This window comes from Polycyclovorans algicola TG408, from assembly GCF_000711245.1.
GTDB lineage: Bacteria > Pseudomonadota > Gammaproteobacteria > Nevskiales > Nevskiaceae > Polycyclovorans > Polycyclovorans algicola.
Genome location: NZ_JOMH01000001.1, coordinates 1,996,101 through 2,450,137, shown reverse-complemented (window position 1 = coordinate 2,450,137; position 454,037 = coordinate 1,996,101). Strand labels below are relative to the sequence as shown.

Genomic DNA, 454,037 nt, shown 5'->3' with positions numbered 1-454,037 from the left:
TTTCTCGACCCTCGACCCCGCCCTGCTATCCCTCGCGCATTCGGGTGAGGCAGACTCACCAACTCGGCGTCACGCTCACGCCATCCCTCACATCGAGCCCGACATGTCTGACGACGTCCTGATCGAACACCGCGACGCGGTGCTGTGGATCACCCTCAACCGCCCGGAACGGCGCAATGCGATCAATGAGTCGGTGATCCACGCCATCGGCGATGGCATCGGCCAGGCCGTGGCGGACCGTGACTGCCGCGCCATCGTGCTCACCGGCACCGGCGACAAGGCCTTCTGCGCCGGCGGCGATCTGGCGAAAGGTGCCACCGGCAACCCCTTCGGTCTCGACCACTCGCGGCCGCAGCACTACATGGTCGAGCTGTTCAAGCGCATCCAGGACTGCACGCTGCCGATCATTGCGCGGGTCAACGGCCACGCGCTTGCGGGAGGCTTTGGCCTGCTCTGCGCCTGCGACATGGCCATCGCCGCAGACGACATCCGCCTCGGCGCGCCCGAGTCGAAGATCGGCATGACGCCGATGACCATCCTGCCGTACATGATGCGGGTGATTCCGCCGCGCCGGCTGCAGGAGATCTGCATCACCGGCGAGCCGTTCACGGCGCAGGAAGGGCTGGACTGGGGCATCCTCAATTACGTGGTGCCGCGCGCCCAGCTGGACGAAAAGCTAGCCTGGCTGCTGGGCCGCATTCTCAACACCTCGCCGACCGCCGTGCGCATCGGCAAACAAACCTTCAACGCCATGCGCGACATGAGCCTGCGCGATGCACTCGAGTATTCGCAGGTGATGTTTGCGCCCATGGCCTCGACCGAGGACGCGCTCGAAGGCCGTGCCTCGTTCGTCGAGAAGCGCGCACCCCACTACACCGGACGCTGAACATGAAAGAACCCATCCGCATCGGCTGCGCGGCCGCGTTCTGGGGCGACTCCGCCGAGGGCGCCCGCGAGCTGGTGGCGCGTGGCCAGCTCGACTACCTGGTGTTCGACTACCTGGCCGAAATCACCATGTCGCTGTTGGCCCGGGCGCGCGCCAAAGACCCGAACGCCGGCTTTGCCACGGACTTTCCCGCCGTGATCGCCGCACTGGCGCCACAGATCAAGGCGCAGGGCATCAAGGTGGTCAGCAACGCCGGGGGCGTGAATCCCGAAGCCTGCAAGGCAGTGCTCGACGGGCTGTTGCAGGCAAAAGGCATCGACCTGACGGTGGCCATCATTCGCGGCGACGACCTGCTGCCGCGCGCCGCCGAGTTTGCCGACGTGCGCGAGATGTTCAGCGGCGCGCCCCTGCCCGACAAGTTGTGGAGCATGAACGCCTACCTGGGCGCCTTCCCCATCGCCCAGGCACTCGCGGGCGGCGCCGACATCGTGCTGACCGGGCGTTGCGTCGACAGCGCGGTCGCGCTGGGGCCGTTGATCCACGAATTCGGCTGGCAGGCCGACGACTTCGACCGGCTGTCGGCGGGCAGCCTGATCGGCCATCTCATCGAATGCGGCACCCAGGTCACCGGCGGCGTCAGCACCGACTGGCAGGCCGTGGCGGCTGACTGGGACCGCATGGGCTTTCCCGTTGCCGAATGCCACGCCGACGGGCGCTGCGTCATCACCAAACCCGAGGGCAGCGGTGGCCGCGTCTGCGTCGACACCGTGACCGAGCAGTTGGTCTACGAGGTGGGCGACCCCGGCGCCTACCTGTTGCCCGACGTCACCTGCGACTGGCGCAACGTGCAGGTGAGCGAGATCGGGCCCGACCGCGTCGAGGTGCGCGGCGCACGCGGCATGCCTCCGGGTGACGATTACAAGGTCTCGGCCACCTGGCAGGACGGCTTTCGCGCCACCGGCATTATGATGATTGGCGGCCGCGACGCCGTGGCACGTGCCGAAGCCGTGGCGAACGCCATCCTCACCCGCACCCGGCGGCTGTTCGCCGAACGCGGTCTCGCCGACTACCGCCGCACCGACATCGAAGTGCTGGGCAGCGAAACCAACTGGGGCGCACAGGCGCGGCGCGGCGACACGCGTGAGGTGATTCTCAAACTGGCCGTGCACCACGACGATCGCAAGGCACTGGAGCTGTTCGGTCGCGAGTGCATTCCTGCCGCAACGAGCATGGCGCAAGGCATCACCGGATTCGCCGGCGGGCGTCCCGCACCGACGCCGCTGGTGCGGCTGTTTTCGTGCTTGCTGCCGAAAAGTGCGGTGAACATCGAGGTAGATGGCAAAGCCTTTATCTCCCCTCTCCCGCTTGCGGGAGAGGGGCAGGGGGAGAGGGCGGCGCCCGAAGGGGGCCGGGGTGTACAGACGAACTCCCCCGCGCCTGCGGCGCGCCCTCTCCCGGCCTTCGGCCACCCTCTCCCGCAAGCGGGAGAGGGGAATACCACTGTGCCCCTCATCGAGCTCGCCTACGGCCGTTCTGGCGACAAAGGCGACAGCGCCAACATCGGCGTGCTTGCCCGCAAACCAGAGCACCTACCACTGCTGCGTGAGCAGCTCACCGCCGAGGCCGTGCAACAGTACCTCGCGCATTTCGTGAAAGGCACGGTACGTCGCTACGAGTGGCCCGGCCTGCACGGCTTCAACTTTCTGCTCACCGAGGCGCTCGGCGGCGGCGGCATGGCCAGTCTGCGGCACGATCCGCAGGGCAAGATGCTGGCGCAAATCCTCATGGACTTTCCCATCGTGATCCCCGCGTGACCGCTGCCGGTAGCGCCAACCGGGCGCCGGCGCCGCGCATGGACCGCGAGGCGCGCATCGCGGGCATTCTCGGTGCGGCGCGAGCGCTGTTCCAGGATCGCGGCTTTGACGCCGTGTCGATGGTGGAAATCGCCGGCCGCGTCGGCGTCGTGGAAGGCCTGATCTACAAGTACTTCCCCACCAAGCGCGATCTGCTGCTGGCGGTGCTGAGCCGCTGGTACGACGACCTGTTTGGCGACCATGCCCGCGAGCTGGCGCACATCGACGGGCATCGGGCGCGGTTGCAGGCGTTGATCCGCCGTCATCTCATCGCCGTGCACACCGCACCCCGCCTGTGCCGCCTGATGTTCCGCGAAGTGCAGTCCGAGCGCGACTACCACGGCACTCAACTACAGGCGCTCAACCGTCGCTACACACAATTGTTGGTCGATGTCATCGAACAGGGTCAGGCCGACGGCAGCTTTCGCCGAGACCTGCCTGCCGGGCTGCTGCGCTCGATGATTTACGGCGGTATCGAACACCACAGCTTCAACTACGTCTGGGGTCGCGGCGCGCTGGACGTTGACCGCCTCACGTCACAGATCACCGCCCTGATCTGCGAAGGCCTGGACGCCACAACGAGAACCACCGCATGAACCTGCCTGATCCAACAAATTGGCCCTTTTCCACCGTCCTGATCGCCAACCGCGGCGAGATTGCCGTGCGCGTGCTGCGCACCGTGCAGGCCCTGGGCCTCAAGGGCGTGGTGGTGTACCACGCGGCCGATCGCGGCACGCTGGCCGTGCAGATGGCCGACACCGCCATCGAGATCACCGGCAGCACGCCGGTGGCGGCCTACCTTGACGCCGCGCAGATTCTGGCTGCGGCCAAGGCCAGTGGCGCGGGCGCCATCCATCCCGGCTACGGCTTTCTGTCGGAGAACAAGACCTTTTGCGCCGCCGTGGAAGCGGTAGGCCTGCGCTTCATCGGCCCGACGCCGGAGCAGATCGACCTGATGGGCGACAAGGTGCGTGCTCGCAACGCGGTGGAAAAAGGCGGCTTCCCGGTGGCGCCATCAGCCATCGAAGACGACGACCCGGCGACCTTTGTCGAGCGCGCCCGCGCGGTGGGCGCACCGCTGTTGATCAAGCCCAGCGCAGGGGGCGGCGGCAAGGGCATGCGCATCGTGCGCGACCTGTCGCTGCTGGACACCGAGATCGAGCGCGCCCGCTCCGAGGGCCAGCGCTACTTTGGCGATGGTCGTCTGTACGCCGAGCGTTACATCGAAAACCCCCGCCACATCGAAGTCCAGGTGCTGGGCGACGGTCAGGGCAACGTGGTGCACGTGTTCGAGCGCGAATGCTCGGTGCAGCGGCGCTTCCAGAAAATCGTTGAAGAGACCCCCTCGCCTGCCCTGGACGACGCGAAGCGCCGCGTTATCTGCGAAACAGCCGCCGGCATTGCCCGCGCCATCGGCTATCGCAACGCCGGCACGGTGGAGTTCATTTTTGGGCAGCAAGGCGAGTTCTTTTTTCTCGAAATGAACACCCGGTTGCAGGTGGAGCATCCGGTCACCGAAGAAATCACCGGCATCGATCTGGTGGCCGAGCAACTGCGCATCGCCGCCGGAGAAGCACTGGGCTACGGCCAGGAGGAGGTCAGGTCGGAAGGGCATGCCATCGAGTTCCGCATCTACGCCGAGGACGCCGCCCGCGGCTACACCCCCACCACCGGCCCGGTGTTGGTGCTGCAGCCGCCCACCGGCGAAGGCGTGCGCTGGGACAGCGGCATCATCCAGGGCGGCGAAGTCACCGCCGCCTTCGACCCGATGATCGCCAAGCTCATCATCAAGGGCGCGACCCGTGACGAAGCAATTGCTCGCGCCGATGTCGCACTGCGCGACACGGTGCTCCTGGGCTGCAAAACCAACACCGCCCTCCTGCGACGGCTGATAGCGCACCCGGCGTTTGCGGCGGGCGACGTGCACACCGGCTTTCTGGACGCCAACCCCGACATCGCCGCCGAGCCGGACCTGCCCGCCGACACCCTGCACGCCCTCTTGGCCGCCGCCAGCCTGAGCACGCGGCCGCTGCGGGATGCGGCCGACAGCATTCCAGACCTGCATGCCGCCATCGGCGCTTGGAGCAATTGAGCGTGGTCGCTCGACCCAACACGCCCGCTGCGCGGGCGCCCTCTCCCTCGGTCCCTCTCCCGCCTGCGGGAGAGGGAAGAAAGGAGGACGCCGCGTCGGTTGTTTCCCCTCGCCCGCTTGCGGGAGAGGGTGGTCCGAAGGACCGGGAGAGGGCTGCGCCAAAGGCGCGGAAGCGCGTCACGCTCAAGAGAGCAAAAGCCCTCAGGACGCAACAGACCGACGCCGAGCACCGTCTCTGGCATCACCTGCGAGCCGGTCGATTCCTCGGCCTCAAGTTCAAGCGCCAACAGCCCGTCGGGCCCTACATCGCTGACTTCATTTGCCTGGGCCATCGACTGATCATCGAGGCCGACGGCAGGCAGCACAACGCATCTCCGCGAGATGCCGCCCGAGATGCGTATCTGAAAGCGCAAGGATTCCGAGTGCTGCGCTTTTGGAACCACGACGTTCTAAAAGACACCGACGCGGTACTTGAAGCGATTCGCCTCGCTGTTTGCGAGGCGCCCTCTCCCTCGGTCCCTCTCCCGCAAGCGGGAGAGGGAGGAAAAGACTCAGCATCCTTTGTCAAAGATAACGCGCGTCAAAGCCCCTCTCCCGCAGGCGGGAGAGGGGTTGGGGAGAGGGCCGCGCCAAAGGCGCGGAAGCTGCCTTCGCATCATGTGACGTCACCCGATTCCGGAGCCTGACATGCAACACGCCTTCACCTTCAACGACGCCGCCCACCCGCTCGCCCTGTCGCGCTCGGCCACGGCCTATCGACTGCATGTCGGCGGTCAGACGCTAGCCATTGATCTTGCCGACGGCGCCGACGGCACCACCTGGCTGACGCTGGGTGGCCACCGGATTCCGGTGATGATTGCCAGCCGCGGCGACGAGGTGTTCATCCATCTCGACGGCGAGGCGTACGCGCTGCGCTATCAGCACCCCCTGGACCGGCTAGCGGCACAGGCAGGCGGTGCCGCCGAGGACCGGATGACGGCGCCCATGCCGGGCAGCATCGTCAGTGTTTCGGTGAAAGCCGGTGATGCCGTGATCAAGGGCCAGAGTCTGCTGGTGATGGAGAGCATGAAGATGGAAACCACGCTCACCGCGCCACGCGACGGGGTCATTGCCGAGATCACCTATCAGCCTGGCCAGACCTTCGAGCGCGATGTCCTGTTGCTGAGTCTGGAACCCGCTGACGCGGCCCTCTCCCCCAACCCCTCTCCCGCTGGCGGGAGAGGGGCTTAAGCGCCGCGCCCTCTTGTCTCCCTCTCCCGCAGGCGGGAGAGGGCTGGGGAGAGGGCCGGCGAAGCCGGAACACACCATGAAACGCATCGAATCCAAACTCAACACCGCATCGGCCGAGTTCCAGGCCAATGCCGAACACAACCGCAAACTGGCCGCGGCCTTCAAGGAAAAACAGCGCGCGGTGCGCGATGACCGGCCACAGCGCGACATCGACCGCCTGCGCGCGCAGAACAAGCTGCTGATCCGCGAACGCCTGAAGCTGTTGCTGGACCCCGGCACGCCGTTTCTGGAGTTTTCCTCGCTGGCCGCCAATGAGGCCTATGGCGGTGAGGTCCCCGGCGCCGCCTGCGTGACCGGTATCGGCATCGTGTCCGGCCGTGAAGTGGTGATCAACGCGGGTGACGCGTCGGTGAAAGGCGGCGCCTGGTACCCGTTGACCGTCAAGAAGACGGTGCGTGCGCTCGACATTGCCATCGAAAACCGCCTGCCGGTGGTGCACCTGTGCGACTCCGCCGGGGGCTTTCTGCCGCTGCAGGCCGACCTGTTCGCCGACAAGTACATGGCCGGTCGCATCTTCCGCAACCAGTGCATGCTGTCGAAAATGGGCATCCAGCAGGTGTCGGTGGTGCTGGGCCATTGCACAGCGGGTGGCGCGTACGTGCCGGCGTTGTCGGACTACAACGTGATCGTGCGCGGCACCGGCGCCATCTTCCTCGCCGGGCCGCCGTTGGTGAAAGCCGCCACCGGTGAAGAAAACACCGTCGATGAGCTGGGCGGGGCCGACATGCACACCTCGGTGTCGGGCACGGCGGACTACCCGGCGGGTTCAGAAGAAGAGGCCATCGCCATCGCGCGGGACATCGTGGCGCAGTTCAAGCGGCCGCAAAAAGCGCACACCGAATGGCAGCCGCCGGAAGCTCCGTACTACCCGACCGATGAGCTTTACGGCGTGCTTCCGCGCGACATCAAGGCGCAGTTCGACATGAAGGAAGTGATCGCCCGCCTCGTCGATGGCTCGCGCTTTCACGAATATCAGCCCAACTACGGCAAGACGCTGATCTGCGGTTACGCGCATCTGTGGGGCTACAAGATCGGCATCCTGGCGAACAACGGCGTGCTGTTCAACGAGTCCAGCCTCAAGGGCGCGCACTTCATCGAGCTGTGCAACCAGGCCCGCACCCCTATCGTGTTCTTGCAGAACATTACCGGCTTCATGGTGGGGCGCGACTACGAGCGGCGCGGCATCACCAAGGACGGCGCCAAAATGATTATGGCGGTGTCGAACTGCGAAGTGCCCAAGTTCACGGTGATGTGCCACGGCAGTTTCGGCGCGGGCAACTACGGCATGAGCGGCCGCGCCTTCGACTCGCGTTTTCTGTACTCGTGGCCGCAGTCGCAAACCTCGGTGATGGGCGCCGAGCAGGCCGCCAACGTGCTGGCCGACGTGAAGATTCGTCAGCTCGCCAAGCAGGGCAAGCAGCTCACCCCGGCCGACATCGACGCCATTCGCGATCCGGTGCTGGGCGAGTTCAAGCGCAAGCAGAGCGCGTACTACACGACGTCGGAAATATGGGACGACGGCATGCTCGACCCGGTGGATACCCGTAACGCGCTGGGCATGTCGATCTCGGCAGCGCTCAACACGCCCATAGGCGACCCACGCTACGGCGTGTTCCGGATGTGATCATGAGCACCGACCCCGTCGTCTACCGCGACATCCCCATCAGCCGTCGCAGCCGCGTCATCACCCGGCTGCTCAAGTGGTTTCTCAAACCCTGGCTGGCGCGGGTGATTCGGGGGTCGGATGAAAAGATTGCGCGTATTCAGTTGCGGATGATGCGCATGCACTGCCCCAACCGGCACGGTCTGCCGCTGGCCTACACCGTGGTGGGCCGCGTGCCGGGACATGTTTTTGGCGATCTGGGTGACACCACCAAACCCGTGTTGCTGTGGCTGCACGGCGGTGCGTTCATCCTGCCCGCTTCGCCGGCTGCGCACTTGGAGATGGTCGCAAGACTGGCGTCACGCGTCGGCGCGCATGGCTTTCTGCCCGACTACCGCCTGGCGCCGCGCAACAAGTTTCCTGCTGCATTGGACGACTGCGAACGTGCCTATGAAGCGTTGCTCGACCTGGGCTTTACCGGCGCGCAGATCGTGCTGGGCGGCGACTCGGCGGGCGGCAATCTCACGCTGGGGTTGCTGCAACGCATCCGCACGCGCGGCTGGCCCATGCCGGCCTGCGTGTTGCCCGTTTCTCCGGTGACCGAAATGGGCCGCATTCATTCCCCGCCCTCACGGCCGAAAAAAATGCATCGTGATCCGCTGCTGCCCATCGCGGCACTGCAGCGGGTTGATCAGCTGTATGCCGGGGACTGGGACGCCTCCGACCCCGAACTGTCACCGCTGTACGCCGACTGCCGGGGTTTTCCGCCGATGTATCTGCTGGCCAGCGACAGCGAGGTGCTGCTGGACGACACCGTGCTGTTTGCGCAGCGCGCGCATGCAGCAGGCGTGAACGTTCGCTGCGACATCTGGCCGGTACTGCCGCACGCCTTTCCGCTGTTCGGGCTGGTGTATCGCGAGGTGGCCACCGCGCACGACGACATGCTGGCGTTCATGCAGCATCATCTGACAGCCGTTCCGGCGCACGCATCAGGAGCACTGGCCGCATGACCCTCAAACCCGTTCAACACGCGCTACTGATGGGCGCGCTCCTTGGGCTCAGCGCCTGCGGCGACAGCAGCAGCGTCGACGGTTTTGCCGCCGAGCCGCCAACAACCCCCTGAATCTGGTCACCGAGCTGGAGCTGCCAGGGCTGGGCATTCCCGGCGCGCTGTTCCAGTTCAAGACCGACTCGCAGTTCATCGCGGCGCTGAACACCGGGGACGAGACCCCGGGCAGCATCGACTACACCAGCCTTTACACCGTGTTCGATGAGCTGGTGCAGCCGGCGCAACCGGTGGCCACGGCCGCGCTGGACGTCGGCCAGAACAACCCGCGCGTCACCAACCTGCTGCTGCAAGACCTGTGTCCGGGGCGCTTCGTCGATCACTTCACCATTGGCCTCACCGACCGGCTGACTTTTGACCTGGTGCTGGACGCCATCTCCAACCCGGGCCCGGCCAACATCGAGCGCGCCGGGGGTGCTTCGGGCCTGTGCGGGCTGCTGCCGATCATTCCCGACCAGATCATCTCGCCGATGGCAGCAACGGCGGTGATCAGCATTCTTCAGCAGTCGGCCGCAGCCGGGCTGCCGAATATTGAGCTGCTCAATGAAGAGCCGCCTTTGAAGGCGTATGCGCAGTAGCACCCGCGCGCTTACGCCTGCGGCGGTTGATCGTCGGCTTTGCCGCTGCCCGTGAACGGGTAACCGCCGCGCAGCTTGCCGTCGCCCCTGGGCGGGATCAGCAGTGACAATGTCATCGTCGCGCCGAGCACCAGAACCGTGGCGGCGAGCGACCACAGCACCGGAATCTTGTAGACATCGATGAGCAGCATCTTGCTGCCGATCAGCGCCAGCACGATGGCCAGCCCGTAGGGCAGCAGGTGGAAACGCTCGTGCATGCCGGCGAGCAGAAAGTACATCGCGCGCAGACCAAGAATCGCGAAGACATTGGAGGTCAGCACGATGAAGGGATCGGTGGTGATGGCAAAGATCGCCGGGATCGAGTCCACCGCGAAGACCACGTCGACAATGCCGATCAGGAGCACCACCAGCAACAGCGGGGTGGCGACCTTGACGCCATCAATTCTGGTGAAGAAGCGCTCGCCATCGTAGTCAGGCGACACGCGCATGCGCCGGCGCATCCATTGCAGCGCCGGGTTGTTGTCGAGGTCTGGCTCCTGGCCTGCCGCCCACCACATCTTCACCCCGGTGAACAGCAGGAAGGCGCCAAAGACGTAGAGAATCCAGTGGAACTGGGCGATCAGCCAGGCGCCGACCAGAATCAGTGCACCGCGCAGGACCAAGGCGCCAAGGATGCCGATCATCAACACCCGCTTCTGAAACGCGGGCGGCACCGCGAAGTAGGTGAACAACATCAGAAACACGAAGATGTTGTCGACGGCCAGCGCCTTTTCCACCAGGTAGCCGGTGACAAACTCCAGCGCCTTGGCGTTGGCCAGTTCGCGCGCCGCGAGGTCCTCCCCCATGCCGCCCAACCGCCACCACAACAGGCCAACAAAGACGAAGCTGACAGCCACCCAGACCAGCGACCACAACCCCGCCTCGCGCATCGACACGCGGTGCGCGCCTTGGCGGTTGAGCAGGAAAAAGTCGACCAGCAAGGCAAGCACGACAAAGGCCGCAAAGCCAGACCAGAGCAGGGGGGTGCCAACAGAGAGCATGGAAATTTCCCGGGAAGATGGACAGGGTGAATAGACACACCATTCCGGTCTTGCCACCCAAGCAACAAGCTTGGTCCGCGATGCCGGGGGCCCGCGAAGGCCCCGTGTTGACGACACCGCAGGCGCCCGATGGGCGTCGGCTACTCCCCGTAAGGAGCACGCAGTAGACGCGCATCGCGCGACGGCGTCAATCGCCGGCAGACAGACGGGACTCGGCGCAGGACCCCCGGCAGGAATCGCCGTCAGCGTTTGGCTTTCAGGACCCCAAACGCCCACTCAACCTCGTCCATGGACTCGGCCGTGTACACCGCCAACCGCTGCAAGCGCGGCAGGGCGTTGCGGCAACCCAAAAACCCGACGGCCACATGGTCGCAATAACCAACGAGCGTGATGTTGAGCGCGTAGCCGTCGAACAGGAACGACACCGGGTACATCGCCTCAAGCCGCGCGCCCATCAGGTACAGCGGGGTTTTCGACAACACCACGTTGGACACCACCATGTTGAAGATGGGCGGCAGCCTGGGCAGCACGCCAATCATCTGGCCCAGCATCAGCGGTGAGATGCCGAGCAGCGCCAGTTGGTTGAGCGCGGTGTGCGACATCTGGCTCATCTCGGTCTTGGCGCGCTGGGTCACGCGGTGAATCAGGGCCACCCGTTCTTTCGGGTCGGCCAGATGGGTGCCCAGCGGGCAGACGAAGCCGGCCACCGCGTTCCCTGGCTTGCCGTCTTGTCGCGACAGCGCCATCGGTACCGAGCCGAGCAAAGAATGCTCAGGCAGGGCGTTGAGCTCACTCAGGTAGCGCCGCAATGCCCCGCCGCAGACAGCTAGCAGCACGTCATTGACCGAGGCATCGGCTGCCGCCGCCACCGCGCGCAGTCGCGGCAGGCTGAGGCGCTGCGTGCCAAGGCGGCGCTGAGGAGAGACGGCCACATTCAAGATGCTGCGCGTCGTGCTCAGCGAGCCGCGTGCGGGGCTGTCGTCGCCCTTGAGCATGCGCGTCACGCCGCGCGCCAGATCGCCGAGTGAACGCACCTGTTCCCCAGCCAGACGTATCGGCGCTTTCAAGCGTTGCCAGCGCGGCGCGTTGGCGACGGCGGTGGGTGCCGAGACCTTCTGCCCCAGCACCCACGGGCCATCGGCGCGGGTGTCGTGGGGGTTGCTCGACAGCCAGCGCTGCACCATGCGCATCGCGCCCACGCCATCAATGGCGCAGTGGTGGGCCTTGAAATAGATCGCAAAGCCGCCGCCCTCCAGCCCCTCGATCACGTGCGCCTCCCACAGCGGTCGCGACAGGTCCAGCGGGTGCGAATGCAAACGCGCCACCAACACGCCCAACTCCTTCTCGCCACCCGGATACGGCAAGGCCGAATGGCGCAGGTGGTAGTCCATATCGACTTTGGCCGCCACCCAGCGCGGGCGCAAGGCCGAGGCCGTGGGGCGTGCCAGCTTCCAGCCAAAGGGTTCGGGTAAAAACGGATGTTCGCCCATGCGCGCAAGCAGGCGCTGCAAAAAATCGGGCGGTGCATTCGGCGGTGGCACAAAGCGCATCAGTGCGCCGACATGCATCGGTGACCGTGACGATTCCATGCGCAGAAATGCCGCATCGACAGGGTTCAAATGGTGCATGTTGTGCTCTCCGAATTCTGCGCCCGTACGCTCTGACACGGCGCGCCTTATTGTTCAGCAGTGTGTGCGCGGCAAGGCCCCACTTCCTAGTCAATACGGGTGATGCAGCGGCATCGACCGCTCCCTAGCGTATCGGTCACAACAAGATATGAGGGGAGTCTCATGCATCAGCCGTCCGTTATGCCCCGCTGTAAGCGCCCTGCCCGGCTTGCAGCCATTCCTGCGGCTGCAGCGCTGTTGACCGCGCTGATGGCCGCCGGGCCCGCGGCCGCGCAAACCCAGCTTTTCGGCTTCGATGTTGACTACCAACTGCAGGGGTCTTACCTGTTGGGCATTCGCGCCGACGACCAGGACCAGCGGCTGATCAACTCGCCGCCCAGCCCCGAGATTCCGCTGCCGGATTTCTTGAAACTGCCGGAGTCGAACAACTTTGACGATGGCAACCGCAACTTTGACCAGGGCTCCATCGTCAACAACCGCGCCACGCTGCTGGGCGAGATTCAGTTTGACCAGGATCACTGGGGCTTTCTGGTGCGTGGCGACGCGTTTTACGATCAGGCGTACATCGACACCAACGACAATCGCTCGCCCGACACCATCAACAAAAGCGACGGCCCGTCCAACAAATTCAGCGGTGCCGCCAAGAGCTTCACCGGCCGTCGCGGGCGTCTGCTCGACGCCTACGTTTACGGCAACTGGCTTTACGACAACGGCATGTCGCTGAACCTGCGCGTCGGTCGCCACATTGCCGCCTGGGGCGAGAGCCTTTTCTTCTCGGGCGTGGCACTGGCGCAAGCGCCAGCCGACGCGTCCAAAGCCAACCTTGCAGGCGCCGACGTCAAGAGCATTCTGTTGCCGGTCAACCAGATATCGCTGCGCTTTGGGCTGAACGACAAGCTCACCCTGTTGGGTCAGTACAAGCTCGAACACAAGCCCACCGAGGTCAATGCCGTCGGTGAGTACTACTCGTTTGCTGATGTCGTGGGGCCGGGCGCGGAGTTCATTTACGGCATCAAGAACCCGCTGTTTTTGTCAAACCTTTCCGATCCCAACCTGCTGTCGTCCGATCTGCCGGAAACGCTGCAACTGATCGTCGACCTGTTGGCGCCCGACCTGCCCACGGGCGACGCCACCGACTTGCTGAGCGGCCTTCTCAGCGGCCTGGACCCGCTGCTGCCCGACGTGAACTTGCCGCTGCAAGGCATCGACCAACCCGGCACGCCGCGCAACATCAACGTGCAGCGCGCCGCCGACATCAACCCCAGCGACTTCGGCCAGTACGGACTGGGCGTGTCGTACCAGGTGACGCCAAACACCAACGTTGGCCTGTATCGCCTGCGGTATCACAACACCAACCCGGCGCCGATCCAGAACTACGGATTCGCCCTGCTGTTGCCCGGCGCGGGCGGGCTGCCGCCCGTCACCACCGAGGCCTTTGGACTGCAGGTTCCCGTCACTTACAACATCACCTATTTCCAGGGCATCGACATGACGGCGGGCAGCTTTTCGACCACCTTCCTCGGCGCCAACGTCGGCGGCGAAGTGATCTACCGCGAGGGCGTCGACGTGCTGGTTGATGTCGACGGCGGCCTGCTCGGCCCGGTGCCGACCCCCACCCGTGCCGACACCGCGCAAGTGCTGCTGTCCGGTTTGTACCTGTTCACTCCGCGATTCTTCTGGGACCAATTGGTCATCGTGGCCGAGGCCGGCTATCTGAATGTGATGGACATTACCGAGGCTTGCGGCCCCACCAGTTGCTCCACCGAACTGACCAATGACCGTGAAGCCTGGGGCTATTCGATGCTGGCGATTGCCGATGTCCGCAACGTGTTTTCCGGCTGGGACCTGCAGATTCCGGTGAACGCGGCGGTCGGCGTTCATGGCACCGCATCGCAGCCCGGTGCGTTCGGCGCACTGACCGGAGAAGGCGACACCCGCCTCGGCATCGGTTTCAACTTCACCCGCCTGCAGCGGCTGACCCTGGGGGTAACCTTCAGCGGCTTCCTCGGCGGCGGCAGCCTCGACAAGCGACCGCTTGCCGACCGCTCCAACGTCTCCTTCACCGTGCGCTATCCGTTTTTCTGAGGACGCATCCTCATGGGCAATACCGCCGCGTTTGACGCCACCGAGTTCCGCCGCGCGCTGGGCAGCTTTGCCACCGGCGTGACCATCATCACCACCCGCGACATGCAGGGTGAGCCGGTTGGCCTGACGGTGAACAGCTTCAGCTCGGTGTCGTTGAACCCGCCGCTGGTGTTGTGGAGCCTGGCCAACAACGCCCTCAGCCTGCCGGCGTTTCGCAACAACGGACACTGGGCGGTGCACGTGCTGGCCAGTGATCAGGAAGACCTGTCGGGCCGTTTTGCCCGGCGCGGCGAGAACAAGTTTGCCGGGCTGGACTTCGATGAAGGCGAAGGTGGCGTGCCCTTGCTGCGCGGCTGCATGGCGCGCTTCCAATGTCGCACCGCCACGCTGTACGAGGGCGGCGATCACCTGATCTTCATTGGCGAAGTGCTGTCGTTTGATCGCGATGACGCGGCGCCACTGGTGTTTCACGGTGGGGGCTACGCCCACGCAACCCAGCGCGATCCAGCACACACTTCACCAAAGAGCGCCTGGCTGGATGGCAGCTTCAGCGGCGACTTTTTGGGCTACCTGCTGGGCCGCAGCCACTTCCGCTTTTACGCGCAGATTCGGCCGCTGCTGGAACAGGCCGGCCTGAGCGATGAAGAGTTCTACGTGCTGTCGGCCCTCACCCTGAAACAACGCATGGCCATCAATGACCTTGATGCCGGCATGGCCGGGGTGCTGGACGACGGCAGCCGTGATGCCCTGGCATCGCTGGTGGCGCGCGGTCTCGCACGCAGCGTGCCCGAAGGCTACGAACTGAGCGACGCCGGCCGCGACTGCGCGCTGCGACTTATCTCAGCCGCCACTGCGGTGGAGTCACAGGTGCTGGAACGGCTGGGGCCGGGCGATGCGCAGGTGCTCAAGTCATTGCTCAACCGTTTACTGACCGTGATCGATCCCGGCGCAGCGGCGTTGTGGGATGGCGCGCCGTAAAAGCCAGTCGTTGGCGCTCCTGCCTGCGGGAGAGGAAAAAGAGTGTCCTGATATGGCGATCTCCAATCTCAGCCGTAGTCCACGTTCTCTCGCTCACCTGCCGCCACAAAGCCCCTCTCCCGCAAGCGGGAGAGGGTGGCCCCCGGCGCTTCATCGGGGGTCGGGAGAGGGCGCGCCATCGGCGCGGCGCCGTTCGCCTCAGCAAGCCGAGTCCAGATCGGGCACACCCCCTTTACCCGTCGCGCGCACCTCCGCCCTCGCCGCCCTGCTTACCGTTGCGCTCCTCGCCGCCTGTTCCAGCAGCGATCCCATCGCGCCGGCCACAGGCAGCAACAATCCGCCTGTTGCACAAGCCGCCATCTGCATCGACCAGCCCTGGTGCGACACCACCCTGAGCCCGGCGGCCCGCACGCAGATGCTGCTGGCGGAAATGACCCTGGACGAAAAAATATCCCTGCTCGCCGGTGATGACCCGTTCGGCTCGGTCACCGGCGAACCCGCCGTGGGCACCAGCGATGGCGTGCCGCGCGTCGGCATTCCACGCATGTTGTATTCCGATGGTCCGGTCGGGCCGCGCAAGGGCCAGGCCACGCAACATCCCGCGCCTGCCCTGCTGGCATCCACCTTCAATGAGGACCTGGCCTACCGCAGTGGCCGCGCCATCGGTAACGAGGTACGGCTCAAGGGGGCCGACGTGGTGCACGGCCCTACCATCGACATCCTGCGCACACCGCTGGCGGGTCGCAGCTTCGAGTCCTACGGCGAAGACCCGTGGCTCACCACGCGGCTGGGCGTGGCGTGGATCAAGGGTGCGCAATCCGAAGGCGTCATCGCCAACGTCAAGCACTTTGTTGCCAACAATCAGGAAGGCCAGTTCGGCATTCCGCCGCTCACCGGGCTCATCGGCAGCCGCTTCATCGTCAACGCGGTGATCGACGACCGCACCCTGCGCGAGGTTCATCTGGCACCGTTTGAAGCGGCGGTGATCGAGGCTGATGCCGGCAGCGTCATGTGTGCCTACAACCGCGTGAACAGTCGGCCCGCGTGCTCCAGCCCGGAGCTGCTCACCGACATTCTGCGCGGCGAATGGGGCTTCGACGGCTACGTGCTCACCGACTACTTCTTCGCCCAGAAGGACACGGTGCAGGCCCTGAATGCCGGCATGGACCTTGAGATGCCGGTGCCGCTGTTCTACGCGCCCCTCACCATACGGCTCAACGTGCTGGCCGGGCGGGTGTCGGAAGCGCTGATCGACGAACGGGTCGGCAACGTGCTGCGCACCATGTTCCGCTTCGGCATCTTCGACCGCGCCGCGTTTGAAGAGCGCGACGATCTCATCGATCAGCCTGGGCATGCCGCGCTGGTGCAGGAAGTGGCCGAGGCCGGCATCGTGCTGCTGCGCAACAACGGCGTGCTACCACTGGACGCCGCAACGCTATCGCGCATCGCCGTCATCGGCGAGTCGGCAGACCGCATCGTCAGCGGGGGTGGTTCGTCCTCGGTGCAGCCCTTCTCGGTCACCACGCCGCTGCAGGGCATCACCGCCCGCGCGGGCAGCGGCGTGCAGATCGATCATCACGACGGCGGCAACCTGGCCGATGCCGCAGCGCTGGCCCGCAATGCCGATGTGGCGTTGGTGTTCGTGGCAGTGGAATCAACCGAGGGCGTGGACCGGCCCTGCCTCGCCATCTCTTGCCCCTTGAGTGGCGACAATCAGGATGCCTTGATTGCGGCCGTCGCCGACGCCAACCCGAACACCGTCGTCATCATGCAGGCCGGCACGCCGGTGCTCACCCCGTGGCGACACGATTTGGCGGCATTGCTTCAGGCGTGGTTTCCGGGCCAGGAAGGCGGCACCGCCATCGCCCGTATCCTGTTTGGCGATGTTGATCCGGGCGGCCGCCTCAGCGCCACCTTCCCCGACAGTGCCGACCAGCTCCCCACCGCCGGCAGCGTCATCGCCTACCCCGGCCTGATCATCCGCGCCGAATACCGCGAAGGCGTGCTCGTGGGGTATCGCTGGTACGACCACAACCAGCTTGAACCGGCCTACCCCTTCGGCCACGGTCTGTCGTACACCACGTTTGAATACAGCAACCTTCGCATCGAAGGCGACACCGTGCGCGCCACCCTGCGCAACACAGGCAGTCGCCCCGGCCGCACCGTGGCCCAGCTTTACCTGGGCCTGCCCTCACCCGCCGCAGGTATCGTTCAGCCGCCGTGGCAACTGCGCGGATATCAGCGCGTCACCCTCGCCCCCGGCACCAGTGCCGACGTGGTCATTACCCTGCCACCCCGCGCCTTTGAATATTGGGATTTCGGCAGCAACGCATGGCGTACGGCGCCGGGTACCTACCGGGTGGCCGTTGGGGAGTCGTCGCGTGACCTGCGCCTGACCGGTGAATTGCAGCGGGGAGCGAATCCCTGACGCTGGGCGCAAGCTAATGACCCGCAGCGCGGAGGAGAGCACGACGCGACTTGCGATGAACCATCCCACTGCCAGCTCTTTGGCATTGACCTGAAACAGCCCGAAGTGGGCGCTCACCTTCGATACTGAGATCCCCAAATCATAAAATCCCTGCTACCAGATGCGGCCATAACGAGGCTGCGTTGCGGCGAAATGCTCCGACGTGACCGATTGCCGTGAGTCCCACGTCGCTCGGCGCCAGAACTCGTAGGGTTGACGGTGCATTGGGCATCGCATCCAACAGCTTTTGTGTGCAGGACTCGGTCATTGCATCGTCGTCCGTGAAGCTGAAGGCTTCGATGCGGAAGCGCGCACTTTGAAGGCTGGGAATGACTTCCTGTGGCTCACTGCCCCAAGCAAACCCGGGGTGACGACACCAGCGGGTCCACTGGTGCATTACTGGGGCCGGTAGGTCTGCCACCATCCCGAGACGTCGGCCTGGAAAGTATCCAAACAGCGGGGTCAGTAGCGGCCCGGCGAGGTGCAGCATCAAGGGTGCTTTACGCCTCGACGGGGTGGCCCAATCTCGCCAATAGCCCGAGCCCGCTGCGACCGAAATCACCTTTTCGAGACATGACTGTGTTTCACCATTGGTCATCGCCGCGTTGTGCACGCCCAAGCTGTGCCCCACGAGAGTGACGCGTTGCTGCGCGGTATGTGCGCAAAGCGTTCTGACCGCTGAGGCGAAATCGACACGCGCCCAGGTCAGCATATTGACGTCAAGCCCGCGTAGCGAACGCCGATGTTCTTCGCGCCTCGAAGCGCCAATACCCCGCAGGTCAAAGGTCATTACGGTGTGGCCACGTTCGGCCATCCAAGAAGCGAAGGGTGCGTAAAAGTGCTGCGTAGTGCCAAGAGCACTGGCGATCAGCACCGGGCTGCGGGATTGGGTGGGAGACTCAAACAACGTGGCCTGCAACACCTCGCCGTCATCTGCGCGAATCGCCAATGCTTGACCGAGAATCTCGGTGGACCTGTTCAATGTGATGGGTCCTTTGTGAGAAACCCCTCTTGACTCAGCACCGCACGGATTGCGGTCTGCAATGCCTCTGGGGCTTGGACCTCAGGATGGCTGCGGAACACGCTTGCGGCATCACTGATACGGAAAAACGCGTCAAAGGCCTGTTCTGCTGCACGCTGCGCTTCAGCATCGAGCTGTTTCAAGGGGCGGTCCCCACGCAGGTGGCGCACCGCTGGCAGTTGTCTGGGACAGGAGCAGGCTGATTCCGGATTGACCAGCCCACAATTGCTGTCCATGTAATTCTGCAGCCGAGCGCGCGTTCTCGAGAGCCGCTGTCGATAGGCTTCGGGGGTGATGCCAACCACTTCGGCGGCCTGCTTCGAAGGCAGATCAAAAACGGTGTCCAAGAGGTAAACGATTCGCTGGTCACGGTCCAGCGCCATCAGCATGGACTGCGTGCAGGTCAATCCCACTTGACGAGCTTCGAGTTTGTCTTCGGGTGTTAATTGGCCCGGATCACCCCTTGCATGTGCAGCACGGTCTGCGAATTCCAGCCCCGCATCCAATCCTCTGAACCGCCCCATCTTTCCCGGAGGCTCTAAACCTTGAGAGGATGGAGCGATGAACAAAGGAATACGGTATTCCCCGGAGCTGAAGGAGCGAGCGGTACGGCTGGTGCTGGAGCATCAATCTGACTACAGCTCGCAGTGGGCGGCGATGGAATCGATTGCTGGAAAGATGGGGTGCAAGGCCGAGACCCTGCGGGTGTGGGTCCGGCAGCACGAGCGTGATGTTGGGCAGCGGGAGGGCCTGACCACCGACGAGAAGGCGCACCTGAAGGCGCTGGAGCGCGAGGTTCGCGAACTGCGTCAGGCCAACGAGATTCTGCGCAAGGCATCTGCGTATTTTGCTCAGGCGGAGCTCGACCGCCCATTCAAACGATGAAGGCGTTCATCGACGCACATCGTGATGTCCATGGGGTCGAGCCGATCTGCAAAGTGCTGCCGATTGCCCCATCGACCTACTACGCACACGCTGCCCAGCAGCGGGATCCAGGACAACGATCTCTTCGAGCTAAACGAGACGATCAACTCACCCCGTTGATTCAGCAAATCTGGAACGACAACTTCCGGGTCTACGGAGTACGCAAGGTCTATCGCCAATTGCGACGCGAGCAGGTAGGAGTTGCACGATGCACCGTGGCACGGCTGATGAAGCGGCTTGGTATGCGCGGCGTGATTCGCGGCAAGGGGGTGCGCACCACTTTCAGTGACAAGAAACTTTCATGCCCACTGGATCACGTACAACGGCAGTTCAAGACAGATCGGCCAAACCAGCTTTGGGTGTCCGACTTCACGTATGTGTCCACCTGGCAGGGCTTTGTCTATGTTGCCTTTGTCATTGATGTTTACGCCCGACGGATCGTCGGCTGGCGAGCTTCATCATCGGCACGCACCGATTTCGTGCTCGATGCCTTGGAACAAGCCTTGCACGACCGGAAACCCTTCGGATCGGGTCGGCTGGTTCACCACAGCGATAGGGGCGTCCAGTACGTCTCGATTCGATACACCGAGCGCCTGGTCGACGCGGGACTGGAGCCCTCGGTGGGCAGCGTCGGCGACAGCTATGACAACGCCCTGGCCGAGACCATCAACGGCTTGTTCAAAGCCGAAGTCATCCACCGGCAGTCGTCATGGCGCAAACGCGAGGACGTCGAATGGGCCACCTTGAACTGGGTGGACTGGTTCAACAACCGAAGACTGCTGGAGCCCATCGGGCACATCCCGCCAGCCGAAGCAGAAGCTAACTACTATGCACAACACCCTGAGTACGTCAAAGCTGCGTGACTCAGACTAAATGGCCTCCGGGATACTTGGGGCGGTTCACTCGGTGAGGGATTCAAGGGACACCACGGGGGATTCGAGGGTGCGCGTTCGGGCGGTCATAAGGTGGTTATGTGCGATTCGCCAAACCCAGGTGGTGAATGAGGCATCATCGCGAAAGGTGGTGAGGTGCATCACGACCTTGAGCAGGATTTCTTGAGTCGCATCGGCGGCATCCTCACGCTGACCCAGTACGCGCAGGGCCAGGTTGTAAACTCCCGGCTGAATAACCCCCAGCAGGCCATCCAGGGCGGCAAGGCTACCCTGCCGTGCAGCATTCAACTGTCCGGGCTCGGGGTCGGTGATCTTCATTGCGGCGCTCCTTCTGACCCACCGAGTCTGGACGGATGTGACGGCAAGCTGCTGGGTAGCAGAATTGGAGTGTCAAACCATTCCGATTCGGCCTCCATTGAGTCGCTCATGAGCAGCCTTGCGGCGGCCGTACTTTCCCAGATGCTCAAAACGCCAGTGCGACCGCCTTCGTCGATCACCCGATAACGTCGAAGCAGCCCCGGCACTCGCTTGTCCGCCGCAACAAGTCCTACCAGCGCCTCCGGCGAAAAATCGGCTAAGACACTGTTCGGCGGCAACATTAAGAGCGAAGCTACCGATTTGCTTCGGGTGTCCATTAGCGTGCCGCCCTGCACCGTGTCGATCACTGTCAAGACTTGGAAGAAGCGCACCTGCGCCGCAGCGCCCCGTTCGCGTTCAACACGCTCAAACCAGCCTGGCGAGAACCAGGTTCGAGCACGGTCCGCATCATCCCAGAGATACAGACCACCGAAAGCGCCGTCGGCGTGCCTGATGGAGTACGCCTTGAAGGCCAAGCCTGGCAGTGCTTCGTACTCTGAAATCGTGTCGCGCATTTTGCGCGCGACCAAGAATCGTGGAACCAGCCATGGCTTCGGCACTTCAACGATCACCAGCACAGGGGGGTTTGCACGAGTTGTCCCGGGGCCTTCGGCATGAGTGGCATGTGGAACCCCGAACCCCATCAGAAAGACAAGGGCGATGGAAAGCGATGTACGGGGGTAAAACAGAAGCCAGGAAGAGCGTGCGGACATGACAGTACCTTTCGCAGAACGGGCCCGACGAGCCCTCTTCCTTACTTAGACGCAATAGGAATGTCGTTTGTGACTTGTCGGGCCTGCTCATTGCTGGAGTTGTGTTTTGAAGTACCTCGCATTGGCCAAGGCCAGTATCCGCAGGACGGCTAGAGTTTGCGCGGCGGAGCCAGCGCTTCACCCTTCAACTGACCTTGAGGGCTCCAAATTCGAGATGAGCCGCGCCTCAGCGAGCAGCTACTTCACGCGGGTGTTCTCGGTCTCCTGATCCCGCAGACGCTTGGCCTCGTCCGCTCGCATACCGCCGTACTTGGCCCGTCACGCATAAGACGTCGCATCGTTGAAGGCGTATCACCGGCATAGCTCGGCGACGGGCATTCCGGCCTCCACTTTCTACAGAAGACCAATGATCTGCTCAGCAGCGAATCGACTCTTGCGCATTTCCGCCCTCATCCAAGCGACGGATTCTCCTCGTCACCAGGTGGTACGGCTCACAGGGGGCGGGTCAGGCGCCTTCAAGGCTGGCAGCCAGAACGCTCCCCACCACAAGATTCATATCCACCAACGGATTGGCTGCAACCGAACGCGCCCACGCCTGGCCATCCAGAACGCAGGTTGACAACATGCCGGGCGGCAGCGCCTGCACGAGTGCGGCAGCCGTTGAGCATGTGGGTCGGAACACGTTGATCCCGGTCTGCGGACGACCCCACAACAGCAGGCGATCACTCGTCTCAATGGCGTCCGCCAGTACGTCAGCCATTTGCATGAGATCGTCGAGACGTTGGGCCACGCCCTCCCGACCCCAGGCGAGAAGCGTCGCGAGTAGGGGAATCGCAACAGCTGATCGCGAGCCCTGAACGCCGACATTGGGCCTCGCAAGATAGCTGCCGCCAAAGCTGATCGCTGAATTCGCCATCTCCAGGTCGCGGAACATCACCAGAGCCGAGTCCTTGGGCTGGAAGAGCCATTTGTGGGCAGATACGGCCACCGAGTCGGCTGCCGCAATGCCGTCGAGTCGTCCGGAGTAGGTCCGACTCAGTCGCAGCGGACCCGCCCATGCGGCATCGACGTGTGTCCACTTCGCGGCACCCGCCAGGTGCAAGGGATCAACAGCCCCCGTGGCGGTGGTTCCTGCGGTGAGAACCAGGCAGGCGTCATCAAGGCTGGGGAGCTGCGCGCCGTCCAGGCGCCCATGCCGATCAACTGCAACCTTGAGGAGTTCGAGGCCCAGCAAGCGGCACGCCTTCTCGACGCTGAGGTGTGCGGCCTCTGAGGCAACGACCTTGCTCACCCCCGCAGCATCACGCGCCGCCCAAATGCCCGTCAGGTTGGCCAGGGTTGAGCCCGCGCAAAAATGCCCACCCTGCATGCCGAAGTACGGTGACAGCCACCTCAACACCAGAGCCTCCGCCTGCGTGGCAAAGGGAGAGGTCATTTCATGGAGCATGTTCTGGTTGAGACTGGCGTTCCACAGCGCCATGGCCCACGTGATCCAGGGTGTCGGCGGATCCATGTGCGCCAGCGACGTCGGCGAACTGAGTTCAGCGGCCCCGTCCAGCACGTGACCCGAGAGCATTTCCAGTGCGCATTGATCGCCCAGCCCGGACTCGGGGAGCGTGACTGGCAGATCGACCGCATCACGACCTCGCGAGACGAGAAGCTCAAGTGCCCGCTTCAACCCATCGTGTGCCAGAAAACTCGGATCAGGAGACCGCATACGAACTCCGGTTTGTGTCGGAAATGATTGATCAGATACTCGCGCGCCGAATCAGGAAGTCTCGACTTTGGGTGGACCGCTTGGTTCCAGGTGTGCCGTCAAGTTTCGCCAGCTCTACCGTTCAAACGGCGCCCGCGTCTGGCGCCAATTCCAAACCCGGCATGTTTGATCATTCAGCGCTCCAACCCCGCACCCGGCGGGGGCAATGGGTTGCCAGCCATTCGCAGCCACATCCACCCCAAGCCCTCGGCCAGTGGCGGCCGGTCACCGACCGGCTGCGGCGGCACCCACTGCCAGCCATCAACCCCTTGCTCGGCGATGACGAAGCTGAAGTAGAAATACGGCGTTTGCCCCATGCGCAGGTCGCGAATGCGCAGGGTGTCGTCCACCTGCACCAGGTCGAAGTAGCCACGGCTGAAGGCGGCGATGCGTTGCACCGGGGCGTGCTGGGCAACGCGGTCGTACCACGCCATGCCGCGTGGATGGTGGATGAACTGCATCTGCGGTTCGGCATCCAGCAGCGAGCGGAAGCCTTCGGCATAGCCGTTGGGGGTGATGGCCACCACGCGCCACAGCACCGAGTTGAAGGCGGTGGGCGTGACCAGTAGCTGCTCGACCGTTACGCCTTGCTCATCCAGGCTGGCGAGCGCGACACCGCGCACCTGCTGCTGCGCGCCGTAGCCCCACGCCAGATACAGCGAGCTGATCGCCAGCGCGATGACCGTGGGGCGCGCTGACTTGCGATACAGCGCCACCCCCAAGCCGATCAGCAGCGGCAGCGTGAACAGCGGATCAATGATGAAGATGCTGGCCACGCCATACGGCTGATCGGTGAACGGCAGGGCCAGGCGGGTGCCGTACACGGTCATCACGTCGAGCAGCGGGTGGGTGATGAGCACCAGCCAAACCGCCAGCCACCATCGCTTGAACGTGGCGCTGCCGCGATGCAGTCGGTGGATGCCGGCCGCGATCAGCGGCGCCACCAGGGTCAGCCAGAACAGCGCATGGGTTTCGGCGCGGTGCAGGGTCATGTTGCGCACCGCATCGCCGTGGTCGATGAGCGCATCAAGGTCGGGCAAGGTGCCGCACACGGCGCCCCACAACGCGGCGCGGCCCACCGGCGTATGCCGCCCCATGACGGCCACGCTGACGGCAGCGCCGAGGGCAATCTGGCTTAGAGAATCCATGGCGCGTTGAGGCGATCTATCGGGCTGGCGATGATGTCATGGCGGCGAACCGGCGACACGCGACAGGTTGCTTGCGGACCTCGCGCCATTTGTCGGTGATGGGTTCCGCTACGCTTCACCCGCCCTGAGAGGAGAAATTCAATGATCACGATTCATCACCTGAACATGTCGCGCTCGGAGCGCATCGTCTGGCTCGCGGAGGAACTGGCGATCAATTACGAGCTGGTGCACCACCAGCGCGACCCGAAAACCTTTCGCTCGCCGCAATCCATTTTCGAGCTGTCGCCGCTGGGCAAGTCGCCGGTGGTGCAAGACGGCAACCGGGTGATCTGCGAGTCCGGCGCGGTGGTGGAATACCTGATCGAACGCCATGGTCAGGGGCGACTCAAACCGGCCGTCGACTCGGACGCGTATGTCGCCTATCTGCACTGGATGCACGCGGCCGAATCGACGCTGATGGTGCCGATTCTGTTCGACCTTTACGGCAAGCTGCTGCAGATTCAATCGGCGGCCTACGACGGCTTCATGCAGGCGGAATTCGCGACCACCCTGTCGCACCTCGACCGCACGCTGGGCGTTTCGCCGTATGTGGCCGGCGAGGCGTTCACCGGCGCCGACGTGATGGTGGCCTACGACCTGCACCTGGCCAACGGCACGTCGTTTCCGGCGCTGAAAACGGCCGCGCCCATCGAGCAATACCCGAACATCGTCGCCTACCTTGAGCGCGTCGAAGCGCGCCCGGCCTACCAGCGAATGCGTCAGCTCTGCCCCTGATCATGACCGCCGGCGCGTCGCCCGCCGGATGCGCTACCGACCGGTGAAATTCGGCTTGCGCTTTTCGCTGAACGACCGCAAGCCTTCGCGCGCATCGTCAGTCGCGGCAACGCGGGCCAGGGCTTGCGCTTCAAGCTCCAACTGCGTTTCCAGCGGCTGGTCCTGAACGCTGAGGAGCAGACGGCGGACCTCGCCATACGCCTTGGTCGGCCCCTGGGCGAACTGCTGGGCAATCTGCTCAGCGTGGGCGATGAGTTGGTCGGCCGGCACGACCTCATCGACCAGTCCGGCGGCCAGCGCGGCCTGCGCATCCAAGGTCTGATTGCGCAGCAGAAAGTTGCGCGCCCGCGCCAGACCCATGCGGCGCGAGAACATCACCGTGGCGCTGGCGTCGGTGCTGTAGCCAATGCCGGTGTAGGCGGCGACCCAACGCGTATTGTCGGCGCTAATCACCACGTCGCAGCCGGCCGCGAAAGCCGCCGAACCCCCGGCGCAAACCCCCTGCACCGCCACCACCATCGGCGCGTCCATGCGCTGCAGCCGGGTAATGGCGCTGTGAATGGTGGCGGTCATGCGCTTGATCTCGGCCGGCAACTGATCACCCTGCTGGTTGAAGTGGGCGATGTCGCCGCCGAAGCCGAAATGCTTGCCATCCGCCGTGACGAGTACGGCGCGCACATCACTGCGGCTGGACAGCTCGACCGCCTGGTCACAGAGCTCATCGCAGAGGCGGCGATTGATCGGGTTGGCGTTGGCGGCATCGGTAAAGCGCAGGCGCGCGAGGCCGTTTTCAACGGTCAGTGCAGTGGCAATCATGGTCATGTCAGTCAGTTGATCCGGATGAAGTGAGAAGGGTTACGCCGGCGAGCCGGGGAATGACAGATGGCCGGTGGTGCGCGGCGCGATGCCCGCCTTGAGCTTCCAGTCGGCACCGAACTCTTCGTTCAGGTGCGCGGACTTCAGCGGCACTTGCTCGATGTTGCGCAGACGCGCCTCCAAAGCATCGAGATACTGGGCCCGCGCGGCATCGTCTTCGTAGCGCACCGAGTAGGTGACGAACGGTTCGAGCACATCGAAGCCGACGTAGTGCAGCGTTCCGTACTGCAGATGCCAGAGCATCACGTCGAGGTGTCCCATGATGCCGCCCGCCTCGACCATGTCGGGGAAGCAGCCGGTGGTGGTCGAGACCATGGCGCGCTTGCCCTTGAGGCCGCCCTGGTCGAAGCGGCCCAACTGGCCGTACATCAGCCCGTTGGCGAACACGCGGTCAAACCAGCCCTTCATGATCGCCGGCACCGAATACCACCACAGCGGAAACTGCAGAATCAGCAGGTCGCACCACAGCACCTTGTCGATTTCGGCCTGAATGTCGTCGCTGAAACCGCGCTGGCCCACCGCATGCTTCTGCTCGCGGTCGTACTGCAAGTGGCCTTCGAAACGACGTTCCTTGAAGTCATGCGCCGACGCCACCGGGTTGAACCCCATGGCGTACAGGTCAGAAACCTGCACTTCATGGCCTTGCGATTCCAGCGCCTCGACGCTACGGCGCAGCAGCGCCCCGTTGAACGAAGTGGCCTGCGGGTGGGCGTAAACAATGTGGACTTTCATGGCGTCAGGCAGCGGCCGGAGGGGAGAATGGACAAGGTTGGTATGGTGCCATACCGCTTCACCGAAACCAGTGCTCAGCACGCATCGGGCCTGAAGCGGATGCGGTATTTTCGGTTCACACCCCGAACAGACCCGTCCCATGAAAGCCGACTACCGCCCGCTCATTCTGACGTCGATTCCCGGTGCCGATATCGAGGCCGCCGCCATCGCCAGTCGATATTTCAAGAAACCGGCCGTTCTGTTCTGGGAAATGGGCAACGCCGCCACCAAGCCCGAGGTGCTCGCCCACATCGAGGCGATGGACTACAACCTGATCATCTCGCACGTGAGCGGCATCATCCTCAAGCCGGCGCATTTGCAGCGCGCCACTTACGGCGCCGTCAACATTCACCCCGCGCCCCCTGAGCACGGCGGGTGCTGGGGCTGCTGGTGCCAACCCATCATCGATCGCACCACCCGAACCCATCACGGCGTCACGGTTCACGAGATCGACGAACAGATTGACCACGGCCCGATCTACCTCGTCGAACGGTGGGAAGTGCCGGAGACCGCGTCGATCCAGGACGTCTTCGAACGCAGCGTCGCCGACTGCCAGCGCATGCTGGCGACCGTGTGTGAGCGCATCGCCGACAGCGACGTCGGCACGCGCTGCTTCACGCCGATTGACGAGCACTGGGACCCCAACAATCGACACACCCCGATCGAAGAAATACGCGCCTGGTTCGCGGGGCTGGCACCGGATCACCCCGCGCACCAGGAGCGCATTTTCATGAACCACCCGCGGGCCATCATGGCGCCGCCGTATTTTGATGATCTGTAGGTGCGTGGGCGGCGTTCTACCGCCCACGCACCTGAGGGACGCGCGCCAACTCAGGCACTGGCCGTCGCCTGCTTCCTCAGCGACTCGAGAAATGTCGACATCTCGGCATCAAACTCGGCAACCCGCGGCACGAAAGCCGACATGTTGTAGACCGCGTGCACCATGCCTTTCATGCGCCGTATTTGGGTGGGCACGCCGGCGGCTTGAAGGGCGCGACCGTAGTCTTCGCCCTCATCGCGCAACGGGTCGCACTCGGCGCTGAGTATCAATGCGGGTGCCAGCCCGGCCAGTGAGCCGGCTCGACCCGGTGACGCAAGGGGTGAACTGGCCTTCGCCGGGTCGCCGAGATACGCCGCCCACATGCCGTTGGCGGCCGCCACACTCAGCACTGGACCTTCGGCATATTCAACCCGTGAGGCGGTCTTCGCTTCGGCGTCCATGGTCGGATACAGCAGCACTTGCGCCAGCAAGTGCGGGCCGTGCTCATCACGGGCACGTTGGGCCGCGACCGCTGCGAGCAGCCCGCCTGCGCTCTCACCCATGACCACGATCTGTTCCGGGTCGCCGCCGTGTTCGGCAATCGCCTTGGCGACCCAGCACACCGCAGCGTAGGTGTCGTCGGTGGCCGCCGGGAATGGCGCCTCGGGCGCCAGGCGGTAGCTGGGTGACACGACAATGGCGTTCAGGGTTTTGGCCAGATTGGCGCAAGGTGCGGCGCACATGTCGATGCTGCCGGCGATGAAACCGCCGCCATGAAAATAGACGACCACCGGCAGTGGTTCGTCAGCGTCGATGCCCGAGGGCGTGTAGATCCGCACCGCGCGGTTGCCTGCCGGGCCGGGATACGTGGTCTCGGTGCAGGTCACATCGCTGGGCGCGGGCTTCTGCATCATCGTGAAGCTCTCGACCGTGGCACGGGATTCGTCCAGCGTGCAGTCTTCTAGCGGCTTCATGTCCTGCATCAACATCGCGCCGACCACCGTGGCCACCGACGCGTCGATCTGCACCATGGGCGGCACGCGCTGCGCCGGCTTGCCCCCCAAGCGGAAGCCGGCGTAGCCCTTGGCAACCACATCGGCGCACATCGCCCGATACAGCGGCGCGCCGCCGGCAAAGACGAAGGTCGCCCGCTGCTTGCCGGGCACGTTGGCGCCCATGTACCAGGAGTTGGCGCGGGGAAACAGCGTCTGATTGAGGATGCCGGCCACCAGTTCGTGCCATTCCTGCTCGGCGGCTTCGTCGGCCTCGATGGTCTCGGCACCGGTGTCGATCAGATGCTTGATCGCGTCGGCGACGAACTCCACATGGTCTTCAATCGCCAGCGGATTGTTGTAGAGAATGATGGCGCTGGTCGGCCCGGTGATGGTGAACAGGTTGGGAAACCCGGCGGTACCGATGCCGAGATAGGTTTTTGGACCATCCGACCACCGATCGGACAGCTTCACGCCATCGCGCCCCACCAAGCCCAGATGGAAGAGCGGGCCAGTGATGGCATCGAAGCCGATGGCCAGCACGATCATGTCCAGGGCATGTTCCTCGCCGCCGGTGCGAATGCCGGTTTCGGTGACTTCCTCGATGGGCGCCGAGCGCACATCGACCAGCGACACATTGTCGCGGTTGAAGCAATCGAAGTAATCGGTCTCCATCGCCGGGCGCTTGGTGGCGTACGGATGGTCGGTGGGGCAGAGCAAGTCGGCGACTTTGGGGTCGCGGACGCGCTCGCGAATCCGCTCGCGCACGTAATCGGCCGCCGTGTCGTTGGCGCGCTCGTCGGTGAGGATGTCGGCATAGCTGGACGCCACCATGCGAAAGCCGCCTTCTTTCCACATGCGGTCGTAGCGTTCGCGCCGCTGCTCGGGCGATACCGTCAGCGCGCTGGGCTCTGGCGACTCGAAGGGTATGCCCATGAAACGATCACGAGACTTGGCGCGAATCTGCTGCCAGTTCTCGGCGCGCTGCTTGCGCATCTCCGGCGCAATGGGTTCGTTCGCCAGCGGCACCGCGTAATTGGCGGTGCGTTGAAACACCGTGACGTGCTTCGCCTGCCGGGCGATTTCGGGAATCATCTGGATGCCGGTCGAGCCGGTGCCGATCACCCCCACCCGCTTGCCGGCGAAATCGACCCCGTCGTGCGGCCAGTGGCTGGTGGCGTACACCTCGCCCTTGAAGCGCTCCATACCCTTGAATTCGGCCTGCGACTTGGGCGTGGACACATTGCCGCCGGCGGCAATCACGAAGCGTGCGGTGCAGGTGTCACCCGCTTCGGTGGTGACGGTCCAGCGCGCCTCGGCCTCATTCCACACCGTCGAGGTTACGCGGGCATTGAAGGTGAAGGACTTGCGAACGTCGAGCTTGTCGGCGACGAATTCCAGATAACGCAAGATTTCAGGCTGCGCCGCAAACTTCTCGGTCCACTGCCATTCGCGCTGAATCTCGTCGGAAAACGAATAGGAGTAGTGCACCGATTCGATGTCGCAGCGGGCGCCGGGGTAACGGTTCCACCACCAGGTGCCGCCCACACCGCCTGCGGTGTCAAAGCCCTGCACCGACAGTCCCAACTCGTCACGCAGCTTGTGCACCGCGTAAATGCCGGCAAAGCCTGCGCCAATAACCACCGCATCGACCTGTGTATGCATCGTCATCTCCTCGCACATGGATTTGAAATCACCGAGCGAGGTCTGACGCCTCGCTATCAAGTGCCGATCATGTGCCCGGACAACGGCCAGGACTTGGCATTTTGCGCGACTGACTTGGCTTTTCACGCAGATCGATTCGCGGGACGCTGCGGACTTCAGTCGTGATGGCCTTGCGTCGTTCGGACCCGGCGATGACGCTCGGTGCGGATCGTGGCGTCGTGCCAGCGCCGAAAAGAGCGGCTCAGCGACGTCAGGTCGGCGTAGCCGAGCAGGTCCGCCACCTGCGTGGCCGTCATGTCGGAATGCTTGAGGTATTTCTCGGCAAGGTCGGCCCGTGCCGCATCCTTGATCGCCCGAAAACTATGGCCGCTGGCCTGCAATCGCGCCTGCAGTGTGCGCACCGACAAGCCCATGCCACGGCTCACATCGCCCACCGAACACGGCCCGTACGGCAACAGCGCGCGGACCAGGGCCTGCACCTGAAAGGTCACGGGTGGCGAGGGCTGATCTTCGTCATGGCGCAGCACCTGATGAACCAGCGCACGAATCCTCGGCGCGCCACCTGCGAGCGGGGCATCAAGAATCTGCGCGTCCAGTTCAATGGCATTGTCATCGCTGTTGAAACGAAGATTGGGGCCGAACACCTGACGGTGCAGCCGCAGGTCCTCCGGCGCCTCGTGACGAAAACGCACCGAGGGCGGCGTCCATCCGCGCGGACCTTGTGCCCGAATCTCCGTCAGCGTGACTGACAGCGCGTACTCGGCCATCTGCACCTCACTGCGGGCCTGGCCGGTGGCAGCCGACCAATGCAGCACACCGTCACGCCCGAGAGACTCAAACCGCATGATCGCCGCGCTGGTGTAAAGATCGAAATGATTGGCAAAGTCGGCACACATCTGCCGAACCGTCGTCGCGCTGCGCAGCAGCAGCCACAGCGGTCCGATGACGGCGCCGAGCCGCGCGCCCAGAGAAAGCTCCAAAGCCCAGTTGCGCTGCGCCGTGGACGCCGCCGCGATCTCGAAAAAGTCGATGACGTCGGCTGCGGCCACCAGCAAGTCCGGATCGGTCAGTGCCGCAGCCGGAAGGCCCGCCTTGCGCGCGAGCGATGCCGGTTGCTTGCCGGCATCGCGTAACTTCTCGGCGGCGCCGCTGAGGATGGAGCTGCGAACAAAACGTCCCGGCACGGTGTGTTCCGTCTGACGAGCCAGTGCGCATTCTGCCAAGTCGCATCCATTGGCAACACGGTTGATCGGTTTGGCGCGCAACCGACCAACCGCGTCTGGCTAGTGCAGCGCTTCTAACAAAGCGTTAGGAGATGGCGAGTGCGATTGAGTGCAGATCGAGGCGCGAAGAGGAGTGATAGTGGGCACTATCGCGACGATGAGCAACGAAGAGATGTGCTCAAGCGCGCCACCAGAACGAATGAATTGTTGGAAGCGCTGCACTAGGTCATCAACACTTCGCGGATGACTTCTGGTCGCTTTGATGCAATGGCCAGCAGCGATTGCGCAGCGCCAGAGGGCTTACGACGCCCCTGCTCCCACTCCTGCAGCGTGCGGGTTGACACTCCGAGAACCTGCGCAAACTGGGATTGCGACAGTCCCGATCGGGCGCGGGCTTCGGTAATTTCCGACAGCGTGATCTGATGAACTTTCCCCGCTTTACCGGCCTTCATTTCAACAATGGACGTCAGTAACTCGGCGCCAAGGTCACGCTTGGCGTCTCGCGCCTTCAACTGCTTTTCAGTCAGGGGCATTGAGTGCCTCCTTAATTTTGAGTAAAACCTGAGGCGAAATCGTGTCTTGAACGCCTTTGGCATAAATCAGCAGCAGGTAGATACGCCCGTCTGCCAACTGGTTGTAATGGATGACGCGTACCCCACCACGCTTGCCCATCCCGGCCCTAGACCAGCGCAGCTTTCTGCATCCGCCCGAACCTGGAATGACGTCACCCGACTCGGGGTGAGCGGCGATCCATGCGGCGAACGCACCGCGCTCATCCTCGGTCCAGTAATCGACGCAGAGCTTGGAAAACGTGGGCGTTTCGATCACCACAAACATGCCTGACTATACGTCTTTGACGTATTACTGACAACGACGATCAAATGCGGGCACAAAACTGTGAACGCTTGCCCACCCGCGCTACCCTGCCGGCCTTCAACTTTGAGAGGCTCGCCATGAAATCTGTATTCGACCTCGGGGCACGCGCCGGTGCCCTGCTCATTGCCCGTGATGAAACCGTGGTGGTCGCCGAGACCTCTGCGGGTGGCCTGGTGTCGGCTGCGTTACTCGCGGTGCCCGGTGCCTCGACGTTTTATATCGGCGGCGCCATCACTTATTCGTTGGATTCCATCCAGGCATTGGCCGGCATCGACATGAAGGCCCTGCGGGCGCTGGGTATCCGCTCCAGCTCCGAGCCTTATGCAGAACTGCTGGCCCGGACGATTCGCAGCAAACATTCGGCGGCGACCTGGGGTCTGTCCGAAACCGGCGCGGCTGGCCCTACCGGCAACCGTTACGGCGACCCCGCGGGACACACCTGCTATGCCGTGGACGGCCCGCTGAGCAAGGTCCGCACGCTGCGCACCGGATCAGCCGACCGCAGCACCAACATGTGGGCATTTGCCGAAGCCACGTTGGGATTGCTGGTGGAGTCTTTGGAGGAAGCCAATCGCGGCGTTGGTTAAGCGGCTTTCGCTGCGCGCGCTCCGCCCTACCCCAAGGCCTGCGTGACTTCCCGGGCGGCGCGAATGCCGGATTGCAGCGCGCCGTCGAGATACCCGGCCGACTGCGTCGCGGTCTCGGTGCCGGCCCAGTGGATGCGGCCGCAAGGTTCGCGCAACGCGCTGCCGTAGGTGGTCATCGCACCGGGCGGCATGTGCGCAACGTAGCCGCCCAGACTCCAGCGTTCACGCGTCCAGTCCTGGTCGACATAGCCGATGGGGTTCGCCGCTTCGGGACCGAAGTACGTCACCAGATCCGCCACCACCTGCTGGCGCCGGGTGGCTTCTCCGGCATCGCTCATGACCACGGCATGGGCGCCGTCGATGAAGCCGACGAGGATGCCGATGCGTTCATCTTCAGGGGATTGGTCGAACACGACATTGAAGTGACGGTCGTTGGCGAACGCCGCACCGTTGAGCCCAGCCCTGCGCCAGAACGGCGTGTCGTAGGCCACATGCACCTTGATCACGGCGCCCATCGGCATGCGTTGCATCAGCGCCAAGCGGCGGGTGGGCAGCGGCATTTCGTAATGCACCTGCGCGGCCAGCAGCGGCGGCACGGCCATGATCAGTCGCCTGGTGACGTACCGCGCGTCTGCCGTGGTGACGATGACATGGTCAGCGTGCTGCTCAATCGCCTGCACCGGCGAGTCCAGCACCAGGCTTGCGCCCAAATGGTCCGCCATGCGCTTGGGAATCTGCCACGCGCCCCCGACAAACTTGTCCTGCTGCGCCCCACCCTTCACGCCAATCAAGGCCTCCAGTCCGTGGCCTTGTCGCAGGTATTCGAGCAGGCACAGGTACGACACCTGCTGTGGCTCGGCGCACAGCAAGGCGCGGGTGATGATGCGGACGAAGTCCCGGGCCGCCGAAGTGCGCACGTGTTTCATCAGCCAGCTTTCGATGCTCTGCGCGTCCCACTCGCGTGCGCGGGGCGCGGACCACGGCGCCTCCGCCGGCAAGGTGCGCACCTCATTCCGCCAGCGGCGTTCCAGCAAGGCCAGTTCAAGCAACGACAGCATCGGCAGTTTGGGAATGTCGCCCGCATAAGCCGACACCCTGCCGTCGAGGCACAGCAGGCTCTTGCCTTGCGTGTACTGCGGATATGTGGCCACGCCGAGTTCTTGTGCTTGTTGCAGCAGCAGGGTTTGCTGCGGCCCCACCCATTGACCGCCCAGGTCGATGGTCTGTCCGCAGATCTCGCCCGGCATCGAGCGCCCACCGACGCGGTTACGGGCTTCCAACACCCGTACCGTCTTGCCAGCAGCCTGCAGGCCCATGGCGGCCTTGAGTCCGGCCAGACCGGCGCCCACGACAATCGCATCCACTGTTTCGCCTGTCCGGTCCATGCCGTTTACCTTGTTTTTTGCCCTGATTCTCCCATATTATTGAACGCGTTCATTTATTAAACAAGCCATGCCATCAACCCGCCCCGCCTCACCCCGTCGTGGCCGCCCGGCGCGCAGCCCGGCGCAGGCCGAGGCCAGCCGCAGCCGGATTCTCGAATCGGCCCGCGCACTGTTTGCGGCGGAGGGCTATGAAGGCGTGTCGATGCGCAAGATCGCGGCGATGGCCGAGTGCTCGCCCGCCGCGCTGTACACGCTGTTCCCCAACAAGCGGCAGTTGTTGCGCCACATCTGGGAAACCGTGTTCGCTGATTTGGTCACGGAAATGGAGCGCCTGTACAAGCACACCGCCGCACCCGAACGCCTGTTGACGCTGTGCGAGGCGGCGATTGATTTTTGGCTGCACCGACCGAATGATTTTCGCGCCATCTTCCTCATCGAAGACCGCCTGCAGGGCGCCGGCGACGCCTACTTTGTCGACAGCTCGGAGGCCGTTCCGCGACTCACCGTGCTGCGCCGCTGCATCGTCGAGGCCCAGGCGCGCGGCGAGCTGCAACACGGCGATCCCGATGCCATACAGAACGTGCTGCTGTGCGGCGTCCAGGGCGTGGCGTTCAACCTCATCACGATTCCGGAATACCCGTGGGGAGACCCGGCGGCGCTGACGCGGAACATGATGCGGACGCTGCTCGCAGGGCTGGCCACCCCATAAGCCCCGGCGCTCAGCGCTCGACGACGCGGCGGTCGAGCCCCGTCTCACACAAAAAAGGCGACGGCGTGTGAACGCCGTCGCCCTTTGGTGCAACACCCCTCAGATCAGGTCAAAACGATCCAGGGTCATCACCTTGTTCCAGGCTTTAACGAAGTCAGCAACCAGCTTGTCCTCGCCATCGGCCGCGGCGTAAACCTCGGCGATGGCCCGCAGCTCGGAGTTGGAACCGAAGACCAAATCGACGGGTGTGGCCGTCCATTTCATCTTGCCGTTGGCGCGGTCACGACCCTCGTACAAACCTTCGGTCTTTTCCGACTTCTGCCACTCGGTCGACATGTCGAGCAGGTTGACGAAGAAGTCATTGCTCAGCGTGCCCGGTCGGTCGGTGAACACGCCGTGCGCGCTGCCACCCGTGTTGGCGTTGAGGGCACGCAGGCCGCCCACCAGCGCGGTCATTTCAGGCACGGTGAGGGTCAGCAGGTTGGCGCGATCGACCAGCATTTCAGCGGGTGACAACGCGTGGCCTTCGCCGAAGTAATTGCGGAAGCCGTCAGCCGTCGGCTCAAGTGCGTCGAATGATGCCGCGTCGGTTTGCTGCGCCGTCGCGTCAGTACGACCGGGGGCAAACGGCACCGCCACGTCGTGCCCCGCCTTCTTCGCGGCCTGTTCAACGGCGGCACTGCCGCCCAGCACGATCAGGTCGGCCAGGGATACTTTCTTGCCGCCCTGCTGCGCCTTGTTGAAGTCGGTCTGCACCTTCTCAAGCGCCTTCAGCACCTTGGCCACTTCGGCCGGATTGTTGACCGCCCAATCCTTCTGCGGGGCCAGACGCAGGCGTGCGCCGTTGGCCCCACCGCGCATGTCGGTGCCGCGGAATGACGATGCCGACGCCCACGCCGTGCGGATGAGTTCGGGCCCGGTCAGTTTGGTGGCCATGATTTTGCTTTTCAGCGCCGCGACGTCAGCCTCGTTGATCAGCTCGTGGTCCACCGCCGGCACCGGGTCCTGCCAAATCAGGTCTTCCTGCGGCACGTTGTCGCCGATGTAACGGGCCCGCGGACCCATGTCGCGGTGGGTGAGCTTGAACCAGGCCTTGGCGAACGCCTGCTCAAACTCGGCCGGATTTTCGAGGAAGCGGCGCGAAATCTTGTCGTAGGCCGGGTCGACACGCAGGGCCAGGTCGGTGGTGAACATGATCGGCGCGTGGCGCTTGTCGGGGTCATGGGCATCGGGCACCAGGTTGGCGGCCTGGCCGTCGACCGGAATCCATTGCACCGCACCCGCCGGGCTGCGGGTTTGTTCCCACTCAAAGGCATAGAGATTGGTCAGGTACTGGTGTGTCCACTGCGCCGGCGCCGAGGTCCACGCGCCTTCCAGGCCGCTGGTGATGGTGTCGGCACCTTTGCCGCTACCGCACTTGCTGGTCCAGCCAAAGCCCTGCTCTTCAAGGCCGGCGGCCGCCGGCTCGGGGCCGACGCACTCGGCTTTACGAGCACCGTGGGCCTTGCCGAAGGTATGGCCTCCGGCAATGAGCGCGACCGTTTCTTCGTCGTTCATCGCCATGCGGCCAAAGGTTTCGCGAATGTCGCGGGCGGCATCCTGCGGGTTGTGGTTGGCGTTAGGACCTTCCGGGTTGACGTAGATCAAGCCCATTTGCACGGCGGCCAGCGGGTTCTGCAATTTGCGGTCACCGCTGTAGCGCTCGTCGGCCAGAAACTTGGTTTCGGGACCCCAGTAAACGAGATCGGGCTCCCAGTCATCTTCGCGGCCACCGGCGTAACCGAAGGTTTTGAAGCCCATTGATTCGAGGGCAACGTTGCCGGTCAGCACCATCAGATCGGCCCAGGAGACGCTACGACCATATTTCTGTTTGATGGGCCACAACAGCCGGCGGGCCTTGTCGAGGTTGGCGTTGTCAGGCCAGCTGTTGAGCGGCTCGAAACGCTGTTGGCCACCGCCTGCACCGCCGCGACCGTCGGCCACCCGGTAAGTGCCGGCGCTGTGCCAGGCCATGCGAATGAAGAACGGTCCGTAGTGACCGTAGTCCGCAGGCCACCAGTCCTGCGAGGTTTTCATCAGCGCTTCGATGTCCTTCTTCAACGCGGCCTGATCAACCTTGGCGAAGGCTTCTGCGTAGTCAAACTGGGCATCGAACGGGTTTGACTCTGCGCCGTGCTGACGCAGCGGCGTCAGGTCAAGCTGTTCGGGCCACCAGAACTGATTCGTCTTCGGCGCACCCTGCGCCGAAGCGGCGCCGGGCACTAGCAACAGCGGCGATGCCGAGACGGCAACCGCGGCCAAGAGGTACTTGGTTTTTTTCAACATGGAATGAGCCTCCCTGAATGGACGGCCAGTCTATCCATAGCATTTTGCCATTGATAGATATTTAATAATTGTAATTATCTATCGTATAAAAAGGCCCGATCAATCGTTTGCCGAACCCTGATCAAGCGGTTGTTCCGCGTCACAGGCCCATGCCGGCGGGGCGCTCGTTCACTTCGCGTTGATGGAATAGCCCGCACGCGGAAAGTGAACATGCAGCGTGCCCAGATCGGCATGGCTGCGCGCCACGATAATGCGGTCTTCGGTCACGGCCGCCAGCGTGCCCGTCACCGGCACCAGACCGTAGTCGGCCGGGGCCACGTCCACCATGGTGCCAAGGGCCACCGGCACCTCCGACGCGCTCGCTGGCAGCGGTCGAGGCTCTGCGGTGCGGGCGGCGGCAAAGGCCTGATCCTGCGTGATGTCCTCGCGCAGGCCATGACCCAGATCGCCGACTCGTTGATACCAGGCCGTCACCTTCGGCCCGGCCTTCAGCGGGCGGCGGTTGCAACTGACATGCAGCCAAAGCGGGTGATAGACGGTGAAGTCGGCAACCGACGCGGCGTCACCGCCCACCCACGGCTGATTCGCCAACCGGGTTTCCAGCGCGTCCATCAACGAATCCAGGATGGCCTGCGCTTGCGCACCCTTCGGCGGCCGCACCGTGCCGCCCTTCAATAAACCGGCCCGATCCTTGGCGAATCGGTAGGTGCCGACCGGGCCAAACGCCAGCAGCATCGTGCCCAGCAACCGCAGCGGCGGTATCGCGGTAATCGCAGCGAAGAAGGCCTGCTTCTCGGCCTGTGACATCAACGCGGCCGTGGCGGCGTCGACGTTGCCCGGATCAAGCGCCGGGCAATCCGTCGCACGGGCAATCTCGCGGGCAATGAGGGTCGAGTCACAGAAGATGTCAGCGCCAATCTGCGCGACCGGAATGCGTCGGTAGCCGCCGGTCAACGGATCAACATTGGGCCGGGGTGGCTGCACCGGCGAGATCAATGACTGCCAGCGCGCGTTGGTCAGCCCGAACATCAGGCGAATCTTCTCCGCGTAAGGCGACGCGTCGTAGTGATGCAGGATCATTGATTCGTTCATGGGTCGGGTCCGTTTGTGAGGGCTGCATCATGCAGCGTCGCGAAGCTTCAGGCGATGCGCGCGGCCAATCTGCTTGCGCTGGGCGTCCCTCACGCCGGCCTCATTGGCAAAACTTGGCCAGCGGCTCACGGCCTCGCAAACCTCGCCCAGAATGATCTTGTCGCGGCCACGCTTCAGGCCAACGTGCCTGGCGCAGGCGCGAATGTCCGCCAGCGTGAAATCGTCGGCCTTGCCGTTCAAGGTCATCTGGTGGCGGGCCGTCCAGTCACCGGAGGGGTTGTAGCTGTAGGTGATGTCAAAGGCGGGCGCCAGCGACCACTGCCCCTGCGGGTTCATCAGGAACGCAATGTTCTTCACATGATCGTCCTGGTTGCGCGCCACCACGTTGAACAGCATGCGGCGAAACTGCTGTTCCAAGGCCGCCATCGGCAGGCCCAGTTCACGCATCACCTGCAGCGCCTGCTCGTAGGCATAGGCGCCGGGCTGGTTGTAGTCATAGTGCGCCAAGGCGGCCAACGACTGCATGTGCAGCTTGCCGCCCTCGGCCGTGCGATCAAATCGACGGGTCATGAAATGCCGCCGACCGTTTTCCTCCAGCAGCCGACATGCATTCATGGTGATGCCCGCCGCCTGCGCCATCAGCGCGTAGGCGTACTCGATGGCGCCATAGCCTTTCGGGTCGTCCAGTTCCTTGTCCTTGTTGCCCTGCACGCCATCGAATTTCAACAGCCAGTGCTCGAAGCCCTCACCCGCCGCTAGCTGGCCCGAGCGCACTTCGTGGGTCAGCGGATTCCACGCAATCAGCGCCTTGGCGCGTGCACCGCCGGCCGAGGTGCCGACCCGCAGGATGTCTTGCAGCGCCGCCTGGCGCGCTTTGCTGCGAAAGCTCGCCTTGATGCCGGTGCGCTGCGTGAGAATTTCTGAGGCCAGCTCCACCAGCGCGCCCACGTCCAGCGTGCTGCCCTTGCCCGGCGCAGGGCCTTTCGCGGGCGCAAACTCCAGCGCGCCCATGCTGCGTGTGCCGATGTAGCAAAGACGCTCCACGGCACTGAAGCTCTGCGGCTTGCGCCCCTGCGTCGCCAGCCATGCATCGATCAGCGCATTGCCGAACTTGTCCGGCAGACAGTCCGCCAAGAGGCCCGGCAGGCCATGAAAGCTGCCGCGGGGCAGCGTCGGGAATTCATAGACGCGCTCATCCAGCGGCAGGGTCAGCGGTGAAAGCGGGATGCCGCTGGTCACAAAGACCGGGTCGTACTGGAACGCGGCGTGATCACGACCCTCAACCATCGACACTGCGCCGATACGTCGCCCCCAGAGCCGCACTTCGGCAATCACTGTGGCTCACCCCAGGTCCACGGGGCCGACTTGCCTGCAGGTTTGTCCTTGGCCTGCCTTGGGCTGCTGGCGCGTTGCCGCTGGCGGCCCTGCAGCTTCAACTGCGCCATCGGGCTGGGTACGGCCTCCGGCACCAACAGATCAAACCGCGCCACCAAACCCAGCACCCGACAGACCCGCACAAAGCCCGAAAGCTGCGTCGCCGCAGTGCCCTGCTCCAGCCGCTGCACCGTGCGCAGACCCAAACCCGCCTGATCGGCCAGTTGCTGCTGCGTGAGGTTCTGGGCCAGCCGCCGTTGCGTCAGCCGCTGGCCGATCAGCGTGAGCAGCGCGTCATCAGTCAGATGTTCGTCGAATTTCATAACGCCGTTTATGGCGTCTTAATTATTTAATGTCAATTAGAACGTCATATTCGGCGTTTTATACTTATGAAAAATGTCATCGCCTCAGTCCTCACGTGCCATGCGCGCCCGGCGGGCAATCTCGCGCGCGCTGGGTGATTCGGGCGGCATGTCACCAATCGTGAGGACGCCTTCGCGTGCGTAGTGGCCGATGATCACGCCATTTGGAGTGACGCGGGATCTTGCGAGCTTGAACGAACCCGGCACCGCGCCGTCGGCGAACAGCTTCTTGCCGCCGCCCAGCACGATGGGCACCGTGAAAATTGTCATGGCGTCCACCAGATCGTTTGCGAGCAACGCATGCACCAGCTCGGTACTGCCCTGCGTGACGAGGGCGGGACCGTCCTCCTGCTTCAGGCGCTTCACGTCGGCCATGCCGCGCAGCAGCACCGAACCCGCCCAGCCCGTATCGACTTCCCCACTGCGCGACACCACGTACTTGCTGATCTCGTTGAACCGCTTGGCGATGCCCCCATCGGCATCATCTTCATCGTAGTAAGGCCAGTACGCCGCGAAAATCTCGTAGGTCTTGCGGCCCAGCAGAAGATCAAAATCTGCGCTGAAGAGATGGTCCAGCTCTTCGCCGAACGCCTCGTCGAAATACGACATCACCCAGCCGCCAAACGTGAAGCCCCGAGTCGGATCCTCGGCCGGTCCGCCCGGGGCTTGCATCACGCCATCCATGGACACCATGGCACCGACGGTAATCTTGCGCATCAGTCGCTCTCCCGTGTCGTTTCAGAACAATATGCCAGCGGGGCATGGCCGGGGATGCAGCGTTGTTCGTCGCCACCGGCAGCCGGTGCTTCAAGCCCGTTCATTCATTAGTCGAGCGGGGAGCGCCTGATTCGACACCCAGTATCGGGCGGCGGTGTGAACATTGATTGCTGAGTGCCTTGCACCTGACGCAGCGTGCGTCATCGACAAGGGGAGATCTTGGTTGACGAAATGGAGGGGCGAGCGTCGTTTAGCTACCCTGAGCCGACAGAGAACCAACGATGAAACAGTTCAACATGCGCGAAGCCAAGTCACAGCTTTCAAAGCTCGGCGAAATGGCTTGGAGTGGCGAGAAGATCGTCATTGCCAAGGCGGGCAAACCGTATTTGGACCTGATCCCCCACAAGGCCGAGCGCAAGGAACGCACGCCGGGCCGCCTGAAGGGACAGATCACAATGGCGCCCGACTTCGAGGTGACGCCCCAAGAGATCATCGACGGGTTTGAAGGGCGATAGCGGCTGGCATTTCTGCTGGATACCCATGCATTTCCATGATGGCTGTCAGACGATTCGCGCCTGCCTCAAGGCGTGCGCGCGATCCTCGAGGCGCCGGACAACGAGATCTGCGTCAGCGCGGCCACAGGCTGGGAAATCGCCATCAAAAGAACCTTGGGAAAGCTGAGCGCGCCGCCCGACTTGGTGTCGCTGATTGTTGAAGAGGGCTTTCGAGAACTGCCGATCAGCTTTGCAGACGGAGAGCGGGCCGGCCAGCTTCCCCTGCTCCACCGCGACCCTTTCGACCGGATGCTCATCGCGCAATCACAAGCGCACAACTTGACGATCCTGACGCGCGACGACGATATCCCGCGCTATGACGTTAGGACCTACTGGGCATAGGTCAGAACCGCATTCGGCGCGTCGGGCTTGGTCGTTAGCAAGTCCCTTATTGGTCGCTTAAAGAACCATGGCCAATGGCGCCAGTCAGTCCGAAGCCGTCGTTCGACGTAATCCGACACTGGCCCCTCATTTCCCCTTGTTCCCCGCGATGGCGCCATAGCTCCGTGAGACAACGGACTGGCTGCCGTAGCGGGCGAAGTCCAGTGTCACTGTATTTTCTTCAGCGCAGGCGCGGTTCTCAGTGCTGGCCGTCCGGCGTGGTCACGACGATGCCGTCGAGGGCGTCGCTCAGCTTGATTTGGCAGCCGAGGCGCGAACCCGGCCCATCGCCTTCGGCAATGTCGAGCATCGAGGCCTCCATGTCACTGACCGGCGGCAGCTTGTCGAGCCACGCAGCATCGATGTAGAGATGACAGGTGGCGCAGGCACAAGCGCCGCCGCAGTCACCGTCGATTCCCGGGATCAGATGGTCGACTGCGGCCTCCATCAGTGAAGTGCCCGCTTCAGCTTCGACCTGTCGCCGGGTGCCGTTATGTTCGATAAAGGTTACTTTGATCACGAAGAATTCTCGGTTGATCAGGCGTCGATGCGCACAAGCAACGACTCGTAGCCGTTGACGAAGGGTGAGGCAATGCGGACCGGCTCTCCCACGACTTTGATCTGCATGGGGCGCGGCCAGCGTTTGAGCAGTTCCTCCCAGAGAATGCTCAATTGCAGTTCGGCCAGCCGGTTGCCGACGCAGCGATGAATGCCAAAGCCGAACGACAGGTGTTGCCTGGGCCGGGCGCGGTCGATAATGAAGGCTGTCGGGTTGTCGATGGCGGTATCGTCGCGATTGCCCGAGGCGTACCACATCACCACCTTGTCGCCCTTCTTGATCTGCTTGCCGCCCAGCGTGGTGTCTTCCAGCGCCGTGCGGCGCATGTGCGACAGCGGCGTTTGCCAGCGGATCACCTCTGGGATCATCGAGGTGATCAGTGCCGGGTTGGCGCACAGCTTGGCGTATTCGTCCGGGTGTTGATTAACCGCCAGCACGCTGCCGGTCATGGAGCTTCGGGTCGTGTCGTTGCCGCCGACGATCAGCAACAGAACATTGCCGAGAAACTCCTCGGGCGACATGTCCCGGGTCCGCTCGTCGTGGGCCATCATCGAAATCAGGTCGTTGCCCGGCTCGGCGTTGACCCGTTGATTCCAGAGCTGGGTCATGTAGGCGGCGCATTCCCCCATGATGGTCATACGTTGTTCTTCGCTGTCGATCAGCCCTTGTCCAGGGAGCGCGGTTGTGACGTCAGACCAGTAGGTCAACTTCGCCCGGTCCTCCCAGGGGAAAATCGAACAGCGTGGCCAGCATCTGCGTGGTCAGGTTGATCGATACCTTTTCGACCCAGTTGAACGGTTCGCCAATGGGCAGTGCATCGAGCGCAGCGCCCGCCCGCTCGCGGATCACGCCAGACAGTTTCGCCAGATTGGCCGGTGCCACGACCGGGCTCACGACCTTGCGCTGCTCATCGTGCTTCGGCGGGTCCATTGCGATGAACATCGGCAGGCTGGCCGCCGCGTTGCCATCCATGATGGTGATGCCGCCCTGGCGCGAATCCGAAGAATAGATCTGCGGGTGGGTTTCCACCTCCATGATGTCGGCATAACGCGTCACCGACCAGTACGGCCCAAACTGGCTGTTGGGGCAGTAATGCACAGGATCTTCACGCCGCAGCCGCGCGAAGTAAGGCGCAGCGGTGTGGTTCAGGTAGAGCAGCGGGTTGCTGACATCGATCTGGTCCAAGGGCAGAGCGTCGACGTCGGGCTCAGCGGTAACGGTCGTTGCGTGCATGAATGAGGGTCTCCTTATCGCACTTGTCGATGCTGCAGCGTGCTGATCTGTTTTGGTTTTGACCTGACGCTTCAACGCAGCCCTTATAGCCTATCGTTGGATAGGACGCAGCTTCTTACGCCAGCAGCCGCGTTGCCGGGCGACCGAAAGTGCAGCGACGCCGCTGCCAACCTAGTGTCCTTTAACAAAAGTTCATAGAACGATTATGAGTGACCGTTGTCCATCTTCCCTGACTTGAGGGAGGATGCGGAGATGACGGGACGCAAACCCATTGGGCTGGAGCTGACACCCACCGAGCAATCGGAGTTGGAGCAGTGGGCTCGTCGTCGCAAGACGCCGTCGGCGGACAAGCAGCGTGCGCAGATCATTCTGGGGTGCAGCCTTGGATTGTCGGGCCGCGAAGTGGGACAGCGCTGCGGGGTGACGACGCAAACCGTGTCGAAGTGGCGGCGGCGTTTTGAGCAGTACCGGATCGCGGGATTGAGCGATGCGCCGCGCACGGGTCGACCGCGCACGATTAACGACGACAAAGTGTCGGAAGTCATTGAGAAGACTTTGCATAGCCGTCCAGCCAAGGCGACGCACTGGTCGACGACTTTGATGGCCGAAGAGACTGCCCTCAATGCCATGGCAGTCAGCCGCATCTGGCGCGCCTTTGGGCTCAAGCCGCACCGGCTGGAAACCTTCAAGTTGTCGACCGATCCGCACTTTGTTGACAAAGTGCACGACATCGTCGGTCTGTATCTGAATCCGCCAGATCGTGCCTTGGTGTTGTGCGTTGATGAAAAAAGCCAGATTCAAGCCCTGAACCGTACCCAACCTGGCTTGCCGTTGCGTTTCGGGTCTGCCGAAACCACGACCCACGACTATGTGCGACACGGCACGACGACCTTGTTCGCAGCGCTGGATATCGCCACCGGCGAAGTCATTGGTCGCTTGCACCGGCGGCATCGCAGTGCGGAGTTCCTGGCGTTCCTGCGCGCACTGGATCGTGAGGTGCCCAAGCACCTCGATATTCATCTCATTCTCGACAATTACGGCACGCACAAAACCGAAGCGGTCCGCGCTTGGTTTGCCGCCAGACCGCGCTATCACCTGCACTTCACCCCGACCTCAGCTTCCTGGCTCAATCTGGTAGAACGCTTTTTCTCGCTGTTGTCACAGCGGTGGATCAAACGTAACGCCCACACCAGTACCAACGACCTTGAGCGATCCATCCGCCACTACCTCAAAACCTACAACCAGGACCCCAAACCCTTCGTATGGCGCAAATCCGCCGATGAAATCATCTCGGCTATCGCCCGCCTCTCTGATCGAATCAATAATAAAGTGAACTTTTGTTAAAGGACACTAGGGATCATCTGAAAAACCCATGCTGAGACGGGCTGCCAAGCGTGCGGTGACGAAAGTCGTACCGGAGGATCGAGATTCGAGGCTTCGCATTGCCCGTTTTGGCTTCGAATCGCTGCATAACCTCGGTTTTGGCGCTCATCAGGCGCACCTATCCCGCAACCATCAGTCGTCGCCTCACCATCCACAGGTTGGAAAGGGCAAACAGGGTTTGCAATTGGGCAGTGTTCTTGGCCAATCCCCGGTAGCGAACCTTGGTGTAGCCAAACTGGCGCTTGATCACCCGGAAAGGATGTTCGACCTTGGCGCGAATGCGCGCCTTGGTTTTTTCAATTTCGCTGATCAGTTTGCCCATCGGTGTGTCGGGCAATGCCCGGCGCTTGCCGGGGCGCATCGCGACCTGCCACTCAACGGTGTGGTGCTTGAGTTCTTCGCGCTTGTCGATGCCCTGGTAGCCCGCGTCGGTGTGCACATGCTCTTCATCTCCATGCAGCAGCTCGTCGACCGGCGTCAGGTCATGGACGTTGGCAGCAGTACCCGCAACGGCGTGCACCAGCCCGGAGTCAGCATCCACACCGATGTGGGCTTTCATACCAAAGAACCACTGATTCCCTTTCTTCGTTTGGTGCATTTCCGGATCGCGCTCGCCGCTGCTGTTCTTGGTCGAACTGGGGGCGTGGATCAGGGTGGCGTCAATGGCGGTACCGGCTTTGAGCATCAGCCCCCGTGTGCGCAGCAGTTCATTGATCAGTTGCAGCATGGCGGGGGCCAGCTTGTGCTGTTCGAGCAAATGCCGGAAGCGCAGGATGGTGCTCTCGTCGGGTAGACGATCGGCTCCGGGATCAATACCAATGAACTCGCGATACAGCGGCACATCGTGAAGGGATTCTTCCATGGCGGGATCGGAGTGCCCGAACCACTGTTGCAGGAAGTGAATTCGCAGCATCAGCTCGCAGGGAAACGGTGGGCGACCCGTCGAGGCTTTACCCCAGTAGTGGGGCTCAATCAGCGCTACCAGCTCGCGCCAGGGCACCACCTGGTCCATCTCTTCAAGAAACACCCGCTTGCGCGTGCGTTTAGAGGACACTTCAAACCCAGACGCAAGGCTCAACTGCTTCATCAGATTCAGGCGCTCAACAGGTCATCGACGAGACGTGAATTGTCCCATGAGGAGGGGTTTTGCAGATGATCCCTAGTGTCCTTTAACAAAAGTTCATAGAACGATTATGAGTGACCGTTGTCCATCTTCCCTGACTTGAGGGAGGATGCGGAGATGACGGGACGCAAACCCATTGGGCTGGAGCTGACACCCACCGAGCAATCGGAGTTGGAGCAGTGGGCTCGTCGTCGCAAGACGCCGTCGGCGGACAAGCAGCGTGCGCAGATCATTCTGGGGTGCAGCCTTGGATTGTCGGGCCGCGAAGTGGGACAGCGCTGCGGGGTGACGACGCAAACCGTGTCGAAGTGGCGGCGGCGTTTTGAGCAGTACCGGATCGCGGGATTGAGCGATGCGCCGCGCACGGGTCGACCGCGCACGATTAACGACGACAAAGTGTCGGAAGTCATTGAGAAGACTTTGCATAGCGGTCCAGCCAAGGCGACGCACTGGTCGACGACTTTGATGGCCGAAGAGACTGCCCTCAATGCCATGGCAGTCAGCCGCATCTGGCGCGCCTTTGGGCTCAAGCCGCACCGGCTGGAAACCTTCAAGTTGTCGACCGATCCGCACTTTGTTGACAAAGTGCACGACATCGTCGGTCTGTATCTGAATCCGCCAGATCGTGCCTTGGTGTTGTGCGTTGATGAAAAAAGCCAGATTCAAGCCCTGAACCGTACCCAACCTGGCTTGCCGTTGCGTTTCGGGTCTGCCGAAACCACGACCCACGACTATGTGCGACACGGCACGACGACCTTGTTCGCAGCGCTGGATATCGCCACCGGCGAAGTCATTGGTCGCTTGCACCGGCGGCATCGCAGTGCGGAGTTCCTGGCGTTCCTGCGCGCACTGGATCGTGAGGTGCCCAAGCACCTCGATATTCATCTCATTCTCGACAATTACGGCACGCACAAAACCGAAGCGGTCCGCGCTTGGTTTGCCGCCAGACCGCGCTATCACCTGCACTTCACCCCGACCTCAGCTTCCTGGCTCAATCTGGTAGAACGCTTTTTCTCGCTGTTGTCACAGCGGTGGATCAAACGTAACGCCCACACCAGTACCAACGACCTTGAGCGATCCATCCGCCACTACCTCAAAACCTACAACCAGGACCCCAAACCCTTCGTATGGCGCAAATCCGCCGATGAAATCATCTCGGCTATCGCCCGCCTCTCTGATCGAATCAATAATAAAGTGAACTTTTGTTAAAGGACACTAGAGGTTGGCAGCGGCGTTTTGCAGGTGACATTTCACGGGGCCTTCCACCCGACAATGGTGTGCGGCCATCTGGGCTTTGGTCGGCCCGTTTGCCAGCAGATTCCGTAGTTGTCGCTCACGCGGCAGCCGCCACGACCTTCTGTGCCGAAGCCCTCAATCCATCCCTGAACTTTCACATCGCACAGACGCTGCGGTTAAGCCCTTGCGGAAGGCGCCGGGCGCGGTGCCGGTCCATCGCTTGAAGGCGTGTGAGAAGTTGGCGAGGTCGCTGTACCCAAGGGCGCTGGCGATGGATTCCAGTGACAGCGATGTGCCCGTGAGCAGCAGCATCGCACGGTCTTTCAATACCGATTCCCGAAGTGCGCGGAAGCTGGTGTTGGCCTCTGAGAGCCGCCGCTTGAGGGTGCTCACGGTCATGTGCAGTTGCCGGGCTGCGTCGTCAATGGCGATCAGGCTGTGCTGGGTGTCGACCAGATGCCGGACGCGCTCGGTGATGTCGTGGGTGGCGCCCAGCGTCACCATGCGGTCTTGCAGGGTGGTCAACTCGGTTTGATAGGCAATGGGGTCGGCGAAACGGCAGTCGGCGAGTAGCGTGCTGCGCGGCACCACAATGTGATGCAGCGGTGCGTCAAAGCGTAAGCGACCGGCCTGGCATTCCGGGTGCTGATCGAATCCCGCCGGTTGTGGCCAGGCGATGTGGATGACGAGATCCAGCGGCTCTGAGGCCAGCAGGCGCAACAGGCGCATGAGCGCCGCCGCGCAATAAAAGACCGGAAAGCGATCCAGTATCGGGTCGCCGGATGAGGCGGTGAGCACAATGGCCACATCGTCCTCGCGGTCGATAAAACGCGCGGTCAACACATTGGCGATCAGCGGTAGAAAAGCCAACAGCCGCAGCGCCTCATGAATGTTGGCGGCGCTCACCAGGGGCAGGCTCAGTGGCGTGAATGAAGTCAGCCGTGCCTGTTCCCCGGCGGCATAGCCCATGGTGGCCGCTTGGTCGGCGTCAAGGTCGTCAAACACTTCACCGAACCAACTCAGCGGCGTTTGCTCGCCCTGACGCACCATCGTCGGCAGATCGCGACCTTCCCGTTGCAGCAAGGCGCGAAACCGGGCGACAGCGGCGGCGTCCAGCACGGACGAGTCCATCAACTGCGCAAGAATATGCGCGGTCATTTGTGCGTCTCGACGTGGGGCTGCGGTGCGCACCTGAGCTGTTCTCACAATAATCTGGCCCGGCGGAACATAGACCATGGCCGCTGCCGGGCACAAGATATTTTGGCCTATAGGCCCCAAGGGGTCGTGCAACCGGAGCAGACACACCATGGCCTTTATACGATTTGTGCAGCACAACGGCGTCACGCAGGATGTACCGCTGACCGAAGGCAGCAACCTGATGGAACTGGCCCGCGCCAGCAGCGTGCCGGGCATCGACGGTGACTGCGGCGGCAGTTGCGCCTGCGGCACCTGCCACGTGGTGGTTGACGCCGCATGGGCCACCAAACTGGGCCCTTGCAACGAAGACGAGACGCGCATGCTGTCGATGACGCCCGACTGTCAGCCGCACTCGCGCCTGGCCTGCCAGATTGTCGCGACGGCGGCGATGGACGGCCTGAGCGTGCAAGTCCCCGAGCACCAGTTCTGATGTCCACTCCACGAGACCCATCTGCCATGAAGACCACCGCCACGCGTTGGGCCGACCAGACGCTGAACCACGCCCTGAACAAGGTGCAGTCCACTGTGCCCATGGACCTGCAGATCAAGGGCATGCACCTGCTCCAGAAGGCGCGTCATCGCGTGCTGGGCAAGACGCCCGCCACGCCGATGGTGGAACAGCCGCTGCCGCCGGTGGAGGGCTTGGCACTGGAGCGCATCGACGTGACCAGCCCCTTTTTGTACCGGCAGGGCTTATGGCAGTCGTACTTCAAGCGCCTGCGCGACGAGGCGCCGGTGCACTGGCAGGGCCATACGCCGTTCGGCGGCATTTGGTCCATCACGCGCTACGACGACATCCTGGCCGTGGACAAGGACCACGAACGCTTTTCGGCCGAGCCTTTCATCATCATGGGCGAGCCACCCGATGGCCTGGCGCTGGAAATGTTCATCGCCATGGACCCGCCGCGCCACGATCAGCAGCGCAAGGCCGTGCAGAGCGTCGTGGCGCCCAAGAACCTGCAAGAGATGGAAGGGCTGATCCGCTCGCGCGTGCAGGAGGTACTGGACGAACTGCCCACCGATGAAGCCTTCGACTGGGTGCCGCGCGTGTCGGTTGAACTCACCGCGCGCATGCTCGCCACGCTGCTCGACTTCCCCTACGAGGAGCGTCACAAGCTGGTGTACTGGTCGGACCTCGCCTCCGGCAGCGTGGAGGCCACCGGCGGCACCTCGACCGCGGACGACATCTTCACCGGCCTGCCGGACATGGCGCGGCAGTTCATGCAGCTCTGGCACGACAAGGCCGCGCGCCTAGCCGCAGGCGAGAAGCCCGGCTTTGACTTGATCACGCTCATGCAGTCCAGCCCGGACACGCGCGACCTGATCAAGCGGCCGATGGAGTTTCTGGGCAACCTCGCGCTGCTTATCGTGGGCGGCAATGACACCACGCGTAATTCCATGAGCGGCGGCGTGTACGCGCTCAACCAGTTCCCCGACGAGTTCGCCAAGCTCAAGGCCAACCCGGCGCTGATTCCCAACATGGTCTCGGAAATCATCCGCTGGCAGACGCCGCTGGCCTACATGCGTCGCGTGGCGACGCAGGATACGGTGCTGGGCGGACAGTTCATCCGCAAGGGCGACAAGCTAGTGATGTGGTACGCCAGCGGCAACCGCGACGAGCGCAAGTTTGAGCAACCGGACGCCTTCATCATCGACCGCCCCGACGCGCGCCAGCACATGGCCTTCGGCTTTGGCATCCATCGCTGCATGGGCAACCGCCTGGCCGAGCTGCAACTGAAGATTTTGTGGGAAGAACTGCTGGCGCGCTTCGAGACGATCGAGGTGCTGTCGGAGCCGGAACGGGTGCAATCCAACTTCGTGCGGGGTTACTCGAAGATGATGGTGAGGCTCACGCGCAAGGCGGGTTGAGAGCGCCCTGACCGGCACGACCGCCGCACGGGACTGCGGGTGTGTATCGCGCCACTCAACAACTGGCGGTCAGAACGAACCCTTCAAATCAGCCGGTACTGACTGCTGGGAATGCAGTCAATGGGCAGATCCAGGAAGCGGTTCACGCTGTTCATCATGCGCGCGAGGTTGCGCTGGAAAGCGGCTTCGTCTCCAACCGCATTGAAGAAGGCGTAGGGGTCGGTCATGGCTGCGGCGGGGAAGCATTCTTCGACAATGGCGTCGATGGCGGGCGCTTCTTTGGTGAGCGCACGCACGATGGTGTTCTGCACGTACTCGAAGGTGTCCTGGGTTTCGATGGCCATGGGCGTTTGCACGGTCTGCCAGTGATGGCGCCAGGTTTCGGGGTCCATCCGCGGCGTGCGTTGCAGCAGCGCGAGCTGCGCGAATCCGAGGGTGCGCTGGCCTTTGTGCGCCGGATGCTTGGTGTTGTGCAGCGGGACGGATTCGGTGACCAGATAGGCCGCATGCTGCTGGCAGCATGCGGCGATGGCGGCGTCGATGGGGGCGCGCAGCGCGTCGTTAGCGCAGTCAATACAGACTTGCAGCAGGGCGCCCGGCTGCACCGCCATGCGCTGCTGACGTAGGGCCTGCGCGGCGGCGACATCGGCATCGTCGATATTGAGGCGGGCGCTGTGCACGCCGAGCTGGGTCAGCGTTTGCGGCAGCGTGTCACGCAGCGTGGCGCCCCAGGACTCGGTGTCGAGTCCTTCAGGGCACCAGAGCAGGTAGATGACTTTTTCCATGGACGAGTCTCGTGTTGGGTGTTGCGAAGCCGAGGCGTGCAACTTCGCAGTGCATACGGCCCCGTTGGGGCCGCCCTCTCCCCCTGCCCCTCTCCCGCAAGGGGAGAGGGGAGTTTGTTTGTTACGGCATGTAGGCGCCGCCGTTGGCGTCGAGCGCGGCGCCGGTGATGGCGCTGGCGTAGTCGGACACAAGGAACAGCGCGGCGCGGGCGCATTCGTCGTCGGTGGGGATGCGGCCCAGGGGGATGCTGGCTTCGATGGGGGCCTTGAGCTGTTCGACCGGCACGCCCTGTTCGCTGGCCTGCCATTCGAAATAACCGATCACCGGCGCGCCCCACATCCAGCCCATGTGCACGGAGTTGACGCGGATGCCGTCTTTGCCGACTTCCTTGGCGAGGTACTTGGCGGAGTTGGCCAGCGCGGCCTTGGAGGCGGCGTAGCCGGCCTCGCCCAGCGGCGGCACCTGGCGCGCGGCCATGGTGTTGATCATGACGATGGCGCCGCCACCCTGCGACTTCATCTGCGGCAGCACGCTCTGCGTCAGCTTGAGGGTGCCGATGAGGTTGGTGTTCATCGGCTCGACCCAGCTGTCGAGGTCGGCATTGGAGACGTAGTCCATGGCGCCGTGGACAAAGGCGCTGTTCACCAGCGCATCGATGCGGCCGAAGGCTTCGACGGTGGCTTTCACCAGTCGCTCGCACTGCGCGCGGTCGGTGATGTCGGTGACGCACTTGATCACCTTGGCGTTCACACCCAGCGCCGCAACGCGCTGTTCGGCGTCGTCCAGCTTCTCTGCGCTGCGCGCGGCCAGCACGACGCCGGCGGCACCTTCGCGCGCGGCTTCCACGGCCAGCTTGACGCCAAGGCCGGGGCCAATGCCGGACACGATGACAATCTTGTCTTTCAGCAACATGCGGGTGCCTCCTTCTAGTGGTTGTGGCGCGGCCACGCGGGCGGCCGTCGCCCGAAACGATTACGGCGTGATGTGTTGTTCGATGTAGGCGGCGAAGTCACGGCGGATCTGTTCATCCGACAGCCCGAACTGTTCAGCCGAGTAGTGATGCCCGCCCTGGTGGCTCTTTTCGTCTTCCACCAGCCAGTCGCGCATACGCTGCTCAGTGGCGGCGTCCAGCGTCAGGCCCATGAAGCTGTAGAGGCGCTGCACCACCTCCATCGGCCGCTTCACGGTGTCGAGAAACTGCACGTCGATGAACTGATCGGGCGCGCTCTGGCGCACGCGCATGGTGTGGGCCATGGCGCGGCTCAGGATGTCGTTCCATTCCCGCCCGGTGGCCAGCGGATCGGCCTGGTCGCTGTAGATGCCCCACAAGGTGTGCGCAAAGCTGGCCATGGAGGGCACGCTCTGCGTCGGGTCGCGATGCGTGTGAATAATCTGCGTGCCGGGGAACACCTTCAGCAGAATGTCCATGCGCAAAAGGTGATGCGGCGCCTTCAGCACCCAGCGCTCGGCGGTGATGCCGCGCTGGCGCTTCTGCCACTGCAGGAACTTCATCATCCGCTTCAGATAGTCGTAGACCGGCGTCTGGTCCTGCGCGTCCAGCCATTTCATGTAGCTGGGCACATCGGCGTAGGCGTTGAAGGCCGACATGAAGGAATGCTCGGTGAGCATCACCTCTTCATCGGCTTCTTCGGTGGCCATGGGATGAATGGCCATCAGGCCGGGCATGGCGGTGGTCATCATGTCGACCAGCCCCTGTCCTTCGCGGATACGCGGCGTGGGATCGGTGAGTGATTCGCCATCCAGCGGTACCGGGAACTGCGATTCCCAGAACGCCATCCAGTGGAAGCGCGGGTCACGCGACAGCAGGCGATGCAGCTTGGTGGTGCCGGTGCGCGGCACGCCGACCACAACCGCGGGCGCGCCGATCTGCTCGTGCTCAATCTCGGGATGACGGGTGAACCAGTCCTCCACGCGCAGCCGGTTGGCGAGCTGGGTCACCAGCTTGTGGCGCATGAAGCCGCGGCCCATCTCGGACAGCTTGGCCTCAGCCTCCAGCGCGGTGCAGAGCTGCGCCAGCGCGGGGCGGAAGCTGGGGTCGCCAAAGTTGGTGAGGCCGCCTGTCATAGCGGTGGCGTCGGCCATCATCGCGGCCGGGTTGAGGGTGGTGTTGGGGGTGGAGGTCATGTTGTTGGTCGAATAACTCTCGGTTCTGGTTGCAGGTGATTCGCGCCTGCGGCGCGCCCTCTCCCGACCCTCCGGGCCACCCTCTCCCGCAAGCGGAAGAGGGCAACGGCGGCGGTGCTTTTCTCCCCTCGCCCGCTTGCGGGAGAGGGGCTCGGGGAGAGGGCGCGCCGAAAGGCGCGATTCGGCTCGTCGGTCATCACCCAAGTTCAGCCATGAACGCACTGCGCTTCACCACCCGCGTGGTCGGCTGCACATGCTCGGCGGCGCCCACCCAGCGGAAGCACATCGTGCCGTTGCTGTGGCCGGCGGTTTCCAGCCCGTTGGGGTGGCCCGTGTCCTCATGCGCCAGCACTAGCGTGACGCCGCCGTCGGCATCCGGCGTGGCGCTGTTCTGGTTAAGGCAGATGCGGTGGTAGCGGTGGTCCAGTGACTCCATCCAGTAGTTGTTGATCTGCAGATTCCACAGCCGGCATTCGGGAATGCGCGCCACGTGGATCACCAGCACCTCGTCTTCGGCCAGCGCCCAGGCCGAGTGGTAGTAATGAATGTTGGGGTCGCCGCCCACGGCCTGGCACAGCGCCTGGTCGGCGGAGGGCAGTTCGTTGGTGTGCGGCTGATAGGACTGCGCCCAGTCGGCGAACAGCTTTGCGGTGCCTTCGACAAAGCGCACGGCGTTACCCAGCCCGGCCTCGAGCCGTTCTGGGCTCAGCGGTTGTGGCCGCGCGTCGGCGTCCAGACGTTCGATGCGCAGGCGCGCGGGTTCTTCAGCGCCGCGACTGATAAACGTCTGCCGCACGATGACGGCGTTGGATTCCGGTTCGATCTTCAGCCAGTTGCCGGAGGCTGGGGCTTCGGTGGAGAGGATGATCTCGAAGCGGCCGTCGGCGTCGATCTCCATCTTCGCGGCGTCGATGAAGCCGGTCTGCTCCATGCGGCCATTGGTTTCGTAGCCGCCCCTCTGCGAGCCCAGCGTGAGATAGGCGACGCTGCCGCGCTCACCGCGGATGCGGTAACGGTTGCGGCCGTTGATGCGGCCCATCAGGTACAGGTTGTCCGGGTTGTCGGCGCCGATCTTGCCAGTCTCGTGCGAGGGCGCGAGAAAGCCGGGGAAGTCGGGGTCGGCATACTCCAGGTGCATTTCCAGGCCGATTCGCAGCAGGCGGCTCAGATAACGGAAGCCCTCGGCGCGGTCCAGCGGGCTGGTGGGGGTTTCCGGGCGCAGCACCTGTTGCCCGGCGCGCTTGAGCGCGTCACAGAATTCATCCCAAACCTCACCGCTGACCACGCGGTTGGCCGCTGCTCCATCTGCCATGACGGCGTCCTCACACAAAAAAAGCTGTGGTTATGAATGGAGTAAACCCCTGCGCCCCGCCTGGGGCGTCACCCGTTTGCCGTAGGCGCGGGCGGCTCAGCCAAATGAGGGATTCGCGGGGCACGTGCACGCGGTGAACTGCCGTCTTACTTTTCGAATCAGGACGTCACATGGACACCCGCGTGCTCGCAGAACGGCTGCAACGCCTGGAAGATGCCGAAGCCATTCGCAGCCTCAAGTCGCGCTACTTCACGAGCTGTGACGCGAAGAACCCGGCCGCCATGCGCGCCTGCTTTGCCGACGGCCCGGTGGCCATCGACTTCGGCATGATCGGCCGCTTCGACAATGCCGACGCGCTGGTGGCGGTGTACACGCAGATGGCGTGCCATCCGCACATGGTGGAGCGCCATCACGGGTCCAACCCGCAGATTGAGGTCATCGACGCCACGCGTGCACGCGGCACCTGGAGCTTGGCTTACGAACTGATCGACACGCAGAATCAGAAGCTCACCCAACTGGCCGGGCATTACGAAGATGAGTACCGCCGCACCGCCGACGGCTGGCGGATGAGTGCGACGAAGTTTGTTGCGACATCGACGCTGAGCTTCGACCTGGCCGAGGGTTTGACGAAGGTGTTGTTTGCAGGCAATCCGGCGATGGCGGGCGTGGCCACGTAGGGCGGGTAAAGCACAGCGAAACCCGCCGATTGCTGCTTGACGTTTGGTGGTGGATTTCGCTTCGCTCTATCCACCCTACAGACCCCCGAAGGCCAAGCCGATTAGGCAGGTCTGAAGGTCACCACCAGCACGTCGCGCCACGCGGGTTGCGACGGATCCAGCGGCTCGACGGGGGTGACGCCGTGGTGCACGCGATGGTCGTCAATGAGGGTGGCATCAAAGGGTTCGGTGAGGGTGAAGCTGCCCAGCGCTTCACCATCGGGTGCATAGATGGTGGTGACGCCGCTGCGCACGTTTTCGCGACGAATGAGCAGGACGAGCACCCAGTCCACACCATCGCGATGCGCGCCTTCGGGTGTCGGCAAACCTGCCTCGCCATCGGAGGCCTCGACACGAAATTGGTGCACTTCGACAAACCAGTGCGTGACGGTGGGTGCCAGCGGCGCGAAGCATCGATGGCAGAACGCCAGAACCGTGCGCAGGCTGGCGCCGTCGCTGATTGCAGGCTCGACCGGCTCGAACCAGCGCTCGATGCCACCGTGCAACGGGTTGTAGTCGCGGCTTTGGTAATGCGGCCGGTGCGCCTGACGAACGATGCCGTCGGGCGTGGCCAGGTAGTTGGCGTGACGCCGCCGCCGGTAGCGCCCGCCGTTGGCGAGGTAACCGTCCACCGGCATGGCGTTCCAGCTGTCGGCAAACACGGCCCAATCACTGAGCGGCGCCAAAGCTTCAAGTTGTTGGCGCGTTTCTTTGCCGCTTAGGCGCAGATGGCCGGCATCGGCAAGCGCTTCATTAATGCGGCAACGGCCTGTGTCTGACGTGTCCATGGCGGCGCGAAGCGTGGCACAAGTCCGCCAATGACGGTGGGCTTTCAGCCTTCGCAGCGCTGTTTCAATGCCGCTGCCTGGCGGTCGAATCCGTCCTGCACTTTGGGTAAGGGCGTGAGGCCAGATAGCAAGCCGGTCAGTTGAATGGTGGTGCGGTACACCGTACTGCCATCCGCCTGCTCTTCGACAATTTGCAGGCGTTCGCTGCGCACCAGATTTAGCGTCGACAGGATAGTGCCGAAGTTGTAGCCGTAAACGCCGCGCGAAAGGCCGTTGGCGCCCTTTTGCGGGGGGTCGATGCGGACAATTTTTTCAGGCGAAACCATCTGCTTGCCGTCGCTCCAGCGCACGTGCAGCTTGATGGGCGCGCCCACTTTTGGGCCGCCCGGGCACTCAACCTTGGGCGTGAACGGGTTCCAGTTCGGGTAACCGTCCAAATCCATCATCACCGCCCAGACGGTGTCGATTGGCGCATTGATCCGCACTTCAGCTTTGGCGGTTTTCATTGGGCAGTGGCCTCACGGCGCTCGCGGGACAGGGTCAGCGCCAGGTCTTCGATCATGTCCTCCTGGCCGCCCACCATTTTCTGCCGGCCCAGCTCCAGCAACAGTTCGCGGGCGGGGATGCCGTACTTGGCTTCAGCCCGCTTGGCGAACAGCAGGAATGACGAGTACACACCGGCATAACCCAAAGTCAGTGAGTTGCGGTCAATCCGAACCGGGAAGTCCATGATCGGCGTGACCCGGTCTTCGGCGACATCGGAAATCTTGAACACGTCCACACCAGTTTCGATGCCCATGCGATTGCACACCGCCACGAACACTTCCATGGGCGTGTTGCCCGCGCCTGCGCCCATGCCGCCGCAGGCACAGTCGATGCGGCGTGCGCCTGCCGCCACGGCGGCCACAGAATTGGCAACGCCCATGGCGAGGTTGTGATGGCCATGAAAGCCAATCTCGGTTTCGGGCTTGGCCTTGTCGCGCAGCAGCGCGACGCGGGCGGTGACATCGTCCGGCAGCATGTAGCCCGCCGAGTCAGTGATGTACAGGCAGTTGGCGCCGTAGGACTCCATCAACAACGCCTGCTCGACGAGTTTTTCAGGCGCGATCATGTGCGCCATCATCAGAAAGCCCACGGTGTCCAAACCCATCTCGCGGCCCAGATTGATGTGCTGCTCTGAGACATCCGCTTCGGTGCAGTGCGTGGCCACACGAATGGTGGTGACGCCGCAGTCGGCCGCCATGCGCAGATGGTCCACGGTGCCAATACCCGGCAGCAGCAGTGCCGAAATCTTGGCGTTTTTCATCAGCGGCACGACGGCGCGCAGGTATTCCTCGTCGCTGGCGGCGGCAAAGCCGTAGTTCACCGAAGCGCCGCCGAGGCCGTCACCGTGGGTCACTTCGATCAGTGGACAGCCTGCCTCGTCGAGACCCTGGGCGATGCTTTTCATCTGCTCCACCGTGATCTGGTGGCGCTTGGGGTGCATGCCGTCGCGCAGCGACATGTCGTGCACTTTGATCTGGATGCCTTTCAGGTTTTGGCTCATCTCGATACTCCTTGGCTGCGATGTTCCCCTCTCCCGCAGGCGGGAGAGGGTGCCCCGTAGGGGTGGGAGAGGGCCGCACATCAGTGCGGAGCTTCTCGCTGGCTGGCGCCAGCGCCCTCTCCCTAACCCTCTCCCGCCTGCGGGAGAGGGAACGGTTGTCTTTATGCCGCCTCGAGGTTCAACCGCCCGGCGAGGATTTCTTCGGCAAACATTTCGGCAGTGCGCGTGGCCGAGGCGGTCATGATGTCGAGGTTGCCGGCGTACTTGGGCAGGAAGTCGCCGAGGCCTTCGACTTGCATGAAGCTGGTGACGCGTTCGCCGTCGAAGACCGGGCCGTTCACGAGGCGGTAGCCGGGAACGTATTTCTGGACTTCGGCGACCATGCCGCGCACCGATTCTTCGATCTCTTTCTGCCGGGGCGCATCCACAGTGAGGCAGTGCACGGTGTCGCGCATGATCATCGGTGGCTCGGCCGGGTTGATGACGATGATGGCCTTGCCTTCGTCGGCACCGCCGATCTTGGCGACGGCCCCCGCGGTGGTGCGGGTGAATTCGTCAATGTTCTTGCGGGTGCCGGGACCGACGGATTTGCTGGCGACGGTGGCAATGATTTCAGCGTATTTGACCCGCTGAACCCGCGACACGGCGTAGACCATGGGAATGGTCGCCTGGCCACCGCAGGTGACCATGTTCACATTCATTTCGCGCTTGCCGGCGTGTTCTTTCAAATTGATCGGCGGCACGCAGTAAGGCCCGATGGCGGCCGGCGTCAGGTCAATCATCATCACGCCGAGGGCGTTCAACTTGTCGGAGTTGGCCTTGTGCACGTAAGCGCTGGTGGCATCAAAAGCGATCTGGATGCCGTCGGCCTTCACATGCTCAAGCATGCCGTCGACGCCCTGGTCGGTGGTCTTGAGGCCCATTTCACGGGCGCGGGCCAAGCCTTCGGAGGTCGGGTCGACGCCGATCATCCACACCGGCTCCAGCAGCGGGGAGCGCTGCAATTTGTAGAGCAGGTCGGTGCCGATGTTGCCGGGGCCGATGATGGCGCAACGAATCTTTTTCATGCTTCAAATCCAATGGACGCTTCGCCAAGTCCAGCCAAGGTCATGTGAAATCGGTCGCCGGCCCGAGTCGGCAATAGCGGCGCCAGCGAGCCCGACAAAATGATTTCGCCCTTCAGGAAGGGAATGCCGTAACGGCCCAGGGTGTTGGCCAGCCACGCCACGGCTGTGGCGGGATGCCCCTGCACTGCCGCGCCCAGACCGGAGGCCACGTGCGCGCCGTTTTGGGTGATGTCCATCTTCACCATCGCCAGATCGAGGGTGTGCGGCGGCACCCTCGCCTCGCCCAGCACGAACACGCCGCAGGACGCGTTGTCGGCCACGGTGTCCTGAATCTTGATCTTCCAGTCAGTGATGCGGGAATCGACAATCTCGAAGCAGGGCGACACGTAATCGGTGGCGTCCAGCACCTGATCGGCGGTGATGTTGGCGCCGGTGAGGTCTTTCTTCAGCACGAAGGCGATCTCGCCTTCGGCGCGGGGCTGGATGAGGCCGCTGCCGGCGATGCTGATGACGCTGCCCGAGGCCACGGCCATACGATCGGTGAGAAACCCGAAGTCCGGCTGGTGCACGCCCAGCATGTCCTGCACGGGCTTGCTGGTGACGCCGATCTTCTTGCCCACCACGCGTTCCCCTTCGGCGGTGCGGCGTTCGAGAAAGCGCAGCGAGACCTGATAGGCGTCTTCAATGTCGATGCCGGGCACGCGCTCGGTCAGCGGCATCAGCATCTGCCGGGCGCGCAGGGCGGCGAAGAGTTCGTCGCCGAGAGCGGTGATGCGATCGAGCGACAGCGCCATTAGCCGAGCTCCAGCCGTCGTGATCCCCTCTCCCGCAAGCGGGAGAGGGTGGCCCGCAGGGTCGGGAGAGGGCCGCGCGGCGCGCGGAACGTCGGCGCCGCCGACGCGCTCTCCCCCATCCCCTCTCCCGCCTGCGGGAGCGGGGGGCGACGAGCCGCAGCTTGCCTGGTGAGAGACTTCACGCACGTCGGGCTCGCTGCCATGCGGCTACCCATGCCTCAGAAAATCCAGCACGGTCCGATTGAACAGCGCGCGGTGCTCAATCATCACCCAGTGCCCACACTGAGGCACCAGCACCATGCGGCCGTGCTTCAGGCCCTTGGCCAATCGCAGGATGCCGCTGTCCGGCATCATCTGTTCGTTGAGGCCCCAGAGCGTCAGTGCCGCGCAGTCAATCTCGCCCAGCCGCTCGGTCATGTTGGGCACTTTCAGGGTCTGGATGACGCGCGGCGGTTGAACCGCGGCCAGCGCGGCACGTTCGGCCACCAGCGCATCGGTGACGCAGTCAGGGTTCACGACAAAGGCCTGTTGGAAGAAGCGCTTTAACTTCTCCGGCGTCACCGGCACCCCTGCCCCATAGAGCGCAAACATGGCCTGCATGCCGGGCATTTGCAGATAATCCGGCAGCTCGTTGAGGCCGCCCGGTGCCATGAGGATGAGCCGCTCCACCTCAGCCGGGTACGCCAGTGCAAACCCCAAGGCCACAGCACCACCCAGGGAGTTGCCGACCAAGGTGGCGCGCTCGATCGTCAGCGCCGCCAGCAACTGATGAATGGCTTCGACAAACACGTCAAGGTGGTAATCGACGTCCAGCGGCTTGTCGGAATATCCGAACCCTGGCAGGTCGGGCACGATGCAGCGATGGCCCGCTGCCGCGATCTCCGCGACGTTGCCCTGGAAGTTGGAATACCCGCAGGCACCGTTGCCGGAGCCGTGCAGCCACACCAGCACCGGGCCGACACCGACGTCGTGATAATGCAGCGTCAGGCCATTGGCCAGTCGGGCGTAGTGCCCCTCGGGAACCGGTTTCGCATCCATGCCGGCATGCTGACGCGGACCTGTCGCGACGGATTCACCTGATCGGATGAGGCCCGCTCAGGGCCAGCGCTGCGGCACGCGCGCCAGCTTGTCGGTGTCGTAGCCCCAATCGCCGATCATCTTTTTGTAGCGCGCGTAATCGGCATCACGCATCTGCGGCTCGCGGGCGAACAGCCACAAATAGTCGAGCTTGCTGCGCGCCACGATCATCACCGAATAGTCGGGTTCGACATGGCCGAGGCGGTACTCGTAACGAAACGGCCACGGGATGGCCGTGCCGGGCAAATGGAAGCGAATGCCCCACAGCGCATTGCCCGACCCTTCCACCGGATAGCCGGTCGGCGTCATTTTCTTCGGCGTGCCGTCGAAGCCGCCGAGCCGGTTGGTGTAGGTCATGGCGATGCTGCCGTCATCGTTGACGACATAGTTTTCGATGGCGTTGTGCGCCTCACGATCGCGGTCGGTGGGGATGTGGGCGATGACGTACCAGTCGCCCTGAAAGCGCTGCAGATCAACCGGATCGGCCAGCGGCACCGGTGACGGTGCCCGCGGATTGAGGTTGGCGCAGGCGGTCAATCCCAGGCTCACGACGCACAGCAGCAATCGGATCATGTCAGGCGCTCTGATGGTGTGGTGGCTCTACGCCGACCGACTCGGCGCAGATGCTCAGGGACGTGCGGGGGTCACCTATTCAGACGATGTCACTGAGGGTGATCGGCTTAGGATCAAAAACATCATTCGGGGGAGCCGTAAACGTGGGCGATACAGCACGGGTGGTTCTCGTCACTGGCGGCGCGCGGGGCGTGGGCAAGGGCATCAGCGAAGCATTTTTAGCCAACGGCGACACGGTGATTGTCTGCGGCCGGTCCGCGCCCGAGGTGTTGCCGGAAGTGGCCGGCCACCGCGCTCGCTTCCTGCCCTGCGATGTGCGGGAGCAGTCTGCGGTCGACGCCTTGTTTGCCGAGATTGGCGCCGACTTCGGCGGCCTCGACGTGCTGGTCAACAACGCCGGCGGGGCACCGTTCGCGCTGGCGGATGCGGCCAGTCCGCGCTTCCATGAAAAGATCATCGCACTCAACTTGCTGGCGCCGCTGCACCTGGCACAACGCGCCAACGCGATGATGCAGGCCCGCGATCACGGCGGCTGTTGCATCGTGTTCATCAGCAGCGTTAGCGCGCTGCGGCCGTCACCGGGGACGGCTGCATATGGCGCCGCCAAGGCCGGCATTTTGAGTCTGGTGCAATCGCTGGCCGTGGAATGGGCGCCCAAGGTCCGCGTGGTAGCCGTGACGCCGGGGCTGGTCCGCACCGAGCAATCTCAACTCCACTATGGCGATGAGGCCGGCATTGCCGCGGTGTCGGCGACGGTTCCACTGGGCCGAATGGCCGAGCCTTCCGACATTGGCCAGGCCTGCGTTTGGTTGGCCTCACCCGCCGCCACCTATGCCAGCGGCACCAACCTGGTGCTGCACGGCGGCGGCGAACGCCCGGCCTTTTTGGATGCCGCCAATGTTGAACATCACTAGACGGATCATCGGCCTGGCGGCGACAGCATGGCTAATGGGCTGCGGCAGCAGTACGCCCGTCGCCGCTCCGGATGCTTCCGGCGACGCCCGGATTTGCGCGCACCACAACCCGTTGCGCAACCCCTACTTCGGCGACCTGCACGTGCACACCGTGTTCTCGCTGGACGCCAACACCCAGGGCACGGTGATCACCCCGCAGCAGGCCTACCGTTTTGCCCTCGGCGAGCGTCTGGGCATACAGCCGTACACGCCGGAGGGCGAGCCACTCCGCTTCACCCAATTGGCACGTCCGCTGGACTTCGCCGCCGTCACCGACCACGCCGAGCTGTTCGGCGAGGTCGAGATCTGCACCAACACCGACGCGCCGGGCTATCTGTCGCCGGAGTGCATTCTCTACCGCAGCTTTCCCGAGCAGGCCTTCCTGATCTTCAATCTCGCGGCGGTGGGGTTGCCGGAGTTGCCGCAGTTTCCGGTGCCCGAGGGCGTACCGGTGATCTCGGATCTGCCGGTGATCGGCAGCGACGGCCGCATTCCGCGCCTGCCCTATTGCGGCTTGAATGGGGAGCGCTGCCTGGAAGCCGCCAAGACGCCGTGGCGCGATACCCAGCGCGCCGCCGAAGCGTTTTATGACCGCAGCGATGCCTGCCGCTTCACCACCTTTGTCGGCTACGAATGGACCGGCGCGCCGCTGTCGAACAACCTGCACCGCAACGTGATTTTCGCCAACGAAGTCGTGCCCGAGATTCCCCCCGCCTATCAGGAAACCCCGGCACCCGAACTGCTGTGGGCGGCGCTGGACGAACGCTGCCAGGCCGCCGAGGGCTGCGAGTGGCTGAGCATTCCGCACAACTCCAACCTCAGCGCCGGGACGATGTTTGAAACGCGCGACCGGTTCGGCAACGCGTACACCGCCGAGTTTGCGGCGCAGCGGCAGCGCAATGAACCCCTGGCCGAGATCTATCAGCACAAGGGCCAGTCCGAATGCCTCAACACCATGGGCGCAGGTGCCCGGGATGAGCTCTGCGACTTTGAGGTGATTCCCTACAACAACCTCACCGGCAACCGTTTTGGCGGGCTGAACACCGGGCCGCCGATGGAGCAGGACTTTCTGCGCGAAGCGATGAAGGAAGGCCTGCGGCTGGAGCAGGAATTGGGCGTCAACCCGTTCAAATACGGCTTGATCGGCAGCACGGACACGCACCTTGGCACGCCCGGGCTGAGCAGCGAAGACGCCTACCCCGGCCACGGTGGCGCGGGCCTGGCGGCGCGCGATGAAGTTCCCGAAGGCCTGACCGATCTCATTGAGAACAGCCCCGGCGGTCTGGCGGTGATCTGGGCCGAGCAGAACACGCGCGAGTCACTGTTCGCCGCCATGCGACGTCGCGAGGCCTACGCCACCAGCGGCAATCGGCCCATCGTCCGCTTCTTTGGCGGCACCGACCTGCCAGCCGATCACTGTGAGCAACCCGACTATGCCGCGCAGGGCTACGCCCACGGCGTGCCCATGGGCGGCGATCTGCCTGCGACCACGTCAGCCGACAACGCCCCCCGCTTCTCGGTGTCCGCCTTGCGGGACCCCGGCGCGCCCGGTGAACCCGTCGCCCCACTGCAACGCATCCAGATCATCAAGGGCTGGGTGACGCCAGACGGCGAGAAACAGGAACAGGTGTTCGAAGTGGCCGGCAGCCCGAACAATGGCGCCGGCGTTGACCCGAACACCTGCGCGCCGGTCGGCACCGGTCACACCAGTCTGTGCGCGGTGTGGCAGGACCCGGCCTTTGACCCCGATGCGTCCGCGTTCTATTACGCCCGTGTGGTCGACAACCCGAGCTGTCGCTGGTCCGCCCGGCAGTGCCTTGCGGCCAACATCAATTGCAGCGACCCGGCTTCGGTTCCCGAAGCCTTCGCCGATTGCTGCAACGCAGAGGTGCCCAAGACCGTACAGGAACGCGCCTGGACCTCGCCCATCTGGTATCGGCCCGCAGACCGCCGGTGATGCTGACTGTGCTGCGCCATCCAGCGCTTCACTTTCTGCTGCTGGGCGGCTTGTTGTTCGGGGCCGAGCGTCTGTGGATCGAACCTTCGCAGCCCCGCTCACCGATCGTCATCAGCACCGCTGATCTTGAGCAACTGGCGACCGACTGGCAGCGCGAAACCGGCCGCGAACCCAACGACGCCGAGCGTCGCGCCAGCCTGCATCACCACGTGCAGCAGCAACGCCTGCTGAAAGAAGCGCTGCGCCTCGGGCTCCCAGAAAGCGACCCTGTGGTTCGCGAACGACTGATCGGCAATCTTCGCTTCCTCGACCCCGACACGCCGCGCAGTGATGCCCGATTGTTTCGTGATGCCTTGGCCCTGGGAATGGCCGAGCAGGATCTCGTCGCGCGTCGGCGCTTGATTCAGCGCATGTCGCAACAACTCACCGGCGACATCGCGGTGGACCCCGCGGCGGTGCAACGCTTTATCGAGCAACACCCTGATCGCTATGGTCAGCCTGCGCGTTACCGGCTGACGCAAGTTTTCATCACCAATGACGCGACACCCGTGCGTGCCCACCGGCTGCGCGATGCGCTGGTCGACGGCAACGTAAGGCCGGGCGATGCCGGGGACCCGTTTCTGCTCGCCGCCCTTCCGACCTGGGTCAGCCAACCTGAGTTGGCGCGTTTGCTTGGCCTAGAGGTGGCGACAGCGCTGGCCCACCTTGCGACCGGCGAATGGTCATCCCCCCTGCAGTCGGCGTGGGGCTGGCACCTGATTCGTGTCGAGGCGCGTCAAGCCGCCGGCAACGCCATCTCGTCCGACCTGCGCCGACGCGCCACCTACGCGTGGCTGGCCGAACGCGAGCAGACATTGCTGCAACAAGCCCTGCAAGCCTTGGCGGTGCGCTATCCGGTCAAAGGGCAAGCGCTGGCACAGGCGGCGGATCAATGAGGACGCTGCTCTGGGTCTGGCTGTCGATCTACGGGCTGGGCGCCGCCAGCGCACACCCACTGGCCCCGGCGCTGCTGCAATGGCAGGTGGGCGAGGCCAACACGCACGAGGTCATTTGGCGCAGTTCGGTGCTCAGGGTCCGCGGCGCGGAGGTCTGGCCCGAATGGCCGCACGGCTGTGAGGCGCAGCCACTGCAAGAAGCTGTCGTGCTCGACGGCGACGCCCTGGAGCAGCGTTGGCGACTGCGTTGCGACGGCCCCATGGTCGGTCGCACGCTGGCCGTGCGCGGGCTCGATGAGGCGGGCATCAGCGTCGTACTACGGGTCATCGAGCCGCGCGCGACGCAGCAGACGCTGCTCGATGCCCGCACGCCGCATTGGCAGTGGCCGGCTGCCGCCGACAAGGGTTCGGTCTTTGCTCGCTACCTGTGGCTGGGCATCGATCACCTTTGGCGAGGTGCCGACCATGTGCTGTTCGTCGTTGGCCTGGTGCTGCTGGTTCGAGGGGCACGCCGACTACTGTTGACCGTCACGGCCTTCACCCTCGGCCATAGCGTGACCCTCGGTCTGGCGGTTCTCGACCGCATTCATGTCAATCAGGCGCTGGCGGAATGGGGCATTGCCCTGAGCCTGCTGGTCCTGGCCGTCGCGCTCACCCGGCAGGCATACCCTCACCGTGGACTGTCTCGCTTTCCGGTGACGATGGCGGCGTGCTTTGGCCTGGTGCACGGGCTCGGGTTTGCCGGCGTACTGCGCGATGTCGGCCTGCCGGCCGGTGAGATTCCATTGGCGTTGCTGGCCTTCAATTTGGGGATCGAGGTCGGGCAGGTGTTGCTGATCGGCCTGCTGTTACTGCTCGCCAGCGCACTGCGCGGCATTGCCGGCGCGCGCCTGCACCGGCTGCCCGCCATGGCTTTGCTTGCGTACCCCATGGGCACGGTGGCGGCGTATTGGCTGTGGTCGCGCACCACGTTCTTCGGGTGAATCGGCTAGAATTGTGCAGCGCAACATTTCGCGTAACACCATTACGCATCGCCGGGAGCTGACATGAAACGCTGGGTGATCGGGCTGGGATTGGCCCTGAGTTTCAATCCCGCATATGCCGCACCCGTTGACGCGCAGGGCTTGCTGACGTGCATGGCCAACAACCTGCCGACCGCACTGCGCATTCAGCAGATCGAGATTGTCGCCACCAGCCGCGACGGCTACGAGCAGCGCATGAGCGGCCGCCTGTTCGCGCTGCGTGACGACGACGGCAGCGGCTCGGCGGTGCGCGCCATGTTGCGCATCGACGCGCCCGAAGCCCACGCCAACACCGCGTACTTGATGCGCGGCGACCTCAGCATCGCGCCCAGCGAAACCTATGTGTACCTGCCCGCGATTCGACGGGTGCGGCAAATCACCGGCAGCTTCGCCGACGGGCCGTTTCTGGCGTCTGACTTCAGCTATCGCGAGTTCCGCATGATGCTCGGCGTGTTCGACGACGGCGAGATTCGCGTGGAAGGTTCGGAGACGGTCGACGGTCGCGCCGCCACCCGCATGACCTTCATCCCGCCCGCCGACATGGTCACGCCCTATCGCGAAGTCTGGGTGTGGCTGGACGAGAAGAGCTGCCTGCCGCTTAAGGCCGAGTTTCGTCAGGGCGAGGTGGTGCGCAAGCGCTTCAGCGTTCACGTCGACAGCCTGATTCGCGCCGATGACCATGCCTACGCCACCGTCTCGCGCATGGACGATCTAGTGGAGGGCACTCACACGGTGATCCGCGTGCTGGGCGTGGTGCAAAGCGCCGAGTTGCCCGAGCAACTGTTCGACCCCGCCGCGTTCTACCGCGTGCCGTAACAGATCTGCGCCACGGCTCACCCCATCGGGTGAGGCTGCGCGCGGCGTGCGCCCCGACGATCAGCGAAGACCGCATTACTGCGGCACCTGAATCGGGGGAGCACGCATGTCATCTGTTGCATCGTCAAAAAGCCGCAGCGGCGCTTATGCGCTGATCGTCGTCGCCTACGTGCTGTGCATCGCCGCTGGATTGGGCGTACTGCTGATGCTGGATGTCGCAGAGCCGTGGCGCGCGTTGTGGGCCGATGTGGTGGCCACGCTGGTGATTTTCGCCTTCAGCCGTGTCTATAAAAACTCCAGTTTCTACGACGCCTACTGGAGCGTGATTCCGCCGCTGCTGGCGGGTTGGTGGATGTGGCGCAGCGGCATGATGGCCGACCCGCGGGCGATCATCGTCAGCGTGCTGGTGTGGCTATGGGCCATTCGTCTCACGGCGAACTGGGCGACCTTCTGGGAAGGTCTGGGCCATGAAGACTGGCGCTATCCCATCGTCAGGGGGCGCGCCGGCAAGGCCGCGTTCTGGGCCGACCTGATGGGCATTCACATGTTCCCGACGCTGATCGTGTTCACCGCCTGCCTGCCGATCTATGCGGTGATGGCCTACGGCGGCAGCCCGCTGGGCTGGCTGGACGCGCTGGCGGTGATCGTCACGCTGGGGGCCATCCTCATCGAGCTGATTGCCGATCTGCAGTTGCACGCCTTCATCAAGCACAAGAAGACGCCGGGCAGCTTCATCACCACCGGGCTGTGGGCGTGGTCGCGGCACCCCAACTATTTCGGTGAGCTGAGCTTCTGGTGGGGATTGATGTTGTTCGGTCTGGCCGCCGCGCCGGAGCAATGGTGGTGGGTGATTCCCGGGGCGCTGGCCATGACCGCCATGTTCGTCTTCGCCAGCATTCCGCTGATGGACGAGCGCAGTGCGGAGCGCCGCCCGGCTTACCGCGAACACATCCGTCGGGTATCCGCCCTGGTGCCGTTGCCGCCGCGTCAAGGCAGCGTCTGATGCGTGGCCAGTGGGGTCGGCTCTGCATGCTCGTGGCGCGCGATACCGCGATTCTGGGGCTGACGCTGTGGGTCTGGCAGGGTTCGCTGGCCACGCCGGATGCCTGGATGCCCGCCATCGCCGCCGCCCTGCTCACGGCGATCTCGGGCTACGTGCTCCACGAGTGGGGGCACCTGCTGGGTGCGCTCTACAAGCGCTGCGTGTTCGAGTTGCCCGCCACGCCGTTCGAGACGTTTTTCCTGTTTCGCTTCAAGCGCGACCAGAATACGCGTCCGCAGTTTTTCGGCATGGCGCTGGGGGGATTCATCTCCTCAATCATCACCGTCATTGCGCTGGTCGTGATCCTGCCGTGGGGACCACTCGCGACCACACTGGCCCTCACCCTGACTGGCCTGGGTGTGATTGCGACGCTGATCATCGAAGTGCCCGAGTTCCTGCGCGTGTGGCGCGGCGGGCCGATTCCGGCGGGGGCGGCGTTTATCAAGGAAAAGCCGCCCCAATAAGTTTGTCCGCTTAACCCTCTTCCGCAAGCCGTCTCGTCAACCCGGACTTGAGCCAGAGTCCACTACGCCGCCCGATCCGCCGTCAACACGCGACAACAGCCGCATCGCTCGATCCCTGGATGCCGGATCAAGTCCGGCATGACGGTGAGAGGAAAGCTAGGCCGTTCGACCCACGGCGTCACCCCGGACTTGATCCGGGGTCCAGTGCACCGCCCGATCAACCATCAATGCAAATCGACACCTGCACCGCCCAATCCCGGGATACCGAATCAGGTCTGGCATGACGGCAGGCGTCACCATCCCGTATTCGTCCCATCGGGTGAGGTCACCTCACCGCGCTTCGACAACCATCGGGTCAACAGCCGTCATGCAGAGCGGCCATCCTTTTCGAGGAGACACAGATGACGGCATCCGCATTCGAACGCGGCGCAACCCTGGTGTTCGGCGGCAGCGGTGGTATCGGCCAGGAAGTCGCCAAGGCCTTCGGTGCGGCGGGCAGCGATGTCGCCATCGTGTATCGCAGCAAGCAGGCGGTCGCCGAAACCATTGCGACGGCGATCACGGAAAGCGGGCGCAAGGCAACCATCCACGCCGCCGACGTGCGCGATCCGCAGCAGGTGCAGGCGGCCGTGGATGCCGCCATCGCGGTGCACGGTCGTGTGCACACGGTGGTCTGGGCGGCGGGCCCGGTGGTGGAGCAGGTGGCCATCGCCGACACCACGCCCGAGTTGTGGCGCCAATCCATCGACATCGAAGTGCACGGCTTCTTCAACGCCGTGAAGGCCACCCTGCCCCATCTGCGCACGTCCGGCGGCGGCTCGTACGTGCACCTCGGTTCGGCGGGCCATCTGTGGTGGCCGGCGAAAGACGGTTTGTCGGTGGCGCCCAAGGCCGCCAACGAAGCGCTGATCAAGGGCATCGCCAAGGAAGAAGGCCGCCACAACATTCGCGCCAACACGGTGCTGGTGGGGGTGATCGAGGCCGGCATGTTCCTCGAACTCAGCCGTCGCGGCGTGTTCGATCAGGCCTGGATCGACGAGACCCACAAGCTGCTGTGTCTGAAACGCTGGGGTCAGCCCGAGGAGATCGGCAGCGCCGCCGTCTTCCTCGCCACCAATGGTTATGTAACCGGACAACAGATCAACGTGTCCGGCGGGTTTGGCGTTTGATTCGTGATGTCTTCATCAATCCCTCGCCCGCTAGCGGGAGAGGGTGGCCGAAGGCCGGGAGAGGGCGCGCCGCAGGCGCGGCGGACTTTGCACAACAGCCCAGCCCCCTTTCGGGCGCCGCCCTCTCCCCGCAAACGTATACGTTTGCCCTCTCCCGCTTGCGGGAGAGGGGAGATAAATGTCATCAGCGCTTCTGCCCTATTCCATCCACTCCACCGAGTTGCCCATGCTCCCCCTCGAAGACATCGAACTGATCCGTCAGCTCAAATACGCCTACTGCCGCTGCATCGACACCGCCGCGTTCGATGAGCTGGAAACGCTGTTCACCGAAGACGCCAGCGTGCGTTATGAGGGTGGCAGCTACCTGTTTGAGGCCCAGGGCCGCGCCGATATTCTCACTGCGCTGCGCTATGCGTTTCACGCCGATGCCATCGCCCTGCACCACGTGAACCATCCGGAAATCACCGTCACCTCGGCCACCGAAGCAACCGGCGTCTGGTACCTGAAGGACTGGTTCTGCGACCTGCGCAACAAGATCATCACCGACGGCTCGTCGCTGTACCGCGACACCTACGTGAAGCAGAACGGCAAATGGCTGATCAAGCGCGCCACCTACTCACGCATTTTTCGAGATCGTCACGCCGTTCACCGAACCGCCCAACATCACCGCGCACCTGCTGGCGAAGACCGGCATGAAGCTGCCGCCCGCCTGAGCCCACCGTCGCGGGTGATCGCACCCGAACCCGAGAGCGCCGCAATGACTGAATCCTCCGCCGCACCCACAAGACTGTTCCACGGCTGGTGGATCGTCGCCGCCGGGTTCATCTGCACCCTGCTGGCGCTGGGCAGCACCACCTACACCTTTGGCCTGTTTGTGGCGCCGATGGCCGAGGAATTTGGCCTGTCGCGCGCCGATGCCAACGGCGGGTTCATCTTTTTGCTGCTGGGCTTTGCGCTGTGGGCACCCATCGTCGGGCGATTGATGGACCGCCTGCCGGCGCGCGCCGTGATGAGCGTCGGCGCCCTCAGCTTCGGCGCCGGCTTTTTCATCATCGCGCTGGCGCCTGCCCCGTGGATGATGGCGCTGGCCATTCTGTTTCCGGTGGCGTTCGGCACCGTGGCCTGTGGCGCGCTGGGCGCCAACACCGTGACGTCACGCTGGTTCCGCCGTCTGCGCGGCCGGGCGATGGGCTTGCTGGCGGTCTCGACGTCCGCAGGCGGCTTCACCATGCCGCCGCTGGTGGCCTTTTTGATGGAACAGTTCGGCTGGCGTACCGCGCTGATGATTCAGGGCACGCTGGTGTCGGTGATTGCCGCGCTGGTGGTGCTGTGGCTGATTCGCGACAAGCCCGCCGATCTCGGTCTGCAACACGATGGCGACTCTGCACCCCTGGATTTGCCGCAACAATCAGCGCAGGCAGCTGCACCCGGCGAAACCGTTTGGCGCTACGGGCCGCTGCTGCGCAACGCCAACTTCTGGCTGCTGGCCTGCGGTGCCGGCATCTTGCTGGGAGCAGATCAGGCGCTTTTGGCCAGCATGGTTCCCTACGGCATCGACGCCGGCTTCACACCAGCGCAAGCGGCGTTGCTGATGTCCAGCCTCACCTTCTCGGCGATCATCGGCAAGCTGATCATCGGTGCGCTGGCCGACCGGGTCGACAAGCGCTGGCTGTTCTGTGCCGTGGCGGCCTGCAACTTCACCTTTCTCATCGTGCTGATGAGCGGCCCCAGCTATCCGGTACTGATGCTGGCCTGCGGCATCATCGGGCTGGCGATTGGCGGCACCTATCCGCTGTGGATGACGCTCACCGCCGACTGCTTCGGCTCGGCCTCGTTCGGCTCGGTGATGGGTGCGATGAACCTGGTGGTGATGCCGTTCTCGATCGTCGCCATTCGTTTCATCGGCGAGGTCTTTGACCGCACCGGCGGCTACAACCCGGCGTTCATGGTGTTTATTGGTACCGCTGTGGTGTCGGCCTTGCTGGTGTTGATGGTGAAGCCTTCGCGCAGTCAGGTGGTGAGTCACGAGCCGGCCTAGATCGAGCGTCGACTCGACACGCTTTTCGATGTGATCGGCTGGCCTCAATGGCTCAGCCCGATTGCCCACTGCGGTGTCGTGCAGTGTCGTGAACACGAGCGAGTCGACATGCTGATCGAGCCGAGATGGATTCCGGGTCGCGCCCTAAACCCGTCATGCCGGACTCGATGCGGCTGCTGTCCAGAATAATGATGTTCGTAATGCTGCTGGCCTTTTCGTGACAAAGGCTGTGGTGCCAGCGGCCATCAAAGACGCGATTTCATATTCGCGATGTTTTCTCTCGCCCGCCTGCGGGAGAGGGGCGTCAAGCCCGGAATGCCAGCCAGGGTGAAGGCTGAAACCGGCGCAGATCTAACGACCCACTGCCCCGGAATCGCCCTCCGCTCTGGCCCGCAGCGCCTCATACAACTGCCCCGGCCCCAGCAGAATGTCCAGCAGCCCGGCGCGGACCTTATCGGACGCCAGCGCCTGCTTGCTCATCACGGTGTGTGCCGAAAGCGCGTCCATGATGGCGTTGGTGAACTCGTGGTTGAGGTCAGGCGAGTTGGAGAACTGCTCCTTGCTGTTGTTACCGGCCTGGGTCACCAGCGTTTCTGATTCGAGCAACTTCCCCTTGAGCACGTTATTCACGTAGACCAGTTGGTCGTCATCGCTCAGCTCGCCTTCGAACAGGTCGTTGAGCTTCTCGATGATCTCGGCCATGTAGACCTTCTCGGGCTCGCGCACCTCGCCCGCACCCGTTTCGGTCAAGGGTTTGAGTTTGCTCGGATCGCCGCCGTACAGGCTCAGGTCGGCAGTATTTTGCTCGCGCAACTTGTGGTGGGTGAGCACGACCTTGCTCAGGTCCACCTCGGCCCGCTCGCGGCCGTAGTCGAGCAGCGACACCAGCCGCTTGTAGAAGATCGCCCGCTTCTCGATGGCGGTGTTGCCGTAATCGAAGATCTGCGAGAGGAAGGCGTAGACGCGCACAAAGGTGCCAAGGTCGCGCTTGAACAGGGTCAGCGCGTTGAGTTGGTTCTGTGCCTCCTGCTCGGCCGTCGCGTCCTTTTTTGACTGAGCTGCCACCAGCATCTGCTTGGCCGTGCGGTACTGCTTGAGCAAGCGATCTGCCACCGGCTCGATGGCGGCGTTCATTTCTTTCTGCGTGCCGCTGGGGTTGAGCACCGCCTTCACCACGCGCTCGACCTCGAAGTCGTCGTAGTGGCCGCTGGCATCGAGCTTGGCACGCAGGTCGAACACCAGGTTGGGGTCGGTGATGCCGTCCAGCTCCGCCGTGGCGTGGTAAGTCTTGAACGCGGCCAGCACCTCGGCCGGATCATTCACGAAGTCGAGGATGTAGGTGGTGTCTTTGCCGGGATGCGCCCGGTTCAGTCTCGACAGCGTTTGCACGGCCTGTATGCCCGCCAGCCGCTTGTCTACGTACATGCCGCAGAGCAGCGGCTGGTCAAAGCCGGTCTGGAATTTGTTGGCCACCAGCAAAATCTGGAAGTCCTCGCCTGCAAAGGCTTCGCGGATGTCGCGCCCCTGCAGCCGGGGGTTCAGTGCCGGGCTGGTCTCGGTGAAGGCATCGGGGCCCGACTCCTTGTCGTTCACCTCGCCGGAGAACGCCACCAGCGTGCCCATGCTGTAGCCCTGCCGCTTGATGTAACGCTCGATGGCCAACTGCCAGCGCACCGCTTCCAGACGGCTACCGACCACCACCATGGCCTTGGCCTTGCCACTGAGCAGACCCGCGACGTTCTCGCGAAAGTGCTCCACGACAATCTGCACTTTCTGGCTGACGTTGTAGGGGTGCAGGCGCACCCAGCGCATCAGGCCTTTCATCGCCTCGTTGCGCTCCACCTCGGTTTCGTCCCACTCCTTGCCGTCGGCGGCCAGCTTGAAGGCCAGGCTGTACGGCGTGTAGTTGCGCAGCACGTCGAGGATGAAGCCCTCCTCGATGGCCTGGCGCATGGAATACACATGAAACGGTGCCGGCAGGTTATCCGGCCCGGCGGGTTGGTCGGGCTTGGGCAAGCGCCCGAACAGCTCCAGCGTCTTGGCCTTGGGGGTGGCGGTGAAGGCGATGTAAGTGATCCCCGCATCGCGCGCCCGCGCCGCCATCTGCACCGCCAGCAGGTCCTCGGTGCTGATCTCGCCGCCGTCGGCCAGATCCTTCAGTTCTTCGGCCGACAGCAACTGTTTGAGCTTGGACGCGGCCTCGCCGGTCTGGCTGCTGTGGGCTTCGTCGGCAATCACCGCGAAGCGCTTGCCTTGAGTTGCGGCCAGCTCCTGCACCGCCGCCAGCGCGTGCGGAAAGGTCTGGATGGTGCACACCACAATCTTCTTGTTGCCCGACAGCGCCTCGGCCAGTTGTGCGCTCTTGGCGCCCGCCTCGTTCTTGATCGTCGCCACCACGCCGGTGGTGCGCTGAAAGTCGAAGATGGCTTCCTGCAACTGGGAGTCCAGCACGTTGCGGTCGCTCACCACCAACACGGTGTCGAACAGCTTTTTGTGGGCGTCGTCGTGCAGGTCGGCCAGAAAGTGCGCGGCCCAGGCGATGGAATTGGTCTTGCCCGACCCCGCCGAGTGCTGCACCAGATACTTCTGCCCCGGTCCTTCTCGGCGAATGGCTGCCATCAGTTCGCGGGTGACATCCAACTGGTGATAGCGGGGAAAGATCACCGTCTTGATCTTCTTCTTCTCATCCCGCGGCGCCACCAGATAGCGGCCGATGATTTCCAGCCAGCCTTCCCGCGCCCACACCTTTTCCCACAGGTAGGCGGTGCGGTAGCCATCGGGGTTCACCGGGTTGCCTGCTGCACCCTCATCACCCAGGTTGAAGGGCAGGAAGAATGTCGCGGGCCCGGCCAGCTTGGTGGTCATCTTCACTTCGCTGGTGCTCACCGCAAAGTGCACCAGCGCGCCACGTGGAAAGTCGAGCAGTGGCTCGGCGGCCGCTTGCCCCTTGGGGCGCGGGTGGCGGTCAAAGCGGTACTGGTCTACCGAGTCATCAATGCTCTGGGTGAAGTTGGTTTTCAGCTCCGCCGTGGCCACGGCGATGCCGTTCAAAAACAGCACCAGATCAATCGAGTTTTCGTTGTGCAGCGAATAGCGCACCTGCCGCACCACCCGCAGGCGGTTGGCCTGATAGCGGGCCACGATGTCGGCATTCATCGCCAGCGCCGGCTTGAACTGCGCGAGCATCAAGGGCTGGCGCAGGCCCAGCAGCTCCACCCCGTGGCGCAGCACATCCAAGGTGCCGCGGTCATCCATCTGCTTGCGAATACGCTCCAGCAGCGTGGCCTCGGCGGCCGCACCGTGGTTCTTGCTCAGCACTTCCCAGGCCTGCGGCTGGGAGGTTTGCACCCAAGCCAAAACGTCCGCCGGGAACAGCGCCCGCACGCGGTCGTAGCCCGCCGCATCGCCCGCCGCGTAATGCCAGCCGTTGGCGGCCAGGTGATGGCACACGTCGTCTTCAAAGGCGATTTCTTTGTGCAGGCTCATGGCGCCGAGCCCAGCACAAACCTTGCACGTTCTCGCCGCAGCATCTCGAATAGCGTCATGTAGGGCACGTTCAGTCCGATACACGCATTGGGAATCTTGATTTGCCGCAGTCCGTCGGATGGCTTTTCATGCGTCACCACCGTGTGCCCTTGGGCCAAGGCCTGTGCGACCAACCAATAATCCGCAACATTCAAAAATGTATTGGCGGCGGCTGGCGTGAAATTTTGCGTACCTGCCCACTGGCTAACGCGTGGCAGCGCCGGAAGAACGGCACTGTCGGGCGCCATAAAGAATGTGGCTCCGCAAGCGTCGGCCCATTCAGCAAGTTCGTCGGTGCCGGCTTGCAGCTCAATGCGCACCTTCTCGATGCTGAATACCCGACCTGCCTTGTTGCCGCGAACCAGCCAGTCCCAAAACGCCGGGCAGAAGTCAAAGCCGTAGTGGAAATTCTTGGCCTGGATGAAGACATTGGCATCGAGTAAATAGGCCATCAGCTCGGGAAGCCCAAGCTTCGACCGAACTCGTTGAAGGTTTCCGTTTTGGCAATGCCGAGCATGCGGAACGCGTCGCGATACAGCGTGCGGCCCTCCAGTGTGCTTTCCACCAGCGCACGACCAAAACGGCGACTGATGCGCGAACGCGTCGTGGCATAGAAGTCCCCACCCGAGCTGCGCGACACCGCAGCAAGCCGCGCCAGCTCGCCTGCGTACGCCTGATTGAACTGACTGCGGCTTAGATAATGGGCATCCAGCAGTCGGCGCAACACCACCAACGAGCTGACCTTGAACTCACGGATCAGCCTTCTGAGTGTCGCGTCCAGGGCCTCATCGGCAGTGAGCGTGGCGTGCAAGGCCGACAACGGCACCAGCAGTTCTGCTGCCACTTGGTTACACCAGCGTTCGGTGAGGTTGTCCGTGTTACCGCTCACACTCACGTCGGACAAGGCCGAGGCCCCCAGCCACAGATGCGCCAGTTCATGGGCCAACGTAAACATCTGTGCCGACTTGCTGTCTGCGCCGTTGATGAACACCAGTGGCGCCATCGGGTCTGCCAGCGCGAAGCCGCGAAACTCTTCAGGGTCCAGCTTGCGGGTGTTGTTGTTCATTACCACGCCGCTGACCATCACCAGCACGCCGATCTGGTCGGCTTGCTCAATGAAGCGCCGCAGCGCCTCTTCCCAGGTGGCGCACTGGCGCCGCGCTTCAAGGTCGAAACCAAGGCGACGGCGCATGGCCGCAGCCGCCACTTCGGGAGGCGTCTGTGTGGTGCAAGACCCGATGAAGTCCAGCGGCGAATATCCACCCACGGTAACGAAGTCGCGATACCAGTCCTGCCGCTCCTGGCAGACATAAATCATGTCCAACAAGTTGGGGCTGGGCCGGGTCACCGCGCGCCCTGCCATGGTGCGGAAATCCGGGATGGGCAGCGGCTCCAATGGCGGCTCAGTCAAGAAAAAGAATCCAATCGGCGCATGTGTGGCGCGCGCGTAATCTTCAAGCTGGCGCAGCGTGGGTTGCAGCGCATGTGCCTCCCAAGCCGGCAGCTTGGGAAACCGCGCCGTCAGCTCAATCGGGTCCAGCCGAGCGCGTTCACGCGCCCAGCGCAGGAGTTCCGGACTAACGGCGACGCGCTGGCTCATTCCGCAATTACAGCACAGGGGTCCACGCCCGCTGCAACCGGCGTTTGCGACAGTAGGCCACGCACGTCGATCTGGCCGGTGACCGCAGCGGAGATCAGGGCGCTGCGGCGTTCTTTGAGGAGGGTGGTTGCCTCCTCAGCCTGATTAATTAAATCGTCGAACTGCCTCGCCATCGCTCGCACATGCAGCACCACTGCCTGCTGCTCATCGACCGGCGGCAATACAAACCGAAACGCTTGGATATCGGGCATGTAAATGGTGTTGTGTGTTGAGCCCATCATCAGTCGACGGAACTCTCCGCTCATAGAACGAAACACAAACAGTAAGTAGTCAGGCAATAGCGTTGGTCCGCAAATCCAGTTTGCGAAATCCTGTGTGGTCGCCATATCGACGCCCATCACCGCGGAAAATCCAACAGACGCAGTCCGGGAAAGGATGACAGTTCCTTTGGGAAGCAGCCGTGCCGAGGAGTTCGCCAGCCCCAGCTCGCTCACTTTCTCCTTCGTGTCGTAGACATACTCGACCCCCTGTTCCCTGATCTGCCATACGTCAGCCAGCGTGAACCAGGGAACCTCACAGTTCTCCCAATATTCAGGGTGGTTCCGACTTGGGGTGTGGCCCGATTCGAGCTTTGCCGCGAGACGGATTGGCATCACAGTCCAATGCGCCGGCACATCGCCCAGCCACTCGATGCCGGAGGGCTTCATCGGGGCATCGGGGTTGAGGCCCTTGGTGACAGCATGGGAGATGACGGCCTGTCGCTTTTCCTTGAGCAGCGCGATCAGCTTTTCCTGCTCCGCCACCAGCGCGTCGATCTTGCCGGTCTCGCGGTCGAGGAAGGCGGCGATGGCGGTTTGTTCGGCCTTCAGCGGACAAGCGACCCAGTGAGCACCCAGCGCACTTTGAGTCATGCTCGGAAGAGCAGTGTTGGTTGAGTAGTAATCAAACGGAACAGTGGTCGCCGCGTAGTAGCAAAACCTACCCGACGCAGTTGCTCGGATGCGCGTCCAGTACATCGTGTCCACAGTCCAAAACTTGCCGGTGACATGCAGTGGCCGATCGATGGTTCCCTTCCTGCCCAGCAGGACCGACTCACCGTCATGGAGATACTCAGACGCGTATGCGAAAACACCACCGGAACCATAGACCGGATAGCCGTGATCGACTTCAACGTTCTTGTGATCGGAGCCATTCTGAAATTCGAGAAGACGCTTGAATGGCGTGACGGCCCAATGCCCCGGCACCTCCCCCAACCACTCCACCCCGCTGTCCTTGTACTCGGGATATCGCGAAAAGCTCATGGCCGCTGCTCCCAGATCGCCGATACCCGCCAGTCCTCGGGAAAGCCCATTGCGATAAGGTTGATTTTGGGATGCTGGCCCAGAAGTGCGAGCAGGTTGGCCCTCCATCGGGACTCAGGGCTGATGACATCAAGCAGGTAAGTCAACATCACCAGGGTGTTGTAGAGCCTTTTGGGCACTGCAGCATTGAAGCAGGCGCCCAACCAATCCGGATTTCGCGGCAGCTTCATGCTGATGGTCATCTCACGATTCCATAGCCGACTGTGGTGAGCACATACGTTTCGGACGTAGGTCAAGTGATGACAGACCGACTCGAGAATTTGCTCATCCACGCCGTAGGTCTGGGCAATGCTCTTGCGATCCTTGCTGTCCGAAAGATTTTGGTACCACTCCGATAGCTGCCCGAACGACATGACCTCGCAGACCACCCACAGCGGCGGCATCGCCGGGTCGCTGTAGGTTTGCCGGTAATGTTGGACAAAGGTTTCTCGGCTGCGGCCCAGCTCTGCCCTGATGTTGTTGAGACAGCGTTCGTGCTTGTCAGCATCCCGGAACAGCGCCACGTCTTCGTGTGCGCTGGGGCCGTAGCGATTGGCGAGCTCGTAGGCCCAGCGGGTACGCAGCGAAACCTCGACCCGCTCAATGGCATCCATGACGAGCAACCGGAGCTTCCGATCAAAGCCGTATAAATCGAGGATGGTCTCGAATCGGGTGCCAGGCTTGAAAGCGTGGTCTCCGGGCGTGGCTGCAGGCTGCTCGTCAGGAAGCCAATACGCACGCAGTCGGTAGTAATTGATGTGGCACAGGTGGTGTCGGGCCGCCTCGATGTCGGACACTGTCATACCCCGCCGAATGAGCTGGGCGACCTGTTGCTCGATGGTGAGCGCTGGCTTGTTGAATTTCATGCGCGAACGACGGGCATAAAAAAACCCGCCCTGGTGCGCTTCCGTGGAGAGGCGTGGCGGGTGTTGTTACGCGATATTGTAAAGATGTCTAAACACAATCCAAGATCTGAGCGCGCTTTCAAGCGCAATTCATTGAAAAATATAAAAAGAAAATCCGGAAGCTCTGTCACGCCGTCAGACCCTTGGCCATTTTTAGAGCGAGGACGGTGGGCTGTTTTGGTGCGATCTGGATCGCGCCCAGCGAACGGGGACACCTGAAAACATTGAGGCGTCGATTGACTGGATGGCCTGCGCCCCGTCTGGGCAATGAGGTCGCGTGAAGCAGTGATCCCGCGCCCGCCCTCGGATTGAACCGTTTCCATTTTGGAAACGGTTGCCTCGAGGCTGAGCTCACCGCTGCTGAAAATGTTGCGGAGGTGTTTGGAGACGCCGGGCTTCTGTACACCGAAGAGATCGGCGATCTGGCCCAGCGTGAGCCAGAGGGTCTCAGACTGGTAGCGGACCTCTAGTTCTACTTCGCCGGTGTCGTAGATCTGGATCTCGCTCATGGGGCCGAGCACCTCTGATTCGGCGGCGCGCTGGGGCGTCGGGGAGGAATGTGCAAATTTTGCACATACGGAGCGAGCCGGTGCCTCACGCCGTCAGCCCCTTAATCATCTCCAGAATGCGGTCGGTGGTCTGCTTGAGTTCGGCGTCAATCACGTCCAGCGGGCGCGGCGGCTTGAAGACGTAGAAGTGCCGGTTGAAGGGAATCTCGTAACCTACCTTGGTTTTGTCAGGGTCGATCCAGGCGTCCGGGGCGTGGGGCAGCACTTCGCGCTTGAAGTAAGCGTTCACGTCTTCGCTGAGCGGCACGTTCTCGGTGTCGCGCAGGCTGCTGTCGGGCTGCGGCTTGCCTTTCTGCTTGCCCTTTTGGCCGAGGACGATGTTGCCCTGCTCGTCACGCAGGGGGCGCTCCACGGTGATGGTGCGGTAGCCAAAGTCTTCGTTGTTGAAGATGCGGCAGATGGGTTTATCGTCATCCTTCCATTCCACAAATTCGCCAAATAGCCGGGTGATGCGCTCGATGTGCGCGTCGCTGAGTTCCTTGCGTTTGCTGCCCAGGCTCTTGCGCATCTTCTGCCAGAAGCCGCTGGCGTCGATGAGCTGCACCTTGCCCTTGCGGGCGGCGGGCTTGCGGTTGCTGACGATCCACAGGTAGGTGCTGATGCCGGTGTTGTAGAACATGTCCGTCGGCATGCCAACGATGGCTTCCAACAGATCGTTCTCGATCACGTAGCGGCGGATCTCGCTTTCACCACTGCCCGCGCCGCCGGTGAACAGCGGCGAGCCGTTGAGCACGATACCGAAGCGGCTACCACCATCCTTGGCCGTACGCATCTTGGCGATGAGGTGCAGCAGAAACAGCATGGAGCCGTCGCTGACGCGCGGCAGGCCGGGGCCGAAGCGGCCGTTGAAGCCATCCTGCGCGTGTTCTTTGCGGACTTCCTTTTCGACCTTCTTCCATTCGACGCCGAACGGCGGGTTGGAGAGCATGTAGTCGAACTGCTCGTTGGGGTGGCCGTCTTCGCTCAGGGTGTTGCCGAAGGCGATGTTGGAAACGTCTTGCCCCTTGATGAGCATGTCGGCCTTGCAGATGGCGTAGGACTCGGGGTTGAGCTCTTGCCCGTGCACGGTGAGGCGGGCGTCTGGGTTGTGCTCGGCCAGGTATTCGCCGGCGATGCTGAGCATGCCGCCGGTGCCCGCTGTTGGGTCATAGAGGGTGCGAACCACGCCGGGGCGCGAGAGCACGTCGTCATCTTCAACAAAGATGAGGTTGACCATGAGGCGGATGACTTCGCGCGGGGTGAAGTGCTCGCCGGCGGTCTCGTTGGAGATTTCAGCGAACTTGCGGATGAGCTCTTCAAACACCAAGCCCATCTGGTGGTTATCGACCTTGTCGGGGTGCAGATCGATGCCGGCAAACTTTTCGGTCACGCGGTATAGCAGCCCGGACTTGGCGAGGCGCTCGATCTGGGTGTGGAATTCAAACCGCTCGAACACATCCCGCACGTCGGTGGAGAAACCCTGAATGTAGGCAAACAGGTTTTCTCGAATGTGGTCCTGGTCGCCCATGAGCTTCTTCATGTCCAGCCGCGAGGTGTTGAAGAAGCTGTGCCCGGCCTTGCGCCGCACGAACGGTTCGGGGTTGAGCCCGGCGTTGAATTTGTCGTCGTACTCGGCAATCACCGCGTCTTTGGTGGGCTCCAGCACGCAGTCGAGGCGGCGCAGCACGGTGAACGGCAGAATCACCTTGCCGTAGTCGGACTGCTTGTAGTCGCCACGCAGGAGGTCGGCAACCGACCAGAGAAAGGCGGAGAGGCTTTGTTGATTCATGGCGTGGTTATGGCGCTCGGGCTGACCCCCTGATCAGCCATCGGCCTGAACTTTACGGGGTAGTGCCGAAACGTGCGGAGACGCTGGCGGCTTTCGAAAAAGTCCCCGAGACTCGGGGGCTGTTCTGTGACGCTTGGTAGGCGCGATTGGACTCGACCACGCCCACCAGGCGGGGCGTCTGCCCACTGGGCAGACCACCCTCGAGCACGCCTCGGCGTGCGAGACATGAATGCTTCGTTGGTTCGAGGCCACCCTTGAGGCACAAAAAAACCCCCGGGTCTCGGAGGCCTAGTTGCAAATCTTGGTAGGCGCGATTGGACTCGACCACGCCCACCGGGCGGGGCGTCTGCCCATCGGGCAGACCACCCTCAAGCACGCCTCGGCGTGCGAGACATGAATGATCGTTGGTTCGAGGCCACCCTTGAGGCACAAAAAAACCCCCAGGTCTCGGAGGCTTAGTTGCAAATCTTGGTAGGCGCGATTGGACTCGACCACGCCCACCAGGCGGGGCGTCTGCCCATCGGGCAGACCACCCTCAAGCACGCCTCGGCGTGCGAGTCATGAATGATTCGTTGGTTCGAGGCCGCCCTTGAGACACAAAAAAGCCCCCGAGACTCGGAGGCTGTTCTGTGAAGCTTGGTAGGCGCGATTGGACTCGACCACGCCCACCAGGCGGGGCGTCTGCCCATCGGGCAGACCACCCTCAAGCACGCCTCGGCGTGCGAGTCATGAATGATTCGTTGGTTCGAGGCCGCCCTTGAGACACAAAAAAGCCCCCGAGACTCGGAGGCTGTTCTGTGAAGCTTGGTAGGCGCGATTGGACTCGAACCAACGACCCCTTCCATGTCAAGGAAGTGCTCTAACCAGCTGAGCTACGCGCCTTCAATTTGAAGGAGCGCGATTGTACGGGCCGGGGCGCCCGACGGCAAGCGACCTTTATCGTCGGTCCCTGGGCGCGTCAAATCGACCGCTTCAGGCGCCTGAAAGCCGCGGCAATCGGTGAACGGAACCCCGCAGAATGCTAGCCTTACGTCCCCAAATTCATCTTTCGGAACCACCACGATGGCAACGTTTACGGCACCGCTGCGCGAGATGGGCTTTGTCCTCAATGACGTGCTTCACATCGATCAGCTGACCAAAATTGATGCGTTCAAAGACGCGACGCCCGATTTCATCGAAGGCTTGCTCGACGAGGCCGCCAAGCTCATTCAGGGGCAGATCGCGCCACTCAATGAGCCCAGCGATGCCGTCGGCGCACAGTGGAAGGACGGTGAGGTGACTCTGCCTGAGGGCATGAAAGAGGCCTACAAGCTGTTTTGGGAGTCCGGCTGGGTGGGTTTGTCTAACCCAACGGAGTTCGGCGGCCAGGGGCTGCCGTATCTCATCTCGAAGGTGGTTGAGGAGATGCTGTGCTCGGCCAACGTAGCGTTCGCGTTGTATCCCGGCCTGACCACCGGCTGCTTTGAGGCCATCCTTGCCAGCGGCAGCGATGAGCAGAAACAAACCTATCTGCCCAAGCTCGGGACCGGCGAGTGGACAGGCACCATGTGCATCACCGAGCCGCACGCCGGCACTGACCTGGCGTCGATCAAGACCAAGGCGATCCCGCAGGACGACGGCTCATTCGCCATTGAAGGGGGCAAGATTTTCATCACCTCCGGCGAGCACACCATGGCCGACAACATCATTCACTTCGTGCTGGCCCGCCTGCCCGATGCGCCGGCAGGTATCAAGGGCTTGTCGACGTTCGTGGTGCCGAAGTTTCTCGTCAATGACGACGGTTCGCTGGGTGAGCGCAACGCCTTCCGCTGCGCGTCCATCGAACACAAGATGGGCATTCACGCCTCGTGCACCTGCGTGCTGGACTTTGAAGGCGCCAAGGGCTGGATGGTGGGGGCGCCCAACACCGGCATCCAGAATATGTTCGTGATGATGAACCTCGCGCGCATCATGGTCGGCTTTCAAGGCCTGGGTCAGTGCGAGCTGGCCACCCAGAATGCCATCGCCTATGCCCGCGACCGCAAGCAGGGCAAAGCCTTTAACGGCGAGCCGGAAATCATCCATCACCCCGACGTGCGGCGCATGTTGCTGCAGATGAAAGCCACCACCGAAGGCGCCCGCGTGATGGCCTACGAAACGTCGATGTTTGTCGACATTGCCCACCATCACCCCGATGCGGCGGTGCGCGAGGAAGCGCAGGACTGGGTTGATCTCAACACGCCACTGGTCAAGGCCTTCTGCACCGATTCGGCGTTTGACCTGGGCTCGACGGCGATACAGGTCTATGGCGGCCATGGCTACATCAGCGAGTACGGCATCGAGCAGATCGTCCGCGACTCGAAGATTCTCTGCCTTTACGAGGGCACCAACGGCGTTCAGGCGATGGACCTCGTCCGCCGCAAGCTGATGATGCACGGAGGCCGTCTGCCGAAGCGATTCATCGAGCGGGTGCGCGGCGCGCTGAATGAGGCTTCCGGTCACGATTTCATTACCGGTCCGCTGAAGGCGGCGGTCGATGCCCTGGCCGACACCACCGACTGGTTGCAGCAGTCATTTAAGACCGACCCCAACACCGGCGCTTTCGGTTGCGTGGACTATCAGCGTGCCTTTGCCCTGACCTATCTTGGCTACAACTGGCTCCGCATGGCGCAGGCCGCCGAGGCGCATTCAGATGCCGCGTTCAAAGCCAGCAAGCTGGCCACGGCACGCTTCTTTGCCAGCCGTATGCTTGGCCAGGTCCCGGCGCTGCTGGCCAATGTGCAAACCCCCGTCGATGAGTTGATGGAACTCGACGCCGCACTTGTTTAAGGAGGACCGCATGAGTGACCTTTTCAAAATTGACGTGCAGACCATCGACGGCAAATCGCAGTCGATGAATGACTATGCCGGCAAGGTGTTGCTGGTGGTCAACGTGGCCAGCAAATGCGGCTTCACGCCGCAGTACGAGGGGCTGGAATCGGTCTACAAGCAACTCAAGGATCGCGGCCTGGTGGTGATGGGCTTCCCCTGCAACCAGTTTGGCGCGCAGGAGCCGGGCAGCGAAGCCGAAATTGCCACGTTCTGCGAGACGCGCTTCAACGTCAGCTTCCCCATGTTCGCCAAGGTCAAGGTCAACGGCGAAGACGCCCATCCGCTCTACAAGCACTTGAAGGGCGAGAAGCCCGGCGTGCTGGGTACCGAGGGCATCAAGTGGAATTTCACCAAGTTCCTCGTCGACCGCAGTGGCCACGTCGTCAAGCGTTACGGCTCGGCCGACAAGCCCGAGAAGATCGCTGCCGATATCGAAGCACTGCTCTGAACGCTTAATTGGCGGCACTGCACCCAAAACCGGCGGCCCTCCGCCGGTTTTTTTTGGCCGCTGGTCTGCCGTTGACGCCCACCGGATCGGTGGAACCCGTCCGTCCGCCCTGGACGACTGCCGCTGTCTCCATAATGCCGCCCACAACATCAAGGTAAAGGTTCTCCATGCGCGTTCAGGATGCCAATGCTGGCGAACCCGTCAGCTGGCTCGCAAACCTGCGAATACAGACCAAGCTGCTGCTGGTCTTCGGGCTGCTCCTGACCGTACTGTTGCTGGTGCTGGCGGCGGTGTTCAGTGGTGCCAAGGAGCAAACCGAAGCGCGGCGATGGACGCTGCACACTTACGCGGTCATTGATGCCCAGCAGAAGTTCGTGATTGCCGTGCGTGACCTGCAGGTTGCGGTCCGCGGCTACACCCTGCGCAGCAATGAGGCCGACCTTGCCGGTCTTGAAGACGCCCAGGTGCGCGCCCGCCAATCCATCGACGAGCTGCGCACGATGGTGGTCGACAACCCGCTGCAGGTCACCCGGGTCGAGCAGATCGCCGACACCCTCAACCGCTATGTCGGACAGTCGATCACGCCGCACATCGATCGGCTGCAGACACTCAGAGCGCGCGGTGGCAATGGTCTGCAAGCCGATGTCGTCGCCGCAGGCGAGGCACAACTGGCGCAAGCAACGCCCGATCTACAACAACTGTCCGAGTTGACCGGCGCACTGGTTGGCCTTGAACGACGCCTGATGGCCGAACGCCTCGAGGCCCTGCGCGAATCCACCCGCGAGCTTCAATACACCCTGCTGGGGGCCCTACTGACGGTGATCGTGCTCACCGGCCTGGGCCTGTGGTTTGCCTCGCGGCAAATCACTGCGCCCGTCACCCATCTGACCGGCCTGATGACCCGGCTGGCAGAGGGGGAACGGCGCATCAATATTCCCGGCCTGACGCGGGAAGATGAAGTCGGCGCAATGGCCCGCGCCCTCAATGCCTTCAAGAAGCTGGTGATCACCAACCACCAGACCACCTGGGTCAAAAGTCACGTTGGCGAGTTATCGACGCAGCTGCAACAAATCAATGAACGTGGTGCATTCGGTGACGCGGTCATGGGCCGTATCGCACCGCTGGTCGAAGCGGGCGTGGCGGTGTTCTACGCTGCGGATGATGAAGGGCAGCATCTTGAACGGCTGGCCGCTTACGGGCTGCGCCACGGCCGGTCCGAACCCCGTCTGGCGCTCGGCGAAGGCCTGGTCGGCGAGTGCGCAAAGACACGCACCGTCATCCAGCTGTCCCCGGTTCCGGACCACTACGCGGCCATCGAATCAGGTACTGGCAACGCGCCGCCAAACGCCGTGATCCTGCTGCCACTGGTGCTCGCCAACCGGCTCGTCGGGGTGTTGGAATTCGCCTCCTTCACGCCATTCACGGCGGCGCAGATGCAATTGCTCGACGAGCTGCTACCGGTGGTGGCGCTGTCGTTCGACAACCTCAACCGCGCACTGAAAACCACCGACCTGCTCACCGAAACCCGGCGCCAGTCGGCCGCCCTCACGGCATCCGAGGAGGAGTTGCGCGCCCAACAGGACGAACTGCGCGCCCAAAACCAGACCCTGGAAACCCAGTCGGCGCAGCTCAAGGCCTCCGAAGAAGAGCTGCGCGTGCAGGCCGAGGAATTGCAGGCCACCAATGAAGAACTGCGCGAGCAGAGCGAAGCCCTCGGCGAGCAGAAAAAGCAGGTCGAAGCCGCCGAACGCGCCGCCCAGGAGAAGGCTGACGCGCTGGCGCGTGCCAGCCAGTACAAGTCGGAATTTTTGGCCAACATGAGCCATGAGCTGCGCACGCCGCTCAACAGCTTGCTGATCCTCGCGCGCGGGCTGGCCGACAACGACGACAACCACCTGTCGGCGGACGAAGTCGAGTCAGCCGAGGTGATCCATTCGGCCGGCACCAGTCTGTTGCGACTCATCAATGACATCCTCGACCTGTCGAAGATCGAGGCGGGCAAGATGGACCTCAGCCTTGAGCGCATGCCCATCGCCGAGATCACCAGCAATCTCAGCCGCACTTTCCGCAGCATTTCCAGAGACAAGGGCGTGGCGCTGGTGGTTGAGCACGACCCGGCGCTGCCCGAGGCCCTGGAAACCGATGCCGGTAAGTTGGAACAGATTCTCAACAACCTGCTGAGCAACGCCTTCAAGTTCACCGCCCAAGGACAGGTGACCTTGCGCGCCGCCGCCGCGCCGGGTGACCGCGTTCGCTTTGAGGTCAGCGACACCGGCATTGGCATCCCTGCCGATAAATTCCACCGGGTCTTTCAGGCCTTCGAGCAGGTCGACGGCAGTACCCGCCGCCAGTACGGCGGTACCGGCCTCGGGCTGTCGATTGCCCGCAGCATGGCGCAACTGCTGGGCGGTGATATCACCCTCGAAAGCACCCCCGGTCAGGGCAGTTGCTTCACCGTCACGCTGCCACTCAAGGCCGAGCGTATCGATGCGCCGGTCGCCGAATTCATCGCCGCACCCCGCCGCGTAGCCGCTGCTCCTGCAACGGCGCCTGCGGTGCTGCCCGCCCTGCCCGTGGCAACGGTTGACGATGACCGGCTGAAAATCACTGCGGGCGAAACAGTGATTCTGGTGGTGGAAGACGACGTTTCATTTGCCCGAATCCTGCTCGACACGGTGCGCAAACGCGGTCATCGCGGGCTGGTGGCCACCGACGGTGAGTCCGGCCTTGCCCTGGCTCGGCGCTTCAAACCCGCCGGTATTCTGCTCGACGTGATGCTGCCGGGCATGGGCGGCTGGGCGGTCATTGAGCAGTTGAAGGCCCAGACCGACACCCGCGCCATCCCGGTGCATTTCATCTCCGCCACCGAAGAGCGCAGCCGCGCGCTGGAGGCGGGGGCGGTGGGCTTTCTCACCAAACCGGTCGACCGTGAGGGCTTGAGCGGCGCACTGGCGCGCCTGCAGCACTTCGAACCCGGTCGGCTGCGGCGGGTGTTGGTCGTCGATGACGACAGCGGCGCCCGCTTGGCGGTGCGCAAGCTGCTGGCCAGTCAGCAGGTCGAGGTGCTTGACGCTGAAGATGCTGAAACGGCTTTGGCGCGATTGCGCGCGGACGGCGACGCCATCGACTGCATCGTGCTCGACCTGGGACTGCCGGGCATGGACGGTTTCAGCTTCCTTGAGCAGACTGCCGAGCTGCCCGAACCGCCGCCGGTGGTGGTCTATTCCGGCCGCGACCTGAGCCGCGAAGAAACCCTGCGGCTGCGGGCCCATACCGACAGCATCGTCATCAAGGGTGCACGTTCGCCCGAACGCTTGCTCGACGAAGTCAGCCTGTTTCTGCACAGCCTGCGACCGCCGCGCGACGCGGTACCGCCCTCCAAGGTTGACGCCACCCTTGCCGGCAAAACCGTGCTGGTGGTGGACGATGACGTGCGCAACATGTTTGCCATGTCCAAGGCTTTGCGCGCCAAGGGGCTGAATGTGGTCATGGCCCAGGATGGTCACAAGGCACTCAAGCAACTGGAGTCGGTGAGTGGCATCGATCTGGTGCTGATGGACATCATGATGCCGGGCATGGACGGCTACGACACGATGCGCGAGGTGCGCAAGAACCCCGCATGGACGCATCTGCCGATGCTGGCGCTCACCGCCAAGGCGATGCGCGGCGACCGCGAAAAGTGTCTCGAGGCCGGCGCCAACGACTACCTCGCCAAACCGGTCGATCTGGACAAATTGTTCTCGATGATGCGGGTCTGGTTGGCCAAGGCATGAGCGACGACACGGGCGCGTTGCAGGCCGCTGCCCTCGAGCGTTTCATCGATGCGGCCAAGCGTCGGCATGGCCTGGACCTAAGCGGCTACGCGCGCGCCTCGCTGCAACGCCGGGTGCAGCAGATGGCCGAACGGGACGGCCATGCCGACATTGACGCGCTCAGCGCCGCTGTGGAGGCCGGCGCCACCCAGGTTGATCACCTGATCAGCAGTCTGTCAGTGCCCGTCACCGAGATGTTCCGCAACCCGTCGGTGTTCAGCGCGCTGCGCGAGATGGTCCTGCCGATGCTCGCCTCTTGGCCGCACATCACCATCTGGCAGGCGGGCTGCGCGACGGGCGAGGAGGTTTATTCGCTGGCCATTCTGCTGCACGAAGCCGGGCTTTACGACCGCTGCCAGATCTTCGCCACCGACTTCAATGAGGCGGCGCTGGCCAAGGCACAGGACGGCATCTTCCCGGCGCGCGATGCCCGCATGTGGTCGCAGAACTACCAGCGTGCCGGCGGTCAAGCCAGCCTTGGCGACTATTACCACGCGGCCTACGACCACATCCGCCTCGACGCGCGACTTAAGGCCAACATTCATTTTGCGCACCACAACCTGGTCACCGACGGCGTCTTCTGCGAAGCGCAACTGGTGCTGTGCCGCAACGTGCTGATCTACTTCAATCGCGAGTTACAGCACCAGGTGCTGCAGCGATTTCGTGACAGCCTGGTGCGTGGCGGCTACCTGTGTCTGGGCAATCGCGAAAGTATTCACACGGCCCCGGCCGCACGCGATCTGGTCGCCGTCGACGCGGATGCACGCATCTATCGCCTTGCGTCGTCATGACCTCGATTGATGCCGTCGTGATCGGTTGTTCGGCCGGCGGCCTGCAGGCGCTCAAACAGATCTTGCCGACCCTGTGTCCGACCCGCGCGGTGCCGGTGCTGGTCGCCTGCCACACGGCCTCGGACGATCTGCGCGGTCTCTGCGACCTGCTGTCGGCAGTCAGTGCCTGGCCGGTCCGCGAGGCGCGCGAGCGCGAAATTGCCGCACCAGGGGTGATTCAGATGGCCCCAAGCGGCTATCACCTGCTGGTGGAACGCTCGGGCGAACTGTCCTTGTCAATCGACCCGCGGGTCAGCTTTGCCCGGCCGTCCATCGACGTACTGTTCGAGTCAGCCGCAATCGCGTACGGTACCCGCCTGGTCGGTGTGGTGATGACCGGCGCCAATCATGATGGCGCCCAGGGGCTGGCCAGGGTTCGACACGGAGGTGGGATCGGCGTCATTCAGGATCCGGACGAAGCCGAGGTCGATGTCATGCCCCGCGCCGCACTGGCGCAGGCCGGTGCCGACCAGGTGCTGCCACTCGTCCGGATCGGTCCCTTCGTTTCCCGGCTCATCGACCAGAGGTCAGAACCGTGACATCCGTACCCAAGCCCAAAATTCTGGTGGTCGACGACACGACCGCCAACCTGGTGGCGATGCGCCGGCTGCTGCGCACCATAGAGGCCGACATTGTCGAGGCCAATAACGGCGAATTGGCGCTGCGCGCGTGCATCGATGAAGAGTTTGCACTCGTGCTGCTCGACATCAACATGCCGGGCATGGATGGCTTCGAGGTTGCGACCCTGTTGCAGGAGGAAGCCAGCACACGCGACATGCCGATCATCTTTCTCACCGCGGCGTATGGCGATGACGTCAGCCGCCTGAAGGGCTACGGCGCCGGTGCGGTCGACTTCATCACCAAGCCGGTGGAGCCGGCCATATTGCTGTCGAAAGTGCGGGTGTTCATGGAGCTGTACCAGCGTCGCCTCGAACTGCAGGTCGCGCTGGACAGCCTCGCCGAGCGCAATGTCGAGTTGCAGGCCGCCCAGCAGGCCCTGCAGCACCAGGCGCATCACGACGGGCTCACCGGACTGCCCAACCGCAGTCTGTTCCGCGACCGGCTGGATCAGGCATTATCGATGGCGGCCCGTCACCAATCCTCGTTCGCGGTGCTGTACGTCGACATCGACGGTTTCAAGCCCGTGAATGACCGTCTCGGCCACGACGCCGGGGACCGGGTCCTGAAGGAGATTGCCCGTCGGCTGAGCGCTCAGATGCGCGATTCCGACACCGTGGCACGGCTTGGCGGCGACGAGTTCGCCATCATCGCCAACGATGTCGGCCAGCCCGACGAGCTGCTGACACTGGGCCGCAAGCTGTGCGCGCGCCTGAGCGAGGATTACGGGCTCGCGGTGCCCGCCGGCGAGCCCCCCCTGATACTGGGCGCCAGCATTGGCATCGCGGTCTATCCGCGCCATGGCCTCGACGCCGAAACCCTGCTGCACGCAGCCGATGCCACCATGTACGAGGCCAAGCACGGCGGCAAGGCGCACGCCCTGATGGCCGCATCGCCCACTTGATTCTTTGGCCCTAACCCAAACTCCGCGTTCACTGGATACACCCTCATGATCACGTCGGTTTATGCCGCCCTGTTGGGCCTGCTGTTCATCAGACTCAGCGCCCTGACGATCCGCGAGCGGCGCCGCGCCAGTGTCGCCCTCGGTGATGCGGGTGACATCGGCCTGCAACGCACGATTCGTGTCCATGCCAATTTCAGTGAGTACGTTCCGATCACGCTGATCCTGATCTACATGATCGAATCGCTCTACGCCCTGCCGGTGCTGGTGCACCTGTTGGGACTGGGCCTGCTCATCGGCCGGCTCTCGCACGCCTATGGCGTCAGTCAGCCGAGGGAGGACTTCCGCTTCCGCATCACGGGGATGGCCCTGACTTTTTCGGTGATCGGCATCGCGGCGCTGACGCTACTGGGCATGCCCGTGCTTCGGGCGATGATCTGATTCGTCCGGCTTGCCGGCGCTCATAACTTTTCACGTTATCCATATTGATTGCGCATTCACGCCTGCACTTTGACGTGTTCCTACCGCCGTTTCGATTAACCTCTGGCATCCCTGTCAGCGAACCCCTTCGATGAGCCTCGTCGCCTTTGCTGCTCCCATCACCACGCTGGTGATGATCGTATTGCTGGTGGCGCTGTTTCGCAGCCGGATCGCACCGGATGCGCTGTTCATCGGGGCCGTGGGGGTTTTGATGCTGACCGGCGTGCTGACCCCGCGCGAGGCCTTCAGCGGCTTTGCCAACGAGGGGGTTTTGACGGTGGCAGTGCTGTACATCGTCGCCGCCGCCATCAAGGAAACCGGCGGCGTGCAATGGATCGTGCAGAACATTCTGGGCAAGCCCGGCGGCATCTGGCAGGCCCAGCTAAGACTGATGCTGCCCGTCACCCTGTTCAGCGCCTTCCTCAACAACACGCCGGTGGTGGCAATGCTGGTGCCGGCGGTGTCGGAATGGTCGCGGCGTCACAGTCTGCCGGCCTCGAAGTTGTTCATTCCGTTGAGCTATGCCGCGATTCTCGGCGGCACCTGCACCTTGATCGGCACCAGCACCAACCTGGTGGTCAACGGCATGTTGATCGAGGCCACCGGCAGCGGCTTCAGCCTGTTCGGCTTTGCGGCCATCGGCGTGCCGGTCGCCCTTGTCGGCATGCTGACCATCGTGATCGCCACACGTTACTTTTTACCTGACCGTAAGCCGCTCACCGAGCAGGTCGAAAACCTGCGCGAGTACGTGGTCGAGATGCTGGTCGATGCCACCGGTCCACTGCCCGGCAAAACCATCGAGCAGGCCGGGCTGCGCCATCTGCCCGGCTGCTATCTCATCGAAATTGCCCGCGGCGAAGAGCTGCTGTCCGGCGTCGGCCCGACGCAGAAACTGGCCGCAGAGGATCGGTTGATGTTCGTCGGCTCGGTGGATTCGGTGGTTGACCTGCAGAAGATTCGCGGCCTGATTCCGGCCACCAACCAGGTGTTCAAGCTTTCGGGGCACCGATCGCAGCGACAACTGGTGGAGGCGGTCATTTCAGAGGTGTCACCGCTGAACGGCATCACCCTCAAAGAGGGTGGCTTTCGCACGCGCTACAACGCTGTGGTGCTGGCCGTGTCGCGCCTTGGCGAGCGCGTACCCGGCAAACTCGGCGCCATTCGTCTGCGGCCGGGTGACACGCTGCTGATCGAGGCCGGCGACGGCTTCCTGACCGCTCAACAACATTCGCGCGACTTCTATCTGGTACGCGCCATCGATAACGCTGCCCTGCCCCGGCACGACAAGGCCCCGCTGGCGCTCGGGATCATGGGCGCGATGATTGCGGTGGCCGGCTTTGGCCTGTTGCCCATGCTGCACGCCGCGCTGGCAGCCGCTGCCGCACTGATCGCGACGGGCTGCCTGCGCCTGCACGCCGCACGTTCCAGTGTCGACATGGGGGTGATCGTTGTCATCGCCGCCGCCTTTGGTCTCAGTGCCGCGCTCGACAAGACCGGCATTGCGTCATTGCTCGCCGACAGCCTGCTCACGATCGCCGGTGATGGCCGCATCGCGGTGCTCATCGCCCTGTTCACCGCCACCGCGCTGCTCAGCAGCCTGATGACCAACAACGCTGCAGCCGCGCTGGTGTTCCCCACGGCCATGAGCATGGCCACACAAACCGGCATCGAGCCCATGTCGGCTGCGCTGGCCGTGATCTTTGGCGCGTCAGCCTGTTACATCACCCCCATCGGTTACCAAACCAACCTGATGGTGATGGGTCCGGGCGGCTATCGCTTTGGCGACTTTGTCGGGATCGGTACCGTGCTGACAGTCATCACTGCCGTCGTTTTCGGTGTTCTGATCTGAACAATCTTCCGAGTACCGATTCAAAATCGCGGTGGTGGAATAACCCGCCAGATACGGCAAGACCACCACCTCGCCGCCCCGCGCCTTGACAGCGCTCGCGCCGGCAATTTGATCCGGCGCGTAGTCGCCACCCTTGACCAGCACATCGGGCGCGAGCTGCTCGATCAACGCGGCGGGCGTGTCTTCCGAAAATGCCAGCACATGGTCGACGAAGCGAAGCGCGGCCAGCGCCGCCATGCGGTCGTCGAGTCGGTTGACCGGCCGCGTCGCGCCCTTGAGCCGCCGCACGCTGGCGTCGTCGTTGACCGCCACCACCAGCCGGTCACCCAGCGCCCGCGCCGCTTGCAGATACTGCAGATGCCCGCGGTGCAGCAGGTCGAAGCAGCCGTTGGTCATGACGATGCGTTCGCCACGATCTCTGGCGTGCAACAGTGTCTCGGTCAGCGTCAGGGCTTCGGGCGCCATCACCGATGCCTCGGGCACCGCGAGTGCCGTCCGCAACTCAGAAGCAGTGACGATGGCGGCGCCGAGCTTGCCGACCGCAATGCCGGCGGCGAGGTTGGACAGCCGGCAGGCCTCCTCCAGGTCAGTGCCCGCCGCCAGCGCGGCCGCCAGCGTGGCAATCACGGTGTCGCCCGCGCCGGTCACGTCGAACACCTCGCGGGCCATCGCCGGTAAATGCAGCAGGGGTCGCGCGGTGCGGATCAACGTCATCCCTTGAGCGCCGCGGGTGACCAGCAGGGCATCGAGTTGCAGGTCGGCCCGCAGCGCTTCCCCCCGTGTCTGTAGCGCCAGGTCATCGGCGCAGTCGCCGACCATGGCGGTGAACTCGCGCCAGTTGGGGGTGAGCATTGTCGCGCCCCGATAACGGCGCCAGTCGACGCTCTTGGGGTCGATCAGCACGGGCTTGTGCGCCGCCCTTGCTGCCGCAATCAGACCCGCGACACCCGACAGCGCACCTTTGCCATAGTCCGACAGGACCACGATGTTGGCCGCCGGCAGCACCGCCGCGAAGCGGCTGGAAAGCGCCGCAGCGCTGACCTCATCGGCGACGGCCTCGCCGTCAAAGTCGATACGCAGCAACTGCTGGTTCTGCGAGATCACCCGCAGCTTCTCCGTGGTTTTGGTGGTCTGGCTCTGGATCAACAGCGCATCGACCCCGCCCATTTGTAGCCGCTGGCTCAGCACGCTGGCCGCAGTATCGTTGCCGACGACGCCGATCACTGTGCAATGGCCGCCCAGTGCGGCCACATCCACCGCCACGTTGGCCGCGCCACCCGGGCGTTCGGTCTGGCTGCGAACCTGCACGATTGGCACCGGCGCTTCAGGCGAAATGCGCTGGGCCAGGCCTTGCCAATAGCGGTCCAGCATCACGTCGCCGCAGACCAGTACGCGGGCACGGGAAAACTCGGGGAGAGGCATCTTCGTATACTGCAGCGGTCGAATGGTTCTATTTCATCACGATTATTCCGTGGCCTCCGCTCCCCTCACGCCGCCGCGCCGAATTCTGATGATCCGGCTGTCCGCCCTTGGCGACCTGGTCTTTGCGACGACGCTGTTGAACGGCCTGCGGCGCCAGTTTCCGAAGGCGCAGATCGACTGGCTGACGCAGACCGGATACGCCGAGCTGCTCGGCACCCAGACCGCCCTTGACCAGGTGCTGGACTGGGATCGCCACGCGTGGCTGCGCAGCTTGCGACAGGGTCGCTGGATCACATTGTGGCGCGACATGCGCGCGTTTCGCCGCGTGTTGCAAGCGCGCGATTACGACTGGGTCATCGATGGTCAGGGGTTGTTCAAGGCGCGCCTGCTGGCCTGGATGGCGGGCGGTCGCTGGCGGGTTGGACCGCGCTCCAAGGAGCCGGGACAGTGGTTGATGCACACCTTGCTGGCCGCGCCTGGCGACAACGACGCGCGCATCGCCGCCAGCCATCGCGTCGGCCTGCGCGAACTCACCGGCACTGACGGCGAGGCCCCGCGCCTGGATCGGCCTGCCGGTGTCATCACACCGCCCATGGCCGCCAATACGCTCGTCCTGGCGCCGTTCACCACCCGACCGCAAAAGCACTGGCCTGAAGCGCACTGGGTTCATCTGATCACGCGTCTGTCAGCACGCGGCTTCGAGCTGATGATGCTCGGCGGCCCGGCAGATCGCGATGCCGCGCAGCGCATCATCGGCGCCCTGCCCGCGTCGGTGCGGCTCGACAATCGGGTCGGCGACACCTCGCTGGTCGAGGCCACCCGGCTCATCGCCGACTGCCGCGCGGTGATCGGTGTCGACACCGGGCTGACCCACATGGGCATCGCCTTCGACCGTCCGACCGTGGCGATTTTTGGCTCGACCCTGCCTTACCGCAACGGTGCGCGCGCGCCGCTGGCGGTGGAATGGCTGGGGCTGGACTGCAGCCCGTGCAAACGCAGTCCGACCTGCGGCGGCGCGTTCACCTGCTTGCAGGCCTTGGGCCCAACCCGCATCGAGGCGGCTCTGCTGCAGATCCTCCGCTAGGGCCGCGAAGGCTTCCGCAGCTCGGGCGCGAAACGCGCGTCTGGCGCGGCGCCGCTGACCTGCAGGGTCCAGAGCGCGGCGTACTTGTGATACGCGTACTGGCTGAGCACCACAGCCAGCAGAAAGCCGCGGCCGCCGTCGAGCACCAGACCGCGCACCAAGTACTGCACAAAGAATTCCCAGACAAAGCGCAGCACTGGCGTGACCACCGTGGTGCGTTTGCCGCGCGCATATTTCTCTTGCGCCAACAGCCATGCGTAGTGGCTGTGCTTGTCGACCATGTGGCGATAGTTGCGATAGCTGTCGTGATCGAGCCGGCCGCTGAAATGACCGACCGGCCCCGGCGGAAAGCGCAGCGTTTCATGGACCTGCACCTGCGGAAATTCGGCGCCTTCTCGGCGAAACAAGCGTGCCTGGGGACTGGCATAGCGACCCCCGCGGCGCAGCCGTTTGCCGAAAATGATCGGCCCCCAGGGCATGCGGTACACCGCACAGGGGACCGACGCACTGGCCAGCTCGGCGGTGATCTGGTCGCGCAATGCCGGGGTGACGCGCTCGTCGGCATCCAGCGTGAAGACGTAGTCGCCGCGCGCTGCCTCAAGCGAACGCTGCCGCTGCGGGCCGTAGCCGGGCCAGTCGGTTTGCCAGACCCGGTCGGTGTAACGACGCACGATCTCGAGCGTGCCGTCGGTGGAGCCGGCGTCGAAGACGATGATCTCGTCGGCCCAGTCCTGCACCGACGCCAGCGCCGGCTCGATGCGGTCAGCCTCGTTCTTGCAGATCATGCACACCGACAAGGTGTGGCGACGCGGGGCGCGCGGCATCAGCGGCGGTGGATCAGACGACACCTGAGACTCCTGAAGGGCATAAGCCATGCTAAGCGTTGAGGTGTCGAACTGGCACGGACGCGCCCTCGCCCGCTCACCAGAACGTGACGAGCAACACGCCCACCAATGCGACCAGCCCCCATGCCAAAACCTTGAGCGTCGCCGACTGCGGCGGCGTGATGTCGTCCGCCAACGCCAGATCTGCCGCGCTTCTGAGACGTTGCAACACCACCGCCACCCCCGCCGTGAACAGGCACAGCGCGCCGGCGATGATGGTGAAGTGAATGCCATGCCAGTCCAGTTGCGCCGCGACAAACAAGGCGGCGCTGAGGCCGTGACCGATGACCACTGCGCGTAGGGCCGCCGCACTGCCCAAGCCTGGCCAGAATCGACCCAGCAGAAACACCGCGACCAGCGGCGGCGTCACGTAGGCGAAGCCCTGCTGCAGGTAGTTGAACAAGCCAGGGAACCGGTCGATCAGCGGCGCCCAGAGGGCCGCGAACACCATCAATCCAAGCGTGATCCATCGCCCCAGCCGCGCTTGCGCCTCGGCCGACATGCCAGGGCGGCGCGGACGAACGAAGTCGACGGTGATCAGGGTCGACGCCGAGTTGAGCGCCGAATCGACACTGGACATGATCGCCGCCATCAGCCCCGACAGAATCAAACCGGCCAGTCCCACCGGCGCCAACTCGCGAATCAGGGTCGGGAACACCTGGTCGCCACGCTCCAGATCGGTGAACAAACTGACCGCAAGCGCGCCCGGCAACACCATCAGGCCCAGCGGCAAAAGCTTCAGCCCCGCCGCCAGCAGCGCGCCCTTGGTTGCCTGCTCGACATTGCGCGCGCCGAGGATGCGCTGCGCTACATACTGGTTCATTGTCCAGTAGTAAAAGCCCAGCACCGGTACGCCGATCAGCAGGCCCAACCACGGCATGGCCGGGTCATCCAGCGGCCGGACGAGGGACAGGCGGTCGGCGCCCACCGTCTCGCGAATCACCGTCCATGAAAAATCAAATTGGGCGAGCACAATGCCGCAGAGGATGGCCGAGCCGGTCAGCAACACGACCGTTTGCAGCACATCGGTGTAGACCACCGCGCGCAGGCCGCCGGCAACCGTATACAGGCCTGCGAAAATGGCCATGGCGGCGCAGGTCCAGCCCAGTGTCAGCCCGGGCATGAAGGTCATCAGCACCACTGCGCCAGCGTACAGGCTGCCGGCGGTGTCGAGCACGATCGACAGCAGAATACTCACCGCCGACAGATAGCGCCGCAGACGGCCGTCGAAGCGCTGCTCCAGCCACTCCGGCACGGTGGTCACGCCAGCACGCAACAACCGCGGCATGATGAAGAACGCGCTGAACACCAGCACCAGCGCCGCCATCCATTCGTAGTTGGCGACCGAAATGCCGGTTTCCCACGCCGCACCCGGCAGCCCGATCAGCGTGGTCGACGAAATGTTGGACGCGAACAGCGACAACCCCACCACGCCCCAGCCCAGTGACCGACCGGCAAGAAACAGATCGTCGGCAGTGGGTGAGCGCCGCGTGACCCGCCAGCCGATCACGGCCACCACCAGCACATAAACCGCCATGACCGCGTAGTCGGCGCCTTGTAGCATTGCGCGTCCCGATTGAATTGGCCGATGACCCTACCCAGTCACGCCACGGCGATCAAACCCGGCCCCCAGTCATTCGAGTCCTTCGCCATCTCCCGATTCGATCATGGCACCGCTTCAAGCGTCCGCTTCTGGGCGTCGCTGGACACCGCGGCGGGCGGGCTCATTGCCACGCCCTGGGGCGAGGCGTCGTTCTATTCGACTTGCATGCGCCGTTGCTCACATCACGCTGATCGCGGGTTGTGACGGGCCTGCATTGTGGGTTTCATCAAACTCACCGCCGGTTCTGATGGTCCTGCTGGCCGGGATTGCCCCCGGCGGGGCAGTTCCTTTTCTTGAAGCACCAAGAAAAGGAACCAAAAGAAGGTGCCCCACTGCCGGGCCCCGCTGTCGCGGGGTGCCCTGCGCTTCTCGCAGGTGCGGGGCCTCGCTTCAACTCGCTTCGCTCAAACAACCGCGAGTCTGTTCCCGCCCCTGCTGCGATGCTCGGCCCGGCCAGACGGGGGTTGAACAGCAAAAGCCGAAGCGTGAGGGTGCGCTGCTTTTGCTTTTGACGTTCTCCCCCTTTGTTTCGGCCGAGCATCGCAGCGACAGGCGATCAAGGCTTGCGCTTGTCTGAGCGAAGCGAGTTTGCGCAAGCCCGCCTGGCGCGAGAAGCGCAGGGGCCTTTGGGCTGCAAGCCCAAAGCCGAAACATGGGGTGGCTCTTTTGCTTACTTTTCTAGCAGTAGAAAAGTGAGTGCCCCGCCGGGGGCAGTCCCGGCCACTGAGCCATCAAAGCGGGCGGTGAGGGTCATGAAACCCAGCCCGCCAGCAGGCCCATCAAAACGAGCCGTGACGGTCATGAAACCCACCAATGCTGGCCATCAGAATCAGCAGGGCACCAAATATGACGCGCGACCGAGCATCGGCGTGTCGGACTGAACCGAGCCTGCCACTACAAAACAGAAATCACCCCAGCGTCACCACGCTGTTCAACAACAACCGCACCAGCATGGTCTGCCGCGTCACACCGGTCTTGCAGAAGATCGAGCGAAGATGCGTGCGCGCAGTATTCCGTCGCACGTCCATCTTGTCGGCCGCCTCGTCAAGCGTGAAACCCTCGGCCAGCAACAGCGCGAGCGCCGCCTCTTTGCGGGTCAGGCCGAACAGCCTGCGCACCAGTTCCTGTGACGGCTGGGGCACGTTGGATTCGGCATCACGCAGGAACATGACCGCTGCCGAACGTCGCTTGCTCTCGGTCCATTGCCCCATCGGCACGGCTCGAATCAGGATGCCCAGGGGCGCGCGACCCGACGGCCGGGTCACCGAGATGGCCTGGACCACCGAGGCGCCGTCGTTGCCGCGCGCATCGGTCAGGGCCAGCTTGATCAAGCGCAGCATCTCGCGGCTTTCCTGCGCGTTGCTGACGCAGAGCTTGTTATCGGTCAGCCACAGGCCATCACGCTCAGCGAGAATGCGGCGTGCCTCCTGGTTGGTTTCGAGAATCTCGCCGTCTTCGGCGAAGCTGACCATGCCGAGCAACATGCGATTGACCGTACCGGCAAACAGTTGCCGCTCGCCTTCCAGAAAATCCAGCCGGGTGTGCAACTGGATGGACCGCTTCAGGTGCGGCAGCACGAAACCGACGAGTGCTTTGTCGGCATCGCTAAAGCCGGCCTCGTTCTCGGCTCGCGTGACGCGAAAGCGACACTCGACACCGTCACGGGTGTAGATGTCGGCACCCAGCAAATGGCGAATGCCCAGCGGCCGCAGGTATTCGAGGTAGATCGGGCTGTCGAGCCACTGCTTGCCGATCAGCTCTTCGGCCGTGACCACCTGTCCCTCACCAAGACGCACGAACGGGTCGAGCGAGAAGAAGTGGTTCTCGTAAGACTCCAGCCCCTGCGTGGTCACCGGCCCCGTGTTGATCATGATGCCGGTGTTGTCCGACGACGGCGGCCGCAGCATCAGTGTGACGTGCGCTGCATTCAGATGGCCGCGCAGCAGTTGCATCGCGCTTTGCCATGGCGGTGATTCCAAGGCACCGTCATAGAGCGCGCCAACCACCTCATTAAGCGCCGCAAAATCAATCGGCAGCCCCGAGTCGATGCCGCCCGGCGCGACATCCATCACGCTGTGCGGAACAGGCTGACTGGCGAGACCTCGCGACGAAGGCACCATGTAACGCTTCTCCTCAGAGACCGCTGGAGTCGGTCGTGTGGGCTCTGATTAATGGCCCTTGAGAGCTGTCTTCGCGGCTTGCACGAGACAGCATTGATGCGACCGAGTATAGGCCAGAGATTCCGCCTTGCCGACGTAAAAACGGCCCTATCGAACGGCTTTTCACGAGTGTGCCCAAGGCCTCCACCTCGGCCTTCACCCGGACGGACGATTCTGCGTCGCAGACCTCGCCGGATGATCGCGCATCGCCTTTCGCGATTCCCCATTTTCGGAGCCTCCATGATCGACGACGCGCACATGAAAAAGGCCATGCAGGCCTACATCGACCATTTCAACCGGGCCGACCACGCCGCCATCGCCGGGCTGTATGCCGATGACGCCACCGTCGAGGACCCGGTTGGCAGTCCGGTCAAGACAGGCAAAGACGCCATTGCCGCGTTCTACAAAATGGCCGTGTCCACCGGCGCCAGGCTCAAGCTCGCCGCCCCCATTCGAGGCTCCCACGGCAACGCGGCGGCGATGGTATTCGAGGTGCAGCTGAACATGCCGGAAGGCGAGGCCGTGATTCGTGTAATCGACGTGATGACCTTCAACGACGCCGGCCAGTTCTCCTCGATGAAGGCGTACTGGAGCCGGAGCGACATGGTCGTGCTTTCGGGTCCAGGCGCGACAAAGTCATGACGCTGGAGGCGTTGGCCGATCAATGGGCATTGCAGCGGCTGGTGATCGACTACGCGGACGCCATCGACCATCGCGACTTCGACCGACTCGACCAGATCTTCACGGCCGATGCCTACATCGACTACCGCGCCATGGGCGGCATCGACGGCCGTTATCCCGAAATCAAGACCTGGCTGGTACAGGCGTTGGCTCACTTTCCGCAGTTCATGCACTTGGTCGGCAACCTGCGCTTTGACGTGAACGGCGACGTCGCCACCGGCCGCGTGAGTTGCTTCAACCCCATGGTGTTGCCCGAAACCTTGGCGGGCACCGAAGGCCACACGATGTTCCTGGGTCTCTGGTACGACGACGAATATCGGCGCACGCCCGAGGGTTGGCGCGTGACCCGCCGCGTCGAACGCAAGTGCTATGCATTCAATGTGCCCGACGCCATGCGCGCGGCGCTGGCGACGCCACAACCCGGCGTCTGATATCTGCCGGGTCGTCAGCAGGATTTGCGGCCTGACGCCAGGCTCAAGGCCTCGAACTCGCTCACGATCTCGACGATGGCTGAGGAGTGTGGTGGCACGCGGCGCAGCACGTAGTCGGCAATCTCATCGGCGTGCTTTTCGTAGCCGAACTTCTCGATGGCGTAGTGGTTCACCGACAGCGGGACCCTCGGGATGTAACGCGAAAATGGCGGGATGTTTTTCTGCACCGTCGCGTTGAGCGACGCCATGCTGTAGTGCCCGATGACGCTGTGCTGATGAATCGCACAGGCCGGCGCGATGTGTGCACCGCGCAGCAGGCGAACCAACCCGGCAATGGCGGTGACGCCGGCAACCGTCACGTCGTCCTGCACCTCAAGATCGTGGGCAATGTGCACGCCCTGCATCAGAAAGCAGCGATCACCGACGCTGGTGATCAGCCGGTGCACGGGCTTACTGATGGAGCTGTATTCCCGAATGATGTTGCCGCTGCCGATACGGATGCGCGCGCCAGAGCAGTCGTGATGACGCTGCCGGGTGTCCTGCCCCGGCCCGCCGATGGTGACGTGCGGCGCGATGATGTTGTAGTTGCCGATCTCCAGCGGTCCGATCAAGACGCTGTAAGGGCCGATGCGGTTGCCCCGGCCTAGGCGCACATCACCTTCGATGACGACTGTGGGGTGAATGTCGTTGTCGCGGTCGTCGACGACGCGCAGGTTGCCAGGGTTCGCCGCCCGCATCGGGGGTACAGCCGGGGCCGCCGCGATCCTGGTCGAGCTGTCCCTGACATCCAAAACCTTCGCGTCCTGCGGCATGGCCGGAGTTTAGGACGGGATAAATCTCACAAATGCCGGGTGCTGTGGTTGATTGCCGTAAGCGATTGAACGCGCTTCCGTAGGCGCTGCGCCTACGTGATCAAGCGTCGGCCGTGGCCGACGGCGTGCCCACCACCGCCTGCTTGCCGCGCATGCCCTTGGCCACGTAAACGCCATTGACGTTTTTCAGCAGTTCGGCGCGTTGCGCGCGCGGGTTGTAAAACTGCCGATACCACTCGCGCTGCTTGTTGAACGGACCATCGCCCTGCACAAACAAACCTTTGAGACAGGGTTTCTTGTGCTTCCAGACTTCGAAGTCCTGGGCAAAGGCGGCCAACGCCATCGCCTGATACTGGCGCGCGCCCTCGCGGTCGGCGTCGGTGGCCACGGCGGCTCCGGTCGGCGATTTCACCATCAGGTTGTGCCAGACATAGGCGCTGCCGTCATCCACTGGCGTGTGGGCAATGATGATGTACGACTCGTGCATGCCCAGCATCTTGGTGATCAGCAGGCTGGGGCCGGTATAAACCGCTTCGGTTTCCAGCATGGCGCCGCCTTCGGTCACCAGGGTGCGATGCCCGCCGCCCATGCGCTGGGTGACGACATGATCCTTAAACTCGTTCTCGAAGTATTTTGTCAGCGAGCCGTGCACCGGACCAAAGTGCGCAACGTCGGTGATGTTGTCCATGATCTCTTGCGTGTGGCAGTTAACGATACCCAGGTCGTCGTACTCGCCTATCGCCCAACTCGGATCATCGAATTCGGGAATGTTGGCCAGCTCGTAATCGGGCTCGCCGCCTTCGGGATCGTGCCAGACGAACACCGCACCCAGATGTTCTTGCACGGTCCAGGATTTCACCTTGGCCGCCGGCGGAATCGGGCCGGAGCCGTAGGGAATCTCGTTGCACTTGCCGTCCGGTCCGAAGCGCCAGGCGTGATAAGGGCAGCGAATGCAGTCGTCTTCCACCGCACCGTCTTGCGCCACGTAGGACGTGGTGTTGCGCGCCAGATGCGTGCCCATGTGCGGGCAATAGGCGTCCAGCAGCACCACGCGCCCGCTCTTGCCGCGATACAGGGCGAAGTCCTGGCCGAAGAAGCGCACGGCCAAGGGCGTGTTCCCCACCTTGCTCGACACCGCCACCATGAACCAGCCGCGTGGAAAGTCGAACGTGCCCAGCCCGTATTCCTTTGATGTCGCCATGAATGCTCCGCATCGCAGATCAATGTGGACGGCAGTATCGGAACCACGCCCGGGTTGGACATCGTCAGTTTGGGTGAATCACTGGGCCATTTCGGACACCAGCGAAATCGGATTGGTTTGCGAGGCCGGCAACGCGCTCTTTGATGGTTCGGTTGGCTGGGGCTGCCCCAACCGCCCCCGCGTGGCAGACCCCCTTAACGCGGAATAATCTTTTTGGGTGAGGTCAGCGGACGGCAGATCGGTGACAACGGTCACGTCAAAAACCGATCCGCTTGCTTACACGCCTGCCGGACCAAACCGCTTCAGGAGAATCTGAACATGCAAACCCAACGCGCCAAGACCGTTGATCTGGTCACTCCCGACATGCTGGTGCAGCGCGCCAAGGACATGGTGCCCAAGCTGAAAGCCCGTGTGGCCGAGGCCGAGGCCAGTCGCCAGATTCCAGCGCAAACCATTGCTGAGATGAAGGCCGCGGGCTTTTTCCGCATCCTTCAGCCCAAGGCCTACGGCGGATACGAGATGGACCCGGAAGTGTTCTACGACGTGTGCATGACCCTCGCGGAGGGCTGCATGTCCACCGCTTGGGTGTACGGCGTGGTGGGCGTGCACAACTGGCAGATGGCGCTGTTCGACCCCAAGGCGGCTGAAGACGTATGGGGCGACAACGATGGCTCGGTGCTGGTCGCCTCGACCTACATGCCCAAAGGCCAGGTCACACCGGTCGAGGGCGGCTTCAAATTCAGTGGCCGATGGGGCTTCTCTAGCGGCATCGCACACTGCGGCTGGGTGCTGCTGGGCGGGCTGATTTTCACCGAAGGTCAGCCCCCCGAATACCGCACCTTCCTGCTGCCGAAAAGCGACTTCGAAGTGGTCGACACCTGGCACACCATGGGTCTGAAGGGCACCGGCAGCAACGACATCGTGGTGAAGGACGCGTTCGTCCCCGAGTACCGCACCCACAAGGCCAGCGACGGCTTCATGGGCACCAACCCGGGGCGGCATACGTTCACCGCCGATCTGTACAAGCTGCCGTTCGGCCAGATCTTCGTGCGTGCCGTGTCGTCAGCGGCCATCGGTGGCCTGCAAGGCGGGCTGGATACCTTCCGCGACTTCGCCAGCGTGCGCGTCGGCGACATGGGCAACAAGACTTCCGAGCAGGGCCCGGCACAGATTGCCGCGGCCGAAGCGGCTGTGGCCATCGATGAAATGAAGCTGGTGCTGCGCCGCAACTTCGAAGTGCTGATGGGCAAGATCCGCAAGCAGCAGCCGCTGGACGACGTTCAGCAGCGCCTGCACTTTCGCTACCAAGCCTCACAGGTGGTGGAGCGCAGCGCGCAGCACATCTACAAGCTGTTCTCGGCCTGCGGCGGACGCGGCATCTTCACCGACTTCCCGCTGCATCGGTACATGACCGACATTTTTGCCGCACGCGGCCATTACGCCAACAACCCTGACCAGTTCGGCCGCAACTACGGTGCGGTGATGTTGGGGCGTGAAAATACCGACTACTTCATTTGACGAAGCGGCTGATCATCCCCTCTCCCGCCTGCGGGAGAGGGTGGTCCAAAGGACCGGGAGAGGGCGCGCCGCAGGCGCGGGGACGCTCGTCTTGGTGAGTCGGTCGCTGCCGATGCAGCCCTTTACTCCGTCCCGCTCCCGCTGAAAGAACGTGTCGCACAGGTGCCCATCCATATGATTACCCACAACACCCCTCACTGGGACGAGACCTACGACGTCATCGTCGTGGGCTCCGGCGCCGGCGGCATGACCGCAGCGCTGTGCGCCAAAGATGAAGGCCTCTCGTCCGTGGTGATCGAGCAGGCGGCGGTCTACGGCGGCACCAGCGCCGTGTCGGGCGGCGGCATCTGGATTCCCTGCAACGACGGCATGCCGGCCACTGGTATTTCAGACAGCCCCGAAGAAGCGCTCGCTTACCTGAAGCACCTCACCGGCGGTGACGTGCCATTGCCGCGCCTTGAGGCCTATGTCTCGCAAGCCCCGAAGATGGTGCGGCACCTGAAAAACGCCTTCGGCGTCGAGTTCCGCCCGGTCGCGAAGTACCCGGACTACTTCCCCAATGAGGACGGCGGCAAGCCCGGCGCGCGCACCATGGAGCCGGTGCCGTTCGACGCCGCGCAGTTGGGCGACACCTTCAACACCCAGCGCGAGCCGTACAAAAGCACCCTGGTGCTGGGCCGCATCAGCATGGACCAGGTGCAGGCGCACGTACTGTTCTCGCGCGCCAAGGGCTGGATATGGCTCACGATGAAACTGATGTGGCGCTACTGGAGCGACCTGGGCTGGCGCCGCAAAACCTGGCGCGACCGGCGTCAGGTGCTGGGTCAGGCGCTGGTGGCGTCATTGCGTGGCGCGATGCTGCGCAAGCAGATGCCGCTGATGCTAGAAACCTCACTCGATGGGCTGGTGGAAGAAGGCGGCCGCGTGGTCGGCGTCAACGTGCGCCGTGGCGGCAAGCTGGTGAAGCTGCGCGCCCATCACGGCGTGATCATCGCCAGCGGCGGCTTCGAAGCCAACCAGCAGATGCGCGAGCAATATCTGCCGCAACCCACCAAAAAAACCTGGAGCGCGGCACCGGGCATCAACAATGGTGACGGCATTCGTGCCGGCCAAGCGCTCGGCGCCGGGGTCGGCTTCATGAACATGGTGTGGGGCACGCCCACGGTGGAATTGCCGGGCGCATCGGTGGCCGCCGCCATGTTTGTTGAACGGTCCCTGCCCGGCTGCGTCATGGTCAATGGCCTCGGCAAACGCTTCGTCAACGAGGCCGCGCCCTATACCGAGGTGGTGCACGCCATCAATGAGAACCAGGCCCGAACCGGCCAAGCCGTGCCGTGCTGGTTCATCTTTGACGGGCGTTTTCGCCAAAGCTACCCGGCCGGACCAATGCTGCCGGCCGGCATCCAGCCGGACAAGAAACTGCCGAAGGCCTGGTGGGGCAAAGCCCTGTTCAAAGCCGACACTGTGGACGGTCTTGCAAGCCAAATCGGCGTGGATGCCAAGGCGCTGGCACAGACCATTGCCAACATGAACCGCTACGCCGTCGACGGCAAAGACCCGGAATTCGGCAAAGGCGATGACGTGTTTCAGCGTTACTACGCCGACCCGCGCATCACGCCGAACCCCTGTCTGGCACCCATCGTCAAGGCGCCGTTCTACGCGCTGGCCGTCACGCCCGGCGAGATCGGCACCAAGGGCGGCCTGCTGACCAACGAGCACGCCCGCGTCCTGCGTGAAGACGGTAGCGAGATCGAAGGTCTGTACGCCATCGGCAACTGCTCGGCTGCGGTCATGGGCCGCACCTACGCAGGCCCCGGTGCAACCCTTGGGCCAGCCATGACCTTCGGCTTTATTGCCGCGCGCGACATTGCTGCACAAGCAAAGAAGCAGCCCATCGCAGAGGCCGCCTAAGAACACAACTGTAGGTCGGGTTTCAACCCGACACGCAGCCTTGAAGTCGGACTGGAGTCCGACCTACGAACAACCAGCGGTGGCCGGGAATCCACACACGCCGCCCATCAGGAGAGCAGCGATGAGCAGACTGACCGGCAAGGTCGCGTTCGTGACCGGCGCAGGGCAAGGCGTCGGGCGCGGCATCGCGCTGGCACTGGCCAGCGAAGGCGCAGCGGTGGCCGTTGTGGGCCGCACGCTCACCAAACTTCAGCAGGTCGTCACCGAGATCGAGCAACGCGGCGCCAAAGCGATTGCGGTGGAATGCGACATCAAGAACGCGGCCACCCTGGCCGCCGCGGTGCAGACCACCGTGGACCAGCTCGGCGGCCTGAACATCCTCGTCAACAATGCCCAGGAAGTGCCGCTGGGCACTCTGGCGCAGGTTACCGAAGAAGCCTTTTCGGCAGGCTGGGAATCCGGGCCCATGGCCACCTTTCGCCTGATGAAGCTGGCACATCCTCACCTGAAAGGTGACGGCGTCATCATCAATCTCGGTTCGCCGGCCGCCATGCGCTGGGACGCCAGCGGTTACGGCGCCTACGGGGCAGTGAAAGAAGCCATTCGCCAGCTCACCCGGGCCGCCGCCTGCGAGTGGGCCAAGGATGGCATCCGCAGCAACTGCATCCTGCCGCTGGCGCAGTCGCCGGCCATGGACTGGTGGACGCGCGAGCGCCCGGCCGAGGCCGCCGCCTTTGTCCCCACCGTGCCCATGCAACGCGTGGGTGATTGCGAGGCCGACGTGGGGCGCTTCGTCGCCACCCTGTGCTCGTCCGGCTGCGGCTACATCAATGGTCAGTCCATCGCGGTGGATGGTGGTCAGGCGTATCTGGGATGAGCACCGTTCGCACGGAACGCCTCAACGGTGGCGTCATCGAACTGGTTCTGGGCCCGGTCGGCGGCGCGCCGGTGATCAACGATGCCTCGGCACGCGCGCTGCGGGAAACCGTGCGAGCTCTGGCGGATGAGGCCGACCTTCGCGTCGTTCTGATGCGCTCCGAGGGCAAATTGTTCTGTGCCGGCGGCGACATCCACGCCATGCACGCCGCGGGTGAGGACAAGGGCGCCCTGCTGCGCAGCATCCTCGACACCATTCATGAAACCGTTCGCCTGCTGCGCGCCCTGCCCCAGCCGGTCATCACCCTGGTGGAAGGCGCGGCGGCCGGTGCCGGGTATTCACTGGCACTCACGGGGGATGTGGTGATGGCCTCCGAGCGCGCCAAGTTCGTGCCCGCCTACCCAGCGCTGGCCACCACCTCGGACGGCGGCCTGAGTCACTTTTTGTTGCAGCGCATCGGCGCGATGAAGGCCATGGACGTGATCCTCGCGCACGCGCCGCTGACGGCCACCGAGGCCCAGCAACTTGGACTGGTGCTTGCCGTGCATCCTGCCGAGTCCGCCTTGGCGGAAGCCCGCGCTTACGCCGATCGTTTGGCACAGCATCCACTGCAGGCGCTGTCGGGCTTCAAGTCGCTGCTCAACAGTGGCGATGCCTCGGCGCTGTCGGCCCAGCTCGACCGCGAGCGCGCGCTGTTTCTGGCCAATGCCGATACCGCGCTGTTCACCGAGCGCCTGAACGCATTCGTCCAGCGCGGTTGACGGACGAACCCCATGCACGCCAACGCGCCGTGGTCTCCCCTGACGCTGGGCGCGTTGACCCTGCGCAACCGCTTCATCAAATCCGCCACTAACGAGGGCATGGCCAAGGGCGGCGTGCCGTCGAAGGCGCTGGTGGAACATCACCGGCAGATGGCAGCGGGCGGCGCGGCGATGACCACGGTGGCGTACTGCGCCATCGAGCCTGACGGCCGCACCTTTGAGGATCAGGTAACGCTCGATGCCCACAGCCTGCCGCATCTGCGCGTGCTCACCGATGCGGTGCATCGTGAAGGCGCGGCCGCCAGCGCGCAGATCACCCACGGCGGCGCCTTCACTTTTCTGCCCCGTCTCGCAAACTCGAAATACCCGCTCAGCGCCTCGGGCGGTTTCAACAGCGTGGGCGTGATCAGCGGTCGCCTGTTCAAGACCGCCATGACCCGCGCGCAGATGGACCACATCGCCGAGACCTTCGTGCGCGGCGCCGTGCACGCGCGGGAGGCCGGCTTCGATGCGGTCGAAATTCACATGGGCCACGGCTATCTGCTGAGCCAATATCTCTCACCGGCCTACAACCACCGCACCGACGACTACGGCGGCGATGCGGTGCGCCGGGCGCGCTTTCCGGTGGAAGTGCTGACCCGGGTGCTCGATGCGGTGGGCAGTGACATGGCGGTGGTCTGCAAGATCTGCGTCACCGAGGGTCACAAGAAAGGCGCGTCGATTGAGGACGTGATGGTGACCGCGCGCGCTTTGGAAGCCGCGGGCGCACACCTGTTGGTGCTCTCCGGTGGCATGAACGTGGAAGCGCCGTGGGCCATTTTCGGCAGCAACATGCCGGCCAGCGCGGTGGAGGTGATTCAGCATCCGGTGATGAAGTTCGCCACCCGACTGATGCGGCTGGTCGAGCCCAAAGTCACCTTCCGTGAGCTGTATTTTCGCGAGCATTCACAGCAGGTGCGCGGCGCCGTGACCATGCCGCTGGCCTACCTCGGTGGCGCCAAGTCATTGGCCGGCGTCGAGCAGGTCATGGGCGACGGCTTTGACGCGGTGGTGATGGGACGCGCGCTGATCCACGAGCCGCAACTGGTCAACCAGTTTCGCGACGGCACCACCACCGTGTCGGGCTGTACCGCGTGCAATCAATGCGTGACCAGCATGTACACGGCGGCAGGCACGCATTGCGTACTGCGCGGCGCGGCAGACCCGGCGCCGAATCAGAGGCCTGCAGCGGCATGAGCACGGTGGCGTGGTGCGCTGAACACCTGCCGCGACTCGACGGCAAGACCGCACTGGTCACCGGCGCCGCCAGCGGCCTGGGGTTTGAAACCGCGCTGGGGCTGGCCAGCCTCGGGGCCGAGGTTTGGCTCTGTGATCGCAACGTGCAGGGCGGCGAACAGGGCGGCGAACAGGCCATGCGGCGCATCCACAGCGCCTGCCCGAACGCCCAACTCACATCTGTCGAACTGGACCTCGGCGACCTGACGGCCGTGGGTCGATTCACGCGGCGGGGCGCGCCCGCGCAGCTCGACATTCTGGTCAACAACGCCGGGTTGTTGCCGCCCCTGCAACGTGCCACCACGGCCGACGGCTTCGAGCTCAAATTCGGCATCAACGTGCTCGGCCATTTCGCGCTGACCAACGGACTGATGCGCGCCTTGAAGGCCAGCGATGCCCCGCGCGTGGTGTGGGTGTCGAGCCTCGTACACCGCCGCGCGCAGATCGACTTTGACGACCTGAATGCCGTACGTCATTACGACCCGCAAGGCGCCTACAACCAGGCCAAGCTGGCCTGCCTGATGCTGGCCATGGAACTGCACCACCGCAGCCGCGACACGGTGCCGCACCTGAGAGCCGTCGCGGCGCACCCCGGTGTGGCCAAAACGGCCATCGGCAGCAGTCGCGACGGCCAGGCCCGGCGCGGCCTGCGCGACCACCTCACCGACGCCGCGTTCTGGCTGGCCATGAACGTCTTCAGCCAGCCGCAGGACGTGGGCGCCCGCTGCATTCTTCAGGCGGCGGCAGGCGACGATGTCGAAGGCGGCGATTTCTGGGGGCCGGACGGTTTCGCTGAAATGCGCGGCCAGCCGACGCGCGTGGCGCTGTCAAAAATGGCGAAAAGCATCAATCAACGGCAACGGCTGTGGACCGCCTGTGAAGCCTTCATCGACTAATCGTAGCAACCATGTTTCGTCAAGCTCTTTTCTCGACGAGTTTAGGGTTCCATGCGGAGGTGTCGCGGAGCATGGCGTTGAGGATGGTGAGGAGTTTTCGTGCGACGGCGACGAGGGCGACTTTGTGCGGTTTACCGGCGGCTTTGAGACGCTCGAAGAAGGCTTTGAGCGGGACATTGAAGCGACTGGCCGACAGCGCCGCCATGTACAGCGTGTTGCGCACCTTGACGCGCCCGCCCCAGATCGCGCGCTTGCCGCGGAACGTGCCGGAGTCGCGGTTGAGCGGCGCCACCCCCACGAGTTTGGCGATGCCGTGACGATCCAGCTTCCCCAGTTCTGGCAGATCGATCAGCAGCCGTCGTAGGGTCTGTGGCCCGACGCCGGTGACGACTTCGAGCAAGGCCACTTTCTCGGCCCAGGCGGGCGAGCCGCGCAGGGTGTCGTCGAGGTCTTGGTCGAGGGTTTTGATCGCTTGGTCCAGAAAGGCCAGATGCCCGTCGATGGAGCGTTTCATCGCCGTGCTGGCGCGATGCCGACGATTCTTTTCGGCGGCGCTCATTTCAACCAACTGACTGCGCCGGGCGAGCTTATCGGCGAGTTCCAGGGCCGCTGCATCGGGCAAGTTGCGCGGCTGGGGCTGGAGGCGCAGACCGAACAGCGCCAGCACCTGGGCGTCGATCTGATCGGTCTTGGCCAGTTGCCCCGACGCGCGGGCGAAGTCTCGAACCTGACGCGGATTGATAACGGCTGCGGCGATCCCGGCGGCGACCAGGGCGCTCGCTACCTGGCGTTGCAGACCGCCGGTGGCTTCGATCACCACGATGTCCACGCCGACCTTTCGCAGATCGGCGACCAGCGACTGGATGCCGTCTGGCGTGTTGGCAACCTCGCCGCGACTCCGCTCTGGCAGTCGATGCCAATCCAGACGCTCGGCACAGACGTCGATTCCCAAGGCACTGCGATACACGCTGATACTTTCCATGACCCCTCCTTGAAAAAGTGCGGACTCCGAACCACGGTCCGAGCAACCATTCGGGTTTTAGAAAGAAAACCAGCCAGAGGCTCCAAAAGCTACGAAACGGTCTGCAAGACCCAGGGTGGGACGGGCTCTCCGGCTGTTACTACGACCGCTGAAAAACAATACACAAGGGTGGGTAGAGCGCAGCGAAACCCACCGAACAAACGCCACGACATTCGCACCGTCAAGCCAAGTCAACCCGAACCCATACCGTCCAAAAGCTCACCATTGCAACCGTAACAATGGTGGATTTCGCGTTGCTCTATCCACCCTACGATCTGGCTCCCTCTCCCGCAGGCGGGAGAGGGAATAAGCCGCGATCACTCCACCCCCGGCGCGCCCGGAAACCCCACGTAATAAAACCCCGTGGTCATGCCGCCATCCACAGTGATTTCGGCCCCGCACAGATACGACGACTCATCGCTGGCGAGGAACAGTGAGGTTTGCGCCACTTCATTGGGCTCACCGACGCGCTGCATCGGCACCATCTGGTAGCGCTGGTTCACCGCCGCCTTGTCTTCGGCGTAGGGGTTGCCCATGGCGGTGTCGACGCCGCCCGGATGCACCGAGTTCACGCGCACGCCCTTGTGGCCGTATTCCATGGCCGCGACCTTGGTGAGGCCGCGAATACCCCACTTGCTGCTGCAATAAGCGCCGAGGCCGTTGGCGGCCTTCATGCCGTCCACCGACGAAATGTTGACGATGCTGCCGCGCCCCCGCTCCAGCATGTGGGCGCCAATGCTGCGAACCCCCAGAAAGCTGCCGGTGAGGTTGACCGACAGCACGCGTTCAAAGTCAGATTTCTCGGTCTGTTGCAGCGTCTTGAACATCAGCACGCCGGCGTTGTTGACCAGCACATCCACCGCGCCGCCGAGGTCGATGCCCGCCTGCAGCACGCGCTGCCAACTGGCTTCGTCGGTGACATCGTGCTGAACAAAGCGTGCGTTGCCGCCGAGCGTTTTGGCGAGCGCTTCACCTTCGGCGGTGAGCACGTCGGCGATGATCACCCTCGCGCCTTCGGCGACGAACAGCTCGGCGGTGGCAGCGCCCATGCCGCGCGCGGCGCCGGTGATGATCGCGGTCTTGCCCTGTAGACGGTTCAATGTGCATCTCCTCAATTCATTCGCTGTGCTCCCTTCCCCCGCCTGGGGAAAAGGGCGGTACCGGAAGGGGCGGGTTGTTGAGTGAAGGTCCGCCGCGCCTAGGGCGCGCCCTCTCCCGGTCCTGCGGACCACCCTCTCCCGCCTGCGGGAGAGGGAACTACCCTCACTCCACCTGTGGGGCAATGGTGACGGCAATGCCTTTGAACTCAGCGGTGAGCGGAATCTGGCAGGCCAGTCGCGAGGTGGGTTTCAGTTCAACAAAATCAGCCAGTGCTTCCAGCATCATCGCTTCGTCTTCGCTCTTGGCCGGCAGGCGCGCCGCCCATTCGTCGGCGATGTACACGTGGCAGGTGCCGCACGAGCAAGCACCGCCACAGGTGCCGTCGACCCCTGCCTCGCCGTTGCGCAGCACTTCCATCAGTAATTCGCCGTCGGCAGCGTCAAGGCTGCACTGACGACCGTCACGCAGGGTGACGAGCACGTCGGCCATTAAGGGGCGCTCCAAAAAAAGAGTCGCGCCTGGTCCAGTGGAGGTTGGCGCCAGGCGCGACAGAGGTCGTTCAGTTGCCGCGATCAAACCTTGGCTTGGTCTTTCTCGGGGTAGAACTGCTTGAACCATTTGCGGAACTGAAGCACCGGGCCGTCACCGTCGCAAAGCAGCGGGTTGGGCCGGTATTTCTTGTTGTTCCAGACGATGAAATCGACGCTCTCGAAGCCGGCGCTTTCTTCGCCTTCGGCGGCACCAATCATGTGGTCGATGATCTTCTTCGAGACAATGAGTTCCTTCGTGCCTTCGTCGTAATCCACGTGGCGGAACGACATGTTCATCTGCGATTTTTCATGGCTGATGGGCGTCGTGTACGAGAACATCGTGGCGGTGACGCCTTCCTGCGTGAAACGCATGACATTGATGCCGGGGCCGAAGCCCTCGCCGACGATGTAGCCCTTGCCGATGTCGAGGAAGTTGCGATGACCGTCATAGCGCGCTTCCACTGGCGGAATCATCGGCGCGCCGTGCAAAAACTTCAGGTGCGCGACGTCAACACCGTTCTCGGCAATTTCCTGAATGCAGGTGTCAGCCGTCCATGAACCGCGCCGCGATCCGGCGTAACCGGTGGGGTCTTCCATCTCGGGCACATAGGGCAAATCCCATGCCGGTGGCTGCGCTTCAGGGTGATACCACGCCCACAACATGCCGTACTTTTCCTGCATCGGCAGGGTACGCAGAATGGCCTGTTTCTTGATGATGGGCGGCGTCACCTTGGCGTAGGGAATGTTCTTGCACCAGCCTTCGGTGTCGTATTCCCAATGGTGGAACGGGCAGCGCAGATGCTCACCGCAGACCTTGCCGCCGTGGCCCATGTGGGCGCCCAGGTGCGGGCAGTACGGATCGCTCATGCCCGGCTTGCCGGACTCGGTGCGGAACAGCACCCATTCCTGGCCAAACACGAACACGTTGCGCATCTCGCCGGCGTTCAACGACTCGGCGTAGTCGACAAAGAACCAGCCGGACGGAATCGGGAACGGGCAGCGTTCCAGGTCCTGCGCACCTAACAGCGCTTCGAGTTTCATTTCGCCCATCTTGGATCACTCCTCCTGACAAATTCGGTAGCGGTTGACGTCTTGCGAGCGCCACGCGGCACATGCCTTTTAACGATGGTGGCAAGACCGGGGCGCCGTCGCATACTCCATACAGGTGATACGTGAGTCTTGGGCCTTATTCGACAACAGCGGGGTGCGCCTGCGTCGGCCCGCCCAGCATCGGTCGGTGCGACGGCGGTTGGCGACCCTCGTCATCGATGCCGTACTCGGTGGCCAGTTCGGCCGAGATCAGCACCTGTCCCGATTTTTCTGCGCGTTTGGGATCGCGATACAGGGCCGAGATTAGGTGCCCCGTGAAATCCGGTGTTTCGGCCATGTCCCAGAACCCTGCGTACTTCTCGGGCTCGCTGTCCATCACCCGCTTGGTGCGGTCGGTGCGCAACATGCCCATCCACAGCGACACCGCCGCCACATTGTGGGCGCGCAGGTCCACCGCCATGTCCTTGGCAAATTTGTCCACGCCCACCTTTTGCGCGCCGTAGGCCGGGCCGTGCATGTAGCAACTGGCACCAAAGCTGGAGGTAAAGGCGATCAGCCCATTGCCCTGCTTCACCATCAGCGGCGCGGCGTACCAGCTCGCCACATAGGCCGAGCGCAATCCCACATCGAGAATATCGACCAGCTCGACAGGCTTCTCCCAGAAGCCGCCCTTGTTGATCAACTCGTCGTGTAGAAAGGTCGCGTTGTTGACGAGGATGTCCACCCGCCCCTGCTCGGCGGCCACGCGCTCGAACAGCGCTTTCACGTCGGCGTCGTTGGCATGGTCACAGGCCACCGCGATGCCGGTGCCGCCGGCTTGCGTCACCGCATCGGCGGTGGCGGCAATCGTCCCAGGCAGCGCCGCATCCCCTTCCTTCAGGCTGCGCCCGGTCACGTACACGGTCGCGCCCTCACGTCCCAGCGCGATGGCAATGCCCTTGCCCGCCCCGCGTGACGCGCCGGTGACTACGGCGACAACGTTCTTCAACGGCTGACTCATGCTCGCTCCTCACATCGCAGATCGGGCCACGGCCCGGAGTGTTGTGAGTCAAACAGTAGCCAGCCGCGACCCATGCGGCCTCATCAGTTTGTGTGAAGTGCTGGGTATGCAGTTCTTTGTTACGACACACTCATCGTCCGAGGATCGCGACATCATGTTGGGCATGAGTTCAGGCGCCCGACTGCTCATCGTGTGCCACTGCGAGCGCGCTAATGGCGAGGTCGTTCGCATCATCTCGGCCCGCAAGGCGATAAGGAACGAAGCACGTTATTACCCCGGTGATTCACATAAAGGCTGAGTACGATTTCTCAAAAATGAAGGCCCGCAAGAATCCTTACGCATCGAAGCTCAAGAAGCCGGTGACGATGAGGCTCTCGGAAGACGTGGTGGCCTATTTCAAAAACATGGCCGAAGAGACCGGGGTGCCTTACCAAAGCCTGATCAACCTGTACCTGCGTGATTGCCTGGCGCAGAACAGGCGCTTGCAGATCAAGTGGCCAAGTGCAGCTTGATGTTGGGCCCATCAGTTTGTGTAAAGCCGCAGGGCTCGCTGGACATGAGGGGCGGGAGCGGGGATGCTCCGCCATCAACGCGATTCGAACAACGACACATGTCGCCAATCTCAAGGAATGCTGAAGTCGGCGCAGCGGCGGCGTGCTGGCACCGGTTCGCGTTGGGGACGACAACGCCACGACAAGCATCCGAACTGCGGCTGTCCGAACCAAATCAGGGTCGCGTGATCATGTCGGGCATTCCAGACCGTTGCGATCACGTTGGGTGGGATCAACAGAAGATTTTTATTCCGTCTAATTGGTGTTAGGGATCATCTGCAAAACCCCTCCTCATGGGACAATTCACGTCTCGTCGATGACCTGTTGAGCGCCTGAATCTGATGAAGCAGTTGAGCCTTGCGTCTGGGTTTGAAGTGTCCTCTAAACGCACGCGCAAGCGGGTGTTTCTTGAAGAGATGGACCAGGTGGTGCCCTGGCGCGAGCTGGTAGCGCTGATTGAGCCCCACTACTGGGGTAAAGCCTCGACGGGTCGCCCACCGTTTCCCTGCGAGCTGATGCTGCGAATTCACTTCCTGCAACAGTGGTTCGGGCACTCCGATCCCGCCATGGAAGAATCCCTTCACGATGTGCCGCTGTATCGCGAGTTCATTGGTATTGATCCCGGAGCCGATCGTCTACCCGACGAGAGCACCATCCTGCGCTTCCGGCATTTGCTCGAACAGCACAAGCTGGCCCCCGCCATGCTGCAACTGATCAATGAACTGCTGCGCACACGGGGGCTGATGCTCAAAGCCGGTACCGCCATTGACGCCACCCTGATCCACGCCCCCAGTTCGACCAAGAACAGCAGCGGCGAGCGCGATCCGGAAATGCACCAAACGAAGAAAGGGAATCAGTGGTTCTTTGGTATGAAAGCCCACATCGGTGTGGATGCTGACTCCGGGCTGGTGCACGCCGTTGCGGGTACTGCTGCCAACGTCCATGACCTGACGCCGGTCGACGAGCTGCTGCATGGAGATGAAGAGCATGTGCACACCGACGCGGGCTACCAGGGCATCGACAAGCGCGAAGAACTCAAGCACCACACCGTTGAGTGGCAGGTCGCGATGCGCCCCGGCAAGCGCCGGGCATTGCCCGACACACCGATGGGCAAACTGATCAGCGAAATTGAAAAAACCAAGGCGCGCATTCGCGCCAAGGTCGAACATCCTTTCCGGGTGATCAAGCGCCAGTTTGGCTACACCAAGGTTCGCTACCGGGGATTGGCCAAGAACACTGCCCAATTGCAAACCCTGTTTGCCCTTTCCAACCTGTGGATGGTGAGGCGACGACTGATGGTTGCGGGATAGGTGCGCCTGATGAGCGCCAAAACCGAGGTTATGCAGCGATTCGAAGCCAAAACGGGCAATGCGAAGCCTCGAATCTCGATCCTCCGGTACGACTTTCGTCACCGCACGCTTGGCAGCCCGTCTCAGCATGGGTTTTTCAGATGATCCCTAGCGAATAATAGAGAACTGGAGTAAATATGAAGGAAAAGCTGAAGGTGCACGCATTTGGAGTTAAGTTGCATGACAAAAGCGGTAACTTTGAAGACCTTCTGAAGCAGATAAAGAGTGACCCCCTGCAGGCAAGGGTACGAAGTGTTGGGTACTCAGATATGCGCATTGAGGATGTCAGCCAGAAAGACGGCTTGTGGTTTTTCGATTTTGGGAAGTTTCGGCAACAGCATGGACCGGGAAAAGCTTCAAAAACTACACCTGTTAAAGGATTTTCTTTCAGCAAAGGAGAGGTGTTTTGCGAGGAAACCGCATGTCTATACCTGCCAAAATCTGGGCACCTCATTGTTCAGTACAATCATCATGGGGCGAGAGTCGGAAAGATTCAGGACTATCTGAACTCATATGACCCAAACAATTCATACACGTTTGAGCTTGTGCCAAAGTACGATGATACTGTTGAGCGAAAGTTTCGTAACCGTGCAGCCACAAAAAAAATCGTTTTTGAGATTGACCCTCGCTTTCTTTCTAGAAAAAGGGGCCAGGGTCGATTTAAATGACCGGCGGGTTTCGCTTTGCTCTACCCGCCCTACGGCCCCGCCGGCCTGTGCGCCGCCGCGAAATTGACCGACGTGAGTAAAAGCGACCCACGCCGCTGAACGACGCAAGTGCTTCGCTAGACTCGCCGCCTATGCAGGGCAACTTCCGCTGGATCATGGTGTGGGCAGGCGTTGCGGCTATCTCGGTGCTGGTGGCGGGCTTTGTGCTGCGCGACGCCTTGCCGCCGGCCCACAGCGCGGCGGCGGCGACCCAGCCGGGGCCCATCGACATCGGCTTTGCGCAGTCAATGACCCTGCATCACCAGCAGGCCATTGCCATGTCACAGTTGCTGTTGGACGACCGACCCAGCGGGCTGACGGCGTTGGCCAAACAGGTCGCTTACGGGCAGTTGATCGAGCTGGGTGAAATGCGCGGTTGGCTGCGCCTGTGGGACGCGCCGCTGATGCCGCTGAAGGTGGATATGAGCTGGATGTTGCAGGGCGCCACACCGCCCAGCGCCGACCTGCTCGCTTATCTGCTGGCCTGCAGCCAGTCGCCCACCGGCATGTCGGGCCTGGCGACGAATGAAGAGCTGAATGCCTTGCGTGCGCTGGACGGCCCGGCACGCGACAAACGCTATCTGGAAATGATGCTGGCCCATCACCTGGGCGGCTTGCCGATGGCGCGCTTTGCGGCAGAAGAAGCCCACCTGAAAGTGGTGCGGGATCTGGGCGTGCGCATCGTGCTGGAGCAGGAACGCGAGGTGCAGGTCATCCGCCAGGCGCTCGCCGCCATTGATGCGCTGGCGTTGCAGCCAAGTCACTGAAGCGGCGGGGCGGTCATGCTCGCGACGATAAATAGTCGCCCCTGAAAAATCCCCAACCATCTGACTATATTCGAGAAATGTCTGTTTTGTAGCTTCGTGAATCGCCGATATTTGCGATAATTGCATTCAGAAACTGGCAAATTCTGAGGTGTTGGACATGCGTCATCGCAGTTCACCGGTCGATGGGCCTGAAGCCTGCTCTGAGGATCTTTTTCGATCACGCCTGGACCAGATGATCGAGATGCGCCACCCCCTGATCCAGTTGGCTGCGGTCATGCCCTGGGAGACCTTGGAGCGCGAACTCTCAAGTGTGCTGCCCCCCGCGCCCGCTGGCGCAGGGCGTCCCGCTCTGCCGTTGCGGATGATCATCGGCTTGCTGTATTTGAAGCACGCCTACAACCATTCTGATGAGCAGGTCTGTGCCCGCTGGTTGGAGAACCCCTATTGGCAGTTCTTCTGCGGAGAGGTGTTTTTCCAGACCCGCTTCCCCTGTGACCCCAGTTCACTGACGCGTTTCCGTCAGCGGTTGGGAGAAGCCGGCGTCGAAGAACTGCTGGCCCAGACCATCGAGGCTGCCAAGGGTTTGAAGGCGGTGCGTAGTGCCGATCTGGAACAGATCATCATCGACTCCACGGTGCAGGAGAAGAACGTCGCTTACCCCACCGACAGCCGCTTGCTGGAGATTGCCCGGCACAAGCTGGTGAAGGCCGCCAAGGCCGAGGGCATTGCCCTCAGGCAAAGCTATGCCCGTATCGGTCCTGCGCTCAGATTCAAAGCAGGCCGCTATGCCCACGCCAAGCAGTTCAAGCGTCTACGTCGCACCTTGAAGAGCCAACGCACCCTACTGGGACGGCTGATCCGGGAACTGCACCGCAAAGCCCATGCAGAGCAACTGCAACGGCTCGCCGCCGTGCTGGAGCGCGCCGAGCGGGTGCGCACCCAAAAGCCCAAAGACAAGAACAAGCTCTACGCCCTGCATGCTCCTGAGGTGGAATGCATTGGCAAAGGCAAAGCCCGTCAGCCCTACGAGTTCGGCGTCAAGGTCGGCATTGCCATCACCGCAAAGAAAGGCCTGGTCATCGGCGCGCGCAGCTTTCCGGGCAACCCCTATGACGGCGACACCCTCGAAGAGCACCTTGAACAGACCGCCATTCTGACCGGCGTGACGCCTAAAGCCGCCATCGTCGATCTCGGTTATCGCGGCAGGCAGCCTGACAACATCACCATTGTTCACCGAGGCAAGCGCAAGACCCTCAAACCCCCGCAGGTCAAACTGCTCAAGCGACGACAGGCGGTCGAACCGACCATCGGTCACCTGAAGGACGAGCACCGCATGCGGCGCTGTCACTTGAAAGGACAACTCGGCGATGCCCTCAATGCCGTATTGGCCGCCGCCGGCTACAACATCAGATGGTTGATGCGATGGATCGCCCTTTCTTGGGCCCAAATCCTGTGGGTACTGAAATCGATGTCAGCAGTTCAAGACCGACATCAAGCTCAATTCCCGATCACAAGCGCCGTCAGGTGATGGGCAGAGTGAATTCTTCAGGGACGACTAAATAGTGAGGGGTGGACGATGAATCCAATGATGCGATTCCTGTGCGGCGGCTCGCTGGCCGTGGCGCTCGCTGCCTGCGGCAGCAGCGACTCCATCAGCATGAACGTTGTCGACGACGGCCCCACCCCACGCGCCGCGTGCGGGCCGGGCTCCAACCCCGAAACCGGCATGCAGGGCCGGGTCAGCCGCGCCGACCATCAAAGCGGTCGTGCCGCCGAAGGCTTTACCTGCAACACCGAACTGGTGGGTACCTACTTCGACCGCAACCCCATCGGCACCGTTGGTGGCTTCAAGGTGGAGCGCTACACCGACCGCAGCGGCCGCGATTGCGCGTACTACGACACCACGCTGCTGTTCCCCAGCAACGTGCTTGACATCGAAGCCGGCGTGAACGTGCTGGACATGAGCGACCCCACCCAGCCGACCCTGGCCCGGCGACTGATCACCCCGGCGATGTTGACGCCGCACGAGTCGATGGTGGTGTCGCAACAGGCTGGCGTGTTGGCCGCCGTAACCGGCAACCCGGCCTTTCTGCCCGGCATTGTCGATGTGTATGACCTGGAGCCCGACTGCCGAAACCCGACGCTGCGATCCTCATCGCTGACCGGCGTGCTGGGTCACGAGAGCGGCATCTCGCCCGACGGCAAGACCTTCTTCTCGGCCTCGCCCGGCACACCAACCTTGACGGCCGTGGACATCTCCAATCCGCTGCTCTCGCGCCGCCTGTGGACCGGCAACTTCACCTCGCACGGTGTGCAGATCAGTGACGACGGCAATCGCGCGTATCTGGCCGCCGGCAACGATCAGGGCGTGCTGATTCTGGACGTGTCCGAAATCCAGTCGCGCCAACCTGACCCGCAGGTGCGGGAAGTGGGCCGCGTGTCGTGGGACAACAAAACCATCCCGCAGACCGCCATCCCCTTCACCCGCGACGGCCGCCCCTACCTGCTGGAAGTTGACGAGTTCTCGACCGATGGCGGCAGCGGCAGCCTGCTGCCCGCATTTCACGGCTCCACCGTGGGCGCCGGGCGCGTCATCGACATCAGCGACGAAACCGCGCCGGTGGTGATTTCCAACCTGCGGCTTGAAGTGCACCAGCCGGAGAATCGCGACCTGATCGGCGCCGACCCCGGCGCGCAACTGCCGGTACAAGGCTATGCTGGGCACTACTGCAACCTGCCGACCCGCGTTGACCCCGACATCGTGGCGTGCAGCATGATCGTGTCGGGCCTGCGCATCTTCGACATCCGCGACCCGCACAACCCGCGCGAAGTCGCCTACTTCAACGCCCCGGTGAAGCCGCGCCTCACGCCCGTACTGGAAGCCAGCAACTGGGCGATGTCCAGCCCGTCCTTCGTGCCCGAACGCAAGGAGATCTGGTACTCCGACGGCTACGGTGGCTTCTACGCGGTGCGGGTGACAAATGGGGTTTGGTGAGTTGGTGTGGCGGGTTGACGTGGCGGGTTTCGCTGCGCTCTACCCGCCCTACGATTGGTCTACGTAGGGTGGATCGAGCGCAGCGAAATCCACCAACTCCCCCCAGCACGTAGGGTGGATAGAGCAAAGCGAAATCCACCAAAAACGTCGCATCAGTCGCGGAGCTTGTATCCGCCAACCCCCAGTGGCAGGCTGAGACATGCCTCAGTACACGCGCGCAACGGTGCCCGGTGGGACATTTTTCTTCACCGTGGTCCTGCTGGACCGGCAGTCGCAGTGGCTCACAACACACATCGACGCGCTTCGTGACGCCTTTCGCAGCGTTCGCGCCCGCCACCCGTTCTCGGTGGACGCCATCGTGGTGTTGCCCGATCACTTTCACAGTGTTTGGACGCTGCCGCCCGGCGATGCCGACTTTTCCACCCGCATGCGCCAGATCAAATCTCCATTCAGCCGCTCCTTGCCGAACACCGAGCAGCGCTCAGCCTCACAAACGGCGCGAGCTGAGCGCGGCATCTGGCAGCGTCGCTATTGGGAACATGTGATCCGGGACGCAGACGACCTGCGCAACCATGTCGATTACATCCACTACAACCCGGTGAAGCACGGCCATGTGCGACAGGTCAGCGATTGGCCGTATTCGAGTTTTCACCGTTACGTGAAGATGGGTATCTATCCGCCGGAGTGGGGTGGAACCGTTGATGCAAAAGCGGCTGAGTGGGAGTAGCGACACTTGCCCGGCGGGTTTCGCTGCGCTCTACCCGCCCTACGAATCGCGTGGCGTAGGGTGGATAGAGCGCAGCGAAATCCACCAACTCCCGAAGCAAAAAGCTACCGCCCCCGCAACTCGAACTTCATGATCTTGCCCGAGGCATTGGTCGGCAGGCTGTCGACCACCGCGATCTGCCTCGGCACCTTGTAATTGGACATTTGCTCGCGGCACCAGCTGATGACGGCGGCAGGCTCGATGGTGCTGCCGGGGCGGGGAATGATGAAGGCTTTGCCCACCTCGCCCAGCCGCTCGTCGGGCACACCGATGATGGCAACCTGGGCGATGTCGGAGTGCGCGGCCATCATCCGTTCGATCTCGGCGGGATAGCAGTTGAAACCGCCGCTGATGTACATATCCTTGAGTCGATCGGTGATGCGCAGGTAGCCGCGCTCGTCGAGCACGCCGATGTCGCCGGTGTGCAGCCAGCCTTCGGCGTCGATGGTTTCGGCCGTGGCCTTTGGGTCGTCCAGATAGCCCTGCATCAGGTTGTAGCCGCGCACGACCACTTCGCCTTCATGACCGGCGGGCAGTGGCTGGTTATGTTCATCAAAGATGCATACCTCGGTGCCGGGCAGCGCCCTGCCGCAGGTGGTGGCAACGGTCACCGCATCATCTTCGGGGTAACAGAACGACACCATGCCGGAACATTCGGTAAGACCGTAGCCGGTGAGCAGCACCTTGAAGCCCAGCTCGGCGCGCATGCGTTCAACCAGAATCGGCGGCACGCTGGCGGCGCCGGTCATGGTGGCGCGCAGTGAGGAGAGATCCACCTGGGCCCGTTCGGGCGCGTCCAGCAAGCTGACAAAAATGGTCGGCGGGCCCGGCAACACGCTGACGCGGTCGGCCTCGACGCGGCGCATCACGGTTGCGGCATCAAACACCGCCTGCGGCAGAATCGCGCAGCCGTGCAGTAGCGCCGTGAGCCAGCCCGCCTTGTAGCCAAAAGCGTGGAAGAACGGGTTGATGACCAGATACCGGTCTTCCGGCACCAGCTGCATGCGCTTGCCCCACTCACGCGCCACCCGCAGGTTTTGCCCATGGGCGCTCATCACGCCCTTGGGTTGGCCGGTGGTGCCCGAGGTGAACATGATGTCCATCAGGTCGTCGGGCTGGATCGCCGCCGCACTGGCATGGACGGCGGCGGCATCGCCACCCTCGCCGCACGCCATGAACGCGGACCAGTCTTGATCTGGTCCTTCCGCCTCGCCCAGCACCACCACCTGTTCCAGGGTGTCGGGCAGATGACCCTTGAGCTGCGCGGACAAATATTGATTCAGGAATCGCCCGGCGCAGAACAGCAGCCGCGCTTTCGAGCGCTGCAGGATGAAGCCCACTTCCTGCCCGCGCATGCGGGTGTTCACCGGCACCAACACTGCGCCCAGCGTCTGCACGCCCAGCGCGGCAATCACCCACTCCGGTGTGTTCGGCGCCCACAGCGCCACGCGATCACCTCGCTGAATGCCGAGGGTCAATAACGCTTGTGCGGCCTGCAGGCGCAGGGCGTCCAGTTCGGTGTATGTCGTGGCCTGACCGGCCTCGCTGATCAGCGCCGGTCGCTGTGCAAATGTGGAAAAAACTGCATCAAGGGCGGCAGGAAAGGTTTGGGTCATGGGGCGAGCAAGGTAAAACGCAAGTGGCTCCTCTCTCCCGTCTAACGGGAGAGAGGCTGGGAGAGAGGGCGCCCGCGCAGCGGGCGTGGGGCGGATGCGCGACGTCTCGCTAGACATTGGAGGCTGCCTCCGTGTCTGCGACACGGCCCTCTCCCGCCCCGTTGGGGCACCCTCTCCCGCAAGCGGGAGAGGGGATCATGGGCGACCTTCAATCCGCCCACATCAGGTAACCGTTATCAATCCGCATCTCGGCACCGTTGATGAATTTCGACTCATCCGAGGCCAGGAACAGCACCAGATTGGCGATGTCGGTGGGTTCGCAGAAGCGCGCCATCAGCCGCTTGGCATCGTTACCGTCACGCACCGTCGATGGCTTGTTCGGATCGCGCGGCAGATTGAACACCATCGGCGTTTTGATGCCGTCAGGGTGGATGCTGTTGCAGCGGATCGGCAGATGTTGAAAGCGGCTGTGCGCGGCAATCGAGCGGGTCAGCCCCGCCACAGCGGCCTTGGAGGCACTGTAGGCGCAGAACGACGATACGCCGCCAATGCCGGCCATCGACGACATGTTGACGATTGATCCGCCACCCCGCGCCTTCATTGCCATGTAACCGTAATGGCAGCCAAGGAAATAGCCGGTGGAGTTGACCTTTTGCACCTGTTCCCAGAGTTCCAGCGTGGTCTCTTCGATGGTTGCCTGCTTGAGAATGGCGGCGTTATTGACCAGCACATCCACACCGCCAAAATGCTCGGTGGTTTTGGCAATGACGTTCTTCCAGCCGTCTTCAGACGCGATGTCGTGCTGTATGAACATCGCCTGGTCGCCGATCTGCTTGGCAAGCGCTTCGCCCGCGTCAACGCTGACATCGGTGATCACCACCCTGGCGCCCTCTCGTGCCATCAGCAGTGCGTCTTCCTTGCCCACGCCGCTGGCGCCGCCGGTGATGATGCAAACCTTGTCTTGTACGCGTCCCATGGTGACTCCTCGTTGATATTGGATATTCGATTCCCTCTCCCGCTTGCGGGAGAGGGTGCCCGCCGGAGCGTCGAAACCTCCGCGCCTTGCGGCGCGCCCTCTCCCCTACCCCCTCTCCCGCATGCGGGAGAGGGGAACTACTGCGTCGCTCGCTCCGGCCACCGCCGCCCCGGCGCGTCGTCCTGAAAACAGGCAATCGGCAATCGACAGCCCGCTGACATAGCCATTCGACGCCACGCCCACCGCCGAGCGGCCTGCGGCGTAGAGGCCGGGGATGGCAACGCCGTCGGCGTTGAGCACGGCGCCGCTCTGCTCGTTCACCTTCAGGCCGCCCAGCGTGATGGTCGGACACGGAAAGGTCTTACTGTTGGCCGAGATGTCGAGCGCATAGAACGGCGGCGTATCGAGGGGTGCACACATGTCAGGCGACTTGCCGAGTGCATCGGCCGCACGGCGACGCTGATCTGCGGTGTACGCCTCGATCGTTGCGAGCAGCGCCTCGGCGGGCAGTCCGAGTTTGTCGGCCAGCGCCTCGGGCGTTTTGCCGCGCGGCGCAAACAACATCTGAAAAAACGCCGGCACGCTCTGGAAAAACCACAGCTTGCCGAACAGCGCTTCCTTCATCGCCACCTTGCGCAGCGCACGGTCCAGCACCAGCCACGCCCGACCGCCGTGGCCTTCCACCATCGCCACGCCGAGGGTCGCGCCGTAGACCTGCTCATTGCAGAAACGCTGGCCCTCACGGTTGACCACCACGCCTTTCGGCCAGGCGGTCGGCGGGTTGATGAAGCGCCACGCCGAGCCCTTCTCCATGCGTGTGGGCACGCCGCCAACCGAAGTCCCCAGGCGGATGCCTGCACCGTCGCAGCCGGTCGCGCCCAGGCGCATGGCCTCTGAATATTTCGGGGCATGCTCGGCCACCATGGCGCGGTTGAAGATGAAACCCCCGGTGGCGAGCACCACGCCGCGGGTGGCGCGCACGTTAATGGGCTGGGCATTCGCCAGCTCCAGCGCCCGGGCCCGGCCGCGCAGTTTGTCGGCATAGGCCCCCGCAACGTTGTGCCATTTTTCGGCCTTGACCATCAGCGTGCGGTGTTGCCGCGCCGCCGTCGAGCCTTCGGGCAAGCGCCAGACTTCCACGCCCAGTACTGCACCGGTTGCGTCGGTGATCAGCCGTCGCACGCCCGCCTGCCGCCAGACGGCGGCACCGCGCGCCAGCACCTGCTCGGCGAGGATGCGGTACAGCTCGCGGCCGGAATCGATGCCCGGCGCCTTAACGCGATGTCCCCGTGGCGCCGGTTTGGAGACCGCGGCACGGACCGGAACACCCTCGTTGCCGGAGTAATACAGATACACGCCGTTGCGTGGATATGAAGTCTTGGGCGGATTCGGGTGCGAGGCAAAGGGAACACCCAAGCCTTCGAGCCAGGCAAAGAGTTCCAGCGAGCCGTCACAGAATTGTTTCAGGGTGACGGCACTGATGGCCGTCCCACACTCTTCGCGGAGGTAATTGAACATGGCCTCGGGCGTGTCGTCGTACCCGGCTTCTTTCTGCAGGCGCGTACCGCCGCCCAGGTACACCACACCGCCGCTCTTGATGGTCGCGCCACCGCCGTCAAAGCGTTCCAGCACCAGCACGTCAATGTTGTGCTCGCGTGCCGAAAGCGCTGCTGCCGCCCCGGCCGCGCCGAGGCCTACGACTACCATCTCGCGCGTCTCCTGCCAGCCGATGTCGCCGGCCGACGCCACCTGCAGCGGCGGCAGCACGTCCAGCGTGCCGTCGGCGGACGGAGCAGATGCAGAGGAGCGCGTCATGCGGGACCCAACTTGGAATGGTTCCCGAATTATTGGCATTGGCCCGGATGCATCTTCGTCTAATGGGGTGAGGGGTCGCAAAAGGCGAGTGCCAGTGGCACTCGCGCGACCCCGAACGCCCGGGCAAGGAGGTCCGGGCCGGGGGTCAATTCAGCATTGAGGTCGCGCCATGGATGGCAGCCATGATGTTGCTCAGTTCACCGCCAGTGGCACGCGCAGCGACCCCGAACGCCGGGGCAAAGAGGTCCGGGCCGGGGGTGAATCGAGCGATGAGGTCGCGCCATGGATGGCGATCGCCATGGGGTTCAGTTCACCGCCAGTGGCACGCGCCGCAACACCTAACGCGGCCACACACCCGCCCCTGTACGCATTCGTCCGTTGGGGTGAAGCGATTAGGGGAGGCCGTGCTGATAATCCGGACACACCAAAAAAGGCATCACAACATGACCGCCCCACAATCACTGGCCTACATCGTGGCCGAGAGCAGCGACCTCTCAAAGTGGCAGCACTACGGCGAGCAAATGCTCGGTATGCAGACGCACATCAGTGCCGACGGCCTGCACCTGAAAATGGACGCGCGCGATCATCGCATTGCCGTGATCACAGGTGATCAGGACCGCTATGTGGCGTCCGGATGGGAGATGGGCAGTGACGCCGATTTTGACGCCGCCGTGAACGCATTGAACGCTGCCGGCGTGGCCACCACCGAGGCCGACGGCAGCGCGCGCGGCTTCACCCGCATGGTGCGGTTCAGCGACCCGGCGGGCAACGCGCACGAGCTGGTCACCGGCTATGTCGGCAAGACCACGCCGTTCCAGTCGCCTATCGGTGTGGCGGGTTTCAAGACGGGCATCTACGGCATGGGACACACCGTGCTGCCTGCCCCGGCGGATTTCGATGCCACGCTGAAACTGTTCAAGGATGTGCTCGGCATGGGCCTGTCCGACGTGTTCAATTTTCAGCCCGGCCCGGACGCGCCGGTGATGCGCATCTACTTTCTGCACGGCGCCAGCGGCCGCCACCACAGCCTGGCACTGGCCGAAATGCCGCACCCCGCGGGCTGCGTGCACGTGATGGTCGAAGTCGATCACATCACCGATGTGGGCAAGGCCCATGACCGCCGGGAGAAGCTGGATATCAAGATGATGGCGACCCTGGGGGAGCACGAGAACGACCGCATGACCTCGTTCTACATGCTCACACCATCCAACTTTGCGCTCGAATATGGCTGGGGCGGTATCGAGGTCGATCCCGCCACCTGGCAGACCACGCACACCAAGCAGGTCTCGATCTGGGGTCATGATTTCTCGGTCGGGTTCCAGTAAGTGAAATTCGACAAGACCCAAAACGCGGCAGACGTCGTCGCCGAGCTACGCGACGGCATGACCATCGGCATCGGCGGCTGGGGCCCGCGCCGCAAGCCGATGGCGCTGGTGCGCGAAATCCTCAAATCCGACCTCAAGGATCTGACCGTCGTCGGCTACGGCGGCACCGACATGGGCATGCTCTGTGCGGCCGGCAAAGTGAAGAAGCTCATCTACGGCTTCGTCTCGCTGGACTTCATCCCGCTGGAGCCGTTTTTCCGCAAGGCGCGCGAGGCCGGTAGCCTCGAGGCGCTGGAACTCGACGAAGGCCAGTTGCACTGGGGCCTGCGTGCTGCGGCAATGCGTCTGCCGTTTCTGCCCACCCGCGTGGGCCTGGCCACCGACCAGATCGCCAAGATTGACCCCTGCCTGCGCACCGTGACCTCCCCCTACGCCGACGGTGAAGTGTTGCTGGCGATGCCCGCGCTGAAGTTGGACGTGGCGCTGCTGCACGTGCACCGCGCAGACCGCCTGGGCAACACCCGGCTGTACAGCCCCGACCCCTTCTTCGACGAATGGTTTGCCCGCGCCGCGGATCGCAGCTTCGTGAGTTGTGAAGATCTGGTGGACCAGATGGCCTCCGACGAGGCCGATGCCAAGTGCAACCCCTTCGAGCGCAACCTCGTCACCGGGGTGGTGCACACACCCGGCGGTGCGCACCCCACCTCGCACGTGCCCAGCTACGGCTGGGATGCCGCGCACCTGAAGCGCTATTGCGCGGCGGCTGAAACGGACGACGGCTGGCAACAGTACGCCGCCGAGTTTCTGCACGGTGACGAGGCCGCCTACCAGCAGGCCATTGGCGGCGTTGACGCCATCCTGAAGCTTCCCCGGCAGGTGTTTTGATGATGAGCATCGCTCGCCAGATGTCCCCTCTCCCACTCGTGGGAGAGGGTGCCCCGAAGGGGTGGGAGAGGGCGCGCCGCAGGCGCGTTGACCTTCGGCCGCGCATCCGGCCCCCTTCGGGAGCCGCCCTCTTCCCCATCCCCTCTCCCGCCTGCGGGAGAGGGGTGCTCATCCGCTGTGCCTTGCCATGACCACGAACTTCACCCTCGCCGAACTGCTGATCTGCGCCTGTGCCGATGTATGGGCGAAGGAAGGCGAAGTGTTGGCCACCGGTATCGGCATCATTCCGCGCATTGCCCAGGGCCTGGCCAAACTCACGCACAGCCCGCAGTTGATGATCACCGACGGCGAGGCCTATCTGGTCGAAACGCCCGTGGTGATTGGCGCCAAGAACCACGAAGGCCGCAGCTATGGCGGCTGGATGCCCTACTCACGCGTCTTCGACAACCTGTGGGGCGGACGCCGCCACGCGCTGGTCGGCCCGGTTCAGGTCGACCGCTGGGGTCAGGCCAACCTGTCGTGCATCGGCAACTTCGAAAAGCCCAAGCGGCAGATGCTGGGCTTGCGCGGCTTTCCCGGCAACAGCATCAATCACGCGAACTCCATGTTCGTGCCCAACCACGGACCGCGCGTTTTCGTGGAAGGTGAAGTCGACCTGGTCTGCTCGGTGGGCTACAAGCCGGAGCGCTGGCCGACCGGCATCAAGCAGGACTTTATGCGGATTCACCATATCGTCACTGACCTGTGCGTGATGGATTTCGGCGGCCCGGACCACGCCGTGCGCGTGATTCGTCTGCACCCCGGCATCTCCTTTGAACAGGTGCAGGCTGCCACCGGCTTTCCGCTGATTGCGGCACCGGAGATGCGCGAAACCGACCACCCGACCGACGAGCAGCTCGCCGTCATTCGCGCACTCGATCCGAAGGACGTGCGTAGCCGGCAGCTCAAGGACGATCCACCAGGAGTGCGCTCGTGAAGGCAGGGGCTTGGGCCTTTCTTCCCTCTCCCGCAGGCGGGAGAGGGTCGAACGTATACGTTCGACAGGGAGAGGGCTGGTACGCGCAGCGTGCCGGAGCAGGTTTCAAAGACACCCCCCTCTCCCTGGCCCTCTCCCCCCGCACGGGGGGAGAGGGGAAAGTAAGGGTGCCCCTCTCATCCCGGAAAGGTGGAGAGGGAATGTTCATGGGGAGCCAGTCATGAGCGATCTCACCGAACCCCAAAAGGTCGACATCACCTACGAAACCGACGAGCCGGTGCTCTACCGGGTGGAAGACGGTGCGGCATGGATCACCATGAACCGGCCGAAGTTCCACAACGTGCAGAACTCGCAGATGACCTATGCGCTGGACGCCGCCTTCCAGCGCGCCGTCAACGACGACACGGTCAAAGTCATCGTGCTGGCGGGCAGCGGCAAACACTTCTCGGCGGGGCACGACATCGGCACGCCGGGCCGCGACCTGCACAAGACCTTCGAGCGCAAGCATCTGCTGCCGGATCACACCAACAAGCCGGGCGCCGAACTGCTCTACACCCGCGAGCAGGAGGTCTACCTCAACATGTGCCGCCGCTGGCGCGACGTGCCCAAGCCCACCATCGCCATGGTGCAAGGCGCCTGCATCGCGGGCGGCCTGATGCTGGCCTGGGTGTGCGACCTGATCGTCGCCAGCGACGACGCCTTCTTTCAGGACCCGGTGCAGCGCATGGGCATTCCCGGCGTGGAGTACTTCGCCCACGCCTTCGAGCTGCCGCCGCGGGTCGCCAAGGAATTTCTGCTGCTGGGCGAGCGCATGAGCGCCGAGCGCGCCTACAACTTCGGCATGGTCAACCGCATCGTGCCGCGAGATGGGTTGCAGGCTGAAGTGCAATCCATGATTGACAACCTGAAGCAAAAGGGCCGTCTCGGTCTGTGGCTGACCAAGCAGGCGGTCAACCACGTCGAAGAGCTGCGCGGCAAGCGCACGGCCATGGACGCGGTGTTCCACATGCACCACTTCGCCCACGCGCAAAGTGACCTGATCATGGGCAATTCACTGGGCGGCCAGAACGCCAAGTCCATGGCGGCCGGCAACAAAAAGCAGGGCACGGCCGAATGAACGCCGATCAGGCGTCTACCGATTCCCTCTCCCGCCCTGCGGGAGAGGGGGGACCGCTTGCCGCGCAAGCGGTGGGAGAGGGCCGAGGCCCACAGGCCTCGGCGGCGCTGCACACCGTGCTCTGCGACCGGCTCGGCTGCCGCTACCCCATCGTGCAGACCGCGATGGGCTGGATTGCAGATGCCAAGCTGGTCACCGCCACCAGCAAGGCCGGCGGCTTCGGCTTTCTCGCGGGTGCGGTGATGAGCACCGACGAACTACGGCGGGAAATCGCCAGGATTCGCAACGACTGCGATGCCCTTTTCGGCGTCAACTTCCACATGTTTCAGCCCAATGCCCGCGAGGTGATTGAGGTCATTCTCGAAAACGCCGATCGCGTTCGCGCCGTGAGCTATGGCCGCGGGCCGGACGCCAAGAGCATTCAACGTTTCAAGGACGCTGGCGTGCTGTGCATGCCGACCGTGGGCGCGTTGAAGCACGCGCAGAAGGCCGTGGAGCTGGGCGCCGACATCATCACCGTGCAGGGCGGAGAAGGCGGCGGGCATACCGGCGCGGCGCCCACCTCGCTGTTGCTGCCGCAGGTGCTCGACGCCGTGAGCGTGCCAGTGGTCGCCGCTGGCGGCTTCCACAGCGGTCGCGGCCTCGCTGCTGCATTGGCTTACGGCGCCGTCGGCATCGCCATGGGCACACGCTTTCTGATGACCGCCGAATCACCCGTGCCGGCAGAAACCCTCAAGCGCTACGTTGCAGTAAAAGACCCCGGCCAGATCCGCGCCTCGACCGCGGTGGATGGCCTGCCACAGCGCATGATCGACAACCCCACCCTGATGCGCCTGGAGCGCGGTGGCCTGCTGCGGCGGCTGATCGTGGCGCTGACCAGCGCTTGGCAGCTGCGCGCGCAAAACGGCATGACCCTCGCCCACATGGCACGCACTTTTTTCGCGGCGCTGAAAGAAGGCGACAGCGCCATCACCACGATGATGGCCGCCAGCGCGCCGATGCTGATCCAACGCGCCATTGTTGAAGGCAAGCCGGATGAAGGCGTGTTGCCTTCGGGCCAGGTGGCAGCGGTCATCAACCGGTTGCCGCCGGTGGCGGAGGTGATTGGCGAGATCGTGCGGGAAGCCGAAGCCCGGCTCGCGGCGTTGGTCGAAAACCGCGTCCCCTCTCCCGCAGGCGGGAGAGGGTGGCCCGAAGGGTCGGGAGAGGGCGCGCCGAAGGCGCGTGCGGCCTCGGCGTCGCACGCCGGCACCCTTCGGGCGCCGCCCTCTCCCCCAGCCCCTCTCCCGACTGCGGGAGAGGGGATCACTGCTGCCGCTCTTCGCACGGCGACTGCACCGAAGGATCGTCCATGACCCACGGATTCCACACCCAGATCAGCAACGGCATCGCCGAAATCGTCCTCGACCGACCGCCCGTCAACGCCCTCAACGACGCCGGTTGGCACGCGCTCGCCGATGAAATCATCCGCGTTGGCAACGACCCCGAGGCCCGCGTCATCGTGCTGCGCGGTGAAGGCCGTGGCTTCTGCGCCGGCGTCGATATCAAAGAGCTGGACAAGGAGCCCGAACGCATCGTCTCGGTGAATCGCGGCAATTACCGCAGCTTTGAAGCTGTTCACCGTAATCCGCTGCCGGTGATCGTCGCCGTGCAAGGCTTCGTGCTGGGCGGCGGCATTGGGCTTGCGGGCGCCGCCGACATTGTCGTCGCCAGCGACTGCGCCACCTTTGGGGTGCCCGAGGTCGACCGTGGCGCCATGGGTGGCGGCGCCCACCTGCAGCGCCTGTTCCCGGTGCAGAAGGTGCGCATGATGTACTTCACCGGCGAGCCGATCACCGCCACCGAAGCCCATCGCCTCGGCGCGGTCGAGCGCGTGGTGAGCAAGTCCGAACTGCGCGATGCCGCGCTGGCCATCGCCGCGACCATCGCCAAGAAAAGCAGCGCCATGATCAAGCTGGCGAAGGAATCGCTCAACGGCATCGAGGACGGCAACCTTGAAGCCAAATACCGCTGGGAGCAGGGCTTCACCCTGCAGGCCTACAGCGAGAAGGACTCCGCGGAAACCCGCCGTGCCTTTGTCGAGAAGCGTGATGCCAATTTTTAAGTACGAATGGACCCTCGTTAGAACCGTCATTCCCGCGAAGGCGGGAATCCAGCACAGCGCGCTCATCGTGTTGCCGCTGAGTCCCCGACCAGGGAAAAGCTGGATCCCCGCCTTCGCGGGGATGACGTCTTCAGGCAGTGCTTTCACAGAGGAAATGATGCGGTGAGACTGGACTACACCACCAAACAGAACGCCTTCCGCACCGAAGTCCGCGAGTGGATGGCCAAGCACGTTCCGGCGCAGCCGCTGCCGAGCTTCGACACAGCCGAAGGCTTTGAGGCGCATCGCGCCTGGGAGCGCACGCTCAACAAGGCCCGCTTCAGCGCCGTCACCTGGCCGCGCCATCTCGGGGGTCGCGAGCTGGACCTCATCGAATGGCTGATTTTTGAAGAGGAGTACTGGGCTCACCAAGCGCCATTACGGGTCAACCAGAACGGCATCTTCCTGCTGGCCCCCACGCTGATGGAGTACGGCACCGAAGACCAGAAACAGCGCTTCCTGCCGCGCATGGCGGCGGGCGAAGACATCTGGGCACAGGGCTGGTCAGAGTCCGGCGCCGGGTCCGACATGGCGGCGATTCGCTGCAAGGCGATTCGTGACGGGGATGATTACGTCATCAACGGCCAGAAGATCTGGTCCACCCGCGCCGTCTGGGCCGACTGGCTGTTCGGCCTGTTCCGCAGCGATCCGCAATCCACCCGGCATCACGGCCTCAGCTTCGTGCTGCTGCCGCTGAATCTGCCGGGCATCACCGTGCGGCCCATCAAACAACTCAACGGCCTCAGTGGCTTCGCCGAAATCTTCTTCGACGACGTGCGCGTGCCGGTGGACAACCGCCTGGGCGACGAAGGCGAAGGCTGGAAAATCTGCATGGCCACCGCCGGCTTCGAGCGCGGCCTCATGCTGCGCTCCCCCGCCCGCTTTCAACAAACCGCGCGCCAACTGGTTGCACTCTACAAACAGCACCAAGCCGAAGCCGATGCCGACCCCGCCATTCGCGACGCGGTACTGAAAAGCTGGATGCACGCCGAGGCCTACGCCCTGGCCACCTATCGCACCGCCAGCCGTCTGGCCAAGGGCGGCCAGATTGGTGCCGAGTCAAGCACCAACAAAATCTTCTGGTCTGAGCTGGACCTGCTGATGCACGACACCGCCATGAGCCTGCTCGGCGCCCGTGCTGAACTGATGGCGCATGCGCCAGATGCCGGGGATGTGGGGCATTGGCTGGATGGCTTCCTGTTTGCACAGGCGGGGCCGATTTATGCGGGGACCAATGAGATTCAGCGGAACATCATTGCGGAGCGGATGTTGGGGTTGCCGAGGGCATGAGGGAGCGTTATGCCATGCCTTTTGCCGTCATTCCCGCGCAGGCGGGAATCCAGCTTTTGAATGTGGGGCCTGATCGGGCGGTGATGGATTCCGGCGTGCGCCGGAATGACGGCGGTCTCTGGATTGGGCCGCGTAGCGAAATCGCACCGGCGCTTTTCGGCCTGCGGGCCGACATACTTTTCTTTGCTCGTGCAAAGAAAATGTATGCAAAAGAAAGCACGCCCGACGCTCGCGCCGGCTACGCCGGTTCCCGGCTTTGGGAGAGTGCTCGGGGTCGTGCCCACGCGACATCCTGTCGCGACGGCACTTTCGCGGACGTCCTGTCCGCTCAACCCCTGCGCGCCCTCCCAAATCCGGCGCTCACGACGGGGGAGGAACAGCCAAGCGTCACTACCCGGAAGCACTGCTGGCCTTATCAACCCACGGTCGATGCGCCGCCCGCTTTTGACTCGCCCTCCCCTTGCGAGGTGCCGACCGAAGGGCTGAGCGCAGGGGATGCGAGGCATGGATGCCGAGCAAGCGGCGTCGCGACAGGATGTCGTGTCGCCGCGTGCCCCGAGCACGGCCCTTCGGGCGGGGCCCGACGCTACGCGTCGGCACCGAGCGGGGGCGTGCTTTCTTTTGGTTACTTTTCTTTGCACGAGCAAAGAAAAGTGACTCGCCCGCAAGGCGAAAAAGGCCGGTGCGATCTCGCACCAAAGCCCAATCAGGCACCCAACTCAACAACCACCCCAAAACCTAGGTGCAATCGGGAGCCCCAACAGGGGAGCAAGTAATGGACTTCACCTTCACCACCGAACAACTCGCCCTCCGCGAAGCCATCCGCAAATTCCTCGTCGTCGAGGCCGCCCCCGAGCTGCTCCGCGAAATCTGGGAAACCACCCGCACCGGGCGTTCTGCAGACCTGCGCGCCAAGCTTGCCGATCAGGGCCTCACGGCGCTGTCGGTGCCCGAGGCCCACGGTGGCATCGGGCTGGGCGATGTCGACTGGGTGCAGGTGCATCAGGAGCTCGGCTACCACGGCATTCCGGACTCCCTTACCGACACCGCCTATGTGGCGGTGGGGCTGATCAATGCCCTGCCCGGCGCCGAGGGCTTCAAGGGCAAATGGCTGCCGCTGATTGCCGAGGGCAAGGCCCGCGTGGCGGTGGGTCATCCCATCAACCCGCTGGTGGCAGATGCTGAGGCGGCCGACCTGCTGTTGATGTGGCACGACGACGAAGTGCATGCGCTGGCGCAGTACGACATCACCACGCGCGTCAACGCCAGCATCGATCTGTCGCGCCGCCTCTATCACGTGGACTGGACACCGTCCGACGCCACCCGCATCTGCACCGCCAAAGTTGGTAAACCGCTGTGGGAGACCCTCACCCAGCGCGCCAGCCTCGCGGTGGCGGCCCATCTGCTGGGACTGTCCCAGCGGATGATGGATCTGGGTGTGGACTACGCGGCGCAGCGCAAGCAATTCGGCAAGCCCATCGGCAGCCAGCAGGCGGTGAAGCATGCAATGGCCGACATTGCCGTAAAAATCGAGTTTGCCGAGCCCGTGGTCTATCGTGCCGCTGCGGCCCTGTCGCGTCACAAGCCGGACGCAGCCATCCATGTCGCACATGCACGCCTGGCTACAGGCGAAGCCGCGCGTCTGGCGGCGCGTAACAGCCTTCAGACGCACGGCGCGATGGGCTACACCTGGGAGGCCGACCTGCAGATGTTCATGAAACGCGCCTGGGCACTGGACGCCACCTGGGGCAGCCGCGCCCGGCAGAAAGCCCGCATTGCCGATCACATTCTCGCCGACGGTGCCGCCCTCGGCCCGCAACACACCTTCAACTAACGGACACCCCCATGGCCGAAGCCTATATCGTCGACGCCCTGCGCACCGCCACCGGCAAGCGCAAGGGCAGCCTCGCTCACCTGCATGGCGCCGACCTCGGCGCCCATGCCCTCAAAGCGCTGGTCGCTCGCAACGCGATTCCCGCTGAAGACTATGACGACGTCATCTTCGGTTGTCTGGACGCCATCGGCCCGCTGGCCGGCAACATCGCCCGCACTGCGTGGCTGGCGGCCGGACTGCCCCTGCACGTACCGGGCGTGACCATCGACCGTCAGTGCGGCAGTTCGCAGCAGGCCGTGCACTTCGCCGCCCAGGCGGTGATGAGCGGCACGCAGGACGTGGTGATCGCCGGCGGCCTGCAAACGATGACGCAGATCCCCATTTCGTCGGCCATGCTCTGCGCCAAACCGCTGGGCTTCGATGACCCGTTCTCCGGTTCCACCGGTTGGGTGGCGCGCTTCGGCAAGGAGCCGGTGTCGCAGTTCGTCGGTGCGCAGATGATTGCCGACAAATGGAAGATCAGCCGCGAAGCAATGGAGGTGTTCTCGCTGGAATCGCACCGCCGCGCGCGCCAGGCACAGGCCGAAGGCCGCTTTGATCGCGAGATCATCGAGTGCGCCGGGCTCATCGCCGACGAAACCGTCCGCGACACCACCCTGGAAAAGATGGCGACGCTGGAGCCGCTGGCCCCCGGCGGCACCATCACCGCCGGCGTGTCGAGCCAGACGGGCGATGCCAGCTCGGCGATGCTGATCGTCAGCGAGCGGGCCCTGAAACGCTACAACCTGACGCCGCGCGCACGCATTCACCACCTCAGCGTCTACAGCGATGACCCCATCTTCATGCTCACCGCGCCCATCCCGGCCACTGCCCAGGCGATGAAGAAGTCGGGCATGTCGCTGAGTGACATCGACTTGGTCGAGATCAACGAAGCCTTTGCCCCGGTGGTGATGTCGTGGCTGATGGAAACCGGCTATCCGCACGAGAAGACCAACGTCAACGGCGGCGCGATTGCGCTGGCCCATCCGCTGGGCGCCACCGGCACCAAGCTGATGACCACCCTGCTGCACGAGCTGGAACGCACCAAGGGCCGTTACGGCCTGCAGACCATGTGTGAAGGCGGCGGCGTGGCCAACGTGACGATTATTGAGAGGCTGTAATTCGCTTATTTCCCCTCTCCCACTTGTGGGAGAGGGGTCAGGGGAGAGGGCGCGCGAAGTGACCTTGCCCCCGAAAAGCGTATCCCTTGCTGAGTGGTTCAATTCAAGTAAGGAGAACGGAAATGACGAAGACGACGAGGGCGCGTTACACGCTCGAATTCAAGCAAGAGGCGGTGCGGCTGGTCGAGGGTGGCCAGAGCATTGCGGCGGTGGCCAGGACCTTGGGTGTGGTTGAACAGACGCTGCACAACTGGGTCAAGGCGCACCGGCTGGGAAAGCTCAGCGGCGCTGACAGCAAGCGCGTGAGCGCCGAGCAGATGGAGATCAGCCGACTGCGAGCCGAGCTGGCGCGCGTCAAGATGGAGCGCGACATCCTGGGAAAAGCGACGGCGTACTTCGCGAAAGGTGCGAAGTGAAGTACGCCTTCATCCAACGCCACCGGCGCGTATGGCCGATCTCGGTGCAGTGCCGGGTACTGGGTGTCAGCGTGAGCGGGTATCACGAACACTTCGTTCGCCGGGCAAGCGCTGCGCAGCGCCGCCATCTGAGCGACGACGCGCTGCTCGTGCATATCAAGGCGATCCATGCCGAGACCCGTGGCGGCTATGGCTGGCCGCGCACTTGGAAGGAGCTGCCAGCACGCGGAATTCGTGTTGGCAAGGAGCGGGTACAGAAACTCATGCAGCTGCACGGCATTCGTGCCAAGGGAAAGCGGCGCTTCAAGGTCACCACCGACAGCAATCACGATCTGCCGATCTCGCCCAACCTGCTCAACCGCGAGTTCATCGTGGCCGAGCCCGACAAGGTGTGGGCGGGCGACATTACATACATCGCCACCGACGAGGGCTGGCTGTTCCTGGCCGTAGTGATCGACCTGTTCAGCCGCCAGGTGGTGGGCTGGGCACTGCGGCAGGACATGACGCGCGACATCGTCATCGACGCGCTGCGCATGGCCTGGTTCAAGCGCCATCCGGGCAAGCAGACTGGGCTGATCTTCCACAGCGACCGGGGCAGCCAGTACGCCAGCAACGACTTCAGAGAAGTCTTGAAGGACTACGGCATCACAAGCTCAATGAGCAGGCGCGGCAACTGTTGGGACAACGCCTGCAGCGAGACAGTGTTCGGGTCGCTCAAGGTGGAGCGGCTGCACGGGCAACGCTTCGAAACCCGCCGCCATGCAATGGACGAGACCATCGCCTGGCTGCTCTGGTACAACAGCACCCGGCTGCACTCGACGCTGGCCTATCTCAGCCCGATGCAGTTCGAACAAAACTGGCTAGCGGCTCTGCCCAAACAAGCCAGCTCATGACCTCAGTTATGGGGTACGGATTCCAGGGGCAAGGTCAAAGCGCGGTGGACTTTGCCGCACATCCCGGCCCCATTCGGGGCCGCCCTCTCCCTCGATCCCTCTCCCGCCTGCGGGAGAGGGAAGCACAACAACACGGAGTGAACATGGGCATCTGCACCAACCGCAACATCATCGTCACCGGCGCTGGCGCCGGCCTTGGCCGGGCGTATGCCCATGCACTCGCCGCCGAAGGCGCGGGCGTGCTGGTCAACGACATTCGCCGCGACGCCACCGAGGCCGTGGTGGCCGAGATTATCGCCGCCGGTGGAAAGGCCGTCGCCAACAGCGACGACATCACCACCATGAGCGGCGCCGCCAGCATCGTGGCCGACACCGTTGCTGCGTTCGGCGACGTGCACGGCGTGGTCAACAACGCGGGCATCGTGCGCGACCGCATGTTTGCGTCGATGAGCGAGGACGAGTGGGATGGGGTGATCAAGGTCCACCTCAAGGGCCATTTCTGCATCGCCAATACGCTGGTCAAGCGCTGGCGCGACCAGGTCAAGGAAACCGGCCAGCGGGTGTCCGGCCGCATCATCAACACCAGCTCCGGCGCGGGCTTACAGGGCAACATCGGCCAGAGCAACTACTCCGCGGCCAAGGCGGGCATCGCCTCGTTGACCCTGGTGCAGGCCGCCGAGCTGGGCCGCTACGGCATCACCGCCAACGCGTTGGCACCCGCGGCCCGCACGCAAATGACCGAAGGTCCGTTCGGTGAGGTGATGAAGCCGCCCGCCGACGGCAGCTTTGACCACTACGCACCCGAAAACGTCGCGCCGCTGGTGGTGTGGTTGTGCAGCGAGGCCTCGGCTGAATGCAGCGGCAAGGTGTTCGAGGTGGAAGGCGGCAAACTCTCCATCGCCAGTGGCTGGAAAGGCGGCGCCGTCACCGACAAGAAGGCCCGCTGGCAACCGGCCGAGCTGGGCGACGTGGTGGCCCGATTGATCGCAGAGGCGCCCCCCGCGCAGAAGGTCTATGGCACCTGACGGCTCCGCTACCGCGTCGGCGCAGGCACCGACCACGGCCCAGGGCTATCGCTACTGGGTCGATGAAAACGTGCGCTTTGGTGATCTCGATCTACTGGGTCACGTCAATAACCGCAGCTATCTCGACTATGCCGAGAGCGTACGGGCGCCGTTCCTGAGCGCCATCGGCCTGTGGACCGTGGGCCGTGTCGAGCAGAGCGTGCTCGCGCATGTCGAGATCGACTTTCTGCACGAGCTGCACTATCCCAACCGACTGCGGCTCGGGGCATCGGTGCTGAGTGTAGGCAATACCTCTTTCAGCCTGGCGCACGGCGTGTTCTGCAACGACGTTTGCACCGGCACCATCAGCGCGCGGTTGGTCTGGATCGACACCCGCAGCCGCCGTCCGATTCCCCTCGGACTGGCCGAGCGCGAGGCCTTGATGGCCTGGCGTGTACCGACGGTCTAGCCATGCTTAACGACGACCAGCAGATGATCCGCGATGCGGCCGAGACCTTTCTCGCCGACGTCAGCCACTCGGCAGCGATCCGCAGCGCCATGGACAGCGCGCCGGGTTACGACCCCAGCGTCTGGTCGCGCATCGGCGCCGAGCTGGGCTGGTGCGGGATTGGCGTGGACGAAGCACATAGTGGGCTGGGCCTGGGCGTCATGGAGCTGGCCTTGGTGCAGGAGCAGGCCGGTCGTCATTTGCTCAGCGGTCCGTTCTTCGCGACCGGCTGCGTGGCGGCAACCGTGCTGCGTCACTGCGGGGATCAAGCGGCCATGACGCAATGGTTGCCGCGCATTGCCGAGGGGACCACCCGCTTTGCGGTACCCCTCAACGGGCTTGAGCCGGAGTGGGAGCATGAAGCACGACGGCTGCGCGCCACGCCGGACGGCAACGCCTGGCGCCTCACCGGCGAAGCGCTGCGCCTCAGCGATGCCGCGCAGGCCGATCACCTGCTGCTGCTCGCGCAACTGCCTGACGATAGCCCTGCCCTGTTCATCGTTGCCGCCGACGCAGCGCGCATCGCCATCACCCCGCGTCGAAGCTGGGACGCGACCCGCCGCTTTGCCGATGTGGTGCTCTGCAATGCCCCCGTGCTGATGCGTGTGGATGATCCGGATCGCCTGTCTGCCGGCCTGATCACCACCGCCGCATGGCTGCGCATTTGCCTGGCCGCCGAACTGCTCGGCGTGGCGCAACAGTGCCTGGACCTGACGGTGGCCTACGTGGCCACCCGCAAGCAATTTGGCCGTGCCGTGGGCGGCTTCCAGGCCGTCAAGCATCGCTGCGCCGAGATGATGGTGCGCGTCGAATCATTGCGCTCGGCCGTGTATGGCGTGGCGCAGCGCGCGGGCGGCAGCGCGTCGCCCGAAGCCCTGCACCGTGAAGGCATGATGGTCAAAGCTTGGGCCACCGACACCGCGTTTTACTGCGCGCAGGAGGCCATCCAACTGCACGGCGGCGTGGGCTTCACCTGGGAATATGATCCACAGCTCTACTTCAAACGCGCCCAGGCGGCGCAGCACTGGATGGGCACGCCCGACGAACTGCGGGAGGTGCTGGCTGACGAACTGCTCGATACCGACGCCTTGCCTGCACCGGGCGGCGAACCCAGCACCGAAGAAGCCAATGACGACCGCGCATTCCGCGCCGACGTGAACGCGTGGATGCAGGCGCATCTGAGCGGACCGTTTGCCGATCTACAGCATCGCGGCGGCCCCGGCGATGAGGAACACGCGCCTGCCCTACGCAAGGACTGGGAGCGCGAACTCGCCAAAGGCGGCTGGACCTGCGTGGGCTGGCCCCGTGCCCACGGCGGCCGCGAACTCAGCATCCAACAGCAGGTGATCTTCCACGAGGAATACGCCCGTGCCGGTGGCCCCGGCCGCATGGGGCACATCGGCGAAGGGCTGATCGGCCCGGCCATCATCGCCTACGGCACGCCCGAGCAGCAGCAACGTTTCCTGCCCGACATAGTGGCGGGACGCACGTACTGGGCACAGGGCTATTCCGAGCCCAGCGCCGGGTCTGATCTGGCCAACGTGCAGACCAAGGCGGTGCTCGGCGAAGACGGCCGCTGGCGCGTCAGCGGCCAGAAAATCTGGACCTCGCTGGCCCATGAGTCGGACTGGATTTTCGTGCTGGCGCGAAGCGAGCCAGGCAGCAAGGGCAACAAGGGGCTGATCTTCCTGCTGATGAAGCTGGACCAGCCCGGCATCGACATACGCCCCATCCGCCAGATCAGCGGCGGCTGCGAATTCAACGAAGTGTTCTTCGACGAAGCGATCTGCGAGGCCGGCGACGTGCTGGGCGCGCCCGGAGATGGCTGGAAGGTCGCCATGGGTCTGCTGGAGATCGAACGCGGCGTCTCCACCCTGGGTCAGCAGATGCACTTTGCCTTTGAGCTTGAAACCGTGGTCGCCGCCGCCAAACGCAGCGGTCGCATCTGCCAACCCGCCATGCGCAGCCGCATCGCTCAGGCCTGGATGGGCTTGGTGGTGATGCGCGACAACGCCCTGCGCATGCTCGCGGACGGCAGCGAACTCGGCCTGCGCCGCGAAGCGCTGATCTACAAATACTACTGGTCCAACTGGCACCGTGATCTGGGCAAACTGGCGATGGACGTACTGGGGCCGGAGGGGAGTTTCATCAGCGATGACCCGGTGACCCGGCCGCTGCAGCAACTGTTCTTCTTCTCGCGGGCGGACACGATTTATGCCGGGACCAATGAGATTCAGTTGAATTTGATTGCGGAGCGGGGATTGGGAATGCCGCGGGAAGTGCGGCCCACGAGCTGATGGGCATTGATGCCATGCGGGCGCTGGACGTCGCCGCACGGATTGCTTGCGGGCGTGAAGCGCGAGCGAGGCTGGCTGTTCCTTCTCCCGCAGGCGGGAGAAGGTGCCCCGAAGGGGCGGATGAGGGCGCGCGTAGCGCGGGGAGTTGGGCAGGTTCGCGTACTGCCATCCCTACGCAGGCCGGAACCCAGCTTTTGGGCGCACGAACTGATCGGACGGGTATGGATACCGGCATTCGCCGGCATGACGGATCGCTCTCGATTGACCGGCACTGCGAAATCGCACCGGCGTTTTTCGGCCTGCGGGCCGACATACTTTTCTTTGCTCGTGCAAAGAAAATGTATGCAAAAGAAAGCACGCCCGACGCTCGCGCCGGCTACGCCGGTTCCCGGCTTTGGGAGAGTGCTCGGGGTCGTGCCCACGCGACATCCTGTCGCGACGGCACTTTCGCGGACGTCCTGTCCGCTCAACCCCTGCGCGCCCTCCCAAATCCGGCGCTCACGACGGGGGAGGAACAGCCAAGCGTCACTACCCGGAAGCACTGCTGGCCTTATCAACCCACGGTCGATGCGCCGCCCGCTTTTGACTCGCCCTCCCCTTGCGAGGTGCCGACCGAAGGGCTGAGCGCAGGGGATGCGAGGCATGGATGCCGAGCAAGCGGCGTCGCGACAGGATGTCGTGTCGCCGCGTGCCCCGAGCACGGCCCTTCGGGCGGGGCCCGACGCTACGCGTCGGCACCGAGCGGGGGCGTGCTTTCTTTTGGTTACTTTTCTTTGCACGAGCAAAGAAAAGTGACTCGCCCGCAAGGCGAAAAAGGCCGGTGCGATTTCGCTACGCAGCTCAATCCAGAGAAAATCGTCATACCGGCGAATGCCGGTATCCATATCGGCTCGATCAGCCATTACACCCAAAAACTGGATTCCGGCCTGCGCCGGAATGACGGGTTCGGGGTCAGGCAATGAAACCCCACACGGCAGTGTGCGCACGCCGAAGTAACGACCTAACGCGCACCCCCAAAACAGAAACAAGGGAACACCCATGATGCCTCCCCCCACCCAAATCCCCCCCCACGGCCTGCTGAAAGGAAAATCCATCCTCCTCACCGCCGCCGCCGGTGGCGGCATCGGCTTCGCCACCGCCCAGCGCTGCATCGAGGAGGGCGCCCGCGCGGTGTTCGTGTCCGACGCCCACCCGCGCCGTACCGGCGAGGCGGCCGAGGCGCTGAAGGCCCTGGCGCCGGAGGTTTGCGCGGTGTTCCACCAGGTCTGCAACGTCACGCAGGAAAGCGACGTGCAGGCCCTGGTCGATGCGGCCGAAGCGCAGATGGGCGGCGTGGATGTGTTGATCAACAACGCCGGTCTGGGCGGCAGCAAGCGCGTGGTCGACATGGAAGACGACGAGTGGCAGCGCGTGCTGGACGTGACGCTGACCGGCACCTTCCGCATGACCCGGGCCATGCTGAAGAAGATGCAGCCGCGCGGCTTTGGCGCCATCGTCAACAATGCCTCGGTGCTGGGCTGGCGGGCACAGAAGGAGCAGGCGCACTACGCCGCCGCCAAAGCCGGCGTGATGGCGCTGACGCGGTGCTCGGCGCTGGAAGCCGCAGACTTCGGCATCCGCATCAATGCGGTATCGCCGTCCATCGTGTTTCACGATCACCTGCGCAAGACGGCGCCCGAAAGCCTGCTCAACGAACTGGCCAGCCGCGAGGCCTTTGGCCGTGGCGCCGAGGCGTTCGAGATTGCCAACATCATGGTGTTTCTGGCCTCGGACTACGCCTCCTATCTGGTGGGCGAGGTCATTTCTGCATCCAGCCAACGCGCCTGACGGCGCGCCCTCTCCCCCAGCCCCTCTCCCGCCTGCGGGAGAGGGGAGAAAAATGCTTCCCTCTCCCACTTGTGGGAGAGGGTGCCCCGAAGGGGCGGGAGAGGGCGGACGCAACGCGTCCGAGCACCCGTTCAAATTAATTGGAGCCACACAATGAAACCCATCTTCGAATCCACCGAAAGCCTGCTGGCCGCCGTGGGCCAAACCCTGGGCAGCAGCGACTGGCTGACCATGACCCAGGACCGTATCAACACCTTTGCCGACGCCACCGATGACCATCAGTGGATTCATGTCGATCCGGTCAAGGCCAAGGAAGGTCCGTTCGGTGCCTGCATCGCGCACGGTTACCTCACGCTGTCGCTGGTCTCGCGCTTTCTGCCTGAGATTCTGGAAGTGACCATGAAAATGGGCGTGAACTACGGCTGCGACAAGGTGCGCTTTCCCGCGCCGGTGCCGGTCAACAGCCGCATTCGCGGCGTCGGTCAACTGGTGGCGGCCGAGGTCACCAAGGACGGCGGGGTGCAGGCGACCATCCGCGTTACCGTGGAGATCGAGGGCAGCGAGCGCCCGGCCTGCGTGGCCGACACCATTTCCCGCTACTACTTTTGAGTGAAGTGCCGTCCGAGACGACGACTTAGCCTCCAGACCGGATTGGTTCACCGGCCAATCCCCTTTTCATGTTCGCGGCTCAGGCTGAGCGTGAACCCTCTGGAGTCCACATGACGGACGCGGTCATTGTCTCGGTTGCACGCACGGCCATTGGCAAAGCCTTTCGAGGTGCCTGGAACGATACCGAAGCCCCGGCCCTGGGCGGCCATGTGGTGCGGGCCGTGCTGCAGCGATCGGGCATCGACGGCGAACGTGTTGACGACGTGATTGTCGGCGCCGCCGCCCAGCAGGGCACGCAGGCCTACAACCTTGGCCGCCTGTGTGCCTACACCGGCGGCCTGCCGAACAGCGTGGCGGGGATGACCCTGGACCGTCAGTGCGCGTCGGGTCTGATGAGCATTGGCATCGCTGCCAAGAACATCATGGCCGGCGAACAGGACGTGGTGATTGCCGGCGGTCTGGAGTCGATCTCGCTGGTGCAGAACAAGTTCAAGAACACGCATCGCGCGGTTTCCAAAGCCGCCATCGCGGCCGAACCGACGGCCTATATTCCGATGATTGAAACCGCCGAGATTGTCGCCGAGCGCTACGGCATCTCGCGACAGGCCCAGGACGAATACGCCCTGCGCTCGCAGCAGTTGACGGCCGCCGCACAGGCCGCTGGACGCTTCGCGGACGAGATTGTGCCGTTCACCGCACAGAAGCAGTTGTTCGACAAAGAAGGCCAGCCGGCTGGTCACGAGGCGGTCACGCTCACGCAGGACGAAGGCAACCGACCCTCGACCACGCTGGAAAGTCTGGCGGCCCTCAAGCCGGTGTGGAAGGACGGCCAGTGGGTGAAACAAGGGCAGCACATCACCGCGGGCAATGCCTCGCAGTTGTCCGACGGCGCGGCCATGAGCCTGCTGATGCGCGGCGATCTGGCACGTGCCGAGGGCCGCGAATTACTCGGCATTTATCGCGGCACTGCGGTGGCAGGCTGCGCGCCGGACGAGATGGGCATTGGCCCGGTGTTCGCCATTCCCAAACTGCTGGCACGCCACGGTCTGAAAGTGGGTGACATCGGCCTGTGGGAGCTCAACGAAGCCTTCGCCTGCCAGGTGCTGTATTGCCAGCAGACGCTGGGCATTGATCTGGACCGGCTGAACGTGAACGGTGGCGCGATTGCCATCGGTCATCCCTTCGGCATGTCCGGCGCGCGCATGGTCGGTCACGCCCTGCTCGAAGGCCGCCGTCGCGGCGTGCGGTACGTGGTGGTGAGCATGTGCGTGGGCGGCGGCATGGGCGCCGCAGCCCTGTTTGAGCTGCCCGGTTAGGCAAGCGGTCGCGCACGGCCAAGGACGCATTCGCCTATGAGCGCAGTGCGCGAACAATTTGGAGGAGAGGGTTCATGAGCCAATCGGGCTTCAGGCAACGCGCACCAGCGCTGATCATCAGTTTGCTGGTGCTGGCGGCCGCCGCCTACTCGTTCTCGCCGAGGCCGCTTCCGCCGTTTCCCGAGACGGTGGTGCGTGCGGATGGATTGCTGCTCAACAGCCTTGCCGCAAGCGGCAATCGCTGGGTGGCGGTGGGCGAGCTGGGCCACATCCTGATTGCCGACGACCCCGGCGGCCCGTGGCGCGAGGCCGCTGTGAGCCCGCAGCGCAGTTCTACCTTGACCCGCGTGGCCTTCGTTGACGCGCAACATCTGATCGCCGTTGGCCAGGACGGCTGGATCGTTCGCAGCACCGATCGCGGCGAAACCTGGACCGAAGTCAACTTCGAAGACGACATCACCGAACCCCTGCTGGCCATCACCGGCCCGCATGACGGCGTGCTGCACGCCGTCGGTGGCTTCGGTCTCTATCGCATGTCCCGCGATCAGGGTCAGACCTGGACCGCCCACTCGGTCGAAACCCGTGATGATGAGCGCGACGCGGCGCCGGCCGACAGCAACAACCCTTTCGCGATGATGGACACCGGCATCAGTGACCGACACCTCAATGCCGTGGTGGCGCTGACCGATGGCCGACTGCTGCTGGCTGGCGAAAGCGGCGTGCTGGCGCGCTCGGATGACGACGGCCAAACATGGACCGAACTGGATGACGTTTATCCCGGCTCGTTCTTTGGCGCCTTGGCCCTGCCCGACAACGGCGCGCTGGTGTTCGGCATGCGGGGCCACGTGTTCCGCAGTGAGGACGGCGGCGACACATGGACGCAATCCGTCACGCCCAACGAGATTTCACTGTTCGGCGGCCGCGTTGATGACGATGGCCGCATCGTGTTGGTCGGTGCCAGTGACACGCTGATCGTGTCTGACGACGGCGGCAAGACCTTCACCGCACACGGACAGGGCGGACGTCATGTGCTCGCCGACGTGCTGCCACTGGACAACGGCTGGCTGACCGCAGGCGAGTCAGGGTTGCGGGTGGTGGGAGACGGCACATGAGCGGCATGACCGACCTGATTGAGCGCGCCGCCACCGGGCTGATCAGCCATAGACGCCGATTGCTGGTGCTCTTTGCACTGGTGACCGCGGGTTTCGCCTACAGCGCCAGCCAGGTGAAGCTGGACCCGGGATTTCTGAAGCTGTTGCCGGTCAAGCATGAATACATGCAGACCATGATGGGCTACATGGATGACTTCTCCGGCGCCAACACGCTGCTGGTGAACTTACGCTGGGTGCAGGAATCCTGCGATGCGAGTGCCAGTGGCACTCGCAAGGATTCCAAACGCCCGGACACGGACGGCCGGTCCGGGGGCAATTCGAGTGAACAAGGTCGCGCCACGGATGGCAATGACGAGGCCTGTTACGACGACATCTACAACCCCGAGTTTCTTGAGGCGCTGCGCAAGGCCACCGACGAGGTGTTCTTCATACCGGGCATCAACCGGACCCAGGTGTCGTCGATCTTCACGCCGGATGTTTACTACATCGAAATCACCGAGATGGGCTTCCGAGGTGAACCGGTCGTGCCCGCGCGCTTTTCCGGCACGCCGGAGCAGCTCGATCAGGTGCGCCGTAATGTTGAGCATTCAGGCCGCATCGGCCAGCTGGTCGCCAACGACCTGAAGGGGGCGATGATTCAGGCCGACCTGCACGACTACGACCCCGAGTCGGGCGTCAAGGTCGACTACTGGGCGGTGCAGCAAAAGCTGCATGAGATTCGTGACCAGTTCGAAAACGAGAACATCGAGGTCAACATCATCGGCTTCGCCCGGCTGCTGGGTGACGTCATCGAAGGCCTGCTGTGGGTGTTCGCGTTTTTCGCGCTGGCCTTCGTCATCACCCTGCTGCTGCTCTATGGCTACACGCGCTCATGGCGGGTGACGATCACCGCCATCGTGGTGGCCACCCTGCCGGTGTTGTGGCTGGTGGGCACGCTGCCGCTGATGGGCTACGGCATCGACCCGATGTCGATATTGGTGCCCTTCCTGATCTTCGCCATCGGCGTGTCGCACGCGGTGCAGATGACCAGTGTCTGGCGGCTGGAAGTGCTGGCCGGCGCCGATTCGCAAGCGGCGGCACGCGCCTCGTTCAGCAAGCTGTTCGTGCCCGGCTCGGTGGCGCTGCTGACCGAGGCGCTGGGCTTCGGCGTGATCATGTTCATCAACATTCCCATCGTCCATGAGCTGGGCATCACCGCCTGCCTCGGCGTGTTGCTGATGATCATCACCAACAAGATGATCCTGCCGATTCTGCTGTCTTACCTGACGCTGGAGCCCGCCAGCCGCGCGCGCGGTGATGCCGGTGAGGCGGCATGGATTGCACCGCTGGTCCGCTGCCTGGCCTGTTGCGCGGAGCCACGCATGGCTTTGAAGGTGTTCGGCGTGTCACTGGCGCTGTTGGCGGTGACCACCTGGATCTCGCGCGACCTGGTGGTCGGTGATTCCGGAGAAGGCGTGCCCGAGTTGCACGAAGACTCGCGCTACAACACCGACGGCGCCACCATTTCCAACACCTACAACATTGGCGTCGACGTACTGACCGTGATCGTCGAGGCCAAGGGTTTCGAGGGCGATTCCTGCCTGCACTACCCGGTCATCAACTTGGTGGACCGCTTCGAGCTCTACATGCGCGGCGTCAGCGGCGTGCAGTCGGTGATCAGCGTGGCAGGCGTCGGCAAGCAGGTCATCGCCGCCTACAACGAAGGCAATCCGCGCTGGCGTGCCCTGCCCCGCTCCGAGACCGGTCTGTCCACCGGCTCCAATGCCTTCGACCCCAAGCTGGGGCTCAACAACGAGGGCTGCCGGGCCATTCAGGTGCTCAACTTTCTTGAGAACCACGACGGCACGCAGGTCGCGCATGTGATCGCCGAGATCAAGCGCTTCATCAACGACAACCCGGTCGAGGGCGTGACCCTGCGGCTGGCCAGCGGCAATGTCGGCGTCATGGCGGCCACCAACGAGGCTGTGGGCGCGGCTGAAGTTCGCATGCTGGGCGCCCTGTTCGGCGCACTGATCCTGTTCTGCCTGATCACCTTCCGCTCGGTTCGCGCCACCCTGTGCGTCATGACGCCGCTGGCGATGGTGACCGTGTTCTGCAACGCCCTGATGGCCGGGCTGGAGATTGGCCTCAAGGTCGCCACGTTGCCGGTCATCGCTCTGGGCGTCGGCGTCGGCATCGACTACGCGCTGTACCTGTTCGAGCGCATCCAGCACTACATGAAGGGCGAGGATTACACCTTCCGCGACGCCTTCGAGAAAGCCATGCTGGAGCGTGGTATGGCGGCCGTGTTCACCGCCGTGACCATGTCGGTCGGCGTGGCGACCTGGATGTTCTCGGCGCTCAAGTTCCAGGCTGACATGGGCCTGCTGCTGGCCTTCATGTTCCTGGTCAACATGCTCGGCGCCATCTGTCTGCTGCCCGCCTTGGGCGCCTGGTTCTACTACGGCGAAGGCAAGCCGCGCAGCGCGCCCTGATGACCGAGCCTGCGGCGCCGCAGACCCTCGCCGGGCGGGTGGCGCTGGTCACTGGCGGCAGTCGTGGCATCGGTCGCGCCATCGCCCAGCGTCTGGCCGCGCACGGGGCCAAGGTCGTGGTCACGGCCTCGGCGCGGTCGGTCGCCGGGCTGGAACAGACCTGCGCTGCCCTTCGCGCACAGGGTCACCCTGCTGCCTGGCGCGTTGCTGACCTTGCCGATGCAGACGACCGCGCCGACTTGGTGGCCCGAGCCGGTGAGGTGTTCGGCGCTATCGGCATCCTCGTCAACAATGCGGCGGCCATCACTGCATATGCCCCGCCCAGCCGCATTGATCTGGCGGCGCGTCAGGCCATGTTTGCCATCAACGTGGATGCCCCCATCGATCTGATTCAGCAGGCACTGCCGGGCATGCTAAAGCAGGGCACCGGACAGATCCTCAACATCAGCAGCGACACGGTACGGGCGCCGTCCCCGCCCTATCCCGGCCCCGCCAAATGGGTCCACGCGCTGGCCGCCTATGGCGCCTCCAAGGCTGCGCTCGACCGTTACACCGTGGGCCTCGCTGCAGAATTGCTGGGCAGCGGCGTGCAGGTGAATTCGCTGATGCCGTATCGCATCGTCAGCACCGAAGGCGCCGCGGCGGTGGTCGAACAAATGCGGGCGACGCATCCCGACTGGATCGAACCCGTTGAGGTGATGGCCGAGGCGGCCTACCGCTTGATCACCGGCACCCACAGCGGAGACGTTGTCGTCAGTCGTGACCTGCTGACACGGCAGCCCGGCAGACTGATGGCACTTGACGGCGTCACGCCATTCAGGGACGACCCGATTCCGGGCTGAGCGTCCAGCACTGGTGAGGTCACCTCACCCATTTGAGGCAGGCCTGAAACCCGCTGACTGGCCTAGGCTCGGTCATTCATAAATCGAACATTGAGAGGAATCGCGATGGCAGGCGTACTCGACGGTCTCCGCGTACTGGATCTCACCTCCGGCATCGCCGGCCCCATGACCACCATGCTGCTCGGTGACAACGGCGCCGACGTGGTGAAGATTGAACCCCCCGGCGGTGACCCGGCGCGTCGCCTGCCCGGACCGCAGCAGCTCGGTTACCGTGTGTGGCAGCGCGGCAAGCGCAGTGCCTGCCTTGATCTCAGCCAAGCCAGCGACAAGGACACCCTATTGGCGCTGGTGCGTACCGCCGACATCCTGGTCGAATCCCATGCACCGGGCGAGACCGCGGCGCTGGGCATTGACTACGCGACGCTGTCGAAACTGAATCCCAGGCTGATTTACTGCTCCATCACCGGCTACGGACGTGACAATCCGCTGAGTCAGCGACCGGCCATCGACGCGCTGGTACAGGCGCGGACCGGCCTGATGTTTGAACAGCGCGGCTGGCCCGAAGGCGCGCTGAACCACATCAGCGGCCTGCCCGATCCGTTCCCCGATCTTGAAATTCCCGCCGATGCCGTACAGGGCGCCGACCGCGACGGCCCGCTGTTCGTGGCCTCGCAGTGGCCCAGCCTCGGTGCCTTTTTCAGTGCGGGCCTCGGCATTGCCGCCGCGCTGCGGGCGCGCGGGATTACCGGCAAGGGTCAGTGGGTGGAAACCTCGTTGCTGCAAGGCGCGCTGGCCGGTGCGGCCGGTGTGTGGCAGCGGGCGGAGAAGCCCGACGCGCCCGGCTTCGACACCTGGATTCTCAACTCCAAGTCGTCCAAGGGTCATTTCCAGGCCAAGGACGGTCACTGGCTGCACAACTGGGTGCCGAATCCGCGCTTTATCTTGCAGGCGTCTGAGGGCGACAGCCTCAATGCCTCGCCCGACCTCACGGTGCAGAACGACCCGGACCGCTTCGGCACCGGCCCGGAAGAAATTCTGGTGATGTCGCACTACCAGCCGCTGCTCGCCGAAGCGGTCGCCAAGTTCCCCGTGGCCGACTGGGTTGAGGCCGCTGCCACGGCCGAGATGACCATGCAGCCGGTGCGCAGCATTGAAGCCTCACTGGCCGATCCTGCCTTCCTCGAAGACGGCTGCGTGACCGAGGTAAAGGACCCCGAGCTGGGCACCATCCGCACCGTCGGCAATGCCTACAACATGAGCCTCACGCAGGGCCGCCCTGGCAGCGCGCCAGTGGCGCCGGGCGCGAATACCGATGAGATCAAGGCGGAGGCGGCGCGGATTATTGAGGAAGCGAAGGCCGCCACCGCTGCTGACGCAGCGGCCCTCTCCCGCCCCTCCGGGGCACCCTCTCCCGCAAGCGGGAGAGGGGAGCAATTTGGTTTCCCTCTCCCGCCTGCGGGAGAGGGTCAGGGAGAGGGCGGCGCGCAGGGCCGGGCACCGCTCGCAGGCATCGTCGTACTCGACCTTGGATTGGCCATCGCCGGACCGTTTGGCACCCAGTTGCTGTCCGACCTGGGCGCAACGGTGATCAAGATCAACGGGCTTTATGACCTGTTCTGGCACCGCGTGCACATCGCCTACATGGCCAATCGCGGCAAGAAGAGCATCACGCTGAATCTGAAAGATCCGCGGGCGATGACGATTTTGCTCGAGCTGGTCAAGCAGGCCGACGTGGTGCAGCACAACATGCGCTACGACGCCGCCGAGCGGCTGAAGATCGATTACGAAAGTCTCAAAAAGATCAATCCCACGCTGATCTACGCCCACTCACGCGGCTTCGAGCGTGGCGCGCGCGCCGCACTGCCGGGCAACGACCAGACCGGGGCCTGTCTGTCGGGCATCCAGTTTGAAGATGGCGGCATGGGCCGTCCCGGCGAGAAAGGCGAGACCGGCCGACCGCTGTGGAGCTTTACCAGCTTCGGCGACACCGGCAACGGCTTTCTTTCCGCGACCAGCATCATCCAGGCGATCTACCACCGCGATCGCACGGGTGAAGGCCAGTTTGTGGACACCTCCATCATCAACGCGGCACTGCTCAATACCAGCTATGCGGTGGCCAAGCCCGACGGCAGCGGCTTCCCCCGTCCGCGCATCGGCGGCGACCAACTGGGCTTCGATGCCTGGCACCGCCTCTATCGCACGACCGATGGCTGGCTATGCGTGGTGGCTCAGGCCGACACTCAACGCGCTGCACTGTTGAGCGCGCTGGAGATCAAGGACGCGGCCGACATTGCCACCGCCTTGCAAGGCTTGTCCGGAGCGGATGCCTTCGCAAAACTCGACGGCGCCGGCGTGCCGGTAGAAATCGTTGACACCGAGTTCTCGCGTCGCCTGCACGACACGCCCGACTTCGCCAAGCAGCAGTGGACCGTGAGTTATCCGCATCCCATGGTCGGCAAACTCGACCAGGTGGGCCTGCTGGTGAACCTGTCCGACACGCCGGGCGTGATTCAAGGTCGGCCGCTGATGGTCGGCGAGCACACCCAGGAAATTCTCAAAGGCCTGGGTTACAGCGACGACGACATCACCACCATGGAAGCGCAGTTCGCCATCGGTTTCGTGGGCATGCCGCGCATGCCGCCGCGCCCAACGGCTCCTGCTGCTGGCGAACAGCCCAAGAAGGGCATGGCCGGCATGGTTGAAAAAGAAGCCAGCAAGTAGCGCGGCTTTTGACATCACATCACGGCGATGCGGGGCCAGCCCTCTCATCGCCGCACCATTCTCTTCAGCGGTCACCGTTCATGACAACGCCCACCACGCCGGATGCCCCTGCGGCACCCAAGCCCATCCGTATGCCGCCCATCGTCACGCCGGACGCCAAGTTCTTTTGGGACGCCTGCGACCGTGAAGAATTCGTTGGTCAGCGCTTCCGCGCCAGCGGCAAGTTCTACTTTCCGCCGCGCCCCATGTGCCCGGAAACCCACACCCTGGAACACGACATCGTGCCGCTGTCGGGCCGCGGCACGGTGATCTCCTGGGTCACGCCGCGGCATCCGCCGCCGTTCGGCTTTCGCGAGCCGCCCATCGTCGCGATCATCGCGCTGGAAGAAGGCATTCGCTTCGTCTCGAACATCGTCGGCATTGCGCTGGAAGACGTCACCGAAGGCATGGCGGTCGAAGTGGGCTTTGAGCCCACAATCAACAATCACAAAGTGCCGGTATTTTTCAAGGCAGGGAGCCGCTGATGGGCCGCAGCTTCAAGGACGCCGCCATCGCCGGCATTGGCCAGACCGAGTTCTCGAAAGCGTCCGGCCGCAGCGAACTGCAACTGGCTGCGGAGTGTTCACTCGCGGCCTGTCAGGACGCTGGAATCAACCCGCAGGACATCGACGGGATGATCACCTTCACCATCGACAACAGCGATGAGATTGGGCTGGCCCGCGCGCTGGGCGTGAAGGACCTCGCGTACACCACCCGCATCCCCGGTGGCGGCGCCGCAGCGGCCGCAACGCTTTATCAGGCCATGGCCTTGGTCAACGCCGGACTGTGCAACAACGTGCTGATCTGGCGCGCGATGAACGAGCGCAGCCAGTATCGCTTCGGCCAAAACCCCACCGACATGAAGGGCTACACCGGCGGCCACGGCACCGGCACGCTGCTGTGGTGCATCCCCTTCGGCGCGATGACGCCGGCGAGCTGGGCGGGCCTGTCCGCACGGCCGTACATGATGAAGTACGGCGTCACCAACGAAGACCTGGGCCGCGTCTCGGTGGTGCAGCGTGCGCACGCCGCCACCAACCCGAATGCCTGGTTCTACCAAAAGCCGATCACCCTGGACGACCACCAGAACTCCAAGTGGATCATGGAGCCGGTGCTGCGTTTGCTGGATTGCTGCCAGGAAAGCGACGGCGGCGTGGCGATTCTAGTGACCTCATTGGAGCGGGCCCGCGACCTTAAGCAAAAGCCGGTGCGCATCCTCGGCGCCACGCAGTCGATTCCGTACAACGTGGAAGTGATTTCCAACTTCTATCACGACGATCTGACGATCATGCCCGAGGCCCATGGCGTGGCGAAGCGCCTGTACGCGCAGACCGGCATCAAGCCGTCAGAGATTCAAACGGCGATGATTTACGACGCCTTCACGCCGCAGGTGCTGACCCAGCTCGAAGCCTTCCAGTTCTGCAAACCGGGCGAGGCCAAGGACTTCGTCAAGGACGGCCACATTGCGCTGGGTGGCTCACTGCCCATCAACACCAACGGTGGCCTGATCGGCGAGGCCTATATTCACGGCATGAACAACATCATCGAAGGTGTGCGCCAGGTGCGCGGCGCCTCAGTGAACCCGGTGCCCAACGTGCAGAACGCGTTGGTTACCTCCGGCATGGCGGGCGCGATTCTTGGCAAAGACTGACCAGTCTTTGATGAGCGGAGAAGTTGTTCCCCTCGCCCGCTTGCGGGAGAGGGTGGCCGAAGGCCGGGAGAGGGCGCGCCTTAGGCGCGGTGGACCCCATTGAACAACCCGGCCCCCTTCGGGTGCCGCCCTCTCCCGCAAGCGGGAGAGGGGAGAGCAACCCCGCGAAAGTGCGGTGGGCGGCTCGTGGCGCTGAATGAACATCAACCCTGAACTACTTCGTCTGCCGACCACCCTCGCCCTCCCCGGCGAGGGGGTGCTGCACGTCGCCGCCAGCCTCTGGTGCCCGGCCACGACTCCCCGTGCGGTGTGGGTCTGCCAGCCGGGCGGCAACATGAACCGGCATTACTTTGACCTGCAGCCACCGGACAGCGACACCCCCAGCTATTCCTTCGCCGCACAGATGGTCGCGCGCGGTGATGCGGTTTTGGCGCTCGATCATCTCGGCATCGGCGACAGCGACCGACCGGCGGATGGCTGGCTGCTGACGCCAGAGCGTCTGGCCGAAGCAATGGCGTCAGCGATCGCCGAGGCGACCGCCTTGCTGCCGAACGTGCCCCTGTTGGGGCTGGGTCACTCCATGGGCGCGCTGATGACGGTACTCACCCAGGACCGAAGTCAGGCGTTTGTCGGGGTCGCAGTTCTGGGTTTTGCCACCCGTGGTCTGCCGGCTTTTCTGCCGCCCACGCTGAAAGACCTCGACGGCGTGATCCCCGATGGCGACGCCTTACGCGTGCACGCCGAACGCATGTTTGGCGAGCCCTTCCCGACGATCCATCGCCGCAGCAAGGGCAACAAGGCGTTTTACGGCAGTGCCGAGGCCGAGACCGACGGCATCAGGGCGCTCAAACGCGCCACCGACTGCCTGCTGCCGATTCCGGCGCTGCGTTCGATGATGCCCGGCAACGTCGCCGCCGAAGCGCAGCGACTGACCGTGCCGGTGTTCATCGGCGTGGGCGATCGTGACCTGGTCGGCCCTGCCAACGATCTGCCTGCCGCCTTTGCCGCCGCGCCGTCGGTGCACCTTGAAGTACTGGCGGACACCGGGCACAGCCACTTCCTTTTTCCCAGCCGGGTACGGTTATTCGACGCACTGGCCGACTGGGCCGCCGGCGTGGTTTGACGCGCCTCATGCAATTGGAGGGTGCAGCCGGCTGCCGCTGCCCCTACATTCGTCGCAAATCCAGATAGGTTGAGGAGTGAACACCCATGGCCAAAGCAGCCCTGAAAGCAGGCGGACGATTCAAAAGTGCGGTCTGCGATGCGCAGGTCATGGTCATCAAGGCGCCTGCCGGTGAGTTCGAACTGGGCTGCGGTGGCCAGGCGATGATTGGCCCCGCCGAAGCCACCAGCGGCGCAGCACCCGATCCAGCCCTGGCCGGCGGCACCCTGGTGGGCAAACGCTACGTCAATGAAGACGAGTCCCTGGAACTGCTTTGCACCAAAGGCGGCGCTGGCACCCTCACGCTGGACGGCACCGCGCTGGATGTGAAGCAGGCCAAGCAGTTGCCGTCGTCGGATTGATCGCGTCGGCCGATGCGGCACTCCCATCGAGACTTCGCCCGCAAGCTGCGAGGCAATATGACCGATGCCGAACGCAGGCTGTGGATGCGACTGCGCGGATCGCGCCTTAACGGCTGCAAGTTTCGCCGCCAGCAACCACTTGGGCCGTTTATCGTCGATTTTGTCTGCCTCGAGCAGCGTTTGGTGATTGAAGTTGATGGAGGTCAGCACGCCGCAAGTACTGAGGATGCTGCGCGTGATGGCTGGCTAAGCGCCAATAATTTTCGCGTGCTGCGATTCTGGAACAACGAGGTTTTAACTGAAACCGAGTCGGTACTAGAGCGGATATTCGCTGAACTGAACCACGCTGCCCCCTCACCCCAACCCCTCTCCCGCAAGGGGAGAGGGACTTGACGGTTATCACCACACTGAAAATGGCCACATTGATCGTTGCCGCGCCTGCCCCCCTCTCCCCTTGCGGGAGAGGGGCCGGGGGTGAGGGGGTGATCTGCCAACGAGACGGACCATGAACATCTCCACCCTGCTCGACATGGCGGCCGACGCCTTCGGCGACCGCACCGGCGTGGTCTGCGCCGAGACGCGGCTCGACTACGCCACCCTCCGTGACAAGGCCTGGCGTGCAGCAAGGCACTTTCAGGCGGCGGACGTTGAGTACGTTGCACTGCTGGACGTCACCAGTCCGGCGGCGCCCGTCACCCTGTTCGGTGCGGCGTACGCGGGGATTCCGTTTGTGCCGCTGAACTACCGGCTCACCAAAGCCGAGATCAACGCCCTGCTTGATCGCGTGTCGCCGGTACTGGTCATCGCTGGGCCTGATCAGCTCGGGCAGATTGAGGCACGTGAGGGCGTGACGGCGATGACGCGGGACGCCCTGCTGAGCCTGCCGGATGACGGCGCCGAGCCGCCCATCGCGCCGGAAGACCCCAGTGCCGTCGCCGTGCAACTGTTCACGAGCGGCACGACGGGCGCGCCCAAGGCGGCGATTCTGCGTCACGAAAACCTCACGTCGTACATCATCGGCACCGTGGAATTCGCGGCGGCGGAAGAGACCGATGCCATCGTCGTCACCGTGCCGCCGTACCACATCGCCGGTATTTCGGCGGTGCTGTCGTCCACTTATGCCTGCCGTCGCATGGTGCAGCTTGAGGCCTTCGAGCCCGCAGCCTGGCTGGCCGCCGTGCGCAACGAAAAAGTGAGCAACGCCTTCCTGGTGCCCACCATGTTGCAACGCGTGGTGGAACACCTCAGCGATCGCGGCGAAGCGGCGCAACTGCCCTCGTTACGGGCGCTGGCTTATGGCGGCGGCAAGATGCCGCTGACGGTTATCGCCAAGGCCATGGCCCTGTTCCCCAGCGTTGATTTCACCAACGCCTACGGTCTCACGGAAACCAGTTCCACCGTCGCCGTGCTGGGCCCGGACGATCACCGCATGGCGGTGGCCAGTGACGACCCGCTGATCCGCCGCCGCCTCGGCTCGGTGGGTCGCGCGACCGGCGCTGTCGAGATTCAGATCAGGAATGAAGACGGCGCAGTGCTGGCGGCTGAAGACGCCGGTCTGGTTTTCGTGCGCGGCCCGCAAGTCTCGGGCGAGTACCTGAGCCAGGGCTCGCAGCTCGACGCCGAAGGCTGGTTCCCCACCAAAGACCGCGGCTATCTCGACGCCGACGGCTATCTGTTTCTCGACGGTCGTGACGACGACGTGATTGTCCGTGGCGGCGAAAACATTTCGCCCGGCGAAATCGAAGACGTGTTGATGACGCACCCCGCGGTCGCCGATGTTGCCGTTGTCGCCATGCCCGATGAGCAATGGGGCGAAGCGGTTGCCGCCGCCGTGGTCTGCAAACCCGGTTCGATCGTGAGCGACGCGGACCTGAAAGCGCTGGTGCGGGATCGCCTGCGCTCGTCGCGCGTGCCGCAGCGCATCGTCTTCAAGGCTGCCCTGCCCTACACCGAAACCGGCAAGTTGCTGCGTCGGGTGATCCGCGCTGAATTGTTGTCGTAGCGCCTCATCTGGCGGGTGCGCGCGCTGTCATCCCGCAACCGCCGGCGAACGCTGATCAAACCAATCCGGATGTTTGACCGCAAGCCGGTAATAGAGCGTCGGCAGAATCAACAGGGTCAGGCCCGTGGAGATCACGGTGCCAAAAATCAGCGAGGTGGCCAGCCCGGCAAACAGCGGTTCGGTGTACAGAATGAGCGTGCCCAACGCCACCGTCAGCGCCGATAGAAAGATCGGCCGAAAGCGCACGGCACCGGCCAGCACGACGGCCTCTTTCAGCGGTCGTCCCTGTCGTTGGTAGTCTTGAATGAAGTCGATGATCAGCAGCGAGTTGCGAATCACCACGCCGGCCAGAGCGAGCACGCCAATCGCCGACCCCATGCTGAAATTGATGCCCACCAGCCAATGGCCGGGAAACACGCCAATCAAGCCCAGCGGCACCGCCACCATCGCCAGCAGCGCGATGCTGAAAGATCGATAGATCGCCACCAGCAGCAAAAAGATGAGCGTCAGCGCAGCGCTGAGCACCACCGCCATTTCGCCAAAGGAATCGAGGGTCAGGCGTATTTCGCCATCCCAGAGCAGGTGATAACTGTTCAGGGTTTGCGGAATGTCGGCACGCAGACCCAAACCGCCAGTCTTCAACGTTTGCCCGTTGCCAAGGTCGAGCCCTTTCAGATGCGCATCCATGTCGAGAATGACGTACGCCGGCGCGGTGTCGCCAATTTCGGCCGTCACATAGGTCACCCGTTCATTGTTTTTTCGCAGGATTGGCCGGTCGTGCAGCACCGTGCGGGTTTGGGTGACCTCCGACAACGGAACCGACTCGCCCTGGGCGTTGCGCAGGTGCACCCGGTCCAAGGTCAGGGGATCGATCTCCAGCGCGCGCGGCACCTTCACCACAATCGGTACCGGATTCCGTTCGCCCGCAAGGTGGGCTTCGGCCACCGGCTGTCCGCCCACCAGTGCCGCCAGCGTGTGCTGGATCGCGCGCGCACTGACGCCCGCGAGAGCGGCCTTTTCAGCGTCGACGGTAATGTCGAACCGCGGCAGGTCAACCGGCTGGCTGTGGCTGACATCCACCACACCCCAGGTCTGCTCGAAGCGCGCCTTCACGGTGTCGGAGAGGCTGCGCAGCACCTCCGGGTCGGTGCCATACAGCTCGGCCACCAGCGTGGCGCGGCTGGGCGGGCCAGGCGGTGCATCCAGAAAGCCAATCTCGATGCCGGGAAATGCCTCTTTCAGCGGCAGGGTCGCCTCGCGCAGGCGGGCGATCAGCGGCACGAGCTGCGTGCGGCGTTGGCTTTTGTGCACCAGATTGACGGTGATCTCCGCCACGTGTGGGCCACGCCGGTGGGCCAAGCCACGAAACTGCCCGGCAAAGTCAATGACCCCGGGCATGCCGAGGTAGGTCACGTGATTGGCGATGACGGGTTCTGTGCGGAGCACCTCGCCCAGTCGCCGCGCAGCAGCATCGGTGACTTCCAGTGGCGTCGTCTCGGGCATGTCCAGCGTAATGGTGAACTGGTTCTTGTTCTCCTTGGGCATGATGGCCAGCATCACCCCGCCGCTGGACAGCGGCCCGCCAACCCCCGCAGGCCGCAGGAACTGCCAGGCGGGTTGCAGCAGTGAACCCGCCAGCGCCAGCATGATGGCGCCATACAGCAGGCGCCGCCGCATCGGGCGTTCGAGCAACGGCATCAGCAGGCCGGCGTAGCGTCGGTACAGCGGTGTGGACATCGGGTCGCCGGACGAGGCTGGCGCAACGCGGCCCCGCAACCAGCGATGACAGCTCCACGGCACCACCGTGTAGGCGAGCAGCAATGACAGCGCCATGGTCACCATCACGTTGAAGGAGATGGGCGCGAAGTACTCGCCGCTCATGCCACTGAGAATGTTGAGTGAGGCGAATACCAGAATCACCGCCACGGTCGCCATGGTGGTGGGCGGTCCAATCTCGTTGACCGCGAGGACGGCCGCGCGCCGGGCATCCCGCGTACCACCCTGCTGATAACTGCGGTAGATGTTTTCCAGGGTGACGATGCTGTCATCGACAATCATGCCCAGCGACAGGATCATCGCGAACAGGGCGATGCGGTTCAGCGTGTGCCCGGTGACCAGATCAACGGCCACAGTCAGAAACAGAATCAGCGGTAGCGTGCCGCTGATGATCAAGCCCGCGCGCAGTCCCAAAAACGGCAGCAACGCCACAATGACCGCGCTGATCGCCACGGCCATGTCACGCAACAGGCGGTTGACGGTGTCGTTGGCCTCTGCGCCGTCGTCACGCGTGGTGATGACATGCACCGCCTCGGGTAGAAACTCGGCACGCATTTCTTCAATCGCCAGCAGCACTTCGTTGGCCGTCGTCACCGAATTGGTGTTGGGCTTCTTGGCCACCGACAGGGTCACCGCAGGCATTTCGCCCAAATCCTGAGTGAAGCGCGGATCACTGGGCCCGAAGGCAAATCGTGCCAAGGTGTGGCGCTGTTCCGCCGCACCGTCGTGCACCGTGGCCACGTCTTCGACATAGATCGGCTGCCCGTCGTGAACGGCCAGCACCATGCGCCGCACGGCATCGACCGACGTCAGTCGCGCGCTCAGGATCACGGGGTGATAGCGGCCCTGTTGAACGGCTTCGCCGACCAGCGAAGCCACATTCCGGTCGGCAAACCGTGCGATGCCGTCGTCCAGGCTCAGACCAAACGCTTCGAGGCGAATCGGGTCGAGGTCGATACGAATTTCGCGGCTGCGGCCGCCATGCAACTCGGTGACCGAGATCGTCGGCAGCGTGTTCAGCCGCTCGCGCAGGGTGTCGGCGAGCCGCCTCAGCGCGTAGTCATCGTATTCGGCGGAAGCCAGGGTGACGGCGACGATGGGGACGTCATCGGCATCGATGCGGCGAATCTGCGGCGGTGGGATGTCCGGCGGCAGCGCGGCCCGCAGTGCATCGATGCGCTGATACACGCGCACCATGGCTTTTTCCTTGTCGATGCCCACGTCAAACTGCACATCAATGCGCGCCGCGCCATACAGCGAGGTGGCAAAGGTGTCATCCACCCCTTCCAGCTCGCGCAGCGCCTGCTCTGCGGGGCTGGCCACCAGCCGATCCACCGCTTCGGCGGAGCGGCCCGGCAGATCGAAGTGGACCTCGGCGCCCGGCACGATGATCTGCGGATTTTCTTCGCGCGGCGTCAGCGAGGCGCCGATCAGACCCACCAGCAGGCAAAACACGATGAACACCGGCGTCAGTTTCGAGTCGATGAAATAGTCGGTCATGCCGCCGGCAAGGTTCAGCCGCACCGGCGCGTCGCTTTGTTGCATCTCAGGGTGCTCCGGGCGTCATCAACAGGTCGCCGTCACGAACGCGGTCATCGACGCGCTGCAACAGCGTTTCGCCCGGCGTCAGGCCGCTGGTGATCTCGGTACGGTCGCCCAGCACCCGCCCGGTGCGCAGCCACCGAAAGCGCAGCCGCTGTGCATCGTCCACCACAAAGGCGCCGGTCAGGCTGCCGCGCTCGGCCAACGCCGTGGTGGGGATGGCGATGCCGGGCTGTGCCGCAAGCATGAAGGTACAGCGACCAAACATGCCGGGGGCGAGGCCATCGGCCTGATCCAGTTGAATCTTGGCGAGGTAACGCCGCGTGACCGGATCGCCGGACGGCACCAGGCGTGCAATGCGACCGCCCAGTGAGTGCCCACCGGCTTCGATATCCACGCGCACCGTATCGCCCACCTGAAGCTTGGCCAGTTGCGATTCGGCCACGTGGGTTTCGAACAGCAGCGCGGTGTCGGACTCGACGACGACGATGGGCGCGCCGGGTGTCACCAGGTCACCACTGCGCGCGGCGCGCTCGACCACGACACCGTCGACCGGGCTGACGATCTGCGCGTAGTCCATTTGCGAGCGCGCCGCGGCACGCATTGCCGTGGCGGCCTCGAGCTCGCGTGCGGCGATGTCGCGGTCAACCTGTGCGCGTCGCAAAGCCGATTCGGCCACCAGCTTGCGGGCGTACAGGGTGCCGGTGTCGACCAGGGTCCGCTCGGCGTCGGCCAGTACCGCCTGCGCGCGCTGATGCTGCGCGCTGGCCTGTTGAATGGCACTTTCAAGATCTTCACTGTCCAGCGTGGCCAGCGCCTGGCCGCGCTGAACGGCATCGCCTTCTCGCACGTCGAGACGGCGCAGGTAAGCGGTGATGCGCGAGCTGATCTCGATACGCTGGTCCGACACCACCGAGCCGACCGTTTCGTAGTGCACCGGCAACAGCTCGACCACCACCGTCACCGTGGGCAAGTCGTGTTGCGCGGGCTCCGGCGCTGCGTGGGGCGTCGGGTCGGTCCCGCAGGCTGCCAGCGCCAACGACAAGAACATGAACCACGATGTGCGCTTCAGGCTGCTATGTGACGTCAGGGTCATCGTCATGCCTCAGTCAAACGTCCAGCCCAGCGAGAATTGTGACTGCCAGACGCTCAGATTCGCTTCGATGAGCTGGTCGCCCGGGTCGGCGTCCACGTTAAATGTCAGCAGTTGGCCCTGCAGCAGCACCGGGCGGGCGCTGCTCAGGGTGTTGAGCGTGCGCTGCGTGTTGTTCACCGCATAGAGCAAGGCCCACCCCAGATTGAGCCGAGGACTGAGCTTCCATGACAATCCAATGGCGGCGTGCTGATCGGTGACGGCAGGTGCGAACACGGATGGCAATGCCTGATCCTTGCCCACCGGGTTGCCACCCCAACTGAAGCCCGCGCGCCAACTCAGCCGGCCACGCTCACCCTGATACCCGACCTTGTACACCTCCACGCTGTGCCAGCCAAAGCCGGGACCCGCGTTACCGCCCAGGCAGGCATCAAGCATGGCGGTGTTCGGCAGGTTACGGCTGAGCAGTCTCGGCACAAAGCATTCATCGGTAAACCGCTGCGCCGCCACGGTGTTGCTCAGCGCCTTGACGTCGCCGTAGCGAATCTGCTCAAAGTCGATCAACAGACGATGGCCCGGCAGAAACTGGTACTGCACCCCCAGATTCAGCACCGGTGCAAAATCCAGCGACTTACCGATGATGGCGCCGGAATAGCGGTCAAAATCGGTTTGATACAAGCGGCTCTGATAGGCCGCGCCGATCCCGACACCTGCGCCCAACTCCCACAGCAGGCCGACCCGAAGGCCGCCGCCATAGGCGTAGTCGAAGCCGTTGTCGGTGACCTTGTCTGGCGCATTCGAAAATGCTGCAAACGCGCCGAGACCGCGCAAGGCGATGCGTTGGCCGGCCAGCACCGGAGAAACGCCAACGGCGAGGGTCGGTGTGAGCCGGTATGCCCAATGCGCCGAAAGCAGAATCTGGGTGAGATCGACCCCCAGGGTCGTGCCACTTTGGCCGCACAAACCAGACAAGTCGGTCAGCGCTGAGGTCGCGTTGCCACCACCAAACGTACCTTCGCAATTGGCCGCGAAACCGGGGACGCCGCGGGCCAGGGTGGTGTCGGACCCGTCTGACAGCGACTTCAGGCCCGAGGCACTCAGCCCCCAACCGAATGCCGTGCGGTCATCAATGCGCCAGTTGCGGGCAAACGAGGGAAGCGGAAAAACCCCGGTGATCGAGGTTTGGCGTCCCGGTGCCAGATCGAGCAGGCCAAACGGCGCTGCATCGCCCCGCGGCCCCGCGCGGTAACCCCCGTCGGGGATGGCGACGCCAAGCTCGGCCACCATGCCGCTCTCCAGCCACGCGCCCGCCGCAGGATTGCGCAGGGTGGCAGTGGCATCCTCGACCATGGCGGTACCCGCCCCGGCCATGCCCAGTTGTATGGCACCGGTCCCCACCGCGTTCATTCCGTTCGACGCGTTTCCTACCGAGACCGCGACACCACACAGACAAAGCGCCCAGAAGGCCCGCCATTGCATGCTCAACGCCCTTCCCGGCCGACTCATCGCTGACGCGCCACGACCTGTTCAGCCTGGTCCATCGACACCACCAGGCGTCTGAGCATCTGCTCAAAGGCTTGCTTTTCATTGGCGTCGAGGGCACTGAAAGCCGTTGCCACGATGGGCTGGAAAGCTTGCGCATGGCTTCTCACCAATGCGCGCCCTGCGGGGGTGATCACCACCTGCCGCCGACGCGCATCGTGAGGGTCGGCCTTGATCTGTACCTGCCCCTCGGTTTCCAGCACGTTGAGAATGCGGGTCATGTTGGCGCGGTTTTGCCCCACCTGCTCGCACAACGCTGATGGCGTAGTGCCACGATCCCCGTTGGCGAGCACCACAATCAGCGTGTGGTAGGAGCTTTCCGTCAGCCCCGAGGGCCGCAGCAAAGGGTCGGTAAACGCGGTGATGCTTTGGCTGGCCACCCGGATCAGCCGCATCAGCGTGACGTCTTCATAAGAAAATTCTGGAACACTCGCTTGCCAGTCTTCGGCACTGGCATCAACCGCAAGCAATCGATCACGCGTTTTCATGGCAATACCATTGATAGTACATTGATGAACTTATCACAGCTTATTGCCGAAATCCCTTGGCAACGTGAGATGTACAGTGCGCGTCGACCGAAAGCCGATGATTCACACGGCGTGAAACCCTTTCTAACCTGCGCACCCGTCCATCACACCGCTGTTCATGCGTGACAAAACGACGTCATGACCGCAGGTCTCATCCCGCAGCGTGCCGAACAACACCATGCCGAAGCTGGCCTGGCTGGCCGCTACGTGTCGGTCTTGCTCAACGACTTGGGGCGCTCTGAGCACGACGCGTGCATTGCCGTCCCTGAACACCCTGCCGCCGCTTGGGCGCGCAGCGGCTTGATGGCGCTGACGGGCAACCACGACCCAGCGCTGTGTATTGCCCCTATCGTGAGTGCGGCGCAGGGCGCCCTCGCCGCGCTGAAGTCCGTGGCGCCCAACACGGCGGGCCTTGATGAGATTGACGCGGCCCTGCTGCTGGGCGAACGGGCGGCGCTCACGGGCAGCACCCGCGCCGGCGCGACTTCGCCCGGCGGCGCCTGCCACCTGCTGGCCACGGCCGATGACTGGCTGGCGGTCAACCTCGCCCGGGATGACGACTGGGCGCTGCTGCCGGCATGGCTGGAGATCGATGCCTGCCCGGACCTGGCGACCCTGGCCGCTGAACTGACGCGGCGTCCGTCCGCGCTGCTGATCGAACGCGCCGGGTGGCTGGGATTGGCGGTGGCGCGGGATCAGGCCCCGCAGGCCGCAGCGTGGTGCACGGTTCACAGCGGCGCGGACTGGCGCGGCACGACAACCATGCCGGCCCGCGCGCCACGGGTGCTGGATCTGTCGTCGCTGTGGGCCGGACCGCTTTGCAGCCATCTGCTGCAGCGGCTCGGCGCCGAGGTCATCAAGGTGGAAGGCTGGCAGCGCCCGGACGGCGCGCGACGCGGCAACGCCGATTTCTTCAACCTGCTGCACGCCGGCAAGCGCTGCGTGGCGCTGGACTGGGGCACGCCCACCGGCACCGCACAGTTGCGCGCGCTGCTGGCAAGTGCCGACATCGTCATCGAGGGCTCGCGGCCGCGCGCGTTGCAGCAGTTGGGCATTGAGGCCGAGGCGTGGGTTGCAGAACGGCCGCACCGCACCTGGATCAGCCTGACCGGCTACGGCCGCTGCGGGCCCGACGCCGAGCGCGTTGCCTTTGGCGACGACGCCACCGTCGCCGCCGGTCTCAGCCACCTCATGCACGACACCACCGGGCAGCGCCTGATGGTGGGCGACGCCCTGGCCGACCCGCTCACCGGCCTGCATGCAGCGTTGGCGGCGTGGGCGAGCTGGTGTGATGGCGGCGGCCGACTGGTCGGCCTGTCGCTGGTCGATGTCACCCGGCATGCCGCCTGCTTCGAATTGCCCGAATCGACGGCCGGGCGCCGCGCCCGCCATGCCGACTGGCAGGCATGGCTGCACCGGCATGGGGTGATCGCCCAGCCGCCGCGCGCCCGCTTGCCGGTGGCGCGCGCCGCGTCACTTGGTGCCGATAGCGCGCAGATCTTGGATGGCCTTGCACCGTGCTGATCCGCAACGCGACAGGCCTCGACGGCGTTGCGTTTGACCTGCGCATCGACGCCGGTCGCATCGCCGCACTGGACACACACCTGCCCGCCCGGGACGGCGAGTCCGAGATCGATGCGCGCGGCAACGCGCTGCTGCCGGGCCTGAACGATCACCACCTGCATCTGCTGGCATCGGCGACCGCACAACACTCGGTGCACTGTGGCCCGCCGCAGATCGACGGCCCTCGCGCGCTGGCAACGGCGCTGAACGCCGCAGCAAGGCACGGTCAGTGGCTGCGCGGCGTGGGCTGGCATGAATCGGTGATGGGCGACGATGCGCCGCTGGACCGCGACTGGCTGGACCGTCACGGACCCGCCGTGCCGGTGCGCATTCAGCACCGTAGCGGTCGCCTGTGGGTGCTCAACAGCCTGGCGCTGGACGCGCTGGGACCGCTGGGCGAGAACGCGCCGTTCCAGCAGGTGCGTGGGCGCTGCACCGGTCACCTGCTCGATGGCGACACCTGGCTGCGGCAGCGGGTGCCGTCCCAGCGGCCGTCGGTGGCAGCGCTGAGCCAACAGTTGGCGGGGTATGGCGTGGTGGGATTCACCGACGCCACCCCAGACAATGACCGTGACGCCGCCCACGCCTTCGCCCTGATGCATGCGGCGGGCGACCTGCGTCAACGGGTGCGCCTGATGGGCAACGCCACGCTGGATGGGCTGCCGGCCACGGCGCTGTTGCACGTCGGCGAGGCCAAGGTGCACCTGCTGGAAGGCGCCCTGCCCGACTTCGACACATTGGTCACGCAGATCCGGACCCGACAGCACGCCGGGCGCGCCACGGCGCTGCATTGCACCAGCCGCGTCGAGCTGGTCTTTGCGCTCACGGCGCTGAACGCTGCCGCCACCAGCAGCGCGCACCGCATCGAGCACGCCGGCGTCTGCCCGCCCGAGCTGCTGGAGGCGATGCGGCACCTGGGCCTGACCGTGGTCAGCCAGCCGCACTTCATTGCCGAAAAAGGCGACCGCTACCGGCTTGAGGTGGATACCGATGATCAGCCGTGGCTGTACCGCCTGGGCGGCTTCTGTAACGCCGACATCGCACTGGCGGCCGGCAGCGACGCCCCGTTTGGCGGTCTCAACCCGTGGGCGGCGATGCAGGCAGCGGTGGACCGACGCGACCGCCATGGCGAGGTCTTGGGCGCCGCCGAAGCCCTGACGCCGGAAGCCGCGCTGGGTTTGTTCACCGGCACGCTGGACGCACCCGGCGTGCCGCGCTTCGACCTCGCACCGGGCGAGATCGCCGACCTGTGCCTGATCGATCGGCCCTGGCGACAGGCTCGCGCCGACTTGCGAGCCGCACGGGTGCTTGGGGTTTGGCGAGCGGGTGTCGAGATTTTCGGCGCGGCGGCCGTCAACGGCTGAACCTTCCGCGCTGCGCGCGGCCCTCTCCCCAGCCCTCTCCCGCGTGCGGGAGAGGGGGCACCGGTTCGACGTCCTTAAGTGACTCGAAGACAGTCCGGCAGCGCGCCAGACCTCATCCAATCGGGGACGCTGCGCCTGTTTGCGCTGACGACACTCGTTCGTATCAAGTCTTTGAGGCGCAGCGATGCAACACGAAACCACCGCCCGGTACCCGGCGTCTGCCGCCGTGGTGATGCGCATGTTCACCGACCGCGACTTTCACATTCGCAAGCTTGAGCAGATGGGCCTGCGTCGCTACGCGGTACTCGATCACGCATTCGATGGTCAGCACTTCCGCATCCGCGTTGAACGCGTGGTGCCCATCGACGTGCCCGGTCTGCTCAAGAAAGTGGTGCCCAGCGAATCCTGTGTGATCAATGACGAGCACTGGGACGCCAAAGCCCTCACCGGCAAGGTATTGGTCGAACCCAAGGGCATGCCACTGGACATCCACTGCATGACCGCGATGTCCAACGTCAAGGACGGCTGCCTGATCCGCTATCAATGGACCCTGAAAGCACGCGTTCCACTGATTGGCGGAGCACTGGAAAAATTCATCATCGGCGACATGGAACGCCGCGCCAATGACGAGACCCGTCTGGCGCTGACGATGCTCGACGACTATCGATGAACGTCGGCCACAGCGCCGCGCCACTTCGTCAATTCGGACGATGCAGGCGCCGCGCAGCGGCCTACCATCCAGTCAAGAAGAGGGCAGAGCTTGTTCATGCCCCATCGCTCAAGAGCTCAGTCCGGCTCCGCATTCAACCGCCGTCGTGCGCTGTAGGAGATTCAACCAATGAAATGTTCAGCACTCCGTTTTCTGCTCTTGTCGGTCGGTGCCTTGGCGTGGTCGGCGGGTGCTTCCGCCGCTGCCACGGCCGAGCAGGTCGCCAGCCTCGGCAAGGACCGCACCTGCATGGGTGCCGAGCGCGCCGGCAATGCCGACGGCAGCATTCCGGAATTTACCGGCAAGTGGTTCAAGACCTGGCCGGGACAGACCCAAGAACACGGCTATGAGCCTGGACCCTATGCCGACGAAGAACCCTTGTTCACCATCACCGCGGAAAACGCCGACGAGTACGCCGAGCAACTGACTGCGGGTCAAAAGGCGCTGCTCGCCAAGTACCCCGACGACTTTCGGATGAAGGTGTACCCGACGCATCGCGACTTCCGGTTCGCAGACTGGGTCTGCGACATCATCAAGAAAAATGCGACCGAGGCCACCATTGTCGATGATGGACTTGGCATCACCGGCACGACCGGTGCGCCGCCCTTCCCGTTCCCCAACAGCGGCCTTGAGGCGATCTGGAACGTGATCAATCCGCACCGCGCGTCCACCGAGCAGGCGGTCACTGACATCGCCAATGTCTATTCCAACGGCAGCATCGCCTGGGGCCGAAACAAGTTCATGACCTTGAACCCGGGAAACGATCCTGACCCGGACAAGCGGGCGTCGTTCGCCGATCACATCAATGCGTATTTCTACACCGGCTACATCCTGCCGCGTCGTGATCGGGGCTTCGTGGCCGTGGGTTATCAGCCCAACAACTTCTCGAAAGATGCGACCCAGTCGTGGCAGTACGTCCCGGGCACGCGCCGCGTACGCCAGGCGCCCGAGGTGGGCTTTGACACGCCGGTGCCGCCGGCCGGTATGCGCGTGGTCGACGACGACTACCTGTTTAACGGCTCGCCCGAGCGCTACACCTGGAAGCTGGTCGGCAAGAAGGAATTCTATGTGCCATTCCATAACAACCGGGTCAACGACCCGGCCATTCCCTACAGCGATTTGTTGGGGCCGCACTCGCTCAACCCTGACTACGTGCGCTACGAAAAGCGCCGCGTCTGGGTGATTGAGGGCGAGCTGAAGGATGGCGTTCGTCACATCTACAAAAAGCGCACGGTCTATGCCGACGAAGACACCTGGCTGGCACTCTGGGCCGACAGCTACGACAACCGCGACGAACTGTGGCGCACCAATTTCGTGGCCTATTTCTACTCGCAGGAATCGGGCACCTACCACCGCGGCGCGTCGATCTATCACGACCTCAATGCAGGGGCCTATGAAGCGGGCTACCTGACCAACGAGCGTGGCAATGACTGGTGGCGCCTGAACGTACCGCTGACGCCCGATCATTTCAGCGCCCAGGCTGCGGCCCGAGGCGGCCACTAACCAGGCGTGAAACCTGATGGGTGACGCGTTCGCCGCGTTCTCACGAATCACCCATCACTCATCACGTTTCAGTCATCACGGATCACCCAAACAATGAAAACCGCATTCATCACCGGCGCCAATGTCGGCCAGGCCTTTTTGCTGTCGCGCGCGCTGGCCGATCGGGGCTGGCGCGTCTTTGCCGGCGTACTGCCCGGCGCACCGACCGAGCTCAAGACCGAGGGCAACATCACCGTGGTGGACCAGGATGTGTCCAACACCGCGTCGGTGACCGAAAGCGCGCGCATCGTCACCGAGGCGCTCAACGGTCAGGGCATCGACCTGCTGATGAACGTCGCCGGTGTGGCCAACCAGGCCACCGGGGTGCTGGAAGGGGTCGATCTGGCCAAGGCCGAGAGGCTGTTTCACATCAACACCTTCGGTCAGTTGCGGGTGATTCAGGCCTTTCTGCCGCTACTGCGCAAGAACGTCCCCGGCGCACGGATTGCCAATTACAGCTCGGGCGCCATCCTCGCCAGCCCGGTGGGCGCAGGCATCTACAACATGACCAAGCACGCGATCCATGGCATGACCCTAACCCTGCGACAGGAACTGCGGCCGCTGGGCATCGAAGTGACCTCGATCATCCCGGGCGGCGTGCTCACCGGCATGTCGGCCAACGCACACGTCAACACCAAGAACAGTTGGGCCGAACAGCGTGCCGATCTGCTCAAAGTCTACGAACCGCTGCGCAACACCTACTGTCAGGTGCTGCCCGACATGCTGGAGAAAACCGGCAGCTCGCCCGAGCAGGCGCTGGAAGGCACCTTGGAGATTCTGGCGAAAAAACAATGGAAACCGATGGAGTATCTGGGCAAGGACGTGAAGCCCATGGGCGTGATGAAACGCATTCTCTCCGACAGCCAGCTTGAAGCGATGATGCGCAAAACCTTCAAGATTCCGGCCTACAAAGGCTGAGCCCGGCCACAAGAAAACATTCAACGCAAAGGCGCGAAGGGGAAAAGCAAGGACGCGAAGAGTGGGGTTGAAACAGCACGCCACGCGGACTGAGCGACGCACGTGGTCTTTCCCAACTGATTCTCTTTGCGCCTTGATGTTTTCCTTTGCGTTCTTTGCGTTTCAAACGCTTTTCGCGAGACCCCCGTGATGAATGACCCCCTGCACACCGCCCCGCCCTTGCAGCCGCTGTTCGAGCGGCTGGCGCTCAAGTCCCACGAACTGGTCAGCACCACCGCCGAGCAGCGCGCCGAGAAAATCCGCCGTCTGCTCAAGTCAGTGATGGACGCCCGCCCGCAGATTCTCGAGGCCGGCCGCAAAGAGCTGAAGCTGCAGGACATGGACATCGACATGCAGTTGTTGATGGTCAAGACCGAGTGCGAGTTTGTCGCCCGCAACCTCGGCAAATGGATGGGGCGGCATCCAGTGAAAGGCTCGCTGATGAGCCTCGGCAAAAAAAGTTACGTGCAGTACGAGCCCAAAGGCGTGGTGCTTAATCTCGCCACCTGGAACGCGCCCATCGCCATCGGTCTGGTTCCGTTGCTGGGGGCCATTGCTGCCGGCAATACCTGTGTGCTGAAGCCATCAGAACTGGCGCCGCTGTCGGCGCAGGTGCTGGCCGAAATCGTCGCCAAGGCCTTCCCGTCGGACGAGTTTGCGGTGATCCAGGGCGGGCCTGAAGTGGCCTCCGAACTGCTGAAACTGCCGTTCAACCACATCTTCTTCATCGGCGGTCACGCCGTGGGCCGGCTGGTGATGCGCGCCGCCGCCGAGCACTTCGCCTCCGTCACCCTGGAGATGGGTGGCAAGAACCCGACCATCATCGATGCCAGTGCGGACCTGGCCGACAGCGCCCGCAAGATTGCCTGGGGCCGCGTCGCCAACTGCGGTCAGGTGTGCCTGGCACCGGACTATGCGCTGGTGCACGAGTCCATCCAAGGCCCGTTCGTCGAGTCACTGGGCAAGGCCTTGCACGCGCTCTACGACGCCAGCGGCGAGGGCTTCCGGCAGTCACCCGAGGTGCCGCGCATCGTCAATCGGCGGCACTTTGACCGCATCAAGGCGCTGCTGGATGACGCGCTCGCCAAAGGCGCGACCGTGGCTGTGGGCGGGCAGACCGATGCCGACGATCTGTTCATTGCCCCCACCGTGCTCACCGGCGTCACCGAAGACATGCGGATCATGCAGGAAGAAATCTTCGGGCCCATTCTCTGTGTGCTGCCGTGGCAGAAGCGTGGGGAAGTGATCGCCACCATCCGCAAGCGGCCCAAGCCGCTGGGGCTGTACATCTTTGCCAAAGATCGTGAGGCCATCGACTGGTTCCTCACCCACACCACCTCGGGTTCGACCGTGGTCAACCACAACCTGATCCAGTCCGGCACCAACCCGCACCTGCCCTTTGGTGGGGTCAACTCCAGCGGCACCGGTCGCATCGGCGGTCACTTCAGCTTTCTGGAGTGTTCCAATACCCGCGCGGTGGTTGAAGAAGGCCCGCCGGTCGGCGATCCGGGACTGATGTTTCCGCCCTACTCCGACAAGTACAAGAAGATGATCGGCCAGATGATGGGCAAGGAAATCAAGATGCCCGATGCGGCCATCAAGGCCATCAACGGTGTGATTCGGGTGATGGGCAGCCTGCGCGGCCACTGACCCGGTTGCAGGGGAGTGGTTGTCTCGCGAGGCCCTGTCGCAAACGTCTGATTCGATGGCGCACCGACTGGCTGGACGTGAGCTTCGGGGTGTCTGCAGACGCGGGATGCCGTACAATCGCGCCCCCGCGGGGACTGGTCGCGGTTCCTGCGTTCTACCTGCCCGTGTGAAAACGGGCCCAACCGAGAGTCACCATGACCCAAACATTTGTAGTTGAAGCTGAGCCGCGTGTTGCGCAAGGAACGGGTGCGAGCCGCCGTCTGCGCCGCACCGGCAAGATTCCCGCCATCATTTATGGCGGCAACGATGGCCCGCAGAACATCACGATCAGCCACAACGAACTGCTCAAGCAGCTCAAGATCGAAGCGTTTTACGCCCACATTCTCACCATCGAGCTCGAAGGCAAGCAGGTGCAGGCCGTATTGAAAGACCTTCAGCGCCACCCGGTGCGTGACGAGGTTTATCACGCCGACTTCCAGCGCGTCGTGGCCGACCAGTTGCTGCGCAAATCGGTACCGCTGCATTTCGTTGGCGAAGACGTGACACCCGGCGTGAAACTCGGCGGCGGCATGATCGAGCACTTCATCAACGAAGTTGAAATTGAATGCTTCCCGGGCGATCTGCCCGAGTTCATCGAAGTCGACGTTTCGAAGCTGGCCCTGGGCGAAGTCATTCACTTGGCCGACCTGGCACTGCCCAAGGGCGTGACCTTGCTCGAGCTCAAGCACGACAACAACATCGGCGTCGTGTCCTGCCACCTGACCAAGGTCGGCAAGGTCGACGAAGAAGCGGACGAGGCTGAAGGCGAAGCCGCTGAAGGCGAAGGCGACGACAAGTAAGCTGCCGCCAGCGGGTACACCGCCCGTCCGTTGGGTTGCCACGGACGGGTTTTTTATGGACCCGGCAGTGTGAACGGACTTGTTTGCGCCTGATGGCGCCCTTGGCACCTGATCAACACGGGACACTTTGATGTCAGAGCTTGTTGCCCTGATTGGCCTCGGCAACCCCGGCGCCGATTACGCACAAACCCGCCACAACGCAGGCTTCTGGTGGATTGACGCACTGGCCGGCGCCGCCCGCGTCAGCCTGCGGCCAGAGTCCAAGTTTCACAGCCATGCGGCGCGCGCCACCGTCTTCGGCCGTGATGTGCTGCTGGTGCAGCCGCAAACCTTCATGAATCGCAGCGGGCAGGCGGTTCAGGCGGTGGCGCAGTTTTACAAGATCGAGCCCGGCAACCTGCTGATCGCGCATGACGAGTTGGCGCTGCCGCCCGGCACGGCACGTCTCAAACTCGGCGGCGGCCACGCCGGTCACAATGGACTACGCAACATCCATGCAGCACTGGGACCGGACTACCGACGCCTGCGAATCGGTATCGGCCACCCCGGGGACAAGGCGCAGGTGCTGAACTATGTGCTGGGGCGACCCGGCCGTGATGAAGCGGCCGCGGTCAGCGATGCGCTGATCAAGGCGGCCGGAGCGCTGGACACCTGGTTTACCAAAGGTTGGGAGCAGGCCATGACCCAACTCCACACACAATCTGATTAATCGACGGACGAAAACGGTATGGGCATTCAATGCGGGATTGTCGGCTTGCCGAACGTGGGCAAGTCAACGTTGTTCAACGCTCTGACCAAGGCGCAGATTGCGGCGGAGAACTACCCGTTCTGCACCATCGACCCCAACGTCGGCGTGGTGGCCGTGCCCGACCTTCGCTTGCAGGCGCTGGCCGAAATCGTCAAACCGCAGAAGATTCTCGGCGCGACGGTCGAGTTTGTCGACATTGCCGGCCTGGTTGAGGGCGCCGCCGAGGGCAAGGGCAAGGGCAACGCGTTCCTGTCCCACATTCGCGACACCGACGCCATCGCCCACGTCGTGCGCTGCTTTGTCGACGACGACGTGATCCACGTCATGGACAGCGTCGACCCGATTCGCGACATCGACGTGATCGGCACCGAACTGGCCCTCGCCGACCTGGACCGGGTCACCAAATCGTTGGAGCGCTCCAACAAGCTGGCACGCAGTGGCAACGCCGACGCCGCCGCTCGCAGCGCCTGCCTGACCCGCGTGCAGGCGCACCTGGACAACGGTGAGGCGGTGCGCAGCATGACCCTGAACGACGACGAAAAACTGATCGTCAAGGAGTTGCAGCTGATCACCGCCAAGCCCGGCCTCTACATCGCCAACGTGGATGAAGCCGGTTTGGGCGGCAACGAATACGTTGACCGGGTCAAGGCGCTGGCGGCGAAAGAAAACGCGGTGGTGGTGATCGTCTGCGCCCAGATCGAGGCCGAGATCGCCCAGCTGGATGACGCCGACAAGAAGGACTTTCTTGACTCGCTGGGCCTCGAAGAACCAGGCCTCGACCGGGTGATTCGCAGCGCCTACGACCTGCTGGGCCTGCAGACCTACTTCACCGCCGGTGTGCAGGAAGTGCGCGCCTGGACCGTGAAGGTTGGCGCCACCGGCCCGCAGGCGGCGGGCGTCATCCATACCGACTTCGAAAAAGGCTTCATCCGCGCCGAGGTCATCGGCTATGAAGACTTCATCCGCTACAAAGGCGAGCCGGGCGCCAAGGAAGCCGGCAAATGGCGGCTGGAAGGCAAGGAATACATCGTCAAGGAAGGTGACGTGATGCACTTTCGCTTCAACGTCTGAGCCCACTGATGACGGTGGCGAGCCCTTCTCCCTGGCGCTTCTGCGTGGCGCCGATGATGGACTGGACGACCTCGTATTGCCGTCAGTTTCACCGCGTGCTGACCCGTCACGCGCGGCTGTACACCGAGATGGTGACCACCGGCGCGCTGCTGCACGGTGACGCGCCCCGATTCCTGGCCCATGACCCAGCCGAGCATCCGCTGGCGCTGCAACTGGGTGGCAGTGAGCCGGATGATCTGGCCCGGGCTGCCGAACTCGGCGGCCGGGCCGGTTACGTCGAGATCAACCTCAACTGCGGCTGTCCGTCCGACCGGGTGCAGGAAGGTCGTTTCGGCGCCTGTCTGATGCGCGAGCCCGAGCGTGTGGCCTCGGCTGTGAAAGCCATGCGCGGCGCCACGGACGCTGCCATTACGGTCAAGCACCGCGTCGGCGTCGATGACGCGGAGGACTACCCGTTCATGCGCCATTTTGTCGAAACCGTCGCCGCAGAAGGTTGCACGGTGTTCATCGTCCATGCCCGCAAAGCCTGGCTACAGGGCCTGTCGCCAAAGGAAAATCGCGAAGTGCCGCCGCTGACCTACGAGCACGTCTACCGGCTCAAGCAGGACTTCCCCGACCTCACGGTGGTCATCAACGGCGGCATCGAAACACTGGACGAATGTTCAGCGCACCTGGCCCACGTCGACGGCGTGATGCTCGGCCGCGCGCCCTACGAGCGCCCGTGGTTGCTGGCCGATGTTGATCAACGATTGTTCGGCACGCCGAACCCGGTCAGCACCCGCGACGAGGCGCTGCTGAAGATGGCCCCACTGCTCGACGCCATGGCGGCGCGCGGCGAAGCGGCCAACCGGCTGACCCGCCACCTGTTGGGGCTGTACCGCGGCGAAAGTGGCGGCAAGGCCTTTCGCAGGTATCTGTCGGAACACGGCAACCGGCCTCAAACCGCCGCGCTGCTGCAACAGGCGCTGCAAGCGGTTCACCCCCGCGCTTGAGGCAAAGCGGCGATACTTCTAGCTCTTTAATTTCCATGGGCTGTGTGATGAACCGCATTCTTAAGGCCACGCTCAACACTCTTTTTTCTGGACTACTCCTCGGAGCCACGATGAACACTGCTGTCGCTGCTGAAACCGTCAACATCCGCCTCAACACCTCAGCCGGGGTCATCGAGCTCGCGCTTGATGGCAAGAACGCCCCCAACAGCACGGCCAATTTCGTGCAGTACGTGAAGGACGGCCACTACGACGGTCTGGTGTTTCACCGTGTGATCAAGGGCTTCATGATTCAGGGCGGCGGTTACGACACGCAGTACGCGCAGCGCCAAACCCGCAAGCCCATTGAGAACGAGGCCAAGAACGGTTTGAAAAACGTGCGCGGCTCGATTGCCATGGCGCGCACCGGCGACCCGCACTCGGCGTCATCGCAGTTCTTCATCAACCATGGTGACAACGGCTTTCTCGACTATCCCGGTCAGGACGGCTGGGGCTACGCGGTGTTCGGCAAGGTCACCAGAGGTATGGACGTGCTCGACAAGATTGCCGAAGCCCGCACCGGCAACACGCCGCCGTTTGGCCGCGACGTGCCCGTCGAGCAGGTGGTGATCAACACCGCCGAGGTCATTGCGGCCGAGTAACGGGCATGAATGTCTGGCTGGTCTCGGACCTGCATTTGCCGCCAAAGCCCTCGCCACTGCGCGAGGGCTTTTTGCGTTGGCTTGCGGCAGCGCAGGCCGATGCGCAGCAGGTGATCCTGTTGGGCGACATTTTCGAAGCCTGGATTGGTGACGACCTCGGCATCGACACCTATGCCGAGGAGGTGGCCGCCCTGCGCGCACTCACCGCCGCCGGCGTCGACCTGCGCTTCATGGTCGGCAACCGTGACTTCCTGCTCGGTGATGCCTTTTGCGCCGCCACGGGCGCCCGAAAATTGCCCGACCCCTGCATCGTCACCCTCGGGGGCCGGCCCACGCTGCTGTCGCATGGTGATCAGTGGTGCACCGATGACCGCGGCTACCAGCGATACCGGCGCGTGATCAGTCGCCGCGGCCTGCAGCGTCTGTTCCTGCGTCTACCCCGCACATGGCGGCAAGGCATTGCGGACCGCATGCGGCAGCAGAGCCGCGAGTTCACTGCCGAAAAAAACACCACCATTACCGATGTGTCGGCCGAGACGGTCGTGAACGCCTTCAAGCATGCCGGCGTGGACCGCATCATTCATGGTCACACCCATCGACCCCAGACGCACCGGTCGCCGATCAACGGTCGTGACTGCGAACGCATCGTGCTGCCGGATTGGACGCCAACGCGCATGGAAGGCCTGCGCATCGACGCCAGTGACCGTCTCAGCCCCACTCCGGCCTGAAGCAGGTCATTTCGGCAGGCGTCGCCAGCCGATCCAGAAACCCAGCAAGGCCATCAGCGCCGCGGTGAGGAAGGTCGATTCGGGCGACACGGCGTCCCACAGCCAGCCGCCCATCAGCGAGCCGAGACTGCCGCCAACGCCGTAAGACACCGCGCTGTAAATCGCCTGGCCACGGCCGTGCATCTGCCCCGGAAACATGCGCTGCACGTAATGCACCGAGACGGCGTGAAAAGCACCGAAGGTCAGCGCGTGCGACAACTGCGCGAGTATCAGCAGCAGCAAATGGTCGACGGCCAGGGCGGTCACAGCCCAGCGCACTGCTGTGCTGCCAATGGCCCAGAGCATCAGGTTGCGCACGCCGAGCGTCTGAATCAGCGGCCGCATCCACCAGAACAGGGCGATCTCGGCCAATACGCCCAGTGACCAGAGAAACCCGGCAAACCCGCGGCTGTAACCGTGACGCTCCAGAAACAGGGTGAAGAAGTTGTAGTAGGTCGCAAAGCTCAATTGCGAGGCAAGGCACACCAACAGCAGCGCGATGACTTCCGGCTTGCGCAGGATGATCCACAGCGCACCGCGCGCCTCACGAACCCTCGGCGGCTGGGTTGGCTCGGCCACCAACCACGCGGTGCCGACCATGCCGAGCCACACCAGACCCACCAGCAGGGGCAGCGGCAACATGCCCCAGCGATCGAGCAGCGGCCCGAGGCTGAGCACTGCAAACACAAACCCCACCGAGCCCCACATGCGAATGCGTGAATAGTCGGCCCCGGTGGTGGCGACATGGTTGAGGGCCACCACCTCGAACTGCGGCAGCAGCGCATGCCAGAACAGGGAATACGCCAGCATCAGCGCAGCAATGGCAGCGATGTTGCCGACCAGCGGAATCGTCAGAAACAGCAGCAGTGACACCACCGTGGAGACACGAATCAGCCGCATGCGCTGGCCGCTGCGGTCGGCCCACACGCCCCAGGCCACCGGCATGATCGAGCGCGAGACGCCCATCAGGGCAAAGGCGGCGCCGATCTGCAGCGCCGAGAATCCCCGCGCTTCAAGGTAGGGTCCCCAGTAGGGAATGAAGGCGCCGACCGTCGCGTAGTAGAAGAAATAAAACGCGGCCAGCCGGTTGGAAGCGGCACGATGGGCCGCCGACAGCGCCTCACTCACGGACGCGGCGGGCCAGGCTTCTTGGTGAACTTTTTCGCGCCCGGCTTGAAGTCGGGTTTACCGACTGGCTTGTGCTGGGGCTTGGACTTGCCGTCGAACTTCGGCTTGTAGGGCGTGGCCGCAACCTCACCGGCTTCAACCTGGCGAATCTGCAAGCGCTGCCCGCACACCCAGGCCTTGGCAAGCACCTTCTGTACCGGCTTGGGCATGCCTTCCGGCAGGTCGACCAAGCTGTAGTCCTCGGCGATTTCGATGCGGCCGATGTGCTGGCTGTCGATATCGGCCTCATTGGCGATGGCGCCGACAATCTGCCCCGGCTGCACACCGTGCTGGCGGCCCACTTCGATGCGATAGCGCGCCATCCCCTCTTCAGGCGTGTGCGCGGGACGGCTCTGACTGGGGCGCGGCTTGTCGGGACGCTTGTTGCCGGCATGCGCATCCGCCTGCCGGGCATGGACCGGGCGCCCGGAGGTGTCATCACGCGGCTGCGGCGGCCGCGGTGCAATCTCGGCGTCGGGCGACATCAGCAAAGGCGTTTTGCCCTGGGCCTTGGCTGCGAGTGCGCAGGCGATATCGAGCAGGCTCACGCCCTGCTCGCGAACCATGTCCTCCAGAATCGGGCGAAAGGCATCACTGCCGCCGCTGGCCAAGGTGTCGGCAATGGACTGTTTGAATTTGTCCATGCGCTTGGCGTTCACCGCTGCGACCGTGGGCAGGCGCATTTCGGTGATCGGCTGGCGCGTGGCTTTTTCGATCAGCCGCAGCAGATGCTTCTCACGCGGCGCAACAAACAGAATGGCCTCACCGCTGCGCCCCGCCCGACCGGTACGACCAATGCGGTGAATGTAACTTTCGGTGTCGGTCGGAATGTCGTAGTTCAGCACGTGGCTGATGCGCTCCACGTCCAGCCCGCGCGCCGCCACGTCGGTGGCCACGGCGATGTCGAGCTGCCGGTTCTTCAATCGCTCGACGGTGCGCTCGCGCTCCGACTGCGGCATGTCACCGTTCAACGCCGCCGCCGCAAAACCCCGCGCCTGCAGCTTTTCGGCCAGCTCGGTGGTCATCGCCTTGGTGCGGGCAAAGATGATCATCGCATCAAAGGTTTCGGCCTCCAGAATGCGCGTCAAGGCCTCCATCTTGTGGGTGCCGGCCACGTACCAGTAGCGCTGGTTGACGTCGGCGGCGGTGCGGGTCTTGGCCGCAATGTTGACCTCGACCGGATCTTTGAGATGGGTCTGCGCGATGCGCCGCACCGAGCTCGGCATGGTCGCCGAGAACAGCGCAACCTGTCGCGTGGCCGGCGCGCGGCTGAGAATGATGTCGACCTCTTCGACAAAGCCCATGCGCAGCATTTCGTCGGCTTCGTCAAGCACCACGGCCTGCACCGCGTCCAGGCTGAGGGTGCCGCGTTCAAGGTGGTCCTTGACCCGACCCGGCGTGCCCACCACGACCTGCACGCCACGGCGCAAACCTTGCAACTGCGGGCCGTAAGGCTGACCGCCGTAAATCGGCAGCACGCGGAATCCGGGCACCTCGGTGGCGTAGGTCTGGAAAGCCTCGGCGACCTGAATCGCCAGCTCGCGCGTCGGGGTCAGCACCAGCACCTGCACGCGGTTGTCGTTGGGTCGCAGGCGGGCAATTGCCGGCAACGCAAAGGCGGCCGTCTTGCCGGTGCCGGTCTGGGCGGTGCCGAGCACATCGCGGCCCTGCATCAACGCGGGAATGGTCGCAGCCTGGATGGGCGACGGCGCTTCGTAACCCACGCTGGCAAGGCGGGTCACGAGCGCTTCGGGCAGCCCCAGTTCGGAAAAGGTCATCTAGAGGGGCTCGGGTGGAAGACGGGGGGTGGAAGACACAACATCGGCATTTTGCGCCCGATGGCGTAGCGCGTGATCGATCAGCACCAGCGCCATCATGGCTTCGCCGATGGGCGTGGCGCGCAGGCCGACACACGGGTCGTGGCGGCCGGTGGTGCGCATTTCGACCGCCTCGCCTGCCGCGTTGATCGACTTGCCGGGCGTGGTAATGCTCGATGTCGGCTTGATGGCGTATCGGGCGTAAACGGTCTGCCCGGTGCTGATGCCGCCAGAAATACCGCCCGAGTGGTTGCTGAGAAAGCCGTCGGGCGCCATCTCGTCGCGGTGTTCGGTGCCGCGGCGCTGGGCCACGGCCATGCCCTCGCCGACCTCGACCCCTTTGACGGCGTTGATGCTCATCAGCGCCTTGGCCAGATCGGCATCGAGACGGTCGAACACCGGCTCGCCCCAGCCCGGCGGTACGCCAGTGGCCTCGACGTAGAGCCGCGCACCCACCGAGTCACCTTCTTCACGCAAGGCGGTCACCGCCGCTTCCAAAGCAGGAAGCTGGGCCGGGTCCGCGCTGAAGAACGGGTTGTCGTTGACCGCCGACCAGTCGCTACGCGCACAGACGATGTCGCCCATCTGCTCAAGACAGCCACGAATGACAATGCCGTAGCGCTCGGCCAGCCATTTCTTGGCGATGGCGGCGGCAGCAACGCGCACGGCGGTCTCGCGTGCACTGGAGCGCCCGCCGCCGCGCGGATCACGAACGCCGTATTTCTGGATGTAGGCGTAGTCGGCATGATTGGGCCGAAACACCTGTTCGATCTTGGCGTAGTCGTAACTGCGCTGGTCAGTATTTTCGATCAGCAGCGCAATCGGCGTGCCGGTCGTTTTGCCTTCATACACACCAGACAGGATGCGGACCTGATCGGGCTCCTTGCGCTGGGTTACGAACTTTGAGGTGCCGGGTCGGCGACGGTCCAGATCGGGCTGAATGTCGGCTTCGCTCAGTGCCAGCCCCGGCGGGCAGCCGTCGACCACGCAGCCGATGGCGGGCCCATGCGACTCGCCAAAGCTGGTGACGATGAACAAGTGACCGAGCTGGTTACCGGACATGGTGGGCCTCGTTGTGGGCAAGCAGGCTGGCGCGATCAATGACGAGAATGCCATCGCCGCCGCGCTCGAAATGCGCCCAGGTGACCGCCAGGTCGGGCCAGCGGGCGTCAAATTCGTTCTGGCTACCGCCCACTTCACAGAACAGCACACCGTTGTCGCTGAGGTGAATCGGCGCTTCGGCCAGAATACGGGCCACGCAGTCCATGCCGTCGTCGCCGGCATCCAGTGCCATGCGCGGCTCCTGCTGGTACTCCGCGCCCAATTGCTGCCATTCGGCCGTGGGCACGTAGGGCGGATTGGTGACGATCAGGTCGAAGACCTCGCCCTGTAGCGGGACAAACAGATCGCCCGACACGCAGCGCACCCGATCTTCAAGACCATGTTTGACGATGTTGCGCTGGGCAACGGCCAGTGCCTCGTCCGACAGATCGGCCAGCACCACCTCGGCGTCTTCGAACGCCAGGGCGCAGGCAATGCCGATGCAGCCAGAGCCCGTACATAAATCCAGTATCCGCTGCGGCGCTTCGGTCACCCAGGGCGCGAAGTCGTGCGACAGCAGCTCGGCAAACGGCGAACGCGGCACCAGCACGTGTGAATTCACCTCGAACGGTAGACCGGCGAACCACATCGTGCCCGTCAGGTAAGCCGCCGGCTGCCGTGTGTCGAGGCGTCGCCGAAGCAAGGCGTGCACGGCGGCACATTCGTCTGGTGTGAGGTGCGCATCCATGTAGGCGGACGGCAACTCGGGCGGCAGGTGCAGTGCATGACAAACCAGATGAAATGCCTCGTCCAACGCGTTGTCGCTGCCGTGGCCGAAGATGAGACCGGCTTCGGTGAAGCGGCTCGCGCCCCAACGGACCCAGTCGTTGAGACGGGTCAGACGGCCAAGCGCATCGGGGAGCGGCGAAATTTGAGACACGGGAGACCTGAAAACCGCTGGCTTGCATCGCCTCAGGGGCGACCATGATGAGCACCCGGATCGCGGACGACATTGCGCGACGGAGCCCTGTGAAATAATCGAGCGACATTATCGATGATCCACAGCCACTGCGCGGCGGGAATCGTCCAACTCGAAGGCTAAATTCCATGGTGTACGCATGAAGCGCTGGCGACTTCCCGTCATATTGAGTCTGATGGCCGGCCTGCTGGGCGTCTGGGTGGCCTCGCAATGGCAGCCATCGTCCTCGCTACAACAGGCGGTTTGGCTGGATACGCCACGGGCGCTGCCCCCGATTGACACGCTGAACGCGGCCGGCGAGACCGTGCCGCTGAACGCGGCCACCGGCGAATGGCGCCTGGTGTTTCCCGGTTTCACCTATTGCCCCGACATCTGCCCGGACACACTCAGTCGTCTCGCCGAGATCGCCGAGGCGCTGGCACCGGTCAAGGTGCAGTTGTTTTCGGTGGACCCCGAGCGCGACACCCCGGAGCGACTGCGTGAATACGTACAGTTTTTTGACTCTTCGTTTGGCGCAATCACGCCTGCGTCCATTGAGGACCTGCCGCTGATGGCGCGCGCGCTGAGCGTCGCCTACGCCAAAGCGCCGCTGGAGGGCGACACCTACACCATGGACCATTCGACGGCGATGCCGCTGATTGATCCGGATGGACGACTGGTGGCGTTCCTCACCGAACTTAATGACCCGGCGGTGTTTGCGGCCGATATTCAGCACATCGTTGAATCAGTGCGTCAGGGCAAAAGGCCGCGTTCGTGAGCGACCTGACGCTGGCCGGCGCCAGCCTGGCGGCAAGATGCTTCGTCGGCCTGCAATTAGTGCTGCCGACTCGTGCGCTGTCGAGGCTGGTGCACAGCCTGACGCGGGTGCGCTGGACACCGTTCAAGAACGGACTGATTCACGCCTTCATACGCGGATTCAACATTTCGCTGGCCGAGGCAGAGATCGAGCGGGTCGAAGATTTCGAGCACTTCAACGCTTTTTTCACCCGCGCCCTGAAGCCCGGTGAGCGGGCCCTGGCGCCGGCGCCGGCGTTCATTTCGCCGGTCGATGGCCGCATCAGCCAGCACGGCCCGCTGAATGACGGCCAACTGGTGCAAGCCAAGGGGCATCACTACGCCGTCGAGGCCTTGCTCGGCAACACCGACTGGGCTCAAACCTTCAAGGGCGGCGACTTCGCGACCATTTATCTGGCGCCTTACAACTATCACCGCATCCACATGCCGGTGGCCGGTCAGTTGCGCGCCTGGCGCTACATTCCAGGTCGCCTGTTCAGTGTCAACGGCATGACTGCCAGCGCCATGCCCGATCTGTTCACCCGCAACGAGCGCTTGGTGGCGCTGTTCGACACCGAACACGGCGCCATGGCCATGGTGCTGGTCGGCGCCCTGTTCGTCGGCGGTATTGAAACCGTTTGGAGCGGCGCAGTCACACCGCCCCACCAGCGCGGTGCGCCCGGCCCGATCATCACCCCGCCGACGCCGGTTCATCTCGCGCGCGGCGCTGAGATGGGTCGCTTCAACATGGGTTCAACCGTGGTGGTGGTGACTGCAGCCGGCATGACGCGGCCAACGGCTGGGGTCAGCGAAGACGGCCGCATCCGTCTGGGGCAGCCAATCAGTATGCTGTGCTGACGGGGCTGATGAACTCCGGCCACCTGGCAACGTCCAAGGGGGCCCCTTGGAGCATGTGATGACGCAACGATGGCTGGCGGTAACCCTTTTAATGGCCGGTGCCACCAGCTTGGTCGCGGTCATGCCCGCTGCCGTTGCCGATTTTTCGCCCCCGTTTTCGGTTGCCGACCTGCCCGACATCGGTGAGCCTGCCGACCAGTCCATGTCACCGGCTGACGAGCGCCGCATTGGCGCCGAGGTCATGGGGCAGCTTTATCGCTACCAGATCATTGATGAAGATCCGGAGTTGCAGGACTACCTGGTGAAAATCGGCCAACGCCTGCTGGCCGCGAGCAACGCCCCGGAAACCGACATCCGTATCTTTACCGTCGCCGATGGCCGCATCAATGCCTTTGCCCTGCCTGGCGGCTACATCGGCATGAATCGTGGCCTGCTGATGGCCGCTGAGACTGAGAGCGAAATGGCGGGCGTACTGGCCCACGAAATCGCCCACGTCACCCAGCGCCACATCGCCCGAACGCAAGAAGGAACCGGGGTCGCGTCACTGGCCACCTGGGCCGCAGTGTTGCTGGCAATCATTGCCGGCGGCGGCGACTCCGACGTGGTGCTGGGCGCGCTGTCGGCCGGCGGCGCGCTGAACGCGCAGCGGCAAATCAACTACACCCGCAGCCACGAGCTGGAAGCTGATCGTTTGGGCATTCAGACGATGTCGGCAGCCGGCTTCAACCCCGACGGCGTGGTCAACTTTTTCTCAACTCTGGAACAGCAGACCCGTTTGTACGGCGCCGGGGTTCCGGAAATTCTGCGCACCCACCCGCTCAACACGCGACGCATCGCCGAGGCGCGTTCCAGCGCCGCCAAAATGCCGGGGGTTGAGAACGAAGACAACGCCGAATTTGAGCTGATGCGTGCACGTGCACGGGTGCTGTCACAAAGTCGGCCGAGTGAGGCGCTGGAATATTACGGCCAGTTGGTCCGCAAGGGCGATGCGAGCTTGGCCAGTCATTATGGCCTGTCGCTGGCGCTGGTCCGTGTGGGGCAGCCCGAGGAGGCGCTGGCGGCGCTGGCGCCCCTGATCGAATCGCAGCCTCGCAATCTGAATGTATTGCTGGCCCAGGCCGAGGCACAACGGGCTGCGAGGCAGATCAAGGCTGCGTTCGCGACCTACGAGCGCGCGGTGACGCTCTACCCACGCTCTGGCGCGGCAACGCTGGAGTACGCCAGTTGGCTGATCGACCAGGGCGAGCCTGTGGAAGCGCGGCGCCTGCTACTGCGTCACGACCAGGCGCTCGAGCTGCACGTGCAAGGCCTGCGCCTGCTGGCAGATGCCGCGACCTTGACCGGCGACAAGGCCGAGGCGGCCTATCAGATGGGCAACTACCACTTTGCTCGCGGCGATGCCGGCACGGCGCTTTCGCATCTCGACGCCGGTTTGCGGATTGACGATCTCAACGAGCGTGAGCAGGCCCGCCTCACCGCTCGCCGCAACGAAGTTCGCGAGTCGCTGCCGCGCAACTGGACCCCCGAGTACGAACGTACGCGCCGTGTCGGCGCTGCCCACCACCGCACACAGCCCTGACCGCGCTGATCCACGGCGTCCTGCGCGTCAGGCCGACGCTGCGTGTTGTCGCCACCAGCCCCAAGCCTCGCCGAGCATCGCCGTCATCGGCACCGGCTGATACCCGAGATCCTGCTGCGCCAGCCGACAGTTGCAGTACAGGTTGCCGGACATCAGGCTGACCGCTTCACGGGTGATCTCGGGCTCGCGCCGAAAAACGGTCGCCATCCATTCTTCAAGTTGTGCGTAACGGTGCAAAGCCTCGACCGGTAGCGTCCATGCGCGGCGCTCGACGCCCATGACGGCGATGGCCTGACGCAGCAGGTCGGCATAGGTCACCTGCGCGCCGCCCAGCACATAGCGCGGCTGCGGTTTGTCGTGCAGGGCGGCGACCGCCATCACCCTGACCGCTTCACCCACATGCGCAAAGCTGGCGCCGCCTGGCGGCATGGCAGGCAACCGATGCTGCTGTACCAGCTTGAACAGGCGCGACCAGTTGTGGGTGTCATAGCGCCCCATCAGGTGCCCGGGGTTGAATGTCACCACCGACAGGCCGGCACTGCGACCGTGCGCCACCTCGCGTTCGGCCAGCGCCTTGCTACGGACGTAATTCAGCGCCGAGCGGCTGCCGCGACTGGGGGTCTCTTCGGTGATCAGGCCACTGTGCAACCCGAATGCCGCAAGGCTGGACACATGCACCAGCCGTCGTGCCCGCACCTCAAGCGCAACCTTCACGATGTTCCGGGTGCCCTTGACGTGCACCTTGAGCTGCTCACTGCGATGGCGGCTCCACATCTGCGTGTTGCCAGCGACGTGAAAAATGGCGTCAGGCAGGACCGGCACCGGCGCGTCCCAGGTGCGCAGGTCGGTGATGTCGCCCTCGATCCAATCCACTGCAAGGCCATCCAACCACTCTCGGGGTGATGTGGGCCGGCACAGGGCGGTGACCGCCCAACCTTCCTGCACCAAATGGTGGATCAGGTTGAGGCCGACAAAGCCGGTGCCGCCGGTGACGAATGCTTGCGGACGCATCGATACGCCTCCTCTTCCTCCGCCGTCGCCTCTTGGGGCGATCATTTTGCGCCGAGTGTGACGCATCGACTCGGGATTCGCGAATGCGCGGACGCTTCAGCCGATCTGGTCAGGCAAGCGATGAATCGTGCCCCACTGGCGGCATGACGGGCATTGCCAGAAGCGGTTGCGCGGGGTAAACCCACAGTGTTCGCAGCGGTATCCGGCGGCCGACTGCTCCAGGCGCTCAAGCGCCGCGTGCATGGCGGCTGCTGACGCGCGCATGCCCATCGATTCGGTTTCGGGCCGTGGCTCAATCTCGGCGAGAAAGGCCTTGAGCAGCCCGCGGGTCGGCGCCAGCTTGAGCCCGCGCGTAAGCGTGGGCAACGGGTCCTCACCGACGGCACGCTTCTGCGCTGCGGCGGCTGCGATCAACACGGGGGCCTGCGGGTGCATGGCATTGAGGTCTTCAAACGCCTGCGCGCGCAGCGCCGGGTCGTCCACCCGCGCGCAGCATTCTTCGATGGCCGGGACCAGATCCTCAAGAAACCGCGCGTCGAGCTCAGCGGCGCTGACATAGCGTGTCACGGCCGCGCTGGGGTCACCCTGACGCAACAGAATCTGGCCTTGTAGCCAGCGTGCCCGCACCGAACCATTGTCGTGCGACTGCGCCTGCTTGGCGGCCTTCATGGCGACGTCGAACTCGGAACGGGTCAGTGCCTGCTCGGCGCGCTGGCAGTGGTAATGGGCAATTCGATCGGCCTGACTTTGCCCCTTGATCGACGCCAACTGTGTGGCCCAGGTGATGGCCTGCGGCCAGTCCTGACCTTGTTCAGCGAGTGCGATCAATTCCTCCAGCGCAGCCGGGGCAAACGGCGAACGCCCTTCAACCAATTCCATCCAGTACTGCTCGGAGCGGTCCAGCAGGCCGGCTTGCTGGTAGTCGACCGCCAGCTCAAAACGCGCGGCGTCGGCGTGTCGGGCGGCGTCATCGGGGTGGGCCAACACCGCTTCGTGGAGGCGAATGGCGTGCTCGACATTGCCACGCTTGCGAAAGAAATTACCGAGCAACAACTGCAATTCGGGCAGGTTACCCTCGCCTTCACCGGTGGCCTCGGCAATCCAACGCACCGATTGGTCGATTGGCATCGGCGTACCGGCATCAATGGGTGGCGGCTGGCCTGCGGCATTGTTGTTGAACGCCTTGCGGGCAAATGCCCAGCCCAGTGCCATTCCTAGCGGCAGCAGGGTCCATTGCGCCAAAGCATCAATCATGGGGTCTTGGTCATCGCCTTGACGGACGCCGACCGAGCCGGAGGAGTGGCGTGCCCCGGCGAGCTGACCTGACGCAAGTGACGCAACTCGTTTTCGACCGCGGCAAGCCGCTTTTCAGCCCTGCGGCAACGATGGGTCAGCGCCCACTGGCGCAGCCCGCTGACCAGCGCCGTCAACAGCACACCAACCGCAAAGACGATCAGCATCCAGACAATTAGCGGCAGCTCGAACTGCGCGACCAGCAGATCAACACTGACCGGCGCCTGGTTGACGTAGCCCAGCACACCACCAATTAATAAAAATATCAGACACAGAACCAGTAGCAGCATTCTCACGATGACCGCCCCTTGCCGCCAGGCTGGACACTGGCATTGACGCGTTCGCGCAACTCTTTGCCCGGTTTGAAGTGCGGCACCCGCTTGGCCGCGATTTCCACCGGCTCGCCTGTCTTGGGATTGCGCCCGATGCGCGCCGGGCGGTGGTGCAGCGAGAAACTGCCAAATCCTCGGATTTCGATCCGCTCGTCTCGACCCAGCGCCTGGCTGACGCGATCCAGAATGAGCCTGACCGATAGCTCCACGTCCTTTTGCAGCAGGTGCGGTTGCTGTGTTGCCAGATGCTCAATCAATTCAGATTTGGTCATGCAATCGAGTCCGCAGTGTTGGGATTACTCAAGCCCCGAAAACGGGCCTGAATACGTCAAAAAATCCTTTTATTTCAAAACAATACGCAAAAAAGAAAAGCCGCGCAAGCGCGGCTTTTCGATTGACCTCTGCAGCGACGATCAGTTGCCGAGCTGGTCCTTGAGCAGGTCGCCCAGGCTGGTCTTGCCAGTGGTGGCATTGCGGCTGTATTCCGCGACCACTTCGGCTTCTTCCTGGATTTCCTTTTCGCGTACCGACAGTGACACCACGCGGCTCTTGCGATCAACGCCAATGAAGCGGGCTTCAAGGGTATCGCCTTCGCTCAGAATCTTGGTGGCGTCTTCAACGCGCTCGCGCGCCAGGTCGTTGGCACGGATGTAGCCCTCAACCTCGTTACCGAGATCAATGACCGCACCACGGGCGTCAACCGACTTGACGATGCCCTTGACGATTTCGCCCTTGACGTTGTCAGCGATGAACTGTGCCAGCGGATCGGAACTGACCTGCTTGACGCCCAGCGAGATGCGCTCGCGTGAACCATCGATGGCCAGCACCACGGCTTCCAGCTCCTGACCCTTGCTGTAACGACGCACGGCCACTTCGCCGGTTTCGTTCCAGTCGAGGTCGGACAGATGCACGAGGCCGTCGATGCCCCCGGGCAAACCGATGAAGATACCAAAATCTGTAATCGACTTGATGGCACCCGAAACCTTGTCGCCCTTCTGGTGGTTCTGGGAGAACTCTTCCCACGGGTTGACCTTGCACTGCTTCATGCCCAGCGAGATACGGCGGCGTTCGCCATCGATGTCGAGAATCATGACTTCCACTTCGTCGCCGACCTGCACAACCTTGGCCGGGTTGACGTTCTTGTTCGTCCAGTCCATCTCCGAGACGTGGACCAAGCCTTCAACACCCGGCTCGATTTCCACGAAGGAACCGTAGTCGGTGATGTTGGTGACCTTGCCGAACAGGCGGGTCTTCTCGGGATAGCGACGGGCGATGTCTTCCCATGGATCGGCGCCGAGCTGCTTGAGGCCGAGGGACACGCGGCGACGCTCGCGGTCGTACTTGAGGACCTTGACTTCGATTTCGTCGCCCACGGTGACGACTTCGGCCGGATCCTTGACGCGCTTCCAGGTCATGTCGGTGATGTGCAGCAGACCGTCGATGCCGCCGAGGTCCACAAACGCGCCGTATTCGACGAGGTTCTTGACGACGCCGTTGAGCACCACACCTTCCTGCAGGTTTTCGAGCAGCTGTTCGCGCTCGGCGCTGTATTCGGCTTCGAGCACTTCGCGGCGCGACACGACCACGTTGTTACGCAGCTTGTCGAGCTTGATGACCTTGAATTCGAGGGGCTTGCCTTCGAGGTAGGCGGTATCGCGAACCGGGCGAACATCGACCAGCGAGCCGGGAAGGAAGGCGCGCACGGTGCCGATGTCGACCGTAAAGCCACCCTTGACCTTGCCGGTGATGGTGCCGATGACGGTTTCTTTCTGTTCCAGCGCAACAGCCAGTCGTTCCCAGGTCTTGATGCGTTCGGCTTTCTCTTTCGAGAACTTGGTTTCGCCGAAGCCGTCTTCCAGGGTTTCGAGGGCCACTTCCACCATGTCGCCAATAGCAACGGTGTACTCGCCGTCAATCTTGAATTCGTCGAGGGGGATCACGCCTTCGGACTTGAGTCCGGCATCGACGATCACCACATCATTTTTTACGTCCAGCACGCGGGCATTGACAATCGTCCCCGCCTGCATCGATTGACCAGCCTTGAGGCTGGCTTCAAACATCTCAGCAAAACTTTCGCTCATGCAACTCTCGGTTTTCAGGTGGAACATCCGCCACATCCGTGTCAGCGGTCCAGTAATTAAAGAAAGCGAAGCCTCATGCTTCGCCGCTACCGCAGTCCGCGAGCCTTCAATAACCCGGTGACTTCCGCCATAACCGCTTCAGGTGAAAGCAACGTGGTGTCAATCGTCAGCGCGTCTTCAGCGGGAACCAACGGCGCCGTTGCGCGCGTTTGATCCCGCCTGTCTCTGCCTTCAATTTCAAGACAGAGGTCGGCGAGTATAGCGTGCCGCCCCTGCGCCGCCAATTGCCCATGCCGCCGCTGCGCCCGGGCATCCGGGCTGGCCGTGAGAAAGATCTTCAACTCGGCATCGGGGAAAATCACCGTTCCCATGTCACGGCCATCGGCGATCAGGCCCGGAGGCTGGCGAAACGCGTGCTGGCGATCGACCAGTGCCCGTCGCACCGCCGGCCACACCGCGACTTTGGAGGCTTGGTCGCCGGTCGATTCCTGGCGAATCTCGACGGTCACGTCGACACCGTCGAGCACGATGCGCTCCTGCCCGGCCCGCTCGTCGAAGACCACGTCGAGCACGGCGGCCACGTTGGCGAGCGCGGCTTCATCGTCGAGGGCGATGTTGCGCGAGGCGGCGGCAATCGCCAGTGCCCGGTACAGCGCCCCGCTGTCCAACCGGTGCCAGCCCAGCATCCGCGCCAAGGTTTGCGTGACCGTACCCTTGCCCACGCCCGACGGGCCGTCGATGGCGATGACAGGGGCGTTGCGGCGCATCGTCACCGGGTGACTTCGCGCAATCGCAGGCCGGCGGCCTGCATCAATGTCGAGAAACCGGGGAACGAGGTGGCAACGTTGTCGCAGTCACGAATGATGATCGGCTGCTCGGCGCGCAGACCCGCCATGGCAAAACTCATGGCAATGCGATGGTCGCCCAGCGACGCAACCTGCCCCCCGCGCAGACGGCCACCGCTGATACGCGCGCCGTCGGCCAGTGCAACCGCGTCGATGCCCAGCACGCGCAACCCGGTGCACATGGCGCTGATGCGATCCGACTCCTTGACACGCAACTCGGCGGCACCGCTGAGACGGGTTTCGCCCGTGGCGCAGGCCGCGGCGATGAAGATGGCCGGAAACTCGTCAATGGCCGACGCCACCCACGCCGGGTTGATGTCGATGCCGCGCAGCGCGCTGCCCTGGATGCGCACGTCGCCGACCGGCTCGCCGCCAATCGTGCGTTCGTGGCTGATGGCAATGCGGGCACCCATGGCCTCGAGAATATGGATGACACCCGTGCGTGTCGGGTTGAGGCCAACGGCTTCGAGCGTGACATCTGAGCCCGGCGAGATGGCGGCCCCGACCATCAGAAATGCGGCGGATGAGATGTCGGACGGCACGTCGATGTTGGCCGCCAGCAGACGTTGCCCGCCCTGCACCGCCGCATACCCTTCGCGCGCATCGACGGTGACGCCAAATGCGCTGAGCATTCGTTCAGTGTGGTCGCGTGAGGCTTCCGGCTCATGCACTTCGGTCAGGCCGTCGGCGTAAAGGCCGGCCAACAAGATGCACGATTTGACCTGCGCGCTGGCCACCGGGCTGTCGTGGCGGATGGCCTTCAGGCGCTGCGGTGCGGGCTGAATCTCCAGGGGCGCCCGCCCGCCGGGCTGGGTGCCAATGACCGCGCCCATGCGCGTCAAGGGCTCGGTGACACGCTTCATCGGCCGGCGGCGCAGCGACGCGTCACCGGTCAAGGTGGTCGCGAAGGGCTGCGCGGCCAACAGGCCTGACATCAGGCGCATCGACGTGCCGGAATTGCCCACATCCAGAACCTTGCCCGGCGCCTTGAGCCCGTCGATACCCACGCCGGTAATCCGCAGCGATGTGCGGTCAAGACGCTCGACCTGAGCACCCATGGCCTCGAAGGCGCGCAGGGTGCACAGGCAATCCTCCCCATCGAGAAAACCGGTGACGGTGCTGGTGCCTTCGGCCAACGCCGCAAACATGACGGCGCGATGCGAGATCGACTTGTCGCCGGGCACGCGGTGGGTGCCGCTCAGCCGTCCGCCGGGCGCAACCTTGAAACTCAACAGTGACTCGACATCAGACGACATGACGCTCCTGCAAGCCGCCGGGAGAGAACCCGGCTATTCGATGAGGGAAAGGTGTTGCTCGCGAGCTGCGCGGGCGCGCTCGAAGTGGGCGAGCACCTGTGGCCAGTCACCCTGCGCCATCAGGCCGTGCAGGTGCTCCAGCAGGTCAATTTGCTCGCGCAGCAGCTGCAGCAAGGCTGGCGCGTTGGCCTGAACGATGTCGTGCCACAGCTCTGGCTTGCTCGACGCGATCCGGGTGAAATCACGGAAGCCGCCTCCGGCATTGGGGAAGATCTCGGCAGCGTCAGGGTGTCGCGACAGCATGTCGACAAAGGCGTAGGCCAGCACATGCGGCAAGTGCGAGGTGGCGGCAAAAATGTCGTCATGGGCCTGTGCCGTCATCTCGACGACCCGCGCACCCACCGCGCGCCACAAGCCGGCGACCACTTCGACGGCGCGGGCGTCCTGCCGATCATGCGGGGTGATCACCAGACGCTTGCCGCGAAACAGGGCTTCGGAGGCATTCGCCACGCCGCTTTTCTCGGTGCCGGCGATGGGGTGCGCCGCCACGAACCGTGCGGGCACTTCGCCACAGCGCGCGGCAATGTCACGTAAAACCGAACCCTTGGTGCTGCCGACATCGGTAATGATGGCGTCGGCGCGCAAGCCGGCCAGGCAGTCGTCCAGCGAGCTGGCGATGTGCAGCACGGGCACCGCAATCATGACCACGGCGGCATCGGCAACGGCCTCCTCGGCCGAGCGGGCCGCGTGGTCGATCACGCCCAGGTTGAGCGCCGTGTCGAGCTGTTGCTGATCATGGTCGAAGCCGCTGATGGAGCCGACCTCGCCCGCCGCCCGCAGCGCGCGCGCAAACGACCCGCCGATCAGTCCCAGACCGATGATGGCAAGACGTGGAATCACGCCAGCAGCGTCTCTAACGCCGACAGAAATCGATCATTCTCGCGCTCGGTGCCGACGCTGACCCGCAAAAAGGTCGGCATGTCATAGCTGGCCATGGGACGCACGATCACGCCCTGCTCAAGCAGGCCCTGTTGCAGCGGCGCGGCGTCACGGCCGAAGTCGATGGCGATGAAATTCGCCTGGCTCGGCAACACGCGCAAACCTAGGGCCTCGCAGGCGTCCGTAAGTCGACCGCGTTCGCGGATGTTGAGCGTGACCGACTCGCCAACGTGTTCCTGGTCAGCCAAGGCGTGCTCGGCCGCCAACAGGGCCAGCGAATTGAGGTTGAACGGCTGACGCACCCGGTTGAGCAGGTCGGCGATCCGTGGGCTCGACAACGAATAGCCGGCGCGCAGCCCGGCAAGCCCGTAGGCCTTCGAGAAGGTGCGGCAGATCACCACGTTGGGAAAACGCGTCAACCATTGGGTGGCGTCACCGCGATGCGCCGGTGCCATGTAGTCGAAGTACGCCTCGTCGTAGGCCACGACCACATGCGGCGGCACCGTCGCCAAAAATGCCTCGACCGCCTCGGCGCTGAGCGAGGTCCCCGTGGGGTTGTTGGGGTTGGCGATGAACACCAGGCTGATGTCGTCACGCTGGGCCAGCACGCGCGAAAACGCGGCCAGGTCGTGACCGTATGGCGCGTCTGGATGATCAGCCGGCAGTGAGGGCGCCACCACCGCCTCGGCGTCCTGGGCTTGCGTGGCCAGCGCATACACCGCGAACGCGTGCGCCGAGAACAGTGCAGCGCGGCCAGGCCCGAGAAAGATGCGGCTCAAGAATTCGAGCAAGTCGTTGGAGCCGTTGCCCAGGGTGATGCACTCGGGCGCAATGTCATGGTAGGTCGACAACGCGCGCTTCAGTGCGTAGCCACTGCCGTCGGGATAGAGCGCCAGATTGCCCTGCACGGCATCGGCGAGTACCGCCCTGACCTGCGGTGACGGCCCCAGTGGGTTTTCGTTGCTCGCCAGTTTGACGACATTGCTGAGGCCCAGGCGCCGCTGCAGCTCGTCAATGGGCATTCCCGGCGAATAGGGCTGGAGCTTGAGAATGCCCGGCAAGGCAAAGCGATCAGTTGCTGCTGTCATGAAATCACCGCACGCGGATAAGAGCCCAGCACCTTGAAGAACGCCGCGCCGGTACACACCGCATTGAGCGCGTCCCGCACCTCGGCTGTCTCTTGGTGCCCGGAGAAGTCGATGAAAAAGTAGTAGTCCTGAATCGGCGCACCCCCCGTGGGTCGCGACTCGATACGGGTCAGGTCCAGCCCGACGTCGGCAAATGGCTGTAGAAGTTTGAACAAGGCGCCTGGCTGGTTACGGTGCGCCGACAAGACCAGGCTGGTCACGTCATCGCCGGTGGGCGATGGCGCCTGCTTGCCGATCACCAGAAAGCGGGTGGTATTGCTGGGATCATCTTCGATATTGCTGGCCAAGATATGCAGGCCGTAAAGCCGCGCCGCCGGCAGCCCGGCAATGGCGGCGGCGCCGGGCATATTGGCCACCATGCGGGCACCCTCGCCGTTGCTGGACACGGTCTCGCGCCGCGCCCTGGGCACGCGCACATCCAGCCAGCGGCGACATTGGGCGAAGGACTGCGGATGGGCGTAGACCACCTCGATGTCCTCCATCGCCATGGCCGACGACAACAGGTGGTGATGTACCGGCAGCATGACCTCGCCGCAGATCGTCAGCCGGGTCATCACCAGCGCGTCCAGCGTGTGGCTGATGATGCCGCCGATGGAGTTCTCCACCGGCACGACGCCATAGTCGGCGGCGCCGCTCTCGACATCGCGGAAAATATCGTCGATGGCCGCCAGCGGCCGTGCCGTCACCGCGTCGCCGAAGGCTTTGGCAACCGCAGCCTGGGTGTAAGTGCCTTCCGGACCGAGGTAGGCCACCGTCAACGGTGATTCCAGCGACAAGCAAGCCGACATAATTTCGCGCATCAGCCGCGCAACGGTCTCGTTGGTCAGCGGTCCGCTGTTGCGCGCCATGGCCGCCCGCAGCACTTCGGCCTCACGGGCCGGGCGATAGTGATCGCCCTGGTCTCCGGCGCGCTGCTTGAGCAGGGCCACGTGCTGGGCGATGCGCGCACGCTCGCTGATCAACCGCTGCAACTGCTCGTCGAGGGCGTCGATCATGTGCCGCGCGTCGGGCAGCGATTGCGGAAGGGTCATACCAAGAGTCTGCCAGTGGCCTGAAGGGAGGCTCCGCTTGTCAAGGCCATTTCACAACCCATTTGGCCTGTGCCGCAGGAGGCGTTGGCGCCCGCTGCAAGCCATCATCTGAACCGGTGCCTTTCATGCCTTGACTGTGGTGCCGCGAAGAGGAATCGAACCTCCGACCTACTGATTACGAACACCAATCAAGGGGATTATTTATAGTTAAATCAGTTACTTGCACTACCAAGAGTGCCTAATAAGTACCGAAGAATCACGTTGTATTTGCCCCAAAATTGACCCAATGGATCGCGGATCGACGGTCAGCAAAATTATACATAAATAAACGGCAGCTCTGGGTAGGAATCGCATGCAGTTGTGAGGTCGTGAAAGTGAAGAAGGACGTGTCTTTGAGGTTTGTGTACCTCCTGGGTACCCATATTCAGAGTCAACTAAGCACAAGGAGCTGCGCCATGAATCAGTCATCATCGAATCTAAAGAACAACTTCCAGAACCGGACCGCCCCAGACGCTGACGGCCTGGAAACGGTTGACATGGACACCATGCTCCGCAAGATCGGCATGAAGCGCCAAACCGCACTGAACCGCCTTTCTCTGGGCAAGGATATGCCCCCCTACATTCAGGTCTCTGAACGTCGCAAGATGTGGTTTGTCTCGGACATCAAGCAGTGGCTTGAGAGCAGGAGAGTTGTACCGTGCCCGCGCCCGAAAACGCCCCCACCCCTATCGGGCAAACGGCGGCCGGGGCGGCCCACGAACGCAGAGATCGCTGCGCGCAGGCAGTTTGGATGGGGCAAGAATCAATAGGTAGGACTATGCCGCTCGACTAATCCCCTGCATGCGTTCCACTGGGGATCCTCTGAACAACCCACCCAAACGGCGACAATCGTGCACCGGGTTCTACCCCGATAGCACGGGCACTTTCGAGAGAGCCGAAACTGGCCGAAAGGAGTGTTCATTTCGAAACGAAGGAAGTTCAGTCCCGAGTTCAAGCGCGGGGCTGTTGAGCAGATACGCCAGCCGGACCTCAGTTGCGCTCAGGTCGCCCGGAAATTTGGAATCCGCTTGTGAAACCGAGTTGACGGTCATCAATCCAAGATCGCCTTGAGCAAAGCGTCCTTCACGTCAGAGTAGAACTGCACATCAACCCTGGTCGCCATCTCATCCGAGAGATCGATCAACTGCCGCCGGCAGGACACCGGCATCATGATCACCTGAGCGCCTTTTTCGACAGCAATCTCGACCAAGTTCACGGGGTCGTGCACCGGCTCAATCGACCCGCCCAGATTCACCTCGCCTACGATGATCAGGCCGCCGCGAACGCTACGCCGGAGCAACGCCGTGCACATGCCGATGATGCCCGCCACGCCCACCTTGCCGCCGGACTTTGCAGCGTCGAAGGCGCGCAACTGCACGGTGAACTCATGGTGTCTAGGGTCCTTGTCGCCAACGAGTTGCATCGGGCGCGCATAGAGATTCTGCTCAGCAAAGCTCATGCTTTCGCGAAAGGCGGGCGGCACTGGCTTATTCAGAATCTTCATGCCCGAGCCAGGGCCTTCGTTGACCTCAATTCGGAACAGCCCCGGATTTTCTTCGCCGGTGCCGGGGCTGATTGTCCACACCTGCCCTGGCTCCAGCGGGTCGTCGCCGATGCCGCTGGTGCTTTGCAGCTCCGGCGTTGCCACGAACTTTTCAACGCCGTCCTCGCCCATCACGTAACTAAAGTGCGTGTTGCGAAACTCGGCTGCGCCGATGCGCTTTTGCTGTTCCTTCACCCGTCGGCGCACCTCCAAGGCCAGGCGAACAGCCCATTCCAGATCAACGTCCGGAACCTCCTGTGCAACCGGATACAGGAGCTTCAGCAGCCCACTGACGGTCTTGTTGACCGCTGTTGTATCGCGACCAGAAAGCGCACCGCCAAACTGCACGCGGCCTTGCAACAGGCTCAGGCGGCTCTCATTGCGAACCTGGTTCCAGCATTCAGACAGAAAGTCACTGACCAGCCCGAAATGACTGGTGAGCAGATCGTTATTGACCTTTGGCACATCCCAGCCCGGCAGAAAGGCATGAATGCGGTCCATGAACGCGGTGTCATCACGCATCTCTGGCGGCATCGGGCCAAACAGATGACCAATACGCTGCTGATGCTCCACATCCACATCGAAGTTGCCCACCAGCACGATGCTGCCATCAGCGCGGATGCTCTCTTTGCCGCGCGAAAACTCACCGGACTCCATGTAGCCCTTCATGATGTTCACGCCATCCTTCTGGTCAAAGGACACGCCAGACACCTCATCGAAGCAGACCACGTCGTACTGGCAAACCAAACCGCGCTGGCCATTGGCGTTGTTGACGAACATCTTGGCCACAGTCGCCTTACCACCCGAGATCAGGTGGGCGTAGGGCGAGACCTGCTGAAAGAGGTGACTCTTGCCGGTGCCACGCGGCCCAAGATCCACCAGGTTGTAGTTGCGCTCCACGAACGGAACCATCCGCAGCAGCAAGGCATCTTTCTGGCGAGGCTCCAGCCCAGCGGGCTCCATGCCAATCGAGCGCAGCAGAAAGTCCTTCCACTCCTCGGTATTGAAGCGCTCGCGTGCCTTGCCAAGCTTGGCCAGCACGTCACGGCTCGATAACTGAATCTCGCGGATCGACTCCACCCCAAAGGGCCGTCCGGCTTTTTCCTTGGCGATGGCGGCGTCATAACGCAGCGTGATCTCGGCATAGAACCCGCCGGTCAGCATCCGCTCGTGCTCGCTGACCAACTCGGGCGAGATGCGCGCATCTTTGATCTGCAAACTCGGCAGCACGGCAACGTACGTGTCGGTTTTGGTATCGAGTCGCGCCGTGATGATGTCAATCAGCTTGATCTCACCGTCCTCGCGGGCTCGCGACTTGAAGAGCTCTTCCTCCCCGGCCCTCACCGTGCGGGACTGCAACTGCCGCTGAACAATCTTTAGACCTTCCTCAATTTCTTCCGGATCAACGCTCGCGCAGTAGCGCCCGAGTAAGAACTCCACCACGTAGGTGGGCACGGGAAACTGCCGGCTAAAGGTTCGAACCAGGTCTTTGCGGACCAAAAAGCCATCCAGCACTTCCACAGCGCGGCGGTCAATCTCGTCCAGGTCAACACTCATGTCACGCTCCCGATGGTCACCGCTTGCTGGGCAACCAAGTTGTTCTTGTCATCGAGAAGCACCAGCACGGCTTGCTGGCCCGCAAGGTCCTCGTTCTCCACGACCAGTGATGCAGTGCCGTTGGCCTTGAAGGGCTTTGGCGCCACCACCAAGCTCGACTTCGCATCCCCGGCATTGCTGCGTATATCAGCCACCAACGACGCCCAATCATCCTCGACGGCCACCACCACACGCTGCCCTTTCCAGGTCACATCGCTGATGCGTGCTGCGTGGGGCGCGCCGCCAGCGTTGCGCGTCACGGCAAGCTGCAAGGTGAGGCATTCCTGCAGGCTTAGGCCACCGTGGGCGTACTCCTCATTGCGCTTGTAGCAAGAGATACCGTCCGCCAGCGCAAAGCTCTGTTCGGGGTTCCAAAACCATGGAAACACACGCTCTTCAGCCCTGGCGCCCGCCTTGATCGCGGCGCATCGTCCCCACTTGGAATCCACCAACGCCTTGGGCAGTTCGCTCTTCGGCAGGCCACCCGGCATCAACAGCCAGCCATGATCGGTGACCACACGTACCTGCCGCCAACCCGCCGCAAGCAATGCCTGAATGCGATCAGCAATCTCGGCCAGCATCGCGTCCACGCGCAGCGCTAATTTCCAACCGCGACTGTGGCCCTCGCTGTCGATATCGCCAACCTCACACCAAGCCTGGCCGTGGCCAGCGCCAACATCGTTGAGCGCCAGGTAAGCCCAGCCAGCGTCCTTGAGTAGCTTCCGAAGATTGTGGCTGCTCAGCGCGCCCCCACCGTCTGCAACCGAGGGCTCAAAGTCGACGCTGCCCACTACGCCCATGATCTGATGTGCCACGGGCAGCACGGCTGCTTTCCCGGTCGCCGTCACACTCGGCAAGGCCACCCAGTGCGGATGCTCGATCACGTCCAAACCGCCGCGCGCGAGCTCGGCTGCCAGTCGTTTTCCCGTATCGAAACGCAGCCCGTCCACGAACATCACGCAGAGCTCGCCGCACACATACGGCGGCGGCTTCTTCTCGCTGACACCGCCGGGCGCGCGATCCTCGGCTGCCAGCTTTTGAAGATAACGGGCTGAGTCTTCTGCCCACGGCAAGTACAGGCTGCGAATGGCCGTAGAAATCGCGGCAAAATCTGCTGGCTTTCGCGCATGTTCCAGCGCCCTAAGCACTGCGTCATCGGCGCGCCAGCCGTCTCGGGCGTACTCGGCTTGCAGGTCGTGCACGCGGCCGCCGGTGATCGGTGCTTTGGTAACCCGCGCAACCAGCGTCAGGTGTTCCAGCGCACGCGCCAGCGGCGCCTCGCCCAGCTCTGCCCAAACCAAGCCCCGACGCGCGCTGTGTTCGGCCTCTAGCTTTTCAACCTTCTCGCGGGCCTGATGCGGCGCAAGGCTCGCAAGTGTGGATAGATCCGCCCGCAGCACGTTTTCCTGCGTCTCGTTCCACTGTGGCCAACCGCCAACGGTTGCAGCGTCTGCAAACATATCGAACAGCGGTGCCGACACCCGGCGAATCTGTGCCGGTATGTGCGGATAGCGTTGCGGCGCCTCGCAGTAGCGCTGCCAGATTGGCTCCCAGGCGCCACTGCGTTGCGCAAGCTTGCCTGCGGCAGCCAGCGCACCATCCTTGGGTTGAAAGGCGAAGGTCGAGCGGCAAACGCTCTCAAAGGCCGCCCACTCCGGCTCACCGCGCGCCTGACGAAATGCCTCGGGCTCATCAATCCAGAGCAGAAGATCACGAACTGGATCGCCACCGGTCAGCAGGGTATTGAAGTAAGTGGCATCCAGGCGCTTATCGCGCAACACCGATAAAGGCTCTTGCATCACCTGCGACAGCGCCAGCAGCATCGCCGCCTTGCTGTCGCGGTCGCTGCTGACCTCCAGGCCCAGCCCACCCTGGCCCGACATCAAAAATGCCAGCACTGTCCAGTCTTTGGCGTTGAGCTGCGACCAGATCACACCTCGGTACTGCAACTCGGCCAGGGGCTTGAGCGCATCCGGGCAGTTCTCCACAGCGCGCAAGTCCTGCCGACCCACGCCGGGCAGGTAAATAATCGGCGGACGCTGGACGTCAGGCGTTAACTCCGGAACAGCGCCCGCCAGCGCGCAGCGCAGCCAGATGGCCGGGCCGGCGCGATGCTCCGGGTCATACGCCCCAAATACCAGAAGCTCCGGTATCAGTACTTGGAGAGCCGGGATGATGGGCTGCCACTGCGACTCACGATCTGTCCACAAGATGCAGTGCGGCGCACACTCGGCTTCTGCGTTGTACCGAGCGGCACGGCGAACGGCCTCTGCCAGCGCAGCCATTGGCGTATCAGGTTCAGTGGCTGCCATCGTTGATTCCAAAAGCCTCTCGTATTAACGCGAAAAGGTCCGCAGGCAAGCCCGGTACGCCGAGGGACTTCAGCAAGGCTGCGTCCACCTCGTTTCTTACCTCGTCCACAAAACGGCTCATGTCAGTGGCAATTGGCGGACCCAGATCCATCGGCTCACCGGGGGTCAGCAACTGCGTCAGCCGCAGCACGTCACTGCGATGTTTATTGATGGCCTTGCTGTCGATGGCCTCGCCCCGAAGTTTACGGTCACGCAAGTCCAGCCAGGCGCGGGCCTTCAACGGAATCAGGCAGCGCTCGTTCACCACCTGCACACCGCTCAGCATGTACTTGTGAGCATGAATAAATTGATAGTAGTCGTCATCCAGCAGAATGGCCGACAAGCTCTCCACTGTCTCGTCAATCGGTACGGGTGTGAGATGAGCGCCAGCCGCGAGTGGCACAAAGCCCGGCGCCCGCGCAAAGAACTCCAGCATGGCCGGATAGGCAGGGTCAGCGGGCTTCTGAAAGCGATAGAAACACTGCGGCTCCGCCCCCCGTTCCTTGATCGCATAGCCGCCTGCCTCAATAAACGCCCACATCTGCCGACCAAAGTCCGCCGTCAAGGCTTCCACACACAAAACGATGTCGAGGTCCTTGGTCGCGCGGGCTTCGAGCCCGGCGTCTTCGAGGGCGAGCACGGTCGCCACGCCGCCGATGAGCACGTACTGATCTTCGTATCCAGCAAAGTGCGCGGCGAACGTTGCGAGCCCCCTCACCATGGCAACCGACCGCAAAGTTCAGATACCGCCTGTTGCACACGCTCGTCGGTTTGAGCGCGCAGGCTCAACACCAACGAAAGTGGATCGACGCACGGCCCCTCACTCAACCGCTCCGGGGGGTAACGCCATAGCTCGATGCGGCACAGGCCATCGTCGTCATGGGCAATGGTTTCCAGGTCACGGCCAGCGTGTCGCCAGTTCCGGTGCGCCATAGCGTAGGTCGGTATCGGCGGCCCCAAGAGCATCGTCTGTTCTGCCAGCGCAGTTTCGCCGGCAAGCAGGCGGGCCTGTGGCGGCCTTTGTGTCACTCGCACGCGTAGCAAGCGCATGATCGGGTTACGCAGAAACGGTTGCGCCTGGGCCCAGATGGCGGCCAAGGGTTGATCAGAATAGAGCCAACGATGTCGCCCCTCGTCTTCGACCTGCAACAGCCCTGAGTTGATCAGCTCAGCAGCGACGCGGCTGGCTGAGATCGGGCTCAAGCCTAGCGGCTCGGCCAATGCCGTAATCGCACTTGGTAGCACGATGCGTCGAAGCAGTATCGCCAGCAGCACTTGCTGTGCGGCAGGCGACAAATGCTCACCGGGCTGCGCGGGCCGCCCCAGTTCACGGATGCGGGTTTGGACCGTACCCAGCGCTGGCCAGTAGAGCTGCTGCCCTGGCAGGCAGAATGGCTGCTTGAGCTCGACTAAGCGTCGACGGCTGTAGGCATCGAGATGTTGGGTAACCAGGCAGCAGTCCCCCGGTTCATGCTGCAACGACTCAGTTAGCCGACGAAGCTGCTTAAGCAACCGCCCGGGCGGGGGAAGATCCGGCGTCAATGCCTCGATGGCGCAAAGCGCCTGCCCACCCACGGAGATCGCGTAAGGCCGATAGAGCGCCGTCAAGTATTGCGGCAGCGCCGGACGCAGAGGCTTCGGCGCCGTGACCGACGCACCAGTCGTCTGGGCAACGAAGTCGGCGAACTGCGTTATCGAAGGCTCCATAACGAAATGCTACCACTATTTTTAACACTACCATTTTATTTGGTAGCGTCATTTTTCACCCCTGCACCGAACCAGTGCAAAGGCACGGACGCCTTTCAGGCGTGACACCGGCAACGCTTCGATCTACCGGCAGCATCCCACTGCATTCCTTCCTTCGAATGAGTTTGAAATCAAAGCCCCCTGTCTTTCAGGTCCTCAAATTTGGCCGCCATTGTCGGGTTCTGCTTGGTGAGCTTCTTGATCGTCACATCCTGGGCCTTGTCGTTGGCCAGGCGCAGGTTGCGGTCGGTGCCCAGCAGGGCGTCTTTGGTCTTTTGCAGGTGATCGATGGATTTGTCGATCTCGGCGATGGCCGTCTGGAACTTGCGCGAGGCCAGCTCGAAGTTGCGGCCAAAGGCGGATTTGAACGATTCCAGCTCTTCCTCGAAGTTGGTGATGTCGATGTTCTGGGCCCGCACATGGGCCAACTCGGTCTTGTAGGCCAGCGACTTCATCGCTGCATTGCGCAGCAGCGTGATCATCGGGATGAAAAACTGCGGGCGGATCACGTACATCTTCGGGTGGCGGTGAAACACGTCAACGATGCCGCCGTTGTAGAGCTCGCTGTCCGGCTCCAGCAGGGAGACGAGAATCGCGTACTCGCAGCCTTTCTCGTTGCGGTCCTTGTCCAGCTCCTTGAAGAAGTCCTCGTTCTTCTTCTTGGTGGCGGTGGTGTCGCTCTCGTTTTTCATCTCGAACATGATCGAGACGATCTCCGTGCCAGCCTCGTCGACATCGCGGAAGATGAAATCGCCCTTGCTGCCCATACGGGCGTCGTTGTCCTTCTCGAAGTGTGCGCGCGGGAACGCCGTGGACCGAATTCGGTTGAACTCGGTCTCGCAATGCTGCTCAAGTGACTCACCGACCATCTTGGTGGAAAGACGCGCCTTCATGTCTTTCAGGCGCTCGATGGCGTCGTCGCGATCCTTGATCTGGGTTTCGTACTTGTCCTTCAGGGCCTTTTCGGCCAACGCCTTCTCCAGCTCGGCATGTTTGAGGTTATTGCGCAGCTCGTCGCGTTCTTTCTCCACCGTGTTCACAGCTTGCGTCACCGCCAGCTTGTGGGTGGTTTCGCTGGCTTCGAGCCTGGCTTTGAGCTGCTGAATTTCCGCATCCTTGCGCGCCTCAGCCTCCTGAAGCTTCTGCAGCAGTTGGGCTTCGGAAAGCTGCGAGGCCGCTTGCTTGTCCTGCTTTGCCTGGGCCAGTTCAGCGGCCAGCTTGTCGCGCTGCTGCTCGATAGCCTTCAGGGCTTCCGTTACGGCCAGCTTGCGCTCCAGCGCCTCGCCTTCGAGCTTGGCTTTCAGGGCCTGAATCTCGGCGTCCTTCGCAGATGCCGTCTTCTGCATCTCATTAACGGCGGACTGCTTGGCCAGCTTGACGGCACTGAGTTTGTCCTTCTCGGCCAGCTCCAGGCGGTCATGCAGTTGCTGCTCGAACTCGCTGTCGCGGACTTGCTTCAAGATGTCGGCATAGCCGGACTCGTCAACCTTGAAGGCCTTTTGGCAGTGGGGGCAGATAATGTCGTTCATGGTTTGGCGTCCTCCCTTCTTGATCTTTTCGGCGCTCAGATTTCCGCCAGCTCCTCAAGCTCGCGAATCCAAACGTCGAAGCGATAACACTCTCGTCGAAGCACATCGAGCCCAATGTCCAGCGAAATAAGGGACCCATGCACAGGCTTGTCGTAGCCCCGACAAATTTTGCGAATGCGTTTCGACGGCGCCGTGGCGACCCCGTCGTTGATGTGCTCGGGGCTCTGGAAGTCCTTACGAATGGTGGCCAGGGCATCGACCACATCCGCGCCATCAAACCAGCCGCCGAACGCCTCGATACGGCTGAACAGCAGGCCCTCGAACTCATGCACCACGACGTTAGGAATGAAGTTTGCCTGGTTCACGCTGGCACGCATGCCTGCTTCGATGGCGCTCGCTCGTTGGAACGAGTCGCCAGTCGCCCCCTGTCCGGGAAAATCCGACGGCAGCCCGTATAGATCGATCAAGGTGGTTGAACCGCCCCAAGTATCCCGGAGGCCATTTAGTCTGAGTCACGCAGCTTTGACGTACTCAGGGTGTTGTGCATAGTAGTTAGCTTCTGCTTCGGCTGGCGGGATGTGCCCGATGGGCTCCAGCAGTCTTCGGTTGTTGAACCAGTCCACCCAGTTCAAGGTGGCCCATTCGACGTCCTCGCGTTTGCGCCATGACGACTGCCGGTGGATGACTTCGGCTTTGAACAAGCCGTTGATGGTCTCGGCCAGGGCGTTGTCATAGCTGTCGCCGACGCTGCCCACCGAGGGCTCCAGTCCCGCGTCGACCAGGCGCTCGGTGTATCGAATCGAGAGGTACTGGACGCCCCTATCGCTGTGATGAACCAGCCGACCCGATCCAAAGGGCTTTCGGTCGTGCAAGGCTTGTTCCAAGGCATCGAGCACGAAATCGGTGCGTGCCGATGATGAGGCTCGCCAGCCGACGATGCGTCGGGCGTAAACATCAATGACAAAGGCAACATAGACAAAGCCCTGCCAGGTGGACACATACGTGAAGTCGGACACCCAAAGCTGGTTTGGCCGATCTGCCTTGAACTGCCGTTGTACGTGATCCAGTGGGCATGAAAGGTTCTTGTCACTGAAAGTGGTGCGCACCCCCTTGCCGCGAATCACGCCGCGCAGCCCCAGCCGCTTCATCAGCCGTGCCACGGTGCATCGCGCAACTCCTACCTGCTCGCGTCGCAATTGGCGATAGACCTTGCGTACTCCGTAGACCCGGAAGTTGTCGTTCCAGATTTGCTGAATCAACGGGGTGAGTTGATCGTCTCGTTTAGCTCGAAGAGATCGTTGTCCTGGATCCCGCTGCTGGGCAGCGTGTGCGTAGTAGGTCGATGGGGCAATCGGCAGCACTTTGCAGATCGGCTCGACCCCATGGACATCACGATGTGCGTCGATGAACGCCTTCATCGTTTGAATGGGCGGTCGAGCTCCGCCTGAGCAAAATACGCAGATGCCTTGCGCAGAATCTCGTTGGCCTGACGCAGTTCGCGAACCTCGCGCTCCAGCGCCTTCAGGTGCGCCTTCTCGTCGGTGGTCAGGCCCTCCCGCTGCCCAACATCACGCTCGTGCTGCCGGACCCACACCCGCAGGGTCTCGGCCTTGCACCCCATCTTTCCAGCAATCGATTCCATCGCCGCCCACTGCGAGCTGTAGTCAGATTGATGCTCCAGCACCAGCCGCACCGCTCGCTCCTTCAGCTCCGGGGAATACCGTATTCCTTTGTTCATCGCTCCATCCTCTCAAGGTTTAGAGCCTCCGGGAAAGATGGGGCGGTTCAGCGCAGTCTCATCGCCACAAAGGCGGAAATATCCGAAGTGTGGACCATGGCCAGAGGGCGGGTCGCAAGCGGCCCGAGCGCGTCTAGTAGCCGAGCTATCGATTTCAACTCGGCCTTCGCTGTCTTCTTGCGCGGCGAGATTTCTCGCGAGTAACGCTCTAACGCCTCACCCAGCGTGATCGTCTCGGACAGCCGCTGTGCGGCAAATCGACCGCTCTTGAGCGCATCACGCCGCTGATCCAGCCATTGAACCGCGTCTTCCTCAAAGAGGAAGTTCTTAGTGATGCGCGTGCCGTCAACCATCAGCCACGCACGAAACCGATGGTCCCCAAGCCTGGAAATGCGCCCGGCTTTCTTCTTCCCATTCTTCTTCACACCAAGCTCCCGAAGTGGACTCTTGGTGGAGGTACCTGACTTCACTACAAATTCTTTGTGGCCCAGAATTTGCCCAAGAACGCGAAAATTAGACGCTTGGGATGTGAGAACTACGCATAAGCCCTTGATTTAATTGGTGCCGCGAAGAGGAATCGAACCTCCGACCTACTGATTACGAATCAGTCGCTCTACCGACTGAGCTATCGCGGCATTTGCAAGGGCGCGAAGTATAGGTGGCGACCTTCGGTGCCGCAATACGGCCGAAAAACCAACGTCAGCGACGTTGCCGGGGCACAATTGAGCGATGACCGATGACGCCTCCGAAGCAGACGCCCTGCTGGTGCTGACCAACGCGCCGCCCCTTGAGGCCGACGCAATGGCTCGGCACTGCGTGGACTCGGGCCTGGCGGCTTGCGTCAACGTGATGCCCGCCATGACCTCGGTGTATCGCTGGCAGGGTGAGATCGAGACGGCGACCGAGCAGCTACTGCTGATCAAGACCTCAAAAGCCGCCTATCCCGCACTGCAGGCGGTCATCGAGGCACACCACCCTTACGAACTTCCAGAGATCATTTCAGTCCCACTCGGGCCCAGTTCACCCCGGTATCTGCAATGGCTCGTTGCCCAAATTTCGCCGTGACCCTGCTGAGCTGCGCCTGCGCGCTGGGCGGGGTCACGCCGGCCGTGGCCGGCGGCTACAAATTCAACGACCCGGACGCAGCGCTGCTGCCAGCCGACCAAGCCTTCACACCGGTTTCGGCCACTTGGCGGGAGGGCAAGGTCGAGCTGGGCATCCGCATTGAGCCGGGCTACTACCTCTATCGCCACACGCTGACCGTGACCCAGCCGATGCCGCTGGCCACCGTGACATTGCCCGACGGCGAGGCGTATCACGACGAATTCTTTGGCGACGTCTTCATCTACCGCGACTGGGTCAGCGCACGATTTGACGCGGCCTCGGCGCCCGAAGCCGTGACCGTGCGCTACCAGGGCTGCGCAGACGCGGGCGTGTGCTACCCGCCGCAGACCGCAACCCTGCCTGTCACCAAGGCCCGTCAACGATGAAATCATCAATTTGGGCGACGGTACTGCTGTGCGTCGCCTCTGCTACCGTCGGCTTCGGCCTGTATCGCTGGCTGGCGGCGCCGGACGAGCCGGCCGACGCGGCCACGACCGAAGCGGCGGCCGTCACCGCCGAGACGGTCGCGGCAATCAACCTGACCCGGCTCGACGGCAGCGTCACGACCCTCGACCAGTGGCAAGGCCAGTGGCGGCTGGTCAACTTCTGGGCGTCGTGGTGCCCGCCCTGCCTGAAGGAGATCCCGGTCCTGGTCGACGCCCAGACCCGCTGGCAGGACCGCAACCTGCAGATTTTGGGGCCGGCCATGGACCCCGTCGGGCGCGCCACCGAGCTGTCCGAGCGACTGGGTATCAACTATCCGGTGTTCTATGGCAACCAAGAGATTTCGCAGGCGGCCGCGGCGCTGGGGGACACTCTGGGCGCCTTGCCCTACTCGGTGCTGATTGATCCACAAGGCGCAATCCGCCATCAGAAACACGGCGAATTTGATGCCGTGGAGCTGGAACGGCTGCTGAAAACCCACCTTGGCGGGTAATCACAGCGATCTTCCCCCAACATGGCGTTATCTTGAGTTATCAGGCACTATTGCCGCTTGATTTTCGCCACCCGGGGGCGCCGTGCAAACCGTCTTGCTGATCAATGGCCCCAACCTCAACCTTTTGGGGCAGCGCGAGCCCGAAACCTACGGGTATCAGACCCTCAAATCGGTCGAAGAAGCGCTGACCGCGCGCGCCGCAAGCCTAAAGCTCACGCTCCATTGTCGGCAGAGCAATCACGAGGGTGTACTGATTGATCATGTGCAAAGCGCCGGCCGCACCGCCGCCTTCGCCATCATCAATCCCGGCGCACTGACGCACACCAGCATCGGCCTGCGCGACGCGTTCTTGGCGGTCGGCCTGCCATTCATCGAGGTTCACCTCAGCAACATTCATGCGCGCGAGCCCTTTCGCCAGCACTCGTATCTCGCCGACATCGCGGCCGGCCAGATCATGGGCTTGGGACCGGTCGGCTACCGCCTGGCGCTTGACGCCATCGCCGAGAAGCTGGCCGCCGCCGCACCGCATTCATCTTGACGTTTATCGCCCTCCCTTCGGAGTTAATTCAGATGGACCTTAGAAAAATTAAAACGCTGATTGAGCTTGTCGAGCAATCAGGCATTGCCGAGCTGGAAGTCAAGGAGGGGGAGACCGCCGTCCGCATCAGCCGCTCACCGCCGCCGATGCCCCCCCAGCAGTACGCACAGCCACCACCACAGCAAGCCGCAGCGCCCGTTGCAGCGCCGCCGGCCGCAGTTGCAGCACCAGCCGCCCCTGCCGTTGACACCCGCCACGTGATGCGGGCACCCATGGTCGGTACCTTCTACCGCGCACCCTCACCGGGCGCGAAGAACTTTGTCGAAGTGGGCCAGACCGTCGCTGTCGGTCAGACGCTGTGCATCATCGAAGCAATGAAAATGCTCAATGCCATCGAGTCCGACAAGTCGGGCGTGGTGGTCGAGATCCTCGCCGAGAACGAAAAAGGGGTGGAGTTCGACCAGCCGCTCTTCATCATCGAATAGGCCGGCCATGAGAAAGATCAAGAAGATTCTCATCGCCAACCGCGGTGAGATCGCACTGCGCATCCTGCGCTGCTGCCGTGAGATGGACATCCGTACCGTGGCCGTGCACTCCGCCGCCGACCGTGACCTCAAGCACGTGCTGCTCGCCGACGAGGCCGTGTGCATCGGGCCGGCCGCTGCTCCGAAAAGCTACCTGAGCATGAGTGCGTTGATTTCGGCGGCTGAGGTGACCCAGGCCGACGCCATACACCCCGGCTACGGCTTCCTTTCAGAAAACGCCGACTTTGCCGAGGGGGTTGAGCAGTCCGGTTTTATCTTCATCGGTCCGCGCCCCGAAACCATCCGCATGATGGGCTCGAAGACCAACGCCAAGGCCGAGATGATTGCCGCAGGTGTGCCCTGCGTGCCGGGCTCGGAGGGCGTGTTGCCCGACGACGAGGCCAAGTGCCACGAGACGGCCAACCAGGTCGGCTATCCGGTGTTGATCAAAGCGGCCTCGGGCGGCGGTGGTCGCGGCATGCACGTTGTGCGCTCGCCAGAGACCCTGATCGAGAAAATCCAGATGGCCCGCGTCGAGGCGCAGAACGCCTTCAACGACCCCGACGTGTTCATGGAGAAATACCTGGAAACACCGCGGCATGTGGAGTTTCAGGTGCTGGCCGATGGCGAGGGCCACGCCGTACACCTGGGCGAGCGCGACTGCTCAATGCAGCGACGCAATCAGAAGGTGGTCGAAGAGTCCCCCGCCCCTGGCATCACCCCCGAGCAGCGCGCCGAAATCGGTTCCCTGTGCGTGGCAGCGTGCAAACGCATCGGCTATCGCGGCGCCGGCACCTTCGAGTTTCTTTACGAGAACGGCAAGTTCTATTTCATTGAAATGAATACCCGTATCCAGGTCGAGCACCCGGTCACCGAGATGGTCACCGGGGTTGACCTGATTCGCCAGCAAATCCAGATCGCCGCCGGTCAGGGCCTGAAGTTGCAGCAGGACGACATCCCCTTTATCGGCCATGCCATCGAATGCCGCATCAACGCCGAGGACCCGGAAAAGTTCATCCCCTCGCCCGGCAAAATCGACAAGTACCACGCACCCGGTGGTCCCGGCGTGCGGGTCGACAGCCACATCTACTCGGGCTATTCGGTACCGCCGCACTATGACTCGATGATCGGCAAGCTCATCGTTCACGGTCGTGACCGCCCGGCAGCCATCGCGCGGATGAAACAAGCGCTGTCCGAGATGGTGATTGAGGGCATCAAGTGCAACATTCCGTTGCAGCAGCGGATCATGAACGACAAGGTGTTTGCGCGCGGCGAGCACAACATTCACTACCTCGAGAAAATGCTGAACCGCTCGGTTTAGTAATTGCCAAAGCGCTGCTAGACTTCAAGCTCAAACTCGCGCGGCCAGTGGCAGGCCGCAACCCGCCCGCGCAGCGTCTGCTGCGCGGGCGGATCTTCTAAGCCGCGAAGTCGATGGCGCGACTCTATTGATGTCGATGAACGGAACGCCTTGCCGACGACGCGGTCTTCTCGGGGCGGGTTTGAACAGCGGCGGCTCTTCCAGCGCCGGCAAGGGCAGCAAATCCCCACTTCGCGAACAGTGAGTAACCCTATGCGTCTGAAGCGCCCGCTGCACTCGATCGTCTTGACGTTTGCCGGCGGCGTCACGCTGGCCATGGTGAGTGGCCATGCGATGGCCCAGGAATCCATCAGCGGTGTTTACCTGCGCGCCACGGATCATGACGCCACGCTGGCCGCCGCCGCCTACCAGCGCGATGCTGCAACCTATGCCACACCTTTGGCACGCAGCGCGCTATTGCCGCAGCTCGGCGCCACCGGCAACTACACCTACAGCGACTCCGAAACCGAGCTGTCCGGCCAGCCGCCTCAAACCCGCACTGGAACCAACCGCAACATCAGCGTCGCGCTGGAACAGGCGGTGTTCAATCTCGCGGCATTTCGGCAGTTCGATCAGTCCAAACAGCAGGTTGCGCTGGCCGAAGCCGAGTACGCGCTGGTGTCACAAACCCTGATTGAGCGCGCGGCCACCGGCTACTTCAACGTGCTCGCGGCGCAAGATTTTCTGCGATTCGCCCGCGCCGAGAATGAAGCGGTCGGGCGCCAGCTTGACCAGGCCAAAGAACGCTTCGAGGTCGGGTTGGCCGCCATCACCGATGTGCAAGAGGCGCAGGCGCGCTTCGATCTGACGCAGGCGACGATCATCGATGCCGAGCGCCAGGTCCGAGTCGCCGAGTTGTCACTCGCCGAGATTGCCGGTGATGGCATTGGTGAACTGCGGCCGCTGCAGGAATCTATTCCCCTGCCCGCGCCCAATCCGGCGAACCCCGACCTCTGGACCGAGTCCGCGCTCAACAACAACCTGACATTGCTCAGCGGGCACTACGCGGTCGACCTCGCCAGTTCCGATGTCGACATCAACCGCGCCGGCCGTATGCCCACCGTCAGCGCGCGCGCGGACTACACCAACGGTCGCTCCGAAACCGGCGTGTTTCCCTCGGACAGCAGCGGCACCAGCATCGGTCTGCAGTTCTCGGTGCCGATCTTCAGCGGCCTTGCCGTGAGTTCGCGCGTTGACCAGTCGCGTAGCGTGCTGATGCAACGCGAGGCCGAGCTGCTCAGCCTGCAACGGCAGGTCGAGCGTGATGTTCGCGACGCCTTCCAAACGGTCAACTCCAACGCCGCACGCGTCAAAGCGCTGGAGCAGGCGGTGCGCTCCAGTCGCACGGCACTCGAGGCCAGCGAAACCGGCCTGGAAGTCGGCACGCGCACGGCCATCGACGTACTCGATGCCCAACAGTTGCTGTATTCCGCTGAGCGCAACGCGGCCGAGGCGCGCTATGCCTACCTGTTGAGCGTGCTGCGCCTGAAAGCGGCCGCTGGCCAGCTTGAAGTCTCTGACCTGCGTGAGTTTGACCAGTACCTGCAGCCCTGAATCATCCTGGCGCCCGGCGCCCTTCATAGCCTTGGTGAAGCTGCGGCGCCCGTGCGCCGCTGAACCTGAGCGCGGAGCCGTCCATGTGGTTGTCTGATCAAGCGGTCAAGCGTCCGATCTTCGCCACCGTGCTCAACCTGCTGCTCGTCGTGTTCGGCATTTTCTCTGTTGCCCAGCTGTCGGTGCGCGAATACCCCGACATCGATATTCCGGTGGTGTCGGTCGAAACGCTCTACAGCGGCGCCTCGGCCGCGATCATGGAAACCCAGGTCACGCAGATTCTGGAAAACCAGCTCGCCGGCATCGAAGGGGTGCGCCGCATCACCAGCGCTTCACAGGAAGGCCGCAGCAGCATCAACATCGAGTTCGAGCTGTCTCGCGACATCGACGCGGGTGCCAACGATGTCCGTGACCGCGTATCGCGCGTGCTCAGTGAACTGCCCGAGCAGGCCGACTCACCGCGCATCCAGAAGGCTGACGCCGACGCCTCGCCCATCGTCTGGTTCGTCTTGACCAGCGACCGGTTGAGCAATCTTGAACTGTCGGATTACGCCAACCGCTACATCCTCGACCAGCTCAGAACCATCGACGGCGTCGCCGACGTCCGTCTTGGCGGCAGCCTCGATTACGCGATGCGTGTCGAGATTGACCGCCACGAACTGGCGGCGCGCGGGCTGACGGCCGAGGACGTCGAAAACGCGCTGCGCAACCAGAATGTCGAACGCCCCGCCGGCCGCATCGAGTCCTTGCAGCGCGAGTTCACCCTGCGCACCCCGCGGGCGTTCGAGAGCGCCGAGGCGTTTCGCAATCTGGTCATCGCCCGTGGTGATGATGGTTTTGTGACCCGTCTGGACGATGTCGCCCACGTGCTGCGCGGCGCCGAAAACCCGCGCACCTCGTTCAAGGCCAACGGCGTGCTGTCGCTGGGTCTGGGCGTGCTGCGCACCTCCACCGCCAACACCCTGTCGGTCGCCAAAGACGCCCGCGCCGAGGTCGAGCGTCTGCGCGCGACCCTGCCGGAGGGCATGAACATCGAGCTCAACTTCGACTCATCCGAGTTCATCGAGGGCGCGCTGACCGAAGTGATCAAGACCCTGATCTATGCCTCATTGATGGTTGTGGTGGTGATCTTCCTGTTTCTCGGCAGCATCAAGGCGACGTTGATTCCGGCGGTGACGGTACCGATCTCGCTGTTGGCCTCATTCATTTTTCTTTACATGTTCGGCTTTTCAATCAACATCCTCACCCTGCTAGCGCTGGTGCTGGCCATTGGTCTGGTGGTTGATGACGCGATCGTGATGATCGAGAACATTCATCGCCGTCTCGAGCTCGGTGAGCCGCCGTTGCTGGCGTCCTATCGCGGCGCCCGTGAAGTGGGCTTCGCCATCGTCGCCACCACGGCCGTACTGATTGCGGTGTTCACCCCACTGGCGTTCCTTGATGGACAGGTCGGTCGCCTGTTCCGTGAATTCGCGCTGGCGCTCGCAGCATCGGTGTTCTGCTCGTCCATCGTCGCCCTGACCTTGGCACCGGTGCTGGCCAGTGCCCTGTTCAAGGCGAAAAAATCGGACGGGCACTCGGAACCGACGTTGATTGATCGCCTCTTCAACCGACTGAGTGCGGCCTATACCCGGCTGCTGGAAACGCTGATTACGCGCGTCTGGATCGGCGTTGCCCTGTTCCTGCTGCTGCTGGGCGCGAGCGCACTTTTCATGACCCTGGTCAAGCAGGAATTCGTGCCTTTTGAAGACCGCGGCGGATTCTTCATCAGCGTCGTCGGCCCGGAGGGCGCCAGCTTCCCGGCGATGCTCGACGTCATGGATGAGGTCGAAGCCCCGCTGGTCACCCGCCTTGGCGGAGAAATTGAACGTCTGCTGGTACGTGTCCCCGGCTTTGGCAGCGGCGACGAGGTCAACAGTGGCTTCGTGATTGCCACCCTGTCCGACTGGGACAGCGGCCGCCGTGGCACCGACGTCATTGCCGAGGAGGTGGGTCGTGAAGTGGCCAATCTGCTGGACGCGCGCGCCTTCGTGATTCCGCGTCAGGGCTTCGGCCTGCGGCTGACGCAAGCGGTGCAGGTCACCATCGGCGGCGGAACGTTCGACGAGCTCGCGCAATGGCGTGATCGCGTCCTGGCGCGCGCCGCCGACGAGCTGCCCGGCCTGGTGCGACTCGATTCGGACTACCGCGCCACCAAACCGCAGATCGAACTCGACATCGATCTCGACAAGGCAGCCGACCTGGGCGTCACCAACCTGCAAATTGCGCAGACGCTGGAAACCTTCATGAGCGGTCGCCGCGTGACCACCTACGAAGACGACGGCGAGGAATACAACGTGCTCATCCAGGCGCCCGATGACGCGCGCCGCAGCCCCGATGTGCTCGACGAAATCTACGTGCGCTCCAGCCAGAACGAACTGGTGCCGCTGGCAATGCTGGTCAGCACCCGCGAGGTCGCGGCCGCCGCCACGCTCAATCGCCTTGACCGGGTGCGGACCATCACCCTGTCGGCAGGCCTGGCGCCCGGCTATACGCTGGGCGAGGCGCTGGAAGACCTCGAAACCCTGATCCGCGAGGAGCTGCCCGAGCAGGTGCAGGTGAACTACAGCGGCGAATCCCGCGACTTCAAGGACTCGGCACAGTCGATCTTCCTCGTGTTCGGCATGGCGTTACTGGTCGTCTACCTGGTGCTGGCCGCGCAGTTCGAGAGCTTCGTGCATCCGCTGGTGGTGATGTCCACCGTGCCGCTGGCGATCTTCGGCGCGCTGTTGGGGCTGCTGACCTTCGATCAGTCCTTCAACATCTATTCACAAATCGGCATGGTGATGTTGATTGGTATGGCGGCGAAAAACGGCATCCTGATTGTCGAGTTTGCCAACCAGCAACGCGATGCCGGCATGGCCTTCGACGAGGCATTGATCACGGCGTCGGCAATTCGGCTACGCCCCATCCTGATGACCACACTGTCGACCGTCGCCGGCGCCGTGCCGCTGATCCTGTCCAGCGGCGCAGGGTCTGAGGCGCGGATGATTCTCGGTCTGGTGGTCTTTGGTGGGGTCGCCCTGTCGGCCGTCATCACCCTGGTGGTTGTGCCGTGCTTCTACGCGCTCTTGTGCCGTAAAACCGGCTCGCCCAACCAGCGCGAACATGCGCTGGACGCCCTGTATGACCGCGAGCAAGTCGAAACAGGCGCCCGCGCGCCATCGCCCCCGGCAACGCGTCAGACCTAAAAGCGCATCAGGGTCACAAAAAAGCCGCGCCCGGAGATGGGCGCGGCTTTGTCCTTCGAGCCGATGGCGTCAATGAAAATAGGCGCCGTCAAGCGGCAGGTTTCTTGCTCTCGCGCTTGGCCTCGGCGTTTTCGTAAACGATGAAAGGCTTGACCTCGCCCCGCACCACGGCCTCGTCGACCACCACTTTCGAGACATTGGTCATCGACGGCAGGTCATACATCACGTCCATGAGAATGTTCTCAAGAATCGTGCGCAGGCCACGGGCGCCGGTCTTGCGCTCACGCGCACGACTGGCGATGGCCTTGAGGGCGTCATCTCGAAACTCCAGCTGCGCGCCTTCCATCTGAAACAGCTTGCCGTACTGCTTGACCAGCGCGTTCTTCGGCTCGCAGAGAATCGCCATCAATGCCGCATCGTCGAGTTCGTCGAGCACCGCCGCCACCGGCAGGCGGCCGACAAATTCCGGGATCAGGCCGTAGCGCACCAAGTCGTCCGGCTCCAACTGACGGAGCAGGTCATTCTGCGCCTTGGCCGCCTTCTTTGACTTGACGTCGGCATTGAAGCCGATGCCGGTCTTCTCGGTACGCTGGGTGATGATTTTGTCTAGGCCGGGGAACGCGCCACCGCAAATGAACAGGATGCTGGCGGTGTTGACCTGCAGAAATTCCTGCTGCGGATGCTTGCGCCCGCCCTGCGGCGGCACGCTGGCGATGGTGCCTTCCACCAACTTGAGCAGCGCCTGCTGCACGCCCTCGCCGGACACGTCCCGGGTAATCGACGGGTTCTCGGACTTGCGCGCGATCTTGTCGATTTCGTCGATATAGACAATTCCGCGCTGGGCCTTTTCGACGTCGTAATCGCACTTCTGCAGCAGTCGGGCGATGATGTTTTCAACGTCTTCACCGACGTAACCGGCTTCGGTGAGCGTGGTGGCATCGGCAATGGCGAACGGCACATCCAGCAGCCGCGCAAGCGTCTCGGCCAGCAGGGTCTTGCCCGACCCGGTGGGGCCAATCAGCAGCACGTTGGACTTGGCGATTTCAATGCCGTCGGCTGCGCCCTGGGTCGACAGGCGCTTGAAGTGGTTGTAGACCGCCACCGACAGAATCTTCTTGGCGATGTCCTGACCGATGACATATTCGTCGAGCACCGCGCGAATCTCGTGCGGCTTGGGCAATCCAGTCGAGACGGGCTTGCTCTGCACTTCTTCACGAATGATGTCGTTGCACAGGTCCACGCACTCGTCGCAGATATAGACCGACGGGCCGGCGATCAACTTGCGGACTTCGTGTTCACTCTTGCCGCAGAAAGAGCAGTACAGAACACGTCCGCCGGTGCTTCTGGCTTCGTGACTCATGGGCGTCCTCGGTATCTGGTTTGTCTCGTCATAGACCTTTTCTCACTGCAATCGCCGGGCCGGACGCGGGTCAGCGGTTGCATTGAGACCCTCACTCGGTGGTTGGCGCCGCCGGGCGCTTGTCGATGATGCTGTCGATCACACCATAGTCCTTGGCCGCGTCGGCGGTCATGAAGTAATCGCGTTCCACGTCCCGCTCGATGCGCTCCAGCGGCTGCCCGGTGTGATGGGCCAGCAGCGCATTGAGTCGCTCGCGGATGTAGAGAATCTCTTTGGCCTGGATCTGGATGTCGGTTGCCTGACCCTGCGCGCCGCCCGAGGGCTGGTGAATCATCACCCGCGAGTTGGGCAGGCAATAGCGCTTGCCCTTGGCGCCGGCAGCCAGCAGGAAAGACCCCATGCTGCACGCTTGGCCGACGCAGATCGTCGCCACGTCGGGCTTGATGAACTGCATGGTGTCGTAGATCGACAGCCCGGCCGTGACCACGCCGCCGGGTGAGTTGATGTAAATGTGAATGTCTTTGTCGGGGTTCTCCGACTCAAGAAACAGCAACTGCGCGACCACAAGGTTGGCCACGCCGTCATCGATCGGCCCGGTGAGAAAGATCAGTCGCTCTTTCAGCAGGCGCGAAAAGATGTCGAATGCGCGCTCGCCGCGAGCGGTCTGTTCCACGACCATGGGCACGAGGGAGGCGGCAGTCAGAGAAGAGGTCATGTTGAGGTCTTGAACTAGGGAAGCACAAAAATAACGCAGTCCGCGAATGCGCGTGCATTCGCGGACCGTGTCGGTGACGCGGGGCCAGCGACCCAACGGGTCACATCAGCCAGGCTGGCCCTGCTGCTGTGGTCGCAAAAGGTCTTCCAGCGACTGCGTCACGCTGTTGACCGTCGCCGAGGCCACCAGGCTGTCGACCACCTGGTCCTCGAGGACCATGGCGCGCAGGCCCTGCAGCAGGTCGGGGCGCGACTGATAAAACTGCTTGACCTGCTCGGGCGAGTCGTAATCGGCGGCGATTTGTTCGATCTCGACGTTGACGCGATCGGCATCGAGCTTGATCTCGCGGGTCTTGATGACCTCACCCACCAGCAACCCCAGCGCCACGCGGCGCTTGGCCTGCGGCTCGAACAGGCTGGCCGGCATCATCTGGTCGAGCTGCTCGGGCGAAATCTGTTCAAGGTTTTGCAGACCCATGCGTTGGGCCGCTTCCTGCTGCATGCGTGGCAGCTCGGCCGTCACCAGCGCTTCGGGCACTTCGATGTCGTTGGCCTTGAGCAGCGCTTCCATCACCTGCTGCTTGACGTTGTTGCGCACCGCTTTGTCGCGCTCCTTGAGCAAGGCCGTCTGGCATTTCTCGCGCAGACTGGCGACGCCACCCTCGGGGTCGATCTGGTGGCTCTTAAGAAATTCCGGATCGGCAATGTCGGGCAACTCGGCGCCTTCAACCTGTTTCAGGTTCACGTCAAACTGTGCCTGCTTGCCGCGCAGGGCTTCGGCACGGTAGTCCTCGGGGAAGTCGACCTTAACCGAGAAATTTTCGCCCGCCGCATGGCCTTCAATGCCCTTTTCAAGGTCGGGCAGGAAGCGGCCTTCACCGAGCTCCACCTTCACGTCGCTGCCACTGCCGCCGTCGAATGCTTCGCCGTCGATCTTGCCCACGAAGTCGATGGTGACGTTGTCGCCCTTCTCGGCGGCCCGCTCGACAGGCGCGAAGACGCGCTTGGCGCGACGCAGATTGTCGATCAGGCGGTCGATATCCGCGTCGGTGACGGTGACATCGGGCTTGTTGATCTGGATGCTTTCCAGACCACTGAGCACCACCTCGGGATAGATCTCGAACTTGGCCACGTATTCCAGCGGCTCACCGGTCTTCTCGGTGGTGATGTCGATCTGCGGCTGACCGGCCGGCGTGACGCCTGACTGTTTGACGGCCGCCGGATAGCTGGCATTGACCAGATCGTTGATGGCGTCAAACCGTGCGGCCTCGCCGTACTGCTGCTCAAGCACCTTGCGCGGAGCCTTGCCAGGCCGGAACCCAGGCACCTTGGCGCGGGCAGACATGCGCTTCAGACGATCATTCACGGCATCAGTAAGGCGCTCGGCTGGCAACCGGACGTGCAATTCGCGGCGCAGGCCGCCGGGCGTGTGAAGCGTGACTTCCATAGGACTCGACTCGAAAACTCGTAAGTGAACTGAACAATCCTGCCGCAGCAGCAGGCGCCAGGGATGATGGGGTGGTGCGAAAGGCGAGACTCGAACTCGCACGCCTTGCGGCGCTGGAACCTAAATCCAGTGCGTCTACCAATTCCGCCACTCTCGCGCGCGGCCTTCCTTTCAATGACCGGCCCCGAAAAGGCGGGCCTGACAATCAAAATAATGCCGTGCAAAACAGCGCGAAAGTATATCAGCGCCCCGCCAACAAGCGCCGCTCAGGGTTTGGTGCCGTCCTCGGCAGCGGCCAGATAGGTCAGCGCATGGCGGCGAATGTCGGCGGCAAAGGTGTCGCCAAAGCCATACCAGATGCGCTGTATGGTGCCGCCGGCATCGATCAGGTAGGTCGCCGGCAGGCGCCAGACGCCATAGCTATGCGCTGCAAGCCCCAGCGTGTCGATGATGATCGGGTAGTCCACCGGCACGCGGCTGAGAAACTGCTCGGCTTTTTCGGGCTCACGGTCCATCGCCACGCCCACCACTTCAAAAGCGTCCGCATGCCCGGCGGCGTGAAGGTCGGCGCGAATCTGGTTGATCTCGGGCATGGCCAGAATGCACGGGCCGCAGTACGACGCCCAGAAATCGACCAGCACCACCTTGCCGCGCAGGCCGCTAAGGCGCAGCGGCTCGCCGCGCAACATCGGCCCGGCGATTTCGGGGGCTTCGCTGCCTGGCGGGATACCGGTCGGGGCTGCCATTGCCCCGGTCGGCAGCGCCATCAACACGACCAGCCAGACGGCCCGCAGCCGGTTTGCGCATGTGTTCATGCGCGCCATTGTCCGCCATTGATCGCGTTCAGGTGTTCGGTGGTCAGGGGCTCAAAGGGCCCCTTGGCCGACCAGCGCACGTAGAGCGGGTCATTGACTTGCGCCGGGTCGAAGCCCTCACGCTTCAGGTCCACCTTGCGGTACTTGAACGTGGCGGTGGTGTCCTGCTCGGCTTTGATGCGGATGAACGCCGGCACCGCGTACGCCGGCAGCTTGCGGCCCAGCGCGTCGGCCAGCGCCCCGCCGTCGAACTCGCCGCTGAGCGTCAGCGCCGCCATGCCGGCGCGACCCTCGGCATGGGGCACCGCCACGCCGTAGACCACGGCTTGCTCCACCCCATCAATACCGGCAAATGCGGCCTCGACCTCGGTGGTGGCAACGTTTTCGCCTTTCCAGCGAAAGGTGTCGCCCACACGGTCGACAAACTGGATGTGGCGATACCCCTGGTCGCGTACCAGGTCACCGGTGTTGAACCAGCAATCACCGCGCACGAACACGTCGCGCAGCAATTTGGCTTCCGTGGCCTTGGGGTCGGTGTAGCCGTCGAACGGCGTGCGCTCGGTGACCTCGGTGATCAACAGCCCCACCTCACCGGCCTTGACCTCTTCAAGGTAGCCGTCGTCACCGCGCTGCGGCTGCTCGCCGTCATGGTCAAAGCGCACCACCGAAAACGGCATGGGACAAAAGCCCGCCGTGCGCTGCAGGTTGAAACCATTGACGAACGCCAGGTTCGACTCGCTGGCGCCGTAAAACTCGCTGACATTGGCGATGCCGAAGCGTGACTGGAACGCGTCCCAGATTTCTGGCCGCAAGCCGTTGCCGATGATCGCCCGCACTCGGTGCTGGCGATCCTTGACCGACGGCGGCTGGTTGACCAGGTAACGGCAGAGCTCGCCGATATAGCAGAACGCCGTGGCGTCGGCCTTGCGCACGTCATCCCAGAATCGCGTGGCGCTGAATTTGCGGGCCAGTGCCAGGCTGGCACCTGAGCCCAACACCGCGCCCAGGCTCACCGTGAGTGCGTTGTTGTGATAAAGCGGCAGGCAGCAATAGAGTCGGTCATCGGCGGTCAGCCGCAGGCCCATTTGCCCGAGCCCCGCCATGCCACGCAGCCAGCGGTAGTGGGTCATTTTTGAGGCCTTGGGCAGGCCGGTGGTGCCGCTGGTGAAGATGTAAAAACAGGTGCTCGACGCGGTGAGGGTGGCGGTCACGCGCAGGTTGTCGGCCGGGGCCTCGGTCATCAGCGGGGCCAGCAGATCTGCACCACGCGGCGCTTTCTCGCCATCCCACAGCACCGCCGGCTTGGCGGGTTGCTTGAGGGCGGTCACCGACTTCCACGCCGCGGCGCACTCCTCGCCCACCAGCATCAGTTTGGGCCCGGTCAGGCTCAGTGAGTGCGCCAGCACTTCACCGCGCTGCTGATGATTGAGCATTGCGGCCACCGCGCCGAGCTTGACGGTACCCAGCGCCGCGGCAAGGACCAGCGGCCGGTTCTCAACCAAGATGCCGACCGTGTCACCGGCGCCGATTCCGCGCTGCTGCAGCACCTGCGCAAACCGGTTGGCCCAGGCGTTGAGCTCGGCATAAGTCCACGCCTGTCCTTCGAAGACCAATGCCACCGCCTCGGGCGTTTTGGCGGCTTGCTGTTGCAGCAACAGACCTATCGACTTTTTCGAGGTCGGGCGTAGGGTTGCCAGGTTCCACAGGCCTTTGGCCAACCTCGGCGTGGTGCCGGCACCGGCAATGGCGCCGCGCACCAGCGCGCGAAGCGTGACGCGATCGCCAGCGGGGTCGGAGTTTGCAGCCATGGCGGATGTCCTCGTCGTTGTTATCGTAGTGGTCAATGATGATGCCACTGCAGATCGCCGAGGCGGTAGGCTAATCCGACAACCATAACGGCGACAAAAGCCAACCCCGGGGAGCTTCGATGGAACAGAGTCCGCTGATCGCCATAGGGCTGCCCATTGCCCTGTTCATCATCATGATCGGCATGGGGCTGACGCTGACCCTGCACGACTTCACCCGGGAGGCCAGAGCGCCGCGCGGTGCGGTCATCGGCACCGTGTTGCAGTTGCTGGTGATGCCGCTGGTCGGCCTGTTGCTGGCGGGCTTGCCGGGCTTGAGCGCGGCGGTGGCCATCGGCGTGGTGATTCTGGCCGCCTGTCCTGGCGGCACCACGTCGAACCTGATCACCTTTCTCGGTCGCGGCAATGTGGCGCTGTCGATCGTGCTGACGGTCATTGCCAGCCTCGCCACCATCGTCACGCTGCCGCTCTGGGTGAATCTGGCGATGGCCCGCCTCGGTGCCGAAACCGAGGTGCCACTGACGCTGCCGTTCCTGCAGACGGTGATCATGCTGTCGGTCATCACGCTCATCCCGGTGGCCATCGGCATGCTCATTCGCGCCCGCAATGCCAACCTCGCGGCGCTGGCCGAGCGCGGCGTGAGCCTGTTCGGCGCGCTGGTGCTGGTGCTGCTGGTGGTGGGGCTGGCCTACACCAATCGCGAGAATCTGCTGGGTCTACTGGTTCAGGCCGGCCCCGCGTGCGCGGCACTGAATGTCATCGGTTTTGGCCTGGGCTTTTTCGCGGGGCGCCTCAGCGGATTGAGCTGGCGCGACTGCGTAACCCTGTCGGCCGAGCTGGGCATCAAGAACGGCACGGTGGGCCTGCTGGTGGCGCTGTCGATCCTCGACAACAGCGAGATGGCGGTGCCAGCGGCGGTATACAGCATCATGATGTACGGCTTCGGTGCACTGCTGATCGCCATTGGCCGACAAAAGATCCCCGCTCCGCAACCCTGAGAACCCGAGATGCCGACCCAGCTTTTTGACCTGAAAGACCGAATCGCACTGGTCACCGGCGCCTCGCGCGGCATCGGCGAAGCCACCGCCCGACTGCTGGCCGAACAGGGCGCCCACGTGGTGCTGTCATCGCGCAAGCAGGCCGACCTTGACGCCGTGGCCGCCTCCATCATCGCCGGCGGCGGCAAGGCCTCAGCCATCGCCGCGCACCAGGGTGATTCCGAGGCGCTGGCGCGCTTGGTGACCGAAATCGACCAACGCTTCGGGCGGCTCGACATTCTGGTCAATAACGCCGCTGCCAATCCTTACTTCGGCCACATCAGCGACACGCCGATGGGCATGGTCGACAAAACCCTGCAGGTCAACGTCAAGGGCTATTTCGAGTTGGCCGCATTAGCCTCGAAACTGATGCAGCGCAACGGCGAGGGCGCCATCGTCAACATCGCCAGCATCAATGGTGTGACGCCGGGCCCGATGCAGGGGATCTATTCGATCACCAAGGCAGCGGTCATCAACATGACCAAGGCCTTTGCCCGCGAATGCGCGCCGTGGGGCATCAGGGTCAACGCCGTGCTGCCCGGCCTGACCGACACCAAATTCGCGTCGGCCCTCACCACCAACCAGGAGATGCTCGATCACTTTCTGCCCAGCATTCCGCTGGGCCGGGTCGCCCAACCGAACGAGATCGCGCCGGCCGTGCTGTATCTGGTGTCGGATGCGGCGAGCTATGTCACGGGCACGACATTGACCGTGGATGGCGGGTTTCTGAGTTGACTGACTGCGCCGTGGCACGGCTGGCAGTGGCAGTGGCAGCACCAGGCGCTTGCCAGCCCTGGTCTCAGTGACGGCGGAGGCTGCGCCACAGCGCTCGGTAGTGCGTCACATCACTGGACGTTATGCTCAGGCGACGAGAAAGTCTGCGGGCAATTTCGCGATAAAAACTGCGGCCAAAGCCACTGTGCCGCGCGCAAAGAGCTTCGACCTGCGGCTGCGAAATCACCAGCAGGGTGGTCTGCTCGAGCGCCGAGATCGTGCTGATGCGGGCGTGACCGGAATCCAGCACGGCCATCTCTCCAAAGCAGTCACCACTGCCGAGCCGTGCCAGCTCCTCGTCGTCACCGTGTTCGTTGCGCTTCATGACTTTCACGCCGCCGAGCATGATCACGAACATCGAATTGCCGATGTCACCTTCGCGAAACAGGGTCTCGCCGGCCGGGAGTGTTTCCTCGACGGTCGTACTCGCCAGTAATGCGAGTTCCTCAGGTGAGAAATCCTGGAACAGCAGCGTTGAACCCAAGGCCTTCGCAACGTCCATCCGAGCTCCCCGCGACGAGTGATGTTCGAAGAATAGCACTCGCATTCATCCGCTTCCGCAATGTGATGCAGGCGCCGCTCACACCGATTTGCGTCGCCCGGCCGTCCGCTTCTTGCCGGGCTTCACATCCTGCAAAAACTGGCTGATCTGCGGCCACAGTCGCTGCGGTTTGAGGCGCAATTCAAGAATGCTGTTGGCCTTGAGCAGACGCGACTGCGACAGCTCCTGGTGGAGCACGTAAGCGTCCTGAAACTCGTGGAGCCGGTCGCGGGCGTGGGCAATGATCAGCGTGGGCATGGTCAGTTTCTGGCGCTGCTGCTCGGTCGGCACGATCGAACCCACGAGGACGCCGTGCAGCACCGCGGCCATATGACTCGGCGTCATCGACAGGGTGTTAATCACTGACGCTGCGACTTCGTTGCGCGGGCGCGGACGTTTGGCCAGCCAGCGGGCGAACGGCCCTTGCAGAAACGGCAGATAGCGCGAGCTGACCAGCAGCGGTCCGAGCATGATGATGGCCCACGGCGCCGACCATTCCATCACCGGCATTTCGAGGAGCATCGCCTGCACCCGCTCGGGTGCCTTGTGGGCGACGTGCAGCGACACGATGCAGCCCAGCGAAACGCCGCCGATGACCGCCTTGTTGAAGCCCAGATGGTCCATCACGGCCAGCACCTGTTCGGCGTAAAAGTCGGCGCGGTGGTCCTTGGGATCACTGCTGCGGTCGCTGCGGCCGTGGCCGAAAAAGTCGAGCAACACCACCTCGTAGCCCTCGCGGACCATCTTGCGCGCCAGCCCGCGATTGATGCCCGAGTCCAGCAGGATGCCGTGCAGCAGGATCAGTGGCGGGTCACCGGCGCGGCCCCAGCGTTCGTAGGCAATCTGCGAATCGTCGAGCCAGAAGCGCCCGGTGGTGACGGCAGCCAGTTCGGCCATGCGAGGTCAATCCTTATTTGAGTTCAGCAGATGACTTGTTCAGTAATCGACGGGCGATAATCAGCAACTGAATCTGCTGGGTGCCCTCGAAGATATCGAGAATCTTGGCGTCGCGCGCCCATTTTTCCAGCAAGTGGTGCTCGCTAAAGCCGGCGCCACCGAGCAGCGCAATGCAGCCCAGCGCCACGTCGACGGCACCCCGCCCGGCCTTGGCCTTGGCGATGGACGCCTGCAGCGAGTTCGGCCTGCGGTTGTCGGCCATCCACGCGGCCTGCAGGGTCAGCAGGCGGGCTGCCTCATAGTCGGCTTCCAGGGCGATGAACTGCGCGGCGGCCGATGACATGCGGGACGGCTGAGCGCCGTAGTCGATCTCGATGCCGGCGACCTCAAGCTGCGCGCGGGTTTCATCGAGGCAGGCGCGCATCAGCCCCACCGCCATGCCGGCCACCAGCGGCCGGGTGTTGTCAAAGGTTTGCATGACCCCGGCAAACCCCTTGCCCACGTCGATGTCGGGCGAGCCCAGCAGGTTTTCCTTAGGGACCCGCACGTCTTTCAGCACGAACGCGGCGGTGTCGGAGGCCTTGATGCCGAGCTTGTGTTCCAGCCGCACCAGTTCGAAGCCGGGGATGCCTTTTTCGACCACGAAGCTCTTGATCGCCGCGCGGCCCACGTCCTTGTCCAGGGTCGCCCAGACGACCACCAGATCGGCGCGCTCACCGCTGGTGACGTAGATCTTTTCGCCGTTCAGAACGTAGTGATCGCCGTCTAGCCTGGCGGTGGTGCGGATCGCCGCCGAGTCGCTGCCGCAGTGCGGCTCGGTGATCGCCATCGCGGCCCAGCGGCCGGCGAAGCGCTCGAGTTGCTCGGGCGTGGCCACCGAGGCGATGGCCGAGTTGCCGAGGCCCTGTCGCGGCATGGCCAGCAGCAGCCCGACGTCGCCCCAGCACAATTCCATCACGCCCAGCACGGTGCTCAGATTGGCGCCGTTGCGGTTGTTTGCGTCGCCGGTGTCGTCGCGCCGCACGCCGGCCGCGCCCGCACCGCTGGTGCCGCCGGCAGCATTCAGGCCATCGAGCAGCGCGGCAAGCAGTTCCAGCTCTTGAGGCGCCTCGTGTTCGGCGCGGTCGTAATGACGCGAGTTGGGGCGGAAGATTTCCTGCGCGACCTGCTGCGCCTGCTTGACCAGCGGCCTGAATTTTTTCGGGGTTTCGAGATGAATCATGTTGTTCTCCTCAAACGACGAGCACGCCGTCCATCACCGCGCAGGCCCGCAGATCGCGGTACCAGCGCTCGACGGGATATTCCTTGGTGAAGCCGTGGCCGCCGAGCAGTTGCACGCCGTCCGAACCGATCTTCGCCAGCTTGTGCTGGGTGAATTGCCGCGCCAACGCCAGCGCGCGGGCAGCGGGTTGGCCGGCATCGAGCCGGCTGGCGGCGCACAGCGTGAGCAGCCGCAGGCCTTCCAGTTCGATGGCCATGTCGCTGATTGCGAAGGCGACCGACTGGCGGTGGCTGATGGGCTCACCGAAGGCCTGACGCTCGTTGACATAGGGCATCACGAAATCCAGCACCGCCCGGCCGGTGCCACAGCCCAGGGCGCGCCACGCCAGCCGTGAGCGCAGCACCACGCCTTCGAGACTGTCGGCATCGCCCAACAGGGCACGCGCCGGCACGGCCACGTCGTCCAGCTTCAGGCGCACCGTGCTGGCGGCACGCAGGCCCATCGCCGGTTCGGGCGCCACGCTCAGCCCGGCGCTGCCGCCTTCGACGATGAACAGATGGGGTCGGTCCTTGAGCATGGCACTGACGATCAGTAACTCGGCGTCGGCGCCGCGCACCACCAGCGATTTCTCGCCGGTCAGCCGGTAGCCGCCGGTGGTGGCGATGGCCGTGGTTTGTGGCTGTATCGGATCGGCCAGCGGCTGCGGTTCCATCAAGGCCAGCGCGGCACTCGGCAGCCGCTCGCCGGTGAACGCCGACAGATAGGTCGCCTGCTGCTCGCCACTGCCGAGATCGGCGAGCACCGTGGCCACCGAGACGGGGGCCAGACAGGCCACGGCGAGGCTGAGATCACCGTAGGCCAGCGCTTCGGTGGTCAGCACGTTGGTGACGGCCTCGCGCGTCTGCCCCGCGCCGCCCAGGGCTTCGGGGATGTTGAGCAGGGCGAAGCCCAGGCCATCGGCGGCGGCAAGCAGGGCGTCCGGCGCCGCCAACGCCTCGTTGGCCGGGCCTGCAGCGGGTCGCAATTCGCCATCGGCAAAGCTGCGCGCCGCATCAATGAGCATCTGTTGCTCGTCGCTGGGGGTCAGGTCGAACAACTCAGCCGACGGTGCTGTGGCCATTCGTGCGGGCTGGCCCAGTCCCTTGACCGCCTTGAACGATTGTTGCGCCGCCCTGATGGCCTGAAAGCCGCCGCGGGTCCCGACCGCCAGCGCCTTTTCGGAAAAAACCTTGACGCCGGGCCGTTGCATGAACGGCAGTTTGGCGAGGCGGTTGACCAACGCCAGGCCGCTGCCCGTGAGGTCACGTTTGGCCATTGTCAGCTCCGGAGTGCGATGAACGGGATAACGAGTATGAACCGCAGGATCGCGCCCGGATTGGCCGCAGCGCCCGGGCAACGGGCCCACCGGCGCACGCGTTACAGCGGGTGGGTCAGAATCCGCGCTTGCCGTTGTCGACCGTCACCACGCGACCGTTTTCCAGGGTCAGCAACCGCTGCAGGGTACCGGGGCCAAAGTTGTAGACCCAGTTTTCGCGGAAGACCTCGATCACCTGCGGCGGGTAACCGTACCGGTCGAAGGGGCCATGCCGCGGGTGGCGTGGCGGCGCCAGCACGTGAAAGGCTTCGGCGCTGGTCGGCTCGCCGCAGCGCGCCAGCAGCCGGTATTTCGAAAGGCCCGGCACGATGTCGGTGTGGCGGCAGCCACCGCCGGGTCGCCGCGACAGGCCGTACCCGTCTGCGGTGATCGACTGCAACTGCTGGTCACGAAACAGCAGCACCTGAAGCAGTTGGCTGGGGCCAAAGTCATAGGTCCACTGCTCAACGCTCCGCGTCGGGCCGAAGCCGCCGGTGGGCGCAACCCCCCAGTCGTCACGAAACACCGGTTCACCGCACAGGGCCTGAACCTCGGCCGGTGTTGCGCCGGTCTGCACCAGACGTGAACCGCAGCGCAGCACGTCACTGGCGACAACGGGCGCCGCCCACACCCCCGAGAGGAGCCAAAGCACGATCACCAGCCGTTTCATCTGCACCTGCCTGAATAAACCGGCTACAGGGTGTGCCTGAGGTTGGCGAGCGGGTCAACCTATTGGCGAAATGGTCCCGCGATTGCGGGGCAGGAAACGGGGCAGCGGACACAAAAAAGGCCGGGCAGATGCCCGGCCTCGTGAGACGTCCCGGTGCCTTTAAAAGCTCGCGGCATCCAAGGCCATCAGGCTGTCAGCCCCGGCGCGAATCTGCTGCAGGTTCATCGCCGTTTCCGGCAGCATCTTGGCGAAGTAGAAGCGTGCGGTGGTCAGTTTGGTGGCGTAAAACTCGCCCTCACCCTGCTTTTCCAACGCCACCTTGGCCATACGCGCCCAGAAGTAGGCATAAACGAAGTGGCCCAGCAGGTGCATGTAGGGCACCGAAGCCGCGCCGACTTCATCCGGATTTTTCATCGCCTTCTGGCCGATTTCCATGGTCACTTTCTGCACCTCGGTGCCCAGTGCCGCCAGCGGGCCGAGGAATTCCTTCATCGCCTCGTTGCCGCTTTCTGCCTTGACCAACTCGGTGACGAGCTTGCCGAATTTTGTGAGCTTGGCGCCCATGTCCGAGAGCACCTTGCGGCCCAGCAGGTCCAGCGCCTGGATACCGTTGGTGCCTTCATAGATCATGTTGATGCGGGCATCGCGCACGTACTGCTCCATGCCCCATTCCTTGATGTAGCCGTGGCCGCCGAACACTTGCATGCCGAGGGTCGTGGACACATAGCTCTGCTCGGTGATGAAGCCCTTGACGATGGGCGTGAGCAACGCGACCAGATCGCCCATTTCGTTGCGGACTTTCTCGTCGGGATGACCGTGCTCCTTGTCGATCATCAGGCCAGTCCAGTAGGTGAAGGCACGGGCGCCTTCAACGTGGGCCTTCTGGGTGAGCAGCATGCGGCGCACGTCGGGGTGGACGATGATCGGATCGGCGGGCTTGTCGGGCGCCTTCTTGCCGGTCAGAGAACGCATTTGCAGGCGGTCCTTGGCATAAGCAACGGAGTTTTGGTAGGCGGTTTCGGCCAGGCCCAACGACTGCATGCCCACGCCCAGACGCGCGCCGTTCATCATCACGAACATGGCGTTGAGGCCCTTGTGCGGCTCACCGACCAGCCAGCCGGTGGCGCCGTCGAGGTTCATCACGCAGGTGGCGTTGCCGTGAATACCCATCTTGTGTTCCAGCGCGCCGCACTTGATGGTGTTGCGCTTGCCCAGCCCGCCGTCGGCGGTGGGGATGAACTTGGGCACGATGAACAGCGAGATGCCCTTGGTGCCGGCTGGGGCATCCGGCAGGCGCGCCAGCACCAGGTGAATGATGTTTTCGGCCAGGTCGTGCTCGCCTGAGCTGATGAAAATCTTCTGGCCAGTGATGGCGTAGCTGCCGTCACCGTTGTCTTCGGCCTTGCTGCGCAACATACCCAGGTCGGTGCCGCAATGGCTTTCGGTGAGGCACATGGTGCCGGTCCAGTGGCCCGACACCAGCTTGGGCAGGTAAGCGGCTTTTTGCTCCGGTGTGCCATGCGCCACCAGCGCCGCATAGGCGCCGTGGGTCAGGCCGGGGTACATGGTCCACGACTGGTTGGCGCTGTTGAGCATTTCATAAAGCACGTTGTTGACGACTTCGGGCAGGTCCTGGCCACCGAAGTCGCTGCTGCACGCCAGCGCCGGCCAGCCCGCTTCCACATATTGCGCGTAGGCCGCCGCAAACCCGGCAGGGGCTTTGACCTCGCCGGTGGCCTTGTCGAGGGTGCAGCCTTCTTCATCGCCCGACTGGTTCAGCGGGAAGATCACTTCAGAGGCGAACTTGCCCGCTTCTTCGGCAATCGAGTTGATGGTGTCGGCGTCCATCTCGGCGTGCTTGGGAATGGCCTTGAGTTCGGCCTCCACATTCAGCACTTCGTGAAGGACAAACTGCATGTCACGCAGGGGGGCGGTGTATTGGCCCATGGTCAAGCTCCAGAGTAAGTAATCGGTTGAGATCGCGGATCTCGTTGCCGTGATTATGCGAGCTAGCGCTGCCAATCGGGAGACAAATAAGCCTTACTGCGTCAAGCGATGGCGCTCACCAGAACCAGGCAAAAATGAAGATGAACAGCATTGCCAGCGACACGGCGAGCTTGACCAGGGTGCCGACAATCAGCCCCACCCACGTCGCCAGGCCCACTTCGGTGGCGCGCGCTGGGCCGCCGCGAGCAATCAGTTCGCCGCCCACGGCGCCGATAAAGGGGCCCAGCAGCAAACCCGGCAGGCCGAAGAAAATGCCAATCACCGAGCCAATCAGCGCACCCCAGATGGCCTCCGGGCTGGCGCCGACGCGCTGCGCGCCGAACACGCTGGCCAAAAAGTCCACCGCCACGGCAAACACGGTCATGACACCGAGCAGGATCAAGGTCCAACTGCCGACGCGCAGGTAATCGTCGACCAACGCCGCCAGCCACAGTCCGGCGAACAGAATGGGGACACCGGGCAGCACCGGCAAAATCACGCCGGCCAGCCCCACCAGCACCAGCACCGCCACCAGCAACCACAGCAGAATCTCAACCATGCCGTCGGGTCCATGCGGCGCCAGGGCCACCGCCCGCCGAACGCACGGCTCGTAGACTGCGCTTCAACCTTTCCACTGGCTTGCCCCTCATGTCAGCTCACTATCCTCATTTGCTGGCCCCTCTTGATCTGGGTTTCACCACCCTACGCAACCGCGTGTTGATGGGGTCGATGCACACCGGGCTTGAAGACCGCCGGAAGAACTTCCCGCGCCTGGCCGCCTATTTTGCCGAGCGCGCACGCGGCGGTGTCGGCTTGATTGTCACTGGCGGCTTTTCGCCCAACGTAGTGGGCTGGGTTTCGCCGCTGGCTGGCCAACTGAGCTCCAGCCGCGCGGCGCGCGCGCATCAGATCATTCCCAAGGCCGTGCACGACGAAGGCGGCAAGATCGCCCTGCAAATTCTGCATGCCGGCCGCTACGGCTATCACCCGTTCAATGTGGCGCCGTCAAAGATCAAAAGCCCGATCACCCCGTTTGCCCCCAGCGCGCTGACCGAAGACGGTATTGAGCGGCAAATTCGCGCCTTCGTCCGCTGCGCCGAACTGGCGCGTGAGGCCGGCTACGACGGCGTTGAGGTGATGGGCTCCGAGGGCTATCTGATCAACCAGTTTCTGGTGAAGCACACCAATCACCGCGAGGACGACTGGGGCGGCACCTATGAAAACCGCATGCGCTTTCCCGTTGAGATCGTGCGCCGTGTGCGCGAGGCGGTGGGGCCCGACTTCATCCTCATCTACCGGTTGTCGATGCTTGACCTGATCCCCGACGGGCAAACCTGGGAAGAGGTGGTGATGCTGGCCAAGGCCATCGAAGCGGCCGGCGCGACGATCATCAACACCGGCATTGGCTGGCACGAAGCGCGTGTGCCCACCATCGTCACCAGCGTGCCGCGCGCGGCCTTCGCCTGGGTCACAGAGAAGATGAAGGCCGAAATCAAGATTCCGCTGTGCACCACCAACCGCATCAACACGCCCGAGGTCGGCGAGCAAATTCTGGCTGACGGCATGGCCGACATGGTCAGCATGGCGCGCCCGTTCCTCGCCGACGCGCAGTTCATCAGCAAGGCCGCCGCCGGCAAGGCCGACCGCATCAATACCTGCATTGCCTGCAACCAGGCGTGTCTGGATCACAGCTTTCAGCTCAAGACCGCGTCATGTCTGGTCAACCCCTACGCCTGCCATGAAACCCTGATGGTCAGCCAGCCGGCCGCGCGCCGGAAGCGCGTCGCAGTGGTGGGTGCCGGTCCGGCGGGGCTGGCGTGCTCGACGACGCTGGCCGAACGCGGACACGAGGTGAGCCTGTTCGATGGTGCCGACGAGATTGGCGGGCAGTTCAACCTTGCCAAACTGGTGCCTGGCAAAGAGGAGTTTCACGAAACCCTGCGCTACTTCAATCACCGTCTGAGCGACACCGGTGTCACCGTCAAACTGGGCGCCCGCGTCGACGCCGACATGCTGGCCGCCGGTGGATTTGACGACATCATTCTGGCCACCGGCGTCATCCCGCGCGACCCGAAGATTCCGGGGCAGGACGCGCATGCGGCCAATGGCAAGGTCAAGAGCTATATCGAGGTACTGCGCGGCGCCAAGCTCGGCCCGAAAGTGGCCGTGGTCGGCGCTGGCGGCATCGGCTTCGACGTGTCGGAGTTTCTGGTGATGGCGCAACCCTCCCCGACCCTCGATCGCCACGCCTGGGAGGCCGAATGGGGCGTCACCGACCCGGCATCGCAACGCGGCGGCGTGACGCGACCGCACATCACCCCACCCGCTCACCAGGTCACGCTGCTGCAGCGCAAGGCCGAAACCGTGGGCAAGCGTCTCGGCAAGACCAGCGGCTGGGTGCATCGCGCCAGCCTGAAGATGAAGCAGGTCGAGATGCTCAGCGGCGTCAACTACGAAGCCATCGACGAACGCGGCCTGCTGATCAGCTTTGGCGAGAAGCGCGAAAAAGCCACGCTGCTCGAAGTCGACAGCATCGTGCTCTGTGCAGGCCAGGTCAGTGACCGCAGCCTTCAGGCGCCGCTGTTGGCGGCGGGTTGCTCGGTGCACCTAATTGGCGGCGCTGACGAAGCCGGTGAGCTGGACGCCAAGCGCGCGATCAAGCAGGGCACCGAGCTGGCCTTGCGACTTTGAGCTTGCGCGGTCAGCCCGTTGCCGGGAGCTCGACCGGGCGATGCCGCAGAACCCACCAGCGCCAGGTCAGACCGGCGGCGGCAAGCGCCAGGCCGAGGATGAACCCGATCCAGATCCCGGTCGGACCCATCCCTTGCGCGAAGGCCAGCCACACCGCGACCGGCATCGCCACCGCCCAGTAGGCGATCACGGTGATGATCATCGGCGTGCGGGTGTCCTGACGGCCGCGCAGGGCGCCGTTGGCCGAAGCCTGGATGCCGTCGAACAGTTGAAACAGCGCAGCAAAGCCGAGAAAACTCACTGCCAGTGCCGACACGGCCGGGTCGGTGGTGTACAGACGGATGATGGCACCGGGTGCGGTCCACATCAGTAACGCCGACAAAAGCGCAAAGCCAATGGCGATGACGATGCCGGCATTCCCGGCGCGCGCCGCCGCCGGCAGATCGCCCCGCCCCAAGGCATCACCGACCCGCACCGTGGCCGCCATGCCAATCGACAACGGCACCATGAAGGCCATGGCCGCAAAGTTGATCGCGATTTGATGCGCGCCGATGGCGATGTCACCGAACTGGGCAATGAACAGGGCGCCCACCTGAAACAGCCACGCTTCGGCCGTGAGAATCAGCGCGACCGGAACGCCCAGCTTGAGCAAGGCCACGCTACCGGTCCAGGCATGACGGCGTAGCTGCGAGGTCAGCTGCAGCGCGCGCAACACCGGCAGCCGCCAGTAGGCGCCTGCATAGGCCAGCAGCATCACCATCACCGACAGCACGCTGGCCCAGGCGGCACCATCGGAGGCCATCTCGGGCAGCCCCCAGCGACCGTAAATCAGCACGGCGTCGGCGAGCACGTTGACGCCTAGCCCGATCAGCCCGATCAGCAGCGGAATGCGCGGCCGCTGCAGCGCTTCGGTCATGTTGCGCAGCGCAAAGCACCAGCACAGCGGCACGCAGGCAAAGCTGACGATGAACAGATAATCGGCCGCACCGGCCTGCACCGCCTCGGACACCCCCAGCCGGCTGACGATCAGCCGGGCGCTGAGCAGACTCGCGGCCATCCAAACCAGGCCCAGCACGGTCGCCAGACCCAGTGCGCCGCAGAGTTGCTGACCCAGCACGTCCGGGCGCGCGCCGGCACCGCGCAGCGCCGCCAACCGTGCCGCCAGCGCCAAAAACAACCCGGAGAGCGTCACCAGACCCAGAAAGAAAATGTTGGTGCCCAGGGCCACTGCCGCCAAGGTTTCCGGCCCGTGATGACCGGCAAAGATGGTGTCGACCGTGCCCATGCTCATGAACAACAGCTGCGAACCGACAATGGGCAGCGCCAGTCGCAGGGTTCGTTTCAGTTCGAGGGTCAGAAGTTGCACGGTGTGGCTTGGGTTCGAGGCGCCTTTGGCTGCCATGACCGGCGAGGTCGGCGGCAGGGCGGATGCTGATTGAATGCGCCGCGTCTAAGCTTGCAGCTGCTGACGCACCGCGTTGGCGGCGCGCAGTCTATTGCACCGGAGCACGAGGAACATCATGACTTGGGTACTGATCATCCCGCTGGCCATCATTACGGCCTTGCTGGTCTGGCGCATTGGGCACTTGCAACGCCTGGTCACACACATGCGCACCGAGCTGGCTGGCCTGACCGACGCCGCCGTGCTGCAGGCGCCCGACGCTGCAGCGCTGATCGGCAGCCCGCGGCCCACGCTGATCACCATCGAGATTCTCAATCCCTTCGAACTCGCGATGAAAGAAAACCGCTTCGCCGGGCCGGCCGCTGCGGTGGCCCCAGACCTGCTACGCCAGGAAGTCACCCGGCAGGCGCTGCAGCGGGTGCGCGAAGAGTTGGTCAAGCAAGGCGTCAAGGCCGAGGTCAGGGTCGTTCGTGGCGCTTAGTGCCGCATTGTTGCTGGCGGTACTCGTCGCCTGGGGTGTGGTCACCTGGTGGCGACTGGAGCGTGACGCGCGCGCGCTGGCCGACAGCCTGCGACGCGTCGCGTTGCGCGCACTCGATACCCAGTTGCGACTCGATGCGCAGGCGCGCCTTGCCCGTGCGCAGCAGTTCACCGAAAGCGCCGTTGGACTGACCAGTGCGACGGTCCGTGCCGTTCACCGGGGCATCGCCTCGATTCCCTTTGCCATTCTCGCCAACAAGCCGGGGGCCAAGGAGAAGGTGCTGAAAGCCCAGGCCGCGCACGACGAAACCGCCGAAGCGGTCTACGAGGGCATCAACGCCATCAATCGTCTGGTGGGACGCGGTGTGCGTCGTGGCATCGGCTTGCGCGACAGCGAGACTTCAGCCGAAGTCGCCGGACCGACAACCCACGCCGATCAACCGGGCGCGCGGCGGCAGAAACCGCCCCACTGACGGTTGAGCTTCTCGACCTTCGGTGCCGCGACACCCTGGATATAGGGCTGCCCCGGATGACGCCGCGCGTAGTCGTGATGCGCCGCCTCGGCAGGATAAAAGGCCTCCAGCGCCGTGACTTCAGTGGCGACGGGTGCACTGAACACACCCGCCGCGTTCAGCGTTTCGATGTAATCGCGCACCCCTGCGGCCTGCGCCGCGTCCACCGCAAACACCGCCGAGCGGTATTGGGTGCCGACATCGTGACCCTGGCGATTGACCTGGGTCGGGTCGTGGGCCACGGCGAAGAAGATTTTTAGCAAGGTTTCGGCGCTGACTTTCGAAGGGTCGAAGCGCACGTCAATCACCTCGGCATGACCGGTCTGCCCCGAACACACATCGGCGTAGTGCGCCGTTGCCGCTGCACCGCCGGCATAACCCGGCGTCACTTCGGTAACGCCATCGACGAGCACGAAGACCGCCTCGGTGCACCAGAAGCAGCCGCCGCCCAGCACCAGACGGCCGCCACCCGCAGCGGCAAGTGAATCGGCCAAATCGGGGAGTTGCTCAGCGGTCAGTGTTGCCATGGTGAGGACTTCCGGGTTGATAGCGGGTGGGGTCGGCCAGGCCGGCGGCGGCAAAGCCTTCGCGGCGCAGCCGACAACTGTCGCAACGACCGCAGGCGCGGCCGCGCGAATCAGCCTGGTAACACGACACGGTCAGGGACCACGGCACGCCAAGAGCGGTGCCGCGGGCGATGATGTCGGCCTTGCCAAGCGTCATCAGCGGTGCCTCGATGCGCGGCCCGTGGCCTTCGACGCCCGACTTGGTCGCCACCGCAGCAAGCGCCGAAAAGGCGTCGATGAACGCAGGGCGGCAATCGGGATAGCCCGAGTAATCCACGGCGTTAACACCGATAAAAATCGCCTCGGCATCGAGCACCTCGGCCCAGCCAAGCGCCAGCGACAGAAACAACGTATTCCGCGCCGGTACGTAGGTCACCGGAATGCCGTCGCTGGCATCTTCGGGCACGGCGATACGTTGATCGGTCAACGCCGATCCGCCAAACCGACCGACATCCACCGTCAGGACCTGATGCGCCGCAGCCTTGAAGTGCGCGGCAATGGCCTCGGACGCGGCAAGCTCGGCTGAGTGGCGCTGACCATAGGCCACCGATAAGGCATACGCGGCATAGCCCTGGTCGACCACTTCGGCGAGCACGGTGGCCGAATCCAACCCGCCGGACAGCAGCACCACGGCGCGACGCTCAGTGGCCACCGAGGTCATCATCGCCCCGGCGTGGCGCCCCACAGCGCCTTGTGTAACTGGGTTTGAAAGCGCACCTCGCGACGGTCTTCGAGTATCCAGTCCGCAAGGTCGCGCGCGGGCAACTGATCGGCACTGGGGGAATAGAGCACGCGGGTCCGCGTCAATAGCGCGTGTTGGTCAACCATCGCGTTGGCCCAGTCGTAGTCGGCGCGCGAACAAATCACGAACTTGACCTCGTCATCGGCACGGAGATCGCTGAGGTTTTCCCAGCGGTTGCGCGCCTGCTCACCGGAGTCGGGCGTCTTCAGGTCCATCACCCGTCGCACTCGGCGATCAATGCCGCTGATGTCCAGGGCGCCACTGGTTTCGATGGACACCGCGTGTCCGCCGTCGCAGAGGCGACGCATCAGCCCGAGCACGGCGCGTTGCGCCAGCGGTTCACCGCCGGTGATACACACGCGACGTGTGGCGTAATCGGCAACCGTCGCGACGACCGTGTCGACGGTTTGCCACTGCCCACCGTGAAACGCATAGGCGGTGTCGCAGTATTGGCAGCGCAACGGACAGCCCGTCAGTCGTACGAAAACCGTGGGCCAGCCGACGCTGTCGGACTCGCCTTGCAGCGAGCGAAATATTTCGGTGATTTTGAGCCTTCCCCCGTCCACTTCAGCAGCCGGGGGTTGGTCTTCAGCCCGGATCGAACCGGACATGGTGCCACTCACCGCCCAGCGTCGAGGCGCTGCTGGGCAAGCCGCGCCGCATTGCTGGTCGGATAACGCGACACCACCTGTTGCAGCGTGCTGCGGGCATCACTGCCCTGCTTCAACTCTTCTTGGGCCAGTGCGAGCTTGAACATGGCGTCGGGCGCGCGCGGCGAGTCGGGATGCGAATCCACGACCTGCTTGAAGCCCGAGCGCGCCGTCTGAAAATCGCGTTTGACGAAGCTGGCCTCGGCCATCCAGTAGGCGGCGTTGTCGGAATACTGGCCATCGGGATACTGGGCCAGATGGCTGCGAAAACCCTTGATGGCCTCGTCGTACTTGCCGTTCTTGAGCAGTTCGAAGGTGGCCAGATAGCTGGCCTCTTCATCGGCATCAAACGGTGCCGCGCCACGCGCCTGTGACTGGGATCCTGCCGGCTCGGGGCTGGTGCCGACATTGGCGCCCCCCGCTGAGCCGCCGAGCCCCACCAGTGGCGGCATGGCACCGCCGCCGTTGAGTGTCCCGCTGCCACCTTCGAGTCGACGAATTCGCTGTTCGAGTTCGACAAATATCTGCTTGCCACGCTCTTCCTGCTGCCGCACGGCGTTGGTGAGTTCTTCGACCTGACCGCGAAGGTCGCGGACCTCACCGGCGACGTTGCTGCCGCTGTCATCGAGCGCCGAATCGATACCGTCGAGCCGGCGCTTGATGACGACCAATGCGTTCTCGGTGTCCTGCAACCGCCGCTCTTGCGGGCTCAGCTCGCCGCCTCCCCCTGAAATCGGCGATCCCGGCACGGCGCATCCGGACAAGCCCACCACGCCCAGTGCGAGCATGCCGGTGAGCACGTGCGGCCGGAGCCGCTGATTCATGAGGGGCGGCATTCTGATCACAGTCGGATGATCTCCACGCGGCGGTTCTGACCCCAGCAGGATTCGGTGCTCTCAATGCAGGTGGGACGTTCTTCGCCGTAGCTCAACGAGGTGATCTGCGCCGAACTGACACCGGCGCGACTCAGTGCGGCTTCAACCGCGCGACTGCGACGCTCGCCAAGGGCCAGGTTGTACTCGCGCGTCCCGCGTTCGTCGGTGTGACCTTCAAGGCGGACGCGAGCCGCGGGGTTGCCCAGCAGGTATTCCGCATAGGCGCGAACGGTGGCGGTGCCCTCGGAGGTCAGGGTGTCCTGATCGTACTCAAAGTAAACGACGTTCTTGGCCAGGGCGGCTTCGGCTTCCGCGCGGGCTTTGTCGGCGTCCGACAGGCTGCTGCCGCTATCACCCGAGAAGTCCTGCATCGGACGGGTGGCAGGGCGTTCGGTGGAACCGGATTGGGATGATCCTTCAATGGCATCTTTCGATCCGCCTGAGGCGCAAGCACTCAGGCCACCAACGACCAACATTACGGCACACAGACGAAGCGTTGAAAGTTTCATGGCAAATCCTAATGGGTGAACAGCAATAACGAGGCTTATGGGGACAACGGGGACCACGCCGGCTCGCGAACATCGCCGGTCTGACGCAGGCGGCTCTTGATACGGCCGTCTGTCGAAACAGTGCCCAACTCAGCGGAATTGCCCCGCTGTGTGGCGTAAATGATGACCGCGCCGTTGGGCGCATAGCTGGGGCTCTCATCCAGGCGCCCCTCGGTCAACAGGGTCATGCGCTTGGAGTCGAGATTGAGCGTTGCAACCCGATAGGCGCCCTGATCGAGGTTGATCAACACCAGATCGCGGCCGTCGGGCGAATAGCTGGCACGAAGATTCTGGCGGCCATCGAAGGTCAGTCGCTCGGGCTCACCGCCCTCGACCGGCACCCGATAGATGTGCGGGTTCCCGCCGCGATCCGAGGTGAAGACGATCTGGCGCCCATCGGGTGACCAGGCTGGTTCGGTGTCAATGCCGAAATGGGTGGTCAATCGGTTGCGCCGCCCGGTGGCGGTGTCGATGATGTAAATGTCGGGGTTGGTCTCGAACGACAGCGTCAAGGCGATTTTGGTGCCGTCCGGCGACCAGGCAGGCGAGCCGTTGATACCGCGCTCTGACACCAGCGTTTTCACCTGCCCGGTTCTCAACTCGTGCAGGTAAATGGCCGAGCGACCGCGCTCGTAGCCGACGTAGGCCAGTCGTGACCGGTCGGGCGACCACGACGGCGACATGATCGGTTCACGCGAGGTGGCGATGGTGCGGGGGTTGTAGCCGTCGGCATCGGCCACGATCAGTTGGAAACGCCGCTCAAAGCCGAGGCCCTGCGCCGCGACGTAGGCAATGCGGGTGTTGAACGCGCCCGGAATGCCGGTAAGCTTTTCAAAGATCAGGTCAGAAATCTGGTGCGCCAGATACCGCACCTGCGAGGGTGGCACCGGTGGCATGTCAAACCCGAGCAACTGCTCATTGAGCAGCGTGTCGACCAGCCAGAAACGGGCCCCGACATTACCGGAGGCCGGATCGAGGCGAAGCTGGCCGATGACCACGTTCTCCATGCGCACCGCACGCCAATTGGAACTGTTGAAGTTGGCAATGTCGGTGGGGCGCTCGAGCATGTTGTCGCGCGACATGGCGTCGAACAAACCGGTGCGGCTGAGGTTGGCCTCAATGATGCTGGCAACATCGGTTTCGATGCTGTCCGGCGTTTCGAAAGGCACCACCGCAATGGGACGCGCCGACTCCTGCCCCCCGGACACCGTGATCTCGAGCTGGGCAGACGCAGAGGAAACTGCGCCGAGCATCAATAGCCCAGTCAGCCACAACGTTATTTTGTTTGATCGTTCGAACATCATCGTCATTACCGTAGTTGTGCCGGTGTGAAGCGAAGGGCTACCCCGCCCTGCTTGCGAATTTCATCCATCAACAGCGGTTCGCGAATCGGCGGCAGCGGGTTGCTGCGTTCGATGGCCCGCACGACCTCCTGATCGTAAGTCGCATTACCTGAACGGTCGGCGAGTTGCGTGCTCATGACCGTACCGTCTTCCAGCACCTGGATGATAACGCGCGCCACAATGTCCTCCGGCACGCCGGGTGGCAGCCGGATGTTGTTGCGCAGCACGCGAATCACGTCACGCTCCCATTGGCTGAGCGCCCGCCCAATGCGCGCTTGGCGAATCGCCTGCTGTTCAGCCTCGATTTGCGCCTGGATGGCCGCTTCGCGTGCCGCCTGTTCGTCCGCCAGTCGCTGGGCCTCGGCTTCTTCACGCTTGCGCTGTTCTTCACGACGTTCGCGTTCTTCTTCCTCACGCTTGCGCTGTTCTTCGAGCTCGCGCTGGCGTTCGGCCTCTTCTTCACGCTTGCGTTCAGCCTCGACCGCCGCTGCTTTGGCGGCGGCGACCTGCTCTTCGATCTTGCGCTGCTCCTGCTCCTGCTTTTCCTTCTTCTCTTTGGCCTCGCGCTCGCAGGCACGCTGCCGTTCCGCGATCAGCCGCAGTGCCGCCTCACGCTGGGCAGCATTGCCGCGCCGCGCCTCGTCACGCATTGCACCGATGTTGTCGCAGTCCAGCTTCAGGGCGATCGCATCGGTGAATTTCTTGACCGCAACCGCCGGGTCCTCGGTCGGCTTGGCCGTGGGGGCAGGCGTTGGTGGCGGTGTTGGCTTGGCCGTCGGCGGCGGGGTCGGCGGCGGCGTTGGCTCGACAGTCGGCTGGGGGGTCGGTCGCGGCGGCGGTGTTGCATCGGGCAACGGCTCGACCAGTGAGACCTCCATGTATTCGATGACTTCAGGGTCGCGCTTGAACAACTCCGGCAGCAGGATCAGTAGGAGCACGAACAGCAAATGCGCCAGAGCCGCCAGCGCAAGGTGGATTCGACGAACGCCCATCGGCTCAACGGCCCGTCCTGACAGATTCGGTCGGCTTGGTGATGAACCCGAGCTTCTTCACACCGATGCCCTGCAAGGTCGACATGGCCTGCGCCACGGCGGCGTACTGCGCGGCGCCATCGCCTTCGAGCAGGATCAACTGGTCAGGGTTGGCCTCGACCAGGATGTTGACCTGCTCGGCCAGCAGCGTCAGGTCCATCGGCTCATCAGGACGTTCACCGCGGTTGAGAAAATACTGGCCACGGTCGTCAACGGACACGATGGTCGGTTCGTCATCGGTCGAGATGGTCTGGGCTTCGGTTTGCGGCAGGTCCACTTCGATGCCCTGGGTCATCAACGGTGCAGTGATCATAAAAATGACCAGCAACACCAGCATCACATCGATGTAGGGCACCACGTTGATTTCGGATGAAAGCTTGCGACGCGCCATGTAAGGCTCCTGACTCGTGGACTTCGGCTTAACCGCGCTGGCTGCTGCGCAGGCTGCGTTCGACAATGCCGATCATCTCGTCAGAGAACGTCGTGTAACGGTTCTCGAGCCGCTCAATACGCCGGCTGTAGATGTTGTAAGCGATGTAAGCCGGGATGGCGGCGATCAGACCCATGGCGGTGGCGATCAGCGCTTCGGCAATACCGGGGGCCACGGCGGCCAGCGACGCATTCTGCATCTGCCCGATGCCAATGAAGGCGTTCATGATGCCCCACACGGTGCCCAACAGACCGACGTACGGACTGACCGAGCCGATGGTCGCAAGCATCGACAGGCCATTTTCGGCCCGCTCCACCTCGCGAACCTGCGAGACGCGCATTTGACGCTGAATTGACGCAACCGCGTCATCGGCATCGAGTCGACCCCCGGTTTGCTGGCGCGTGTATTCCTCATAACCGGCATTGAAGATTGACGCGATGCCGTGTAAATCTTCATCTCGGCGGGTCTGCTCGTGCAAATCGGCGAGGTTGCCGCCACTCCAAAACTGCTCGTCAAAGTCGTTGGCATCATTGTCCAGCCGACGCAGCAGGCTGCGCTTGGAGAAGATCAGGGCCCACGACAGGATCGATGCGAGAACCAGCGCAACCAAAACAAACTGTGCGAACAAACTGGCACTGGCGATCAGGTGGGTAAACGACATATCCGACGGCATGCCAAATCCTCAAGAAATATGGGGGAAACAATCAATCCCTATTCTGACTGAAAAACCAATCCGGCAGGGGCTTGGGCCGGAAGGTCGTCACGTCGACGCAGCCGACTTTGACCGACAACCTGGCGAGCAAATCGCCGCTTTCGGCGTTAACGATGTTCTGTTCGAACACCAGACTCGCGCGTCGCTGGGTCGCCAGTTCGGTGAGCACACGGACGGTGTCTTCGAGTCGCGCCGGGCGACGGTACTGCACCGTCAACTCGGCCACGGTGAAGGCGATGCCGGTCTCGACGATCCAGTGTTGCTGCGCGCCGCCCAGTGCGCGCAACCAATCGCTACGGCCGCGTTCGGCCCACTTGAGGTAGTTGGCGTGGTAGACCACGCCGCTGGCGTCTGTGTCTTCCCAGTAGACCCGAAGGCTGAGTTCGTGCGGTGGCCTCATTCCTCAAACAGGTCCGGCTTTGTCAAGGACTCGGGCACGCGCAGGCCGTAGTGCTGATAGGCCAGGCGCCCGGCGACACGGCCACGCGGGGTGCGCATCAGGTAGCCCTGCTGAATCAGGTAAGGCTCAATGACGTCTTCGATGGTCTCGCGGGCTTCACCGATGGCCGCTGCCAGATTGTCGAGTCCGGCGGGTCCGCCATCGAATCGCTCGATGAGCATCAACAGCAATCGCCGGTCCATCAGGTCAAAACCATTGGTGTCGACTTCGAGCATCTGCAGCGCCTCGCCGGCAATGGCCGCCGTGATGATGCCGCTGGCGCGAACCTCGGCATAGTCCCGCACGCGCCGCAACAGTCGGTTGGCAATGCGCGGCGTGCCGCGCGCGCGGCGGGCGATTTCCAGCGCGCCTTCAGGTTCGAGCGTCACTTTCAGAATGGTGGCCGAGCGGGCAACGATGGAGGCCAGATCGGGCACCGAGTAAAACTCCAGCCGCTGAACGATGCCGAAGCGGTCCCGAAGCGGACTGGTCAGGCTGCCGGCGCGCGTGGTGGCGCCGACCAGGGTGAACGGCGGCAGGTCGATGCGAATCGACCGGGCGGCCGGCCCTTCGCCGATCATGATGTCGAGCTGATAGTCCTCCATGGCCGGGTACAGCACTTCTTCAACCACTGGCGACAGGCGGTGAATCTCGTCGACGAACAGCAGATCGTGGGGCTCGAGGTTGGTCAGCAGCGCCGCAAGGTCGCCCGCCCGCTCGAGGACCGGGCCCGAGGTCTGCCTCAGGTTGACGCCCATCTCGGCCGCCAGAATGTGCGCCAGTGTGGTTTTGCCAAGACCCGGCGGACCGAAGATCAACACATGGTCAAGGGCTTCAGCGCGGCGCCGCGCCGCTTCGATGGCGATGCCCATTTGCTCGGACACGCGGGGCTGGCCGACATAATCCTGCAAGGTCTGCGGCCGAATGGCGCGCTCGATCCGCAGCTCCTCCTCGGCTCGCTGACCCGAGACCAGCCGTTCGTCACTCATCGAATCGCCCGCTTCAGCGCACGCTGAATCAGCGTCTCGGTGTCGAGGCCCTCTTCAAACACGGCCTGACTGAGGCGCTCGACTTCGGCCGGCTTGTAGCCCAGCGAGGCCAGCGCCGCACGGGCTTCCTGCAAGGCGCCGACCGGCGCCGCGCCACCATAGCCCGCCGAGAGCCCCTCGGCCTGGGTCGCGCCGGCTTTGTCGCGCAGCTCCATGATCAAGCGCTCAGCGGTTTTCTTGCCGATACCCGGTAACTTTGAAAAGCGCGCTACATCGCCGGCACGCACCGAGTTCCAGAATTCGTCGACCTGCATGCCGGAGAGAATCGCCAGCGCTAATTTTGGGCCAATGGCCGACACGCGAATCAGGTCGCGGAACAACTTGCGCTCGGTCAGCGAGCCGAAGCCGAACAGCAGGTGCGCGTCCTCACGCACCACCAGATGCGTGTGCAGGGTCACGGCCTCACCCAGCGCCGGCAGTTTGTAGAACGTCGACATCGGGGCTTCGACTTCGTAGCCGACACCGCCGACATCGACCATCAACGACGGCGGCGCCTTGAGGACCAGCTTGCCGTAGAGGCGTCCGATCATTTCCAGGATCCCACAAAGGTTTGCCCGGTGGCCAGCCGTGTGGCGCGTACCCGGGCGTGTGTCAGCGCCACGCCCAGGGCGTCGGCCGCATCACTGACCGGCGCGACATCGAGCTTCAGCAACATGCGCACCATCTGCTGAATCTGCGTTTTGTCGGCGCGGCCCGACCCGGTCACCGCCTGCTTGACCTGTGAGGCGCTGTATTCGGCGACCGTGAGCCCGCGCAACCCCAGCGCACAAAAGGCCACGCCGCGCGCCTGGCCGAGCACCAGGGCGCTGGCGGCATTGACACGATTGACGAAGGTTTCTTCCAGCGCCGCTTCGTCAGGCCGATGTTCGTCGATCACTTCGCAGAGGCGCCGAAAAATGAGGTTTAGCCGCTCGGCCATCGACCCGTCGACACTGTTGATGCGGCCGCAGGCGACGTAATGTTCGGCGCGTCCGACCACGTCAATCACACCGAATCCGGTGTGACGCGAGCCGGGATCGATACCGAGAATGCGGGTCACACTCAGCCGGGCCAGTCAGCGTTGGCGTAGACGCTCTGCACGTCGTCCAACTCTTCGAGTCGCTCCACCAGCTTGGCCACCCGCTCGGCGTCTTCACCCTGTACCGCCACGGTGGTCGCCGGGCGTTGCACAACGGCGGCTTCGAGATACGGCAGACCCAGGGTATCGACGGCCGCCTTGACTGCCGCAAACTGGGCCGGCGCGGCCACAACCTCGACGATGCCGCCGTCGCTGATCACATCGTCGGCGCCGGCCTCCAGCGCCAATTCGAGCAGCTTTTCCTCAACGGCCGGATCGTCGAGCTCGAGCAGCAGCTGGCCCTGCTCAGTGAACATGTACGCCACTGAGCCACTGGTGCCGAGGCTGCCGCCCATTTTCGAGAACGCGTGGCGTACCTCAGCCACGGTGCGTGTCGGGTTGTCGGTCATGCAGTCGACCATCACCGCGACGCCGCCGGGTGCATAGCCCTCGTAGCGGATTTCCTGAGTGGCGTCAGCGCCCTCACCGGCGGCGCGCTTGGTGGCGCGCTCGATGGTGTCCTTCGGCATGTTCTGCGCCAACGCCCGGCTGATGGCGAGACTTAAGCGACCGTTGTTGTCAGGGTCGGCGCCGCCTTGACGCGCCGCCATGCTGATTTCACGAATCAGCTTTGTGAACAAACGCCCGCGCTGGGCGTCGGATGCGCCCTTGCGGTTGGCAATACTCGGGCCACGTCCCATTGGTGTTCCTCAAACCCTAAAACGTGAGCCGCAGCCCGATGTGCATGCCGTTGTCGACGGTGAAACGGCCGACATTTTCAAACTTGTAACGAACGTGGCGAGCGCCGACGTAAATGGCGCCGCCGCGGATGATCTCGTAAGCGGCGTCGACACCGATCTGGGTGTAGCCCTCGACGTCACTGAACGAGGTGACGCTGGGCGCGATGTAGCCGTAGGCCCCCAGCGAGAAGCGGTCAGCCGTCGGCAGCTTGGCGCGCGCTTCGCCGCCAAACGCGACGGTGAAGCCGTCACGCGCACCCTTGTCGAGGTAAAGCAGGCGGGCACCAAGACCGGCGGTCAGATCGAACTCGCGCGCACCCGCGTCACCAGTGACCAAAAACTGGGCGTGAAACTGCCGCAGCGTGGGCTCATCGTCAGGCCGGGTCAGAAACCCGAACTGGTAGCTCGCCGTGCTGCTGCGCAGGTTGGGCGCATCACCGGTGAAATGGCCACTGAAACTCTTGTCACCGACATTCAGGTCCAACTCGGCGGCCTGTGCCGTCAGTGGCAGGACAGATCCCAGCGCCAGGCTGAGGGCGACGATGACACCGGGGCGATTAAAAAAACCTTGCATCCGTTGACTCCTGCGGCTCAGGCCGCTTTCTTCTTGTTGATGGCGTGTATGGCACGGCCATCAACCGACAGTACCGCCTCGTGGAAATTCTCTGACAGCGTCGGGTGGCCGTGCATGGTCAGCGCAATGTCTTCGCAGGTGGCGGCAAACTCCAGCGCCAGCACGGCTTCGGCGAGCAGCTCGGAGACGTACGGCCCCACCATGTGCACCCCAAGAATCCGGTCGGTCTTGGCGTCGGCAATGACCTTGATCTGCCCCACCGCCGCTTCCAGCGCCTTGGCGCGGCCATTGCCGGCAAACGAGGTGGCGCCGGTCTTCACCTCATGGCCCGCCGCTTTGGCTTCGGCCTCAGACAGACCCACCCACGCCACTTCGGGCGAGGTATAAATGACACTGGGCACCGCCTTGTAATTGACCTGGGTGTGGTGCCCGGCCAGTTGCTCGACCAGGGCCACGCCTTCTTCAATGGCCTTGTGCGCCAGCATGGCGCCGCCGATGACGTCGCCCGTGGCATAGACATTTTTCAGGTTGGTGCGATAGCCTTTGTCGACCTTGATGAAGCCGCGCTCGTCAAGTTCAAGCCCGACGTCCTTTGCGCCCAGTTTGTCGGTGAAGGGCCGGCGACCGACCGCAACGATGAGCTTGTCAAAGGTCTCGGTTTCGGTCTTGCCCTTGAACTCGAAGCTGACCTGAACGCCCTTGCCCTTCTTCTCGGCCTTGATGACCTTGGCACCGAGGCGGATGTCGAGCCCCTGTTTGCCGTAATGACGCAGCGCTTCTTTGCTGATGGCGGCATCAACCATGGGCAGGAAGGTATCAACGGCTTCGAGCAACACGGTCTGCGCGCCCAGGCGCGACCAGACGCTGCCCAACTCAACGCCGATGACGCCGGCCCCGATGATGCCGAGCCGCTTGGGCACGGCGGTGAAGTCGAGCGCGTCCCACGAGTCGACGATGAACTCACCATCGTGCGGGGCAATTTTTAACTGAACTGGCTCGGAGCCGGTGGCAACGATGATGTGCTCGGCCTCGAGCACCTGCTTGTCACCCTTGTGCGGCGTGACCTCCACCTTGCCGTCGCCCAGAAGCTTGGCCCAGCCTTCGATGCCGGTGACGCCGTTGGCCTTGAACAGCGCACCAATGCCGCCGGTCAACCCGCTGCTGATCTTGTCTTTACGCGCTTGCATGGCGGCGAGGTCAAAGGCCACTTTGCCGGTGCTGATACCGTGCAAGGTCAATTCGTGCTGCGCCTTGTGCAGCATCTCCGAGCTTTCGAGCAGCGCCTTGGACGGGATGCACCCGGCATTGAGGCAGGTGCCACCAAACGCGGGCTTGCCGTCGCGATTGAGCCAGGCATTGATGCAGGCCACCTTCTGACCCAGTTGCCCAGCGCGGATGGCCGCAGGATAACCCCCGGTGCCGCCCCCGATCACAATCACGTCATAGCGCTCACTCACGACGGTTTACTCCTGTTCTTGCATGGGATAACAATTATCATTGTCGCCGGAAACGGTGGCGCAATGGGGTGATAAAAATGACAAAGGCGGGTCGCCCCGCCCTCGTCCAGACATGCCCAAACCGCCCGCTTACAGCTGCAGCAGCAGCTTGGCCGGATCTTCGAGGCCTTCCTTGATGGCGCGCAACGACAGCACCGCCTCGCGGCCATCGATGATGCGGTGGTCATAGCTCATGGCCAGATACATCATCGGTCGAACGACAATCTCACCATCAACCACCACGGGCCGCTCGGTGATGCCGTGCATCCCGAGAATCGCGCTCTGCGGCGGGTTGAGAATCGGGGTCGACATCATCGAGCCGAAAATGCCGCCGTTGGTGATGCTGAAGGTGCCCCCGGTGAGATCGTCCATCGCCAACTTGTTGTCGCGCGCTTTGGCCCCGTAGGCGGCAATGGCTTTCTCGACGTCGGCAAAGCTCATCTGGTCGGCATCACGCAGCACGGGCACCACCAACCCCCGCGGGCCCGACACGGCAATGCCGATGTCGAAGTAGTTGTGATAAAGCACGTCGGTGCCGTCAATTGACGCGTTGACCACCGGGAATTTCTTCAGGGCTTCGATGGCGGCCTTGACGAAGAAGCTCATGAAACCCAGCTTCACGCCGTGGGCTTTCTCAAAAGCGTCCTTGTGTCGGGCGCGCAGGTCCATGACCGCTTTGAGGTCGACCTCGTTGAAGGTGGTCAGCATGGCGGCGGTCTGCTGCGCCTCGACCAGCCGCTCGGCAATCCGCTGGCGGATGCGGGTCATGGGCACGCGCTGTTCTTCACGATCGCCGCTGACGACCGGCGCACTGGCCGGCGCCTTGGGCTCACCGCCGGACTTGGGCTTGGCCGTGTGCGACTCAACGTCTTCCAGGGTCAGGCGACCGCCCTTGCCGGAGCCTTTGATGTCGGCCGCCTTCAACCCCAACTCGGCAAGCTTTTTACGCACTGCCGGCAACTGGCCGTCGTGATCGGATTCGTCAGCCGAAGAGGACTTGCTGGGCGTCGACTCGGCCTTCGCCGATTCTTTTTTGGCGCCCTTGTCGTCCTCGTCAGATTTCTTGGCGGGCGCGCTGTCGCCGCCGCCCTTACCGGCCTCGATGATGCCGAGCACGTCGCCCGCCTTGACCGACTCGCCGGCCTTGATGCGGATCTCTTTGAGCACACCGGCTTCGGTCGCCGGCACATCGAGCATGACCTTGTCAGTTTCCAGTTCGAGTACGTTCTGGTCGCGGCTGATGCTGTCGCCCTCGGCGACCGTCCAAGCCCCAACGGTGGCCGACGAAACGGACTCGGGCAGCTGAGGCACCTTGATCTCGATGCTCATTAAATTTCCTTGTTCTGGTTGAGAGACTGACAATTAATACAGTTATTCTTGCGCATCAGACCGACTCCCCGCCCGTCAGCCCGGCGTCAACGACGGCCTGCTGCTCCTGGTTGTGAATCTTCAGGTAGCCGACTGCGGTGCTGGCGCTGCCCTTGCGGGTCGCGTAGAGCAAGCGGTGACCGCTGCTGAGGTAATAACTCAGCCGATGCTTGATCTGGTACCACGCGCCCTGGTTCTCGGGCTCTTCTTGGCACCACACGATCTCCTTGGCGCCGCTGTAGCGCTTGAGAATCGCCTCATAGTCTTCCCGCGGGAACGGGTAAAGCTGCTCGACACGCACTAGCGCCACCGATGCCAGATCGGTCTCGTCACGTGTCTTCAGCAGATCAAAGTAGACCTTGCCGGAGCACAGCACCACGCGCTTGACCTTTTTCGGGTCGGCGGTGGCGTCGTCAATGACCGGCTGGAAGCGACCGTGGGTGAGCTCATCCAGACTCGACACCGATTGCGGGTGCCGCAGCAGGCTTTTGGGCGTCATCACCACCAGCGGCATGCGGTTGTTGCGCTTCATCTGCCGGCGCAGCATGTGAAACATCTGCGCAGGCGTCGACGGCACGCAAACCTGTTGGTTGTCGGCGGCGCAAAGCTGCAGGAAACGCTCGAGACGCGCAGAGGAGTGCTCCGGTCCCTGCCCTTCGTAACCGTGCGGCAGGAACACCGTCAGGCCGCAGAGCCGGCCCCATTTGGCGGAACCGCTGGCGATGAACTGATCGAACAGCACTTGCGCCCCGTTGGCAAAGTCGCCGAACTGGGCCTCCCAAATGACCAGGGTGGTCGGGTCGGTGGTGGAGTACCCGTACTCAAAACCCAAAACCCCAACCTCGGACAGCAGCGTGTCGTGGACCTCGAAGCGGCCCTCTTGGCCACTGATGTTGGCCAGTGGCGTCACGCGCTGACCGGTCTTGCCGTCGTAAACGCTGGCGTGACGGTGAAAGAAGGTGCCGCGCCGCGTATCCTGACCGCACAGCCGCACCGCAAACCCTTCGCTGACCAGCGACGCATAGGCCATGGTCTCGGCAAACCCCCAGTCCATGGGCAGCTTGCCGGCCGCCATCTTCACCCGGTCACCGTAGATCTTGGCCACACGGTTGTGCAGCGAGAAATCGTCGGGCAGCGCCGACACCTGCTTGGCGAGGCTCTGCAACATGCGCTTGCTGACCGCAGTGTCGACCTTGGCATCCCAGGTGTCCTTGCCGTACTTACTCCAGTTGACCGTGTACTTGTTGCCGACCAGGCCCAGGGTTTTGCGAATGGTGTTCTCGCCTTTGTCGAGACCGTCGCGATAAGCCTGCTGGGCGTCCTTGAACGCGTCTTCGGAGATCACTTTTTCTTCGATGAGCCGCTGCGCAAACAGGTTCATCGTGGTCGGGTGCTTCTTGATCACCTCGTACATGGCCGGGTTGGTGACCGACGGCTCATCGGCCTCGTTGTGACCCAAACGCCGGTAGCAGCAGATGTCGATGATCACGTCCTTGTGGAATTCATTGCGGAAGTCCACCGCCAGCCGCGTGGCAAACACCACCGCCTCGGGGTCGTCGCCGTTGACGTGAAACACCGGTGATTCGAGCATCTTCGCCAGGTCGGTGCAGTAACGGCTGGTGCGCGCGTCCTGGCCCAGTTTTGCTTCAATCGGATTGGCGGTGGTGAAGCCGATCTGGTTGTTGACGATCAGGTGCACCGTACCGCCGGTGGCGTAACCCGCCGCCTGCGACAACTGCAGGGTTTCCATCACCACGCCCTGGCCGGCAAATGCCGCATCGCCGTGAATCAGGATGGGCATCACCAGGTCGCCCGCCGTGTCGCCACGACGCACCTGCCGCGCCTTGACGCTGCCCTCGACCACCGGATTGACGATTTCAAGGTGCGACGGGTTGAAAGCCAACACCATGTGCAGGCGCTTGCCCTCGACTTCGATGTCGGTTGAGAAGCCCATGTGGTACTTCACGTCACCGGCGCGGGCCAGCGACTCGGCGGAATACTTGCCTTCAAATTCTGCGAACAGGTCGCTGGGCGACTTGCCGAGCACGTTGATCAACACGTTGAGGCGGCCACGATGCGCCATGCCGACCACGACTTCTTCGACGTTACGCGCCGCACAACCGCGCAGAATCTCGTCCATCGAAGGCACCAGCGCTTCGCCGCCCTCCAGCGAAAAGCGCTTTTGGCCGACGTAACGGGTGTGCAGGTAGCGCTCAAGTCCTTCGGCGGCGACCAACTGCATCAAGACATCTTTTTTTCGCTTGTCGCTGAGTTTCGGCGCGAACGGCTGTGCTTCAAGACGCTGCTGAATCCAGCGCTTCTCGGCCGTTTCGGTCAGGTACATGTACTCGGCGCCCAGGGTGTCCGTGTACACCGCCCTTAGGGCGCGAATGATGTCTTTCAGCGGCAACCGGTCTTCGGCCACCATTGAACCGGTGTTGAACACCGTGTCGAGATCGTCGGGCGTCAGGCCGTGAAAGGCGGGGTCAAGGTCGGGCACCAGGGTCGGCACCTGAAGGTTGAGCGGATCGAGCCGCGCCGCCTGGTGACCGCGCACCCGGTAGTAATTGATCAGTCGCAGCACGCCGGCCTGTTTCTCGGCGGCCACGGCGTCAAAGCCGCTTTGCGCCGCCTTCATCCGTCGCGGCTCGCGCGCCAGCCGGGTCAGCCGGTCAACCACCTCACTGTGGGCCACTTCGCTGCCGCCCCGCCCCTGCGCCAGCGAGCGAAAATACGCGCGCCACTGGTCGTCGACCGAATCCGGATCATCCAGAAACTGCTCGTAATAGGACTCGATGTAACTCGCGTTGGCACCCTGAATCGATGACGATTCAAGAAAACTCCGGTACCGGGTTCCGCTCATTGCCAACACTCCCTTCCAATCAATATCGAGGCGGTGGACGGCGCCGCTTATTTCTTGTGCCAGTCCGCCGTCAATTTTTGCAGATATACGCGGAAGTCGTCGGCCAATTCGGGATGTTTGAGGCCATATTCGACGTTGGCTTCGAGATAACCGAGCTTTGACCCGCAATCGAAGCGCTTGCCCTCGAACTCGTAGGCCAGCACGGTCTGCTCCTGGATCATCATGCTGATCGCGTCGGTGAGCTGAATCTCACCCCCGGCACCGCGCGGCGTGCGCTCCAAAAGCTTGAAGATTCGCGGTGTCAGAATGTAGCGACCCACCACCGCAAGATTTGATGGGGCGTCCTCGGGCTTGGGCTTTTCGACAATGCGCTTGATCTCGCCCAGTCCCGGCCCCACCGGCGTGGTTTCCACGACGCCGTAGCTGGAAATCTCGGACTTGGGCACCCGCTGCGTCGCGATCACCGAGGTGCCGTACTCCTGGTAGACCCGCTGCATCTGCGCAAGACAGGGCCGAAGTTTGCCGTCGATCAAGTCATCAGCGAGGATCACCGAGAAGTCTTCATCGCCGACCGCAGGCCACGCGCACAGCACGGCGTGGCCCAGGCCCAAAGCCTCGGCCTGACGAATGAAAATGCAGGTAATGCCAGGCGGCAGAATTTCCTGCACGGTTTCCAGCAGCTTGGTTTTGCCGCGCTGCTCCAGCTCGGCCTCCAGCTCATAGGCCTTGTCGAAGTGATCCATGATCGAGTTCTTCGAGCGGCCGGTGACAAAAATCAGTTCTTCAGCACCCGCACTGATCGCCTCTTGCACCGCGTACTGAATCAGCGGCTTGTCGACGATGGGCAGCATTTCCTTGGCACTTGCCTTGGTGGCCGGCAGAAACCGTGTTCCAAGACCCGCGACAGGGAATACCGCTTTGCGAATACGCATTTCGACTCCGTGGTTTTCAAATGTGGGGCTCCGCCATCAGACCGGCGCATCCCGAGAGTCTATCGCAGCGTCCCTGTCAGATGGACTTTTCCGTTGCCCGGAGACATCAAGGTGAACGCCAGCCGGTGGTCAGAAACCGCTACCCACTTCAGGGTCACGCGACCGGGCAGCAACAGCGGCTGCTTGAACTGCACGTCTAGGGTTTGCGCCGGCGCCGGGTGCTGCGCCTCCAGCGCGCCCAAGCAGCGCGCGACGCTCCACATGCCGTGGGCGATGGCGCGAGGGAAGCCAAACAGCCGTGCCGACCATGCGTGCAAGTGGATCGGGTTGTAGTCGCCCGAGACCGCGGCGTAGCGACGCCCGGTGTCGGCCGCGGCAACAAAGTGCTCGTATTGCGCGAGGCTGGGCGGAATGGCCTGCTCGCCGCGTTTCGCGCCCGCCCGTGTTGGGCTGCTGGGTCGACGGTGAATGATGGTGGTCACGGCCGACCAGGCCAATTCGCCATCGACCTCAATGTCGGTGAGCAGGTCAAATTCCAGTCCGGCGCGCACCTCGCGGCATTCGCCGATACGCACCTCGGCATCGTAGACCGCTTCGACCGGAATCGGCCGAACCTGGGTGATGCGATTGCTGACGTGCACCAACCCGAGCAACGGCAGCGGGAATTTCGGCCGCGTCATCAAGGCCATGTGCAGGCCGCTGACCGCCACCTGCGGGAAGGTAATCGGCAGCACCGCGCCGGGCGTCAGGCCACACAGCGCACAGTAGTCGGCAAGTCGCGTCGCCTCGGTGCGCACGCCCGAGAGCCGCAGCGACAGTGGCGGCAAGGTCTTCAGGGCACCGGGGCGGCGCATCGCGCTCAGCGCGGCATTCCAGTAAAGCTGCGGGGCGTGGGGCAGTTGCGTCAGGGTCGCGGTCATGGCGGGGCTCACAGAAAGCGTCAGGATGGGCGGGTCGCCATCATCCGAATCCAGCGCTTCAGGGCAATTGCCGAGGCGCCAGACGCAACTGTAACGACGACCGGTCCGTGTCGTCGTCAACGGTGATCTGACCTTCCCAATCTTCAGGCTGGGCGGCCACGCCTTCGCCGCGCGACAGCCGTGCAACCAATTCAAACGTGCCGGCCTCGCTGAGCAGCGCATCGGGCGTCATGGCGTCGGCATCGCTAAGCGTGACGGTCAGGGGGAATGCGTCCGGCCCAACGACCTGGCGGCGCACCGCAATCGGCATGCGTCCGCCGACCGGCCGGGCGAACACGGTCAACGTGTCCAGTACAGACGGCGGCGCACCCCGGTCCGACGCCGTTGCCAGTGTGACCGACAAAACGCCCGGTGCCTTTTGATTCTCGGCAGGCGACGGCCCTTGACCCGGCGATTGCCCCGGCGCAACGACCGGCTGGCCCCACTGCGCCAGGCTTGAGTCGATGAAGTTCGCCAGTCCCTCGGGAAGCCCCCCCTGCTGCTTCAACCGACGCCAGCGTTGCGACGCCAGGGCAAAATCACCCGACTGCGCCGCCACCATTCCGCCGTAGAACAAGGCCTTACTGTTGTCGGGGGACAGCACCAGGGCCCGCTCAAAGCGACCAGCCGGGGCACCGCGCAGATCTTGGGACTGCGCCATGGCCAAGGCCTCGCCCTCGGCCGCCCACCAATCGCCCCGGTCGGGGACCAAAGCGGTGGCCTTGGCGTAAGCGCTGGCTGCCGCGTCTGAACGACCTCGGGACAACTCGATTTCGCCCAGTCTGGCCCAGGCTTCGGCATCGTCGGGCTGCGCTTCCAGATGTTGCACCAACTGTTCGAGCCCGTGTTCAAGGGCCAATTCTGATGCCACGTCGGGATCAACCCGCGCCTGCTCAATCTTTTCCGCCATCGGCCAGCGCCCGGACGCCGCATAGGTGCCAACCGCAAAAATGGGCAACAGGATGAGCAACGCCCAGGTCCGACCCGTCTGCACGGGCGTAACGCCAGGAGCCACATCGTCGGCATCCTGCAGCAGCCGAGCGGCGTGCTCGTCACGCAGTTGCCGGGCGGTGGCCTCGTCCAGCAACCCTGCCGCCTCATCCGCATCAATTTCGAGTAAACGCTGGCGGTAAACCGCCACGTTGGCCGCTGCCCGCAACGGCCGACCGTCCGACTTCGACCGTGGCCACCAGGGGCGACTGAGCAGCAACGTCACCACGACCAGCAAGACGGCCATCGAGGCCAATACACCCAACGAGTTCATGGCCCGCCCTCACCGTGACGATCCAGCAAAACCTGTACGGCGGCGCGATCAACCGATGGCGCGTCTGATGATTTCAGCGCCGCTTTCGTTTTACGGGTCGTGAGCCGCCAGGCCGCCAACAGGGCAACCGCGAGCAGGACGAACGGCCCCACCCACAACGCCACCGTAGTGCCTTTCAGAGGCGGCTTGTACAACACGAAATCGCCATACCGGTCGGTCAGGTAGCCGCGAATGTCGGCGTCGCTGCGACCCTGGTTAATCTGCGAGGCAACCTGCTCGCGCAGGTCCTTGGCCAGCGGCGCATTGGACTCGGAGATGCTCTGGTTCTGGCAGACCACACAGCGAAGTTCATGCAAAAGGTTCTGGTAGCGCTGGCGTTCAGTCTCCTCGACTTCGATGACCGGGTTCGCCGCGCACACGCTGGCCAGCATCACCATTACCAGAAACGAAAGCACCGTCCTCATGGGGTCACCTGCGCCAATGCGCGCAACTTTGGGGCAAACGCGGCCTGCCAGTCGGATTCGCTGAGTGGGCCCACATGCTTGTGCAGAATCTTGCCGTCGGCATCAAGCAGGTAGGTTTCGGGCACCCCGTAAACCCCCCAGTCAATCGCGGTCGCGCCCACCGCGTCACGCGCCACCTGCGCGTACGGATTGCCAAACCGCGCCAGCCAGCGTGAGGTGTCCTCGGGACGATCCTTGTAACTGATGCCGATAATTCTCACTTCGCCGGCACGGGCCAAACGCATGAAGAGCGGATGCTCGGCGAGACACGGCGTGCACCAGCTCGCAAAGTAATTCACCACCGTCGGCTGCCCCAACAACACGTCCGACGTCAGGCGGCCCTCGTCCTCAAGTGTCGGCAGATCAAAGGCGGGGGCGGGCTTGCCGATCAGTGGGCTGGGCACTTCAGTTGGATCGAGGCGCAAGCCCAGCCCCAGAAGCACCAGCAAGGCGACAATCAGCAGCGCGGGCAGCATGAAGCGCATTCAGACCGATGCCTCGGCGACTCGCGCAACGGTGCTCTTGGGGCGATAACGGCGGTCGCTGGCGGCCAGCGCGCCGCCCAGGGCCATGATTGTGGCGCCCAGCCACACCCAGATCATCATCGGCTTGACGTAAAGGCGGATCGCCCATTCACCGCTGTCGCCGATCGGTTCGCCCAGCGAGGCGTAAAGATCGCGGGCCAGGTGGTGACGCACGGCCGCGTCGGTCATCAGTTGCTCGGCGCCGCGGTAGAAGCGTTTTTCAGGCTGCAGGGTGGTCACCAGCGCATCATCACGGTACACCCGAATCGTGCCGCGATCCGCATCATAATTCGGTCCTTCAACCGCCTCGGTGCCTTCGAACTCGAAGCGGAAGTCGGCGACCTCAGCCGACTGGCCAGGTGCCAGACGCACGTCGCGCTCGACGCTGAACAGCGAGACGAAGGTGATGCCCAACACCATGGCACCGAAGCCGACGTGCGCCAATGCCATGCCGGCAACGCCGCGCGGCAGACGCCCGGTCTGACGCAGACGCCGGGTCGGCTCGGCCAGCGCGGCAACCAGCGTCCAGCAGCCCAGCCAGCCGCCGACCAGCACGGCAATGCCCAGTTCGGTCGCCCATTGCCAGATCAGCACCGCCGTCACCACCACCGACAGTAGCAACGGCACGCGCAGTCGGCGGAGCACCTCGCCCAACCTGGCGCGCTTCCAGTTGACGGCGGCCGCCAGGCCGACCAACAGCGCCAACGGCGCCGTCACCGGCACGAACACGGCATTGAAGTAAGGCGGTCCCACTGAAATCTTGCCCAGCCCCACCGCGTCAGCAAACAGCGGATACAGCGTCCCGAGCAGCACCGCCGCCGCCGACACCGACAGGAAGACGTTGTTGAGCAACAGAAAGCCTTCGCGGGAAAACAGCGGGAACTCGCCGTCCGACACCAGCCGCGGCGCGCGCCACGCATATAGCGAGAAGGCGCTGCCCAGGACCACGATCAGGAACCCGAGAATGAACACACCCCGCGCCGGATCGGTGGCAAACGCGTGCACGCTGACCAAAACGCCGGAGCGCACCAGAAATGTGCCGAGCAGGGACAGCGAAAACGCCATGATCGCCAGCAGCACCGTCCAGCTTTTCAGCAGGCCGCGTTTTTCGGTGACCGCCAGAGAATGGATCAGCGCGGTGCCAATCAGCCACGGCATGAAACTGGCATTTTCGACCGGATCCCAGAACCACCAGCCGCCCCAACCGAGCTCGTGATACGCCCACCACGAGCCGAGCATGATGCCCAAGGTCAGGAACAGCCAGGCAGTCGTGGTCCAGGGGCGTGTCCAGCGTGCCCAGGCAGCGTCCAGCTTGCCGGTGACCAGGGCTGCAATGGCGAAGGCAAACGCCACCGAAAACCCGACGTAGCCCATGTAGAGCAACGGCGGATGAATGATCAGCCCGGGGTCTTGTAACAGCGGATTCAGGTCGCGACCGTCCTCCGGTATCGGCACCAGTCGATCAAAGGGATTGCTGGTCATGATCGTGAACAACAGGAACCCGACCGAGATCACGCCCAGTGTCGACAGCACCAGCGCGCCCACATTGAGCGGCAGGTTACGGTTGAAAAAGGCCACTGCCGCACTCCAGCCCGCCAGCATCAGCACCCACAGCAACAGTGAGCCTTCATGCCCGCCCCAGACCGCCGAGATGCGGTAAATCAGGGGCAACTCGGAATGGGAATGACCCGCCACATAAGCGACCGAAAAATCGTGGTTGATGAAGCGGTCGGTCAGGCACAGGTAGGACACGAACAGCACGGCCAGCAGCATGAACGCCGCCGGGCGCCCGAAACGCATCGCCACCGGGTCATTGCGCCATACGCCGACCGCGGGCACCACCGCCAGCAAGGCCGCGATTCCCAGCGAAATGAGCAGGGCAAAATGCCCGAGTTCAGCGATCATGGTCGACGCCAGCGGTGGGCGACGTCGCGCTGACTTCCATCGCCGACTTGAAAGGCTCGCAGGCGTGTCCGGTCTCGGACATCATCGCCTCGGCCAAATCCGGCGGCATGTAGTTTTCGTCGTGCTTGGCCAGCACCTCGTCGGCCACGAAGCGGCCGCCCGCATCCCAACGTCCCATCGCGACGATGCCCTGCCCCTCGCGGAACAGATCGGGAAGAATGCCCTCGTACTCCACCCGCACCGCCTGGGCACAATCGGCCACCACGAACCCGACGACCAAGCCTTCGCCGCGCTGCACGCTGCCGGTTTCGACCATGCCGCCGAGGCGCAGACGGCGGTCAGGCACCGTTTCGGCGGCCAGCAAATCACTGGGCGTGTAGAAATACATCAGGTTTTCGCGGAAGGCCTGGGACGCCAGCAGCGCCGCAACGCCAAGACCGGCGACGACGCACACCACCCCGATCAAACGGTAACGCTGCACCCGGGTCATTCGTCTTCATCCTCGTTGCGAAACCAGTTGCGGCGCGCACGCGACGCAGCCAACGACATCCACGCCACGCCCACTGCCGCAAGGGCAAAGCTCGTCCATACGTAGGCACCGTAACCGCCCATCGCCAGCCATTGACTCACGATTGCGCCTCCGGTTCCTGCGCGCGCAGCGCCTTGACCCACTGGGTTCGCGCTTCACGCTGCAATAAACGCACCTGGGCCCGGCGCAGCACGGCATGCGCCGCCACGAGCGCCATCGCCAGCAAAGAAACGTAGAGCGGAATCGCCATGTCCAGGGTGATCGCCGGTTTGCCAAAACTGAGAATGGTCGCGCCCTGGTGAAGGCTGTTCCACCAGTCGACCGAAAATTTGACGATCGGCACGTTCACGACACCCACCACGGCGATCCATGCGGCGGCGCGCGCACTGCGCCGCGGGTCTTCGATGGCGTCACCCAGCACGATCACGCCCAGAAACAGAAACAGCAGCACCAGCTCGGCCGTCAGGCGCGCGTCCCACACCCACCACGCGCCCCACATCGGCTTGCCCCACAGCATGCCGGTCAACAGCGTGATGGCGGTCATCACCAGGCCGACAGGTGCCATGGCCAGCATCACCACCTCGGCGAGCTTCATCCGCCAGATCAGCGCGCAGGCGCCAGCAATGGCCATACCCGTATAAAGCCCCAGCGACAGCGCGGCAGCCGGCACATGCACATAGATGATGCGAAAGGCGTCGCCCTGCTGGTAATCCGGCGGCGCGAACCCCAGGCCCCACACCCAGCCGACCGCCAGCAGCACAAAGCCCATCCACCCCAGCCACGGCGCGAGCCGGTCGGCGAAGCGGAAGAAACTCGGCGGTGACGCCAGCCGGTGAAACCATGTCCACATCGTTACGGGCCTTCAATGAGCATTGGGGGGCGGGACATCAAGGGGATCAGTCGATTTTTTCGAAGCGCGGGAGACTCAGTCGTAAGCGTTGCGCAAAGCCGACGCGCAAGCCCACGGCAGCGCAGTGACGGCAAGGGCGAAAATTGAACCCAAAAAGTATAACGGAGCCGCGGGGTCGCCCCCCACCTGCCAGGCACGAACGGCGCCACTGCCAAAGATGACCACCGGCACCATCAGCGGCAGAACCAGCAAGGGCAACACGCTGCCGGCGCGCGGAATACCGACCAGCAAACTGGCCGACAGTCCACCCAGCAGGGTGAGGATGGCGGTGCCCATCATCAAGCCGAGCGCCAGATACCCCAGCCCGGCGCTTTCGAGCCCCAGCATCACCGCCAGCGGCAGCGCCATCACCGCCAGCGGCAGGCCATTGAGGCACCAGTGCGCGAAAAGCTTCAGGGCCACGATCAGCACCAGCGGCGTGCCCGCCAGACACCATTGCTCCAGCGTGCCGTCTTCAAACTCGCTGGCGAACAATCTCGGCAACGGCAGCAGCGCCGACAACAGCGCCCCCACCCAAAGAATGGAGACCGCCAACCCGGCCAACGTTGGGTCATTGGCGCGGGTGCCAAAGGCAAACATCAACACCACCAACAGATAGAACGCCAGCGGCAGCACCGCATCGAGTATCTGCATGCGCAGCAGTGCAATCTCGCGACTGAAAATGCCGCGCAGCGCCTTCATGGCAACACCGCCAGCGGCATCACGACTTGGCATCTGACCCGCGCCGGCAGGGGCTGATGGCTGGTCACCAGAATGGCACCCTGCCGCGCGGTCTGGTCGTTGAACAATGCCGCCAGGTCGGCCAGTCCGGCGTGGTCAAGCCCGTCAAACGGCTCATCGAGTATCCACAGGGGTCGCTTCGCCATCAGCAATCGTGCGAGCGCCGCGCGCCGCTTCTGCCCGGCAGACAGATCACGCGTCGGCCGGTGACGCACTCGGTCCACGCCCAGCGCGTGCAGGGCTTCACGCACGCTGCCGGGCGCATCAGGCTGCAGATCAGCCCACGCCTGGAGGTTCTGCGCCGCGCTCAACGAGGCCGCGAGTGCGTTGCGATGGCCGAGCCAATGCAGCGGCACCTCGCAGCGACGCTGACCCTGCCACGGCCGCCGAAGGCCGGCGGCAATTTCCAACAAAGTGGTCTTGCCCGCGCCATTGGGCCCGGTCAGGTGCACCACCGAGCCGGGCGCGACCGACAGCGACAGTCCCTCCGCCAGGGTTCGCAGGCCGCGTCCAAAACTGATGTCGGCCAAGTCGAGTAGAGCCATGAAGCGATTTTACGGGATTGCCGTCACCGGCCCGTCGAAACCACACGGCGGCGCGTAAAATACGCGCTTTACGCCAGCCGTTGCCACCATGCCTGCCCAGCTGATCGACGGAAAAACCGTCGCCGCCCAAACCCTCGCCGACGTGCAGGCGCAGATCGCAACTCGCCGCGCCGCCGGTCTCCGTGCGCCGTGTCTGGCCACCTTGCTGGTCGGCGACGACCCGGCGTCACACGTCTACGTACGCAACAAGATTCGGGCCTGCCAACAGGTCGGCATCACCTCAAACCATGCGCCATTACCGGCCGAGCTGACGCACGCCGAACTGCTGTCGCGTATTGACGAGCTGAATGCCGATGACGCCATTGACGGCATCCTCGTGCAGTTGCCGCTGCCCGCACACTTCGACACCACCGAAGTGATTGAACGCATTCTGCCGACCAAGGATGTTGACGGTTTTCATCCCTACAACCTCGGGCGGCTGGCGCAACGCAAGCCGGTGCTGCGACCGTGCACGCCCTACGGCGTGATGGCACTGTTAGCGCACACCGGCGTGGCGATCAAGGGCAAGCGCGCACTGGTGGTCGGTGCGAGCAATCATGTTGGCCGCCCGATGGCGTTGGAGCTTTTGCTGGCCGGCGTCACCACCACCACCGCACACCGCTTTACCCGCGACCTCGACCAAGAAGTCGCCGATGCCGAAATCCTGGTTGCCGCCGTTGGCAAGCCGGGGCTGGTCAACGGCGAGTGGGTCAGACCGGGTGCCATCGTCATCGACATCGGCATCAACCGCCTGCCCGACGGCCGATTGGTGGGCGACATCACCGAGGCCGCGCGCGACCGGGCGTCGTGGATCACCCCGGTGCCGGGCGGCGTCGGCCCAATGACCGTGGCGATGCTGATGCGCAACACCCTGACCGCACAAGAACGCCGCGAGCGCGGTCAGCCCACGGCCTGACCCGGCTGTGTCAAATCCAAGGTGCTTTGCGCGAGCCTGACCCGGTGAACCGGAAACTCGCAGGTGAAGCAACTGCCCTCGCCCACTTTGCTCTCGATCTTGAGCTGGGCATCGTGACGCTCAACCGCGTGTTTGACGATCGACAGTCCCAGCCCCGTCCCGCCACTGGCGCGCGAGCGACCGACATCAACGCGGTAAAAGCGCTCGGTCAGGCGCGGAATATCATCCTCGGCAATGCCAATGCCCGAATCCTGCACCGAATAACCCGCACGCCCGCCCGCCATCGCGAAGAGCTTGACGGTGATCACGCCGGGCGGCGGCGTGTAACGCACGGCATTGCCGACCAGGTTGGTGAACAGGCTGGTCAGCTCGGTTTCGCCGCCGAAGATTTCGATTCGGTCGTCCATCTCGGTGACGAACTGGTGCTGTGGGTCGGCAACGCTTTGGGCCTCGGCCAGCGCCTGGCGCAGCAGGGTCGAGGCGCGAATCCAGTCGTGACGCGCGGCGATGTCCGATTCCAGCCGCGCCAGCTTGAGCATGTCGCCGACCAGTGATTCCATGCGGTTGGTCTGCTTGTACATCTCTTGCAGGGGCGTTGCCCAAGGCTTGAGCTCGCCGTCGCGGGACTCGGTTTCCATCATCTCGAGATAGCCCTTGAGCACCGTCAGCGGCGTACGCAGTTCGTGCGACGCGTTGGCCACGAAATCGCGTCGCGCGTGCTCCAGCCGTCGCAGCTCCGACACATCGCGAACAATCATCAGGCCCTGCGATTCACCGTAGTTAATCACCCGCACGTTGAGCTGCTTGCCGCGATTGACCGGCGAGGGAATCTCCACCTCGCGGCCCTGCACGCCGGCCTCGAACATTTCGACGAAGCGGGGATGGCGCACCAGCAGGGTGATGCGGATACCCGAGTCCTGCGCGCGCAAACCGAGCAGCGTCTGTGCCGCATGGTTGGCGCGCACGATCTCACCGCGTGGCGAGAGCACCACCGCGCCGTCGGGCAACGCCGCCGTGGATGCCTGAAAGTCGGCAAGCATCGCCGCAAGGCGCTTTTTCTTCTTCTTGTTGCGCCGCTGAAGGTCAACGAGACGGTCGTAGACCTCGCCCCAGACGCCGCCGGGATCGGGCAGCTCGTTCTGCTTGGGCTGCCGCAGCCATTGCAGCAGCGCAGCGAGGTAGCGGTACTGCAGCGCCGTGAGGAAAAACAGCACCACCAGAAAGCCCCAGATGGCACCGGAGAACAGCGCCCCGACCAGCGCGCCGAGCCCGCAGAGCAGCAGCAGCTTGACCAGTTCCTGGCGCCACACCGCCAGCATGCGAGTGTGCTCCAGCGACACCGGGCGCCGCCGGAAGATACTCAAAGTTTTTCAGAGAAACGGTAGCCGGTGCCACGCACGGTCTGGATCATGTCGGCGAAGCCATGCGGTTCCAGGGCCTTGCGCAGGCGGCGAATGTGCACATCAACGGTGCGCTCTTCCACGTAGACATTTTGCCCCCACACCCGGTCAAGTACCTGCTCCCGGGTATACACCCGCTCGGGGTGGCTGACAAAAAAATGCAGCAGCCGGTACTCGGTGGGCCCCAGTTTGACCGGCACACCCTGGGCGGTGACCCGCTGGCTGGCCACGTCGACTTCGAGGCCACTGACCGCCAGTCGCTCGTCTTCGCCGCCGGGCGTGCTCCGCCGCAGCACTGCCTGAATGCGGGCGATCAACTCCGGAAACGAAAATGGCTTGGACACGTAATCGTCACAGCCGATGTTGAGCCCTCGAACCCGGTCTTCTTCTTCGGCACGTGCGGTGACCATGATGATCGGCACGTCGCGGGTTTGTGCCGCGCCCTTGAGTTCACGGGTGAGTTCGACCCCGCTGACACCGGGCATCATCCAGTCCATCAGGATCAGGTCCGGACGATCATCGGCGATCTGCAGTCGCGCGTCCTGCGCTGACCCGGCCTCGGCGATTCGAAACTCGGCGCGGGTCAGCGCGAAGCGCAACATCTCGCGAATTGCCGGCTCGTCTTCAACCACCAGAATCAGTTTGTTTTGCATGCCCGTGGCCCGATTTAATAATGCGGCACTCAATCAACCTTCACGTGTGTCCCTTTTGCGAGAGTCGTGCATCTGACAGAAGGACCCGGTTCCGCATCAACAAAAAGCACTGTTGACTTCGTTATTGAAGCGGCAGCGCGAAGGCTATGGGCAACAGATGACAGTTTCATGACCGTTCTGTCATAAACCGCGCATGGGTGCTTCAGCGCGGCGGCATGCCGCCTTTGGGCATGCGCCCGCCCAGGCCGCGCATCAATTTGGCCATTCCGCCGCCTGCAAACTTTTTCATCATGTCGCGCGTCGTCTCGAACTGGCGCAGCAACTGGTTCACCTGTTGCACTTCGACGCCGGAGCCCTTGGCAATGCGACGCTTGCGCGATGCCTTGAGCAGGTCAGGAAAGCGACGCTCCTGCGGGGTCATGGAGTTGAGAATGGCGACCGTGCGCTTGACCTGCTTGTCGGCATCGACGTTCTTCAGTTGCGCCTGCATCTGTGCGCCACCCGGCAATTTGTCGAGCAGCGACGACATCGAGCCCATGTCCTGCATCTGTGCCATCTGGTCGCGGAAATCATCAAGGTCGAAACGCTTGTTCTTCTTCAGCTTGTCGACCAGCTTGGCGGCCTTGTCAGCGTCGACCTTGCGGGTGGTTTCCTCGATCAGCGACAGCACGTCGCCCTGGCCGAGAATGCGGTTGGCAATCCGGTCGGGGTGGAACACTTCCAATTTGTCGGACTTCTCGCCGACCCCCAGAAACTTGATCGGTTTGCCGGTCACCTGGCGCACCGACAGTGCCGCGCCGCCACGCGCGTCGCCGTCGACCTTGGTCAACACCACACCGGTCAGTGGCACGGTGTCGGCAAACGCCTTGGCGGTATTGGCGGCGTCCTGACCGGTCATGCTGTCGACGACGAACAGGGTTTCGGCGGGGTTGAGCTGGGTGTGCAGCGCCGCAATCTCGGCCATCATCTCGGCGTCGATGGTGGTCCGGCCCGCGGTGTCGACGATCAGCACATCCATGAACTGCTTGCGCGCTTCGGCCAGCGCGGCATCGGCAATCGCGCCGGGCTTCTGGCCCACGCTGGACGGGAAGCAGGTCACGCCCACCTGCCCGGCCACCACCCGCAACTGCTCGATCGCCGCCGGCCGGTAAACGTCACACGACACCACCATCACCTTCTTCTTGTCGGTCTCTTTGAGGCGACGCGCCAGCTTGCCGGTGGTGGTGGTCTTGCCCGAGCCCTGCAGGCCCGCCATGAGAATGACCACCGGCGGCTGCGCGCGCAGGTTCAGCGGGGATGACTCACCGCCCAGTGTAGCGGTGAGTTCCTGCTGCACCACCTTGAGAAACTGCTGGCCGGGCGTGAGGCTCTTGGTGACCTCAGTGCCCAAGGCGCGCGCCTTCACGCGGGTGATGAAGTCCCGCACCACCGGCAGCGCCACGTCGGCTTCCAGCAGCGCCATGCGCAGTTCACGGCTGGCGGTCGCGACCTGATCTTCGGTCAAACGGCCCTGGCCGCGAATGCTGTCGAGGACGCCGGCAAGGCGCTGGCTTAAGGAGTCGAACACGTGTGCCGCCTGGGTGGGGTCAAGGCGAAAAGTTTAACAGTGCGTCCCATCGCAGCGCGCTTGCCTCACCCCGTCCCGCCCATCCGACTCGGCCAGAAACTTTGCGCGACTCGCTGCATTTCGCTGGCGACTTTGCACGTTAGCCTGCACTTCTACTTCAAGCACAGGCCAACTCAGATGGGCGTTCTCGTCGACGGAAAATGGCATGACCAGTGGTACGACACGGACAAAAGCGGCGGTCGCTTCGAGCGCACCGAGGCCCAGTTCCGCAACTGGATCACCGCCGACGGTGCCCCCGGCCCCAGTGGCGAGGGCGGCTTCAAGGCCGAGCCGAACCGCTATCACCTCTACGTCTCCTACGCCTGCCCGTGGGCGCACCGCACGCTGATCTATCGGCAGATCAAGGGGCTGTCCGGGATGATCAACCTGTCGGTCACTCATTGGCGCATGCTCGAGCATGGCTGGACGTTCGAAGATGGCCCTGGCGTCATTCCTGACCCACTGCACGGCGTCGACAAGCTCTACGAGCTGTATGTGAAGGCCGACTCCAAAGCGTCCTGCCGCTCCACCGTGCCCATTCTCTGGGACCGGCAGCGCGACACCATCGTCTCCAACGAATCCGCCGAAATCATTCGCATGTTCAACAGCGCCTTCGACGGCTGCGGCGCGCGCCCGGGGGACTACTACCCTGCTCCTCTGCGAAGCGAGATCGACATCCTGAATGCGCGCATCTACAACACCGTGAACAACGGCGTCTACAAAGCCGGCTTTGCCACAACGCAGGATGCCTACGAAGAAGCGGTCCACCCGCTATTCGAGACCCTTGACGGGCTGGACGCGCGCCTCGCCAAACAGCGCTACCTCTGCGGCGATCAACCGACCGAAGCCGACTGGCGCCTGCTGCCGACGCTGCTGCGCTTTGATCTGGTCTATGTCGGCCACTTCAAGTGCAACCTCAAACGCTTGGTCGACTACCCAAATTTATGGGCCTACACCCGCGATCTATACCAGCACCCCGGCATTGCCGACACCTGCAACTTCCACCACGCCCAGCACCACTATTACGAGAGCCATCCCACCATCAATCCGACCGGCATCGTGCCGACGGGGCCACAGATCAATTTTGATGCCCCGCATGAACGGGCGGCGCTGAACTGACGCTCACCAGACAACCATGCTCGCGGCCTTGCCCAGAATGTTGAGGCTGAAGACTTCGGCCGCGGGGCGTTGCGCAGCGCCATAACAAACGTGCAACGGCAGAAGGTGCTCTTCGCGCGGGTGGCAGAAGCGCGCCCCGGGGGCGTCGGCCCATTGGGTCAACCTTTGCGCACGCGCGGCCTCCGAGAGTTCGGGGCTCAAGCACGTCTCGTGCAACCACCGCTCGAATGCCCGATTGGCCTCCGCGGATTCAACCGTGTCTGACGCGAAGAACGCTTTCATGTTGTGAAATGAAAACCCAGAGCCGATCAGCAAGACCTTCTGGCGGCGCAGTGGACTCAGGGCCGCGCCCATCGCGAGGTGATGGACGGGGTCGAGGTCCGAGCACAATGACAACTGGATGCAGGGAATATCGGCCTCCGGGTACATGATCTTCAGCGGCACGAATACGCCGTGGTCCAGGCCGCGATCCGCGTCAAGTGCCGCATCGACCCCACGGTGACGCAACAGACTCTGCAACTCGCCCGCCAATGCCGGCGCGCCCGGGCAGGGGTACTTGACGCGATACGATTCCGCCGGAAAACCGTGGTAGTCATAGATCAGGGACGGATGGGCGTGGGCCGTGATCGTCGGGAGCCTCGCTTCCCAGTGGGCGCTGACCACCACGATGGCGTCAGGTCGCGGGATCTTTTCCGCGATCTGTCGCAGGCAGGCGACCATCTCGACATGACCGGGATCGCCGAGCAGCGGCATAGGACCGCCGCCGTGAGAAAGGAACAAGGTCTGGATTGCCATTCGCTAATCTCTCAAAAAGTCAGCCCTGTCGAGCGCCAACCGTACCGACGACCCTACGCGATCAACATGCCCCCGCCGGGCAACCTTCACTGCGACCGCCAACCCCCATCAACGCGCAGAATGCTGCCGTTGACGTAGCTCGCAGCGTCAGACGCCAGAAACAGGACCGGACCGGCAATTTCTTCCGGCAGACCCAAACGCCCCATCGGCGTTCGGGCGTTGATCATGGCTTCGAGATCCGGGTTGGCCACGTTATCGACCAGCGGCGTGCGGATGGCGCCGGGCGCCACGGCGTTGACCCGCACCCCTTGCGGCCCGAATTCGCAGGCGAGCTGGTTCACCAGTCCCGCCACGCCATGCTTCGACGCCGTGTACGCGGTGCCGCCCGCCATGGCGCCCAGTGAGGCAATAGAGGCCGTGAACACGATGTTGCCGCGTGTCTTGACCAAATGTGGCAACGCCGCCTTGGCCCCGAAAAAGCAGCCCGACAGGTTGATGCCGATGACGCGCTGCCAGAGCTCGACGCTGGTGTCGGCACAAGCGGAAAAGCCATCGAGAATTCCGGCGTTGCCGAAAAATATGTCCAGCCGACCGCAGGCCTGAACCGTGTCGCTGACGAGTTGGTCGACACTCTCGGGCTGGCTGACGTCCACCGGCAGGAAGCGGGCGCGTTGACCTGCCGCCGTGATGGCCTCCACGGCAGCCTGCCCGGTTGACTCCGAAATATCGGCAACGATGACGTCGGCGCCCTCGTGTGCAAACGCGTGCGCTGTGGCGAGCCCGATGCCCGAACCGCCGCCGGTGACGATGACCACTTTTCCCTCAAATCTGTTCACAAACAGAATTCCTTTGTAGAGACCACGAGCGTACTGGCAGGCTTCGCTACGCTTGATTCGCCCCGGCGCGCGATGCGACTTCCCGGGCCCGGAGCACCGATGCGGGCACGCCACCAATCGCCCAGTCTTCGGGCGGAATGGGCCAACAGCCGCCGCGCACTTGCGCGCGCTCGGCGCCGAGCACATCGACCAGCAGATCGGTGAAGCCGGCAAGCAGCGCCTGCCGTTCGGCCTCCTGGCGACCCGCCAGCACCAGAAAATGGAAGAACGGTGCGGCCACCCCACCCTGAGTCAGCAGCTGTCCGCCGACCGCCGCCATTGACCGCTTGTGCAGGTGAATGACCACGCGAATGCGCTTGACCGGACTCTTCAGCACGTCGGCGTAAAGGCGCGTGGAGTCCAGCAGCAGGCGCTCGCATTGCGCGTCGGTATAGGTGTCTTCCGGCAGGTGATATTCGAGAATGGGCATGGGTTGTCCGAGCGTCAGGGCAGCCCGCGCCGCCGGCCGGCATCCATGAACAGGGTCGATCCGGCGAGCGCATCGGCTTCGGGTGCCAGCAGCATCTCGATGCCCCACGCGATCTGCTCGACGGTGGTGAAGGCGCCGATGGCGGACTCCTGTTTCATGGCCTGCAGCACCGCGTCCGCGCTGATGCTGTCGCGCTCGGCCCGGGTTTGCGCGACGCGGCGCAGTCGGTCGGTGTCGGCCGGGCCGGGCGCCACCAGGTGGGCGGTGATGCCCCGCGCGCCATAAGCCCAGGAGTACTGCCGCATCAGGTTTGCCAGCGCCGCGTTACACACACCGGCGGTGGCGGCATACGCCGTCGGCTCGAAGCCGTAGTGCCCGCCAATGGCGACCAGACGCGCGCCGGCGTGCAGCTGCGGATCGACCGCTCGCACCAAGCGCATCATGCCGCCCACTTTGATGTTGACCGCGTCGACCACGGCCTCGGTGGACGCCGTCAGTACGCCGCCCGCAGTGGCCACGCCAGGGCCATGCACGACCATGCGCACGCGGCGCCCGGCCACCGCTGCGCCAATGGTCTCGCTGGCCGCGTCGACCGCAATGTCGGCCACACAGGCTTCGATCCGCTCTGAGGGGTCGCACAACGCGGCCAGCGCATTCGCCGAACGCGCCACCGCAATCACCTGCAGCCCCGCGCCGGCCAGCCGTCGGGCAATCCGTTGCCCCATGGCACCGGTTGCGCCGACCACCACCGCACATTCGCGCCGGTCCACCGCCACGCTCAGGTCAGCACTTCAAGAAAGCTCTGGCGCGGGGTGTTGTCCTGCGAAAACGTTGCGTGACCCAGATCGCGCGTGTCCCAGATCAAGGTCGGCGTGTCCGGGTAGTGGACGTAGCCCTCGGCAAACACTTCGTTGCGGTTGCCGCTGGGATCGAAGAAATAAATTGTCATGCCCCGCGTCACACCGTGGCGGTTGGGGCCCACGTCGATGGGCACGCGGTATTTGCCGAGCCGGTCGGCCGCCCTGATGACATCGTGGCCCGACTCCAGCCAGAACGAAGCGTGGTGGAACTTGTTCTGCTCCGGTTGCAGGACAAAGGCGACGTCGTGCGGCGTGGTCGAGCAGGTGAGAAACACCGCCAGCGACATCTGCGATTCGTGCTCGACCAATTTTTCCGAAAGATCGAATTCGAACACCTCGGTGAACAGCTTCACGTTTTCATCGATGTTGCCCCCGCCGAGCAGCAGGTGATCGAGCCGATTGATGTGCAGGCCGCGCACCACGCCATCGTCGGGGGTCACGCCGGGGTTGACGGTGGGCATGGTGTTGCCGATCTGCGCCTTCTCGGCATAGAGCTGCATGGTATGGCCGCTGGGCAGTACGAACTGCAAGCGGCGACCGCTCTTGGGATACACCCCCGCCTCGACGTGGGTGACCTCAAGCCCGAAGGCTTTGATCTTGGGTTCGAGGGCGTCAAGGGTCGCGTCGTCATAGACCTTGAACGCGAAATAATCCATGCCGGGTTTGTCCGACGGATTGAGCACGATGCTGTGATGGTCGTGCTCGTCCCAGCACTTGAAGTAGACCTTGCCTTGATCGTCTTCCATCACCTCGTGCAGACCCATGATGTGCCCGTAGTGATGACGGGCCTTGGCCATGTCCATGACGCGGATGCAGATCTCGCCTGCGCGCAAAACGCCTCTTAATGCCATTGTTGACTCTCCTCTGAGGTACGACGTGTGGTGTGTGACGCCTTATGCAGCCTGCAGAGGCCAATCGTCACGGGGAAAAACAGGCGCATATCAAGCTCCAGCATCTTGTTGTGAGGGGGCCGCATCTGGTCTGACATCAGGCGGCCACGGCGCCGCGCTGCTTCGCCGGGGTCGCCGGTGCAGCCGCAGCCAATTGCTCCTCAGCCAGCAGCTTGTCGAGCACCTTGAGCATCTTGGTGGGGCCCACGTCGTGGACCAGTGCAACTTGCGGGTGGTCGGGCTTTTCGGTCACGCGCAGATGCTGGGCTTCGAGCACGTGGGCGTCTTCCAGAAAGGCGACGTCGAGGACCTCGCGCAGCAGGTCGGACAGGCCGGGGAAGTCGAAGTCCTTGTGCGAGCCCCACGAGAAGTAATACTCGACTGAGTCGGCATCGTTGGGGACCACCGCCTGGCAGGTCATGGTGTTGGCCACCGGGTCGCCGGTGGGCGCGCCTTCTTCCTTGCCATCGGCCACGAAGGCCTGGAAGTGCAGCACCCAGGTGCAGGGCACGGTGTGGGTGATGTCGAAGCTCAGGTCGAAGCGCGCCTCGGCAGGGAACAGGTGTCGCAGGAAGTTGGGCGCCGGCACCGAACGCACCTCGTACTCGGTGCGCAGACCACGCGGCAGCACGGTGTACTGGGCCTTGATGTTCGTATAGCGGGTGCGGGTTTCCGCGTCGTCGCCGCCCAGGGATTTCTGGTGCACCCAGGCGAGGTGGCTCAGGTCAGCCAGATTGGCAATCTCCAGCCGATAGTTGGCGGCGACATGCATCTGTGAGGTTTTCATGTTCCAGTCGGGATGCGAATAGCCGACCGAGACAGGAATCAGACCGGGGTCGGCTAACGCCGGATCGCCCATCCACACCCAGATCCAGTTTTCCCGCTCAACGACCGGAAAGGGCCGCACGCAGGCGCGGTCCGGAATACGGGTCATGCCAGGCACCTCGGTGCACTGACCCTCGGGCGAAAACTTCATCCCGTGGTACATGCAGCGCAGCGAGTCGCCTTCCTTGGCGCCCAGCGACAGCGCCGCCTGACGGTGCGGGCAGCGGTCTTCCAGTGCCACCACGGCGCCATCGGGCTTGCGGTACAACACCACCCGCTCACCGGCCAACTGCCGCGCCAGCAGGGCGTTCTTGCCCTGACTGACCATGAAATCCCAACCCGCGCAATACCACGCATTTTTGACGAACATAGGTTTCTCCTCCTCAGTTACGGCCGGACCGAACCGGCTCGCGTGTTGTTCATCGCCTCGATTACACGCTGGCCCAAAACTGTCCTGATTTCCCTCTCCCGCATGCGGGAGAGGGTGGCCTGTAAGGCCGGGAGAGGGCGCGCCATAGGCGCGGCGGACTTGGCTAAAACCACCGGCCCCCTTCGGGCGCCGCCCTCTCCCCCAGCCCCTCTCCCGCAAGCGGGAGAGGGGAGCGAAAAGATAGCTAGGCATTCCATTTCATTCGCTTGAAGGCCGAAATCAAGCGGCCGCCCGCGAGCCCCCGGACCGCGCCTTGAGCATCGACAAGGCCGTGTCTTCAATCATGTCTTCCTGCCCGCCGATCATCTTCTTGCGACCCAGCTCGATGAGAATGTCGCGGGCCGGAATGCCGTACTTCTGGCTGGCGCGATCGGCGTGCAGCAGGAAGGTGGAATACACCCCGGCGTAGCCGATGGTCAGCGACGAGCGATCCACCCGGACGATGTGCTCCATCATCGGGAAGATGACCTCCTGGGCCATGTCCATCAGCTTGAACAGGTCGCAGCCGGTGACCATGCCCATGCGCTCGGCGACGGCCGCAAACACTTCCAGCGGCGTGTTGCCGGCCCCGGCACCGAGCCCGCCCACCGAGGCATCGATGCGGGTGGCGCCCTCCTCGATGGCGGCAATCGAGTTGGCGATGCCCATGCCGAGGTTGTGATGGCCGTGAAAGCCGATTTCGGTTTCGGGTTTGAGCACGTCACGCAGGGCTCGCACGCTGGCCTTCACGTCGGCCGGCAGCATGTAGCCCGCCGAGTCGGTGACGTACACCGTCTGCGCGCCATAGGACTCCATCATCCGGCCCTGCTCGGCCAGCGCCTTGGGCGGATTGAGGTGGGCCATCATCAGAAACCCGGTGGTGTCCATGCCCAGCTTGCGGGCGTAGGCGATGTGCTGCGGGCTGGTGTCGGCCTCGGTGCAGTGGGTGGCGACGTGCACGCTGCGCACCCCATGATCAAAAGCGCTTTGCAGCTCTTTCATGGTGCCCAAGCCAGGAATCAGCAGGCACGACACGACCGCCTGTTTCATCTTCGGCACCACCGCGTCCCAATACTCCTCGTTGCTGTGCATCGCAAAGCCGTGCTGCAGCGAATTGCCGCCCAACCCGGCGCCGTGGCTGACCTGCAGATAGGGCACACCGGCGTCGTCCAGCGCGGTGGCGACGCGCACCATCTCGTCCAGTGAAATCTGCTCGCGCTTGGCGTGCATGCCATCGCGCAGGCACATGTCGTGCAGCTTGACCTTGCGGCCTTTTAGGTTGATGTCAGCGCTCATCACGCCACCTCCGTGAGTTGCGGTTGGAAGCGTCCGGCGAGAATTTCCTCGGCGAACATTTCGGCGGTGCGGGTGCCGGCGGCGGTCATGATGTCGAGGTTGCCGGCGTACTTGGGCAGGTAATCGCCAAGGCCTTCCACTTCGAGAAAGACCGACACCTTGTTGCCGTCGAACACCGGGCCGTTGACCAGCCGGTAGCCGGGCACGTAGGTCTGCACCTCTTTGATCATCTGGTGGATGGACTCGGTGATACGCGCCTCGTCGGGCGCGCCTTCGGTCAGGCAATACACGGTGTTGCGCATGATCATCGGCGGCTCGGCCGGGTTGACCACCACCAGCGCCTTGCCGCGCTTGGCGCCGCCCACCTTCTCGATGGCGCCCGAGGTGGTGTAGGTGAACTCGTCCAGATTCGCCCGCGTGCCGGGGCCGATGGACTTGCTGGCGGTGGTGGCGATGATCTCGGCGTAGTCGACGTCCTGAATGCGCGACACGGCATGCACCATGGGAATGGTCGCCTGCCCGGCGCAGGAAATCATGTTGACGTTCATGGTGCCGGCCGCCAGTGCGCGCAGGTTCACCGGCGGCACGCACAGCGGGCCGATGGCCGCCGGCGTGAGGTCGATCATCAGCACGCCCAGGGCGTTGAGCTTGCGGGCGTTTTCGGCGTGCACGTAGGCGCTGGTGGCATCAAAGGCAATCTGGATGCCGTCGGCCTGCACGTGTGGCAGCAGGCCATCGACGCCGTCCGCAGTCGTCTTCAAACCCATTTCGGCGGCGCGCTTCAGACCTTCGGATTCGGCGTCGATGCCCACCATCCACACCGGGTCCAGCACCGCGCTGCGCTGAATCTTGTAGATCAGGTCGGTGCCGATGTTGCCCGAGCCGATCAATGCACATTTGATCTTCTTCATGCCTTGACTCCCTGCAGTACCGACGCCGGCGCGCGGCCATTGGCGGCGAAGCCCTGTTGCTGGCGCTCGGCGACGGTGACGCCGCCCACCGAGAAATCATCGGCGGTGAGTTGGTGGATGAGGATGCGCACCGCCTCCGGGCGCGACCCCAGCACCTCGCAAATGGTGTCGGTGACGCGCCGGGCCAGCTCACGCTTGAGTTCCGGCGAGCGACCTTCCATGAGGTGGAATTCAACGATGGGCATACGTGCCTCCTCGCAGTGATGGTGGGTTCATGCGGCGGCACTCCGCGCCAGCGCAGCGCCGGACTGCCCGGCGTGTTCGTCATCAATCAACTGCTGTAATCGACGCCGCGCCTTCACCGGCGCCGGGTCGCTGGACAGCAGCGCCGGCTTGAGCGACCAGAACTCGGCGCCGCCCATCTCGGCCTGCACGGCGGCGATAAGGGGCTCGTCCTCGGCCATGAAGGTGTCGATCATGTTCTTGAGCTTCATCTGGTTGAATTCCTCGCTCTCGACCATGAAATTGCGCAACGAGCCGAAGAAGTAATGCGTGCTGGTGTCCGATTCGGGCGTGAGCAGGTGGTAATCCCACGAGATCAAGCCCTGTTCGTAGTCCTTGGAACCCTGCACCGCACCGACGGTGAGGAACATGTTGGACGGCGCCGTCCACTGCACCTGCACGAACTGCTCGGCGGCGCCTTCGGGGTCGGGCAGCAGCGGCGCGAACAGACCCATGGGCGGGTGCTGCTGCCATTCCCAGCGCACCAGCACGGTGTTGCCTTCGGCGGTCACCGGGGGCTTCTGCGGGCTAAGCTTGCCGGCGGTGTTGAGCAGCGGGCCGTGTACGTGATCGACGTGCGACAGGTCCATCACGTTGTCGACAATCAGCTCGTAATTCGCCGCCATGTGCATGTACCCGCGCCCGATGGCGGTGGGCACCGGGTTGGCCAGCAGCGGGTAATCGGGAATCAGCGCCGGGTCGGCGCGCTGGGCATCGCCCATCCAGATCCACAGAAAGCCGTAGCGCTCCACCAGCGGAAAACGGCGCACGCAGGCGCGCGGCGGAATCGTGCCGTCACCGTGCGGACTGTGCGTGCACTGCCCATCGGCATTGAAGCGCAGCGCGTGGTACGCGCACTGCACCTCATCGCCCACCCGCTTGCCCAGGTGCAGCGGCGCAAAGCGGTGCGGGCAACGATCGTGCAGCGCCACCGCCGTGCCGTCGGCCAGCCGATAGAACAGGATGGACGTATCGAGGATGCGTCGATGGAACATGCCTTCCGTCGCCACTTCGTTGGCGATGGCGGCCACATACCAGGTGTTGTGCAGAGCGTTCATACAATCTCCTCCGATCTCTATGCCGGTCCAAACAGCGCGAAGAGGTCGAGCGCAGTCGAAAGATTCACGCGCTTCATCCCATCCGGAAACTCACGCTGCCCATGTCCTGAAAGCGCGCGAGTACGTTGTCGCCCCTGGCGACGGGAATGGCTTCGGTGATGCCGCCGGTCATGACGAAGCTGCCGGCCTTGAGCGTCTGGCCGCGCGCCGCGAGGTGGCGCAGCAACAGGCGAATGGCCTCGGCCGGATGGCCCAGCACGGCGGCGCTGGCGCCCAGCGCCTGAATCTCACCGTTGACCTCGATCACCACGCCGAGGGTGCGCAGGTCGAGCCCGCGCGGGTCCAGCGGCCGCCCGCCGGTGACGTAGCGCGCCGTCGAGCAGTTGTCGGCAATCACGCTGGGCAGGTCGAACTTGAATTTCTCGAAGCGCGAGTCGATGACTTCCACCGCCGGAATGACATAGTCGGTGGCGGCGATGACCTGCTCCAGGGTGACGTCGTCACCGCCGAGTTCGGCATTCATCACGAAGGCGATCTCGGCCTCGATGCGCGGGTGAATCAGTTCGTCGATGGCGATGACGCCGTTCTCGGGCCGGGCATGGCTGGCCATGAGCACGCCGAAACCGGGCAGGTGCACACCCATCTGGTCCATCTTGGCCTTGGAGGTGAGCCCGGCCTTCACCCCCACCTGACGGTCGCCGCGCGCCACCCAGCGACGGGTCAGTTCGTCCTGGACGTCGTAGCCGTCACTGATGCTCAGGTCCGGAAATTCATCGGTGAGCTTGGCCATGGTGGTGGCCGTGTCCTGCGCGTGCAGCACCCGGTCGGCCAGAATCTTCAGGGTCTTGGCGTCAAGCATCAGGCGGCCTCCCCGCTGAACAACACTTCGCAACTGCCGAGCCCGCCGACGGTGCATTTGAGACGATCCCCCACCACGGCGGGAATCAAGGTGGATTGCGAGCCGGACAGAATCACCTCCCCGGCCAGAAACGGAATGCCCAGATGGCCCAGGGTGTTGGCCAGCCACACCACGGCATTCACCGGCCCGCCCTGCACGGCCGCGCCAGCGGCGGTGGAGAACAGTTCGCCATTCATTTCCAGCACCATGCCGGCGAGGTTCAGGTCGAGCTCGGTGGGTTTCTTGCGGGCGCGGCCCAGCACGTAGACGCCGCAGGAGGCGTTGTCGGCGACGGTGTCCTGGATCTTGATTTTCCAGTCGGTGATGCGCGAATCGACGATCTCGAAACAGGGCACCACGTAGTCGGTGGCGCGGATCACGTCGGTGGCAGTGATGCCGGGGCCGATGAGATCGCGCTTTAGCACGAACGCCACTTCGGCCTCGGCCTTGGGCTGAATCAAGCCGCCAATCGGCAGCGGCTGACCCTCTTCAAAGGCCATGCCCGAGGTGAGCTGCCCGAAGTCGGGCTGGTTGACGCCCACCATCTGCTGCACCGCCTTGGAGGTGACGCCGATCTTCTTGCCGACGATGCGCTCCCCCGCCGCCACCCGCCGCGCCACCATGCGGCTTTGGATGCGGTAGGCGTCTTCGATGGTGATGTCCGGCTCGGTACTGACCAGGGGCGCAATGGTGCGGCGCTGCATCAGCGCGTCGTAGAGCGCGTCGCCGTAGTGCTGGATTTTGTCGGGGGTCATTGGGGGCTCACAAAAGCGTTCAACGCAAAGGCGCGAAGGGACAAGAAAGGACGCAAAGAAAAATCCTTTCCTTCAAATGCTGTTCTTTGCGTCCTTTGCTTCATCGTTATCCTTTGCGCCTTTGCGTTAAACGCTTCTGGCTTTGCATCAATCGCCTTGGCGTTGGTGGTTGCTAGCGGGTTCACAGCTTCACGCACACGTTGCGCAGCTCGGTGTAGAACTCCAGCGAGTGCACGCCGCCTTCGCGGCCGATGCCGGATTGCTTGGACCCGCCGAAGGGCGTGCGCAGGTCGCGCAGAAACCAGGAATTGATCCAGGTGATGCCCACCTCAATCGCCGCCGCCATGCGGTGCGCACAGGACAGGTTCGTGGTCCAGATCGTCGTCGACAGGCCGTAGTCGGTGTCGTTGGCCCAGGCCACCACCTCGTCTTCGGTATCGAAAGGCGTGATGTGGCAGCAGGGGCCGAAGATTTCTTCGCGCATCACCCGCGCGTTTTCCGGCAGCCCGGTCCAGATGGTGGGCTGCACCCAGGCGCCGTTGGCAAGGTCGCCCTCCAGCGTCGGCACGCCACCGCCGGTGACCACGGTCGCGCCTTCTTCGGCGGCGAGTTTGTAGTAGCCCAGCACCTTGCTGCGGTGTTCCTGGCTGATCAGCGGCCCCAGCGACGTACCGGGCGTCATGGCCTCGGCCTTGGCCTTCAGGGCGGCAACAAATTTTTCGAAGATGGGCCGCTGCACGTAGACCCGCTCGGTGCCGAGGCAGACCTGCCCGCAGTTGAGGAAGGCCGAGCGGCTGATGCCTTCAATCGCCGCGTCGAAATCACAGTCGGCGAAGACGATGCCGGCGTTCTTGCCGCCCAGTTCGAAGGACACGTCGCGAATGCCGTCGGCGGCCGCTTTCATGATCGCCGCGCCGGTGCGGGTTTCCCCGGTGAAAGTGATGGCGGCCACGTCCTTGTGCCGGGTGAGCGCCTCACCAGCCGAGTCCGGGCCGAGGCCGTGCACCACGTTGTACACACCGGGCGGCACGCCCACCGCGTTCATCACTTCACCGAGCAGGGTCGCGGTACCGGGAGACTCTTCCGACGGCTTGACCACCACGGTGTTGCCGCAGGCCAGCGCCGGCGCGACCTTCCAGGTCATCAGCAGCAGCGGCGCGTTCCACGGACAGATCACGCCGATGACGCCCTTGGGTTTGCGAATGGCGTAGTTGAGCGCCCCGGCGCCGTCCGGCGTGGCCATTTGGAAGGCCTCGGTGGGCACGTTCTTGACCACGTCGGCAAAGATCTTGAAGTTGGCGGCGCCGCGCGGAATGAAGGCGTGCTCCATCACCGAGCGCGGCTGCCCGGTGTCGGCCATTTCGGCCTCGACGAAGTCTTCGAAACGGCGGGTGATTTCGTCAGCCACCTTGTAGAGCAGCGCGGTGCGCGCCTCGGTGGTCATGGAACCCCAGGGACCTTTCATCGCGGCCTTGGCGGCGGTAACCGCGGCATCAATTTCAGGTGCACGGCCTTCGGCAACCCGGCCAATCACCGCGTTATCGGTGGGGCGGCGCTTCTCGAAGTCGCGGCCGTCGGCTGAGGCAACGAACTGGCCATTGATGAAATGCTTGAACAGGTTTGATGCCATGTCAGTCAGGTCTCAGAGGAAACACGAAGGGCGGCGACCCCGGCCTGGGCGCAGGCGACGTCCTGCGCCTCGCTGCCGCCTGAAACACCAATGGCGCCGATCAGCGCATCGCCCTCGTGGATCGGCAGCCCGCCGCGAATGAAGCTGAAGCCGCTGAGCGCAATGCCCTCGCGCACCCGCGGGGCTTCCTGCGCCATGGCCTGCTCAACCACTTCGGCAGGCAGGCCAACGGCCGCCACTGAATGGGCCTTGCCGATCGACAGGTCGCCGGAGATCAGAAATGCGTTCGGCATGCGGCTAAAACCAGTGAGCGTTCCCCCGCTATTCACGACCGCAGCTGCGACCGAGATCTGCAACGACTCGGCGTGCGCCAGCGCGGCGTTGATGGCACGGAGCGCCGCAGTGTGCGTGATCACCGGGCGATTCACGCTCAGCGGGGTCGCGGTCATGACGCCCTTCCCGCCATCGCCGCGCACTGACGGCGCATGCGTTCAAAGGGGTCACAGACCGCATCATCAGATGCGACATTGCGGCGCGGCGCGGCACGCAAGACCAAGGCACCGGCCGGAAACAGCTGGCAGGCCAGCGCGAAGCCCTCGAGGCGCTCGGCCGGGCTCACCTGGGCACTGCTCATTTGACCGGTGCGGTAGTGACCGTCGAGGATCTCGACCCGGCACACGCCACAACCGCCGCTGCGACACCCCACAGCGACCGAGGTTCGGCCGCAGTCGATCATCGCAGCCAGAACCGACCGATCTTCACTGCAAAGAAAGTGATGATCGGGACCGACGATGGTGACGCGGTGCTGCATGGTGCGGGGTCTCCTCCGGCGCGGAATGTGATGCAGGCTGCTCTGATGGCAAGCTCGTGATGGACTTGAAGGTAGTTTCCACTGCCATCGCCGTCCAATACTTTTGAGCCTTGCGTGTGATACCGGGTACGTATCACTGGTCAACAACTTCACGTCGCTGCATTATCAGTTGATGAACCTTTCGACCCTCGAATTGCGGCATCTGCGCTATTTCGTCGCCGTGGTTGAGCAGCGCAGCTTTCGCGCCGCAGCGCTGCACCTGCATGTCTCGCAGCCGCCGCTGACCCGGCAGGTGCAACAGCTCGAAGAAGCCCTCGGCGTCACCCTGTTGCTGCGCAAACCGCGCGGCGTCGAAACCACCGTGGCCGGACGGGTGTTTTTCGAGGAGGCACGCAACGTGCTCGCGCTGATCGCACAGGGCGCCCGTCGGGCACAGTTGGCCGGCCAGGGCCAGTTGGGGCAACTCGACGTCGGCGTGTTCGGCTCGGCGATGTTCGGCGCCATTCCGCAGGTGATTCAGGCATTCCGGCAACAGCACCCCAAAGTGGACGTGGTGCTGCACAACCTTGACCGCGCCGGCCAGATTCGCGCCTTGCGCGAGCGCCGGCTCACCGTTGGCTTCAACCGCTTCTTCGACATCGAGCCCGACCTGCACTGGGAAGTGGTCCACCCCGAGCGACTCAACATCGCCCTGCCGGCGGCCCACCCGCTGGCGTCACGCGACCGCTTGCGGCTGAAAGACATTGCCGGCGAGCCCCTGATCCTGTATCCGCGCCACCCGCGACCGAGCTTTATCGACCAGGCCCTGCGGCTGTTTCAGCAACAGCAGTTGACGCCACGGATGATCCAGGAGGTCGACGATGTGGTCACCGCGGTGGCCCTGGTTTCCAGCGGCATGGGCCTGAGCCTGGTGACCGATTCGGCGTGCAACCTGCGACTGCCGGGTCTGGTCTACCGGCCGCTGCACGCCGTCGAGGCTGACCACTTCGACCTGTGCATGATCTACCGCGTTGATGACCACTCAGCCCTGCTCAAGGCCTTTGTCGACACCGTTAGAGCGATGCGCAAGGCGCTGCAACCCCCTCACTGAGCCCGGGGTCGCGCCGGCTTCGAACGGCGTGCTCCCCCACCCCGCTTGCCCGGGGCGGGCGCCAAGGCTTGGACAGCGCTCTCGGCGCGGGCTTCCTTGAGAAACTCGGCGAGCAGCGGTGAGCGGTCATCGCGCCGAAAGATGATGCACAACTCGGCCGAGGCCCTGTCTTCGGCACGCAGCGGAATCTGCACGGTGCCTGGCACCTGCAGGTTGCGACCGGAATCGCTGACCAGACTCAGCCCCATGCCGCTGGCCACCAGACCCACTGCAGTGACCATGTCGTCGACTTCCTGGCTGACGTTGGGCGTGATCTTGCGCTGGTGAAACAGCCGCATCATCCGGTCGATGAAGCCGGGCCGCGGGGTCCGCGGATAAAGGATCAGCGGCTCGCGGCCGATCTCGGCAAGACTCAGCACCTTTCGACTCGCCAGCCTGTGCTGCTCGGGCACCACCACCACCATCTGCTCGTTGAGAATGACCTCCCACTGCAGGTCCGGCTCCTCGGCAAAAAAGCGATTGAAGCCCACGGCGATGCGCCGTTCGCGCAGCGCCTTGATCTGATCCAGGCGATCCATGCTGTGCAGCACCAGCTCCACCTGCGGGTGCGACTGCCGAAAGCGGTGCACGATTTTCGGGATGGGACCCAGCACCGCAGACCCGAACACACCGATGTCGAGACGACCCAATCCGCCCATGCCCGCCAGCCGCGTTCGGTCGGCCGCCTGCTCGGCAAGACTCAGCAGGTTGCAGGCTTCGGCATAAAACACCTGCCCGGCTTCAGTGGGCTCGGCACCGCGTGCGCTGCGCTCAAGCAGACGCACCCCCAGGGCCTCTTCGAGCTGCTGAATCTGCCGCGTCAGCGGCGGCTGCGAGACGTGCAGCCGCAGCGCCGCCGCGCGAAACGTGCGTTGTTCGACCACTGCGACGAAATAGCGCAGGTGGCGTAATTCAATCCCGTTCAAAGCCATAAAGTGGCAACCCGCAAGAAAACCGGAGGCGACCCTGATACTCGTTGGGTATCGAACCATCCGTCAAGAGTATTGGACGTTTGCCCGTCGACGCTTCTAATGTCGCACCAATAACTGGAGCAGCCGCGAGGAGGCAGGCATGCCCATCATTCAAGTCAACATGCTTGAAGGCCGCAGTACCGCCGAGAAGCGCGCACTGGTTGCGGCGCTGACCGATGCGGTCGTCGAGTCGCTGGGCGCCGACCCACAGTCAGTCCGCATCATGATTCACGAATTGGCGGCCGAGCACTACGCACTGGCCGGCACCACGGCAGGCGACCAACCGTTGGCACAGCGCCGTGGCCGAAACGGCGCGTCCGCCCTCGCGGGGGCCAACGAATGAGCGCCGCCGAATCGAGCGGCACCTCGCTGCCGGCGGGCTTCGAGCCCTTGGAGACCTACGTTCCGTACTGGTGTCTGGACACCAATGATGCGCGGCGCGCAGCACGTTCGCAGGCCGAGATGCCCGAAATCCAGGCCTTCTACGACGCCATCGTCGCGCGGGCAGAGGACGCCATCGCCCATGTCGAACAATTTGAGTTGGGACAAATGCCGGCCGAGGCCGAGCGCCTGTTCAAGCTGCTGCTGGCGATGAATCACGCGGCGATTGCCGTCGAGATGCACGGCGCGCCGCGCGCCATCGACTCCAACTGGCCCAGCGCCGTGCGCATTTCGCGCGGGCCCTGGCCGCATGGCGGAACACTCTGAGGAGAGACAATCATGAGCGCCGTTCTTGACGAAAAAACTGCCGCACCGCGATTCAAGGCGCCCGAGCACAGCTTCACCCTGGCGGCCAACCTCGGCACCGGGCCGGTGTCGGTGGAGCCGTACCGCTCACCCGCGTATTTCGAGCTCGAGCGCGAGCGCGTGTTTCGTCGCGCCTGGCTGTACGCAGGCAGGGTCGAAGCGTTGCCCGAGACCCACAGCTACTTCATCAAGGATCTGGATGTCTGCAAGGCCTCGGTGCTGGTGACGCGTGGCAAGGGTGAACGCATCCGGGCCTTTCACAACGTGTGCAGCCATCGCGGCAACCTGGTGGTGAACCAAGCCTGCGGCAAGGCCGAGCGCTTTGTCTGCAAGTATCACAACTGGTCTTATTCGAGCGACGGCTCGCTGATGGGCATTCCCGACCAGAAACATTTCTTTGACGTCGACAAGAAGACCTGCGGCCTGACGCCCATCGCCTGCGAGGTGTGGGAAGGCTTCATTTTCATCAACCTGCAGCCCACACCTGAAGTCAGCCTTGCCGAGTTTCTCGGGCCGTTCGGCACCAAGTACGCCGGCATCCCGTACTTCAATCTCGATGAAACCATCGTCATTGAGGCCGATTTCCAGGCCAACTGGAAACTCATCTGCGACGCCTTCGCCGAGCCTTACCACGTGCCCTCGCTGCACCCCGGCACGCTGGCGCCGGGTTTTGCCCACCCTGAAGACAACAAGTACGCCCGGCCGCTGAGCGCGATGGCGCACGGCATTCACCGGCATTTTTCGGCCTATGGCAATCCGCAGTACGTGCCCGCGCCAGAGTCGAAAGTCGAGCGGATGGTGTACATCCAGGACACCGGTGGCGTACTTGGCGGCGATGCCCAGGGCAATGCCGCCGCGCTGTGGTCGCACCCGGCCATCAATCCGACCAAGGACCCCAACTGGTCAGCTGACGTCACCTGGATTTTCCCCAACTTCAACATCGATTACTCCACCGGTGGCTTCTGGACCCACGAGTTCTGGCCGGTGGCCTACAACCGCACCAAGTGGACCCAGCGGATCTACATTCCAAAAACCGCATCGGTGCGTCATCGCCTGCAGCTTGAGCACTACGCCTGTCGCTGGGCCGAAGTCGTGCTCGAAGATGTGACCAACTGTGAACGGATCCAGCGCGGACTGGAGTCGGGCGCCAAAGACGTGATGCACCTGCAGGACGCTGAAATGCTCATTCGCCACAACCTGCACGTGCTCGACAACTGGGTGAAGGCCGACCGGGTCGCCGACGCGCTGAAATAACAATGAAACCGTGCCACTACCGGGGGAGAACACCGTGAGCCAAGGTCAATCGGATAAACCGCAAGCCGGCAGCGCGCAGTTACTCGCGCGCCGCAATCTGCTGAAGGGCTTTGCCGCAGCAACCGCCGTACCGCTGATGCCGATGGGCACCGCCCACGCCGCTGCCGACATGCATTGGGACGGCGAGGCCGAAGTGCTGATCGTGGGCACCGGCGCCGCCGGACTTTCGGCGGCGCTGGCCGCCGTCGGCAAGGGCGCCAGCGTCATCCTGTTCGACAAGATGCCGTTTCAGGGCGGCACCACGGTCAAGTCTGGCGGCGTGTTCTGGATACCCAACAACCCCGGCCTGCAGGCCAAGGGCGTCAAGGACGAACGCCCCGACGCGCTGCGCTACATGGCCCGTCTGGCCCACCCGACCCGCTATGCCGCAGGCGATGCGCGACTGGGGCTGACCCAGGCCGAGTTCGATCTGATCGCCACCTTCTATGACCACGGCGCGCGCGTGGTGACGGCGCTTGAGACCCAGTGCGGCCTCAAGGCGATCCCCTGGGCCACCTGGGAAGAGAAGGACTACCCCGACTACTACGCCGATATCGCCGAGAACACGGTGCATCGCGGTCGCTCACTGGTGCCCGACAGCAGCGATGATCCGGACTCGGTGGTCTGGCCCAAAAAGGGCGGCGCTGGCCCCCGGCTGGTGCAATTGATGAGCGACGGCCTGAAAGACAAACCCGCGCAGATCCTGCTGGACCATAAGGTGCTGGACCTGGTCCGCGACGACCAAGGCAAGATCATCGGCCTCACCGTCGACCGCGGCGACAAGACCCCGGCCCGGTTCCGCGCCCGCAAGGGTGTGGTGTTTGGCAGCGGCGGCTTCACCCACAACGCGGCGCTGGCGGGCGACTATCTTCGCGGCCGCATCTGGGGCGGTTGCGCCGCACCCGGCAGCACCGGTGACTTCATTCCCATCGCCACCCGAGCCGGCGCCGCGCTGGGCAACATGAGCCACGCCTGGTGGGGGCAGATTCCGGTGGAGGTGGCGCTCAAGACGCCCAGCACGGCCGCCACCGTATGGTCCACGCCGGGTGACAGCGTGATTCAGGTGAACCGTTACGGAAAGCGCTTCGTCAATGAAAAGATTCAGTACAACGAGCGCACCCAGGCCCACTTTTACTGGGACGCGGTCCGCGCCGAATACCCCAACCTGCTCGGCTTCATGATCTGGGATGGGCGCACCGCCGAGCGCTATGCCGGCTACGACCCGATTCCCGCCGCCAATGCACGCCTGTCGCAGATCATCTCGGCCGATTCGCTGGCAGCGCTGACCGCGCAGCTCAAGGAAAGGCTTGCCGGCATCGCCGCCAAGACCGGCGGATTCACCCTAGACGACGCCTTTCTGAAGAACCTTGAAGCCACCATCGCCCGCTTCAACGGCTTCGCGAAAAGCGGCAAGGACGAGGATTTTTCACGTGGCGAAGCCGCCATTGAAACCGCCTTCCAGTTCATGAACGCGGCGCCCGCCGAGAACCCTTACCCGAACCGGATGATGCACCCCATCGCCGACAAGGGGCCTTATCACGCGGTGATCCTGGGCGCCGGCACGCTCGACACCAAAGGTGGCCCGGTGGTCGACCCGAGCGGCCGGGTGCTCGATGCCCAGGGCAAGGCCATCGCCGGGCTCTACGCCGCCGGTAACTGCGTGGCCCACCCTGCAGGTCAGGCGTACTGGGCCGGCGGCGGCACGCTGGGACCTGCGCTGACCTTTGGCTGGCTGGCCGGGGAGGCCGTCAGTGATGCGTGACCGATCACTGGCGATCCTCTGCGGTCTCATGGCACTCGGTTTCACCGCGCTCGCGGGGGCCGCAGAGCCCGAGGGCGTGAGCTTTGCCGACGACCTCCAGCCCATGCTCAACAGTCAATGTGTGTATTGCCATGTGACCGGCGCCGAGAACGGCGGGCTGAATCTGGGCCGGCGACACTCGCACGCCGATCTCCTGTCACCGAGCGAGGGCGCCCCGCTGCCCCGCGTCGCGCCCGGCGATGTCGAAGGCAGTTACCTGGTGCACAAGCTGCGCGGCACACATCTGGAGGTGGGCGGCAGCGGCAGCGCCATGCCGGTCTATGACCCGCCGAAACCGTTCCCGGCCAAATACCTTGAGGCGGTCGAGCGTTGGATCGAGGCGGGCGCACCGGATAACTGAAACCGTTTCGGCGGGCCGCGCCGGCCGGGTCAGATAGGCGGCGCGTTCAGCGGATAACCCCGCCCGGCATAGTCGAATCCGCCCAGTTCGAGTGCGGCCAGGGTTTTGTCCTGCGGCGAGGCGTAATACGCGCGTATTTCCTCAATCAGGCCGCGCGGGCTGAAGCGATACCACTCATCACCGCGCAGAACGGTGTGCTGCTTGCGCTTGAAATGGCTCCACTCGATCACGGCACGACGCGACCTTGGCTCGCCCATGAACTGATCAACCGTCCAGTAGGACCCGAAGTTCTCGACGGCATACTGCCAGCGCTTGCCAATTTCGAGCGCGCCCCGAAAGGGCCCGCCATACATGCCTGGCGGAAAATAGTGCACGGCGTCGGGCTCGAAATAGGTCGCGATATGCGCGGGGTCCCCGGTGTTGCAGGCTTCGAAATAGGCGCGAACAAACGCCTCCATCTCAGTAACGGTCATGGTGCCCTGTCTCCATTGGCCGGTTGTGGATCTGCGTCCGTCGGGTCTTCAGAGCTTTCTGAACAACGGACTCCTGACCTGCTGTGCGTCGGCGGCCGACAGAAACTTCTCGGTGTAGATGTCGTTCTCAAACAGCCGACCCTGCATCAGGGTGGTGATGCAGGCATCGATCATCGCCGGTGGCCCGCACAGGTAGGCCTTGTGGTCACGGAAATCATTGTCGAAGTGCGCCTTGGCTGCGTCGTGGACGAAGCCGCGCAGGCCGCTCCAGTCGGTGTCCTGGGGCTCATCCGATAGCGACGGCACATAGGTGAAATTGGCGTGCTTGTCGGCCAGCGCGCTGAATTCAGCGTGGTAATAGAGCTCTTTACGGCTGCGCTGCCCGTATACGAGCGTGATCGGCCGGGTGCAGCCTTCGGCCAGCAAATCAAGAATCATGCTGCGCGGGCTGGACAAACCCGACCCGCCTGCCATGAAGATGACCGGCAGATCGGCCGACTTTCGGACGAAGAAGCGGCCGTAAGGGCCAGAAAGCCGGACGTCGTCACCCGCTTTCAGCGATTCATGGACATAGGTCGTGCCGGCGCCACCGGCGACGATACGCACGTTGAGTTCGATGGTCGCACCCTGGCCCGGCGCGCTGGCAATCGAGAACGGTCGGCTGATCCCCAGCGATGGAATCTCGAGGTTGATGTATTGCCCGGCCTGGAAGTGGATCGGCTTGTCGAGCGCAATCCAGATGCCCTTGATGGTCGGCGTCAGGTTCTCAATGCGCACCACCCGGCCCGGAAAATCCTCAACCGCAATGTTTTCGGCATCGGGCTCTTCGTCGATGTCGGCTTCGATGGTGACATCCGAGGTCATCGTGGCGCAGCAGGCGAGCGTCTTGCCCTCGTCACGCTCGAAGTCCATCAGCGCAAACGGTGAGGCCTCGCCGTGCTCGACCTCGCCTTCGATCACCTGCACCTTGCAGGTGGCGCACAGGCCATGGCAGCACGCATGGGGCAACCAGATGCCGGCGCGCAGACAGGCATCGAGCAGGGTCTGCTCGTCCGCCACTTCGATGGTTTCACCCAGCGGCTCGATTCTCAGTTCATACGACATTGACCAGGGTCCTAGCCCGCACCGTTGTGGCCGTCGAGTCCCGGCGTCCGGAAGCGGATCTGTGCCTTGTGTTTGAGGCCATGGTCGGCGATGGATTTGTCCATGTCGGGGCTGAAGGGTCCCTTCGCGGTCGACCATTGGACCGTGTCCCAGTCGATTTTCTCGAAATCGGGGTGCATGCCGAACACCATCGGCATGACCTCCTTGATCAGCGCGCCGAACGGCATCTGTGGCGGCAACGGCAGGCACATGGGCCAGCCGGTCATGGTGTGCTTTTCCCAACAGATGTTGAGCAACTGCTGGTCGCCGTATTTGGGCTGCGCGTCCTTGAACTCGCCGTGGTAGTCAGGGGTGATGGCTTTGACAGGCATGGGTACGCTCCTCAGGTGGCGGACTTGGTCTTCTCGGAACCCGTGGTGGAATCACGCACGTGCTCGGTGTAGGCGCCTTCATGAATGTTGGCCGGACGGCCGGTCCACTCTTCCCAGCGTCGCGCATCCGGGTGATCACGCCACAGGCCTCCGTCGATTCCGGGACGGATGCCCATGTACTTGAGCGCCTCGGCCATCGGGTTGAAGTCGGGGGCACTGGGGTCGACGTCGGGCAAAAAGCAGTTGCCCTGGTGAATCTGGTTGACCGGAAGCCAGGCGTGGACATACTTCTCGGGTTCGTTCTTAAAGATGTCCATGCAGCCGTCAGAGCAGCAGTGAAAGATCTCGCCCTGGTATTCGGTCTCACGGTGCAGGAACTCGGTCGGGTCATCCGGCTCGGTGTAAAGACACGGCCACTGACACACCTGACACAGCTGCGGCAGCGCAGCATTGGTATACGGCGTGCCCTTTTTTTCGAGCTCACGCCAGTACTCGTAGCGCGGGCGGTAGTACTTGTCGAAAGTGTTCGGGTATTTCTCCGAGAACCACGCCATTTCTTCATCGCTGGGCAACCAGACCGGAAAGCCGATGGCGTTGCGGTTGGCGTAGAACACGGTCCACATCTCGTGACTGACGCGCTCCTTCTCCTTGATGGTGACGTCGGCATGCTTGGGCGGGCGGATGCCGTAGCGCGCGAGGTCGGCAAACAGCGCGCCGCCGTTTTCTTCGTAGTAGATGCTCCAGGCCTCGGACCAGCTCATGACGCGCTTGGGCAGCAGGTAATCCATCATCGTCGCCAGTAGCGCCAGCAGCCGGTAACCGCGCCAGAACCACTTGTCGATCCAGCCCTGCACGATCGGCACGTTGGCCGGGTCCTGCTCAAGCAGAAACTTGATGACCTCGATGCCCAGAGTCATGTGACGCGCTTCGTCCGACTGCGCCGAGAAGCCGAAGCTCACCGTGCTCATGTCGCCGTTGTAGGCCGCGCCACTCATCCACGGCATGAACACCAGATTGGTCAGCACGTATTCGAAGGCAAAGCTGATCGCCACGATGAACTCGAAGGGCCCGGACGTCACGGCGTCTTCAAAGAACGATTTCGGAATCGACAGGTACCAGACCCGATCGAACTGATGGGGGAAGCGGTCCATCCCCTCGAAGTACTTGTTGTAATGGCTGATGCCATGAATCTGCGTGGTGCAGTGCCGCAGCTCATCAAGCGACTGCATCTGCGCTGCGATGCGCGGACCCACACCCGGAAACTCACGGCCGAGAATGTTGAAGCCGCGGTGCGAGGCGTATTCGAGCTCGCACACCCCGTTGATGAACACCTTCAGCGCCTGGACATAGCGGGCATCGGTCACATTGAACTGGCCGTTGCCTTGCTGGAAGGCATCCATGATCGCGTAGAGCTTTTTCTCCTTCTCGCCCTGGTACTTCCAGTAGGCATCCATGGTCAGCCGAAACGGGTCTTCCCACTTGTCCCAGTCGTGAATCTTGATGCCCTCGAAATCGACCTTGCGCCAGATATCTTCCTTCTTCTGGTAGCTCGGCTCCCAGCCCAGATCACGCGTCAGCAGGGAATAGTTTTCCTTCAGGCTCAGCTTTTTTGCCGGTTTGAAATTGCCGTCTGCAGCCATGTTCAGTTCTCCTTTCGCAGTTTTCTTGCAGGCGCGGTCGCGCCATCTCGGTCTGAATCGGGTACCCGTCGCTAGCTTTTCCACTCGAGGATGAATTCGTCCTCCGACTCGTCAACCTCCCCGGCCAGCGAGATCAGGTTGATCTGCAGCTCGCGCAGGTCGAACTCGCGCCCGGCGTGCTCCTCGATGGTCTCGCGCCGGACAACAAGCCGTCCCGGGCAATCGATCTTCACCAGTGCGGGCATCTCGTTGAGCTTGGCCCCGGGGTTGTCTTGCATGATGGCGTCGATGATCGGCCGCGTATCGTTATTGGCCTGAAAAGCGATGAAAACGGGTTGAGTGCTCATTTGACGCTCCTAGATCTCGACGCCCAGTTTGTTGACGCGGGCCTTGAAGTCTTCCGAGACGCCTTCGAGCGCCTCGCCGCCCGCCTCGCCCATCATCCGGTCCGCCAGCGGCGCCAGTGCGGCCTTCCACTCGGCATGACCCTGGGTGATCCATGCCTTCAGCAACGCGGCGTTGTGCTCACTTTCCTGGGCCACGACCTTGAGACAGGCATCGACCCAGCGGTTGGATTCCTTGTCCCAGCGAACCAGGAAATCGAACAGTGACGACAACACCGACCCGTTCTCGCGCGCAAACGCAGTGTCGAAGCGGTTGTAGACCAGCGGGTAGAGCAGGCCGTCGGCGCACACGAACTGCAGCACGAAGGAGCGGAACCAGTCCTCGACCACGAACAGGTTTTCCATCTCGCGGCGCACGCCCTGCCAATCGGGCGACGCCATCCATTGCTGCTTGGCTGCGGCAAGCGCCTCGCCGGTGTTGCCATCGGCCAGCAAGCCGATCCGTGAAAGGTGCTGCGCCATGCCGAGGCGGTCGGCCGAGGCCATCATCGCCGCTTGGGTGAAGATCGAGCCAAACCCGTAGGCCGCCATGTGCGCACAGTTCAGGTTGGCGCCGAACTCGTAGTGGCGCAGCGGAATCACGCAATCGATGAGGGTTTTGACCGATCCCTCGGGCAAGGCGCGTACCAGGTCCCTGCTGGCGACAAATTCCATTTGCCGGTCCTGTGCGTCCTGCTGCTTGGCGCGGGTGGTGGTGTAGTTGCCGTAGTAATACTGGCGCGGGTCCTTGAGGGCATACCAGTCGGCCATGACGACCTCGGTACGGCGCACGTCGTACATCTCGCGATCTGGGTCCCACAGCGGCTTGTAGTGGAAGTTGACGGTCGGCTGGACGTCGTATGACGCTTCCTGATAGCGCGTTGCCGGCTTGTCGCCGAACCGGCGGGCGATGTGCTCGAAGGTGTTGCGCAGCGGCTTGACGCCAGTGGTGCGAATCTCAACGGTCATGGAGTTCTCCTCATGCGTTCTTTTTTGGGGATACCTTATTCGGTGATGCCGGGCTGGCCGAAGCGCCACTTGGCCTGCTCGCGGTCCAACGCGGCGGCCTCAGACGGCGTGAGATGTACCACGCGGTTGATCCGGCAGAACTCGAGATAGTCCGCTTCGGGCAGGACCAACTCGGTCATCAGATCGGGGCTGCCAACACCAAACGAGAACTCGACAAAGCCGCGATCGGTCAATCGGCCGAACCGCACGTAGCGGGGCCGTTCGTCGGCGGCATCCAGCAGGGCTCTGGGGCCGGTGTTGCGCATCATTTCTCCTCGGTGCACGGCGGTCGACTGGGACGTTTCGCGTCGCGTCGCCTTGGGCTTGTGCCAACCACATTGCATCAGACGTGCCAGCTCGCTCACACCGCCCAATGCTTTCACTTAACCCATTGATGGAACAGCACTTTATCAACGCAACAGCATGATCAAGCCCACCTGGCCGTCGGGTTTTGAAAGGTATTAATAAATCATTTTCTTCATTTTTTGTGGACACCAGCCAGAACTAGATGAAATGCTTCATTCCTATTCGAGCCGTTGAACCACGCCATGCCGACCCCGATCCCGCAACTCCCCGACAACACCGACCTGGTGTCGCGCATTCACTTTTCGCCCAGCGACGGCCGCATTCGGCTTGACGACCAGCGCATGCTGTTGCTGCACGCCTCGGGCTTCGGGGTGTTGCGGCGGGAGCTGATTGAAAGCCTTGGCGCCGAGCGCGCACGCGGGCTGCTGACGCGCATGGGCCACAACTCGGGCGCCCACGACGCCCAACTGGCGCAGCGTCTGCGCGGTCGCGACGACACCGTCGATGCCATTCACGTCGGGCCGCAGCTGCACATGCTTGAGGGCATCGGCAAGGTCATCCCGGTGCGCACCGAAGCCGATGTCGAAACCGGACATTTCCATGGCGAATACATCTGGGAGAGCTCCTCCGAAGCCGAAGAGCACATCCGCATCTACGGCATCGGCACCGAGCCGGTGTGCTGGATGCAGGTCGGCTACGCCGCTGGCTTCATCAGCCGCTTCATGGGCCAGCCGATCCTGTTTCGCGAAGTGGAATGCCGCGGCCAAGGCGCCGAGCGGTGTCGCATCGTCGGCAAGCCGGTAGACCAGTGGGATGATGCCGAGGCCGAACTGGGCTATCTGCGCGCGGACCAGCTCACCGGCGGCCTGTCGGCCAAGGCGGGGGTCGCGGTCGGTTCAGCCGAGTGGCCCGCCCCACCCTCGCCGCTGGGCAGCGCCGATGTGGTGGGCGTGTCCGCCGGCTTCAACGCCGCCTGCCACAAGATTCGCCGTGTGGCCGATACCCGCGCCACCGTGTTGTTCCTTGGCGAGAGCGGCGTCGGCAAGGAGGTGCTGGCCAAAAGCCTGCACCGCATCAGTCCCCGAGCCGGCCAGCCGTTCGTGGCCATCAACTGCGCGGCGATTCCCGAGGACCTGATCGAGTCGGAGCTGTTCGGGGTTGAAAAAGGCGCCTTCACCGGCGCCACCCACAGCCGTGAGGGCCGCTTCGAGCGTGCCAACGGCGGCACCCTGTTTCTCGATGAGATCGGCGCGCTGTCGAACACTGCCCAGGGCAAGCTGCTGCGGGCGCTTCAAGAGCGCGAAATCGAGCGCGTCGGCGGCACCCGCACGCTCAAGGTCGACGTACGGGTGATCGCCGCCACCAATCTGGACCTGCAAAAGGCGGTGAAGGACGGCGGATTCCGCGAAGATCTGTATTACCGTCTCAACGTCTTCCCGGTGCATGTGCCGGCGCTGCGCGACCGCGTCGAGGACATCCCGGTGTTCATGAACCATTTCATGCGCAAGTATTGCGACCTGCATGGTCGCACTGCCGCCGGCTTCACCAGCCGCGCGGTCGATGCGCTGCTGGGCTACGCATGGCCGGGCAACATCCGCGAACTTGAAAACGTGATCGAGCGCGGCGTGATCCTCGCCCCTGACGGCGGCGCCATCGACACCCTGCACCTGTTTTCCGGTGGCGAGCGGCTGGAACTGGATGACCTCACGCTAGACGCGGGCGGCAAACTCGGGCGCCAGCACCGTGACCCGCCGTTGTCAGGCACGCCGCCCGAATCGGCGCAGCGCATTCGCACCCGCGTCGATCAACTGCTGGGTGGACTCGAGGCGCCGCAAAGCGGTGATCACGTCGCGTCACTCAACGAGATCGAAGACGTGCTGATCGACCGCACCGTTGCCGCCTGCAAAGGCAACCTTGCCGCCGCCGCGAGGCGACTGGGCCTGACCCGCGCGCAACTGGTGTATCGGCAGAAAGTCAGAGGGCCGCGCAAGCGCGCACAGGTCTGACAAGCAGCGGCGCCCCTCGATATTGCGCGCCGGGAGACGGCAGGCAAACCCGGATCAACCCAGAATCTTCGCCACCTCGGGCGAGGCATAAAAATCAGCCAATTCACGTTCGATCAGCGGCTTGAGCATTTTCTTTTTCTTCAGCGTCTTGATCACCGGCGGCGCGTAGCGCATGGCCTCGATGATCATCATCTCTTCGGTGATGCCCAGATCGTCGAGCAGGGCGGCCAGGGTGGCCTCGTTGTACTGCACGAAAAAACTGTCGATCCCGGTGTCGAGCAGGCCGCCCAGTACGGCGGTGGTGCGCAGATCACCCCAGTAGGCATAGCCGAGCACGAACAGGTCTTCGATGTCAGTCTTGGTGATGTCGTCGCGCAGCGCGCGCACCGGCAATCGCTTGATGTCGTGCCAGATCTCCATACCCATGCCGCGCAGGGTGTCGCTGTCGAGCTTGGCCAGCAGCAGGTCGGCCGAGCGCTCCGAAGTGCTGCCGACAGTTCGGGCGATGTACTTGCGCAGGCCCTGCTCCATGGAGTTTTCCAGGTCGGGCCTGGCGCGTGACAGCACCGACTTGCCCAGCTTCATCATCGAGCCAGCGCCGGGAATCTTGTTGGCGACTTCGCTCTGTGTGGTGACGTAGTCACGAATGCCGCGATACAGCAGGTCTGAGGCAAAGGTCTTGTAGAACGGGCTGGCGAGAATCGCGTGGACCAGTTTGGCGCGTAGCGATTCGAACTCCAGCGCCTTGTCGAGCATGTCGATGAAATGCGCTTCTGGCAGCACGTCCTGAATACGAGCGTCGTCCAGCGCCGGTGTGTCGTACAGATCGTTGGCGACGCCGCGCACCAGTTCGGGCAGGCCGCCTTTCAGATCCAGCTCGATGGCGTAGGTGCGCGCGGTTTTCTTCACCTGCTCGGCCGTTGCCACGTCTTTGAGCTTGAGGCGGGTGAAGTCTTCGAGGACTGCAGCCAGCAGGGCACGGATACGGCCTTCAAGCACGGCGGGATCGGCCAGCGTGTCTTCCCACCAGGCGACGTGGGCGTCCAACAACTTTCGGGCCAACGGGGACGGCTTGCTCACGGGGTTTCTCCTGGGGGATGTTCAGGCTTGGACGACAAGCGACTCGGTTATCGCATGAGCTTGCGCGATGACCGCACACTGGGCATTGACCGGACCGCCAGCGTCAGCACTCGCGGGAGCCGCGACGAGCCAGCGGCCGCCACAAAAAAACCCCTCCCCCGCAACGCGAGGAAGGGGTCTTGCTTGCGAGCGCTTAAACCTTGGACTGCAGCTCGGGCAGGATGGTGAACAGATCGCCGACCAGGCCAATGTCGGCCACTTCGAAGATCGGCGCGTCTGCATCCTTGTTGATGGCAACGATGGTCTTCGCGTCCTTGATGCCGGCCAGGTGCTGAATGGCGCCAGAAATACCGCAGGCCACATACAGTTCGGGCGCGATGATCTTGCCCGTCTGGCCGACCTGCATGTCGTTGGGCACGTAGCCGGAGTCAACCGCCGCCCGCGAAGCGCCGACGCCTGCACCAATCTTGTCGGCAAAGTCGAAAATGACCTTGAAGTTGTCCGACGAGCCAAGTGCGCGACCGCCGGACACCACCTTGCTGGCGCCCTGCAGGTCGGGACGGTCCGACTTCTGCGCCTGCAGACCCTTGTAGCGGGTGTGGCTGGGTAGTGCGGCGGACACCGAGGCGGCTTCGATCGCCGCACTGCCGTCTTCGGCGACGGCATCGAACGAGGCCAGGCGAACGGTGGCGATCACTGTCCCTTCCGGGACTTCAACCGTGGTGATGGCGTTGCCGGCGTAGATGGGGCGGTCAAAGCTGTTGGCGCCGTGCACGGCCATGATGTCGGACACCTGCGGCACGCCCAGCAGGGCGGCGACGCGCGGGGCGGTGTCTTTGCCGAGTGCGTTACCGCAGAACAGCACGTGGGTGTAACCGCCCTTGACCAGTTCAACAACCTGCGGCGCCAGCACGGCGCCCATCAGGTTGGCGTTGGCCGCATTGTCGACGGTCAGCGCTTTGGCGACGCCGTTGATCTTGGCAGCCTGCTCGGCCACGGCCTTGCCGTTGTCCGAAAAGACCACGATGTCGACGTCGCCGCCGATGGCCTGGGCAGCCGACATGACCTTGGCCACGCCGCCGTTGAGTTTGCCGTCTGCGTGGTCGGCAACGATCAGAATTTTGCTCATTACTTGTGACTCCAGTGATGCAGGGGCGAGCAGTGCTCGGCGACCCTGCCAATAGTTCGGTTTAGACCAGGCCCTTCTGCTTGAGCATGGCGACCAGTTCGTCCACCGTCTTGACCATGACACCCTTGGACCGTGAGGGCGGCGGCGCGGTTTTGGTCACCTTGATTGCCGGCGCGGCCTCGACACCCAGATCAGCAAAGGTGACGGCTTCAATCTGCACGCGCTTGGCTTTCATGATGTCGGGCAGCTTGAGGTAGCGCGGCTCGTTCAAGCGCAGGTCGGTGGTCACCACCGCCGGCAGATCGATGTCCAGCGTTTCGAGGCCGGCGTCGACTTCACGGGTCACCGTGGCCTTGCCGTCGGCAATCTCGATCTTGGAAGCAAACGTGGCCTGGGCCACGTCCAGCAACGCGGCGGTCATCTGGCCGGTCTGGTTGGCATCATCATCAATGGCCTGTTTACCGCAGAGCAGAACATCGACGCTTTCTTTCTTGAAGACGGCCGCCAGTGCACGCGCGGCGGTCAACGGCTGGATTTCGCCGTCTTCCTTGACGTGAATGGCGCGGGTGGCACCGAAGGCCAGCGCGGTCCGCAGGGTTTCTTCGTTCTTCTGGCCACCGATGGTGACGGCAATGATTTCAGTGATCACGCCTTTTTCCTTGAGGCGGACCGCTTCTTCCATGGCGATTTCATCGAACGGGTTCATCGAATGCTTGACGCCATCGGTGACCACGCCTGACCCATCCGGCTTGACCTGGATACGAACGTTGTAATCGACGGCACGCTTGACACTAACGAGTGCTTTCATGGGGCTCTCTGGGTTGAAATTCAGTGATTGGGAACACGGCGATGTGACGACGATTCACATCCCGGCGTAGTTGGGACCGCCCGTACCTTCGGGTGCGACCCAGGTGATGTTCTGCGCGGGGTCCTTGATGTCACAGGTCTTGCAATGCACGCAGTTTTGCGCATTGATCTGGAAGCGTTGACTGTCGCCCTCGCCCACCACCTCGTAAACACCTGCCGGGCAATAACGTTGCGCGGGCTCGGCGTACTTCGGCAGGTTTTGCGAGAGGGGAATACTCGGGTCCGCGAGTTTCAGGTGCACCGGCTGGTCTTCTTCGTGGTTGGTCGAAGACAGGAAGACTGATGACAGTTTGTCGAAGCTGAGCTTGTTGTCCGGCTTCGGGTAGTCGATCTTCTTCGACTCGGCCGCCGTCTTCAGCGTCGCGTGGTCCGGCGTACGGTCGTGCAGCGTGAACGGCAGTTTGCCGCCAAAGAAGTTCTGGTCAATGTAGTTGAAGGCGCCGCCAAACAAGGTGCCGAACTTGTGCATCGCCGGGCCCCAGTTGCGGCTGCGATACAACTCGTCCCACAGCCAACTGGCCTTGAACGCCTCGGGGAAGGCCTGCAGCGCGTCGCCGCCCTCGGCACCGTTGAACAGCGCCTTGGCAAACGCTTCGCCTGCGACCATGCCGCTCTTCAATGCGGTGTGACTGCCCTTGATCTTCGAGAAGTTCATGGTGCCGAGATCGCAACCGATCAGGGCGCCGCCCGGAAACACCATGTGCGGCAGCGAGTTGAAGCCGCCCTTGGCCAGCGCACGCGCGCCATAACTGATGCGCTTGCCCCCTTCGAGATGACCCTTGAGCACCGGGTGATGCTTGAGCCGCTGAAATTCGTCAAACGGCGACAACCAGGGATTTTCGTAGGAAAGATCGACAATCAAACCGACGAACACCTTCTGGTCTTCGGCGTGATATAGGAACCAGCCACCGGGGTTGGCGTCGTCCAACGGCCAACCGGCGCCATGCACTACCAGACCCGGCTTGTGCTTCTCGGCGGGGATTTCCCAGACTTCTTTCAGGCCGATGCCGTAGTGCTGCGGATCGGCATCTTCGTCGAGCTTGAACTGCTTGAGCAGGCGCTTGCCCAGATGCCCGCGACAGCCTTCGGCAAACAGGGTGTACTTGGCACGCAGCTCCATGCCGGGGGCGAAGTCGGCCTTCTGCTCGCCCTTGACGTCGATACCGAGATCGCCGATCTGCACGCCAACCACGGCGCCAGCGTCGTTAAACAGGGTTTCTTGTGCAGCAAAACCGGGATACACCTCAACGCCCAGCGCCTCGGCCTGCTCGCCCAGCCAGCGGCACAGATTACCCAGCGAAATCACGTAGTTCCCTTCGTTGTGCATGGTCTTGGGGACCATCCAGTTGGGAAACTTGTAGCCCGATTCGGGCGACCGCAGCATGTGCATTTCGTCGCCGGTCACGGCGGCGCGCAGCGGCGCGCCTTTTTCTTTCCAGTCGGGGAACAGTTCGTTGAGCGCACGCGGCTCGAAGACCGCCCCCGAAAGAATGTGGGCACCGACCTCGGAGCCCTTCTCAACCAGGCAAACATTCAGTTCCTGCCCGGCATCGGCGGCCATCTGCTTGAGGCGGATCGCCGCACCCAGACCCGCAGGCCCGGCACCGACGACCAGCACGTCATACTCCATCACATCCCGTTCAATACTCATCGACCGGAGATCTCTCTATTTGGAAGGCTTAGCCCCCTATTGTAAGGCGAGCAGGGGCTTCTTCTCAAAGAATGGCACTGCAACGCCGTCAAGATTCGCTGATTGACGGGTGCTCGCCGGTCACTCTTGCCAGGACGCGATCGCGCAAATCCTTGAGATCGTCCGGTTGGTTGACTGAGACCCCGAGCGTTCTGACGCGGCCATCGTGCAAATCGTAGGCCCAGGCATGCACGCTGACCTGCTGGCCACGTGTCCACGCCGCCTGCAAGGTCGCCGAATGGCAGACGTTGAGGGCCTGCTCGAGAGAGTTCAGCTCCACCACCAGATCGAGCTTGGCGCGCGGGTCTTCGATTCGGGCAATCAGTTCGCGATGGCGACCGATCACGTCGCGCACGTGCCCCAACCAGAAGTCCGCCACCCCGCCACTGCGCGGTCCGTTGAGCGCCAGTTGCACACCGCCGCAGCCGTAGTGGCCGACGACGATCACGTGTTTGACCTTGAGCACGTCCACCGCGTACTGCAGCACCGACTGACAGTTGACGTCGGAGTGCGTCACCACGTTGGCGACATTGCGATGCACGAACAACTCGCCGGGCAACAGCCCGACGATGTCGTTGGCGGGCACGCGGGCGTCAGAGCACCCAATCCACAGATATTCAGGTCGTTGTTGCCGGACCAGACGGCTGAAAAATTCCGAGTCGCGCTGCGTGGCTTCAGTCGCCCAGCGCTGGTTGTTGGCAAGCAGTGATGTGAGGGCGTCTTCCATAGACCGATATTATGCCGTCACACCGCCCGGCATTCAGAGCAAAGCGTGCCAGGCCCGGCTGCCGGCAATGAATGCGACGGCCGCGAACAGGCCGGCGAGCAGGTCGTCGACCATGATGCCCAGCCCGCCATCAACGTGACGGTCCAACCAACTGATCGGCCAGGGTTTGAGCACGTCAAAAAAGCGGAACAGCGCGAACGCCAGCAACAGACCAAGCGCTTCAGAGCCGGCAAACCCGCTCAGCCCGAGCACCGCAGGCATCAATGGCAGGCAACTGATCCAGTAGCCGACAAACTCGTCAAACACGATGCCACCGTGATCGTGTACGCCCAGCCGCCGCGCGCTTTCACCGCAGAGATAAATTCCGAGCAGCGCGGCCATCACGATCACGCCCAGTGCCCAGCCCAGCGGCCACTGCAACATCACCCAGGCGAATGGCACGGCCGCCAACGTGCCGACCGTGCCCGGTGCCTTGGGCGACAGGCCCGAGCCCAGGCCGAACGCCAGCAAATGTACCGGCGAGGTCAAAATTGTTCGGGCGGGAGGACGCGGGTCGGAAGGTTGCATGTTATATGGGGTCGTTCAGTAGTGACGATAGCCTGACGACGCCAGTGCCACCGGCGTGCCGGCTGCATCGACGAGAGTCGCCGTGTCGCCCTTGATGATGTGACCGATGACCTGCAGCGGTGGCAGCCCGGCAGCCCGCAGCGCGGCTTGCGCGTCGGCGACCCGTTCGGGGGCGAGGCTGACGCACAGCACGTAATCGTCGCCGCCTGCCGCCTGCAGCGCGGCGGCGGTGGCAATCTTCTGCGCCGCAAACGCCGGGGACTGCGGCAGGCAGTCCACCCGAATCGTCGCACCCACCCCGCTGGCGGTGCAGATATGTTGCAGGTCGGCCATCAGGCCGTCAGAGACATCGATGGCGGCATGGGCGATCTCGCGCAAGGCGCAGCCGGCGGCCAGGTGTGGCGTCGGGCGGTCCAGGGCTGTGCGCAGGACAAGCGGTGCTGCATCGCCCAACTGCAAGGCCAGCGCGGCATCGCCAAGCGGGCCGGTCACCGCCACCCGATCACCGACACGCGCACCGTCACGGCGCAAGGCACCGCCCGTCGGCACGCGGCCCAGCACGCTGACGCAGACCGCCAGCGGCCCACGGGTCATGTCGCCTCCCACCAAGGGAATGCCACAGGCGACAGCCAGCGCGCCGAAGCCCTTGGCGAAGCCCTCACACCAGGCTTCATCAGGCTGCGGCAGGGTCAGCGCCAACACGACACCGTGCGGGTCGGCGCCCATGGCCGCAAGGTCACTCAGATTCACGGCAAGCGCCTTATGGCCCAGCGCCTCGGGATCGGCGCCTGGCGCGAAATGCACGCCCTCGACCAGGGTGTCGATGCTCCAGACCAGTTCGTGGCCAGCGGGCAGGCCGAGCACCGCCGCGTCATCGCCGATTCCGAGCACCACATCAGGCGTGCCCATTGTCAGGCCGGTGAAGTACCGCTGAATGAGGCCGAATTCGTCCAGCGCCATCAGGCAGAGCGGCGCCCAGCCTCGGCAGGCCGCACGTCGCGTGCGAGGCGATCCAGCACCCCGTTGACGAATTTGTAACCGTCTTCAGCGCCGAACAGCTTGGCCAGATTGACGGCCTCATTGACACAGACTTTCCACGGCACGTCAGGGGCGTTGACCAGCTCGTAAGCTCCCAGCAGCAGCACCGCGTGCTCGACCGGGTCTAGCTGATGCACCGGGCGTTCCAGATGCGGCGCCAGCTGCAGGGTCAACGCCGGTGCCGCCTCGACGGTGCCGTTGAGCAGTTGCTCGAACAGGGCCGGGTCGGCACGCCCCAGCCCTTCTTCCTGCCCGCGAAACTGCTTGACCAGTTCGAGCGGCGAGGTGCCGTTGAGGAGCCACTGGTAGAGCCCCTGCATGGCGAGGCGCCGCGCAAGGCTGCGCCGGTTGGGTGGCGGCTGGCCTGCGCTCACAGCACGTCCCGCGCCAGTCGCACCATCTCCAGCACTGCCGCGGCCGCTTCATAGCCCTTGTTGTCAGGGCCGGGCTGGCTGCGCTCCAGCGCCTGCTCGGCTGAGTTGACCGTGAGCACGCCAAAGCCAATCGGCAATTGTTCTTCGATCTGCACGCTCATCAGACCGCGCGCGCATTCGCCTGCAACAAACTCGAAATGCGGCGTGTCGCCGCGAATCACCGCGCCCAGCACCACAATGCCATCGAAGTCGTCCGATTCAGCAATCAGGGACGCCGCCAGCGGCAGCTCAAAGGCCCCCGGCACGCGATGTTCGACGATGCTCTCGGGGGCCACACCCCACTCCAGCAGGCATTCGCGGGCGCCTTCGACCAGGGCATCGACAATTTCGACATTCCAGCGCGTCGCCACCAACGCGATCTGCACGTCATCAAATTCGCCTTCTTTGGGGCTTGCGGGTGCGTCGTATCCGGATTTCAACATGGTGAGGCTCCAATGGCGCGGGTGAGCGGCCGAAAAATTCTTTGGGGAACTACTGATCAATCGGCTGCGCTCGCGACGATCGACTCAGCACTTCCTCAGTCGCAGGTGACGTATTCGACGACTTCAAGGTTGAAGCCTGAGAGCCCCTGGAGTCGCTTTGGCGCAGAGAGTACGCGCATTTGCCGCACCCCGAGATCAGACAGAATCTGCGCACCGATACCGTAAGTGCGCAGCACCTGCGTCTGGTCAGCGACCGAGTGATGCTCGTCGACCTGCGCCTTGTTCAGGGCGACGATTTGCCCGACGAGTTCGCGCGCGCTGACCGGCTTGCGCAACACCACGATAATGCCCTCGCCCTCCTCGGCCACGCGTCGCATCGCCGAGCGCAGGGGCCAACCAAAATGCTCGCTGCGCACGTTGATCATGTCCGACAGCGTGTTGCGCAAGTGCACGCGAACCAGGGTCGGCTTGTCGCCGCTGGGCGCGCCTTTTACCAGCGCCAGGTGAATGGTGTTGTCGACGGTGTCCTGATAAGTGACCAGATGAAATGATCCGAACTCGGTGTCGACCTGGGTCTCGGCAACCCGCTCGACACTGTGTTCGTTGTCCAGCCGGTAGCGAATCAGATCGGCGATGGTGCCGATCTTCAGGTCATGGGTCTTGGCGAATCGCTCAAGGTCGGGCCGGCGCGCCATGGTGCCGTCCTCGTTGAGAATTTCGACGATGACCGCCGCCGGCGTCCGCCCGGCAAGACGCGCCAGGTCGCAGCCCGCCTCGGTGTGGCCGGCGCGGGTCAGCACGCCGCCGGGCTGGGCCATCAGCGGAAAAATATGTCCGGGCTGGATCAGGTCTTCAGGGCGCGCGTCGGGCTTTACCGCGGCCTGCACGGTCTTGGCGCGGTCGTGCGCCGAAATACCAGTGGTGACGCCCTCGGCGGCTTCAATCGACACGGTGAAATTGGTCGAAAACGGGCTGGTGTTGTCGTTGACCATCAGCGGCAGGCGCAGCGACCGGCATTTTTCCTGCGTCAGCGTGAGGCAAATCAGGCCGCGACCGAAACGCGCCATGAAGTTGATGTCTTCGGCGCGCACCGCGTCGGCGGCCATGACCAGATCGCCTTCGTTTTCGCGGTCTTCGTCATCCATGAGAATGACCATGCGGCCGGCCTTGAGCGCTTCGATCAGCTCGGCGGGAGTATTAAACGGCGTAGCAGGGGCGGTAGCGGTGTTCATGCGGGGTTCCGGGCGGTCATCAGGCGCTCCAGATAGCGCGCCATCAGATCGACTTCTAGGTTAACGGAGTCGCCCGGGACGCGTTGCCCCAGGGTGGTGTGAGTCCAGGTTTGCGGGATGATATTGACGCCAAAACGACGGCCTTCCACTTCATTGACGGTGAGACTGATGCCATCAAGCGTCACCGAACCCTTGCGGGCAATGTAGGGGGCCAGCGCCTCGGGGACCTCAAATTGCAGCCGCCAGGAGCGCGCCTCTTCGAGGCAACTCACCAAGATGGCGAGGCCATCGACATGACCCGACACCCAGTGCCCGCCCAGCGGCTTGCCCATGGTCAAGGCCTTTTCGAGATTGACCCGGTCACCCACCTGCCACCCGGCGGCGCTGGTGGCGGTGAGGGTTTCCACCGACAGATCGGCACTGAAGCTGTCGTCAGTCATCGACGTGGCGGTGAGGCACACACCGTTAACCGCGATGCTGTCCCCCAGCGCCACGCCGTGCAGATACCCGGGCGCGGCAAAGGTCATGCGCTTGTCACCGCTCTCGGTTTCGATGGCGGCGATGGTGCCCAGGGCTTCGATGATGCCGGTAAACATAAGATCGACTCGGTCAGTGTTTGGATTGAAGGTGCAGGCGCAGGTCGTCACCCACCGGGCTGACTTCGACAAAGCGGAACTGCGGACAGCCGGCCAATGATTGCAAGCCCGGCAGGTGCGCCAGCGGCCGGGCCTCGTCGCCCAGCAGGCGCGGCGCCAGATAAATGATCAGCTCGTCGACCACGCCGGACTGAATCAGCGCCCCGGCGAGCGAGGCACCGGCCTCGACCAGCACCTCGTTGATCGCTAAAGCGCCCAACTGCGCCATCACCGCCTGCGGGTCCAGCGCGCCGCCGGCGCCTTTTGCGATGACGAGGTTGCGCACGCCGGGCGGCGTCGACACCGCCGCGGCAGTCAGCCAGACGCGGCGCGCACCGTCCTCGGCCCAGACCTTGGCGGTGGCGGGGCAACGCGCCCGACCGTCCCAGACGATACGGTCGGGCACGCGTGGCGCGCTCAGATGTCGCACTGTCAGCGCCGGGTCGTCCGCCAGCACCGTGCCGGCGCCAACCATGACCGCGCCGGCCTCAGCGCGAAGACGATGCACATCCACACGGGCTGCCTCGCCAGTGATCCACTGCGATTGGCCGTTGGCCATCGCAGTGCGGCCATCAACGCTGGCGGCAAGCTTGACGGTCAGCCACGGCACACCCTGGCGCATGCGCTTGAAAAAACCCCGATTCAAGGCCTCGGCCTCGGCCGCCAATACCCCGCCTTGCGCCTCGATACCCGCCGCGCGCAGGCGGGCGGCGCCCTGCCCTGCGACCTGGGGGTTGGGGTCTTCGACCGCAAACACGACCCGGCTGACGCCGGCCGCAATCAGCGCTTCGACACAAGGCGGCGTCTTGCCGGTGTGGTTGCAGGGTTCCAACGTGACGTAGGCGGTGGCGCCTCGCGCCGTGTCGCCAGCGGCGCGCAGGGCGTGGATTTCGGCATGCGGCTCGCCGGCCTTCAGGTGCGCGCCCTCGCCGACCAGGTGACCATCGCGCACCACCACACAACCGACCCGCGGATTGGGCTGGGTGCTGCACAAGCCTTGCCGCGCCAGGGTCAGCGCACGCTGCATCCAACCAAGGTCAACGTCGGTCACGCCTTCGGGTCCACCGTGCCGGTGACGTCATCGGCCTTGATCGGCCGGTCAGCGCGACCGGAGGGCTCCGCGACAATCAACGGCAGTTGCTGGCGTCGCTGCTCGGGTGTCGGCAGGCGTTGCAGCCGCTCGATCTCGTCGCGGAAGGCGTTGACGTCTTCGAAGCGGCGGTAGATCGACGCAAAGCGAACGTAGGCGACATGGTCTAGGTCGCGCAGTTCGGACATCACCCATTCGCCCAAATGCCCGGACTCCACTTCGCGGTCCTTGGAGGTGCGCAGCCGGTTGAGCAGTCGGTCGATGGCGTGCTCGACATCTTCGGTACGCACCGGGCGCTTGTAGACCGCACTGCCAATACCGCGCCGCAACTTGGCCTCGTCAAACGCTTCGGCACGACCGCTGCGTTTCTTGATCAACGGGACCGGCAATTCGGCGCGCTCGAAGGTGGTGAAGCGCGCGTCGCAGGCCTCACAGCCACGACGGCGACGCACCTGCGTGCCATCTTCGGCCAGACGCGAGTCGACGACCCGGGTGTCGGCCGCTTTGCAGAACGGACATTGCATGACTTAAGTGCCGGAACCGGCGCGACAGCATCGGGCGTCGGCGTCGATGACTGCCCCGTCCGGCGACCAGGGTGATGGGTCATGCGCCATGCCCGACACTCGCGTCCTGAACCCGGTCAGGCCGCTTTTGCCAGCGCCCGATAAACCGGGAAGCGGCCACACAGTCCTTCGACCTCGCCGCGCACGCGCGCCGTCACGGCATCGGCGTTGCCTGCCGCGAGCGCGTCGACAATGTCGGCTATCCAGGTCGCAACCTGGGCCATTTCGGCTTCCTTGAAGCCGCGCGTCGTCGACGCTGGCGAGCCGATACGAAGACCCGAGGTCACGAATGCCGAGCGCGGGTCGTTGGGCACCGAATTCTTGTTGACGGTGATGTGCGCCTGGCCGAGCGCGGCCTCGGCATCTTTGCCGGTGACGTCCTTGGCGACCAGATCAAGCAGGAACAAATGGTTGTCGGTGCCGCCCGACACGACCTTGTAGTGTCGGTCGAGGAAGACCTGCGCCATGGCGCGGGCGTTGGCGACAACCTGCTTCTGGTAGGTCTTGAACTCCGGTGCCAGCGCTTCACGGAAGGCCACCGCCTTGGCCGCAATGACGTGCATCAACGGGCCGCCCTGAATGCCGGGAAACACGGCAGAGTTGAGCTTCTTGTTGAAGTCGTCACTCTGGCCCTTGCTGAGAATGATGCCGCCGCGTGGACCGCGTAGCGTCTTGTGCGTGGTCGAGGTAACCACATGGGCGTGCGGCAACGGGCTGGGATATTCACCCGCCGCAACCAACCCGGCGATGTGCGCCATGTCGACCCAGAACCAGGCGCCCACCTTGTCGGCGATCTGCCGCATCCGTGCCCAGTCCTTGACACGCGAATAGGCCGAGAACCCGCCAATCAACAGCTTGGGTTTGTGCTCGAGGGCGAGCCGCTCCATCTCGTCGTAATTGATCAGGCCGGTCTCGGTGTCGATGCCGTAGGGCACGATCTGGTACTGCTTACCCGAAAAATTGGCCGGGTGACCGTGCGTCAGGTGACCGCCCTGGGCGAGGTTCATGCCCATGACCACATCGCCGGGTTTGACCAGACTGAGAAACACCGCCGCGTTGGCCTGCGCGCCCGAGTGCGGCTGCACGTTGGCGTAGTCGCAATCAAACAGCTGCTTGAGGCGATCAATGGCCAGCAGTTCGGCAACGTCAACATGTTCGCAGCCGCCGTAGTAGCGCTTCCCGGGGTAACCCTCGGCGTACTTGTTGGTCAGCACGCCGCCCTGGGCTTCCATGACCGCCGGGCTGGCGTAGTTCTCGGAGGCGATCAGCTCGATGTGAATTTCCTGCCGTGCAGCCTCGGCCGACAGTGCAGCGGCGAGTTCGGGATCGGCTTGAGTGATAGAGGGAGCGTTGATGAACATGTCGTTTTTACCGTGATTTGTGATGAGTGATTCGTGACTCGTATCGTGCCGCGCCGGACGCAGGGGATGCGTCGCCGGTCACCAGCCACGCCGTTGATTCAGTCAACCACTTCAAGCATCAGGTCCAGCGCGAGGCGGGCGGGCTGGGCCACCACCCCGGGTACGCGGATGCGGTTGACGACCTGGTCGCTGACAAGGTTGTCGAGCACCCAGGCCAGGTGCTGCGGGTCGGTGCGAAACATGGTCGAGCACATGCAGATGGTCGAGCTCATGAACTCGACGGTCACACCCTTGGGGCGCATCTCGTCGGCAAGGCGGTTCACCAGATTCAGCTCGGTCCCCACCAGCCAATGCGTCCCCGGCGCCGAGGCGCGAACCGTTCGCAAGATGGCTTCGGTGCTGCCAATCTCGTCCGACTGTTGGCACACCTCATAGGAATTTTCGGGGTGGCTAATGACCTTACCGCCGGGCACACGGGCGCGAAACGCGTCGATGTGCTCGGGCTTGAACATCTGGTGCACCGAACAGAACCCCTTCCACAGAATCAGCTTGGCGCGCTTCAGTTGCTCGACCGTGGCGCCGCCCATGGGCTTGGTGAAATCCCAGACCACCATTTCATCCAGACCGATCCCCATGGTCACCGCCGTGTTGCGGCCCAGATGCTGGTCGGGGAAGAACAGCACCTTTTCGCGGCGCGCAAAGCTCCACTCCAGCACCGCACGGGCGTTGGAGCTGGTGCAGACAATGCCGCCGTGCTCGCCGCAAAAGCCTTTGAGGTCGGCGGCCGAATTGATGTAGGTCACCGGGGTCACGGTGGTGTCCGGGTCAAACACCTCAGACAACTCTTTCCAGCAGCGGCGCACCTTGATCAGGTTGGCCATGTCAGCCATCGAACAGCCTGCCGCGAGATCGGGAAGGATCACGTTGCGCGTGCCGCCGGTGACGATGTCGGCGACCTCGGCCATGAAATGCACGCCGCAGAAAACGATGTACTCGGCGGTGGTTTCGGCGGCCAGCCGTGACAGTTTCAAGGAATCGCCGGTGAAATCGGCGTGCTGAAACACCTCGTCGCGCTGATAGTGGTGGCCGAGGATGCACAGCCGATCCCCGAGGATGGCCTTGGCGGCGCGAATCCGCGCGTCACAGACACCGTCCTCCATCAAGTTGAAGGCGTCGAGTTTCAGTTGTGCGGCCATCAGAGGACCTCCGGTAACAACAGTGACGTCAGGGCGCTGCTTCCGGCTCGCAATCGACGGTGTCGTCGATCACGAACAGCCGGGTCTGGTCCGTCAGCAAGCTGCTGGCAACCCCCGGCACCGCCAAGATCTCGGCGGTGATGCGCGCGCAGGCAGGCTCGAGGGCCACTCCGATCACACGACCGGGGCTGTCGACGCCGGTCGTCACCTGCGCCACGGCCGTGTCGGAGCTGCTGAGCGTCACCTGGCGGGTGATGTCGAGCGTCAACACTGACTCATCCTCGAGTCGGTAGTCGCCGTCGACGCGGTAATCGACGAAATTCTCGGCAAACCCACCCCCCACCGTTGCATCGTCAGGGCTGATGCGAATGGCTTCGAGCGTCGCCTCGACAATTTCGACCGGCAGCGAGTTACTGGTCAGCTCTTCATCGGCCTCTTCGTCGCCGAAGCGCGCCCGCACCTGCAAGGGATTGTCGGGGTCGGTTGGTGACAAGGCCTGCAATGACCCGGTTCCCAGAGACGCCAGAAAGACTGCCTTGGTCGAAACTTCATCTTCGCCCAACCCGGGCTCGATGACGTCAAAGGTCGCCTGCTGTGACACATCGTGACGCCCATCGGCCGGATCGGCGAAGGTTGCAAACGCGCGGAATAATTGAAAAGTCCCGGCAACGACCGGCGGCGGCGGCATGCCCTCGTCGTCAACTTCCGCGCCGAGGCGTTCGATGATGAGTGACTCGGGCTCCTTGACGCTGACCTGCGCCTGCAGATCCTCCGGCTCGAACGTGGGGGGCAGCAGATCAGGCGTCGCGCAGGCCGTCAAACGCCCGTTAACGGTGAAGGGGCCGCTCACCTCGCGACCAGCAAACAGACCGTCGGCAGAAATTTCGGCCTGCTCGGTGTCCACTTCATTGCCGTTGGCATCTTCCAACGACCAGACCACCAGCGACGTCACCCCCCGCTCGACCCCGTCCAACACGGCAAACGCGTCAAAACCCTGAAATCCGCCGCGCGCCACGGTCTGCGTGCCAGGACGAATTTCGATGCTCTCGGGCACCTGCACGGTGACTTCGATCTGCTCTTCGAACGTGGAGTAGCGCGCCGTGATGGTGGCGGTACCGGGCGCGACGGGAATCAGCGCGCCGCGGAAATAGGCCTGATTTTCAAGCAGCGGCACCTCCAATGTGCCATCACTGACCCGAACGACGGACTCGTCACTGGAGGTCAGCTCCACCGGCCGCGGAAAGCCGCCCTGCTGCAGAAAATTGGCAGCCTGCCCGTTGGAAAATTCAACCACCGCGGCAACCGAGCCCTCGAAACACTGATTGAGCATGATCTCGTCCTGGCCGGTATTACCGTCGAGCAAGGTCATCGAAATGGGCCGTGTGCCCTCGCCGACATCGCAGGCGGCCAGCGCCAGTGCGGCCAGGGCGGCGCCCATCAACCGCAGTGCTGAGGTATTGAAGTACTGCCGAGCTTGAACCTTCATCAGCTTGCTTCTCCGGGGGAATGCTCCCCTTCACGTTTGACGGTTGAGCGAATCTGCAATTCTCTCAACTGTTGAAATTCCACGGCACCGGGCGCGCGGGTCAGTGGACAGTGAGCGGTCTGGGTTTTGGGGAAGGCGATCACGTCCCGAATCGACTGCCCGCCTGCCATTAGCATCACCATCCGGTCGATGCCGATGGCCAATCCGCCGTGCGGCGGCGCGCCGTAAGACAGCGCCTCCAGCAAAAAGCCAAACTTTTCGCGCTGTTCGTCGGCGCTGATGCCCAGCAATTCGAAGACCGCCTGTTGAATCTCGGGACGATGAATACGCACCGATCCGCCGCCCAGCTCCACCCCGTTGACCACGATGTCGTAGCCCTGCGACACCGCGTCGCCGGGGGCGTTCCGCAGATCGTCAGCCGAGTCCACCTTGGGCGCGGTGAACGGATGGTGGGGGCTGATCCAGCGCCCACCGTCGCGGTCGTCCCATTCAAACATCGGCCAGTCGACGACCCACAGCGCCTTCCAGCCGCTTTCGGTGATTTTCAGGTCGTTGCCGACCTTGAGTCGCAGCGCGCCTAGCGCATCGCTGACCACCTGCGCCTTGTCGGCCCCAAAGAACAGAATGTCGCCGTTCTGCGCACCGCTACGTCTAAGAATACTGGCCAGCGCGGCGTCGGACAGATTCTTGACGATGGGGGACTGCAGGCCATCGCGGCCGGCGGCCTTGTCGTTGACCTTGATCCACGCCAGGCCACGCGCGCCATACAGGCCGACGAAGGCCGTGTACTTGTCGATCTCGCCGCGTGACAACTTCTCGCCACCGCCGGGCACCCGCAGCACGGTGACCCGGCACTTGGGGTCGTTGGCGGGGTTGGCAAACACCTTGAACTCGGCGTCGGCGACCAGATCCTTGATGTCGACCAGCTCCAGCGGGTTGCGCAGATCGGGCTTGTCCGAGCCAAAGCGCGCCATCGCTTCGCCGTACGACATCAATGGCAACTTGCCAAGGTCGACATTCAGTACGTCCTGCCAAAGCTCGACAACCAGCCGCTCGATCAGCGCCATGATCGCGTTCATGTCCATGAACGAGGTCTCGACGTCGAGCTGGGTGAACTCGGGCTGTCGGTCGGCGCGCAGATCTTCGTCGCGGAAGCAGCGGGCGATCTGGTAGTAGCGGTCGATGCCCGACATCATCAGCAATTGCTTGAACAACTGCGGGCTCTGCGGCAGGGCGAAGAACTGTCCGGGATGGGTGCGCGACGGCACCAGATAGTCGCGGGCGCCTTCCGGCGTGGCGCGCGTCAGGATCGGCGTCTCGACATCGAGAAAGCCTTGTTCGTCCATGAAGCTGCGAATTTTCTGCACCACCGAGTGCCGCAACTTGAGGTTGCGCTGCATCTGCGGGCGACGCAGGTCGATGTAGCGGTACTTGAGTCGCGTGTCTTCTCCCACGGTCTCGTCGTCGGGATGAAACGGTGGGGTCTCAGCCTTGTTGAGAACGACCAGATCGGTGCCGAGAATTTCGATCTCGCCACTGCTGAGCAGTGCGTTGCTGGTGCCCTCGGGACGACGCCGAACGCGGCCCGTGATTTTCACGACGTACTCGGAACGCAGCCGCTCGGCGAGCGCAAAAACGTCGGCGCGGTCGGGATCGAACACACACTGCAACAGGCCCTCGCGGTCACGCAGGTCGATAAAAATCACGCCGCCATGGTCCCGCCGACGGTGAACCCAGCCGCAAACGGTCACGGATTGATCGACGAGCGCGGCCGTCACGTGGCCGCAGTAATGAGTGCGCATGGTGTTCTGGTGGACCGGAAAACGAAGAAACGGGCGCATGGGCGCAGTGAGCCCGCTAGTTTAACGCGGCCGCTCGCTTTCAGTGCCGCCACGGTCGGCATCGGTGTGCGCCGCTTCCGCGGTTGACACAGGGTCAATGGCCGCCAGAGGGTCCTTTTTGGCGATCACGTCCGGGGCGACCACACCGAGCGAAATGATCAGGCGCATGGCCTCTTCAACCGTCATGTCGAGCCAGGTGACTTCGGCCCTCGGCACCATGACGATGAAGCCGGACGTGGGGTTGGGGGTGGTCGGCACAAAACAGGTCAGCACCGTGTGCTCGGTTTTGTCCTGGATCTCGCCCGTGGGTTCACTGGTCACGAAGGCGATCGACCAAATGCCCTTGCGCGGGTACTGGATGAGAATCGGCTGGCGGAAAGCGGTCGAGTTTTCCGAGAACACCGTCTCGGTGAGCTTTTTGATGCCGCCGTAGACCGAACGCACCAAAGGGATGCGGTTGAGCAGCGACTCGCCCCATCCCAGTGCACGACGGCCGATGAAATTGGCCGCCAGCGCACCGGTCAGCAAAATCACCAACAGCGACAGCGCGATGCCGATGCCGGGAATCGCGGGCCGCCAGTCGGTGGGCACCAGAATCAGGCTGGTGTCGAGCACGCCTGCCAGCACCCGCACGACCAGAAAGGTTGCGCCCAACGGCAGCCACACGAGCAGACCGGCGACGAACCAACGTCTGAGCAGCGACTGCAGTCGGGTTCTAAACATGGGCCTCACGATAAACGGGTTGACGGTCGCGCAGTGTCTCGCACCAAAACTGAACGGTCAGGGTCCGGGCAATCGGCAAAAAGATTCAACTGGCGCCGGCCGCAGGTGCGGCGGCGGGTGTTGCTGCGGGCGCACTCGGTTTGGGCTCGGCCTTGGCGGCAGGCTTGTCGGCGGCTGCGGTTGATGTGGGCGCGGCGTCGCCACCGCTGTCGCCGGCGAGGTTGCGCTGCTTGTCCTTGTCGGACTTGAAGTCGGTTTCGTACCAGCCGCCGCCCTTGAGCCGAAAGGCCGCAGCACTGACAAGCCGCTGCAGCACTTCGCCCTCGCAATGGGCACACTCGACCTTCGGGACTTCGCTGATCTTGTGCAGCACCTCACGGGTCACGCCGCAACGGGCGCACTGATATTCATAGATCGGCATCGAAGCGGCTCCGCAGGGGCTGTGAGTCAAGTCGAATGAGTGGGGCGTAATGACCCGCTTTCAAGGCCTGATGGTGCGGTTTTGGCTCGACGGGCCAAGGTTAAATCGGCATGCTGCGCGCCGCATGCCAGACAACCCCCGCCAGGGCGCCTACTTCGCCCTCCAAGCCGCCATTGCCTTTTCGCTGATGGGTGCGCTGATCAAGGCCGCGTCGGCCGGCATGCCGAACGAGATGATCGTCTTCACCCGCTGCATCATCGGGCTGGTCATTCTCACCCCTTGGGCACTGCGACTGGGCGTCAAACAGGCGCTGGCGACCCGTCGTTGGGGCGGCCATCTGCTGCGCGCCGGCTTTGGTATCGCTGCCATGTACTGCTTTTTCTACGCCCTGGGCACGGTGCCATTGGCCAAGGCCATGCTGCTGACGTACTCCATGCCGCTGTTCATTCCCTTCATCGCCTGGGCGTGGTTGGGCGAGCGTCCCGGCGCCACGGTCTGGGCAGCAGTGGCACTGGGCTTCGTCGGTATCGCATTGATGGTGGACCCGCGTGGTCTCGGCGGCGGCTCGCTGGTCGGCACCCTGATCGGCGCCGCATCCGGATTTCTCGGCGCGGTGGCGATGGTCGGCATTCGGCGCATTTCCGACACCGAACCGGCACCGCGCATCGTCATGTATTTCGCGCTCATTGCCAGCCTGATCTCGGCCGTGCCGCTGTTCTGGGCCTGGGTGACACCGACCCCGATGCAGGCACTGCTGATGATCGGCGCCGGGGCGGTGGCCACCCTGGGGCAGCTGTGCATGACCCGCGCCTACGGGAGCGCCCCGGCGGCGTGGGTGGGCACCTTCAGCTATGCGTCGGTGCCGGTCTCGGCGGCATTGGCGTGGCTGATCTGGCAAGAAACCCTGAGCCTGCGGGCCCTGCTCGGCGCCGCCCTGGTGATCAGCCTGTGCGTGGGCCTGAGTCTCAGCGCCGGCCGCAAGCGTGTCGCACCGTCGCCGATTTGAGCCCTACACCGACGGCTCTGGTGGCGCGTCGATCAACTGGATTTCGGTCACGGCGGGGTCATTGCTGAGGCCGGCCAAAAAGTGGGTGAATGCCGCTCGGGCCAATGCCTCCGAGCCCTTGAACCCAAACTCGATGTGCCGTGCCCGCCGGGCATCGCCGCGACACGGCAGGCTCGACAGCTTCAGGCCGGGGTGCGCAGCCAGTGTCGCCTCCATCAGGTCCAGCAGATCGCCCTCGCCCGCCGTGCCCATGACCCGCAAGCGGTATTCCACCTGTGGGGCGTGGTGATGCAGATGCGGATACAGCGTGTCGAGCACCCAGACCAGCATCGGCCAGGCCATTTCCGGAAAGCCTGGAACGCAGTGCAGGTCCCCCACCGAGAATCCCGCGACCCGGTTGACCGGGTTGGGAATCAACCGGGCATCACGCGGAAAGTCGGCCATCAACACCCGATTGGGCAAGGCCCGCGCGCCGTATTCGGCGAGGATCAGCGCCTCGCCTTCGGGGTGGCGCTGCAGGGGCTGCTCATACGCGGCTGCCGCGGCTTGCCGGGTGCAGTCATCCGGTGTGGCGCCAATGCCGCCGCAAGACAGCAGCAGATCCCCCGCCGCGCGCGCCTCACGCATCGCGGCGGCGATGGCAGCGCGGTCGTCGCCAATGAACCGCGCGTAGGCCAGCGCCAGCCCGCGCTCGGCGAGCAGCGCGATGACCTTGGGCAGGTGCCGGTCTTCGCGCTTGCCGCTGAGAATCTCGTCTCCGATGACCAGCAGGCCAATGTTCATCGGGGAGACCCGCCGCGCGACGCCGGCGCGACCCAGTAGGCCAGGCAGGTCTCGGAATCAAAACTCGTGGTGAGCTCAAGCAACAGCGCTTGCAGGGTCGAAACCACCGCCGGCGCGGCACGCGAAAGCGTCTCGCTACCGGTGATGATGACCACACCGAGTCCGCGCTGCGCATGCTGTGCCAGCAGACCTTCGCGCAGCGCGTCGTTGAGGGCGTCCCAGTTATGACCAAAGCCGGCGGGCAACTGCAGATGCGCTGCGCAGCGCTGCATCAGGCTGGCCTTGCTGTCGCAACCGCTCAGGTCCAGCTCGATGGCGGCCACCCCGGCGTCGCGCAAACGGCTGCGCAGGGCGGGCAGATCGTCGACTTGCAGCAGACTCATGGCGAGGTCACCTCGAAGGCCCGGAAGCTTTGGTAATGGTCATCGGTGTAATACCAGTGGCGCGGCGGGTTGCCGCCGGTGACGATACGGCGCGCGCCGCGATGGTCCAGCCCCGGTGTGTCAACGGTGAACTCACGGTAATGGCCGCGCGCCCGGTCGGGCAGCAGTGCCTCGCGGTTGAAGAAGACCGTGCCGTCCTGCGGATAGGGGTGCGGCCCACCGGCGATGATGCGGTCCACCGTACGCAGCGCCTCGCGCGGCAAAAACCCCGCTGACACATTGACCGACGACGACCCGGTCTCGACCCGGTTGGCCACCGACGTGTCGTTGATGCCCGGACGCGCAAGCTCGGAAGAATCGACCCACCAGAATGCGGCAGCGGCCAGCAGGATCAGCACGGTGAGCCAGCGCGGCATGGCGGTTTTCATCGTCAAAATTCAGGTGAGTGGCAGCCAGTGGCGACTATAGTGCGGTACGACGCTTCGCCACTCCACCACCCTCGGGTGACTTTCTCGCAAGTAATGGCCCATGCTTTGCTAGCGACACGCCACAACACGAACAATTTTCAACCATGGCCCTTGACTGGCAGCAGTACCCGGCAGACCTCACCTACGACGAACTGTTTGCAGCCGACGGCACCCCGCGTCGCGCGGCGGCGGCACTCGTCGACCATTTGCGAGGCAAATCGGCTGAAGAGCTCGAACAGCACCGTCTGGCCGCAGAGCTCGCGATTCGCGTCATGGGCATCAGCTTCACGGTCTACACCGAAGGGCAAAACGTCGACCGCGCGTGGCCATTCGACATCATTCCCCGCGTCATCGACTCGCGTGAATGGATGCGCACCGCCGAAGGTCTGCGCCAACGCGCCCGGGCGCTGAACCATTTCATCGCCGACATCTACGCCGACCAGCGCATCCTCAAGGCCGGCGTGGTCCCACCCGAGGTGCTCGCCGATTCGGTCAACTTCAGACCGCAGTGCGTCGGACACCGTCCGCCGGGTGATCTGTGGGCGCACATCTGCGGTTCGGATCTCGTTCGAGACGGCAATGGCACGCTCTTCGTACTGGAAGACAACCTGCGGGTCCCCAGCGGGGTGTCATACATGGTCGAGAACCGAATGATCAGCAAGCGGGTCTTCCCGGAGCTGTTCAAAGCCATCAATATTTTGCCGGTGGATGACTACGCAACGCATTTGTTCGAGACGCTCGCCGACCTCAGTCCCCGCCAGGGCGATGATCCGACCATCGTTTTGCTGACACCGGGCATCTACAACAGCGCCTACTTCGAACACGCCTGGTTGGCGCAGCAAATGGGCATTGAGTTGGTCATCGGCCCGGATCTGTATGTCGACAGCGATGATTGTTTGTATATGCGAACAGTGGATGGTGCCACCCGCGTCGATGTGGTCTACCGCCGGGTCGACGACCTGTTCATCGATCCCGAGGCGTTTCGCGAAGACTCGATGCTGGGTGTCCGCGGCCTGATGCGCGCCTGGCTCAAGGGCAAGGTCGCCATTGCGAATGCGCCGGGTGCGGGCGTGGCCGACGACAAAGTGATCTACAGCTACGTGCCGGAAATGATCAAGTACTACCTTGGCGAGGACGCCAAGCTGCCCAATGTGCCGAGCTTTCGCTGCATGGACCGCAAGGAGTGCGACCACGTGATCGCCAATCTCGACAAGCTGGTGGTCAAGCCGGCGAATGAGTCCGGTGGTTATGGCATGTTGATCGGCCCACGTTCCACCGCCGATGAGCGTGCGCATTTCGCCGACCTGATCCGTGCCAATCCGCGCAACTACATGGCGCAGCCGACACTGTCATTATCAACAGCCCCGATCCTGATGGCCGATGGCAGTGTCGAACCCCGCCACCTCGACCTGCGGCCCTTCATCCTGTCGCGAGCCGGCCATGAAGACGTGACCATGGGCGGCCTGACCCGCGTGGCCATGGTGCGTGGGTCACTGGTGGTCAACTCCAGTCAGGGCGGTGGCGCCAAAGACACCTGGGTGGTCGACAGCGGGGGGAACGCCTGATGCTCTCGCGTGTCGCCGATGATCTCTACTGGTTCGCCCGCTACCTTCGCCGCGCCGAGAACACTGCGCGACTGGTCAGCGCCCATGCTCATTTCCTGCTGGATCTACCGCGCGAGGTCGAGGTCGGCTGGGGGCCCATCGTCGCCGTCACCGGCAAGCCACTGCTCGACATCGAGCTTGAATCCGACGGCGGTGAATACGCGGCCATCGAGCGGCTGGTGGTCGACCTGACCTCGCCGGTTTCGGCGTTCTACTGCATCAATCGTGCGCGCAGCCTGCTGCGCTCCCTGCGTGATCGGGTCCCGCGCGATGTCTGGGAGCGCCTGAACAGCCTGCACTACCGCCTGCAGCTTGAGGGCACTTCGGCGCACAACCGGTTGTCCCGTCAGCGCGTGCTTGATGGGGTCATTGACGGCTGCATGGCCATCAACGGTCTGCTCAACACCGCCATGAGCCGTGACCTGGCGCACTGCTTCCTGAGCCTGGGCCAGGCCATTGAGCAGGCCGACATGACCAGCCGCATCATCGACGTGCGCTCCAGCCCGCTGCTCGCCATTGATGACGCCACGGCGCCGAGCCCGTTCCGCAACAGCCAGTGGATGGCGGTGCTGCACAGCCTGTCGGCGTACCACATGTATCGCCGCTACGGCCGTGGCCGCATCACCGGCACCCGCGTGCTGCGCTTCCTGCTGCAAAACCCCGACTTTCCGCGCAGCATGTCTTTCAGCCTCACGGTTGCCCGCGCCGAACTGCGCTCATTGCCGGGCAACGATGCCGTGTTGCGCCACTGCGAGCGCCTGTTGGGCCGCATCCAGGACCTCGACCCGCTGGCACTGGTCACCGGCAATCTGCATGGGGTCATGAATGACCTGCAGGCGGGGCTGGCTGCGCTGGACGTAACCCTGGCGGACGCCTACTTCAAGGCCTAAGCCCGACTCAATTCTCGAAGCGCGGCACCACCGGCGGCACGACCTGCTGTTGTTGCTGTTGCGGCTGCGCCATGGTCGGCACGCCTGCAGAGGCAGCGGCTGGCACCTCCCAGTCAAACTTGGGCAACAAGCCGAAAACCTGCTCCAGACGCTCGCCCCACGCCCGCTTCAGGTCGGCATAAAACGGCGTGTCCAGATCCAGGCGCAGGCGATGGTCCATACGGAACGAATCGCGACGAATGATGGCCACGTCCAACGGCGGACCCACCGTCAGGTTGGACTTCATCGTTGAATCGAGGCTCACCAGCGCACAGCGCGCCGCGTCTTCGATCTGCGTGGCCGGGCGGATAATGCGGTCGAGAATCGGCTTGCCGTACTTGTGCTCACCGATTTGCAGGTACGGGGTCTCGGGGCTGGCAGAGATGCAGTTGCCTTCGGGGTAGATGAGGTACAGCGCCGGCGCTTCGCCGAGAATCTGCCCCCCTAGAATCACCGTGGAACGGAAGTCGCCGGTGGTGTTGCCGTGCGCCGCTTCACGCTGCGCCTTAACCGAGACCTGGCCCACGTATTCGGCCACGTCAAACATGTGAAACAGGGTTTTGAGCGAATTGCGACCGTCGCTGGCACTCCAGTCGCGCTCCAGCTGCACCAAAATCGACTGGGTGGTTGCAAGGTTTCCCGCCGACAGCATCACGAAGCTACGCTCGCCCGCCACCTCGAAGTGATGCATCTTGTTGTAGGTGCGCACGTCGTCGAGACCCGCACTGGTGCGCGTATCGGCCGCAAAAACCAAGCCGTCATTGACACGGATGGCAAGGCAGTAAGTCATTGCAGGGGGTCTCGAAACCGGACGCGTTCAGGTCCATTAGCATACGCTGTGCCACGTTCAACCATCCCAAGCATCATCGGTTGAAAAACACCGTTTGGTCCCCTAACCTCATGCGCCGCACTGGCCTGATGACTGATTTCGCCAGCTATTTCCGCCCGCACCAATCAAGAGACTCAATGCCATGGCTTTGACCCTTCCCGAATTGCCCTATGCCCTCGACGCCCTCGCGCCGCACATGTCCAAGGAAACGCTGGAATACCACTACGGCAAGCATCACAAGGCCTACGTGGACAATGGCAACAAGCTGATTGCCGGCACCGAATTTGAAAACGCCAGCCTCGAAGACATCGTCAAGAAATCGAGTGGCAAGATTTTCAATAATGCCGCCCAGGTCTGGAACCACACCTTTTTCTGGAACGGCCTGTCACCGACGCCAACCACGCCCGGTAAGAAAGTCACCGACGCGCTGGTCAAGGCCTTCGGTGGTCTCGACGACTTCAAGAAGCAGTTCACCGAAGCGGCCATCGGCACCTTCGGCTCCGGTTGGGCCTGGCTGGTGCAGAACAGCGACGGTAGCCTGGAAATCACCACCACCACCGGCGCCGGCAATCCGCTGACCGCTGGCAAGAAGCCGCTGCTGACCGCCGATGTGTGGGAGCACGCTTACTACATTGACTACCGCAACGCCCGTCCGACCTACCTCGAACATTACTGGGCGTTGGTCAACTGGGACTTTGTCGAGAAGAATCTCGGCTGATCAGCGACAATGTTGGCTTCAAAGGCCGCGCTCTGGCGCGGCCTTTTTCATTTCATTCGACCCGTGAGCGACGGCCCATGACCCGCCATTTGTTGAAGCTGTCGAACCTGAGCGCCGACGAGTTGCGGCAGGTCCTGCGCCGCGCATCCGCTCTGAAAGCCGCGCCACCCATTGCCGCGCGGCCGTTTGCCGGGCGCACCCTGGCGATGATCTTTACCAAGAATTCGACGCGCACCCGGGTCAGCTTCGAGTCGGGCATGGCCAAGTTCGGGGGGCACGCGCTTTTCCTGCAGGCCGGCAGCACCCAGATCGGCCGCGACGAACCGCTGGCCGACACCGCCCGCGTGCTGTCGCGCATGTGCGACGCCATCATGATTCGTAACAACTCGCAGGCCGATCAGGTTGAACTTGCCCGCCTGTCACGGGTGCCGGTCATCAACGGTCTGTCCGAGCTGCACCACCCCTGCCAACTACTCGCCGACCTGCAGACCTGGACCGAGCATCGCGGCGATCCGCGCGGCCGCACCGTCGCCTGGGTGGGTGACGGCAACAACGTCTGCCACTCCTGGATCGAGGCAGCACGCCTGCTCGATTTCACCCTGCGCATCGCCTGCCCCGTGGGGTTTGGGCCAGATGCTGCGGTGGTGCGCGAAACCGGTGGCCCGGTCGAATTGGTCGGCAGCGCTGAAGCCGCCGTACGCGACGCCGATCTGGTGGTCACCGACACCTGGACCAGCATGGGCCACGAAGCTGAAACCCAGCGCCGCCTCAAGGCCTTCGCCGCCTATCAGGTCGACAGCACGCTGATGGCCAAGGCCAAGCGCGACGCGCTGTTCATGCACTGCCTGCCCGCCCATCGCGGCGAAGAGGTCAGTGCCGACGTCATCGATGGCCCGCAATCGGTGGTTTGGGACGAGGCCGAGAACCGCCTCTGGGCGCAGATGGCCCTGCTCGAATGGTTGTGGAAATAAGCCGGTGACCAGCGTTTGGTTGCCTGACTACGTCAATGATCTGGACACCGTCGTGGCACGCGCCATCGACGAGGACCAGGGCGGTCAAGACTGGACCGCACTGCTCACCGACAACGCGCCGGCCCGCGCTCGCGTCATCAGCCGTGACGCCGCCGTAATCTGCGGTCGCGCCTGGGTCGATACAACGTTTGCCCACCTGTCAGCCGCGGTTCGTCTCGAATGGGCGGTCGCAGAAGGCGACGAGGTCACGCCTGGCACCGTGCTGTTCACCCTCGCCGGCCCGGCACGCGCGCTGCTCACCGGCGAACGTACGGCGCTGAACTTCCTGCAAACCCTGTCGGGTACGGCCACCCGCACCCGTGAATTCGTCAAGGCCGTTGCCGGTAACGAAGCGCACATCGTCGACACCCGCAAAACCCTGCCCGGCCTGCGCACCGCGCAAAAATATGCGGTGCGCTGCGGCGGCGGACACAACCACCGCATCGGCCTGTTCGACGGCATTTTGATCAAGGAAAACCACATTCGTGCCGCCAACGGCATCGCCAACGCCATCAGCGCTGCGCGTGCCCTCGATGCGGACGTACCACTGATGACCGAGGCCGAGACCCTCGAAGAGGCGCACATGGCACTGGCCCACAACGTCGACGTGTTGCTGGTCGATGACTTTTCGCTGGCCGACCTGCGCACCGCCGTCGAACTGACCCGACAACACCGCGCAGCCGGCGGCAGCACCCTGCTGGAGTACAGCGGCGGCGCAACGCTGGAGACGGTGCGCGCCATCGCCGAAACCGGTGTCGACCGCATCTCCATCGGCGGCCTCACCAAGCACGTTCACGCCGTCGATTTGTCGATGCGTTTCGACTGACCGGCCGTTGGGCTGCTGGGTTTCGCTGCGCTCGACCCAGCCTACAAGCTCGCGCGACCCGGCCTGCCAACTGCGCGCTACCGAGCCTGCAAACCGGGCTGCCCCTCTCCGAACCCCAGCATCCACCGCTGCTGCCTGAAGGTCTCGGCTGAGCCGCTGCAGCGCCAGGTGACACCGCCCCTCACCGTTGAATCGTTGCGCGCGTCGGCCGCCATGAGCACCCGTTCGACCTGCCGCGCCACGGCGGGTCCGGTGTCGAGAAGTTCGACGTCGGGGCCGACGACTTCGCGCAAGGCTGGAACCAGAAACGGGAAGTGCGTACAGCCCAGCACCAACACGTCACAGTGCGCGTCCAAAAGGGGTTGCACGTCGCCACGCAACATGGTGTCGCACGCGACTGAGGTCAGGTCACCGGACTCAACCCACTCCACCCAACCGCTGCACGCGCGGGTGTGCACCGTGACGCCGCGGGCATGGGCGTCGACCAGGGCCTGGAAGCGCTCGCCAGCGAGGCTGCTGACCGTCGCCAATACCCCGATGTGGCGGCTGCGGCTGGCCACCGCCGCCGGCTTTACACCAGGCTCCATGCCCACGAACGGCAGGTCGAATCGCGCACGCAGGTGGGCGATGGCAGCGATGGTTGCGGTGTTGCAGGCCACCACAATCAGCTTGACGCCCGCCGCGATCAGCTCGGCGCTGACCGTTTCAGCACGGGCACGAATGGCGGCAATGTCGCGCCCGCCATAGGGGCAGAATGCCGTGTCGGCGTAATAGACGAATTGCTCGTTCGGCAGTTGCGCCTGCAGCGCGCGCAGCACACTCAACCCGCCGACACCCGAGTCGAAGACGCCGATGGGGGCCGTCGCGTCAGGGCGCACATTCATAATTGCAGCAAGGCCCTGATCTGCGCCGCCACCGCGCCGGGGCGAGCCATCGGCAGTCCGTGACGCTCACCGGGGAAGCACCGCAGACGCATCTGCGGCATGACCAAGCGCAGGTCGCGGATCGGCTCAAACTCGAAATAGTCGTACTCCGATGCGAGCCACAACAGCGGCTTGCGCCACGCCGTCAGCCGGTCGCGGGCGTCCCAACCGACCAGCGCATTCAGGGCGTCCAGATAGGGACCAACCCGGTTTTCACCGCCCCGGGCAATCACCGGCGCACGCAACGCGTCGTCTGCCGGGTCCGGAAACATGCGCAGCGCGCTGACCCTCGCGAGCCGGCGCGGCCCCAGCGTGCGCACCATGAAGCGACGGTAGAACACTTCAAAATGATCGCCGAGCGTCTGCGGTTTGAAGGCGGGCATCGAATTGAGGACGCACAAACGCGCGACCCGCTGCGGCTGACGCAAGGCGGCCTCGATGGCCACGGCGCCGCCCATCGAATGGCCGACGATGGCGGCCAGCGAATTGACGCCTGCATGGTCCATCGTCTGCCACACGGCATCGGCGTAGTCGGCAACGCCGGTCGGTCGCAGCAACGGCGGCGTGTTACCGAAACCCGGCAGATCAACCGCCAGCACGCGGTGGTCTTCGGCCAACAGCGGCACGACGTGACGCCAGTCTTCGTGATTGGCGCCCAGGCCGTGGATCAACACCACCACCGGTCCTTCACCCTGGTCGATCGCCACCATCGTCAACGCTGCCAACCGGCGACGGGGCGCATCGGCACCAAGGTCATCAGTACCCGCTGCGGGTGCTGATGGCCACACCACATTCACAGTGCGCGTACTGGCCACGCGGGTCGCTCAGGCGCAGCAACGGGGTCGTCGCACGCTCGACGGGCGCCCACAGTTGCAGCCAGCTTTGGGGAATCAGTGACGCCCGCACCATGCCGGTCAGCCCGCCAAAGAACTGGTCGAAAAGCAACTGGAACAGGTCGCGCACATCGGTCCATTCGACCAGTTCCCAGTCGTCCAGTCCGGCGAGCGACGCCAGCTCGGCAACGGCGTCTGCCTCGGTGCCGAACGCATCGATCAGGCCTTTGTCGAGTGCAGCCTCGCCACTCCAGACGCGGCCCTGCGCGACCGAATCGATGGCCTCGGGTGTCTGGCCGCGCGCCTCGGCCACCTTGTTGATGAAGTCGTCGTAGCCGCGCTCGATTTCGGCCTGGATGACACGCTTGGCGCTGTCGCCCAGCGGTCGGTCAAGGCGAAACGCGCCCGCCATCGAGGTGGTGCCGACACCGTCGGTACTCACACCGATTTTCTCAAGGCTGTTCTCGAACGTCGGCAACAGACCGAAGATGCCAATCGAGCCGGTGATGCTTTCTGGCAGCGCAAAGATGCGGTCGGCGTTCATTGAGATCCAGTAGCCGCCGCTGGCCGCGACATTGCCCATCGACACCACCACCGGCTTGCCGGCTGCCTTGAGCTGCTCGACGCCGCGCCGCATCTGCTCGGATGCCCAGACGCTGCCGCCGGGTGAGTCGACCCGGAGCAGCACCGCCCGAACCGACTCGTCGAGTTGCGCCGCCATCAGCAGGTCTTCGACCGCATCGCCGCCCGACACCCCGACATCGCCCTGACCGTTGACGATCTCGCCCTGCACCACCACGCGGGCAATCACACCGGGCGGTGTGCCGGCGGACAGGTCGGCCTGACGCTGTGACTCGGTGGCGGCGAGGTATTGCTGAAAGTGAATCTGGCGGAAGCTGCCGTGCTCGGCGTCTTCACCGACGCGCTCTTTCATGCGGGCCCGGAACGCGTGCAAGGTCTCAACATGGGTGACCAGGCCGGCGCGAAGGGCGATCTCTGCCGCCTGCCCGCCTTCGGCCTCCATGCGCGCCGGCAGGGTCTCGACAAACTGGTGAACGGCATCGTCTTGCAGGTCGCGGCCCTCGGCCACGTTGACACCGTAGCGACCCCACAGGCTTTCCAGCCAGGCGCGGTTGGCGACCTTGGCCTCGTCCGACATGTCTTGACGGATGAACGGCTCGACCGCCGATTTAAATTCGCCGACGCGAAACACATTGACATTGACGCCCAGCTTGTCGGTCAGGCCTTTGACGAAGTTGGAATAGCTCGACAGCCCTTCAATGGCGAGCATGCCCATCGGATCGATAACAATTTCATCGGCATGGCTGGCCGGCAGGTAAGACGCCTGGTCGTACCACGCCGAGTAAGCCACCACGGTCTTGCCGGTGGCGCGGAACTGTTCAATGGCCTGAATCAGCTCGGCGCCCTGGGCGAGCCCCAGCGAGGTCACGTCGTCGAGCTTGAGCACCGCGAAGTTGATGCGTGAACCTTCGGCACCACGCTCAAAGGCGGTGATGACATCCCGCATCGCGGTCTGCGGCGGCGGCGCGCCGGCCAACTGGTCGAACAACGCCCAGCGCGGATCAATGTCGATCCGGTCGACCAGGGCGCCACTGGGCGCGACAATTAGGGCAACGTTGTCTTCAACCTGGGTCGAGAGACCCGGACCGCGCCAGATGAACCATAGCGATACCAGAAACAGCACCAGACCGAGCATGATCAGGGTCTTGTAGAGCGTCGAAACCACCGTCCACAGTCCATCAAAAAGACGTCGGAGCCACGACTTTGAGGCTTGATCGGCATTCGCCATCAGCGCACCTTGCTTGAAAATGGACGGGACCCCCCAAGTGTAAAGTGCGCTTCGCCTTGGTGCCTTGCCGCGCGCGCGAACCCACCGCCCTTGGCACCCTCATTTCCGGCCTATTTTAGAGAACGCAATGTCCACACCCACCCATCACCGTCTGATCATTCTCGGCTCCGGGCCGGCCGGCTACACCGCCGCCGTCTACGCCGCGCGCGCCAATCTGCAGCCGGCGCTGATCACCGGTCTTGAGCAAGGCGGGCAATTGATGACCACCACCGAGGTCGACAACTGGCCGGGTGATGTTGAAGGCTTGATGGGGCCCGACCTGATGACGCGCATGCAGCAGCACGCCGAGCGCTTCGACACGCAGATCATTTACGACCACATTCAGTCGGTGGACCTCAAGCAGCGGCCTTTCACCCTCAGTGGTGACATGGGCCAGTACACCTGCGATGCGCTGATCATCGCCACCGGCGCCTCGGCCAAGTACCTGGGCCTCGAGTCCGAAACCGCGTTTCGCGGCAAGGGCGTGTCGGCCTGCGCCACCTGCGATGGCTTTTTCTACAAGGGGCAAGACGTGGCCGTCATTGGCGGCGGTAACACGGCCGTTGAAGAGGCGCTGTACCTGTCCAACATCGCCAACAAGGTGACCGTGGTGCATCGCCGCGACAAATTCCGTGGCGAGAAAATCCTCCATGACAAGCTGTTCAAGCGGGAAGCCGAGGGCAAGGTCGAAATCATCTGGAATCACGGCCTCGACGAAGTGCTGGGCGACGAAACCGGCGTCACCGGTCTGCGCGTCAAACCCGTCGCCGGCGGGGACGCGCGCGACCTCGATCTGAAAGGCGTGTTCATCGCCATCGGCCACGCGCCCAATACCGGCATCTTTGAAGGCCAGCTCGACATGAGCGGCGGCTACATCAAGGTGCAGTCGGGCAGTAGCGGCAACGCCACCGCCACCAGCGTGCCCGGCGTCTTTGCCGCCGGTGACGTGATGGACCACGTTTATCGCCAGGCCATCACCAGCGCCGGCACCGGCTGCCAGGCGGCGCTGGATGCGGAACGTTATCTCGACAAATTGGCGGACGGCGGCGAATAAACCCTGCGGCCAGGCTGTCATAGCCGGCCTGACAAATTCCGCCCCTGCCCAGAGACCGCCTGATGAAGCTCTTCTGTAACGCCACGTCGCCGTTTGCCCGCAAGGTCCGCGTTGCCCTGCACGAAATGGGGCTGGCCGAGCGGGTCGAAGAAATCATCACCGACCCGTTTGCCGCCGCACCGCCGCCCGAGCTGCTGGCAGCCAATCCGCTGTCGCGCATCCCGACGCTGATCACCGACGAGGGTCTGGCCCTGCCCGACTCCAAGCTGATCATCGAATGGCTGCAAACCACGCAGCACAATCGCCTGCCGACCGAGTCGGCGCGGTGGGCTGCCGCGCGGCGCGCGACCATCGCCGAAGGCATTCTCGAAGCCGCCGTGGCCAGCGTGCTCGAAAAGCGTCGTCCCGAGAGCATCATCTACCCCGCTGCCCTGGACCGACTGTCACACGCCATCGAACGCGCGCTCGACATGCTCGAACTCGAAGCCAATGCGCTGGGCGACCCTGTCGCTGTGCCCACGGTGGCCAACCTCAACACCGGTATCGCGCTGGCCTATCTGGATCTGCGCATGCCCTATCTCAACTGGCGTCAGCGCGCGCCGTCGCTCATTGAATGGTTCGACGCCTTCGCAGCCCGCCCCTCCATGCAGGCGACTGAGCCGCCTGCTGCCAAGTAGACCGACATGTCCGACGTTAGACCCCTGATGCACGCGATCCAGAATCGCGACACCCCGGCCGCGCGCGCCGCGCTGGAACGTGATGAGTCCCAGGCCACCGACCCGTTGCCCGGTGGGCTGAGTCCGCTGATGTTCGCGCTCTACAACGGCGCGCAGGAAATCGCCGAGCTGCTACGCGCCTACCGACCGCTGAGCCTGCACGAGGCCGTTGCACTGGACGACACCTTTGCTGTCGCACGCCATGTGCTCGATGAGCCCGATGCCATCCGCCGCCACAGCGTCGATGGCTGGACGCCGCTGCACCTTGCCGCCTTCTTCGGCCAGCGTGACGCGCTATTGACCTTGATCGGCCTCGGCGCGCCCATCGACTCAATTAGCGAAAACCCGATGCAGAACACGCCGATGCACGCCGCGATCGCCGGCCCGGCCGGCGAGCAGATGGCGCCTTTACTGATTGGGTTTGGCGCCGATGTGCATCACGTGGGCGGTAGCGGCGTCACCGCACTGCACCTCGCTGCCTCACGCGACTTCACCGGCCTGGTTCGCCTGCTGATGGCCCGCGGCGTCGACCGCACGCTGAAGACCGAAGACGACAAGACCGCTGCCGACCTGGCCCGCGAGCGCGGCCATCTGGAGGTCGCGCAACTGCTCGACAACGGCCTGCAGTAACGGCTGGCAACAAAAAAGCGCCCGGCGAAATGCCGGGCGCTTTTTTGTTGCCAGTACGGCTTGAGAATCAGCGGCCTTCAAGCCCCACGATGCTGATGCCGCACACACCGTTGTAAGGCACGCCGCCGAGGTTGTGCGACAGCCCGAGCGTCGGGTTCTTGAGCTGACGCGGACCGGCGCGGCCGGTCAGTTGCAGATAGTGCTCATAGACCATGCGCAGGCCGGAGGCACCGATGGGGTGGCCGAAGCATTTCAGGCCGCCGTCGATCTGGCAGGGAATCTCGCAGTCGGCGTCGAACACGCCGTTCATCACGTCTTTCCATGCCTGCCCATCTTCTGAAACGCCCAGGTCTTCCATGGTCACCAGCTCGGTGATCGAGAAGCAGTCGTGTACTTCCAGCGCCGAGAGTTCCTTGCGCGGGTTGGTGATGCCGGCTTCGGCATAGGCAGCCTTGGCCGCGTTGCGGGTGTTCTGCACGTAGCTGCCGTCCCACTGGTTGGTGGATTGCTCGCGCCCGGCGCTGGCTGACAGGGCCAAGGCCTTGACCGTGACCAGGTCGCGCTTGCCGAGGCTGCGGGCGATGGCCGGCGTGGTCACGATGGCGCACGCGGCGCCGTCCGACACGCCGCAGCAGTCGAACACGCCCAGCGGATCGGCAATGATCGGCGCGTTGAGAATGGTGTCCATCTCCACCGCTTTCTGCAGATGCGCCTTGGGATTCTTGGCGCCGTTCTGGTGGCTCTTCCACGACACGCGGCCGATGGCCTGCTTCAGATCGGCCTTGGACACGCCGTACTTGGCGCGATAGCCGGCCGCCAACTGCGCAAAGCCTGCAGGCGCGGATCCGTAGGGCATCCACAGGTCGTTGAGCGTGCCCTTGGACTGCACCGGCAAGCCGCCGTAACCCGAGTCCTTGAGCTTTTCGGCGCCGATGGCCAGCGCGATGTCGGCCGCGCCGGAAGCCACGGCATACACCGCGCCGCGCAGCGCTTCGGTGCCGGTGGCGCACATGTTTTCGACGCGCGTGACCGGAATGCCCTCAAGCCGCAGCGCGGTGGCCAGCGGAATGGCCGAGTTGCCCACGTTCACCCGGTCCAGCGCCGAGCCGTACCACGCGGCTTCGATCTGCTTGCGCTCGATGCCGGCGTCGGACAGCGCTTCCAGAAACGCCTCGTTGAGCAGGTGCTCGGTGCCGCAGTCCCAGCGTTCGCCGAAGCGCGAACAGCCCATCCCGAGAATCGCGACCTTGTCCTTGATGCCTGATGCCATGATCTGATGTCCTTAGCTCGATTCAGAGGTCGGAGCTGCTTTCCAGAAGTAGCGATCCCAGCCGCGCAGCTTGTCGCGCTCCTTCTTGCGGAAGGTCATCGCCAGCGGCGTGCCGACCTCGATGCCGCCCGGCCCCACGTCGACGATCTCCATCAAAACGCGGGCGCCAGCATCGAACTGCACCAGGCCCATGTACAGCGGCGGTGCGGGTGAATACTGCAGCCAGTCGGCGGTGTAGGTCGCGACCTTGGCGGGCGCGTCCACCAGCGAGTAGGGCTTCTGGGTGTCGGTCTCGCCGCAATTGACGCAGGTCGGGCTGCGCGGAAACTGAATCTGCCCGCAGGCGCTGCACGCACCGCCAACGAAGCCGAAGATCTGGTCCGACACGCGGTACAACTGCGTCAGCGCGGTCTTGTGATCGGTCTCGGCGCGCATGCCCCAGTCGAGGTCAATCTGACCGTCGTTGGAGAGCAGCTTCAGGTACGTGGTTTCTTCAATGCGCTGGGCAATTGACCCGGCCAGGCCGCGACGACCGGCCACCGCAGGCGCGTTGCCCATTTCAAACGCCACCACTTCGCAGCCTTGCGCAAAGCTGACGATGACGATCACCTCGCCCGGCTGGGCGCGCTCCAAGGCAGAAATGAGCAGCAGCAGCGGTTGCGCCGTGCCGGTACCGCCCACCTGTTCGGCAAAGCCCGGCAGCAGCGCGTCGGGCGCCAGCTTGAGCTTGCGGGCGACGGCGGCGTCCGACTTGGCCGGCCCGCCCGACAGCCCGAAGTGGGCAATGCGCTCGGGGCTCAGCCCGGTTTTTTCGAGCAGGCGCTTGACCGCCGCCGGTATGATTTTGGCCACGCCTTCGTCACGAATCCAGCGCTCTTCCCAGCCATAGTCGAAGTCGCTGCCGGATTTGCGGAAATGGTCGATGAACGGCACCGACACCGTCTCGGCGCCGAGGAACCGGGCGATCACATCGTCGCCCGCACCCACCGCCAACGCCCCGGCGCCGCAGCCGACCTGCATCTCCAGCACGCTCGCCGGCTTGGCCTTGCGCTGCTCGGAGGCAAGCACCAGCGCTGTGCCGTCGGCGGACGCGCCACGACAGGAAGCAATCAGCGTGCTCAAACCGGCGCGGGTGGAGCCCGATGACTCAGCCGCACCGGCACCCGCCGGCAATTGCAGCGCGGCGTTGACGAACACCGCATTGTTGATGTCGGCATAGGGCGCGGTTGTGCTGGCCAGCGTCAGGCCGGTGACCGAGGCCGCGTTCATGCCGCGCAGGCAGTCGCGCCCGGCTTCGACCGCCATGGTGATGACGTCTTCATCCCAACTGCACATCGACCGCTCGCCCTTGGCCTGGCCTTTCAGGCCGGGAAAGCCCCAACTGTGCGCGGCGGCAATCGCCGAACGCTGCAGGCGACGGCGCGGGATGAAGGCGCCGAAGGAGGTAATGCCGATGATTGATTGTTCTGCCACGCGGACTCCTGTTGATGCGTCGGGGGGTGAGCGGGCAATGAGCGCCCAGGTCGATGAGCGTGCCGTGCGCGGACATGCCGGGCAGTGACCAGCGTCGTTTTCAAACGGCACGCAAGTTTACGCATTTCGTAAGCAAGCTTACAACTTTGTCAGCGCGACCAAGGCCGTACAACATCCGCCAAGCCGATCACGCACTTGGCGCCCGCATTTGAGGTTGGCAAGCCGAACCGGACCAAGGTCGGGACTGCAGCAAGTCGGCCCGCACCCTAGAATCGAGGCGTGCCTTCGGTGATGCACGCGACGGGTCTGACGGAACGGACCCCGCGCATCATGACCGGACAGGCGCCCCATCGCGCAGCCAGGAACCCGAACATGACCGAAAAACAACCGACCATCATTTACACCCTGACCGATGAAGCGCCCCTGCTGGCCACCAGCGCATTCTTGCCGGTGGTTGAGGCATTCACCTCGGCGGCGGGCATCAAGGTGACCACCAGCGACATTTCGGTGGCGGCGCGCATTCTGGGTGAGTTTCCCGAGTTTCTGACCGAGCAACAGCGCGTCCCTGACAACCTCGCCGAGCTGGGCAAGCTCACCTTGAAGCCCGACACCAACATCATCAAGCTGCCCAACATCAGCGCGTCGGTGCACCAGTTGATCAGTGCCATCAAGGAGCTGCAGTCCAAGGGCTACAAGCTGCCGGACTTTCCCGAAGACCCGAAGACCGACGAAGACAAGGCGATCCGCGCCCGCTATTCCAAATGCCTGGGCAGCGCCGTCAACCCGGTGCTGCGCGAGGGCAACTCCGACCGCCGCGCGCCGAGAAGCGTCAAGGAGTACGTGCGCAAACACCCGCATAGCATGGGCGAATGGAGCATGGCCTCGCGCACCCACGTCGCCCACATGCGCGAGGGCGATTTCTATCACAGCGAAAAATCGATGACCCTCGACCGCGCCCGCAACGTGAAGATGGAACTGGTCACCCAAAGCGGCAAGACGGTGGTGCTCAAACCCAAGGTTGCGCTGCTGGACGGCGAAATCATCGACAGCATGTTCATGAGCAAGAAGGCGCTGTGCGCGTTTTACGAGGAACAGATGGAGGACGCACGCAAGACCGGCGTCATGTTCTCGCTGCACGTCAAGGCGACGATGATGAAAGTCAGCCACCCCATCGTCTTCGGCCACGCGGTTCGGGTGTTCTACAAGGAAGCCTTCGAGAAGCACGGCAAGCTGTTTGCCGAGCTGGGCGTCAACGTCAACAACGGTCTGGTCGACCTGTACGAAAAGTCCAAGAAGCTGCCCAACTCGCTGCACGAAGAAATCGTGCGCGACCTGCACTCCTGCCACGAACACCGCCCCGAACTGGCGATGGTCGATTCGGCCAAGGGCATCTCCAACCTGCATGCACCCAACGACGTCATCGTGGACGCATCCATGCCGGCGATGATTCGCATCGGCGGCAAGATGTGGGGCGCCGACGGACGACCCAAGGACACCAAGGCGGTGATCCCCGAGAGCACCTTCGCGCGCATCTATCAAGAGATCATCAATTTCTGCAAAACCAACGGCAACTTCGATCCGGTGACCATGGGCACCGTGCCCAACGTCGGGCTGATGGCGCAGCAGGCCGAAGAGTACGGCTCGCACGACAAGACCTTTGAAATTGCCGAAGACGGCGTGGCCAACATCGTCGACCTTGAGACCGGCGAAATTCTGCTCACCCAGAATGTAGAAACCGGCGACATCTGGCGCATGTGCCAGGTCAAAGACGCGCCGATCCGCGACTGGGTCAAGCTGGCCGTCACACGTGCCCGCAATTCGGGCATGCCGGCCGTGTTCTGGCTCGACGAATACCGCCCACACGAAGCCGAGCTGATCAAAAAGGTCGAGACTTATCTCAAGGATCACGACACCACCGGACTCGACATTCAGATCATGTCGCAGGTGCGCGCCATGCGGTACACGTTGGAGCGCGTGATTCGCGGCCTCGACACCATCTCGGTCACCGGCAACATCCTGCGCGACTACCTCACCGACCTGTTCCCGATCATGGAGCTGGGCACCAGCGCCAAGATGCTGTCGATCGTGCCGCTGATGGCCGGCGGCGGCATGTACGAGACCGGCGCCGGCGGTTCGGCGCCCAAGCACGTCAAGCAACTGCTGGAAGAAAACCACCTGCGCTGGGACTCGCTGGGTGAGTTTCTGGCCCTGGCCGCCAGCCTTGAAGACCTGGGCATCAAGACCGGCAACGACAAGGCCAAGATTCTCGCCAAAACTCTTGACGCCGCCACCGGCAGACTGCTGGACGAAGACAAGAACCCCTCGCGCAAAGTCGGCGAACTCGACAACCGCGGCAGCCAGTTCTATCTCGCGCTGTACTGGGCACAGGCGCTCGCCGAACAGACCGAAGACGCGCAGCTGCAAGCCCACTTCAAACCACTGGCCAAAACCCTCGCCGAGCAGGAAAGCACCATCCTCAACGAGCTTTCAGCGGTTCAGGGCAAGCCCGTCGACATCGGCGGTTATTTCTATCCAGACCCGAAGAAGATGGCCGAGGTGATGCGTCCCAGCAAGACATTCATTGGCGCGCTGACCGCGACTTGATCAGCGTTGTGGCCTCCACGGGACCGTCGCGCACCGGCCCGTGGCCAGGGCCGCAGCCCAGGCTTGGCTTGACTGCATTCGGCTAGAGCCAGGGCCACTGAACACGATTGGTCGCACTGCGTTGCCGGCTGTTTTTCGCCAGGGCGACCGTTCCCGCACCCATGCTTCGCGCATCGTAAGCCGGTCTTCAGGCGCGACTGAGGAAATCTGGTTATTCCAAATGACGAAGGCGCAACGCCGTATGGGACGCTGACGACGGCACCACACGTCAAAAAATCAGGTAGATGGTCATCACCGAGGCGGCGGCGCCGACGATCCAGATGGCCCCAGCCGCCTGCCACGCCCGTGGTGCGCGCCTGAGTTCCATGAAATGCGACATCACCAATGCGACCTTCACCGCCGCGACGATCATCACCAGCACCGTGGCGACCTTGGGCGCGAACATCGGCTGCGAGAACCACCAGGTGGAGGCGGCAGTGCTGACCATCAGCAGCAGCCAAACCGCCACAACCGTTACGAAGGCACGGTTCATCGCGATCACCTCACCAGGTACAGCAGCGGAAACAGGCAGACCCACAGCAGGTCGACCATGTGCCAATAGGTGGCGCCGCCCTCGTAAGCGGAGAGGCTGCCGCCGGGTTGGGCCGACCGGGACTTGGCCCACAGCGCAGCGAGAATCACCGTGCCGACCACGACATGGCCGAGGTGCATGCCGGTCATGACGAAGTAATACATGAAAAAATCGTTGCTCAGCATGGAAATACCGGCATCGAATTTCTCGCGGTATTCGATGACCTTCAGCACGATGAACGTCACCCCGCAGGCCAGCGCCAGCGCGAGAAACGGGGGTGCGAGCCGGGTGCGACCCTGCTTGAGCGCGGCGATGGCCAGTACCACCAGCATCGAGCTGGTGAGCAGAATCAGCGTATTGATGCCGCCGAAATCGACATTCAGCAGTTGCCGGTTGACCTCGAACACTTCGAGATTGTGCTGACGGTCCCACATGAACGCGCCAAACATCACCGCGAACACCGCCATGTCGGCAAACACGAACACCCACACCCCCTCCACGCCGGGCAAGTGGCGGCGTGGAGGGGTAGCGGGCATCGCCGTATGTTGAGCGTCTGTCGTCATACGAGGCGCCCGTCGGCTCGGCGCAGACTCACGTCGCCGCTTCGTCGGTGATTGCCGCATCGTCCTCGCCGTCACGAACCCGACGGTTGAGGTCTTTCACCAGGTAGTAGCTGGCAACAAACATCCAGATCAGCCATGCCGGATACGGCAGCCAGAAGCCGATCAAGCCGTCATAGGCAAATGGGCCGTCGCGGAGCACCGCGGTCAGGCTGGCAGGGAAGAAGGTGGCGCCGCAGAAGATGGTCAGGTAGCAGGCCCAGTTGGGCATGACCGGGTTTTTCGCGCCCTTCTTGTCCGACAGGAAGCACAGTGCCATCGCAAACATCTGCAAGGTGGTGCACATGTACACGGTGTCATTCATCAACCAGCCGGCGTCGGTCAACATCTGGGTGATCTCCGGCAGGCGTTCCGGCCGCTGCGCCGCGACCACCCAGCACCACATGCTGATGGACACCACCATCACCGTCAGCGCGCCGCCCATCAGCTGCAGGTACGACAACACCGGGTAAGGGCCGGTCTCGATGCGCTTCATCCGCGTGGTCACGTAAGCCGTCCACGGTAGGTAGAAACAGATGGTGACCAGCGCGACCAGAAAGCCAACACGGATGGACGCCAGATCGTTGACATAGCGATCGGTAAATGCCTCAGCCGGCCAGTCCGGGTGCGGCGGCGGCAGGTTCTTGCCCATCCACGCCCAGAAGATCACGAAGGTGATGACGAAAATCGGGCCGAGGTAAATCGACCATCTTTGGTAGAAAATCTTGGTTTGTTCATCCATTGCGCTCACTCCATTGGAACTGCAGAAAAACCTCTTGCCGAGGCGGTGTCAGGGCGACAGGGCCGTCGTCGCACGCTTCTGGCACCAGATCGACGCTGTGATGCGGACTTGACGCGTCTGCCATCGCTCGCTCCCTCCAAGAACGCACATTCGGTCGACGTCCATAGACCCTCGTGTTCTTCGCTTTGGCTCGAATGAGGGTGATGGTGGTCACCTCACCGGTCTTGTCGTGAATGGCCTTCTTCGGCACGGGGTCTCCTCCTCGAACCCTTGTTCTGAGATCAGGCGGCGACCCGTCCGCGCAACGGTTGCTTGTCAAGCGACAGAATCAGTTTTCGCAACAGCCGTACGAGCACTCGAAACTCGTCGTCGCTCAGGTCAGAAAACGCATCCTCGATGGGCCCACGCAGGCGCGGCGCGGTGTCCAGCGCTTTGGCCCGCCCCTTGACGGTGATCTTGATGATTTGGCGACGGCCATCGAGTGGATGGGTTTCGCGGGCGACGTACCCGGCCTTGGCCAACTGCTCAAGCAACCGCGTCATGTTGGCGCGGCTGGTCCCGACCATCTCGCTGAGCTCACTGGGCGAGGCCGCACCACTGTCTTCGGCCATCAACAGGCAGAGCACGTGAAAATGGTGCTCGGTGAGCCCCAGCAAGCGGAAGACCGGCTCGAAATAGGCGCCCAGGCCGTACTCGCAAATTCGCAACAGGCGGACCATTTCGGTGCCCGGCATCGACAGCTCGGGGAGCGCCACCGCCATTCGCGGGGTGCTGATGGCCACTTGACGTAAACGGTCTGCGCCTTTCATTTTTTAAGTAATTTATATGTGAACTAACAATAACCGACACTCGTGCGACAGGCAACCGTGGGGGGTGTCGGGCAACTTGTGCTCAACGCTGCGGGCAAATGCGCACAAACCGTCGCCGCGCACCAAAAAGCCGCCGTCACCGGTCAAGTCAGGCTGCGTCTTCCCGATGCCTCAATGCGCTGAGGCAACCTTTCTGCCGACATCCAGGCCGCGTCAATCTTCGTCGGAGGCCAGCGCCGACACCACCGGCAACAGTTGGTCGCGCGATGCCAACTCGGCGCGCAACGCCGACAACATGACGAACACCCCGGCCAGCCGCCGGTGCAGAAAAATGATTTCGCGCGGCGGCACGCGAAAATGCACCGACAGCGCATTGCGCGAAGCGATACGTCCGACGCGCATCGGCAGGTCGGATTCATGCCAACGGTAAAGGCCGTCGGGCGTCAGCAGGTGCGCTGGGATGCGGCCGCTGTCGAGCGCCTCGAAGGGTTCGACGATCTGCATGCACAACTCGGCGAACGCATTCATCACCTGCGGCGGAAAGCGCTTGTCCATCAGGCCAATGTCGATGGCGCCACGAAAAATCTGATCGGCATCGCGCGACAACGCCCCCATCACGATGTTGCTGTACGACTCGATGAAGCCCCGGCCGAACAGCTTGGTGGCGCCAAAATCCAGCAGCACGATCTGGTCTTCGCCGCCGTCGCGCGGGCGAATCCGGTAATTGCCGAAATGCGGGTCCGACTGGACCATGCCCCAGTCAAAGAACTCGGTCAGAAACAGCTCGAGAAAATGCGCGCCCAGTCGGTCACGGCGGTCCTGGCTGAGCGACTGGATATCGGCATGCCGCACCGACACACCCGACTCATAGGTCGTCGTCAGCACGCGGTCATTGCTGTAATCGCCGATCACCCGTGGCACCACGAAACGTGGATCGTCGGCCAGCCGTTTCTGAAATTCGCTGGTGAAGTTGGCCTCGCTGTCGTAATCGACCTCGCGGTGCAGCATCTCGCGCACTTCGTTGAATACCGGGTCAAGGTCCAGCCCTTTGGGCGCCAGTCGCGAAAGCCCGACCAACCGTGACAGGCTACGAATATCGCTCTCGATGGCATCGGCAACGCCGGGGTACTGAATCTTGATGACCAGTTCCAGACCATCCCGCTTGCGCCGCGCGCGGTGTGCCTGACCCAGCGAGGCGGCGGCCATGGGCACGGTGTCAATATCCAGTTCGGCCATACGGTGACGTCCGATGGCACGCTCCAGCACCGGGGCGACCACGCGCCAGTCGACGGCCGGGGTGTCGTCCTGCAAGCCCGACAGTACCGCCACCGCTTCTGGCGGCAAAAAATATTGCCCGTAAAGCGACAACATCTGCCCGGCCTTCATCACGCTGCCCTTGAGCTGCCCCAGCGCATCGGCCAGTTCGGTGGCGCGCTCGACGTAGAACGCCTGGTCGGCAGTCTTGCGGCCCTCAGCGCCGCGAAACACGTTGGCCATGCTGTGGGCAATGAAATGGCCGCCGGTACCCAGGCCGAGCTTGGTGAGCGCCAGGTTGCGCTCGAATGGCCTGGTCTTGAGCGACGTCATGGTAGATTTCGCGCCGCGTCTTTCAGACTCATCTTGATCTCCCACTGCATCCCCTTATGACCACGTTGACCGAGATTCTACTGGCCTCACCCAAACGCGAAGCCCTGATTGCCGGCGGTGCTGCGCTGTTGGAAAAAGCCATTGCCGACCGCAGCGGTCTCACCGGCATGGCCTACCGTACCGGCTACGCGATGATCAAGGCGGCCAAGCCCGGGGCGGCGCGCCGCGCATCCAATGAACTGATGCCGGGTTTTGCCGAGGCGCTGAACCCGCTGTTCCAGCAGCACCTGCAACAGGGCGGCACCGCCGAAACCTTTGGTAGCGCGATGCTCCGTCATGCCGACGAGGCCATCAGCGGCATGATTGCCGTGGCCGACCGCCGCGTCGAAGGCTCGTCAGACCTGATTCGCAAAACCTACGCGCGCTTTCGCGGCAATGCCGAGTCCGAGGTGGCACGCATCCTGCCCGACTTCGCAAAACTGATCGACCGCGTCATCGCACAACCCGAAAAGGCCTGACCTCACCGGCTGTAGGAGCGACGTACCGACGCCGGCAGAAACTCGTTGGTGGAAAATTTCAGCCCGTAATCGAAGTGCTCAGACTCGGCAAACAGCCGGTTGGCAAAATAACGCCCGTCCTTCAGGTCATAGGTGATCACCGGCCGCGCCCAGGCCGCCTGGATGTCGTATTCGGCCACCAGATGCCCTTCCTGGAAGCGCCAGGGTTCGCCCTTGCGGTCGTGGCTTTCAACCATGACCACCGTCCATGAATCTTCATCAACGTAAAACACCCGCTTGCCGAAACTGTGGCGTTGGCCGCCGCGCTCGGTGGCCTCGATCACCCACACCCGATGCAGCTCATAGCGGGTGTGCTCAGGGTCGAAGGCCAGCGGCTGCAGCAGGTCGGCGTTCTTCAACGGCGGCAGGTTGAGCCGGTAGGCGTTGTACGGGATATACATCTCGCGCTTGCCTTCCAGCCGCCACACGTAACGGTCGAAGGCGCCGTTGTACATGTCGACCATGTCGATGAACTCCAGCCCATCCGAGCCCGGAAACGGCTGGTCGTAGCCCACCGGCGGCACGCGGAACATGCGCCCGGCGCTGGCCAGCAACACCCAGATATTGCGCGGCTGGCGCTCGGAATCCAACGTCTCGTGGAACAGCGACACGACGTCGGGCGAGCGCCCCATGGGCGACAACTGGGTGATGCCCAGCGCGACGTAGTTCTCGGTCTTGGGATCGGCCGGGTCGCGGATGTTGCCGTAGCGAAAGTTGACCCGAAAACCCTGCTTGTGCTGGCTGGACAGCGCACCGCTTTTCAGCACCACCGCCTGCTGGTTTTCAAAGTCGACCGAATCACCGCGATACCGCGTGCGGTGGTTCCACATGATCTCGACCCCGGTCTCGGGCCGCGGGAACGGAAAGCCCAGGCGCGCGCCTTTCAGGGCATCCGGACTGTCCAGCGTGGCGGTCTCGGCGTTCTTGGCCGTGGCGTCATAGATCGCCTGCGGATAGCTCACCGAGCGCCGCGTCGGGTACACCGGCAGCCGGTAACCGGGCACGTTTTTCAGCAGATGCCGATGCGAAGGCGTCAGCCGTTTGGCGTGCCGGTCCATGTTGTCGGCGGTGATCACGAACAACGGCGCATCGTCGGCATACGGATCGGGCAGCGGCTCGCCGTCGACAAATCCGGCCGGGCGACGCTGGGGCGTGATGCCGCCCGTCCAAGGCGGGATCTCACCGCTGGCATTGCCGGCACGCTCGGCGCCCACCGGGGTGAAGCGCGGTCCGGACGATGACTCGGCGGCGGCACGCGCCTGCCGTTCACCCCCACCTTCCAGCGTTGGAATCGCACCATCGCCCGACCCCAGTCGTGAGGCCAACTGCACATCCTCGACCACGCGCTCGCGGCGCTCGGCCGCAGCCGTCATCGCCAACTCGCGCGCCCGCCCCGACTCCAGATATTTGACCCACTCACGGGCCAGCGCCGCCTGCTCACCCGGCCGCGCGGCCGCGCGGCGAAAATTGGCCAGCGCATCGTCGACCGACGCTTGCTGATACTGCGCGGTGGCCAAGGTCATCAGGGTCTCGGGCGCCGGGCCTTCCAACGCAATCAACTGCTCGACCGAGCGCGCAGCCTCGCCGTAGCGCTCGGTCTGCATCTGCAGTTGCGCCAGCACCCGCAACAGCTCGGCGTCAGGGCCATCCTGCAACGCGCGACCCAGTGCCGGCATGGCCAACTGCGCTTCGCGAGCGGCGACGAACAACTGTGCCAGCAGGCGACGATTGCCGCGGTCGTCGGGCAACTGCCGGTCATCGATCCAGCCTTGCAACAGCGAGGCCGCCTCGAAAGGCGCGCCCAGTTCGGCCGCGAGCCCGATCAGCCGCAGCCGGTCATTGGCGTCATTCATGAAGCCGAGCCGCTGCGCCAGCTCCAGGGTCGCCGCCGCGCGTCGTTTGTTGCCGACGCGCAGGTACAGCGCCGCCAGCCGCGCCCAGTCGTCGCGTACCTCCGGCGCCTCGCGCACCAGTTGCTCCAGCAGCGGCAATGCATCCTTGAACTGGTCGGTGGCGAGGTAGGCGCCCATCAGGGCGCGACGCCAGGTGATGTCGGCGTTCTCCACATCGTTGATCGCCGAGCGCAGCAGCGGGATGGCGTCGCGATGACGACGGTCCTGCAGGTAAGCCGCCGCCAGCGCAACGCGAATTTCGGGTGGCGCATCACCGCGCTTCACCTGGGCCTCCAGTGCCGGCTGGTTGCGCTTGAAATCACCGCCGGCCATCAGTACCTGCCCCAGCATTTCACGCATCTGTTCGGCCGCAGGCCCGGACAGGGCGTCGGTCTCCAGTGCCTGATTCAGCAGCTCGGCGGCACGTGCGTTGTCGCCGTCCTTGGCCGCCTTCATCGCCATCTCGCGCAGCAGCAGCGCCCGCTGGTACGGGTCCGTGGTCTGTTTGAGCAGCGCCTCAGGCGTTTGTTGAATTTCGTCGGGCGGCGTTTCCAGCTCGCGCACTTCGCTGCGGTATTGCTGCGCGGCAGTGTGGGTGGACGCGCAGACAGCCATGAGCACCAGCAGGCTTTTGATGAGGGCTTGAAGGCGCACGCTCATCGCCAGTTGTAGGCGCAATCTTCAGGATTCATCGGCACGCGCTGCTTGACCTCACGCGCCACTTTGCCGCGCTCGTAAATCCAGTTGCCGATGCTCTCGATCGCGGCGGCTTCGAACACGCCGCGCGGCTCGGCGTCGATCAGTTTGACGTTCTGCACGCGACCGCTGGGCATGACGGTGAACATCACTTCGACCCAGCCGCGCAGGCCTTTGTCGCAGGCCCATTCCGGCATCTGCGGTCGCGCGGTCGACAGGGGCACCAGCGGCCGGCCACTGAAGCCGCGACCGGTGCCGCTGCCACCCGCACCGGTGCCACTGCCGGCGCCGGCAAAACCGGCGAAGGCACCGGCATTGGCGAGGCCGACCCCGGTGCTGATGCCCGAGTTGACGGCCACAGCAATGTCGCCCATTGGCGCGGCGTTGACCGACAGCGTCGGAACGTTCACCTGCGGCGCTTTGGGTGCCGACAGGGCCGGCGGGGCGGCCGGTGGCGGGGGTGGCTCGGCCTCGGGGCTGAACATCGACGCCACCGTCTCGGGTTCTTCCTCAGGCGGTTTGACGATCTCCACCGGCGGACTACGCCGCTGCGCGTCCAGCGGCGCTTCCGGTGAGCGCGTCATCCACGACATCCACAAGAACAGCGCCACCGCAACGCCCAGCGCGCCGACCGAGGCCAGCAGCAGGCGCCGGCCGCTGCCGTCATCGAGCAGCGTGCCCGCCAGTGGTGTCGGCTGGGCCATCAGTTGGCCCGAGGCGTGGCGGCGATGGCGACGTCGCGCACGCCGGCGAGACGCGCCTGGTCCATGACCTCGACCATGAGGCCGGCGCGCGCATCGCGGTCGGCCTGCACCACCACCGAGGCTTGCGGATCTTCGCTGCGCAGCTTCTGCACCACGGCGCGCAGGCCGCGAATGTCGACCTGCTGACGGTCAATCCAGATCTCGCCCTCGGGCGAGATGGCGATGAGGATGTTGGTGCGCTCTTCGCGCTCGGCGGTCTCGGCGCTGGGCCGGTTGATCTCGATGCCGGCCTCGCGGATGAACGAGGTGGTAACAATAAAAAAGATCAGCATGATAAAAATCACATCGAGCATCGGCGTCAGGTCGATGCCGGAATCTTCGCTGGGCGGCGCGTGGCGTTTGATCTTCATGCCGTCACCTCGCGCACGCTCAAGGTGTCGCCAAAACGCTCCGACTCGCGCCGCACGCGCGCCTGAAAGCGGTTGATGAAGAACAGACCCGACAGCCCCACCACCATGCCGGCCATGGTCGGAATGGTGGCGCGCGACACGCCGCTGGCCATGGCGCGGGCATCGGCGGTGCCCTTGAGCGCCATCACGTCGAAGACCTGGATCATGCCGGTGACGGTGCCCAGCAGGCCCAGCATGGGACAGATGGCAATCATCACCTGGATGGTCGGCAGAGTGCGGCTCATCGACAGCTTGATGCGATCAAGCAATGCCTCGCGGATGCGCCGCGCACCCAGCGAGCTGCGCTCGGCACGGCCAAACCAGTGGGCGTGCACGTCGCGCTCGACCTTGGGCAGCACCCGCCAGAAGAACCAGGCGCGCTCGAGGATCAGCATCCACAGCAGCACCGCAGCGGCGAAGATCAACAGCAGCACCTGACCGCCGGTTTCGAAAAAGGCGAGCAAGGTCAGCCACGGTTCGAGCAGCCAGTCGATCACGGCAGGCGCTCCATGCGGTCGGCGAGCATCACCGCCGAGGCCTCGTCGAGCATCTGGATCAACACCTTGGCGCGTGCCACCAGCAGCGAGTTGAGGAACAGCAGCGGAATGGCCGCCACCAACCCCAGCACCGTGGTCACCAGCGCCTGGGAAATGCCGCCGGCCATCAGTTTCGGATCCCCCGTGCCGAACACGGTGATGGCCTGGAAGGTGGCGATCATGCCGGTCACCGTGCCCAGCAGCCCGAGTAGCGGCGCCACTGCAGCAAACAGCTTGACCAGCGACTGGGCGCGTTCGATGCGCGGGGTCTCTTTCAGCACCGACTCCGACAGTCGCAGCTCGATCAGCTCGGCGTCTTGCGGTGGGGCCGTGTCATTGCTGAACGTCAACAGCAACCGGCCCAGCGGGTTGTTGGGTTTCGGGTTTTCGCGGTCGGCCAACTGACGCCGCATGCGGCTGCCGGCAGTGGCCAGATAACGCCACTGGACAAGGGCGATGACGATGCCGATGAAACCGATGACCAGAATCAGCAGGCCGACGGCGCCGCCCTGGCGAATGCGCTCCAGCAGGTCCGGGCGCTCGCCTTCAACCCGTAAGAGCGAGCCGCGCGACGGATCGATCATCGCCAATTCCGTGCCCGATTCGGCTTCTTCGAACGCCGAGGCGGTGCGTGTCCACGCCCACGACGGCTGCTGCGGCAGAGCGATGAGCCGGCCGTCGCCGTCAAGGCTGAGGTAACGACCCTGTGACATGGCGGTGAACGGACCGACCCGCACCACCGACTGCCGCTGCGCGTCGCCATCCGGTTGCACCACGTCGGCATCGAACCGGACGCTGCGCCCGGCTTCGACGGCCTGTTCCAGCAGGGTGATCCAGAGCGCTTCCAGATCGTCGATCTCGGGCAGCTCGCGGCCATCAGCGAGGCGGTCGAGCAGGTCAAGCCGCTCCGGCGTCTGGGCGGTGATCAGCGACTCGCTGGCGGTGCCGCGCAGATCGCTGGCGGTCTGGCGAATGCCAGCGTACATCTGATCCAGCTCGCCGACGTTGTCACGCAACTGCGCCTTGAGCGCCTGAATCTCTTCCTGCTGGGCTTCGAAGTCCTCGCGAATGGCGTCGATGCGGGCCTGCGCGCTTTTCTGCTCGGCCTCGGCCTCGCGAAGCAGGGTTTGCTGCTCGGAGCGCTGGCGAACAAAGCGCGCCTCGCGCTCACGGTTGATCTCGCCGCCCTGCCGGGCCGCCTCTTCGACCTCGCGCAACAACGCATTGAGGTCCGGGGCCTGGGCACCCAGCAGCGGCGTGACCACCAGCAGCGCGGCGGCGCCAACCCAGCGCAGCCTGGTGAACCGGGTGATGCGGCTCATGGCGGGTCCTCCGCATCGCTTTCATCCAATGGCATGTCGCCCTCGGGCGGTGTGTTGGCCTGCACCGCCACGGGCGCAACCACCGGCAGGCGCAGCAATGCAATCGGTGCGGTGTCACGCGCCATGCGCAGGCCCTGGCGGATGGTGCGTCGCAACCCGGCATCGGCCACCTGCCAATCACCTGCCTCGCGGTCCCAGCGAAACGCCTCTCGGCCGTCCAGGGTCAGGCCGTAGAGCGCCAGCCGACCGACACGGAGAATGTCGACGGTGCGCTCACCAATCTGGCCGCGCTCGGCGTCCAGCCCCTGGCCGTAGTCAATCTCGATCTGGTAGGCCTCCAGCAGTCGGCGGTACTTCTGCGCCAGCGAGGCGTCGGGGTCGCTCATCAAACTCGAGACTTGTGCCAGACGTTCTTCACGTTCGGTTTCGAGAAACGGCAGATCACGCGCGATCAGCGCGTCAAAGGCATCGAGCATGCGCAGCATCAAAGGCATCAACTCGGCCTCGGTGCGCTGCATGGCGTCGATCTGGCGACGTAGCGAGGCCTTCTCTTCTTCCTGCCGCTCGGCGATGGCTTCGAGCTGGTCGGCAAACACGGTCAACTGCTGCGCCTGCCAGGTTGCGGCGCGGTAGCGCTCCAGCAATGCGCGGGTCTGGTCATCCAGTTGATCAATGCGTTGCTGCGACGCTGCGGCATCGCGCTGCGCCCGCTCGGCAGTCCCCAGCGCCCGGTCCACCGGGTCTTGCGCCGCAGCGTTGTGAAAGTAAAGCAGGCCGGCCAGACCCAGCACGGCGATGATGCTTTTCAAAATGAACTCGCTCCTTGATGACGGCGCGTGGTTTGACCTAATTGGCGAGGCCGTGAGGGCCTGTGCGCGAGGACGCAAAGCCAGAATAACGACCTGACCGATGACCCGACCACCCACAGGGCTGATTAATCTAGTCGGATGATCCCCATCTGCAAAAAACCGGTTGACGGAATGATCTGGCGGCCTATAATGCGCGCCACGTAGCGGGTGTAGCTCAGTTGGTAGAGCGCGACCTTGCCAAGGTCGAGGTCACGAGTTCGAGCCTCGTTACCCGCTCCAAGAATCAGCCCCGAAGTATCGGGGCTTTTTTGTCTCAGGGCATTGTCTCTGGTGACACCGCTTCAGCGGCTGGGTGGCAGAGTGGTTATGCAGCGGACTGCAAATCCGCGTACGCCGGTTCAATTCCGACCCCAGCCTCCATTTGACCATCCGAGTAGGTCCACGGAAGTCCATGAAACCCTGTTAGATGCAGGGTTTTTTGCTTTCTGAGGTCCGTGCTTGTCCGCTGTCATCCACTGGCAGCCAGCGTTAAATGGGGGTAGCTTTGGGGGTAACGCCCACATGGGTGAAACCTGTTACCCCCAGTCATGCCCCTGACCGATACCGCAGCCCGAAACGCCAAGCCCGGCCCAAAGCCCCTGAAGCTTTCAGACGGCGGCGGCCTGTTTCTTTTGGTCACCCCCAAGGGCGGCAAATGGTGGCGGCTGAAGTACCGGGTTGGCGGCAAGGAAAAGCTGTTGTCCATGGGCACCTACCCTGACGTTTCCCTGCGAGCTGCCCGTGATGCTCGCGACCAGGCACGCAAGGACATTGCCGCTGGTATCGACCCCAGCGAAAAGCGAAAGGCGGCCAAGGCCGCGATGGTGTCGGCTGATGCCGATAGCTTCGAAGCCATCGCGCGGGAGTGGCTGACCAAGTACCGGGCATCGTGGACACCCGAGCATGCAGAACGCATCGAACGTCGCTTTGAGCGTGACGTGTTCCCTTGGGTTGGCAGGCGCCCGATTGCCGACATCACCCCACCCGAGCTGCTGGCCGCCCTGCGCCGGGTCGAAAGCCGTGGCGCGCTCGATACCGCCCACCGCGCTTTACAGAACTGCGGGCAGGTGTTTCGGTATGCCGTGGCCACCGGGCGAGCGCAGAGCGACCCAACGACATCTTTGCGTGGCGCCCTCGCCCCAGCACAGGAAACGCACCACGCCGCCGTCACCGACCCCAAGGCCATGGGCGAGCTACTGCGGGTGCTGCATTCGTACAAGGGATCATTCGTCACGCTGTGCGCCCTCAAGCTGGCGCCCCTGGTGTTCGTTCGCCCTGGCGAGCTGCGGCGTGCCGAATGGTCCGAGATTGACTTCGACGCCTCAGAGTGGCGCATCCCTGCGGGCAAGATGAAATCGCGGGCTGTTCACATCGTCCCCCTTGCCGTCCAGGCGGTTGCGATCCTGAGAGAGTTGCAGCCGCTGACCGGCGGCGGGCAATACGTGTTCCCAAGCGTCCGCACCCGCACGCGGCCTATGAGCGAGAACACCGTGTTGGGCGCACTGCGGCGCCTGGGGTACACCACCGGCCAGATGACCGGCCACGGCTTTCGATCTATGGCGTCCACCGCACTGAATGAAATGGGTTGGCCGCCCGATGTCATTGAACGCCAGCTTGCCCATGCCGAACGCAACAAGGTGAAGGCCGCCTATAACCGGGCCGAACACCTGGCCGCGCGGCGCCAGATGATGCAAGCCTGGGCCGACTACCTGGACCGCCTCGCGCGGGGTGATTCCAAGGTGGTGACGATGCGGAAAATGGCCTCTTAACCTGTAGTCACTGCAAAAAGCACGGGGAACACGGGGATGACGGGGAATTGGCTTGCAGCCTATTGAATAAAAACGTCTTTTCCGTTCCCCGTCAGAGATTTTTGTGTTCCCCGTCCCCGTGGGGAACGGGGAATTGCAATGTGCGATTTGGCCCGCCATGGAACACGCAGGGGCTTGTCTACACAGCGACGGACAATCCCCGAGCGTTGACGGCGTTACGCGTCGCGTAATAGTCTAACTCTGTGATCCAGTCCTTCCGCTGCAAATACACACGGGCATTGTTTGAAGGCAAAGCGCCCGCTCGATTTCGAGCCTTCGCGGGCGTTGCGGAACGCAAGCTCACGCAGTTGGATGCGGCGCGGACGCTGGAATTTTTGCGCTCGCCACCCGGCAATCAGTTGGAGTCACTCAAGGGTGATCGAGCGGGTCAATACAGCATCCGCGTGAATGGTCAGTTTCGCCTGTGCTTTATCTGGACCGACGCAGGCCCCACCGACGTGGAAATCGTCGATTACCACTGAAGCAACCTCATGAACAAACCCATCAATCAAATGCGAGCGGTGCACCCCGGTGAGATTTTGCGCGAAGACTTTCTCGTGCCCCTGGCGCTGTCCGTTAATGCACTGGCCAACGCTCTGGCGGTGCCTGCAACGCGCATTCATGAAATCGTGAAAGAACGACGCGCCGTTACCGCTGACACCGCCGAACGCCTGGCACGCTATTTTGGCGGAGATGCAGAATCGTGGCTGGCCTTGCAGGCTGCATACGACCTTAAAACACTGCCAACGCGGCCCGAGATCGTGCGCCACGTGCAGCGGCGAGCAGCATGACATCAGGTCGACGCCAAACAGCGCTAGTGCACTGCCCTTCCGAGCTGAAAGCTCATGTTGCGGAGTTCAATGACGCCAAAGTTGCGAAACAAGGCGAGGAAGTGAATTGGTACGCGCGCGTGCGCGCTGCGCTGGCAACGGGTGGTGAGCTGGTCAATCCATCTGAGATGGATCGTGTGTGGCAGTGCCTAGCAAAGGATGCGGTGGGCGCAGGCCTATCCGAAAGCCCCGTTCACACCCACTGGTCTGAAGAGTTCATCAGGGACGTTTATTGCAGCGTGGACACACCTCAACCGTGGGACTGCAATCCGGCTGACGCGAAGGCACTGGGTGAGGTCGCTAAGGCGCTCGAACGGGTGTCTGATCGAATGGAGCCAGTAATTGGCTATGGCGTGGCGCTCGCGCTTGGCCACATCGGACGTGACCTTGAGGCCTCCGAACCCGCTAAGGCGGCACAGCTTCGTCATGACCTTGGGATGCCCGTTGACGCCATTATTATCGATCAAACTCTCTTTCGTTCGGTCTCAGATGCCAGCCCGAATGGGCCTTCGGTAACGCTGCATGACTTGATGCGGTCAGTCGCAAAGTCGCTCCGCGAAATGAGCGAAAAGGGCGCAGAGGTGCAAGCCAACAAAATTCAGGCCAAGGGTGCTGACCCCCACAGTGCGCTGTTCTCGCGGCGGCTTAGTCTTCGCATGAAAGCGCGCTTCGAAAAGTTCCATGACGAAGAAGTAGCCGTTCTGGTGCGCGCGGTGTTTGGTGAAAATGAGAATTGGGGTGCTCAGCGAGTGCGTCAGCTCAGAAGCGCGAGGTTAAAAAGGTGACCACACGCGAACAAACCAAGCAATTCGCTTATTTGTGCGCACGCGCACAACTCGTCAAAACTTTGAACTTTTGAGAGGTTTTTTCGCTTTACCCACTCTCTAACGTGTCCCCATCGCCCCGCTGCACTCATGGGCATTGATGAGGACACGAGATGCAAAGCACCACCCAAACGGTTGCCTCAGAGTCATTTTCTGGGCCGTCGTCACAGCCGACTGCGCTGTGGCGCATTCATCAGGTTTGCCAGCGCACCGGCCTCAGCCGATCCAGCGTTTACGCACAAATGGCGCGGGGCGACTTTCCTCGCAGTGTGCCTCTACTAGGCAAGTCAGTGGCCTGGGACGCGCGCGAGGTCAATGCGTGGATTGAAGCGCGTCTGGCCATGGGCCGGGGCCTGCTGTGAGCCACGATGATGAAGGACGCATTCAGCGCGCCAGTGCTCAGGCAAGCGCCATCGCTATTGCCATCGCCGCGCACAACGATGCAGCGGCGATATTCAACACCCTTCAGCCACAAGACCGCACAGCCCTGATGGCCGCGATGATCATTGCGACCTCGAAGCTGTATCTAGCCGACGCGATTGACGCGCAATTGGGGTGTCTGGGCGAAGCCATCGAAGAACATGGCGGCTGCATCTTGGCAGCGGCCAAAGAAATCGCCAACAGCATTTCCGACATGGAAGGACTGCTCAGCAACTGACCCCGAGTAGCACCCATCTGAAGCCAAGGAGTAACAAGACATGACCCCGCAACAACGAATCAAGGTAGACGACAAGCTGCGATTTCTGCAGTCAGTGCGGCGCAGCCACTTTGCCGCCGAGCATGCGTTAGTGCAGGCGGCGCAAGAGCTTAAATCTGACATTTACAAGATCGATCACGAACTGAAGGGCGTACGTGAACAAATTGAAGACCGCATGTTCCCTCAGTTCAGCGAACAGGTTCAGCAACGCGCCGTTGCCCGGCACCAACTGCTGACTTTAAAGCGCGAGTCGCTGCATAAGGAGTTCGCGCGCCTGATGCCCAGCGAAGAGGGCGGGTCAGAAATGACCAAAATCGGTGGCAATGCCTACCGCGCGCTGCGCGCCGCTTGTAAACACCAGGGTGTCGATGTTGACGACCTTAAAACCACCGCTTATTCACGCTGAGGCCCTGCTATGAAAGCACTTTTTGCCGGTCATCCTGAGCGCAAGGCGCTCGACAAAATCCAAGGCAATATCGCCAACGCGCTGGCTGCGCTGGAAGCGCTTGAACAACAGCCAATGACTGTAGACGAGGCGGCCGGGCGTCTGCGTGGCGCGTTACAGCGTGAGTGGCCCGAATATGTTGAGCGAAAAATTCGAAGCGCACGCCAACCCGGCGCGGGGCCTAATTTTTCGAATAGCGGCGATGATCGGATAAGTGCGCAATCGCTGATCATCTGGGGCCTGGGTGTCGAAGCCATCGTGGCGCGGGCAAAAGCCACTTGGGAAGGGATGAACGTCGGTGATGGCATTACTCAGCCTGATCGTCGCGCCAAACACACCGAGCTGACGGCAAAGCTCAAAGACCTTGAACTGGCAGAGGAGCGCGAGGCCTGCCGACTGGAAGCGCTGGATGACAACACCTTTGTCATGCGCCGCGAAGAGCCCAGTGGCGAGATACTGATAGAGGTCTGGCAGTCGCTCTAACCGGCACTGCCAGCCACCAAAAATGTGCATGCTCGGTTCTCATGGCTCGCGGGCAAGCACACCGGCAGCGTTTTGGTCTTGCGCCGCGCTGAACCCGACTCCGGACGCCGCCACTGCGACGGCGACATGTCGGGATCTATCACCGCCTGGCGATCACTTTCGCCGGCGAAAACTAACACCGCTTAATCAAGCTTTTCACCAGCGAAAGCTGGACGCCAACCGAGCGCGTGTGTACCTTCGCACTCGGAGCCTAGAAAACTCCTCTCAAAGCGGTCTGCCGCATCCGAAAACCTGCGGCTTTGTTGTGTCTGGCGTTCGCCTTTTGGTGAATGCTGGCAATCCGGTTCTATGCCGGGAGTTGACGGCCATACAAGACCCGCAAGGGAAAATCCGTCAGCCGTCTTTGAGCGGTTTTCTAGACTCCCGGCGCCTTCGGGCGCTGATTCCTTCATTGAATCGGAGCTAGAACCCATGAAACTGCAACAAGATACCGCCTTGATGGCGAGCTTTGGCGACCGCGCCTTTCCCTTTTGGCTGGACGACACAACCCACCCCAGTGACCTGGCGGGGCACGCGGCCACACTCACGGCTGCCGCAGGTGCACTGACGCGCGCTGTTCGCAAAGGCTTGCCGCCTGATGACCATGATGACCACCCCGACTTCCACGACGATGCTCTGATTGGGATCGAGGCGCTCTTGAGCTTCGCGCGCGGACTACAGGTCCACGCCAAGGCGATGGCTGCGGCTGCTAAAGGCGGTGCGGCATGAGTGCCAACAACGCTGACGGTGCCGTGGTGTCCGCCCCGGCGCGTGCTGCCTTTTTGTCGATGGCGGCGCGCTATGAGGTCGCAGACAGCGCCCGCCTTGACGATCTTTTGAACGACGCTGGGTGCTTCCTGGATTGCGCCTATGAGACGGTCAATACCCTTGCTCACGGCCTCACCGATAGCGCTGGCGACATTGCCGTTAACTCCGCATCAACGGCTTCGATGCTGTTCGGCGTTGGTTACCTCATCAAGATGGCAGGCGGAGCGACGAACGCGGCGCATTCACGCAGTGATTTGGCCACGGCCTCAAATGATGAGTTGCTGGACGAGCTGCGCCGCCGTGGCTTGATTGGTGTGAGCCAAGGCGGTGGCCAATGAACGCCACCTACCCGCGCGCCGCCTCACCAGTTGGACTCCATTTTGTGGAGGGATCCAATGCGGCGGAGATTGCCGAGTTCGCGGACGTTCTATTTGCCCACGCCGCCGAAGGGCTTACGGCGCTCTCCAAGCAGCTCGCAAACCGTCAATCCTTGGGAAGCCTGGATGACGCTGATCTGCTGTCAACAGCAGAGTCGATCACGGCACTGGCAGCGCACGCCGTGGACATTGCAAAGCTGGCCAACTGCCAAGCCCACCACCTTCTAGAAGAAGAGCTGCGCGCGGCACGCGCTGGGAGCGCGCCAGCATCATGAAGCCCATCACCCTGTCACTGGCGGAGATTGTCGACCAGTTCGGCCGCGCATTAAGCGCGGCCGGGCTGGAATGCCCGCAGCCGATCAAGGCCGATGGCGAGCGCCACCGCTACCGCGTAGAAGGCGATAAGCCCGCCTCGAAGAACGGGTGGTACCGGCTGCACACGGACGGCATTCCGGCCGGTGCGTTCGGGAGCTGGAAGACGGGGCAAAGCGAGACCTGGCGCGCGGACATTGGCCGCACGCTGACGCCTGAGGAAGACGCCGCCCACCGTGCGCGTGTGCAAGCCATGCGGGAGGAAGCGGCAAAGGAAGCCACCAAGCAACGCGAGGTCACGGCAGGCCGCGCGGCGCAGACCTGGAAGCAAGCATCTGAACGCGGTGCGGACCCTGCCCATGCTTACCTGGTGGCCAAGGGGGTCAAGCCCCACGGCATTGGCCAACTTCGTGACGCCCTGGTGGTGCCGGTGAAGGCGGGCGCGCGGCTGGTGGGGCTGCAATTTATTCAGGCTGATGGCGCAAAGAAGTTCCTTACCGGCACGCCCAAGCGTGGCGCCTTTCACCTGGTGGGACTACTGCCCACTGATGCGCCGCTGGTGGCGCTGGCAGAGGGCTACGCCACGGCCGCCAGCGTGCATGAGGCTACCGGCTGGCCGGTTGCCGTGGCCTTTGATGCGGGCAATCTGGAACCCGTGGCGCGGGCCATGCGCAAGGCCCGGCCGGGCGCGCGGGTGGTGGTCGCCGCTGACAATGACCACAACACCGAAGGCAACCCCGGCATCAGCAAAGCCAACACCGCAGCGGCGGCCGTGAGTGGCGTGGTGGCGGCGCCTGAGTTCGCGGCGGGTGACGCTGGCACCGATTGGAACGACTACGCCTCACAGCACGGCAAGGACGCCACTCGCGCGGCCCTGCTGACCGGGCTTGAAGCGGCGGCACAACAGGCGCCCGCACAGATAGGGCGACCCGCGCCCGCCGCCCCACTGCCGCCGCTGCCACTGAGCAAGCGCGATGGCAAGGCGAAGGCCACGGGCACGGGCAAGGCAGCGGACAAGCCCGACCAGGTAACGCCACACTTCGAGCTGAGAGAGTTCGGGCTTTACTGGTGTGGCGTAGACGTGAAGGGCGAGAAGGTGACGGCAAAGCCGCCGCTGTTCGTATGCTCGCCGTTGGTCATCGAGGCGGTGACGCGCGACGCGCGCGGCGGCAGCTTCGGCCGCCTGGTGTCGTTCGCTGATGCGGACCAGGTGCAAAAGACCTGCGTCATTGCGGCCCGCAGCTTGGGCAGTAGTCGCGGGGATGAGCTGCGCGGCGCCCTGTTGGAACGCGGGTTGCCGATCATTGGTGATGGACCGGAAGCACAGCGCCAGCTCACCCGCTACCTGATGCGCGAAGTCCCGGCCGCGCGGGCTCGCACCGTGACGCGTACCGGCTGGCACGGCACCGCGTTCGTGCTGCCCTCGCAGACCTTCGGCAACGCGGGCGGCGAACGCTACCACCTGGCCGATGAAGTGGCGGAGACGTCCAGCTATGAGCGCTGCGGCACCTTCAACGACTGGCGCGCCCTGGTGAGTGCGCCGTGTGGTGAGCATCGCCGAGCCATCTTCGCCTTGAGCTGTGGCTTTGCGGGGCCGCTGCTGTCGCTGATTGGTGGCGAATCGGGCGGCTTCCACCTGGTGGGCGGTTCGTCGTCGGGCAAGACCACGGCGCTGCGCCTGGCGGGTTCGGTGTGGGGCTCGCCTGAATCCTATTGGCGCCAGTGGCGATCTACTGACAATGGCCTGGAAGCCATCGCCGAAGAGTTCAACGACACGCTGCTGGCGCTGGATGAGATCGGGCAGGCAGACCCACGCATCATCGGGGAGGTGGCTTACATGCTGGCCAACGGGCGCGGCAAGCAACGTGCACGGAAGGAAGGCGGAGCGCGAGCCATCAAGTCATGGCGCGTGTTGCTGTTGTCCACGGGTGAAGTCGGCACAGCCGCACTGATGAATGCAGCCGGGCAGAAGACACGCGCAGGCCATGACGTGCGCCTGGTGGAAGTGCCCGCCGATGCCGGGCGCGGGTTCGGCCTGTTCGACTCTGCAGGCGGCGACGAAGGCCGCGCAGGCGAGACCAGCGCGCGGGCGCTGTCGCTGCACCTGGTGGAAGCTGCCAGCGTCAACTATGGCCACGCCGGGCCGCTGTTCGTGGAACGACTCACCCAAGCCCGGGATGAGGTAATTCGTGAAGGGCGCGAGGTGGTGCAGACGTTCGTCAGGGACGTGTGCCCTGCCGGTGCTGACGGGCAGGTGCTGCGCGTGGCCTCGCGCTTCGGGCTGGTCTGCTACGCAGGCGAGCTGGCTACCGAGTGGGGGCTTACCGGCTGGGACTTCGAGGCCGTGCGGTCAGCGTGCGTGGATGCGTTTCAGGCATGGCTCACAAAGCGCGGCACAGCGGGCGCGATGGAACCGGCAGCCATGAGGGCGCAGGTTCGCGCCTTCATCGAAGAACATGGCGGCGCACGGTTTCAGGACATCACGACCGGGGCCGACGTGGGCGACTACTCACGAAAGGATGACCCTGGGTATCGCGCATCTCTGGTGGATGCCGCCATGCCGCATGTGAGCGAAGGCCGGGTGATGAAGCGAGCGGGCTACCGCAAGCAAGACCGCAGCGGCCGCACGCTGTACCTGGTGTTCCCTGAAGTCTTCAAACGTGAGGTGTGCGAGGGCTTCGAGATAACGACCGTCTGCAAGGCGCTGGCGGATAAAGGCATCCTGCACACGCAAGAAGCTGACCGCTTTATCTCGCGTCACATCACGCCGCAGTCATCCAAGAAGCTGCCTTTCTACGCCTTGGACGGCGACCGGCTGCTGGATTCTTCGCCCGCTGATCGACTGCCGTAGCGGCGCGGGCTGACGCGCGCCTGGCGCTGATCTGCGCCACCACACCGACCCCATGACTGCGAGTGCTTGAGGCGCCGCGTTCGCCTGGCCAGCGCAGCGCGTGCGGCCGTGGGGCACGGGGGCGCCCGTTTTCTTTTCGGCGCGTTGTCCAGCCGCAACTTTGCAACGATTCGCCAGTGCTCCCCGTCCCGTCCCCGTAGGTTCCCCGCTGTTCTGACTGATGGTCTATAAATAATAATTATATAAATCAATAGTATATGTTTAGTTCCCCGTCGTCCCCGTTGTCCCCGTTGGGTTTTACGACGCAACTCTTTGGGTCCTTTCGTTGCATTTCGTACACCGGTGCTGATGGGCGCGAGTTGTCGCTAGGAGCATTTGGGTCCTTACCCAGGTCTAGGCCTCGCGGGTGCTTGCGATGCTCGGAATTTCACTCTTTGCCTTTGCGCAGGGATGAGTTAACAGCCAACCTGTGTTGAAGCCGTTAGGCCGTGAAGGGTCGGCAGACTCGCATCACGCCAAGAACCGCCCATTTCCTCTTGGCGGCTTGCGGACGAGCTTGGAAAAATGCCGCAAAAAATAACGCCGCACCCCACCCCCAAAGGCGGCCAGCGAAAAAGGCGCACCGATCAAGATCGGCACGCCTTCGGCTGTGAAAGCTGAGGGGTTACGCGGCGGCGCGTGCGTACCGCTTCACAGTGGCGTTGCTGATGCCGAACTGCTGCGCCGTGACGGCGATGCTGGCGGCGTGCTCGCGCTTCCATGCGATGACCGCTTGAGCGTCGGCAGCGGCCGGGCGCCCCATGCTGACCTTGCCGCGATGCGTGCGGCCGGTGGCTTCAAGTGAAGCGCGCGCCGCCTGGCGGCCAGACTCGCAACGCTCAACAATCCTGTGGCGCTCCATGTCGGCCACCTGGGCCAACACCGCAAGGATGAGTTCGCCCACCCCGCGCCCGATGACGCCCAAGCCGTGCACGTCCACGGTCACACCGCGATCAAGTAGGGCGCGCACGTTGGCCTGAACGTCCAGCGCATCGCGACCCAGCCGGTCAACTGCGTACACCGCCAAGGTGTCGCCCTCGCGCACGTAGCCGAGCATCGCCTTGAAGCCCGTACGTTCAGCGGCCTTGGTGGTGCCGCTCACGCCTTCATCGAAGAATTCCTTGGTGATGGCGGCACCGCCACCCAGCGCGGCACGCTGCGCTTCGATGCTTTGGCCAACTGTTGAGACGCGGTAGTAGGCGATTCGGCTCATGGTGGTTTCTCCGGGCTGCTGCATGGTTCAGAAGGTAAGATGCAATTATGTGCTAGCTCATAACTACAAGCCAATATCTTTTGATCTATTCCAGCGCATCCGTTTCTGGGTAGCTCACAAGGAATAACTTGTGTCCGTGGCCGTCCGAGTGTTTCCGCATCATCAACACGGAGTAAGGTGCGCGGGTCGAGGTGTAGATGTTGCGGAGTCGTCACAGAGTTGGCCGAATGGTTAAACAAAAACGTCAATCGGGGCGGACGATGAAGGCCTAATCACCCGGAGAAAGCCCCCATCCTCACGCCGCACCTCGACACCAATTCTTGGCGACTGCACAGGCCCTAACCTGGCCAAATTAGCGTTGGGGGTAACTGAGGGGGTAACACCTTTCAACGAATCCGCCAAAAAGCGGCGCCATAAGGCTTTGCGGTCCTGATGTGATAGGGACCCCACCATGGTTCTTGCATCCAATGATGCGCACGAGACCCCGTTCAAGCCCCGCCTCCGGCGGGGCTTTTGCGTTGCGCAATAAAAACCCGCGCATGGCGGGGATCTTGATCAAGCCGCAGGTCTCGGCGCAGTACGATGCGGAATTCGACGCGTTGGTACTCGGCGCCCTTCTTCGGAGTCGTTGTCGGTCGGCGGCTGGCCAGCTGTGATCTCTCAGTAGGCTGTTATCCGGGGGGCTTCTCCCGAAGCTTCAGGTCTCCACTCGCGGTCAGGCGGCCAAGGGTGCCGCCATCGGCGCAGCGCTGGTCGCCATCTTCGGCAACAGCGGTGATATCGGGCGCTCGGCCGGGGCAGGCGGCGTGGTCGGCGGGGTACGCGGTGCGCGGTTCGGCTATCTGCCCAGGCGTCCCGGTTCTGGCAACTGAAAAGGCCCGGGCACCCAATCGAACTCGGTGACCCGGGCCATTCATCAACACCGGCCCTTCACGTGCAACTGCAACGGGCAGGTGGTACGGGTACCGCCTTAGTCGGCGCAGGCGGTGACCGTTACCGTGCGACCTTCGGCGCCGAGATCGAACGGGCCGATCATGCGTTCAAGCTGCATCATGCCGAGCTGCCCACTGAGGTTGGTTTCAAGCACGGTTGATGCAGAAGAAGTCACTACGCTCAACGCGACACCGGTCTGCCCCTGCGGGCAGCTTCCCGCAACGATGACCGGAAGCGCCGCATCAGCTTGAACGCTGGCGACCAGTTCCAGCGCGACCGATGAAAGAGCGGGGGTGCTCACGCACTGCCCACCAACGCAAACCGTCACGGGCACGTCAGGAATCGGAACCGGACCCGCACTGAGCGATACCGACTCGTTGATGCTGGAAGAAGGAATCCCTCCGGTTAGGCTATCCAGCAGCGTCACCGTGCCCTCAACAAGGTTTGACAACAAGCCGGCATTGACAGCGCCGGATGCCCCAAACATGACCAACCCCGCAACCAGAACCGATTTCAAGGTCCCCGCAGTTCTCATCTTTTTAATGTTCATAACAAAACTCATCCTCGGTTTGTAGGAATTTACTGGTTGTCCACGTGCGTTCAGGCTTGCTTCATGGACGACCTGACCCTACACAAACAATCCCGATTACTCAAGAAAAATTGGGCAATTTTTACTATTGATTTATACGATTTAACAAAAACTTACCTTCTGTCCATGGCATTGGTCGTCATCAGTGCTTCCTTGAAACACCAGCATGGCCACTCAGCATCAACGACGCTGCGGGGAATTTGCGTCAATCGCTGTGGGCCTTCAGCGTTTGTGCGGGACCTTAAGGCGCCCTCGGCAGTGCTTGTGGCCACCGGGTACCGATCCGAGCCCAAGGCAGGCGGCCCTCAAGACACCTCAAGAAAAGGACCAGGGTCGAAAAAATATGTCGCGTGCCGCATGTTGCGGACCCTCAGCCGGGGATTGGACTCGGGCGAATGATTCTGAACACCCTGGCGCGAACGAAAGTGGTAGCCCGGCTTCAACACCCGGATGAGACTGGGGGTAGTACGGGTTGCCTGACGCGACATTTCACGCGCGCTCACCAACGCCTGCTGTATCGACTCTGCGTGTACGGACACCCCGCACTCGCCCAACAGGAGAAGCTCCGTGGTCCGATCCCTCTTTCTGGTGCTGTCCGATTCCACCTCCCCGGAGACCGACGGCGAATTCAATCGCTGGTATTCCGAACAGCATCTTCAGGACGTCTCGAAAGTGCCTGGCGTGATTTCTGCAACGCGTTACCGCATCGAAAAAGGCGTGACCGTGCTGCCGGGCGTCAACGCCGACCGCCACGCTTACGTCGCCATCTACGAGATTGAAGCCAAGACCACCGAAGAGCTGGAAACCTTTGCTGCGGCGCTACGAAAGGGCATCGACTCGGGTGCAGTGGACATCAGCCCGACGCTCGATTTTCAGGGTGTGACCGGTAGCCTGTGCGTGCCGATCACGCCGCGCGTCACCAAGGAAGGATGAAGGCCGCAGTCGCGTGATGGCTCAGCGGATCGCGCGGGCGAAAACCTCGCGCGGCAGTTGGCCGGTGAACGCCTTGTAGGCAGTGGAGAAGTGCGACTGGCTGCTGAAGCCCAGTTCGTAGGCGATGTCGGTGACGCGCTGCTGCCCCGCCTCCAGCAGGGCACGCGCCCGCTCGATGCGTCGCTGCATGATGAAGCGGTGCGGCGAGCAGCCAAAGCGGCGTGTGAACTGTTGCGTGAAGCCTGTGCGACCAAGGCCAGCGCGGGCGGCCAGCGCGTCGAGGCTGAGTTTTTCGGCGAGGTTGGCATCGATCCATTCCACTACCGCATCAAGATTGGCGAGGGTCTGAGTCGCCTCGGGCGTCGATCGCGCGGCCGGCAGTTGCACGGTTTCGGCGTTGCCGGCATCGACCACGCGCGCAAGGTGCCAAGCCAGCGCATCCAGCAGCTTGGCGAAGTAACGCCGGTCGTCGGGGGACGCCGCCGACGTTGCGCGCATCAGGGTTTGCACGGTGGCCACCGCGTAGGCGTCGCGCAGCGCGAACACGCAATGCGGCAGGTTCAGCAGGCCCTTGCCCACGCGATCGCTCGCCACGCACCCCGACCGCGCGGGGAAATGCACCGTCGCGAAATCGACCCAACCGTCGGTGCGGTAGTGGATGGATTGCCCGCGGGGGATCAGCGTGATGTCGCCGGGCCGCGAAAAAGTCTGGCTCCAGCCCGCTTCGGTGTACACGCGAACCCGGCGTGCGCCGCCCAGATGGACCGACAGGGTCAGCTCTTGGGTCTGGGGAATGTGCACTTCGCGCGTCGTCGGCATTTGCCAGCCGTACAGCCCAATGCCGTCTCGAGATTGCCCCCGCCGCACCAATTGTGGGCGGCTGTGACACGCCCGAGCATAGGCCTCTACGCCGCGCAGTCCTGATTTGTTGGTCATCGCGATGCTCCTCCACCACCCTCAAATGCCGCGCCCGTTTAGAAGCGCCGGTCTCGTTGTCATCCGCAGATCATGCCGTGTTCCGAACGATTCTGAACAGCGCACCCGCGAACGCAAGTGATAGCCGGCCGTCGGTCGGCGATTGACACTGGCCCGGCATCGCGTTTTCGCGAGTGCCCCCTTGCAGGAGACCCCATGACTGAAACAACCGCAGCGGCACCGCTTCCGACCACCGTTCCCGGATTGCTGGCGGCCGCACGCGCAGCGACCGACCTCGATGATTTTGGCGATCAGCACTTCCTGGTCGGCCTCGGGACGTATGTCGACGACCTCGCCGCCCACGCTCGTCTCAACGCCACAGGCCAGCAGATGATCTATGGCGGCATCGTCAACATGTTGGTCAACCGGCTGCGCTACGTTCGGGACGTGAAGCAGCATCCGGAGATTCTGGCCGAGCAGATCGTCGCGCCCATCGTGATTCTGGGGCTACCACGCACCGGGACCACCAAGTTGCAGCGCGTGATGTCGGCCGACCCCGAGACCCAGCGCCTCGATTACTGGCGTCAGATCAACCCCGCACCGTTTCCTGACGAGACCCCCGGCAAGCCGACGGCCCGCATCGAAGCTGCGCAGGCGGTGGAGCAGATGCTCGCCACCCAGTTTCCCGGGTGGATGGCCCGGCACCCCACCGAAGCTTTGGAGCCCGACGAAGAACTGCACCTGATGCACGGCTCGTTCGAGTGCGTCATTGCTTGGCTGTTCGCGCGCACGCCCAATTATTACGACCACATCATGACCTGCGACCCGCGCCCCATGTACCGCCATCTGCACGCGCAGATGCAGTACCTGCAGTGGCAGGACGGCGGCGGTCGAGGACGGCCGTGGATCATGAAGTCGCCCTGTCACACCGGCGCGGTGGACGTGTTGCTGGAAACCTTTCCCGATGCGGTGCTGGTGCACTGTCATCGCGACATCCAGAAAATCCTGCCGTCGATCACCGCGCTGATCCAGGAGGCGCGGAATATCGGCAGTGATCACGGCGACCCCAAGGTGCTGGGCACCGAAATGCTCGACTACTGGGGCCGGTCGATGGACCGTTATCTGGAGGTTCGCGACCAACTGCCCGCCGGTCGCATTCTCGACCTGCAGTTCGAAGAAGTCGTTGGCGACGTGATCGAGACCATCCGCCGCATCTACGCCTTGGCAGGTCGTACCCTCACCACTGAGGCGGTTGCCGCTTTCGAGGCCTACGAGGCGCGCCGGCCCGACCACCACTTCGGCAGTTACACCTATTCCGCCGCCGAGTTCGGCTTCACAGCCGAACGCATTGAACAGCGCTTCTCGGCCTACCAGGCGCGATTCATCACCCCACCCACGTCCACCACGGAGAAGGCGCATGGCTAACACCACGCAACTGGCCCACCTGCAATTCACCGAGCCCGCCATCTGGGCCGAGGTCGTCAAGGTCATGGGCGAACTCGACCAGCTGGTCTGGAACGACCCGCTGGTCACCGACGACCTGACCCGCGCCGAAGGCGTGCGTTACCTGACGCGGCTGATCGCCGGCGCGCTGCCGATGACCATGGAGCTGGCCGATGCCAACTACCCCCAGTTCTTCCACCTGCTCAGCACGCGCATCCACTGGGGTCTGCCGGCCACCGATTGCCACTATCAATGGGCGTCGGTGCACGGTGACAACGTGTACCGCATCAGCGGTGATCGCGGCACCGCCCGGGTGTTCGACATCGAAACCCGGCATGACCGATTTGCACACATCAACGACTGGAAGCTGCACAGCCGATTGACGCAGTTCGACGTGGGCCCCGGCAATCACGTCGACATCGTCCTCAGCCGCGAGCGCCCCGAAGGCGTCCGCAACTGGATCGAACTGGCGCCCGGCCAGGGCGAAATCATCTTCCGCCAGTACTACTACGACTGGAACACCGAGCAGCCGGCGCGACTGAGCATCGTCAACGAGAACGCGACCTACCCACCGCCCGCACTGACCACCGACGCCATCGCCAACGGGTTGGAGCTGTTCTGCGACTGGCTGCGACAGGTCCCGGCACGCTTCCAGCAGGTGGTGAACTCTTACTACGCCGCACCAGCCAATTCGATGGTGTTCGACGCCATCGACTTCGGCTGGAAATCGCTGAAATACGGCAAGGGCATCTACCAATGCGCGCCCGACGAAGCGCTGGTGCTCGAAGTGAAGCTGCCCCAGTCGTATTACTGGAGCATCCAGCTCTGCAGCCACTTCTGGGAAGCCCGCGACTATCACCTGCGACAAACCTCGCTGAACGGGCATCAGGCGCACATCGACGAAGACGGCATGTTTCGCGCCGTCATCGCCCACGGCGACCCCGGCATTGCCAACTGGCTGGACGCCGGGGGACATCAACGCGGCCTGCTCGCAATCCGCTACTACGAGCCGGATTCAACGCCGATTCCCACCGTGCGTCGCGTGAAGCTGTCCGAGCTGGAAACGGTACTGCCCAGCTCGACGCCGCGCCTGACGCCAGAGGCCCGCCAGAAAGCCCTGCGCAACCGCGCCTGGTCGGTCGCCCGCGTCGGCCGCGAGTAACCACATCCCTCACATCGCTGAACACGGAGAAACCATGTCGAATATCGAAAAGCTGTTCTCAATGCAGGGCAAGGTCGCGCTGGTCACCGGCGCGGGGAGCGGCATGGGCGCGCGCTTCGCTCAGGTGCTGGCCGACGCGGGGGCCACGGTGATCTGCGCGGCGCGCCGCAAGGACAAACTGGAGGCGACGGTCAGCAAAATCACCGCAGCGGGCGGCAAGGCCATCGCGCTGAGCGTCGACGTGGGCGACTCGACAAGCGTCGAGCGCCTGTTCGATGACGCCGAGACGGCCGTCGGCCCGGTCAACGTCCTGGTCAATGCCGCAGCCCAGGTCGACTTCGGCCTGTTCCCGGACGTTGAGGACGAGCGCTGGCAGAACCTGATCAATGTCAATTTCTCAGGAATCATGCGCACCTCGCGCAGTTTTTCACGTCGCCTGATCGCCGCCGAAAAACCCGGCACCATCGTCAACGTCACCTCGATCATCGCCGAGCAGGTAATGCTGGGCGTGCCGGTCTACGGCAGCCTCAAGGCGGCGGCCAACCATTTCACCCGGTCGATGGCACGCGACATGTTCGACAAGGGCATTCGCTGCAATGCCATCGCGCCCGGCTATTTCTTGACCGACATGGTGGAGGCCTACTTCGAAACCGACGCCGGCAAGGCCGACATCGAGCGCCACCCCATGAAACGGCTGGGCCGGGTCGAAGAACTCGACGGCGCACTGCTGTTGCTGGCCAGCGACGCCTCGTCGTTCATCAACGGCGCGGTGCTGAGCGTTGATGCGGGCCAGGTCATCCAACTGCACTGATTCTCGAGGGAAAAGGGGCCAGGGTCGCAGGATCGACTTACGGCACATCCAATGACGCGCACCAGACCCCCGGTCAAGCCCCGCGCCCTGCGGGGCTTTTGCGTTACGCAACAAAAAACCCCCGCATGGCGGGGGTTTTGATCAAGCCGCAGGGTTCAGCGCAGCACGATGCGGAACTCGACGCGGCGGTTCTCGGCGCGCCCTTCTTCGGAGTCATTGTCGGTGAGCGGCTGGCTGGCGCCGTAGCCCTTGGCGGTGAGTTGGTCTGGCGGCACGCCGCGAACGATCAGGTACTGACGCACCGACTCGGCACGCGCTTGTGACAGGCGCCGGTTGTAAGACTCGCTGCCTTGCCCGTCGGTGTGGCCACCAATCTCAACCAGCAGATTGGGGTCGCTCATGCTCTTGAGCGCGGTGGCGGTGTCCTTGAGGATCTCTTTGGACTCGGCCGTGAGCACCGCCGAGTCGAACTCGAAATTGACGCCGCGAATGACCTGCGGCGCCAGCTCGACCGGGCAGCCGGTGGCATCGACGACCGCGCCAGGCAGGCTGCCGGGGCATTGGTCGAGGCTGTCGAACACGCCATCGCCGTCAGAGTCGGTGTCGCAGTCGGTGCGCCCGGTGACGGGGTCAACCACGGCGACCTCGCAGGACGGACGCGGGGGCGCAGGCGGCGGCATGGCGGCAGGCGCGTCACCGAAGCCCGGAATCGGCAACTGCAAACCCACCATTACGCGAAAATCGAGAATCGAGCTGTTGCCCGGCACGGTGTCATCGTTGCGCTGGTAGAGCGCGCGCAGCTCGGTGCGCACCAGGCTGTCGTAGGGCAGGCCGACGTCAATGAGCGCACCACCGCCAAGGCTGGCGCCGAGGTGGTAGCCGCTGCTGCCCGCGGCGTCTTCTTCAACCAGACCCAGACCGGCCAAACCGAAGGGATACAGCACCGGGCTGCCAAAGCCGGGCGATCCGTCGCCCAGGAATCGCTGCTGGGCGAAACGGTAAAGAAAATCGGCGTGGATGGTGCGCGTGTAGTCGGTGCGCCCGTCAATATCGCGGTCACGCTGTAGCGCCGAGTAGCCAAATTCGACATCAACGTCGTCGAACACGCGCACCGGCAGGCCAAAGGTCAGGTGAAAGCCGATCCCGTCGTCAGAATTGCGATCACCGTCGCTCAGTTCGTAGACAAAGTTGCCGCCCACATACGGATAGCCGAGGCCCTGCTCGCTCGCCGTCACCGCGCCGGTCGCGATCAGTGCCAGGCCAGCCAAGGCCCAAGAGGTTTTGAATGTCATTATTGCCCCCGAAAAATTGTACGTTTTAGAAATATCCGTCTGCGACAACCGCGTGCAGAAATCGGGGCCGCCGTTTAACGCGATGCGGCATGTTGCGGTGCCGCGACGGCCTTTGCCAGTGACGACACCAGGGCCGGGCCTTCGTAGATGAAACCGGTGTAGATCTGCAACAGCGTCGCCCCCGCAGCGATGCGCTCCCGCGCACCCGTAGCATCGTAGATACCGCCGACGCCGATAATGGGGAAATCGGGCCCAACGGCCGCCCTCGCCTGCCGCAAGGCCTGGCAGCTCATGAGGCTGAGCGGCCGCCCCGACAAGCCGCCAGCCTCCCCTGCGTGCCGTGCGCCCTTGACGGCGTCGCGGCTTAGCGTGGTGTTGGTGGCGATCAGGCCGTCCATGCCGCTGGCCTGCACGGTCTCGGCGACGCGCTTGATGGACTCGGTATCCATGTCGGGCGCAATCTTGATCAGCAGCGGCACACGGCGACCGTGGCGATCGGCCAGCCGGGCGCGCGCATCGGTTACCCGGCCCAACAACGCTGCCAGCGGCCCTTCGGTTTGCAGCGACCGCAGGTTGGCGGTGTTGGGGCTGGAAATGTTCACCGTCACGTAGTCGGCGTGCGGGTAAACCTTCTCAAGGCACAGACAGTAGTCGTCGGCCGCATCGTCGATGGCGGTGACCGCGTTTTTGCCGATGTTGATGCCCAGAACGCCGTCATAGCGCGCACGCTGAACATTGCGCACCAGCGCATCGACGCCATCATTGTTGAAGCCGAGACGATTGATCAGCGCCCCATGCTCGGGCAAGCGAAACATGCGAGGACGCGGGTTGCCGGGCTGCGGCCGCGGCGTCACCGTGCCGACCTCGACAAAGCCGAAGCCGAGCCGCGCCCAGGCCTCCAGGCAGGCGCCGTTCTTGTCGAGCCCTGCGGCCAAACCGACCCGGTTGCGAAACCGCAGCCCGAGACAGTCCACCGGGTCATCGACCGGGGTTTGCTGAAACGGCAGCGTCGCCAAACGCGGCAGGTGCTGAAAGCTGGCAAGGGTCAGCTCATGCGCCGTCTCGGCATCCAGCCTGAAAAGTGCACTGCGGGCGGCGGCGTAAAGCATGCGCGGTTCTCGAACTTTTATCGGTTGCCCAGCGCCAGGCGCTCGGCACCACCGTTCATTAGCGCCGGGACCGGGCGCGGCGACCGTGTGCGGCTGCGGCCAAGCCGCTCGGCCAAGGACTCGCGCGCCAGCATCAGCGGAAATTGGGCGCCGCCCATCAGCAGGTCCTGCAACAGGCGCCGCTTGGGGGCGCCCTCGTAAAGCGCGCCGACGCTGCCGGCGGCGGCGAACAGCGCCCGCGACAGGTGCAGGTAGTCCTTGCGAATCACCACGCCCAGTTGCTGGGTATTGCTCATCAGTTGCAGGACCGCATGGCCGCGGCGATGCAGACCGGCCCAGCCGTCGCGACGCAGTTCGGTCAGCAGGTTGCGACGCGTCAGCGGCGTGATGCCCTTACGGCGCAGCGTGTCGTCGAGCGCGGCGATGATGTCCTGGCGACGCGCCGAACCCGGATCAGGCGCCGTGCTCATGCGAATCAACGCGTCGGCCAACAAACCGGTATCGGCCAGAATGGCCGCCGCAAGATAGTCCCAGACCGCATTCCACTTGCCCTCCAGCGACACGACATTGCCCCAGTCGATCAGGTGCAGGCGGCCATCATCACCGACCATGATGTTGCCGGGGTGCAGGTCACCGTGCATCTCCTGGTGGCGCAGCATGTGGCGCACCACGGTGAAGCTGAGCCGCTGCACGATCTGTCGCTGAAAACGTCGCTGCTCACGCGGCGAGCGCTTGGCCAGGGCCCGCGGCAGGCTGACGGCATCGGCGAGGTATTCCATCTCGATGATGCGGCGGCTGTGACCGTAAATTTCGGGCACGTGCCAGATCTGCGAGTGGCGGGCACGCTCGAAGAAACGCTGGTGATGCGCGGCCTCGGCATCGAAGTCGAGTTCGTCAACGAAGCCGGCCACGAACTCGTCAACCTGCTCCTGCATGGCGCGCAGAAACGGCGCCAGCCGCGAGTGCGGCGCCCAATACTGCGACGACATGATGGCCAGCCCCATGACCATCTTGCCGATCACGAATTCGCGGTCGATGTTATGGCGTCCGACCTTGATCACCACCGGGCGCAGCACTTCAAGGCCGTCTTCGATGAACGGCTTCTTGGCGAAGTAAACGCTGCCGATCGAACCCGACTTGACCGGTCTCGCCGGGTCAAAGTCGAGGTAGCGCTTATGCGGCATCTCGCCGTAGCACTCCAGGAATGCGGCGTTAACCTCGGCCTCGGTCATGGCCGGGACGTCTTCGTGAAACACCGCCAGTTCGCGGGCGATCTCGTCCGGCAGCAGGTCGGCATTGGCGGCGGCGACCTGCGCCATCTTGACGAAGAACGGGCCAAACTCGCGGACCATCTGCGCGACGATTTTCGCCTGTGCGGCAAAGTCGGCCGGGTCGGCGGCGAAGAACGGCCGAATATGACGCAGCGCCTTGATCTGACGACGCATGATCACCAGGTCACTGCGAATCAATGCGACGCGACGCATCACTTCATCGAGCTGCCACTGGTTAAAGCGCCGCCCGGCCTTGAGCAAGTTGACGATCTCGACCAGCATCGGCTCATAGGTCTTGAGCACCAGCCGCACCATGTCGAGCCCGAGTTCGCCCAGGCCTTTCAGTTCGGGGCTGGCAAACAGCTCGTTGAAGAAATGCCAGAACTCATCGACCAGCGCCTGCGGCACCGGCATGGGGCTGCGCGCCATCGCCTGGTCGACCAAGAAGCGGATCAGCTCTTCGGTGGACGCCTCGTTGGGAATCATGCCGCGCTGGCGCAGATAACCGGTGAGCCGGCCACTCTGCTGCAACAACGGGTGCTGATAAAGCCCGGCAAACGCGCTGTCGACGGCCGCCGACAGGTCGCTGCGGGTGGCGTCGGCCTCACTGCCCAACAGCTTGATCAGCGGCGAAAAGCCGCGAGTGGCGCGCACCGTGGAGAGCGAAAACTGGCCGAGGCTGCCCAGCAGGCTGGCGCGCTTGACCGGCTCAGGCGGGCGCGGCGCTTTCACGCGTCCGGGTCCAGCAGGTGCCCCATCTTGCGCGCCTTGGTTTCAAGATAAGCCGCGTTGTAGGGGTTGGCGACGATCTGAATCGGCACCCGCTCGACCACCTCGAAACCGGCACGCTGCAACTCGTCGAGCTTGCGCGGGTTGTTGGTCATCAGCCGCAGACGTCGTACGTTCAGGGTTTCCAGCATGGCCACGGCAATGCTGAAATCACGCGCATCGACCGGCAGCCCCAGCTGGTGATTGGCCTCGACGGTGTCAGCGCCGCTGTCCTGCAAGGCATAGGCGCGAATCTTGTTGGCCAGACCAATGCCGCGTCCTTCTTGACGCAAATAGATCACCGCACCGCGACCTTCGGCGGCAATATGCGCCAGCGCCGACTGCAACTGGGGGCCACAGTCGCAGCGCAGCGACATGAAGGCATCGCCGGTCAGGCATTCGGAATGAATCCGTACCAGCGGCAGACCTTCCTCGAGTGCACCCATCCACAGCGCGACGTGCTCCTTGTCATCATCGGCGGCAAACACCGCCATATGGAACAGGCCGTGCGGCGTGGGCAGACGCGAGGTCGCCAGGCGCCGCAACGGCACCATGGGACGAACTGCGGCGGTTTCAGGCACCGACAAAATTCTGCCCACAGACACGCAGCGTGCTGCCGTTGATCCCGGCCGCCGCCGGCGAGGCGAAGAACACCACGGCTTCGGCGATGTCCTGCGGCAGCCCGCCCTGGGACAACGAACTGAGTCGTCGGCCGACCTCACGCGGGGCAACCGGCATCTGCGCCGTCATCTGCGTTTCGATATAGCCCGGCGCGATGGCGTTGATGGCGCCGCCCTGCTCAGCCAGGGTCGGTGCCAAGCCAGCCACGTAACCAATGATGCCGGCCTTGGTCGCCGCGTAATTGGTCTGCCCCGGGTTGCCGGCGATGCCGCCAATCGACGAAATGCACACCACCCGCGCGCCTTCATTGAGGCCACTTTTGAGCAGGCGTTCATTGATACGCAGAATCGAGCCGAGGTTGATGTCAAGCACCAAGTCCCAGAAATGCGGCGGCATGTTGCGAATCATCTTGTCGCGGGTGACGCCGGCGTTGTGGACGATGATGTCGATACCGCCAAACTTCTCGGCCACCTCGGTCGCGATGCGCTCGCCGGCGTCAGCCGCCGTCACGTCCAGTGCCATGCCGTGGCCACCCAAACGGCTCAGGGTCTCGCCCAACGCGCCTTCCTGCGACGGGTGATCGATGCCGACGACCTGCGCGCCTTCACGCACCAGGGTCTCGGCGATGGACGCGCCGATGCCGCGCGCTGCGCCGGTCACCACAGCCACCTTGCCGTGCAGCGAGCCCGGTAGCGTCGGTGTCTTGCCAGTGCCCACACTGACGGTCAGCGTCTGCCCGGTCACGTAGGCAGCATGCGGCGTCAACAGAAACCGCAGGGCGGCATCCAACTGCGCTTCGGCGCCGCTTTCAAGCTCGATGTGATTGACGGTCGAACCTTTCTTGCCGACCTCCTTGGCCAGCGACTTGACGAAGCCGCGCAGCGCCGCCGCACAGGTCCGCGCGCCAACGTCGGTCTGGGCATCAGCGATACGACCAATCACCAGCACCCTACCGCGCGCCGACAGGCGGGCAATATGAGCGTGAAACAGGTCGTACAGCGCGCGCAGGTCTTCGGGTTGTTCGCACCCGGTGGCATCGAACACGATGCAGGGGCTCGCTGACTCGCCACTGTCGGCGGCGGGCTCGCTGGCCAGGGCAATCTTCGCTTTCTGTGCAGCGGACTTGATGACCGCGAGACCACCGTGGTCCGGCGCGATGCGAATGCTGGCGCCCATCGCACTCAGCGACTTGAGGAGCGCGGCCACTGCCGTTGACCCAGGGGCGGCCGCGAGCAGCACCGATTGACCGTCAAGCGGCGCGACCGCCCAGGGGCTTTCGGCCCGTTCGAGCTTTGGTGGCTGCGGCAAGCCCAGCAGATTGGAAATCGACTTGCCAAACGGCGAGTGCGTGAACTCGAAATAGCGGTCGGTCATGGGAAAAACCTCAACACAAAATAGGGCCGCGACAGTAAGCCGCGCATTATCGCAGCGCATTGACCTCGCCGCTTGGCGCGGCGGCCAAATGGGCCAGTTGGCGGGCGGGCTTCCTGCTAACCTCAAGATGAGCCGAGACCACAGTCGGCACCCGATTCAGCTTGAGGAGATAGACCCACGATGCGTTTTCTCATGATCACCCTCGCAGCGGTGGCTGCGGCGCTGGGGACCTATTTTGGCCTGCAGAGGCTGAACCCCATCGAGACTTCGAACCAGGCCGCCACCGATAAGCGGGTCACGGCAGAGCAGATTCTTGATCGCCCGCTCGACCCTGCGCCATTGCCTTCAGGACGCTTGCTGATGGGCGTCGACGAGACGGTGGTTGATGTCACGCCGCCCGAACCGGATCAGCTTTCGGAAGACATGGACGCCCCGGCCCCAACCGAAGAGAGCACGCCAAGCGACGAGTCCGACACCCTGACCGATGACGCCGAACGCCTGGCCGAGTTGTCCGAAGAGGACACGGGCGACACCTCACCCCAGACCGACGCCGACACCGAGTCGCAAGCGGAGGCGGGCGCTGAAGGCGAAGCCGACATGGCGGGCAATGACGATGGCGATGCCGGTGACGCCACACCGACGCCCAGCCAGACGCCGACGCCCTCGGCGAGCCCCACTGCGGCACCGACACCCAGCAAAACCCCGGCCCCCACGGCCACCGCAAAGCCAAAACCGTCGCCGTCGGCCACCGCAGCGCCCAGCCCCACGCCCACGCCCACGCCCACGCCCACGCCTGATCGTGCCGCAGCGGCAACAACCGAGGCACCCGGCGGCGGGTCAACCCTGTCCACCGGCACGCCGCTGGCCGACAACGCCATCGCACCGTCGTCGCATGACATCGACGCCCGCTCAAAGCCGCGGACGCCCGCCCCGACCGCTGCGCCACAAGCCACCCGCCGCGCCGCCTCCACAGCAGCGCCTGCCCCACAGGTTGCCTCGGATGATCCCGAGGCCTGGTGGCTTCGCCCAACCACGCCAGAGCAGCTCGGCGTCGTTCATGTCGGTACGGCGTCGTTCAACCGTGCCATCGTGCTGATGACCGACGGCGGCTTCGACAGCGTGCGCAGCGTGTCCCGCAACGTCGAAGTGATCCGCGGCGGCATCGTGCTCGACGGCGAATGGACCATCTCGCCGGCCAATGACCACCTGCTGATCTTCAAACTGGAGCAGTCCGGCGAATACGACATCACCGTCGGCGCCGGCCTGCAAGACCGCAAAGGGCGGCTCTGGCCGCACACGGTGCGCGGCACCCTCTACGTGCCCTGAAAGTCGCCGCTTGGCGCAGTACAGCCCCGGCCAAACCGGCCGGGGGTTTCTTGAGGTCTTAAGCCTGCTTCAACGACGCCAGATCAATCACGAAGCGATAGCGCACATCGCTGCGCACCATGCGGTCATAAGCATAGTTGATGTCCTGCATCTTGATCAGTTCGATGTCCGAGACGATGCCGTGCTCGCCGCAGAAATTGAGCATCTCCTGGGTTTCGGCAATGCCGCCGATCAATGACCCGCCAATGCTGCGACGTTGAAAGATCAGATTGCTCGCAGCCGGCGTCGGGTGCGGCTTTTCTGGCACGCCGATCAACACCAGCGTGCCGTCACGCTTGAGCGCAGCGAGATACGGATTCAAATCATGGGCCACGGCCACCGTATTGATGATCAGGTCAAAGCGCTTGGCCTGGGCCTTCATCTGCGCGGCGTCGGTGGACACCACCACTTCGTCGGCGCCCAGTCGCTGCGCATCGGCGCCCTTGGCCGGGGTGGTGGTGAACAGGGTGACCTTGGCACCCATCGCATGGGCCAGCTTGACGCCCATGTGGCCGAGGCCCCCCAGCCCGACGATGCCCACCGACATGCCGGGCACCACCTTCCAGTGCCGCAGCGGTGAATAGAGGGTGATCCCGGCACACAGCAGCGGCGCGGCAGCCGCCGGATCGAGGTTGTCCGGCACCCGCAGCACGAAATTTTCATCGACCACGATGCGCGTTGAATAGCCGCCAAAGGTGACCCCGCCAAGGTGTTTGTCCTTGCCGTTATAGGTGCCGGTAAAGCCGCGCTCGCAGTACTGTTCCAGCCCGTCATCGCAGGCGCCGCATTGTCGGCAGGCATCGACCAGACAGCCGACGCCAACCGTTTGCCCGGCCTTGAAGCGCGTCACTGCGCCACCCACCGCCGTGACGCGGCCGATAATTTCGTGACCCGGCACGCAGGGATACACCGTGACGCCCCATTCGCTGCGCGCGGTGTGGACATCGGAATGGCAAACGCCGCAGTAAAGAATTTCAATATCGACGTCGTGCGCCTGGGGCGCGCGGCGCTGCAAGGTCCAGGGCGCTAGCGGTTGGGTGGCGTCAGGGGCGGCATAGGCGTGCGTCATCGTCATCGGGGAACCTCCGGAAACTGGAAAAATGGCCTTGAGAGGCCTTGAGAGGCCTTGGCCCGTGGTCAAGCTACAGGGTATGCGACGCGCGGTCGTGTCCCAGCGCGCCGGCCAGCAGACCTTCGACCTTGCGCTGCGTGGCACCGTTGTCAGACCCGCTGAACTGCACGCCGATGCCCTGCGGCCGCTTGTTCTGGGCGCCACGCGGCGTCACCCAGACCACCTTGCCGGCGACCGGAATGCGCTCAGGGTCTTCCATCAGCGTGAGCAGCATGAACACCTCGTCGCCCAGTCGGTATTCCTTGGTCGTGGGCACGAACAACCCCCCGTTCTTGACGAACGGCATGTACGCCGCCGACAGCGAGGCTTTGTCCTTGATGCTAAGCGTCAGGATGCCGGGTTGGGTGGGACCGTTGCGCGGCGACTGGTTCATGAGCGTGTGACGACGGGTTTTAATATGGGCCCGAGTTTACACACGGCGCAGCGCGGCGGTGGCACGCCACCAGCCGATGGCCAGCGATTCGAGCAGCAACGCCGGCTGCACATTGCCCGCCAGCTGCGCCGGTGCGGCCATGACCTCGTCGAGTAACGCGTCGAGTGCCCGCAGCCGCGCGGGCTGGTTTTCTTCGGCGGCCAGGGTCATGCCGCGATGACACCAGCGGGTCAGCCAGACGACAAACGATGCCGCGTCGTCCTTGCCCACCTCAGCCGCTGCCGCCAGCGGGGCCATGCGGCCCGCAGCCACGGCGCGCCAGTTGTCATCCCAGCGGGCGAACACGCTCAGTTGCTCGGCATCGGCCCATTGCTTGACCTGCAGTGGCGCGGTCAGCGCCCACGGCACCGGGGCCGGGTCGATACCCTGCCCGCGCAGCCACGCCCGCCCCTCATCCGGCGTCGGCGTCGGGCAGCGCCAGATCGCACAACGCGAGCGCAGGGTCGCCAGCAGCGCCTGCGGCCGATCACTGATGAGAATCAGATGGGTGCCGGCGGGCGGCTCTTCCAACGTCTTCAGCAGGGCGTTGGTCGAGGTTGCGTTGAGCGCTTCCACCGGCTCGATGACCGCGACCCGGCCGCGCGCGTAATGCGTGCTCAGGTGCAGACGCTCGATCAGCCGCCGCACCTGCACAACCTGAATATCACGTCGCCGCCGGCCAGTTTTTTCGTCGACCTCCCGCTGCAGCCAGATCAGGTCGGGGTGCAGGCCATGCGCCAACTTGTGGCAACTGCTGCACTGGCCGCAGGGGCCGTCGACCGGTTGCTCGCACAGGGTTTCGGCGACCAGCACCTGGGCCAGCCAGGCCTTGCCGCTGCCGGGTGGGCCGGCGAGCAGGGTCGCCTGGGGGCGAACATCGTGCTGCGCCGCCTCGCGCCAACGCAACACCAGCGGCGTGTGCCACGGCAGGGGTTTGAAGGCGAAGGGGGCCCGCGCGTCGGTCATGCGGACCCGCCCTGTTGCGCGTCGACCACCGCGGCGATGGCCGCCGCCAACAGCGCCTCGGCCGACAACATGCCGTCGAGCACCCGAAAGCGTTGCGGCTCGGCCGCAGCGGCAGCCAGAAACGCGGTGCGAATGCGCTGATGGCGCGCCATTTCGGCGGCTTCAAACCGGTTGCCGTCACCGCGCTGGCGGGCACGCGACAGACCGACTTCGGGGTCGAGATCGACCAGCAGCGTCAGGTCCGGCCGATGCCCGTCGACGGCCAACTCGGCCAGCGCAGTCAACTGGGCCGGTGTGACGCCAGCACTGCCCTGATAGGCCGCAGTGGAGTCGATGAAGCGATCACAGATCACCCACTGCCCGGCCGCCAGTGCCGGAGCAATCTTGGCCCGCCAATGTGCGGCGCGCGCCGCCGACATGATCAGCGCCTCGGTCTGCGGGGTCATACCCTCGTCCCAGGACTGCAACACCAGGCCACGCAGCGCTTCGGCCAGCGGTGAGCCGCCGGGTTCACGGGTTTGCACCACGCTGCGCCCCTGGCCGGCAAGCGCCGCGACCAGTCCGCTGGCGAGCGTGCTCTTGCCCGCGCCTTCGCCGCCTTCGAGGGTGATCAGCCGACCGCGAGTGGTCATTCGAGGTCTGCTTCGGGTGTGTCGGCCGGCAGGTCGGCAGGAGCCGCCACCGGCGCATCGTCAGGGATTGGCGTGACCGCGGGCTCGGCCGCCGGCGTTGGCGGCGGCAGCCGCTGGGCGCGTATTGCCTCGCGATAGCGCTGCACGGCGGCATTGTGCTCGGCCAGCGTCTTCGAGAACACGTGGCCGCCACTGCCGTCACCGCGCGCGACAAAAAACAGCTTGTCGGTGACGGCCGGTTCGACCGCCGCCTGCAACGAGGCGCTGCCCGGCAGACAGATGGCTGTGGGCGGCAGCCCGTCACGGGTGTAGGTGTTGAACGGGGTGTCGGTGTCGAGATGCTTGCGCAACAGACGACCGGAAAAATCGGCGGCCACGCCATAAGCCACGGTCGGGTCGGTCTGCAGCCGCATACCGCGCCGCAGCCGGTTGATGAACACCCCGGCAACCTCAAAGCGCTCTTCCGACAGACCGGTCTCCTTTTCGATGATTGAGGCGAGAATCAGCAGCTCGTCGGGATTGTCCAGCGGCAGGTCATCGGCCCGCTGTGACCACCAGCGTTCAAGCTCGGCGGTCTGCGCAAGCGCCGCACGGCGCAGAAACGCGCGGTCGGTGGTGCCTTTGGGAAACGCGTAAGTGTCGGGCTTGAAACGCCCTTCGGCCGATTCACCCTCAAGGCCCAGCGCCGCCATCAGACGGTTCAGCGCCAAGTCTTCTTCGGTCAGCTCTTGGACGATGGCCGGATCGCGACGCACCGCCGCCACCGCCTGTTGGGTGGTCCAGCCTTCGACGATTTGAATGCGGTGCAACAGCACGTCGCCGCCGACCAGCAGGTCGCGGAGCTGGTACGGGCTCTGCTCCGGCGCCAGCCGGTATTCGCCGGCCTTGACCTCCGGGGCGCCGACCAGGCGGGCCTCAATGCGCAGCCAGAGCGCTTCGCGGCGGCTCAGCCGACCTGCGTCGATGAGCTGCCCCAGGGCCCCCTGATAAGACGTGCCCGGGGCGATTTCGAGGCGGGATTCTTCACTCACGGTGTCGGGGGTGAGCAGCTCGAAGCGCGCCCACAGGCCCAGCGCCAGCGCGCCGACCAGACTCAACACGAACACCGCCCACAGCCCCATGATCAACCGACGCATGGCGTCTCCCGCATGTGATCGGCCAAGGGATGCTGCAGCGCTGGCAGCAATTTCCGGGTGACCGGACCGGGCGCCCGCCATTGCTGCGCTCCCACGCTGCGCACGGGCCAGAGTCCGATCAGGCTGTTGGTCACGAAAAGCTCCTCGGCATCATTCAATTGTTCCGGACGGACCCGCCGAGGGCTGAGCCGCAAGCCCAGCGCATCCGCCAGCGCCTCGATTTTACGATGCATCAGACCACGCACACCGACGCGGTCCAAGGGCGGCGTGAACAACTCGCCTTGCGACACCCAGAACAGGTTGCTGCGTGTGCCACACACCAGATGGCCGGCGTCATCGCACATCAGTGCTTCAGCCTGGTCAGGCGACCACCCGCGCGCGCCCTCGCGCTGCTGCGAACGGTCCAGATGCTTGATGCCGGCCCGCGTCGGCGGCCCCATGAGCCGCACCGGGCTGACATCGGCGTGGACACCGTGCGTCCAGTTCTGCGGCGGTCGGTCGGGTGGCAACGGCCTGGCCGCGACCCGACGCCGCGATGTGACGGGGTGACTGCCATCCGCAGCCCGAACCACCGACCAGCGCAAGGCGGCGCGCGGTTCGCCATCCAGCGCGGTGAGGCTGTCCGCCTGCCAGATGGCCAGCGGCGCGGCGCTCAGCCCCAGTCGCCGCGCATCGTCCTGCAGGACGGCATGCTGCGCAGCCGCGTCGACAATGACCCCGCCCCACACCAGCAAGGTGCGGAACACGCCGTCGGTATTGGCATCGACCGCACGGGTCTGATCAACCACCCCCCCATCGACAAGGGCCCTCACCCGGCCAACCCCAACGCCCGGAGCATGCCGCGCGCCTTGGCCTCGGTTTCGGCCAGTTCGGTGTCGGCACGCGAGTCGGCGACGATGCCGGCCCCGGCCCGCAGGCTCAACTGCCGGCCGACCACGGTGAGGCTGCGAATCAGTATGTTGCTGTCGAACTGCCCGCAGCGCGACGCGTAAGCAATCGCGCCGGTGTAGGCACCGCGCTGGCCCGACTCAAGCTCGGTGATGATTTCCATGCAGCGCACCTTGGGGCACCCAGTGATCGTGCCGCCGGGAAACACCGCGCGCAGCGCAGTGCCCGCGCCGACACCGCGCCGCAAACGGCCACTGACGTTGGACACCAGATGATGCACATGCGGGTAAGTTTCGACCGTCATCAACTCGTCGACCACAACGCTGCCGGGTGTACAGACCCGGCCAAGATCGTTGCGTTCGAGGTCGATCAGCATGATGTGTTCGGCGCGCTCCTTGGCACTGGCGCGCAGGTTGACGATGGCCTGGGTGTCGGCGGTGGCATCCATGCCACGCGCAGTGGTGCCGGCAATGGGCCGGGTGTCGACGCGATCACTGCGAATGCTGATCAGCCGCTCTGGCGATGAACTGACCACCGACCAGCCTGCGCCCCGCCAACTGGCGGCAAACGGTGCCGGGTTGGCCGCGCGCAGCGCCAGATGCAGGTGTGCGGGGTCGACGCCGTCGGCCAGGGTGCCGGACCAACGCCGCGACAGGTTGACCTGAAACACGTCCCCAGCGCGCAGCCAGTCGTGAATGCGCGCCACGCCGGCCAGAAAATCGTCGGCAGGCTCCGCGGCCAGCGAGGCCAGCACCGGGTTGCCCGGCGGTGACCGTGGCGGCGCGGCGGCAAGTGCATCGAGCAGCCCCTGCGCCTCGGCTTGACTGCGTTCGCTGACGGCATAAATCCGGCCGTCGGTGCGATCCCGCATCAGCGCGGCCGGCACACGCAGCAACTGCGCCTCGGGCAGGCCACTGGGTCGGGCATGAGGCTGCCAGCGCGGCTCCACCCACCGCCCGGCTTCGTACGCCAGAAACAGCGCATAACCACCGACGAAGGGCAGCAGCGGATGCGGCGCGCAGGGCGGCAAGGCGGCCAAGCGGGCGTCGAGCAAGGCAAATGGATCAACATCGTCCACGGTTTCAACGGCGGCTGACGGGTCGACCATCATCAACACATCGAAGCGGCCAGAGCGTGGGTGCGCAGCGGCGCTTTCGAGCAGGCAGGGGAACCGCGCCGGATCGGCCGCCTGCAAACACAACAGGTCGCCGAATGCCGGTGAGCCTTCTACGACGTGCATCATCGGGCGGCCGTCACGTCAGGTCACGGCCGCCGGCATGCCGCGGCGGCGTAACCCATTGTCAAGCGTAGCGCTTGAACGCCAGAGTGCCGTTGGTCCCACCAAACCCGAAGGAGTTGGACAGCACCAGGTTGAGCTTGGCCTGACGCGCGGTGTGGGGCACGTAGTCCAGGTCACATTTGGGGTCAGGGTCGGTGAGGTTCATGGTCGGCGGAATCACCTGGTCCTGCAGCGCCAGCACCGAGAACACGGCTTCGATCCCACCGGCCGCACCCAACAGATGCCCGGTCACCGACTTGGTCGACGACACCGGCAACTTGTAGGCGCGCTCACCGAAAGCGGCCTTGATGGCCACGGTTTCGGCCACGTCACCCGCCGGCGTCGAGGTGCCATGCGCGTTGATGTAGTCAACCTCGTCAGGATTGACCTTGGCATCCTTCATGGCGTTGACCATGGCACGTCGCGCACCGTTGCCGTCGTCGGGCGGCAGCGTGATGTGCGATGCATCCCCCGACATGCCGAAGCCGACGATTTCGGCGTAAATCTTGGCGCCACGCGCCTGCGCGCTTTCCAGCGACTCCAGCACCAGCACCCCGGCACCGTCGCCGAGCACGAAACCATCGCGGCCGGCATCAAACGGGCGACTGGCAACGGTGGGGTCATCATTGCGGGTCGACATGGCACGCGCCTGGCAGAAGCCCGCCATGCCGGCCGGTGCCGAACCGTATTCCGCGCCGCCGGCGATGAAGATGTCGGCATCGCCGTACTGGATCATGCGGTAGGCCACGCCGATGGCATGGGCGCCGGTGGTGCAGGCGCTGACCGTGGCGAGGTTGGGCCCGGTGATGCCGAGGTCAATGGAGATGTAGCCCGAAATCATGTTGATGATCGACGACGGCACGAAAAACGGCGACAAACGCCGCGGGCCACTGGCGTGCAAGACCCGGCATTCGGCCTCGATGGTGCCAATACCGCCGATGCCAGACCCCACGCAAACGCCGATGCGCTCGCGATTTTCGTCAGTAATTTCGATTCCGGAGTCCTGCATCGCCTGCTTGGCGGCGGCGACGCCGAACTGGATAAATTCATCAGTGCGCTTGACGTCCTTGACGCTCATCCACTGCGAAGGATCGAAGTCGATGATGGTCCCAGCGATGCGCGTGGTGTAGGCGCTGATGTCGTAAGCGGTCACCGGGCGGATGCCCGAACGCCCTTCACAAACTGCAGACCACGCTTCGGCAACGGTATTGCCGACCGGCGAAATGGTGCCGAGGCCGGTCACAACAACGCGACGGGACATGAGAATTCCTTAAGTGACACTTTTCAAATTGCCCTCCGCGCGCGAGGGCAGAAAACAAAATGGGGCCGCACCGGGCGGCCCCATCGGTGACGCGAATCAGCCTTCGAGCTTGGCGTGATTCTTGATGTACTTGAGCACGTCGTTGAAGGTCACGATCTTTTCGGCTTCTTCGTCAGGAATATCGATCTCGAACTCTTCTTCCAGCGCCATCACCAGTTCAACGGTGTCGAGCGAGTCAGCACCGAGGTCTTCGACAAACGAAGCGTCAGGGGTGATCTGGTCTTCGGCAACTGACAACTGCTCAGCGATGATTTTCTTAACTTTCTCTTCGAGACTGCTCATGCGTCACTCCTGACTGATTGGGCGAAAGCCGCCCTATTGTAAAGGGATAAAAGGAAGGGAAACAGCGTTCCCCGTTTGGCCTTGGAGGCGGGGGAAGCCCGCTCAGGCCATGTGCAAACCACCATTGATGTGCAAGGTTTCGCCGGTAATGTACCCGGCCTCCGTCGAGGCAAGGAAGGCCACCGCATTGGCGATGTCTTCCGGTGCCCCCAGACGACCCAGCGGAACTGCAGACAACAAACTCTCGCGCGTTGCTTCGGCAAGCGCGTCGGTCATGTCGGTGGCGATGAAACCCGGTGCCACCACATTGACCGTGATACCTCTGGAGCCGATTTCCTGCGCCAGCGATTTAGAAAAGCCGACCAGTCCGGCCTTGGCCGCGCAATAGTTGGTTTGCCCGGGATTGCCGCGCGTGCCGACCACCGAGCCGATGCTGATGATACGGCCGTGGCGCGCCTTCATCATGCTTTTGAGAACCGCACGCGTCAGCCGAAAGACGCTGGTCAGGTCGGTGGCAATCACCGCGTCCCAATCCTCATCCTTCATGCGCATCAGCAATTGGTCACGGGTGACTCCGGCATTGTTGACCAGAATAGTCGGCGCGCCTGCCGCTTTGAGCAGTGCCTCGGCGGCCTCGGGCTCGCGCACGTCCAGCACTGCGCCCTGCCCGCCGAACTCGGCCAGCGCCGCGGTAATGCCATCGGCCCCCGCCTGACTCGTGGCGGTGCCGATCACTTTGGCGCCATCCTCGGCCAAGCGCCGGGCGATGGCCCGCCCGATACCACGACTCGCGCCAGTCACCCAGGCGGTTTGTCCTTCCAGTTTCTTCATCGTTTTCTCACGCGCCCAATCAGTCGTCGAGCGCTTCTAATGGGGGTTATTTTGCCGCAATCGCGGTTTGTGCACTCGCCAGCCCTGCTGGCGACTCGAGCGCGTGACACGGCACACCCTTGAGCGTGCGCTTGGCCAGGCCGGCCAGAACCTTGCCGGGGCCGCATTCGGCCAGCGCTGTAATGCCCTGTCCCTGCAGCACCAGCAGGGTCTGCGACCAGCGCACCGGTTGGTGCATCTGGCTGGCGAGCGCGGCACGCACGCCGCCGAGATCAACGCGCGGGCTGGCGTCGACGTTGTGCAAGACCGGCACCTCGGGCATCTGCAGCGTGACGGCATCCAGATCTCGGGCAAATTCGAGGGCCGCAGGCTTCATCAGCGCACAGTGCGACGGCACCGACACCGGCAGGCGCACCAGCATGCGGGCACCGGCGGCCTTGCCTTCGGCTTCCAGCCAATCGAGCGCGGCGCGCGCACCGGCCACCACCACCTGGCCCGGTGCGTTGTAATTGACCGGCGACAGCACGGCGTCGAGTGGGCAGCGGGCGCACAGGGCCTCGACCGCCTCATCTTCAAGGCCAATGACCGCGACCATGCCGCCTTCACCTTCGGGCACGGCGGTCTGCATCAACTGGCCACGCCGTTCGACCAGCCTCAGGCCGGCGGCGAAGTCGAGCGCGCCGGCAGCGACCAGCGCCGAATACTCACCGAGGCTGTGGCCGGCCATGGCCACCGGCGTGGCACCGCCCTCGGCCTGCCAGACGCGCCACAGCGCGATGCTGGCGGCGAGCAGCGCCGGCTGGGTGCGATCCGTGCGGTTCAGCTCGGCTTCGGGACCTGAGCGCACCAGCGTTGCCAGGTCGTAACCGAGGGCGTCGCCGGCCTCGGCAAAGGTTTCGACCACCCGAGGGTGCGTCCAGTCGCCCAACATGCCCACGGCTTGGGAGCCCTGTCCCGGAAACAGCATCGCAAATGTCATAGGTAAATTTGACCCAAGGCTTCGAGGGGCGACATTAGCGGCGAGACGCCCCCCGCGCGTCAAGCCATGCCCGTGCCGCAAGCCCTGCCGCCGCCGCCAGGGCGCCGAAACTGTGGGCTTCGACAATCACGGCGCCGCCAATCCACTGGCTGTCGATCACCGCCGCACCGAAGATCATCTCCCAGCCAAGCTTGCCCACCAGATACACCAGGCAGCCGCGCGCAATCCAGTCGCCCTGGCGCGCCAACGGCCACAAGCCGAGCACGAACAGGCCGTGGGCGACGCCGGAAAACCCGACATAGCTGGAAAGGCCGGGCAGTGCGGCCAGCAAGCCTAGGCTGATCGGCAGCGCCAGCGCGGCGCTGCGCCAGCACCAGCCGGCAATGCTCCAGCGCGGCTGGCACAGCAGAACCAGCAACACCACACCGATGCCGTTCATCAGCGCGTGGACCGGGCCCAGGTGCACGAAGTGGGCGCTCAGCAATCGCCAAAGCTCACCCTGCAGCAGGCCGTCGCGGTCATAGCGCAGGGCCTCGAAACACCACGGCCGGGCGGCTTCGAGCGCGGCAAATATTGCCAGCAGGAGGGCGGCCCCTTTCATCAGAGGAACCCAGGCCCTTTGTTATGATCCAAAAACTTCAACGTGGCCTTGCGGTTGCCCGCCGCCACCGATGACGCTCCTCCATCACCCAGAACGGATTCCATGCGCACTGCCCTCTCCCGCCGCGCCCGCGGCTTCACCCTGATCGAAATCATGGTCGTGGTGGTCATCCTCGGCATTCTCGCGGCGGTGGTGGTGCCGCGCATCATGGATCGACCGGACGATGCCCGCATGACCAAGGCACGCCAGGACATCCGCATGCTCGAGGCTTCACTCAACCTGTACCGCCTCGACAACTTCAATTACCCGAGCACCCAGCAGGGTCTCGAAGCACTGGTCGAAAAGCCCAGCGGCGAGCCCGAACCCCGCAACTGGAAGTCGGGCGGCTACATCCAGAGCCTGCCCAACGACCCCTGGGGCACGCCCTACCAGTATTTGTATCCCGGCACGCGCGCCGAGTTCGACATCTTCTCCTTCGGCGCTGACGGTCGCAGTGGCGGTGAAGGCGTCGCCGCCGATATCGGGAACTGGAATCTGAACTGAGCAGGCCCGTGCAGCGGCGTCGCACCCTGGGTTTCACGCTGCTCGAAATCATGGTGGTGGTGCTGATCATCGGCGTGATGATCACCTTCGCCATGTTTTCGGTGAGCGGCCGCAACGTCGCCGACCGCCTCGACAACGAAGCTCAGAAGCTGCACCGCATGCTGGCGCTGGCGCAGGAAGAAGCCGAATTGCAGGGCCTGTTCATCGGTTTTCGCCCCACCGAGACCCAATGGCAATGGGTCGCCATTGGCGGCGACGGTCGCTGGATGCCCTATGCCGAGAACGGTGTGTTTCGCGCCCAGGTCATTCCCGAGCCCATCGAGATGCGTCTGCGCATCGAGGGACGTCCAATGCCGCCGGCCGTGCAGCTCGAAGACGCCGCGGCCTCGATGGAGCCGCTGGGGTTGTTTCTGTCCAGCGGCGAAGTCACACCCATGGTCATCGATCTGTTCGCCGGTGATCTTGACCTTGCCTACCGCGTCGAGGTCGACGTGCTCGGTCGCATCAAACGTGAGCAGATCCCCCGCGACGAGGTCGGCGAGTGAGTCGCGCGCGCGGCTTTACGCTGATCGAGGTGCTCGCCGCGCTGGTGGTGCTGGCCATCGCCATGGCGGCGGTGCTGTCCGGCATGGCGCGCTACGCCGACACCGCCCACCACCTGCGTCTGCGCACGCTTGCCATGTGGGTGGCGCAAAACCAGCTCAGCGAGGTGATGAGCCAGCCGCAGTGGCCCGAAGAGGGCGACCAGGACGACACCGCCGACATGGGCGGCTTCGAGTGGGAATGGGAAACCACCGTGCAAGCCACCCAAGACCCTGCGCTGCGACGCATCGACATCGTTGTCCGCGATGCAGACGGTGAAAATCGCTACGCCCAGCTTTCCACCTTCATGCGCAACCCCAGCGGCAGTGGCGGCACGGCGCCGCCATGACCAAGACGTCCCGACTACCGCAGACCGGCTTCACGCTGCTCGAACTCATCGTCGTGCTGCTGATCTTCTCGATCATGTCGGTCCTGGCCTACGGCGGTCTGCGCAGCGTGCTCGACACCCGTGTCGGGGTTGAGGCCGCGATGGACCGCACCGCCGAATTCCAGCGCAGTTACCGGCGCATGCGCGACGACATTCGACAACTCAGCGCGCGCGGTATCCGCGACCCGTTTGGTGATGCCCAGCCGCCGTTCCTGGCACAGCCTGAGGCCGATGTCACGTTCACCCGCGCCGGCTGGCAAAACCCGCTGCGCCAGCCCCGCACCAGCTTTCAGCGCGTCCGTTATCGGCTCACCGAAGGCACCCTGTTCCGCGACAGCTGGCGGGTGCTTGACATGGCGCAAGACAGCGAGCCGGTCGAACTGGGCTTGCTCGAAAACGTTGAGGCCGTGACGTGGCGCTTCCTCGGCGAGAACCAGGAATGGACCGACGAGTGGCTGGGCGAGACCAACGAGCTGCCGCTGATGGTCGAGATCACCCTCGAGACCGAGGACTGGGGCGAGCTGCAATGGCGCTTCAAGGCCGGCATTCCGCCCACCGCCAGCCAGATCATCCAGGGCGCGGGACAGGTGCCGGTCACTGACCCCGATGCCCTGCCCGATAGCGATGCCGATGACGATGGCGACGCCACACCAGACGTCACCCCGCCGCCCGCAGCAACACCGCCGCCCGGCGACCCCTTCAGCTGATGCGCGCCGCCCGTGGACAACAGCGCGGCGTGGCGTTGATCACCGCCATTCTGGTGGTGACGATCGCCACCATCGCCGCCACCGCGATGGCGGTCAGCCATCAGATCGCCCTGCATCGTGCGCAGACCCTGCAGGAAAGCGAAATGGGCTGGTGGTACATCGAGGGGGTCGAGCAGTGGGTGATGACCATCCTGCAGCGCGACGCCGAAACCGCCGAGTACGACAGCCTTGACGAACCCTGGGCGCAGCCGGTCGACTACCTGCCGGTTGACGAAGGCGTACTGCGCGGTCGCCTCGAAGACCTGCAGGGCCGCTTCAACCTCAACAATCTGGCCAGCGTCGACGCCGAAGCCCAGGCGCGATACGCGGGCCACTTCCAGCGACTGTTCGTGTTGCTCGGCGCCGGCACCGACTTTGAGGCGGTCGCCGTCACCTCGGTGATTCGCGACTGGGTCGACAAGGACCAGGAACCCACCGGCTTCGACGGCGCCGAAGAAACCGAATACCTGGGCTTTTCACCGCCATACCGCACGGCCGACCGCCCCATGGTCGACGTTGGCGAGCTGATGGCGGTCAAGGGCATGACCCGCGAAATCTACGAGCTGCTGCGGCCGCACGTCACCGCACTGCCGGTGGTGGGCAGCCACATCAACGTCAACACGGCCACCGAACCGGTGCTGCTCAGCCTGGTGGAAACGCCCGGCCCTGAGCTGACCGACTTTCTCGAATCGCGGGGCGAGCTGCCGCTGCAGGACGTCTCGGCCATCGAAGCCGGCCTCAACGTCGACGCGCCGCCCATTGACGTCAACAGCCAGTTCTTCGGGTTGGAAAGCGAAGCGCTCATAGGCAGTAGCCGGGTGGGCTTGTATCATCTGATTTATCGACCCACAGGCGCGCCGCCCACGGTGCTGGCGCGCGGGGCCCACCCCGATTGAAGCGGCGATAACGCCCAGAACAGCCGACCCTGACCTTGCGCGAAACCCTCTACCTCCGATTACCACCGGCCGGCGATGACGCACCCGACACGACGCCCTGCGAATACTGCGTGGCGCCGGCGGAGGCCCTGCAGTCATGGCCGGTGGAACAGGCCCCGCTGAACGCGCTTGCCGCGCTGGCCTTCGGCAAGCGCCTGGTGGTGCTGTGGCCCGCGGGCGACGTCCGCCTTGACCAGATCGACCTGCCGGTCAAACAAACCAGCCGGGCGGTCCAGGCAGCGCGTTTCAGCCTTGAAGATGCCGTCGCCGACGAGCCTGACGACCTGCATCTGATTGCCGCACCGCGCCAGCCCGAAGGCTTCCCGCTGCTGAGCCTGCGCCGCCAGCGCTTTGAAGCCGGGCTGGCGTTGTTACGCTCGGTAAATCTGCACCCCGACCTGATCATTCCCGACGTGCTGGGGCTGCCCGAGCCCGACGACACCCAGCTTTACGCGTGGCTGGAAAACGACCTGGTCACCGTCCGCCACCGGCCGTGGGCCAGCTTTCAGTGCGACGTCGACGATCTGCCCACCGCGCTGGCCATGGCGCTTGGCACTGCCGAAAATCCGAAGGGGTTGACGCTGTTTCTGGTCGGCCAGACCGCCCCCGATCTGACGGCATTGCCGCACGCGCCCAGCCTGCGGCCTGGCTTTGGCTCTGGATTGGCGGTGCTGCTGCCGCAATTGCACCCGCAACTGCTGCGGCTGAGCGCGCTGAACCTCCTGCAGGGCGCTTACGCCCCCAGCGGTGATTTCGCCGCCGTCTTCAAACCGTGGCGCTGGCCGCTGGCGCTGGCCGCGAGTCTGATGGTGCTGATCGGGGTCGAGCACATCGTCGCCGGGCAGCGTCTCGCCGCCCAAGTGGCTGAGCAGGAAGGCGCCAACATCGCCCGCTTCCAGCAACTGTTCCCCGGTCAGACGCGCATCGTCGACCTCAGCGCCCAGGCCGAACAACAGCTCGCCGAGCTGCGCAGCGGCAACGGCGGCCAGGCATTCCTGGGCTTGCTGGCACCGTTGTCGACGGCGCTGGAATCGGTCGAAGGCCTGCAACTACAAAGTCTGCAGTTCCGTGAGGGCGCGCTGGTGGCGAGCCTCACTGGCAGCAGCCTGCAGCCGCTTGAGGCCCTGCGTGCCCGCTTCGCCGACGACACGGCCGTTGAGCTTGACGTGCAGTCGGCCAATGCCGGGGCCGACGGCGCGCAGATTCGGCTGCGCCTGCAACGCCGGAGCGCCTCCTGATGCGCGATCAACTCATTGGTCACTGGGCACGACTGGCGCCGCGCGAGCGGATCATGGTGCTGGTTGCCGGCGGCGCACTGACCCTGACCCTGCTCTTTCTGCTGGTCTGGGAACCGCTGGTGCAGCACCGTCAACAACAGGCGGCGGCGCTGGACGCGGCACGCGCTGTGGCGGTTCGTCTTGAAGAAATCGGTGCCGAAGTGGGCGACGGCACCCAGCAGGCGCGGCCCAGCGTGGCCAGCGGCGCACTGCTGGCGACCGTCGACCGCGCCGCACGCGCCGGCCTCACCGACACGCCGCCGAGCCGCATCCAACCCGAGCAGGACCGTGAAGTACGGGTCTGGATCGACGAAATCGCCTTTGAGAACCTGCTGCGATGGGTCGATGACCTTGAGCGAAAGCAGGGCGTACGCGCCCAGACCATCGACCTTGAACGCAGCGAACAGCCGGGCCGCGTCAACGCTCGACTGACCCTGGTGCGCGCATCGTGAGCCGCCGGCTGATCTGGCTGGCGCCGCTACTGGGCGTCATTGCATTTCTGATTGGCGTGGTCGCCATGGCCCCCGCCGCAACGCTTTGGCAATGGGCGCCGCAACCGTTGCCGATACAGGTCGAAAGGCTCAGCGGCACCATGATCAACGGCCGGCTTCAGGGCCTGATGCAACAGCAACGCAGGCTGGCCGAACAAATTTCCTGGCGCTGGCGCCCCACCGCGTTGTTCGGCGCCGGTTGGGGTTATGTGATTGAGGGCCAGGTGCTGGGCGGCAGCGCGCTCGGCCAGGTCAAGGCCACACCGTGGGGCACGCTCAGCGTGGATGACCTGCGCGCCGGCGGCGACGTGCGCACACTGCTGCAGGCCATCGGCCAAGACTTTTTGCCGGTCAACGGCCGCTGGCGTCTGGACCTGGACCACGCCGCCGCGCGCGGTCAGTGGCCCACCGCCGTCGACGGCACGGTGACGCTCAGCGGGCTGACCTGGGCGCTGGGGCGCAACCCCATTGTCCTGGGCGACATTGAGGCGGTGCTGAGTGATGAACCCGGCGACGACGGCCACGCCGTGCTGGTCGCCACCCTGAAAAGTCTTGAGGGCCCGCTGGAAGTCGAGGGCACGGCCCGCCAGTTTTTCGACCGCCGCCAAAACGTCGACCTGCGCCTGCGCCCCCGCGATGACGCGCCGCCCATCATCCGGAATCTGCTGGGTGGCCTGGGCCAGCCGGATGCCCAAGGCTGGTATCGCCTGCAGCGCGAGGGCCGCATGCCATGAGCTGGACTGAATCGCCGCATATCGTGCTGGCCACGGTCATCGAGCGCGGTGGGCAGTTCCTGATGGTCGAAGAACTCGCCGACGGGGAGCAGGTGCTCAACCAGCCCGCCGGGCACTGGGAACCGGGTGAAACCTTCGTCGAGGGCGCCATTCGCGAAACCCTGGAAGAAACCGCGTGGCAGGTTCGCATCGACGCACTGCTGGGTGTGTATGTGCATCACCCCGAGGGGCTGGACTATCCGTTTGTGCGGATCGCCTTCATCGGCACGCCCGACACCTTTGACAAAGACCGCAAGCTCGACACCGGCATTTTGCGCTCCTGCTGGATGACCGACGCCGAACTGCGCGAGCAGGCCGTGCGCCACCGCAGCCCGATGGTGCAGCGCTGCATCGACGACTACCGCGCCGGGTGCCGCCTGCCATTGAGCGCCCTCGCCCACCTGTGAGCGCGGCCGTCGGCAACACCCTGCCGCAGCCCGGTCAGCACGTCGTGGTGGGCATGTCCGGCGGGGTCGACTCGTCGGTCACCGCCCACCTGCTCAAGCAGCAGGGCTGCCAGGTCACCGGCCTGTTCATGGTCAACTGGACCGAAGACGAAGAAGGCTATTGCTCGGCCGCCGAAGACTTTCAGGACGCCCGCCGCGTCGCCGAGCAACTGGACATTCCACTGCTGCGCGTCGACTTCGCTGCCGATTACCGGGCGCGGGTGTTCCAGCAGTTTCTGGACGACTACCGGGCGGGCAAAACGCCCAACCCGGACGTGCTGTGCAACCGCGAGGTCAAATTTCAGCCGTTTCGCGAGTACGCGCTGCGCCTGGGGGCCGACGGTATTGCGACCGGCCACTACGCGCGCATCGAACACGCCGACGACGGCCCGCACCTGATGCGCTCGGTCACCGAGGACAAGGACCAGACCTACTTTTTGTCAGCAGTGCGTCCCGAGCAGTTGCGGAAGGTCTACTTCCCGCTGGGGGGGTACGACAAACCCGCGGTCAGGGCGGTGGCGCGTGACATCGGGCTGGACGTGCACCGCAAGAAGGACTCCACCGGCATCTGCTTTATCGGTGAACGCGCCTTCCGCGAATTTCTGGCGCGGTATCTCGCTGACGCGCCGGGCGAAATCGTCGACACTGCCGGCACCGTGATCGGTCAGCACGCCGGCCTGCACCATTTCACCTTGGGTCAGCGAAAGGGCTTACATGTCGGCGGCCGGCGCGGCGCCGCCGAGGCACCGTGGTATGTCGTCGGCAAGGACGCGGCGCGGCGCCGGCTGATCGCGTCGCAGAACCCGCAAGATCCGCTGATCATGCACCGATGCCTGCACACCGAACCGTTTCACTGGATCAACCGACCGGCGACGCTACAGCGCCCGCTACTGGCGCGCATCCGTCACCGCCAGACCTTGCAAGCCTGCCAAGTTGAGTCGGTCGATACCGAGGGCCGCCTGACGGTGCAGTTTGAGCAACCGCAACGTGCCGCCGCGCCCGGTCAGTATCTGGTGCTTTATGACGGCATGGAGTGCCTGGGCAGCGGCGAACTCGCCGGCCATGGGTTGCCCTGACGGGGCGCGCGGCGACGACCGGTCAGCAATCGGCAGTTGCCAACTGGCCTGCGACCTGTCGGCGCGCGCCTGCATCGACGACAACAACCCCGATCTTCCGTGCCGTGAGGCGCAAAACGCCTGCCGAGCCCGTTGCAACGTTGCGGAATAGCGCGGCCTGAAAGCTGCCTTCGCGACGCCAACCGGGCGCCACTGCGTCAAAAATGAGGGCTGCGGCGGTTTTGCGGCGGATTCTGCGCAAAAGTGAGGTTCAGACGGCGTTTATACTGTGCGCCGTTTTCCGGGGCGGCTGTCTCAGCCATCCCGATTCCCCCACAAGCCAGGAGTATCAACCGCCATGACGGACAGCTTCCAAGCCAAGTCCACGCTGCAAGTCGGCGACAAGACCTATACCTACTTCGACCTGACCAAGCTCGAAGCGGAACACAAGGTGTCGCGACTGCCCTATTCCTACAAGGTACTGCTCGAAAACCTGTTGCGGCACGAAGATGGCGTGAACATCACCAAGGCCACCGTGGCCGCGCTTGCGGGCGCCAACATGCGCGATCTGCCGACGAAGGACATCGACTTCACCCCGGCGCGCGTGATTCTTCAGGACTTTACCGGTGTCCCCTGCGTGGTCGATCTGGCCGCCATGCGTGACGCCATCACCAAGCTCGGCGGCGACGCAGCCAAGGTGAACCCGCTGTGCCCGGTGGAACTGGTCATCGACCACTCGGTGATGATTGACCATTACGGCAGCAAAGACTCGCTGGACCTCAACGCCAAGATCGAATTCCAGCGTAACGAGGAGCGTTACACCTTCTTGCGCTGGGGCCAGGACGCGCTGAAAAATTTCAAGGCGGTCCCGCCCGACACCGGCATCGTGCACCAGGTGAACATCGAATACCTCGCGCGCGTCGTGTTCGAAAATGATGACGGCGTGCTCTACCCCGACTCCTGCTTCGGCACCGACAGCCACACCACCATGGTCAACGGCATCGGTGTGCTCGGCTGGGGCGTCGGCGGCATTGAGGCCGAGGCCGCCATGCTCGGCCAGCCGTCTTCGATGTTGATGCCCGAAGTCATTGGTGTGCGCGTGGTCGGCAAACTTGCCGAAGGTGCCACCGCCACCGACCTGGTGCTCACCGTCACCGAAATGCTGCGCAAGCGCGGCGTGGTGGAGAAGTTCGTCGAGTTCTTCGGCCCGGGCGTCGGCAATCTGTCCGCCAGCGACCGCAACACCATCGCCAACATGGCCCCGGAATACGGCGCCACTTGCGGCATCTTTCCGATCGACGACGAGACCCTGAATTATCTGCGCCTGACCGGCCGCGACGATGCCGACATCGCCAAGGTCAAGGCCTACGCCAAGGCTCAAGGCATGTGGTGGACGCCCGATGCCGCCGAAGCCGAGTACAGCGACGTGCTGCACCTCGACCTCACCAGCATCCTGCCCAGCCTCGCCGGCCCCAAGCGCCCGCAAGACCGCGTGCTGCTCACCGACGTCAAAGCGAACTACCGCAAGGCCTTCCAGGACGAGCAGAAATTGCGCCCGTCCAAGGGCGCTGCCGAGGTCACCTACAAAGGTGAAACCTTCCAGCTCAAAGATGGCGCCGTGGTCATTGCCGCCATCACCAGCTGCACCAACACCTCCAACCCCAGCGTGCTCATCGGCGCCGGTCTGCTGGCCCGCAAGGCGCGCGCACTGGGCCTGAAGACGAAGCCCTGGGTGAAAACCTCACTGGCCCCCGGCTCACTGGCGGTCACTGAATACCTGAAAAAAGCCAACCTGATCGACGACTTGGAATACCTCGGTTTCCACGTCGCCGCCTACGGCTGCACCACCTGCATCGGCAACTCGGGCCCGCTGGGCGAGTCCATCGGCAAGGCCATTCAGGACAACACGCTGAGCGTCAGCGCGGTGCTGTCGGGCAATCGCAACTTCGAAGGCCGCGTGCATCAAGACGTGCGTATGAACTATCTCGCCAGCCCGCCGCTGGTCGTGGCTTACGCGCTGGCCGGTTCCACCGATCTCGACCTGACCACCGAGCCCATCGGCAAGAGCAAAGACGGCAAAGACGTGTTCCTCAAGGACGTCTGGCCGACCAATGCCGAAATCCAGGCCGAAGTCACCAAGAGCGTCACGTCTGACCTGTTCAAGGCCAGCTACGCCAACGTGCTCAAGGGCGACGCCCGTTGGCAGTCGATCAAGGTCACCCGCTCGGCCACCTACCCGTGGGACGACAAGAGCACCTACATCCAGAACCCGCCGTACTTTGAAGGCATGACGATGACCCCGCCGGGCATCCCGACCATCAAGGGCGCGCGCTGCCTGGCGCTGCTGGGCGACTCGATCACCACCGACCACATCTCGCCGGCCGGTGACATCAAGAAAGACGGCCCTGCCGGTGCTTACCTTGAAGCGCGCGGCGTGCAGAAAGCCGACTTCAACAGCTTCGGCTCACGCCGCGGCAACCACGAAATCATGATGCGCGGCACCTTTGCCAACACCCGCATCAAGAATCAGATGACCCCTGGCGTTGAAGGCGGCGTGTCCAAGTACGTCAACGGTGCGGCCGGTCCGGTCGAACCCATCTACGACGTGGCCATGAAGTATCAGGCCAAAGGCATCCCCACCGTCGTGCTCGCCGGCAAGGAATACGGGACCGGCTCGTCACGCGACTGGGCGGCCAAAGGCACCATCCTGTTGGGCGTGAAAGCGGTCATCAGCGAGAGCTTCGAGCGCATCCACCGCGCCAACCTCGTGGGCATGGGCGTGCTGCCGCTCAACTTCCAGGACGGCCAAAACGCCCAGCTACTGGGCCTCGACGGCACCGAGACCTTCGACATCGAAGGGCTGACCAATGGCGCCGGCGAAGTCACCATCAACGCCAAGAAAGAAGACGGCAAAACCGTCACCTTCAAGGCCAAGGTGCGCATCAACACGCCGAAGGAGTGGGATTACTACAAGCATGGCGGCGTGCTGAACTACATGCTTCGGCAGATGGCCAGCTAAACGCTGTTGCAGTAACAAAGAAGGCGCCTTTCGGCGCCTTCTTTGTTTTGCCCTCTTGGCTTCGCACGCGTGATCAGTCGGTGGGCGATGATGTCGCCCCGGTCGCGTCAATGCACGATTCTGAAACCCGCCGCAGGCACGCCACACCTCGATATTCCCCTTTCACCCGCAGGGCAGACTGATGGCAGTGACCAATCGATGCAGTTCGGTACCCGTGAGGCCCTTGAGGGCCCGCACAGCGGCCCGACTGCGACTGCTGCTGGCAGGGCTGCTCACAGGTCTGATTGGCGCGTGTGCCGCGCCAGCGCAGCCTGCAGATGCGGGCCTGACTGCGCCAAAGACGTTCGTCAGTGGCGGCATCACCCTGAGCGCACCGGCGTCAAATGGCTGGGCGCTGGTTGAAGAATCAAGCTCCGGCATCCTGTTTGCCAAAGGCACGCAGGCGGCCAGTGACCGCTTTGTCGCCAAGGTGACGCACTTTGCGCTGCCGCTGACCGAATCGCCCGAAGCCTTGCGGATGCGGGTGCAGTCGCTGGCCACCGAAGACCTTGATCCAACGCGATTTGAGGTGCTGTCGGAGCAGTTCAGATCAAGCGATGAGCGCCCCTATCCCTGCGTTCGCTACCAGTCGATTGCCAAAGACAAGGCGTCACGGGCAGGCGCGGCACCGCTACTGCTGGAACTGGACGCCCTCTATTGCAGGCACCCGGTGCAGCGTGAGGCCGGTTTCTCGGTGATCTTCTCGCACCTGGGTCCGGCGCCCTACCCGGCGTTGAGAACCGAGTCGGAGGCGTTCATCCAGGGCGTGAGGGCACCTGGCACCTGAGGTTGGCACCGCTGACGATGGAAAAGAGAAAGACCTCGGCCGGCTACTCGGACGCGGACGCGCCGGCTTCGGTCTGCGCCGGTTCAGCGGCTGGCGCGGGTGCGGGCGACGCGGCGGGCTTAGCATCACCAGAGGCCCCGCGCACATAAACGATGTGCTTCGTGTTGCCGCCGCAGTGGCCCACGACCTTGCCGTCGTGCGTGGCGCCGGGGTCGACCACCGTCAACGAGTACGCCGGCACGCCGTTGGCGTCGATCTTGGCGGCGATATCGGCCTTGACCTGATCACAGTTGTTTGCAAACGCGCTGTTGCCGCCAGCAGCCAGCACCAGTAACGCCGCCACGGAAAAGGGCTTGAAATGGATCATCGAACTCTCCTTAGGTTAGAAACGCGGCGTCTAGTCAAACCCTTGCACCGCTCGACGCTCTTTGTACGGCAGTCCGGCATAAATTGCTCGGCATCAACGCCGGCTGCGCTGACGCACCACTTCGAACAGGCAAACGGCGGTGGCCACCGACACATTGAGACTTTCAACCTTGCCGGCCATGGGGATCTTGACCAGGTGGTCGCAATGTTCGCGGGTCAGGCGACGCATGCCCTCGCCCTCGGCCCCCATGACCAAGACGGTGGGCCCACGAAAGTCGGCTTCGAACACGCCCACGGTGGCGTCCCCAGCCAGACCGGTAATCCAGTAACCCAGCCCCTGCAGGCGCTCCAGGGTGCGCGACAGGTTGGTCACCGCAATGACCGGCACGCGCTCGGCGCTGCCCGCTGCAGACTTGCGCGCCACGGCGGTCAGCGAGGCGCTGCGATCACGGGGAATGATCACCGCATCGACGCCCGCTGCCTCGGCGGTGCGCAGGCAGGCGCCGAGGTTGTGCGGGTCTTGTACGCCGTCCAGTGCCAGCAGCAGGCGCTCAGGCGTCGCCGGGCGATACAGCGCGTCTTCGCCGACGAAAGGCTGCGGTGCCAACTCGGCGACCACGCCCTGATGGCGCAAGCCAGGGCATTTCAGGTCCAGCTCGCCGCGCCCGAGGCGCGCCACCGGCACCTGATGGGTTTGCGCTGACGCCAGAATGCGCCGCGCGCGGTCGTCCTGGCGGCTGTCGAGCAACCAGATTTGCCGGGGTTTTTCGGCGCCGTCATCCAGCGCGGCCTGTACGGCATGAAAGCCGCCAATCAAAAGGTCATCACTCATGGCGCGGAGTGTACGAAATGCCCTCGTGGGGCATCGTCGCAATCGGCGGCCGGACACCAAAAAGCCGACGGCTTGCGTCGGCTTTTTGGTGTCGCTTGGGCGCTTAGCCGCCGAGGTTGGGCGGCGGCGTGTAGGCTGCGTTTTCTTCACCCTCGATGATCGGCTTGAGCACGATGTCGACGCGGCGATTGCGCGCTTCTTTCACATTATCGGCGGTGGGGACCAACAGCTCGCGCTCGCCACGACCCTCTTGGCGAACACGGGCCGGCAAAACGCCTTGCCCGGTCAACACCGAACCCACGCTGGCCGCGCGTCGCTCTGACAGCCCCTGGTTGGTCTGCGCACTACCGGTTGAGTCGGTGTGGCCCACCAGGTGGACCACGGTGCTTTCGTAGTCCTGCAGCACGGTGGCGATCTTGTTGAAAGTGGTCAGTGCCTCGGGCTTGAGGGTCGCGCTGCCGGTGTCAAAGCTGACGTCGCTGGCGATGCCGATTTTGATCGAACCGTCCGACAGCGTGGTGATCTGCAGCTCGTTGCGCTTGGCTTCTTCAGCCAACTGCTTCTCGAGCTCGCGACGCTGACGGTCCATGTAGTTGCCGGCGGCACCGCCGGCAATCGCCCCGACTGCCGCGCCGATGTAGCGCCCCTTGTCGCCGTCGACCTGATGACCCAGTACACCACCGGCCACTGCGCCGATCACGGCACCACGCTTGGTGTTGCGGTTGGGGTCGTTGGCGCAGCCGGCAATCGTGACCGCTGATGCAAGCGCAATGATTGAGAGGATTTTCATTTTTGTGTCCTTTTCCCTGATTTGGATGACGACGACTTGTTGGACCTGGGTCCGCGCGACGACTTTGAAGACTTTTCAGGTTGCCCGCGACCGCCCGACCCGCGCGATTGTGAGTCACCCCTGTTAACCGACTCTGAACTACCCCCACCCACAAGTTCAAGGTCGATTTTGCGCTCGTCGAGACCGACGCGCACCACCTTGACCTGCACCGGCTGGCCCAGCGAGTACACCTGGTTGCTGCGGCTGCCCACCAGTCGCTGACGGGTGGCGTCGAACTCGTAGTAGTCGTTCTTCAGGCCCGAGACATGCACCAGGCCGTCAATGAACAGGCCATCGAGCGAGACGAACAGACCAAAGCTGGCGACGCTGGCCACCCGCCCTGCGAAGACTTCGCCAACGCGGTTCTGCATGAACTCGCACTTCAGCCAGTTGGCGACGTCGCGCGTGGCCTCGTCGGCGCGGCGCTCGGTCATCGAGCAATGGGTGCCCGCGGCAGCCAGCGTGCCTTCGTTGTACGGCGGTTCGCCGGCCTGCTTTTTCGGCAGCAGGGCGTGCTTGATCGCGCGGTGCAGCACCAGGTCGGGGTAGCGGCGGATGGGGCTGGTGAAGTGCGCGTAATGCGTCAGTGCCAGACCGAAGTGGCCGCTGTTGGTTGGGTCGTACTTGGCCTGCATCAACGAGCGCAGCATCAGCATCTGCAGCACCGGGGCGTCTTCACGCTCGCGGGTCCGGGCCAGCATTTCGGCGTAATCGGTGGCGTTGGGCTCGGAGCCGCCGCCCAGGGCCACGCCGCGCGCAGCGAGAATCTCGCGCACCGCGGTGATCTTCATCGGGTCGGGGCGCTGGTGAATGCGGTACAGCGCCGGCGATTTCTTGGCCTCGACAAACTTCGCCGCCTCGACATTCGCGGCAATCATGCATTCCTCGACCATGCGGTGCGCACGGGTGCGCTGCACCGGCACGATGGCTTCAATCTTGCGCTCGTCCGAGAAAATAATGCGCGTTTCGCTGCCCTCAAAGTCGATGGCACCGCGGCGGCTGCGCGCGGTGAACAAGGCCTCAAAGCAGTTGCTGAGCGACTGCAGGTCTTTTAGCCGGTCGCCCAACACCTTGCCCGCCTCGCCCTTGGGATCGGCCAGCCCGTCGGCCACCTGCTCGTAAATGAGGCGTGCGTGCGAGCGCATCACCGCTGAGTAGAACTTGGCGCCAGACACTTCCCCGCCGTTGGACACCTTCATCTCGCAGACCATGCACAGACGGTCGACGTTGGGGTTGAGAGAGCACAGCCCGTTCGACAACTTCTCGGGCAGCATCGGAATCACCTGCCGCGGGAAGTACACCGAGTTACCGCGCGCGTAGCCTTCGGCGTCGAGTGCGGTGCCGGATTTCACGTAGGCGCTGACATCGGCAATGGCCACCCACAGCGTCCAGCCCATGAGTCGGCGCTTGGCAAAAATGGCATCGTCAAAGTCGCGTGCGTCGGCGCCGTCAATGGTCACCAACGGCAGGTCGCGCAGGTCCTTGCGATTGCCAATGTCTTCGGGCCGCACTTCGTCAGGAATCTTCTTCACTTCGGCCAGCACCGCGGCGGGCCATTCGTGCGGCAGGTTGTGGGCGCGCAGGGCGACTTCAATCTCCATGCCCGGCGCCAGGTGCTCACCGAGAATCTCGGTGATCTTGCCAATCGGCAAGGTGCGGCGGCCGGGGGGTTCGATGATTTCGCACACCACCATCTGGCCGTGCTTGGCTTTGCCCAGCGAATCCTCGGGAATCAGGATGTCGTGCTGCGCGCGGGGCGCATCGGGAATCACGTAAGCCACGCCTTGATTGACGTGCAGGCGGCCGACCATGTTGCGGCTGGCGCGCTCCAGCACCTCGACCACCGAACCTTCGGTGCGACCACGCTCGTCGACCCGCACCGGGCGCACCAGCACCCGGTCACCATTCATCAATTCACGCATCTGCCGGGGCGGCAGAAACAGGTCATCACCGCCGGCATCGGGCAGCAGAAAGCCGAAACCGTCGCGGTGCGCCTGCACCCGCCCGGCAATCAGATGCATGGCCTCGACCGGGCCGAACGCGCCGCGGCGGTTCTGCACCAGTTGGCCGTCGCGGCACATGGCCCCGAGGCGCTTGCCCAGCGCTTCCTGCTGGCTCAGCTTGCTCAGGTCAAAGTGGCCGATCAGTTGATCGACCGTCATCGGACCGCTGGCCGCCTTGAGCACCGAGAGGATCAGCTCACGGCTGGGTATCGGGTCTTCGTAGCGTGTCTGCTCGTCGGCATAGGCATGATCTTGCGACTGCCAGGCGGGCTGCTTGCGGCCACGACCCGATGATTTGGGGGGCCGTTTGGCGTGATTGGCGCCACTGGATTGGGGTGGTGTTTTGTTCATTGACTTTTACTGGGGTGATGGGCACTATTCGCGCCCGGTCGACATGTGGTCGTACCGGACTGACTTGGCCGAGATGGCGGAATTGGTAGACGCACTAGTTTCAGGTACTAGCGGGTAACACCGTGGAGGTTCGAGTCCTCTTCTCGGCACCAAGTCACTGAGCAGTTTCAATCCAAATTGACACTGATTCAGGTTTTACGAAGTCAAAGGCCCGCTGATGCGGGCTTTTGCGTTTCTGGCGCCAGGAACTCATGCCCTTATTATGCGCCCCGACCGCGCATCGCACTATTCAAGAAACTCCTTCGGTCGCGGCAACGAGGTCGGGGAATGGTCAATTTGCTCGATACCCACCTGATGCGGGAAGCCTTCGATGGGACCGATGGCGTGCTGGTCGCGGGTGATCACCGGGCCGTTCTGCGCGTACAGCGTCAGCAACTCGGCCACCGAGGTCAGTGACGACAGGTGGGTACGTTCCCAGCCGTGTGAAGCATCGGCACCAAAGCCAATCAGCGCGTGACGGATGTCGAAGCCTGCCCGCAGCGCGGCAGCCGAGTCGGAAAAATAAAACGGAAACACATCGCGCTGGTGGTCAATCGCGTGTTCTTTGCACAGGTTGATCAGCTTGCGCGTCAGGTGATAATCGAACGGCCCGGACGAGTCGGCAATGGCGATGGTGACGCCGCGCTCGCGCGAGTTCTGCCCCGATGCGGGAATGGCAATGTCGATGCCGATCATCTCGCTGATGCGCTCATCAAGAATCGCCGACGCCCCAAACCCCACTTCTTCGGTGACAGTGAACATCGGATGGAAGTGCACCGGCAGCGAGATGCCACTCTCCTTGAGGGCCTTGCACGCCGCCAACAACGCGGCAACGCCGGCCTTGTCGTCCAGGTGACGTGACGAGATGTAGCCCGACGGGGTGATTTCGGGTTGCGGATCAACGGCAATGAAGTCGCCAACGTTGACACCCAACCGGGTCAGGTCTTCAACACTTTCCGAGAACGCGTCGATGCGCAACTCGACCTGCTCCCAGCTCACCGGCTGGGTGTCGACACCCTCGTTGAAGGCGTGGCCCGAGGCCATCAGCGGCAACACCGTGCCGCGCAGTGCGCCGTGGTCGGTAAACAGCGTGACCCGGGCACCCTCGGCGAAACGGCTGGACCAGGTTCCGATGGGCAGCAGACTGAGCCGGCCGTTGGGTTTGAGCGCGCGGACATTGGCCCCCAGCGTGTCGAGGTGCGCCACCACGGCACAAGCCGGACGGTCGGTCTCACCCTTCAAGGTCGCGCGAATAGCGCCGCGCCGGGTCAGCTCGAAGGGAATGCCCAGCTCCTTGAGCTTGTTGCCGGTGTAGTGCACGACCTCGTCGGTGAGCCCCACCGGGCTGGGAATGGCCAGCAGTTCGAGCAGGGTCTTCTGGATGTAGTCGGCGTCAATCTGCAGCTTGCGCATGCGGGTCCTCCGGCGAATGTGAGAGCGGAAACAGCAGGTCGACAAAGCTTGCGGCGGTCGGCTGCGGTTCGTGGTTGGCGAGGCCGGGTCGTTCGTTGGCCTCGACGATGACGTACGCCGACGCGGTGACGTCGGGCACCAAGAAATCGAGGCCGGTCACCGGGATGTCAAGCACCCGCGCGGCACGTTCTGCGGCTGTGCGCAGCGCCGGATGCAGCGTTGCGGTGACGTCCTTCAAGTGCCCACCGGTGTGCAGGTTGGCGGTTTTGCGCACCTGTAGGCGCTGGCCGGCGGGCAGTACGTCATCCAGCTTGTGACCGGCCTGGGCGACGCATCGTTCGGTTTCGCCGTCGAGCGGCACGCGCGATTCGCCCTGGGTCGCCGCCGAGCGGCGCCGTGAAAACTTCTCGATCAGCGCCCTGATGGTCGCGTTGCCGTCGCCGACGATTTCCGGCGGGCGGCGTAGCGCAGCGGCGACCACCTTGAAGCCAATGACCACGATGCGCAGGTCTTCGCCGGGACAATATTCTTCAATCAGGACCGTTTCATCTTCGGCACGGGCGCGCTTGATGGCGGCGCGCAAGTCCCGCAGGCGGCGCACGTCAACACTGATGCCGGCGCCCTGCTCGCCATCTGCCGGCTTCACCACCACCGCCTTGTGCCGTTTCAAAAATGCGCGGTCGGCATCTGAGCCGTCGGCTTCGCGCTGCTCTGGCACCCGCAGGCCCGCCTCGGCGAGCAGCTTCGAGGTCACACGCTTGTCCTGGCAGCGGCTCATGGCGATGGCGCTGGTCAGTTCAGACAGCGACTCGCGACAGGTGATGCTGCGCGCGCCGTGGGTCAGGCGAAAATAGCCGTGCCCGGCGTCAAGCACGTCGACGCGAATGCCGCGCCGCGCCGCCTCATCGACAATGATCTGCGCATAAGGATTGAGCTGCGGTCCCGGCACGTCGTTGACGAACAGCGGCTCGTTGATGGCGTTTTTGCACTTGACGGCGAACACCGGCACGCGCTTGAAGCCCATCTTTTTATAGAGCGAGATCGCCTCGTTGTTGTCGTGCAGCACCGACAAATCCATGAAGGCGCGACCGCGCGCCGAGTAATGCGCCGCCAGGGTCTTGACCAGCATCTGGCCAACGCCCGGCGCGTAGGCGTCAGGATCGACCGCCAGGCACCAGAGGCTGGACCCCTGCTCGGGGTCTTCAAAAGCCTCGGCATGATCGACGCCCATCACCGTGCCGACGATGGCGCCGCTGGCGTCATCTTCGGCAACAAAATAGGTCAGCGCCCGACTGGCGCGATGCGCCCAGACGAAGGCCGGGTCAGCCGGCACCATGCCGCGCGCCAGATAGATGCGGTGGATCGCCTCGGCATCGGCCTTGGTGCGCAGGCGCCGCACGGTGAACGGCAGCAGCCGCAATGGCCGCGCCAAGGCCGCGTTGGCCAGCCACAGCCGAAATGTGTGACTCGGGTCCAGAAACAGATGCTGCGGCTTGTGCGCCAGCACCACGTGCGGATCGCGCACATAAATGGCGATGTTGCGGCGGCCGCGTGATTCGGCCTCGAGGTCGCGCGCCACCGCCGAGGCGCTGTCGTAGGTGTGGGCAAACACTAGGTTGCCCCAGCCGCATTCGACAACGACCTCGCTGTTGCTCGGGTGCATCGGCGATGAGGGCGCACGCGCCGCCCAATGTTCCAGCGAGCCGCCGCGCTTGTTCAGGCGCAGACCGCTGGCCTTCTTGCGGCGCTGATCGCGCAGGTCACCGGGATCTTTGGGCACCGACATGGCTCAGGCCGCCCCATCAAAATGGGTTTGCAGCCACGCTTCAAGCAAGGCCAATTGCCAGACCTTGGAACCGCGCAGCGGTGTGAGATGCGCTTCCGGATCGGCCAGCAGCGTCTGCACCGCCGCGTCATTGAACAGGCCACGCTGGCGGGCGGCGGCATTGGTCAGCCAGCCGCGGGTCTGCTCCAGGAACTCGCCGCGCAGATACTTCAGTGCCGGCACCGGAAAGTAGCCCTTGGGCCGGTCGATGACCTTGGCGGGGACCACCTTGCGCGCCGCCTCTTTGAGCACGTACTTGCCGCCGGCTTCGCCGAGATGCGGTGCCAGCTTCAGTTCGGCGGGAATGCGTGCCGCAAGCTCGACCAATTCGTGGTCCAAGAACGGCACGCGGGCTTCCAGGCCCCAGGCCATGGTCATGTTGTCGACCCGCTTAACCGGGTCATCGACCAGCATGATGGTGGTGTCGAGCCGCAGCGCCTGATCGACCGGCCGCGTGGCCCCCGGCAATCCAAACTGCTCGGCGATGAACGCCCGACTCACGTCTTCGGCGCTGAGGTGCGGCGCCTGCACCAGCGCACGGTAATCCTCATGGGATCGGTCACAGAAACCCTTGGCGTAATCCGCCGGGCCGTTGCGGCTGGCGAGCATCGGCGGGTACCAGTGATAGCCGCCAAACACCTCGTCGGCGCCCTGCCCCGACTGCACCACCTTGCTGTGCCTGGAAACCGCTTCCGACAACAGGAAAAACGCCACACAGTCGTGCGATACCATCGGCTCGCTCATGGCGGTAATGGCTTCGGGCAGCCGGCCCAGCAGGTTGTTGCTGTCGATACGGATCTGGTGATGGTCGGTGGCAAACGCCTGTGCCACGCAGTCCGAGTACTCAAACTCGTTACCCTTTTCTTCACCGACATCTTCAAAGCCGATGGAATAGGTCTTGAGGTTGGCGCCCTGCTCGGCCATCAGCCCGACGATGAGACTGGAATCAACTCCGCCCGAGAGCAGCGCCCCCACCGGCTCGTCGGCCACCAGCCGGCGGTGCACGGCCTTGCGGGTGGCGCCAAGCACCGCGTCGATCCACTCGCCCTCGCTGCGCTGCGCATCACCCGCCTGCGGGCTGAAGTCCAGCTGCCAGTAGACGTGATCCTTGCTGTTGCCATCGGTCTCGACGGTACGCACGGTGGCTGGCGACAGCTTGCGCACGGCTTTTAATATGGTGTGCGGCGCCGGCACCACGGCATGAAAGTGCAGGTAATGATGCAGCGCCACCGGATCAATCTCGCGGCTCAACCCGCCACCGGCCAGGAGTGCCGGCAGGGTGGAGGCCACACGCAGACCGCCCTTGATCTCGGCGGTATAAAGCGGCTTGATGCCGAGCCGGTCGCGGCCCATGAACACCCGGCCGCTGTCACGTTCCCAGATGACGAAGGCGAACATGCCGTGGAAGTGATCGACGCAGTGGGCGCCCCAGTGGTCGTAGGCCTTGAGAATGACCTCGGTGTCGCCCTCCGAATAAAAGGTGTAGCCCTGTGACTTCAGCTCGGCGCGCAATTCCGGATGGTTGTAAATCGCGCCATTGAAAACGATGCCCAGCCCGAGTTGCGGGTCGAGCATCGGCTGCTGCGAATGCTCAGTGCGGTCCATCACCCGCAGGCGGCGGTGACCGACGGCAATACGGCCCTGACTGAACAGGCCATCACCATCAGGCCCGCGCGGCGCCAGCACTTCAGCCATTCGCGACACGGCATCCACATTGGCCGATTGGCCATCAAAACGAATCTCGGCGGCAAAACCGCACATAAACAATCCTCTAGGTTGCGCAGACCAGATTCAGGTGCGCGTGGTCTCCTTGATGGGCGCCAGCAGCGCCGTCAAGTCTTCAAGCGATTGGGCCAGGGCCTTGCGCCGCTCGCGCCCCAGCGCGGCAAATTGCGCGACGCCTTGCGTCGGCAGCACGCCGGGGGCCGACTGCCACTGGCTGCGGCCCGTGTCGGTGATTTCGAGATCAATGCGCCGTCGGTCCTCCACCGAGCGGGTGCGCTGCACCCAACCCTTGATCTCCAACCGGTCGAGCACCGGACTGATGGTGCCGGGCGTGAGACTGACCCAGTCGGCGAGTTCCCGGGCCGACAACGGTCGCGCCGACTGCGCTAGCGCCTGCAGACACAGCCATTGCGAGGCGGTCATGCCTGACAGGGTTTCCAGTTGCTTGGACTGGGAATCCAGCGCCTGCGTGAGACGCCGCAGGGCGCGGGTCACGGTCAGCAGCTCGGGTGGCGGCAGGGGCTTATTCATTTGATGTCAAATGATATGAGATCAATCGTTTGACGTCAACCGAATCAGCCTGCCATGACAAGCCACGGGCAGACCCGGATAATGCGCGCCCCGTTTCATTACCCGCCGGACGCTCATGAGCCAGTACGTTTTCACGATGAACAAGGTCGGCAAGACCGTGCCGCCCAAGAAAGAAATTCTGCGCGACATCTCCTTGTCGTTCTTCCCCGGCGCCAAGATCGGCGTACTGGGCTACAACGGCTCAGGCAAGTCCACCCTGCTGAAAATCATGGCGGGCGTCGACAAGGAATTTAATGGCGAGGCACGCCCGCAGCCGGGCATCAAGATGGGTTACCTGCCGCAGGAGCCGCAGCTCGACCCCAGCAAGAACGTGCGCGGCAACGTCGAAGAAGCGCTTGCCGATCTGTTCAAACTGCGCGCCGATCTCAACGCGGTCTATGCCGCCTACGCCGACGAAGATGCCGACTTCGACAAACTCAGCGAGAAGCAGCAGAAGCTGGAGGCACAGATTGAAGCGCTGGATGGCCACAACACCGACATGATTCTCGACAAGGCCGCCGAGGCACTCAACCTGCCGCCCTGGGAATCCAGTATCGAGACGCTCTCGGGCGGCGAAAAGCGCCGCGTGGCGCTGTGCCGTCTGCTGCTCTCCAAGCCCGACATGATTCTGCTCGACGAGCCCACCAACCACCTCGACGCCGAGTCGGTGGCGTGGCTGGAGAAGTTTCTCAAGGACTTCCCCGGCACCATCATCGCCGTCACCCACGACCGTTACTTCCTTGACAACGTGGCGGGCTGGATTCTTGAACTCGACCGCGGCCACGGCATTCCCTGGCAGGGCAACTATTCAAGCTGGCTGGAACAGAAGGACAAGCGCCACGCCACCGAGCAGAAGCAGGAGGACGCGCGCTCCAAGGCCATGAAAGAAGAGCTGGAATGGGTCCGCCAGAACCCCAAGGGACGACAATCCAAATCAAAGGCGCGCTTAAAGGCCTTCGAAGAAATGTCGTCGCAGGAATTCCAGAAGCGCGCCGAAACCCGCGAGCTTTACATCCCGCCCGGCCCGCGTCTGGGTGACGTGGTGCTGGACGTGCAGAACGTCGGCAAAAAGTACGGGGATCGCTGGCTCTACCAGGGCCTCACGTTCAACGTGCCGAAGGGCGCCATCGTCGGCATCATCGGCGCCAACGGCCGCGGCAAGACCACCCTGTTCCGCATGCTCACCGGCCAGGAACAGCCCGACGAGGGCACGATCAAGATCGGTGACACCGTGAAGATCGCCCACGTTGACCAGAGCCGCGACGCGCTGGCGGCCGACAAGACGGTGTTCGAGGAAATCTCGCAGGGGCAGGACATCCTCCGTGCCGGCAGCTTCGAGATGCCGTCGCGCGCTTATATTGGCCGCTTCAACTTCAAGGGTGACAGCCAGCAGAAGCGCATTGGCGATCTGTCGGGCGGTGAACGCAACCGCGTGCACCTTGCCAAGCTGCTGCTCTCGGGCGGCAACATGCTGCTGCTCGACGAACCCACCAATGACCTGGACGTGGAAACCCTGCGTGCGCTGGAAGAGGCGCTGCTGGCCTTCCCCGGCAACGCCATGGTGATCTCGCACGATCGCTGGTTCCTCGACCGCGTTTCAACACACATTCTGGCGTTTGAAGACTCCGGCGAACTGGTGTTCCGCGAAGGCAACTATGCCGATTACGAAGAGGACTTCCGCCGCCGTTATGGCGCCGAGCCGGGCGTCAATCGTCGTAATCGTCACAAGAAGCTCGCCTGATCTGGCGGCTGGCCTGTTGGCCTGAACTGCAGAGCCGCCCGGTCCCGGGGTCATAACCAAATCGGGGCGCCCGGGTTAGGGTTGCCAAAATTCTGGGAGGATTACCGATGATGCCATTTTTGCGTGAGGTGACGGTCGGGATGCGCCTGATCGTGACCGGCGCGGTGCTGATCAGCCTGGGTGCTTGCGGGGATTCGATCTCAGTCGATACCGGGGGGAGCGACGCCGAAGCGCCGACGACCCGGCCCGATTTTGGCGGCGTGCGCAACGCGAGTTGCGATGACACGGGCCGCTCGATGCCGGGGGCGCCACCGGTCGGTGAAAGCCGTGACGGGCTGGTCTGCCGCATCAGCATTCCGTCGCCCGTCAATCCGCAAGATGACGTGGTGTTCCAGGTCTTCGAACCGGTCACGCTCACCGGCGGTGAGTTCTATCCCCTGGTGCTTGAAGGGCACGGCTTCTCGTCCAGTCGCCAGACCGATGATGGGGGCGCCGGGGTCCCGGGCCTGTCGTCGCCAATTGGTGCCTTGCGCGATGCGGGCTACGGCATCATCAGCATCGACCAGGCGGGTCACGGTGAAACCGGCGGCACGATTCGCATCATGGACCCCGACCAGGAAGGCCGGATGCTGGTCGCCATTCTCGACTGGCTGGAGGTCAACCTCGACTGGTACGCGGTCGGCCCCGACCTTGCAGCGGGCTCCGACAACATGGTGCTCGGCGCCATCGGTCCCAGTTACGGCGGCGGCTACCAGCACGTGCTGCACGCCGTCGACGCCAAGCAGCGCCTCGACGCGCTGGTGCCGCAAATTACTTGGCATGACCTCACCTACAGCCTCAATCCCGGTGGCGTGATCAAGGCACTGTGGGCGTCGATCCTGTTCGGCATCGGCAATACGGCGGGCGGCGGCGGCAACTTCGATCCGTTCGTGACCGACACCTTCGTGGGCGGTCTGGCTGCCAACCGCATTGCCCCGCTCGGTCAGGATTTATTGCGCTACCACGGGCCCGGCTATTTCTGTGACGGCGTGCCGGTGGCCACCAATGGCGGCGCCGACACCGCACCGGGTTTCGAGCCGGTCCTGCCGGGTCCGGTGCACGTGCTTTACTTTCAGGGCATGCGCGACACGCTGTTCAATTTCACCGAGGCCCAGCGCAATTTCGAGTGCTATCGCAACCTTGGCGGCGACGTGCGCCTGCTCAGTTATCAGGCAGGCCACAACTCGCTGCAGGTGGTGCCTGACCCGGTGGCGCTGGTCACGCAACCCGATGGGGTGTTGGATTTTGACTGCGGCGCGATCAATGCCGACGTTGCGACGATCGCCTGGTTCGACGAGTACCTGAAGGGTATTCCCGGCGCCGCCAACGCGGTGCTCGGCGCCGAGCCGGTGTGCCTGTCACTGTCGCCCGGCGACGCGGTGCGCGCCGAGGACGTGACGGTGGGCGGCAGCGGGTTCACCGTGCCGGAAACCGGCACGCTGGCCGGGGTGAACCGGGTCCGTGCCATTGCACCGCTGTACACCGCCGCCGCAGATGGCGAAGTGCTGGCCGGGGTGCCAACGGTCGATCTCATGCTGACGGCCGACGCGCCAGAATTGCTGCAAGACCCCGACAACGTGATTGTCTTTGTCGGCACCGGCCGCAGCCGCAACGGCATTTGGGAGTTGGCTGACAATCAGGTACAGCCGCTGCGCGGCATCGGGCGTCATCAGATCGCTCTGCCGGGCATCGGTGAGCGCCTGTCCGCCGGGGACCAGGTCGGCCTGTTGCTCTTCGGGCTTCACGAGCAATACCTGATCACCGGCGGCGTGAATGTTGCCGACCCAGTCATTGCCGCTGTGTCGATCACCGGCAGCGCCGCCATGCCACTGCTCGGGGTACAGCCTTGAGCGCGTCACGGTCCGATCCACGACGCTGGTTTGTCCACGATCAGGGCAAGGGCCGCCCGCTGGTGTTGCTGCACGGCCTCGGCATGAGCCATGCGGCGTGGGCGCCGGTGATCGATACCCTGGCTGCGCAGCGCCGGGTGCTGGCGTTTGACGTAGCCGGTTTCGGGCTCAGCCCGCGCCTGCCGGACGGCGCTGCACCAACGCTCGACGCCCTCGCGGCGCAACTCGCTCACGAGCTGGCCGCACTTGGCATCCACACACCGGTGGACGTGGCCGGCAACTCCATGGGGGGCGGCATGGCGCTGGCGCTCGCCGAAATGGGGATGGCGCGCAGTGTGGCGGCGCTGTCGCCCGCCGGATTGTGGCCCGATGAGGGGCCGTGGCACACCGAGCCGTTCCTTAAAGGTCTGTACTTTGCGTTGGGCCGTGCGCGCCCCGCGACGGAATGGCTGCTGGGGTTCGCAGCCGCGCGTTCGGCGCTGCTGAGCGTGCCGATCAGTGTGCGCGGCCATCGCATTCCGGCCGCCGTGGCGCGCCGTCAGGTTCGCGAACTGGTCCAGGCGCAGGGCTTCATGCCAACCCTCAAGGCCATTGGCCCGCTGAGCGATCCGCGGTCGATCAGCGTCCCGGTGTCAGTGGCCTTTGGCCGACTCGACTTGTTGCTGACCCGCCGCGCGCGCCGCCGCGACCGTCTGCCGCCACACGCCCGCTGGTCACGCCCTGCAGGCTGGGGGCACGTGCCCATGTGGGACGACCCGGGCGGCGTGGCCCAGTGGATACTCGACGCCACAGCCTGAGACAATCGCGGCCATGAGCGATTCTGACGAAACAATGGGCCTCGATTACCCCGCTGCGCGAGCCTGGCGATGGCGAGATGGCCACTTTCAGGCGATTGCGCACCTGCATCGGGTCGACGCCGATGGCTTGCTGGGCATCGACCGGGTCAAAAGTCAGTTTCTCGACAACCTTGCGCAGTTTGTCGCGGGCCATCCGGCCAATCACACGCTGCTGACCGGCGCGCGCGGCACCGGCAAGTCGTCGCTGGTTAAGGCCGGCCTCGCGCGCTTTGCCGACGCCGGCCTGCGCGGCATCGAGGTATCGCCGCATGACCTGACCGATCTGCCCGACATTGTCGCCCCGCTGCGCGACCGAGAAGAACGCTACCTGCTCTATGTCGACGACTTCACCGTCGGCCGTCACGACCCGGCGCTGACCGCACTGAAGACCGCACTCGACGGCGGCCTCGATGCGCCGGTCGAGAACGTGCTGATCGTCGCCACCAGCAATCGCCGCTATCTGATGCCCAGCCTCAAATCCGACAACGAGGAATACCGCTGGGAAAACGACGAACTGCATCCCGGTGAGTCGACCGAATCAACGGTGAGCCTGTCAGAGCGCTTCGGGTTATGGCTGTCGTTTCATGCCTTCAGCCAGGCCCAGTACCTTGATGCCGTACGTCATCACCTGCAGAGCTTCGGTCATGCGGCATGGGATGACGAGTTGGCGGTGTTGGCCCAGCGCTGGGCACTGATGCGCGGTTCACGATCCGGACGCGTGGCCCAGCAATTCGCCCGCGACGTGGCGGGCAAGGCACAGATGAAACACGCGTAACAGCGCGCCCACAAAAAAACCGCCCATTCACCAGGGCGGTTTTTTTATGTGGTGAAAACGCGCGGCGTCAACTCGATTGACGCTGCGCAGAGGCCTCTTCAAGCATCTGCTGCAACTCGCCCGACTGGTGCAGGTCGAGGGTGATGTCGCAGCCACCGATCAGCTCACCCTTCACGTACAACTGCGGAAACGTCGGCCAGTTGGCGAACTTCGGGAGCGCGCGATAAATCTCTTCGTCTTCGTAAATATTAACGTAGCCGAACGGGACGCCGCAGGACTTCAGCGCGCCAACGGTCCGGGCCGAAAAACCACACTGCGGAAAATCGGGAGAACCTTTCATGTAAAGCATCACCGGGTTCTCGGTGACTTGCTGCTTGATGCGTTCGAGTGCGTCCATCGTGGCCTCGGCAGGTTTGGGTGGGCAACGGCACGGTCAGTTGTAGCGACCTAACGGCAGCGTTGCAAGGGTCGTGCCGCGCGCGTTCCTGTGATCAGACACTGATGCGCCACAGGCGTTCATCAGGAGGTTTGCAGACTGACGACAACGATCAAAATACGGCCTTTGCGTCCGTGCAGGCGCGCGATCATAGCACCGCCAGACCCGTCAAAAGGCGCGATGGGTGTCACGGCCCTGAGACACAAAAAAGACCCCTACACAGGAGCCTTGATTGACCATGCCAATATTGCGAATGGTCGGGGCGATAGGATTCGAACCTACGACCCCCTGCCCCCCAGGCAGGTGCGCTACCAAGCTGCGCTACGCCCCGACGATCACAAAAACCGACCCAAGGATTATACCGCGCCTGGCGCGGGCGCCGCAGCTTTATTTCAGCGCTGCGGCTTGTCCGGCAACAGACGTAGCAACGACTCCAACTCGTCGCGCAGGTGACCGATTTCGCTCTGGCGATCCTGTCGTGCAGTGGGCGCGGACTGTCCGCTTTCAGCATGACTGGAGCGCTGCAGGTCACGCAGGCGCTGGCGCGCCCCGGTAATGGTGAACCCTTCTTCGTAGAGCAGACTGCGGATCATGCGCACCATCTGCACGTCGTCCTGCTGGTAGTAGCGCCGGTTGCCACGCCGCTTCAGCGGCTTGAGCTGCGGAAACTCCTGCTCCCAATAGCGCAGCACGTGCGGGCGCACATCGCACAAGGTGGCGACTTCGCCGATGGCAAAATAGCGCTTGTCGGGAATCTGCGGCAGTGCTTCGGTGGGCGTTTCAAGTGCGCGCATCTACGTCCACCCTCAGTCGTAATTTTTGTCCAGGACGAAACGTCACCACCCGTCGCGCGGAAATGGGAATCTCTTCGCCGGTCTTGGGGTTGCGCCCGGGACGGCTGTTCTTGGTCCGCAGTTCGAAATTGCCGAACCCTGACACCTTGACCTCGTCGCCCTGCTCAAGGCAGTTACGAATGGTCTCGAAGAACAAGTCGACAAACTCCTTGGCTTCCCGCTTGTTCAAGCCCAGGTCATCGAACAACGCTTCGGCAATTTCAGCTTTGGTCAGCGCCACCGCGTTCCCCGTATGGTCAGGCTCGCACCGACGCTTGGCATTGGATTTTCCATTGCTCCACCAGCGTCGCCACGCATCGATCAATTTCTTCAGTTGTCAGCGTTCGTGAATAGTCGTTGAAAATCAAGCCGATCGCAACACTTTTGAAGCCTTCACCCAACGACTCGCCTCGGTAAAGGTCGAAGACCTTGACCTCGACCAGCGGAATATCGGCCTGGGCGCGCGCGCAATCAACCAAATGCTGCACCGGCAGGGCCTCGGCCACCACCAACGCCAGGTCACGGCGGCTGGACGGGTACTCCGACAGCGCCTGGGCGCGCGGCACACGGCGCTCGCGCACCGCATCGGCGCTAACTTCGAACATCAGCACCGGGTCGGGCAGGTCCAGTGCCTGTTGCCGGGCGGGATGGATGCGGCCCGCCCAACCCACCGGGCGGTCCCCCAGCCGCAGTTGCGCCGACTGGCCGGGGTGCAATGCCGGATGTGCCGCTGCGACAAACACCAGATCGGGCGCCAGCGGACCAAACAGCGCTTCGAGGTCGGCCTTCAGATCGAAGAAATCGACCGCGCGGTCGGACTGGTCCCATTGCTCGGTCGCTGCCGAACCGCTCAGGAGACCGCCGATGACTTCATGTTCCTCAAAGCCGTCGGCCGTGGCGGCGAAACACACGCCGATCTCGAACAGCCGCTGGCGCAGCGCTTGACGCTGAAGGTTGAAACGGTACGTGTGCAGCAGCCCAGGCCAGAGGCTGGCGCGAAGTTCGCCCAGCGTCTCGGCAATCGGGTTGTCGACCGCCACACGTGCGAGGTTGGGCAGCAGGTCCGCCTGGGTGCCAGCATCGGTGAAGGCAAGGTTGACCACCTCAAACCAACCGCGCGCCACCAGCACGTCGCGAACCCGGTTTAAAGGCTGCAGGCGCTCTGGCAGCGGCGCCGGCGCCAGGGCGGCGGCATATGGCTGGGCGGCGATCCGGTCATAACCCAGAAGCCGGGCGATCTCTTCAATCAGGTCGACTTCAAGCTGCAGATCGGTGCGGTGGCTGGGCACCTTGACCTGCCAGCTGCCGCCGCGCTCGTGGCGCAGGGTCATGCCCAGCCGGCTCAGCAGAGCTTCGACGTCCTTGGGCGGCACTGCCACACCCAGCAGTTGTTCGATACGCGCGTGGCGCAAGTTGAGACCCGCCAACTCGGGCTGGTGACGACCGGCCTGAGTGATGGGGTGCACCTCGCCGCCACAGATCTGCACGATGAGTTGGCTCGCCCGGTCCAGTGCAATGCGCTGCAGGCCGGGATCAACTCCGCGCTCGAATCGATGCGATGAGTCGGAATGAAGCTTGTGGCGGCGCGCGGTGCCAGCGACCGCAGGCGGCGCAAACAGTGCCGATTCGAGAAAGATGGCCTCGGTCTCGCGCACGACGCCCGTCGGCTTGCCGCCCATGACGCCGGCCAAGGCAATCGGCCCTGAGTCATCGGCGATCACCAGTTCGCCATGGGCCAGCGCAACCTGCTGGTCGTTGAGCAGCGTCAGCGACTCACCGGGCTTGGCGTGGCGTACCGTCACGCCGCCCTGCAACTTGGCCAGGTCGAAGGCGTGCATGGGCTGCCCAAGTTCAATCATCACGAAGTTGGTGATGTCGACAATCGGGTGAATGCAGCGGATGCCACTGCGGCGCAGACGTTCGCGCATCCAGTCCGGCGTGCGGCGGCCCGGCTTCAACCGCTTGATCATGCGGCCGGCGTACAGCGGGCAAGCGTCCCCGTCAGCGACCTCTACCTTGAGCACCTTGTCACCGACGACCACGGCGGGCGGCAGGCTCGGCCGTCGCATCGGGATATCGGTCAGTGCCGACACCTCGCGCGCCAAGCCCAGTACCGACAGACAGTCGCCACGGTTGGGGGTGAGTTCCAGCGCCAAAATGGTGTCGTTGAGCGCCAGATGTTCCGCCACCGGCGTGCCGGGCCGGACGTTGTCGTCAAGCTCCAGAAGGCCATCGGCCTTGTCGACCAGGCCAAGCTCTTCAGCCGAACACAGCATGCCGGCGCTGTCGACCCCGCGCAGGTTGGCCTGGGTGATGGTGATGCCATTGGGCAGCACCGTACCGACCGTGGCGCAGGGCACAACGATGCCGACCCGCGCGTTGCTGGCGCCACAGACGATGGTCAGCGGCTGGGCTTGGCCCACCTCGACCGTGCAAACCTGCAGACGATCCGCCTGCGGATGTGGCACTGCCGCGATGATCTTGCCGGCGAGAATGCCCGCCAGATCCCGGCCGGGCTGTGGCAGGGCCTCACCCTCCAGGCCGGCCAGGGTCAGCCGGGTGGCCAGCTCGGCAGGCGTCTCGTCGAACGCGACCCATTCCCGCAACCAGTTCAGACTCAGTTTCATGATTCAGATACTCGTGACATCCGCCCGCGCAAACGCCGGAGCGCCAGCGGGTTTATTGGAATTGGGCAAGAAACCGCAGGTCGTTGGCAAAAAACTGCCGAAGATCGTTGACGCCGTAACGCAGCATGGCGAAGCGTTCGACACCCAGCCCGAAAGCGAAGCCGGTGTAGCGCTCCGGGTCCAGCGACACGGCCTCAAACACCTTGGGGTGCACCATGCCGCAGCCCAGCACCTCCAGCCAGCGACCCTGCTCATCAAGGATGTCGACCTCGGCCGACGGCTCGGTAAACGGAAAATAACTGGGGCGAAAACGCACGGTCACCTCGCGTTCGAAGAAGCGCGCCAGAAACCGCTTCAATTCGTGCTGCAGGTCGGCGAAAGAGACGTTCTCGGCCACGTACAAGCCTTCAACCTGGTGAAACATCGGGCTGTGCGTGCGATCCGAATCGCAGCGATAGACCCGCCCGGGCGCGATGACCCGCACCGGCGGTGCGCCGCCGGCCGCCAGCAAGGCCTCCAGCGTGCGGATCTGCACCGGGCTGGTGTGGGTGCGCAATACCTTGTCGCCATTGCCGACATAGAAGGTGTCGTGCATGGCCCGCGCAGGGTGAAATTCAGGAATGTTCAACGCCGAGAAATTATGAAAGTCGTCCTCAATCTCGGGACCTTCGACCGTGGAAAACCCAAGATCGTTGAACAGACGCTCGATGCGTTGCACCGTGCGGGTGATCGGGTGCAGCCCCCCCGCCCGCTCGCCGCGCGCCGGCATGCCGACATCAATGCGCTCGGCTGCAATTCGGGCTTCGAGCGCGGCGGCGGCCAGCACGGACTGACGTGACTCGATCAGCGCAGTCACCGCCTGCTTGATGCGGTTCACCTTCTCGCCGAAGGCTTTTTTTTCGTAGCCGGTGAGCTGCGCCAACTGCTTGAGCTGCTCGGTGATTCGGCCCTTTTTGCCCAGCCATTCGACACGACACTGTTCCAGTGCGCGCAGGTCCGTCGCTGCCGCGATGGACTGCTCGGCAGCCTGCTGCAACGTATCCAGCGATTCGTTCATTCCCCAAGCTCCATGCGTGATGCCTCACGTCTTTGCCCAACAAAAAAGGGTGGCTGATAGCAGCCACCCTTTTGATCTGAAACAACCCGGCTTAAGCGATGGCGGCTTTGGCCTGCTCGACGAGCTTGGCAAACGCCGGCTTGTCGTGCACGGCCAAGTCGGCCAGCACCTTACGGTCGAGCGCGATGTTGGCCTTGCTCAAACCGTGAATGAAGCGGCTGTAGCTCAGCCCGTTCTCAACGCTGGCGGCGCCGATGCGGACGATCCACAGCGAGCGGAATTCACGCTTCTTGACGCGACGGTCGCGGTAGGCGTACTGACCGGCCTTGATGACCGCCTGCTTGGCCACACGGAAGACGCGTGAGCGTGCGCCGTAATAGCCCTTCGCCTTGTTGAGGACTTTCTTGTGGCGCGCACGCGCCGTAACACCACGTTTAACTCTTGCCATTGAATATTCTCCTTAGTCGATCAGGCGTAGGGCAGCATCTGCCGCACTTCACGGACGTCCACTGCAGCCACCTGGGCGGTGCCGCGAAGCTGACGAATCCGCTTTGCCGATTTCTTGGTGAGAATATGGCGTTTGTAAGCTTGGCCGCGCTTGAATCCGCCTTTGCCGGTTTTGGCAAAACGCTTGGCCGCGCTCTTGATCGTTTTGATCTTGGGCATGGGTATGACTCCTTTTTGACGTAGACCGGCTTCGCATCCCGCCCCCGGGAGCTAACCGAGCCTTCCAAACCATTTGGAAGGACTTCATTTTGAAAACGCTGATGAATTCTCTGGCGATGATTCATCGGCGTTTCCTTCTTTATCGAGCAGGACACGACCGCATGTGCCCGCTCACAACCCGTACTGCTTACCGCGACAGGCATGAAGCCTGTATCCAACAAACCGGTGCACCGTCCGACTCAGCGGCGCCGCGGCGCCAGCATCATCACCGCCTGACGACCTTCCATGCGCGGGAAGGACTCAACACTGGCGATGTCATCGACATCGTTACGAACCCGCTCCATCAACTGCTGGCCCAACTCCTGGTGCGCCATCTCACGGCCGCGAAACCTCAGCGTGACCTTGATCTTGTCGCCTTCTTCCAGAAAGCCGCGCATCTGGCGCATTTTGTTCTGGTAGTCGCCAATGTCGGTTCCCGGCCGGAATTTGATTTCCTTGACCTGGGTGATTTTCTGCTTCTTCTTGGCGGCATGGGAGGCCTTGTCCTTTTGATAAAGGTACTTGCCGTAATCCATGATCTTGCAGACCGGGGGCTCGGCGTTGGGGGAAATTTCCACCAGATCCATGCCGTTTTCTTCTGCCCGCACGATGGCATCGCGCGTCAACATGATGCCTACCTGCTCGCCGTCTTCTGCAATTACCCTTACACGCGGCGCGGTGATCTCCCCATTGCGCCGGTCATCACGATCTTGAGCGATGTTCAAATCCTCTTCGTTTTGGTTCAACGGCGGCCCCAGGCCACCATCACTTTGCGCCCAAGGGGGCACGGACAACGCGTGAGTGTAAGGGACAGGCGCGATGGACTCAATATCTGCATGCGCTCTTTTTACCGCGAGCACCCCTCGAACTGATGGAAAGCGACCGGGCCCCTACCGGCACCCGGTCCCGAATCGCCGCCCCGTCTCAGGGGGCTTCGGCGCGCAGCGCCTCAGCTTGAATCCGCAGCTTCACCTGGCCCAGCGGACCCTCGGCGTATTTGTCCATGCCGAAGTCGGCGCGGTTGAACTCGCCGGTCGCGTCGACGCCGCAAACTTCACGCTTGAGAAACGGGTGCTCGATGCACTTGAAGCTGGCAATGCTCAGCGTCAATGGTTTGGTGTTGCCGAGCAGGGTCATTTGGCCATCGACGCCGCTGGGCTGACCGTCGGTGAAGGTGATCTTGCCGGTATAGGTGATCGTCGGGTGCTCGCCAACGTTGAAGAAGTCCTCGTTGATCGCGTGTTCGTTCATCTTGTCGTGCCCGAAATCGACACTGGCCGCATCCAAGGTGATGTCGACGGTGCCGGTCTGCGCTTCCCGATCGAGCGTCACGCTGCCCTGGCTGGTGTTGATCTTGCCGCGCCACCACGAGATGCCCATGTGCGGCGCCTCGAACGATGGGTAGGTGTGCGACGGATCGACGGTGTAGCTCACCGGCGCCGCGTGGGACGCCGTGGCCGCCAGTCCCAGGGTGATGGCGGTCGCCGCCGCGATGCTTGCGATTTTCATTGAGAACTCCTAATCAAACAGATGGTTGACGACACTCACTGAGCATCGGGCTGAAAAATACTGAACCGCACCAGCACGGTGTCATCGACGACCCCGTCCCAGTCACTGCTGCCAATGTCGAAATCCTGCCGCTTCAACGGCCACTCGCCGCTGAAAAGGCGCCCGCCCTCTGCGGCGGCCACGCTGAGCTCGGTCGTCAACTCAACCTCATGACCCTTGAGTTTGAGTGCGCCGGTGACCTCAAAGCGGTTGTCCTCCAACGGCTTCAGGCCCTCGGCGGTGAACACCGCCTGCGGATGACGGGCGCTGTCCAGCCACTCGGGCTTGGCCACTTCTTCGTTGAAGTCGCGCATGCCGATGTCGAATCCGGTGGTGTCGATCACCAGCCGGGCGGCGCCGCCTGTCGGCGCCTCGGGGTCAAACTGGACCGTGCCCGACACCGTGGCGAACGCACCCTCCACCGGCACGCCCATCTGGCGCATGGTCGCGGTGACTCGGCTCTTGGCCGGATCGATCTCCACCGGGGTGGACGCGTGCGCCGCCACCAGCCCGGCGCCGGCGCCGGCGCCGGCGAGGATCAGCCCCATCAATGCAGACAGGATACGTTTACGACTCATTGGCGACTCCAGTAAGGCCGCATGCGGGTCAACAACCCGTCATGCTGGCGGTAGTGATGGTGCAGCGCTGCGGCCACATGGCCAAGCACCAATACCAACAGGCCGTTGTTCAACCAGCCGTGAACCGCGCGCAGCCGGTCGGCAGTGGCCTCATCTCGGGCCAACAGATCCGGCAGCGGCAGCACGCCGAACCAGACTGTCTGAATGCCGGCCGCTGACGAGTAAAGCCATCCGCTCAGCGGAATGACGAGCATCATCAGATAAAGCGCCCCGTGCCCGATCGAAGCGGCAACCCTCTGCCAGGCCGGTGTGGCGGGCGGCAGGGGCGGCGGGCGATGCGTCAGCCGCCAGACCAGCCGGAAAATCACGAACGCGAAAATGCTCACGCCCAACCACTTGTGCCAACTGATCAGCTTCAGTTTGAACGGCGAGAAGTCCATGCCATCGAGAATCGTGCCAGCGGTGAAGGCGCTGACAATCATCAGCGCCATCATCCAGTGCAGCGCAATCGCCACGCGGGAGTAGCGCGACGCGGCGGCCACCGCTGATGACATCGGTTTCATCGCGTGACTGTAAGCCGCCGCGCATTCAACAATAAAGTTCAATGAACTGAATCAATGCATCAGCTTTTTGCTTCAATGCCACCTCATCACCCCTGCATTTGCCGATGACCCTGCACCTCACATCCTTTTTCGGCGCAGACGCCGCCCTCATTGTCGACACAGCGGCGACGCTGCGCATTCGCGTGTTCCGCGACTGGCCCTACTTGTACGACGGCGATCTGGACTATGAACGCGACTACCTGCAGCGCTACGTGGCGTGCCCGGACGCGGTGATCGCCCTCGCCCACGACGGCGACATGCCGGTTGGCGCAACCACCGGACTGCCGCTGGTTGATGCCGCCGCCGACATGCAGGTCCCGTTCAAGACCGCCGGGCTGCCGCTGGCCGACTACTTCTATTGCGGCGAGTCGGTGGTCCTGCCCGAGGCGCGCGGTCGCGGCCTGGGCCATCAATTCTTTGATCTGCGCGAGGCTCAGGCGCGGGCACTCGGCTGCCACCACAGCGTGTTCTGCGCGGTGGATCGCCCGGCCGACCACCCGGCCCGGCCCGCGCGCTACCAAGGCAACGACGTGTTCTGGACCAAGCGCGGCTACCGGCGCAGGCCCGAGTGGCAATGCCAGTTCGAGTGGAAAGACGTGGGTGACGCGCATGAATCCACCAAAACACTCACCTACTGGGAGCGCACGCTTTAACCGAGGTTTGCAGGCCGGCCGTACTGCACAGCCAGAATCACCAATTCTCGCGACCCGGCCGGTAGTTTCACCTCGACCGTCTCGCCCACCCGCCGCCCGAGCAGGCCGCGCGCCAGCGGCGCGTCAATGCTGATCCAGCCCCGCGGCGCGTCGATTTCGTCGGCGCCCACCAGACGCCAGGTTTTGGACTGACCATCGGGCTCCTGGACCGTCACCCACGCGCCGAAGTAGACCCGATGCAGGTCCGACGGTGCGGTGTCGACCACCTTGAGGTTCTCGAGACGCGTCGTCAGGTACTGCAGGCGCCGGTCAATTTCGCGCAGCTCTTTCTTGCGATAGATGTACTCGGCATTCTCCGAACGATCACCCTCGGCGGCAGCCGCCGCCAGGGCCCGCACCACCTCGGGTCGCCGCTCGCGCCACAGGTGCTCAAACTCGGCCTTGAGGCGTGCCTGACCCTCGGCCGTGACGTAGGCCGATGACTGGGGGGCAGCGGGGCGCCAGCGGCTCATCGCACCAGCGCTGTCATGCGCGCAATCCGCTCGGCCTGAATACGGTTCAGGTTGCGGAATAGGGTCGCGGCGATACGCGGGTAACGCTGCCGCATGCGCTCAAGGTCAGCGGCGTTGAAGCGCAGCACGCGGGCATCGCGCGTCGCCTCGACGTGCGCGGTACGGCGCTGGCCAAAATATCCGGCCTCGCCGATCACCGCGCCCCGGGCCATGGTGGACAACCGCTTGCGGCCGGCGTCGCGCTCCACCCAGGCCTCAAAATGCCCGTCGACGACCACAAACATGTCGCGGGCTATTTCGCCCTCGCGAATCAGTAATTCGGTAGGCGCCAGCTTTTCGAGGCGCGCGGTCAAGGCGAACAGGCGCACCTGCCGCAGGCTGAGGCCGGAGAACAGCGGAATGGTGTGCTGCGGGTTCTGGCCCAGATCGAGCCGGATCAAATCCCACAAGGTGACAATGCGCAGCTTCGAGCCCAGCGCCGGCGTCACCGTCAGGTCAATGAGCCAGGCCACCGCGAGCGTCACCGACGCGAGCAGGCCGAATTGCACGTGACTTTGCAGATCGCTGCCGGTGAAGGCCAGAAAGCCGATCACCAAGCCGATGCTGGTCAATGTCACCGGCCGCAGGGTGTGGGCCAGCGCGTACTCGACGCCGGCCCGCTCATCACCCTTGCGCCGCGCGGCATCGTTGAAGCGCGCCAGAAACTGGATGGTGTCGTCCACCGCCACGCCGAGCACGATGCAGGCGATCAGGCTGGTGGTGGGGTTCAGCCCGATGCCGGTATAGCCCAACAACCCAAAGTACACGGCAATGACCGCCAGATTGGGCAGCAGGGCCAGTGCCGCCGCGCGTGCCGAATTGAACAGCAGCGCCAGCAATAGCCAGATCACCGCCACCGCCAGCGCCAGCGACTGCCACTGGCCGCCCGCCAATACCTCGACGGTGCGCGTGGCCAGCACCGGCATGCCGGTGAGGCTGGCGTCCAGCGGCCGTGGCAACTGCGACAGCCGCGCCTCGGCACGACGGACGAATTCGGCAATCGCCACCGAGTCATCAACCTTCAAGCGCAGGCTGATCACGGCACTGCGATGGCTGGCGTCGACCACCCGTTTGAGCGCGTCGGAGGCGCCAAACACCAGAATCTGCTTGGCCGCGGCGGCGCCGTCCGGCAGCGCAAAATAGGCCGGGTCACCGTCGTTGAGGCTCTGGTTGAGTACCTTCAAGTAGTCGACGTACGACAGGGCACCGCCGACTTCGGGTTGGCGCCGAAGCCAGTCCTGCAGGGCATCGAGCTCGCGCAGCAGGTCGGGCTCGGTCAGCGCGTCGTTGACGTAAGTCTCGACAAACACAGACACCAGCGTGGCGCCACCGAGTCGGCTGTTGAGCACCTCGAAGTCTTGGCGCAGCGGATTGTCCGCCGGAAAGTTGCGAATGTATTCGGCGCCGCTGCGAATCTGCGTGGCGCCGAGCGCAGCCACCAGCGTCAACAACACGCCGCCGCCAAGAATCAGCCCGCGATGACGAATCACCCACGCCGACAATCGCGGTGCAGCGGCACGCGCCCAGCGCAGGTCGGGCGCATCACGCATCGGCGCGCTGTGACTTCCGGGCATCAGGGCCGGTAGCAGCACGAGAATCAACACAATGGCGACCAGCACGCCAAACGCCGACAGCAAGGCGAACTCGCGAATCGCCGGCAATGGCGACAGGCTCAGTGCCAGAAAACCGGTGGCGGTGGTCGCGCCGCACAACGACAAAGGCAGACTCGCCCGCTCCAGCGCCTTGAGCCGGTCCGGGGCAGCGCCGTCGCGACCGGCCACCATCAATTCGCTGAGCACATGCACGGTGTACGAGAGACCCAGCGTGATCACCAACGCCGGCACGATCACCGTCACCATGTTGAATGACCAGCCCAGTTGCACCTGTAACGCCGTGGTCCACAACAGGGTAATGGTGAGCGTCAGCGCAGCCGCCAACGTCGCCCGCAACGAGCGGAATGCCAGCCACAGCAGCGCCAGCAACAGGGCCACCAGTAACGGCAAAATCACGCTCAGCGTGCTCAGCAGCGCGTCGGTGGTCGCCGCCTGAATCGCGCTCGCCCCTGTCAGACGGACCCGCGTCACGCCATCAACCTTGGCCGCATCGCGCAGGCGGGCGTCAAGATCGGCGGCGAGGTACTGGCGCGCATCGACACCGTCCAGGGTCACGACCAATGCCGCCATGCGACCGTCGTCGGTCACCAACGAACCGGCGTACAGGGGGTTGTCGGCCACCTGCCGGGCCATGCCGCCGATGCTGGCGGGGTCGGCCTCGGCCTGACGGCTGAAACTGCTGACGTCCAGCGTCTCTTCGCTCGCCAGCAGGTTGGGCACCGTGGCCAGCGAGGCAACATCGCGCACACCGCTAATTGCCCGAACCCGCCGGGTTGCGCTTTCGACGGCGCGCAGCCCTTCGGACGTGAAGACCGCCGCCATCTCCAGCCCGACAATCAACTGGTCGGGCGCGCCGAAGGTGACGCTGAGGCGCTCGAAGGCCTGCTGCGCGGGCTCATCGTCGGGCAGCAGCCGATCCAGCGTCGGGTCAATGGCCAAGCGCACACCGCCGCGCGGCCAGTCGACAATCATCGCGGCAGCGAGCAGTGACAGTAGGGCCACCACCAGCAGCGTTCGCCGTGGGTGCCGAACACCCTGCTCCAGCACCTGGCGCAGGGCGACCCTCACAGGCCGAGGTAGAACGACCGGGGGTTGAACAGCCGCTCCGGCATCTCGGTGCCGACTTCGACGTCCTCCACCGTCAAATCGGTGCTGGATTCGGCCAGGCGATCTTCAACCCGCACGTTATCTGCGTACCACTGCCCGGCCGGCAACTGTTTTAGGCTGGCTGCCGGGCTGCTGATGCGCTTGATGACGGCGTCACCGGCAAACAGGTCGATCTGCAGGGCCACGCAGGCGTCGCGCGAAACCCAGGCCTGCATCCGCTCGGCACCCTCGTCGTCCTGCTCGCGAATCACTTCAAGGTGAAAAACCGGTGTACCGGCCAGTTCAATTTCGCCCAACAACGTCACCTGATCGCCGTAAAACGCGTCATGAATCTGCCGCAGGTCGTTGTAGCTGAAGTCGGTGCCAAACACCGTGTTATTGCGCCCCCCGCCGACCACGCGCCGTACGCGGTTCAGGGCGGGCAGGTAGAGATACATTTCGTCGCGGCCGTCACGCGTTTCGCGGCTGAGGTAGGCGGCGTCCTTGAGGTCCGGCGGCGCATCCAGTCGCAAATTGGCGCGCATCAGGCCGTCGGCTCGGCTGGCGACGAGACGCCCGGTCAGGACCCGCTGCGCCCGCCCGCGGTCGGTGGTGACGAATTGCACCTGCTGCACGCGAACCGTCTCGGGCACATTGGCGCGCATGCAGTCGGTCACCTCGGCCAGGGTCACGGCGCTGGCCGGCGAAGCCGCCAAGAGAACCAGGCCCGCCACTGCCAGGCCTTGCACGGCCGTGCGAGTGGTCGACCGTCGCGGCACTGCCTGTCGCTTGCTGGCCGTCATCAACGTCTCCCCGATTGGCTACCTCGCTGCGAGCTTACCCGCTTTACCGGGGCCGACCGTGGCCTGCGCGACAGTCACACGCAGCGGCCCGGCGTAAGATCGAATCCACGCAAACAAGGGGAGCCAGGCGATGATGCTGATTGTGGGCGCCGGCGCGGTCGGCACGATTCTGGCCGCCTACGCTGCGAATGCCGGGAAATGCCCGCTGCGCCTGTATGTGCGTGACATCGACCTCGCCGCGGTGCAGGGCGTTGAGCAGGTGTGTGTTGATCACGTGCTGGGCGGGCGCCCGGCACTGAAGGTCGCCAAGCCGGCACTGACGCAGTCACTGGACTTGAGTGATGTGCGTTACCTGGTGATCTGCGTGAAATATCCCGACCTGGATTCGGTGCTTGACGCGCTCCCGGCCATTCCCGACCACTGCACCGTTATCCCCACCCTCAACGGGGTCGGCGGTCTGCGGCGTATCCACGAGCGCTTTCCCGACGCTCGCGTGGCGCCGATGACCATCATGTTCAACGGGCAGTGGCTGGCGCCGTTACACGCGCGCATCACCACCCGGCCACAGGTGCTCGTCGGTAGCCGCGATGCCACGCTGCTGGGCGCCTTCGAGGGTTCAGGCATGGGGGTTGAGGCCATCGAGGGCGAGTCGGCCATCTGGGGCAAGCTGCTCATCAACCTTGGCAATGCCTTGTGCGCCGCCACTCACGCCAGCTTCAAGGACCTGATCACCCACCCTGATCTCAAGGCCTGCTACTTCAGGGTCTTTGACGAGGCGGCGGTCACCTTGCGGCAGGCCGGCGTCCCGTTCCGGCTGCCCATGCAAATTCCGCTGCCGCTTTACCAAATGCTGTTTCGCCACGGCGGTCCGCTCGTCTGGTGGCTGGCGCGCTCACGCAACGGTCTGCAGGCCGGCAGCTACCCGTCGATGGTCGCCGACGTGAAACAGGGCCGACCCACCGAGGTGATGCAACTGAACGGTGAGATCGTCGCCCTCGCCGAACGCCATGGAGGCGATGCCCCCATCAATCGCCGGTTGTGCGAACTCATCAACAACATGCGCAGCCCCCTGCCCAAACCCCTGACGCCGGGCGAGCTCCGCGAGCGACTCGGCGTGCAGCCGTGAAAAAGCCCCCCGAACCGGACGGCTCGGGGGGCTTTTGACATCAGATGACGTCAGCCTACTTCTTGGGGCCCAGCAACAGCCAGATGATGAAGCCCACCAGCGGCAGCACGATCACCAGCACGATCCACAAAGCCTTGGCGCCAGAGGTGGCACTGCTGCTGGCGATGCTGACGATGGCATAAATGACGGCGATCAATAGCAAGACGCCACCGATTCCGCTACCCAGATTCATGACTTCCACGTGAGGTCCCCTTCTTGTGATTGGAAACCCAGTCTAGTCCTGTAAACCTGAACAGAGCCGCCAACGCCTCGCCGCATGACAACAGGGCGTTGGTGGGACGCTACGACACGAAGGCGTAGTCCGCGGTGCGCAATGCGCGCATCTGCCGGGCGTATTGGGTCGCAAATCCCGGATACATGGTGGCGTTGAAGCCGTCTTCGGTCAGGTACCAACTCTTGCAGCCCGAATTCCAGTTGGTGCGCGACAGGCGCTTCTGGATACCGCGATTGTGCCGCGCCTGCGCGTCAGCGCGCACGTCAAGCTGCTTGAGATTGCCGTCGAGAATCAATTTGATGCCGCGCACCAGGTAGTTGATCTGGGACTCCATGTAGACCAGCGCCGAGTTGTGTCCGGGGCCAGAATTGGGGCCAAAGGTCATGAACAGGTTCGGATAGCCCGACACGCTGACGCTCTTGTAGGCCTGCGCCCCGCGTGACCATTCGTCACTCAGTGAACGCCCGTCGAGGCCGGTCACCGGAAACGGACTGCCCGCCTTGGTCACGTCGAAACCCGTCGCAAACACGATGCAGTCGAACTGGTGCTCCACCCCTTCGACGGTTCGAATCCCCTGCGAGCTCAGGTTGGCAATCGGCCAAGTGATGAGCTTGCAGTTGGGCGCTTGCAATGAGGGATACCAATCGTTGGACACCAGCACGCGCTTACAACCAATCCGGTAGTCCGGGGTGAGTTGGCGGCGCAGCCAGCGCTCCTTGACCTGATGCCGCAGATGCCAGCGGCCGACGGCCTCGACCACGCGCGTCGCGGGGGTGTTCCAGATCAGCCCGGTGGCCATCGATTCGTGGGCAAGGTACATCGCCTTGCGCAGTGCCGACTGGGCCGCCGGGAAACGCGTGAAGGTGCTCCTCATGGCCTCCGTGGTCGGGTAATCAGGGCGCGGCAGCACCCACGGCGCGGTGCGTTGAAACACCTTCACCGAACCGGCGGTCTTCACCAGCTCCGGCACGATCTGGATGGCGCTGGCGCCGGTGCCGATCACCGCCACCCGCTTGCCGGTGAAATCGTAATCGTGGTCCCAGCGACTGCTCAGCATCTTGTGGCCGGCAAAGCTATCGAGACCTGAAATCTTCGGGAAGCTGGCGTTGGACAAAGGCCCCTGTGCCAGCACCACGCTGCGGGCGCGCAGCTCGGGCTTGCCGTGCACACTGACCCGCCACTGGCCTTTGGCTTCATCAAACGCCAGCCCGGTCACAGTGTGCTTGAAACGGATGCACTCGGCCAGCCCGAAGCGGGCGACCAAGTCGTGCGTGTAGGCCAGAATCTCCGCACTGCCGGAGTAGCCCCGCGACCAGTGGGGATTCGGCGCGAACGAATACGAATACAGGTTCGACGGAATGTCGCAGGCCGCGCCGGGGTACTGGTTGTCGCGCCAGGTGCCGCCGACCTCGGTACCGCGCTCCAGATTCACCACGTCATTCACGCCCTGCTGGCGCAAGCGAATGGCACTGCCCAGCCCGGCAAAGCCGGCACCGACGATCAGCACGTCATGCACCTTCACGGGTGGTGATTTTCGGGCGCGAGTGGTGGTGGGTTGGGTGGTGGTTTCAGTCATGATTTACCTTTGAGTAGAAGCATTCAACGCAAAGGCGCAAAGGTAAAAAGCAAGGACGCAAAGAACAGATTCTGCTTCGCGTCCGCTGTCTATCCTTATTTTCTTTGCGTCTTTTCTTGGCTTTTCCTTTGCGCCTTTGCGTTTAAAGCCGTTGGCTTTCAGAGCCGGATCAGGCCGTCGGCTTCCAGGTCAGTTCATTGACCCAGCTGGGCGGTTTGGGCAGCAACTTCGGGGGGATGAGGTCAGTGAGTTTCACCAGCGCATCCACCGGCTTGTGGTACAGCCAGTTGGAGCGGTTGATCACCCAGTTGCCGTGGCGCGAAATGATCTGGAACCAGGGGTTGTTGCGACCCTGCTGGGTGCGTCCGCCCACCGTCCTGTACTTGCGCAGAGCGATGTTCAAACGCTCTTCATCCATGCCCAGGGCGGTGATGTTGTCGCGCATGCGATTCAGCAGCGGCGCGTACGACAAAATGCCCAGCAGCAATGGGGGGTTCATGAGCTGCGCCATGGCGCGCAGGCCCAACTGATAGGGCTTGCCGTAGCCCAGCACCTCCAGCACGTGGAAGTCGACGCCCAGATGCCGTGACTCGTCATCGTTGATCTTGCCGAAGGCTTCGTGGCAGACCGGGTCGTGCACCTTTTCGAGCAGGAATTTGCACAGCGAGCCGTCGAGCACGATCTCCAGCATCGGAATCACCGAGCCCAGCACCACCAGCGGTTGGTCGTCGGCGCAGCGGTCCAGCCACTCCACGACCAGGCGAATGTTGATGTTCGGCTCGGGCATTTCGTCGCCGTCGAGCATGCCCCAGCGCTTCATCAACGCCATTTCGGCATTGGCGTGACGCTGTTCCTCGGCGTGAAAGTAGGTGTAGATCTCGCGCAGTGTGTCGTCCGGCGCCTTCTTGGCCATGGCGGCAAAGCCGCGCGCGCCGACGTGCTCGATCCACATCAGATCGGCCATGAAGGCCTTGAGCTTGGGGTACAGCTCAGCGTCTTCGGTGACGATCTCGCGGCCGGGCGCGTCCCAGTCAATGTCGGCCAGCGACCACTGCGAGGCCTTGATCTTGGCGAGCATTTTTTCAGTGTCGAGTTGCATGGTGGTGAACCTGAGTTGGGTGGGAACGAGAACAACAAAAAGCTTTCAACGCAAAGGCGCAAAGGTGAAAAACAAGGACGCAAAGAACCAATTTTTTGTTGTCCTTCCCCTTTTATCTTCTTCGCGTCCTTTCTTGGCTTTTCCTTTGCGCCTTTGCGTTAAAACGCTTCTGCTTTACGCCATTTGGCCCGCCTTGCGCGCCAGAACCCGGCCCAGCAGGCCGGTGCCGACCTGATAGGTGCGCGGCGTAAAGCGTTTGGAGCGCCAGATGAGGCGGGCGTCCCATTGCGGCATGACGTAGAGCTCGCCGCGATCAAACGCCGCCAAGGTGCGGGTCACGACTTTTTCGGGCGACATGCCGGTCCATTTGATCCAGCGGTCGGTGACGCTTTGGGTGCTGGCGTCGATGCGGCCATCGCGAAAGATGTTGGTGCGCACCACGGTCGGACACAGCGCGGTGACGGCCAGCGGCGTGGCCGCCCACTCGGCCGCGAGGGTTTCGGTCAGCGCCAGCACCCCGGCCTTGCTGGTGTTGTAGGCGGCCATCAGCGGCGCGGCGGAAAAGCTGGCAGTGCTGGCCACATTGATGATGCCGCCGCGCGAGCCTTGCAGTAGCGTCGGCGCAAACACGTGGCAACCGTGAATCACGCCCCACAGGTTGATGTCGATCACCCAGCGCCAGTCGTCCATGGTGAAAGTGCCGACCGGCTTGCCGCCGGCGCCCACGCCCGCGTTGTTGATGAGCAAGTTCACCGGGCGGTCCAGCAACAGCTCGGCCTGTTCGGCCAGGGCCTCAACCTGCGCCAGTTCACGGACGTCGCAGTTCACCGCGTGCGCGCGGCCACCGGCCGCCTCAATGAGCTGCACGGTGTCCTCGGCGGCCGACAGATTGATGTCGGCGCAGACAATCTCCCCGCCCCGACGTGCCAACTCGAGCGCAAAGGCGCGGCCGATGCCGCTGCCGGCACCCGTGATGACGGCGGCTGCGTGATAACTTCTGGCCTGTTTGTTGCCCACCGGCGCTCCTCTTAGATTCGTCACTGAATCGCGTCACGTTTACATCGATTGATGTCACTTTAGACGGGCAACGTGTTCGGATTCAATTCGGAAAACCATGCCGCGCAAACCCCAACAGGCCCGCTCCAAAGCCACCGTGACGGCCATCATCGAAGCGGCCAGCCAACTCATGGCTCGCGAGGGCGCCAAGGGCCTGGGAACGCGACGAATTGCCGAGCGTGCGGGCATTGGCGTCGGCTCCGTGTACGAGTATTTCACTGATCGCGAGGCGATCATCGACGCCGTCTACCAGCAGTTCATCAGCGAAGCCGTGCAGGCGATCAAGCCGATGATTCCCGAACTTGTTCGGATTCCGCTGCGCGACGCCATCATTGCCCTGCTGATGCGCATCCACGATTTGCTGCAGGCCGATGACGGTCGCTGGCTGGAATGCGTGCGGCTGGCACCGCGGTTGGCGCGCCAGAACCCCGACGAGCCGCTACGGCAGGTGCTGATGGGCTTCCTGATGCAATACGTCGCCCACCATCCAGCGCTGATGCGACGCGCCGACCTGCCGGTGATGAGCTACATCTGGATCAACGGCGGCATCTTCACCGTGGTGCGGCACCTGGGCGAGGCCAACCCGCCGATGCCGTTCCCCAAGCTGGTCGAAGGCCTCGCCGACATGGTGGCGCGCAGCCTCGGCGCCGAGCCGGTCGAACAGGGCCGTTAAACTCGGGCCATGGTTGATACCTCTTTAGTGTCGAATTTGCCGACGTTCGAAACCGCCTTCGAGGCATTGGACCCGGCGTTTTGCGTGCCCTGTGCGCCGACCCCGTTGGCGGACCTGCAGCTGGCGCACCACAGCAGTGCGCTGGCCACCACGCTGAACCTGCCGGCCGACTGGCTGCGCGGTGATGGCTTCCGCCAGGTGATCGCCGGACTGGCGCCACTACCCGGCGCAAGCCCGCAGGCCAGCGTCTACGCCGGCCACCAGTTCGGCCAGTTTGTGCCGCAACTCGGCGACGGCCGCGCGCACCTCATTGGCCGCCATCACGGCGCAGACGGCCAACTCTGTAGCTGGCAGCTCAAAGGCAGCGGGCCGACCCCGTATTCACGCGGCGCCGACGGCCGGGCCGTGCTGCGCTCCAGCCTGCGCGAATACGTCGCCAGCGAGGCACTGCATGCATTGGGCATCCCCAGCACGCGGGCGTTGGCGCTGGGCGTATCGAACCAGCCAGTGCGGCGCGAAACCGTTGAGCGTGCCGCCATCGTGCTGCGAATTGCGCCCAGTTTCTTGCGCTTCGGCCACTTCGAGTTTTACGCAGCGCGCGGGCAAACCGACCAGGTCCGGCAACTGGCCGACGCGGTGATTGCCCAGCACTTTCCCCAGTCCGTCGGCCGCTATGCCGACTGGTTGACCGAGGTGATTCGTCGCACCGCGCAACTGATGGCGCAGTGGCAAACCGTAGGCTTTTGCCACGGCGTGATGAACTCCGACAACTTCAGCATTCTCGGTCTGACGATCGACTACGGCCCGTACGGCTTTCTCGACGCCTTCGACCCACAGCACATCTGCAACCACTCTGATCATTCCGGCCGCTACGCTTGGGACCAGCAGCCCGCCGTCGGCCAGTGGAACTGCGCGCGGCTGCTGGAGGCCTGTCTGAGCCTGCTGAGCGACGACGATGCCGTCGCCATCGAGCAGGCCAACACGCTGCTCGGCAGCTTCGCCACGGTCTATACCGACACCGTCAGTGCCCGCTGGCGCGCCAAATTCGGCCTGGCGACGCAGCAGCCCGAGGACGATGCGCTGATGCAGGATTTTCTGCGACTGATCGCCAAGGGTCGTCACGACTTCACGCTGTGCCTGCGCCATTTGCCGCGCCGCGCACTGTTGGCTGACCTGGTGCTTGACCAAGGCGCACTCGCCGACTGGCTGGCCCGCTACGACGCGCGGCTGGCGCGCGAGTCGCTGTCGCAGGCGACGCGCACAGCCGCCATGGACGCCGTGAACCCCCTCTATGTGCCGCGTAATCACTTGCTGGAACTGGCAATTCGCGCCGCCGAGCAAGACGACTTCAGCGTGCTCGACCGGCTGATGCGGGCACTGATGCAGCCGTTTACCGAGCAGCCCGGCATGGACGACTTGGCCGCGCTACCGCCGGACTGGTCGGCGGCGCTGTCGGTGAGCTGTTCCTCGTGAGAACCAAAATGACCGCCGCTGCCACCCCGGCCCCGGACCGCAGCCACGACGACACCGCGCACCGCGTCAGCTGGATCGACTGGCTGATGCTGCTGCTGGCGGTGTTTTCGGTGGGTCTGCTGACCTGGGAAATGCTCGCCGACCTGCCGGCCGACACCGTGCGTCTCATCATTCAGATCGATGTCGCACTGTGCGCGATCTTCTTTGTCGAGTTCTTGTTTCGCTGGCGGTCGCAGGGCGGCGGCTGGGCGTTCATCGCCAAGAACTGGTACGAAATTCTCGGGATGATTCCGGTGGCCCATCCCATGTTCCGCGGCTTTCGACTGGTCCGCATCATCCGCATCGTGGTGATTCTGTCGCGCTTTGGCCACGCGGCTGATCGTGCGTTTGGCGAGGAATTCACCTACCGGCTGGTCAACCGCTTCACTGGCGCGATTGTCGATGCCATCAAGCGTCCGCTCACCGTGGCGATGCTCGGCGAGGTTGCCGACGTGATGGCCTACGGCAAGTTCACGCAAAACGTGGCGCGGGCACTGGAGCTTCACGACGACGAGTTGCGCGACATGATTCAGGAGAAGGTGCTCGCCGACACGCGCGCCGGGCGGCTGTCGCGGCTGCCGTTTTACGACGACATCATTCAGGCCACCGTCGATTCGTCATTGCACGTTGTCCAGCAGGTGCTGCACGACCCGCGCACCGATGCGCTGGTGGCGACACTGCTCAAGGAAAATCTCGATCAACTGCGCAGTGAGCTTGCCGGCCGCGACATGCGCGAAAAAGCCCAATCCACCCCAACCCCCTAAAAGACCGCCATGACCGAACGTGCCGTTACCCTTGACGTAATCGACGGCGTTGCCCACGTCACCCTCAGCCAGCCGGCGCGCGGCAACCCCTTCGACCAACGTTTCTGCAGCGAGCTGTGTGACGTCGCCATCGAGTGTGACGAAACCCCCGAGGTGCGCGCCGTGCTGATCCGCGCCCAGGGCAAGTACTTCAGCGTTGGCGCCGATCTGAAGTGGCTGGGCGCCGACCGCGACCTGCTGCCACGGCGGCTCAAGGCTGCCACCGCTGACCTGCACATGGCCGTCGCGCGCTTTGCCCGCGCCGATGCACCCGTGGTGATTGCCGTGCACGCGCTGGCCACCGGCGGTTCGGTGTCTCTCACGGCCATGGCCGACTTTGCGCTGGCCGCGCGCTCAGCCAGCTTTTACGCGGCGTTCAATGCCATCGGCTTTGTCAGTGACTCGGGCGGCACCTATTACTTTCCGCGCCGGGTGGGCAGCCGCAAGGCGGCCGATTTCGTCATGCTCAACGAGAAGTGGAGTGCCGAAGACGCGCAGCGCTACGGGCTGGTGTCGCGCGTGGTCGACGACGAACAACTTGACGCCGAGGCCTTGGCGCTGGCCACGCAACTCGCGCAAGGCCCAACCAAGACCTTTGGCGAGATGAAACGGCTGTTGCTCTCCAGTGGCGATCAGCCGCTGGAAACCCAACTGGAGTTCGAGGCCCGCGCCATTTCGACGTGCGCACGCACCGATGATTCCTGGAACGCCATTCAGGCGGTGCTGGCCCGTCAGCTACCCCACTTCGAGGGTCGATAGCCGCCTTTCGTCACCCCGCTACCTGCGCGGTGGCGGTGGCGGTGGCGGTCGCGAAGCTGAGTCGCTGCTTGCCGCCCGCCTTGGCGGCGTACAGCAGCTTGTCTGCCTGCACCAGCGCAGCCGACAGGGTCAACGCCCGAGCGTCCGGCACCTGCCGGGCGCCGATGCTGGTGGCGACGCCGGTCTGAACGCCAGTGCCGTCCCACTCGGACTGACCCAACCGCTGGCCAATGCGGGACTGCAGGCGGAGAAATTCATGTTCACCGGGATGGGGCCACAGCCCGACAATTTCGTCTCATGCGTTTTGCCTTCACGCGTCCACGCCAAGTTGGCCAAACTGCGCGCCCATCTGCCGCTGTGGCTTGCCGTGCTCTTCCGCTTTTTTGAAACCCGCATCGACCCGTTGCCACCGCTGCCGACCGACGCGGTGCAACCGACGCCGCCGCAATCGCTGTTCGGCTTCATTCTTTATTTCTCACGTCCCCTGAGGCCTTGGCTGGCGGCGATGGCAGCCATGACCGCCACCGTGTCGGTGATTGAAGTGGCGTTCATGAGCTTTCTCGGCACGCTCGTCGACTGGCTGGGCGCCGCCCAACCGGACACCCTGTGGGACACGCACGGCCTCGGTCTGCTGGCCATGGGCGCATTGATCGTCCTGGCCTACCCGCTGGCGATTCTCATGCAGTCGTTGCTCGCGCATCAGACCGTGTTCGGCAATTACCCGATGATCGGCCGCTGGCGCATGCACAACATGCTGCTCAACCAGAGCCTGGCGTTTTTTCAGGAAGAATTCGCCGGGCGCCTGTCGCAGAAGGTGATGCAGACCGCGCTGGCGATCCGCGAATCGGTGGTCAAGGTGCTGGACGTCTTCGTCTACGTCACCGTGTACTTCTTCGGTGCGATGCTGCTGGTCGGGCAAGCCGAACCTTGGCTCATCGTGCCTCTGGTGGCGTGGCTGGTCGGCTACGTCGCCCTGCTGCGCCACTTCGTGCCGAAACTGCGGCGTATCTCGATGGAGCAGGCCGACGCACGTGCCGACATGACCGGGCGCATCGTTGATGCCTACACCCACATCCAGACCCTGAAGCTGTTTGCCCACACGCGTGACGAGCAGCTTCACACCCGTGAATCCATGGCCAGCTTCATGGACACGGTGTACCGGCAGATGCGGCTGGTGACCAAGCTCACCGTCAGCCTGCAAACGCTCAACGCGGTGCTGCTGGCTGCAGTGGGCGGCATGGCGGTGGTGGCGTGGCAACAAGGCGCCATCAGCCTAGGCGCGATTGCGGTGGCCATTGCGCTGGTTCTGCGCATTCGCGGCATGTCGGACTGGATCCTGTGGGAGGTCGCCTCGCTGTTCGAAAACATCGGCACCGTGCAGGACGGCATCAACACCCTGGCCCAGCCGGTGACGCTCACCGACATCGACGACGCACCGCCGCTGGTCGTCACTGACGGCGCCATTGCGCTGGATCAGGTTGACTTCGCTTACGACGGCGGCAAAGCCGTGTTCGAGCAGTTGTCGCTGCAGATTGCCCCCGGCGAGCGCGTCGGGCTGGTGGGCCGCTCGGGTGCCGGCAAATCAACCCTGGTGAACCTGCTGCTGCGCTTCTATGACCTGCAGGGCGGTGCCATCCGCATCGACGGTCAAAACATTGCCGAAGTGCAACAAGCCTCACTGCGCCAACAGATCGGCGTGGTGACGCAAGACACCTCGCTGCTGCACCGCTCGGTGCGCGACAACATTCGCTACGGTCGCCCCGACGCTGACGATGCCGCGATCTGGGCCGCTGCAAAACGCGCCCATGCCGATCAGTTCATCCCCGAACTGGTCGACGGTCAGGGGCGCAGCGGGCTGGACGCCCACGTCGGGGAGCGCGGCGTCAAACTTTCGGGGGGCCAGCGGCAACGCATCGCCATCGCGCGCATGCTGCTCAAAGATGCCCCCATCCTGATTCTCGACGAGGCGACCTCGGCGCTGGACTCCGAAGTGGAGGCCGCCATCCAGGAACAACTCAGCACCCTGATGGAGGGCAAAACGGTTATCGCCATCGCCCACCGGCTGTCGACGATCGCGGCCATGGACCGCCTCATTATTCTCGACGAGGGACGCATTATCGAGACGGGCCGTCACGCCGAACTCATCGCCCGAAACGGACTCTATGCTGCGTTATGGGCGCGTCAGTCGGGCGGCTTCATCGGTCACTCACCCGAGGCGGGGGACGCTCGATAAGCGCCCACAAAAAACCCCGGCAAAGCCGGGGCGATTCAGGTGCTGCATGTTGTTGTACTGGCGGAGGGGAAGGGATTCGAACCCTTGTGCCTCCTTTTGAGAGACCATCCGATTTCGAGTCGGCGCCGTTATGACCACTTCGGTACCCCTCCGGCGGACGCGATTGTACGGTTTCACGAGCGATTCAACCAGCCATGACAACGACACGCACCGCGCGCAATCTCAGAACCGGGCCCGGCTGTTTTGATGCACTGCGGTGCGCAGATAATGTGACGCAGCCCGGACGCCAAAACTGAACGATCACACGCCATGACGGGCACGCCCACCCTCATCTTGCGACACCTGCCAGGGCTGCTGGATCGCCTGTGGCGCGCGCTACCGTTTGTGCTGGCGGCGGCCTTGCTGGCCAGCCTAATGACCTGCTCACCGCCGCAGGACCTGGTCAGCCGTGTCATGGCCAGCGGCACCCTGCGCGTGGCCACCCTCAACAGCCCGACCACCTACTACCAGACCAGCTCGGGCGCCAGCGGTTTTGACTTTGAGCTGGCACAGCACTTTGCCGAATCGTTGGGGGTCGAGCTGGAGCTTGTGGTTGTCGACTCCCACGCCGCTGCGCTGCAGGCCGTGGCGGACGGCAAGGCGCATGTTGCCGCTGCCGGCATCACCGTCACTGACGTCGCGCGCAAGCGCTTTGACTTCGGACCCACCCTGCAAACGGTGCGCGCCGAGCTGGTCTACCGGATGGGGACCCCCAAGCCCGCGTCGATCGACGACCTTGACGGCACACTGATGGTGCCGCGCGGAACCGTGCACAGCGAACGCCTCACCGAGTTGTCAGAGGGGCATCCCAATCTGGTCTGGGGCGAAGCCGACGAACAAGAGGCCGAAGCGCTGCTCTACGCCGTGGAACAGGGCGATCTGCGCTACACCGTCGCAAATTCGACACTGGTCGCCGTTCACCAGCGTTACTACCCACGTCTGCGCGTGGCCTTTGCACTGACGCGCGACCAGCCTCTGGCGTGGGCCTTCAGAAAATCTCTGGACACCAGTCTGGTCGACGCCGCCGAACGCTTCTTCGAAGAACTCCCCGAGGCAGTGATGACCGAGTTGCTGGCGCGACATTTCGGCAACGGCGGGCCACTGGATTTTGTCAGCACCATCACACTGGCCGAGCACATCAAGACCCGCTTGCCCGCGTTCCGTGACTATTTCGAAGTCGAGGCCGAGGCCCAGGGTCTGGACTGGCGGCTGCTCGCGGCCATCGGCTATCAGGAATCACACTGGAACCCGCGCGCTGTCAGTCCCACCGGCGTTCGCGGCCTGATGATGCTGACCGGCGACACCGCGACATTTCTCGGTGTGACTGACCGTGAAGACCCGGCGCAAAGCATTGCCGGTGGCGCCCGCTACCTGCGGCGCTTCCTCGATCACTTTGAGGACGTGTCCGAGCCCGATCGCACCTGGCTGGCGCTGGCCGCCTACAACCTTGGCCTGGGCCATGTACTGGACCTGCGCGACCTCACCGACATGCGCGGCGGCAACCGCAACCGCTGGGCCGACTTGCGCAAGAACCTGCCGCTACTCACCCAACGCCAGTGGCACACCAAGACCCGCTATGGCTACGCGCGCGGCTTCGAGGCGTTGCACTACGTCAAGAGCGTGCGCACCTACTACGACATGCTGGTGTGGAAGACCGATACCGCGTTTGCGCGAGAACCCGAGGTGCCGGACGACAACATCGAACTCACGCCCCTCCCGACACCGACTCCAACGCCCAGTCGCTCGCCATTACAAGTGCAGCCACCGCTGCTGTAACCACGTTGCAGGAATGGCCTTGTCAGGGGAGGCGCAGCCGCGTCACCGGCTCGCCGTTCTGCACGTGGCTGCGAATGATTTCGTCGATGTCGGCTTCGCTGCGGTAGGTGTACCAGACGGCCTCAGGATAGATCACCAGACACGGACCCTCCTCGCAGCGCTCCATGCACCCGGCCTGGTTGACACGCACCCGACCCTTGCCGGCCAACCCCAGCTTCTTGACCTGCTGCTTGGCGTAGTCCCGCAGCCGACTGGCGCCGGCGTCGTTGCAGCACACCCTGCCGCCCGGCTCCCGCTGGTTGCAGCAGAAAAAAACGTGATGCCGATAGTGGGTTGCGGACGTGCTGGTCACCGGCTACTTCCCGAACTGGTAGGCAAGGTTGACCGCGGTAAACGTGTCGGTGCGCTGCGAATTGATTGACGCCACGCTGTTGTCGCGCGCGGTAAACGACACATTGGCCGCCACGTTACCGATGATGCTCAGCGTCAGTTCGCTAACGGCCTCGGTGAACGTGCTTTCGACGCCCGACTCGATACGCAGCTTCTGCGAGAACGAACTGGTCTCGGAGATCTTCCACAGGTAGTCGGCCGACACACGGCCAATGAAGTCGACTTCTCGACTGCCACCCTCCTGCGGCAACTGCTGCCGACTACCGACACCGGCATTGACATTTAAGGTGTGGACCGGCCCGCGCAAAAGCCGACGACCGTAACCGAAGGTTTGACTGGTGCGCTCCCGAACTGACCCGAACAGATCTTTTTCGAAATCGACCGCCACAAAGGCGAAATCGCGAACGTTGAGGTTGTAGTCAAACTGGTTGGTCAGCGTGTAACGCTCAATGGCGCGCACGCCTTCCTGCTCGCCGTAGATGGTGCTGAACGAAAACGCGTTCTTGAACCGCTCAACCGAATACGTCAGACCGAGTTTGGTGTTGTAGCTGGTGGCCTCGGAGCTGCCGGTGGTCGACAGGTAACCAAATCCGACATCACCGCTCCATGGACCGGGCGCCTCCTCGACTTCGGCCTGGGCTTCGGCAAGGGTCTGCTTCTCGGACTCGGTCAGCGCTTCGCCAGACGCCGCACTTTCTGCCGCAGCGTCTTCGCCCTCTGCGGCCGACGGCGTTGCAGCCGCCGGGTCTTCGGCTTCGGGGGCGGGTGACGACTCAGCAGGTTGCGTGTCGGCGGGCTGCGCTGGGGCTGCTTCTTCAATCACCGGCTGCGGCGCCGGGGTGGGCATGACTTCTTCGGTTTGCGCCCAAGCGAGGACGGGCAGGCAAAACAGCGGCAACAGCCGAAAACAACGCATCAACGAATCCTTGACGAAAAATGGGCACGGCCCGAAAACCGCAACCCGTATTATAAAGACCATGGCCCATCGCCCCGATTTTCCGTTTGAGGCTGCCGACCAGTGCGTCAAATGCGGGCTCTGCCTGCCGCATTGCCCCAGCTACGGACAGACCGGACACGAAGGCGATTCACCGCGTGGCCGCATCACCTTGATGCAGGCGCTGGCCAGCGGCGCGCTGGCCGCCACCGATGGCTTGCAAGCACACCTCGACGGCTGCCTGGGGTGCCGCGCCTGTGAACCCGTGTGCCCGGCGCGCGTGCCTTACCACCAGATTCTGGACGCGGGGCGCGCGCGCCTGCTGGCGGAACGACCACAGCCGGGCCTGTGTCACTGGATCGCCGCGCTGACCCATCCGCTCGGACAACGATTGCTGCGCTGGAGCGCGCGCCTCTGGCAGGTCAGCACACTCGGCCGCCTCGCAGCCAGATACGCGCACCGTCACCCGCTGATTCGTCTTCTGAGTCTGTTGCCCCCCAAGGTCGGCCGACCGGCCCAGACCATCACCCGTCCCACCTCGGTCACCAAACAGCCCGAGTTCTGGCGTTTTGGCAGTTGTGTCGGCGCCGCACTGGACCCGGCAACGGATGAGGCTGCGCAGGCCGTGCTCGGCGCGCTGGGCATCGCCAGCCGGTCGCTGACCGGTGTCTGCTGCGGGGCGATGGCACGCCACGCCGGACTGGCAGACTTGGCAGCGCAACAGGAGAGCGCACTGGCCCGAGCAGCGGGCACGCGCCCCATCGTCAGCCTCGCCAGCGGCTGCGCCGCCCAGTTGCGCACGCATCCGGATGCGGCGCTGCGCGCCGGCCATCACGAAGTGCTGAGCCTGATTCGACAACGATGGCCGGCCGACCTGACGCCGCGATCACTGCCACTGCGCGTCGCGGTGCAACGACCGTGCACGCACCGCAATGCACTCGGCAGCGATGCCGACATTGACGGGTTACTGGCAAGAATTCCGGGTCTGACCGTGGTCGAGCTCGACGCGGCACCGAGTTGCTGCGGCGCAGCCGGGCATCATCTGCTGGCCCATCCGCGTATCGCCGATGCACATCTCGCGCCCAAGCTGGCGGCTGCCAGCGCCTTGTCGCCGCAGGTCATCGTCAGCAGCAACATCGGCTGCGCAACGCACATCGCCGCAGGCTTACGCCGTCGGGGCCTTCACGACATCGAGGTCATGCACCCGGTGCGTTTGCTGGCGCTAGCACTGCGGGCACCACGGCCGGGGCCGGCGCGGGCAGACCACCCAATCGCGCTTCAAGACGAATCAGAATCAGCTCGGCCAGCTCGGTCTGCAGGTAGGCACGCAGACGTGCTTCCTCGGCGTCTTTGGCCAGCACCTGATCCGCGTTGAAGCTGAAATCGCGGCTGATCTCGAGGTAATCACTGGGCACCAGGACCGTGCCGTCGCGCTCGACCCGATAACGCACCGTGGTGCGCAGCAAAAACTCCAGCGCCTTGCCGTCGGGACCCACCGAAAGCACTTCTCGAACGGTGTTCAATTCCTGAATACGGACGGCCGTCACCCCGTCACCGCTGCGCGTCCGGATGCTCGCACCACGCCGCTGCAGCAATGCCCGCAGGTGGGTTTCAACCGGCGGCTCACGCACCCGGTACGGTGCTTCGACGTCAATGAACACCACATCGAGCAACTCGGGCAGCGGCCGATCGCCCATCAGGCGAAAGCCACAGGCGCTGAGCAACAGCGCCAGCAATGCAAGGCAGAGACCGGGCGCGAGGCGTTGGCTCATCCGGCCACCACCAGGTTCACCAACCGACCCGGCACCACGATCTTCTTTCTGATCTCACCGGTGAGGAATTTCTGCACGTTGGGCTCGGCCAGCGCGGCCTCGAGAATCGCGTCCTGCGCAGCGTCTTTGGCAACGTTGATCTGGCCACGCAGCTTGCCGTTGACTTGCACGACAAGGCTGATGGTGTCGCTCACCAGCGCGGCCGGATCGGCCTGCGGCCAGGGTGCGTCAATCACCGCGTCGCGATGACCCAGCTGCAGCCAGAGCGCATGACTGATGTGCGGCACGATGGGCGCCAAGCCCAGCACCAGCGACTCGGCGCCTTCGCGCAGCACGGCAGCGGTCTGACCCGTGGCGCCATCGGCTGCCTTCATCAGGGCATTGAGCAGCTCCATGCAGGCGGCGACCGCGGTGTTGTAGGTCTGGCGGCGGCCGTAGTCGTCGTCGAGCTTGGCGAGGGTTTCGTGCACCTTGCGGCGCAGGTCTTTCTGCCCGGCATCGAGGGCGGCGGTGTCCAGCGCCGGGGCATCGGCAAGCCCGGTTACGAAGGCCCACAGCCGTTTCAGGAAGCGGGCCGCGCCTTCGATGCCGGCATCGTTCCATTCGAGGCTCTGCTCGGGCGGCGCGGTAAACATCATGAACAGGCGCACGGCATCGGCGCCGAAGCGCGCGACCATGGTTTCGGGGTCTACGCCGTTGTTCTTGGACTTCGACATCTTCTCGCGACCGCCAATCACCACCGGCTGACCATCGGCCTTCAGCACGGCGCTGACCGGCGCGCCGCGCTCGTCGGTCAGTACCTCGACGTCGGCGGGGTTGATCCAGGCCTTGTTGCCGCCCGCCTCTTGGCGGTAGTAGGTGCCGGCAATCACCATGCCCTGACACAGCAGCCGCGTGAACGGCTCATCGCCTGCCACCGGCAGGCCGACGTCGCGCATCAGCTTATGAAAGAAGCGCGCGTACAGCAGGTGCAGCACCGCATGCTCGATGCCGCCGATGTATTGATCCACCGGCAGCCAGTGGCGCACGCGTTCATCTAGCATGGCCGTGTCGTTGTCGGCGCAGGCAAAGCGCGCGAAGTACCAACTCGATTCAAAGAAGGTGTCGAAGGTGTCGGTCTCGCGCCGCGCGGGTTTGCCGCAGCTTGGGCAGCTCACCTCATAGAAGCTCGGCGTGCGGGTCAGCGGGCTGGCGGCGCCGTCGGGCTTCAGGTCTTCCGGCAGCACGACTGGCAAATCCGCTTCGGGCACCGGCACGTCACCGCAGGCGTCGCAGTAGACGATGGGAATCGGGCAGCCCCAGTAGCGCTGGCGGCTCACGCCCCAGTCGCGCAGGCGGTAATTGATGCGTTCGCGGCCCTGGCCCTTCCCTTCCAGATCGGACTTGATGGCGGCGAATGCGGCGTCGAAGTCGAGGCCGTCGAAGCGGCCGGAGTTGATGAGGATGCCGGTGTCGGTAAAGGCACCTTGGCTGATGTCGGGCGCTGTCGCGTCCTGCGGACGCGCCCTCTCCCCCTGCCCCTCTCCCGCCTGCGGGAGAGGGGTGTTGCCTTGACTCTCCTCTTCCCTCGCGGGACGAGGGGAAACGTATACGTTTGCGGGGGAGAGGGGGCGCTCTGCAATCACCACCTTTTTCGGCAACCCAAATGCGCTGGCAAATTCCCAGTCGCGCTCATCGTGTGCGGGTACTGCCATCACGCAGCCCGTGCCGTAACCCATGAGCACGAAGTTGGCAGCCCACACCGGCACGGCTTCGCCGGTGAGTGGATGAATCACCGAAATACCCAGCGGCACGCCCTTTTTCTCTTGCGTGGCCAGGGTGGCTTCGGCGGTGCCGGTCTTGCGGGTTTCATCGATGAAGGCGGCGACGGTTGAATCGCGTTCCGCCGCGGCCAGCGCCAGCGGATGCTGCGCGGCCACCGACACGAAGGTCACGCCCATCAGCGTGTCGGGGCGCGTGGTGTACACGGTGAGTGCGCCCGAGCCGTCAGCCAGCGCAAAGTCGATTTCCAGGCCCTTTGAGCGACCAATCCAGTTGGCCTGTTGGGCTTTCACCGCATCGGGCCAGCCCGGCAACTGATCCAGGCAATCCACCAGTTCATCGGCATAGTCGGTGATGCGCAAGAACCATTGCGGAATCTCACGCTGCTCGACGATGGCGCCCGAACGCCAGCCGCGGCCGTCAATCACCTGCTCGTTGGCCAGCACGGTGTGGTCCACCGGGTCCCAGTTGACCACCGAGTTCTTGCGGTAGACCAAGCCCTTCTTAAACAACTGCACAAACAGCCATTGCTCCCAGCGGTAAAAGCGCGGCTCACAGGTGGCAAAGCTGCGCGACCAGTCAAAACCCAGGCCCAGCGCGTCCAGCTGCGTGCGCATGTACGCCATGTTGTCGTAGGTCCACGCGGCGGGGGCGACGTTGGATTTGATGGCCGCATTCTCGGCCGGCAGGCCAAAGGCGTCGAAGCCCATCGGCTGCATCACGTTTTTGCCCTTCATCCGCTGATAGCGGCTGACCACGTCACCGATGGTGTAATTGCGCACGTGGCCCATGTGCAGGCGGCCTGAGGGGTACGGAAACATCGAAAGGCAGTAAAACGGCTCGCGCCCAGTGTCTTCAACGACGCGAAACGCATCGTGCGCAGCCCAGTAAGCTTGGGCAGCTGACTCGATGGTCGAGGGGTCGTAAACGGGCGTGGGCGCCGGGGCGTTCATCAGAATGGCAGTCCGGGCGGCCGCCGATTACGCGAACGCCACTTGAAGTGGGTGGAATGGCAACCATTCTAAGCAATCGGTTAGCCGGCGGCGCCCTGCCGCCTGCGACATTGGGAGACGGGTTTGACGGAATTCCTCATGCAGTACGGGCTGTTCGCCGCCAAGGCGATCACGGTATTGGTGGTGATCGTGCTTGCGATCGGCGGGATCGCCTCCGCAGTACGCCAGGCGCGTCAATCGCACTCGCCCGAGCGGCTGGACGTGCGCAGCCTCAACGAACGCTTTGAATGGCTGGCCGACAGCGTCAAGGGTGAGTTTAAGAGCAGCGCCGAAATGAAGGCGGCTGCCAAGACCAGAAAGAAGGCCGACAAGGCACGTGCCAAAGCAGCCAAGGCCGCGATCAAGGCGGGCAAAACGCCAGACGCCAAGCCTCGGATCTTCGTGCTGGACTTCGACGGCAACCTGAGTGCCGACGCCACCGACGCGCTGCGCGATGAAATCTCCGCCGTGCTCCAGGCCGCACAGGACCACGACGAAGTGCTGCTGCGACTCGAAAGCCCCGGCGGCCTGGTGCATGCCTACGGGCTGGCGGCTTCGCAACTGCAGCGGATTCGCGACCGTGGCCTCAAGCTCACCGTCGCCGTTGACATGATGGCGGCCAGCGGCGGCTACCTGATGGCCTGCGTCGCCAACCAGATCATCTCGGCACCGTTCGCGGTGCTCGGTTCCATCGGCGTGGTCGCCCAGGTGCCCAACGTGCACCGGCTGCTGAAGAAGCACGACGTCGATGTCGAACTGCACACCGCCGGGGCCTACAAACGCACCCTGACCATGCTGGGCGAAAACACCGAAGCCGGGCGTGCCAAGTTTCGCGAAGAGCTGGAACTGACCCACGGCCTATTCAAGTCGTTCGTCGTGGAGCACCGCCCGCAGCTCGACATTGAAGCGGTCGCCACCGGCGAGCACTGGTACGGCCAGCAGGCGCTGGCACTGAAGCTGACCGACAAGTTGCAGACCAGCGACGACTGGCTGCTGTCGCAGATCGACACGGCCGACCTGATCCACGTCCGCTTCAAGCCACCGCAGACCCTGAGCGATCGCCTGTCATTGAGTTTGCTACGGTTGGGCAGGGGTTTGCGCAGCAGCGCAAACGAGGCCTTGCAGCGGCCGCATACTCAGGTTTGATGCCGCCCTCCATCGAGGTCGCCGCGAACCTAATATGACCGGCCACGGTCTGAGCCCGCGATGCATCGACACTTCAACTCTTCATTGGGAACGCCATGTCTCTGACATTCAAGCAAAAAATCATCGCCCCGCTGGCGATCTCACTTTCGATGGTCACCGCAGCCTGCATCATGTCGGGCTCGCCCGAGCCGGCTGAAGCCAAGACTGAGAATGCCCGCACGGAAGTCACGCAAGTGGCCGTGCCGCTGACCGGCGAACTGCCCTCACTGGCGCCAATGCTGCAGAACACCATGCCGGCCGTGATCAACATCTCGGTCACCGTCACCCAGGCACAGGGGCGCATGTCACCGTTCATGGAAGACCCGATGTTCCGGCGCTTCTTCGGCATGCCCGACCCCGACCAGATGCCGGAACGTGAGGCCCAGTCCATCGGCTCGGGCGTGATCGTCGATGCAAAGAATGGCTACGTGGTCACCAACAGCCACGTGGTGGCCGAAGCCGATGAGATCAAGGTTCGCCTCAACGATGACCGCGAGTTTGTCGCCAAGCTGATCGGCACCGATCCCGACACCGACATCGCCATCCTGCAAATCGAGGCCGAGAATCTGGTGGCGCTGCCGCTGGCCGACTCCGACAAGCTGCTGGTCGGTGATTACGTGGTTGCCATCGGCTCGCCGTTTGGCCTGCACCAGACGGTGACCAGCGGCATCATCAGCGGCCTGTCACGCCAGACCGGCATCAGCGAAGGCGGCTACGAAGACTTCATCCAGACCGACGCCTCAATCAACCCCGGCAACTCCGGCGGTGCGCTGGTCAACCTGCGCGGCGAACTGGTCGGCGTGCCATCCAATATTTTGTCGCGCTCGGGCGGCAACATCGGCATCGGGTTCGCCATTCCCACCAATCTGGTCGAGAACGTGATGGCGCAGCTCATCGAGTTCGGTGAGGTGCAGCGTGGCCGTATCGGCATCACCGGGCAGAACATCACCGGCGAACTGGCCGAGGCCTTCAAACTCGACAGCACCCGCGGCGCGCTGGTCACCCGGGTCCTGCCCGACTCGCCCGCCGAGAAGGCGGGCGTGCAGCCTGAGGACATCATCACGGAGTTCAACGGTCGCTCGGTCCGCGATTTTGCCGAGCTGCGCAACAAGGTGGGCCTGCTGCGGATTGGCGACACCGCCGAGCTGACCATCATCCGCGAAGGCAAGAAGCGGACGGTCAAGGTCGATGTGGGCGGTGCCGATGACGACACCGTGGCGGCCGGAGACAACGTCAACGAACGACTTGCCGGTGCGCAGTTCGGTCCGCTCACCGAGCAATCAATGGCGGATGGCATTGAGCAGGGCGTCAGCGTTCAGTCGGTGGAGCGCGGCTCACCGGCAGCCCGCGCCGGCCTGCGTGACGGCGACGTGATCATCGGCGTCAACCGTCAACCGGTCGAGAGCGTGGGTGAGTTTCAGGAACGGGTCAAAGAATCCGGCCAGGGGCAGATGCTGTTGCACGTGCGCCGCGGCGCCGGTGCGCTGTTCATCGTCGTGCAGTAGTCCTCAGGCTTCAGGCCGCGCCGTCGAGACGATAGACGGCGCTGGCTCAATATCCCCGGCGACGGTCGTATACTCACGGCCGTCGCCTTTTTTCTAGTTGCTCATGCTCGAAGCTGAACTGCAACACCTTGAAGACCGCGTTCAGCGCCTCAACACCGCCTACCGCCAGTCGCGGCTGGAGTTGAAGCGCGCGCTGCAAGAGCGCGACCGCCTGGTGGCGCTCAACAGCGAGCTGCGTCGCCGTATTGAAGCCATCGTTGATCGCATCCGCTCGCTCGAAGACACGCCGTCCGAGGCGTCTAGCCTGCTTGATGAGGACGCGCCCGACACTGAGGAGCCCCGAACGTGAGCCAACGCCAAGCCGAACCCGTCAGCATCACCGTTCGCATCATGGGCAAGGAATACACCGTTGCTTGCCCCGAAGCCGAGCACGACACTTTGATCCGCTCGGCCGACCATCTCAACGAACGGATGACCACCATCCGCCGCCGTGGCAAGGCGCTCGGTGCCGAGAAAATTGCGGTCATGGCGGCGCTCAATCTGACGCGTGAACTGCTCGAGAATCAGGGTGTTGACGGCCAGACCGTTAGTGAACAAGCGGCTGCCGAACGAGTGCGGCAACTGCGTCTCGACATTGACAACACACTGACGCTTGAATAGCGATAAACTCGCGTTGGTGTCTCCTGCCATGTTGGTTAATCAGCTCCCAACCCCTTGAGCCTATTTGCAAAAAACCGGGAGCCGGACCACGCTGGGCGTGCAGGCCCGCCTTTGCAGCGGGAAGCCCAAAAGCGTGAAAACGCACCCACTTGAGACGCACGTCTCAAGGTGACAGAGCCGATGACGGCATGCGCGGGAGACACCTTCGATCACCTCGACACAGCGGCGCTGCGCAAGCAGCATCTGCGTCGACACCTGCGCCGGCAACGACGCTTGCTGAGTCCACGACAACGCCGTCTCGCTGCGCGGCGCTGCACCGTCAAAACCCTCGCCCTGCCGGGTCTGCGCCGCGCTCGTCGCGTCGGTGTTTATCTGCACCACGGCGCCGAGCTGGCCACCACCGCACTGATCGCCGCGTTGCGTCAGAGGGGGGTGGAGGTTTACGTGCCGGTGCCCCGCGCTGAAGGCCGCATGCTGTGGGTCGCATTAACCTCTCGCACCCGGCTGGCACACGGGCGCTATGGCATTCGCGCGCCGCGTCAGAACAAGCCACGCATTCCTCTTAACCGGCTGCAATGGCTGGTGGTGCCGTTGGTGGGCGTCGATACGCAACTGAACCGCCTCGGCGCCGGCGGCGGCTACTATGACCGCCTGCGCGACAACCCCCAGCACCTGCCGCGTTGGCTGGGCTGGGCATACGCACAACAATGTGTCGATCAGCTCCCGTGTGAACCTTGGGACCGCCCCCTCGACGCCCTGATAACTGACCGGAGACCCCGATGGCCTACTGGCTGATGAAGTCCGAGCCCGACTGTTTTTCGATTGACGACCTGGCCGCGCGGCCGAAGAAAACCGAAGCCTGGGACGGGGTGCGCAACTACCAGGTTCGCAACATGTTTCGCGACCAGTTCCAGGTCGGCGACCAGGCATTTTTCTACCATTCCAGTTGCGCGGAGCCGGGCATCGTCGGCGTGGTTGATATCGTCAGCAAGGCTTATCCCGACCCGACGCAATTTGATCCGAAGTCAGATCATTACGACGCCAAATCAACCCTGGAGAACCCACGCTGGCTGCTGGTCGACGTACGCTTCAAGCGCAAGCTGAAAAAGCCGATCACGCTGGCCATGCTCAAGGCCAAGGCTGACGACGAACTGGCCGGCCTTGCGGTGCTCGCGCCCGGTTCGCGGCTGTCGGTGACGCCGGTCCGCGAGGCGCACTGGAACAAGATTCTGGCGATGTGACGCTGCGTCGCTTGCTCAGTTCAACTGCATCTGGAACTGCGCGTTCCCGTCCTTGAGGTGTTCGACCTGGACGATGCGGTACCCCTGTGCCGGATCGACCCAAACACGAATCGAGCGGCGGCTGGGGTCGACGCGCTCGACCCTGACCGTCTCGATGGGCCCCTGACCCAGGTCGATGGTTTCGCGCGCCGCCATCCGAAACTCATAGGCCTTGACCTCGTCAGGCTCAACCTGGACCACGGTGTACGTCGCATCCGACACCGCACCCTTGTTGACAATCACCCAGCGCTGCACGGCCATTTGCAACGAAAGGCGGTCGTGCACCGCGCCTTCAAACTCGATCTCGACACCGTCGTCCGTGCGCGCCACGCCTTCTTCGTGGTCAAAGCGCAGCACGTAGTTCTCGTCCTTCTCGTCCTCGCGGTTGAACGAGTAGGTGCGCGGCACCAGCGCACCGTCGTCCATGCAGAATTCACTGGCCTCGACGATGCGACCGATGAACATGCGCGCCAGCCCGGTCGGGTTGGCGGCGTAGGCATAGCGGTAACAATCACCCCCCAAGTCGATCAGGGAAAAGTCGGCCGTGCCGAGCTTGAGCACACCACGACGCAGGGTGTAACGGCCATCGACCGGTGGCATGGCGGGCGCGGCAGGCACCGCCTCTGCTGCGGGTGTCGCAGCCGCAGGCGCAGGCTGGGGCGTCGGCGTGTTGGCAGCGGCGGCCGAACTGGCGATGCCCAGCAGCAGCAGCGCCGCAAGGCCAGTCGCCCAGGTGCGCCGGCGGTCAGTGGTGGGCAGTCGCGTCATTCTTCGTTCTCCAAGTAATCTGATCGATCAAAAACCCGCTTCAAGATCGTCCAACGATAACGGCTGGTGCAAAGCTTGGCCGTCAAGGGCTGCGACGTGAGCACCCTGCACGGCCAGGCGCCCGTTCACGGCCCAGGCCACAGCCTGCGGATAAATGCGTTGCTCGACGTCCACCATGACACGCTCAGCCAGTGTCTCATCGGTATCTTCGGGCCGCACCATGAGGGCGCCCTGAATAATGCGCGGCCCACCATCGAGTGCTTCGGTGACGAAATGCACGGTGGCGCCGTGCTGCGTGTCGCCCGCCGCACGCACTGCCGCGTGGGTGCGTAAACCGGGGTGACGCGGCAGTAGTGACGGATGAATGTTGAGTAACCGACCCGCGTAGTGCGCCGTAAACCCTGGCGTAAGAATGCGCATGAAGCCGGCAAGCACCACCCAGTCGGCGCGCCACGCATCAATCTGCCGCACCAGCGCCGCATCGAAAGCGGCCCTATCGGCAAACACGCCGGGGGTGATCACCTGTGCCGGCAACCCTGCAGCCGACGCCCGCTGGAGACCCGCTGCGTCGGCACGGCTGCTGATCACGCCGGCAAGGCACCTCGGCAGCCTGCCGTCGCGCTCGGCATCCACCAGCGCCTGCAGGTTGCGCCCGGCGCCGGAAATCAGCACGACGACCCGCTTCACGCGTAGCGGACGTCGCCATCACCCTTGATGATTTCGCCGGCAATCCAGGGCTTGAGCTTGTGTGCAGCCAACTGCGCCATGGCCTCATCGGCCTTCAGGCGCGGCACCACCATCATGAAGCCGACCCCGCAGTTGAAGACGCGGCGCATCTCGGCATCGCTGACATTGCCGGCCTGCTGCAGCCACTGGAACACCGGCGGCAAGGTCCAGCTCTGGGTATCGATCACGGCCGACACGCCCTCGGGGAAGCAGCGCGGCAGGTTGTCGGTGATGCCGCCGCCGGTGATGTGCGCCATGCCACGAACCGGCGCGCCAGAGGCGAGCAGATCGAGGACAGGCTTGACGTAGATGGCCGTCGGCGCCAACAACGACTTGCCCAGCGTCGTGCGCCCAACCGGGGTGTCGAGCCCCGCCCCACTGTGCTCGACAATTTTGCGGATCAGCGAATAGCCGTTGGCGTGCGGACCCGACGATGGCAGTGCAATCACCACATCGCCCGGCTTGATACGGGTGCCATCGATGCGCTTTTTCTTCTCCACCACCGCGACGCAGAAGCCTGCGAGGTCAAAATCACCCTTGGCATAAAGGCCCGGCATCTCAGCGGTTTCGCCGCCCACCAGCGCACAGCCGGACAGCTTGCACCCTTTGGCGATGCCGCGAATCACCAGCCCGGCCTGACGCGGGTCGAGCTTGCCGGTGGCGAAGTAGTCCAGAAAGAACAGCGGCTCGGCGCCGGTGACCAGCACGTCGTTGACGCACATCGCCACCAGATCTTGGCCCAGTCCTTCCACCACCCCGGCGTCGATGGCCAAACGCAGTTTGGTGCCCACACCGTCAGTGCCGCTGACCAACACCGGCTGCTTGTATTTTTTCGGTAACTCGACCAGCGCCCCGAATCCGCCGACGCCGCCGAGCACCTCCTTGCGATGGGTCGATTTGACGATGCGCTTGATGTCGCCAACCAATGCGTCGCCGGCGTCGATGTCGACCCCTGCATCTTTGTAGGTGAAACCTTGGGGTGAACTCATGCGCAGACCGTCCGGGAGTGGGATAACCTTGCATTTTACCGACCCGCGACCCGTCCGCATGATGTTGAAATCGCTCGCCGTGGTGACCCTGTCGCTCATCGGCCTCGGCAGCGCCGTGGCGCAGCCCCTGCCGACAGACGAAGAACGGCTGGCGCCGGAAGTCCAGGGGCCTGACTACACCGCCCGAGTGCCGTTGGAGGCCAACACGCAAGAGGCGCGCGATGCGGCGCTGCGTGACGCGCTGGTCCAGGTGTTCGAGCGCGCCAGCGGCGGTGGACTGATTCCCGCGCACTACCGAGACCGCGCCCGCGACTGGGTCGACAACTTCAACCTCGACCGCGACGCAGAGGGCTTGGGCCTGCGCGCCAGCTTCAATCCGCAATCGATCGACGACGCGGTCGCCGACATCGGTCTGCCGCTGTGGGGCGCGCGACGTTACGGCGCAGATCGGGTCGAGGTGCAACTGGCGAACGTCAGCAGCCCCGAACGCTATGCCGAGGTCATGCGCCAACTCAGCGACGACCGCCGCGTCGAGCGCGTCGAGATTCAGTCTCTCAACGGCACCGACGTACGCCTCAGCGTCATGGTCGAGGGTGGCCGACAAGCGCTGGTCGACCTGCTCGGCAGCCGGGCTTACGCGGACAACAGCGACAATCCATTCAGCCAGGCCCTGCGTCTGGAGCTGCGTTAAACCCGCCGTGAATACCCCGGTCAATCCTGCAGACGACACGCCACTCGGCTGGCGCGAAACCCTGCCGTGGCTGGCGGCCGGCATTGGCTTTTTGATGCTGCTGTGGCTGTTGGCGCCGATTCTCACGCCGTTCGTGCTCGGCGCCGCGCTGGCCTATCTCGGCGACCCCATCGTTGACCGCCTGCAACGCTGGCGCCTGTCGCGTACGGCGGGCGTTTGCGTGGTGTTTCTGGTGATTGGACTGTTCAGCCTCATCGCCGTGCTGCTGATCATTCCCATGCTTTACACCCAGTTGGCTGGGCTGCTCAGCCGTATTCCGGAATGGCTGGTGTGGATTCAGAACACCGCCCTGCCCTACCTCGGCATCACCTTGCCGGAAGGCGTCGGGCTCGACGGCGAAGGGCTCAAGTCCATCGTCACCGAACACTGGTCACGCGCCGGCGACATGGCGTCGGCCATCTGGACGCAGGTCTCGAGCAACGGCACACGGCTGCTGACCACCGTGGTCAACCTGCTGATGGTGCCGGTGGTCAGCTTCTATCTGCTGCGCGATTGGGACGATCTGGTCGCCTGGGTCCGCGACATGGTGCCGCGCAAGGCGCTGCCCACCGTGGGCCGCCTGGCGGGCGAAACCCACGAGATGCTCGGCTCGTTCATCCGTGGGCAGCTTTACGTGATGCTGGCGCTGGGCACTTATTACAGCGTCGGCCTGTGGCTGGTCGGTCTCGATCTGGCGCTGGTCATCGGCCTGATTGCCGGGCTGATCAGCTTCGTGCCCTACCTCGGCACCATTGTCGGCATCATCGCCGCACTGCTGGCCATGTTCATGCAGACCGGCGAGTGGCTGCCGCTGATCTGGGTGGCGCTGGTGTTTGGCATTGGCCAGTTGCTCGAAGGCGCAGTGCTGACGCCCAACCTGGTCGGCGACAAGATTGGCCTGCACCCGGTGACCGTCATCTTCGCGCTGATGGCCGGCGGCCAATTGTTTGGGTTCATCGGCGTGCTCATTGCGCTGCCCATGGCGGCCGTGCTCGCGGTACTATTCCGTCACGGCAAACAGCACTGGCTGACCAGCCGCGTCTATCAGGGCTGAGCGCACGATGCGCGGAGACCAGCTGTCACTGGCGGTGCAGTTGTCACAGCCGAGCGACTTCGACAGCTTTGTCGCCGCACCCGACCTGCAAGCCATCGCCCAACTCCGGGCGCGAGAAAGTGCCTACCTGCACGGCCCGTCCGGGGTTGGCAAAACCCATCTGCTGCTCGCCGCCTGCCGGCTGCATGGCGGGCGCTACCTGCCGCTGGCCAGCTTGCTGGGTGAAAGCGCCGAGGCACTGACCGGACTCGACAATGACCAGCCAATGGCGCTGGACGAGCTGGACGACGCACCGCAGAACCCTGAGTTCTGGATGGCCCTGCTACGCCTGCTGGACGCTCGCTTGACGGCGGGCGCGGTGACCTGGATCGCCTCACGCGGCGCGCCCGAAGTGCTGTCATCAATGCCCACCGACCTGCGGACTCGCCTCGCACGCCTGCCGCGATTCCACGTACCCACACTCGACGAGCAGCAGCAATTTCAATTGCTGACCGAAGGTGCCGAGCGTCGTGGTCTGGCGCTGCCCGACGACGTGACCCGATGGTGGTTACGCCACCTGCCACGCGATGCCGGCAGCCTGCTGGCCGGTCTGGAGCGGATTGATCGCGCGTCGCTCAAGGCGCGGCGCCGGCTCACCCTGCCGTTCGTGCAAGCGGTGTTGATGCCCGCCGAAGAGCAGAAGGTCTGAGACGCACATGAAGCCGCCCCACTCGTCACGCCGGACTTGATCTGGTATCCATGAATCGGGCGCTGCGGCACACGCTTGTCACACGCGCCACGCCTTCAGCCTGAAGGCGGGTCAACGTCGGCCCAACGGGCTCGGCGACCTCGGTGCCCTCACTGAACAACCAAGCGCCTGTCGCTAAGACGACGCCTGAGGCAGCGCCTCACGCCGCGCAATCCGCGCGTACAGGGCAATCGCGCAAAAATCCAACACCGACACGGCGGCAATCACCAGCACCATCGGCGGCACGCCCGGCATCCACCACTCGGCGGCCCAAAAGGCGGCGTAAATGGCCACCAGCATCGCCGCCCATCCGTAAGTGCGCAGCCGCCCCGCCACCAGACCCGGCAAGGGCAACAGCAGCAGCAATGCCATGGCAATGCCGATCACCGTCGTCGCCCAGTACAGACTCAGCGTCACCAACGCCGCGTGCAGCCCGATCACCGCCAGACGAATGCGCGGTGCCCAGCGGCGTGGCGCGCTCATGCCAGCCGCTCCGCAAGCCGTGCGACACGCTCGCCCAAGGACTCGCACAGCGCCATTTCATCGGGGTCCAACACATTCGGGTGCATGCCGCCGCCGGCCCAATGCGACGCGCCATAAGGCGTGCCACCCGCACGCGTCCGGTTCAGCGCCGGCGCCATGGAATCCATACCGACCAGCACCATGCCGTGGTGTAACAGCGGAATCATCATGGTCATCAACGTCAGCTCCTGACCGCCGTGCAACGACCCGGTGCTGGTGAACACCCCGGCCGGCCGGCCGTTGAGCGTGCCGTTGATCCACAGCTCGCCACTGGTGTCGAGGAAGTACTTCAAGGGTGCCGCCATGTTGCCGAAGCGCGTCGGGCTGCCCAGCACCAGGCCTTGGCATTCGCGCAGATCATCCAGCGTCGCGTAAGGCGAGCCGGACTCCGGCACCGCCGGGCTCGCCGTCTCGGTCTCGGGCGCCACCGGCGGCACGGTGCGCAGACGCGCACCGACACCAGCGGCCTCGATCCCGCGCGCGACCGCGCGGGCCATGCGGGCGGTCGAGCCGCCACGCGAGTAATACAACACCAAGACTTCGGTCATTCGTGATCGGGGGGAAATATTCGGGGCGCGTAGTGTGCCAGTCGCAGCGTCAGGGGTTGCCATTGATGTCGGTGCAGGAATGTCGGCGGAGGCGCCTACAGCCCCATGGCATGGCGAATTAACAGGCGTTTGACCGGCGGCAACTGGTTCATCCAGCGCAGCCCCTGGTCGAGCACGTCTGACAGGCCCGGCACGGTGGGCGCAAACCCTCGCGACATTGCATCGGTGAGGGCGATCATTTCGGCATTGGCGGCGCGGCGAGCGCGCTGGTAACGGGCCAGCACGCGCGGGCGGGTCCAGTCTCGACCGGCATCACGCGCTTCGCTCAGCACCCGGGTCAGTTCCAGCGCATCGCCCAGCCCGAGGTTCACGCCCTGCCCCGCCAGCGGATGCACGCTGTGGGCCGCGTCGCCGACCAGCACGGTCCGCCCTGAAAAATAAGCTTCGGCGTGTTGCGCCGTCAGTGGAAAAAGCCGCCTGGGGCTGCAGACCTTGAGCGGACCCAGCTCGCCGTCGAATGTGTCCGTGAGTGCCGCACTGAACGCCGCGTCATCCAGCGCGGCCAGCGACTCGGCCTCTGGCGACGACCAGACCAGCGAGTACGCGCCGCCCTGCCGCGGCAGCAGCGCGATCACCGCATCCGGCAGAAAGCGCTGCCAGCACGTCTGGGTGTGTGGCTGCTCGGCGCGAATGTCGGCGACCAGACCCGACGCCGCATAGTCCCAGGCATGCACAGCAATGCCGGCGCGTTCCCGCAGCGGTGAACGCGCGCCGTCGCAGGCAATGACCAGTTGGCTGCGCACCACGCGGCCGTCGTCCAGCCACAAGCTGAGACCGTCATCGTGGTCGGTCAGGTCGGTGACGGTGACCCCGCTCCAGCAGCGATCAGCCGGCAGCGCACGCCACAGCGCGGCACGCAATACCGACTCGGGGGCGATCCAGCCCAATTGCGGTACGCGCGCTTCAGCGGCGGTGAAGCGCAACGCGCCGTCGCGCCCGGCATGCCAGACCTGCATCTCGGTAAACGGTTGATGGGCGGCGTCATCAAGCGCGTCAGCCGGCAGCCCCCGCGCTGCGCCGGGCGCAATGGCGTACATACGCAGATCCTGTGGGTCGGCCACCGGCGGCGGGCCCTGCTCGATCAAGCCGACGTCGAAGCCGGCCTCGCGCAGCGCACCTGCGGTGGCCAAACCGACCACGCCGCCGCCAACCACGGTGATCGCCCAGCGCTGCAGACTCATGTTGAGCGCCCAAAGCCGAGGTTCTGCCACATCACCTCGCGCTTGACACCCGGCAGCAGGCCCAAGCCCAGCAGGCCCAGGTGGCGCGCGCCGGCAATACCCGGCCAGCGGTTGGAAAACACGCCAACCAGCGAATGCGTGAACCCGGCGGTTCGCTCGGCATCGGCGGCTCGCGCGGCGGCGTAGTCGGCCGGCAGCGTCGCCCAGTCATCCACCGGCCGGTCCCGCAGCAAGGTGGCCAGCGCGGCCACATCACGCAAACCCAGGTTGAAGCCCTGCGCCGCCACCGGGTGCAGCGCGTGGGCGGCGTTGCCAACGAAGACCGTCGACGGGGCATGCAGCCGGGTGCTGACGGTGCGCATCAGGGGGTAGGCGTTGCGCCGACCAAGTGCAGTCCAGCGCCCCAGCCGGCCGCCAAAGCACGCGGCCGCCTCGCTCAGAAATGCATCGTCACCCAGCGCCATGGCGCGCTCGGCCGCCGCCGTGGGCAGCGTCCAGATCAGCGAGCAGGCATCGCCCGGCTTGGGCAGAACCGCAATCGGGCCGTCAGGCGTGAAGCGCTCGTAGGTGACGCCCTCGCGCGGCCGCTGCACGCGGACGGCGCTGACAATGGCCGACTGCCGATAGTCGTGCAGCTCGGCCGGAATATTGAGCAGCCGCCGCACCGCCGACTGTGCGCCGTCGGCCGCAGCCAACAGACGGGCGTTGATGACGCGGCCGTCGGCCAGGGTCAGCACCGCACCATCGTCCAAAACCCGGACTGCGGTGACGGCGGCAGGGGCAAGCACGGTCACGCCCTGTGCCGCGGTCGCGGCCTGCCACACGGTCTGGCCGATGTGACGCAGCGGCAGGTTGAAGCCCAGCGCGTCCAACCCGGCCTCGGCCGCAGTGAACTGCGCCATGCCGAAACGTCCGCGCTCGGAAATATGCGTGGCGGTGATGGCGTTGGCTTCGGCCTGCAAAGCGGGCCAAAGACCGAGATCGCTGAAGATCTGACGGCTGCGGGCATTGAGGGCGATGCAGCGCTCGTCCCATTGCGGGCCGGATGCGGGGGGTTGTGCAGCCTCGATCAGCAGTACTCGCAAACCCCGACCGCCCAGCGCCACCGCCAGACTGGCGCCGACCAGCCCGCCGCCCACGATGGCCAGGTCAACGCTGCTGGCGGGGCTGTCGTCGCTCACCGCTGGGCCATCAGCGCTTCAATCGCGGCAGCATCTTTGGGCACGCCGCCGGTCAGCACCCGCGGCGCACCGTCGGTGACCACCACGTCGTCTTCGATGCGAATGCCGATGCCGTGAAAGCGCGGGTCGACCCCGTCGCTGCCCGGCGCGATGTACAGGCCAGGCTCCACGGTCATGACCATGCCGGGTGCAAAGTTGCGGTACTCGCCATCGGCTTGGCGGTAACGGCCGACGTCATGCACGTCCAGCCCCAGCCAGTGACCGGTGCCATGCATGTAGAAGCGCCGCAGCGCGCCCGACTCGATCACCGCATCGACGCTGCCGTCACACAGGCCCAGGTCCACCAGCCCCTCGGCGAGGATGCGCGATGCGGCCTCGTGCGGACTGCCCACAGAACGGCCGGGCCGCAGGCAGTCGATGGCCGCGATGTTGGCGGCCAGCACCACGTCGTAAAGCGCGCGCTGCGGGCCGCTGTAGCGACCATTGACCGGAAAGGTACGGGTGATGTCGGCGGTGTAGCCATCCAGCTCGCCACCGGCGTCGATCAACAACAGGTCACCGTCACGCAGCGGCTGGTTGTTCTCGGTGTAGTGCAGGATGCAGGCGTTGTCACCGCCGCCGACGATGCTGGTATAGCCCGGCACCATGCGGTGGGCGAGCAGGTGGCGTTCGATCTCGGCCGCAATTTCCCACTCGTTGCGACCCGGCCGGGTGGCCTGCATGGCGCGCACGTGGGCCTCGGCGCTGATACGCGCGGCCTCGGCCATCAGGGCAACCTCGCCGGTCGACTTGATCAGTCGCTGCTCGTGCAGCGTCGCCTCCAGCGCCTCAATGGCGGCCGGCGCCTGGGCGCCGCGACGGGCGATCTCGCGCAGTTGTCGCAGCGTGCGGGTCACCGGGCCGTCGAGCGCGCCATGTTCGGCCAGCGTGTAGTGCAAGGTTTGGCGCCCGGCGAGCAGCTTGGGCAACTCGGTTTCAAACGCATCGAGGGCATGTGCTTGGTCAGCGCCATAACGCACGATGGCCCCTTCCGGTCCGGCACGGCGGCCGTCCCAGACTTCACGCTCGGCGTTGCGCGGCCGCACGAACAAGACGTACTCACCTTCGGTGCGCCCGGGGCAGAGCACGGCAATGGCCTCGGGTTCGGGGAAGCCGGTCAGGTAGTGAAAATCGCTGTCCTGCCGGAACGGGAAATGCGTGTCGCGCGAGCGCACCTGCTCGTGCGCGGCAGGAATGATCGCCACGCCCTGCGGGCCCATGGCCTGCATCAGCGCGGCGCGACGTTCGGCGAAAGGCATGCCCATCAGTGCACGCTCCGCGACTGCTGCGGGTCGGGCATCGGGTCGGGGCGAAGTTCCATGTAAATCAACTGCACGCCGACGCGCACGTATTCCACCAACTCGGCGTAGGCGGTTTCTTCAAGCTCACCGTCTTCCTCAGGGTCGAAACTGGCGCGGGTCAGTTCGGTGAAGTCGGTGAGAATTTCCTGCGCGTCTTCGCCCATCTGCCGCGGGTCAAACCCCGGCCGCAACGACAACCCGAATAGAAAGCCGGCACACCATGCGGCCATGGCGTCGACCCGCGCCTCCAGCGGATGGCTGTCATCCGGCAGCAGCGGCGCAAAACCCATGTCCTGGTCCTGCAGAGACACCAACGCCTCGTCGCGCAGTTGCTTGAGGCCGTCGGGCGCGCGTGACTTGGCCGGCACACCGGCATCGAGCAATCGCAGCAGGTCGATGTCTTCCGGGCGTTGCACACACAGCGCGCCACACACCGAGCCGTGAATCTCGGCGGTGTCCCCCCCGCGTTCGTACTGACGGACCACCGCGTCCAGCGCGGCAAAATCTAAAGGCTTTGACATGGGCCCGATTATAAGCCGCGCCCCGGCTCACCCCGTGTCGCGCGAATCTATACTCCGCACATGATTGCCACAGACTTCGTTGCCGCCCTGCGCGCAGCCGCCCCGTATGCCCACGCGCATCACGGGCGGGTGTTTGTGATTGCCTTTGGCGGCGAGGCGGCCGAGCAGCCCGGATTCGACGCCTTCTTGTACGACATCGCGCTGCTGCACAGCCTGGGCGTCAAGCTGGTGCTGGTGCACGGGGCGCGTCCACAGATCGACGCCATGCTGGCGGCACAGGGTCTGGCGCCTTTGTATCAGGGCGATTTACGGGTTACCGACCGGGCGGCGCTGGAGTGCGTCAAGGCCGCTGTCGGCAGCCTGCGCATGGCCATCGAAGCGCGACTGTCGACCGGCCTCGCCAGCACGCCGATGGGCGGCGCGCGGCTGCGGGTGCTGGGCGGCAACCTGGTCACCGCCAAGCCGGTCGGCGTACGCAACGGGGTCGATCACCAGTTCACCGGGGAGGTGCGGCGGGTCGATGTCGACACGCTGCGCGACGTGCTGGCGGCCGACCGCATCGTGCTGCTGTCGCCCATCGGCTACTCGCCCACCGGTGAGATTTTCAACCTGCGCGCTGAAGACGTGGCGACCGCGACGGCCGCCGCGCTGAAGGCCGACAAGCTGGTGTTGGTGCTGCCCAGCGACCCCAATCAATGGCGCATGGCCGAAGACACCGGCGATGCCGGGCAGTTGTCGCTGGCCGAGGCCGAAGCCTTGCTCACCACGTCTGACCATGTGCCTGAGGATGATCGCCACATCATCGAGGCCGCAATCCGCGCCGGCCATGCCGGGGTCAAGCGCGTGCACCTGATCGGCCAGCAGACCGATGGCGTGCTGCTGCGCGAGCTGTACACCCGCGACGGCGAAGGCCTGATGCTCTACGCCGACAGCGCCTACGAGGCGACCCGCGACGCCACCATCGAAGATGTCGGCGGCATCGTCAGCCTGATCCAGCCGCTGGAGGCCAGTGGCGTGCTGGTGCCGCGTTCACGCGAGCAACTCGAGCTGGACATCGAACACTTCAACGTCATCGTCCGTGACGGGTTGGTGATTGCCTGCTGCGCGCTGTTTCCCGATGCCGCCAGTGGTTACGGCGAGTTCGCCTGCGTGGCGGTGCATCCGGATTACCACCGCGCCGGGCGGGCCGGCGCCCTGCTCAAGCGCGTCGAGATTGAGGCGCGGCGGCTGGGGCTGCGGCACCTGTTCAGCCTCACAACGCACTCGCCGCATTGGTTCATCGAACACGGTTTCGAACCGGGAACGGTCGAGACGCTGCCGATGGCGCGCGCGGCGCTGTACAACTACCAGCGCAACTCCAAGGTGCTGATCAAGTCGCTTTAGCGATTGTTGGGGCATCAATCGCGCGCGTCATTGATTGCCGGCGCGCACTGCGTCAGTGTCAGACCGCTTCGGCACGCGCCGCCAGTGTGGCCCCATGCTGCTCCAGCGCCGCCAGGTCGGGAATGATCACCGGCTGCCGGGCAATGCGGCAGCGGCCCGCAACGAACGCATCGCCGTCGGCCCCGGCGGTGTCCGCCGTGAGCACCTGCTGACTGAGCGTCACTCGACGCGGCGCGGCCTGGGCAATCAGCACAACCCGCGCCTCGGTCGATGACAGGCCCTGCAACACCACCAGCCGTCCACGCACGCTCGGCGGTGCGCTGTCGTGCCCCAACAGGGTTTCAAATTGCAGCACCGGCAACCGCTGACCCCGGTGCGGCACCCAACCACAAAAGCCGGCCAGGTCGGCGGTCGGTGCCGTGTCAGCCAGCGGCTCAAGCAAGGCGATGGGCAGGACGTCCAGCAGCGCCGAGTTGGGTAACAGCGCGCTGCCCTGCTCCAGCGGAATCAGTGCCGCGTAGAGCACATCGACCCGCTCTGTCACGGTGGCGTTCATGCCGTCAAACCGGGCAGCAGGGTTTTCAGCGCGTCCATCAACTCCCCTTCCTGATAAGGCTTGATGAGGTAGCGGTTGACACCGATGGCTTCGGCGCGACTGCGGTGCTTGTCGCCCGAACGCGAGGTGATCATAACGATGGGAATGCGCGCCAGACGCTCGGTGTTTCGCACATAGCTGGCCACCTCGAAGCCGTCGGCACGCGGCATTTCAATGTCGAGCAGAATCGCTGCCGGCGCCACCGTGGCCAGCTGCGCCATGGCGTCGAGTCCATCCTTGGCGGTGACCACCCGCAGGCCATTGCGGGTAAGCAGGCGCTGGGTGACGCGGCGGATGGTGATCGAGTCATCCACCACCATGATCAACGGCGTGCTGCCGACGCGGTCAGCGCGCGGCTGGGCGCGCTGCTGACGGG

433 protein-coding genes, 8 tRNA genes, 1 other RNA gene, 7 pseudogenes and 2 other annotated features (1 of these 451 only partly in view) are annotated in these 454,037 nt (G+C 63.9%); of the genes and pseudogenes, 192 read left to right on the top strand and 257 right to left on the bottom strand.

Going from position 1 to position 454,037, the window contains the following annotated elements:
• Positions 1-103 precede the first annotated feature (103 nt).
• From U741_RS0111735 to U741_RS18455, 9 genes are all read left to right on the top strand, one after another.
• On the top strand, positions 104-886 hold the full coding sequence (locus U741_RS0111735; RefSeq protein WP_029890659.1) for an enoyl-CoA hydratase-related protein: 783 nt from the start codon (positions 104-106) through the stop codon (positions 884-886).
• A 2-nt stretch (positions 887-888) separates the two neighbouring features.
• Positions 889-2,700 (top strand): acyclic terpene utilization AtuA family protein, encoded by a 1,812-nt coding sequence (locus U741_RS0111730; RefSeq protein WP_029890658.1) that lies wholly within the window; start codon positions 889-891, stop codon positions 2,698-2,700.
• On the top strand, positions 2,697-3,335 hold the full coding sequence (locus tag U741_RS0111725) for a TetR/AcrR family transcriptional regulator (protein ID WP_052378742.1): 639 nt from the start codon (positions 2,697-2,699) through the stop codon (positions 3,333-3,335). Before U741_RS0111730 ends, U741_RS0111725 begins: the two co-directional genes overlap by 4 nt.
• Positions 3,332-4,831, top strand: coding sequence for an acetyl-CoA carboxylase biotin carboxylase subunit (locus U741_RS0111720; RefSeq protein WP_029890656.1), 1,500 nt, complete (start codon positions 3,332-3,334; stop codon positions 4,829-4,831). Before U741_RS0111725 ends, U741_RS0111720 begins: the two co-directional genes overlap by 4 nt.
• A 2-nt stretch (positions 4,832-4,833) precedes the next feature.
• Complete coding sequence (locus U741_RS20005; protein ID WP_200872717.1) at positions 4,834-5,517, top strand: endonuclease domain-containing protein; 684 nt, start codon at positions 4,834-4,836, stop codon at positions 5,515-5,517.
• A 1-nt stretch (position 5,518) separates the two neighbouring features.
• Positions 5,519-6,061, top strand: coding sequence for an acyl-CoA carboxylase biotin carboxyl carrier protein subunit (locus U741_RS0111715; protein WP_052378741.1), 543 nt, complete (start codon positions 5,519-5,521; stop codon positions 6,059-6,061).
• Between the two features lie 76 nt (positions 6,062-6,137).
• The gene (locus U741_RS0111710) at positions 6,138-7,745 is read left to right on the top strand and encodes an acyl-CoA carboxylase subunit beta (protein WP_029890654.1); all 1,608 of its coding nucleotides are present in this window, start codon (positions 6,138-6,140) and stop codon (positions 7,743-7,745) included.
• A gap of 2 nt (positions 7,746-7,747) precedes the next feature.
• On the top strand, positions 7,748-8,734 hold the full coding sequence (locus tag U741_RS0111705) for an alpha/beta hydrolase (RefSeq protein ID WP_052378740.1): 987 nt from the start codon (positions 7,748-7,750) through the stop codon (positions 8,732-8,734).
• Positions 8,735-8,987: 253 nt separating this feature from the next.
• Complete coding sequence (locus U741_RS18455; RefSeq protein ID WP_029890652.1) at positions 8,988-9,368, top strand: hypothetical protein; 381 nt, start codon at positions 8,988-8,990, stop codon at positions 9,366-9,368.
• 11 nt (positions 9,369-9,379) lie between these two features.
• Here the strand turns inward: U741_RS18455 and U741_RS0111690 are convergent, their stop codons facing one another.
• Together U741_RS0111690 and U741_RS0111685 are read right to left on the bottom strand one after the other, a co-directional pair.
• On the bottom strand, positions 9,380-10,408 hold the full coding sequence (locus U741_RS0111690) for a TerC family protein (RefSeq protein WP_043110271.1): 1,029 nt from the start codon (positions 10,406-10,408) through the stop codon (positions 9,380-9,382).
• A 242-nt stretch (positions 10,409-10,650) separates the two neighbouring features.
• Entirely contained in the window at positions 10,651-12,036 is a 1,386-nt protein-coding gene (locus U741_RS0111685) for a WS/DGAT/MGAT family O-acyltransferase (RefSeq protein ID WP_029890650.1), read from the bottom strand.
• 180 nt (positions 12,037-12,216) lie between these two features.
• Here U741_RS0111685 and U741_RS18450 point away from each other — a divergent pair, with 180 nt between their 5' ends.
• The 3 genes from U741_RS18450 to U741_RS0111670 all read left to right on the top strand — a co-directional run bounded on the left by U741_RS18450 (position 12,217) and on the right by U741_RS0111670 (position 17,527).
• On the top strand, positions 12,217-14,121 hold the full coding sequence (locus tag U741_RS18450) for a DUF1302 domain-containing protein (protein WP_161776192.1): 1,905 nt from the start codon (positions 12,217-12,219) through the stop codon (positions 14,119-14,121).
• A gap of 12 nt (positions 14,122-14,133) precedes the next feature.
• The gene (locus U741_RS0111675; RefSeq protein WP_029890648.1) at positions 14,134-15,099 is read left to right on the top strand and encodes a flavin reductase; all 966 of its coding nucleotides are present in this window, start codon (positions 14,134-14,136) and stop codon (positions 15,097-15,099) included.
• A 415-nt stretch (positions 15,100-15,514) separates the two neighbouring features.
• Entirely contained in the window at positions 15,515-17,527 is a 2,013-nt protein-coding gene (locus U741_RS0111670) for a beta-glucosidase (RefSeq protein WP_052378736.1), read from the top strand.
• 139 nt (positions 17,528-17,666) lie between these two features.
• Here U741_RS0111670 and U741_RS0111665 read toward each other — a convergent pair whose 3' ends face one another.
• Positions 17,667-18,548 carry an alpha/beta hydrolase family protein gene (locus U741_RS0111665; RefSeq protein ID WP_161776190.1) on the bottom strand — a complete coding sequence of 294 codons (882 nt, stop codon included), beginning with the start codon at positions 18,546-18,548 and terminating at the stop codon, positions 17,667-17,669.
• On the bottom strand, positions 18,545-18,976 hold the full coding sequence (locus tag U741_RS0111660; RefSeq protein WP_029890645.1) for a sigma factor-like helix-turn-helix DNA-binding protein: 432 nt from the start codon (positions 18,974-18,976) through the stop codon (positions 18,545-18,547). The genes U741_RS0111665 and U741_RS0111660 overlap by 4 nt, the downstream gene beginning before the upstream one ends.
• Positions 18,977-19,148: 172 nt before the next feature.
• Here U741_RS0111660 and U741_RS0111650 point away from each other — a divergent pair.
• Positions 19,149-20,374, top strand: a protein-coding gene (locus U741_RS0111650) for an IS3 family transposase (protein ID WP_152551585.1) whose coding sequence is annotated in 2 segments (ribosomal slippage) — positions 19,149-19,434 and positions 19,434-20,374 — 1,227 coding nt in all. Because the reading frame shifts where the segments join, the coding sequence is not laid out codon by codon here.
• Positions 19,427-19,543 (top strand) — a sequence feature (AL1L pseudoknot). Its footprint overlaps the gene before it by 117 nt.
• A gap of 36 nt (positions 20,375-20,410) precedes the next feature.
• On the opposite strand, the gene U741_RS0111645 is transcribed toward U741_RS0111650, so the two are convergent.
• From U741_RS0111645 to U741_RS0111630, 5 genes and pseudogenes are all read right to left on the bottom strand, one after another.
• On the bottom strand, positions 20,411-20,722 hold the full coding sequence (locus U741_RS0111645) for an RNA polymerase sigma factor (protein WP_029890643.1): 312 nt from the start codon (positions 20,720-20,722) through the stop codon (positions 20,411-20,413).
• Positions 20,719-21,474, bottom strand: a complete 756-nt coding sequence (locus tag U741_RS0111640; protein ID WP_152551584.1) for a hypothetical protein — start codon at positions 21,472-21,474, stop codon at positions 20,719-20,721. The genes U741_RS0111645 and U741_RS0111640 overlap by 4 nt, the downstream gene beginning before the upstream one ends.
• A gap of 240 nt (positions 21,475-21,714) precedes the next feature.
• Positions 21,715-21,864: pseudogene (locus U741_RS19730) on the bottom strand (transposase); the annotation flags it as partial.
• 115 nt (positions 21,865-21,979) lie between these two features.
• Positions 21,980-23,035, bottom strand: coding sequence for a pyridoxal phosphate-dependent decarboxylase family protein (locus tag U741_RS0111635; RefSeq protein WP_436240257.1), 1,056 nt, complete (start codon positions 23,033-23,035; stop codon positions 21,980-21,982).
• Between the two features lie 329 nt (positions 23,036-23,364).
• Positions 23,365-24,378 (bottom strand): metal-dependent hydrolase, encoded by a 1,014-nt coding sequence (locus U741_RS0111630; RefSeq protein WP_029890640.1) that lies wholly within the window; start codon positions 24,376-24,378, stop codon positions 23,365-23,367.
• 141 nt (positions 24,379-24,519) lie between these two features.
• Here U741_RS0111630 and U741_RS0111625 point away from each other — a divergent pair, with 141 nt between their 5' ends.
• On the top strand, positions 24,520-25,152 hold the full coding sequence (locus U741_RS0111625; protein ID WP_029890639.1) for a glutathione S-transferase family protein: 633 nt from the start codon (positions 24,520-24,522) through the stop codon (positions 25,150-25,152).
• A gap of 33 nt (positions 25,153-25,185) precedes the next feature.
• On the opposite strand, the gene U741_RS0111620 is transcribed toward U741_RS0111625, so the two are convergent.
• Together U741_RS0111620 and U741_RS0111615 are read right to left on the bottom strand one after the other, a co-directional pair.
• Positions 25,186-25,968, bottom strand: coding sequence for an enoyl-CoA hydratase/isomerase family protein (locus U741_RS0111620; RefSeq protein ID WP_161776189.1), 783 nt, complete (start codon positions 25,966-25,968; stop codon positions 25,186-25,188).
• Between the two features lie 39 nt (positions 25,969-26,007).
• A complete protein-coding gene (locus U741_RS0111615) occupies positions 26,008-26,760 on the bottom strand; it encodes an NAD(P)H-dependent oxidoreductase (RefSeq protein ID WP_052378734.1) in 753 nt (250 codons plus the stop codon).
• A gap of 139 nt (positions 26,761-26,899) precedes the next feature.
• Here U741_RS0111615 and U741_RS0111610 point away from each other — a divergent pair, with 139 nt between their 5' ends.
• Positions 26,900-27,580: a formyltransferase family protein gene (locus U741_RS0111610; protein ID WP_029890636.1), complete on the top strand. Its 681-nt coding sequence runs from the start codon at positions 26,900-26,902 to the stop codon at positions 27,578-27,580.
• Positions 27,581-27,630: 50 nt separating this feature from the next.
• On the opposite strand, the gene U741_RS0111605 is transcribed toward U741_RS0111610, so the two are convergent.
• The 4 genes from U741_RS0111605 to U741_RS0111590 form a co-directional block, all read right to left on the bottom strand.
• Complete coding sequence (locus U741_RS0111605) at positions 27,631-30,222, bottom strand: flavin-containing monooxygenase (RefSeq protein ID WP_043110270.1); 2,592 nt, start codon at positions 30,220-30,222, stop codon at positions 27,631-27,633.
• A gap of 149 nt (positions 30,223-30,371) precedes the next feature.
• Entirely contained in the window at positions 30,372-31,400 is a 1,029-nt protein-coding gene (locus U741_RS18440; RefSeq protein WP_161776187.1) for an AraC family transcriptional regulator, read from the bottom strand.
• A gap of 260 nt (positions 31,401-31,660) precedes the next feature.
• On the bottom strand, positions 31,661-31,972 hold the full coding sequence (locus tag U741_RS0111595; RefSeq protein ID WP_029890633.1) for a helix-turn-helix domain-containing protein: 312 nt from the start codon (positions 31,970-31,972) through the stop codon (positions 31,661-31,663).
• A complete protein-coding gene (locus U741_RS0111590) occupies positions 31,959-32,276 on the bottom strand; it encodes a type II toxin-antitoxin system RelE/ParE family toxin (protein WP_029890632.1) in 318 nt (105 codons plus the stop codon). Before U741_RS0111590 ends, U741_RS0111595 begins: the two co-directional genes overlap by 14 nt.
• A 116-nt stretch (positions 32,277-32,392) precedes the next feature.
• Here U741_RS0111590 and U741_RS0111585 point away from each other — a divergent pair, with 116 nt between their 5' ends.
• Positions 32,393-32,902, top strand: a complete 510-nt coding sequence (locus U741_RS0111585) for a CinA family protein (protein ID WP_029890631.1) — start codon at positions 32,393-32,395, stop codon at positions 32,900-32,902.
• A gap of 26 nt (positions 32,903-32,928) precedes the next feature.
• Here U741_RS0111585 and U741_RS0111580 read toward each other — a convergent pair whose 3' ends face one another.
• The gene (locus tag U741_RS0111580; protein WP_200872716.1) at positions 32,929-34,266 is read right to left on the bottom strand and encodes a flavin monoamine oxidase family protein; all 1,338 of its coding nucleotides are present in this window, start codon (positions 34,264-34,266) and stop codon (positions 32,929-32,931) included.
• 88 nt (positions 34,267-34,354) lie between these two features.
• Here U741_RS0111580 and U741_RS0111575 point away from each other — a divergent pair, with 88 nt between their 5' ends.
• Positions 34,355-34,996, top strand: a complete 642-nt coding sequence (locus U741_RS0111575; RefSeq protein WP_029890629.1) for a TetR/AcrR family transcriptional regulator — start codon at positions 34,355-34,357, stop codon at positions 34,994-34,996.
• Positions 34,997-35,095: 99 nt separating this feature from the next.
• Here U741_RS0111575 and katG read toward each other — a convergent pair whose 3' ends face one another.
• The 5 genes from katG to U741_RS0111550 all read right to left on the bottom strand — a co-directional run bounded on the left by katG (position 35,096) and on the right by U741_RS0111550 (position 40,866).
• Positions 35,096-37,321 carry a catalase/peroxidase HPI gene (gene katG, locus U741_RS0111570; RefSeq protein WP_029890628.1) on the bottom strand — a complete coding sequence of 742 codons (2,226 nt, stop codon included), beginning with the start codon at positions 37,319-37,321 and terminating at the stop codon, positions 35,096-35,098.
• Positions 37,322-37,489: 168 nt separating this feature from the next.
• Positions 37,490-38,413 (bottom strand): glutathione S-transferase family protein, encoded by a 924-nt coding sequence (locus U741_RS0111565; protein ID WP_029890627.1) that lies wholly within the window; start codon positions 38,411-38,413, stop codon positions 37,490-37,492.
• Positions 38,414-38,440: 27 nt separating this feature from the next.
• Positions 38,441-39,748: a type II toxin-antitoxin system HipA family toxin gene (locus U741_RS0111560; RefSeq protein WP_029890626.1), complete on the bottom strand. Its 1,308-nt coding sequence runs from the start codon at positions 39,746-39,748 to the stop codon at positions 38,441-38,443.
• Entirely contained in the window at positions 39,745-40,110 is a 366-nt protein-coding gene (locus U741_RS0111555; RefSeq protein WP_029890625.1) for a helix-turn-helix domain-containing protein, read from the bottom strand. The genes U741_RS0111560 and U741_RS0111555 overlap by 4 nt, the downstream gene beginning before the upstream one ends.
• 84 nt (positions 40,111-40,194) lie before the next feature.
• Positions 40,195-40,866 carry a dihydrofolate reductase family protein gene (locus tag U741_RS0111550; RefSeq protein WP_029890624.1) on the bottom strand — a complete coding sequence of 224 codons (672 nt, stop codon included), beginning with the start codon at positions 40,864-40,866 and terminating at the stop codon, positions 40,195-40,197.
• 296 nt (positions 40,867-41,162) lie between these two features.
• Between U741_RS0111550 and U741_RS0111545 the strand changes: the two genes are divergently transcribed.
• Both U741_RS0111545 and U741_RS17835 read left to right on the top strand, forming a co-directional pair.
• Positions 41,163-41,381 (top strand): type II toxin-antitoxin system Phd/YefM family antitoxin, encoded by a 219-nt coding sequence (locus U741_RS0111545; protein WP_084155091.1) that lies wholly within the window; start codon positions 41,163-41,165, stop codon positions 41,379-41,381.
• A 42-nt stretch (positions 41,382-41,423) separates the two neighbouring features.
• Entirely contained in the window at positions 41,424-41,762 is a 339-nt protein-coding gene (locus tag U741_RS17835; protein WP_052378732.1) for a type II toxin-antitoxin system VapC family toxin, read from the top strand.
• A gap of 238 nt (positions 41,763-42,000) precedes the next feature.
• On the opposite strand, the gene U741_RS0111535 is transcribed toward U741_RS17835, so the two are convergent.
• Complete coding sequence (locus U741_RS0111535; RefSeq protein WP_029890622.1) at positions 42,001-42,321, bottom strand: 2Fe-2S iron-sulfur cluster-binding protein; 321 nt, start codon at positions 42,319-42,321, stop codon at positions 42,001-42,003.
• A 17-nt stretch (positions 42,322-42,338) separates the two neighbouring features.
• Positions 42,339-43,593: pseudogene (locus U741_RS20000) on the bottom strand (cytochrome P450).
• A 252-nt stretch (positions 43,594-43,845) separates the two neighbouring features.
• Here U741_RS20000 and U741_RS0111525 point away from each other — a divergent pair.
• Positions 43,846-44,937 (top strand): IS630 family transposase, encoded by a 1,092-nt coding sequence (locus U741_RS0111525; protein ID WP_029889557.1) that lies wholly within the window; start codon positions 43,846-43,848, stop codon positions 44,935-44,937.
• 157 nt (positions 44,938-45,094) lie between these two features.
• Here the strand turns inward: U741_RS0111525 and U741_RS0111520 are convergent, their stop codons facing one another.
• Positions 45,095-46,063, bottom strand: a complete 969-nt coding sequence (locus U741_RS0111520) for an IS5 family transposase (protein WP_029889639.1) — start codon at positions 46,061-46,063, stop codon at positions 45,095-45,097.
• Positions 46,064-46,216: 153 nt separating this feature from the next.
• Between U741_RS0111520 and U741_RS0111515 the strand changes: the two genes are divergently transcribed.
• A complete protein-coding gene (locus U741_RS0111515) occupies positions 46,217-47,308 on the top strand; it encodes an IS630 family transposase (RefSeq protein WP_029890621.1) in 1,092 nt (363 codons plus the stop codon).
• 162 nt (positions 47,309-47,470) lie between these two features.
• Here the strand turns inward: U741_RS0111515 and U741_RS0111510 are convergent, their stop codons facing one another.
• Positions 47,471-48,493 (bottom strand): helix-turn-helix domain-containing protein, encoded by a 1,023-nt coding sequence (locus tag U741_RS0111510; protein ID WP_052378731.1) that lies wholly within the window; start codon positions 48,491-48,493, stop codon positions 47,471-47,473.
• 148 nt (positions 48,494-48,641) lie between these two features.
• On the opposite strand from U741_RS0111510, the gene U741_RS0111505 reads away from it, so the two are divergent.
• Positions 48,642-48,962, top strand: coding sequence for a 2Fe-2S iron-sulfur cluster-binding protein (locus tag U741_RS0111505; protein ID WP_029890619.1), 321 nt, complete (start codon positions 48,642-48,644; stop codon positions 48,960-48,962).
• 26 nt (positions 48,963-48,988) lie between these two features.
• Positions 48,989-50,401: a cytochrome P450 gene (locus tag U741_RS0111500; protein ID WP_052378730.1), complete on the top strand. Its 1,413-nt coding sequence runs from the start codon at positions 48,989-48,991 to the stop codon at positions 50,399-50,401.
• An 83-nt stretch (positions 50,402-50,484) separates the two neighbouring features.
• On the opposite strand, the gene U741_RS0111495 is transcribed toward U741_RS0111500, so the two are convergent.
• The 4 genes from U741_RS0111495 to U741_RS0111480 all read right to left on the bottom strand — a co-directional run bounded on the left by U741_RS0111495 (position 50,485) and on the right by U741_RS0111480 (position 54,644).
• Complete coding sequence (locus U741_RS0111495) at positions 50,485-51,186, bottom strand: EthD domain-containing protein (RefSeq protein ID WP_029890617.1); 702 nt, start codon at positions 51,184-51,186, stop codon at positions 50,485-50,487.
• 121 nt (positions 51,187-51,307) lie between these two features.
• Positions 51,308-52,099 carry an SDR family oxidoreductase gene (locus U741_RS0111490; RefSeq protein ID WP_029890616.1) on the bottom strand — a complete coding sequence of 264 codons (792 nt, stop codon included), beginning with the start codon at positions 52,097-52,099 and terminating at the stop codon, positions 51,308-51,310.
• Between the two features lie 60 nt (positions 52,100-52,159).
• Positions 52,160-53,332 carry a sulfotransferase family protein gene (locus U741_RS0111485; protein ID WP_029890615.1) on the bottom strand — a complete coding sequence of 391 codons (1,173 nt, stop codon included), beginning with the start codon at positions 53,330-53,332 and terminating at the stop codon, positions 52,160-52,162.
• 196 nt (positions 53,333-53,528) lie between these two features.
• Positions 53,529-54,644 (bottom strand): DUF1214 domain-containing protein, encoded by a 1,116-nt coding sequence (locus U741_RS0111480; RefSeq protein ID WP_029890614.1) that lies wholly within the window; start codon positions 54,642-54,644, stop codon positions 53,529-53,531.
• A 170-nt stretch (positions 54,645-54,814) separates the two neighbouring features.
• Here U741_RS0111480 and U741_RS0111475 point away from each other — a divergent pair, with 170 nt between their 5' ends.
• Positions 54,815-55,321, top strand: a complete 507-nt coding sequence (locus tag U741_RS0111475) for a nuclear transport factor 2 family protein (RefSeq protein ID WP_029890613.1) — start codon at positions 54,815-54,817, stop codon at positions 55,319-55,321.
• A 101-nt stretch (positions 55,322-55,422) separates the two neighbouring features.
• Here the strand turns inward: U741_RS0111475 and U741_RS0111470 are convergent, their stop codons facing one another.
• From U741_RS0111470 to U741_RS0111435, 7 genes are all read right to left on the bottom strand, one after another.
• Positions 55,423-56,148 carry a 2OG-Fe dioxygenase family protein gene (locus U741_RS0111470; RefSeq protein ID WP_029890612.1) on the bottom strand — a complete coding sequence of 242 codons (726 nt, stop codon included), beginning with the start codon at positions 56,146-56,148 and terminating at the stop codon, positions 55,423-55,425.
• A gap of 44 nt (positions 56,149-56,192) precedes the next feature.
• Positions 56,193-56,654 (bottom strand): SRPBCC domain-containing protein, encoded by a 462-nt coding sequence (locus tag U741_RS0111465; RefSeq protein WP_029890611.1) that lies wholly within the window; start codon positions 56,652-56,654, stop codon positions 56,193-56,195.
• Positions 56,651-57,694, bottom strand: a complete 1,044-nt coding sequence (dmpG, locus tag U741_RS0111460) for a 4-hydroxy-2-oxovalerate aldolase (protein WP_029890610.1) — start codon at positions 57,692-57,694, stop codon at positions 56,651-56,653. Before dmpG (U741_RS0111460) ends, U741_RS0111465 begins: the two co-directional genes overlap by 4 nt.
• A gap of 161 nt (positions 57,695-57,855) precedes the next feature.
• Positions 57,856-58,761, bottom strand: a complete 906-nt coding sequence (locus U741_RS0111455) for an acetaldehyde dehydrogenase (acetylating) (protein ID WP_029890609.1) — start codon at positions 58,759-58,761, stop codon at positions 57,856-57,858.
• Positions 58,758-59,555: a fumarylacetoacetate hydrolase family protein gene (locus U741_RS0111450; protein ID WP_029890608.1), complete on the bottom strand. Its 798-nt coding sequence runs from the start codon at positions 59,553-59,555 to the stop codon at positions 58,758-58,760. The genes U741_RS0111455 and U741_RS0111450 overlap by 4 nt, the downstream gene beginning before the upstream one ends.
• Before the next feature lie 207 nt (positions 59,556-59,762).
• Positions 59,763-60,593: an alpha/beta fold hydrolase gene (locus U741_RS0111440; protein WP_029890606.1), complete on the bottom strand. Its 831-nt coding sequence runs from the start codon at positions 60,591-60,593 to the stop codon at positions 59,763-59,765.
• A gap of 57 nt (positions 60,594-60,650) precedes the next feature.
• A complete protein-coding gene (locus tag U741_RS0111435; RefSeq protein WP_029890605.1) occupies positions 60,651-61,205 on the bottom strand; it encodes a lipocalin family protein in 555 nt (184 codons plus the stop codon).
• A gap of 143 nt (positions 61,206-61,348) precedes the next feature.
• On the opposite strand from U741_RS0111435, the gene U741_RS0111430 reads away from it, so the two are divergent.
• The 9 genes from U741_RS0111430 to U741_RS0111390 all read left to right on the top strand — a co-directional run bounded on the left by U741_RS0111430 (position 61,349) and on the right by U741_RS0111390 (position 71,601).
• On the top strand, positions 61,349-62,119 hold the full coding sequence (locus tag U741_RS0111430; RefSeq protein WP_029890604.1) for an SDR family oxidoreductase: 771 nt from the start codon (positions 61,349-61,351) through the stop codon (positions 62,117-62,119).
• Entirely contained in the window at positions 62,103-64,115 is a 2,013-nt protein-coding gene (locus U741_RS0111425) for a DUF3604 domain-containing protein (RefSeq protein ID WP_161776185.1), read from the top strand. Before U741_RS0111430 ends, U741_RS0111425 begins: the two co-directional genes overlap by 17 nt.
• A complete protein-coding gene (locus U741_RS0111420) occupies positions 64,115-65,050 on the top strand; it encodes a peptidyl-prolyl cis-trans isomerase (protein WP_029890602.1) in 936 nt (311 codons plus the stop codon). Before U741_RS0111425 ends, U741_RS0111420 begins: the two co-directional genes overlap by 1 nt.
• A complete protein-coding gene (locus tag U741_RS0111415) occupies positions 65,047-66,033 on the top strand; it encodes a HupE/UreJ family protein (RefSeq protein WP_052378728.1) in 987 nt (328 codons plus the stop codon). The genes U741_RS0111420 and U741_RS0111415 overlap by 4 nt, the downstream gene beginning before the upstream one ends.
• A 63-nt stretch (positions 66,034-66,096) precedes the next feature.
• Complete coding sequence (locus tag U741_RS0111410; RefSeq protein ID WP_029890600.1) at positions 66,097-66,888, top strand: outer membrane lipoprotein-sorting protein; 792 nt, start codon at positions 66,097-66,099, stop codon at positions 66,886-66,888.
• A 106-nt stretch (positions 66,889-66,994) separates the two neighbouring features.
• Positions 66,995-67,891 (top strand): DUF1295 domain-containing protein, encoded by an 897-nt coding sequence (locus tag U741_RS0111405; RefSeq protein ID WP_029890599.1) that lies wholly within the window; start codon positions 66,995-66,997, stop codon positions 67,889-67,891.
• Complete coding sequence (locus U741_RS0111400) at positions 67,891-68,394, top strand: hypothetical protein (RefSeq protein WP_152551581.1); 504 nt, start codon at positions 67,891-67,893, stop codon at positions 68,392-68,394. The genes U741_RS0111405 and U741_RS0111400 overlap by 1 nt, the downstream gene beginning before the upstream one ends.
• A gap of 401 nt (positions 68,395-68,795) precedes the next feature.
• Positions 68,796-69,563 carry an SDR family NAD(P)-dependent oxidoreductase gene (locus U741_RS0111395; RefSeq protein WP_029890597.1) on the top strand — a complete coding sequence of 256 codons (768 nt, stop codon included), beginning with the start codon at positions 68,796-68,798 and terminating at the stop codon, positions 69,561-69,563.
• Positions 69,564-69,741: 178 nt separating this feature from the next.
• The gene (locus U741_RS0111390; RefSeq protein WP_052378727.1) at positions 69,742-71,601 is read left to right on the top strand and encodes an MFS transporter; all 1,860 of its coding nucleotides are present in this window, start codon (positions 69,742-69,744) and stop codon (positions 71,599-71,601) included.
• A gap of 351 nt (positions 71,602-71,952) precedes the next feature.
• Here U741_RS0111390 and U741_RS0111385 read toward each other — a convergent pair whose 3' ends face one another.
• From U741_RS0111385 to U741_RS0111345, 8 genes are all read right to left on the bottom strand, one after another.
• A complete protein-coding gene (locus U741_RS0111385; protein WP_029890595.1) occupies positions 71,953-75,087 on the bottom strand; it encodes a type I restriction endonuclease subunit R in 3,135 nt (1,044 codons plus the stop codon).
• The gene (locus U741_RS0111380; protein WP_029890594.1) at positions 75,084-75,578 is read right to left on the bottom strand and encodes a DUF4411 family protein; all 495 of its coding nucleotides are present in this window, start codon (positions 75,576-75,578) and stop codon (positions 75,084-75,086) included. The genes U741_RS0111385 and U741_RS0111380 overlap by 4 nt, the downstream gene beginning before the upstream one ends.
• On the bottom strand, positions 75,578-76,726 hold the full coding sequence (locus U741_RS0111375) for an ImmA/IrrE family metallo-endopeptidase (protein WP_029890593.1): 1,149 nt from the start codon (positions 76,724-76,726) through the stop codon (positions 75,578-75,580). The genes U741_RS0111380 and U741_RS0111375 overlap by 1 nt, the downstream gene beginning before the upstream one ends.
• Positions 76,723-78,027, bottom strand: a complete 1,305-nt coding sequence (locus U741_RS17825; RefSeq protein WP_152551580.1) for a restriction endonuclease subunit S — start codon at positions 78,025-78,027, stop codon at positions 76,723-76,725. Before U741_RS17825 ends, U741_RS0111375 begins: the two co-directional genes overlap by 4 nt.
• Positions 78,024-78,932 (bottom strand): Abi family protein, encoded by a 909-nt coding sequence (locus U741_RS0111365; protein ID WP_029890591.1) that lies wholly within the window; start codon positions 78,930-78,932, stop codon positions 78,024-78,026. Before U741_RS0111365 ends, U741_RS17825 begins: the two co-directional genes overlap by 4 nt.
• Positions 78,929-79,480 (bottom strand): virulence RhuM family protein, encoded by a 552-nt coding sequence (locus U741_RS19535; protein ID WP_200872712.1) that lies wholly within the window; start codon positions 79,478-79,480, stop codon positions 78,929-78,931. The genes U741_RS0111365 and U741_RS19535 overlap by 4 nt, the downstream gene beginning before the upstream one ends.
• Positions 79,481-79,565: 85 nt before the next feature.
• Positions 79,566-81,308: a type I restriction-modification system subunit M gene (locus U741_RS0111355; protein WP_029890589.1), complete on the bottom strand. Its 1,743-nt coding sequence runs from the start codon at positions 81,306-81,308 to the stop codon at positions 79,566-79,568.
• 805 nt (positions 81,309-82,113) lie between these two features.
• Positions 82,114-82,190: transfer RNA gene (locus tag U741_RS0111345), tRNA-Val, on the bottom strand.
• Positions 82,191-82,370: 180 nt separating this feature from the next.
• Here U741_RS0111345 and U741_RS0111340 point away from each other — a divergent pair.
• The 8 genes and pseudogenes from U741_RS0111340 to U741_RS0111305 all read left to right on the top strand — a co-directional run.
• Positions 82,371-84,116 carry an acyl-CoA dehydrogenase family protein gene (locus U741_RS0111340; protein ID WP_029890587.1) on the top strand — a complete coding sequence of 582 codons (1,746 nt, stop codon included), beginning with the start codon at positions 82,371-82,373 and terminating at the stop codon, positions 84,114-84,116.
• 10 nt (positions 84,117-84,126) lie between these two features.
• A complete protein-coding gene (locus U741_RS0111335) occupies positions 84,127-84,606 on the top strand; it encodes a glutathione peroxidase (protein WP_029890586.1) in 480 nt (159 codons plus the stop codon).
• Positions 84,607-84,773: 167 nt separating this feature from the next.
• Entirely contained in the window at positions 84,774-88,379 is a 3,606-nt protein-coding gene (locus tag U741_RS0111330; RefSeq protein ID WP_043110269.1) for a response regulator, read from the top strand.
• Complete coding sequence (locus U741_RS0111325) at positions 88,376-89,209, top strand: CheR family methyltransferase (RefSeq protein ID WP_029890584.1); 834 nt, start codon at positions 88,376-88,378, stop codon at positions 89,207-89,209. The genes U741_RS0111330 and U741_RS0111325 overlap by 4 nt, the downstream gene beginning before the upstream one ends.
• A complete protein-coding gene (locus tag U741_RS0111320; RefSeq protein ID WP_029890583.1) occupies positions 89,206-89,787 on the top strand; it encodes a chemotaxis protein CheB in 582 nt (193 codons plus the stop codon). The genes U741_RS0111325 and U741_RS0111320 overlap by 4 nt, the downstream gene beginning before the upstream one ends.
• A complete protein-coding gene (locus tag U741_RS0111315; protein ID WP_029890582.1) occupies positions 89,784-90,770 on the top strand; it encodes a diguanylate cyclase domain-containing protein in 987 nt (328 codons plus the stop codon). Before U741_RS0111320 ends, U741_RS0111315 begins: the two co-directional genes overlap by 4 nt.
• Before the next feature lie 45 nt (positions 90,771-90,815).
• On the top strand, positions 90,816-91,208 hold the full coding sequence (locus U741_RS0111310) for an MAPEG family protein (RefSeq protein WP_029890581.1): 393 nt from the start codon (positions 90,816-90,818) through the stop codon (positions 91,206-91,208).
• A gap of 130 nt (positions 91,209-91,338) precedes the next feature.
• Positions 91,339-93,024: pseudogene (locus U741_RS0111305) on the top strand (SLC13 family permease); the annotation flags it as partial.
• On the opposite strand, the gene hldE reads toward U741_RS0111305, so the two are convergent.
• The gene (gene hldE, locus U741_RS19725; RefSeq protein WP_235200324.1) at positions 92,956-94,518 is read right to left on the bottom strand and encodes a bifunctional D-glycero-beta-D-manno-heptose-7-phosphate kinase/D-glycero-beta-D-manno-heptose 1-phosphate adenylyltransferase HldE; all 1,563 of its coding nucleotides are present in this window, start codon (positions 94,516-94,518) and stop codon (positions 92,956-92,958) included. The pseudogene U741_RS0111305 and the gene hldE sit on opposite strands and share 69 nt — an antisense overlap.
• A 49-nt stretch (positions 94,519-94,567) precedes the next feature.
• Here hldE and U741_RS0111295 point away from each other — a divergent pair, with 49 nt between their 5' ends.
• Complete coding sequence (locus tag U741_RS0111295; protein WP_043110565.1) at positions 94,568-95,602, top strand: glycosyltransferase family 9 protein; 1,035 nt, start codon at positions 94,568-94,570, stop codon at positions 95,600-95,602.
• Here the strand turns inward: U741_RS0111295 and U741_RS0111290 are convergent.
• From U741_RS0111290 to U741_RS0111270, 3 genes are all read right to left on the bottom strand, one after another.
• A complete protein-coding gene (locus U741_RS0111290) occupies positions 95,599-96,450 on the bottom strand; it encodes a glycosyltransferase family 2 protein (protein ID WP_235200322.1) in 852 nt (283 codons plus the stop codon). The two genes, U741_RS0111295 and U741_RS0111290, sit on opposite strands and share 4 nt — an antisense overlap.
• Before the next feature lie 73 nt (positions 96,451-96,523).
• Positions 96,524-98,050 carry a sodium:solute symporter family transporter gene (locus U741_RS0111285; RefSeq protein WP_052378725.1) on the bottom strand — a complete coding sequence of 509 codons (1,527 nt, stop codon included), beginning with the start codon at positions 98,048-98,050 and terminating at the stop codon, positions 96,524-96,526.
• Positions 98,051-98,997: 947 nt separating this feature from the next.
• Positions 98,998-100,209, bottom strand: a complete 1,212-nt coding sequence (locus U741_RS0111270) for a helix-turn-helix transcriptional regulator (protein WP_052378724.1) — start codon at positions 100,207-100,209, stop codon at positions 98,998-99,000.
• Positions 100,210-100,488: 279 nt separating this feature from the next.
• On the opposite strand from U741_RS0111270, the gene U741_RS0111265 reads away from it, so the two are divergent.
• Both U741_RS0111265 and U741_RS0111260 read left to right on the top strand, forming a co-directional pair.
• A complete protein-coding gene (locus U741_RS0111265; RefSeq protein ID WP_029890573.1) occupies positions 100,489-100,890 on the top strand; it encodes a nuclear transport factor 2 family protein in 402 nt (133 codons plus the stop codon).
• Positions 100,887-101,360, top strand: a complete 474-nt coding sequence (locus U741_RS0111260; protein WP_029890572.1) for a nuclear transport factor 2 family protein — start codon at positions 100,887-100,889, stop codon at positions 101,358-101,360. The genes U741_RS0111265 and U741_RS0111260 overlap by 4 nt, the downstream gene beginning before the upstream one ends.
• Positions 101,361-101,374: 14 nt before the next feature.
• Here U741_RS0111260 and U741_RS0111255 read toward each other — a convergent pair whose 3' ends face one another.
• Positions 101,375-102,097 carry an LbetaH domain-containing protein gene (locus U741_RS0111255; protein ID WP_052378723.1) on the bottom strand — a complete coding sequence of 241 codons (723 nt, stop codon included), beginning with the start codon at positions 102,095-102,097 and terminating at the stop codon, positions 101,375-101,377.
• Positions 102,098-102,272: 175 nt separating this feature from the next.
• Entirely contained in the window at positions 102,273-103,373 is a 1,101-nt protein-coding gene (locus U741_RS0111250; protein WP_052378722.1) for an aromatic ring-hydroxylating dioxygenase subunit alpha, read from the bottom strand.
• Between the two features lie 318 nt (positions 103,374-103,691).
• On the opposite strand from U741_RS0111250, the gene U741_RS0111245 reads away from it, so the two are divergent.
• From U741_RS0111245 to U741_RS0111220, 6 genes are all read left to right on the top strand, one after another.
• Positions 103,692-104,891, top strand: a complete 1,200-nt coding sequence (locus tag U741_RS0111245; protein ID WP_052378721.1) for an acyl-CoA dehydrogenase family protein — start codon at positions 103,692-103,694, stop codon at positions 104,889-104,891.
• 174 nt (positions 104,892-105,065) lie between these two features.
• Positions 105,066-106,802 (top strand): FAD-dependent oxidoreductase, encoded by a 1,737-nt coding sequence (locus U741_RS0111240; protein WP_052378720.1) that lies wholly within the window; start codon positions 105,066-105,068, stop codon positions 106,800-106,802.
• Positions 106,803-106,923: 121 nt separating this feature from the next.
• Positions 106,924-107,679, top strand: coding sequence for an SDR family NAD(P)-dependent oxidoreductase (locus U741_RS0111235; protein ID WP_029890567.1), 756 nt, complete (start codon positions 106,924-106,926; stop codon positions 107,677-107,679).
• Positions 107,676-108,440, top strand: coding sequence for an enoyl-CoA hydratase/isomerase family protein (locus tag U741_RS0111230; RefSeq protein WP_029890566.1), 765 nt, complete (start codon positions 107,676-107,678; stop codon positions 108,438-108,440). The genes U741_RS0111235 and U741_RS0111230 overlap by 4 nt, the downstream gene beginning before the upstream one ends.
• A 12-nt stretch (positions 108,441-108,452) precedes the next feature.
• A complete protein-coding gene (locus U741_RS0111225) occupies positions 108,453-109,676 on the top strand; it encodes an NADH:flavin oxidoreductase (protein WP_029890565.1) in 1,224 nt (407 codons plus the stop codon).
• The gene (locus U741_RS0111220) at positions 109,673-110,611 is read left to right on the top strand and encodes an SDR family NAD(P)-dependent oxidoreductase (RefSeq protein ID WP_029890564.1); all 939 of its coding nucleotides are present in this window, start codon (positions 109,673-109,675) and stop codon (positions 110,609-110,611) included. Before U741_RS0111225 ends, U741_RS0111220 begins: the two co-directional genes overlap by 4 nt.
• Before the next feature lie 19 nt (positions 110,612-110,630).
• Here U741_RS0111220 and U741_RS0111215 read toward each other — a convergent pair whose 3' ends face one another.
• The 5 genes from U741_RS0111215 to U741_RS0111195 all read right to left on the bottom strand — a co-directional run bounded on the left by U741_RS0111215 (position 110,631) and on the right by U741_RS0111195 (position 115,313).
• Positions 110,631-111,593 (bottom strand): IS110 family RNA-guided transposase, encoded by a 963-nt coding sequence (locus tag U741_RS0111215; protein ID WP_029888477.1) that lies wholly within the window; start codon positions 111,591-111,593, stop codon positions 110,631-110,633.
• Positions 111,594-111,949: 356 nt separating this feature from the next.
• Entirely contained in the window at positions 111,950-112,732 is a 783-nt protein-coding gene (locus U741_RS0111210) for an SDR family NAD(P)-dependent oxidoreductase (RefSeq protein ID WP_029890563.1), read from the bottom strand.
• Positions 112,733-112,895: 163 nt separating this feature from the next.
• A complete protein-coding gene (locus U741_RS0111205; RefSeq protein WP_029890562.1) occupies positions 112,896-113,222 on the bottom strand; it encodes a 2Fe-2S iron-sulfur cluster-binding protein in 327 nt (108 codons plus the stop codon).
• Between the two features lie 83 nt (positions 113,223-113,305).
• Positions 113,306-114,313: an aromatic ring-hydroxylating oxygenase subunit alpha gene (locus tag U741_RS0111200; RefSeq protein WP_029890561.1), complete on the bottom strand. Its 1,008-nt coding sequence runs from the start codon at positions 114,311-114,313 to the stop codon at positions 113,306-113,308.
• A gap of 136 nt (positions 114,314-114,449) precedes the next feature.
• Positions 114,450-115,313, bottom strand: a complete 864-nt coding sequence (locus U741_RS0111195) for an SDR family NAD(P)-dependent oxidoreductase (RefSeq protein WP_029890560.1) — start codon at positions 115,311-115,313, stop codon at positions 114,450-114,452.
• Here U741_RS0111195 and U741_RS19995 point away from each other — a divergent pair.
• The 8 genes from U741_RS19995 (at position 115,312) to U741_RS0111160 (ending at position 122,409) form a co-directional block, all read left to right on the top strand.
• On the top strand, positions 115,312-115,611 hold the full coding sequence (locus tag U741_RS19995) for a BrnT family toxin (protein ID WP_366504275.1): 300 nt from the start codon (positions 115,312-115,314) through the stop codon (positions 115,609-115,611). The two genes, U741_RS0111195 and U741_RS19995, sit on opposite strands and share 2 nt — an antisense overlap.
• Complete coding sequence (locus tag U741_RS0111185) at positions 115,601-115,825, top strand: BrnA antitoxin family protein (RefSeq protein WP_029890558.1); 225 nt, start codon at positions 115,601-115,603, stop codon at positions 115,823-115,825. Before U741_RS19995 ends, U741_RS0111185 begins: the two co-directional genes overlap by 11 nt.
• A 380-nt stretch (positions 115,826-116,205) precedes the next feature.
• On the top strand, positions 116,206-117,174 hold the full coding sequence (locus U741_RS0111180) for an IS5 family transposase (RefSeq protein WP_029889639.1): 969 nt from the start codon (positions 116,206-116,208) through the stop codon (positions 117,172-117,174).
• A 176-nt stretch (positions 117,175-117,350) separates the two neighbouring features.
• Positions 117,351-117,881 carry a DUF6731 family protein gene (locus U741_RS19245; protein ID WP_152551579.1) on the top strand — a complete coding sequence of 177 codons (531 nt, stop codon included), beginning with the start codon at positions 117,351-117,353 and terminating at the stop codon, positions 117,879-117,881.
• A gap of 131 nt (positions 117,882-118,012) precedes the next feature.
• The gene (locus U741_RS0111175) at positions 118,013-118,687 is read left to right on the top strand and encodes a DUF305 domain-containing protein (protein ID WP_029890557.1); all 675 of its coding nucleotides are present in this window, start codon (positions 118,013-118,015) and stop codon (positions 118,685-118,687) included.
• A gap of 157 nt (positions 118,688-118,844) precedes the next feature.
• On the top strand, positions 118,845-120,215 hold the full coding sequence (locus U741_RS0111170; RefSeq protein ID WP_052378719.1) for an IS5 family transposase: 1,371 nt from the start codon (positions 118,845-118,847) through the stop codon (positions 120,213-120,215).
• A gap of 57 nt (positions 120,216-120,272) precedes the next feature.
• Positions 120,273-121,682: an LVIVD repeat-containing protein gene (locus U741_RS0111165; protein WP_029890555.1), complete on the top strand. Its 1,410-nt coding sequence runs from the start codon at positions 120,273-120,275 to the stop codon at positions 121,680-121,682.
• 199 nt (positions 121,683-121,881) lie between these two features.
• A complete protein-coding gene (locus U741_RS0111160) occupies positions 121,882-122,409 on the top strand; it encodes an REP-associated tyrosine transposase (protein WP_029890554.1) in 528 nt (175 codons plus the stop codon).
• A 104-nt stretch (positions 122,410-122,513) separates the two neighbouring features.
• On the opposite strand, the gene U741_RS0111155 is transcribed toward U741_RS0111160, so the two are convergent.
• From U741_RS0111155 to U741_RS0111145, 3 genes are all read right to left on the bottom strand, one after another.
• Positions 122,514-124,064, bottom strand: a complete 1,551-nt coding sequence (locus U741_RS0111155; protein WP_029890553.1) for a FadD3 family acyl-CoA ligase — start codon at positions 124,062-124,064, stop codon at positions 122,514-122,516.
• Between the two features lie 208 nt (positions 124,065-124,272).
• Positions 124,273-125,040: an SDR family oxidoreductase gene (locus U741_RS0111150; RefSeq protein ID WP_029890552.1), complete on the bottom strand. Its 768-nt coding sequence runs from the start codon at positions 125,038-125,040 to the stop codon at positions 124,273-124,275.
• Positions 125,041-125,145: 105 nt separating this feature from the next.
• Entirely contained in the window at positions 125,146-126,855 is a 1,710-nt protein-coding gene (locus U741_RS0111145) for an FAD-binding protein (RefSeq protein ID WP_029890551.1), read from the bottom strand.
• 443 nt (positions 126,856-127,298) lie between these two features.
• Between U741_RS0111145 and U741_RS0111140 the strand changes: the two genes are divergently transcribed.
• From U741_RS0111140 to U741_RS0111015, 28 genes and pseudogenes are all read left to right on the top strand, one after another.
• Positions 127,299-128,180, top strand: coding sequence for a VOC family protein (locus U741_RS0111140; protein WP_029890550.1), 882 nt, complete (start codon positions 127,299-127,301; stop codon positions 128,178-128,180).
• A complete protein-coding gene (locus U741_RS0111135) occupies positions 128,181-129,065 on the top strand; it encodes a CoA transferase subunit A (protein WP_029890549.1) in 885 nt (294 codons plus the stop codon).
• A gap of 187 nt (positions 129,066-129,252) precedes the next feature.
• Positions 129,253-130,041 carry a CoA-transferase subunit beta gene (locus U741_RS0111130; RefSeq protein ID WP_029890548.1) on the top strand — a complete coding sequence of 263 codons (789 nt, stop codon included), beginning with the start codon at positions 129,253-129,255 and terminating at the stop codon, positions 130,039-130,041.
• Positions 130,042-130,261: 220 nt separating this feature from the next.
• Positions 130,262-131,158, top strand: coding sequence for an enoyl-CoA hydratase (locus U741_RS0111125; RefSeq protein ID WP_029890547.1), 897 nt, complete (start codon positions 130,262-130,264; stop codon positions 131,156-131,158).
• A 71-nt stretch (positions 131,159-131,229) separates the two neighbouring features.
• Positions 131,230-132,318 (top strand): annotated as a pseudogene (locus tag U741_RS0111120) (NAD(P)H-dependent flavin oxidoreductase); the annotation flags it as partial.
• Positions 132,319-132,509: 191 nt separating this feature from the next.
• Positions 132,510-133,262: an enoyl-CoA hydratase family protein gene (locus tag U741_RS0111115; RefSeq protein WP_029890545.1), complete on the top strand. Its 753-nt coding sequence runs from the start codon at positions 132,510-132,512 to the stop codon at positions 133,260-133,262.
• Between the two features lie 162 nt (positions 133,263-133,424).
• Entirely contained in the window at positions 133,425-134,591 is a 1,167-nt protein-coding gene (locus U741_RS0111110; protein WP_029890544.1) for an acyl-CoA dehydrogenase family protein, read from the top strand.
• 775 nt (positions 134,592-135,366) lie between these two features.
• Complete coding sequence (locus tag U741_RS0111105; RefSeq protein WP_029890543.1) at positions 135,367-136,425, top strand: acyl-CoA dehydrogenase family protein; 1,059 nt, start codon at positions 135,367-135,369, stop codon at positions 136,423-136,425.
• An 11-nt stretch (positions 136,426-136,436) separates the two neighbouring features.
• Complete coding sequence (locus U741_RS0111100; RefSeq protein ID WP_029890542.1) at positions 136,437-137,585, top strand: acetyl-CoA C-acetyltransferase; 1,149 nt, start codon at positions 136,437-136,439, stop codon at positions 137,583-137,585.
• Positions 137,586-137,707: 122 nt separating this feature from the next.
• Positions 137,708-138,894, top strand: a protein-coding gene (locus U741_RS0111090; RefSeq protein ID WP_152551495.1) for an IS3 family transposase whose coding sequence is annotated in 2 segments (ribosomal slippage) — positions 137,708-137,963 and positions 137,963-138,894 — 1,188 coding nt in all. Because the reading frame shifts where the segments join, the coding sequence is not laid out codon by codon here.
• A 143-nt stretch (positions 138,895-139,037) separates the two neighbouring features.
• Entirely contained in the window at positions 139,038-139,919 is an 882-nt protein-coding gene (locus U741_RS0111085) for an SDR family oxidoreductase (RefSeq protein ID WP_029890541.1), read from the top strand.
• On the top strand, positions 139,909-140,367 hold the full coding sequence (locus tag U741_RS17820) for an acyl-CoA thioesterase (protein ID WP_052378718.1): 459 nt from the start codon (positions 139,909-139,911) through the stop codon (positions 140,365-140,367). Before U741_RS0111085 ends, U741_RS17820 begins: the two co-directional genes overlap by 11 nt.
• Before the next feature lie 2 nt (positions 140,368-140,369).
• Positions 140,370-141,467: pseudogene (locus U741_RS19990) on the top strand (acyl-CoA dehydrogenase family protein); the annotation flags it as partial.
• Between the two features lie 27 nt (positions 141,468-141,494).
• Positions 141,495-142,703 carry an acyl-CoA dehydrogenase family protein gene (locus U741_RS19985; protein WP_366504372.1) on the top strand — a complete coding sequence of 403 codons (1,209 nt, stop codon included), beginning with the start codon at positions 141,495-141,497 and terminating at the stop codon, positions 142,701-142,703.
• A 221-nt stretch (positions 142,704-142,924) separates the two neighbouring features.
• Positions 142,925-143,665: a hypothetical protein gene (locus U741_RS19230; protein WP_152551575.1), complete on the top strand. Its 741-nt coding sequence runs from the start codon at positions 142,925-142,927 to the stop codon at positions 143,663-143,665.
• Positions 143,666-143,741: 76 nt separating this feature from the next.
• On the top strand, positions 143,742-144,530 hold the full coding sequence (locus U741_RS0111070; protein ID WP_029890538.1) for an SDR family oxidoreductase: 789 nt from the start codon (positions 143,742-143,744) through the stop codon (positions 144,528-144,530).
• Positions 144,531-144,683: 153 nt separating this feature from the next.
• Entirely contained in the window at positions 144,684-145,139 is a 456-nt protein-coding gene (locus tag U741_RS0111065; RefSeq protein WP_029890537.1) for a MaoC family dehydratase, read from the top strand.
• Between the two features lie 110 nt (positions 145,140-145,249).
• On the top strand, positions 145,250-146,455 hold the full coding sequence (locus tag U741_RS0111060; RefSeq protein ID WP_029890536.1) for an acetyl-CoA C-acyltransferase: 1,206 nt from the start codon (positions 145,250-145,252) through the stop codon (positions 146,453-146,455).
• 74 nt (positions 146,456-146,529) lie between these two features.
• Complete coding sequence (locus U741_RS0111055; protein ID WP_029890535.1) at positions 146,530-147,567, top strand: WD40/YVTN/BNR-like repeat-containing protein; 1,038 nt, start codon at positions 146,530-146,532, stop codon at positions 147,565-147,567.
• Entirely contained in the window at positions 147,564-150,041 is a 2,478-nt protein-coding gene (locus U741_RS0111050; protein WP_052378717.1) for an efflux RND transporter permease subunit, read from the top strand. Before U741_RS0111055 ends, U741_RS0111050 begins: the two co-directional genes overlap by 4 nt.
• Complete coding sequence (locus U741_RS0111045) at positions 150,041-150,883, top strand: SDR family NAD(P)-dependent oxidoreductase (protein WP_029890533.1); 843 nt, start codon at positions 150,041-150,043, stop codon at positions 150,881-150,883. The genes U741_RS0111050 and U741_RS0111045 overlap by 1 nt, the downstream gene beginning before the upstream one ends.
• Before the next feature lie 105 nt (positions 150,884-150,988).
• Positions 150,989-153,604 (top strand): CaiB/BaiF CoA transferase family protein, encoded by a 2,616-nt coding sequence (locus U741_RS0111040; protein ID WP_084154814.1) that lies wholly within the window; start codon positions 150,989-150,991, stop codon positions 153,602-153,604.
• Between the two features lie 80 nt (positions 153,605-153,684).
• Positions 153,685-154,128: a Zn-ribbon domain-containing OB-fold protein gene (locus tag U741_RS0111035; protein WP_029890531.1), complete on the top strand. Its 444-nt coding sequence runs from the start codon at positions 153,685-153,687 to the stop codon at positions 154,126-154,128.
• Positions 154,128-155,294: a thiolase C-terminal domain-containing protein gene (locus U741_RS0111030; RefSeq protein WP_029890530.1), complete on the top strand. Its 1,167-nt coding sequence runs from the start codon at positions 154,128-154,130 to the stop codon at positions 155,292-155,294. The genes U741_RS0111035 and U741_RS0111030 overlap by 1 nt, the downstream gene beginning before the upstream one ends.
• A gap of 196 nt (positions 155,295-155,490) precedes the next feature.
• Positions 155,491-156,417, top strand: coding sequence for an alpha/beta hydrolase (locus U741_RS0111025; protein WP_029890529.1), 927 nt, complete (start codon positions 155,491-155,493; stop codon positions 156,415-156,417).
• A gap of 86 nt (positions 156,418-156,503) precedes the next feature.
• Positions 156,504-156,818, top strand: a complete 315-nt coding sequence (locus U741_RS0111020) for a hypothetical protein (RefSeq protein WP_029890528.1) — start codon at positions 156,504-156,506, stop codon at positions 156,816-156,818.
• Between the two features lie 57 nt (positions 156,819-156,875).
• The gene (locus tag U741_RS18975) at positions 156,876-157,211 is read left to right on the top strand and encodes an endonuclease domain-containing protein (protein WP_200872709.1); all 336 of its coding nucleotides are present in this window, start codon (positions 156,876-156,878) and stop codon (positions 157,209-157,211) included.
• 112 nt (positions 157,212-157,323) lie between these two features.
• Positions 157,324-158,820 carry a class I adenylate-forming enzyme family protein gene (locus tag U741_RS0111015; RefSeq protein WP_029890527.1) on the top strand — a complete coding sequence of 499 codons (1,497 nt, stop codon included), beginning with the start codon at positions 157,324-157,326 and terminating at the stop codon, positions 158,818-158,820.
• A gap of 27 nt (positions 158,821-158,847) precedes the next feature.
• On the opposite strand, the gene U741_RS0111010 is transcribed toward U741_RS0111015, so the two are convergent.
• From U741_RS0111010 to U741_RS0110995, 4 genes are all read right to left on the bottom strand, one after another.
• Positions 158,848-162,141 (bottom strand): efflux RND transporter permease subunit, encoded by a 3,294-nt coding sequence (locus tag U741_RS0111010; RefSeq protein WP_043110268.1) that lies wholly within the window; start codon positions 162,139-162,141, stop codon positions 158,848-158,850.
• 1 nt (position 162,142) lies between these two features.
• On the bottom strand, positions 162,143-163,234 hold the full coding sequence (locus tag U741_RS0111005) for an efflux RND transporter periplasmic adaptor subunit (protein WP_029890525.1): 1,092 nt from the start codon (positions 163,232-163,234) through the stop codon (positions 162,143-162,145).
• A 9-nt stretch (positions 163,235-163,243) separates the two neighbouring features.
• Complete coding sequence (locus U741_RS0111000) at positions 163,244-164,638, bottom strand: OmpP1/FadL family transporter (RefSeq protein ID WP_161776182.1); 1,395 nt, start codon at positions 164,636-164,638, stop codon at positions 163,244-163,246.
• 95 nt (positions 164,639-164,733) lie between these two features.
• A complete protein-coding gene (locus U741_RS0110995) occupies positions 164,734-165,261 on the bottom strand; it encodes a MarR family winged helix-turn-helix transcriptional regulator (RefSeq protein ID WP_029890523.1) in 528 nt (175 codons plus the stop codon).
• Between the two features lie 177 nt (positions 165,262-165,438).
• On the opposite strand from U741_RS0110995, the gene U741_RS0110990 reads away from it, so the two are divergent.
• The 12 genes from U741_RS0110990 (at position 165,439) to U741_RS0110935 (ending at position 178,101) form a co-directional block, all read left to right on the top strand.
• Entirely contained in the window at positions 165,439-166,824 is a 1,386-nt protein-coding gene (locus U741_RS0110990; protein WP_052378714.1) for a CoA transferase, read from the top strand.
• Positions 166,818-168,227, top strand: coding sequence for an amidohydrolase family protein (locus U741_RS0110985; RefSeq protein ID WP_052378713.1), 1,410 nt, complete (start codon positions 166,818-166,820; stop codon positions 168,225-168,227). The genes U741_RS0110990 and U741_RS0110985 overlap by 7 nt, the downstream gene beginning before the upstream one ends.
• Positions 168,228-168,411: 184 nt before the next feature.
• Positions 168,412-168,897 (top strand): DUF2505 domain-containing protein, encoded by a 486-nt coding sequence (locus U741_RS0110980; protein ID WP_029890520.1) that lies wholly within the window; start codon positions 168,412-168,414, stop codon positions 168,895-168,897.
• 168 nt (positions 168,898-169,065) lie between these two features.
• A complete protein-coding gene (locus tag U741_RS0110975) occupies positions 169,066-170,439 on the top strand; it encodes a DUF1329 domain-containing protein (RefSeq protein ID WP_043110267.1) in 1,374 nt (457 codons plus the stop codon).
• Positions 170,440-170,532: 93 nt separating this feature from the next.
• Complete coding sequence (locus tag U741_RS0110970; RefSeq protein WP_029890518.1) at positions 170,533-171,396, top strand: SDR family NAD(P)-dependent oxidoreductase; 864 nt, start codon at positions 170,533-170,535, stop codon at positions 171,394-171,396.
• Between the two features lie 189 nt (positions 171,397-171,585).
• Positions 171,586-173,085 carry an aldehyde dehydrogenase family protein gene (locus tag U741_RS0110965; RefSeq protein ID WP_043110266.1) on the top strand — a complete coding sequence of 500 codons (1,500 nt, stop codon included), beginning with the start codon at positions 171,586-171,588 and terminating at the stop codon, positions 173,083-173,085.
• Positions 173,086-173,279: 194 nt separating this feature from the next.
• On the top strand, positions 173,280-173,924 hold the full coding sequence (locus U741_RS0110960; RefSeq protein WP_029890516.1) for a 50S ribosomal protein L25/general stress protein Ctc: 645 nt from the start codon (positions 173,280-173,282) through the stop codon (positions 173,922-173,924).
• Positions 173,925-174,054: 130 nt separating this feature from the next.
• Positions 174,055-174,633 (top strand): aminoacyl-tRNA hydrolase, encoded by a 579-nt coding sequence (gene pth, locus U741_RS0110955; RefSeq protein WP_029890515.1) that lies wholly within the window; start codon positions 174,055-174,057, stop codon positions 174,631-174,633.
• Between the two features lie 18 nt (positions 174,634-174,651).
• Positions 174,652-175,743, top strand: coding sequence for a redox-regulated ATPase YchF (ychF, locus tag U741_RS0110950; RefSeq protein ID WP_029890514.1), 1,092 nt, complete (start codon positions 174,652-174,654; stop codon positions 175,741-175,743).
• Between the two features lie 8 nt (positions 175,744-175,751).
• Positions 175,752-176,735 carry a tRNA dihydrouridine(20/20a) synthase DusA gene (dusA, locus tag U741_RS0110945; protein ID WP_029890513.1) on the top strand — a complete coding sequence of 328 codons (984 nt, stop codon included), beginning with the start codon at positions 175,752-175,754 and terminating at the stop codon, positions 176,733-176,735.
• A 110-nt stretch (positions 176,736-176,845) separates the two neighbouring features.
• Entirely contained in the window at positions 176,846-177,373 is a 528-nt protein-coding gene (locus U741_RS0110940; protein ID WP_029890512.1) for a peptidylprolyl isomerase, read from the top strand.
• Between the two features lie 5 nt (positions 177,374-177,378).
• Positions 177,379-178,101: a UDP-2,3-diacylglucosamine diphosphatase gene (locus U741_RS0110935; protein WP_043110265.1), complete on the top strand. Its 723-nt coding sequence runs from the start codon at positions 177,379-177,381 to the stop codon at positions 178,099-178,101.
• A gap of 6 nt (positions 178,102-178,107) precedes the next feature.
• Here the strand turns inward: U741_RS0110935 and U741_RS0110930 are convergent, their stop codons facing one another.
• Genes U741_RS0110930 through prmB form a run of 4 tightly spaced genes read right to left on the bottom strand, consistent with a single transcriptional unit; the run spans position 178,108 to position 183,105 of the window.
• On the bottom strand, positions 178,108-179,268 hold the full coding sequence (locus U741_RS0110930) for an MFS transporter (RefSeq protein ID WP_084154810.1): 1,161 nt from the start codon (positions 179,266-179,268) through the stop codon (positions 178,108-178,110).
• Entirely contained in the window at positions 179,265-181,085 is a 1,821-nt protein-coding gene (locus tag U741_RS0110925; protein ID WP_029890509.1) for a DEAD/DEAH box helicase, read from the bottom strand. The genes U741_RS0110930 and U741_RS0110925 overlap by 4 nt, the downstream gene beginning before the upstream one ends.
• Positions 181,086-182,186 carry a chorismate synthase gene (gene aroC / locus U741_RS0110920; protein ID WP_029890508.1) on the bottom strand — a complete coding sequence of 367 codons (1,101 nt, stop codon included), beginning with the start codon at positions 182,184-182,186 and terminating at the stop codon, positions 181,086-181,088.
• Entirely contained in the window at positions 182,176-183,105 is a 930-nt protein-coding gene (prmB, locus tag U741_RS0110915) for a 50S ribosomal protein L3 N(5)-glutamine methyltransferase (RefSeq protein ID WP_052378712.1), read from the bottom strand. Before prmB ends, aroC begins: the two co-directional genes overlap by 11 nt.
• Positions 183,106-183,283: 178 nt before the next feature.
• On the opposite strand from prmB, the gene U741_RS0110910 reads away from it, so the two are divergent.
• From U741_RS0110910 to U741_RS0110900, 3 genes are read left to right on the top strand one after another with little or no spacing between them, the layout of a single operon-like run.
• Positions 183,284-183,901, top strand: coding sequence for an SCO family protein (locus U741_RS0110910; protein ID WP_084154809.1), 618 nt, complete (start codon positions 183,284-183,286; stop codon positions 183,899-183,901).
• Entirely contained in the window at positions 183,898-184,776 is an 879-nt protein-coding gene (asd, locus tag U741_RS0110905; RefSeq protein ID WP_235200319.1) for an archaetidylserine decarboxylase, read from the top strand. Before U741_RS0110910 ends, asd begins: the two co-directional genes overlap by 4 nt.
• A gap of 58 nt (positions 184,777-184,834) precedes the next feature.
• Positions 184,835-186,355: a M48 family metalloprotease gene (locus U741_RS0110900; RefSeq protein ID WP_029890504.1), complete on the top strand. Its 1,521-nt coding sequence runs from the start codon at positions 184,835-184,837 to the stop codon at positions 186,353-186,355.
• A 27-nt stretch (positions 186,356-186,382) separates the two neighbouring features.
• Here U741_RS0110900 and U741_RS0110895 read toward each other — a convergent pair whose 3' ends face one another.
• The 10 genes from U741_RS0110895 to pheA all read right to left on the bottom strand — a co-directional run bounded on the left by U741_RS0110895 (position 186,383) and on the right by pheA (position 196,291).
• Positions 186,383-187,366, bottom strand: coding sequence for an NAD-dependent epimerase/dehydratase family protein (locus U741_RS0110895; protein WP_029890503.1), 984 nt, complete (start codon positions 187,364-187,366; stop codon positions 186,383-186,385).
• 96 nt (positions 187,367-187,462) lie between these two features.
• The gene (locus tag U741_RS0110890) at positions 187,463-188,620 is read right to left on the bottom strand and encodes a hypothetical protein (protein WP_152551574.1); all 1,158 of its coding nucleotides are present in this window, start codon (positions 188,618-188,620) and stop codon (positions 187,463-187,465) included.
• Positions 188,617-188,949: a LapA family protein gene (locus U741_RS0110885; RefSeq protein WP_084154807.1), complete on the bottom strand. Its 333-nt coding sequence runs from the start codon at positions 188,947-188,949 to the stop codon at positions 188,617-188,619. The genes U741_RS0110890 and U741_RS0110885 overlap by 4 nt, the downstream gene beginning before the upstream one ends.
• Positions 188,950-188,951: 2 nt before the next feature.
• Positions 188,952-189,263, bottom strand: coding sequence for an integration host factor subunit beta (locus tag U741_RS0110880; protein ID WP_029890500.1), 312 nt, complete (start codon positions 189,261-189,263; stop codon positions 188,952-188,954).
• A gap of 141 nt (positions 189,264-189,404) precedes the next feature.
• A complete protein-coding gene (rpsA, locus tag U741_RS0110875) occupies positions 189,405-191,072 on the bottom strand; it encodes a 30S ribosomal protein S1 (protein ID WP_029890499.1) in 1,668 nt (555 codons plus the stop codon).
• Between the two features lie 86 nt (positions 191,073-191,158).
• Positions 191,159-191,839, bottom strand: a complete 681-nt coding sequence (gene cmk / locus U741_RS0110870; RefSeq protein ID WP_029890498.1) for a (d)CMP kinase — start codon at positions 191,837-191,839, stop codon at positions 191,159-191,161.
• A gap of 2 nt (positions 191,840-191,841) precedes the next feature.
• A complete protein-coding gene (aroA, locus tag U741_RS0110865) occupies positions 191,842-193,173 on the bottom strand; it encodes a 3-phosphoshikimate 1-carboxyvinyltransferase (RefSeq protein ID WP_029890497.1) in 1,332 nt (443 codons plus the stop codon).
• 33 nt (positions 193,174-193,206) lie between these two features.
• The gene (locus U741_RS0110860; protein ID WP_029890496.1) at positions 193,207-194,073 is read right to left on the bottom strand and encodes a prephenate dehydrogenase; all 867 of its coding nucleotides are present in this window, start codon (positions 194,071-194,073) and stop codon (positions 193,207-193,209) included.
• Positions 194,070-195,200, bottom strand: coding sequence for a histidinol-phosphate transaminase (hisC, locus tag U741_RS0110855; RefSeq protein WP_029890495.1), 1,131 nt, complete (start codon positions 195,198-195,200; stop codon positions 194,070-194,072). Before hisC ends, U741_RS0110860 begins: the two co-directional genes overlap by 4 nt.
• A complete protein-coding gene (pheA, locus tag U741_RS0110850; RefSeq protein WP_029890494.1) occupies positions 195,197-196,291 on the bottom strand; it encodes a prephenate dehydratase in 1,095 nt (364 codons plus the stop codon). The genes hisC and pheA overlap by 4 nt, the downstream gene beginning before the upstream one ends.
• A 455-nt stretch (positions 196,292-196,746) precedes the next feature.
• Here pheA and U741_RS18430 point away from each other — a divergent pair, with 455 nt between their 5' ends.
• Together U741_RS18430 and U741_RS18970 are read left to right on the top strand one after the other, a co-directional pair.
• Positions 196,747-197,100: a helix-turn-helix transcriptional regulator gene (locus tag U741_RS18430; protein ID WP_152551573.1), complete on the top strand. Its 354-nt coding sequence runs from the start codon at positions 196,747-196,749 to the stop codon at positions 197,098-197,100.
• Positions 197,101-197,250: 150 nt separating this feature from the next.
• Positions 197,251-197,358: pseudogene (locus U741_RS18970) on the top strand (transposase); the annotation flags it as partial.
• A gap of 23 nt (positions 197,359-197,381) precedes the next feature.
• On the opposite strand, the gene brxL reads toward U741_RS18970, so the two are convergent.
• The 9 genes from brxL to U741_RS0110795 all read right to left on the bottom strand — a co-directional run bounded on the left by brxL (position 197,382) and on the right by U741_RS0110795 (position 207,468).
• Positions 197,382-199,430 (bottom strand): BREX system Lon protease-like protein BrxL, encoded by a 2,049-nt coding sequence (gene brxL / locus U741_RS0110840; RefSeq protein WP_029890492.1) that lies wholly within the window; start codon positions 199,428-199,430, stop codon positions 197,382-197,384.
• On the bottom strand, positions 199,427-201,781 hold the full coding sequence (gene pglZ, locus U741_RS0110835) for a BREX-1 system phosphatase PglZ type B (RefSeq protein WP_029890491.1): 2,355 nt from the start codon (positions 201,779-201,781) through the stop codon (positions 199,427-199,429). Before pglZ ends, brxL begins: the two co-directional genes overlap by 4 nt.
• Complete coding sequence (locus tag U741_RS0110830; protein WP_029890490.1) at positions 201,768-202,541, bottom strand: hypothetical protein; 774 nt, start codon at positions 202,539-202,541, stop codon at positions 201,768-201,770. Before U741_RS0110830 ends, pglZ begins: the two co-directional genes overlap by 14 nt.
• Entirely contained in the window at positions 202,535-203,428 is an 894-nt protein-coding gene (locus U741_RS0110825) for a hypothetical protein (protein WP_152551572.1), read from the bottom strand. The genes U741_RS0110830 and U741_RS0110825 overlap by 7 nt, the downstream gene beginning before the upstream one ends.
• Positions 203,429-203,697: 269 nt before the next feature.
• Positions 203,698-205,095 carry a DUF2130 domain-containing protein gene (locus U741_RS0110820; RefSeq protein WP_029890488.1) on the bottom strand — a complete coding sequence of 466 codons (1,398 nt, stop codon included), beginning with the start codon at positions 205,093-205,095 and terminating at the stop codon, positions 203,698-203,700.
• Positions 205,096-205,130: 35 nt separating this feature from the next.
• Positions 205,131-205,562 (bottom strand): DUF4276 family protein, encoded by a 432-nt coding sequence (locus U741_RS0110815; RefSeq protein ID WP_084154806.1) that lies wholly within the window; start codon positions 205,560-205,562, stop codon positions 205,131-205,133.
• A gap of 45 nt (positions 205,563-205,607) precedes the next feature.
• Positions 205,608-206,833 (bottom strand): IS3 family transposase gene (locus U741_RS0110810; RefSeq protein ID WP_152551571.1). Its coding sequence is split into 2 segments (ribosomal slippage): positions 205,608-206,548 and positions 206,548-206,833, totalling 1,227 coding nucleotides; the frame shifts between segments, so codons are not numbered across the junction.
• Positions 206,439-206,555 (bottom strand) — a sequence feature (AL1L pseudoknot). (Overlaps the previous gene by 117 nt.)
• 47 nt (positions 206,834-206,880) lie before the next feature.
• On the bottom strand, positions 206,881-207,258 hold the full coding sequence (locus tag U741_RS0110800; RefSeq protein WP_152551570.1) for a hypothetical protein: 378 nt from the start codon (positions 207,256-207,258) through the stop codon (positions 206,881-206,883).
• Between the two features lie 134 nt (positions 207,259-207,392).
• A tRNA-Thr gene (locus U741_RS0110795) sits at positions 207,393-207,468 on the bottom strand.
• Positions 207,469-207,562: 94 nt separating this feature from the next.
• Here U741_RS0110795 and cutA point away from each other — a divergent pair.
• From cutA to U741_RS0110755, 8 genes are all read left to right on the top strand, one after another.
• Entirely contained in the window at positions 207,563-207,898 is a 336-nt protein-coding gene (gene cutA, locus U741_RS0110790) for a divalent-cation tolerance protein CutA (protein WP_029890484.1), read from the top strand.
• Entirely contained in the window at positions 207,895-208,323 is a 429-nt protein-coding gene (locus U741_RS0110785) for a protein-disulfide reductase DsbD domain-containing protein (RefSeq protein WP_029890483.1), read from the top strand. The genes cutA and U741_RS0110785 overlap by 4 nt, the downstream gene beginning before the upstream one ends.
• Positions 208,320-208,874 carry a TlpA family protein disulfide reductase gene (locus U741_RS0110780; RefSeq protein ID WP_052378707.1) on the top strand — a complete coding sequence of 185 codons (555 nt, stop codon included), beginning with the start codon at positions 208,320-208,322 and terminating at the stop codon, positions 208,872-208,874. The genes U741_RS0110785 and U741_RS0110780 overlap by 4 nt, the downstream gene beginning before the upstream one ends.
• Positions 208,875-208,956: 82 nt before the next feature.
• The gene (gene aroQ / locus U741_RS0110775) at positions 208,957-209,412 is read left to right on the top strand and encodes a type II 3-dehydroquinate dehydratase (RefSeq protein ID WP_029890481.1); all 456 of its coding nucleotides are present in this window, start codon (positions 208,957-208,959) and stop codon (positions 209,410-209,412) included.
• 32 nt (positions 209,413-209,444) lie between these two features.
• Complete coding sequence (gene accB, locus U741_RS0110770; protein ID WP_029890480.1) at positions 209,445-209,897, top strand: acetyl-CoA carboxylase biotin carboxyl carrier protein; 453 nt, start codon at positions 209,445-209,447, stop codon at positions 209,895-209,897.
• 7 nt (positions 209,898-209,904) lie between these two features.
• The gene (accC, locus tag U741_RS0110765; RefSeq protein WP_029890479.1) at positions 209,905-211,257 is read left to right on the top strand and encodes an acetyl-CoA carboxylase biotin carboxylase subunit; all 1,353 of its coding nucleotides are present in this window, start codon (positions 209,905-209,907) and stop codon (positions 211,255-211,257) included.
• A 252-nt stretch (positions 211,258-211,509) separates the two neighbouring features.
• Positions 211,510-212,850 carry a TolC family outer membrane protein gene (locus tag U741_RS0110760; RefSeq protein WP_029890478.1) on the top strand — a complete coding sequence of 447 codons (1,341 nt, stop codon included), beginning with the start codon at positions 211,510-211,512 and terminating at the stop codon, positions 212,848-212,850.
• A gap of 83 nt (positions 212,851-212,933) precedes the next feature.
• Positions 212,934-216,080 (top strand): efflux RND transporter permease subunit, encoded by a 3,147-nt coding sequence (locus U741_RS0110755; protein WP_052378706.1) that lies wholly within the window; start codon positions 212,934-212,936, stop codon positions 216,078-216,080.
• An 88-nt stretch (positions 216,081-216,168) separates the two neighbouring features.
• On the opposite strand, the gene clpX is transcribed toward U741_RS0110755, so the two are convergent.
• From clpX to U741_RS0110720, 6 genes are all read right to left on the bottom strand, one after another.
• Complete coding sequence (gene clpX / locus U741_RS0110745) at positions 216,169-217,440, bottom strand: ATP-dependent Clp protease ATP-binding subunit ClpX (protein WP_029890476.1); 1,272 nt, start codon at positions 217,438-217,440, stop codon at positions 216,169-216,171.
• Positions 217,441-217,531: 91 nt separating this feature from the next.
• Complete coding sequence (clpP, locus tag U741_RS0110740) at positions 217,532-218,155, bottom strand: ATP-dependent Clp endopeptidase proteolytic subunit ClpP (protein ID WP_029890475.1); 624 nt, start codon at positions 218,153-218,155, stop codon at positions 217,532-217,534.
• A 105-nt stretch (positions 218,156-218,260) separates the two neighbouring features.
• On the bottom strand, positions 218,261-219,601 hold the full coding sequence (gene tig / locus U741_RS0110735; RefSeq protein WP_029890474.1) for a trigger factor: 1,341 nt from the start codon (positions 219,599-219,601) through the stop codon (positions 218,261-218,263).
• Positions 219,602-219,673: 72 nt separating this feature from the next.
• Positions 219,674-219,758, bottom strand: a tRNA-Leu gene (locus U741_RS0110730).
• Between the two features lie 109 nt (positions 219,759-219,867).
• Positions 219,868-220,416, bottom strand: a complete 549-nt coding sequence (locus U741_RS0110725; RefSeq protein WP_161776180.1) for a peroxiredoxin family protein — start codon at positions 220,414-220,416, stop codon at positions 219,868-219,870.
• Complete coding sequence (locus U741_RS0110720; RefSeq protein ID WP_052378704.1) at positions 220,413-222,224, bottom strand: long-chain-acyl-CoA synthetase; 1,812 nt, start codon at positions 222,222-222,224, stop codon at positions 220,413-220,415. The genes U741_RS0110725 and U741_RS0110720 overlap by 4 nt, the downstream gene beginning before the upstream one ends.
• A 119-nt stretch (positions 222,225-222,343) precedes the next feature.
• On the opposite strand from U741_RS0110720, the gene U741_RS0110715 reads away from it, so the two are divergent.
• Together U741_RS0110715 and U741_RS0110710 are read left to right on the top strand one after the other, a co-directional pair.
• Positions 222,344-223,219, top strand: a complete 876-nt coding sequence (locus tag U741_RS0110715; RefSeq protein WP_029890471.1) for a bile acid:sodium symporter family protein — start codon at positions 222,344-222,346, stop codon at positions 223,217-223,219.
• 9 nt (positions 223,220-223,228) lie between these two features.
• Entirely contained in the window at positions 223,229-223,993 is a 765-nt protein-coding gene (locus U741_RS0110710; RefSeq protein WP_029890470.1) for an SDR family oxidoreductase, read from the top strand.
• Between the two features lie 64 nt (positions 223,994-224,057).
• On the opposite strand, the gene U741_RS0110705 is transcribed toward U741_RS0110710, so the two are convergent.
• From U741_RS0110705 to U741_RS0110675, 7 genes are all read right to left on the bottom strand, one after another.
• Entirely contained in the window at positions 224,058-224,573 is a 516-nt protein-coding gene (locus tag U741_RS0110705) for a Crp/Fnr family transcriptional regulator (RefSeq protein WP_161776178.1), read from the bottom strand.
• Between the two features lie 39 nt (positions 224,574-224,612).
• Positions 224,613-225,470, bottom strand: a complete 858-nt coding sequence (locus U741_RS0110700; RefSeq protein ID WP_052378702.1) for an alpha/beta fold hydrolase — start codon at positions 225,468-225,470, stop codon at positions 224,613-224,615.
• Between the two features lie 13 nt (positions 225,471-225,483).
• The gene (locus U741_RS0110695) at positions 225,484-226,692 is read right to left on the bottom strand and encodes an acyl-CoA dehydrogenase family protein (RefSeq protein WP_029890467.1); all 1,209 of its coding nucleotides are present in this window, start codon (positions 226,690-226,692) and stop codon (positions 225,484-225,486) included.
• 10 nt (positions 226,693-226,702) lie between these two features.
• On the bottom strand, positions 226,703-228,007 hold the full coding sequence (locus U741_RS0110690) for an acyl-CoA dehydrogenase family protein (RefSeq protein WP_029890466.1): 1,305 nt from the start codon (positions 228,005-228,007) through the stop codon (positions 226,703-226,705).
• A gap of 115 nt (positions 228,008-228,122) precedes the next feature.
• Complete coding sequence (locus U741_RS18425) at positions 228,123-228,716, bottom strand: DUF2845 domain-containing protein (RefSeq protein WP_052378701.1); 594 nt, start codon at positions 228,714-228,716, stop codon at positions 228,123-228,125.
• A gap of 159 nt (positions 228,717-228,875) precedes the next feature.
• Complete coding sequence (locus U741_RS0110680) at positions 228,876-230,663, bottom strand: acyl-CoA dehydrogenase C-terminal domain-containing protein (protein WP_029890464.1); 1,788 nt, start codon at positions 230,661-230,663, stop codon at positions 228,876-228,878.
• 115 nt (positions 230,664-230,778) lie between these two features.
• Positions 230,779-231,261, bottom strand: a complete 483-nt coding sequence (locus tag U741_RS0110675) for a DUF456 domain-containing protein (protein ID WP_029890463.1) — start codon at positions 231,259-231,261, stop codon at positions 230,779-230,781.
• An 89-nt stretch (positions 231,262-231,350) separates the two neighbouring features.
• Between U741_RS0110675 and U741_RS0110670 the strand changes: the two genes are divergently transcribed.
• The gene (locus U741_RS0110670) at positions 231,351-233,393 is read left to right on the top strand and encodes an NADPH-dependent 2,4-dienoyl-CoA reductase (protein ID WP_029890462.1); all 2,043 of its coding nucleotides are present in this window, start codon (positions 231,351-231,353) and stop codon (positions 233,391-233,393) included.
• A 10-nt stretch (positions 233,394-233,403) separates the two neighbouring features.
• Here the strand turns inward: U741_RS0110670 and U741_RS0110665 are convergent, their stop codons facing one another.
• The gene (locus U741_RS0110665) at positions 233,404-234,759 is read right to left on the bottom strand and encodes an MATE family efflux transporter (protein ID WP_235200317.1); all 1,356 of its coding nucleotides are present in this window, start codon (positions 234,757-234,759) and stop codon (positions 233,404-233,406) included.
• A 154-nt stretch (positions 234,760-234,913) separates the two neighbouring features.
• Between U741_RS0110665 and U741_RS0110660 the strand changes: the two genes are divergently transcribed.
• The gene (locus tag U741_RS0110660; RefSeq protein ID WP_029890460.1) at positions 234,914-235,276 is read left to right on the top strand and encodes a hypothetical protein; all 363 of its coding nucleotides are present in this window, start codon (positions 234,914-234,916) and stop codon (positions 235,274-235,276) included.
• Entirely contained in the window at positions 235,266-235,748 is a 483-nt protein-coding gene (locus U741_RS0110655; protein ID WP_152551569.1) for a hypothetical protein, read from the top strand. Before U741_RS0110660 ends, U741_RS0110655 begins: the two co-directional genes overlap by 11 nt.
• On the opposite strand, the gene msrA is transcribed toward U741_RS0110655, so the two are convergent.
• The 29 genes from msrA to ccmA all read right to left on the bottom strand — a co-directional run bounded on the left by msrA (position 235,712) and on the right by ccmA (position 261,061).
• Entirely contained in the window at positions 235,712-236,314 is a 603-nt protein-coding gene (msrA, locus tag U741_RS0110650) for a peptide-methionine (S)-S-oxide reductase MsrA (RefSeq protein WP_052379017.1), read from the bottom strand. The two genes, U741_RS0110655 and msrA, sit on opposite strands and share 37 nt — an antisense overlap.
• Positions 236,295-237,014 carry a 7-cyano-7-deazaguanine synthase QueC gene (gene queC / locus U741_RS0110645; protein WP_152551701.1) on the bottom strand — a complete coding sequence of 240 codons (720 nt, stop codon included), beginning with the start codon at positions 237,012-237,014 and terminating at the stop codon, positions 236,295-236,297. Before queC ends, msrA begins: the two co-directional genes overlap by 20 nt.
• Complete coding sequence (gene queE / locus U741_RS0110640; protein ID WP_029890456.1) at positions 237,014-237,706, bottom strand: 7-carboxy-7-deazaguanine synthase QueE; 693 nt, start codon at positions 237,704-237,706, stop codon at positions 237,014-237,016. The genes queC and queE overlap by 1 nt, the downstream gene beginning before the upstream one ends.
• Positions 237,707-237,714: 8 nt before the next feature.
• Positions 237,715-238,569 (bottom strand): tol-pal system protein YbgF, encoded by an 855-nt coding sequence (gene ybgF / locus U741_RS18420; RefSeq protein WP_052378699.1) that lies wholly within the window; start codon positions 238,567-238,569, stop codon positions 237,715-237,717.
• A gap of 17 nt (positions 238,570-238,586) precedes the next feature.
• Positions 238,587-239,129 (bottom strand): peptidoglycan-associated lipoprotein Pal, encoded by a 543-nt coding sequence (gene pal / locus U741_RS0110630; RefSeq protein WP_029890454.1) that lies wholly within the window; start codon positions 239,127-239,129, stop codon positions 238,587-238,589.
• A 35-nt stretch (positions 239,130-239,164) separates the two neighbouring features.
• Positions 239,165-240,421: a Tol-Pal system beta propeller repeat protein TolB gene (gene tolB, locus U741_RS0110625; RefSeq protein ID WP_152551568.1), complete on the bottom strand. Its 1,257-nt coding sequence runs from the start codon at positions 240,419-240,421 to the stop codon at positions 239,165-239,167.
• Between the two features lie 56 nt (positions 240,422-240,477).
• A complete protein-coding gene (tolA, locus tag U741_RS0110620) occupies positions 240,478-241,503 on the bottom strand; it encodes a cell envelope integrity protein TolA (RefSeq protein ID WP_029890452.1) in 1,026 nt (341 codons plus the stop codon).
• A gap of 4 nt (positions 241,504-241,507) precedes the next feature.
• Positions 241,508-241,933 carry a protein TolR gene (gene tolR, locus U741_RS0110615; RefSeq protein ID WP_029890451.1) on the bottom strand — a complete coding sequence of 142 codons (426 nt, stop codon included), beginning with the start codon at positions 241,931-241,933 and terminating at the stop codon, positions 241,508-241,510.
• Between the two features lie 28 nt (positions 241,934-241,961).
• On the bottom strand, positions 241,962-242,645 hold the full coding sequence (tolQ, locus tag U741_RS0110610) for a protein TolQ (RefSeq protein WP_029890450.1): 684 nt from the start codon (positions 242,643-242,645) through the stop codon (positions 241,962-241,964).
• A gap of 31 nt (positions 242,646-242,676) precedes the next feature.
• The gene (locus U741_RS0110605) at positions 242,677-243,084 is read right to left on the bottom strand and encodes a YbgC/FadM family acyl-CoA thioesterase (RefSeq protein WP_029890449.1); all 408 of its coding nucleotides are present in this window, start codon (positions 243,082-243,084) and stop codon (positions 242,677-242,679) included.
• Positions 243,081-244,112, bottom strand: a complete 1,032-nt coding sequence (gene ruvB, locus U741_RS0110600; RefSeq protein ID WP_029890448.1) for a Holliday junction branch migration DNA helicase RuvB — start codon at positions 244,110-244,112, stop codon at positions 243,081-243,083. The genes U741_RS0110605 and ruvB overlap by 4 nt, the downstream gene beginning before the upstream one ends.
• The gene (ruvA, locus tag U741_RS0110595; protein ID WP_029890447.1) at positions 244,109-244,702 is read right to left on the bottom strand and encodes a Holliday junction branch migration protein RuvA; all 594 of its coding nucleotides are present in this window, start codon (positions 244,700-244,702) and stop codon (positions 244,109-244,111) included. The genes ruvB and ruvA overlap by 4 nt, the downstream gene beginning before the upstream one ends.
• Positions 244,699-245,211, bottom strand: a complete 513-nt coding sequence (gene ruvC / locus U741_RS0110590) for a crossover junction endodeoxyribonuclease RuvC (protein ID WP_043110262.1) — start codon at positions 245,209-245,211, stop codon at positions 244,699-244,701. Before ruvC ends, ruvA begins: the two co-directional genes overlap by 4 nt.
• A 2-nt stretch (positions 245,212-245,213) precedes the next feature.
• Positions 245,214-245,930 (bottom strand): YebC/PmpR family DNA-binding transcriptional regulator, encoded by a 717-nt coding sequence (locus U741_RS0110585; protein WP_029890445.1) that lies wholly within the window; start codon positions 245,928-245,930, stop codon positions 245,214-245,216.
• A 16-nt stretch (positions 245,931-245,946) separates the two neighbouring features.
• Positions 245,947-246,543, bottom strand: coding sequence for a YfaZ family outer membrane protein (locus U741_RS0110580; protein ID WP_029890444.1), 597 nt, complete (start codon positions 246,541-246,543; stop codon positions 245,947-245,949).
• Positions 246,544-246,560: 17 nt separating this feature from the next.
• Positions 246,561-248,000, bottom strand: coding sequence for a dihydrolipoyl dehydrogenase (lpdA, locus tag U741_RS0110575; protein WP_029890443.1), 1,440 nt, complete (start codon positions 247,998-248,000; stop codon positions 246,561-246,563).
• A 129-nt stretch (positions 248,001-248,129) separates the two neighbouring features.
• Entirely contained in the window at positions 248,130-249,368 is a 1,239-nt protein-coding gene (gene odhB / locus U741_RS0110570; RefSeq protein ID WP_029890442.1) for a 2-oxoglutarate dehydrogenase complex dihydrolipoyllysine-residue succinyltransferase, read from the bottom strand.
• A gap of 55 nt (positions 249,369-249,423) precedes the next feature.
• On the bottom strand, positions 249,424-252,270 hold the full coding sequence (locus tag U741_RS0110565) for a 2-oxoglutarate dehydrogenase E1 component (RefSeq protein WP_029890441.1): 2,847 nt from the start codon (positions 252,268-252,270) through the stop codon (positions 249,424-249,426).
• A 47-nt stretch (positions 252,271-252,317) separates the two neighbouring features.
• Complete coding sequence (galU, locus tag U741_RS0110560; RefSeq protein ID WP_029890440.1) at positions 252,318-253,202, bottom strand: UTP--glucose-1-phosphate uridylyltransferase GalU; 885 nt, start codon at positions 253,200-253,202, stop codon at positions 252,318-252,320.
• 59 nt (positions 253,203-253,261) lie between these two features.
• Complete coding sequence (locus U741_RS0110555; protein WP_029890439.1) at positions 253,262-254,122, bottom strand: MaoC family dehydratase; 861 nt, start codon at positions 254,120-254,122, stop codon at positions 253,262-253,264.
• A gap of 58 nt (positions 254,123-254,180) precedes the next feature.
• Positions 254,181-255,425 carry a c-type cytochrome biogenesis protein CcmI gene (gene ccmI, locus U741_RS0110550; RefSeq protein WP_084154801.1) on the bottom strand — a complete coding sequence of 415 codons (1,245 nt, stop codon included), beginning with the start codon at positions 255,423-255,425 and terminating at the stop codon, positions 254,181-254,183.
• Positions 255,422-255,889 (bottom strand): cytochrome c-type biogenesis protein, encoded by a 468-nt coding sequence (locus U741_RS0110545; protein WP_029890437.1) that lies wholly within the window; start codon positions 255,887-255,889, stop codon positions 255,422-255,424. The genes ccmI and U741_RS0110545 overlap by 4 nt, the downstream gene beginning before the upstream one ends.
• Positions 255,886-256,413 (bottom strand): DsbE family thiol:disulfide interchange protein, encoded by a 528-nt coding sequence (locus tag U741_RS0110540; protein ID WP_029890436.1) that lies wholly within the window; start codon positions 256,411-256,413, stop codon positions 255,886-255,888. Before U741_RS0110540 ends, U741_RS0110545 begins: the two co-directional genes overlap by 4 nt.
• On the bottom strand, positions 256,414-258,357 hold the full coding sequence (locus U741_RS0110535; RefSeq protein WP_029890435.1) for a heme lyase CcmF/NrfE family subunit: 1,944 nt from the start codon (positions 258,355-258,357) through the stop codon (positions 256,414-256,416).
• Complete coding sequence (gene ccmE / locus U741_RS0110530) at positions 258,347-258,847, bottom strand: cytochrome c maturation protein CcmE (protein ID WP_052378698.1); 501 nt, start codon at positions 258,845-258,847, stop codon at positions 258,347-258,349. Before ccmE ends, U741_RS0110535 begins: the two co-directional genes overlap by 11 nt.
• The gene (ccmD, locus tag U741_RS18965) at positions 258,844-258,987 is read right to left on the bottom strand and encodes a heme exporter protein CcmD (protein WP_152551567.1); all 144 of its coding nucleotides are present in this window, start codon (positions 258,985-258,987) and stop codon (positions 258,844-258,846) included. Before ccmD ends, ccmE begins: the two co-directional genes overlap by 4 nt.
• Positions 258,984-259,736 (bottom strand): heme ABC transporter permease CcmC, encoded by a 753-nt coding sequence (ccmC, locus tag U741_RS0110520; protein ID WP_029890433.1) that lies wholly within the window; start codon positions 259,734-259,736, stop codon positions 258,984-258,986. The genes ccmD and ccmC overlap by 4 nt, the downstream gene beginning before the upstream one ends.
• 75 nt (positions 259,737-259,811) lie before the next feature.
• A complete protein-coding gene (gene ccmB, locus U741_RS0110515) occupies positions 259,812-260,510 on the bottom strand; it encodes a heme exporter protein CcmB (protein WP_235200296.1) in 699 nt (232 codons plus the stop codon).
• The gene (gene ccmA / locus U741_RS0110510; RefSeq protein WP_029890431.1) at positions 260,474-261,061 is read right to left on the bottom strand and encodes a heme ABC exporter ATP-binding protein CcmA; all 588 of its coding nucleotides are present in this window, start codon (positions 261,059-261,061) and stop codon (positions 260,474-260,476) included. Before ccmA ends, ccmB begins: the two co-directional genes overlap by 37 nt.
• Positions 261,062-261,149: 88 nt before the next feature.
• On the opposite strand from ccmA, the gene folD reads away from it, so the two are divergent.
• On the top strand, positions 261,150-262,016 hold the full coding sequence (folD, locus tag U741_RS0110505; protein ID WP_029890430.1) for a bifunctional methylenetetrahydrofolate dehydrogenase/methenyltetrahydrofolate cyclohydrolase FolD: 867 nt from the start codon (positions 261,150-261,152) through the stop codon (positions 262,014-262,016).
• On the opposite strand, the gene phoR is transcribed toward folD, so the two are convergent.
• From phoR to ffh, 3 genes are all read right to left on the bottom strand, one after another.
• Positions 262,001-263,335, bottom strand: coding sequence for a phosphate regulon sensor histidine kinase PhoR (gene phoR, locus U741_RS0110500; RefSeq protein ID WP_029890429.1), 1,335 nt, complete (start codon positions 263,333-263,335; stop codon positions 262,001-262,003). The genes folD and phoR overlap by 16 nt on opposite strands.
• Before the next feature lie 41 nt (positions 263,336-263,376).
• On the bottom strand, positions 263,377-264,069 hold the full coding sequence (phoB, locus tag U741_RS0110495; RefSeq protein WP_029890428.1) for a phosphate regulon transcriptional regulator PhoB: 693 nt from the start codon (positions 264,067-264,069) through the stop codon (positions 263,377-263,379).
• A gap of 202 nt (positions 264,070-264,271) precedes the next feature.
• The gene (ffh, locus tag U741_RS0110490) at positions 264,272-265,636 is read right to left on the bottom strand and encodes a signal recognition particle protein (RefSeq protein WP_029890427.1); all 1,365 of its coding nucleotides are present in this window, start codon (positions 265,634-265,636) and stop codon (positions 264,272-264,274) included.
• 177 nt (positions 265,637-265,813) lie between these two features.
• On the opposite strand from ffh, the gene U741_RS0110485 reads away from it, so the two are divergent.
• Positions 265,814-266,794 (top strand): glutathione S-transferase family protein, encoded by a 981-nt coding sequence (locus U741_RS0110485; RefSeq protein WP_029890426.1) that lies wholly within the window; start codon positions 265,814-265,816, stop codon positions 266,792-266,794.
• A gap of 3 nt (positions 266,795-266,797) precedes the next feature.
• Here the strand turns inward: U741_RS0110485 and U741_RS0110480 are convergent, their stop codons facing one another.
• The 15 genes from U741_RS0110480 to U741_RS0110410 all read right to left on the bottom strand — a co-directional run bounded on the left by U741_RS0110480 (position 266,798) and on the right by U741_RS0110410 (position 279,519).
• Complete coding sequence (locus U741_RS0110480) at positions 266,798-267,589, bottom strand: DODA-type extradiol aromatic ring-opening family dioxygenase (RefSeq protein ID WP_029890425.1); 792 nt, start codon at positions 267,587-267,589, stop codon at positions 266,798-266,800.
• A gap of 86 nt (positions 267,590-267,675) precedes the next feature.
• Complete coding sequence (locus tag U741_RS0110475) at positions 267,676-268,425, bottom strand: SDR family NAD(P)-dependent oxidoreductase (RefSeq protein ID WP_029890424.1); 750 nt, start codon at positions 268,423-268,425, stop codon at positions 267,676-267,678.
• 46 nt (positions 268,426-268,471) lie between these two features.
• The gene (locus U741_RS0110470) at positions 268,472-268,894 is read right to left on the bottom strand and encodes a tautomerase family protein (RefSeq protein WP_029890423.1); all 423 of its coding nucleotides are present in this window, start codon (positions 268,892-268,894) and stop codon (positions 268,472-268,474) included.
• A 14-nt stretch (positions 268,895-268,908) separates the two neighbouring features.
• Positions 268,909-269,670 (bottom strand): SDR family oxidoreductase, encoded by a 762-nt coding sequence (locus U741_RS0110465; protein WP_029890422.1) that lies wholly within the window; start codon positions 269,668-269,670, stop codon positions 268,909-268,911.
• 2 nt (positions 269,671-269,672) lie between these two features.
• Positions 269,673-270,605: a catechol 2,3-dioxygenase gene (locus U741_RS0110460; protein ID WP_029890421.1), complete on the bottom strand. Its 933-nt coding sequence runs from the start codon at positions 270,603-270,605 to the stop codon at positions 269,673-269,675.
• A 136-nt stretch (positions 270,606-270,741) separates the two neighbouring features.
• Positions 270,742-271,839 carry a Rieske 2Fe-2S domain-containing protein gene (locus U741_RS0110455; RefSeq protein WP_052378697.1) on the bottom strand — a complete coding sequence of 366 codons (1,098 nt, stop codon included), beginning with the start codon at positions 271,837-271,839 and terminating at the stop codon, positions 270,742-270,744.
• A gap of 279 nt (positions 271,840-272,118) precedes the next feature.
• On the bottom strand, positions 272,119-273,174 hold the full coding sequence (gene dmpG, locus U741_RS0110450; RefSeq protein ID WP_029890419.1) for a 4-hydroxy-2-oxovalerate aldolase: 1,056 nt from the start codon (positions 273,172-273,174) through the stop codon (positions 272,119-272,121).
• Positions 273,174-274,085: an acetaldehyde dehydrogenase (acetylating) gene (locus U741_RS0110445; RefSeq protein WP_029890418.1), complete on the bottom strand. Its 912-nt coding sequence runs from the start codon at positions 274,083-274,085 to the stop codon at positions 273,174-273,176. Before U741_RS0110445 ends, dmpG (U741_RS0110450) begins: the two co-directional genes overlap by 1 nt.
• Complete coding sequence (locus U741_RS0110440; RefSeq protein ID WP_029890417.1) at positions 274,082-274,330, bottom strand: tautomerase family protein; 249 nt, start codon at positions 274,328-274,330, stop codon at positions 274,082-274,084. Before U741_RS0110440 ends, U741_RS0110445 begins: the two co-directional genes overlap by 4 nt.
• A 27-nt stretch (positions 274,331-274,357) precedes the next feature.
• A complete protein-coding gene (locus U741_RS0110435; protein ID WP_043110261.1) occupies positions 274,358-275,425 on the bottom strand; it encodes a Rieske 2Fe-2S domain-containing protein in 1,068 nt (355 codons plus the stop codon).
• A 73-nt stretch (positions 275,426-275,498) separates the two neighbouring features.
• Complete coding sequence (gene dmpH / locus U741_RS0110430; RefSeq protein WP_029890415.1) at positions 275,499-276,284, bottom strand: 2-oxo-3-hexenedioate decarboxylase; 786 nt, start codon at positions 276,282-276,284, stop codon at positions 275,499-275,501.
• Positions 276,284-277,078, bottom strand: coding sequence for a 2-oxopent-4-enoate hydratase (gene dmpE / locus U741_RS0110425; RefSeq protein WP_029890414.1), 795 nt, complete (start codon positions 277,076-277,078; stop codon positions 276,284-276,286). Before dmpE ends, dmpH begins: the two co-directional genes overlap by 1 nt.
• A gap of 181 nt (positions 277,079-277,259) precedes the next feature.
• On the bottom strand, positions 277,260-278,708 hold the full coding sequence (locus tag U741_RS0110420) for a 2-hydroxymuconic semialdehyde dehydrogenase (RefSeq protein ID WP_029890413.1): 1,449 nt from the start codon (positions 278,706-278,708) through the stop codon (positions 277,260-277,262).
• 5 nt (positions 278,709-278,713) lie between these two features.
• The gene (locus U741_RS0110415; RefSeq protein ID WP_029890412.1) at positions 278,714-279,157 is read right to left on the bottom strand and encodes a GlcG/HbpS family heme-binding protein; all 444 of its coding nucleotides are present in this window, start codon (positions 279,155-279,157) and stop codon (positions 278,714-278,716) included.
• Entirely contained in the window at positions 279,154-279,519 is a 366-nt protein-coding gene (locus U741_RS0110410) for a 2Fe-2S iron-sulfur cluster-binding protein (protein ID WP_084154799.1), read from the bottom strand. Before U741_RS0110410 ends, U741_RS0110415 begins: the two co-directional genes overlap by 4 nt.
• Before the next feature lie 172 nt (positions 279,520-279,691).
• Here U741_RS0110410 and U741_RS0110405 point away from each other — a divergent pair, with 172 nt between their 5' ends.
• On the top strand, positions 279,692-280,609 hold the full coding sequence (locus tag U741_RS0110405) for a LysR family transcriptional regulator (RefSeq protein ID WP_029890410.1): 918 nt from the start codon (positions 279,692-279,694) through the stop codon (positions 280,607-280,609).
• Here the strand turns inward: U741_RS0110405 and U741_RS0110400 are convergent.
• Positions 280,603-281,580, bottom strand: coding sequence for a LysR family transcriptional regulator (locus U741_RS0110400; RefSeq protein ID WP_084154798.1), 978 nt, complete (start codon positions 281,578-281,580; stop codon positions 280,603-280,605). The two genes, U741_RS0110405 and U741_RS0110400, sit on opposite strands and share 7 nt — an antisense overlap.
• Before the next feature lie 139 nt (positions 281,581-281,719).
• Here U741_RS0110400 and thmT point away from each other — a divergent pair, with 139 nt between their 5' ends.
• Genes thmT through U741_RS18415 form a run of 5 tightly spaced genes read left to right on the top strand, consistent with a single transcriptional unit; the run spans position 281,720 to position 285,821 of the window.
• Entirely contained in the window at positions 281,720-281,962 is a 243-nt protein-coding gene (gene thmT / locus U741_RS0110395) for a 2-hydroxymuconate tautomerase (RefSeq protein ID WP_029890408.1), read from the top strand.
• Positions 281,959-282,327: a hypothetical protein gene (locus tag U741_RS0110390; RefSeq protein WP_029890407.1), complete on the top strand. Its 369-nt coding sequence runs from the start codon at positions 281,959-281,961 to the stop codon at positions 282,325-282,327. Before thmT ends, U741_RS0110390 begins: the two co-directional genes overlap by 4 nt.
• Before the next feature lie 12 nt (positions 282,328-282,339).
• Complete coding sequence (locus U741_RS0110385) at positions 282,340-283,620, top strand: aromatic ring-hydroxylating oxygenase subunit alpha (RefSeq protein WP_084154797.1); 1,281 nt, start codon at positions 282,340-282,342, stop codon at positions 283,618-283,620.
• Positions 283,621-283,654: 34 nt separating this feature from the next.
• On the top strand, positions 283,655-285,421 hold the full coding sequence (locus U741_RS0110380; protein WP_084154796.1) for an FAD-dependent oxidoreductase: 1,767 nt from the start codon (positions 283,655-283,657) through the stop codon (positions 285,419-285,421).
• Positions 285,414-285,821 carry a hypothetical protein gene (locus U741_RS18415; RefSeq protein ID WP_052378695.1) on the top strand — a complete coding sequence of 136 codons (408 nt, stop codon included), beginning with the start codon at positions 285,414-285,416 and terminating at the stop codon, positions 285,819-285,821. Before U741_RS0110380 ends, U741_RS18415 begins: the two co-directional genes overlap by 8 nt.
• Positions 285,822-285,850: 29 nt before the next feature.
• On the opposite strand, the gene U741_RS0110370 is transcribed toward U741_RS18415, so the two are convergent.
• The 7 genes from U741_RS0110370 to U741_RS0110340 all read right to left on the bottom strand — a co-directional run bounded on the left by U741_RS0110370 (position 285,851) and on the right by U741_RS0110340 (position 291,069).
• Complete coding sequence (locus U741_RS0110370; protein WP_029890403.1) at positions 285,851-286,294, bottom strand: nuclear transport factor 2 family protein; 444 nt, start codon at positions 286,292-286,294, stop codon at positions 285,851-285,853.
• A 48-nt stretch (positions 286,295-286,342) separates the two neighbouring features.
• Positions 286,343-287,398 carry an NADH:ubiquinone reductase (Na(+)-transporting) subunit F gene (locus U741_RS0110365; protein WP_029890402.1) on the bottom strand — a complete coding sequence of 352 codons (1,056 nt, stop codon included), beginning with the start codon at positions 287,396-287,398 and terminating at the stop codon, positions 286,343-286,345.
• Between the two features lie 11 nt (positions 287,399-287,409).
• Entirely contained in the window at positions 287,410-287,769 is a 360-nt protein-coding gene (locus tag U741_RS0110360; RefSeq protein ID WP_029890401.1) for a phenol hydroxylase subunit P4, read from the bottom strand.
• Positions 287,770-287,780: 11 nt separating this feature from the next.
• On the bottom strand, positions 287,781-289,409 hold the full coding sequence (locus tag U741_RS0110355) for a YHS domain-containing protein (RefSeq protein WP_029890400.1): 1,629 nt from the start codon (positions 289,407-289,409) through the stop codon (positions 287,781-287,783).
• A 71-nt stretch (positions 289,410-289,480) separates the two neighbouring features.
• Positions 289,481-289,756: an MmoB/DmpM family protein gene (locus U741_RS0110350; RefSeq protein ID WP_029890399.1), complete on the bottom strand. Its 276-nt coding sequence runs from the start codon at positions 289,754-289,756 to the stop codon at positions 289,481-289,483.
• A 9-nt stretch (positions 289,757-289,765) separates the two neighbouring features.
• Positions 289,766-290,761: an aromatic/alkene monooxygenase hydroxylase subunit beta gene (locus tag U741_RS0110345; protein WP_029890398.1), complete on the bottom strand. Its 996-nt coding sequence runs from the start codon at positions 290,759-290,761 to the stop codon at positions 289,766-289,768.
• 35 nt (positions 290,762-290,796) lie between these two features.
• Positions 290,797-291,069: a phenol hydroxylase subunit gene (locus tag U741_RS0110340; protein WP_235200293.1), complete on the bottom strand. Its 273-nt coding sequence runs from the start codon at positions 291,067-291,069 to the stop codon at positions 290,797-290,799.
• Between the two features lie 279 nt (positions 291,070-291,348).
• Here U741_RS0110340 and U741_RS19860 point away from each other — a divergent pair, with 279 nt between their 5' ends.
• The gene (locus U741_RS19860) at positions 291,349-293,112 is read left to right on the top strand and encodes a sigma-54-dependent Fis family transcriptional regulator (protein WP_029890396.1); all 1,764 of its coding nucleotides are present in this window, start codon (positions 291,349-291,351) and stop codon (positions 293,110-293,112) included.
• Positions 293,113-293,166: 54 nt separating this feature from the next.
• On the opposite strand, the gene U741_RS0110330 is transcribed toward U741_RS19860, so the two are convergent.
• The 19 genes from U741_RS0110330 to U741_RS0110240 form a co-directional block, all read right to left on the bottom strand.
• Positions 293,167-294,192: a hypothetical protein gene (locus tag U741_RS0110330; RefSeq protein WP_029890395.1), complete on the bottom strand. Its 1,026-nt coding sequence runs from the start codon at positions 294,190-294,192 to the stop codon at positions 293,167-293,169.
• A gap of 193 nt (positions 294,193-294,385) precedes the next feature.
• Positions 294,386-295,321 carry an electron transfer flavoprotein subunit alpha/FixB family protein gene (locus tag U741_RS0110325; protein WP_029890394.1) on the bottom strand — a complete coding sequence of 312 codons (936 nt, stop codon included), beginning with the start codon at positions 295,319-295,321 and terminating at the stop codon, positions 294,386-294,388.
• Between the two features lie 61 nt (positions 295,322-295,382).
• The gene (locus U741_RS0110320; protein WP_029890393.1) at positions 295,383-296,129 is read right to left on the bottom strand and encodes an electron transfer flavoprotein subunit beta/FixA family protein; all 747 of its coding nucleotides are present in this window, start codon (positions 296,127-296,129) and stop codon (positions 295,383-295,385) included.
• Positions 296,130-296,183: 54 nt separating this feature from the next.
• Positions 296,184-297,833, bottom strand: coding sequence for an electron transfer flavoprotein-ubiquinone oxidoreductase (locus U741_RS0110315; protein WP_029890392.1), 1,650 nt, complete (start codon positions 297,831-297,833; stop codon positions 296,184-296,186).
• Between the two features lie 94 nt (positions 297,834-297,927).
• Entirely contained in the window at positions 297,928-298,605 is a 678-nt protein-coding gene (locus U741_RS0110310) for a carbonic anhydrase (protein ID WP_029890391.1), read from the bottom strand.
• A gap of 33 nt (positions 298,606-298,638) precedes the next feature.
• Complete coding sequence (locus U741_RS0110305) at positions 298,639-299,172, bottom strand: phosphatidylglycerophosphatase A family protein (protein ID WP_052378694.1); 534 nt, start codon at positions 299,170-299,172, stop codon at positions 298,639-298,641.
• 15 nt (positions 299,173-299,187) lie between these two features.
• Positions 299,188-300,132, bottom strand: coding sequence for a thiamine-phosphate kinase (thiL, locus tag U741_RS0110300; RefSeq protein WP_029890389.1), 945 nt, complete (start codon positions 300,130-300,132; stop codon positions 299,188-299,190).
• Positions 300,132-300,584: a transcription antitermination factor NusB gene (gene nusB / locus U741_RS0110295; RefSeq protein ID WP_029890388.1), complete on the bottom strand. Its 453-nt coding sequence runs from the start codon at positions 300,582-300,584 to the stop codon at positions 300,132-300,134. The genes thiL and nusB overlap by 1 nt, the downstream gene beginning before the upstream one ends.
• Entirely contained in the window at positions 300,581-301,066 is a 486-nt protein-coding gene (ribH, locus tag U741_RS0110290) for a 6,7-dimethyl-8-ribityllumazine synthase (RefSeq protein ID WP_029890387.1), read from the bottom strand. The genes nusB and ribH overlap by 4 nt, the downstream gene beginning before the upstream one ends.
• Before the next feature lie 95 nt (positions 301,067-301,161).
• On the bottom strand, positions 301,162-302,298 hold the full coding sequence (gene ribBA / locus U741_RS0110285; RefSeq protein WP_029890386.1) for a bifunctional 3,4-dihydroxy-2-butanone-4-phosphate synthase/GTP cyclohydrolase II: 1,137 nt from the start codon (positions 302,296-302,298) through the stop codon (positions 301,162-301,164).
• Positions 302,295-302,894 (bottom strand): riboflavin synthase, encoded by a 600-nt coding sequence (locus U741_RS0110280; protein WP_029890385.1) that lies wholly within the window; start codon positions 302,892-302,894, stop codon positions 302,295-302,297. The genes ribBA and U741_RS0110280 overlap by 4 nt, the downstream gene beginning before the upstream one ends.
• Positions 302,895-302,907: 13 nt before the next feature.
• Entirely contained in the window at positions 302,908-303,960 is a 1,053-nt protein-coding gene (gene ribD / locus U741_RS0110275) for a bifunctional diaminohydroxyphosphoribosylaminopyrimidine deaminase/5-amino-6-(5-phosphoribosylamino)uracil reductase RibD (protein ID WP_029890384.1), read from the bottom strand.
• A 20-nt stretch (positions 303,961-303,980) separates the two neighbouring features.
• Positions 303,981-304,547, bottom strand: a complete 567-nt coding sequence (gene nrdR, locus U741_RS0110270; RefSeq protein WP_052378693.1) for a transcriptional regulator NrdR — start codon at positions 304,545-304,547, stop codon at positions 303,981-303,983.
• A gap of 116 nt (positions 304,548-304,663) precedes the next feature.
• On the bottom strand, positions 304,664-305,947 hold the full coding sequence (glyA, locus tag U741_RS0110265) for a serine hydroxymethyltransferase (protein ID WP_029890382.1): 1,284 nt from the start codon (positions 305,945-305,947) through the stop codon (positions 304,664-304,666).
• 98 nt (positions 305,948-306,045) lie between these two features.
• A complete protein-coding gene (gene nadA, locus U741_RS0110260; RefSeq protein WP_029890381.1) occupies positions 306,046-307,143 on the bottom strand; it encodes a quinolinate synthase NadA in 1,098 nt (365 codons plus the stop codon).
• 28 nt (positions 307,144-307,171) lie between these two features.
• Positions 307,172-308,629, bottom strand: coding sequence for a hypothetical protein (locus U741_RS0110255; protein WP_152551566.1), 1,458 nt, complete (start codon positions 308,627-308,629; stop codon positions 307,172-307,174).
• A complete protein-coding gene (gene aspS, locus U741_RS0110250; protein ID WP_029890379.1) occupies positions 308,629-310,431 on the bottom strand; it encodes an aspartate--tRNA ligase in 1,803 nt (600 codons plus the stop codon). The genes U741_RS0110255 and aspS overlap by 1 nt, the downstream gene beginning before the upstream one ends.
• A 60-nt stretch (positions 310,432-310,491) precedes the next feature.
• Positions 310,492-311,193 (bottom strand): DUF502 domain-containing protein, encoded by a 702-nt coding sequence (locus U741_RS0110245; protein WP_084154795.1) that lies wholly within the window; start codon positions 311,191-311,193, stop codon positions 310,492-310,494.
• Between the two features lie 85 nt (positions 311,194-311,278).
• The gene (locus U741_RS0110240) at positions 311,279-311,614 is read right to left on the bottom strand and encodes an FmdB family zinc ribbon protein (RefSeq protein ID WP_029890377.1); all 336 of its coding nucleotides are present in this window, start codon (positions 311,612-311,614) and stop codon (positions 311,279-311,281) included.
• A 124-nt stretch (positions 311,615-311,738) separates the two neighbouring features.
• On the opposite strand from U741_RS0110240, the gene U741_RS0110235 reads away from it, so the two are divergent.
• On the top strand, positions 311,739-312,620 hold the full coding sequence (locus tag U741_RS0110235; RefSeq protein WP_029890376.1) for a DMT family transporter: 882 nt from the start codon (positions 311,739-311,741) through the stop codon (positions 312,618-312,620).
• Between the two features lie 3 nt (positions 312,621-312,623).
• Here U741_RS0110235 and U741_RS0110230 read toward each other — a convergent pair whose 3' ends face one another.
• From U741_RS0110230 to U741_RS20085, 3 genes are read right to left on the bottom strand one after another with little or no spacing between them, the layout of a single operon-like run.
• Positions 312,624-313,403 carry a competence/damage-inducible protein A gene (locus U741_RS0110230; RefSeq protein WP_029890375.1) on the bottom strand — a complete coding sequence of 260 codons (780 nt, stop codon included), beginning with the start codon at positions 313,401-313,403 and terminating at the stop codon, positions 312,624-312,626.
• Positions 313,400-313,786, bottom strand: a complete 387-nt coding sequence (locus U741_RS18410; protein ID WP_052378691.1) for a barstar family protein — start codon at positions 313,784-313,786, stop codon at positions 313,400-313,402. The genes U741_RS0110230 and U741_RS18410 overlap by 4 nt, the downstream gene beginning before the upstream one ends.
• The gene (locus U741_RS20085) at positions 313,783-314,214 is read right to left on the bottom strand and encodes a guanyl-specific ribonuclease (protein ID WP_029890373.1); all 432 of its coding nucleotides are present in this window, start codon (positions 314,212-314,214) and stop codon (positions 313,783-313,785) included. The genes U741_RS18410 and U741_RS20085 overlap by 4 nt, the downstream gene beginning before the upstream one ends.
• Positions 314,215-314,357: 143 nt before the next feature.
• Between U741_RS20085 and U741_RS0110215 the strand changes: the two genes are divergently transcribed.
• Positions 314,358-315,818, top strand: coding sequence for a circularly permuted type 2 ATP-grasp protein (locus U741_RS0110215; RefSeq protein ID WP_029890372.1), 1,461 nt, complete (start codon positions 314,358-314,360; stop codon positions 315,816-315,818).
• Positions 315,818-316,747: an alpha-E domain-containing protein gene (locus U741_RS0110210; protein WP_029890371.1), complete on the top strand. Its 930-nt coding sequence runs from the start codon at positions 315,818-315,820 to the stop codon at positions 316,745-316,747. The genes U741_RS0110215 and U741_RS0110210 overlap by 1 nt, the downstream gene beginning before the upstream one ends.
• Positions 316,748-316,754: 7 nt before the next feature.
• Here the strand turns inward: U741_RS0110210 and U741_RS0110205 are convergent, their stop codons facing one another.
• Positions 316,755-317,576: a proteasome-type protease gene (locus U741_RS0110205; protein WP_084154794.1), complete on the bottom strand. Its 822-nt coding sequence runs from the start codon at positions 317,574-317,576 to the stop codon at positions 316,755-316,757.
• Between the two features lie 181 nt (positions 317,577-317,757).
• Here U741_RS0110205 and U741_RS0110200 point away from each other — a divergent pair, with 181 nt between their 5' ends.
• The 3 genes from U741_RS0110200 (at position 317,758) to nadC (ending at position 320,169) form a co-directional block, all read left to right on the top strand.
• Complete coding sequence (locus U741_RS0110200) at positions 317,758-318,333, top strand: superoxide dismutase (protein ID WP_029890369.1); 576 nt, start codon at positions 317,758-317,760, stop codon at positions 318,331-318,333.
• A 77-nt stretch (positions 318,334-318,410) separates the two neighbouring features.
• Positions 318,411-319,304, top strand: coding sequence for an ornithine carbamoyltransferase (argF, locus tag U741_RS0110195; RefSeq protein WP_029890368.1), 894 nt, complete (start codon positions 318,411-318,413; stop codon positions 319,302-319,304).
• A gap of 4 nt (positions 319,305-319,308) precedes the next feature.
• Positions 319,309-320,169, top strand: a complete 861-nt coding sequence (nadC, locus tag U741_RS0110190; RefSeq protein ID WP_029890367.1) for a carboxylating nicotinate-nucleotide diphosphorylase — start codon at positions 319,309-319,311, stop codon at positions 320,167-320,169.
• A gap of 77 nt (positions 320,170-320,246) precedes the next feature.
• Here the strand turns inward: nadC and murI are convergent, their stop codons facing one another.
• From murI to sppA, 3 genes are read right to left on the bottom strand one after another with little or no spacing between them, the layout of a single operon-like run.
• Positions 320,247-321,053: a glutamate racemase gene (gene murI / locus U741_RS0110185; protein ID WP_043110260.1), complete on the bottom strand. Its 807-nt coding sequence runs from the start codon at positions 321,051-321,053 to the stop codon at positions 320,247-320,249.
• A complete protein-coding gene (locus tag U741_RS0110180) occupies positions 321,050-321,802 on the bottom strand; it encodes an alpha/beta fold hydrolase (protein ID WP_029890365.1) in 753 nt (250 codons plus the stop codon). The genes murI and U741_RS0110180 overlap by 4 nt, the downstream gene beginning before the upstream one ends.
• Positions 321,803-321,848: 46 nt before the next feature.
• Positions 321,849-323,735 carry a signal peptide peptidase SppA gene (gene sppA, locus U741_RS0110175; protein WP_029890364.1) on the bottom strand — a complete coding sequence of 629 codons (1,887 nt, stop codon included), beginning with the start codon at positions 323,733-323,735 and terminating at the stop codon, positions 321,849-321,851.
• A gap of 127 nt (positions 323,736-323,862) precedes the next feature.
• On the opposite strand from sppA, the gene trxB reads away from it, so the two are divergent.
• The 3 genes from trxB to U741_RS0110160 all read left to right on the top strand — a co-directional run bounded on the left by trxB (position 323,863) and on the right by U741_RS0110160 (position 326,174).
• Positions 323,863-324,828, top strand: coding sequence for a thioredoxin-disulfide reductase (trxB, locus tag U741_RS0110170; RefSeq protein ID WP_029890363.1), 966 nt, complete (start codon positions 323,863-323,865; stop codon positions 324,826-324,828).
• 62 nt (positions 324,829-324,890) lie between these two features.
• On the top strand, positions 324,891-325,505 hold the full coding sequence (locus U741_RS0110165) for a glutathione S-transferase family protein (protein WP_029890362.1): 615 nt from the start codon (positions 324,891-324,893) through the stop codon (positions 325,503-325,505).
• A 6-nt stretch (positions 325,506-325,511) separates the two neighbouring features.
• Entirely contained in the window at positions 325,512-326,174 is a 663-nt protein-coding gene (locus U741_RS0110160) for an ankyrin repeat domain-containing protein (protein WP_084154792.1), read from the top strand.
• Positions 326,175-326,241: 67 nt separating this feature from the next.
• Here U741_RS0110160 and U741_RS0110155 read toward each other — a convergent pair whose 3' ends face one another.
• Together U741_RS0110155 and U741_RS0110150 are read right to left on the bottom strand one after the other, a co-directional pair.
• Complete coding sequence (locus tag U741_RS0110155; protein ID WP_029890360.1) at positions 326,242-327,444, bottom strand: acetyl-CoA acetyltransferase; 1,203 nt, start codon at positions 327,442-327,444, stop codon at positions 326,242-326,244.
• A 12-nt stretch (positions 327,445-327,456) separates the two neighbouring features.
• Positions 327,457-328,917 (bottom strand): OB-fold domain-containing protein, encoded by a 1,461-nt coding sequence (locus tag U741_RS0110150; protein ID WP_052378689.1) that lies wholly within the window; start codon positions 328,915-328,917, stop codon positions 327,457-327,459.
• A gap of 372 nt (positions 328,918-329,289) precedes the next feature.
• Between U741_RS0110150 and U741_RS0110145 the strand changes: the two genes are divergently transcribed.
• A complete protein-coding gene (locus tag U741_RS0110145; RefSeq protein WP_029890358.1) occupies positions 329,290-331,521 on the top strand; it encodes an NADP-dependent isocitrate dehydrogenase in 2,232 nt (743 codons plus the stop codon).
• A gap of 268 nt (positions 331,522-331,789) precedes the next feature.
• Here the strand turns inward: U741_RS0110145 and U741_RS17805 are convergent, their stop codons facing one another.
• From U741_RS17805 to U741_RS0110120, 5 genes are all read right to left on the bottom strand, one after another.
• Entirely contained in the window at positions 331,790-332,053 is a 264-nt protein-coding gene (locus tag U741_RS17805; protein WP_043110536.1) for a cytochrome C oxidase subunit IV family protein, read from the bottom strand.
• A gap of 5 nt (positions 332,054-332,058) precedes the next feature.
• On the bottom strand, positions 332,059-332,628 hold the full coding sequence (locus U741_RS0110135; RefSeq protein WP_200872706.1) for a cytochrome c oxidase subunit 3: 570 nt from the start codon (positions 332,626-332,628) through the stop codon (positions 332,059-332,061).
• A gap of 55 nt (positions 332,629-332,683) precedes the next feature.
• Positions 332,684-333,433, bottom strand: coding sequence for a hypothetical protein (locus U741_RS0110130; RefSeq protein WP_029890355.1), 750 nt, complete (start codon positions 333,431-333,433; stop codon positions 332,684-332,686).
• A 281-nt stretch (positions 333,434-333,714) separates the two neighbouring features.
• Positions 333,715-334,194: a MarR family winged helix-turn-helix transcriptional regulator gene (locus U741_RS0110125; protein ID WP_029890354.1), complete on the bottom strand. Its 480-nt coding sequence runs from the start codon at positions 334,192-334,194 to the stop codon at positions 333,715-333,717.
• Positions 334,195-334,455: 261 nt separating this feature from the next.
• Positions 334,456-335,829, bottom strand: coding sequence for an ABC1 kinase family protein (locus U741_RS0110120; protein ID WP_052378687.1), 1,374 nt, complete (start codon positions 335,827-335,829; stop codon positions 334,456-334,458).
• 56 nt (positions 335,830-335,885) lie between these two features.
• Here U741_RS0110120 and U741_RS0110115 point away from each other — a divergent pair, with 56 nt between their 5' ends.
• A complete protein-coding gene (locus tag U741_RS0110115) occupies positions 335,886-336,347 on the top strand; it encodes a DUF6918 family protein (RefSeq protein WP_029890352.1) in 462 nt (153 codons plus the stop codon).
• 2 nt (positions 336,348-336,349) lie between these two features.
• On the opposite strand, the gene U741_RS17800 is transcribed toward U741_RS0110115, so the two are convergent.
• The 6 genes from U741_RS17800 to U741_RS0110085 are packed head-to-tail and all read right to left on the bottom strand — an operon-like array spanning position 336,350 to position 342,794.
• A complete protein-coding gene (locus U741_RS17800; RefSeq protein WP_043110259.1) occupies positions 336,350-338,938 on the bottom strand; it encodes a DUF1329 domain-containing protein in 2,589 nt (862 codons plus the stop codon).
• Positions 338,935-339,678: an energy transducer TonB gene (locus U741_RS0110105; RefSeq protein ID WP_029890350.1), complete on the bottom strand. Its 744-nt coding sequence runs from the start codon at positions 339,676-339,678 to the stop codon at positions 338,935-338,937. The genes U741_RS17800 and U741_RS0110105 overlap by 4 nt, the downstream gene beginning before the upstream one ends.
• A complete protein-coding gene (locus U741_RS0110100; RefSeq protein WP_029890349.1) occupies positions 339,678-340,088 on the bottom strand; it encodes an ExbD/TolR family protein in 411 nt (136 codons plus the stop codon). Before U741_RS0110100 ends, U741_RS0110105 begins: the two co-directional genes overlap by 1 nt.
• Positions 340,085-340,624 (bottom strand): MotA/TolQ/ExbB proton channel family protein, encoded by a 540-nt coding sequence (locus U741_RS0110095; RefSeq protein WP_152551565.1) that lies wholly within the window; start codon positions 340,622-340,624, stop codon positions 340,085-340,087. Before U741_RS0110095 ends, U741_RS0110100 begins: the two co-directional genes overlap by 4 nt.
• Complete coding sequence (locus U741_RS0110090; protein WP_052378686.1) at positions 340,621-341,985, bottom strand: MotA/TolQ/ExbB proton channel family protein; 1,365 nt, start codon at positions 341,983-341,985, stop codon at positions 340,621-340,623. The genes U741_RS0110095 and U741_RS0110090 overlap by 4 nt, the downstream gene beginning before the upstream one ends.
• Complete coding sequence (locus U741_RS0110085; RefSeq protein ID WP_235200274.1) at positions 341,982-342,794, bottom strand: DUF3450 domain-containing protein; 813 nt, start codon at positions 342,792-342,794, stop codon at positions 341,982-341,984. Before U741_RS0110085 ends, U741_RS0110090 begins: the two co-directional genes overlap by 4 nt.
• Before the next feature lie 203 nt (positions 342,795-342,997).
• On the opposite strand from U741_RS0110085, the gene U741_RS0110080 reads away from it, so the two are divergent.
• The 14 genes from U741_RS0110080 (at position 342,998) to U741_RS0110015 (ending at position 352,267) form a co-directional block, all read left to right on the top strand.
• A tRNA-Gly gene (locus U741_RS0110080) sits at positions 342,998-343,073 on the top strand.
• A gap of 67 nt (positions 343,074-343,140) precedes the next feature.
• Positions 343,141-343,214 (top strand) — tRNA-Cys (locus U741_RS0110075).
• Positions 343,215-343,381: 167 nt separating this feature from the next.
• Positions 343,382-344,602 carry a tyrosine-type recombinase/integrase gene (locus U741_RS0110070; RefSeq protein WP_029890345.1) on the top strand — a complete coding sequence of 407 codons (1,221 nt, stop codon included), beginning with the start codon at positions 343,382-343,384 and terminating at the stop codon, positions 344,600-344,602.
• Between the two features lie 242 nt (positions 344,603-344,844).
• Positions 344,845-345,123, top strand: a complete 279-nt coding sequence (locus U741_RS0110065) for a type II toxin-antitoxin system RelE/ParE family toxin (RefSeq protein ID WP_029890344.1) — start codon at positions 344,845-344,847, stop codon at positions 345,121-345,123.
• A 9-nt stretch (positions 345,124-345,132) separates the two neighbouring features.
• Positions 345,133-345,432: a HigA family addiction module antitoxin gene (locus U741_RS0110060; protein WP_029890343.1), complete on the top strand. Its 300-nt coding sequence runs from the start codon at positions 345,133-345,135 to the stop codon at positions 345,430-345,432.
• Positions 345,429-346,256 (top strand): hypothetical protein, encoded by an 828-nt coding sequence (locus tag U741_RS0110055; protein WP_152551564.1) that lies wholly within the window; start codon positions 345,429-345,431, stop codon positions 346,254-346,256. Before U741_RS0110060 ends, U741_RS0110055 begins: the two co-directional genes overlap by 4 nt.
• Positions 346,257-346,408: 152 nt before the next feature.
• Positions 346,409-346,657: a helix-turn-helix transcriptional regulator gene (locus U741_RS17795; RefSeq protein ID WP_043110258.1), complete on the top strand. Its 249-nt coding sequence runs from the start codon at positions 346,409-346,411 to the stop codon at positions 346,655-346,657.
• Positions 346,654-346,953 carry a hypothetical protein gene (locus U741_RS0110045; RefSeq protein WP_029890340.1) on the top strand — a complete coding sequence of 100 codons (300 nt, stop codon included), beginning with the start codon at positions 346,654-346,656 and terminating at the stop codon, positions 346,951-346,953. The genes U741_RS17795 and U741_RS0110045 overlap by 4 nt, the downstream gene beginning before the upstream one ends.
• Before the next feature lie 40 nt (positions 346,954-346,993).
• On the top strand, positions 346,994-347,398 hold the full coding sequence (locus U741_RS0110040) for a hypothetical protein (protein ID WP_029890339.1): 405 nt from the start codon (positions 346,994-346,996) through the stop codon (positions 347,396-347,398).
• 9 nt (positions 347,399-347,407) lie between these two features.
• Positions 347,408-347,920 carry a hypothetical protein gene (locus U741_RS0110035; RefSeq protein ID WP_029890338.1) on the top strand — a complete coding sequence of 171 codons (513 nt, stop codon included), beginning with the start codon at positions 347,408-347,410 and terminating at the stop codon, positions 347,918-347,920.
• A 471-nt stretch (positions 347,921-348,391) separates the two neighbouring features.
• Positions 348,392-348,688: a hypothetical protein gene (locus tag U741_RS0110030; protein WP_029890337.1), complete on the top strand. Its 297-nt coding sequence runs from the start codon at positions 348,392-348,394 to the stop codon at positions 348,686-348,688.
• A complete protein-coding gene (locus U741_RS0110025) occupies positions 348,685-349,065 on the top strand; it encodes a hypothetical protein (RefSeq protein ID WP_029890336.1) in 381 nt (126 codons plus the stop codon). The genes U741_RS0110030 and U741_RS0110025 overlap by 4 nt, the downstream gene beginning before the upstream one ends.
• A complete protein-coding gene (locus tag U741_RS0110020) occupies positions 349,062-349,379 on the top strand; it encodes a hypothetical protein (RefSeq protein ID WP_029890335.1) in 318 nt (105 codons plus the stop codon). Before U741_RS0110025 ends, U741_RS0110020 begins: the two co-directional genes overlap by 4 nt.
• Complete coding sequence (locus U741_RS0110015; RefSeq protein ID WP_029890334.1) at positions 349,376-352,267, top strand: DUF927 domain-containing protein; 2,892 nt, start codon at positions 349,376-349,378, stop codon at positions 352,265-352,267. Before U741_RS0110020 ends, U741_RS0110015 begins: the two co-directional genes overlap by 4 nt.
• A 664-nt stretch (positions 352,268-352,931) precedes the next feature.
• Here the strand turns inward: U741_RS0110015 and U741_RS0110010 are convergent.
• Both U741_RS0110010 and U741_RS0110000 read right to left on the bottom strand, forming a co-directional pair.
• Entirely contained in the window at positions 352,932-353,519 is a 588-nt protein-coding gene (locus U741_RS0110010) for a recombinase family protein (RefSeq protein WP_029890333.1), read from the bottom strand.
• Between the two features lie 970 nt (positions 353,520-354,489).
• Positions 354,490-355,002 carry a hypothetical protein gene (locus tag U741_RS0110000; protein ID WP_029890332.1) on the bottom strand — a complete coding sequence of 171 codons (513 nt, stop codon included), beginning with the start codon at positions 355,000-355,002 and terminating at the stop codon, positions 354,490-354,492.
• A gap of 606 nt (positions 355,003-355,608) precedes the next feature.
• On the opposite strand from U741_RS0110000, the gene U741_RS18405 reads away from it, so the two are divergent.
• A complete protein-coding gene (locus tag U741_RS18405; protein ID WP_152551563.1) occupies positions 355,609-355,974 on the top strand; it encodes an EthD domain-containing protein in 366 nt (121 codons plus the stop codon).
• A gap of 21 nt (positions 355,975-355,995) precedes the next feature.
• On the opposite strand, the gene U741_RS0109990 is transcribed toward U741_RS18405, so the two are convergent.
• The gene (locus U741_RS0109990; protein WP_084154790.1) at positions 355,996-356,910 is read right to left on the bottom strand and encodes an AraC family transcriptional regulator; all 915 of its coding nucleotides are present in this window, start codon (positions 356,908-356,910) and stop codon (positions 355,996-355,998) included.
• A gap of 195 nt (positions 356,911-357,105) precedes the next feature.
• Between U741_RS0109990 and U741_RS0109985 the strand changes: the two genes are divergently transcribed.
• From U741_RS0109985 to U741_RS0109975, 3 genes are read left to right on the top strand one after another with little or no spacing between them, the layout of a single operon-like run.
• Complete coding sequence (locus U741_RS0109985) at positions 357,106-358,314, top strand: sulfotransferase family protein (protein WP_029890329.1); 1,209 nt, start codon at positions 357,106-357,108, stop codon at positions 358,312-358,314.
• Positions 358,307-359,494, top strand: a complete 1,188-nt coding sequence (locus tag U741_RS0109980; protein WP_043110257.1) for a DUF1214 domain-containing protein — start codon at positions 358,307-358,309, stop codon at positions 359,492-359,494. The genes U741_RS0109985 and U741_RS0109980 overlap by 8 nt, the downstream gene beginning before the upstream one ends.
• A gap of 34 nt (positions 359,495-359,528) precedes the next feature.
• Complete coding sequence (locus U741_RS0109975) at positions 359,529-360,305, top strand: SDR family NAD(P)-dependent oxidoreductase (protein WP_029890327.1); 777 nt, start codon at positions 359,529-359,531, stop codon at positions 360,303-360,305.
• Positions 360,306-360,460: 155 nt separating this feature from the next.
• Here U741_RS0109975 and U741_RS18400 read toward each other — a convergent pair whose 3' ends face one another.
• From U741_RS18400 to U741_RS0109950, 5 genes are all read right to left on the bottom strand, one after another.
• Complete coding sequence (locus tag U741_RS18400) at positions 360,461-361,597, bottom strand: OmpA family protein (RefSeq protein ID WP_052378684.1); 1,137 nt, start codon at positions 361,595-361,597, stop codon at positions 360,461-360,463.
• 74 nt (positions 361,598-361,671) lie between these two features.
• Complete coding sequence (locus U741_RS0109965; RefSeq protein ID WP_029890325.1) at positions 361,672-362,706, bottom strand: quinone-dependent dihydroorotate dehydrogenase; 1,035 nt, start codon at positions 362,704-362,706, stop codon at positions 361,672-361,674.
• A gap of 17 nt (positions 362,707-362,723) precedes the next feature.
• On the bottom strand, positions 362,724-364,709 hold the full coding sequence (locus tag U741_RS0109960; protein WP_052378683.1) for an AarF/UbiB family protein: 1,986 nt from the start codon (positions 364,707-364,709) through the stop codon (positions 362,724-362,726).
• Positions 364,706-365,326 carry a GTP cyclohydrolase II gene (gene ribA / locus U741_RS0109955; RefSeq protein ID WP_235200266.1) on the bottom strand — a complete coding sequence of 207 codons (621 nt, stop codon included), beginning with the start codon at positions 365,324-365,326 and terminating at the stop codon, positions 364,706-364,708. Before ribA ends, U741_RS0109960 begins: the two co-directional genes overlap by 4 nt.
• Positions 365,319-366,740, bottom strand: a complete 1,422-nt coding sequence (locus tag U741_RS0109950) for a 3-oxoacyl-ACP reductase (RefSeq protein WP_029890322.1) — start codon at positions 366,738-366,740, stop codon at positions 365,319-365,321. The genes ribA and U741_RS0109950 overlap by 8 nt, the downstream gene beginning before the upstream one ends.
• A 180-nt stretch (positions 366,741-366,920) precedes the next feature.
• On the opposite strand from U741_RS0109950, the gene U741_RS19225 reads away from it, so the two are divergent.
• Positions 366,921-368,066 (top strand): prolipoprotein diacylglyceryl transferase, encoded by a 1,146-nt coding sequence (locus U741_RS19225; RefSeq protein WP_029890321.1) that lies wholly within the window; start codon positions 366,921-366,923, stop codon positions 368,064-368,066.
• A gap of 58 nt (positions 368,067-368,124) precedes the next feature.
• On the opposite strand, the gene U741_RS0109940 is transcribed toward U741_RS19225, so the two are convergent.
• The 12 genes from U741_RS0109940 to rrtA all read right to left on the bottom strand — a co-directional run bounded on the left by U741_RS0109940 (position 368,125) and on the right by rrtA (position 378,564).
• On the bottom strand, positions 368,125-369,180 hold the full coding sequence (locus U741_RS0109940) for an NAD(P)-dependent alcohol dehydrogenase (RefSeq protein ID WP_029890320.1): 1,056 nt from the start codon (positions 369,178-369,180) through the stop codon (positions 368,125-368,127).
• Between the two features lie 67 nt (positions 369,181-369,247).
• Positions 369,248-369,610 (bottom strand): PilZ domain-containing protein, encoded by a 363-nt coding sequence (locus tag U741_RS0109935; RefSeq protein ID WP_029890319.1) that lies wholly within the window; start codon positions 369,608-369,610, stop codon positions 369,248-369,250.
• A gap of 36 nt (positions 369,611-369,646) precedes the next feature.
• Positions 369,647-370,615, bottom strand: a complete 969-nt coding sequence (locus U741_RS18395) for a DNA polymerase III subunit (RefSeq protein WP_052378682.1) — start codon at positions 370,613-370,615, stop codon at positions 369,647-369,649.
• Positions 370,612-371,247 carry a dTMP kinase gene (gene tmk / locus U741_RS0109925; protein ID WP_029890317.1) on the bottom strand — a complete coding sequence of 212 codons (636 nt, stop codon included), beginning with the start codon at positions 371,245-371,247 and terminating at the stop codon, positions 370,612-370,614. The genes U741_RS18395 and tmk overlap by 4 nt, the downstream gene beginning before the upstream one ends.
• The gene (mltG, locus tag U741_RS0109920) at positions 371,244-372,383 is read right to left on the bottom strand and encodes an endolytic transglycosylase MltG (protein ID WP_084154788.1); all 1,140 of its coding nucleotides are present in this window, start codon (positions 372,381-372,383) and stop codon (positions 371,244-371,246) included. Before mltG ends, tmk begins: the two co-directional genes overlap by 4 nt.
• Positions 372,371-373,171 carry an aminotransferase class IV gene (locus U741_RS18390; protein WP_052378680.1) on the bottom strand — a complete coding sequence of 267 codons (801 nt, stop codon included), beginning with the start codon at positions 373,169-373,171 and terminating at the stop codon, positions 372,371-372,373. The genes mltG and U741_RS18390 overlap by 13 nt, the downstream gene beginning before the upstream one ends.
• Positions 373,172-373,191: 20 nt before the next feature.
• Positions 373,192-374,511 (bottom strand): aminodeoxychorismate synthase component I, encoded by a 1,320-nt coding sequence (locus tag U741_RS0109910; protein WP_029890314.1) that lies wholly within the window; start codon positions 374,509-374,511, stop codon positions 373,192-373,194.
• A gap of 61 nt (positions 374,512-374,572) precedes the next feature.
• Complete coding sequence (gene fabF, locus U741_RS0109905) at positions 374,573-375,811, bottom strand: beta-ketoacyl-ACP synthase II (protein WP_029890313.1); 1,239 nt, start codon at positions 375,809-375,811, stop codon at positions 374,573-374,575.
• Between the two features lie 96 nt (positions 375,812-375,907).
• Positions 375,908-376,153, bottom strand: coding sequence for an acyl carrier protein (gene acpP / locus U741_RS0109900; protein ID WP_029890312.1), 246 nt, complete (start codon positions 376,151-376,153; stop codon positions 375,908-375,910).
• Positions 376,154-376,255: 102 nt separating this feature from the next.
• Entirely contained in the window at positions 376,256-376,984 is a 729-nt protein-coding gene (gene fabG, locus U741_RS0109895) for a 3-oxoacyl-ACP reductase FabG (RefSeq protein ID WP_029890311.1), read from the bottom strand.
• 46 nt (positions 376,985-377,030) lie between these two features.
• A complete protein-coding gene (gene fabD / locus U741_RS0109890) occupies positions 377,031-377,963 on the bottom strand; it encodes an ACP S-malonyltransferase (protein ID WP_029890310.1) in 933 nt (310 codons plus the stop codon).
• Positions 377,964-377,997: 34 nt separating this feature from the next.
• A complete protein-coding gene (rrtA, locus tag U741_RS0109885; RefSeq protein ID WP_043110256.1) occupies positions 377,998-378,564 on the bottom strand; it encodes a rhombosortase in 567 nt (188 codons plus the stop codon).
• A gap of 102 nt (positions 378,565-378,666) precedes the next feature.
• On the opposite strand from rrtA, the gene gspG reads away from it, so the two are divergent.
• From gspG to U741_RS0109825, 12 genes are all read left to right on the top strand, one after another.
• Positions 378,667-379,107 carry a type II secretion system major pseudopilin GspG gene (gene gspG / locus U741_RS0109880; RefSeq protein WP_029890308.1) on the top strand — a complete coding sequence of 147 codons (441 nt, stop codon included), beginning with the start codon at positions 378,667-378,669 and terminating at the stop codon, positions 379,105-379,107.
• Positions 379,108-379,115: 8 nt separating this feature from the next.
• On the top strand, positions 379,116-379,652 hold the full coding sequence (gene gspH, locus U741_RS0109875) for a type II secretion system minor pseudopilin GspH (RefSeq protein WP_029890307.1): 537 nt from the start codon (positions 379,116-379,118) through the stop codon (positions 379,650-379,652).
• On the top strand, positions 379,649-380,038 hold the full coding sequence (gene gspI, locus U741_RS0109870; RefSeq protein WP_052378678.1) for a type II secretion system minor pseudopilin GspI: 390 nt from the start codon (positions 379,649-379,651) through the stop codon (positions 380,036-380,038). Before gspH ends, gspI begins: the two co-directional genes overlap by 4 nt.
• Positions 380,035-380,784, top strand: coding sequence for a type II secretion system minor pseudopilin GspJ (gene gspJ / locus U741_RS0109865; RefSeq protein ID WP_052378677.1), 750 nt, complete (start codon positions 380,035-380,037; stop codon positions 380,782-380,784). Before gspI ends, gspJ begins: the two co-directional genes overlap by 4 nt.
• A complete protein-coding gene (gene gspK, locus U741_RS0109860) occupies positions 380,784-381,719 on the top strand; it encodes a type II secretion system minor pseudopilin GspK (protein WP_029890304.1) in 936 nt (311 codons plus the stop codon). The genes gspJ and gspK overlap by 1 nt, the downstream gene beginning before the upstream one ends.
• Before the next feature lie 35 nt (positions 381,720-381,754).
• Positions 381,755-382,996: a type II secretion system protein GspL gene (gspL, locus tag U741_RS0109855; protein ID WP_029890303.1), complete on the top strand. Its 1,242-nt coding sequence runs from the start codon at positions 381,755-381,757 to the stop codon at positions 382,994-382,996.
• Positions 382,996-383,487 (top strand): type II secretion system protein M, encoded by a 492-nt coding sequence (locus tag U741_RS18385; RefSeq protein ID WP_052378676.1) that lies wholly within the window; start codon positions 382,996-382,998, stop codon positions 383,485-383,487. The genes gspL and U741_RS18385 overlap by 1 nt, the downstream gene beginning before the upstream one ends.
• Positions 383,484-384,260, top strand: coding sequence for a type II secretion system protein N (locus tag U741_RS0109845; RefSeq protein WP_029890301.1), 777 nt, complete (start codon positions 383,484-383,486; stop codon positions 384,258-384,260). The genes U741_RS18385 and U741_RS0109845 overlap by 4 nt, the downstream gene beginning before the upstream one ends.
• The gene (locus tag U741_RS0109840; protein ID WP_029890300.1) at positions 384,257-384,706 is read left to right on the top strand and encodes an NUDIX hydrolase; all 450 of its coding nucleotides are present in this window, start codon (positions 384,257-384,259) and stop codon (positions 384,704-384,706) included. The genes U741_RS0109845 and U741_RS0109840 overlap by 4 nt, the downstream gene beginning before the upstream one ends.
• A complete protein-coding gene (gene mnmA / locus U741_RS0109835; protein ID WP_235200264.1) occupies positions 384,703-385,821 on the top strand; it encodes a tRNA 2-thiouridine(34) synthase MnmA in 1,119 nt (372 codons plus the stop codon). The genes U741_RS0109840 and mnmA overlap by 4 nt, the downstream gene beginning before the upstream one ends.
• Before the next feature lie 337 nt (positions 385,822-386,158).
• A complete protein-coding gene (acnA, locus tag U741_RS0109830; RefSeq protein ID WP_029890298.1) occupies positions 386,159-388,819 on the top strand; it encodes an aconitate hydratase AcnA in 2,661 nt (886 codons plus the stop codon).
• A 223-nt stretch (positions 388,820-389,042) separates the two neighbouring features.
• On the top strand, positions 389,043-389,645 hold the full coding sequence (locus U741_RS0109825; protein WP_029890297.1) for a hypothetical protein: 603 nt from the start codon (positions 389,043-389,045) through the stop codon (positions 389,643-389,645).
• Between the two features lie 43 nt (positions 389,646-389,688).
• Here the strand turns inward: U741_RS0109825 and U741_RS0109820 are convergent, their stop codons facing one another.
• From U741_RS0109820 to rnr, 4 genes are all read right to left on the bottom strand, one after another.
• Positions 389,689-390,012 carry a DUF1161 domain-containing protein gene (locus U741_RS0109820; protein WP_084154786.1) on the bottom strand — a complete coding sequence of 108 codons (324 nt, stop codon included), beginning with the start codon at positions 390,010-390,012 and terminating at the stop codon, positions 389,689-389,691.
• 93 nt (positions 390,013-390,105) lie between these two features.
• Positions 390,106-390,843, bottom strand: a complete 738-nt coding sequence (gene rlmB / locus U741_RS0109815) for a 23S rRNA (guanosine(2251)-2'-O)-methyltransferase RlmB (RefSeq protein ID WP_029890295.1) — start codon at positions 390,841-390,843, stop codon at positions 390,106-390,108.
• A gap of 103 nt (positions 390,844-390,946) precedes the next feature.
• Entirely contained in the window at positions 390,947-391,633 is a 687-nt protein-coding gene (locus tag U741_RS0109810; protein ID WP_029890294.1) for a YiaD family glycine zipper/OmpA-like lipoprotein, read from the bottom strand.
• Positions 391,630-394,026 (bottom strand): ribonuclease R, encoded by a 2,397-nt coding sequence (rnr, locus tag U741_RS0109805; RefSeq protein WP_084154785.1) that lies wholly within the window; start codon positions 394,024-394,026, stop codon positions 391,630-391,632. Before rnr ends, U741_RS0109810 begins: the two co-directional genes overlap by 4 nt.
• A 67-nt stretch (positions 394,027-394,093) precedes the next feature.
• Between rnr and U741_RS0109800 the strand changes: the two genes are divergently transcribed.
• Positions 394,094-394,178: transfer RNA gene (locus U741_RS0109800), tRNA-Leu, on the top strand.
• 133 nt (positions 394,179-394,311) lie between these two features.
• Here the strand turns inward: U741_RS0109800 and U741_RS0109795 are convergent.
• The 4 genes from U741_RS0109795 to U741_RS0109780 are packed head-to-tail and all read right to left on the bottom strand — an operon-like array spanning position 394,312 to position 399,559.
• Positions 394,312-395,478 (bottom strand): osmoprotectant NAGGN system M42 family peptidase, encoded by a 1,167-nt coding sequence (locus U741_RS0109795; RefSeq protein WP_029890292.1) that lies wholly within the window; start codon positions 395,476-395,478, stop codon positions 394,312-394,314.
• The gene (gene ngg / locus U741_RS0109790; RefSeq protein WP_084154784.1) at positions 395,459-397,264 is read right to left on the bottom strand and encodes an N-acetylglutaminylglutamine synthetase; all 1,806 of its coding nucleotides are present in this window, start codon (positions 397,262-397,264) and stop codon (positions 395,459-395,461) included. The genes U741_RS0109795 and ngg overlap by 20 nt, the downstream gene beginning before the upstream one ends.
• A 3-nt stretch (positions 397,265-397,267) precedes the next feature.
• Complete coding sequence (locus tag U741_RS0109785) at positions 397,268-399,064, bottom strand: N-acetylglutaminylglutamine amidotransferase (protein ID WP_029890290.1); 1,797 nt, start codon at positions 399,062-399,064, stop codon at positions 397,268-397,270.
• Positions 399,065-399,094: 30 nt separating this feature from the next.
• A complete protein-coding gene (locus U741_RS0109780) occupies positions 399,095-399,559 on the bottom strand; it encodes a MarR family winged helix-turn-helix transcriptional regulator (protein WP_052378675.1) in 465 nt (154 codons plus the stop codon).
• Positions 399,560-399,674: 115 nt separating this feature from the next.
• Here U741_RS0109780 and ettA point away from each other — a divergent pair, with 115 nt between their 5' ends.
• From ettA to U741_RS0109760, 4 genes are all read left to right on the top strand, one after another.
• Positions 399,675-401,339 carry an energy-dependent translational throttle protein EttA gene (gene ettA, locus U741_RS0109775; RefSeq protein WP_029890288.1) on the top strand — a complete coding sequence of 555 codons (1,665 nt, stop codon included), beginning with the start codon at positions 399,675-399,677 and terminating at the stop codon, positions 401,337-401,339.
• A gap of 107 nt (positions 401,340-401,446) precedes the next feature.
• The gene (locus U741_RS0109770) at positions 401,447-403,228 is read left to right on the top strand and encodes an alpha/beta hydrolase (RefSeq protein WP_029890287.1); all 1,782 of its coding nucleotides are present in this window, start codon (positions 401,447-401,449) and stop codon (positions 403,226-403,228) included.
• A complete protein-coding gene (locus U741_RS0109765; RefSeq protein ID WP_084154783.1) occupies positions 403,225-404,025 on the top strand; it encodes an alpha/beta hydrolase in 801 nt (266 codons plus the stop codon). Before U741_RS0109770 ends, U741_RS0109765 begins: the two co-directional genes overlap by 4 nt.
• A 13-nt stretch (positions 404,026-404,038) precedes the next feature.
• Positions 404,039-404,839 (top strand): ATP-binding protein, encoded by an 801-nt coding sequence (locus tag U741_RS0109760; RefSeq protein ID WP_235200247.1) that lies wholly within the window; start codon positions 404,039-404,041, stop codon positions 404,837-404,839.
• 67 nt (positions 404,840-404,906) lie between these two features.
• Here the strand turns inward: U741_RS0109760 and grxD are convergent, their stop codons facing one another.
• From grxD to U741_RS0109700, 12 genes are all read right to left on the bottom strand, one after another.
• Positions 404,907-405,236 (bottom strand): Grx4 family monothiol glutaredoxin, encoded by a 330-nt coding sequence (gene grxD, locus U741_RS0109755; protein ID WP_029890284.1) that lies wholly within the window; start codon positions 405,234-405,236, stop codon positions 404,907-404,909.
• A 293-nt stretch (positions 405,237-405,529) separates the two neighbouring features.
• Positions 405,530-405,606: transfer RNA gene (locus U741_RS0109750), tRNA-Pro, on the bottom strand.
• Between the two features lie 61 nt (positions 405,607-405,667).
• The gene (locus U741_RS19975) at positions 405,668-406,069 is read right to left on the bottom strand and encodes a MerR family transcriptional regulator (RefSeq protein ID WP_029890283.1); all 402 of its coding nucleotides are present in this window, start codon (positions 406,067-406,069) and stop codon (positions 405,668-405,670) included.
• Positions 406,056-406,349, bottom strand: coding sequence for an integration host factor subunit alpha (locus U741_RS0109740; protein ID WP_029890282.1), 294 nt, complete (start codon positions 406,347-406,349; stop codon positions 406,056-406,058). The genes U741_RS19975 and U741_RS0109740 overlap by 14 nt, the downstream gene beginning before the upstream one ends.
• Before the next feature lie 16 nt (positions 406,350-406,365).
• On the bottom strand, positions 406,366-408,735 hold the full coding sequence (gene pheT / locus U741_RS0109735; protein WP_029890281.1) for a phenylalanine--tRNA ligase subunit beta: 2,370 nt from the start codon (positions 408,733-408,735) through the stop codon (positions 406,366-406,368).
• Positions 408,736-408,787: 52 nt separating this feature from the next.
• Positions 408,788-409,792 carry a phenylalanine--tRNA ligase subunit alpha gene (locus U741_RS0109730; protein ID WP_029890280.1) on the bottom strand — a complete coding sequence of 335 codons (1,005 nt, stop codon included), beginning with the start codon at positions 409,790-409,792 and terminating at the stop codon, positions 408,788-408,790.
• Between the two features lie 91 nt (positions 409,793-409,883).
• Positions 409,884-410,240: a 50S ribosomal protein L20 gene (gene rplT / locus U741_RS0109725; RefSeq protein WP_029890279.1), complete on the bottom strand. Its 357-nt coding sequence runs from the start codon at positions 410,238-410,240 to the stop codon at positions 409,884-409,886.
• Between the two features lie 20 nt (positions 410,241-410,260).
• Complete coding sequence (rpmI, locus tag U741_RS0109720; RefSeq protein WP_029890278.1) at positions 410,261-410,458, bottom strand: 50S ribosomal protein L35; 198 nt, start codon at positions 410,456-410,458, stop codon at positions 410,261-410,263.
• A 239-nt stretch (positions 410,459-410,697) separates the two neighbouring features.
• Complete coding sequence (gene infC / locus U741_RS0109715; RefSeq protein ID WP_029890277.1) at positions 410,698-411,222, bottom strand: translation initiation factor IF-3; 525 nt, start codon at positions 411,220-411,222, stop codon at positions 410,698-410,700.
• Positions 411,223-411,421: 199 nt separating this feature from the next.
• Positions 411,422-412,006, bottom strand: coding sequence for a YceI family protein (locus U741_RS0109710; protein ID WP_029890276.1), 585 nt, complete (start codon positions 412,004-412,006; stop codon positions 411,422-411,424).
• Positions 412,007-412,041: 35 nt separating this feature from the next.
• Positions 412,042-412,623, bottom strand: a complete 582-nt coding sequence (locus U741_RS0109705) for a YceI family protein (protein ID WP_084154782.1) — start codon at positions 412,621-412,623, stop codon at positions 412,042-412,044.
• The gene (locus U741_RS0109700; RefSeq protein ID WP_029890274.1) at positions 412,620-413,177 is read right to left on the bottom strand and encodes a cytochrome b; all 558 of its coding nucleotides are present in this window, start codon (positions 413,175-413,177) and stop codon (positions 412,620-412,622) included. The genes U741_RS0109705 and U741_RS0109700 overlap by 4 nt, the downstream gene beginning before the upstream one ends.
• A 113-nt stretch (positions 413,178-413,290) precedes the next feature.
• Between U741_RS0109700 and U741_RS0109695 the strand changes: the two genes are divergently transcribed.
• A complete protein-coding gene (locus tag U741_RS0109695) occupies positions 413,291-413,878 on the top strand; it encodes a GNAT family N-acetyltransferase (RefSeq protein WP_029890273.1) in 588 nt (195 codons plus the stop codon).
• Here the strand turns inward: U741_RS0109695 and greB are convergent.
• From greB to U741_RS0109680, 3 genes are read right to left on the bottom strand one after another with little or no spacing between them, the layout of a single operon-like run.
• The gene (gene greB, locus U741_RS0109690; protein ID WP_029890272.1) at positions 413,875-414,390 is read right to left on the bottom strand and encodes a transcription elongation factor GreB; all 516 of its coding nucleotides are present in this window, start codon (positions 414,388-414,390) and stop codon (positions 413,875-413,877) included. The two genes, U741_RS0109695 and greB, sit on opposite strands and share 4 nt — an antisense overlap.
• Positions 414,387-417,110: an MMPL family transporter gene (locus tag U741_RS0109685; protein ID WP_235200240.1), complete on the bottom strand. Its 2,724-nt coding sequence runs from the start codon at positions 417,108-417,110 to the stop codon at positions 414,387-414,389. Before U741_RS0109685 ends, greB begins: the two co-directional genes overlap by 4 nt.
• Positions 417,107-417,931, bottom strand: coding sequence for an outer membrane lipoprotein-sorting protein (locus tag U741_RS0109680; RefSeq protein WP_084154781.1), 825 nt, complete (start codon positions 417,929-417,931; stop codon positions 417,107-417,109). The genes U741_RS0109685 and U741_RS0109680 overlap by 4 nt, the downstream gene beginning before the upstream one ends.
• A 130-nt stretch (positions 417,932-418,061) precedes the next feature.
• On the opposite strand from U741_RS0109680, the gene U741_RS0109670 reads away from it, so the two are divergent.
• Complete coding sequence (locus U741_RS0109670) at positions 418,062-419,057, top strand: ketopantoate reductase family protein (protein ID WP_029890269.1); 996 nt, start codon at positions 418,062-418,064, stop codon at positions 419,055-419,057.
• 55 nt (positions 419,058-419,112) lie between these two features.
• Here U741_RS0109670 and U741_RS18950 read toward each other — a convergent pair whose 3' ends face one another.
• The 4 genes from U741_RS18950 to U741_RS0109650 form a co-directional block, all read right to left on the bottom strand.
• A complete protein-coding gene (locus U741_RS18950) occupies positions 419,113-419,289 on the bottom strand; it encodes a PLDc N-terminal domain-containing protein (RefSeq protein ID WP_084154780.1) in 177 nt (58 codons plus the stop codon).
• A 109-nt stretch (positions 419,290-419,398) separates the two neighbouring features.
• The gene (locus tag U741_RS0109660; RefSeq protein ID WP_084154779.1) at positions 419,399-420,907 is read right to left on the bottom strand and encodes a flavin-containing monooxygenase; all 1,509 of its coding nucleotides are present in this window, start codon (positions 420,905-420,907) and stop codon (positions 419,399-419,401) included.
• Between the two features lie 169 nt (positions 420,908-421,076).
• The gene (locus tag U741_RS0109655) at positions 421,077-422,006 is read right to left on the bottom strand and encodes a hypothetical protein (RefSeq protein WP_029890267.1); all 930 of its coding nucleotides are present in this window, start codon (positions 422,004-422,006) and stop codon (positions 421,077-421,079) included.
• A gap of 174 nt (positions 422,007-422,180) precedes the next feature.
• A complete protein-coding gene (locus tag U741_RS0109650; RefSeq protein ID WP_043110255.1) occupies positions 422,181-423,023 on the bottom strand; it encodes an SDR family NAD(P)-dependent oxidoreductase in 843 nt (280 codons plus the stop codon).
• 97 nt (positions 423,024-423,120) lie between these two features.
• Here U741_RS0109650 and U741_RS0109645 point away from each other — a divergent pair, with 97 nt between their 5' ends.
• The 4 genes from U741_RS0109645 to U741_RS0109630 are packed head-to-tail and all read left to right on the top strand — an operon-like array spanning position 423,121 to position 426,809.
• Positions 423,121-423,735: a TetR/AcrR family transcriptional regulator gene (locus U741_RS0109645; RefSeq protein ID WP_029890265.1), complete on the top strand. Its 615-nt coding sequence runs from the start codon at positions 423,121-423,123 to the stop codon at positions 423,733-423,735.
• A 27-nt stretch (positions 423,736-423,762) separates the two neighbouring features.
• The gene (locus U741_RS0109640; RefSeq protein ID WP_200872705.1) at positions 423,763-425,208 is read left to right on the top strand and encodes a protein adenylyltransferase SelO; all 1,446 of its coding nucleotides are present in this window, start codon (positions 423,763-423,765) and stop codon (positions 425,206-425,208) included.
• 8 nt (positions 425,209-425,216) lie between these two features.
• A complete protein-coding gene (locus U741_RS0109635) occupies positions 425,217-426,011 on the top strand; it encodes a hypothetical protein (protein WP_029890263.1) in 795 nt (264 codons plus the stop codon).
• Positions 426,012-426,020: 9 nt separating this feature from the next.
• Positions 426,021-426,809 (top strand): enoyl-CoA hydratase/isomerase family protein, encoded by a 789-nt coding sequence (locus U741_RS0109630; protein WP_029890262.1) that lies wholly within the window; start codon positions 426,021-426,023, stop codon positions 426,807-426,809.
• A 10-nt stretch (positions 426,810-426,819) separates the two neighbouring features.
• Here U741_RS0109630 and U741_RS0109625 read toward each other — a convergent pair whose 3' ends face one another.
• On the bottom strand, positions 426,820-427,029 hold the full coding sequence (locus U741_RS0109625) for a nucleotidyl cyclase domain-containing protein (RefSeq protein ID WP_029890261.1): 210 nt from the start codon (positions 427,027-427,029) through the stop codon (positions 426,820-426,822).
• A gap of 36 nt (positions 427,030-427,065) precedes the next feature.
• Between U741_RS0109625 and U741_RS0109620 the strand changes: the two genes are divergently transcribed.
• The gene (locus tag U741_RS0109620; protein WP_235200233.1) at positions 427,066-429,042 is read left to right on the top strand and encodes an ABC transporter ATP-binding protein; all 1,977 of its coding nucleotides are present in this window, start codon (positions 427,066-427,068) and stop codon (positions 429,040-429,042) included.
• A 58-nt stretch (positions 429,043-429,100) separates the two neighbouring features.
• On the opposite strand, the gene U741_RS0109615 is transcribed toward U741_RS0109620, so the two are convergent.
• Positions 429,101-429,194 (bottom strand) — tRNA-Ser (locus tag U741_RS0109615).
• A 157-nt stretch (positions 429,195-429,351) separates the two neighbouring features.
• Here U741_RS0109615 and mltF point away from each other — a divergent pair.
• Positions 429,352-430,857 carry a membrane-bound lytic murein transglycosylase MltF gene (gene mltF, locus U741_RS0109610; protein ID WP_052378673.1) on the top strand — a complete coding sequence of 502 codons (1,506 nt, stop codon included), beginning with the start codon at positions 429,352-429,354 and terminating at the stop codon, positions 430,855-430,857.
• A 22-nt stretch (positions 430,858-430,879) separates the two neighbouring features.
• Here mltF and U741_RS0109605 read toward each other — a convergent pair whose 3' ends face one another.
• Positions 430,880-431,209: a (2Fe-2S) ferredoxin domain-containing protein gene (locus U741_RS0109605; protein WP_029890258.1), complete on the bottom strand. Its 330-nt coding sequence runs from the start codon at positions 431,207-431,209 to the stop codon at positions 430,880-430,882.
• A gap of 3 nt (positions 431,210-431,212) precedes the next feature.
• Complete coding sequence (locus tag U741_RS0109600; RefSeq protein ID WP_052378672.1) at positions 431,213-432,163, bottom strand: DUF481 domain-containing protein; 951 nt, start codon at positions 432,161-432,163, stop codon at positions 431,213-431,215.
• Positions 432,164-432,224: 61 nt separating this feature from the next.
• Between U741_RS0109600 and U741_RS19220 the strand changes: the two genes are divergently transcribed.
• Entirely contained in the window at positions 432,225-433,556 is a 1,332-nt protein-coding gene (locus U741_RS19220) for a (Fe-S)-binding protein (protein ID WP_161776174.1), read from the top strand.
• Here U741_RS19220 and U741_RS20080 read toward each other — a convergent pair.
• A pseudogene (locus tag U741_RS20080) lies at positions 433,522-433,878 on the bottom strand (LPS-assembly lipoprotein LptE); the annotation flags it as partial. The gene U741_RS19220 and the pseudogene U741_RS20080 sit on opposite strands and share 35 nt — an antisense overlap.
• A 71-nt stretch (positions 433,879-433,949) precedes the next feature.
• Positions 433,950-436,667, bottom strand: coding sequence for a leucine--tRNA ligase (gene leuS, locus U741_RS0109585; RefSeq protein WP_029890254.1), 2,718 nt, complete (start codon positions 436,665-436,667; stop codon positions 433,950-433,952).
• A 123-nt stretch (positions 436,668-436,790) separates the two neighbouring features.
• Here leuS and sohB point away from each other — a divergent pair, with 123 nt between their 5' ends.
• From sohB to U741_RS0109555, 7 genes are all read left to right on the top strand, one after another.
• Complete coding sequence (gene sohB, locus U741_RS0109580) at positions 436,791-437,852, top strand: protease SohB (RefSeq protein WP_029890253.1); 1,062 nt, start codon at positions 436,791-436,793, stop codon at positions 437,850-437,852.
• Positions 437,853-437,947: 95 nt separating this feature from the next.
• Positions 437,948-439,396 carry a DegQ family serine endoprotease gene (locus tag U741_RS0109575; RefSeq protein WP_029890252.1) on the top strand — a complete coding sequence of 483 codons (1,449 nt, stop codon included), beginning with the start codon at positions 437,948-437,950 and terminating at the stop codon, positions 439,394-439,396.
• Between the two features lie 103 nt (positions 439,397-439,499).
• Positions 439,500-439,745: a hypothetical protein gene (locus tag U741_RS19530; protein ID WP_043110253.1), complete on the top strand. Its 246-nt coding sequence runs from the start codon at positions 439,500-439,502 to the stop codon at positions 439,743-439,745.
• Positions 439,742-440,056: a cell division protein ZapA gene (locus U741_RS0109565; protein ID WP_029890251.1), complete on the top strand. Its 315-nt coding sequence runs from the start codon at positions 439,742-439,744 to the stop codon at positions 440,054-440,056. The genes U741_RS19530 and U741_RS0109565 overlap by 4 nt, the downstream gene beginning before the upstream one ends.
• 17 nt (positions 440,057-440,073) lie before the next feature.
• Positions 440,074-440,259: non-coding RNA, 6S RNA (gene ssrS, locus U741_RS18935), on the top strand.
• Between the two features lie 25 nt (positions 440,260-440,284).
• Positions 440,285-440,851, top strand: a complete 567-nt coding sequence (locus tag U741_RS0109560; RefSeq protein WP_084154775.1) for a 5-formyltetrahydrofolate cyclo-ligase — start codon at positions 440,285-440,287, stop codon at positions 440,849-440,851.
• Positions 440,836-441,297, top strand: coding sequence for an EVE domain-containing protein (locus tag U741_RS0109555; RefSeq protein ID WP_029890249.1), 462 nt, complete (start codon positions 440,836-440,838; stop codon positions 441,295-441,297). The genes U741_RS0109560 and U741_RS0109555 overlap by 16 nt, the downstream gene beginning before the upstream one ends.
• Positions 441,298-441,312: 15 nt before the next feature.
• On the opposite strand, the gene U741_RS0109550 is transcribed toward U741_RS0109555, so the two are convergent.
• The 3 genes from U741_RS0109550 to purM are packed head-to-tail and all read right to left on the bottom strand — an operon-like array spanning position 441,313 to position 443,819.
• Positions 441,313-442,104: a DUF3108 domain-containing protein gene (locus tag U741_RS0109550; protein ID WP_029890248.1), complete on the bottom strand. Its 792-nt coding sequence runs from the start codon at positions 442,102-442,104 to the stop codon at positions 441,313-441,315.
• Positions 442,105-442,131: 27 nt separating this feature from the next.
• Entirely contained in the window at positions 442,132-442,791 is a 660-nt protein-coding gene (gene purN, locus U741_RS0109545; RefSeq protein WP_029890247.1) for a phosphoribosylglycinamide formyltransferase, read from the bottom strand.
• The gene (gene purM / locus U741_RS0109540) at positions 442,788-443,819 is read right to left on the bottom strand and encodes a phosphoribosylformylglycinamidine cyclo-ligase (RefSeq protein WP_029890246.1); all 1,032 of its coding nucleotides are present in this window, start codon (positions 443,817-443,819) and stop codon (positions 442,788-442,790) included. The genes purN and purM overlap by 4 nt, the downstream gene beginning before the upstream one ends.
• A 58-nt stretch (positions 443,820-443,877) precedes the next feature.
• Here purM and U741_RS0109535 point away from each other — a divergent pair, with 58 nt between their 5' ends.
• From U741_RS0109535 to U741_RS0109525, 3 genes are read left to right on the top strand one after another with little or no spacing between them, the layout of a single operon-like run.
• A complete protein-coding gene (locus tag U741_RS0109535) occupies positions 443,878-444,510 on the top strand; it encodes a DUF8605 domain-containing protein (protein WP_029890245.1) in 633 nt (210 codons plus the stop codon).
• 7 nt (positions 444,511-444,517) lie between these two features.
• Positions 444,518-445,603, top strand: a complete 1,086-nt coding sequence (locus U741_RS0109530; protein ID WP_235200224.1) for an AI-2E family transporter — start codon at positions 444,518-444,520, stop codon at positions 445,601-445,603.
• Positions 445,604-445,610: 7 nt separating this feature from the next.
• Positions 445,611-446,291 carry an HdaA/DnaA family protein gene (locus tag U741_RS0109525; protein WP_029890243.1) on the top strand — a complete coding sequence of 227 codons (681 nt, stop codon included), beginning with the start codon at positions 445,611-445,613 and terminating at the stop codon, positions 446,289-446,291.
• A gap of 174 nt (positions 446,292-446,465) precedes the next feature.
• Here U741_RS0109525 and U741_RS0109520 read toward each other — a convergent pair whose 3' ends face one another.
• From U741_RS0109520 to U741_RS18380, 6 genes are all read right to left on the bottom strand, one after another.
• Positions 446,466-446,813 (bottom strand): DUF2069 domain-containing protein, encoded by a 348-nt coding sequence (locus tag U741_RS0109520; protein ID WP_029890242.1) that lies wholly within the window; start codon positions 446,811-446,813, stop codon positions 446,466-446,468.
• The gene (wrbA, locus tag U741_RS0109515) at positions 446,810-447,400 is read right to left on the bottom strand and encodes an NAD(P)H:quinone oxidoreductase (protein ID WP_029890241.1); all 591 of its coding nucleotides are present in this window, start codon (positions 447,398-447,400) and stop codon (positions 446,810-446,812) included. Before wrbA ends, U741_RS0109520 begins: the two co-directional genes overlap by 4 nt.
• A 95-nt stretch (positions 447,401-447,495) precedes the next feature.
• Positions 447,496-448,641 (bottom strand): FAD-dependent monooxygenase, encoded by a 1,146-nt coding sequence (locus U741_RS0109510; RefSeq protein ID WP_029890240.1) that lies wholly within the window; start codon positions 448,639-448,641, stop codon positions 447,496-447,498.
• The gene (locus U741_RS0109505; protein ID WP_029890239.1) at positions 448,638-449,822 is read right to left on the bottom strand and encodes an FAD-dependent oxidoreductase; all 1,185 of its coding nucleotides are present in this window, start codon (positions 449,820-449,822) and stop codon (positions 448,638-448,640) included. The genes U741_RS0109510 and U741_RS0109505 overlap by 4 nt, the downstream gene beginning before the upstream one ends.
• A complete protein-coding gene (locus U741_RS0109500; protein WP_029890238.1) occupies positions 449,819-451,126 on the bottom strand; it encodes an aminopeptidase P N-terminal domain-containing protein in 1,308 nt (435 codons plus the stop codon). The genes U741_RS0109505 and U741_RS0109500 overlap by 4 nt, the downstream gene beginning before the upstream one ends.
• Positions 451,126-451,683: a UPF0149 family protein gene (locus U741_RS18380; protein ID WP_052378671.1), complete on the bottom strand. Its 558-nt coding sequence runs from the start codon at positions 451,681-451,683 to the stop codon at positions 451,126-451,128. The genes U741_RS0109500 and U741_RS18380 overlap by 1 nt, the downstream gene beginning before the upstream one ends.
• 60 nt (positions 451,684-451,743) lie before the next feature.
• Between U741_RS18380 and argA the strand changes: the two genes are divergently transcribed.
• Entirely contained in the window at positions 451,744-453,066 is a 1,323-nt protein-coding gene (argA, locus tag U741_RS0109490) for an amino-acid N-acetyltransferase (RefSeq protein ID WP_029890236.1), read from the top strand.
• Positions 453,067-453,124: 58 nt separating this feature from the next.
• Here argA and U741_RS0109485 read toward each other — a convergent pair whose 3' ends face one another.
• Complete coding sequence (locus U741_RS0109485) at positions 453,125-453,622, bottom strand: chemotaxis protein CheW (protein ID WP_029890235.1); 498 nt, start codon at positions 453,620-453,622, stop codon at positions 453,125-453,127.
• Positions 453,619-454,037, bottom strand: partial view of an Hpt domain-containing protein gene (locus U741_RS17765; protein ID WP_043110250.1) — the end only. Its footprint extends 5,437 nt past the window's final position; the window shows 419 of its 5,856 coding nt (coding positions 5,438-5,856); the start codon falls outside the window, past its right edge; the stop codon is at positions 453,619-453,621. Before U741_RS17765 ends, U741_RS0109485 begins: the two co-directional genes overlap by 4 nt.

Excerpts from the sequence above, each read along its gene's own strand:
- U741_RS0111735 (WP_029890659.1), top strand. The coding sequence starts at position 104 with ATGTCTGACGACGTCCTGATCGAACACCGCGACGCGGTGCTGTGGATC.
- U741_RS0111730 (WP_029890658.1), top strand. The coding sequence starts at position 889 with ATGAAAGAACCCATCCGCATCGGCTGCGCGGCCGCGTTCTGGGGCGAC.
- U741_RS0111720 (WP_029890656.1), top strand. The coding sequence starts at position 3,332 with ATGAACCTGCCTGATCCAACAAATTGGCCCTTTTCCACCGTCCTGATC.
- U741_RS0111715 (WP_052378741.1), top strand. The coding sequence starts at position 5,519 with ATGCAACACGCCTTCACCTTCAACGACGCCGCCCACCCGCTCGCCCTG.
- U741_RS0111710 (WP_029890654.1), top strand. The coding sequence starts at position 6,138 with ATGAAACGCATCGAATCCAAACTCAACACCGCATCGGCCGAGTTCCAG.
- U741_RS0111705 (WP_052378740.1), top strand. The coding sequence starts at position 7,748 with ATGAGCACCGACCCCGTCGTCTACCGCGACATCCCCATCAGCCGTCGC.
- U741_RS0111690 (WP_043110271.1), bottom strand. The coding sequence starts at position 10,408 with ATGCTCTCTGTTGGCACCCCCCTGCTCTGGTCTGGCTTTGCGGCCTTT.
- U741_RS0111685 (WP_029890650.1), bottom strand. The coding sequence starts at position 12,036 with ATGCACCATTTGAACCCTGTCGATGCGGCATTTCTGCGCATGGAATCG.
- U741_RS18450 (WP_161776192.1), top strand. The coding sequence starts at position 12,217 with ATGCCCCGCTGTAAGCGCCCTGCCCGGCTTGCAGCCATTCCTGCGGCT.
- U741_RS0111675 (WP_029890648.1), top strand. The coding sequence starts at position 14,134 with ATGGGCAATACCGCCGCGTTTGACGCCACCGAGTTCCGCCGCGCGCTG.
- U741_RS0111670 (WP_052378736.1), top strand. The coding sequence starts at position 15,515 with ATGCTGCTGGCGGAAATGACCCTGGACGAAAAAATATCCCTGCTCGCC.
- U741_RS0111660 (WP_029890645.1), bottom strand. The coding sequence starts at position 18,976 with ATGCTGATGGCGCTGGACCGTGACCAGCGAATCGTTTACCTCTTGGAC.
- U741_RS0111645 (WP_029890643.1), bottom strand. The coding sequence starts at position 20,722 with ATGAAGATCACCGACCCCGAGCCCGGACAGTTGAATGCTGCACGGCAG.
- U741_RS0111640 (WP_152551584.1), bottom strand. The coding sequence starts at position 21,474 with ATGTCCGCACGCTCTTCCTGGCTTCTGTTTTACCCCCGTACATCGCTT.
- U741_RS0111630 (WP_029890640.1), bottom strand. The coding sequence starts at position 24,378 with ATGGATTCTCTAAGCCAGATTGCCCTCGGCGCTGCCGTCAGCGTGGCC.
- U741_RS0111625 (WP_029890639.1), top strand. The coding sequence starts at position 24,520 with ATGATCACGATTCATCACCTGAACATGTCGCGCTCGGAGCGCATCGTC.
- U741_RS0111620 (WP_161776189.1), bottom strand. The coding sequence starts at position 25,968 with ATGATTGCCACTGCACTGACCGTTGAAAACGGCCTCGCGCGCCTGCGC.
- U741_RS0111615 (WP_052378734.1), bottom strand. The coding sequence starts at position 26,760 with ATGAAAGTCCACATTGTTTACGCCCACCCGCAGGCCACTTCGTTCAAC.
- U741_RS0111610 (WP_029890636.1), top strand. The coding sequence starts at position 26,900 with ATGAAAGCCGACTACCGCCCGCTCATTCTGACGTCGATTCCCGGTGCC.
- U741_RS0111605 (WP_043110270.1), bottom strand. The coding sequence starts at position 30,222 with ATGACGATGCATACACAGGTCGATGCGGTGGTTATTGGCGCAGGCTTT.
- U741_RS0111595 (WP_029890633.1), bottom strand. The coding sequence starts at position 31,972 with ATGCCCCTGACTGAAAAGCAGTTGAAGGCGCGAGACGCCAAGCGTGAC.
- U741_RS0111590 (WP_029890632.1), bottom strand. The coding sequence starts at position 32,276 with ATGTTTGTGGTGATCGAAACGCCCACGTTTTCCAAGCTCTGCGTCGAT.
- U741_RS0111585 (WP_029890631.1), top strand. The coding sequence starts at position 32,393 with ATGAAATCTGTATTCGACCTCGGGGCACGCGCCGGTGCCCTGCTCATT.
- U741_RS0111575 (WP_029890629.1), top strand. The coding sequence starts at position 34,355 with ATGCCATCAACCCGCCCCGCCTCACCCCGTCGTGGCCGCCCGGCGCGC.
- katG (WP_029890628.1), bottom strand. The coding sequence starts at position 37,321 with ATGTTGAAAAAAACCAAGTACCTCTTGGCCGCGGTTGCCGTCTCGGCA.
- U741_RS0111565 (WP_029890627.1), bottom strand. The coding sequence starts at position 38,413 with ATGAACGAATCAATGATCCTGCATCACTACGACGCGTCGCCTTACGCG.
- U741_RS0111555 (WP_029890625.1), bottom strand. The coding sequence starts at position 40,110 with ATGAAATTCGACGAACATCTGACTGATGACGCGCTGCTCACGCTGATC.
- U741_RS0111550 (WP_029890624.1), bottom strand. The coding sequence starts at position 40,866 with ATGCGCAAGATTACCGTCGGTGCCATGGTGTCCATGGATGGCGTGATG.
- U741_RS0111545 (WP_084155091.1), top strand. The coding sequence starts at position 41,163 with ATGCGCGAAGCCAAGTCACAGCTTTCAAAGCTCGGCGAAATGGCTTGG.
- U741_RS0111525 (WP_029889557.1), top strand. The coding sequence starts at position 43,846 with ATGACGGGACGCAAACCCATTGGGCTGGAGCTGACACCCACCGAGCAA.
- U741_RS0111520 (WP_029889639.1), bottom strand. The coding sequence starts at position 46,063 with ATGAAGCAGTTGAGCCTTGCGTCTGGGTTTGAAGTGTCCTCTAAACGC.
- U741_RS0111515 (WP_029890621.1), top strand. The coding sequence starts at position 46,217 with ATGACGGGACGCAAACCCATTGGGCTGGAGCTGACACCCACCGAGCAA.
- U741_RS0111510 (WP_052378731.1), bottom strand. The coding sequence starts at position 48,493 with ATGACCGCGCATATTCTTGCGCAGTTGATGGACTCGTCCGTGCTGGAC.
- U741_RS0111505 (WP_029890619.1), top strand. The coding sequence starts at position 48,642 with ATGGCCTTTATACGATTTGTGCAGCACAACGGCGTCACGCAGGATGTA.
- U741_RS0111500 (WP_052378730.1), top strand. The coding sequence starts at position 48,989 with ATGAAGACCACCGCCACGCGTTGGGCCGACCAGACGCTGAACCACGCC.
- U741_RS0111495 (WP_029890617.1), bottom strand. The coding sequence starts at position 51,186 with ATGGAAAAAGTCATCTACCTGCTCTGGTGCCCTGAAGGACTCGACACC.
- U741_RS0111490 (WP_029890616.1), bottom strand. The coding sequence starts at position 52,099 with ATGTTGCTGAAAGACAAGATTGTCATCGTGTCCGGCATTGGCCCCGGC.
- U741_RS0111485 (WP_029890615.1), bottom strand. The coding sequence starts at position 53,332 with ATGACCTCCACCCCCAACACCACCCTCAACCCGGCCGCGATGATGGCC.
- U741_RS0111480 (WP_029890614.1), bottom strand. The coding sequence starts at position 54,644 with ATGGCAGATGGAGCAGCGGCCAACCGCGTGGTCAGCGGTGAGGTTTGG.
- U741_RS0111475 (WP_029890613.1), top strand. The coding sequence starts at position 54,815 with ATGGACACCCGCGTGCTCGCAGAACGGCTGCAACGCCTGGAAGATGCC.
- U741_RS0111470 (WP_029890612.1), bottom strand. The coding sequence starts at position 56,148 with ATGGACACGTCAGACACAGGCCGTTGCCGCATTAATGAAGCGCTTGCC.
- U741_RS0111465 (WP_029890611.1), bottom strand. The coding sequence starts at position 56,654 with ATGAAAACCGCCAAAGCTGAAGTGCGGATCAATGCGCCAATCGACACC.
- dmpG (WP_029890610.1), bottom strand. The coding sequence starts at position 57,694 with ATGAGCCAAAACCTGAAAGGCATCCAGATCAAAGTGCACGACATGTCG.
- U741_RS0111455 (WP_029890609.1), bottom strand. The coding sequence starts at position 58,761 with ATGAAAAAGATTCGTTGCGCCATCATCGGCCCCGGCAACATCGGCACC.
- U741_RS0111450 (WP_029890608.1), bottom strand. The coding sequence starts at position 59,555 with ATGGCGCTGTCGCTCGATCGCATCACCGCTCTCGGCGACGAACTCTTC.
- U741_RS0111440 (WP_029890606.1), bottom strand. The coding sequence starts at position 60,593 with ATGGATGCGAAACCGGTTCCCGAGGGGCACTACGCCCGACTGGCCAAT.
- U741_RS0111435 (WP_029890605.1), bottom strand. The coding sequence starts at position 61,205 with ATGATCCGATTGCTGCTGTGCGTCGTGAGCCTGGGATTGACCGCCTGC.
- U741_RS0111425 (WP_161776185.1), top strand. The coding sequence starts at position 62,103 with ATGTTGAACATCACTAGACGGATCATCGGCCTGGCGGCGACAGCATGG.
- U741_RS0111420 (WP_029890602.1), top strand. The coding sequence starts at position 64,115 with ATGCTGACTGTGCTGCGCCATCCAGCGCTTCACTTTCTGCTGCTGGGC.
- U741_RS0111415 (WP_052378728.1), top strand. The coding sequence starts at position 65,047 with ATGAGGACGCTGCTCTGGGTCTGGCTGTCGATCTACGGGCTGGGCGCC.
- U741_RS0111410 (WP_029890600.1), top strand. The coding sequence starts at position 66,097 with ATGAAACGCTGGGTGATCGGGCTGGGATTGGCCCTGAGTTTCAATCCC.
- U741_RS0111405 (WP_029890599.1), top strand. The coding sequence starts at position 66,995 with ATGTCATCTGTTGCATCGTCAAAAAGCCGCAGCGGCGCTTATGCGCTG.
- U741_RS0111400 (WP_152551581.1), top strand. The coding sequence starts at position 67,891 with ATGCGTGGCCAGTGGGGTCGGCTCTGCATGCTCGTGGCGCGCGATACC.
- U741_RS0111395 (WP_029890597.1), top strand. The coding sequence starts at position 68,796 with ATGACGGCATCCGCATTCGAACGCGGCGCAACCCTGGTGTTCGGCGGC.
- U741_RS0111390 (WP_052378727.1), top strand. The coding sequence starts at position 69,742 with ATGTCATCAGCGCTTCTGCCCTATTCCATCCACTCCACCGAGTTGCCC.
- U741_RS0111385 (WP_029890595.1), bottom strand. The coding sequence starts at position 75,087 with ATGAGCCTGCACAAAGAAATCGCCTTTGAAGACGACGTGTGCCATCAC.
- U741_RS0111380 (WP_029890594.1), bottom strand. The coding sequence starts at position 75,578 with ATGGCCTATTTACTCGATGCCAATGTCTTCATCCAGGCCAAGAATTTC.
- U741_RS0111375 (WP_029890593.1), bottom strand. The coding sequence starts at position 76,726 with ATGAGCCAGCGCGTCGCCGTTAGTCCGGAACTCCTGCGCTGGGCGCGT.
- U741_RS17825 (WP_152551580.1), bottom strand. The coding sequence starts at position 78,027 with ATGAGCTTTTCGCGATATCCCGAGTACAAGGACAGCGGGGTGGAGTGG.
- U741_RS0111365 (WP_029890591.1), bottom strand. The coding sequence starts at position 78,932 with ATGAAATTCAACAAGCCAGCGCTCACCATCGAGCAACAGGTCGCCCAG.
- U741_RS19535 (WP_200872712.1), bottom strand. The coding sequence starts at position 79,480 with ATGAGCGAGATCCAGATCTACGACACCGGCGAAGTAGAACTAGAGGTC.
- U741_RS0111355 (WP_029890589.1), bottom strand. The coding sequence starts at position 81,308 with ATGAATCAACAAAGCCTCTCCGCCTTTCTCTGGTCGGTTGCCGACCTC.
- U741_RS0111340 (WP_029890587.1), top strand. The coding sequence starts at position 82,371 with ATGGCAACGTTTACGGCACCGCTGCGCGAGATGGGCTTTGTCCTCAAT.
- U741_RS0111335 (WP_029890586.1), top strand. The coding sequence starts at position 84,127 with ATGAGTGACCTTTTCAAAATTGACGTGCAGACCATCGACGGCAAATCG.
- U741_RS0111330 (WP_043110269.1), top strand. The coding sequence starts at position 84,774 with ATGCGCGTTCAGGATGCCAATGCTGGCGAACCCGTCAGCTGGCTCGCA.
- U741_RS0111325 (WP_029890584.1), top strand. The coding sequence starts at position 88,376 with ATGAGCGACGACACGGGCGCGTTGCAGGCCGCTGCCCTCGAGCGTTTC.
- U741_RS0111320 (WP_029890583.1), top strand. The coding sequence starts at position 89,206 with ATGACCTCGATTGATGCCGTCGTGATCGGTTGTTCGGCCGGCGGCCTG.
- U741_RS0111310 (WP_029890581.1), top strand. The coding sequence starts at position 90,816 with ATGATCACGTCGGTTTATGCCGCCCTGTTGGGCCTGCTGTTCATCAGA.
- hldE (WP_235200324.1), bottom strand. The coding sequence starts at position 94,518 with ATGCCTCTCCCCGAGTTTTCCCGTGCCCGCGTACTGGTCTGCGGCGAC.
- U741_RS0111285 (WP_052378725.1), bottom strand. The coding sequence starts at position 98,050 with ATGCTACAAGGCGCCGACTACGCGGTCATGGCGGTTTATGTGCTGGTG.
- U741_RS0111270 (WP_052378724.1), bottom strand. The coding sequence starts at position 100,209 with ATGGTGCCTTCGTCGCGAGGTCTCGCCAGTCAGCCTGTTCCGCACAGC.
- U741_RS0111265 (WP_029890573.1), top strand. The coding sequence starts at position 100,489 with ATGATCGACGACGCGCACATGAAAAAGGCCATGCAGGCCTACATCGAC.
- U741_RS0111260 (WP_029890572.1), top strand. The coding sequence starts at position 100,887 with ATGACGCTGGAGGCGTTGGCCGATCAATGGGCATTGCAGCGGCTGGTG.
- U741_RS0111255 (WP_052378723.1), bottom strand. The coding sequence starts at position 102,097 with ATGCGGGCGGCGAACCCTGGCAACCTGCGCGTCGTCGACGACCGCGAC.
- U741_RS0111250 (WP_052378722.1), bottom strand. The coding sequence starts at position 103,373 with ATGGCGACATCAAAGGAATACGGGCTGGGCACGTTCGACTTTCCACGC.
- U741_RS0111245 (WP_052378721.1), top strand. The coding sequence starts at position 103,692 with ATGCAAACCCAACGCGCCAAGACCGTTGATCTGGTCACTCCCGACATG.
- U741_RS0111240 (WP_052378720.1), top strand. The coding sequence starts at position 105,066 with ATGATTACCCACAACACCCCTCACTGGGACGAGACCTACGACGTCATC.
- U741_RS0111235 (WP_029890567.1), top strand. The coding sequence starts at position 106,924 with ATGAGCAGACTGACCGGCAAGGTCGCGTTCGTGACCGGCGCAGGGCAA.
- U741_RS0111230 (WP_029890566.1), top strand. The coding sequence starts at position 107,676 with ATGAGCACCGTTCGCACGGAACGCCTCAACGGTGGCGTCATCGAACTG.
- U741_RS0111225 (WP_029890565.1), top strand. The coding sequence starts at position 108,453 with ATGCACGCCAACGCGCCGTGGTCTCCCCTGACGCTGGGCGCGTTGACC.
- U741_RS0111220 (WP_029890564.1), top strand. The coding sequence starts at position 109,673 with ATGAGCACGGTGGCGTGGTGCGCTGAACACCTGCCGCGACTCGACGGC.
- U741_RS0111215 (WP_029888477.1), bottom strand. The coding sequence starts at position 111,593 with ATGGAAAGTATCAGCGTGTATCGCAGTGCCTTGGGAATCGACGTCTGT.
- U741_RS0111205 (WP_029890562.1), bottom strand. The coding sequence starts at position 113,222 with ATGGCCGACGTGCTCGTCACCCTGCGTGACGGTCGTCAGTGCAGCCTT.
- U741_RS0111200 (WP_029890561.1), bottom strand. The coding sequence starts at position 114,313 with ATGGGCGAAATGAAACTCGAAGCGCTGTTAGGTGCGCAGGACCTGGAA.
- U741_RS19995 (WP_366504275.1), top strand. The coding sequence starts at position 115,312 with ATGCTCGCTCCTCACATCGCAGATCGGGCCACGGCCCGGAGTGTTGTG.
- U741_RS0111195 (WP_029890560.1), bottom strand. The coding sequence starts at position 115,313 with ATGAGTCAGCCGTTGAAGAACGTTGTCGCCGTAGTCACCGGCGCGTCA.
- U741_RS0111180 (WP_029889639.1), top strand. The coding sequence starts at position 116,206 with ATGAAGCAGTTGAGCCTTGCGTCTGGGTTTGAAGTGTCCTCTAAACGC.
- U741_RS19245 (WP_152551579.1), top strand. The coding sequence starts at position 117,351 with ATGAAGGAAAAGCTGAAGGTGCACGCATTTGGAGTTAAGTTGCATGAC.
- U741_RS0111175 (WP_029890557.1), top strand. The coding sequence starts at position 118,013 with ATGCAGGGCAACTTCCGCTGGATCATGGTGTGGGCAGGCGTTGCGGCT.
- U741_RS0111170 (WP_052378719.1), top strand. The coding sequence starts at position 118,845 with ATGCGTCATCGCAGTTCACCGGTCGATGGGCCTGAAGCCTGCTCTGAG.
- U741_RS0111165 (WP_029890555.1), top strand. The coding sequence starts at position 120,273 with ATGATGCGATTCCTGTGCGGCGGCTCGCTGGCCGTGGCGCTCGCTGCC.
- U741_RS0111160 (WP_029890554.1), top strand. The coding sequence starts at position 121,882 with ATGCCTCAGTACACGCGCGCAACGGTGCCCGGTGGGACATTTTTCTTC.
- U741_RS0111155 (WP_029890553.1), bottom strand. The coding sequence starts at position 124,064 with ATGACCCAAACCTTTCCTGCCGCCCTTGATGCAGTTTTTTCCACATTT.
- U741_RS0111150 (WP_029890552.1), bottom strand. The coding sequence starts at position 125,040 with ATGGGACGCGTACAAGACAAGGTTTGCATCATCACCGGCGGCGCCAGC.
- U741_RS0111145 (WP_029890551.1), bottom strand. The coding sequence starts at position 126,855 with ATGACGCGCTCCTCTGCATCTGCTCCGTCCGCCGACGGCACGCTGGAC.
- U741_RS0111140 (WP_029890550.1), top strand. The coding sequence starts at position 127,299 with ATGACCGCCCCACAATCACTGGCCTACATCGTGGCCGAGAGCAGCGAC.
- U741_RS0111130 (WP_029890548.1), top strand. The coding sequence starts at position 129,253 with ATGACCACGAACTTCACCCTCGCCGAACTGCTGATCTGCGCCTGTGCC.
- U741_RS0111125 (WP_029890547.1), top strand. The coding sequence starts at position 130,262 with ATGAGCGATCTCACCGAACCCCAAAAGGTCGACATCACCTACGAAACC.
- U741_RS0111115 (WP_029890545.1), top strand. The coding sequence starts at position 132,510 with ATGACCCACGGATTCCACACCCAGATCAGCAACGGCATCGCCGAAATC.
- U741_RS0111105 (WP_029890543.1), top strand. The coding sequence starts at position 135,367 with ATGGACTTCACCTTCACCACCGAACAACTCGCCCTCCGCGAAGCCATC.
- U741_RS0111100 (WP_029890542.1), top strand. The coding sequence starts at position 136,437 with ATGGCCGAAGCCTATATCGTCGACGCCCTGCGCACCGCCACCGGCAAG.
- U741_RS0111085 (WP_029890541.1), top strand. The coding sequence starts at position 139,038 with ATGGGCATCTGCACCAACCGCAACATCATCGTCACCGGCGCTGGCGCC.
- U741_RS17820 (WP_052378718.1), top strand. The coding sequence starts at position 139,909 with ATGGCACCTGACGGCTCCGCTACCGCGTCGGCGCAGGCACCGACCACG.
- U741_RS19230 (WP_152551575.1), top strand. The coding sequence starts at position 142,925 with ATGGATACCGGCATTCGCCGGCATGACGGATCGCTCTCGATTGACCGG.
- U741_RS0111070 (WP_029890538.1), top strand. The coding sequence starts at position 143,742 with ATGATGCCTCCCCCCACCCAAATCCCCCCCCACGGCCTGCTGAAAGGA.
- U741_RS0111065 (WP_029890537.1), top strand. The coding sequence starts at position 144,684 with ATGAAACCCATCTTCGAATCCACCGAAAGCCTGCTGGCCGCCGTGGGC.
- U741_RS0111060 (WP_029890536.1), top strand. The coding sequence starts at position 145,250 with ATGACGGACGCGGTCATTGTCTCGGTTGCACGCACGGCCATTGGCAAA.
- U741_RS0111055 (WP_029890535.1), top strand. The coding sequence starts at position 146,530 with ATGAGCCAATCGGGCTTCAGGCAACGCGCACCAGCGCTGATCATCAGT.
- U741_RS0111050 (WP_052378717.1), top strand. The coding sequence starts at position 147,564 with ATGAGCGGCATGACCGACCTGATTGAGCGCGCCGCCACCGGGCTGATC.
- U741_RS0111045 (WP_029890533.1), top strand. The coding sequence starts at position 150,041 with ATGACCGAGCCTGCGGCGCCGCAGACCCTCGCCGGGCGGGTGGCGCTG.
- U741_RS0111040 (WP_084154814.1), top strand. The coding sequence starts at position 150,989 with ATGGCAGGCGTACTCGACGGTCTCCGCGTACTGGATCTCACCTCCGGC.
- U741_RS0111035 (WP_029890531.1), top strand. The coding sequence starts at position 153,685 with ATGACAACGCCCACCACGCCGGATGCCCCTGCGGCACCCAAGCCCATC.
- U741_RS0111030 (WP_029890530.1), top strand. The coding sequence starts at position 154,128 with ATGGGCCGCAGCTTCAAGGACGCCGCCATCGCCGGCATTGGCCAGACC.
- U741_RS0111025 (WP_029890529.1), top strand. The coding sequence starts at position 155,491 with ATGAACATCAACCCTGAACTACTTCGTCTGCCGACCACCCTCGCCCTC.
- U741_RS0111020 (WP_029890528.1), top strand. The coding sequence starts at position 156,504 with ATGGCCAAAGCAGCCCTGAAAGCAGGCGGACGATTCAAAAGTGCGGTC.
- U741_RS18975 (WP_200872709.1), top strand. The coding sequence starts at position 156,876 with ATGACCGATGCCGAACGCAGGCTGTGGATGCGACTGCGCGGATCGCGC.
- U741_RS0111015 (WP_029890527.1), top strand. The coding sequence starts at position 157,324 with ATGAACATCTCCACCCTGCTCGACATGGCGGCCGACGCCTTCGGCGAC.
- U741_RS0111010 (WP_043110268.1), bottom strand. The coding sequence starts at position 162,141 with ATGCAACAAAGCGACGCGCCGGTGCGGCTGAACCTTGCCGGCGGCATG.
- U741_RS0111005 (WP_029890525.1), bottom strand. The coding sequence starts at position 163,234 with ATGACCCTGACGTCACATAGCAGCCTGAAGCGCACATCGTGGTTCATG.
- U741_RS0111000 (WP_161776182.1), bottom strand. The coding sequence starts at position 164,638 with ATGAACGCGGTGGGGACCGGTGCCATACAACTGGGCATGGCCGGGGCG.
- U741_RS0110995 (WP_029890523.1), bottom strand. The coding sequence starts at position 165,261 with ATGAAAACGCGTGATCGATTGCTTGCGGTTGATGCCAGTGCCGAAGAC.
- U741_RS0110990 (WP_052378714.1), top strand. The coding sequence starts at position 165,439 with ATGACCGCAGGTCTCATCCCGCAGCGTGCCGAACAACACCATGCCGAA.
- U741_RS0110980 (WP_029890520.1), top strand. The coding sequence starts at position 168,412 with ATGCAACACGAAACCACCGCCCGGTACCCGGCGTCTGCCGCCGTGGTG.
- U741_RS0110975 (WP_043110267.1), top strand. The coding sequence starts at position 169,066 with ATGAAATGTTCAGCACTCCGTTTTCTGCTCTTGTCGGTCGGTGCCTTG.
- U741_RS0110970 (WP_029890518.1), top strand. The coding sequence starts at position 170,533 with ATGAAAACCGCATTCATCACCGGCGCCAATGTCGGCCAGGCCTTTTTG.
- U741_RS0110965 (WP_043110266.1), top strand. The coding sequence starts at position 171,586 with ATGAATGACCCCCTGCACACCGCCCCGCCCTTGCAGCCGCTGTTCGAG.
- U741_RS0110960 (WP_029890516.1), top strand. The coding sequence starts at position 173,280 with ATGACCCAAACATTTGTAGTTGAAGCTGAGCCGCGTGTTGCGCAAGGA.
- pth (WP_029890515.1), top strand. The coding sequence starts at position 174,055 with ATGTCAGAGCTTGTTGCCCTGATTGGCCTCGGCAACCCCGGCGCCGAT.
- ychF (WP_029890514.1), top strand. The coding sequence starts at position 174,652 with ATGGGCATTCAATGCGGGATTGTCGGCTTGCCGAACGTGGGCAAGTCA.
- dusA (WP_029890513.1), top strand. The coding sequence starts at position 175,752 with ATGACGGTGGCGAGCCCTTCTCCCTGGCGCTTCTGCGTGGCGCCGATG.
- U741_RS0110940 (WP_029890512.1), top strand. The coding sequence starts at position 176,846 with ATGAACACTGCTGTCGCTGCTGAAACCGTCAACATCCGCCTCAACACC.
- U741_RS0110935 (WP_043110265.1), top strand. The coding sequence starts at position 177,379 with ATGAATGTCTGGCTGGTCTCGGACCTGCATTTGCCGCCAAAGCCCTCG.
- U741_RS0110925 (WP_029890509.1), bottom strand. The coding sequence starts at position 181,085 with ATGACCTTTTCCGAACTGGGGCTGCCCGAAGCGCTCGTGACCCGCCTT.
- aroC (WP_029890508.1), bottom strand. The coding sequence starts at position 182,186 with ATGTCCGGTAACCAGCTCGGTCACTTGTTCATCGTCACCAGCTTTGGC.
- U741_RS0110910 (WP_084154809.1), top strand. The coding sequence starts at position 183,284 with ATGAAGCGCTGGCGACTTCCCGTCATATTGAGTCTGATGGCCGGCCTG.
- U741_RS0110900 (WP_029890504.1), top strand. The coding sequence starts at position 184,835 with ATGACGCAACGATGGCTGGCGGTAACCCTTTTAATGGCCGGTGCCACC.
- U741_RS0110895 (WP_029890503.1), bottom strand. The coding sequence starts at position 187,366 with ATGCGTCCGCAAGCATTCGTCACCGGCGGCACCGGCTTTGTCGGCCTC.
- U741_RS0110890 (WP_152551574.1), bottom strand. The coding sequence starts at position 188,620 with ATGATTGATGCTTTGGCGCAATGGACCCTGCTGCCGCTAGGAATGGCA.
- U741_RS0110885 (WP_084154807.1), bottom strand. The coding sequence starts at position 188,949 with ATGCTGCTACTGGTTCTGTGTCTGATATTTTTATTAATTGGTGGTGTG.
- U741_RS0110880 (WP_029890500.1), bottom strand. The coding sequence starts at position 189,263 with ATGACCAAATCTGAATTGATTGAGCATCTGGCAACACAGCAACCGCAC.
- rpsA (WP_029890499.1), bottom strand. The coding sequence starts at position 191,072 with ATGAGCGAAAGTTTTGCTGAGATGTTTGAAGCCAGCCTCAAGGCTGGT.
- cmk (WP_029890498.1), bottom strand. The coding sequence starts at position 191,839 with ATGCGCCGCAACGCCCCTGTCATCGCCATCGACGGCCCGTCGGGCGTG.
- aroA (WP_029890497.1), bottom strand. The coding sequence starts at position 193,173 with ATGTCGTCTGATGTCGAGTCACTGTTGAGTTTCAAGGTTGCGCCCGGC.
- hisC (WP_029890495.1), bottom strand. The coding sequence starts at position 195,200 with ATGACAGCAGCAACTGATCGCTTTGCCTTGCCGGGCATTCTCAAGCTC.
- pheA (WP_029890494.1), bottom strand. The coding sequence starts at position 196,291 with ATGACCCTTCCGCAATCGCTGCCCGACGCGCGGCACATGATCGACGCC.
- U741_RS18430 (WP_152551573.1), top strand. The coding sequence starts at position 196,747 with ATGAATCAGTCATCATCGAATCTAAAGAACAACTTCCAGAACCGGACC.
- brxL (WP_029890492.1), bottom strand. The coding sequence starts at position 199,430 with ATGAGTGTTGACCTGGACGAGATTGACCGCCGCGCTGTGGAAGTGCTG.
- pglZ (WP_029890491.1), bottom strand. The coding sequence starts at position 201,781 with ATGGCAGCCACTGAACCTGATACGCCAATGGCTGCGCTGGCAGAGGCC.
- U741_RS0110830 (WP_029890490.1), bottom strand. The coding sequence starts at position 202,541 with ATGGTGAGGGGGCTCGCAACGTTCGCCGCGCACTTTGCTGGATACGAA.
- U741_RS0110820 (WP_029890488.1), bottom strand. The coding sequence starts at position 205,095 with ATGAACGACATTATCTGCCCCCACTGCCAAAAGGCCTTCAAGGTTGAC.
- cutA (WP_029890484.1), top strand. The coding sequence starts at position 207,563 with ATGACCGATGACGCCTCCGAAGCAGACGCCCTGCTGGTGCTGACCAAC.
- U741_RS0110780 (WP_052378707.1), top strand. The coding sequence starts at position 208,320 with ATGAAATCATCAATTTGGGCGACGGTACTGCTGTGCGTCGCCTCTGCT.
- accB (WP_029890480.1), top strand. The coding sequence starts at position 209,445 with ATGGACCTTAGAAAAATTAAAACGCTGATTGAGCTTGTCGAGCAATCA.
- accC (WP_029890479.1), top strand. The coding sequence starts at position 209,905 with ATGAGAAAGATCAAGAAGATTCTCATCGCCAACCGCGGTGAGATCGCA.
- U741_RS0110760 (WP_029890478.1), top strand. The coding sequence starts at position 211,510 with ATGCGTCTGAAGCGCCCGCTGCACTCGATCGTCTTGACGTTTGCCGGC.
- U741_RS0110755 (WP_052378706.1), top strand. The coding sequence starts at position 212,934 with ATGTGGTTGTCTGATCAAGCGGTCAAGCGTCCGATCTTCGCCACCGTG.
- clpX (WP_029890476.1), bottom strand. The coding sequence starts at position 217,440 with ATGAGTCACGAAGCCAGAAGCACCGGCGGACGTGTTCTGTACTGCTCT.
- clpP (WP_029890475.1), bottom strand. The coding sequence starts at position 218,155 with ATGACCTCTTCTCTGACTGCCGCCTCCCTCGTGCCCATGGTCGTGGAA.
- tig (WP_029890474.1), bottom strand. The coding sequence starts at position 219,601 with ATGGAAGTCACGCTTCACACGCCCGGCGGCCTGCGCCGCGAATTGCAC.
- U741_RS0110725 (WP_161776180.1), bottom strand. The coding sequence starts at position 220,416 with ATGAACACATGCGCAAACCGGCTGCGGGCCGTCTGGCTGGTCGTGTTG.
- U741_RS0110720 (WP_052378704.1), bottom strand. The coding sequence starts at position 222,224 with ATGGCTGCAAACTCCGACCCCGCTGGCGATCGCGTCACGCTTCGCGCG.
- U741_RS0110715 (WP_029890471.1), top strand. The coding sequence starts at position 222,344 with ATGGAACAGAGTCCGCTGATCGCCATAGGGCTGCCCATTGCCCTGTTC.
- U741_RS0110710 (WP_029890470.1), top strand. The coding sequence starts at position 223,229 with ATGCCGACCCAGCTTTTTGACCTGAAAGACCGAATCGCACTGGTCACC.
- U741_RS0110700 (WP_052378702.1), bottom strand. The coding sequence starts at position 225,470 with ATGGCCGAACTGGCTGCCGTCACCACCGGGCGCTTCTGGCTCGACGAT.
- U741_RS0110695 (WP_029890467.1), bottom strand. The coding sequence starts at position 226,692 with ATGATTCATCTCGAAACCCCGAAAAAATTCAGGCCGCTGGTCAAGCAG.
- U741_RS0110690 (WP_029890466.1), bottom strand. The coding sequence starts at position 228,007 with ATGGCCAAACGTGACCTCACGGGCAGCGGCCTGGCGTTGGTCAACCGC.
- U741_RS18425 (WP_052378701.1), bottom strand. The coding sequence starts at position 228,716 with ATGAAACGGCTGGTGATCGTGCTTTGGCTCCTCTCGGGGGTGTGGGCG.
- U741_RS0110680 (WP_029890464.1), bottom strand. The coding sequence starts at position 230,663 with ATGGGCCAATACACCGCCCCCCTGCGTGACATGCAGTTTGTCCTTCAC.
- U741_RS0110675 (WP_029890463.1), bottom strand. The coding sequence starts at position 231,261 with ATGGTTGAGATTCTGCTGTGGTTGCTGGTGGCGGTGCTGGTGCTGGTG.
- U741_RS0110670 (WP_029890462.1), top strand. The coding sequence starts at position 231,351 with ATGTCAGCTCACTATCCTCATTTGCTGGCCCCTCTTGATCTGGGTTTC.
- U741_RS0110660 (WP_029890460.1), top strand. The coding sequence starts at position 234,914 with ATGACTTGGGTACTGATCATCCCGCTGGCCATCATTACGGCCTTGCTG.
- msrA (WP_052379017.1), bottom strand. The coding sequence starts at position 236,314 with ATGGCAACACTGACCGCTGAGCAACTCCCCGATTTGGCCGATTCACTT.
- queC (WP_152551701.1), bottom strand. The coding sequence starts at position 237,014 with ATGACCTCGGTGGCCACTGAGCGTCGCGCCGTGGTGCTGCTGTCCGGC.
- queE (WP_029890456.1), bottom strand. The coding sequence starts at position 237,706 with ATGTCCGGTTCGATCCGGGCTGAAGACCAACCCCCGGCTGCTGAAGTG.
- ybgF (WP_052378699.1), bottom strand. The coding sequence starts at position 238,569 with ATGAATCAGCGGCTCCGGCCGCACGTGCTCACCGGCATGCTCGCACTG.
- pal (WP_029890454.1), bottom strand. The coding sequence starts at position 239,129 with ATGAAACTTTCAACGCTTCGTCTGTGTGCCGTAATGTTGGTCGTTGGT.
- tolB (WP_152551568.1), bottom strand. The coding sequence starts at position 240,421 with ATGCTCGGCGCAGTTTCCTCTGCGTCTGCCCAGCTCGAGATCACGGTG.
- tolA (WP_029890452.1), bottom strand. The coding sequence starts at position 241,503 with ATGGGCGTTCGTCGAATCCACCTTGCGCTGGCGGCTCTGGCGCATTTG.
- tolR (WP_029890451.1), bottom strand. The coding sequence starts at position 241,933 with ATGGCGCGTCGCAAGCTTTCATCCGAAATCAACGTGGTGCCCTACATC.
- tolQ (WP_029890450.1), bottom strand. The coding sequence starts at position 242,645 with ATGCCGTCGGATATGTCGTTTACCCACCTGATCGCCAGTGCCAGTTTG.
- U741_RS0110605 (WP_029890449.1), bottom strand. The coding sequence starts at position 243,084 with ATGAGGCCACCGCACGAACTCAGCCTTCGGGTCTACTGGGAAGACACA.
- ruvB (WP_029890448.1), bottom strand. The coding sequence starts at position 244,112 with ATGAGTGACGAACGGCTGGTCTCGGGTCAGCGAGCCGAGGAGGAGCTG.
- ruvA (WP_029890447.1), bottom strand. The coding sequence starts at position 244,702 with ATGATCGGACGCCTCTACGGCAAGCTGGTCCTCAAGGCGCCGCCGTCG.
- U741_RS0110585 (WP_029890445.1), bottom strand. The coding sequence starts at position 245,930 with ATGGGACGTGGCCCGAGTATTGCCAACCGCAAGGGCGCATCCGACGCC.
- U741_RS0110580 (WP_029890444.1), bottom strand. The coding sequence starts at position 246,543 with ATGCAAGGTTTTTTTAATCGCCCCGGTGTCATCGTCGCCCTCAGCCTG.
- odhB (WP_029890442.1), bottom strand. The coding sequence starts at position 249,368 with ATGAGCATCGAGATCAAGGTGCCTCAGCTGCCCGAGTCCGTTTCGTCG.
- U741_RS0110565 (WP_029890441.1), bottom strand. The coding sequence starts at position 252,270 with ATGAGCGGAACCCGGTACCGGAGTTTTCTTGAATCGTCATCGATTCAG.
- galU (WP_029890440.1), bottom strand. The coding sequence starts at position 253,202 with ATGCGTATTCGCAAAGCGGTATTCCCTGTCGCGGGTCTTGGAACACGG.
- U741_RS0110555 (WP_029890439.1), bottom strand. The coding sequence starts at position 254,122 with ATGACCGCGACCCTGACGCAACTGCCCCACGCCCCGCAGCTTTACTGG.
- ccmI (WP_084154801.1), bottom strand. The coding sequence starts at position 255,425 with ATGAACTCGTTGGGTGTATTGGCCTCGATGGCCGTCTTGCTGGTCGTG.
- U741_RS0110545 (WP_029890437.1), bottom strand. The coding sequence starts at position 255,889 with ATGAGGACGGTGCTTTCGTTTCTGGTAATGGTGATGCTGGCCAGCGTG.
- U741_RS0110540 (WP_029890436.1), bottom strand. The coding sequence starts at position 256,413 with ATGCGCTTCATGCTGCCCGCGCTGCTGATTGTCGCCTTGCTGGTGCTT.
- U741_RS0110535 (WP_029890435.1), bottom strand. The coding sequence starts at position 258,357 with ATGATCGCTGAACTCGGGCATTTTGCCCTGCTCATTTCGCTGGGAATC.
- ccmE (WP_052378698.1), bottom strand. The coding sequence starts at position 258,847 with ATGACCCGGGTGCAGCGTTACCGTTTGATCGGGGTGGTGTGCGTCGTC.
- ccmC (WP_029890433.1), bottom strand. The coding sequence starts at position 259,736 with ATGTGGACATGGTTTCACCGGCTGGCGTCACCGCCGAGTTTCTTCCGC.
- ccmB (WP_235200296.1), bottom strand. The coding sequence starts at position 260,510 with ATGCCAAGTCGTGATGCCGCTGGCGGTGTTGCCATGAAGGCGCTGCGC.
- ccmA (WP_029890431.1), bottom strand. The coding sequence starts at position 261,061 with ATGGCTCTACTCGACTTGGCCGACATCAGTTTTGGACGCGGCCTGCGA.
- folD (WP_029890430.1), top strand. The coding sequence starts at position 261,150 with ATGCCTGCCCAGCTGATCGACGGAAAAACCGTCGCCGCCCAAACCCTC.
- phoR (WP_029890429.1), bottom strand. The coding sequence starts at position 263,335 with ATGCTGGCGGTGTGGCGCCAGGAACTGGTCAAGCTGCTGCTGCTCTGC.
- phoB (WP_029890428.1), bottom strand. The coding sequence starts at position 264,069 with ATGCAAAACAAACTGATTCTGGTGGTTGAAGACGAGCCGGCAATTCGC.
- U741_RS0110485 (WP_029890426.1), top strand. The coding sequence starts at position 265,814 with ATGGGCGTTCTCGTCGACGGAAAATGGCATGACCAGTGGTACGACACG.
- U741_RS0110480 (WP_029890425.1), bottom strand. The coding sequence starts at position 267,589 with ATGGCAATCCAGACCTTGTTCCTTTCTCACGGCGGCGGTCCTATGCCG.
- U741_RS0110470 (WP_029890423.1), bottom strand. The coding sequence starts at position 268,894 with ATGCCCATTCTCGAATATCACCTGCCGGAAGACACCTATACCGACGCG.
- U741_RS0110460 (WP_029890421.1), bottom strand. The coding sequence starts at position 270,605 with ATGGCATTAAGAGGCGTTTTGCGCGCAGGCGAGATCTGCATCCGCGTC.
- U741_RS0110455 (WP_052378697.1), bottom strand. The coding sequence starts at position 271,839 with ATGTTCGTCAAAAATGCGTGGTATTGCGCGGGTTGGGATTTCATGGTC.
- dmpG (WP_029890419.1), bottom strand. The coding sequence starts at position 273,174 with ATGAGCGCTGACATCAACCTAAAAGGCCGCAAGGTCAAGCTGCACGAC.
- U741_RS0110445 (WP_029890418.1), bottom strand. The coding sequence starts at position 274,085 with ATGAAGAAGATCAAATGTGCATTGATCGGCTCGGGCAACATCGGCACC.
- U741_RS0110440 (WP_029890417.1), bottom strand. The coding sequence starts at position 274,330 with ATGCCCATCGTTGAATTCCACCTCATGGAAGGTCGCTCGCCGGAACTC.
- U741_RS0110435 (WP_043110261.1), bottom strand. The coding sequence starts at position 275,425 with ATGAACGCTCTGCACAACACCTGGTATGTGGCCGCCATCGCCAACGAA.
- dmpH (WP_029890415.1), bottom strand. The coding sequence starts at position 276,284 with ATGCTTGACGCCAAGACCCTGAAGATTCTGGCCGACCGGGTGCTGCAC.
- dmpE (WP_029890414.1), bottom strand. The coding sequence starts at position 277,078 with ATGACCCCCGACAAAATCCAGCACTACGGCGACGCGCTCTACGACGCG.
- U741_RS0110420 (WP_029890413.1), bottom strand. The coding sequence starts at position 278,708 with ATGGCATCAAACCTGTTCAAGCATTTCATCAATGGCCAGTTCGTTGCC.
- U741_RS0110415 (WP_029890412.1), bottom strand. The coding sequence starts at position 279,157 with ATGACCGCGACCCCGCTGAGCGTGAATCGCCCGGTGATCACGCACACT.
- U741_RS0110410 (WP_084154799.1), bottom strand. The coding sequence starts at position 279,519 with ATGCAGCACCGCGTCACCATCGTCGGTCCCGATCATCACTTTCTTTGC.
- U741_RS0110405 (WP_029890410.1), top strand. The coding sequence starts at position 279,692 with ATGAACCTTTCGACCCTCGAATTGCGGCATCTGCGCTATTTCGTCGCC.
- U741_RS0110400 (WP_084154798.1), bottom strand. The coding sequence starts at position 281,580 with ATGGCTTTGAACGGGATTGAATTACGCCACCTGCGCTATTTCGTCGCA.
- thmT (WP_029890408.1), top strand. The coding sequence starts at position 281,720 with ATGCCCATCATTCAAGTCAACATGCTTGAAGGCCGCAGTACCGCCGAG.
- U741_RS0110390 (WP_029890407.1), top strand. The coding sequence starts at position 281,959 with ATGAGCGCCGCCGAATCGAGCGGCACCTCGCTGCCGGCGGGCTTCGAG.
- U741_RS0110385 (WP_084154797.1), top strand. The coding sequence starts at position 282,340 with ATGAGCGCCGTTCTTGACGAAAAAACTGCCGCACCGCGATTCAAGGCG.
- U741_RS18415 (WP_052378695.1), top strand. The coding sequence starts at position 285,414 with ATGCGTGACCGATCACTGGCGATCCTCTGCGGTCTCATGGCACTCGGT.
- U741_RS0110370 (WP_029890403.1), bottom strand. The coding sequence starts at position 286,294 with ATGACCGTTACTGAGATGGAGGCGTTTGTTCGCGCCTATTTCGAAGCC.
- U741_RS0110365 (WP_029890402.1), bottom strand. The coding sequence starts at position 287,398 with ATGTCGTATGAACTGAGAATCGAGCCGCTGGGTGAAACCATCGAAGTG.
- U741_RS0110360 (WP_029890401.1), bottom strand. The coding sequence starts at position 287,769 with ATGCCTGTCAAAGCCATCACCCCTGACTACCACGGCGAGTTCAAGGAC.
- U741_RS0110355 (WP_029890400.1), bottom strand. The coding sequence starts at position 289,409 with ATGGCTGCAGACGGCAATTTCAAACCGGCAAAAAAGCTGAGCCTGAAG.
- U741_RS0110350 (WP_029890399.1), bottom strand. The coding sequence starts at position 289,756 with ATGAGCACTCAACCCGTTTTCATCGCTTTTCAGGCCAATAACGATACG.
- U741_RS0110345 (WP_029890398.1), bottom strand. The coding sequence starts at position 290,761 with ATGACCGTTGAGATTCGCACCACTGGCGTCAAGCCGCTGCGCAACACC.
- U741_RS0110340 (WP_235200293.1), bottom strand. The coding sequence starts at position 291,069 with ATGATGCGCAACACCGGCCCCAGAGCCCTGCTGGATGCCGCCGACGAA.
- U741_RS19860 (WP_029890396.1), top strand. The coding sequence starts at position 291,349 with ATGCCGACCCCGATCCCGCAACTCCCCGACAACACCGACCTGGTGTCG.
- U741_RS0110325 (WP_029890394.1), bottom strand. The coding sequence starts at position 295,321 with ATGAGCAAAATTCTGATCGTTGCCGACCACGCAGACGGCAAACTCAAC.
- U741_RS0110320 (WP_029890393.1), bottom strand. The coding sequence starts at position 296,129 with ATGAAAGCACTCGTTAGTGTCAAGCGTGCCGTCGATTACAACGTTCGT.
- U741_RS0110310 (WP_029890391.1), bottom strand. The coding sequence starts at position 298,605 with ATGGAAGACGCCCTCACATCACTGCTTGCCAACAACCAGCGCTGGGCG.
- U741_RS0110305 (WP_052378694.1), bottom strand. The coding sequence starts at position 299,172 with ATGCAACCTTCCGACCCGCGTCCTCCCGCCCGAACAATTTTGACCTCG.
- thiL (WP_029890389.1), bottom strand. The coding sequence starts at position 300,132 with ATGGCGCTGGACGAATTCGGCCTCATTCAGCGGTACTTCACCGGCCTG.
- ribH (WP_029890387.1), bottom strand. The coding sequence starts at position 301,066 with ATGTTGAAATCCGGATACGACGCACCCGCAAGCCCCAAAGAAGGCGAA.
- ribBA (WP_029890386.1), bottom strand. The coding sequence starts at position 302,298 with ATGAACACCGCTACCGCCCCTGCTACGCCGTTTAATACTCCCGCCGAG.
- U741_RS0110280 (WP_029890385.1), bottom strand. The coding sequence starts at position 302,894 with ATGTTTACCGGCATCATCGAAGCCCTGGGCACCATCGCCGCCATCGAA.
- ribD (WP_029890384.1), bottom strand. The coding sequence starts at position 303,960 with ATGCAGCGTGCGCTGACCCTGGCGCGGCAAGGCTTGTGCAGCACCCAG.
- nrdR (WP_052378693.1), bottom strand. The coding sequence starts at position 304,547 with ATGCAATGTCCGTTCTGCAAAGCGGCCGACACCCGGGTCGTCGACTCG.
- glyA (WP_029890382.1), bottom strand. The coding sequence starts at position 305,947 with ATGTTCATCAACGCTCCCTCTATCACTCAAGCCGATCCCGAACTCGCC.
- nadA (WP_029890381.1), bottom strand. The coding sequence starts at position 307,143 with ATGGCCGCACAACTGAAACTCGACGCCTTCAACTTGATGGAGGACGGT.
- U741_RS0110255 (WP_152551566.1), bottom strand. The coding sequence starts at position 308,629 with ATGAAGGTTCAAGCTCGGCAGTACTTCAATACCTCAGCACTGCGGTTG.
- aspS (WP_029890379.1), bottom strand. The coding sequence starts at position 310,431 with ATGCGCACTCATTACTGCGGCCACGTGACGGCCGCGCTCGTCGATCAA.
- U741_RS0110245 (WP_084154795.1), bottom strand. The coding sequence starts at position 311,193 with ATGTTTAGAACCCGACTGCAGTCGCTGCTCAGACGTTGGTTCGTCGCC.
- U741_RS0110240 (WP_029890377.1), bottom strand. The coding sequence starts at position 311,614 with ATGCCGATCTATGAATATCAGTGCGCCCGTTGCGGCGTGACCCGTGAG.
- U741_RS0110235 (WP_029890376.1), top strand. The coding sequence starts at position 311,739 with ATGCCAGACAACCCCCGCCAGGGCGCCTACTTCGCCCTCCAAGCCGCC.
- U741_RS0110230 (WP_029890375.1), bottom strand. The coding sequence starts at position 313,403 with ATGAACATTGGCCTGCTGGTCATCGGAGACGAGATTCTCAGCGGCAAG.
- U741_RS18410 (WP_052378691.1), bottom strand. The coding sequence starts at position 313,786 with ATGAGTCTGCTGCAAGTCGACGATCTGCCCGCCCTGCGCAGCCGTTTG.
- U741_RS20085 (WP_029890373.1), bottom strand. The coding sequence starts at position 314,214 with ATGAAAACCGCCATGCCGCGCTGGCTCACCGTGCTGATCCTGCTGGCC.
- U741_RS0110215 (WP_029890372.1), top strand. The coding sequence starts at position 314,358 with ATGGCCCTTGACTGGCAGCAGTACCCGGCAGACCTCACCTACGACGAA.
- U741_RS0110210 (WP_029890371.1), top strand. The coding sequence starts at position 315,818 with ATGCTCTCGCGTGTCGCCGATGATCTCTACTGGTTCGCCCGCTACCTT.
- U741_RS0110205 (WP_084154794.1), bottom strand. The coding sequence starts at position 317,576 with ATGACTTACTGCCTTGCCATCCGTGTCAATGACGGCTTGGTTTTTGCG.
- U741_RS0110200 (WP_029890369.1), top strand. The coding sequence starts at position 317,758 with ATGGCTTTGACCCTTCCCGAATTGCCCTATGCCCTCGACGCCCTCGCG.
- argF (WP_029890368.1), top strand. The coding sequence starts at position 318,411 with ATGACCCGCCATTTGTTGAAGCTGTCGAACCTGAGCGCCGACGAGTTG.
- murI (WP_043110260.1), bottom strand. The coding sequence starts at position 321,053 with ATGAATGTGCGCCCTGACGCGACGGCCCCCATCGGCGTCTTCGACTCG.
- U741_RS0110180 (WP_029890365.1), bottom strand. The coding sequence starts at position 321,802 with ATGGTGGCGATCGACCAGGGTGAAGGACCGGTGGTGGTGTTGATCCAC.
- sppA (WP_029890364.1), bottom strand. The coding sequence starts at position 323,735 with ATGGCGAATGCCGATCAAGCCTCAAAGTCGTGGCTCCGACGTCTTTTT.
- trxB (WP_029890363.1), top strand. The coding sequence starts at position 323,863 with ATGTCCACACCCACCCATCACCGTCTGATCATTCTCGGCTCCGGGCCG.
- U741_RS0110165 (WP_029890362.1), top strand. The coding sequence starts at position 324,891 with ATGAAGCTCTTCTGTAACGCCACGTCGCCGTTTGCCCGCAAGGTCCGC.
- U741_RS0110160 (WP_084154792.1), top strand. The coding sequence starts at position 325,512 with ATGTCCGACGTTAGACCCCTGATGCACGCGATCCAGAATCGCGACACC.
- U741_RS0110155 (WP_029890360.1), bottom strand. The coding sequence starts at position 327,444 with ATGGCATCAGGCATCAAGGACAAGGTCGCGATTCTCGGGATGGGCTGT.
- U741_RS0110145 (WP_029890358.1), top strand. The coding sequence starts at position 329,290 with ATGACCGAAAAACAACCGACCATCATTTACACCCTGACCGATGAAGCG.
- U741_RS17805 (WP_043110536.1), bottom strand. The coding sequence starts at position 332,053 with ATGAACCGTGCCTTCGTAACGGTTGTGGCGGTTTGGCTGCTGCTGATG.
- U741_RS0110135 (WP_200872706.1), bottom strand. The coding sequence starts at position 332,628 with ATGCCCGCTACCCCTCCACGCCGCCACTTGCCCGGCGTGGAGGGGGTG.
- U741_RS0110130 (WP_029890355.1), bottom strand. The coding sequence starts at position 333,433 with ATGGATGAACAAACCAAGATTTTCTACCAAAGATGGTCGATTTACCTC.
- U741_RS0110125 (WP_029890354.1), bottom strand. The coding sequence starts at position 334,194 with ATGGCGGTGGCGCTCCCCGAGCTGTCGATGCCGGGCACCGAAATGGTC.
- U741_RS0110120 (WP_052378687.1), bottom strand. The coding sequence starts at position 335,829 with ATGACGTCGCTCAAGACCAGGCCATTCGAGCGCAACCTGGCGCTCACC.
- U741_RS0110115 (WP_029890352.1), top strand. The coding sequence starts at position 335,886 with ATGACCACGTTGACCGAGATTCTACTGGCCTCACCCAAACGCGAAGCC.
- U741_RS17800 (WP_043110259.1), bottom strand. The coding sequence starts at position 338,938 with ATGAGCGTGCGCCTTCAAGCCCTCATCAAAAGCCTGCTGGTGCTCATG.
- U741_RS0110105 (WP_029890350.1), bottom strand. The coding sequence starts at position 339,678 with ATGGCCCAGCCGACACCACTGGCGGGCACGCTGCTCGATGACGGCAGC.
- U741_RS0110100 (WP_029890349.1), bottom strand. The coding sequence starts at position 340,088 with ATGAAGATCAAACGCCACGCGCCGCCCAGCGAAGATTCCGGCATCGAC.
- U741_RS0110090 (WP_052378686.1), bottom strand. The coding sequence starts at position 341,985 with ATGAGCCGCATCACCCGGTTCACCAGGCTGCGCTGGGTTGGCGCCGCC.
- U741_RS0110070 (WP_029890345.1), top strand. The coding sequence starts at position 343,382 with ATGCCCCTGACCGATACCGCAGCCCGAAACGCCAAGCCCGGCCCAAAG.
- U741_RS0110060 (WP_029890343.1), top strand. The coding sequence starts at position 345,133 with ATGAACAAACCCATCAATCAAATGCGAGCGGTGCACCCCGGTGAGATT.
- U741_RS0110055 (WP_152551564.1), top strand. The coding sequence starts at position 345,429 with ATGACATCAGGTCGACGCCAAACAGCGCTAGTGCACTGCCCTTCCGAG.
- U741_RS17795 (WP_043110258.1), top strand. The coding sequence starts at position 346,409 with ATGCAAAGCACCACCCAAACGGTTGCCTCAGAGTCATTTTCTGGGCCG.
- U741_RS0110040 (WP_029890339.1), top strand. The coding sequence starts at position 346,994 with ATGACCCCGCAACAACGAATCAAGGTAGACGACAAGCTGCGATTTCTG.
- U741_RS0110035 (WP_029890338.1), top strand. The coding sequence starts at position 347,408 with ATGAAAGCACTTTTTGCCGGTCATCCTGAGCGCAAGGCGCTCGACAAA.
- U741_RS0110030 (WP_029890337.1), top strand. The coding sequence starts at position 348,392 with ATGAAACTGCAACAAGATACCGCCTTGATGGCGAGCTTTGGCGACCGC.
- U741_RS0110025 (WP_029890336.1), top strand. The coding sequence starts at position 348,685 with ATGAGTGCCAACAACGCTGACGGTGCCGTGGTGTCCGCCCCGGCGCGT.
- U741_RS0110020 (WP_029890335.1), top strand. The coding sequence starts at position 349,062 with ATGAACGCCACCTACCCGCGCGCCGCCTCACCAGTTGGACTCCATTTT.
- U741_RS0110015 (WP_029890334.1), top strand. The coding sequence starts at position 349,376 with ATGAAGCCCATCACCCTGTCACTGGCGGAGATTGTCGACCAGTTCGGC.
- U741_RS0110010 (WP_029890333.1), bottom strand. The coding sequence starts at position 353,519 with ATGAGCCGAATCGCCTACTACCGCGTCTCAACAGTTGGCCAAAGCATC.
- U741_RS0110000 (WP_029890332.1), bottom strand. The coding sequence starts at position 355,002 with ATGAACATTAAAAAGATGAGAACTGCGGGGACCTTGAAATCGGTTCTG.
- U741_RS0109990 (WP_084154790.1), bottom strand. The coding sequence starts at position 356,910 with ATGACCAACAAATCAGGACTGCGCGGCGTAGAGGCCTATGCTCGGGCG.
- U741_RS0109985 (WP_029890329.1), top strand. The coding sequence starts at position 357,106 with ATGACTGAAACAACCGCAGCGGCACCGCTTCCGACCACCGTTCCCGGA.
- U741_RS0109980 (WP_043110257.1), top strand. The coding sequence starts at position 358,307 with ATGGCTAACACCACGCAACTGGCCCACCTGCAATTCACCGAGCCCGCC.
- U741_RS0109975 (WP_029890327.1), top strand. The coding sequence starts at position 359,529 with ATGTCGAATATCGAAAAGCTGTTCTCAATGCAGGGCAAGGTCGCGCTG.
- U741_RS18400 (WP_052378684.1), bottom strand. The coding sequence starts at position 361,597 with ATGACATTCAAAACCTCTTGGGCCTTGGCTGGCCTGGCACTGATCGCG.
- U741_RS0109965 (WP_029890325.1), bottom strand. The coding sequence starts at position 362,706 with ATGCTTTACGCCGCCGCCCGCAGTGCACTTTTCAGGCTGGATGCCGAG.
- U741_RS0109950 (WP_029890322.1), bottom strand. The coding sequence starts at position 366,740 with ATGACCGACCGCTATTTCGAGTTCACGCACTCGCCGTTTGGCAAGTCG.
- U741_RS19225 (WP_029890321.1), top strand. The coding sequence starts at position 366,921 with ATGCGTTTTCTCATGATCACCCTCGCAGCGGTGGCTGCGGCGCTGGGG.
- U741_RS0109940 (WP_029890320.1), bottom strand. The coding sequence starts at position 369,180 with ATGACGATGACGCACGCCTATGCCGCCCCTGACGCCACCCAACCGCTA.
- U741_RS0109935 (WP_029890319.1), bottom strand. The coding sequence starts at position 369,610 with ATGAACCAGTCGCCGCGCAACGGTCCCACCCAACCCGGCATCCTGACG.
- U741_RS18395 (WP_052378682.1), bottom strand. The coding sequence starts at position 370,615 with ATGACCGACGCGCGGGCCCCCTTCGCCTTCAAACCCCTGCCGTGGCAC.
- tmk (WP_029890317.1), bottom strand. The coding sequence starts at position 371,247 with ATGACCACTCGCGGTCGGCTGATCACCCTCGAAGGCGGCGAAGGCGCG.
- mltG (WP_084154788.1), bottom strand. The coding sequence starts at position 372,383 with ATGCGTCGGTTGATCATGGGGCTGTGGGCGGTGTTCGTGTTGAGTCTG.
- U741_RS0109910 (WP_029890314.1), bottom strand. The coding sequence starts at position 374,511 with ATGCACGTCGTAGAAGGCTCACCGGCATTCGGCGACCTGTTGTGTTTG.
- fabF (WP_029890313.1), bottom strand. The coding sequence starts at position 375,811 with ATGTCCCGTCGCGTTGTTGTGACCGGCCTCGGCACCATTTCGCCGGTC.
- acpP (WP_029890312.1), bottom strand. The coding sequence starts at position 376,153 with ATGAGCAGTCTCGAAGAGAAAGTTAAGAAAATCATCGCTGAGCAGTTG.
- fabG (WP_029890311.1), bottom strand. The coding sequence starts at position 376,984 with ATGAAGAAACTGGAAGGACAAACCGCCTGGGTGACTGGCGCGAGTCGT.
- fabD (WP_029890310.1), bottom strand. The coding sequence starts at position 377,963 with ATGACATTTGCGATGCTGTTTCCGGGACAGGGCTCCCAAGCCGTGGGC.
- rrtA (WP_043110256.1), bottom strand. The coding sequence starts at position 378,564 with ATGAAAGGGGCCGCCCTCCTGCTGGCAATATTTGCCGCGCTCGAAGCC.
- gspG (WP_029890308.1), top strand. The coding sequence starts at position 378,667 with ATGCGCACTGCCCTCTCCCGCCGCGCCCGCGGCTTCACCCTGATCGAA.
- gspJ (WP_052378677.1), top strand. The coding sequence starts at position 380,035 with ATGACCAAGACGTCCCGACTACCGCAGACCGGCTTCACGCTGCTCGAA.
- gspK (WP_029890304.1), top strand. The coding sequence starts at position 380,784 with ATGCGCGCCGCCCGTGGACAACAGCGCGGCGTGGCGTTGATCACCGCC.
- U741_RS18385 (WP_052378676.1), top strand. The coding sequence starts at position 382,996 with ATGCGCGATCAACTCATTGGTCACTGGGCACGACTGGCGCCGCGCGAG.
- U741_RS0109840 (WP_029890300.1), top strand. The coding sequence starts at position 384,257 with ATGAGCTGGACTGAATCGCCGCATATCGTGCTGGCCACGGTCATCGAG.
- acnA (WP_029890298.1), top strand. The coding sequence starts at position 386,159 with ATGACGGACAGCTTCCAAGCCAAGTCCACGCTGCAAGTCGGCGACAAG.
- U741_RS0109820 (WP_084154786.1), bottom strand. The coding sequence starts at position 390,012 with ATGATCCATTTCAAGCCCTTTTCCGTGGCGGCGTTACTGGTGCTGGCT.
- rlmB (WP_029890295.1), bottom strand. The coding sequence starts at position 390,843 with ATGAGTGATGACCTTTTGATTGGCGGCTTTCATGCCGTACAGGCCGCG.
- U741_RS0109810 (WP_029890294.1), bottom strand. The coding sequence starts at position 391,633 with ATGAAAATCCTCTCAATCATTGCGCTTGCATCAGCGGTCACGATTGCC.
- rnr (WP_084154785.1), bottom strand. The coding sequence starts at position 394,026 with ATGAACAAAACACCACCCCAATCCAGTGGCGCCAATCACGCCAAACGG.
- U741_RS0109795 (WP_029890292.1), bottom strand. The coding sequence starts at position 395,478 with ATGCGCAAGCTGCAGATTGACGCCGACTACATCCAGAAGACCCTGCTC.
- ngg (WP_084154784.1), bottom strand. The coding sequence starts at position 397,264 with ATGTCGGTGCCCAAAGATCCCGGTGACCTGCGCGATCAGCGCCGCAAG.
- U741_RS0109785 (WP_029890290.1), bottom strand. The coding sequence starts at position 399,064 with ATGTGCGGTTTTGCCGCCGAGATTCGTTTTGATGGCCAATCGGCCAAT.
- U741_RS0109780 (WP_052378675.1), bottom strand. The coding sequence starts at position 399,559 with ATGAATAAGCCCCTGCCGCCACCCGAGCTGCTGACCGTGACCCGCGCC.
- ettA (WP_029890288.1), top strand. The coding sequence starts at position 399,675 with ATGAGCCAGTACGTTTTCACGATGAACAAGGTCGGCAAGACCGTGCCG.
- U741_RS0109770 (WP_029890287.1), top strand. The coding sequence starts at position 401,447 with ATGATGCCATTTTTGCGTGAGGTGACGGTCGGGATGCGCCTGATCGTG.
- U741_RS0109760 (WP_235200247.1), top strand. The coding sequence starts at position 404,039 with ATGAGCGATTCTGACGAAACAATGGGCCTCGATTACCCCGCTGCGCGA.
- grxD (WP_029890284.1), bottom strand. The coding sequence starts at position 405,236 with ATGGACGCACTCGAACGCATCAAGCAGCAAGTCACCGAGAACCCGGTG.
- U741_RS19975 (WP_029890283.1), bottom strand. The coding sequence starts at position 406,069 with ATGCGCGCACTTGAAACGCCCACCGAAGCACTGCCGCAGATTCCCGAC.
- pheT (WP_029890281.1), bottom strand. The coding sequence starts at position 408,735 with ATGAAACTGAGTCTGAACTGGTTGCGGGAATGGGTCGCGTTCGACGAG.
- U741_RS0109730 (WP_029890280.1), bottom strand. The coding sequence starts at position 409,792 with ATGAACGAATCGCTGGATACGTTGCAGCAGGCTGCCGAGCAGTCCATC.
- rplT (WP_029890279.1), bottom strand. The coding sequence starts at position 410,240 with ATGGCAAGAGTTAAACGTGGTGTTACGGCGCGTGCGCGCCACAAGAAA.
- rpmI (WP_029890278.1), bottom strand. The coding sequence starts at position 410,458 with ATGCCCAAGATCAAAACGATCAAGAGCGCGGCCAAGCGTTTTGCCAAA.
- U741_RS0109710 (WP_029890276.1), bottom strand. The coding sequence starts at position 412,006 with ATGAAAATCGCAAGCATCGCGGCGGCGACCGCCATCACCCTGGGACTG.
- U741_RS0109705 (WP_084154782.1), bottom strand. The coding sequence starts at position 412,623 with ATGAGTCGTAAACGTATCCTGTCTGCATTGATGGGGCTGATCCTCGCC.
- U741_RS0109700 (WP_029890274.1), bottom strand. The coding sequence starts at position 413,177 with ATGTCATCAGCGGTGGCCGCCGCGTCGCGCTACTCCCGCGTGGCGATT.
- U741_RS0109695 (WP_029890273.1), top strand. The coding sequence starts at position 413,291 with ATGACCCTGCACCTCACATCCTTTTTCGGCGCAGACGCCGCCCTCATT.
- greB (WP_029890272.1), bottom strand. The coding sequence starts at position 414,390 with ATGAGCCGCTGGCGCCCCGCTGCCCCCCAGTCATCGGCCTACGTCACG.
- U741_RS0109680 (WP_084154781.1), bottom strand. The coding sequence starts at position 417,931 with ATGACGGCCAGCAAGCGACAGGCAGTGCCGCGACGGTCGACCACTCGC.
- U741_RS0109670 (WP_029890269.1), top strand. The coding sequence starts at position 418,062 with ATGATGCTGATTGTGGGCGCCGGCGCGGTCGGCACGATTCTGGCCGCC.
- U741_RS18950 (WP_084154780.1), bottom strand. The coding sequence starts at position 419,289 with ATGAATCTGGGTAGCGGAATCGGTGGCGTCTTGCTATTGATCGCCGTC.
- U741_RS0109660 (WP_084154779.1), bottom strand. The coding sequence starts at position 420,907 with ATGACTGAAACCACCACCCAACCCACCACCACTCGCGCCCGAAAATCA.
- U741_RS0109655 (WP_029890267.1), bottom strand. The coding sequence starts at position 422,006 with ATGCAACTCGACACTGAAAAAATGCTCGCCAAGATCAAGGCCTCGCAG.
- U741_RS0109645 (WP_029890265.1), top strand. The coding sequence starts at position 423,121 with ATGCCGCGCAAACCCCAACAGGCCCGCTCCAAAGCCACCGTGACGGCC.
- U741_RS0109635 (WP_029890263.1), top strand. The coding sequence starts at position 425,217 with ATGACCGCCGCTGCCACCCCGGCCCCGGACCGCAGCCACGACGACACC.
- U741_RS0109630 (WP_029890262.1), top strand. The coding sequence starts at position 426,021 with ATGACCGAACGTGCCGTTACCCTTGACGTAATCGACGGCGTTGCCCAC.
- U741_RS0109620 (WP_235200233.1), top strand. The coding sequence starts at position 427,066 with ATGTTCACCGGGATGGGGCCACAGCCCGACAATTTCGTCTCATGCGTT.
- mltF (WP_052378673.1), top strand. The coding sequence starts at position 429,352 with ATGACGGGCACGCCCACCCTCATCTTGCGACACCTGCCAGGGCTGCTG.
- U741_RS0109600 (WP_052378672.1), bottom strand. The coding sequence starts at position 432,163 with ATGCGTTGTTTTCGGCTGTTGCCGCTGTTTTGCCTGCCCGTCCTCGCT.
- U741_RS19220 (WP_161776174.1), top strand. The coding sequence starts at position 432,225 with ATGGCCCATCGCCCCGATTTTCCGTTTGAGGCTGCCGACCAGTGCGTC.
- leuS (WP_029890254.1), bottom strand. The coding sequence starts at position 436,667 with ATGAACGCCCCGGCGCCCACGCCCGTTTACGACCCCTCGACCATCGAG.
- U741_RS0109575 (WP_029890252.1), top strand. The coding sequence starts at position 437,948 with ATGTCTCTGACATTCAAGCAAAAAATCATCGCCCCGCTGGCGATCTCA.
- U741_RS19530 (WP_043110253.1), top strand. The coding sequence starts at position 439,500 with ATGCTCGAAGCTGAACTGCAACACCTTGAAGACCGCGTTCAGCGCCTC.
- U741_RS0109555 (WP_029890249.1), top strand. The coding sequence starts at position 440,836 with ATGGCCTACTGGCTGATGAAGTCCGAGCCCGACTGTTTTTCGATTGAC.
- U741_RS0109550 (WP_029890248.1), bottom strand. The coding sequence starts at position 442,104 with ATGACGCGACTGCCCACCACTGACCGCCGGCGCACCTGGGCGACTGGC.
- purM (WP_029890246.1), bottom strand. The coding sequence starts at position 443,819 with ATGAGTTCACCCCAAGGTTTCACCTACAAAGATGCAGGGGTCGACATC.
- U741_RS0109535 (WP_029890245.1), top strand. The coding sequence starts at position 443,878 with ATGATGTTGAAATCGCTCGCCGTGGTGACCCTGTCGCTCATCGGCCTC.
- U741_RS0109525 (WP_029890243.1), top strand. The coding sequence starts at position 445,611 with ATGCGCGGAGACCAGCTGTCACTGGCGGTGCAGTTGTCACAGCCGAGC.
- U741_RS0109520 (WP_029890242.1), bottom strand. The coding sequence starts at position 446,813 with ATGAGCGCGCCACGCCGCTGGGCACCGCGCATTCGTCTGGCGGTGATC.
- wrbA (WP_029890241.1), bottom strand. The coding sequence starts at position 447,400 with ATGACCGAAGTCTTGGTGTTGTATTACTCGCGTGGCGGCTCGACCGCC.
- U741_RS0109510 (WP_029890240.1), bottom strand. The coding sequence starts at position 448,641 with ATGAGTCTGCAGCGCTGGGCGATCACCGTGGTTGGCGGCGGCGTGGTC.
- U741_RS0109500 (WP_029890238.1), bottom strand. The coding sequence starts at position 451,126 with ATGGGCATGCCTTTCGCCGAACGTCGCGCCGCGCTGATGCAGGCCATG.
- U741_RS18380 (WP_052378671.1), bottom strand. The coding sequence starts at position 451,683 with ATGTCAAAGCCTTTAGATTTTGCCGCGCTGGACGCGGTGGTCCGTCAG.
- argA (WP_029890236.1), top strand. The coding sequence starts at position 451,744 with ATGATTGCCACAGACTTCGTTGCCGCCCTGCGCGCAGCCGCCCCGTAT.
- U741_RS0109485 (WP_029890235.1), bottom strand. The coding sequence starts at position 453,622 with ATGAACGCCACCGTGACAGAGCGGGTCGATGTGCTCTACGCGGCACTG.